The 454,557-nt window shown below is 64.6% G+C and carries 425 protein-coding genes, 1 tRNA gene and 2 pseudogenes (2 of these 428 cut by a window edge); 246 read left to right on the top strand and 182 right to left on the bottom strand.

Going from position 1 to position 454,557, the window contains the following annotated elements; translation table 11 throughout:
* The 3 genes from cysC to NLM25_RS05885 all read left to right on the top strand — a co-directional run.
* A protein-coding gene (gene cysC / locus NLM25_RS05895) for an adenylyl-sulfate kinase (RefSeq protein ID WP_254136379.1) crosses the window boundary here: on the top strand, positions 1-1,251 show its 3' portion. 666 nt of this gene lie to the left of the window's left edge; only the last 1,251 of its 1,917 coding nucleotides appear in the window; its start codon lies off the left edge, out of view; the stop codon is at positions 1,249-1,251.
* 386 nt (positions 1,252-1,637) lie between these two features.
* Positions 1,638-3,803 carry a malate synthase G gene (locus tag NLM25_RS05890; RefSeq protein WP_254136378.1) on the top strand — a complete coding sequence of 722 codons (2,166 nt, stop codon included), beginning with the start codon at positions 1,638-1,640 and terminating at the stop codon, positions 3,801-3,803.
* A gap of 150 nt (positions 3,804-3,953) precedes the next feature.
* Positions 3,954-4,154 (top strand): CsbD family protein, encoded by a 201-nt coding sequence (locus tag NLM25_RS05885; protein WP_164718867.1) that lies wholly within the window; start codon positions 3,954-3,956, stop codon positions 4,152-4,154.
* A gap of 155 nt (positions 4,155-4,309) precedes the next feature.
* Here the strand turns inward: NLM25_RS05885 and NLM25_RS05880 are convergent, their stop codons facing one another.
* Positions 4,310-4,465, bottom strand: a complete 156-nt coding sequence (locus NLM25_RS05880) for a Thivi_2564 family membrane protein (RefSeq protein WP_254116026.1) — start codon at positions 4,463-4,465, stop codon at positions 4,310-4,312.
* Between the two features lie 273 nt (positions 4,466-4,738).
* On the opposite strand from NLM25_RS05880, the gene NLM25_RS05875 reads away from it, so the two are divergent.
* Complete coding sequence (locus NLM25_RS05875; RefSeq protein WP_254136377.1) at positions 4,739-6,832, top strand: methyl-accepting chemotaxis protein; 2,094 nt, start codon at positions 4,739-4,741, stop codon at positions 6,830-6,832.
* A gap of 180 nt (positions 6,833-7,012) precedes the next feature.
* A complete protein-coding gene (locus NLM25_RS05870) occupies positions 7,013-9,106 on the top strand; it encodes a methyl-accepting chemotaxis protein (RefSeq protein ID WP_254136376.1) in 2,094 nt (697 codons plus the stop codon).
* 194 nt (positions 9,107-9,300) lie between these two features.
* Here NLM25_RS05870 and NLM25_RS05865 read toward each other — a convergent pair whose 3' ends face one another.
* On the bottom strand, positions 9,301-9,954 hold the full coding sequence (locus tag NLM25_RS05865; RefSeq protein WP_254136375.1) for a DUF2865 domain-containing protein: 654 nt from the start codon (positions 9,952-9,954) through the stop codon (positions 9,301-9,303).
* A 78-nt stretch (positions 9,955-10,032) separates the two neighbouring features.
* Complete coding sequence (locus tag NLM25_RS05860; RefSeq protein WP_254136374.1) at positions 10,033-10,821, bottom strand: L,D-transpeptidase; 789 nt, start codon at positions 10,819-10,821, stop codon at positions 10,033-10,035.
* A 211-nt stretch (positions 10,822-11,032) separates the two neighbouring features.
* On the opposite strand from NLM25_RS05860, the gene NLM25_RS05855 reads away from it, so the two are divergent.
* The 3 genes from NLM25_RS05855 to NLM25_RS05845 all read left to right on the top strand — a co-directional run bounded on the left by NLM25_RS05855 (position 11,033) and on the right by NLM25_RS05845 (position 13,130).
* Positions 11,033-12,145: an AI-2E family transporter gene (locus NLM25_RS05855; RefSeq protein WP_254136373.1), complete on the top strand. Its 1,113-nt coding sequence runs from the start codon at positions 11,033-11,035 to the stop codon at positions 12,143-12,145.
* Between the two features lie 78 nt (positions 12,146-12,223).
* On the top strand, positions 12,224-12,595 hold the full coding sequence (locus NLM25_RS05850; RefSeq protein WP_254116020.1) for a YqjD family protein: 372 nt from the start codon (positions 12,224-12,226) through the stop codon (positions 12,593-12,595).
* A 79-nt stretch (positions 12,596-12,674) separates the two neighbouring features.
* Entirely contained in the window at positions 12,675-13,130 is a 456-nt protein-coding gene (locus NLM25_RS05845) for a hypothetical protein (RefSeq protein ID WP_254116019.1), read from the top strand.
* A 24-nt stretch (positions 13,131-13,154) separates the two neighbouring features.
* Here the strand turns inward: NLM25_RS05845 and NLM25_RS05840 are convergent, their stop codons facing one another.
* Genes NLM25_RS05840 through NLM25_RS05830 form a run of 3 tightly spaced genes read right to left on the bottom strand, consistent with a single transcriptional unit; the run spans position 13,155 to position 16,879 of the window.
* Positions 13,155-13,337: a hypothetical protein gene (locus NLM25_RS05840; protein WP_254116018.1), complete on the bottom strand. Its 183-nt coding sequence runs from the start codon at positions 13,335-13,337 to the stop codon at positions 13,155-13,157.
* On the bottom strand, positions 13,334-14,545 hold the full coding sequence (locus tag NLM25_RS05835; protein WP_254136372.1) for a PepSY domain-containing protein: 1,212 nt from the start codon (positions 14,543-14,545) through the stop codon (positions 13,334-13,336). Before NLM25_RS05835 ends, NLM25_RS05840 begins: the two co-directional genes overlap by 4 nt.
* Before the next feature lie 9 nt (positions 14,546-14,554).
* The gene (locus tag NLM25_RS05830) at positions 14,555-16,879 is read right to left on the bottom strand and encodes a TonB-dependent siderophore receptor (protein ID WP_254136371.1); all 2,325 of its coding nucleotides are present in this window, start codon (positions 16,877-16,879) and stop codon (positions 14,555-14,557) included.
* Positions 16,880-17,307: 428 nt separating this feature from the next.
* On the opposite strand from NLM25_RS05830, the gene NLM25_RS05825 reads away from it, so the two are divergent.
* Entirely contained in the window at positions 17,308-18,450 is a 1,143-nt protein-coding gene (locus NLM25_RS05825; RefSeq protein WP_254116015.1) for an OpgC domain-containing protein, read from the top strand.
* A gap of 81 nt (positions 18,451-18,531) precedes the next feature.
* Positions 18,532-19,140, top strand: a complete 609-nt coding sequence (locus tag NLM25_RS05820; protein WP_254141117.1) for a TetR/AcrR family transcriptional regulator — start codon at positions 18,532-18,534, stop codon at positions 19,138-19,140.
* A 62-nt stretch (positions 19,141-19,202) separates the two neighbouring features.
* Here the strand turns inward: NLM25_RS05820 and NLM25_RS05815 are convergent, their stop codons facing one another.
* The 16 genes from NLM25_RS05815 to urtA form a co-directional block, all read right to left on the bottom strand.
* On the bottom strand, positions 19,203-20,861 hold the full coding sequence (locus NLM25_RS05815) for an HWE histidine kinase domain-containing protein (RefSeq protein ID WP_254136370.1): 1,659 nt from the start codon (positions 20,859-20,861) through the stop codon (positions 19,203-19,205).
* Between the two features lie 299 nt (positions 20,862-21,160).
* Positions 21,161-21,784 (bottom strand): urease accessory protein UreG, encoded by a 624-nt coding sequence (gene ureG, locus NLM25_RS05810; protein WP_254116011.1) that lies wholly within the window; start codon positions 21,782-21,784, stop codon positions 21,161-21,163.
* Between the two features lie 39 nt (positions 21,785-21,823).
* A complete protein-coding gene (locus NLM25_RS05805; RefSeq protein WP_309143645.1) occupies positions 21,824-22,552 on the bottom strand; it encodes an urease accessory protein UreF in 729 nt (242 codons plus the stop codon).
* Positions 22,533-23,156, bottom strand: a complete 624-nt coding sequence (locus NLM25_RS05800; RefSeq protein ID WP_254136369.1) for an urease accessory protein UreE — start codon at positions 23,154-23,156, stop codon at positions 22,533-22,535. Before NLM25_RS05800 ends, NLM25_RS05805 begins: the two co-directional genes overlap by 20 nt.
* Positions 23,157-23,171: 15 nt before the next feature.
* A complete protein-coding gene (locus NLM25_RS05795) occupies positions 23,172-23,471 on the bottom strand; it encodes a putative quinol monooxygenase (protein WP_027553941.1) in 300 nt (99 codons plus the stop codon).
* A 140-nt stretch (positions 23,472-23,611) separates the two neighbouring features.
* The gene (gene ureC / locus NLM25_RS05790; protein ID WP_254136368.1) at positions 23,612-25,327 is read right to left on the bottom strand and encodes an urease subunit alpha; all 1,716 of its coding nucleotides are present in this window, start codon (positions 25,325-25,327) and stop codon (positions 23,612-23,614) included.
* Between the two features lie 34 nt (positions 25,328-25,361).
* Positions 25,362-25,901 carry an HD domain-containing protein gene (locus NLM25_RS05785; protein WP_254136367.1) on the bottom strand — a complete coding sequence of 180 codons (540 nt, stop codon included), beginning with the start codon at positions 25,899-25,901 and terminating at the stop codon, positions 25,362-25,364.
* Between the two features lie 148 nt (positions 25,902-26,049).
* Positions 26,050-26,505 (bottom strand): endonuclease domain-containing protein, encoded by a 456-nt coding sequence (locus tag NLM25_RS05780; RefSeq protein WP_254136366.1) that lies wholly within the window; start codon positions 26,503-26,505, stop codon positions 26,050-26,052.
* 68 nt (positions 26,506-26,573) lie between these two features.
* Positions 26,574-26,879 carry an urease subunit beta gene (locus NLM25_RS05775; RefSeq protein WP_254136365.1) on the bottom strand — a complete coding sequence of 102 codons (306 nt, stop codon included), beginning with the start codon at positions 26,877-26,879 and terminating at the stop codon, positions 26,574-26,576.
* A gap of 11 nt (positions 26,880-26,890) precedes the next feature.
* Positions 26,891-27,193: an urease subunit gamma gene (locus tag NLM25_RS05770; RefSeq protein WP_007605424.1), complete on the bottom strand. Its 303-nt coding sequence runs from the start codon at positions 27,191-27,193 to the stop codon at positions 26,891-26,893.
* Between the two features lie 24 nt (positions 27,194-27,217).
* Entirely contained in the window at positions 27,218-28,048 is an 831-nt protein-coding gene (locus NLM25_RS05765) for an urease accessory protein UreD (RefSeq protein WP_254136364.1), read from the bottom strand.
* Positions 28,049-28,079: 31 nt separating this feature from the next.
* Positions 28,080-28,775, bottom strand: a complete 696-nt coding sequence (urtE, locus tag NLM25_RS05760; RefSeq protein WP_254116003.1) for an urea ABC transporter ATP-binding subunit UrtE — start codon at positions 28,773-28,775, stop codon at positions 28,080-28,082.
* A 3-nt stretch (positions 28,776-28,778) separates the two neighbouring features.
* Positions 28,779-29,540, bottom strand: a complete 762-nt coding sequence (gene urtD, locus NLM25_RS05755) for an urea ABC transporter ATP-binding protein UrtD (RefSeq protein ID WP_254116001.1) — start codon at positions 29,538-29,540, stop codon at positions 28,779-28,781.
* A 5-nt stretch (positions 29,541-29,545) separates the two neighbouring features.
* Positions 29,546-30,712 carry an urea ABC transporter permease subunit UrtC gene (gene urtC, locus NLM25_RS05750; protein WP_254136363.1) on the bottom strand — a complete coding sequence of 389 codons (1,167 nt, stop codon included), beginning with the start codon at positions 30,710-30,712 and terminating at the stop codon, positions 29,546-29,548.
* Positions 30,709-32,316 (bottom strand): urea ABC transporter permease subunit UrtB, encoded by a 1,608-nt coding sequence (gene urtB / locus NLM25_RS05745; RefSeq protein WP_254136362.1) that lies wholly within the window; start codon positions 32,314-32,316, stop codon positions 30,709-30,711. Before urtB ends, urtC begins: the two co-directional genes overlap by 4 nt.
* Positions 32,317-32,399: 83 nt before the next feature.
* Positions 32,400-33,728, bottom strand: a complete 1,329-nt coding sequence (gene urtA, locus NLM25_RS05740) for an urea ABC transporter substrate-binding protein (protein WP_254115996.1) — start codon at positions 33,726-33,728, stop codon at positions 32,400-32,402.
* 506 nt (positions 33,729-34,234) lie between these two features.
* Between urtA and NLM25_RS05735 the strand changes: the two genes are divergently transcribed.
* From NLM25_RS05735 to NLM25_RS05725, 3 genes are all read left to right on the top strand, one after another.
* Positions 34,235-35,797, top strand: coding sequence for a DEAD/DEAH box helicase (locus tag NLM25_RS05735; RefSeq protein WP_254115994.1), 1,563 nt, complete (start codon positions 34,235-34,237; stop codon positions 35,795-35,797).
* Between the two features lie 23 nt (positions 35,798-35,820).
* Positions 35,821-36,108, top strand: a complete 288-nt coding sequence (gene infA / locus NLM25_RS05730; RefSeq protein WP_254115993.1) for a translation initiation factor IF-1 — start codon at positions 35,821-35,823, stop codon at positions 36,106-36,108.
* A 265-nt stretch (positions 36,109-36,373) separates the two neighbouring features.
* Positions 36,374-36,586, top strand: coding sequence for a cold-shock protein (locus NLM25_RS05725; RefSeq protein WP_028148374.1), 213 nt, complete (start codon positions 36,374-36,376; stop codon positions 36,584-36,586).
* Positions 36,587-36,713: 127 nt separating this feature from the next.
* Here the strand turns inward: NLM25_RS05725 and NLM25_RS05720 are convergent, their stop codons facing one another.
* The 4 genes from NLM25_RS05720 to NLM25_RS05705 form a co-directional block, all read right to left on the bottom strand.
* Positions 36,714-37,292, bottom strand: coding sequence for a TadE/TadG family type IV pilus assembly protein (locus NLM25_RS05720; protein WP_254136361.1), 579 nt, complete (start codon positions 37,290-37,292; stop codon positions 36,714-36,716).
* A 22-nt stretch (positions 37,293-37,314) separates the two neighbouring features.
* On the bottom strand, positions 37,315-37,893 hold the full coding sequence (locus NLM25_RS05715) for a TadE/TadG family type IV pilus assembly protein (protein WP_254136360.1): 579 nt from the start codon (positions 37,891-37,893) through the stop codon (positions 37,315-37,317).
* A gap of 215 nt (positions 37,894-38,108) precedes the next feature.
* A complete protein-coding gene (locus tag NLM25_RS05710) occupies positions 38,109-38,606 on the bottom strand; it encodes a pilus assembly protein N-terminal domain-containing protein (RefSeq protein WP_254115989.1) in 498 nt (165 codons plus the stop codon).
* Between the two features lie 167 nt (positions 38,607-38,773).
* Positions 38,774-39,601 (bottom strand): sterol desaturase family protein, encoded by an 828-nt coding sequence (locus NLM25_RS05705; RefSeq protein ID WP_254115988.1) that lies wholly within the window; start codon positions 39,599-39,601, stop codon positions 38,774-38,776.
* A 267-nt stretch (positions 39,602-39,868) separates the two neighbouring features.
* Between NLM25_RS05705 and NLM25_RS05700 the strand changes: the two genes are divergently transcribed.
* The 10 genes from NLM25_RS05700 (at position 39,869) to NLM25_RS05655 (ending at position 48,803) form a co-directional block, all read left to right on the top strand.
* The gene (locus tag NLM25_RS05700; protein WP_166813093.1) at positions 39,869-40,033 is read left to right on the top strand and encodes a Flp family type IVb pilin; all 165 of its coding nucleotides are present in this window, start codon (positions 39,869-39,871) and stop codon (positions 40,031-40,033) included.
* A gap of 76 nt (positions 40,034-40,109) precedes the next feature.
* Positions 40,110-40,250 carry a hypothetical protein gene (locus NLM25_RS05695; RefSeq protein WP_254124742.1) on the top strand — a complete coding sequence of 47 codons (141 nt, stop codon included), beginning with the start codon at positions 40,110-40,112 and terminating at the stop codon, positions 40,248-40,250.
* Positions 40,251-40,386: 136 nt separating this feature from the next.
* A complete protein-coding gene (locus NLM25_RS05690) occupies positions 40,387-40,911 on the top strand; it encodes a prepilin peptidase (RefSeq protein WP_254136359.1) in 525 nt (174 codons plus the stop codon).
* 127 nt (positions 40,912-41,038) lie between these two features.
* Positions 41,039-41,836 (top strand): Flp pilus assembly protein CpaB, encoded by a 798-nt coding sequence (gene cpaB / locus NLM25_RS05685; RefSeq protein WP_254115986.1) that lies wholly within the window; start codon positions 41,039-41,041, stop codon positions 41,834-41,836.
* 11 nt (positions 41,837-41,847) lie between these two features.
* Positions 41,848-43,323 carry a type II and III secretion system protein family protein gene (locus NLM25_RS05680; RefSeq protein ID WP_254115985.1) on the top strand — a complete coding sequence of 492 codons (1,476 nt, stop codon included), beginning with the start codon at positions 41,848-41,850 and terminating at the stop codon, positions 43,321-43,323.
* 20 nt (positions 43,324-43,343) lie between these two features.
* Complete coding sequence (locus tag NLM25_RS05675; protein WP_254136358.1) at positions 43,344-44,078, top strand: CpaD family pilus assembly protein; 735 nt, start codon at positions 43,344-43,346, stop codon at positions 44,076-44,078.
* On the top strand, positions 44,075-45,340 hold the full coding sequence (locus NLM25_RS05670; RefSeq protein ID WP_254136357.1) for an AAA family ATPase: 1,266 nt from the start codon (positions 44,075-44,077) through the stop codon (positions 45,338-45,340). The genes NLM25_RS05675 and NLM25_RS05670 overlap by 4 nt, the downstream gene beginning before the upstream one ends.
* Positions 45,341-45,361: 21 nt before the next feature.
* On the top strand, positions 45,362-46,825 hold the full coding sequence (locus NLM25_RS05665) for a CpaF family protein (RefSeq protein ID WP_254136356.1): 1,464 nt from the start codon (positions 45,362-45,364) through the stop codon (positions 46,823-46,825).
* A gap of 16 nt (positions 46,826-46,841) precedes the next feature.
* On the top strand, positions 46,842-47,819 hold the full coding sequence (locus NLM25_RS05660; RefSeq protein WP_254115974.1) for a type II secretion system F family protein: 978 nt from the start codon (positions 46,842-46,844) through the stop codon (positions 47,817-47,819).
* 9 nt (positions 47,820-47,828) lie between these two features.
* Entirely contained in the window at positions 47,829-48,803 is a 975-nt protein-coding gene (locus NLM25_RS05655; RefSeq protein ID WP_254115973.1) for a type II secretion system F family protein, read from the top strand.
* A 77-nt stretch (positions 48,804-48,880) separates the two neighbouring features.
* Here the strand turns inward: NLM25_RS05655 and NLM25_RS05650 are convergent, their stop codons facing one another.
* The 3 genes from NLM25_RS05650 to NLM25_RS05640 all read right to left on the bottom strand — a co-directional run bounded on the left by NLM25_RS05650 (position 48,881) and on the right by NLM25_RS05640 (position 51,745).
* Positions 48,881-49,693 (bottom strand): tetratricopeptide repeat protein, encoded by an 813-nt coding sequence (locus NLM25_RS05650; RefSeq protein ID WP_254136355.1) that lies wholly within the window; start codon positions 49,691-49,693, stop codon positions 48,881-48,883.
* A 93-nt stretch (positions 49,694-49,786) separates the two neighbouring features.
* Positions 49,787-51,286, bottom strand: coding sequence for a metallophosphoesterase (locus tag NLM25_RS05645; RefSeq protein WP_254136354.1), 1,500 nt, complete (start codon positions 51,284-51,286; stop codon positions 49,787-49,789).
* A gap of 255 nt (positions 51,287-51,541) precedes the next feature.
* Positions 51,542-51,745 carry a hypothetical protein gene (locus tag NLM25_RS05640; RefSeq protein ID WP_254136353.1) on the bottom strand — a complete coding sequence of 68 codons (204 nt, stop codon included), beginning with the start codon at positions 51,743-51,745 and terminating at the stop codon, positions 51,542-51,544.
* Between the two features lie 218 nt (positions 51,746-51,963).
* Here NLM25_RS05640 and NLM25_RS05635 point away from each other — a divergent pair, with 218 nt between their 5' ends.
* Positions 51,964-53,337: a M17 family metallopeptidase gene (locus tag NLM25_RS05635; protein WP_254136352.1), complete on the top strand. Its 1,374-nt coding sequence runs from the start codon at positions 51,964-51,966 to the stop codon at positions 53,335-53,337.
* Positions 53,330-54,172: an NlpC/P60 family protein gene (locus tag NLM25_RS05630; protein ID WP_254136351.1), complete on the top strand. Its 843-nt coding sequence runs from the start codon at positions 53,330-53,332 to the stop codon at positions 54,170-54,172. The genes NLM25_RS05635 and NLM25_RS05630 overlap by 8 nt, the downstream gene beginning before the upstream one ends.
* Before the next feature lie 34 nt (positions 54,173-54,206).
* Here the strand turns inward: NLM25_RS05630 and NLM25_RS05625 are convergent, their stop codons facing one another.
* On the bottom strand, positions 54,207-54,644 hold the full coding sequence (locus NLM25_RS05625) for a hypothetical protein (protein ID WP_254136350.1): 438 nt from the start codon (positions 54,642-54,644) through the stop codon (positions 54,207-54,209).
* A gap of 119 nt (positions 54,645-54,763) precedes the next feature.
* Between NLM25_RS05625 and NLM25_RS05620 the strand changes: the two genes are divergently transcribed.
* A complete protein-coding gene (locus tag NLM25_RS05620; protein ID WP_254115964.1) occupies positions 54,764-55,045 on the top strand; it encodes a hypothetical protein in 282 nt (93 codons plus the stop codon).
* A gap of 39 nt (positions 55,046-55,084) precedes the next feature.
* A complete protein-coding gene (locus tag NLM25_RS05615) occupies positions 55,085-55,312 on the top strand; it encodes a hypothetical protein (protein WP_254115963.1) in 228 nt (75 codons plus the stop codon).
* 86 nt (positions 55,313-55,398) lie between these two features.
* On the opposite strand, the gene NLM25_RS05610 is transcribed toward NLM25_RS05615, so the two are convergent.
* The 6 genes from NLM25_RS05610 to NLM25_RS05585 all read right to left on the bottom strand — a co-directional run bounded on the left by NLM25_RS05610 (position 55,399) and on the right by NLM25_RS05585 (position 63,918).
* Positions 55,399-57,036 carry an ABC transporter ATP-binding protein gene (locus NLM25_RS05610; RefSeq protein WP_254136349.1) on the bottom strand — a complete coding sequence of 546 codons (1,638 nt, stop codon included), beginning with the start codon at positions 57,034-57,036 and terminating at the stop codon, positions 55,399-55,401.
* 7 nt (positions 57,037-57,043) lie between these two features.
* Entirely contained in the window at positions 57,044-58,222 is a 1,179-nt protein-coding gene (locus NLM25_RS05605; protein WP_254115961.1) for an ABC transporter permease, read from the bottom strand.
* Complete coding sequence (locus NLM25_RS05600) at positions 58,222-59,331, bottom strand: microcin C ABC transporter permease YejB (protein ID WP_254115960.1); 1,110 nt, start codon at positions 59,329-59,331, stop codon at positions 58,222-58,224. The genes NLM25_RS05605 and NLM25_RS05600 overlap by 1 nt, the downstream gene beginning before the upstream one ends.
* Before the next feature lie 2 nt (positions 59,332-59,333).
* Entirely contained in the window at positions 59,334-61,220 is a 1,887-nt protein-coding gene (locus NLM25_RS05595; protein ID WP_254136348.1) for an extracellular solute-binding protein, read from the bottom strand.
* Positions 61,221-61,234: 14 nt separating this feature from the next.
* A complete protein-coding gene (locus NLM25_RS05590) occupies positions 61,235-63,151 on the bottom strand; it encodes an extracellular solute-binding protein (protein ID WP_254136347.1) in 1,917 nt (638 codons plus the stop codon).
* A 212-nt stretch (positions 63,152-63,363) separates the two neighbouring features.
* Complete coding sequence (locus NLM25_RS05585) at positions 63,364-63,918, bottom strand: cytochrome c family protein (protein ID WP_254136346.1); 555 nt, start codon at positions 63,916-63,918, stop codon at positions 63,364-63,366.
* 220 nt (positions 63,919-64,138) lie between these two features.
* Here NLM25_RS05585 and NLM25_RS05580 point away from each other — a divergent pair, with 220 nt between their 5' ends.
* Both NLM25_RS05580 and NLM25_RS05575 read left to right on the top strand, forming a co-directional pair.
* Positions 64,139-64,879 carry a 3-deoxy-manno-octulosonate cytidylyltransferase gene (locus NLM25_RS05580; RefSeq protein WP_254115956.1) on the top strand — a complete coding sequence of 247 codons (741 nt, stop codon included), beginning with the start codon at positions 64,139-64,141 and terminating at the stop codon, positions 64,877-64,879.
* Positions 64,880-64,900: 21 nt separating this feature from the next.
* Positions 64,901-65,761 carry a prephenate dehydratase gene (locus NLM25_RS05575; protein WP_254115955.1) on the top strand — a complete coding sequence of 287 codons (861 nt, stop codon included), beginning with the start codon at positions 64,901-64,903 and terminating at the stop codon, positions 65,759-65,761.
* A gap of 191 nt (positions 65,762-65,952) precedes the next feature.
* Here NLM25_RS05575 and NLM25_RS05570 read toward each other — a convergent pair whose 3' ends face one another.
* The gene (locus tag NLM25_RS05570; RefSeq protein ID WP_254136345.1) at positions 65,953-66,972 is read right to left on the bottom strand and encodes an LLM class flavin-dependent oxidoreductase; all 1,020 of its coding nucleotides are present in this window, start codon (positions 66,970-66,972) and stop codon (positions 65,953-65,955) included.
* A 396-nt stretch (positions 66,973-67,368) separates the two neighbouring features.
* On the opposite strand from NLM25_RS05570, the gene metF reads away from it, so the two are divergent.
* The 4 genes from metF to NLM25_RS05555 all read left to right on the top strand — a co-directional run bounded on the left by metF (position 67,369) and on the right by NLM25_RS05555 (position 73,706).
* On the top strand, positions 67,369-68,295 hold the full coding sequence (gene metF, locus NLM25_RS05565; RefSeq protein WP_254136344.1) for a methylenetetrahydrofolate reductase [NAD(P)H]: 927 nt from the start codon (positions 67,369-67,371) through the stop codon (positions 68,293-68,295).
* 7 nt (positions 68,296-68,302) lie between these two features.
* Positions 68,303-72,160: a methionine synthase gene (gene metH, locus NLM25_RS05560; protein ID WP_254136343.1), complete on the top strand. Its 3,858-nt coding sequence runs from the start codon at positions 68,303-68,305 to the stop codon at positions 72,158-72,160.
* Between the two features lie 665 nt (positions 72,161-72,825).
* Positions 72,826-72,957 carry a hypothetical protein gene (locus NLM25_RS43865; RefSeq protein ID WP_256570666.1) on the top strand — a complete coding sequence of 44 codons (132 nt, stop codon included), beginning with the start codon at positions 72,826-72,828 and terminating at the stop codon, positions 72,955-72,957.
* Positions 72,958-73,013: 56 nt separating this feature from the next.
* A complete protein-coding gene (locus NLM25_RS05555) occupies positions 73,014-73,706 on the top strand; it encodes a hypothetical protein (RefSeq protein ID WP_254141115.1) in 693 nt (230 codons plus the stop codon).
* A gap of 86 nt (positions 73,707-73,792) precedes the next feature.
* Here NLM25_RS05555 and NLM25_RS05550 read toward each other — a convergent pair whose 3' ends face one another.
* The 9 genes from NLM25_RS05550 to NLM25_RS05510 form a co-directional block, all read right to left on the bottom strand.
* Positions 73,793-74,422, bottom strand: coding sequence for a glutathione S-transferase family protein (locus tag NLM25_RS05550; RefSeq protein ID WP_254141114.1), 630 nt, complete (start codon positions 74,420-74,422; stop codon positions 73,793-73,795).
* A gap of 144 nt (positions 74,423-74,566) precedes the next feature.
* Complete coding sequence (locus NLM25_RS05545; RefSeq protein ID WP_254136342.1) at positions 74,567-75,160, bottom strand: GNAT family N-acetyltransferase; 594 nt, start codon at positions 75,158-75,160, stop codon at positions 74,567-74,569.
* Positions 75,161-75,367: 207 nt separating this feature from the next.
* Positions 75,368-76,873: a glycerol kinase GlpK gene (gene glpK, locus NLM25_RS05540; RefSeq protein ID WP_254115950.1), complete on the bottom strand. Its 1,506-nt coding sequence runs from the start codon at positions 76,871-76,873 to the stop codon at positions 75,368-75,370.
* Positions 76,874-77,133: 260 nt separating this feature from the next.
* The gene (locus NLM25_RS05535; RefSeq protein WP_254136341.1) at positions 77,134-77,907 is read right to left on the bottom strand and encodes an SDR family NAD(P)-dependent oxidoreductase; all 774 of its coding nucleotides are present in this window, start codon (positions 77,905-77,907) and stop codon (positions 77,134-77,136) included.
* A gap of 158 nt (positions 77,908-78,065) precedes the next feature.
* On the bottom strand, positions 78,066-79,208 hold the full coding sequence (gene pimD / locus NLM25_RS05530) for a pimeloyl-CoA dehydrogenase small subunit (protein WP_254115948.1): 1,143 nt from the start codon (positions 79,206-79,208) through the stop codon (positions 78,066-78,068).
* 136 nt (positions 79,209-79,344) lie between these two features.
* Positions 79,345-80,535 carry a pimeloyl-CoA dehydrogenase large subunit gene (pimC, locus tag NLM25_RS05525; RefSeq protein WP_254115947.1) on the bottom strand — a complete coding sequence of 397 codons (1,191 nt, stop codon included), beginning with the start codon at positions 80,533-80,535 and terminating at the stop codon, positions 79,345-79,347.
* 16 nt (positions 80,536-80,551) lie between these two features.
* Positions 80,552-81,739, bottom strand: coding sequence for an acetyl-CoA C-acyltransferase (locus NLM25_RS05520; RefSeq protein WP_254115946.1), 1,188 nt, complete (start codon positions 81,737-81,739; stop codon positions 80,552-80,554).
* Positions 81,736-83,412: a dicarboxylate--CoA ligase PimA gene (gene pimA / locus NLM25_RS05515; protein WP_254136340.1), complete on the bottom strand. Its 1,677-nt coding sequence runs from the start codon at positions 83,410-83,412 to the stop codon at positions 81,736-81,738. Before pimA ends, NLM25_RS05520 begins: the two co-directional genes overlap by 4 nt.
* Positions 83,413-83,559: 147 nt before the next feature.
* On the bottom strand, positions 83,560-85,656 hold the full coding sequence (locus NLM25_RS05510; RefSeq protein ID WP_254136339.1) for a 3-hydroxyacyl-CoA dehydrogenase NAD-binding domain-containing protein: 2,097 nt from the start codon (positions 85,654-85,656) through the stop codon (positions 83,560-83,562).
* A gap of 130 nt (positions 85,657-85,786) precedes the next feature.
* On the opposite strand from NLM25_RS05510, the gene NLM25_RS05505 reads away from it, so the two are divergent.
* The 9 genes from NLM25_RS05505 to NLM25_RS05465 all read left to right on the top strand — a co-directional run bounded on the left by NLM25_RS05505 (position 85,787) and on the right by NLM25_RS05465 (position 95,835).
* The gene (locus NLM25_RS05505) at positions 85,787-86,653 is read left to right on the top strand and encodes an IclR family transcriptional regulator (protein ID WP_254124148.1); all 867 of its coding nucleotides are present in this window, start codon (positions 85,787-85,789) and stop codon (positions 86,651-86,653) included.
* 66 nt (positions 86,654-86,719) lie between these two features.
* Positions 86,720-87,517, top strand: a complete 798-nt coding sequence (locus tag NLM25_RS05500) for an ABC transporter ATP-binding protein (protein ID WP_254136338.1) — start codon at positions 86,720-86,722, stop codon at positions 87,515-87,517.
* Complete coding sequence (locus NLM25_RS05495) at positions 87,514-88,227, top strand: ABC transporter ATP-binding protein (protein WP_014498266.1); 714 nt, start codon at positions 87,514-87,516, stop codon at positions 88,225-88,227. Before NLM25_RS05500 ends, NLM25_RS05495 begins: the two co-directional genes overlap by 4 nt.
* 12 nt (positions 88,228-88,239) lie before the next feature.
* The gene (locus NLM25_RS05490) at positions 88,240-89,118 is read left to right on the top strand and encodes a branched-chain amino acid ABC transporter permease (protein WP_254115942.1); all 879 of its coding nucleotides are present in this window, start codon (positions 88,240-88,242) and stop codon (positions 89,116-89,118) included.
* Positions 89,119-89,120: 2 nt separating this feature from the next.
* Positions 89,121-90,140 (top strand): branched-chain amino acid ABC transporter permease, encoded by a 1,020-nt coding sequence (locus NLM25_RS05485; RefSeq protein ID WP_254136337.1) that lies wholly within the window; start codon positions 89,121-89,123, stop codon positions 90,138-90,140.
* Positions 90,141-90,180: 40 nt separating this feature from the next.
* Positions 90,181-91,410, top strand: a complete 1,230-nt coding sequence (locus tag NLM25_RS05480; RefSeq protein WP_254136336.1) for an ABC transporter substrate-binding protein — start codon at positions 90,181-90,183, stop codon at positions 91,408-91,410.
* Positions 91,411-91,539: 129 nt separating this feature from the next.
* Complete coding sequence (locus NLM25_RS05475) at positions 91,540-92,766, top strand: ABC transporter substrate-binding protein (protein WP_254136335.1); 1,227 nt, start codon at positions 91,540-91,542, stop codon at positions 92,764-92,766.
* 360 nt (positions 92,767-93,126) lie between these two features.
* Entirely contained in the window at positions 93,127-94,356 is a 1,230-nt protein-coding gene (locus tag NLM25_RS05470; protein WP_254115936.1) for an ABC transporter substrate-binding protein, read from the top strand.
* 195 nt (positions 94,357-94,551) lie between these two features.
* Entirely contained in the window at positions 94,552-95,835 is a 1,284-nt protein-coding gene (locus tag NLM25_RS05465; RefSeq protein ID WP_254136334.1) for a glycerate kinase, read from the top strand.
* Between the two features lie 171 nt (positions 95,836-96,006).
* On the opposite strand, the gene NLM25_RS05460 is transcribed toward NLM25_RS05465, so the two are convergent.
* Positions 96,007-96,528 (bottom strand): MarR family winged helix-turn-helix transcriptional regulator, encoded by a 522-nt coding sequence (locus tag NLM25_RS05460; protein ID WP_254115931.1) that lies wholly within the window; start codon positions 96,526-96,528, stop codon positions 96,007-96,009.
* A 178-nt stretch (positions 96,529-96,706) separates the two neighbouring features.
* Between NLM25_RS05460 and NLM25_RS05455 the strand changes: the two genes are divergently transcribed.
* From NLM25_RS05455 to NLM25_RS05445, 3 genes are read left to right on the top strand one after another with little or no spacing between them, the layout of a single operon-like run.
* On the top strand, positions 96,707-97,747 hold the full coding sequence (locus NLM25_RS05455) for a branched-chain amino acid ABC transporter permease (RefSeq protein ID WP_254136333.1): 1,041 nt from the start codon (positions 96,707-96,709) through the stop codon (positions 97,745-97,747).
* Positions 97,748-97,754: 7 nt separating this feature from the next.
* Entirely contained in the window at positions 97,755-99,524 is a 1,770-nt protein-coding gene (locus tag NLM25_RS05450; RefSeq protein WP_254136332.1) for an ATP-binding cassette domain-containing protein, read from the top strand.
* A complete protein-coding gene (locus NLM25_RS05445; protein WP_254136331.1) occupies positions 99,521-100,252 on the top strand; it encodes an ABC transporter ATP-binding protein in 732 nt (243 codons plus the stop codon). The genes NLM25_RS05450 and NLM25_RS05445 overlap by 4 nt, the downstream gene beginning before the upstream one ends.
* Positions 100,253-100,433: 181 nt before the next feature.
* Here NLM25_RS05445 and NLM25_RS05440 read toward each other — a convergent pair whose 3' ends face one another.
* Positions 100,434-101,057 (bottom strand): pyridoxamine 5'-phosphate oxidase family protein, encoded by a 624-nt coding sequence (locus tag NLM25_RS05440; RefSeq protein ID WP_254136330.1) that lies wholly within the window; start codon positions 101,055-101,057, stop codon positions 100,434-100,436.
* Positions 101,058-101,179: 122 nt separating this feature from the next.
* Between NLM25_RS05440 and NLM25_RS05435 the strand changes: the two genes are divergently transcribed.
* Positions 101,180-102,064 (top strand): LysR family transcriptional regulator, encoded by an 885-nt coding sequence (locus tag NLM25_RS05435; protein WP_254136329.1) that lies wholly within the window; start codon positions 101,180-101,182, stop codon positions 102,062-102,064.
* Between the two features lie 149 nt (positions 102,065-102,213).
* Here the strand turns inward: NLM25_RS05435 and NLM25_RS05430 are convergent, their stop codons facing one another.
* Positions 102,214-102,633 carry a PaaI family thioesterase gene (locus NLM25_RS05430; protein ID WP_254136328.1) on the bottom strand — a complete coding sequence of 140 codons (420 nt, stop codon included), beginning with the start codon at positions 102,631-102,633 and terminating at the stop codon, positions 102,214-102,216.
* 228 nt (positions 102,634-102,861) lie between these two features.
* Entirely contained in the window at positions 102,862-104,031 is a 1,170-nt protein-coding gene (pobA, locus tag NLM25_RS05425) for a 4-hydroxybenzoate 3-monooxygenase (RefSeq protein WP_254136327.1), read from the bottom strand.
* Positions 104,032-104,296: 265 nt separating this feature from the next.
* Here pobA and NLM25_RS05420 point away from each other — a divergent pair, with 265 nt between their 5' ends.
* The 10 genes from NLM25_RS05420 (at position 104,297) to NLM25_RS05375 (ending at position 114,099) form a co-directional block, all read left to right on the top strand.
* A complete protein-coding gene (locus NLM25_RS05420) occupies positions 104,297-105,313 on the top strand; it encodes a TRAP transporter substrate-binding protein (protein ID WP_254115915.1) in 1,017 nt (338 codons plus the stop codon).
* Between the two features lie 234 nt (positions 105,314-105,547).
* Positions 105,548-106,057: a TRAP transporter small permease gene (locus NLM25_RS05415; protein WP_194404518.1), complete on the top strand. Its 510-nt coding sequence runs from the start codon at positions 105,548-105,550 to the stop codon at positions 106,055-106,057.
* Positions 106,058-106,059: 2 nt separating this feature from the next.
* Positions 106,060-107,379: a TRAP transporter large permease gene (locus NLM25_RS05410; protein ID WP_254115914.1), complete on the top strand. Its 1,320-nt coding sequence runs from the start codon at positions 106,060-106,062 to the stop codon at positions 107,377-107,379.
* 221 nt (positions 107,380-107,600) lie between these two features.
* On the top strand, positions 107,601-108,062 hold the full coding sequence (locus NLM25_RS05405) for a DUF3237 domain-containing protein (RefSeq protein WP_254136326.1): 462 nt from the start codon (positions 107,601-107,603) through the stop codon (positions 108,060-108,062).
* A gap of 79 nt (positions 108,063-108,141) precedes the next feature.
* Positions 108,142-108,822, top strand: a complete 681-nt coding sequence (locus NLM25_RS05400) for a DUF2270 domain-containing protein (protein ID WP_254136325.1) — start codon at positions 108,142-108,144, stop codon at positions 108,820-108,822.
* Between the two features lie 129 nt (positions 108,823-108,951).
* Positions 108,952-109,761 carry a crotonase/enoyl-CoA hydratase family protein gene (locus NLM25_RS05395; protein ID WP_254115911.1) on the top strand — a complete coding sequence of 270 codons (810 nt, stop codon included), beginning with the start codon at positions 108,952-108,954 and terminating at the stop codon, positions 109,759-109,761.
* Entirely contained in the window at positions 109,758-111,641 is a 1,884-nt protein-coding gene (locus tag NLM25_RS05390) for a feruloyl-CoA synthase (protein ID WP_254136324.1), read from the top strand. The genes NLM25_RS05395 and NLM25_RS05390 overlap by 4 nt, the downstream gene beginning before the upstream one ends.
* 25 nt (positions 111,642-111,666) lie before the next feature.
* On the top strand, positions 111,667-112,428 hold the full coding sequence (locus NLM25_RS05385) for an SDR family NAD(P)-dependent oxidoreductase (RefSeq protein ID WP_254115909.1): 762 nt from the start codon (positions 111,667-111,669) through the stop codon (positions 112,426-112,428).
* A gap of 10 nt (positions 112,429-112,438) precedes the next feature.
* On the top strand, positions 112,439-112,858 hold the full coding sequence (locus tag NLM25_RS05380) for a thioesterase family protein (protein ID WP_254136323.1): 420 nt from the start codon (positions 112,439-112,441) through the stop codon (positions 112,856-112,858).
* An 89-nt stretch (positions 112,859-112,947) separates the two neighbouring features.
* A complete protein-coding gene (locus NLM25_RS05375) occupies positions 112,948-114,099 on the top strand; it encodes an ABC transporter substrate-binding protein (protein ID WP_254136322.1) in 1,152 nt (383 codons plus the stop codon).
* A 76-nt stretch (positions 114,100-114,175) separates the two neighbouring features.
* On the opposite strand, the gene NLM25_RS05370 is transcribed toward NLM25_RS05375, so the two are convergent.
* Complete coding sequence (locus tag NLM25_RS05370; RefSeq protein ID WP_254136321.1) at positions 114,176-114,904, bottom strand: glutathione S-transferase family protein; 729 nt, start codon at positions 114,902-114,904, stop codon at positions 114,176-114,178.
* Positions 114,905-114,941: 37 nt separating this feature from the next.
* Entirely contained in the window at positions 114,942-115,202 is a 261-nt protein-coding gene (locus NLM25_RS05365; protein WP_254115905.1) for a hypothetical protein, read from the bottom strand.
* A gap of 113 nt (positions 115,203-115,315) precedes the next feature.
* On the opposite strand from NLM25_RS05365, the gene NLM25_RS05360 reads away from it, so the two are divergent.
* A complete protein-coding gene (locus NLM25_RS05360; RefSeq protein WP_254136320.1) occupies positions 115,316-116,014 on the top strand; it encodes a YafY family protein in 699 nt (232 codons plus the stop codon).
* An 18-nt stretch (positions 116,015-116,032) separates the two neighbouring features.
* Complete coding sequence (locus tag NLM25_RS05355; RefSeq protein ID WP_254136319.1) at positions 116,033-116,347, top strand: YkgJ family cysteine cluster protein; 315 nt, start codon at positions 116,033-116,035, stop codon at positions 116,345-116,347.
* An 81-nt stretch (positions 116,348-116,428) separates the two neighbouring features.
* On the opposite strand, the gene NLM25_RS05350 is transcribed toward NLM25_RS05355, so the two are convergent.
* Complete coding sequence (locus NLM25_RS05350; protein ID WP_254115902.1) at positions 116,429-116,827, bottom strand: hypothetical protein; 399 nt, start codon at positions 116,825-116,827, stop codon at positions 116,429-116,431.
* A gap of 280 nt (positions 116,828-117,107) precedes the next feature.
* Complete coding sequence (locus NLM25_RS05345; RefSeq protein WP_254124147.1) at positions 117,108-117,455, bottom strand: DUF3307 domain-containing protein; 348 nt, start codon at positions 117,453-117,455, stop codon at positions 117,108-117,110.
* A 405-nt stretch (positions 117,456-117,860) separates the two neighbouring features.
* Here NLM25_RS05345 and NLM25_RS05340 point away from each other — a divergent pair, with 405 nt between their 5' ends.
* The 4 genes from NLM25_RS05340 (at position 117,861) to NLM25_RS05325 (ending at position 121,717) form a co-directional block, all read left to right on the top strand.
* Entirely contained in the window at positions 117,861-119,309 is a 1,449-nt protein-coding gene (locus NLM25_RS05340) for a TAXI family TRAP transporter solute-binding subunit (protein ID WP_254136318.1), read from the top strand.
* Positions 119,310-119,430: 121 nt separating this feature from the next.
* Positions 119,431-119,649: a hypothetical protein gene (locus tag NLM25_RS05335; RefSeq protein WP_254115900.1), complete on the top strand. Its 219-nt coding sequence runs from the start codon at positions 119,431-119,433 to the stop codon at positions 119,647-119,649.
* Between the two features lie 160 nt (positions 119,650-119,809).
* Positions 119,810-120,919: a cyclic nucleotide-gated ion channel gene (locus NLM25_RS05330; RefSeq protein WP_254136317.1), complete on the top strand. Its 1,110-nt coding sequence runs from the start codon at positions 119,810-119,812 to the stop codon at positions 120,917-120,919.
* 12 nt (positions 120,920-120,931) lie between these two features.
* Positions 120,932-121,717: an enoyl-CoA hydratase/isomerase family protein gene (locus NLM25_RS05325; protein ID WP_254136316.1), complete on the top strand. Its 786-nt coding sequence runs from the start codon at positions 120,932-120,934 to the stop codon at positions 121,715-121,717.
* On the opposite strand, the gene NLM25_RS05320 is transcribed toward NLM25_RS05325, so the two are convergent.
* Together NLM25_RS05320 and NLM25_RS05315 are read right to left on the bottom strand one after the other, a co-directional pair.
* Entirely contained in the window at positions 121,718-122,152 is a 435-nt protein-coding gene (locus tag NLM25_RS05320; protein ID WP_254136315.1) for a DUF6157 family protein, read from the bottom strand.
* A 17-nt stretch (positions 122,153-122,169) separates the two neighbouring features.
* Positions 122,170-122,814, bottom strand: a complete 645-nt coding sequence (locus NLM25_RS05315; protein ID WP_254136314.1) for a glutathione S-transferase family protein — start codon at positions 122,812-122,814, stop codon at positions 122,170-122,172.
* A gap of 83 nt (positions 122,815-122,897) precedes the next feature.
* Here NLM25_RS05315 and NLM25_RS05310 point away from each other — a divergent pair, with 83 nt between their 5' ends.
* Together NLM25_RS05310 and NLM25_RS05305 are read left to right on the top strand one after the other, a co-directional pair.
* Positions 122,898-123,881 carry a YafY family protein gene (locus NLM25_RS05310; protein ID WP_254136313.1) on the top strand — a complete coding sequence of 328 codons (984 nt, stop codon included), beginning with the start codon at positions 122,898-122,900 and terminating at the stop codon, positions 123,879-123,881.
* A gap of 138 nt (positions 123,882-124,019) precedes the next feature.
* Entirely contained in the window at positions 124,020-124,268 is a 249-nt protein-coding gene (locus NLM25_RS05305) for a hypothetical protein (protein WP_254115894.1), read from the top strand.
* A 72-nt stretch (positions 124,269-124,340) separates the two neighbouring features.
* On the opposite strand, the gene NLM25_RS05300 is transcribed toward NLM25_RS05305, so the two are convergent.
* The 3 genes from NLM25_RS05300 to NLM25_RS05290 all read right to left on the bottom strand — a co-directional run bounded on the left by NLM25_RS05300 (position 124,341) and on the right by NLM25_RS05290 (position 127,284).
* Positions 124,341-125,288, bottom strand: coding sequence for a fatty acid desaturase (locus NLM25_RS05300; protein ID WP_254136312.1), 948 nt, complete (start codon positions 125,286-125,288; stop codon positions 124,341-124,343).
* A gap of 13 nt (positions 125,289-125,301) precedes the next feature.
* Entirely contained in the window at positions 125,302-126,321 is a 1,020-nt protein-coding gene (locus tag NLM25_RS05295; RefSeq protein ID WP_254136311.1) for an alpha/beta fold hydrolase, read from the bottom strand.
* 159 nt (positions 126,322-126,480) lie between these two features.
* Positions 126,481-127,284, bottom strand: coding sequence for an MBL fold metallo-hydrolase (locus tag NLM25_RS05290; RefSeq protein WP_254136310.1), 804 nt, complete (start codon positions 127,282-127,284; stop codon positions 126,481-126,483).
* A 177-nt stretch (positions 127,285-127,461) separates the two neighbouring features.
* Here NLM25_RS05290 and NLM25_RS05285 point away from each other — a divergent pair, with 177 nt between their 5' ends.
* A complete protein-coding gene (locus tag NLM25_RS05285) occupies positions 127,462-128,661 on the top strand; it encodes an MFS transporter (protein WP_254136309.1) in 1,200 nt (399 codons plus the stop codon).
* Positions 128,662-128,679: 18 nt separating this feature from the next.
* On the opposite strand, the gene NLM25_RS05280 is transcribed toward NLM25_RS05285, so the two are convergent.
* Entirely contained in the window at positions 128,680-129,528 is an 849-nt protein-coding gene (locus NLM25_RS05280) for an outer membrane protein (protein WP_254136308.1), read from the bottom strand.
* Between the two features lie 542 nt (positions 129,529-130,070).
* Between NLM25_RS05280 and NLM25_RS05275 the strand changes: the two genes are divergently transcribed.
* Positions 130,071-130,760 (top strand): helix-turn-helix domain-containing protein, encoded by a 690-nt coding sequence (locus NLM25_RS05275; RefSeq protein WP_254136307.1) that lies wholly within the window; start codon positions 130,071-130,073, stop codon positions 130,758-130,760.
* Here the strand turns inward: NLM25_RS05275 and NLM25_RS05270 are convergent.
* The 3 genes from NLM25_RS05270 to NLM25_RS05260 all read right to left on the bottom strand — a co-directional run bounded on the left by NLM25_RS05270 (position 130,757) and on the right by NLM25_RS05260 (position 134,295).
* The gene (locus NLM25_RS05270) at positions 130,757-131,764 is read right to left on the bottom strand and encodes an NAD(P)-dependent alcohol dehydrogenase (protein WP_254136306.1); all 1,008 of its coding nucleotides are present in this window, start codon (positions 131,762-131,764) and stop codon (positions 130,757-130,759) included. The genes NLM25_RS05275 and NLM25_RS05270 overlap by 4 nt on opposite strands.
* 15 nt (positions 131,765-131,779) lie before the next feature.
* The gene (locus tag NLM25_RS05265) at positions 131,780-133,393 is read right to left on the bottom strand and encodes an acyl-CoA synthetase (protein WP_254136305.1); all 1,614 of its coding nucleotides are present in this window, start codon (positions 133,391-133,393) and stop codon (positions 131,780-131,782) included.
* Positions 133,394-133,527: 134 nt separating this feature from the next.
* Complete coding sequence (locus NLM25_RS05260) at positions 133,528-134,295, bottom strand: FadR/GntR family transcriptional regulator (RefSeq protein WP_254136304.1); 768 nt, start codon at positions 134,293-134,295, stop codon at positions 133,528-133,530.
* Between the two features lie 165 nt (positions 134,296-134,460).
* Between NLM25_RS05260 and NLM25_RS05255 the strand changes: the two genes are divergently transcribed.
* The gene (locus NLM25_RS05255; protein ID WP_254136303.1) at positions 134,461-135,666 is read left to right on the top strand and encodes an ABC transporter substrate-binding protein; all 1,206 of its coding nucleotides are present in this window, start codon (positions 134,461-134,463) and stop codon (positions 135,664-135,666) included.
* Between the two features lie 46 nt (positions 135,667-135,712).
* Here NLM25_RS05255 and NLM25_RS05250 read toward each other — a convergent pair whose 3' ends face one another.
* Positions 135,713-136,657 (bottom strand): helix-turn-helix domain-containing protein, encoded by a 945-nt coding sequence (locus tag NLM25_RS05250; protein WP_254136302.1) that lies wholly within the window; start codon positions 136,655-136,657, stop codon positions 135,713-135,715.
* A gap of 268 nt (positions 136,658-136,925) precedes the next feature.
* On the opposite strand from NLM25_RS05250, the gene NLM25_RS05245 reads away from it, so the two are divergent.
* From NLM25_RS05245 to NLM25_RS05220, 6 genes are all read left to right on the top strand, one after another.
* On the top strand, positions 136,926-138,821 hold the full coding sequence (locus tag NLM25_RS05245; protein WP_254136301.1) for an AMP-binding protein: 1,896 nt from the start codon (positions 136,926-136,928) through the stop codon (positions 138,819-138,821).
* A 42-nt stretch (positions 138,822-138,863) separates the two neighbouring features.
* Positions 138,864-139,835 (top strand): ABC transporter permease, encoded by a 972-nt coding sequence (locus NLM25_RS05240; RefSeq protein WP_254136300.1) that lies wholly within the window; start codon positions 138,864-138,866, stop codon positions 139,833-139,835.
* A gap of 42 nt (positions 139,836-139,877) precedes the next feature.
* Positions 139,878-140,894, top strand: coding sequence for a sugar ABC transporter substrate-binding protein (locus tag NLM25_RS05235; protein WP_254136299.1), 1,017 nt, complete (start codon positions 139,878-139,880; stop codon positions 140,892-140,894).
* An 80-nt stretch (positions 140,895-140,974) separates the two neighbouring features.
* Complete coding sequence (locus NLM25_RS05230) at positions 140,975-143,098, top strand: SMP-30/gluconolactonase/LRE family protein (RefSeq protein WP_254136298.1); 2,124 nt, start codon at positions 140,975-140,977, stop codon at positions 143,096-143,098.
* Positions 143,095-144,192, top strand: a complete 1,098-nt coding sequence (locus NLM25_RS05225; protein WP_254136297.1) for a hypothetical protein — start codon at positions 143,095-143,097, stop codon at positions 144,190-144,192. Before NLM25_RS05230 ends, NLM25_RS05225 begins: the two co-directional genes overlap by 4 nt.
* Positions 144,189-145,685, top strand: a complete 1,497-nt coding sequence (locus tag NLM25_RS05220; RefSeq protein ID WP_254136296.1) for a sugar ABC transporter ATP-binding protein — start codon at positions 144,189-144,191, stop codon at positions 145,683-145,685. Before NLM25_RS05225 ends, NLM25_RS05220 begins: the two co-directional genes overlap by 4 nt.
* An 8-nt stretch (positions 145,686-145,693) precedes the next feature.
* Here NLM25_RS05220 and NLM25_RS05215 read toward each other — a convergent pair whose 3' ends face one another.
* The 3 genes from NLM25_RS05215 to NLM25_RS05205 form a co-directional block, all read right to left on the bottom strand.
* Positions 145,694-146,182 (bottom strand): DUF2059 domain-containing protein, encoded by a 489-nt coding sequence (locus tag NLM25_RS05215; RefSeq protein WP_254136295.1) that lies wholly within the window; start codon positions 146,180-146,182, stop codon positions 145,694-145,696.
* A gap of 45 nt (positions 146,183-146,227) precedes the next feature.
* Entirely contained in the window at positions 146,228-147,445 is a 1,218-nt protein-coding gene (locus NLM25_RS05210) for an OpgC domain-containing protein (RefSeq protein WP_254136294.1), read from the bottom strand.
* A gap of 321 nt (positions 147,446-147,766) precedes the next feature.
* Positions 147,767-150,823, bottom strand: coding sequence for an AAA family ATPase (locus NLM25_RS05205; RefSeq protein WP_254136293.1), 3,057 nt, complete (start codon positions 150,821-150,823; stop codon positions 147,767-147,769).
* A gap of 273 nt (positions 150,824-151,096) precedes the next feature.
* On the opposite strand from NLM25_RS05205, the gene NLM25_RS05200 reads away from it, so the two are divergent.
* The 3 genes from NLM25_RS05200 to NLM25_RS05190 all read left to right on the top strand — a co-directional run bounded on the left by NLM25_RS05200 (position 151,097) and on the right by NLM25_RS05190 (position 155,191).
* The gene (locus tag NLM25_RS05200) at positions 151,097-151,588 is read left to right on the top strand and encodes a hypothetical protein (protein ID WP_254136292.1); all 492 of its coding nucleotides are present in this window, start codon (positions 151,097-151,099) and stop codon (positions 151,586-151,588) included.
* A gap of 527 nt (positions 151,589-152,115) precedes the next feature.
* Positions 152,116-154,080 carry a CTQ-dependent glycine oxidase GoxA gene (gene goxA, locus NLM25_RS05195; protein ID WP_254136291.1) on the top strand — a complete coding sequence of 655 codons (1,965 nt, stop codon included), beginning with the start codon at positions 152,116-152,118 and terminating at the stop codon, positions 154,078-154,080.
* 4 nt (positions 154,081-154,084) lie between these two features.
* The gene (locus NLM25_RS05190) at positions 154,085-155,191 is read left to right on the top strand and encodes an NAD(P)/FAD-dependent oxidoreductase (RefSeq protein WP_256570663.1); all 1,107 of its coding nucleotides are present in this window, start codon (positions 154,085-154,087) and stop codon (positions 155,189-155,191) included.
* Positions 155,192-155,268: 77 nt separating this feature from the next.
* On the opposite strand, the gene NLM25_RS05185 is transcribed toward NLM25_RS05190, so the two are convergent.
* Positions 155,269-155,345, bottom strand: a tRNA-Met gene (locus tag NLM25_RS05185).
* Positions 155,346-155,654: 309 nt separating this feature from the next.
* On the opposite strand from NLM25_RS05185, the gene NLM25_RS05180 reads away from it, so the two are divergent.
* The 4 genes from NLM25_RS05180 to NLM25_RS05165 all read left to right on the top strand — a co-directional run bounded on the left by NLM25_RS05180 (position 155,655) and on the right by NLM25_RS05165 (position 161,082).
* A complete protein-coding gene (locus NLM25_RS05180) occupies positions 155,655-157,112 on the top strand; it encodes a coniferyl aldehyde dehydrogenase (protein WP_254136289.1) in 1,458 nt (485 codons plus the stop codon).
* A gap of 185 nt (positions 157,113-157,297) precedes the next feature.
* A complete protein-coding gene (locus tag NLM25_RS05175; protein WP_254136288.1) occupies positions 157,298-158,896 on the top strand; it encodes a GMC family oxidoreductase in 1,599 nt (532 codons plus the stop codon).
* 105 nt (positions 158,897-159,001) lie between these two features.
* The gene (locus NLM25_RS05170; RefSeq protein WP_254136287.1) at positions 159,002-159,973 is read left to right on the top strand and encodes an HlyD family secretion protein; all 972 of its coding nucleotides are present in this window, start codon (positions 159,002-159,004) and stop codon (positions 159,971-159,973) included.
* Positions 159,970-161,082 carry an FUSC family protein gene (locus NLM25_RS05165; protein WP_254136286.1) on the top strand — a complete coding sequence of 371 codons (1,113 nt, stop codon included), beginning with the start codon at positions 159,970-159,972 and terminating at the stop codon, positions 161,080-161,082. The genes NLM25_RS05170 and NLM25_RS05165 overlap by 4 nt, the downstream gene beginning before the upstream one ends.
* Before the next feature lie 58 nt (positions 161,083-161,140).
* Here the strand turns inward: NLM25_RS05165 and NLM25_RS05160 are convergent, their stop codons facing one another.
* Positions 161,141-161,902 carry an SDR family oxidoreductase gene (locus NLM25_RS05160; RefSeq protein ID WP_254136285.1) on the bottom strand — a complete coding sequence of 254 codons (762 nt, stop codon included), beginning with the start codon at positions 161,900-161,902 and terminating at the stop codon, positions 161,141-161,143.
* A 127-nt stretch (positions 161,903-162,029) separates the two neighbouring features.
* On the opposite strand from NLM25_RS05160, the gene NLM25_RS05155 reads away from it, so the two are divergent.
* The 4 genes from NLM25_RS05155 (at position 162,030) to NLM25_RS05140 (ending at position 164,506) form a co-directional block, all read left to right on the top strand.
* Positions 162,030-162,542, top strand: coding sequence for a CvpA family protein (locus NLM25_RS05155; RefSeq protein WP_254115795.1), 513 nt, complete (start codon positions 162,030-162,032; stop codon positions 162,540-162,542).
* Positions 162,543-162,738: 196 nt separating this feature from the next.
* On the top strand, positions 162,739-163,521 hold the full coding sequence (locus NLM25_RS05150) for an SDR family oxidoreductase (RefSeq protein ID WP_254115793.1): 783 nt from the start codon (positions 162,739-162,741) through the stop codon (positions 163,519-163,521).
* Complete coding sequence (locus NLM25_RS05145; protein ID WP_254136284.1) at positions 163,518-163,748, top strand: alcohol dehydrogenase catalytic domain-containing protein; 231 nt, start codon at positions 163,518-163,520, stop codon at positions 163,746-163,748. The genes NLM25_RS05150 and NLM25_RS05145 overlap by 4 nt, the downstream gene beginning before the upstream one ends.
* Entirely contained in the window at positions 163,745-164,506 is a 762-nt protein-coding gene (locus NLM25_RS05140; RefSeq protein WP_254136283.1) for a zinc-binding dehydrogenase, read from the top strand. Before NLM25_RS05145 ends, NLM25_RS05140 begins: the two co-directional genes overlap by 4 nt.
* 3 nt (positions 164,507-164,509) lie before the next feature.
* Here NLM25_RS05140 and NLM25_RS05135 read toward each other — a convergent pair whose 3' ends face one another.
* A complete protein-coding gene (locus NLM25_RS05135) occupies positions 164,510-164,941 on the bottom strand; it encodes a DUF3775 domain-containing protein (protein ID WP_254136282.1) in 432 nt (143 codons plus the stop codon).
* Positions 164,942-165,066: 125 nt separating this feature from the next.
* Between NLM25_RS05135 and NLM25_RS05130 the strand changes: the two genes are divergently transcribed.
* From NLM25_RS05130 to NLM25_RS05095, 8 genes are all read left to right on the top strand, one after another.
* Positions 165,067-165,918, top strand: coding sequence for an MBL fold metallo-hydrolase (locus tag NLM25_RS05130; RefSeq protein WP_254136281.1), 852 nt, complete (start codon positions 165,067-165,069; stop codon positions 165,916-165,918).
* A 213-nt stretch (positions 165,919-166,131) separates the two neighbouring features.
* Positions 166,132-166,974, top strand: a complete 843-nt coding sequence (locus NLM25_RS05125; RefSeq protein WP_254115779.1) for a fumarylacetoacetate hydrolase family protein — start codon at positions 166,132-166,134, stop codon at positions 166,972-166,974.
* Between the two features lie 184 nt (positions 166,975-167,158).
* A complete protein-coding gene (locus NLM25_RS05120) occupies positions 167,159-167,770 on the top strand; it encodes a glutathione S-transferase family protein (RefSeq protein WP_254136280.1) in 612 nt (203 codons plus the stop codon).
* A gap of 15 nt (positions 167,771-167,785) precedes the next feature.
* Entirely contained in the window at positions 167,786-168,655 is an 870-nt protein-coding gene (locus NLM25_RS05115; protein ID WP_254136279.1) for an MBL fold metallo-hydrolase, read from the top strand.
* 167 nt (positions 168,656-168,822) lie between these two features.
* Positions 168,823-169,971: an alpha/beta fold hydrolase gene (locus NLM25_RS05110; protein ID WP_305887578.1), complete on the top strand. Its 1,149-nt coding sequence runs from the start codon at positions 168,823-168,825 to the stop codon at positions 169,969-169,971.
* A 67-nt stretch (positions 169,972-170,038) separates the two neighbouring features.
* A complete protein-coding gene (gene mbfA, locus NLM25_RS05105) occupies positions 170,039-171,010 on the top strand; it encodes an iron exporter MbfA (protein WP_254136278.1) in 972 nt (323 codons plus the stop codon).
* Positions 171,011-171,107: 97 nt separating this feature from the next.
* Positions 171,108-172,580 carry an amidase gene (locus tag NLM25_RS05100; RefSeq protein WP_254136277.1) on the top strand — a complete coding sequence of 491 codons (1,473 nt, stop codon included), beginning with the start codon at positions 171,108-171,110 and terminating at the stop codon, positions 172,578-172,580.
* Positions 172,581-172,704: 124 nt separating this feature from the next.
* A complete protein-coding gene (locus tag NLM25_RS05095; RefSeq protein WP_254115767.1) occupies positions 172,705-173,058 on the top strand; it encodes a nuclear transport factor 2 family protein in 354 nt (117 codons plus the stop codon).
* A 13-nt stretch (positions 173,059-173,071) separates the two neighbouring features.
* Here NLM25_RS05095 and NLM25_RS05090 read toward each other — a convergent pair whose 3' ends face one another.
* Together NLM25_RS05090 and NLM25_RS05085 are read right to left on the bottom strand one after the other, a co-directional pair.
* Positions 173,072-174,160 (bottom strand): Zn-dependent alcohol dehydrogenase, encoded by a 1,089-nt coding sequence (locus tag NLM25_RS05090; protein ID WP_254136276.1) that lies wholly within the window; start codon positions 174,158-174,160, stop codon positions 173,072-173,074.
* Positions 174,161-174,204: 44 nt separating this feature from the next.
* Positions 174,205-175,989 carry an acyl-CoA dehydrogenase family protein gene (locus NLM25_RS05085; RefSeq protein WP_254136275.1) on the bottom strand — a complete coding sequence of 595 codons (1,785 nt, stop codon included), beginning with the start codon at positions 175,987-175,989 and terminating at the stop codon, positions 174,205-174,207.
* 232 nt (positions 175,990-176,221) lie between these two features.
* Between NLM25_RS05085 and NLM25_RS05080 the strand changes: the two genes are divergently transcribed.
* A complete protein-coding gene (locus NLM25_RS05080) occupies positions 176,222-176,923 on the top strand; it encodes an SDR family oxidoreductase (RefSeq protein WP_254136274.1) in 702 nt (233 codons plus the stop codon).
* Between the two features lie 115 nt (positions 176,924-177,038).
* A complete protein-coding gene (locus tag NLM25_RS05075) occupies positions 177,039-177,869 on the top strand; it encodes an enoyl-CoA hydratase (RefSeq protein ID WP_254136273.1) in 831 nt (276 codons plus the stop codon).
* A 25-nt stretch (positions 177,870-177,894) separates the two neighbouring features.
* Here NLM25_RS05075 and NLM25_RS05070 read toward each other — a convergent pair whose 3' ends face one another.
* Complete coding sequence (locus tag NLM25_RS05070) at positions 177,895-178,785, bottom strand: LysR family transcriptional regulator (RefSeq protein ID WP_254136272.1); 891 nt, start codon at positions 178,783-178,785, stop codon at positions 177,895-177,897.
* Positions 178,786-178,905: 120 nt separating this feature from the next.
* On the opposite strand from NLM25_RS05070, the gene NLM25_RS05065 reads away from it, so the two are divergent.
* Positions 178,906-179,748, top strand: coding sequence for an oxidoreductase (locus NLM25_RS05065; RefSeq protein WP_254124142.1), 843 nt, complete (start codon positions 178,906-178,908; stop codon positions 179,746-179,748).
* Positions 179,749-179,798: 50 nt separating this feature from the next.
* Here the strand turns inward: NLM25_RS05065 and NLM25_RS05060 are convergent, their stop codons facing one another.
* Both NLM25_RS05060 and NLM25_RS05055 read right to left on the bottom strand, forming a co-directional pair.
* On the bottom strand, positions 179,799-180,422 hold the full coding sequence (locus tag NLM25_RS05060) for a GNAT family N-acetyltransferase (protein WP_254136271.1): 624 nt from the start codon (positions 180,420-180,422) through the stop codon (positions 179,799-179,801).
* A gap of 82 nt (positions 180,423-180,504) precedes the next feature.
* Positions 180,505-180,708, bottom strand: a complete 204-nt coding sequence (locus tag NLM25_RS05055) for a DUF1127 domain-containing protein (protein WP_063980835.1) — start codon at positions 180,706-180,708, stop codon at positions 180,505-180,507.
* 110 nt (positions 180,709-180,818) lie between these two features.
* Here NLM25_RS05055 and NLM25_RS05050 point away from each other — a divergent pair, with 110 nt between their 5' ends.
* The gene (locus tag NLM25_RS05050; RefSeq protein ID WP_254136270.1) at positions 180,819-181,718 is read left to right on the top strand and encodes a transcriptional regulator GcvA; all 900 of its coding nucleotides are present in this window, start codon (positions 180,819-180,821) and stop codon (positions 181,716-181,718) included.
* Positions 181,719-181,860: 142 nt separating this feature from the next.
* On the top strand, positions 181,861-183,186 hold the full coding sequence (locus tag NLM25_RS05045; RefSeq protein WP_254136269.1) for an MFS transporter: 1,326 nt from the start codon (positions 181,861-181,863) through the stop codon (positions 183,184-183,186).
* Between the two features lie 115 nt (positions 183,187-183,301).
* Here the strand turns inward: NLM25_RS05045 and NLM25_RS05040 are convergent, their stop codons facing one another.
* The 3 genes from NLM25_RS05040 to NLM25_RS05030 are packed head-to-tail and all read right to left on the bottom strand — an operon-like array spanning position 183,302 to position 185,907.
* A complete protein-coding gene (locus NLM25_RS05040) occupies positions 183,302-183,715 on the bottom strand; it encodes a Rieske (2Fe-2S) protein (protein WP_254136268.1) in 414 nt (137 codons plus the stop codon).
* Positions 183,715-184,824, bottom strand: coding sequence for an amidohydrolase family protein (locus tag NLM25_RS05035; protein WP_254136267.1), 1,110 nt, complete (start codon positions 184,822-184,824; stop codon positions 183,715-183,717). Before NLM25_RS05035 ends, NLM25_RS05040 begins: the two co-directional genes overlap by 1 nt.
* Before the next feature lie 24 nt (positions 184,825-184,848).
* Positions 184,849-185,907: an amidohydrolase family protein gene (locus NLM25_RS05030; protein ID WP_254115717.1), complete on the bottom strand. Its 1,059-nt coding sequence runs from the start codon at positions 185,905-185,907 to the stop codon at positions 184,849-184,851.
* Positions 185,908-186,074: 167 nt separating this feature from the next.
* Between NLM25_RS05030 and NLM25_RS05025 the strand changes: the two genes are divergently transcribed.
* Complete coding sequence (locus tag NLM25_RS05025; RefSeq protein ID WP_254136266.1) at positions 186,075-186,557, top strand: CinA family protein; 483 nt, start codon at positions 186,075-186,077, stop codon at positions 186,555-186,557.
* Between the two features lie 172 nt (positions 186,558-186,729).
* Here NLM25_RS05025 and NLM25_RS05020 read toward each other — a convergent pair whose 3' ends face one another.
* The 13 genes from NLM25_RS05020 to NLM25_RS04960 form a co-directional block, all read right to left on the bottom strand.
* Positions 186,730-187,005, bottom strand: coding sequence for a DUF1488 family protein (locus NLM25_RS05020; RefSeq protein WP_254115713.1), 276 nt, complete (start codon positions 187,003-187,005; stop codon positions 186,730-186,732).
* A 134-nt stretch (positions 187,006-187,139) separates the two neighbouring features.
* A complete protein-coding gene (locus NLM25_RS05015) occupies positions 187,140-187,757 on the bottom strand; it encodes a lipopolysaccharide assembly protein LapB (protein ID WP_254136265.1) in 618 nt (205 codons plus the stop codon).
* 121 nt (positions 187,758-187,878) lie between these two features.
* Positions 187,879-189,348, bottom strand: coding sequence for an AMP nucleosidase (locus NLM25_RS05010; RefSeq protein ID WP_254136264.1), 1,470 nt, complete (start codon positions 189,346-189,348; stop codon positions 187,879-187,881).
* Positions 189,349-189,564: 216 nt separating this feature from the next.
* The gene (locus NLM25_RS05005) at positions 189,565-190,899 is read right to left on the bottom strand and encodes an HlyD family type I secretion periplasmic adaptor subunit (protein WP_254136263.1); all 1,335 of its coding nucleotides are present in this window, start codon (positions 190,897-190,899) and stop codon (positions 189,565-189,567) included.
* Positions 190,896-192,644, bottom strand: a complete 1,749-nt coding sequence (locus NLM25_RS05000; protein ID WP_254136262.1) for a type I secretion system permease/ATPase — start codon at positions 192,642-192,644, stop codon at positions 190,896-190,898. Before NLM25_RS05000 ends, NLM25_RS05005 begins: the two co-directional genes overlap by 4 nt.
* Positions 192,645-192,904: 260 nt before the next feature.
* Complete coding sequence (locus NLM25_RS04995) at positions 192,905-193,174, bottom strand: GlsB/YeaQ/YmgE family stress response membrane protein (RefSeq protein WP_194404584.1); 270 nt, start codon at positions 193,172-193,174, stop codon at positions 192,905-192,907.
* A gap of 447 nt (positions 193,175-193,621) precedes the next feature.
* Entirely contained in the window at positions 193,622-194,596 is a 975-nt protein-coding gene (locus NLM25_RS04990; protein ID WP_254115689.1) for an ABC transporter ATP-binding protein, read from the bottom strand.
* Positions 194,593-196,008: an amidase gene (locus NLM25_RS04985; protein WP_254136261.1), complete on the bottom strand. Its 1,416-nt coding sequence runs from the start codon at positions 196,006-196,008 to the stop codon at positions 194,593-194,595. Before NLM25_RS04985 ends, NLM25_RS04990 begins: the two co-directional genes overlap by 4 nt.
* Positions 196,005-196,202: a hypothetical protein gene (locus NLM25_RS04980; protein WP_254115685.1), complete on the bottom strand. Its 198-nt coding sequence runs from the start codon at positions 196,200-196,202 to the stop codon at positions 196,005-196,007. The genes NLM25_RS04985 and NLM25_RS04980 overlap by 4 nt, the downstream gene beginning before the upstream one ends.
* Positions 196,199-197,260, bottom strand: a complete 1,062-nt coding sequence (locus NLM25_RS04975; protein ID WP_254136260.1) for an ABC transporter ATP-binding protein — start codon at positions 197,258-197,260, stop codon at positions 196,199-196,201. The genes NLM25_RS04980 and NLM25_RS04975 overlap by 4 nt, the downstream gene beginning before the upstream one ends.
* A 2-nt stretch (positions 197,261-197,262) precedes the next feature.
* Positions 197,263-198,165, bottom strand: coding sequence for an ABC transporter permease (locus NLM25_RS04970; RefSeq protein WP_254136259.1), 903 nt, complete (start codon positions 198,163-198,165; stop codon positions 197,263-197,265).
* A gap of 2 nt (positions 198,166-198,167) precedes the next feature.
* Entirely contained in the window at positions 198,168-199,121 is a 954-nt protein-coding gene (locus tag NLM25_RS04965; RefSeq protein WP_254115677.1) for an ABC transporter permease, read from the bottom strand.
* A 195-nt stretch (positions 199,122-199,316) separates the two neighbouring features.
* A complete protein-coding gene (locus NLM25_RS04960; RefSeq protein ID WP_254136258.1) occupies positions 199,317-200,972 on the bottom strand; it encodes an ABC transporter substrate-binding protein in 1,656 nt (551 codons plus the stop codon).
* A gap of 201 nt (positions 200,973-201,173) precedes the next feature.
* On the opposite strand from NLM25_RS04960, the gene NLM25_RS04955 reads away from it, so the two are divergent.
* Positions 201,174-202,769, top strand: a complete 1,596-nt coding sequence (locus tag NLM25_RS04955) for an ABC transporter substrate-binding protein (protein ID WP_254136257.1) — start codon at positions 201,174-201,176, stop codon at positions 202,767-202,769.
* 130 nt (positions 202,770-202,899) lie between these two features.
* Here NLM25_RS04955 and NLM25_RS04950 read toward each other — a convergent pair whose 3' ends face one another.
* Together NLM25_RS04950 and NLM25_RS04945 are read right to left on the bottom strand one after the other, a co-directional pair.
* Positions 202,900-205,131, bottom strand: a complete 2,232-nt coding sequence (locus NLM25_RS04950; RefSeq protein ID WP_254136256.1) for a CHASE2 domain-containing protein — start codon at positions 205,129-205,131, stop codon at positions 202,900-202,902.
* 141 nt (positions 205,132-205,272) lie between these two features.
* Positions 205,273-210,567: a VCBS domain-containing protein gene (locus NLM25_RS04945; protein WP_256570662.1), complete on the bottom strand. Its 5,295-nt coding sequence runs from the start codon at positions 210,565-210,567 to the stop codon at positions 205,273-205,275.
* 621 nt (positions 210,568-211,188) lie between these two features.
* Here NLM25_RS04945 and NLM25_RS04940 point away from each other — a divergent pair.
* Entirely contained in the window at positions 211,189-211,920 is a 732-nt protein-coding gene (locus NLM25_RS04940; protein WP_254115650.1) for a transglutaminase-like cysteine peptidase, read from the top strand.
* 135 nt (positions 211,921-212,055) lie between these two features.
* On the opposite strand, the gene NLM25_RS04935 is transcribed toward NLM25_RS04940, so the two are convergent.
* The gene (locus NLM25_RS04935; protein ID WP_254136254.1) at positions 212,056-212,580 is read right to left on the bottom strand and encodes a Cache 3/Cache 2 fusion domain-containing protein; all 525 of its coding nucleotides are present in this window, start codon (positions 212,578-212,580) and stop codon (positions 212,056-212,058) included.
* A gap of 499 nt (positions 212,581-213,079) precedes the next feature.
* On the opposite strand from NLM25_RS04935, the gene NLM25_RS04930 reads away from it, so the two are divergent.
* Positions 213,080-214,204 (top strand): lysozyme inhibitor LprI family protein, encoded by a 1,125-nt coding sequence (locus tag NLM25_RS04930; protein WP_254136253.1) that lies wholly within the window; start codon positions 213,080-213,082, stop codon positions 214,202-214,204.
* Between the two features lie 251 nt (positions 214,205-214,455).
* Here the strand turns inward: NLM25_RS04930 and NLM25_RS04925 are convergent, their stop codons facing one another.
* From NLM25_RS04925 to NLM25_RS04900, 6 genes are all read right to left on the bottom strand, one after another.
* Positions 214,456-215,655 carry an ABC transporter substrate-binding protein gene (locus tag NLM25_RS04925; RefSeq protein ID WP_254136252.1) on the bottom strand — a complete coding sequence of 400 codons (1,200 nt, stop codon included), beginning with the start codon at positions 215,653-215,655 and terminating at the stop codon, positions 214,456-214,458.
* A 76-nt stretch (positions 215,656-215,731) separates the two neighbouring features.
* The gene (locus NLM25_RS04920) at positions 215,732-217,570 is read right to left on the bottom strand and encodes a long-chain fatty acid--CoA ligase (RefSeq protein WP_254136251.1); all 1,839 of its coding nucleotides are present in this window, start codon (positions 217,568-217,570) and stop codon (positions 215,732-215,734) included.
* 76 nt (positions 217,571-217,646) lie between these two features.
* Entirely contained in the window at positions 217,647-218,435 is a 789-nt protein-coding gene (locus NLM25_RS04915; protein ID WP_254136250.1) for an ABC transporter ATP-binding protein, read from the bottom strand.
* A gap of 3 nt (positions 218,436-218,438) precedes the next feature.
* Entirely contained in the window at positions 218,439-219,197 is a 759-nt protein-coding gene (locus NLM25_RS04910; RefSeq protein WP_254115637.1) for an ABC transporter ATP-binding protein, read from the bottom strand.
* Entirely contained in the window at positions 219,194-220,345 is a 1,152-nt protein-coding gene (locus tag NLM25_RS04905) for a branched-chain amino acid ABC transporter permease (RefSeq protein WP_254136249.1), read from the bottom strand. The genes NLM25_RS04910 and NLM25_RS04905 overlap by 4 nt, the downstream gene beginning before the upstream one ends.
* A 5-nt stretch (positions 220,346-220,350) precedes the next feature.
* Complete coding sequence (locus NLM25_RS04900; protein ID WP_254115633.1) at positions 220,351-221,226, bottom strand: branched-chain amino acid ABC transporter permease; 876 nt, start codon at positions 221,224-221,226, stop codon at positions 220,351-220,353.
* A gap of 224 nt (positions 221,227-221,450) precedes the next feature.
* Here NLM25_RS04900 and NLM25_RS04895 point away from each other — a divergent pair, with 224 nt between their 5' ends.
* The 5 genes from NLM25_RS04895 to NLM25_RS04875 all read left to right on the top strand — a co-directional run bounded on the left by NLM25_RS04895 (position 221,451) and on the right by NLM25_RS04875 (position 226,436).
* Positions 221,451-222,239, top strand: a complete 789-nt coding sequence (locus tag NLM25_RS04895) for an ABC transporter ATP-binding protein (RefSeq protein ID WP_254141112.1) — start codon at positions 221,451-221,453, stop codon at positions 222,237-222,239.
* The gene (locus tag NLM25_RS04890) at positions 222,236-223,762 is read left to right on the top strand and encodes a permease (protein WP_254136248.1); all 1,527 of its coding nucleotides are present in this window, start codon (positions 222,236-222,238) and stop codon (positions 223,760-223,762) included. Before NLM25_RS04895 ends, NLM25_RS04890 begins: the two co-directional genes overlap by 4 nt.
* 108 nt (positions 223,763-223,870) lie before the next feature.
* On the top strand, positions 223,871-224,683 hold the full coding sequence (locus NLM25_RS04885) for an MBL fold metallo-hydrolase (protein WP_254136247.1): 813 nt from the start codon (positions 223,871-223,873) through the stop codon (positions 224,681-224,683).
* 65 nt (positions 224,684-224,748) lie between these two features.
* Positions 224,749-225,270, top strand: coding sequence for a hypothetical protein (locus tag NLM25_RS04880; RefSeq protein ID WP_254136246.1), 522 nt, complete (start codon positions 224,749-224,751; stop codon positions 225,268-225,270).
* A 113-nt stretch (positions 225,271-225,383) separates the two neighbouring features.
* A complete protein-coding gene (locus NLM25_RS04875) occupies positions 225,384-226,436 on the top strand; it encodes an amidohydrolase (protein WP_254136245.1) in 1,053 nt (350 codons plus the stop codon).
* 102 nt (positions 226,437-226,538) lie between these two features.
* Here NLM25_RS04875 and NLM25_RS04870 read toward each other — a convergent pair whose 3' ends face one another.
* On the bottom strand, positions 226,539-226,994 hold the full coding sequence (locus NLM25_RS04870) for a cupin domain-containing protein (RefSeq protein ID WP_254115608.1): 456 nt from the start codon (positions 226,992-226,994) through the stop codon (positions 226,539-226,541).
* A gap of 237 nt (positions 226,995-227,231) precedes the next feature.
* Between NLM25_RS04870 and NLM25_RS04865 the strand changes: the two genes are divergently transcribed.
* Entirely contained in the window at positions 227,232-227,783 is a 552-nt protein-coding gene (locus NLM25_RS04865) for a hypothetical protein (RefSeq protein ID WP_254136244.1), read from the top strand.
* 105 nt (positions 227,784-227,888) lie between these two features.
* On the opposite strand, the gene NLM25_RS04860 is transcribed toward NLM25_RS04865, so the two are convergent.
* Entirely contained in the window at positions 227,889-229,145 is a 1,257-nt protein-coding gene (locus NLM25_RS04860) for an aminopeptidase (protein WP_254136243.1), read from the bottom strand.
* A 113-nt stretch (positions 229,146-229,258) separates the two neighbouring features.
* Positions 229,259-230,620 (bottom strand): 3-carboxy-cis,cis-muconate cycloisomerase, encoded by a 1,362-nt coding sequence (pcaB, locus tag NLM25_RS04855; RefSeq protein ID WP_254136242.1) that lies wholly within the window; start codon positions 230,618-230,620, stop codon positions 229,259-229,261.
* Between the two features lie 372 nt (positions 230,621-230,992).
* On the opposite strand from pcaB, the gene NLM25_RS04850 reads away from it, so the two are divergent.
* A complete protein-coding gene (locus tag NLM25_RS04850; RefSeq protein ID WP_254136241.1) occupies positions 230,993-232,552 on the top strand; it encodes a winged helix-turn-helix domain-containing protein in 1,560 nt (519 codons plus the stop codon).
* Between the two features lie 173 nt (positions 232,553-232,725).
* Here the strand turns inward: NLM25_RS04850 and NLM25_RS04845 are convergent, their stop codons facing one another.
* Together NLM25_RS04845 and mddA are read right to left on the bottom strand one after the other, a co-directional pair.
* A complete protein-coding gene (locus NLM25_RS04845) occupies positions 232,726-233,148 on the bottom strand; it encodes a GFA family protein (RefSeq protein WP_254115600.1) in 423 nt (140 codons plus the stop codon).
* Positions 233,149-233,358: 210 nt separating this feature from the next.
* Positions 233,359-234,147 (bottom strand): methanethiol S-methyltransferase, encoded by a 789-nt coding sequence (gene mddA / locus NLM25_RS04840; RefSeq protein WP_254136240.1) that lies wholly within the window; start codon positions 234,145-234,147, stop codon positions 233,359-233,361.
* Positions 234,148-234,280: 133 nt separating this feature from the next.
* Between mddA and NLM25_RS04835 the strand changes: the two genes are divergently transcribed.
* Entirely contained in the window at positions 234,281-235,831 is a 1,551-nt protein-coding gene (locus NLM25_RS04835) for a winged helix-turn-helix domain-containing protein (protein ID WP_254136239.1), read from the top strand.
* Between the two features lie 16 nt (positions 235,832-235,847).
* On the opposite strand, the gene irrA is transcribed toward NLM25_RS04835, so the two are convergent.
* The 4 genes from irrA to NLM25_RS04815 form a co-directional block, all read right to left on the bottom strand.
* Positions 235,848-236,321: an iron response transcriptional regulator IrrA gene (gene irrA, locus NLM25_RS04830; RefSeq protein WP_254136238.1), complete on the bottom strand. Its 474-nt coding sequence runs from the start codon at positions 236,319-236,321 to the stop codon at positions 235,848-235,850.
* Between the two features lie 110 nt (positions 236,322-236,431).
* Complete coding sequence (locus NLM25_RS04825) at positions 236,432-237,001, bottom strand: DUF2147 domain-containing protein (RefSeq protein WP_254136237.1); 570 nt, start codon at positions 236,999-237,001, stop codon at positions 236,432-236,434.
* 32 nt (positions 237,002-237,033) lie between these two features.
* Positions 237,034-237,696 carry a DUF3313 domain-containing protein gene (locus NLM25_RS04820; RefSeq protein WP_254115555.1) on the bottom strand — a complete coding sequence of 221 codons (663 nt, stop codon included), beginning with the start codon at positions 237,694-237,696 and terminating at the stop codon, positions 237,034-237,036.
* Positions 237,697-237,966: 270 nt separating this feature from the next.
* Positions 237,967-238,590: a TetR/AcrR family transcriptional regulator gene (locus NLM25_RS04815; RefSeq protein ID WP_254115553.1), complete on the bottom strand. Its 624-nt coding sequence runs from the start codon at positions 238,588-238,590 to the stop codon at positions 237,967-237,969.
* Between the two features lie 215 nt (positions 238,591-238,805).
* Here NLM25_RS04815 and NLM25_RS04810 point away from each other — a divergent pair, with 215 nt between their 5' ends.
* From NLM25_RS04810 to NLM25_RS04780, 7 genes are all read left to right on the top strand, one after another.
* Positions 238,806-240,356 carry an ABC transporter substrate-binding protein gene (locus tag NLM25_RS04810; RefSeq protein ID WP_254136236.1) on the top strand — a complete coding sequence of 517 codons (1,551 nt, stop codon included), beginning with the start codon at positions 238,806-238,808 and terminating at the stop codon, positions 240,354-240,356.
* A 149-nt stretch (positions 240,357-240,505) separates the two neighbouring features.
* On the top strand, positions 240,506-241,477 hold the full coding sequence (locus tag NLM25_RS04805; protein WP_254136235.1) for an ABC transporter permease: 972 nt from the start codon (positions 240,506-240,508) through the stop codon (positions 241,475-241,477).
* A complete protein-coding gene (locus tag NLM25_RS04800; RefSeq protein WP_254115547.1) occupies positions 241,474-242,313 on the top strand; it encodes an ABC transporter permease in 840 nt (279 codons plus the stop codon). The genes NLM25_RS04805 and NLM25_RS04800 overlap by 4 nt, the downstream gene beginning before the upstream one ends.
* 2 nt (positions 242,314-242,315) lie before the next feature.
* The gene (locus NLM25_RS04795; RefSeq protein ID WP_254115545.1) at positions 242,316-243,935 is read left to right on the top strand and encodes an ABC transporter ATP-binding protein; all 1,620 of its coding nucleotides are present in this window, start codon (positions 242,316-242,318) and stop codon (positions 243,933-243,935) included.
* 185 nt (positions 243,936-244,120) lie between these two features.
* On the top strand, positions 244,121-244,285 hold the full coding sequence (locus NLM25_RS04790; protein ID WP_254136234.1) for a hypothetical protein: 165 nt from the start codon (positions 244,121-244,123) through the stop codon (positions 244,283-244,285).
* Positions 244,282-244,491: a hypothetical protein gene (locus NLM25_RS04785; RefSeq protein ID WP_018643417.1), complete on the top strand. Its 210-nt coding sequence runs from the start codon at positions 244,282-244,284 to the stop codon at positions 244,489-244,491. Before NLM25_RS04790 ends, NLM25_RS04785 begins: the two co-directional genes overlap by 4 nt.
* A 106-nt stretch (positions 244,492-244,597) precedes the next feature.
* A complete protein-coding gene (locus NLM25_RS04780; protein WP_254136233.1) occupies positions 244,598-245,533 on the top strand; it encodes an AEC family transporter in 936 nt (311 codons plus the stop codon).
* A 47-nt stretch (positions 245,534-245,580) separates the two neighbouring features.
* On the opposite strand, the gene NLM25_RS04775 is transcribed toward NLM25_RS04780, so the two are convergent.
* Together NLM25_RS04775 and NLM25_RS04770 are read right to left on the bottom strand one after the other, a co-directional pair.
* Complete coding sequence (locus NLM25_RS04775; protein ID WP_254136232.1) at positions 245,581-245,865, bottom strand: hypothetical protein; 285 nt, start codon at positions 245,863-245,865, stop codon at positions 245,581-245,583.
* 125 nt (positions 245,866-245,990) lie between these two features.
* Complete coding sequence (locus tag NLM25_RS04770) at positions 245,991-246,332, bottom strand: hypothetical protein (protein WP_254136231.1); 342 nt, start codon at positions 246,330-246,332, stop codon at positions 245,991-245,993.
* A gap of 120 nt (positions 246,333-246,452) precedes the next feature.
* Here NLM25_RS04770 and NLM25_RS04765 point away from each other — a divergent pair, with 120 nt between their 5' ends.
* The 4 genes from NLM25_RS04765 to NLM25_RS04750 all read left to right on the top strand — a co-directional run bounded on the left by NLM25_RS04765 (position 246,453) and on the right by NLM25_RS04750 (position 251,330).
* Positions 246,453-246,773 (top strand): hypothetical protein, encoded by a 321-nt coding sequence (locus NLM25_RS04765; RefSeq protein WP_254115530.1) that lies wholly within the window; start codon positions 246,453-246,455, stop codon positions 246,771-246,773.
* 224 nt (positions 246,774-246,997) lie between these two features.
* Entirely contained in the window at positions 246,998-247,723 is a 726-nt protein-coding gene (locus tag NLM25_RS04760; RefSeq protein ID WP_254115528.1) for an outer membrane protein, read from the top strand.
* A 166-nt stretch (positions 247,724-247,889) separates the two neighbouring features.
* Positions 247,890-250,052 (top strand): methyl-accepting chemotaxis protein, encoded by a 2,163-nt coding sequence (locus tag NLM25_RS04755; protein ID WP_254136230.1) that lies wholly within the window; start codon positions 247,890-247,892, stop codon positions 250,050-250,052.
* A gap of 216 nt (positions 250,053-250,268) precedes the next feature.
* Positions 250,269-251,330 carry an MBL fold metallo-hydrolase gene (locus NLM25_RS04750; protein WP_254115524.1) on the top strand — a complete coding sequence of 354 codons (1,062 nt, stop codon included), beginning with the start codon at positions 250,269-250,271 and terminating at the stop codon, positions 251,328-251,330.
* A gap of 61 nt (positions 251,331-251,391) precedes the next feature.
* Here the strand turns inward: NLM25_RS04750 and aroQ are convergent, their stop codons facing one another.
* The 4 genes from aroQ to NLM25_RS04730 are packed head-to-tail and all read right to left on the bottom strand — an operon-like array spanning position 251,392 to position 254,724.
* Positions 251,392-251,823, bottom strand: coding sequence for a type II 3-dehydroquinate dehydratase (gene aroQ / locus NLM25_RS04745; RefSeq protein ID WP_254115522.1), 432 nt, complete (start codon positions 251,821-251,823; stop codon positions 251,392-251,394).
* A gap of 18 nt (positions 251,824-251,841) precedes the next feature.
* Complete coding sequence (locus NLM25_RS04740; protein WP_254115520.1) at positions 251,842-253,122, bottom strand: TRAP transporter large permease; 1,281 nt, start codon at positions 253,120-253,122, stop codon at positions 251,842-251,844.
* A complete protein-coding gene (locus tag NLM25_RS04735) occupies positions 253,119-253,667 on the bottom strand; it encodes a TRAP transporter small permease (protein WP_254115511.1) in 549 nt (182 codons plus the stop codon). The genes NLM25_RS04740 and NLM25_RS04735 overlap by 4 nt, the downstream gene beginning before the upstream one ends.
* Positions 253,668-253,695: 28 nt before the next feature.
* Positions 253,696-254,724, bottom strand: coding sequence for a TRAP transporter substrate-binding protein (locus NLM25_RS04730; protein WP_254136229.1), 1,029 nt, complete (start codon positions 254,722-254,724; stop codon positions 253,696-253,698).
* A gap of 159 nt (positions 254,725-254,883) precedes the next feature.
* Between NLM25_RS04730 and NLM25_RS04725 the strand changes: the two genes are divergently transcribed.
* From NLM25_RS04725 to NLM25_RS04715, 3 genes are all read left to right on the top strand, one after another.
* On the top strand, positions 254,884-255,618 hold the full coding sequence (locus NLM25_RS04725) for a GntR family transcriptional regulator (protein WP_254136228.1): 735 nt from the start codon (positions 254,884-254,886) through the stop codon (positions 255,616-255,618).
* A 211-nt stretch (positions 255,619-255,829) separates the two neighbouring features.
* Complete coding sequence (hemA, locus tag NLM25_RS04720; RefSeq protein WP_254136227.1) at positions 255,830-257,059, top strand: 5-aminolevulinate synthase; 1,230 nt, start codon at positions 255,830-255,832, stop codon at positions 257,057-257,059.
* Positions 257,060-257,459: 400 nt separating this feature from the next.
* The gene (locus NLM25_RS04715) at positions 257,460-260,972 is read left to right on the top strand and encodes a PAS domain-containing hybrid sensor histidine kinase/response regulator (RefSeq protein ID WP_254136226.1); all 3,513 of its coding nucleotides are present in this window, start codon (positions 257,460-257,462) and stop codon (positions 260,970-260,972) included.
* 7 nt (positions 260,973-260,979) lie between these two features.
* Here the strand turns inward: NLM25_RS04715 and NLM25_RS04710 are convergent, their stop codons facing one another.
* From NLM25_RS04710 to NLM25_RS04695, 4 genes are all read right to left on the bottom strand, one after another.
* On the bottom strand, positions 260,980-261,804 hold the full coding sequence (locus NLM25_RS04710; RefSeq protein WP_254136225.1) for an SDR family NAD(P)-dependent oxidoreductase: 825 nt from the start codon (positions 261,802-261,804) through the stop codon (positions 260,980-260,982).
* A gap of 17 nt (positions 261,805-261,821) precedes the next feature.
* Positions 261,822-262,385, bottom strand: a complete 564-nt coding sequence (locus tag NLM25_RS04705) for a cytochrome P460 family protein (protein ID WP_254136224.1) — start codon at positions 262,383-262,385, stop codon at positions 261,822-261,824.
* 71 nt (positions 262,386-262,456) lie between these two features.
* Positions 262,457-263,488 (bottom strand): alpha/beta fold hydrolase, encoded by a 1,032-nt coding sequence (locus tag NLM25_RS04700; RefSeq protein ID WP_254136223.1) that lies wholly within the window; start codon positions 263,486-263,488, stop codon positions 262,457-262,459.
* Positions 263,489-263,528: 40 nt separating this feature from the next.
* Positions 263,529-263,948: an organic hydroperoxide resistance protein gene (locus NLM25_RS04695; protein WP_254124141.1), complete on the bottom strand. Its 420-nt coding sequence runs from the start codon at positions 263,946-263,948 to the stop codon at positions 263,529-263,531.
* Between the two features lie 198 nt (positions 263,949-264,146).
* Between NLM25_RS04695 and NLM25_RS04690 the strand changes: the two genes are divergently transcribed.
* Entirely contained in the window at positions 264,147-266,987 is a 2,841-nt protein-coding gene (locus tag NLM25_RS04690; RefSeq protein WP_254136222.1) for a winged helix-turn-helix domain-containing protein, read from the top strand.
* A gap of 35 nt (positions 266,988-267,022) precedes the next feature.
* Here the strand turns inward: NLM25_RS04690 and NLM25_RS04685 are convergent, their stop codons facing one another.
* The gene (locus tag NLM25_RS04685; RefSeq protein WP_254136221.1) at positions 267,023-269,050 is read right to left on the bottom strand and encodes a DUF3857 domain-containing protein; all 2,028 of its coding nucleotides are present in this window, start codon (positions 269,048-269,050) and stop codon (positions 267,023-267,025) included.
* A gap of 126 nt (positions 269,051-269,176) precedes the next feature.
* A complete protein-coding gene (locus NLM25_RS04680; RefSeq protein WP_212485604.1) occupies positions 269,177-269,848 on the bottom strand; it encodes a response regulator transcription factor in 672 nt (223 codons plus the stop codon).
* A 342-nt stretch (positions 269,849-270,190) separates the two neighbouring features.
* Between NLM25_RS04680 and NLM25_RS04675 the strand changes: the two genes are divergently transcribed.
* Complete coding sequence (locus NLM25_RS04675) at positions 270,191-271,816, top strand: MFS transporter (RefSeq protein WP_254115475.1); 1,626 nt, start codon at positions 270,191-270,193, stop codon at positions 271,814-271,816.
* Positions 271,817-271,944: 128 nt separating this feature from the next.
* On the opposite strand, the gene NLM25_RS04670 is transcribed toward NLM25_RS04675, so the two are convergent.
* From NLM25_RS04670 to NLM25_RS04660, 3 genes are all read right to left on the bottom strand, one after another.
* On the bottom strand, positions 271,945-272,418 hold the full coding sequence (locus NLM25_RS04670) for a secondary thiamine-phosphate synthase enzyme YjbQ (protein ID WP_254136220.1): 474 nt from the start codon (positions 272,416-272,418) through the stop codon (positions 271,945-271,947).
* A gap of 133 nt (positions 272,419-272,551) precedes the next feature.
* On the bottom strand, positions 272,552-273,088 hold the full coding sequence (locus NLM25_RS04665) for a hypothetical protein (RefSeq protein ID WP_254136219.1): 537 nt from the start codon (positions 273,086-273,088) through the stop codon (positions 272,552-272,554).
* Between the two features lie 65 nt (positions 273,089-273,153).
* Entirely contained in the window at positions 273,154-273,369 is a 216-nt protein-coding gene (locus NLM25_RS04660; protein ID WP_254136218.1) for a hypothetical protein, read from the bottom strand.
* A 75-nt stretch (positions 273,370-273,444) separates the two neighbouring features.
* On the opposite strand from NLM25_RS04660, the gene NLM25_RS04655 reads away from it, so the two are divergent.
* The 5 genes from NLM25_RS04655 (at position 273,445) to NLM25_RS04635 (ending at position 276,089) form a co-directional block, all read left to right on the top strand.
* A complete protein-coding gene (locus NLM25_RS04655) occupies positions 273,445-273,819 on the top strand; it encodes an AtpZ/AtpI family protein (RefSeq protein ID WP_254136217.1) in 375 nt (124 codons plus the stop codon).
* Between the two features lie 112 nt (positions 273,820-273,931).
* Positions 273,932-274,681, top strand: a complete 750-nt coding sequence (locus tag NLM25_RS04650) for a F0F1 ATP synthase subunit A (RefSeq protein ID WP_007605089.1) — start codon at positions 273,932-273,934, stop codon at positions 274,679-274,681.
* A 53-nt stretch (positions 274,682-274,734) separates the two neighbouring features.
* Positions 274,735-274,965, top strand: coding sequence for a F0F1 ATP synthase subunit C (locus NLM25_RS04645; protein WP_007599451.1), 231 nt, complete (start codon positions 274,735-274,737; stop codon positions 274,963-274,965).
* A gap of 66 nt (positions 274,966-275,031) precedes the next feature.
* Positions 275,032-275,598 (top strand): F0F1 ATP synthase subunit B, encoded by a 567-nt coding sequence (locus tag NLM25_RS04640; protein WP_254115459.1) that lies wholly within the window; start codon positions 275,032-275,034, stop codon positions 275,596-275,598.
* Between the two features lie 5 nt (positions 275,599-275,603).
* Positions 275,604-276,089: an ATP F0F1 synthase subunit B gene (locus tag NLM25_RS04635; protein ID WP_254115457.1), complete on the top strand. Its 486-nt coding sequence runs from the start codon at positions 275,604-275,606 to the stop codon at positions 276,087-276,089.
* Between the two features lie 208 nt (positions 276,090-276,297).
* Here NLM25_RS04635 and NLM25_RS04630 read toward each other — a convergent pair whose 3' ends face one another.
* The 5 genes from NLM25_RS04630 to NLM25_RS04610 form a co-directional block, all read right to left on the bottom strand.
* The gene (locus NLM25_RS04630) at positions 276,298-276,948 is read right to left on the bottom strand and encodes a hypothetical protein (RefSeq protein WP_254136216.1); all 651 of its coding nucleotides are present in this window, start codon (positions 276,946-276,948) and stop codon (positions 276,298-276,300) included.
* Positions 276,949-277,069: 121 nt separating this feature from the next.
* Positions 277,070-277,657, bottom strand: coding sequence for a GNAT family N-acetyltransferase (locus NLM25_RS04625; RefSeq protein ID WP_254115453.1), 588 nt, complete (start codon positions 277,655-277,657; stop codon positions 277,070-277,072).
* A gap of 39 nt (positions 277,658-277,696) precedes the next feature.
* Positions 277,697-278,986 (bottom strand): pitrilysin family protein, encoded by a 1,290-nt coding sequence (locus NLM25_RS04620; RefSeq protein ID WP_254115451.1) that lies wholly within the window; start codon positions 278,984-278,986, stop codon positions 277,697-277,699.
* Positions 278,983-280,401, bottom strand: coding sequence for a threonine synthase (thrC, locus tag NLM25_RS04615; protein WP_254115449.1), 1,419 nt, complete (start codon positions 280,399-280,401; stop codon positions 278,983-278,985). Before thrC ends, NLM25_RS04620 begins: the two co-directional genes overlap by 4 nt.
* Positions 280,402-280,962: 561 nt before the next feature.
* Entirely contained in the window at positions 280,963-281,607 is a 645-nt protein-coding gene (locus NLM25_RS04610; protein WP_254115447.1) for a response regulator transcription factor, read from the bottom strand.
* Between the two features lie 86 nt (positions 281,608-281,693).
* Between NLM25_RS04610 and NLM25_RS04605 the strand changes: the two genes are divergently transcribed.
* The gene (locus NLM25_RS04605) at positions 281,694-283,028 is read left to right on the top strand and encodes a histidine kinase (protein WP_254136215.1); all 1,335 of its coding nucleotides are present in this window, start codon (positions 281,694-281,696) and stop codon (positions 283,026-283,028) included.
* Here NLM25_RS04605 and NLM25_RS04600 read toward each other — a convergent pair.
* From NLM25_RS04600 to coxB, 9 genes are all read right to left on the bottom strand, one after another.
* Positions 283,025-283,390 (bottom strand): nuclear transport factor 2 family protein, encoded by a 366-nt coding sequence (locus NLM25_RS04600; RefSeq protein WP_254136214.1) that lies wholly within the window; start codon positions 283,388-283,390, stop codon positions 283,025-283,027. The two genes, NLM25_RS04605 and NLM25_RS04600, sit on opposite strands and share 4 nt — an antisense overlap.
* A gap of 116 nt (positions 283,391-283,506) precedes the next feature.
* Complete coding sequence (locus NLM25_RS04595; protein WP_254115441.1) at positions 283,507-284,259, bottom strand: SURF1 family protein; 753 nt, start codon at positions 284,257-284,259, stop codon at positions 283,507-283,509.
* Positions 284,256-284,657: a DUF983 domain-containing protein gene (locus NLM25_RS04590; RefSeq protein WP_254115439.1), complete on the bottom strand. Its 402-nt coding sequence runs from the start codon at positions 284,655-284,657 to the stop codon at positions 284,256-284,258. Before NLM25_RS04590 ends, NLM25_RS04595 begins: the two co-directional genes overlap by 4 nt.
* A gap of 111 nt (positions 284,658-284,768) precedes the next feature.
* Positions 284,769-285,665, bottom strand: a complete 897-nt coding sequence (locus NLM25_RS04585) for a cytochrome c oxidase subunit 3 (RefSeq protein ID WP_212485618.1) — start codon at positions 285,663-285,665, stop codon at positions 284,769-284,771.
* A gap of 79 nt (positions 285,666-285,744) precedes the next feature.
* Entirely contained in the window at positions 285,745-286,398 is a 654-nt protein-coding gene (locus tag NLM25_RS04580; RefSeq protein ID WP_254136213.1) for a cytochrome c oxidase assembly protein, read from the bottom strand.
* Positions 286,399-286,403: 5 nt separating this feature from the next.
* The gene (locus tag NLM25_RS04575; RefSeq protein WP_254115435.1) at positions 286,404-286,580 is read right to left on the bottom strand and encodes a CoxF protein; all 177 of its coding nucleotides are present in this window, start codon (positions 286,578-286,580) and stop codon (positions 286,404-286,406) included.
* Positions 286,577-287,521: a heme o synthase gene (locus tag NLM25_RS04570; protein ID WP_254115433.1), complete on the bottom strand. Its 945-nt coding sequence runs from the start codon at positions 287,519-287,521 to the stop codon at positions 286,577-286,579. Before NLM25_RS04570 ends, NLM25_RS04575 begins: the two co-directional genes overlap by 4 nt.
* Positions 287,522-287,582: 61 nt before the next feature.
* Positions 287,583-289,199, bottom strand: a complete 1,617-nt coding sequence (ctaD, locus tag NLM25_RS04565; protein ID WP_254115431.1) for a cytochrome c oxidase subunit I — start codon at positions 289,197-289,199, stop codon at positions 287,583-287,585.
* An 88-nt stretch (positions 289,200-289,287) separates the two neighbouring features.
* A complete protein-coding gene (gene coxB, locus NLM25_RS04560; RefSeq protein ID WP_254115429.1) occupies positions 289,288-290,130 on the bottom strand; it encodes a cytochrome c oxidase subunit II in 843 nt (280 codons plus the stop codon).
* A 446-nt stretch (positions 290,131-290,576) separates the two neighbouring features.
* On the opposite strand from coxB, the gene NLM25_RS04555 reads away from it, so the two are divergent.
* The 6 genes from NLM25_RS04555 (at position 290,577) to NLM25_RS04530 (ending at position 295,367) form a co-directional block, all read left to right on the top strand.
* Entirely contained in the window at positions 290,577-291,110 is a 534-nt protein-coding gene (locus tag NLM25_RS04555; RefSeq protein ID WP_254136212.1) for an invasion associated locus B family protein, read from the top strand.
* Positions 291,111-291,192: 82 nt separating this feature from the next.
* The gene (locus NLM25_RS04550; RefSeq protein ID WP_254136211.1) at positions 291,193-292,074 is read left to right on the top strand and encodes a GyrI-like domain-containing protein; all 882 of its coding nucleotides are present in this window, start codon (positions 291,193-291,195) and stop codon (positions 292,072-292,074) included.
* Between the two features lie 164 nt (positions 292,075-292,238).
* Complete coding sequence (gene tldD / locus NLM25_RS04545) at positions 292,239-293,666, top strand: metalloprotease TldD (RefSeq protein ID WP_254136210.1); 1,428 nt, start codon at positions 292,239-292,241, stop codon at positions 293,664-293,666.
* Positions 293,663-294,439 (top strand): signal peptidase I, encoded by a 777-nt coding sequence (gene lepB, locus NLM25_RS04540; RefSeq protein WP_254136209.1) that lies wholly within the window; start codon positions 293,663-293,665, stop codon positions 294,437-294,439. Before tldD ends, lepB begins: the two co-directional genes overlap by 4 nt.
* Before the next feature lie 10 nt (positions 294,440-294,449).
* Positions 294,450-294,791 (top strand): MmcQ/YjbR family DNA-binding protein, encoded by a 342-nt coding sequence (locus NLM25_RS04535; protein ID WP_254136208.1) that lies wholly within the window; start codon positions 294,450-294,452, stop codon positions 294,789-294,791.
* Between the two features lie 9 nt (positions 294,792-294,800).
* A complete protein-coding gene (locus NLM25_RS04530; RefSeq protein ID WP_254136207.1) occupies positions 294,801-295,367 on the top strand; it encodes a nucleotidyltransferase family protein in 567 nt (188 codons plus the stop codon).
* On the opposite strand, the gene NLM25_RS04525 is transcribed toward NLM25_RS04530, so the two are convergent.
* Complete coding sequence (locus tag NLM25_RS04525) at positions 295,368-296,231, bottom strand: LysR family transcriptional regulator (RefSeq protein WP_254136206.1); 864 nt, start codon at positions 296,229-296,231, stop codon at positions 295,368-295,370.
* A gap of 99 nt (positions 296,232-296,330) precedes the next feature.
* On the opposite strand from NLM25_RS04525, the gene NLM25_RS04520 reads away from it, so the two are divergent.
* Positions 296,331-297,239, top strand: coding sequence for a DMT family transporter (locus NLM25_RS04520; RefSeq protein ID WP_254136205.1), 909 nt, complete (start codon positions 296,331-296,333; stop codon positions 297,237-297,239).
* Positions 297,240-297,251: 12 nt separating this feature from the next.
* Entirely contained in the window at positions 297,252-298,025 is a 774-nt protein-coding gene (locus tag NLM25_RS04515) for an MBL fold metallo-hydrolase (RefSeq protein WP_254136204.1), read from the top strand.
* A 108-nt stretch (positions 298,026-298,133) separates the two neighbouring features.
* Here NLM25_RS04515 and NLM25_RS04510 read toward each other — a convergent pair whose 3' ends face one another.
* The 3 genes from NLM25_RS04510 to NLM25_RS04500 form a co-directional block, all read right to left on the bottom strand.
* Entirely contained in the window at positions 298,134-298,904 is a 771-nt protein-coding gene (locus tag NLM25_RS04510) for a TIGR02186 family protein (RefSeq protein ID WP_254136203.1), read from the bottom strand.
* The gene (locus NLM25_RS04505) at positions 298,901-299,818 is read right to left on the bottom strand and encodes a sulfite exporter TauE/SafE family protein (RefSeq protein ID WP_254136202.1); all 918 of its coding nucleotides are present in this window, start codon (positions 299,816-299,818) and stop codon (positions 298,901-298,903) included. Before NLM25_RS04505 ends, NLM25_RS04510 begins: the two co-directional genes overlap by 4 nt.
* 264 nt (positions 299,819-300,082) lie before the next feature.
* On the bottom strand, positions 300,083-303,502 hold the full coding sequence (locus NLM25_RS04500) for a tetratricopeptide repeat protein (protein WP_254136201.1): 3,420 nt from the start codon (positions 303,500-303,502) through the stop codon (positions 300,083-300,085).
* 321 nt (positions 303,503-303,823) lie between these two features.
* On the opposite strand from NLM25_RS04500, the gene NLM25_RS04495 reads away from it, so the two are divergent.
* A complete protein-coding gene (locus NLM25_RS04495) occupies positions 303,824-304,573 on the top strand; it encodes an outer membrane protein (protein WP_254136200.1) in 750 nt (249 codons plus the stop codon).
* Between the two features lie 12 nt (positions 304,574-304,585).
* Here NLM25_RS04495 and NLM25_RS04490 read toward each other — a convergent pair whose 3' ends face one another.
* On the bottom strand, positions 304,586-305,176 hold the full coding sequence (locus NLM25_RS04490) for a PadR family transcriptional regulator (protein ID WP_254136199.1): 591 nt from the start codon (positions 305,174-305,176) through the stop codon (positions 304,586-304,588).
* A 206-nt stretch (positions 305,177-305,382) separates the two neighbouring features.
* On the opposite strand from NLM25_RS04490, the gene NLM25_RS04485 reads away from it, so the two are divergent.
* The 4 genes from NLM25_RS04485 (at position 305,383) to NLM25_RS04470 (ending at position 311,261) form a co-directional block, all read left to right on the top strand.
* On the top strand, positions 305,383-305,766 hold the full coding sequence (locus tag NLM25_RS04485) for a nuclear transport factor 2 family protein (protein WP_254115395.1): 384 nt from the start codon (positions 305,383-305,385) through the stop codon (positions 305,764-305,766).
* Positions 305,767-305,822: 56 nt separating this feature from the next.
* Positions 305,823-307,613, top strand: coding sequence for an acyl-CoA dehydrogenase C-terminal domain-containing protein (locus tag NLM25_RS04480; protein WP_254136198.1), 1,791 nt, complete (start codon positions 305,823-305,825; stop codon positions 307,611-307,613).
* Between the two features lie 69 nt (positions 307,614-307,682).
* Positions 307,683-308,891 carry an acetyl-CoA C-acetyltransferase gene (locus NLM25_RS04475; RefSeq protein ID WP_254136197.1) on the top strand — a complete coding sequence of 403 codons (1,209 nt, stop codon included), beginning with the start codon at positions 307,683-307,685 and terminating at the stop codon, positions 308,889-308,891.
* Between the two features lie 156 nt (positions 308,892-309,047).
* Entirely contained in the window at positions 309,048-311,261 is a 2,214-nt protein-coding gene (locus tag NLM25_RS04470; protein WP_254136196.1) for an FAD-dependent oxidoreductase, read from the top strand.
* 533 nt (positions 311,262-311,794) lie between these two features.
* On the opposite strand, the gene NLM25_RS04465 is transcribed toward NLM25_RS04470, so the two are convergent.
* From NLM25_RS04465 to gstA, 3 genes are all read right to left on the bottom strand, one after another.
* Positions 311,795-312,103: a hypothetical protein gene (locus NLM25_RS04465; protein ID WP_254115385.1), complete on the bottom strand. Its 309-nt coding sequence runs from the start codon at positions 312,101-312,103 to the stop codon at positions 311,795-311,797.
* 201 nt (positions 312,104-312,304) lie between these two features.
* Positions 312,305-312,649 (bottom strand): hypothetical protein, encoded by a 345-nt coding sequence (locus NLM25_RS04460; protein WP_254136195.1) that lies wholly within the window; start codon positions 312,647-312,649, stop codon positions 312,305-312,307.
* Between the two features lie 110 nt (positions 312,650-312,759).
* Positions 312,760-313,374 carry a glutathione transferase GstA gene (gene gstA, locus NLM25_RS04455; protein WP_254136194.1) on the bottom strand — a complete coding sequence of 205 codons (615 nt, stop codon included), beginning with the start codon at positions 313,372-313,374 and terminating at the stop codon, positions 312,760-312,762.
* 125 nt (positions 313,375-313,499) lie between these two features.
* On the opposite strand from gstA, the gene NLM25_RS04450 reads away from it, so the two are divergent.
* The 3 genes from NLM25_RS04450 to NLM25_RS04440 all read left to right on the top strand — a co-directional run bounded on the left by NLM25_RS04450 (position 313,500) and on the right by NLM25_RS04440 (position 316,145).
* Positions 313,500-313,994 (top strand): MarR family winged helix-turn-helix transcriptional regulator, encoded by a 495-nt coding sequence (locus NLM25_RS04450; RefSeq protein ID WP_254115379.1) that lies wholly within the window; start codon positions 313,500-313,502, stop codon positions 313,992-313,994.
* A 101-nt stretch (positions 313,995-314,095) separates the two neighbouring features.
* Entirely contained in the window at positions 314,096-315,466 is a 1,371-nt protein-coding gene (locus NLM25_RS04445) for a glutamate--cysteine ligase (RefSeq protein ID WP_254115377.1), read from the top strand.
* Positions 315,467-315,578: 112 nt separating this feature from the next.
* A complete protein-coding gene (locus NLM25_RS04440) occupies positions 315,579-316,145 on the top strand; it encodes a PAN domain-containing protein (protein WP_254136193.1) in 567 nt (188 codons plus the stop codon).
* A gap of 42 nt (positions 316,146-316,187) precedes the next feature.
* On the opposite strand, the gene NLM25_RS04435 is transcribed toward NLM25_RS04440, so the two are convergent.
* Positions 316,188-316,421: a hypothetical protein gene (locus NLM25_RS04435; protein ID WP_254136192.1), complete on the bottom strand. Its 234-nt coding sequence runs from the start codon at positions 316,419-316,421 to the stop codon at positions 316,188-316,190.
* A 204-nt stretch (positions 316,422-316,625) separates the two neighbouring features.
* Between NLM25_RS04435 and NLM25_RS04430 the strand changes: the two genes are divergently transcribed.
* From NLM25_RS04430 to NLM25_RS04420, 3 genes are all read left to right on the top strand, one after another.
* Positions 316,626-319,142 carry a glycogen/starch/alpha-glucan phosphorylase gene (locus NLM25_RS04430; RefSeq protein ID WP_254136191.1) on the top strand — a complete coding sequence of 839 codons (2,517 nt, stop codon included), beginning with the start codon at positions 316,626-316,628 and terminating at the stop codon, positions 319,140-319,142.
* A gap of 65 nt (positions 319,143-319,207) precedes the next feature.
* Positions 319,208-319,345: a hypothetical protein gene (locus tag NLM25_RS04425; protein ID WP_254136190.1), complete on the top strand. Its 138-nt coding sequence runs from the start codon at positions 319,208-319,210 to the stop codon at positions 319,343-319,345.
* A gap of 27 nt (positions 319,346-319,372) precedes the next feature.
* Positions 319,373-320,188, top strand: coding sequence for an acyl-CoA thioesterase II (locus NLM25_RS04420; RefSeq protein ID WP_254136189.1), 816 nt, complete (start codon positions 319,373-319,375; stop codon positions 320,186-320,188).
* Positions 320,189-320,429: 241 nt separating this feature from the next.
* On the opposite strand, the gene NLM25_RS04415 is transcribed toward NLM25_RS04420, so the two are convergent.
* The 3 genes from NLM25_RS04415 to NLM25_RS04405 form a co-directional block, all read right to left on the bottom strand.
* Complete coding sequence (locus NLM25_RS04415) at positions 320,430-322,046, bottom strand: phosphoenolpyruvate carboxykinase (RefSeq protein ID WP_254115366.1); 1,617 nt, start codon at positions 322,044-322,046, stop codon at positions 320,430-320,432.
* Between the two features lie 284 nt (positions 322,047-322,330).
* On the bottom strand, positions 322,331-324,919 hold the full coding sequence (locus NLM25_RS04410) for a CHAT domain-containing tetratricopeptide repeat protein (protein WP_254136188.1): 2,589 nt from the start codon (positions 324,917-324,919) through the stop codon (positions 322,331-322,333).
* A gap of 78 nt (positions 324,920-324,997) precedes the next feature.
* Positions 324,998-325,732, bottom strand: a complete 735-nt coding sequence (locus NLM25_RS04405) for a HugZ family protein (protein WP_254136187.1) — start codon at positions 325,730-325,732, stop codon at positions 324,998-325,000.
* 241 nt (positions 325,733-325,973) lie between these two features.
* Here NLM25_RS04405 and NLM25_RS04400 point away from each other — a divergent pair, with 241 nt between their 5' ends.
* From NLM25_RS04400 to NLM25_RS04380, 5 genes are all read left to right on the top strand, one after another.
* Positions 325,974-326,675, top strand: coding sequence for a response regulator transcription factor (locus NLM25_RS04400; protein WP_008542552.1), 702 nt, complete (start codon positions 325,974-325,976; stop codon positions 326,673-326,675).
* A 116-nt stretch (positions 326,676-326,791) separates the two neighbouring features.
* Positions 326,792-328,594 carry a sensor histidine kinase gene (locus NLM25_RS04395; protein WP_254136186.1) on the top strand — a complete coding sequence of 601 codons (1,803 nt, stop codon included), beginning with the start codon at positions 326,792-326,794 and terminating at the stop codon, positions 328,592-328,594.
* Positions 328,591-329,115: an HPr kinase/phosphorylase gene (locus NLM25_RS04390; protein WP_254136185.1), complete on the top strand. Its 525-nt coding sequence runs from the start codon at positions 328,591-328,593 to the stop codon at positions 329,113-329,115. Before NLM25_RS04395 ends, NLM25_RS04390 begins: the two co-directional genes overlap by 4 nt.
* A gap of 133 nt (positions 329,116-329,248) precedes the next feature.
* The gene (locus NLM25_RS04385) at positions 329,249-329,650 is read left to right on the top strand and encodes a PTS sugar transporter subunit IIA (protein WP_007597752.1); all 402 of its coding nucleotides are present in this window, start codon (positions 329,249-329,251) and stop codon (positions 329,648-329,650) included.
* The gene (locus tag NLM25_RS04380; protein WP_254115359.1) at positions 329,647-329,964 is read left to right on the top strand and encodes an HPr family phosphocarrier protein; all 318 of its coding nucleotides are present in this window, start codon (positions 329,647-329,649) and stop codon (positions 329,962-329,964) included. The genes NLM25_RS04385 and NLM25_RS04380 overlap by 4 nt, the downstream gene beginning before the upstream one ends.
* A 118-nt stretch (positions 329,965-330,082) precedes the next feature.
* Here NLM25_RS04380 and NLM25_RS04375 read toward each other — a convergent pair whose 3' ends face one another.
* Entirely contained in the window at positions 330,083-331,708 is a 1,626-nt protein-coding gene (locus tag NLM25_RS04375) for a glycosyltransferase family 39 protein (RefSeq protein WP_254136184.1), read from the bottom strand.
* A gap of 113 nt (positions 331,709-331,821) precedes the next feature.
* On the opposite strand from NLM25_RS04375, the gene lepA reads away from it, so the two are divergent.
* The 3 genes from lepA to NLM25_RS04360 all read left to right on the top strand — a co-directional run bounded on the left by lepA (position 331,822) and on the right by NLM25_RS04360 (position 336,874).
* Positions 331,822-333,633, top strand: a complete 1,812-nt coding sequence (lepA, locus tag NLM25_RS04370) for a translation elongation factor 4 (protein WP_254115357.1) — start codon at positions 331,822-331,824, stop codon at positions 333,631-333,633.
* 694 nt (positions 333,634-334,327) lie between these two features.
* Positions 334,328-335,263, top strand: a complete 936-nt coding sequence (locus NLM25_RS04365; RefSeq protein ID WP_254136183.1) for an alpha/beta fold hydrolase — start codon at positions 334,328-334,330, stop codon at positions 335,261-335,263.
* Between the two features lie 240 nt (positions 335,264-335,503).
* The gene (locus tag NLM25_RS04360; protein WP_254136182.1) at positions 335,504-336,874 is read left to right on the top strand and encodes a (Fe-S)-binding protein; all 1,371 of its coding nucleotides are present in this window, start codon (positions 335,504-335,506) and stop codon (positions 336,872-336,874) included.
* 226 nt (positions 336,875-337,100) lie between these two features.
* On the opposite strand, the gene NLM25_RS04355 is transcribed toward NLM25_RS04360, so the two are convergent.
* The 4 genes from NLM25_RS04355 to NLM25_RS04340 form a co-directional block, all read right to left on the bottom strand.
* Positions 337,101-337,505 carry an SRPBCC family protein gene (locus tag NLM25_RS04355; protein WP_254115354.1) on the bottom strand — a complete coding sequence of 135 codons (405 nt, stop codon included), beginning with the start codon at positions 337,503-337,505 and terminating at the stop codon, positions 337,101-337,103.
* A gap of 437 nt (positions 337,506-337,942) precedes the next feature.
* Positions 337,943-338,959 carry a methyltransferase gene (locus NLM25_RS04350; RefSeq protein ID WP_254136181.1) on the bottom strand — a complete coding sequence of 339 codons (1,017 nt, stop codon included), beginning with the start codon at positions 338,957-338,959 and terminating at the stop codon, positions 337,943-337,945.
* Positions 338,960-338,983: 24 nt separating this feature from the next.
* Positions 338,984-339,958 (bottom strand): tripartite tricarboxylate transporter substrate binding protein, encoded by a 975-nt coding sequence (locus NLM25_RS04345; RefSeq protein WP_254136180.1) that lies wholly within the window; start codon positions 339,956-339,958, stop codon positions 338,984-338,986.
* Positions 339,959-340,003: 45 nt separating this feature from the next.
* A complete protein-coding gene (locus NLM25_RS04340; RefSeq protein ID WP_309143578.1) occupies positions 340,004-340,921 on the bottom strand; it encodes a hypothetical protein in 918 nt (305 codons plus the stop codon).
* Positions 340,922-341,316: 395 nt separating this feature from the next.
* Here NLM25_RS04340 and NLM25_RS04335 point away from each other — a divergent pair, with 395 nt between their 5' ends.
* The 4 genes from NLM25_RS04335 to NLM25_RS04320 all read left to right on the top strand — a co-directional run bounded on the left by NLM25_RS04335 (position 341,317) and on the right by NLM25_RS04320 (position 345,555).
* Positions 341,317-342,432, top strand: a complete 1,116-nt coding sequence (locus tag NLM25_RS04335; protein WP_254136179.1) for a winged helix-turn-helix domain-containing protein — start codon at positions 341,317-341,319, stop codon at positions 342,430-342,432.
* 156 nt (positions 342,433-342,588) lie between these two features.
* Positions 342,589-343,809 (top strand): MFS transporter, encoded by a 1,221-nt coding sequence (locus tag NLM25_RS04330; RefSeq protein ID WP_254136178.1) that lies wholly within the window; start codon positions 342,589-342,591, stop codon positions 343,807-343,809.
* Positions 343,810-343,846: 37 nt separating this feature from the next.
* Complete coding sequence (locus NLM25_RS04325; protein ID WP_254136177.1) at positions 343,847-344,320, top strand: GNAT family N-acetyltransferase; 474 nt, start codon at positions 343,847-343,849, stop codon at positions 344,318-344,320.
* An 83-nt stretch (positions 344,321-344,403) separates the two neighbouring features.
* Entirely contained in the window at positions 344,404-345,555 is a 1,152-nt protein-coding gene (locus NLM25_RS04320) for an acyl-CoA dehydrogenase family protein (protein ID WP_254136176.1), read from the top strand.
* 212 nt (positions 345,556-345,767) lie between these two features.
* Here NLM25_RS04320 and NLM25_RS04315 read toward each other — a convergent pair whose 3' ends face one another.
* Positions 345,768-347,936 (bottom strand): bifunctional diguanylate cyclase/phosphodiesterase, encoded by a 2,169-nt coding sequence (locus NLM25_RS04315; protein WP_254136175.1) that lies wholly within the window; start codon positions 347,934-347,936, stop codon positions 345,768-345,770.
* A 469-nt stretch (positions 347,937-348,405) separates the two neighbouring features.
* On the opposite strand from NLM25_RS04315, the gene mepA reads away from it, so the two are divergent.
* The 5 genes from mepA (at position 348,406) to modC (ending at position 352,546) form a co-directional block, all read left to right on the top strand.
* Positions 348,406-349,350 carry a penicillin-insensitive murein endopeptidase gene (gene mepA, locus NLM25_RS04310; RefSeq protein WP_254136174.1) on the top strand — a complete coding sequence of 315 codons (945 nt, stop codon included), beginning with the start codon at positions 348,406-348,408 and terminating at the stop codon, positions 349,348-349,350.
* A gap of 308 nt (positions 349,351-349,658) precedes the next feature.
* Entirely contained in the window at positions 349,659-350,162 is a 504-nt protein-coding gene (locus tag NLM25_RS04305) for a hypothetical protein (RefSeq protein WP_375167877.1), read from the top strand.
* 196 nt (positions 350,163-350,358) lie between these two features.
* Complete coding sequence (gene modA, locus NLM25_RS04300; RefSeq protein WP_254136172.1) at positions 350,359-351,144, top strand: molybdate ABC transporter substrate-binding protein; 786 nt, start codon at positions 350,359-350,361, stop codon at positions 351,142-351,144.
* A 41-nt stretch (positions 351,145-351,185) separates the two neighbouring features.
* Positions 351,186-351,881, top strand: coding sequence for a molybdate ABC transporter permease subunit (gene modB, locus NLM25_RS04295; protein ID WP_254115341.1), 696 nt, complete (start codon positions 351,186-351,188; stop codon positions 351,879-351,881).
* Positions 351,882-351,883: 2 nt separating this feature from the next.
* Positions 351,884-352,546, top strand: a complete 663-nt coding sequence (gene modC / locus NLM25_RS04290; RefSeq protein WP_254136171.1) for a molybdenum ABC transporter ATP-binding protein — start codon at positions 351,884-351,886, stop codon at positions 352,544-352,546.
* 53 nt (positions 352,547-352,599) lie between these two features.
* On the opposite strand, the gene NLM25_RS04285 is transcribed toward modC, so the two are convergent.
* A complete protein-coding gene (locus NLM25_RS04285) occupies positions 352,600-352,860 on the bottom strand; it encodes a PepSY domain-containing protein (RefSeq protein WP_254136170.1) in 261 nt (86 codons plus the stop codon).
* A gap of 360 nt (positions 352,861-353,220) precedes the next feature.
* Positions 353,221-355,014: a potassium/proton antiporter gene (locus NLM25_RS04280; protein ID WP_254136169.1), complete on the bottom strand. Its 1,794-nt coding sequence runs from the start codon at positions 355,012-355,014 to the stop codon at positions 353,221-353,223.
* A gap of 210 nt (positions 355,015-355,224) precedes the next feature.
* Between NLM25_RS04280 and NLM25_RS04275 the strand changes: the two genes are divergently transcribed.
* Both NLM25_RS04275 and map read left to right on the top strand, forming a co-directional pair.
* Positions 355,225-356,541 carry a mechanosensitive ion channel family protein gene (locus NLM25_RS04275; RefSeq protein ID WP_254136168.1) on the top strand — a complete coding sequence of 439 codons (1,317 nt, stop codon included), beginning with the start codon at positions 355,225-355,227 and terminating at the stop codon, positions 356,539-356,541.
* A gap of 119 nt (positions 356,542-356,660) precedes the next feature.
* Positions 356,661-357,479, top strand: coding sequence for a type I methionyl aminopeptidase (gene map / locus NLM25_RS04270; RefSeq protein ID WP_254115336.1), 819 nt, complete (start codon positions 356,661-356,663; stop codon positions 357,477-357,479).
* Positions 357,480-357,493: 14 nt separating this feature from the next.
* Here the strand turns inward: map and NLM25_RS04265 are convergent, their stop codons facing one another.
* Entirely contained in the window at positions 357,494-358,090 is a 597-nt protein-coding gene (locus tag NLM25_RS04265; RefSeq protein WP_254136167.1) for a bifunctional transcriptional activator/DNA repair enzyme AdaA, read from the bottom strand.
* A 132-nt stretch (positions 358,091-358,222) separates the two neighbouring features.
* Between NLM25_RS04265 and NLM25_RS04260 the strand changes: the two genes are divergently transcribed.
* The 18 genes from NLM25_RS04260 to NLM25_RS04175 all read left to right on the top strand — a co-directional run bounded on the left by NLM25_RS04260 (position 358,223) and on the right by NLM25_RS04175 (position 380,766).
* A complete protein-coding gene (locus tag NLM25_RS04260; protein ID WP_254136166.1) occupies positions 358,223-359,167 on the top strand; it encodes a DMT family transporter in 945 nt (314 codons plus the stop codon).
* 79 nt (positions 359,168-359,246) lie between these two features.
* Positions 359,247-360,086 carry an intradiol ring-cleavage dioxygenase gene (locus tag NLM25_RS04255; protein ID WP_254136165.1) on the top strand — a complete coding sequence of 280 codons (840 nt, stop codon included), beginning with the start codon at positions 359,247-359,249 and terminating at the stop codon, positions 360,084-360,086.
* Positions 360,087-360,339: 253 nt separating this feature from the next.
* Complete coding sequence (locus NLM25_RS04250; protein WP_254136164.1) at positions 360,340-360,726, top strand: VOC family protein; 387 nt, start codon at positions 360,340-360,342, stop codon at positions 360,724-360,726.
* Positions 360,727-360,869: 143 nt separating this feature from the next.
* Positions 360,870-361,481 carry a RadC family protein gene (locus NLM25_RS04245; RefSeq protein WP_254136163.1) on the top strand — a complete coding sequence of 204 codons (612 nt, stop codon included), beginning with the start codon at positions 360,870-360,872 and terminating at the stop codon, positions 361,479-361,481.
* 154 nt (positions 361,482-361,635) lie between these two features.
* Positions 361,636-362,889, top strand: coding sequence for a site-specific integrase (locus NLM25_RS04240; protein WP_254136162.1), 1,254 nt, complete (start codon positions 361,636-361,638; stop codon positions 362,887-362,889).
* 682 nt (positions 362,890-363,571) lie between these two features.
* A complete protein-coding gene (locus tag NLM25_RS04235) occupies positions 363,572-363,958 on the top strand; it encodes an XRE family transcriptional regulator (RefSeq protein ID WP_254136161.1) in 387 nt (128 codons plus the stop codon).
* Entirely contained in the window at positions 363,951-364,859 is a 909-nt protein-coding gene (locus NLM25_RS04230) for an ABC-three component system protein (RefSeq protein WP_254136160.1), read from the top strand. Before NLM25_RS04235 ends, NLM25_RS04230 begins: the two co-directional genes overlap by 8 nt.
* Complete coding sequence (locus NLM25_RS04225; protein WP_254136159.1) at positions 364,856-365,101, top strand: ABC-three component system middle component 6; 246 nt, start codon at positions 364,856-364,858, stop codon at positions 365,099-365,101. The genes NLM25_RS04230 and NLM25_RS04225 overlap by 4 nt, the downstream gene beginning before the upstream one ends.
* Complete coding sequence (locus NLM25_RS04220) at positions 365,098-366,861, top strand: ABC-three component system protein (protein ID WP_254136158.1); 1,764 nt, start codon at positions 365,098-365,100, stop codon at positions 366,859-366,861. The genes NLM25_RS04225 and NLM25_RS04220 overlap by 4 nt, the downstream gene beginning before the upstream one ends.
* Positions 366,862-366,868: 7 nt before the next feature.
* The gene (locus NLM25_RS04215) at positions 366,869-367,684 is read left to right on the top strand and encodes a hypothetical protein (protein ID WP_254136157.1); all 816 of its coding nucleotides are present in this window, start codon (positions 366,869-366,871) and stop codon (positions 367,682-367,684) included.
* Between the two features lie 7 nt (positions 367,685-367,691).
* Complete coding sequence (locus tag NLM25_RS04210; protein WP_254136156.1) at positions 367,692-368,489, top strand: TIGR02391 family protein; 798 nt, start codon at positions 367,692-367,694, stop codon at positions 368,487-368,489.
* A gap of 29 nt (positions 368,490-368,518) precedes the next feature.
* Positions 368,519-370,102 (top strand): hypothetical protein, encoded by a 1,584-nt coding sequence (locus NLM25_RS04205; protein ID WP_254136155.1) that lies wholly within the window; start codon positions 368,519-368,521, stop codon positions 370,100-370,102.
* Between the two features lie 221 nt (positions 370,103-370,323).
* Positions 370,324-372,081 carry an SIR2 family protein gene (locus NLM25_RS04200; protein ID WP_254141110.1) on the top strand — a complete coding sequence of 586 codons (1,758 nt, stop codon included), beginning with the start codon at positions 370,324-370,326 and terminating at the stop codon, positions 372,079-372,081.
* Complete coding sequence (locus NLM25_RS04195) at positions 372,078-372,713, top strand: hypothetical protein (RefSeq protein WP_254136154.1); 636 nt, start codon at positions 372,078-372,080, stop codon at positions 372,711-372,713. The genes NLM25_RS04200 and NLM25_RS04195 overlap by 4 nt, the downstream gene beginning before the upstream one ends.
* Positions 372,710-375,130, top strand: a complete 2,421-nt coding sequence (locus NLM25_RS04190) for an AAA family ATPase (RefSeq protein ID WP_254136153.1) — start codon at positions 372,710-372,712, stop codon at positions 375,128-375,130. The genes NLM25_RS04195 and NLM25_RS04190 overlap by 4 nt, the downstream gene beginning before the upstream one ends.
* 182 nt (positions 375,131-375,312) lie before the next feature.
* Complete coding sequence (locus tag NLM25_RS04185) at positions 375,313-376,065, top strand: ImuA family protein (protein WP_254136152.1); 753 nt, start codon at positions 375,313-375,315, stop codon at positions 376,063-376,065.
* Positions 375,980-377,503, top strand: coding sequence for a DNA polymerase Y family protein (locus NLM25_RS04180; protein WP_254136151.1), 1,524 nt, complete (start codon positions 375,980-375,982; stop codon positions 377,501-377,503). The genes NLM25_RS04185 and NLM25_RS04180 overlap by 86 nt, the downstream gene beginning before the upstream one ends.
* On the top strand, positions 377,500-380,766 hold the full coding sequence (locus NLM25_RS04175; protein WP_254136150.1) for an error-prone DNA polymerase: 3,267 nt from the start codon (positions 377,500-377,502) through the stop codon (positions 380,764-380,766). The genes NLM25_RS04180 and NLM25_RS04175 overlap by 4 nt, the downstream gene beginning before the upstream one ends.
* A 9-nt stretch (positions 380,767-380,775) precedes the next feature.
* Here the strand turns inward: NLM25_RS04175 and NLM25_RS04170 are convergent, their stop codons facing one another.
* Both NLM25_RS04170 and NLM25_RS04165 read right to left on the bottom strand, forming a co-directional pair.
* Entirely contained in the window at positions 380,776-381,804 is a 1,029-nt protein-coding gene (locus tag NLM25_RS04170) for a restriction endonuclease (RefSeq protein ID WP_254136149.1), read from the bottom strand.
* Positions 381,801-382,391: an SOS response-associated peptidase gene (locus tag NLM25_RS04165; protein ID WP_254136148.1), complete on the bottom strand. Its 591-nt coding sequence runs from the start codon at positions 382,389-382,391 to the stop codon at positions 381,801-381,803. The genes NLM25_RS04170 and NLM25_RS04165 overlap by 4 nt, the downstream gene beginning before the upstream one ends.
* Before the next feature lie 56 nt (positions 382,392-382,447).
* Between NLM25_RS04165 and NLM25_RS04160 the strand changes: the two genes are divergently transcribed.
* The 6 genes from NLM25_RS04160 (at position 382,448) to NLM25_RS04135 (ending at position 387,751) form a co-directional block, all read left to right on the top strand.
* Complete coding sequence (locus NLM25_RS04160) at positions 382,448-382,951, top strand: SOS response-associated peptidase family protein (RefSeq protein ID WP_254141109.1); 504 nt, start codon at positions 382,448-382,450, stop codon at positions 382,949-382,951.
* 322 nt (positions 382,952-383,273) lie between these two features.
* Positions 383,274-384,467 (top strand): DUF932 domain-containing protein, encoded by a 1,194-nt coding sequence (locus NLM25_RS04155; RefSeq protein WP_254136147.1) that lies wholly within the window; start codon positions 383,274-383,276, stop codon positions 384,465-384,467.
* Between the two features lie 176 nt (positions 384,468-384,643).
* Positions 384,644-386,770 (top strand): ParB/RepB/Spo0J family partition protein, encoded by a 2,127-nt coding sequence (locus tag NLM25_RS04150; protein ID WP_254136146.1) that lies wholly within the window; start codon positions 384,644-384,646, stop codon positions 386,768-386,770.
* A gap of 59 nt (positions 386,771-386,829) precedes the next feature.
* Positions 386,830-387,048 carry a hypothetical protein gene (locus NLM25_RS04145; protein ID WP_254136145.1) on the top strand — a complete coding sequence of 73 codons (219 nt, stop codon included), beginning with the start codon at positions 386,830-386,832 and terminating at the stop codon, positions 387,046-387,048.
* A 68-nt stretch (positions 387,049-387,116) separates the two neighbouring features.
* Positions 387,117-387,530, top strand: a complete 414-nt coding sequence (locus NLM25_RS04140; RefSeq protein WP_254136144.1) for a hypothetical protein — start codon at positions 387,117-387,119, stop codon at positions 387,528-387,530.
* Positions 387,527-387,751: a DUF6117 family protein gene (locus NLM25_RS04135; protein WP_254136143.1), complete on the top strand. Its 225-nt coding sequence runs from the start codon at positions 387,527-387,529 to the stop codon at positions 387,749-387,751. Before NLM25_RS04140 ends, NLM25_RS04135 begins: the two co-directional genes overlap by 4 nt.
* Here NLM25_RS04135 and NLM25_RS04130 read toward each other — a convergent pair.
* From NLM25_RS04130 to NLM25_RS04120, 3 genes are read right to left on the bottom strand one after another with little or no spacing between them, the layout of a single operon-like run.
* Positions 387,724-387,870, bottom strand: a complete 147-nt coding sequence (locus NLM25_RS04130; RefSeq protein WP_254136142.1) for a hypothetical protein — start codon at positions 387,868-387,870, stop codon at positions 387,724-387,726. The two genes, NLM25_RS04135 and NLM25_RS04130, sit on opposite strands and share 28 nt — an antisense overlap.
* A gap of 32 nt (positions 387,871-387,902) precedes the next feature.
* Positions 387,903-388,166: a hypothetical protein gene (locus NLM25_RS04125; protein WP_254136141.1), complete on the bottom strand. Its 264-nt coding sequence runs from the start codon at positions 388,164-388,166 to the stop codon at positions 387,903-387,905.
* Positions 388,145-388,519: a hypothetical protein gene (locus NLM25_RS04120; protein WP_254136140.1), complete on the bottom strand. Its 375-nt coding sequence runs from the start codon at positions 388,517-388,519 to the stop codon at positions 388,145-388,147. Before NLM25_RS04120 ends, NLM25_RS04125 begins: the two co-directional genes overlap by 22 nt.
* Positions 388,520-388,744: 225 nt before the next feature.
* Between NLM25_RS04120 and NLM25_RS04115 the strand changes: the two genes are divergently transcribed.
* The 33 genes from NLM25_RS04115 to NLM25_RS03960 all read left to right on the top strand — a co-directional run bounded on the left by NLM25_RS04115 (position 388,745) and on the right by NLM25_RS03960 (position 418,504).
* The gene (locus NLM25_RS04115) at positions 388,745-393,067 is read left to right on the top strand and encodes a strawberry notch family protein (RefSeq protein ID WP_254136139.1); all 4,323 of its coding nucleotides are present in this window, start codon (positions 388,745-388,747) and stop codon (positions 393,065-393,067) included.
* Complete coding sequence (locus tag NLM25_RS04110) at positions 393,067-394,104, top strand: toprim domain-containing protein (protein ID WP_254136138.1); 1,038 nt, start codon at positions 393,067-393,069, stop codon at positions 394,102-394,104. Before NLM25_RS04115 ends, NLM25_RS04110 begins: the two co-directional genes overlap by 1 nt.
* Positions 394,105-394,398: 294 nt before the next feature.
* On the top strand, positions 394,399-395,322 hold the full coding sequence (locus NLM25_RS04105; protein ID WP_254136137.1) for a DUF2493 domain-containing protein: 924 nt from the start codon (positions 394,399-394,401) through the stop codon (positions 395,320-395,322).
* Between the two features lie 160 nt (positions 395,323-395,482).
* The gene (locus tag NLM25_RS04100; protein ID WP_254136136.1) at positions 395,483-395,989 is read left to right on the top strand and encodes a hypothetical protein; all 507 of its coding nucleotides are present in this window, start codon (positions 395,483-395,485) and stop codon (positions 395,987-395,989) included.
* Positions 395,990-396,208: 219 nt separating this feature from the next.
* Entirely contained in the window at positions 396,209-396,376 is a 168-nt protein-coding gene (locus NLM25_RS04095; RefSeq protein ID WP_254136135.1) for a hypothetical protein, read from the top strand.
* A gap of 141 nt (positions 396,377-396,517) precedes the next feature.
* A complete protein-coding gene (locus NLM25_RS04090; RefSeq protein WP_254136134.1) occupies positions 396,518-396,961 on the top strand; it encodes a hypothetical protein in 444 nt (147 codons plus the stop codon).
* Between the two features lie 563 nt (positions 396,962-397,524).
* On the top strand, positions 397,525-397,851 hold the full coding sequence (locus NLM25_RS04085) for a DUF736 domain-containing protein (protein WP_104679237.1): 327 nt from the start codon (positions 397,525-397,527) through the stop codon (positions 397,849-397,851).
* Positions 397,852-398,038: 187 nt separating this feature from the next.
* Positions 398,039-398,281, top strand: coding sequence for a helix-turn-helix transcriptional regulator (locus NLM25_RS04080; protein ID WP_176612656.1), 243 nt, complete (start codon positions 398,039-398,041; stop codon positions 398,279-398,281).
* A 120-nt stretch (positions 398,282-398,401) separates the two neighbouring features.
* Complete coding sequence (locus NLM25_RS04075) at positions 398,402-398,665, top strand: DNA -binding domain-containing protein (RefSeq protein ID WP_083900996.1); 264 nt, start codon at positions 398,402-398,404, stop codon at positions 398,663-398,665.
* 119 nt (positions 398,666-398,784) lie between these two features.
* A complete protein-coding gene (locus NLM25_RS44240; RefSeq protein ID WP_375167807.1) occupies positions 398,785-399,099 on the top strand; it encodes a transcriptional regulator domain-containing protein in 315 nt (104 codons plus the stop codon).
* Positions 398,993-399,550, top strand: coding sequence for a DUF2285 domain-containing protein (locus tag NLM25_RS04070; protein ID WP_375167876.1), 558 nt, complete (start codon positions 398,993-398,995; stop codon positions 399,548-399,550). The genes NLM25_RS44240 and NLM25_RS04070 overlap by 107 nt, the downstream gene beginning before the upstream one ends.
* A 127-nt stretch (positions 399,551-399,677) precedes the next feature.
* Positions 399,678-399,959 (top strand): AlpA family transcriptional regulator, encoded by a 282-nt coding sequence (locus NLM25_RS04065; protein WP_254136132.1) that lies wholly within the window; start codon positions 399,678-399,680, stop codon positions 399,957-399,959.
* Between the two features lie 10 nt (positions 399,960-399,969).
* Entirely contained in the window at positions 399,970-400,854 is an 885-nt protein-coding gene (locus tag NLM25_RS04060; RefSeq protein WP_254136131.1) for a replication initiator protein A, read from the top strand.
* A gap of 208 nt (positions 400,855-401,062) precedes the next feature.
* Positions 401,063-401,701 carry a ParA family partition ATPase gene (gene parA / locus NLM25_RS04055; RefSeq protein ID WP_254136130.1) on the top strand — a complete coding sequence of 213 codons (639 nt, stop codon included), beginning with the start codon at positions 401,063-401,065 and terminating at the stop codon, positions 401,699-401,701.
* Complete coding sequence (locus tag NLM25_RS04050) at positions 401,698-401,952, top strand: hypothetical protein (protein WP_254136129.1); 255 nt, start codon at positions 401,698-401,700, stop codon at positions 401,950-401,952. The genes parA and NLM25_RS04050 overlap by 4 nt, the downstream gene beginning before the upstream one ends.
* Entirely contained in the window at positions 401,949-402,470 is a 522-nt protein-coding gene (locus tag NLM25_RS04045; RefSeq protein WP_254136128.1) for a DUF2840 domain-containing protein, read from the top strand. The genes NLM25_RS04050 and NLM25_RS04045 overlap by 4 nt, the downstream gene beginning before the upstream one ends.
* Positions 402,467-403,012 carry a S26 family signal peptidase gene (locus NLM25_RS04040; RefSeq protein ID WP_254136127.1) on the top strand — a complete coding sequence of 182 codons (546 nt, stop codon included), beginning with the start codon at positions 402,467-402,469 and terminating at the stop codon, positions 403,010-403,012. The genes NLM25_RS04045 and NLM25_RS04040 overlap by 4 nt, the downstream gene beginning before the upstream one ends.
* Before the next feature lie 35 nt (positions 403,013-403,047).
* The gene (locus tag NLM25_RS04035; protein WP_254136126.1) at positions 403,048-403,395 is read left to right on the top strand and encodes a DUF736 domain-containing protein; all 348 of its coding nucleotides are present in this window, start codon (positions 403,048-403,050) and stop codon (positions 403,393-403,395) included.
* Positions 403,396-403,398: 3 nt separating this feature from the next.
* A complete protein-coding gene (locus NLM25_RS04030; protein ID WP_254136125.1) occupies positions 403,399-404,175 on the top strand; it encodes a transglycosylase SLT domain-containing protein in 777 nt (258 codons plus the stop codon).
* A 244-nt stretch (positions 404,176-404,419) separates the two neighbouring features.
* Complete coding sequence (locus tag NLM25_RS04025) at positions 404,420-406,156, top strand: VirD2 family relaxase/mobilization nuclease (protein WP_254136124.1); 1,737 nt, start codon at positions 404,420-404,422, stop codon at positions 406,154-406,156.
* Positions 406,157-406,184: 28 nt separating this feature from the next.
* The gene (locus NLM25_RS04020) at positions 406,185-408,176 is read left to right on the top strand and encodes a conjugal transfer protein TraG (protein ID WP_254136123.1); all 1,992 of its coding nucleotides are present in this window, start codon (positions 406,185-406,187) and stop codon (positions 408,174-408,176) included.
* A 7-nt stretch (positions 408,177-408,183) separates the two neighbouring features.
* A complete protein-coding gene (locus NLM25_RS04015; RefSeq protein WP_254136122.1) occupies positions 408,184-408,618 on the top strand; it encodes a ribbon-helix-helix protein, CopG family in 435 nt (144 codons plus the stop codon).
* A gap of 168 nt (positions 408,619-408,786) precedes the next feature.
* Positions 408,787-409,824 carry a P-type conjugative transfer ATPase TrbB gene (trbB, locus tag NLM25_RS04010; RefSeq protein WP_254136121.1) on the top strand — a complete coding sequence of 346 codons (1,038 nt, stop codon included), beginning with the start codon at positions 408,787-408,789 and terminating at the stop codon, positions 409,822-409,824.
* Positions 409,767-410,099: a TrbC/VirB2 family protein gene (locus NLM25_RS04005; protein WP_254136120.1), complete on the top strand. Its 333-nt coding sequence runs from the start codon at positions 409,767-409,769 to the stop codon at positions 410,097-410,099. Before trbB ends, NLM25_RS04005 begins: the two co-directional genes overlap by 58 nt.
* A complete protein-coding gene (locus NLM25_RS04000) occupies positions 410,099-410,380 on the top strand; it encodes a VirB3 family type IV secretion system protein (RefSeq protein ID WP_254136119.1) in 282 nt (93 codons plus the stop codon). The genes NLM25_RS04005 and NLM25_RS04000 overlap by 1 nt, the downstream gene beginning before the upstream one ends.
* A gap of 9 nt (positions 410,381-410,389) precedes the next feature.
* Positions 410,390-412,828 carry a conjugal transfer protein TrbE gene (gene trbE / locus NLM25_RS03995; protein ID WP_254136118.1) on the top strand — a complete coding sequence of 813 codons (2,439 nt, stop codon included), beginning with the start codon at positions 410,390-410,392 and terminating at the stop codon, positions 412,826-412,828.
* Complete coding sequence (gene trbJ, locus NLM25_RS03990) at positions 412,825-413,589, top strand: P-type conjugative transfer protein TrbJ (RefSeq protein ID WP_254136117.1); 765 nt, start codon at positions 412,825-412,827, stop codon at positions 413,587-413,589. Before trbE ends, trbJ begins: the two co-directional genes overlap by 4 nt.
* A gap of 10 nt (positions 413,590-413,599) precedes the next feature.
* A complete protein-coding gene (gene trbK-alt, locus NLM25_RS03985) occupies positions 413,600-413,935 on the top strand; it encodes a putative entry exclusion protein TrbK-alt (RefSeq protein ID WP_254136116.1) in 336 nt (111 codons plus the stop codon).
* A 53-nt stretch (positions 413,936-413,988) separates the two neighbouring features.
* Positions 413,989-415,347 carry a P-type conjugative transfer protein TrbL gene (gene trbL, locus NLM25_RS03980; protein ID WP_254136115.1) on the top strand — a complete coding sequence of 453 codons (1,359 nt, stop codon included), beginning with the start codon at positions 413,989-413,991 and terminating at the stop codon, positions 415,345-415,347.
* Positions 415,347-416,030, top strand: a complete 684-nt coding sequence (gene trbF, locus NLM25_RS03975; protein WP_254136114.1) for a conjugal transfer protein TrbF — start codon at positions 415,347-415,349, stop codon at positions 416,028-416,030. The genes trbL and trbF overlap by 1 nt, the downstream gene beginning before the upstream one ends.
* The gene (gene trbG, locus NLM25_RS03970) at positions 416,027-417,055 is read left to right on the top strand and encodes a P-type conjugative transfer protein TrbG (RefSeq protein ID WP_254136113.1); all 1,029 of its coding nucleotides are present in this window, start codon (positions 416,027-416,029) and stop codon (positions 417,053-417,055) included. The genes trbF and trbG overlap by 4 nt, the downstream gene beginning before the upstream one ends.
* The gene (locus NLM25_RS03965; RefSeq protein ID WP_254136112.1) at positions 417,052-418,260 is read left to right on the top strand and encodes a TrbI/VirB10 family protein; all 1,209 of its coding nucleotides are present in this window, start codon (positions 417,052-417,054) and stop codon (positions 418,258-418,260) included. Before trbG ends, NLM25_RS03965 begins: the two co-directional genes overlap by 4 nt.
* Position 418,261: 1 nt before the next feature.
* Entirely contained in the window at positions 418,262-418,504 is a 243-nt protein-coding gene (locus NLM25_RS03960; RefSeq protein WP_254136111.1) for a DUF2274 domain-containing protein, read from the top strand.
* A 144-nt stretch (positions 418,505-418,648) separates the two neighbouring features.
* Here the strand turns inward: NLM25_RS03960 and NLM25_RS44235 are convergent, their stop codons facing one another.
* Positions 418,649-418,888 (bottom strand): helix-turn-helix domain-containing protein, encoded by a 240-nt coding sequence (locus NLM25_RS44235; RefSeq protein WP_375167806.1) that lies wholly within the window; start codon positions 418,886-418,888, stop codon positions 418,649-418,651.
* An 81-nt stretch (positions 418,889-418,969) separates the two neighbouring features.
* Here NLM25_RS44235 and NLM25_RS03955 point away from each other — a divergent pair, with 81 nt between their 5' ends.
* The 4 genes and pseudogenes from NLM25_RS03955 to NLM25_RS03940 all read left to right on the top strand — a co-directional run.
* On the top strand, positions 418,970-419,896 hold the full coding sequence (locus tag NLM25_RS03955; protein ID WP_254136110.1) for a LysR family transcriptional regulator: 927 nt from the start codon (positions 418,970-418,972) through the stop codon (positions 419,894-419,896).
* 444 nt (positions 419,897-420,340) lie between these two features.
* Complete coding sequence (locus tag NLM25_RS03950) at positions 420,341-421,210, top strand: haloalkane dehalogenase (RefSeq protein ID WP_254136109.1); 870 nt, start codon at positions 420,341-420,343, stop codon at positions 421,208-421,210.
* Positions 421,207-422,022, top strand: a complete 816-nt coding sequence (locus NLM25_RS03945; RefSeq protein WP_254136108.1) for an SGNH/GDSL hydrolase family protein — start codon at positions 421,207-421,209, stop codon at positions 422,020-422,022. Before NLM25_RS03950 ends, NLM25_RS03945 begins: the two co-directional genes overlap by 4 nt.
* Positions 422,023-422,218: 196 nt before the next feature.
* Positions 422,219-422,605, top strand: a pseudogene (locus tag NLM25_RS03940) (NADPH-dependent FMN reductase); the annotation flags it as partial.
* Positions 422,606-422,671: 66 nt separating this feature from the next.
* Here the strand turns inward: NLM25_RS03940 and NLM25_RS03935 are convergent.
* Positions 422,672-423,316, bottom strand: coding sequence for a TetR/AcrR family transcriptional regulator (locus tag NLM25_RS03935; RefSeq protein WP_254136107.1), 645 nt, complete (start codon positions 423,314-423,316; stop codon positions 422,672-422,674).
* Between the two features lie 90 nt (positions 423,317-423,406).
* Here NLM25_RS03935 and NLM25_RS03930 point away from each other — a divergent pair, with 90 nt between their 5' ends.
* The 11 genes and pseudogenes from NLM25_RS03930 to NLM25_RS03880 all read left to right on the top strand — a co-directional run bounded on the left by NLM25_RS03930 (position 423,407) and on the right by NLM25_RS03880 (position 431,797).
* Positions 423,407-423,832: an ester cyclase gene (locus NLM25_RS03930; protein WP_254136106.1), complete on the top strand. Its 426-nt coding sequence runs from the start codon at positions 423,407-423,409 to the stop codon at positions 423,830-423,832.
* A 51-nt stretch (positions 423,833-423,883) separates the two neighbouring features.
* On the top strand, positions 423,884-424,489 hold the full coding sequence (locus tag NLM25_RS03925) for an NAD(P)-dependent oxidoreductase (protein ID WP_254136105.1): 606 nt from the start codon (positions 423,884-423,886) through the stop codon (positions 424,487-424,489).
* On the top strand, positions 424,486-425,688 hold the full coding sequence (locus tag NLM25_RS03920; protein ID WP_254136104.1) for an alpha/beta fold hydrolase: 1,203 nt from the start codon (positions 424,486-424,488) through the stop codon (positions 425,686-425,688). Before NLM25_RS03925 ends, NLM25_RS03920 begins: the two co-directional genes overlap by 4 nt.
* A 46-nt stretch (positions 425,689-425,734) precedes the next feature.
* Positions 425,735-426,145 carry a VOC family protein gene (locus NLM25_RS03915; protein WP_254136103.1) on the top strand — a complete coding sequence of 137 codons (411 nt, stop codon included), beginning with the start codon at positions 425,735-425,737 and terminating at the stop codon, positions 426,143-426,145.
* 190 nt (positions 426,146-426,335) lie between these two features.
* Positions 426,336-426,809, top strand: a complete 474-nt coding sequence (locus NLM25_RS03910) for a carboxymuconolactone decarboxylase family protein (RefSeq protein ID WP_254136102.1) — start codon at positions 426,336-426,338, stop codon at positions 426,807-426,809.
* 250 nt (positions 426,810-427,059) lie between these two features.
* Positions 427,060-427,452, top strand: a complete 393-nt coding sequence (locus NLM25_RS03905; protein WP_254136101.1) for a DoxX family protein — start codon at positions 427,060-427,062, stop codon at positions 427,450-427,452.
* Positions 427,453-427,536: 84 nt separating this feature from the next.
* Positions 427,537-429,174, top strand: coding sequence for a hypothetical protein (locus NLM25_RS03900; protein WP_254136100.1), 1,638 nt, complete (start codon positions 427,537-427,539; stop codon positions 429,172-429,174).
* Positions 429,175-429,217: 43 nt separating this feature from the next.
* On the top strand, positions 429,218-429,883 hold the full coding sequence (locus NLM25_RS03895; protein WP_375167805.1) for an alpha/beta fold hydrolase: 666 nt from the start codon (positions 429,218-429,220) through the stop codon (positions 429,881-429,883).
* 617 nt (positions 429,884-430,500) lie between these two features.
* Positions 430,501-430,731, top strand: a complete 231-nt coding sequence (locus NLM25_RS03890; RefSeq protein WP_254136098.1) for a helix-turn-helix domain-containing protein — start codon at positions 430,501-430,503, stop codon at positions 430,729-430,731.
* 103 nt (positions 430,732-430,834) lie between these two features.
* Positions 430,835-430,999 (top strand): annotated as a pseudogene (locus tag NLM25_RS03885) (JAB domain-containing protein); the annotation flags it as partial.
* A 27-nt stretch (positions 431,000-431,026) separates the two neighbouring features.
* Entirely contained in the window at positions 431,027-431,797 is a 771-nt protein-coding gene (locus NLM25_RS03880) for a DUF4239 domain-containing protein (protein WP_254136097.1), read from the top strand.
* A gap of 40 nt (positions 431,798-431,837) precedes the next feature.
* Here NLM25_RS03880 and NLM25_RS03875 read toward each other — a convergent pair whose 3' ends face one another.
* The 12 genes from NLM25_RS03875 to NLM25_RS03820 form a co-directional block, all read right to left on the bottom strand.
* Complete coding sequence (locus NLM25_RS03875; RefSeq protein ID WP_254136096.1) at positions 431,838-432,143, bottom strand: hypothetical protein; 306 nt, start codon at positions 432,141-432,143, stop codon at positions 431,838-431,840.
* Positions 432,144-432,250: 107 nt separating this feature from the next.
* On the bottom strand, positions 432,251-433,111 hold the full coding sequence (locus NLM25_RS03870; protein ID WP_254136095.1) for a hypothetical protein: 861 nt from the start codon (positions 433,109-433,111) through the stop codon (positions 432,251-432,253).
* Positions 433,111-433,710: a hypothetical protein gene (locus NLM25_RS03865; protein ID WP_254136094.1), complete on the bottom strand. Its 600-nt coding sequence runs from the start codon at positions 433,708-433,710 to the stop codon at positions 433,111-433,113. Before NLM25_RS03865 ends, NLM25_RS03870 begins: the two co-directional genes overlap by 1 nt.
* Positions 433,674-435,335, bottom strand: coding sequence for an HAD hydrolase-like protein (locus NLM25_RS03860; protein ID WP_254136093.1), 1,662 nt, complete (start codon positions 435,333-435,335; stop codon positions 433,674-433,676). Before NLM25_RS03860 ends, NLM25_RS03865 begins: the two co-directional genes overlap by 37 nt.
* A 58-nt stretch (positions 435,336-435,393) precedes the next feature.
* On the bottom strand, positions 435,394-436,707 hold the full coding sequence (locus tag NLM25_RS03855; RefSeq protein WP_254136092.1) for a hypothetical protein: 1,314 nt from the start codon (positions 436,705-436,707) through the stop codon (positions 435,394-435,396).
* An 11-nt stretch (positions 436,708-436,718) separates the two neighbouring features.
* On the bottom strand, positions 436,719-438,392 hold the full coding sequence (locus NLM25_RS03850; RefSeq protein WP_254136091.1) for a S8 family peptidase: 1,674 nt from the start codon (positions 438,390-438,392) through the stop codon (positions 436,719-436,721).
* Between the two features lie 260 nt (positions 438,393-438,652).
* Positions 438,653-439,027 (bottom strand): hypothetical protein, encoded by a 375-nt coding sequence (locus NLM25_RS03845; protein ID WP_254115330.1) that lies wholly within the window; start codon positions 439,025-439,027, stop codon positions 438,653-438,655.
* 369 nt (positions 439,028-439,396) lie between these two features.
* Positions 439,397-440,089 (bottom strand): AprI/Inh family metalloprotease inhibitor, encoded by a 693-nt coding sequence (locus NLM25_RS03840; protein WP_254136090.1) that lies wholly within the window; start codon positions 440,087-440,089, stop codon positions 439,397-439,399.
* Positions 440,089-441,078: a 2-hydroxyacid dehydrogenase gene (locus NLM25_RS03835; RefSeq protein WP_254115328.1), complete on the bottom strand. Its 990-nt coding sequence runs from the start codon at positions 441,076-441,078 to the stop codon at positions 440,089-440,091. Before NLM25_RS03835 ends, NLM25_RS03840 begins: the two co-directional genes overlap by 1 nt.
* The gene (locus tag NLM25_RS03830) at positions 441,078-441,896 is read right to left on the bottom strand and encodes an ABC transporter permease (RefSeq protein WP_254136089.1); all 819 of its coding nucleotides are present in this window, start codon (positions 441,894-441,896) and stop codon (positions 441,078-441,080) included. Before NLM25_RS03830 ends, NLM25_RS03835 begins: the two co-directional genes overlap by 1 nt.
* Positions 441,893-442,708, bottom strand: a complete 816-nt coding sequence (locus tag NLM25_RS03825) for an ABC transporter ATP-binding protein (protein WP_254115326.1) — start codon at positions 442,706-442,708, stop codon at positions 441,893-441,895. Before NLM25_RS03825 ends, NLM25_RS03830 begins: the two co-directional genes overlap by 4 nt.
* Before the next feature lie 11 nt (positions 442,709-442,719).
* A complete protein-coding gene (locus NLM25_RS03820) occupies positions 442,720-443,742 on the bottom strand; it encodes an ABC transporter substrate-binding protein (protein ID WP_254115325.1) in 1,023 nt (340 codons plus the stop codon).
* 122 nt (positions 443,743-443,864) lie between these two features.
* On the opposite strand from NLM25_RS03820, the gene NLM25_RS03815 reads away from it, so the two are divergent.
* The 4 genes from NLM25_RS03815 (at position 443,865) to NLM25_RS03800 (ending at position 448,871) form a co-directional block, all read left to right on the top strand.
* A complete protein-coding gene (locus NLM25_RS03815) occupies positions 443,865-444,677 on the top strand; it encodes a creatininase family protein (RefSeq protein WP_254136088.1) in 813 nt (270 codons plus the stop codon).
* A 139-nt stretch (positions 444,678-444,816) separates the two neighbouring features.
* Positions 444,817-445,080: a hypothetical protein gene (locus NLM25_RS03810; RefSeq protein ID WP_254136087.1), complete on the top strand. Its 264-nt coding sequence runs from the start codon at positions 444,817-444,819 to the stop codon at positions 445,078-445,080.
* A gap of 435 nt (positions 445,081-445,515) precedes the next feature.
* Entirely contained in the window at positions 445,516-447,453 is a 1,938-nt protein-coding gene (locus tag NLM25_RS03805) for a carbohydrate porin (protein ID WP_254141107.1), read from the top strand.
* A 122-nt stretch (positions 447,454-447,575) separates the two neighbouring features.
* Positions 447,576-448,871, top strand: a complete 1,296-nt coding sequence (locus NLM25_RS03800) for a hemolysin family protein (protein ID WP_254136086.1) — start codon at positions 447,576-447,578, stop codon at positions 448,869-448,871.
* Between the two features lie 98 nt (positions 448,872-448,969).
* Here the strand turns inward: NLM25_RS03800 and NLM25_RS03795 are convergent, their stop codons facing one another.
* From NLM25_RS03795 to NLM25_RS03785, 3 genes are all read right to left on the bottom strand, one after another.
* Positions 448,970-450,595 (bottom strand): FMN-binding glutamate synthase family protein, encoded by a 1,626-nt coding sequence (locus NLM25_RS03795; protein WP_254141106.1) that lies wholly within the window; start codon positions 450,593-450,595, stop codon positions 448,970-448,972.
* Positions 450,596-450,797: 202 nt separating this feature from the next.
* Positions 450,798-451,709 carry a patatin-like phospholipase family protein gene (locus NLM25_RS03790; RefSeq protein ID WP_375166807.1) on the bottom strand — a complete coding sequence of 304 codons (912 nt, stop codon included), beginning with the start codon at positions 451,707-451,709 and terminating at the stop codon, positions 450,798-450,800.
* Between the two features lie 306 nt (positions 451,710-452,015).
* Positions 452,016-452,789: a ferredoxin--NADP reductase gene (locus NLM25_RS03785; protein WP_254115321.1), complete on the bottom strand. Its 774-nt coding sequence runs from the start codon at positions 452,787-452,789 to the stop codon at positions 452,016-452,018.
* A gap of 388 nt (positions 452,790-453,177) precedes the next feature.
* Here NLM25_RS03785 and NLM25_RS03780 point away from each other — a divergent pair, with 388 nt between their 5' ends.
* Complete coding sequence (locus NLM25_RS03780) at positions 453,178-454,110, top strand: RimK family alpha-L-glutamate ligase (RefSeq protein WP_254136085.1); 933 nt, start codon at positions 453,178-453,180, stop codon at positions 454,108-454,110.
* 197 nt (positions 454,111-454,307) lie between these two features.
* Here the strand turns inward: NLM25_RS03780 and NLM25_RS03775 are convergent, their stop codons facing one another.
* Positions 454,308-454,557 carry the final stretch of an amino acid ABC transporter substrate-binding protein gene (locus tag NLM25_RS03775; RefSeq protein WP_254136084.1) on the bottom strand. Its footprint extends 668 nt past the window's final position, so 250 of the gene's 918 nt are visible here — the last part of the coding sequence; the start codon falls outside the window, past its right edge — the gene reads right to left on this strand; the stop codon is at positions 454,308-454,310.

The raw sequence follows: 454,557 nt of genomic DNA, 5'->3' as shown, positions 1-454,557 counted from the left end.
GCCCTCGAGCCGGCGCGGGCGCTGGAAGCGCTGGCGCTGCGGCTGCCGGTGCAGGCGATCTACAAGTTCGACGACCGCCGCATCGTCGCCGGCCGCATCGAATCCGGCAGCCTCATTGCCGGCGACGAGATCGTGATCATGCCCGCCGGCAAGATCGCCAGGATCAAGACGGTCGAGAGCTGGCCGGTGACGCCGGTCGCGGGACGTCAGGGCGCGGGCCGCTCGGTCGGCATCACGCTCGACCGCGAATTGTTCATCGAGCGCGGCGACATCGTCGCGCATGCCGGCTCCGCGCCGCGCGAGACGCGCCGCCTGCGCGCGCGCATCTTCTGGCTGCACGACAAGCCGCTCGCCAAGGGCGACCAGCTCCTGGTCCGCTGCGGCCCGAAGGAAAGCCGCGCCACCGTGGTCGCCATCGAGAAGGCGGTCGATCCCGGTGAGCTGTCGAGCACCGAGAACAAGGCGATCGGCCGCAACCATGTCGGCGAGATCGATATCTCGCTGTCCAATCCGATCGCGACCGATCCCTATACCGAGAATCCGCGCACCGGCCGCCTCGTGATCGAGGTCTCCGGGCGCATCGCCGGCGGCGGTCTCGTGCTGTCGGTCGATGCCGGCCAGCGCGCCGTGCCCGTGGACATCGTGCCGGTGGAATCCGCGCTGCGGCCCGACGAGCGCTCCGCGCGCTATCGCCACAACGGCGCCGTGGTCTGGCTCACCGGCCTGCCTGCATCAGGCAAGTCGACGCTGGCGAAGGCGCTGGAGCGGCGGCTGTTCACCAATGGCGGCTCGCCGATCCTGCTCGACGGCGACACGCTGCGCGCCGGGCTCAACAGCGATCTCGGCTTCTCCGCCGCCGATCGCAGCGAGAACATCCGCCGCCTCGCCGAGGTCGCGACGCATCTCGCCCGCAACGGCCATATCGCGATCGTCGCCGCCGTCTCGCCGGCCCGCGAAGACCGCGCCACCGCGCGCCGCATCGCCGACACCGCGTTCCGCGAGATTCATGTCGCGACGCCGGCCGGCGTGTGCGAGGAGCGCGACCCCAAGGGCCACTACAAGAAGGCCCGCGCCGGCGCACTTGCCTCGTTCACTGGCATCGGCAACGACTACGAGACGCCTGAGGCCGCCGAGCTCGTGATCGACACCTCGGCTCGTACGGTTGCGGATGCGGCGGACGAGATCGAGCGCATGCTGAAGACGACCGGCGTGCTGTTCGACGAGCTCGTGGACCTCGCCGCGAATATTTGAGGCAGGCTCCATCCGCTTGCACTGCCGCGTTCCCTCCCCCCTTGCGGGGGAGGGTTAGGGAGAGGGGTCCGCACGGGGACTCTCTCCGTCAACAAGCGCACTCCGCTCCTTCGATTGCAGACACACCTGGGCTACCCCTCGCCCCCGCCCTCCCCCGCAAGGGGGAGGGCGCGCAGTTGTGCGCATGGCATGGAGCCGGGCTCGATCGCTTGTAAAACGTCCCGGCCCCACACCTCTTCTTGACATTTTGACAACCCCCTGGGGGTCTTCTCACGGCCTCCTTTTTGGGGCTAATAGGCCCCCGAAAGCCGCCCCCAGCGGGCGCATTTTGCTGCTGTCGGGTCAAAAGCAGCCAAAAACAGCCATTTCCAACAAGAAAGCCCATCATGAAACGCGTCGATGCCCACGGATTGAAGATCGCTCCCGTCCTGTTTGACTTCATCGCCAAGGAAGCGGCCCCGAAGACGGGGATCGCACCAGATGCGTTCTGGGCCGGGGTCGCAGGCATCATCAAGGACCTGGGGCCGAAGAACCGTGCGCTGCTCGCCGTGCGCGACACGCTGCAGGCCAAGATCGACGACTGGCACCGTGCCAACAAGGGCAAGGCATTCGACCTCGATGCCTATACCGCGTTCCTGAAGGAGATCGGCTATCTCGTCCCGGAGCCGGCGACGCAGAAGGTTGAGACCGCCAATGTGGACGAGGAGATCGGCAAGATCTGCGGGCCGCAGCTCGTCGTGCCTCTCACCAACGCACGCTACGCGCTGAACGCGGCGAATGCGCGCTGGGGCTCGCTCTACGACGCCTTCTACGGCACCGACGCGATCCCTCACGATCCCTCCGAAAGCGGCAAGGGCTACAACAAGGCCCGTGGCGACAAGGTGATCGCGAAAGCAAAAGCGTTCCTCGATGCCGCCGTGCCGCTGGCGACCGGCAGCCACACCGATGTCACCGCCTACAGCGTCGTCGCGGGCCAGCTCGCGGTGAAGCTGAAGAGCGGCAACGCCACCGCGCTGAAGAACGCCGCGCAATTTGCCGGCTTCCAGGGCGATGCAGCGGCACCTTCCGCCGTGCTGCTTGTCAACAACGGCCTGCATGTCGAGGTGACGATCGATCGTGGCAGTACGATCGGCAAGGACGATCCGGCCGGCGTCGCCGACATGATCATGGAGGCTGCGGTCTCGACCATTCTCGACATGGAGGACTCGGTCGCGGCGGTCGATGCCGAGGACAAGGTGCTGGTCTATCGCAACACGCTCGGCCTGATGAACGGCACGCTGTCGGCGGACTTCGAAAAAGGCGGCAAGACGCTGACGCGCGCGCTCAATGCCGACCGCTCCTACAAGACGCCCGACGGCAAGGGCGAGGTGAAGCTGCACGGCCGCAGCCTGCTGCTGATGCGCAATTGCGGTCACCACATGTTCACCGACGCGGTGCTGGACGAGAAGGGCGAGGAGATTCCGGAAGGCCTGCTCGATGCCGCCGTCTCCGGACTGCTCGCGATCCACGACCTCAAGGGCAACTCCAAGACCAAGAACAGCCGCACGGGCTCGGCCTACATCGTCAAGCCGAAGATGCACGGCCCCGACGAGGTGTCGCTGACCTGCGAGATCTTCGATCGCGTCGAGAAGATGCTCTCGCTGCCCGAGAACACGCTCAAGGTCGGCATCATGGACGAGGAGCGGCGCACCACCGTCAACCTCAAGGCCTGCATCCAGCGCGCGTCCAAGCGCATCATGTTCATCAACACCGGCTTCCTCGACCGCACCGGCGACGAGATCCACACCTCGATGGAAGCGGGCCCGATGATCCGCAAGAACGAGATGAAGGCGCAGGCCTGGATCAAGGCCTACGAGGACTGGAACGTCGACATGGGCCTGATCGACGGCCTGCCCGGCCATGCCCAGATCGGCAAGGGCATGTGGGCCGCGCCCGACAAGATGGCGGACATGCTGGCTCAGAAGCTCGCCCATCCGCAGGCCGGCGCCACCACGGCGTGGGTGCCCTCGCCGACCGCCGCGACGCTGCACGCGCTGCACTATCACCAGATCAACGTCACCGCGCGCCAGCAGGAGCTGACCAAGGGCGGCCCGCGCGCAAAGCTGTCCGACATCCTCACCATTCCGGTGTCGAAATCGAACTGGGCACCCGATGACGTCAAGCAGGAGATCGACAACAACTGCCAGGGCATCCTGGGCTATGTCGTGCGCTGGATCGACCAGGGCGTCGGCTGCTCCAAGGTGCCCGACATCCACGACGTCGGCCTGATGGAAGACCGCGCCACCTTGCGTATCTCCAGCCAGCATCTCGCCAACTGGCTGCACCAGGGCGTGATCACCGAAGCGCAGGTGATGGAGTCGCTCAAGCGCATGGCCGTCGTCGTCGACAAGCAGAACGCCGGCGACGCGATCTACAAGCCGATGGCACCCGCCTTCGACGGCACGGCCTTCAAGGCCGCCTGCGACCTGATCTTCAAGGGCCGCGAGCAGCCGAACGGCTACACCGAATACATCCTCACCGCCCGCCGTCGCGAGGCCAAAGCGGCGGGTTGAGTCTGGTTGCTCCGTCAAAAGCCCCGGCGTAAGCCGGGGCTTTTTTTGTTGGGCACCCGAAGAGAATGTGGCGGTCGAAACGTCGCGGCGCAGATCGGAACGGCGGCACCCCGCTCGCGTTGTACGGCCATCAACCAACGGGAGATGGTCATGGACTGGAATCGGATCGAAGGAAACTGGAAGCAGTTCAAGGGCTCGGCCAAGGAAAAGTGGGGCAAGCTCACTGACGACGATCTCAGCTTGATCGAGGGTCGTCGCGAGCAGCTCGAGGGCCGGCTCCAGGAACGCTACGGCAAGGCCAAGGACCAGGTCCGTCAGGACGTCGACGACTGGCTCAAGTCGCTGCACTGACGCAGCTACGAACGAAGCCCCGGCTCACGCCGGGGCTTCTTGTTTAAGGAGTGGTAAGCCGCGTAGCCCGGATGAGCGAAGCGACATCCGGGACCTTTGATTGCGGCATCCCGGATGTCGCTGCGCTCATCCGGGCTACGAGACCCAACGGCCCGCTAAAACACCGTCAAATATTTCAGCAGCGACACCACACCGATGATGATGACGACCACGCGCGCGATCTGCTTGGCGCGACCGTCCATCGGCAGCATGTTGATGAGGTAAAGTACGAGAATAATGACGAGAAAGGTGACGAGTACGCCGACCAGCATCGCTAGGACCCCCCTTCAGGCAAATTGCCGACGATCTCTTAACGCCTATCTCCCGCGCTGGTTCCAGCGCGGCAACCCTCTGCAACTTCTAGTAAATACGTACTTCTACGATCAGCCGATCCTGCTAAAACTTTACCCTTTTCGTTTCAGATGCAGACACCGTTTGGGCCGCGAGCCGCAAACGGCATGCGATTGCCGATCCGCGTGCCCCTTGTTTTTCCGCTGTTGCCGGGGCGCCTTCACGAACTTTGCAATGGGAATTGGGGGACTTCGATGCTGAATCGTCTGACCGTATCCGCGCTGCTGAAGGCGGTGATCGCGATCACGTCGGCCTGCGTGGTCATCGCACTCTCACTCACTGCCTACGAATCGTGGGATCGCCTCAGGACCGCCAACCGCATCTCGCAGATTGCGGACGCCTCCGCCGATCTGTTCAAGGCGATGCACAATTTGCGCACCGATCGCTCGACCACAACGCGGCTCCTCAATGCGACCGAGCCGATGGATAGCGAGATCGAGAAATATCTGCGCGCGATCCGGGACGCCGAGATGCCGGCAATGGCGCGCGCGCTGGAGCTGCTGCCGGCCATGGACTTCCCGCAATCGGGTACGATGGTGCCGGAGCTCGCGCGGCTCCACAAGCTGCTGACCGAAGAGCAAAAGCAGTTCTGGGAGGACGTCGCCAAGCCGAAGGACCAGCGCCGCGCCGGCCTGCCCAAGGAATATATGGAGACGACGGGTAGCCTGCTCGAGACGCTCGACAAGCTCTCGAACGTTCTGGCCGCCACCGTCAATCACCAGGACGCGACCATCGACCAGCTGCTCTCGATCAAGCAGAACGCCTGGCTGCTGCGCAACACCGGCGGCGAAGCCTCGCTGATCATCTCGACCGGTCTCAACGCCGGCCGCATCGCGCCGGAAGCGCGCCTCGCCTACACCCAGTTTGTCGGTGGAACGGCCGCGATGTGGAAGGCGCTGGAATTGTCGGCCTCGGGCATGCAACTGCCGCCGGCGCTGTCATCGGCCATGGCCGCGGCCAAGGCCGCCTATTTCGAGCCGCAATATCTCGCCCTTCGTGACCGCCTGGCCACGACGCTCGCCGGCGGCGAAAAGGCCGAAATGACTGCGAACCAGTGGACCCCCGTCACGGTGGGCCGCCTTTCCAGCGCGGTGGCCGTCGCCGAAGCCGCACTCGACGGCGCCAAGAGCCACACGCTGGAACAGCGCTCCGCGGCGCAGCGCGCATTGATCGTGCAGCTCGCGCTTCTGGCGCTCGCCATCGGTCTCGCCGCCAGCGCCATCATGCTGGTCAGCCGCCGCGTCATTCGCCCCCTCAACACCATCCGCGACGCCATGCTGAAGGTCGCCGGCGGCGACCTTGCGGTCGACAGCGGCTATCTCGACCGCCAGGACGAGATCGGCGCGCTTGCCGGCGCGCTGGAAACCTTCAAGCAGCAGGCGAGCGAGAAGCTCAAGATCGAAGAGCACGAGCGCGAGCGCAACGTCGGCGCGGCCGCGCGCCAGCGCGCGGTCGAGGCCTATGTCGGCGAGTTCGAGGGCGCGGTGCGCAAAACGCTGGGCGAGCTCAGCGAAGCCTCCGGCGAGATGCGCAAGACCTCGGGCGATCTCTCCGCCGTGTCGCGCCAGACCAACGACCGCGTCCAGATCGCCGGCAAGGCCTCCAATGACGCGTCCATGAGCGTCGACAGCGTCGCCGCCGCGGCCGAGGAGCTCTCCGCCTCGATCAACGACATCAGCCAGCAGGCGGCGCATGCCGCAGGCATCGCCGGCCGCGCCGTCACGCAGGCGCGCGAAACCGACGGCACCGTGCAGGGTCTTGCAAAATCCGCCGGACGCATCGGCGAGGTCGTCGGCCTGATCAACACCATCGCGGCGCAGACCAATCTGCTCGCGCTCAATGCCACGATCGAAGCGGCGCGCGCCGGCGAAGCCGGCCGCGGCTTTGCGGTCGTCGCCTCCGAGGTGAAGTCGCTGGCGAGCCAGACCGCGAAGGCGACCGAGGAAATCTCGGAACAAATCGCCGACATCCAGAAGGTCGCCGGCGACGCCATCAACGCGATCCAGACCATCGGCGGCATCATCGGCGAGGTCAACGAGGTCGCGACCGCGATTGCCGCCGCCGTGCAGGAGCAAGGCGCGGCGACCCAGGAGATCACGCGCAGCACGCAGTACGCGGCGCAGGGTACCAAGAACGTCTCGGACAACATCACCGGTGTCAAAGCCGATGCGGACGCTGCCGCCGCCGCCGCCGACAACGTGAAGCAGGCCTCCGAGATGCTTGAGACCCAGAGCCGCCAGCTCGGCCACGACGTCAGCGACTTCCTCGGCAAGATCCGCGCGGCGTGAGGCGGCGCCCCGTAATTTTACGGCAGGAGCACTGTCTAAGTTTTTACCCTTTTCGGGTCAAATGCGCTTCAAGCGCCTGCCGGAGGCAGGCGCATCTGCATGCATCCCTTTGGTCGTTCGAAGTTCGTAGGGGGCTGCCGTTAGCGGCCACGAACTTCGAAACGCGTACTGGGGTGTCCAATGCTCAACCGCCTGACCGTATCCACGCTGCTGAAGGCGGTGATCCTCTCCACCGCGCTCGTCGTCGTCATCGGCTTCTCGATCAGCGCATGGAGCTCGTGGGGCCGGCTTCAGCAGGCCAACCGGATCGTCGCGGTCTCGGCCGCTTCGGCCGAGGTGTTCAAGGCGATGGCGAACATCCGGGCCGACCGCTCGACCAGTAACCGCCAGCTCACCTCCGACGTGGCGATGGACAAGGACATCGAGAAATACATCCGCGAGATTCGCGAGGCGCTGATGCCGGCGCTGGCCCGCACGCTCGAACTGTTGCCCACGACCGACCTGGTCCAGCGCGAGACGTTCCTCTCCGAGCTCGGCACGTTGAACAAGACGCTGCTCGCAGCGCAGGCCGAGTTCTGGATCGAGGCCGTCAAGCCCCGTGCCGATCGTCGCGCAGGCCTTGCCAAGGAATATGTGGCGACCGAAGACACGCTGATGGCGCAGCTCGACAAGCTCTCGGGCGCGCTCGCAGCGAGCGTCAACCACCAAGACGCGACCATCGACCAGCTCCTGACGATCAAGCAGATGGCCTGGCTGCTCCGCAACACGGCCGGTGAATCCTCGCAGATCGTCGGCAACGCCCTCGGAAGCGGCAAGATCGCGCCCGAGGTGCAGCTTGCCTACACCAAATTCGTCGGCGGCACCGACGCTGCCTGGACCGCGATCGAGCTTGCCGCATCGGGCATGCAACTGCCGCCGCCGCTGGCGGCTGCGATCACCGAAACAAAATCGACCTATTTCGACCCGCAATATGCCTCGACGCGCGACGGCGTCATCACATCTATCGCCAAGGGCGAGAAGCCGTCGATGACAGCCAACCAATGGAGCCCCTATTCGGTGCCCCGCATGATGAGCGCGGTGAAGCTCGCCGACGCCGCCCTGCAAGCCGCCAAGGATCATTCCGCGGCCCAGCGCGCGTCCGCAGTGCAATTGCTGATCGTCAATACCGCTCTCCTGGTTGCCGCGATCCTCCTGACCGGCGCCGCCATGCTGGCGGTCAGCCGCCGCGTGATCACGCCGCTGCATGAGATTCGCGATGCGATGCTCAAGGTCGCCGGCGGCGATCTTGGCGTCGACAGCGGTTATCTCGACCGCAGGGACGAGATCGGCTCGCTCGCCGGCGCGCTCGAAACCTTCAAGCAGCAGGCGATCGACAAGCTCAAGATCGAGGAGCAGGAGCGCGAGCGCAATGCCGGCGCCGCCGCGCGCCAGCGCGCGATGGAGGCCTATGTCGGCGAATTCGAGGGCGTGGTGCGCAAATCGCTGGGCGAGCTGAGCGAGGCGTCCGGCGAGATGCGCAAGACCTCGGGCGACCTCTCCACGGTGTCGCGCCAGACCAACGAGCGCGTCGAGATCGCCGGCAAGGCGTCCAACGACGCCTCCACCAGCGTCGAGAGCGTTGCGGCAGCCGCCGAGGAGCTCTCTGCCTCGATCAACGACATCAGCCAGCAGGCCGCCCATGCCGCGGGCATCGCCAGCCGCGCCGTCAACCAGGCACGCGAGACCGACGGCACCGTGCAGGGGCTGGCGCAATCGGCGGGACGCATCGGCGAGGTCGTCGGGCTGATCAACACCATCGCGGCGCAGACCAATCTGCTCGCGCTCAACGCCACGATCGAAGCGGCGCGCGCCGGCGAAGCCGGGCGTGGTTTCGCGGTGGTCGCATCCGAGGTGAAATCCCTGGCGAGCCAGACCGCAAAGGCGACCGAAGACATCTCCGAGCAGATTGCCGACATCCAGCGGGTTGCGGGCGATGCCATCAACGCGATCCAGGCGATCGGCGGCATCATCGGCGAGGTCAACGAGGTTGCGACCGCGATTGCCGCCGCCGTGCAGGAGCAGGGCGCCGCGACGCAGGAGATCACCCGCAGCACGCAATACGCCGCGCAAGGCACCAAGAACGTCTCGGACAACATCACCGGCGTGAAGGCCGACGCCGATACCGCCGCCGGTGCGGCTGACAACGTCAAGCAAGCCTCGGAAACGCTGGAAACCCAGAGCCGCCAGCTCGGCCAGCAGGTCAGCGACTTCCTGGGGAAGATACGCGCGGCGTAAGCCGCGCTGGCGCTACACACTCGCTGTCGTCCCTGCGAACGCAGGGACCCAGAACCCCAGGGATGGGTTATCGCGCGAGCTGGCAACTCCGAGTCTTCGCCAAACCCAATTCTGTGGTTATGGGTCCCTGCGTTCGCAGGGACGACAGCTGAGATTGGGGGGCAGCGCCCGCCCCACTCGATGCCGCGCCCCCCCTACTCCTTCGCCACCACCGGCACCTGGCGGAATCTGGCGCGCACCGAGTCCGGCAGCGGCGAGAAATTCATCGCGACGCCGCGGCGGTCGTTGGCGTTGCGGCTGGCGACCACCAGGCCATCGCTGCCCGCGACGATGTCACCCTTGCGCAAGGTGGGATCGTCCTCGACCTTGACCTGGGCGAGCCCGACCGGATCCTTGCCGTTGCAGGTGCAGCCCGCGACGATCTCGTTGCGGTAGCGGAACGCGTTGGGCAGCTCGGAATAGGATTTTCCCTTGTCCGTCGTGGCGTCGTCGATATTGCTGCCATAGACCAGCGAGGTTTCGGACGTCGGGCAGAAGCTCTTGCAGGATTGCGCCTTGCTTTCGGCGTCGTTTCCTTGCGCCGGGAAGTAGCGGCCATCGCAACCGCGCACGCAATAGGCGGTACCGCCGCCATAAGAGGCCCGCTGGCGCGGCGTGTCGTAGCGCGGCATGTCGTCGGTCGGGAACGGCATGCGAATCTCCGGCGCGGACCGCGCGCGGAAGCCGCCGAACAGCGCCGAGAAGAAATCTTCCGCATGCGCCGACGGCGTCAACGCGAGGCTGAGCGAAGCGACGGCGAAGCACGCTGCCGCGCCGCCCGCCAGTTTGCCGATCGAACGTCTCTTCATGTCACCTCGCTCAACTCCAGATTCCGTTTTGTCGCGTTTTCTCGAAGCGGGCCGGTGCCCACTTCGCTGGAAAACGCTCTAGTTCACGGCCGACGTCGCGATGTTCAGCGCCTGCCGTCCCGAAGGCAGCGTCGTCACCGGGCGCTTGCGTGCGGGATCACTGCCCTTCGCCATCAGCGGGGCGTTCTTCGGCAGCACCACGACCTTGGTGCCGACATTGACGCGGCTGAAGAGATCGCTGACGTCCTCGTTGGTGAGACGAATGCAGCCGGACGACACGAACTTGCCGATCGTGGTGGGATCGTTGGTGCCGTGGATGCGGTATTCGCTCGAGCCGAGATACATCGCGCGCGCGCCGAGTGGATTGCCGGGACCACCGGCGACGAAGCGCGGCAGATAGGGCTGGCGTGCAATCATCTCCGCCGGCGGATGCCAGTCCGGCCACTCGGCCTTGCGGCTGACAGTCTGCACGCCCGCCCAGGTAAAGCCCTCGCGGCCGACGCCCACGCCGTAGCGGATCGCGCGGCCATTGCCGAGCACGTAATAGAGATAGGTGTTGCCGGTATCGATGACGATGGTCCCGGCCGGCTCGCTGCGATCGAAGCTGACGATCTGCTTGCGCAGCCGGTCGGGCAACGCCGCATCCTCGTCGGCGGCCTGGGGCTCACCGCTCGCGTAGCCTTGCGGACTGGCGTAGCCCCGCGGATAGGTAGCCTGGTCCTGCAGATATCCCTGCGGCTGCATCGGCGCATAGCCGAACGTCTGGGCCTGTGCCGAGAACGGTACGGTCAGCAATGCTGTCGCGAAGGCAATGGCGGTGACGGCGCGCGGCGCGAAGCGGCGACGGACTGAAGACAACTTTGTCATGTGCTGCCCCATTGGACGTATGCATCAGGGTGATGCGGCTTCCCAACAAACGCAGCCGGACCGACTCAAGTTCCGCCGCTCGCGGCGGCGGCGACGTCACAGTCAAGCGAGCACAACTTCACGAAACCGCGATGGAACCCGAATGGCTCCCGAGCGTTTTCCTGTCATCTATGGGCGCGCGGGCAGAAGCTTCCGTGCGGGGAGAGGTATTGTGCGCGTACTTCCCACTGAACGTCTGATCTCCGGCAACAACGAGGGCGACCCGCTTCCCGACAGCCATGTCGAGTTGCCGCCGGTGATCCGCCGCACCGAGTTCGTCGCCTTTGCGCTCGCCGGCCTGTTCCTGATTGCCGTGGTCGCGATGCTCTACGTCGCCAGGGCGTTCTTCCTCCCGGTCGTGATGGCCATCGTCGCCGGCACCATGCTGTCGCCGGCCGCCTCCTTTCTGGAGCGGCGGCGCGTGCCGCGTGCGGTCGGTGCCGTCCTGATCGTGGCCGCGGTGACCATGGTCGTCGCCTTCGTCGTCGCGCTGATTGCCGCGCCCGCGATGGAGTGGAGCTCGCGCCTGCCGGAGCTCGGCGCGCAGTTGAAGGACAAGCTACACGTGTTCGACCGGCCGCTGGCACTGTGGAGCGAGCTGCAAACCATGCTCGGCGGCTCCGAGGGCCTGCCAAGCCTCCAGCTGCCGAAATTCGAATGGGTACAGCCGACGCTGGAATTCCTGTCGCCGACCTTCGCCGAATTCCTGCTGTTCTTCGCCACGCTGATCCTGTTCATCGCAAGCTGGCGCGACCTGCGACGGACCCTGATCATGACGTTCGCCGACCGCGATGCGCGGCTGCGCACCCTGCGGATCCTCAACGAGATCGAGATTCATCTCGGCAACTACCTTCTGACGGTGACCGTCATCAATATCGGCGTGGGCGTCGCGACCGGCATCGTCTGCGCCATCACCGGCATGCCCAATCCGGCCGGGCTCGGTGCGCTCGCGGCGGCGCTCAACTTCATCCCGATCATCGGTCCGATCGCGATGTTCGTCGTTCTGGTCGTGGTGGGACTGGTCGCCTTCCCGACCATCGGCGGCGGACTGATGGCGGGGCTGGCTTTCGGCGGCATCACCTTCATTGAAGGGCACTTCGTCACGCCGACCATCATCGGCCGGCGGCTGGCACTGAACGCGCTCGCCGTCTTCGTCGCGCTGGCGTTCTGGACCTGGCTGTGGGGGCCGATGGGCGCATTCCTCTCCTCGCCACTGCTGATCGTCGGGCTGATCCTGAAGGAGCATCTGCTGCCGGAGAATTCGCCGCAGCTCCCGCAGGCATGACCGGTTTCCACGAACGGAACTTACGCGAGGACGAAACGTTTTTCGCTATCTCAGCCGCCAACAGTTTTGGAGCTCCTGATGTCAACAACCAATGGCGAAACCGGGATGAGAGACTGGACCGACAAAGCCACCAGAGAACGCCTCGAGAAGGATGTAGCAGCCGTGAAAAGCGATATCGCCGCCCTCACCGACCAGATCACCGACGCGCTCAACACTTTTGCCAATTCCTCCAGCAAGCAGGCCCGCCGCGGCTATCGCCAGGCCCGCGAGAACGTGGATTCCGCGATCGACGACATGTCGGACCGCGGCAGCGCCATGATGGAAGCTGCGCAAGACGCCTACGGCTCGATCGAGGAAACGCTGGAAGACGCCATCACGCAGCGGCCGCTCGCGACCGTCGGGCTCGCGCTCGGCATCGGCTTCCTGATCGGCGTTGCCTGGCGCAGGTAGCGTGGAGGCAAGACCTTGACGTTACGGCGGCGCCGTTGCGCCGCCGCCGCTGGCTTGTGGGGATCTGAGGAGCAAAGCCATGTTACAGCGCATCATCGACGGCATCAGCGCATCGACGGGCACAACCGTCCGCCTGACATCGCTCGCCGCGGGCGCGGCATTCGCGCTCTTCATCACCACGTGCTTCCTCTGCGCGGCGGCCTTCATCTCGGTCCTTGAGAAATATGGTCCCGTGCCGGCCTGCCTGGCCGGCGCCGGCATCTTCTTCCTGCTGACGCTCACCGCGGCGGGGAGCTATTGGGGCTACAAGCGGCAGATTCAGAAGCGCGCCCGGATCGCCGCGGAGCGTGCCGCAAAGTCGACCGCGCAGAGCATGCTCGCCGACCCCATGCTGCTGGCGACAGGCCTCCAGATCGCTCGTGCCATCGGCGTCAAGCGGCTGTTGCCGATCCTCGCAATCGGCGGCGTCGCACTTGGAATCATGGCGAGCCGCGCCGGCGCATCCGACGAGGCATCCGCTGAACCGGCGGAATAACGGCGAATATCTCGGTCCAGCTCATCAGTCCCGGCTGCGGACGATGCAGACCGCCGCCACCGCGAGCGGAATGGTCAGCGCGCTCCAGGACAACGGTAGCCATATCCCGGTCTGGCCGATCAAGGCCGCGAGCAGGCCGAACACGCTCAGGACAGCAAGCAGTGCCGGCCAGCGCCAGATCAAGGCGAACGAGCGGCGACCGGTCATTCGGCACCGCCCGGCGATGGCAGCGGCATCGCAGCCGCAGAGCGGTTCAGCTTCATGACCGGCGATCGCGCAAGCCCGAGATACAGCCCGCTGCCGAGCACGAAGATCGTCACGAGGTCCAGCATCACCCAGATGATCTTCAGCGGCATGCCGCCATAGTCGCCGAAATGCAGGGGGCGCGAGAGCTCCAGCGCGCGCAGATACCAGGGCATGGTGACCGCGGATACCAGCGCCCCGCTTCTGGCGTCGACCAGCACCGGGCTGAACAGGCGCGAGGTCAGCGGCTCCTTGCCCTTGGTCCAGACCACATAGTGATAGGGCGAGCCAAACGGCGAGCCCGGAAACGCGATGCTGGTGGTGATCATGTCCGGGAAAGCCACTCTCACCGTGTCGTAGGCGACCTGCGCCGAGGTGATCTCGGAGGCCTGCGGCACCGGCTTGCCTTGCAGCGGCGCCAGCATCGCGCGCACGTCGGTCTGCTGCCATAACGCGAACAGCGGGGTCGAAAGCTCGTTGATCACCCCGGTGGCGCCGACGACCAGCGCCCAGCCGAGCGTGACGACGCCGAGCAGATTGTGCACATCGAGCCATTTCAGGCGTCGCGATCGGGCCGCACGCACCGTGCCGAAATCGAGCTTGCGCATGAAGGGCCCGTAGACCGCGATCCCGGAGACGATCGCCGCGACGAACAACAGCGCCATCGCGCCGAGGAACAGCTCGCCCGGAAGCCCCATGAAGAGGTCGCGGTGCAGCGTCAGCATCAGTTGCAGGAAAGTGAGCCCGTCTGCGCCGAACGGTTTTGTCTGCTTCAGCACATCACCGGTGTGGGCGTCGAACCGGATCGAATACAGCGATTTGCGGTTGGCGTTGAATGCCGCCCAGGAGCTCGCCATGTAGACCATGATCCTGGGTTCGTCGTCGTCGACGAACACGGAGATGATGGTCTCGCCGGGGTGCATCTTCCGGCTGGCCTCGACGACCCGGTCGAGACTGATATTGGGCGTCCCTTCCGGCACCTGTGCATAGGGCAACGCGTCGTCGAGCAGGCCATTGATCTCCTCCCGCAGCACCAGCGGCAGACCGGTGATGCAGATCAGGAGCAGGAACAAGGTACAGATCAGGCTCGACCATTTATGCACGAAGAGCCAGCGCCGCAGCACGGGCTTTCGCTCGTACACACGCTCGTCGAAAGCCGCCTGCTCGCTCATCCCGTCCCCCTACCAGCGGTAGCGCAGCGTCGCAATCACGTTGCGGCGCAGGCCGTAATAGCAGCCGATGTCCTGGCAATAGGTCACGTAGGTCTTGTCGAACAGATTGGTCGCGTTGACCTGCGCCGAATAGCCCTTGAACATCGGCCCCAGAGCCGAGAAGTCGTAATGGATCGCCGCATCGACCAGCGTCACATCCGGGACATAGAACGTGTTGGCCGTGTTGCCCGGAAGCTCGCCGATATACCGGACGCCGCCGGACAGGCCGAAACCGTCGAGCGCGCCGCCGCGGAAAGTGTAGTCCGCCCAGACCGAGGCTGAATTCGTCGGGAATCCGACCGGATGCTTGCCGAGTTGCGCGGCGGTGTTGGTCTTGGTCACGACGTTGTCGAGATAGGTGTACGAGGCCAGCACCGTCAGCTCACGATTGATTTCGGTCTTGGCTTCGAACTCGACGCCACGCGACCGGATCTCGCCGGTCTGGACGCGCGATCCGACTTTGTGGGTCGGATCGGTATCCGGGGTCAGCACATTTTGCTGGACCAGGTCGAACGCCGCAATCGTGTAGAGCGATTTGTCGTTGGGCTGATACTTAATGCCCACCTCTCCCTGCTTGCCGGTCGTCGGTACAAACGGACGATCAAAGGCATCGGTGCCGGCGGTCGGCTGAAACGACTCGGTGTACTGGATATAGGGCGCGACGCCATTGTCGAACTTGTACAGAAGCGCGCCCCGCTTGGTCACCGCAGTGTCGGACTTCGGCGCAACCGTGGTGATGTTCGATGCAAGTGACGTGCTGTCGGTGCGGGACTGCGCGAGATCGTGGCGGATGCCGAGCAGCGCCACCCAGCGATCGTACTTGATCTGGTCCTGGATATATTCGCCGACCTGATCGATCTGCTGGCGGTTTCGGGTCGTGAACGGCACCGGCCCGAACGGCGTGCCATAGACCGGATTGAACGCATTGATCGGCGGCGCGACCAGGAGCGTGCCGTTGAGAGTCTTGTCGACGCCGTTGCGGTAGTCGATGCCGGCGAGCACGGTGTGCTCGATCGGGCCGGCATAAAACTTTGCCTCGGCCTGATTGTCGACGGCGATGGAGCGGATGCTCTCCTGCGTGGTGTAGGCGCCTCGGGCGAGGTTGCTCGGATCGGAGCCGGAGGGAGATACCACCGCGAAGTCGGTGCTGAGGTCCGTGTAGCGCAGGTTTTGCCGGACCTTCACGCTGTTGTTGAAGCTGTGCTCGAACAGATAGCCGACCGAGCCGTAGGTGCGATCGGTCTTGTCGAAGCCCGGCTCGCCCGAATAGAAGCTGGTCGGGATGAAGCTTCCCTTGAAGGGCGTGATGGTGCCGATGCCGGCCGGCGGCAACTGATTGTAGAAGCCTGCCTTCGGATCGCGCTGATAGGTGCCGAGCACCGTCAGCGTCGTGTTGTTGTCCGGCCGCCAGGTCAGCGACGGCGCAATGGAGATGCGCTGGTAATCGCCATGATCGACCTGACTGCCGACGTCGAAGCCGGATGCAGTGAAGCGGTAGAGAAATTCCTTGTTCTTGTCGATTGGCCCGGACAGATCGACGCCAGCTTGCACGCGGCCATAGCTGCCGGTCGAAAAGAACATCTCGTGGTAAGGATCGAGCGTCGGCCGCTTCGAGACCATGTCGACGAGGCCGCCCGGCGACGACTGGCCGTACAGGATCGAAGCCGGGCCATGCAGGACCTCGACCCGCTCGAGGTTGAACGGCTCGACCAGCGAATAGGCGAAGATGCCGAAGTTCAGCAGCCGCAGCGAATCCAGATATTGGTCGGCGAGGAAACCGCGGACATAGACGGCATCGGTGCGGGCATCGGCGCCTGCGAACTCGCCGCGCGTACCGGGCGTGTAGCGCACCGCCTGCGCAATGCTCTGCGCGCCCTGGGCCTGGATCTGGTCCTGGGTGATGACGGAGATCGCAGCCGGCGTCTCGATCAGCGGCGTATCAGTCTTGGTGCCGGTGCCGCTGCGGGTGGCGACCATGCCGTCGACATGGCCGAAGGCGGATTCCTTGCGACCCGCGCCGGCCGCACCAGCCGCGGCGGCCGCCGCAGCAGCGGCGGAGGCTTGCGAACGCGATGCCGCCCGTGCGCGCGCCGTGCTACGGCTGCGTGAGGGTGATGCACTGGCACGCTTGCGAGCCTCGCTTGCCTGGACGACGACGGTGCCGAGCTCGGTGGCCGCCCCGGCGGGCGAGACCGCGGTCGATGATTGAGCCGTCGTCCCTCCCGTACCAATAATCAAAACGACAAAGCTGACGGCCCCCATGAGCCGCCAGCGCCCCACTTCCAAAATGCCCACTGCAACTTCCCCACTTCCGACGGCTGCGTATGGAGCAACCGGAACAAGGAGTTACCGCAGCGGTTCAACGTTGCGGGCTAGAAGCACTCCAGGCTGGAGGTTTTCCATTTCCAAATAGCCGAAGGCGTGCAACCACGAGCAGAACGATGCAGCACCGACCGCGACGGATGCCGGAGCGCCGATTCACGGGAAGCGCACGCAATGCGAGACGCTGACCGCGGAGGCTGTCGCGACCGGACAGACCCGTCACTCTTTCCGAAAGTTGCGTCACGGGCGGGGACACGGGGACGCGCGAGCCTGCCGGTGGCTGCCCTGCGCAATTTTCCGTCACGGGGGGATAAATCCCGCTCCCTCACGCAAAAGCTACTCGGATAGGCAGGCGGTTGCCGGTAAAAGCATCAACCTGATTCCCAAACCTATTTTACTCAATGAAACCGTCCGTTAAGGCGAACCTCGCCGCATTTCATCACGACGCCCGGCTGTATTTGACGCTCGGCATCGCCAATTGGTCGGTGTTCGTCGATCACATCCCGAACAACGTCGTCAATCTGCTGACGCTGCGGAATTTCGGCTTCAGCGGCGCCGCAGACCTGTTCGTGTTCGTGGTGGGCTATGGCGTCGCCATCATCCACGGCAGGATGGCGCTGGAGCGCGGCTATCTCGTCGCGGCGACGCGCATCTTTCGCCGCGTCTGGCGGCTCTACGCCGCCTATGTCGTGCTGTTCGTGATCTACATCGACACCATCGCCTATGTCGCCTCGCAGTCGATGGCGCCGGAGATCATCCACGAATACAACATCTCGGGCATTCTCGAGCATCCGCTGCGCATCCTGGTCCGTGGCCTCGTGCTCCAGGAAGAGCCGCTGAACCTCGACCTGCTGCAACTGATGATCCCGCTGATGGCGTTCTTTCCGTTTGCGCTATGGGGTTTGTTGCGGCGGCCGAACCTGACGCTGGCGGCATCGGTCGCGCTGTACGTCGCGGCGCGCTGGTTCGACTGGAATTTCCGGGTCTATCCGGACCAGGACTGGACCTTCAACCCGCTGTGCTGGCAGATGCTGATGGTGCTGGGCGGCTGGTTCGCCGTGACGGGCGCCTCCGGACGCGCGTTGCACGGCATGTCCTGGCTGCGGATCCTCGCGGGTGCCTATCTCATCTTCGCGATGGCCGTCACCCTGATGCGGCATTCGCCTGCCCTGTCCGTCTATTTGCCGGACCTCCTCCTCAACAGCATCGCGCCGACGGACAAGGAAAACCTCGCGCCCTATCGCGTGGTGCATTTCCTCGCGCTCGCCTTCCTCGCGACCCATCTCATTCCGGCCGACCACCCCGGCCTGAAGTGGCGGCCGCTCCAGGCAGTGATCACATGCGGCGAGGAATGGCTCGCGGTGTTCTGCGTCGGCGTGTTCCTGTCCTTCGCCGGCCATCTCATCCTGATCACAGGCCCGAACCTGGTGGTGATGCAGATCGCGGTCAGCCTCGTCGGCTTCGCGGCGATGACAGCGGTCGCCTATTACATCACCTGGTCGAAACGGCAGGACTTGCCTGCCGCCTTGCGGCAGCAGGCCTGACAACATATTCGTGCGATTCTGCTAGGCCGAAAGCGGCGGCTGCGCTATGCCGGACCCTGCGTGAGGAGACCGGGCGTGGCGATGGCGAAGAGCGGGGGTGAAGAGGCTGACAGCGCGCCCCGGCGCGGGCGGCCGCGGTCGATCGAAACCACCAACGCCATTCTCGAAAGCGCCTATGCGCTGATGGCCGCCACGGGTCTCGCCGCCACCAGCATCGACGCCGTCGCACGCCACTCCAGCGTCTCCAAGATGACGATCTACAAATGGTGGCCGTCACGCGAAGCGCTGTTGATCGACGCCTTTCTCCATCACGCCGCGCAGATGCTGCCGCTGCCGCCTGCGAGCTCCGGCCCGCCGGCGGCGCGCGCGCGCCGCCATGCCGCGGCCTATGCCGAGGCACTCCAGGGCGAGTTCGGCAAGGTGCAGCTCGCCGTCATCTCCGAATGCATTTCCAAGACCGGCTCGGCGGAGCTGTTCTACGCCCGCTACCTGCAATTCCGCCGCGCCGCGCTGGTCGAGATGATCGCGGCGGGCCAGACCGACGGCAGCATCCTGGCGGAGGGAGCGCCCGAGGATCTCTACGACGCCATCTATGGCAGCCTGTTCTATCGCTATGTCTTCGGCATCGCACCGATCACGCCGGCTTACGCGCGCAATCTGGTCGACCTGGTGCTGCGGCCAAAGGGCTAAAGCGTTTTCGAGCGAAGTGGATACCGGCTCGCGTAAAGAAAACGCGTCAAAAAAGAGAGCTTTTACTTCGCCGGCCTGACCGGCGCCGAGATTTTATCCGTGCGGTCGCGCTCGGACATATCGACCACCGTCTCCATCGGCGCCGTCAATTCGTAGACGTAGGAGGCGTCGGTGAAGTAGCGCTTGGCGGTGCCGCCGAGCGCTTCGGGCGCGACGCGGTCGAGCAGGATCAGGCCGAAATCGGAATCCGGGCGGCGCGTTGCCTCGCTGGTGTTGAACTCCTCCCAGCGGAAATGGAAGACCTCATCGTTCTCCTCGCCCGTCACCGTCCAGTTCGCGGTGATGTGCGGATGCTTTCCGACCAGCGACAGACCTTCGTCGGAGTGCGAGGCCAGCTCGAAGAACAGCAGCGAGAGGCTTTGCGCGGCACGCGCGCTGACCGCGATATCAGGGCCGGTGACGGCGATGCGGTCCGCATGCGGGATGGCGCGCGCCTCGAACAGGCCCTTCAGCTTGACGCCCTGCCACTGGCTCTCGCTGAGCAGCGAGACCACGTTGGACATGGCGTGGATGCGGCCGATCAGCAGTTCGCGCGCAACGTCGATGTCCGAGCCGTGGCGCAGCGTGCGCGTCACGATCGACTGGATCACCGCCAGGATGTTCTTGACCCGGTGGTTGAGCTCGTCGATGACGGCGGTCAGCCGGCGCTCGAAGCCGATCCGCACCTGGATTTCGCGGCTGAGCCGCAGATTGTTGTAGGCGACATAGCCGAACAGGCCGCACACCATCGCGGTGATGGCAAAGCCGATTGCGGCGACGATGATCGCGGTCTGCTCGGCGCGCCGCGCCGAATTGGTCTTGGCGTAGTAGCCGAGCTGCCAGTCGCGGCCGCCGAAGCTCACCGTGCGCGTCGCCGATGGCGCCGGCCCCTCCGCCGTCGTCATGCGCGACGAGACCACGCCCTGCTCGTTGGCAACGAGCTCGCCGCCTTCCCGGCGCGGATCCTTCAGCGCGACCGCGAACAACGACATGTCGTCATTGGTCAGCATCAGCGTGGCGAGCTCGTAGGAAAATGTGATGAAGCCCGCCGGCTCCGTTGCGCCCTCGGGAATGACGGGAGCGGCCACGATGATGCCGATCGGCCCGCCGGCGCGCAGAAGCTGAATCGGGTCCGACGCGACCGACCGCTTTTCGACCCGCGCGCGTGTCAGCATGGCGCTGCGCACCTGATCCTCATCGTAGCTGCGGCCGGGCAGCGCCTTGGTCTCGTTGCTGCGCGGTTCGAGGTCCATCAGCACATCGATCGGCTGGGTGACACCAGCCAGGTCGATCGGCTTGTCGTCATACGACCGGATCTGCGGATTGGGGAAGCCGGCGCGCGCGATCGCGTCCTGCGCCGCCACAAGCTCGTTCGGCTTCAGCCGGGCGACCCACCCGGCCACCACGAAATCGGTCTTGAAGGCGTAGATGGCCGAGCGCAACGGCTCCAGCATGTTCGGCTTGATCACCGACGGCGTACGGAACAGGCCTGAGGCGACACGCGCGAGCAGCTCGCGCTCGGTCAGGCGATCCTGGACGAGGCTCGCGTGGACGTCGATCGCGCGCGCCAGCGCGATCCGGTCCAGCGCCAGCTCCTGGTCGTGGACGCGATAAGCCGCGAGCCCGGAAAGCAGGGCTCCGAGCAGCGCAATGAAACCGATGATAAATCCCAGCCGGACCACTTCGACTACTCAGGCGAAAGCAGCAGGTCGGCAATAAACACGGAGCATATGAACGCCGCTCGAACGGCCACGAGCCGAAACAGAGTGCACCCCAGTGAGGGAGATAATGAAGGAGGAGGCATCAGTACGCAACTTCGGTCGCCTGAAAAGCTTAACACGCCCGGCCGATGGTCTGGCCATGAAGGCTTTGCTCCGGGCACCGGAGGTAGTTAATCGCCATGTCCGAAATTTGTTCCGCAGATGCGGCTTTTGCCCCAATTGTTAACGGCGGAAAACGCCTGCGCCATCTCGTCGCGCCGTCAGCTTGCCCGTTTCAGGCCGCCTTTGGCCTCGATGAAGCCGATGATATGGTCGAGCCCCTCGCTCTTTTTCAGGTTGGTCATGACGAAGGGGCGCGCGCCGCGCATGCGTCTGGCGTCCGTCTCCATCTTCTCCAGGGAGGCCCCGACATGGGGCGCGAGGTCGATCTTGTTGATGACCAGCAGGTCGGAGCGGGTGATGCCGGGGCCGCCCTTGGACGGGATCTTGTCGCCGGCGGCGACATCGATGACGTAGATGGTCAGGTCGGCGAGCTCCGGGGAAAAAGTGGCAGCCAGATTGTCGCCGCCTGACTCGATCAGCACGAGGTCGAGGCCGGGGAATTTTGCGCGCATGTCTGCGACCGCAGCCAGGTTCATCGAGGCGTCCTCGCGGATCGCGGTGTGCGGGCAACCGCCGGTCTCGACGCCGGCGATGCGGTCCGGCGTCAGCGAGCCCGAGCGCACAAGGAATTCCGCATCCCATTTGGTGTAGATGTCGTTGGTGATCGCCGCGATGTCATAGCGCTCGCGCATGGTCTTGCAGAGCAGGTCCATCAGCGCGGTCTTGCCCGATCCGACCGGGCCGCCGATGCCGACACGCAAGGGGCCGTGAGATTTCGACATGTCACTCGCTCTCTCTTGATGGGTTGAAGGCCACGCCGCTCACGAGCGAAACAGCCGCGTATATTGCGTCTCGTGCCGCAGGCTGGCGAGATCGGCGCGGAAGGTCGCGCTGCCGAGGTCGTCCAGTGTCGCATTCAGCGCACGGTTCGCGGTCGCGGCAACCGCGGCTTCCAGCCTCACCAGCATACGCTGGCTGTCGGTCTGGCCGAGCGGAATGAGGCGGCTCGCCGCCGAAATCCAGTTCGAGACCAGCGCATGCAGGAAGGCGTGCAAGGTCGGCGCCAGCGGCACGCCGTGCATCGCGGCAACAACACCGACGGCGACGGGATAGACCAGTGGCATGCGGCACGCCGCCACCATGGCATCCAGGCCTTGCGCATCCCACGCGGCGCGGGCGATCTCGACGAAGGCACGTCCCTGCGAAGTGGTCTCGAGCTGCCGCTCGCGCGACGGCACGAAGGCGGCGGCGAGCTCGGCAATATCGCTCAAGGTGGCGTCCGCGCCCAATTCTGTGGCGCGATAGGCGTGCACCAGGAAGGTCGCGTCGCAAAAGCCGGAGCCATCGCCCAGCATCGCGTCGAGCCAGTCGGCCAGCGTCGCGGTGTCGGTGACGTCGCCTGCCTCGACCGCCCATTCGATACCGCTGGAATAGGAGAAACCGCCGACCGGAAAGGCCGGCGACAGCCACGTCATCAGCCGGTACAGCGCCGCCGCCTCGCGCCCGGCGAGGTCGCACGCCGCGACCGGCTCATTTGTGGTCATGAGCATGCTTGTGGCCGTGGTGATGGTCGGGATGGTCGCAATGCTCGTCGTGGTGATGATGATCGTGGCTGTGACCGTGATCATGCGCAGCATGATCATGATGGTGATGATCATGATGATCGTGGTGATGATGGCCGTGGTCGTGATGCGCATGGTCGTCGTGACCATGCGCATGGCCGGCATCGGCATAGGCGCCGCCTTCGGGATCGAACGGCGCCTCGATCTCGACCACGCGGGCACCGAGGCCTTTCACCATGGCCTCGATGACGTGGTCGCGGCGGATGCGCAGGCTCTTGGCCATGATCTGTGTCGGCAGATGGCGATTGCCGAGATGCCAGCCGACACGGATCAGGTGATGCGGATCGCGGCCGCGGATCTCGAGCAGCGGCTCGGGCGCCGCGACCACTTCGACCAGCCGGCCGTCCTCCAGCACCAGCGCGTCGCCGCCGCGCAGCGCGACGGCATTCTCCAGGTCGAGCAGGAATTCGAGGCCCCGCGTCCCCGTCATCGCCATGCGGCGGCGGTGCCGATCGTCGAAATCGAGCACGACCGTATCCGCTGCCGCTTCCGTGAAGCGGTGCTGTCCCCTGACCTGCGTTGCCCGGATCATGCGCTCTTACCCCGTTTACCGTGTCTCGACCTTCTCGGGCGTGATCACCTCGATCTTCGGCGGCGCCGTGAAGCACTTCACCGCGACGCGGCCGAACGTCTTCATGTGCTCCATGGCCCGATGCGGCACCAGCGCCTCGGCATTTTCCCACTGCTCGACGAACACCATCTTGCTGGGATCAGTGACGCTCTCATGCAGATCATAGGCGATATTGCCGGGCTCTTTCCGCGTCTCCTTGATGCAGGCGGTGGCGGCTGCAATGAACTCGGCGCGCGTTTCAGGCTTGATGGTCAAGGTGGCAACGACGTAGATCACGAGAAATCCTCCCGGCTTTTCTTCTGGGTTCAAGATACCGGGCGGGACATTAGACCAGGCGGGATCGAACGCAAAACCGGAAAAGCCGTCCCAAGACATGCAATCGGGCATGTTCCGGAGACATGCGTTGAGGCGCTATTTCAGTACATGAAATATCGCTGCGCCATCGGCAGCACCTCGGCGGGGGCGCAGGTGAGCAGCTCGCCGTCGGCACGGACCTCATAGGTCTCCGGATCGACCTCGATATTGGGCGTGGCGTCGTTGTGGATCATGCTCTTCTTGGAGATCTTGCTGCGCGTGTTCTGGACGGCATAGAGCTTCTTCTCGATCCCGAGTTTTCGCGCCAGCCCGCCGGTGATCGCGGCTTTCGAGGTGAACACGACGGACGATGCCGTCCGCGCCCTGCCGAAGGCGCCGAACATCGGCTGGTAATGCACCGGCTGCGGCGTCGGGATCGAGGCGTTGGGATCGCCCATGGGCGCCGCGACGATGCTGCCGCCCTTGACGATGCAGTCCGGCTTGACGCCGAAGAAGGCCGGCGACCACAGCACGAGGTCGGCCATCTTGCCCTTCTCCACCGACCCGATCAGCTTCGACACGCCGTGCGCGATCGCGGGGTTGATCGTGTATTTGGCGATGTAGCGCTTGACGCGGAAATTGTCGTTGTCCTTGCCCTTGTCCTGCGGCAGCGATCCACGCTGCTTCTTCATCTTGTCGGCCGTCTGCCAGGTCCGGATGATGACCTCGCCGAGGCGGCCCATGGCTTGGGAGTCCGAGGACATCATCGAGAGCGCGCCGAGATCGTGCAGAATGTCTTCGGCCGCAATGGTCTCCTTGCGGATGCGGCTCTCGGCAAACGCCAGGTCTTCTGCGATCGAGGGATCGAGGTGGTGGCACACCATCAGCATGTCCAGATGCTCGTCGATGGTGTTGCGGGTGAAGGGCCGCGTCGGATTGGTCGAGGACGGCAGCACGTTCTTCAGGCCCGCGACCTTGATGATATCGGGGGCGTGGCCGCCGCCGGCGCCCTCGGTGTGGAAGGCGTGGATGGTGCGGCCCTTGAACGCCTTGATCGTGTCCTCGACGAAGCCGGATTCGTTCAGCGTGTCGGAATGCAGCATGACCTGGATGTCGTAATCGTCGGCCACCGACAGGCAATTGTCGATCGCAGCCGGCGTCGTGCCCCAGTCCTCGTGCAGCTTCAGCGCGCAGGCGCCGCCCTTGATCATCTCGACCAGCGCGGCGGGCCGCGAGGCGTTACCCTTGCCGGAAATGCCGAGATTGACCGGGAAGGCGTCGAACGACTGGATCATCCGCCCCATGTGCCACGGCCCCGGCGTGCAGGTGGTAGCGAACGTGCCGTGCGACGGGCCAGTGCCGCCACCCAGCATGGAGGTGACGCCGCTCATCAGGGCGTGCTCGATCTGCTGCGGACAGATGAAATGGATGTGGCTGTCAAAGCCGCCGGCCGTGAGGATCTTGCCCTCACCCGCGATCACGTCGGTGCCGGGACCGATGACGATGGTGACGCCCGGCTGGATGTCGGGATTTCCGGCCTTGCCGATCGCCGAAATCATGCCGTCCTTGATCGCGACGTCGGCCTTGACGATGCCCCAGTGGTCGACGATCAGCGCGTTGGTGATGACGGTGTCGGCCGCGCCCTGCTTGTTGGTGACCTGCGACTGCCCCATGCCGTCGCGGATCACCTTGCCGCCGCCGAACTTCACCTCCTCGCCATAGGTGGTGAAATCCTTCTCCACCTCGATGATGAGATCGGTGTCGGCCAGCCGCACCCTGTCGCCGGTGGTCGGGCCAAACATGTCGGCATAGACGGAACGCTTTATTTTGACGGACATCACAAGCCCCGTTTGCGTTTGAATTTCTGGCTGTTCACAGCGAAGCCCTCGCGGCTCTTACGGCATCGTCGAACTTTTTATCGAGCCACGGATTTCCGCCGCGACAGCCAGCGACGACTTGCTCAGCCCAATTGGTGTAGTCGGTGAGGTCGTCGCGTTCTTCGGCCGACGGATCTGCATGAACGCGCGCGCCGATATTGCTGACCTTGTCGGCAATCTTGATCAGCTTGGCGCTCGCCGATTTCTTCGGCGCATCGACAATCTGCAGACGCCGCCGCTCGGCCTTGGGCAAGCTCATGTCGTCGGTGCATTCGACGACGAGGGAAGCCACGCGATCCGAGAACTTTTGCGCAAGCTCCTCGCGCGTGGTCTCGGTATCCTCGATCGAATCATGCAGCCACCCGGCTGCCACGAGCTCGGCATCAGCCCCCTCGCTCGCCGTCGCGAGCAGGTTCGCGACCTCCGCGAGATGATTGATGTAAGGCTCGTTGCCGCGCCCCTTCCGTGCCATGCCGTTGTGACGGTGCGCAGCCAACTCAGCAGCTTCGGAAATGAGGCGGACGGCGGGAAGCATGACGGTCACAGCACTCCTCGATGACAGCACCCGTGATGGATACAGCCTCGCAAAATTACATGTGTCCGAATTCGTGGCCTACCCCTCTCCCCAACCCTCCCCCGCAAGGGGGGAGGGAGCCTGACCAATGTGCTCACCTGACAAAGCATCATGGCTCCTCTGCTCTGTCGGCGTCAGGAGTAAGGGACTCACTGGCAGGAGGGTTCCCTCCCCCCTTGCGGGGGAGGGGTAGGGAGAGGGGTGCCGCTTGCTCCGCTGCCTCGAGAATGGAAAGAACAACTCCCTCGAGATTTTTCATCACGTCCTCGTTGGTGATGCGCAGCACGCGATATCCCCGGGATACGAACCATTGGTCGCGCCGCTCATCGTGGCGAATACGCTCATCGAAGTCGCGGCTCTCGCCATCTAGTTCAACGATAAGCTTGCAGGAATGCGCGACGAAATCCGCGATGTAGTGGCCCATAGGTGTCTGACGGCGAAAGGCCAGGCCCGAGAGACGATCAGCCTTCAGGTAGCGCCATAGCAACGTTTCCGCGCGAGTCATCTCGCGCCTCAATCGTTTGGCGCGATGGCGCTGAATCTCGCTGACCTCGTCGTGCGGCATACCCCTCTCCCCAACCCTCCCCCGCAAGGGGGGAGGGAGCCCGACCGGCGTGCTCACCTCACATCGAATCACAGCTTGCCTTGTACCTCTCCGCGAAAACCATAGATGGTCCTCTTCCCCGCCATGGCGACCAGCTGGATGTCGCGGGTCTGACCGGGCTCGAAGCGGACGGCGGTGCCGGCGGCGATGTCGAGGCGCATGCCGCGGGACTTCTTGCGGTCGAACTTCAGCGCCGGGTTCGTCTCGAAGAAATGGTAGTGCGAGCCGACCTGGATCGGGCGATCGCCGGTGTTGGCGACCGTCAGCGTCACGGTCTTGCGGCCGGCATTGAGCTCGATCTCGCCGTCCTGGATGAAGAGTTCGCCGGGGATCATGCGTCTTGCTCCTACCTGATCGGCTCGTGGACGGTGACGAGCTTGGTGCCGTCCGGAAAGGTCGCCTCGACCTGGATGTCGTGGATCATCTCGGGGATACCAGGCATCACCTGATCGCGGGTGAGGACCTGCGCGCCGGATTGCATCAGCTCGGCGACGGTGCGGCCGTCGCGCGCGCCTTCGAGAATGAAGTCGGAGATGATCGCGATCGCCTCGGGATGGTTGAGCTTGACGCCGCGATCCAGCCGGCGGCGGGCCACGATGGCCGCCATCGAGATCAGAAGCTTGTCCTTTTCGCGGGGAGACAGGTTCATGAAGAATCTCTTCCGTTCAACGCATCAATTCAGCCAGAGCCGGGGCAGTGCCGCACCGGTCCGCGCCAGCACCGCCATCATATCGGCGCGCAAGCGCGCCGCATCTTGGGCACAGAACCGCGCCATTGCAAAGCCATTCCAGGCGGATATTCCGACCTCGCCGGCGAAGGATTCCGAAGCCTCGCGGATGCGCTCGATCAGAGCCTCGTCGCCGGGAACGATCAGCGCCGTGCCGATCGCCGCGCCGCCTTTGGTCATCGCGGATCGCGCAAGTTTTGCGCCGATATCGCCGTCGAGCCTGACCGTTTCGGCGAACACCAGCCTGCCACCACGACGCAGCCGCCAGCGGTCGACGAACTCGCCCTGCTCCATCCGCTCGCCCATGGCGATGCGGCCGAACACGACGATCTCGCAAAGCAGGAGCGAGGCGGCTTCATCGAGCTCGATGTCGAAGCGGCGATGGACCCGGGCGCGATCGAACAGGATCGTCTCCTGCGGCAGCCAGCCAAGATGCGCCCCCGCGGCAACCTTCAAGGCAATATTGAGCTGCGCCGCCGCCCCGGGCGCGCGGTAGACCTTTTCGGCGGCCGCCGTGGTCAATGTCAGGCGCGAGCCCTCGCCCGCTGCGATGTCGATATCGAAGCGGTCCCCGCCGGCGACACCACCGGCCGTGTTGACGAACACGCCGGAGAGGCCCTCGCCTTCCGGCGAGGGAAAGCGTACGCGCAGGGAGCCGGACTCATGCAACGTCCCACGCCGCGTCACGCCATCGCGCGCATGGACGTCGAAGCGCACCGCGCCGCGGGCCCGGTTCGCCTCGAAAACCTCTGATGTGACTGAAACGTCGCTGCGCATCCGCCTCCCCAGCCGGTCGCGGCAGAATGGCCTACAGCGCCATCTGGCGGCTGATCTCGCTCGCGTCGAGATTGGAGCGGTCGCAGGTGAATTTCACCGCGCCGCGATCCATCACCGCGAAACTGTCGCCGAGTTCGCAGGCAAAGTCGAGATATTGTTCGACCAGCACGATGGCGATGTTGCCGAGGTTGCGCAAATAGGAGATGGCGCGGCCGATGTCCTTGATGATCGAGGGCTGGATGCCTTCGGTCGGCTCGTCGAGCAGCAGCAGCTTTGGCCGCATCACCAGCGCGCGTCCGATCGCGAGCTGTTGCTGCTGGCCGCCGGAGAGGTCGCCGCCGCGCCGCCCGAGCATGGATTGCAGCACCGGAAACAGCGAGAACACGTCGTCCGGGATGTGCCTGTCCTCGCGCTTGAGCGGACCGAAGCCGGTTTTCAGGTTCTCCTCGACCGTCAGCAGCGGAAATATCTCTCGGCCCTGCGGCACGAAGCCGATGCCCTTGCGCGCCCGCTCATAGGGCTTCAGGCCCGTGATGTCGCTGCCGTCGAGCACGATCGCGCCCGAGGAAATCGGATACTGCCCGACCATCGCGCGCAACAGCGAGGTCTTGCCGACGCCGTTGCGCCCGAGCACGCAGGTCACCTTGCCCGGCTCGGCCGCGATCGACACACCGCGCAGCGCCTGCGCCGCGCCGTAGAACAGGTTGATGTCTTTAACTTCGAGCATCGCTCAGCGTCCCAGATAAACTTCGATGACCCGCTCGTTGGACGAGACCTGGTCGATGGTCCCTTCCGCGAGCACGGTGCCTTCATGCAGGCAGGTGACCTTGACGCCAAGCTCGCGCACGAACGTCATGTCGTGCTCGACGACCATCACGGTGTGGGTCTTGTTGATCTCCTTCAGCAGCTCGGCGGTGAGATGCGTCTCGACGTCGGTCATCCCGGCGACGGGCTCGTCGACGAGGAGCAGCTTGGGGTCCTGCGCCAGCAGCATGCCGATCTCGAGCCACTGCTTCTGGCCGTGGCTGAGGCTGCCGGCAAGGCGATTGCGCGCCTCGGTGAGACGGATCGTCTCCAGCACCTTGTCGATGCGCTCGGACTCGGCCCTGCTGCCGCGCCAGAACAGCGTGCCCTTGACGCTGTGGTCGACATTGAGCGCGAGCAGGAGGTTGTCCTGCACGGTCTGGCTCTCGAACACGGTCGGCTTCTGGAACTTGCGGCCAATGCCGAGCTCGGCGATGCGGGTCTCGTCCAGCCGCGTCAGGTCGGTGACGCCGTCGAACAGCACCGTCCCCTCGTCGGGCTTGGTCTTGCCGGTGATGATGTCCATCATCGTGGTCTTGCCGGCGCCGTTCGGGCCGATGATGGCGCGCATCTCGCCGGGCTCGAGCGTCAGCGACAGGTTGTTGATGGCGTGGAAGCCGTCGAACGAGACGTGCACGCCGTCGAGATAGAGCATGGCGGAGGTCGCGCGGGTGTCCATGACGTTCATGACCGCTACTCCGCCATCTTCGGTTCGGTGACGCCGTCTTCAGCGGCCGCGCTGGCCGAGGTCGCCGCGCGCTTTTCTCTGGTCGAGTCCCACCAGGCGTTGAAGGTGCCGACGATGCCCTTGGGTAGGAGCAGCGTCACCAGGATGAACAGTGCGCCCAGCATGAACAGCCAGTACGGCGCGAGCATGCCTGAGGTGAAGAACGTCTTGGCGTAGTTGACGACGACGGCGCCGAGCGCAGCGCCGACCAGCGTGCCGCGGCCGCCGACCGCGACCCAGATCACCGCTTCGATCGAATTGCCCGGCGCGAATTCACTCGGATTGATGATGCCGACCTGCGGCACGTAGAGCGCACCGGCGACGCCGGCCATGCAAGCCGAGAGCGTGAACACGAACAGCTTGTAGGATTCGACGCGGTAACCGAGGAACCGGCTGCGCGATTCCGCGTCGCGGATCGCGATCAGCACCTTGCCGAGCTTGGAGGACACCACGGAGCGGCAGATCAGGAAGCTCGCGATCAGCGCCAGGCAGCTCAGCGCGAACAGCGCCGCGCGCGTCCCCTCGGCCTGCACGTTGAAGCTGAGGATGTCCTTGAAGTCGGTCAGGCCGTTGTTGCCGCCGAAGCCGAAATCATTGCGGAAGAACGCCAGCAGCAGCGCATAGGTCATCGCCTGCGTGATGATCGACAGATAGACGCCGGTGACGCGGGAGCGGAAGGCGAGCCAGCCGAAGCAGAAGGCGAGCAGGCCGGGGACGACCAGCACCATCAGCGCCGCAAACCAGAACATGTCGAAGCCGTACCAGTACCAGGGCAGCTTCGAATAGTTCAGGAACACCATGAAGTCGGGCAGGATCGGGTTGCCGTAGACGCCGCGGGTGCCGATCTGGCGCATCAGGTACATGCCCATCGCGTAGCCGCCGAGCGCGAAGAAGGCGCCGTGGCCGAGCGAGAGGATGCCGCAATAGCCCCAGATCAGATCGATCGAAAGCGCGAGGATGGCGTAGCAGACATATTTGCCCCAGAGCGCGACCAGATAGGTCGGCACCTGCAGGAACGAGCCCGCGGGCAGCAGCAGGTTGGAGAGCGGGATGAGAATGCCGCAGGCCACGACGATGGCGAGAAAGATCGTCGCGCCGCGGTCCAGCGACCTGGTCAGCATGTGAGGGGTCATGCTTCCACCGCACGGCCCTTGAGCGCGAACAGACCGCGCGGCCGCTTTTGAATGAACAGGATGATGAGAACCAGGATCGCGATCTTGCCAAGCACGGCGCCGGCGACCGGTTCAAGGAACTTGTTGGCGATGCCGAGCGTGAAGGCGCCGACCAGCGTGCCCCAGAGATTGCCGACGCCGCCAAACACCACGACCATGAAACTGTCGATGATGTAGCTCTGGCCGAGATTGGGGCTGACATTGTCGATCTGCGACAGCGCCACGCCGGCGATGCCGGCAATGCCCGAGCCGAGACCGAAGGTCAGCGCGTCGACGCGCGAGGTGGCGATGCCCATCGAGGCCGCCATGCGGCGGTTCTGCGTCACCGCACGCATCTCGAGCCCGAGCGCGGTGTAGCGCAGCATCGCGAGCAGGATCGCGAACACCGCGAGCGTGAAGACGAGGATCCAGAGCCGGTTATAGGTGATGGTGATCTGGCCGAGCTCGAACGCGCCGCTCATCCAGGAGGGATTGCCGACCTCGCGGTTGGTCGGGCCGAACATGGTGCGCACCGCCTGCTGCAGCACCAGCGACAGGCCCCAGGTCGCCAGCAGCGTCTCCAGCGGACGGCCGTAGAGGAAGCGGATGATGCTGCGCTCGATCAGCACGCCGATCGCGCCGGCGACGAGGAAGGCGAGCGGCACGGCGATCAGCAAGGAATAGTCGAACAGGCCGGGATAGCGGGTGCGGATCACCTCCTGCACCACGAAGGTGGTGTAGGCGCCGATCATCACCATCTCGCCATGCGCCATGTTGATGACGCCCATCACGCCGAAGGTGATGGCGAGCCCGATCGCGGCGAGCAGCAGCACCGAGCCGAGCGAGAGACCGTACCAGGCATTCTGAACCGTGGACCAGACCGCAAGCGAGCTCTGGATCGAGCTGATCGCGCTGGCGGCGGCCTTGGTCACCGAGGCGGGCTGGTCGCCCATGCCGGTGAGCAGCGCCATCGCCTCCTGGTCGCCGCGCGCCTTGAGGGTGGCGACCGCTTCGAGCTTCTCGACCTCGGTGGCATCAGGCTTGAACAGCAGGATGGCCGCACGGGCTTCGCCGAGCGCAGCCTTGACCGATTTGTTGGTTTCCTTGGCGAGCGCGCCATCGACGGCCTCGAGCGCGGTCTCTTCGTGCGACTTGAAGACGGATTGCGCGGCCTGCAGTCGCGTCGCCAGATCGGGTGACTGGAGCGTCAGACTGCCGAGCGCGGCATCGACACTGCGGCGCAGGCGGTTGTTGAGGCGGACCGCGCTCGCACTGTCGGGAACGCTGGCGACGGGCTCGCCGGTCGCGGCATCGATCGACTTGCCGTCGGCACCGGTGACGTAAACCTTCTTGCTATCAGGATCGGCCATCAGGCGGCCGTCCTGGAGCGCGCTGATGATGGGGAAGGCCAGCTTGTTGCCGCTGCTCGCGACAACGCCGATCGCCTCATCGGTGTCGGAAAAATCGTCATTGGCGAATTTGGCGACCGCATCCTCGAACGGACCGGCAAAGGCGGGCAGCGCGAACGCGATCAGCAATAGCGAGAGCACAAACGTACAGAGACGAGCGGACAGATTGGTTGGCACTTTAAATCACCCCGGCAGGAAGTGGGGAGAAGGCGGCGGAATAGCCGCCTCCTCCCGTCGTGCAATCAAGCGTCAGGTTCGGATCAGGAGCCCGAGCCGAGGCACTTGTTGGTCTTGGTGTTGAAGTTGCCGCACTTCTTGCCGACCCAGTCGCCGACCAGGTCCTTCGAGCCTTCCAGCTCCTTCGACCAGGCATCGCCGGCAACGAGACCGGGCGTCTTCCAGACCACGTCGAACTGGCCGTTGCCCTTGATCTCGCCGATGAACACCGGCTTGGTGATGTGGTGGTTCGGCAGCATCTTCGACACGCCGCCGGTCAGGTTCGGCGCTTCGATGCCGGGAAGTGCGTCGATCACCTTGTCCGGATCGGTCGACTTCACCTTCTCGACGGCCTTCACCCACATGTTGAAGCCGATCACGTGCGCTTCCATCGGGTCGTTGGTCACGCGCTTCGGGTTCTTGGTGTAGGCCTGCCAATCCTTGATGAACTTCTCGTTCGATCCATCCTTGGTCTTGATCGACTCGAAGTAGTTCCAGGCGGCGAGATGGCCGACCAGCGGCTTGGTGTCGATACCGGCGAGCTCTTCCTCACCCACCGAGAACGCGACCACCGGGATGTCCTTGGCCTTGATGCCCTGGTTGCCGAGCTCCTTGTAGAAGGGGACGTTGGCGTCGCCGTTGATGGTCGAGACCACCGCGGTCTTCTTCCCGGCCGAGCCGAACTTCTTGATGTCGGCCACGATCGTCTGCCAGTCGGAATGACCGAACGGCGTGTAGTTGATCATGATGTCTTCCTGGGCGACACCCTTCGACTTCAGGTAGGCTTCCAGGATCTTGTTGGTGGTGCGCGGATAGACGTAGTCGGTGCCCGCGAGCACCCAGCGCTTCACCTTCTCGTCCTTCATCAGGTAGTCGACGGCGGGGATCGCCTGCTGGTTCGGCGCAGCACCCGTGTAGAACACGTTGCGCTCGCTCTCCTCACCCTCGTACTGCACGGGGTAGAACAGGATGTTGTTCAGCTCCTTGAACACCGGGAGCACCGACTTGCGCGACACCGAGGTCCAGCAGCCGAACACGACCGCGACCTTGTCCTTGGTGATCAGCTCGCGCGCCTTTTCGGCGAACAGCGGCCAGTTCGAAGCGGGATCGACGACGACGGCCTCGAGCTTCTTGCCGTTCACGCCGCCTTTCTTGTTCTGCTCGTCGATCAGGAAGAGGATGGTGTCCTTCAGCGTGGTCTCGCTGATGGCCATGGTGCCGGAGAGAGAATGAAGGACGCCGACCTTGATGGTGTCGTCCGCGGCCTTTGCGCCGGTCAATGAAGCCAGACCGAGCATCAGTCCGGCGGTCGCGGCGAGCACGCCGCGGCGGCTAAATGACGCCGCTATATCGTGAGTGGATTTGGTAAGCATGAGTGTATCATCTCCCTGACGCAGACGTGAAATAGACGCTGCGAAACGGCCCCACGGCCGCCTGCGATTAACGGAATCGCAAGAACCATGCCATGGGCTGGGCACATGCCAACCTATTGGTCAGATTATATAATTTTGCCGCAATCCAACTTTCGCCGCAGTCGCATTGCTCAAAACTTGGGCGAATAAAATGTATGCTAATGCGGCAGGCGGGTTATTTTTTGAGCAAAACAGCAGCTCTGTCTAAATTTCCGGCATAACTATTTTTGCACCGCAATCGCCGTTTCGGGCCGCGTCGCCTTGAAACGGCCCCCTGAATGTTCCATATGGAGGTCCGAGACCTCTTGCGAATCAAGCGGTCGTAGCGAGCCGCGTGTTCTTAAGCCCTTTCGGGCCTCTGGCTTGCCCCATCCCATCAAGCCATCCGACACCCCAAACACGCAGGTGTCTATTTGACACCCTTATTGCGCGTGCCCCGCTGATTGCGCCGGGCGCCTGCTTTCGACATGGAAAGAGCCCATCTTTTGACTTCCTTTCAGGACTTCGGCCTTGCCGAACCCATCGCGCGTGCTCTCGCCGAAGAGAATTACGTCACTCCCACCCCCATCCAGGCCCAGACGATCCCCACGGCGCTGACCGGCCGCGACGTCGTCGGCATCGCCCAGACCGGCACCGGCAAGACCGCGTCCTTCGCGCTGCCGATCCTGCACCGCCTGCTGGAGAACCGGATCAAGCCGCAGCCGAAGACCTGCCGCGTGCTGGTCCTCTCGCCCACCCGCGAACTGTCCGGCCAGATCCTCGACAGTTTCAACGCCTATGGCCGCCACATCCGCCTGGCCTCGACGCTCGCCATCGGCGGCGTGCCGATGGGCCGTCAGGTCCGCGCCTTGATGCAGGGCGTCGACGTGCTGGTGGCCACGCCCGGCCGCCTGCTCGACCTCGTGCAGAGCAACGGGCTGAAGCTTGGCAGCGTCGAATTCCTCGTGCTCGACGAGGCCGACCGCATGCTCGACATGGGCTTCATCAACGACATCCGCAAAATCGTCGCGAAACTCCCGATCAAGCGGCAGACGCTGTTCTTCTCGGCCACCATGCCGAAGGACATCGCCGAGCTCGCCGACGCGATGCTGCGGGACCCCGCCCGCGTCGCGGTCACCCCGGTGTCCTCGACCGCCGAGCGGATCAACCAGCGCATCGTCCAGGTCGACTTCTCCGCCAAGCCCGCCTTCCTGACCAAGCTCCTGAAGGATGAGCCGGTCAATCGCGCGCTGGTCTTCACCCGCACCAAGCACGGTGCGGACAAGGTCGTGAAGACACTCGAGAAGGCTGGCATCGCCGCCAGCGCGATCCACGGCAACAAGTCACAGAACCACCGCGAGCGGACGCTCGCCCAGTTCCGTTCCGGCGAGATCCGCACCCTCGTCGCCACCGACATCGCCGCTCGCGGTATCGATGTCGACGGCATCAGCCACGTCATCAATTTCGACCTGCCGAACGTGCCCGAGACCTATGTGCACCGTATCGGGCGCACCGCGCGCGCCGGTGCCGACGGCACCGCAATCTCGCTGGTCGCCGGCGGCGAGGAACTCAGCTATCTCCGCGACATCGAGCGGCTGATCCGCGTGGCGCTGCCGCGTGAGGATCACCGCACCGACGCCGGACGCCGCGATGCGGGTCCTCCCCCGCCGCAGCAACGACAGGGCCGCCAGGGCCGCCCGGGCCAGCGTCCGCAAGGCGCAAGGCATGGTGAGGGACGCCACGGTGACGGACGGCGTGCCGACGAAAGGCATGGCGACGGACGCCACCATAGCGCCAGCAAGCAGGGCGATGGACGGCCCGGTGAAGGCCGGCATGGCGACGCGCGGCACGTCGACGGACGGCCCGGCAACGGCCCGAAGGGGTCTCGCCGCCGCCGCTCCGGTGGCAAGATGCATTCTTCGTCAGCTGACCGTCCGGAACAGCGTTCCGCGCATGGCGCCGGGACGTCTGATGGGATACAAGGCGTGGCCTTTTTACGCCGCGAGAGTCGGCCGAATGGCCAACCGAACCGCAAACCCTATTCGCACTAGCCGTCCACGACCTGGAGAAATTCATGGCTAAGGAAGAGCTGATCCAGTTCGAAGGACTGGTCACCGAAATCCTCCCCGACGCGCGCTACCGCGTGCAGCTCGACGCCGGGCACGAGATCGTCGCCTACACCGCCGGCAAGATGAAGAAGAACCGCATCAAGACGCTGGCGGGTGACCGTGTGACGGTGGAAATGTCGCCCTACGACCTCGAGAAGGGCCGGCTGATTTTCCGTCACAAGGACGAACGTCCCGCCGGCGTCGGCGGACCTCCGCGTCCCGGACAGCGCGGCGGCCAGTTCCGCCGCCGCTGATCCGCTCAAGCATCTCGTTGCGGAAGTAAAATTCTGACCTGTATGCTGATCTGCCGCGGGAAACGCGGCGGATCAAAAAATCGTGCACGTCAGGATTGTTTTGGTGCCTTAATTCCAATAAAATCAGCCATCGATTTTCGGCCGGACGACATTGGCATCCACCGGTACAGCCGGTTCAGACACGCTGACGACCCTTCCAGAAACTCGATCTAACCCGCCTGCGAAAGTAGGCTTCGACACTGCATATCTGAGAAGGAACTACCCCGTGAGCATGGGAACCGTGAAGTGGTTTAACGCGACCAAGGGCTTCGGCTTCATCCAGCCCGACGATGGCGGCCAGGACGTCTTCGTGCACATCAGCGCCGTCGAGCGCGCCGGCCTCGGCACGCTGCGTGAAGGTCAGAAGGTCTCCTACGAGATCGTGGCCGACCGCCGTTCCGGCAAGTCGGCAGCGGACAACCTCCGCGCCGCCGGTTGAGCCATCGGGCGTGAAAGAAGGCCGTGCGTCGTGCATAGCCTTCCGGATCAGCTCTGGCGAACAAGCAAATGGAAAAGGCCGTGCGCGATGCACGGCCTTTTTTCATGTCCGAAAGAAGCGGGCCGGCTCAGTACTTCGTGCAGGCCGTATCGGGACTGTAATACACGCAGGTGGACTGGCGCGGGCGCGTGTAGGCGACATCGCTCAGCGTGATCGCATTCTTGAGCACATGGCCTATCGTGGGCGTGTAGGTGTAGCTGACCTCGCTGAAGATCAGATAGGTGTCGCCGATCGCGAGCGAGGTGGGAATCGTGACCAGGGACTTCTGCGTCCGCGGCACCGATCCCTTGCTCCACTGCACATGCGCCTGCAACGTCGAGGGATCGACATAGAGTTCGCTGATCGTCGAAGCCACCGGCGTGGTCGAGTACGGCGTCATGATGCCGGTCGAGGCCGCGAAGAAATTCGTCATGTCGGTGTCGCCGACCGAAGTCGACTGCGAGGTCAGGTCCGACAGCGTCCGCGCCATCAGCGTCACCTTGCGATCGATCGCCACGGCCGACGAGAACTCGACCGTGCCGAAGAACAACACCAGCATCAACGGCACGATCACCGCGAATTCGGTCGCGGCCAACGCCCTGTTGTCGGCGACGAATTCGCCTGCGGCGCAGCGGCATGTCCGCCCGATCTTCAACATCGCCTGCATCGTTTCGCCCGATCCATTGGCCTCAATAGGGCTCGTTCTTGAACGCGGCCGTGGCCACCAGCAGCCGCTTGTTGCCCGTCAGATTGGAGATGTTGTAGCCGAGCCCGGTGACGAACAGCGGCCACTGGTAGAACAGCCGCACCACCACGATGTCGCCTGCACTTCCAGGGCTGTAGCCCATCGTCGTGTCGAAATTTCCGGAGCCGTCGATGTGGGTCGACAGCGTCACCCCGGAGAAGGACGAGAAGCTCGCGACATCGACATAGAGCTTGCTGCAATCGAACAGCGCCGGGATCTGGCTGCAGACATAGGTCTTGAACGTCGCCTGCGTGCAGGGCGTGCTGACGCCGGACACCGCGCAGACGGTCACCGAACCGGATTGCGCCTGGCCGGTCAGCACGACGCGCGCGGAATTCTGCGTGACGGTCTCGAGCACCTGGCCGGCCAGGAACACGAGCGCCGTCTCGATGATAGCGAACAGCAGCGCGAAGAAGATCGGCGCGACCAGCGCGAACTCGACGACTGCTGAGCCGCGGCGATTGCGGCGAAACCGGCGCAGCGCTTTCCGGAGCGTGAACCTCGTAGATGCAGGCGATGGCATCGCGTCAAATTCCCCCGCGGCGGCGGTCATCTGCCCTTTCAATGGCGGAAACTGATTGTTGAAGTGTTTCAGGCGATCCGCACCCGGCGAACCGCGCCATTAGGGATGCCTTAACCACGAACGCCTTCGGCACGGAGAGAGGATCTCTCTCGCGCACGCGCGCGTCCGGGCGGGACCGGAGGGTCCGGCCCGGGCAACCCCGCCGGTGGGTCTCGTTAGTTGGATTTAGTGCCCGCGCTGGCGTTGCCGCTGGCACTGCTGCTCAGCGAGCCGGCCTGGCTCATCGTGTTGTTGAAGTAGTTGTCGCTGTCGCCGAGCGTCACGCGACGCTGGCAGAGCGGCATGCAGCTGTAGGACTCGCGCTCGACCCCGCGATAGACGGTGACGAGGCGGTCGCTCGGACCTTCGACCTGGATCTGGCGGTCGACCAGGATCTCACCGCCCCGGTCGAGCGCGATGAAATTGGTGGCACCGTAGCCCTTCCCGGTCACGACGATCATGCCGCCGGGCTGCAGCGTCACGTCGGCGATCAGGGGATTGCCGACCACGATGGTCGCCACCTTGCCGGGCAGCCGGACCAGCTTGGCCTGGTCGACATTGACGGCGATGGCATCGGCGGTCGCCTCGGCAAGGCTCGCGGCCGGCGATGCCAGCACCGCAGCCGCAACCAGAAGACAAACGCGCGCCTGACGGCGCAGCAACTCTTTACGCATACTCTTACCCCCGGGACGTCACAAACCGGCAGAAGCGATCAGATACAGCGGAGCCGGTGCCCGACCCGGCTAACCTGCCCTCAATTCGTGAACGTTCCGCAAACTCGCCGGCTATTGTTTGAACAGATTGGCGATTTGCGGGCCCGCGAAGGCGTCGGACCCCGCTCCTAGCGGCGGAACGGATAGGCAAGCTGGCCCCCGATCTCCTTCGGCATGGTCGCTTCGTCCTTGCCGTAGTCCTGCGGCAGTCTTCCCTCCGGCATGCGGAAGGTGCCGAACAGCACGTCCCAGATCGGGAACGTCCCGGCAAAATTGGTGTCTCCGCCCTCTTCGAGCCCGGTGTGGTGCCAGCGGTGGAACACCGGCGTCGCCAGCACATATTTGAACGGCCCGAAGGTCCAGTTCAGGTTGGCGTGCACGAAGGCGGAATGGAAGGTGGTGAACGGACCGACCCAGATCATGACGTTCGGGGAGATGCCGGCCATCAGCAGCACGACGTCGACGCCGATCGTCCCGAGCATGAGATTGACGGGATGGAAGCGGGCCGCGGAAATCCACCCGATCTCCTCCGACGAATGATGGATGGCGTGGTACTTCCAGAATCCGCCGTCGTGGAACAGCCGGTGCAGCCAGTACAGCATGAAATCAGACAACACCAGGAACAGGATCGCCTGGACCCACAGCGGCAGCTGCGCCAGCGGACCGTGGCCATTGTCGTAGAAGGCGATGAGGTCGTCTGCGTCGTGGATGTTGAAGATTGCGCCTGCGCCGACGATCAGGAGGCCGATCCGCATGGTACGGGCAAACACCGGAACGAAGAACCAGTAGCAGATGTCGGTCAGGATCTCGCGCTTGCGCCACCACGCCGGGCCGGGATTGCAGGCCCAGAAATGCTCGAGCACCGTGAAGACCGCGGCGAGCGCGAGCGTGACGGGCACCATCTTCTGGATGGTCTCGCCGAGCATCAAGGCGACTTGCATGGGCAGGCTCGACATCGTCGCCTCTCTTCCGGACCTCTGATCCCCCTTACGCCTACTCCGCGAAATTTAAGGGAGGGTGAAGTCGGCGGCCCACTTGGGGCGCATCTGGAACGGGAAGAATTTCGACTGCGTCCTTAAGGCCAAATTCACTCTGGGCAAAAGCATCGGGCAAGAAGGGCGTTTGCCCGATCGAATTAACTCTACCGAAAGAGCTCGGCTCACATGCTCACCGCGTCAAGCACAACGCCGAACGAGGCGATCACCCCAGACGGAGTTTAGTTCATGAAGAACCTGATTGCGCGTTTCGCGAAGGATGAATCCGGCGCCACCGCCATCGAATACGGCCTGATTGCCGCCGGCATCGCGCTGGCCATCATCACCGTCGTCAACAACCTCGGCAGCTCGCTGAACACCAAGTTCGGCTCGATCAGCACCTCGCTGAAGTAAGCGACCGACGAACGACTGCAAAAGCCCCGGACTTCCGGGGCCTTTGTTTTTCCGGATATGGCGAGTTCCAGTGGCGTTGCGCGAGTACAGAACCGATGCCGCGGTTGCGGCGAGCGAGGCGGAGGCGGCCGGCACCTCTTCGCCGGCGTACTGGGTTTGCCTTGCGCTGCTGCTCGCGATGGCCGTCCTCGCCGCGCGCATTGCCAGCATCTGGTGAGCACGCCTGCGGCGGATTCCGGCCCTCGCGGCCGCTGCCGCCGTTGTCGGTTTGTTTAGCAACTGCCGGCTAGCATGCGGCGACGCTCCGATCCCGCGATGAACCCAAGATTCAGATCAAGCTCAAGACGCAGCCCATGATCCTCGACCTTGCGCGCCTTCTGCTCTTCCCGGCCCTGATGGCATTCGCCGCCGCGAGCGATCTCTTCACGATGACCATCTCGAACCGCGTGTCGCTGGCGCTGGTCGCAGGCTTCTTCGTGCTCGCGTTCGCCGGTGGCATGGCACCTTACGACATGCTGACCCATGTCGGCGCTGGCGCACTGCTCCTCGTCGTGGCCTTCACCTGCTTCGCGATGGGCTGGATGGGCGGCGGCGACGCCAAGGTTGCGGCTTCGGTCGCGCTCTGGTTCGGCTTCGCACAATTGATGGATTTCCTGCTCTACGCTTCGCTGTTCGGCGGAGCGCTGACGCTGCTCCTGCTCCAGTTCCGGCAATGGCCATTGCCGTACGGTCTGGCGGGCCAGGCGTGGCTGGCACGGCTGCACGACAAGGAGAGCGGCATCCCTTACGGGATCGCGCTCACGCTCGGCGCGCTGATGGTCTATCCGGAGACCGAGTGGGTGAAGGCGATCGACCTCGCTCACCTCGCACTGCGCTGAACACACCGGGTAAACCCGGCGTTAAGGCGATTTAGATACGCCTCATTAACCATGCTTTGACGAATAGCTGGTCAACTGCCGATTACGGCGGCGGCAGCGTCGCGGCGTTTTGTGGAAAGTGAAGCGTATGAATAGGGCACGCATAGTCGTCCTGACGGTCGCCATCTGCGCCGGCGGCGTCGCCGCGTACCTGGCGAGCGGCTCGGACTCTGCGCCGCCTCCAGCGGCTCCGGTCGCCCAGCTTCCAACCGTCGACGTCCTGGTCGCCAAGAACGACATCGGCCTCGGCCAGACCGTGAAGCCGGAAGACGTGCAATGGCAGACCTGGCCGTCTGCGACCGCCAGCAGCACCTTCATTCGCCGCAACGAGCGCCCCGAGGGCGCAACCCAGGTCACCGGCTCGATCGCGCGCGCGCCCTTCATCCAGGGTGAACCGATCCGCGACCAGAAGCTGGTCAAGGCCGAGGGGTCCGGCTTCATGGCCGCGATCCTGCCGACCGGCATGCGTGCGATCTCGACCGAAATCTCGCCGGAGACCGGCGCCGGCGGCTTCATCCTGCCCAACGACCGCGTCGACGTGCTCCTGACGCGCCGGCTCAAGAATCCCGACCAGAGCGCCGGCGCCCAGGACATCGTCACGTCCGAGATCATCCTGGCCAATATCCGCGTGCTGGCGATCGACCAGGCACCGAGGGAGAAGGACGGCCAGAACGCGGTGGTCGGCAAGACCGTCACCCTCGAGCTCAATCCCACGCAGACGGCGACGCTCTCCGCGGCCCGCCAGAGCGGCACGCTGTCGCTGGCGCTGCGCAGCATCGTCGACGTCAAGATGAGCGAGATCACGCTCGATGACTCCGCGCAGAAGCGCGACGGCGTTTCGATCATTCGCTACGGCATCCCAAGCGCGACGGCGAAGGCACGATGAGGACTGTCGATATGAAATGCAGGGCAGATTTGACGACGATGCGAACCTCCACGGTCCGCGCCCTGTCGTTTTCGGCCGCCTTCGCGCTGGCGCTCAACCCGGTGCTCACGCCCGTGGTCGCGGCCGACTACCGCCCGGGGGCGCAGGTCGCGGCTGACGGTCAGATGAACGCGCGCTTCCTCTCGCTCGGCATCGGCAAGTCGATCGTGATCGACCTGCCGCGCGACATCAAGGATGTGCTGGTCGCCGATCCCAAGATCGCGAACGCGGTCGTTCGCTCGGCTCAGCGCGCCTACATCATCGGCGCCGCGATCGGACAGACCAACATCGTGTTCTTCGATTCCGCCGGTCAGCAGATCGCGGCCTATGACATCGCGGTCAAGCGCGACCTCAACGGCGTGCGGGCCGCGCTGAAGCAGATCCTGCCCAATTCCGACATCCAGATCGACGGGCTGGGCGACGGCGTCGTCCTGACCGGCACGGCGGCAAATCCGCTGGAAGCGCAGCAGGCCAATGATCTCGCGGCGCGCCTTGCGGGCGGCGCCGACAAGGTTGTGAACTCGATCCTGGTCCGCGGCCGCGACCAGGTCATGCTCAAGGTGACCGTCGCCGAAGTCGCGCGCACCATCGTCAAGCAGCTCGGCATCGACCTCACCGCGAACCTGAACTACGGCACGTCGGTGGTGAGCTTCACCAACTCCAACCCGTTCACGGCCCTTGGCCGCAATCTCGTGGACGGCAACAATCTGACCACGAAGTTCGGCTCGACGCCGTCGGTGCAGGCCACCCTGCGCGCGATGGAGACCGCGGGCGTGATCCGGACGCTGGCCGAACCGAACCTGACCGCGATCTCCGGCGAATCCGCAACCTTCGTCGCCGGCGGCGAATTCCCGGTGCCGGCAGGCTACGCGTGCGATCCCACCACGCATGTCTGTACCACCCAGATCAGCTTCAAGAAGTTCGGCATCTCCCTCAACTTCACCCCGGTGGTGCTGAGCGAGGGCAAGATCAGCCTGCGCGTGATGACCGAGGTCTCGGAGCTGTCGAACGAGAATGCGATCACGCTGTCGCAGGCCGTGACCTCGACGTCGGTGAACTCGCTGACGGTGCCCTCGATCAAGACCCGCCGTGCCGAAACCTCGCTGGAAATTCCCTCCGGCGGCGCGATGGCGATGGCCGGCCTGATCCAGCAGCAGACCAAGCAGGCAGTCAGCGGACTGCCCGGGCTGATGCAGCTCCCGGTGCTCGGCACGCTGTTCCGCAGCCGCGACTTCGTCAACAACGCGACCGAGCTGGTCGTGATCGTGACGCCTTATGTCGTTCGCGCAGCGGCGCCAAAGGACTTGTCGCGGCCGGATGACGGCTTCGCAGCGCCTGCGGATCCGCAGGCCGAGCTGCTCGGCAACATCAACCGCATCTACGGCGTGCCCGGCCGGACCGAACCGGCCAAGAACTACCGCGGCACCTACGGCTTCATTACCGATTGAGGCGGAACGGGGACTTCTCGATGATCACAAAACCACCCCAGCTTCGCAAACGCGCCGTCCGCCTTGGCGGCGCGCTCGTCGGCATGGCGCTCGCCCTCGGCGGCTGCCAGCACGACCAGGAGGTCACGGCCTCCATTCCGGACGACTACAAGCAGCGTCACCCGATCGCGATCGAGGAGCAGAACCGCTCGATCGTCGTCTTCGTCGGCCATGCCCGTGGTGGACTGACTGCCGCCCAGCGCGCCGACGTGATGGGTGTTGCTTCGGCCTGGCTGCATGAGGGCACCGGTGCGATCCGTATCGACGTGCCGTCCGGCACGCCCAACGCGCGGCCGGTCGCGGACACCATGCGGGAAATCCAGGCGATGCTGGCGGGGGCCGGCGTCCCACCGCGCGGCATCAACGTTCGTCCCTACCAGCCTGAAGACAGGCGCTTCCTGCCGCCGATCCGGCTCACCTATTCCAGGATCGCCGCGATCGCGGGTCCCTGCGGCCTGTGGCCTGACGACATCGGCCCTTCGATCAAGAACCGGAGCTGGTTCGAGAACAAGGACTATTACAATTACGGCTGCGCCTATCAGCGCAACATGGCGGCGATGATCGCCAATCCGTCGGACCTCGAGCAGCCGCGAACCGAAACGCCGTCCTACACGGCGCGCCGCACCACGGCCTTCGAGAAGTATCGCAAGGGAATGACGACGGCGACCACCTATCCTGAAGCCGACAAGGCCAAACTCAGCGACACCGGCAAATGATCAGCTACGCTCGCCAGACTCAAGAAGAGCAGCCAGAGGCACCGACGGCGGTCGAGGAGCATATTGCCCCCGCGCCCCGCGTGTCGGTCCAGGCTTTCTGCGAGACCGTCGAGACCGCTGCCGCGGTGCAGTCGGCCGGCGAAGACCGTCGTCTCGGCAAAGCCCATCTGAAGATCCAGATGGGCGGCATGGCGGCTGCGATCGAAGCCTACCGCTCGGCGCCGACGCCGAACGTGATCGTGCTCGAGAGCGACGGCCGCAACGATCTGTTGACCGGGCTCGACCATCTCGCCACGGTCTGCGACGCCGGCACCCGCGTGGTGGTGATCGGCCGCATCAACGACGTCATGCTCTACCGCGAGCTGGTGCGCCGCGGCGTCAGCGACTACGTGCTCGCGCCGGTCGGCGCGATCGACGTCGTGCGCTCGATCTGCAACCTGTTCTCGGCACCGGAAGCCAAGGCGGTCGGCCGCATCATCGCCGTGGTTGGCGCCAAGGGCGGCGTCGGCGCGTCCACCATCTCCCACAACGTCGCCTGGGCGATCGCGCGCGACCTCGCGATGGACGCGGTCGTCGCCGATCTCGACCTCGCCTTCGGCACCGCCGGGCTCGATTACAACCAGGACCCGCCGCAGGGTATCGCGGATGCCGTGTTCTCGCCGGATCGCGTCGACACCGCCTTCATCGACCGCCTGCTGTCGAAATGCACCGACCATCTCAGCCTGCTGGCGGCGCCGGCGACGCTGGACCGGGTCTATGATTTCGGCACCGACGCCTTCGATGCCGTGTTCGACACGCTGCGCTCCACCATGCCCTGCATCGTGCTCGACATCCCGCACCAATGGTCGGGCTGGACCAAGCGCGCCCTGATCGGGGCGGACGACATCCTGATCGTCGCAGCGCCCGATCTCGCCAATTTGCGCAACACCAAGAACCTGTTCGATCTGCTGAAGGCTTCGCGGCCCAACGACCGGCCTCCGCTCTACTGCCTGAACCAGGTCGGCGTCCCGAAACGGCCCGAAATCGCCGCCGCCGAGTTCGCCAAGGCGATCGAGAGCCAGCCGGTCGTCTCGATCCCGTTCGAGCCGCAGATCTTCGGCTCGGCAGCCAACAACGGTCAGATGATCGCGGAGATCTCCGCCAACCACAAGTCGATCGAGATGTTCCTTCAGATCGCCCAGCGCCTGACCGGCCGCAGCGAGACGAAGAAGCAAAAGTCTTCTCTGCTTTCACCCCTGATTGAGAAGTTGCGCGGAAAATAAGCCGCCGCATGGAGTCGTTAAGTGTTCGGTAAGCGTAGCGGAACAGACACCGATATTCGGGCTCCCAAGCCCGGCGCCGTGTCGCCCGAGCCTGTCCAGGCTTCGGCGCCCGCGGTGTCGCGCGCGCCGCCCCCGCCGGCCGTCGCCTCGCCGCCGCTTGCCCCCGCCCGGCCGGCGCCGGCCATGGACTCCCGCCGCTCGGACAATTACTACGAGGTCAAGGCGATGATCTTCGGCGCCCTGATCGAGGCCATCGACCTCGCCCAGCTCGCAAAGCTCGACTCCGAGTCCGCGCGCGAGGAAATCCGCGACATCGTCAACGAGATCATCGCGATCAAGAACATCGTGATGTCGATCGCCGAGCAGGAAGAGCTGCTCGACGACATCTGCAACGACGTTCTCGGCTACGGCCCGCTGGAGCCTCTGTTGTCGCGCGACGACATCGCCGACATCATGGTCAACGGCGCCAACACCGTCTACATCGAAGTCGCCGGCAAGATCCAGCGCACCGGCATCCGCTTCCGCGACAACCAGCAGCTCCTCAACATCTGCCAGCGCATCGTCAGCCAGGTCGGCCGGCGCGTCGACGAATCCTCGCCGATCTGCGACGCGCGCCTCGCCGACGGCTCCCGCGTCAATGCCATCGTGCCGCCGCTGTCGATCGATGGCCCCACACTCACCATCCGCAAATTCAAGAAGGACAAGCTGACGCTGGATCAGCTCGTCAAGTTCGGGGCGATTTCGCCGGAGGGTGCGGAAATCCTCCAGATCATCGGTCGCGTCCGTTGCAACGTGCTGATCTCCGGCGGCACCGGCTCGGGCAAGACCACGCTGCTCAACTGCCTGACCAACTACATCGAGCACGACGAGCGCGTCATCACCTGCGAGGACGCGGCCGAGCTCCAGCTCCAGCAGCCGCACGTGGTGCGACTCGAAACCCGCCCGCCGAACATCGAGGGCGAGGGCCAGGTCACCATGCGCGAACTGGTGCGCAACTGCCTGCGTATGCGCCCCGAACGCATCATCGTCGGCGAGGTCCGCGGACCCGAGGCGTTCGACCTGCTCCAGGCCATGAACACCGGTCACGACGGCTCGATGGGCACGCTGCACGCCAACAATCCGCGCGAAGCGCTCTCGCGCTGCGAATCCATGATCACGATGGGCGGCTTTTCCCTTCCCTCGCGAACAATTCGCGAGATGATCTGCGCCTCGATCGACGTCATCGTCCAGGCCGCGCGCCTGCGCGACGGCTCGCGCCGCATCACGCACATCACCGAGGTGATGGGCATGGAGGGCGACACCATCATCACCCAGGACATCTTCCTCTACGACATGGTCGGCGAGGACGCCAACGGCAAGATCATCGGCCGGCACCGCTCGACCGGCATCGGCCGGCCGAAATTCTGGGAGCGTGCGCGCTATTACGGCGACGAGAAGCGCCTTGCCGCCGCGCTCGATGCGGCGGAAGTCGCGCCGAAGACATGATCAGATCGGCGCAGCCATGAACATGCAGGTCCTCGCCCTCGCCTTCCTCGCCACTGCCGCCGTCGGCGGCATCGCCTGGGTGTTCCTTTATCCGCTCCTGTCCGGAGAACGGAAGGCGGAAGGCCGCCGCGCCTCGATCGCGCGCGCGGATGCGCCCGCCGCCAAGCAGACCGAGAAGACCCAACGGTCGCGCCGCGAGCAGGTCGAGACTTCGCTCAAGGATCTCGAGGCGCGGCGCCAGCAGGAGAAGAGCGTTCCGCTCAATGTTCGCCTGTCGCAGGCAGGGCTCAACTGGACGACGCAGAAATTCTGGATCGTGTCCGCCGTAGTGGCGGGAGCGCTGTTCGGGATCGCTCTGTTCGTCGGCGGCGGCATGCTTGGCGCCGCCGGCCTCGCCTTTGCCGGCGGCTTCGGCCTGCCACGCTGGACGCTGGGCTTCCTGAAGAAGCGACGCGAAAGCAAATTCCTGGCGGCGCTGCCCGATGCGGTCGACGTGATCGTTCGCGGCATCAAGGCCGGCCTGCCGCTGTTCGAATCGATCAAGGTCGTCGCCGCCGACGCGCCCGAGCCGCTGCGCAGCGAGTTCCTGGCCATCATCGAGACGCAGGCGATCGGCATGCCGCTCGGCGAGGCCTGCTCGCGTCTCTACGAGCGCATGCCGCTGCCGGAAGCCAACTTCTTCGGCATCGTCATCTCGATCCAGCAGAAATCCGGCGGCAACCTCTCCGAAGCGCTCGGCAACCTCTCCAAGGTGCTGCGCGACCGCAAGAAGATGAAGGAAAAGATCCAGGCGATGTCGATGGAAGCCAAGGCCTCGGCCGGCATCATCGGCTCGCTGCCGCCGATCGTGATGTTCCTCGTCTACCTCACGACGCCGCACTACATCTCGATTCTGTGGACCCATCCCACCGGCCAGCTCATGCTGGTCGGCTGCATCGTCTGGATGTCGATCGGCATCATGGTGATGAAGAAGATGATCAATTTCGATTTCTGACGGTGCCGTATGGTCGAATTCCTCGTCTCGAAACTGCATGACGTCCGCTTCATGACCATGCTGCTGGCGGCCATCGCCGCCAGCGCCACCGTCTATACGCTGGTGATGCCGCTGTTCGCCGGCGAAGGCCTCTCCAAGCGCATGAAGGCGGTGGCGAGCGAGCGCGAGCGTATCCGCCAGCGCGAGCGCGACCGCCTCAACAAGAGCGAGAAGGTCTCGCTGCGGCAAACGCCGAAGCAGGTCGTCTCCCGGGTCGTCGAGGACTTCAACCTCACCAAATGGCTCGCGCAGGAAGCCGCGCGCGACAAGCTCATCATGGCGGGCTATCGCGGCCAGGCACCCTACATCACCTTCCTCTTCGCCCGCATGGTGGCTCCGCTCGTGCTGTTCGTCGGCTCGATCATCTACGTGTTCCTGATCGCGCATATGCAGCAGGCGATGCCGATCAAGATCGGCATCTGCATCGGCGCGGCCTATCTCGGCCTTCAGGCGCCGATGCTGTTCCTCAAGAATGCAATTTCCAAGCGCCAGCTCTCGATCAAGCGCGCCTTCCCGGATGGACTCGACCTGCTCCTGATCTGCATCGAGGCCGGTATGTCGGTCGAAATGGCGTTCAGGAAAGTCGCCACCGAAATCGTGGGCCAGTCGATCGCCCTGTCTGAAGAGTTCACCCTGACCACGGCCGAGCTGTCCTATTTGCAGGATCGCAAGGTCGCCTATGAGAACCTGGCGCGGCGCACCGGGCTCGAAGGCGTCAAATCGGTGTGTCTCGCGCTTCAGCAGGCGGAGCGCTACGGCACCCCGCTCGGGCATTCCTTGCGCGTCATGGCGCAGGAAAACCGCGACATGCGCATGAACGAAGCCGAGAAGAAGGCCGCCGCGCTGCCGCCGAAGCTGACGGTGCCGATGATCCTGTTCTTCCTGCCGGTGCTGTTCGTCGTCATTCTCGGACCGACCGGCATCAAGATCACCGAGCTGCACTGACGCAAGACGCTGCACCGACAACGCGCGGACCGCGCGCGGTCCGCCGGCAGCTTCAGGATTGCAGGATCAGGTTCTGATCAGTCGGACTGGCTGAGCGAGGCGACCGGCGTCCGCTTCGATGCGCCGCGCGGAGCGTCGCTGCGGCTCAGCATTTCCTTCAGATAGGCCACATTGGCCGCGGCCTGGTCCGGTGGCAGGTCGGCCTTCACGATCGTCTCGGCTTCGGCGAAGCGGCCCTGGAGGCCGACGACGAGACCAAGATTCTGCCGCACCCGGGTGCTGGCACGCGGCGAGGCGTAGGCCTGCCGCAACGCCTCTTCGGCCTTCGGCAGGTCCTTCGACAACATGTAGGACAGGCCGAGATTGGAGAGCACGCCGGGATCACCCGGCGCGATCCTCAGCGCGCTCGCATAATAGGAACGCGCCTCGTCGTGACGGCCCATCTGATCGAGCGCGGTGCCTTGCACCGAGAGCAGGCGCCAGTCCGGATTGTCGGGCGAGTGCGCCTTCGACAGCACGTCGTAGGCCTGCTGGAAATTGCCGTTGTCGGCGAGCGCGCGGCCATATTGCGCGAGCAGCGCTTTGTTGCCGGGATTGGCGATGGTCGCCTGCTCGAGCACGGCGGCGGCCTGGGCCCGCTGGCCGTTGGCACGCAGGGCCTGGCCGTAGCCGAGCGCCGCATCGGCATCCTTGGGATTGGCACGGTAGCGCTCGCCATAGACTTCCACGGCGCGTGCGGGATCTGTGGGGGCGGTTTCCGCCCGCGGCCCGATCGAGCCGGTGACATCGGAGAGTTTCGACATGGCGGTGCAGCCGCCGAGGCCCATGGCCACCACCGCGACCAGCGAGGTGGACGCGAGAAGCCGGGCAAGACTGAACCGTTGACGCATGACGCCTTGACTCTCGAGCCGATTGATCGAGCCGAACGCGCCAGCAATAGACTGTTAACCCTAACGCGCGGTTAACGTCAGCCTGCCTGCCGTTCACGGCGGCGGCGAGGACGCCTTCCCGGCGAGACCCAGATCGACGCCGAGCACCTTCACCTGCTCGTTCAGGTCGTGCAGCAATTGCAGTCTTTGCTGCACCTGCGCCTCGACATCGACGTCAGCACGCGGTCCTCGCGGCAATTCGCGCCGGAGGTCGTCGCGGTTGACGAGACGCCTCGCACGGAGCTCGTCGAGCTGAACATCGTCGATGCCAAGCACGTCGGCACAGTGCTCGATCAATCGGCGCAGCAGCAACCTCACCGCGGCCATCGCCTCGACGTCTTGCCTGCGCCCCGACCTCGCGAACTTGCCCTCGATATCGGCCCAGGCATGTGAGGTGACGAGATAGGCGTGGAGCACGCTCGACCAGTCGACCTCGCCGTCGGCATGGAACGCGCGGCGCATCAGAAGCCGGCGGGCCTGTGCCGTGACTTGATCACGCTTCAGCGCTGCACACGAAGCGATCTCGATCACCGACTGGACGGCGGGATCGCGGGAAAAATCCCGTCCTGCCGGCAACCTGATGACGCCGTCCGCCAGGTTCGAGTCGAGCAGCCTGAAAGCGCCGTCGTTGCGCGGCCGCGAATAGCGCGCGATCGCGAACCGGTACTCCGCGCGGCCGGACTGGGACGACGGTCCGAAATGAACGATGTTGAAGCCGGCGTCGTCACCGCCCTGCCCGGTCGAGGACGGACAGGAGAGCACATAGATCGTGCGCCAGAAGGCTTCGCCACTCGCGCTACGCGTGGCACGCGGATCCGGGATCGAATAGCGGGTGAGTCCCTCGACATGCCGGTGTCCGTGCAGAACCAGATTGACGTTGAGGGACGTCGCCGCTTCGAGGAACGTGGCAGGCGCCGCAAGATACATCAGCGGTTCGTCGGGCACGCCGAGAAACCGCTTTCCTTCGCCGGTCGCCTGCGGCAGCAGATGATGATGCAGCGCCAGCACGCGCACCAGGTTTTCCGCCGGCTCCGAATAGTCTGCGCGCCCCGCGGATCCCATGCTGCCCGCGAGCTCGACGCTCAGCCGGGCGGAATCAGCGACAAGCGCGTTGTAGGCGTTCTCGTCGATATTGCCGCTCGCGAGCGTCGTCAGACTCGCGCGGTTGGAATCCAGCAGCACCAGATCGAGGCCAGCCTGGCGGTAATAGACGCTCTTCGAGGTCCGCGGCAGATGCAGGTAATCATAGACGTCGTGACGGCCTGCACGCTGGCTCGGGCGCTTGACGTCGTGATTGCCCGCGACCGCCTGGATGTCGGTAAATAGCCCGGTCTGCCGGAAGGATGCGATGACGGCGAGCGCTTCGTCGAGCGCGCGCGGCGTGGGATCGTCCACGAGATCACCCGTGATCAGCAGAATGCGATCGGGAACGTCTGCGAAGTCCGCCATCCTCTCGCGAATTGCGGCAGCGAGCGCCTCGGTCGTCGCCAGCAGCCGGCCTGAGCCGTCCAGATGCAGGTCGGAAATCTGCGCAATGACGAACGATCTATCCATTTTGCGCCGCTCATTTGCGAATGCTGCGCCGCCCAAACGATGAGAAGAATGCCTTCGACGAATAGGTCAGGCCGGTATCTGGCCGGGCCGCCGAGTTCTTGCGCGCGATGCCTACAGAACAGCACGGCACAATTTAAAATATTCGTGAATAATGGCACAACCGCCGCGCTAGTAAAGGCCCGCAGCCGCGCTCTTGTGAACGGCAGTTCTCAGCATGGATACGAGATCTGCCCGGCGATGGTTTCGCTCGCCCGATCAATATTGGATGGCAAGCCGCTTGCGGATTTCGTCGATGCGCTTGTCGAGCGCATCGAACCGCGCGTGGACGGAGCGGTCGTGGAGATAGAAGACGTAACCGCCGGCAAGGAATGCGAATATCCAATGATGATGCTCGACATAACCAAAAATCGCCTCGACGGCCTGGCCGATGAATGTGACCACGCTCCACACGAATTCCATTGCAGTCTCCTCCCGGCAGGCTTCGTCTTCGGCCGCCGATAATCTGCTGCACAGTTTTCCCGGTAGATCCGGCGGCCGTTGCCGGAACCTAGCATGGCCCCCTTGTCGGGAGTAGCGGGGCCGAACGGCGACGGCAAAGCCGATTGCAGCCGCGGCCAAACTCTGCGAAGTCTCGTCCGTTCGTATGACCCGTTTGATCCGACGATCCGGACCCGCCAATGCCTTCTGTCTTCGAGACATCGTCCACCGCCATCCCGATCACCTTCGTCACCAAGTCGAGCTGGGATCAGGTCGCCGAGACGTTGCCGCCGGCGCAGCGCCAATTCGCCGCCGCGAGCGCCTTTACCGCCAAGCCGGGCGGCTATCTCGCGCTGCCTGCGCCTGATGGCGCCATCGCGCAAGTGCTGTTCGGATTAGAGGACAATGGCGCGAGATCGCGCGACCTGTTCCGGCCGGGCGCCCTGCCCGGCCTGCTGCCGCCGGGCACCTATCGTTTTGCCAATGCACCGCACGATGCGCGGCTGGCGGCGCTCGCATTCGCGCTGGGGTGCTACCGCTTCGCCCGCTACCGCAAGGCCGACCGTCCCGATGTCCGGCTGGTGCCGCCTGATGGCGTCGATACGGCCGAGATCAGCCGCATGGCGGATGCGGCGATGCTGGCGCGCGACCTCATCAACACGCCGTCCAACGACATGGGGCCGGAGGAGCTGGCCGCAGCCGCGCAAGACCTCGCCGCCGAGTTCGGCGCAAGCTTCGCCTGCACCATCGGCGATGACCTGAAACAGAATTTCCCGCTGATCCACGCCGTCGGCATGGCCTCCGACCGCGCGCCGCGGCTGATCGACCTCAACTGGGGCGATCCCGGCCACCCCAAGGTGACGCTGGTCGGCAAGGGCGTCTGCTTCGACACCGGCGGGCTCGACCTCAAGCCGTCGAGCGGCATGCTGATCATGAAGAAGGACATGGGCGGCGCCGCCAACGTGCTGGCGCTCGCGCGCATGGTGATGGATGCGAAGCTCAAGGTCCGCCTGCGCGTGCTGATTCCCGCGGTGGAAAATGCCGTCTCCAGCAATGCCTTCCGCCCGCTCGACATCTTCACCTCGCGCAAGGGCATCACGGTCGAGATCGGCAACACCGATGCGGAAGGCCGCCTCGTGCTCGCCGACGCGCTGGCGCTGGCCGACGAGGAGAAGCCGGACCTGCTGATCGATTTGGGCACGCTGACCGGCGCGGCGCGCGTCGCACTGGGGCCGGATTTACCGCCCTTTTACACCAATGATGAGACGCTTGCCGCCGACGTCGCGCGGTGCGCGCTGAAGGAGAACGATCCATTGTGGCGCATGCCGTTGTGGCCGGCCTACGATGCGTGGCTGGACTCCAAGACCGCCACCATCACCAACGCACCGTCCGGCGGCTTTGCCGGCTCGATTACCTGCGCGCTGTTCCTGCAACGCTTCGTCGAGCAGGCGAAGAGCTGGCTGCATGTCGACATCTATGGCTGGACCCCGTCGGCGAAGCCGGCGCGGCCCGAAGGCGGCGAATGCCAGGCCGCGCGCGCCATCTACGCATTGCTGAGCGAGCGCTATGCATGATCCGCGATTGACACCGGCACGCGGCGACCTCGCCGCGAAATATCTCGAAGGCAAGGTGCAAGCGGATCGCTTCGTCACGGGCGAGGAATTCGAGGTATTCGACGCGGTCGCGCCGGTGCGCGAGCAGCCGTCGTCGAACGCGATGCTGATGACACAAGCGCTGCGCGGCGAACGCGTCACGGTCTACGATCGCAATGGCGAAGGCTGGGCCTGGGGCCAGCTTGCCGGCGATGGTTACGTCGGCTGGCTGCCTGATGCAGCGCTCATGAAGCCGTCGGCCGCCCCGACCCACGTGATCTGCGCGCTCCGGACGTTCGCCTTCCCCGGTCCCTCGATCAAGCTGCCGCCGACCGACACGCTCGTGATGGGATCGCAGCTCGCGATCGCGCGCGAGGACGGCAGCTTCGCCGTGACGCGCGAGGGAACGTTCGTGCCGAAGACGCATCTCGCCCCGCTCGATCATCGCGAGGCGGATTTCGTGGGGGTCGCCGAGCGCTTCGTCGGCACGCCCTATCTCTGGGGCGGCAAGAGCAGTTTTGGCATCGATTGCTCGGGCCTCGTCCAGGTCTCGCTGACATCAGCGGGCACCGGCTGCCTGCGCGACAGCGATATGCAGCAGGCGGGCCTCGGCCGCGCACTGGAGCCGCATGAGCGCAGCAGGCTGCAACGCGGCGATCTGATCTTCTGGAAGGGCCATGTCGCCATCGTCCGTGACGGCAGCACCATGGTTCACGCCAACGCGCATCACATGGCCACCGTGATCGAGCCGACCGAGCCGGCGATTGCACGGATCAGGCAGGCCGGCAGCGAGGTCGTCGCGATCAAGCGGCTGTAGAGGCGGATCCGCATCCCATGGATGTCAGACGTCGTTATGGTGGGTTGGACCCATCGCCGGCGCTGGCTCTCGGCTTGGAGATCGGCGGGATGCAGCTGCCGAAGCGTGGATCGAGCGGATCGTAGCGCGACCTTGTTCTCACGACGATATACAGCACCGCCAGCGCGAAGGAACCGAGCAGCAGCACGATCCACGCAGGTGGCTGAATTGCGATCAAAAGCACAGTCGCAACAACCAGCAGCAAAGCGACAGTGCCCGAAAACAGCTTTGAAGCCATCACCGGCTCCATCATAAGCTTGCGGGCGGCAATACTACTGCAAAAGCCAACATACTTTTTGAGAGCCGACTGCGACACTCCAGCGCAGATATCTGCACGCGATCGACGAGGTGCGAGTTCCCAAGCGGGAGCCCGCAATCGCGATGACGTCGGCCTGAAGCGGAATCTCATGCGTTCCGGGAACAGCACGATCATTCGGCAATCCGTCACGACTTGATAAGCACCTTGCAGCGCAACTACGGAACAACGTTACATCCGAGAGATTTGCGGAACGAAACGCGGCGCCAGTCTTTCTCTGGCTTTGGGAGGTGCCCATGAGTTCTCAGGCCAGAGAAGGCGCGTGTGCGTTCGCTTGGCGGAACTACTTGCTGCTCCACAGCGGCATCAGCGAGAATGATGACAGGCGCTCCGCCCTCGACCGCTACATCGCCAATCTTCGCGACACCGGCGAGGATGATTTCGATCTCCTGCAAATAGCCGCAGTCGCCTACTTGAAAAAGCTGGATGAATTGCAGGACGACCAATGCGCGCGACTCGCGGCAGACCAGGTTTTGGCCAAGTGCCTGGAAGCACGCAGCTCACAACACGACAGGTAGCTTTCAGGCCGCAACACCAGAGCGAAGGGAGCGAACAGCATGGCAGACAAGACCAATGCAGACCGTTTCGCGCGCGACCCGGAACGGCGTATCGCCGCAGCGACGGCAATCGGCATGAATGCCTTGAAACCGATGATGCACTTTCAGATCTCGATGCTGAGGATGTGGGCCGATAGCATCGAGAGGCTCGCGGGCAATTACGAAAAGCGGCTGGAAGAAACTGCGACCGCGGCCGAGGACCCGTCGGACAAGGAACGCGCCGCGTAAATCAACGCGACGGGTCGAGCGCAGCCAGCTTCGGCGACAGGTGGAGGCGTCCCCGGGGGTCGCGCTGTCGCGCCCCTGAATGACGGCTACGTCGCCGCCGGCCCGTTCCCCGCGGTCTCCAGCCGGAACGCCGCTGCGAACAGCGCGCGCGTATAATCCGTCTTCGGGTTCTTGAACAGCTCCGCGGCCTGCCCCTCCTCGACCACCTTGCCGCCGCGCATCACGATGAGATGGCTGGCGAGCGAGGCGACGACGCGCAAGTCGTGCGAGATGAACATGTAGGTGAGCTCGCGCCTGCGCTGGAGCTCGCGCAACAGGTCCACCATCTGCGCCTGGATCAGCATGTCGAGCGCGCTGGTCGGCTCGTCCAGCACGACGAAATCCGGCTCCAGCACCACCGCGCGCGCGATGCTGATGCGCTGGCGCTGGCCGCCGGAGAATTCATGCGGGTAGCGGTAGCGGGTGTCCGGCTTCAGCCCGACGTCCTCCAGCGCTTTGACGACGCGCGCCTCGCGCTCCTCGCGCGAAAGGTTTGGCTGATGCACCGAGAGGCCTTCGGCGATGATGTCGGCGACCGACATGCGCGGACTGAGCGAGCCGAACGGATCCTGGAACACGATCTGCATGTCGCGCCGGTAGGGCCTCATCTCCTTGAAGCGCAGGCCCTGGATATCTTTCCCCAAGAACACGATGCGGCCGTTCGAGGAGATAAGCCGCAGCAGCGCGAGCCCGAGCGTGGTCTTGCCCGAGCCGGATTCGCCGACGACGCCGAGCGTCTCGCCCTTGCGTACGGCGATGCTGACGCCGTCGACCGCCTTGATGTGGCCGACCGTCTTGCGCATCAGACCACGCCTGATCGGAAACCACACTTTCAGATCGTCGGCCGACATCACCACCGGCGCATCCGGCTGCGGCGGCGCCGGATCGGGCTTCGGCTCCGCGGCGAGCAGATCGCGCGTATAGGGGTGTTTCGGGCTCTTGAAGACCTGCTCCACCGGCCCCTGCTCGACGATCACGCCGCCTTTCATGACGCAAACGGTGTCGGCGATGCGGCGCACGATGCCAAGATCGTGGGTGATGAAGAGCAGGCTCATGCCGAGCCGCGAGCGGATCTCGGCGAGCAGCGCCAGGATCTGCGCCTGCACGGTGACGTCGAGCGCCGTCGTCGGCTCGTCCGCGATCAACAGATCCGGCTCGTTGGCGAGCGCCATCGCGATCATCACGCGCTGGCGCTGGCCGCCCGAGAGCTGGTGCGGATAGCTCTTCAGCCGCGTTTCGGGCTCGGGAATGCCGACCTGTGTCAGCAACTCCAGCGTCCGCTTGCGCGCCTCGGCATTGCTGGTCGGATTGTGCAGCTGGATAATCTCGCCGATCTGCGCCTCGATCGTGTGCAGCGGATTGAGCGAGGTCATCGGCTCCTGGAAGATGATGGAGATGTCGCTGCCGCGAATCTCCCGCATCTGCAGCTCGGACTGGTCGATCAGTTCCTGCCCCTTGAAGCGGATGCTGCCCGAGGGGTGCGTGGCGTTCGGATAGGGCAAGAGCTTCAGGATCGAGAGCGCGCTGACCGACTTGCCGGAGCCGGATTCGCCGACCAGCGCCACGCATTCGCCGCGCTTGATCTGGAACGAGACCTTGTCGACCGCAAGTGTAGTGACGCCGCCCTGGTGGAAAGCCACCGAGAGGTCGCGAACGGCAAGCAGGGGCTGGTTGATCGCGTCCATCACGCCCTCACTTGAACGTCTTGCGCGGATCGAAGGCGTCGCGCACGGCTTCGCCGATGAAGATCAGCAGCGACAGCATGATCGCGACGGAGAAGAAGCCGGTGAAACCGAGCCATGGCGCCTGCACGTTCGACTTGCCCTGCGACAGCAGCTCGCCGAGCGAGGGCGAGCCAGGCGGCAGGCCGAAGCCGAGGAAGTCCAGCGCGGTCAGCGTCATCACCGAGGACGACACGATGAACGGAAGGAAGGTCATGGTCGCGACCATCGCGTTCGGCAGCAGATGCCGGAACATGATCACCGCGTTCGACACGCCGAGCGCGCGCGCTGCCTGGATGTATTCGAAATTGCGGCCGCGCAGGAATTCGGCGCGCACGAGGCCCACCAGCGACACCCATGAGAACAGCAGCAGGATGCCGAGCAGCACGAAGAAACCGGGTACCAGCACGGATGACAGGATCAGCAGCAAATAGAGCGACGGGATCGCCGTCCAGATCTCGATGAAGCGCTGGAAGGTGAGGTCGATCCAGCCGCCGAAGTAACCCTGGATGCCGCCGGCGGCGACGCCGACGACCGAAGAGACGATGGTGAGGCAGAGGCCGAACAAGACCGAGATACGGAAGCCGTAGATCAGCCGCGCCACCACGTCGCGGCCCTGATCGTCAGTGCCGAGCCAGTTGTATTCGAGGTCGCGGCAGCTCTTCAGCCCTTTCTTCTCAACCACCGGCTTGCACTGAGCCTCCGTCAGCATCCAGGTCGGCGGCGACGGCGCCGGTGTCGGCAGATCGAGATTGTGGGTGTCGTAGGAGTAGCGGATCAGCGGCCAGACGATGCTGCCGCCCTTGTCCTTGATCAGCTTCTGCAGATAGGGGTCGCGGTAGTCGGCCGCGGTCTCGAAGTCCCCACCGAAGGTCGTCTCCGAATAGGTGACGAAGGCCGGCCAGTAGAGATGGCCGTCATATTTGATCAGGAACGGCCGGTCGTTGGCGATCAGCTCGGCGAACAGCGACACCACGAACAGGAGCATGAAGATCCAGAACGACCAGTAACCGCGCCGGTTCGCCTTGAAATTCTCCCAGCGCCGCCTGTTGAGCGGCGACGGCGCGAACGGCTTGCGCGTGGCCGGCACGGCTTCGCCGAGCGGCGACGTCGTCGTGGTCTCGATCGGGGTCGGAGCGGTCAGCGTCATCAGACCTCCCTCGCCTCGAAATCGATCCGCGGGTCGATCCACATATAGGTCAGATCGGAGATCAGGTTGACCACGAGGCCGACGAGCGAAAAGATGTAGAGCGTGCCGAACACCACGGGGTAGTCGCGGTTGAGCACGCTCTCGAAACTGAGCAGCCCGAGCCCGTCCAGCGAGAAGATGGTCTCGATCAAGAGAGAACCCGAGAAGAAGGCGTGGATGAAGGCGCCCGGGAAGCCCGCGATCACGATCAGCATCGCGTTGCGGAAAATGTGGCCGTAGAGCACCTGGCCCTCGCTACAGCCCTTGGCGCGCGCGGTCATGACATATTGCTTGCGGATCTCGTCCAGGAACGAGTTCTTGGTCAGCAAGGTCATGGTTGCAAACGCGCTCAAGCCCATCGAGAGCAGCGGCAAGGTCAGATGCCAGAAATAGTCGATGATCTTCCAGTACCAGGGGAACTGCGACCAGCCGTCCGAGGTCAGGCCGCGCAGCGGGAACAGGTTGAAGAACGAACCGCCCGCGAACAGGATGATCAGCAGGATCGCGAACAGGAAGCCGGGGATCGCAAAGCCGATGATGATCACCGCCGAGGTCCAGGTGTCGAAGCGCGTGCCGTCCTTCACGGCCTTGCGGATGCCGAGCGGGATCGAGATCAGATAGGTGATCAGCGTCAGCCAGATGCCGAGCGAGATCGAGACCGGCAGCTTCTCCTTGATCAGCTGGATCACGCTGACGTCGCGGAAATAGCTCTTGCCGAAATCGAAGCGGGCGAAATTCCACACCATCAGCGCGAAGCGCTCCGGTGCCGGCTTGTCGAAGCCGAACTGCACCTCCAGCTTCTTGATGAAATCAGGATCGAGCCCCTGCGCGCCGCGATATTTCGAGTTGATGGCATCTCCGCCGGCACCGACCTGCCCTGGCGCGCGCTGCGCGAAATCGTTGCCCCCCGAGATGCGCGATGTGCCGCCGGTGTCGGCGCCCGAGAGCTGCGCGATCACGCGCTCGACCGGACCGCCCGGCGCGAACTGCACGACGACGAAGGAGACGAAGAGGATCCCGAGCAGGGTCGGGATCATCAGGAGAATGCGGCGGGCGATATAGGCGCTCATGGCTATTTCGCCTGCTCGAGCTTGGTCGCCTTGGCGCGGTCGGACCACCAGATATCGGGAGCGCCGACGCCGTTGGCATAGCGCGGCAGCTTCTGCGGATGGCCGTACTGATCCCAGTAAGCGAGCCGGTGCGTCTTGTTATACCACTGCGGCACCCAGTACCGGCCGGCGCGGAACAGACGGTCGAAGGCACGGCAGGCGACGGTCAAGTCCTCGCGGTTGTCGGCCGCCATGATCTTCTCGATCATGGCGTCGATCGCCGGGCTGGCGACGCCCGCCAGATTGTACGAGCCCTTGGTTGCCGCGACCTGCGAGGAGAAGAATGCGCGCATGGCGTCGCCCGGCGTTGCCGACATGCTGAAACGCTGGATCGTCATGTCGAAGTCGAAATCTTCCTGGCGCACCTTGTGTTGAACGGCATCGACAAGGCGCACGCTCGCTTCGATGCCGAGCGTCCCGAGATTCTTGATGTAAGGGGCATGGTGCGGCTGAAACGAAGGTTCGTCCAGCAGGAACTCGATTCTGAAGATTTCGCCGTTCGGCAGCATCCGCTTGCCGTCCTTGATCGGCATGCCGGCCTCGCTCAGCAATTGCTGCGCCTTGCGCAACAAGCTGCGGTCCTGCCCCGAGCCGTCCGTTACCGGAGGCGTGAAGGGCGCGGCGAACACCTCGTCGGGGACCTGACCGCGAAACGGCTCCAGCAGCTTCAGCTCTTCCGGCGGAGGAGACCCGTTGCCCGCCATGAGATCGGAGTTCTGGAACGGCGACACCGTACGGGCATAAGCGCCGTACATAATGGTCTTGTTGGTCCACTCGAAGTCGAAGGCATTGATCAAGGCCTCGCGCACGCGCGGGTCCTTGAACTTGTCGCGCCGCGTGTTGATGAACCAGCCCTGCGCGCCGGACGGCGTGTCGTCGGGCACGATTTCGAGCTTGACGCGATTGTCCTTCACCGCCGCGAAGTCGTAGCGCGTCGCCCAGATGCGCGAGGTGAATTCCTCGCGATAGAGATAGTTCTTGCCGGTAAAACCCTCGAAGGCGACATCGCGATCGCGATAGAATTCATAGCGCACGACATCGAAATTGTAGCTGCCGCGGCAAGGCGGCAGGTCGGCGGCCCACCAGTCTTTCACCCGCTCGTATTCGATGTAGCGGTTGACCTCGAACTTGCCGACCTTGTACGGACCCGATCCAAGTGGAATGTCCAGAGACGATTCATCGAACGGGCGGGAGGCGTAGTAGGCTTTGGAGAAGATCGGCAGGCTCGCGACATAGAGCGGCACGTCGCGGGCGCGGCCCTTGGCGAAGGTGACGACGAGCGTCGCATCGTCGATCGCCTCCGCACTGACCATGTCGCGCATCTGCACGATGATCAGCGGATGGCCCTTGGTCTTCAGCGAAGTCAGCGAGAACGCCGCATCGTGTGCGGTGAGCCTGGTACCATCGTGGAACTTCGCCTCGGGCCGCATCGTGAAGCGATAGACCAGCTTGTCCGGCGATATCCGCACGGATCTGGCGGCAAGCCCGTACATCGCATCCGGCTCATCGTTTGCGCGCACCATCAGCGGCACAAACGTCATGTCCATGCCCTGCGCGCCGTCGCCCTTCAGGATGAAGGCGTTGAGCGAGTTGAAGGTCTGGTAGGACTGGTTGTAGGATTTCGTCGACGGGATCAGCGAGAACGTGCCGCCCTTCGGTGCATCGACATCGACGTAGTCGAACTGGCGGAAATCGGCGGGATATTTGAGATCGCCGAACGCCGAGATGCCGTGCGCCTCGGTCTCCGCTTCCGAAGCACGCGCACCGCGCAACGATGGCGCGCCGAGGGACACGCCGAAGGCGCCGCCGATAGCCAAGGCCAACACATGGCGGCGTGACATCTGCGTCATGCGAGGGATGTCCTTCACGACTTCTTTGCGATCCGCGCCGCCTTGTCCGCGTCGTACCACCAGATGAACGGGAAACCGGACTGGCCGTATTTGGGCAATTCCGCCGGCCGGCCGAAGCGATCCCAGCGCGCGGTGCGGACCTTCGAATAGGTCCATTGCGGCACGACATAGTGATTCCACAGCAGCACGCGATCGAGCGCCTTGGTCGCCGCGACGAGATCGTCGCGCCCCGTGGCGTAGATCACCCGCTCGATCAGCTTGTCGATCGCCGGATTCTTGATGCCGGTAATGTTGCGCGATCCGGGGATGTCGGCCGACTTGGACGACCAGAACTCGCGCTGCTCATTGCCCGGCGACTGCGATTCGCCCCAGGAGTTGGTGACGACGTCGAAATCCCACTCGCGCGTCCTGTTCTCGTATTGCGTCGGATCGACCGTGCGCACGCTGACCGCGATGCCGAGCCGTTCCAGCGACGGCTTGTAGAACAGCGTGACCCGTTCGAAGCTCGGATCCGAGTTCAGCAATTCCAGGGAGAACTGAGTGCCGGTCTTGACGTCGACCAGCTTGCGGTCGCGCACCTCGTAGCCGGCCTCCTTGAACAGGCGCAACGCTTCGCGCAGATTGTCGCGCACCGCTTCCGGACTGCCGCCGACCGGATTGGTGTAGGCCGTCGTGAAGACTTCGGGCGGGACTTCGGCGCGGACGGTCTCGAGGATCTCGAGCTCCTTGCCCTGCGGCAACCCGGTCGCCATGAGCTCGTCGATGCCATCGAAATAGCTGCTGACGCGCTTGTACTGACCGTAGAAGATCTGCTTGTTCATCTCCTCGAAGTCGAACGCGTAGTTGAGCGCACGACGCACGCGGGGATCACTGAACTTGGCGCGGCGCAGGTTCGGCACGAACGCCTGCATGACGCCCGAACTGCGATTGGCGAACTCCTCGAGGATCACCCGCTTTTCAGTCACGGCCGGGAAGTCGTAGGCGGTCGCCCAGTTCTTCGCGCTGTTCTCGGTGCGCCAGTCGACCTGATCGGCCTTGAAGGCCTCGATCGCCACGGTGGCATCGCGGAAATATTCGTAGCGCATCTCGTCGAAATTGTTGCGGCCCACATTGACGGCGAAATCGCGCCCCCAATAATCCTTGACGCGCTCCAACGCGATCGACCGTCCCGCAACGAATTCCTTGACCTTGTAGGGACCGGAACCGAGCGGTATTTCGAGCGTGGTGGCGGAGACATCGCGCTTGCGGCCCTGCGCGTCCGTCCCCTCCCACCAGTGCTTCGGCAAGACCGTGAGCTGCCCGACGATTTGCGGCAGTTCGCGGTTGCCCGGCGCGTCGAACACGAACTTCACCTCGCGCTCGCCGACCTTCTCCGCCTTCACCACATGGCTGTAATAGGCGGAGTACATCGGGTGGTGCTTCTTGAAGGAATCCAGCGAGAAGATCACGTCATCTGCGGTGACCGGCTTGCCGTCATGCCATTTGGCCTGCGGCCGCAAGCGATAGGTGACGAAGGAGAAATCGTCCGGGTGGCTCACGGCCTCGGCCAGCGAGCCGTATTCGGTCGAGACCTCGTCGAGCGCGGGCGTCAGGAGCGACTCGTAGATGAATGCGACGGCACCGGCGACCTGCCCCTTCACACCGGAGACGACGATGTTGAAATTGTCGAACGTGCCAACGGCGATCTGGCGCGCGACGCCGCCCTTGGGGGCTTCCGGATTGACGTAATCGAAGCGCTTGAAGTCGGCCGGATACTTGACCTGCCCGAACAGCGACAGTGCATGGCGCCAGGGAAGCGCACCTGAAGGCGCCTCACTGGCAGATTGCGCGTGTGCCGCGCCGATGACGGAAACGCTGCCCAGCGAACCGAGGGCGGTGAGCGCTGCGGCGGCAGTGCCGGTGAGCAGGAGATCGCGTCGGGTAATGGCCAAATCAATAGTCCTGTCTTGAAGGAGGCTACTCCTTTAAGTTCCCAATATAGGCGAGGTTTCGACGGAATATGTTGCTTTTTCCTCATGTTGGAAGCCCGGCCGCCCCCTCCGATGCGGCCAAACGCCCCGATAAACTCATCGCGAGGCCCGGATAAGGAAACGGCCAGGCTTTTCAGCCTGGCCGCATATTCCAAGATGGCTTTTCGAGGCGCTTATTTCGACGCCGTCGGCAGCGGTTGCGGATGCTCCGACAGCGAATTCAGATAGGCAATGACGTCGGCGCGCTCGGAATCCTTCGGAATGCCGGCGAAGCCCATCGCGGTGCCCGGGATGAAGCCCTTCGGGTTGGCGATGAACTTGTTGAGATCGTCGAACGTCCAGGTGCCGCCCTTGGCCTTCATCGCGGCCGAGAAGTTGAAGCCGCCACGGCCCTCGCCCCTGGCCTCGCCGACGACGCCATAGAGGTTCGGACCGACGCGATTCGGGCCGCCCTTCTCGAAGGTGTGGCAGGCGCCGCACTTCTTGGCGGCGGCAGCGCCCTTTTCGACGGAAGCAGTCTGGAGCAGCTTTTCGATCGGCTCGGCGGCAGCAGCGGCAGCGCCGCCTTCCTTGCCGTGTCCGGCGTCTTCCTTCACGGCGATCTCGAAGCCCGGCTTTTCCGGCATCTTCGGCGAGAACAGCGCCTGGGCGGCGAAGCTCGTCACCAGCAGGATGAGACAGGTGCCGAGCACGGCCCCGAGAATCTTATTGAGTTCGAAAGAGTCCATTTCCGGCCAGGCCCCACACCGCAGTAAGGAAATAGCGGCCGGGCGGCCGCCAGGACGAGCCTCGGGAGAATCAAAACGTTCCTTATTGTTTCCCCGAGTTTTGCCATTGAGATATCGGTTTGCCCGGGGTCTGGCAACCCGTATAAGCGACCCGGCTTTCAGCCCGTCCCCACCCCATTTCTCGACGCGGAAAACGTACCCTTTCCAGGCCCTTGACCCGATGATCGATCCCCGCATCCTGGTGCTGATCCCGGCCCGCATGGCCGCCACCCGCCTGCCCGGCAAGCCGCTCGCCGACATCGCGGGCCTGCCGATGATCGTGCATGTGATGCGCCGCGCCGAGGCCGCCGGCATCGGCCGGGTCGCGGTGGCCACCGACACTTCCGAGATCGCCTCGGTCGTGACCGCCCATGGCGGCGAGGCCGTGATGACCCGCCCCGAGCACCCCTCGGGCTCCGACCGCATCCACGAGGCGATGCAGAAGCTCGATCCCGCCGGCAAGGCCGAAATCGTGGTCAACCTCCAGGGCGATTTCCCGACCATCACGATCGACAACATCCGCGAGGTGCTGCCGCCGCTGCAAGACCCGGCCGTGGACATCGCCACGCTGGCCTCGCAGATCCATACCGAGGAGGAGGATCTCGCGCCGAGCGTCGTGAAGGCGATCGGAACCTCGCTCGGCGGCAGGCGGATGCGCGCCCTTTATTTCACCCGCGCGACCGCGCCGACCGGCGACGGACCGCGCTACCACCATATCGGCCTCTACGCCTATCGCCGCGCCGCGCTGGAGCGTTACGTCTCACTGCCGCCCTCGCCGCTGGAGCTGCAGGAGAAGCTCGAGCAGCTCCGGGCGCTGGAGGCCGGGATGCGGATCGACTTCACCATCGTCGATACCGTGCCCCGCGGGGTCGACACGCCGGCGGATCTCGAGACCGCGCGCAGCATCCTTTCCAAATCCTGAGCCGCTGCTACAAGGCCGATCATGAGCAAGATGAAAATCGCATTCCAGGGCGAGCCTGGGGCCAATTCCCACATCGCCATCGTCGAGGCCTATCCCGACGCCGAGCCGATGCCCTGCGCGACCTTCGAGGACGCGCTGTCGGCGATCTCGTCGGGCGAGGCCGATCTCGGCATGATCCCGATCGAGAATTCGGTCGCGGGCCGCGTCGCCGACATCCATCACCTGCTGCCGGCCTCCGGCCTGTTCATCATCGGCGAATGGTTTTTGCCGGTCCGGCATCAGCTGATGGCGGTGAAGGGGACCAAGCTCGAAGACATCAAGAGCGTCGAGAGTCACGTGCACGCGCTCGGCCAGTGCCGCCGCATCATCCGCAAGCTCGGCATCAAGCCGATCGTGCACGCCGATACCGCCGGCAGCGCCCGCGATATTTCCGAGCGCAACGACAAATCGGTCGCCGCGATCGCCTCGCGCCTCGCCGCAAAGATCTACGGCCTCGACATCCTCGCCGAGGACATCGAGGACGAGGCCCACAACACCACCCGCTTCGTGGTGCTGGCGCGCGAGCCGAAATGGGCCGCGCAGGGCTCGGGCCCCCTGGTCACGACTTTTGTGTTCCGGGTGCGCAACCTGCCCGCCGCGCTCTACAAGGCGCTGGGCGGCTTTGCCACCAACGGCGTCAACATGACCAAGCTCGAGAGCTACATGGTCGACGGCAATTTCTTCGCCACGCAGTTTTATGCCGACGTCGACGGCCATCCCGATGACAGGGGCCTGGCGTTTGCCATCGAGGAGCTGAAATTCTTCTCGCGCGAATTCCGCATCGTCGGCGTCTATCCGGGCCACCCGTTCCGCGCGACGTTCAGCGAGACGCAGCAGGATTGATCCTTCACCCTCCCCTGGAGGGGTCCGCGACGAGCGTAGCTCGCGCGTGGTCGGCTCACATTGAGCGCAGCGAAAATGTGAGACGGGGTGGGGTGACAGTCTCTCCACCGAAACGGTGCCCGTGTGGAGAGATCACCTCACCCCGCTCGCGCTGCGCGCGATCGACCCTCCCCCTCCAGGGGAGGGCTAAGCTACGCGGCCGCGCTCTTCGTGAGCCCGAACGCATCCGCCAGCAGCGAATACGACCTCTTCCGCGCCTCGTGATCGTACACGGCCGTGATCACCATCAACTCGTCCGGCTTGCTCGCATCAATCAGCGGCTGAAGCTTCTTCTGCACGGTCGCCGGGCTGCCGACGAACAGGCGCGAGCGGTTGCGCAGGATCGAGGTGCGTTCGGAGTCCGTATAGGGGTGGGCCAGCGCCTCCTCGACGCTCGGCAGCGGCAGATATTGGCCGCGGTCGCGGCGCAGGCGGTTGAGGTCGAACGACGTCGCGAGCCTTTCAGCCTCTTCATCGGTGTCGGCGGTAATGACGGCAACGGCAAGGATCGCGTGCGGGCTGGCGCTCCAGGCCGAGGGCTGGAAACGGTTGCGGTAATGCACCATCGCGTCGATCGCATCGTGAGACGCGAAATGATGCGCGAAGGCGAAACCCATGCCGACTTGGGCTGCCAGCTCCGAGGAATAGTCGCTCGAGCCGAGCAGCCAGATCGGCGGCAGTTTTGTGTCGTCAGGCATCGCGACGACGTTGTGGTAGGGGTGGCCCGCGGGGAATTCGCGGGTCTCCCACAGGATCAGTTCGTGCAACCGCTCCAGGAAGTCGTCGCCCTCGCGGCGATCGAGCCGGCTGCGCAGCGCATAGGCTGTGGCGCCGTCGGTGCCGGGAGCGCGGCCGAGCCCGAGATCGATGCGGCCGGGAAACAGCGCCTCCAGCATCTTGAAGCGCTCGGCGACGACCAGCGGCGCGTGATTGGGCAGCATCACCCCGCCGGAGCCGACGCGGATGTGCTTCGTCACCGCCGCGATCTGCCCGATCATCACGTCGGGTGCGGGGCTCGCCACCGAGGCGAGGTTGTGATGCTCGGCGAGCCAGTAGCGGACATAGCCAAGTCCGTCGACATGGCGCGCCAGCTCGATGCTGTTGCGCAGCGCCGCGGCGGGTTTCGTGCCTGTGGTGACGACGGAGAGGTCGAGGACTGAGAGCGGGATCATGGCGCGCTAAATTAGTTGCGGGCGGCGCCGCGGCAATGGGCAGACTGCGCAGGTCTGGCGTGCGGGCCGCGAGGCCGCGCAGCAAGCCACTTTGGACGGTGGGACGATGACACCATCGGCAACACCATATTCATACTGCCCACTCAACTAAATCGACTTCATACCGCCGCCTTATCATCTTAATTTACTGATTTATATGAATTATTACTAAGGCGACGCACTTCCCACTCACTTCCTGATTTGTGTAAAAACTCGCCATCTACCGGCAAAAGTGGGCCACTTCCCATACCCGATGGGCTGTCGAGTGCAATCGCTTTGGCTTATCATAGCCACATCCAATCGAGACCTGACCGCCGGCCGCCAAAAACCTGTCGAGCCCCTGGAGTGAGTGGTGCCATGACCGATCTGACGACGCCTGCCCAAGCCGCGGGGCAAAACGGGCACCTCTCCTCGAAGCGGCCTGCGATCTCCTTCGAGTTCTTTCCGCCCAAGACCGAAGATATGGAGCGCAATCTCTGGGAGACCATCAACCGGCTCGCCCCGCTCGACCCGAAATTCGTGTCCGTGACCTATGGCGCCGGCGGCTCGACCCGTGAACGCACCCATTCGACCATCGCCCGCATCCTCAAGGAAACCGCGCTGCTGCCGGCCGCGCACCTGACCTGCGTCGGCGCCTCGCGCGGCGAGATCGACGAGATCGTCGACCGCTATCACGAGGTCGGCGTCCGCCACATCGTCGGCCTGCGCGGCGACCCGGCCGGCGGCATCGGCACGCCCTACTCCAGCCATCCCGACGGCTACCAGAGCTCCGCCGACCTCGTCGCGGGCATCAAGAAGCGGCACGCCGATATCGAAGTGTCGGTGTCCGCCTATCCCGAGAAGCACCCCGAGGCCCGCGACTTCGACGACGACATCGACACGCTGAAGGCCAAGGTCGACGCCGGCGCGACGCGCGCGATCACCCAGGTATTCTTCGATAACGACCTCTATTTCCGCTACCTCGACCGCGTCCGCGCGCGCGGCATCGACATCCCGATCGTGCCGGGCATCATGCCGATGCACAATTTCAAGCAGGCCCGCAATTTCGTCACCCGCGCCGGCACCACCGTGCCGGACTGGTTCGCCGCGAAGTTCGACGGCCTCGATGAAGATGCCGAGACCCGCAAGCTGGTGGCCGCGACCGTTGCGGCCGGCCAGGTGCAGAAGCTGGCCAAGCACGGCGTCGACACCTTCCATTTCTACACCATGAACCGCGCCGATCTCGTGTTCGCGATCAGCCATTTGCTCGGCATTCGCGCCAAGAGCGCGCAGAAGGCGGCGTAAGAAGACGATGACCGTATCCACCTCTCCCAAGCGAACTGCCCTGCTCAACGCCGCGCGTGAGCGCATTCTCGTGCTCGACGGCGCCATGGGCACGATGATCCAGAACCTCCAGTTCGACGAGGCCGCCTTCCGCGGCGAGCGCTTCAAGGACTTCCATCGCGACCTGCGCGGCAACAACGATCTCTTGATCCTGACCCAGCCGCAGGCGATCGAGGACATCCACGCCGCCTACCTGCGCGCCGGCGCCGACATCGTCGCCACCAACACCTTCTCCACGACGTCGATCGCGCAGGCCGATTACGACCTCACCGACATCGTCTACGAGATGGCGCGCGAAGGCGCGCGCCTTGCCGGCAACGCCGCGCGGCGCGTCGAAGCCGAGGACGGCAAGCCGCGCTTCGTTGCGGGTGCCATTGGACCTACCAACCGCACCGCCTCGATCTCGCCCGACGTGTCCAATCCCGGCTACCGCGCCGTCACGTTCGACGATTTGCGCAAATCCTATGGCGAGCAGATCAACGGCATGCTCGACGGCGGCGTCGACCTGCTGCTGGTCGAGACCATCTTTGATACGCTGAACGCCAAGGCGGCGCTCTATGCGATCGCGGAGATCACGGAAGAGCGCGGCATCGACGTGCCCGTGATGGTCTCGGGCACCATCACCGACAAATCCGGCCGCCTGCTCTCCGGCCAGATGCCGGAAGCGTTCTGGAATTCGGTGCGGCACGCAAAGCCCGTCACCATCGGATTCAACTGCGCGCTCGGCGCCGAAGATCTGCGCGCCCATATCGCCGACATCGGCCGCGTCGCCGATACGCTGGTCTGCGCCTATCCGAACGCCGGCCTGCCCAACGAATTCGGCCAGTACGACGAGACGCCGGAATACATGGCGCGTCTCGTCGGCGAGTTCGCGCGCGATGGCTTGGTCAACATCGTCGGCGGCTGCTGCGGCACCACGCCGGACCACATCGCGGCGATCGCCGCCGCCGTCGCCCCGCACAAGCCGCGCATCGTGCCCGAGATCGCACCACGCTTACGCCTCTCCGGCCTCGAGCCGTTCGTGCTCACCGACGCGATCCCGTTCGTCAATGTCGGCGAGCGCACCAACGTCACAGGCTCTGCCCGCTTCCGCAAGCTGATCACCGCCGGCGACTACACCGCCGCGCTGCAGGTCGCGCGCGACCAGGTCGAGAACGGTGCGCAGATCATCGACGTCAACATGGACGAGGGCCTGCTCGATTCCGAAGCGGCGATGGTGACCTTCCTCAACCTCGTCGCCGCCGAGCCCGACATCGCCCGCGTGCCTGTCATGGTCGATTCCTCGAAATTCTCGGTGATCGAGGCCGGCCTGAAATGCGTGCAGGGCAAGCCCGTCGTCAACTCGATCTCGATGAAGGAAGGCGAGGACAAGTTCATCCACGAGGCGAAGATCGCCCGGCGCCATGGCGCGGCCGTGGTGGTGATGGCGTTCGACGAGGTCGGCCAGGCCGATACGTTCGCGCGCAAGACCGAGATCTGCAAGCGCGCCTACGACATCCTCGTGAACCGCGTCGGCTTCCCGCCGGAAGACATCATCTTCGATCCGAACATCTTCGCGATCGCGACCGGCATCGAGGAGCACAACAATTACGGCGTCGACTTCATCGAGGCGACGCGCTGGATCCGCCAGAACCTGCCCGGCGCGCACATCTCGGGCGGCGTCTCCAATCTGTCGTTCTCGTTCCGCGGCAACGAGCCGGTGCGCGAGGCCATGCACTCGGTGTTCCTGTATCACGCCATCAAGGCCGGCATGGACATGGGCATCGTCAATGCCGGGCAGATGATCGTCTATGATGACATCGATGCCGAGCTGCGCCAGGTGTGCGAGGACGTCGTCCTCAATCGCGATCCCGGCGCGTCCGAGCGCTTGCTGGCACTCGCGGAAAAATTCCGCGGCAACAAGACCCAGACCAAGGAAGCCGACCTCGCCTGGCGCGAATGGCCGGTGGCGAAGCGGCTGTCGCACTCGCTGGTCCACGGCATCACCGAATTCATCGAGCAGGACACCGAGGAAGCCCGCAAGGCCTCGTCGCGCCCGCTCGACGTGATCGAGGGACCGCTGATGGCCGGCATGAACGTGGTCGGCGACCTCTTCGGCGACGGCAAGATGTTCCTGCCGCAGGTGGTGAAGTCCGCCCGCGTGATGAAGCAGGCGGTCGCGTGGCTGATGCCGTTCATGGAAGAGGAAAAGGCGCGCAACCTCGCCAACGGCATCGGCACCGAAGGCTCCTCGTCCGCCGGCAAGATCGTGCTCGCGACCGTGAAGGGCGACGTCCACGACATCGGCAAGAACATCGTCGGCATCGTGCTCCAGTGCAACAATTTCGAGGTCATCGATCTCGGCGTGATGGTGCCGGCCGCAAAAATCGTCGAGACGGTGAAGGCGGAGAAGGCCGACATCGTCGGGCTGTCAGGCCTGATCACGCCCTCGCTCGACGAAATGGCGTTCTTCGCCGGCGAATTGCAACGCGAAGGCTTGAAGCTGCCGCTGCTGATCGGCGGCGCCACCACGAGCCGCGTGCATACGGCGGTCAAGATCGACCCCAGCTATCGCGCCGGTCCCGTGGTCCACGTCAACGACGCCAGCCGCGCCGTCGGCGTTGCCTCCTCGCTGCTGTCGCCCGAGAAGCGCGAAGCCTATGCCGCCGAAGTGCGCGCCGAATACGCCAAGATCTCGGACGCGCATCTGCGCGCCCAAGCGGACAAGAAGCGCCTGAAGCTGTCGGACGCCCGCGCCAACCGCGTACCGGTCGACTTCGCCGCAAACAGGCCGGTGAAGCCGACCTTCCTCGGCACCCGCAGCTTCGACGACTACGACCTGGCTGAGCTCGTGCCCTACATCGACTGGACGCCGTTCTTCCAGACCTGGGAGCTCGCCGGGCGCTTCCCCGCCATCCTCGACGACGCCAAGGTCGGCGAGGTCGCGCGCTCGCTCTACGACGATGCGCGCAAGATGCTCGACACCATCGTGAAGGAAAAATGGTTCCGGGCGCGCGCGACGGTCGGCTTCTGGCCGGCGAACGCGCAAGGCGACGACGTCGTGCTCTATGCCGACGAGAGCCGCACGAAGCAGATTGCGACGTTGCACACGCTGCGCCAGCAACTCGAGAAGCGCGAGGGCCGTTTCAACGCTGCGCTATCCGACTTCGTCGCGCCTGTCGGTGCCGGCGTGCCCGATTATGTCGGCGGCTTCGTCGTCACGGCCGGGATCGGCGAGGATGTGGTCGCCGACCGCTTCAAGATGGCCAATGACGACTACTCCTCGATCCTGTGCAAGGCGCTGGCCGACCGCCTCGCCGAAGCCTTCGCCGAACGCATGCATGCCCGCGTGCGCCGCGAGTTCTGGGCCTACGCGCCGGACGAGGCGCTGTCCAACGAGGAGATGATCCTCGAAAAGTACCAGGGCATCCGCCCGGCGCCCGGCTATCCCGCGCAGCCCGATCACACCGAGAAGGCGACGCTGTTCGAGCTGCTCGATGCCGAGGCGACCGCCGGCGTGAAGCTGACCGAGAGCTTTGCGATGTGGCCGGGCTCGTCGGTGTCCGGGCTCTATTTCGCGAACCCCGAGAGCTATTATTTCGGCGTCGGCAAGATCGAGCGCGACCAGGTCGAGGACTATGCCGCGCGCAAGGGCATGACGGTGGCGGAAGCCGAGCGCTGGCTCGCGCCGATCCTGAACTACATCCCGTCGCGCGACGGTACCGACAAGGCCTTTGCGGCAACGCCCGCGAATGACGAGACGTCAAAGGATCTCGCCTCGCATCCGCCGGGCTGCACCTGCGCCGTGCATCTCGTCTGGCAGAAGAAGCGCGCGGGGGCGGGATAGGTCCGCCTTCGCTCCAAAAACAAAAAGCTGAAAAACAACCCCATGCACAGTAGCGATGGGGTTGAAAGGCTTGAGGAATTTCTGACTTCCCGAAGCGACTTGCTCCGTCGGGCAAAACACCTGTAACATTCCATCATCGCCCACCGCGCCAGTTTCGCTCCGGCGGATGCGGTGCCGCACGGTCCCCATCCTCCCTGGAGGACTCTCCAGGGTGAGCAATCGCATTTGCAGCCTGTTTCTGTGGCCATCCTTCGAGACGCCCGCCTTTGGCGGGCCCTCAGGATGAGGACGGAGTGCGCGGCAGCAATTTCCACACGCAAAGATCCCGCCTAGCCTCATCCTGAGGAGACCGCAAAGCGGTCGTCTCGAAGGACGAGGCGCTCGCTCAGGCTCCCGCCATGAAGTCACATGCCCTTCAGGGTTAGTAAGAGGCCTCATCCCTTCGGCAGAGCCAGCGGCTGCACGATCGCCTTGAACGCAGCGAAGCGCGAGTTGCTCCGTTCGCAGCACGCATGCGTGGAGCGCACGGGTCGTTGCTCGTCTCGCCGGCCTTTTATCGAACGGGAACCCAGCGGTGTGAACTCGTTCACTTGTCCGCTCAACCTTGATTCGATAATCTATCGACCTGCTACCTTCAAACCGATGGTTTGCTTGGGATCGAGCATATGAAGCAGTTCATTGCACTGTTCGTCGCCGCGATCGCCCTTGTTGTCCTGCCCACGATTGCCGCGGCCGACTGTCCGAAAGGCTACGTGCCATGCGGCGAGCGAAACCAGTTGTGCTGTCCGCGAAAGTAGGAAGCCGCAAATGGTTCTGGCTTGGTAGCGGCGTATTTGTCGCGATAGGCCTGGTGATGATTGCGGCCTGGGCCGGGTTTCCGCGCAAGAAGCAGACGATCACAGCCATCCTCTCCGAGACCGGATATTTCGAGGTGGTGCCGCCGAGCACGTTCGGCGGTCCCGGCACGATCAACACGATCGAATATCTCAGCAATGGCCGGCTGGAGCTGCATCCGACATGCGAAGTCGACCCCGCGCTCCTGACCGGCAAGATTCAGAAATCCCGGACCATGGACCGGGACTTGAAGCAGTCGCTCGAGAAGAATCTCGACGTATCCGCCCAGATCAGGGACAAGCTCTCCGCCGTCGCCGGGATGGAGCAGGTCGATTCGATTCACCTCAAGCTCGAGAACGCCAACATTCTGCTGATTTCCGACGAATTGCTGATCTCGACCCGGAATGCATTGCTGAAGGCCGACTGCGAGGACGCGGTCACCCAGAACATTTCGAGCGGCAGCCTCGTGTGCCAGACGCGGTCCGTGCTCGAGGCCGATGTCGTCTACGAGATCAAATATCACAACAAGATTTCGATGGAGGAGCGGGCCAAGCTGACATCCGAGATCGCAGCAAAGCTCGAGCTGGAGGCACACGAAGGATCGGACGACAAGGTGTCCGGCTCCCAATTGTTCTTCGGGATAAGGCTGTCGCCGAATCCGATCGTGCTGAAGACCGCGGCGGGCGAGATCAAACCCTGTTCGCGGAAATAACATCGGGTTGTAGCCCGCATGGAGCGGAGCAGAATGCGGGGACGCTGCTCCGGATTTCGCTGCGCTCCATCCGGGCTACGCCACCTTCACCCCTTCGGCGGCGCCAGCGGCTGCACGATCTCCTGAAACGGCGCGAGGGCCTCGCAGCGCTCGGCATGCGCTGACAGCGCCGGATAGCGCGCCGCGTCGAACAATTGCGGATGCGCTTCGCGGGTGAAGCGGACGACGCAGGCAACCGCGACGTCGGCATGGCCGATGCGGTCGCCAAGCCAGTACGGCGTCGTCACCTTCGCGCGCTCGGCCTCCAGCACGCCGAGCACGTCGAGAATCTGCGCCTGGCAGCGCTCGACCCACAGCGCAAGCTGCTCCTTCCGCAGCACGCGCTCATAGAGCAGGCTGACCGCCTTGTCGCCGAGACCGCAGGCAAGCGCGCAGATGCGCAAGTGCTTGCGCCGCTCGGCACCGGCCTGCGGCAGCATGGCCTTGTCCGGCCCGACGCGTTCGTCGAGATAGTCCAGGACGATCGTGCTCTCGATCAGCGCCTCGCCGTCGTCGAGCACCAGCGTCGGCACGCGCCGCAGCGGATTGTACGGCGCGATCCTGTCGGCATCACCGAAGGTCGACCACGGCCGATGCTCGAAGGCGAGGCCGTAAAGCCGCAGCGCAATCGCGACGCGACGGACGAAGGGGGAGTCGTATTGGCCGATCAGGAACATGGTTTTCACGCTTCTCGTTCGTTGGCTACGGCTGCGCCGCCCAGTTCATCGCCAATGCGCGCCGGCCGCAACAAACTTCTTGGAAGGAGAGCATTGCGCTCGCCCCGGATTTCGCCGCGCTCCTCCGGGCTACGGCCCAGCGCATTACTCAATGATCGGCACATGCTTCGCCGCATCGCGCGGCGCCGTTCCGTCGAGGCGCGGGTCGTCGGCGATCTCGATCTGGCGGCGGAAGGGGCGGAAGCCGGAGCGCTGGTAGAACGCGACGGCGGACGGGTGGTCGAAGGTGCAGGTGTGCACCCAGACGCGGCGGAGGTCGCGTGACCACGCGATCTCAAGTGCCCGGTTCATCAGGAAGCGGGCGGCGCCGCGTCCGATCAAGGGCGCGGTGACGCCGAAATAGACCAGCTCGCACTGGGCGGCCTCGCGGAAATCCAGCTCCAGCAGGCCTTCGTCGCGGCCGTCCACCATCAGCGCGTAGACTTCGATCCCCGGTGCGTGAATGACCGCGGTAAGCTGCGCGTCGTTCATGCGCGCCCGCGAAAACCACAGCCACTCCTCGCCGACGCGGCGGAAGAGATCGCGGTACCAGGCGATCGCGGGGGCGTCGACTTTACGCAAGGTCCACGCACCTGGTGGATCGTCGCGGCGCGCAGGGCGTGCGGTCATCTCGAGATGGGTGACGACGGCGGCGATCTTGCCGTCGGGCACATCGGAGTAACCGTCGGGGAGGATCATTCTTTGCCCGTTTTATTGTGCGTCATGTTGAAGTTCGAAGAGCGACGGCGATGCCCCCACGCCGTCATTGCGAGCGCAGCGAAGCAATCCAGACTCTTTCCGCGGAGGCAGACTGGATTGCTTCGCTGCGCTCGCAATGACGGTGGAGGCAGATGTGTAGCCCGGATGGAGCCAAGCTCCATCCAGGCTACGAAATTTACTCGGCCGCTACCCCTCCCCCTCGTCGCTCGCCAGCACGCCCTTCACCGCCCGCGCCCATCCCGCGAGCTTTCGCTCGCGCGTCGCCTGGCTCATGTTCGGCTTGAAGCGGTGCTCGAGGCGCCAGTTGTCGGCGAATTTCGTCGGCTCGGGATAGACGCCCGCCTGGAGGCCGGCGAGATAGGCGGCGCCCAGTGCCGTGGTCTCCTGGATCACGGGGCGATCGACCGGCGCGTCGAGGAGGTCTGCGAGGCGCTGCATGGTCCAGTCGGATGCGGTCATGCCACCGTCGACGCGCAGCACGACGCTGGCGGTTTCCGAGCTCGGCCAGTCGGCGCGCATCGCCGCCCAGAGATCGAAGGTCTGGTAGCACACGCTCTCCAGCGCGGCGTGCGCGAGCTCGGCCGGGCCGGTGTTGCGGGTGAGGCCGAACAGCGCGCCGCGCACGCGCGGATTCCAGTAGGGCGCGCCCATGCCGACGAAAGCCGGCACCAGATAGACGCTCTGCATGGAATCGGATTGATCGGCGAGCGGGCCGGTCTCGGCCGCGTGCTTGATGATGCCGAGGCCGTCGCGCAGCCACTGCACCGCACTGCCTGCGACGAAGATCGAGCCTTCGAGCGCGTAGGTGCGTTTGCCGTCGAGCTGATAGGCGACGGTGGTGAGCAGCTTGTTCTTCGACACCACGGGCGTGGTGCCGGTGTTGAGCAGCGCGAAGCAGCCGGTGCCGTAGGTGGACTTCATCATGCCCGGGCGGAAGCAGGCCTGGCCGATGGTCGCGGCCTGCTGGTCGCCGGCGATGCCGGAGATAGCGATGGCGCCGCCGAACAGGTCGGGCGTGCTCTCGCCGAAGCGGGCCGAGGAATCCTTCACCTCGGGCAGCATCGAGCGCGGCACGCCGATGATCTCCAGGAGCTCGTCGTCCCACTGGCCGGTGTGGATGTTGAACAGCAGCGTGCGCGAGGCGTTGGTGGCATCGGTGGCGTGCACCTTGCCGCCGGTGAGGCGCCAGAGCAGGTAACAGTCGATGGTGCCGAACATCAATTCGCCGCGCGCGGCGCGCGCCCGCGCACCGGGGACGTGATCGAGGATCCATGCGACCTTGGTGCCGGAGAAATAGGGATCGATGATCAGGCCGGTCTTTTGCGAGATCAGGGGCTCGCGGCCGTCGGCCTTGAGTTTGGCGCAGACGTCGGCGGTGCGCCGGTCCTGCCAGACGATGGCGCGGTGCACGGCCTGGCCCGTGGCACGGTCCCACACCACGGTGGTCTCGCGCTGATTGGTGATGCCGATCGCGGCGATGTCCTTGGCGCCGATGCCGGCCTGCTCGATCGCCTCGCGGCAGACCATCACGGTCGAGGTCCAGATGTCCTCCGGCTCGTGCTCCACCCAGCCCGAGGCCGGAAAATGCTGCGGAAATTCCTGCTGCGCGCGGGCGGCGATCGAGATGTCGCTGCGAAAGACGATGGCGCGCGAGGAGGTGGTGCCCTGGTCGATGGCGAGGACGAAAGACATGGAAGCTTACCTTGGCGTTTTCCCGTGAGGGATCATTGTGTCGCGCCAAAGGGAGCGGATTGGAGGCGGAAGGTCAATATCCTTGAGCGCGCCTCACGCTCAGTCGTCGTCCCTGCGAAAGCAGGGACCCAGAACCCCAAGGAGAAGTTGGAGACCGAGTTGGTCACCACGAGTCTTCGCCAAACCACTCCCTGTGGTTATGGGTCCCGGATCTGCGCTTCGCTTGTCCGGGACGACGAGCCGAGAGATCTCGCAGTAACTTACACCGCCGCCGTCGTCACGCCGCCGTCGATCACGATGGTCTGGCCGGTCATGAAGCTCGAGGCGTCGGAGGCGAGATAGGCGACGGCGCCGGCGATTTCGTCGGGTTCGCCGATGCGGCGGAGCGGCGTGGTGGCGGTGCGGCGCTTCAGCATAGCTTCGTCTTCCCACAGCGCGCGCGCGAAGTCGGTCTTGACGAGGCCGGGCGCGATGCAGTTGACGCGGACGCCTTTCGGGCCCCACTCGCCGGCGAGCGAGCGGCACAGCGCGAAATCGGCGGCTTTCGAGATGCCGTAGGCGCCGATCACGGTCGAGCCGCGCAGGCCCCCGATCGAGGAGATGATGACGACGGAGCCGTTGCCGCGCTCGGCCATTTGCGGGATCGCCAGCGCGGACAGCCAGATGTTGCTCTTGACGTTGCTGCCCATGATCTTGTCGAAGGCCTCGTCCGTGATGTCGAGCAGCGGGCCGTAATACGGATTGACGGCCGCATTGCAGACGAGGATGTCGATCTTGCCGTAATGCTTGATGGTGCCCGAGATCAGCGCCTCGACCTCGGCCTTGCGCGCGATGTTGCAGGGAATGACGGTGGCATCGCCGCCCGATGCATTGATGCCGTCGGCCACCTCCTTGCAGGCGTCGGCCTTGCGCGAGGACACCACGACCTTGGCCCCGAGCTTTGCGAGCAGCTCTGCGGAGGAGCGGCCGATGCCGCGGCTGGAGCCGGTGACCACGGCGACCTTGCCGGTGAGATCGAACGGGGTGTTTTTCATTGTTGTTGCTCCGCTGATGCCGCTTGTCGGTGTCATCGCCCGCGAAGGCGGGCGATCCAGTACGCCGCGGCTGAAGTTGCGTGAACGAACTGCCGCCGCGGCGTACTGGATGCCCCGGTCAAGCCGGGGCATGACAGTTTTCGTGTGGTTAGATCGGCTCAGATCAACCCGCCGCCATCCGCGACGCGGCGCTGGTGGTAGTCGGTGTCGCCGAACGAGTTCTCGATCATGGTGAGGCGCTTGAAGTAGTGGCCGATCTTGGCCTCCATGGTCATGCCGATGCCGCCGTGAAGCTGGATCGCCTGCTGTCCCACGAACTTCAGGGACTTGCCGATCTGCACCTTGGCCGCGGCGATCGCGTTGGAACGCTCCTTGGCGTCCTCGAAATCACCGGCCATGGTCGCGAACATCGACATCGAGCGGGCCTGCTCCGCGGCGACGAACATGTCGGAGGCACGGTGCTGCAACGACTGGAACGAGCCGATCGCCACGCCGAACTGCTTTCGGGTCTTGATGTACTCGACTGTGGTCTTGAGCGACTCGTCCATCAGCCCGACCGCTTCGGCGCAGAGCGCGACGCGGGCTTCGTCCACGACGCGCTCGATCAGCGCAAGCGAGTCGTCGGGATTGCCGATCGCCGCATCGCTGCCAACTTCGACGCCGGTGAAGGTGATGTCGGCGGCGTGCAGGCCGTCCTGGGTCGGGTACGACTTCTTGGTCACGCCCTTGGCATTCGCCGGCACCAGGAACACGCCGATGCCCGTCTTGTCGCGACGGTCACCCTTGGTGCGGGCGGTGACGACAAGCGTCTGCGCGTTCTCGCCGTTGAGCACGACGAACTTCTCGCCGTCGATCACCCAGCCGTCGCCCTTCTTCTTCGCGGTCGTGGAGACGTCGAAGAGATCGTAGCGCGAGTTCTTCTCGAGCTGGGCGAATGCCAGCGTCTTGCTGCCGTCGATGATCCCGGGCACGTGCGCGGCCTTCTGTGCATCGCTGCCCGCATGGCGCAGGAAGCCGCCGCCGATCACGACCGTCGCCAGATACGGCTCGAGCACCAGCGCCTTGCCGAGCGCTTCCATCACGATCATGGTCTCGACACCGCCGCCGCCGAAGCCGCCATCGGCCTCCGCGAAGGGCAGACCGAGCAGGCCCTGCTCGGCGAGCTTGCCCCAGACAGCCTGGCTCCAGCCGCCCTTCTCCTTCATGTACTTCTTGCGGCTCTCGAAATCGTAGGAATCGGTCAGCAGGCCGTCGATGCTGTCCTTGAGAAGCCGCTGCTCCTCGTTCAGATCAAAATCCATTTCTTTGGTTCCTCGTACCCGGACTTATTTGGCTTCGTCATTCCGGGGCACGCGCGATAGCGCGTGAACCCGGAATCCAGAGGTTGTGGCGCGAGATTCCGGGTTCGCGCTTCGCGCGCCCCGGAATGACAGTCGTCTAGAGCCCCAGCACCGCCTTGGCGATGATGTTGCGCTGGATCTCGTTGGAGCCGCCGTAGATCGAGACCTTGCGGTTGTTGAAGTAGCTCGGCGCGATCTGGGCGGTCCACTCCATGGCTTCGTTGGAGCCGTCGTCGCCGTGCACGTCGTAGGGCGCGGCGAACGGGCCGATCACTTCCATCAGCAGCTCGGTGGTGGTCTGCTGGATCTCCGAGCCCTTGATCTTCAGCACGGACGAGGCCGGATTGGGCTTGCCCTTGCCGTGCTTGCCCTCGTCGGCGACGACGCGCAGCTGCGTCAGCTCGAGCGCCTTCAGCTCGATCTCGCAGGCCGCCAGCTTCTCGCGGAAGGCTGCGTCCTGGATGATCGGCTTGCCGCCGGATTCGACCTTGGAGGCGAGATCGCGGATGCGGCGCAGCCGCTCCTTGGAGACGCCGACCCGCGCGATGCCGGTACGCTCATTGCCGAGCAGGAATTTTGCGTAATCCCAGCCCTTGTTCTCCTCGCCGATCAGGTTCTCGTAGGGCACCTCGACGTCGTCGAAGAAGACTTCGTTGACCTCGACGCCGCCGTCGATGGTCTGGATCGGGCGCACGGTGACGCCCTTCGACTTCATCGAGAAGACGATGAAGGAGATGCCCATCTGCTTCTTGGCGGTCGCGTCGGTGCGGCAGAGGCAGAAGATCATGTCGGCGTGCTGGGCCAGCGTGGTCCAGGTCTTCTGGCCGTTGATGATCCACTTGTCGCCCTTGCGCTCGGCCTTGGTCTTCAGCGAAGCGAGGTCGGAGCCGGAGCCGGGCTCGGAGAAGCCCTGGCACCACCAGTCGTCGACATTGGCGATGCGCGGCAGATACTGCTTCTTCTGCTCTTCGTTGCCGAAGGTGTAGATGACGGGGCCGACCATGCTGACGCCGAAGGCGAGCGGCTGCGGCGCCGGATAGGACTGCAGCTCCTCGTTGAAGATGTAATGCTGCACGGAGGTCCAGCCGGTGCCGCCATATTGCTTGGGCCAATGGCTGACGCCCCAGCCCTTCTTGTTGAGGATGCGCCACCACGTCACCATCTCGTCCTTCGAGAGATGACGGCCCTCGACCAGCTTGCGCCGCGTATCCGGCGGCACGTTGTCGCGGAAGAACGATCGCACTTCCTCGCGAAACGCCTGCTCTTCTTTCGTGAATGCGAGATCCATCGGATCCTCCTGTGAATTACTGCAAAATCTCAAACAACCCGGCAGCGCCCATGCCGCCGCCGACGCACATGGTGACGACCGCATACTTGGCCTTGCGGCGGCGGCCTTCGATCAGCGCGTGACCAGTGAGGCGCGCCCCCGACATGCCGTAGGGGTGGCCGACCGAGATCGCGCCGCCGTCGACGTTGATCTTCTCGGGATCGATGCCGAGCTTGTCGCGGCAATACAGCACCTGCACCGCGAAGGCTTCGTTGAGCTCCCAGAGCCCGATGTCGTCGACGGTGAGACCGTGGCGCTTGAGCAGGCGCGGCACGGCGAAGACCGGACCGATGCCCATCTCGTCCGGCTCACAGCCGGCCGAGACGAAGCCGCGGAAGATGCCGAGCGGCTTGAGGCCGCGCTTTGAGGCTTCCTTGTCGCTCATGATCACCGAGGCGCTGGCGCCGTCGGAAAGCTGGCTGGCGTTGCCGGCGGTGATCGAAAAGCCCTCGCCGCGGACGGGCTTGAGGCCGGCGAGGCCTTCTGCGGTGGTCTCGGGGCGCGGGCCTTCGTCCTGCGACAGCGTAACCTCCTTCATCGACACGGCGCCGGTCGCCTTGTCGGTGACCGCCATCTGCGTCGTGATCGGCGCGAGCTCGTCCTTGAACTTGCCGCCCTGCTGGGCCGCTGCGGTGCGGCGCTGGCTCTCCAGGGAATATTCGTCCTGCTTCTCGCGCGAGATGCCGTAGCGCTTGGCGACGACTTCGGCGGTGTCGATCATGGGCATGTAGACCTCGCCCTTGATCTTCAGCAGCGCCGGATCCTGGGCGTGGAAGCCGTTCATCTTGTCGTTCTGCACGAGCGAGATCGACTCGCCGCCGCCGCCGACCGCGATCTCGACGCCATCGAAGATCACCGAGCGCGCGGCGAGCGCGATCGCCTGCAGGCCCGAGGCACACTGCCGGTCGATGGTGGTGCCGGCGACGGTGACGGGGAGGCCGGCACGGAGCAGCGCCTTGCGCGCGATGTTGCCGCCGGTCGCGCCCTGCTGGAGCGCTGCGCCCATCACGACGTCCTCGACCTCCTTCGGGTCGACCTTGGCGCGCGCGACGGCCTCCCCGATGGCGTGGCCGAGCAAGGTTGCGCCCTCGGTGGCGTTGAGCATGCCGCGATAGGCCTTGCCGATCGGCGTGCGGGCGGTGGAAACGATGACGGCGTCGGTCAAGAGCGACCTCCTGGTTGCGTGGATTGTGATGGTTTCTGCTGCCGGCGCAACTCGTGGCGCGACAGCTTTCCGACCGGCGTGCGCGGCAGGTCGTCGACGAACTCGACCTCGGCCGGCAGCTCGTGCTTGCCGACCTTGCCGGCGAGCTGCGCGCGCAGCTCGTCGAGCGAGAACGGCTTCGCATCCGGCTTCAGCTTGATGAAGGCTTTTGCGGCCTCACCCCGATACTGGTCGGGAATGCCGAGCACGATCACCTCGTGCACGCCGGGTATGGTGTAGATCGCCTGCTCGATCATCTGCGGATAGACGTTGAAGCCGCCGGAGATGATCATGTCCTTCTTGCGGTCGACCAGGAAGAAGTAGCCGTCGGTGTCGACATAGCCGATGTCGCCGGTAAGGAAGCGGCCTTCGGAAAATGACTCCGCGGATTCCTTCGGCTTGTTCCAGTAGCCCTGGGTGACGTTCGGGCCCTTGATGCGGATCTCGCCGACTTCGCCCGGCGGCAGCACCTTTGCGGGATCGTCCAGCGAGACGACGTCGAGCTCGATGCCGGGCAGCATGAGGCCGATCGACCCGGGCTTGTCCGGTCCTGTCGGCGGATGGCCGGTGCCGGGCGAGCAGGTCTCGGTCATGCCCCAGCCGCTGCGCAGCTTCTTGCCGACCTTGCGCTCGAAGAAGCTCGCGACCTCCACCGGCAGCGGCGCCCCGCCGGAGCCGATGGCGCTGAGCGAGGAGAAGTCGCGCTTGTCCAGATCAGGGAGCGCGGCGATCGCGATCCACATCGTCGGCACGCCCGGGAAGTAGGTCGCGCGCCTGATTTCGATGTCGCGCATCACGGCCTCGACGTCGAAACGCTGATGCAGCGAGATCAGATTGCCGCGGCTGAGCGAGGACAGCAGCACGACGGTGAGCGCATAGATGTGGAACAGCGGCAGCACGCAGATCACGCGCTCGACGACGTCGCCGCGCGCCGCGCGCGTCGGCTTGCCCCAGACGTCGTAGATCGACACCGCGGAGGTGAGGTTGCCGTGGGTGAGCATCGCGCCCTTGGGCAGGCCCGTGGTGCCGCCGGTATATTGCAGCAGCGCGACGTCGTCGGCCGTCACGGACGGCCACTGCGCAGGCGCGGTGGCACCCTCGACGAACGTCTTGAAGGTGACGATGCGGGGATCATCGGGGATCTGTGCCTGCGGCGTGCCGACCTTGCCCCAATTGTCGTCCTCGCAGACGACGAGGCGGTCGATCAGTCCCTTTTCCAGGAATTTCAGCGCGGTCGGCAGCAGTGCCTGGAGGTTCGAGGTGACGAGCAGGCGCGAGCCGGAATCCGAGACCTTGTGCGTCAGCGCGATCTCGCCGTCGAGCGGCGAGAGATGCGCGACGCGGCTGCCTGCCTTCAGCGCGCCGAAGAAATTGACGGGATGGTCCGGCGTGTTGCCGAGGAACAGCGCGACGGAATTGTTCTTGCCGCAGCCGGCGCGCAGAAAGGCCGCAGCCGCGCGATCGGCCATCCCGGCGAGCTCGGTGTAGCTGATCGGCCGATCGCGGAATTCCAGCGCGGTGCGCGGGCCGAACTCGGCGGCGGCTGTCGACAACAGGTCAGGCAGCGAGCCTTGGACGATGGTGTCGTCCCAACGCACGCCCTCGGGATAAAACTGTTCGCCGGGATGGGTCATTGCTTCCTTAAACCGCAGACCGTCATTCCGGGGCGATGCGACGGGATCGCGAAGCGCGACGCCGGAGCATCGAACCCGGAATCTCGAGATTCCGGGTTCGCCCTACGGGCGCCCCGGAATGACTGAGAGTTGGAGCACAAAGCTCCCTCACGCCGCCTTCGACGCCGCGGCCAGCGAGGCGAACGTTTTGCCCTCCGCCGCGAGCTTCTTCAGCAGCGGCGCGGGCTCGAGGCTCGGGTCGTTGGTCTCCTTGGCGTAGAAGGAAAGGCGATCGGCGATGTGCTTGAGGCCGACGGTGTCGGCCCAGAACATCGGGCCGCCGCGATAGACCGGCCAGCCGTAGCCGTAGAGCCAGACCACGTCGATGTCGGACGGACGCGCCGCGACGCCCTCTTCGAGGATCTTCGCGCCCTCGTTGATCATCGGGTACATCATGCGCTCGAGGATCTCCTCGTCGCTGACGACGCGCTTCTTGCGGCCGAGACGGAGCAGCGTCTCGTCGATCAGCTTTTCGACCTCCGGATCGGGCAGCGCCGAGCGCGAGCCCGCTTCATACTTGTAGTAGCCCTTGCCGGTCTTCTGGCCGAAACGGCCGGCTTCGCAGAGCGCGTCCGCGATCTCCGACTTGATGCCGCGGTCCTTGCGCGAGCGCCAGCCGATGTCGAGGCCGGCGAGATCGCCCATCGCGAACGGCCCCATCGGCATGCCGAACTTGGTCACGACGGCATCGACCTGCTGCGGCAGAGCGCCTTCGAACAGCAGCTTTTCCGACTGCTTGCCGCGCTGCGCCAGCATGCGATTGCCGACAAAGCCGTCGCAGACGCCGACCACGGTCGGCACTTTCGCGATCCTGCGCGCGATGGTCACGGCGGTGACCAGCGCATCCGGCGCGGTCTTGTCGGCGCGCACGATCTCGCACAGCTTCATGACGTTGGCCGGCGAGAAGAAGTGCATGCCGAGCACGTCCTGCGGACGCTTGGTCGATTTCGCGATCTCGTCGATGTTCAGGTACGAGGTGTTGGAGGCGAGCACCGCGCCGGGCTTGACGTACTGGTCGAGCTTGCCGAACACTTCCTTCTTCACCGCCATGGTCTCGAACACGGCTTCGATGACGAGGTCGGCATCGCCGACATTCTCGATGCCGACGACGCCGTTGATCAGCGCCATGCGCTTGGCGGGCGCGTCCGCCGGGATGCCGCCGCGGGCGGCGGTCGCTTCCCAGTTCTTCTGCATGATGCCCATGCCGCGCTTGAGCTGCTCCTCGCCGGTCTCGATCAGGGTGACGGGAACGCCGGCATTGGCAAAGGACATCGCGATGCCGCCGCCCATGGTGCCGGCACCGAGGATGGCGACGCGGTTCACGGGCCGCGACTTGGTGCCGTCAGGGACGCCCGCGATCTTGCTGGCCTCGCGCTCGGCGAAGAAGGCATAGCGCTGCGCCTTGGACTGGTCGCTGGCGACGAGCTTGAGGAAGCCCTCGCGCTCCTTCTTCAGCCCTTCGTCGAACGGCAGGTCGATGGCATAGCCGACGGCGTCGGCCGCCGCGAACGGCGCTTCCAGGCCGCGCGCCTTCTTGGTCATAGCGGCGACCGCATTGGTGAAGATCGAGCGATCGGCCTTGGCCGCCGCGATCTTGGAATCGTCGTCGCGCAGGCGCCGCAGCGGACGCTTCTCGGCGATCAATTTGCGCACGAAGGCTTCAGCGCCGGAGGCCGGGCCCTCGACGATCTCCTCGATCAGGCCGTGCTTGAGCGCATCCGCGGCACCGATCGGATCGCCGCCGACGATCATCTTGACGGCGAGCTCGGGGCCCACCGCGCGCGGCAGGCGCTGGGTGCCGCCGGCGCCCGGCAGCAGGCCCAGCTTCACCTCGGGCAGGCCGAGCTTGGCTTCCTTCACGGCGACGCGGAAATGACAGGCCAGCGCGACCTCGAGGCCGCCGCCGAGCGCGGTGCCGTGGATCGCGGCAACGACCGGCTTCGGCGAGTTCTCGATCTCGGCGAGCACGTCGTTGAGGGCGGGCGGCTTCGGCGGCTTGCCGAATTCGGTGATGTCGGCACCGGCGATGAAGGTGCGGCCGGCGCAGGTCAGCACGATGCCCTTGATCGCGGGATCGGCAATCGCGGCCTTGATGCACTCCAGAATGCCACCGCGCACTGCGGCACTCAGCGCATTGACCGGAGGGCTGTTCACCGTGACGATCCCGACTTCGTCATGACGCTCAAGCTTGACCACTTCGCTCACGGTTTCCCTCCTTGGTGGGGATTTACTTTTGTTCGATTTCGCGGTGCGGAATTTAATTCCGCATCTTGACGGCAGGGTTATTTTGAAGCACGGACGTTGTCAACGACTCCGCGCAAGAAGCAGATCAGGGATGAAGCGTACAGGAAAGAAGACAGCGACCGATCGGAATTTCGTCGTCGCGCTTTCCCGCGGACTAGATGTATTGCGCGCATTCCACCCCAACGACGGCCTTCTTGGCAATCAGGAGATCGCGGCGCGCACCAATCTGCCCAAACCGACCGTTTCGCGGCTGACCTACACGTTGACGAAGCTCGGTTATCTGACGCCGGTTCCCCGTTTCGAGAAATACCAGCTCGCGCCGGCGGCGATGGCGCTCGGCTACGCGGCGCTGGCCAATCTCGGCGTTCGGCATTTGTCCGAACCGTTCCGCGAGGAAATGATGCGCGCGACCGGAGGCGCCGTCGCAATCGGCGGCCGCGACCGCCACAGCATGATCTATTTCGGGCAAAGCCGTGGCAGCGAGACGGTCGGCGTTCAACTTGACGTCGGCTCCCGCGTCCCGATTGCAACCAGCGCGATGGGCCGCGCCTATTTCTGGGCGCTCGACGACGAGGGCCGCGCTGAAGTGTCCCGCATCCTGCGCGAACATTACGGCAGCCGCTGGCCGAAGATGCGCGATGGCCTCGAACGTTCCGGCGAGACCGTCGCGAAATACGGTTTCGCGATGTCGGTCGGCGACTGGCACGACGACATCGGCGCTGCCGGCGTCGCGCTCAAGCTCAACGACGGAACCGGACCTTACGCATTCAATTGCGGCGCGCCCGCATTCCGCTTCACGGAAGAGCGTTTGATCAACGACATTGGACCGCGTCTGCTTGCGATGGTAAGGAACATCGAAGCGGCACTCGGGGGACTGATGCCGCAATCCAAAAAAGAAGTCAGCAAAAAGCTGAAATCAGGAGGGAAACTTGCTCGTGTGGCCGAGGGGTTCAGATAGCCTTTGTCATCACCGGGAGCGGTTCGCATCGCCCCTTCGCCCACTGAAGTGCGTGGGCGAGACGAGATGACGCAGGCACAGCTCGCGCAGGGGACATCGCCCCTGCTCGCGGTTCGCGACGTCAGCGTCGTGTTCGGCGGCATCATTGCGCTCAACGGCGTGTCCTTTGACATGCACAAGGGCGCCATCCTCGGATTGATCGGCCCCAACGGCGCCGGCAAGACCACGCTCTTCAACTGTCTCTCCCGGCTCTATCAGCCCTCGTCGGGCGACATCCTGATGGAAGGCGTGAGCATCCTGTCGCGGCCTCCGCACCGGATCGCCGAGATCGGCATCGGCCGCACCTTCCAGAACGTGGCGCTGTTTCCGAACCTGTCGGTGATGGACAACGTCCGCGTCGGCGCTCATTCGAAGACCTCCAGCGACATCATCAGCGACTCGCTTCGGCTCGCCTGGGTCCGGCGCAGCGAGACTGACGTCAACAAGAAGGTCCACGAGATCCTCGCCTATCTCAAGCTCGAGGACGTCGCCCACACCGTCGTGTCCGGCCTGCCCTTCGGCACGCAGAAGCGCGTCGAGCTGGCGCGTGCGCTCGCGGCCGACCCCAAGATCCTGCTGCTCGACGAGCCCGCCGGCGGCCTCAACCACGAGGAAGTCTATGTGCTCGGCGACCTCATCCGCAAAATTCGTGACGAACGCCACATGACCGTGCTGCTGGTCGAGCACCACATGGGTCTCGTGATGTCGATTGCCGACCACGTCGTCGCGCTGAATTTCGGCAAGAAGCTCGCGGAAGGCACGCCCGCCCAGGTGCAGGCAGACCCCGACGTCATCAAGGCCTATCTCGGGAGCAAGGACCAATGACGACGCTGCTCAACGTCAAGGACCTGCGCGCCTATTACGGCCAGGTCCAGGCGCTCCACGGCCTGTCCTTCTCGCTCAACGAAGGATCGCTGACGACGCTGCTCGGCGCCAATGGCGCCGGCAAGACCACCACCTTGCGCGCGATCTGCAACATGGTGCGTTCCACCGGTGCGATCGAGTTCGAGGGCAAGCCGCTCAGCAATCGCTCCACCGAGAGCATCGTGCGGTTCGGCATCGCCCATGTGCCGCAGGGCCGCGGCACCTTCACCACCATGACGGTCGAGGAGAACCTCCAGCTGGGGGCCATCACCCGCAAGGATAGCGCCGGCATCGTTTCCGACATCGAGCGCATGTACGCGCATTTCCCGGTGCTGAAGCAGCGCCACACCCAGCAGGCCGGCACGCTCTCGGGCGGCGAGCAGCAGATGCTCGCGGTCGCCCGCGCGCTGATGCTGCGGCCGCGCCTGATGCTGCTCGACGAACCGTCCTTCGGCCTCGCGCCACTCGTCGTGCGGGACCTGTTCGGCATCCTCGGCAAGATCAATCGCGAGGACAAGGTGTCGATCCTGGTGGTGGAGCAGAACGCCCAGCTCGCGCTCGAGCTCGCCGACCAGGCCTATGTGATCGAGACCGGACGCATCGTGATGTCGGGTAATGCCAAGGACATCGCGAACAACGAAGAAATCCGCAAATCCTATCTGGGTTACTGAGGAGCCGGCACGATGGAGCTGTTCACCAACCAAGTGCTGGCCGGCATCGCCACGGGCGCGATCTACGCCTGCATGGCGCTGGCCGTGGTCATGATCTACCAGGCGATCGACCATCTCAACTTCGCGCAGGGCGAGATGGCGATGTTCTCGACCTTCATCTCCTGGCAGCTGATGCAGTGGGGCGTGCCCTATTGGGCCGCCTTCGTCATCACGCTGGCGTTCTCCTTCGTAGCCGGCATCGCGATCGAGCGCATTCTGTTCAAGCCGCTGGCGAAAGCGCCGGTGCTGACCAACGTCGCCGGCTTCATCGCACTGTTCGCGATCATCAACTCCTCGGCCGGCCTGATCTGGGACTTTACCATCAAGCAGTATCCGACCCCGTTCGGCTCCGCGCCGTTCCTGGGCAGCCAGCTGATCTCGACCCACCAGGCCGGCATGATCGGCGTCACGGTGCTGCTGCTGCTCGGCCTCTACTTCTTCTTCCAGTACACGCGCATCGGCCTTGCGATGCGCGCGGCCGCCTCCGTGCCTGAATCGGCGCGGCTGGTCGGCATCAACACGTCCTGGATGATCGCGCTCGGCTGGGGCATGGCGACCGCGATCGGCGCGATCGCCGGCATGCTGATCGCTCCGGTCGTGTTCCTCGAGCCCAACATGATGGGCGGCGTGCTGATCTACGGCTTTGCCGCCGCGGTGCTCGGCGGCCTGACCAGCCCGTTCGGCGCCGTGGTCGGCGGCTTCCTGGTCGGCATCTTCGAGAACCTCGCCGGCACCTACATCCCCGGCGTCGGTAACGAGCTGAAACTTCCGATCGCGCTCGCGCTGATCATCTCCGTCCTGGTCGTCAAACCCGCTGGCCTGTTCGGCCGGCACATCGTCAAGCGAGTTTGATCATGAGCGCTGCAGAAGAAGTCGTTGCAGAAGGCCACCAGGCGGTCGAGGCCGTTCCGAAGCGGGCCATGACGCTGGGCACCGGCACCTCGCTGGTGGTGCTGGCGGTGCTCCTGATCGTGCCGCTGTTCGTCAAGAACTTCATCATCTTCCAGATGACGATGCTCCTGATCTACGGGCTTGCCGTGCTGGCGCTGAACATCCTGACCGGCGGCAGCGGCCAGTTCTCGCTCGGCCAGAGCGCGTTCTATGCCGTCGGCGCCTATACGTCGGCGGTGCTGATGGAGCACGCCAACATCAACTACGCGCTGACCATTCCGGTTTCCGCCGCGGTCTGCTTCGGGTTCGGTTACCTGTTCGGCAAACCGGCCCTGCGGCTGTCGGGCGTCTATCTCGCGCTTGCGACCTTCGCACTCGCCACCGCGATGCCGCAGCTCCTGAAGCTGAACTTCCTGGAACACTGGACCGGCGGCGTGCAGGGCCTCGTCGTCACCAAGCCCGACGCGCCGTTCGGCCTGCCGATGTCGCAGGACATGTGGCTGTACTACTTCACGCTCATCGTGACGATTGCGATCTACATCTTCTCCGTGAACCTGTTGCGCTCGAGGTCCGGCCGCGCCTTCATGGCAATCCGGGACAACGAGATCGCGGCTTCCTCGATGGGTGTCAACGTCGCGCTCTACAAGACGCTGGCCTTCGGCGTGTCGGCGGCAATCACCGGCGTCGCCGGCTCGCTCGGCGCCATCGCGGTGCAGTTCGTGGCGCCCGACAGCTACACCATCACGCTCGCGATCTCGCTGTTCCTCGGCATGGTCGTCGGCGGCGTCGGCTGGCTGCCCGGCTCGTTCGTCGGTGCGGCCTTCATCATCTTCGTGCCGAACATGGCGGAGAGCATTTCCAAAGGCCTCTCCGGCGCCGTGTTCGGCGTGCTGCTGTTCCTCGTCATCTACCTCGTGCCGCACGGCGCAAGGCAGGTCGCGATCCTGGGCCAGCAACTCGCCGGCAAGCTCAGGAAGAACTGAAACTCCCGTCACGACTGTTTGTTTAACCAAGGAGACCCAATTGCTTTTCCGAACAACACTGCGAACCGCAGCGCTCGCGACTGCGGTCGCAACCCTCGCCTCCAGCGCAGCACTCGCCCAGAAGAAATACGACACCGGCGCAAGTGACACCGAGATCAAGATCGGCAACATCATGCCGTACAGCGGTCCGGCGTCGGCCTATGGCATCATCGGCAAGACCGAAGAAGCCTATTTCAAGATGATCAACGACAAGGGCGGCATCAACGGCCGCAAGATCAACTTCGTCACCTATGACGACGCCTATTCGCCGCCGAAGGCCGTCGAGCAGGTCCGCAAGCTCGTCGAGAGCGACGAGGTGCTGGCCGTGTATAATCCGCTCGGCACGCCCTCGAACACCGCGATCCAGAAGTACCTGAACGCCAAGAAGATCCCGCAGCTCTTCGTCGCCACCGGCGCCACCAAGTGGAACGACCCGAAGGGCTTCCCCTGGACCATGGGCTGGCAGCCGTCCTACCAGAGCGAAGCGCAGATCTACGCGAAATGGCTGATGAAGGAGAAGCCGAACGCCAAGGTCGCGATCCTCTATCAGAACGACGATTTCGGCAAAGACTACCTCAAGGGCACCAAGGATGGTCTCGGCGCCAAGGGCGCGTCCATGATCATCATGGAAGAGAGCTATGAGATCTCCGAGCCGTCGATCGACGGCCACATCGTCAAGATCAAGGCCGCCAATCCCGACGTGCTGCTGATCTACGCGACGCCGAAGTTCGCGGCCCAGACCATCAAGAAGACCGCCGAGCTCAGCTGGAAGCCGCTCCAGATCCTCACCAACGTGTCGATCTCGGTCGGCAGCGTGATGAAGCCGGCCGGCTTCGAGGCCTCGCAGGACGTGCTGTCGGCCGCCTACGCCAAGGACTCCACCGACCCGCAGTGGAACAACGACCCCGGCATGAAGAAGTGGAACGAGTTCGTCGACAAGTACATGCCCGGCGCAGACAAGACCGACACCGGCATGGTCTACGGCTACGGCGCGGCATCGACCCTCGTCAAGACTCTGGAAATGTGCGGCGACGACCTCACCCGCGCCAACCTGATGAAGCAGGCGGCGAGCCTGAAGGACTTTGCGCCGGACACCCTGCTGCCCGGCGTCAAGATCAACACCAGCGCCACCGACTTCGCTCCGATTTCGCAGCTGCAGATGCAGCGCTTCAAGGGCGAGAAATGGGAACTGTTCGGCGAGATCATCAGCGGCGACGTCGCCTCCGAGTGACGTGCTGACGTCATAGTCCAAACCTGGTCCAAATCGACAAAGCCCCCGCGGGTGACCGCGGGGGCTTTTTGTTGACGTCCGGCGTCAATCTTGTTCAATGCGGCGCCGATCCATTCCGGGTGGAGAAAAATGACTGCCGTTCGATTTCAGGTTGTGGCCATTTCGGCCGCGCTCGCGTTGTGCACTGCGATGAGCAGCCCGGCACTCGCGCAAAAGAAATACGACAGCGGCGCTTCCGATACCGAGATCAAGATCGGCAACATCATGCCCTATAGCGGGCCGGCCTCCGCCTATGCCGCGATCGGCAAGGCCGAGGAAGCCTATTTCAACAAGATCAATGCCGGAGGCGGCATCAACGGCCGCAAGATCAAGTTCATCTCCTACGACGACGGCTATTCGCCGCCGAAGACGGTGGAACAGGCACGCAAGCTGGTCGAGAGCGACGGCGTGCTGCTGATCTTCGGCTCGCTCGGCACCTCCACCAACGGCGCCATCCGCAAATACATGAACGACAAGAAGGTGCCGCAATTGTTCGTGGCGAGCGGCGCCTCGAAGTGGAACGACCCCAAGCAATATCCGTGGACCATGGGCTGGCAGCCGAGCTACGCCAGCGAGGCGCGCATCTACGCCAAATACGTCATGAAGGAGAAGCCGGACGCGAAGATCGGCGTGCTCTACCAGAACGACGATTTCGGCAAGGATTACCTGAAGGGCCTGAAGGACGGCCTCGGCGCCAAGGCGTCGATGATCGTATTGGAAGACGGCTACGACACTTCGGAGCCCGCCATCGACGAGCACGTCGTGAAATTGAAGGCCTCGGGCGCCGACGTCTTCATCAGCATCACCACGCCGAAATTCGCAGCGCAGGCGATCAAGAAGGCCGCCGAGATCAACTGGCATCCGGTCCACATCATCTCCAACGTCTCGGCCTCGGTCGGGGGCGTGCTCGAGCCGGCGGGGCTCGAGATCTCGCAAGGCATCCTGTCGGCGAGCTACGCCAAGGACGGCTCCGACCCGCAATGGAATGCCGATGACGGCATGAAGAAGTTCTATGACTTCCTCGCCCAATTCGATCCCAAGGCCAACAAGCTCGATGCCGGCGTGGTGTTCGGCTATGGCGCGGCCCAGACCATGGTGAAGGTGCTGCAAATGTGCGGCGACGATCTCACCCGCGAGAACGTCATGAAGCAGGCCGCCAGCCTGAAGGATTTCGAGCCCGACACGCTGCTGCCCGGCATCAAGATCAACACCGCAGCCGATAATTACGCCCCGATCGAGCAGCTCCAGATGATGCGGTTCAAGGGCAGGAAATGGGAGCTGTTCGGTGACATCATCTCGAGCGGGCTCGGCCACTGAAAGCTCTCAACTCGATATGGCTTGGCGACAGTTCGTAGGGTGGGCAAAGCGAAGCGTGCCCACCACCTCTATCCAACCCAGGCAGATCGTGGGCACGGCGCGAAGAATGCGCCTTTGCCCACCCTACGAAACCGAAGATTGATAGCAGTATATTCGTCAATCAGAGGAAGCGACACCTTCTCGCAGTCGCACACGAGAGCACACCGGTCCCTGACTACTAAAGGAGCAGCCCCTGCGACGCCGTCACGGGGGCTTTCTGTTGAAGGCGCCTGCTAAATCGGGTTGAATTGCGGCGACGTCGCCAAGAACGGTCAAGCCAAAAAAAGGACGCACACACACCAAGAAAATAGGGAGATAGGAATGCCTGCTGTCACCGGCAAACTTGCGGCCGCGTCACTGGCGCTTGCGCTCATTGCTGCCTCGGCCTCCACCGCATCGGCCCAGAAGAAATACGATACCGGCGCGACCGATACCGAGATCAAGATCGGCAACATCATGCCCTACAGCGGACCGGCCTCCGCCTACGGCATCATCGGACGGACCGAAGCCGCCTACTTCAAGAAGATCAACGAAGAGGGCGGCATCAACGGCCGCAAGATCAATTTCATCTCCTATGACGACGCCTACTCGCCGCCGAAGACGGTGGAGCAGGCCCGCAAGCTGGTCGAGAGCGACGAGGTGCTCTTCATCTTCAACTCGCTCGGCACGCCGCCGAACTCGGCGATCCACAAATACATGAACTCGAAGAAGGTGCCGCAGCTGTTCGTCGCGACCGGCGCCACCAAGTGGAACGATCCGCAGAACTTCCCCTGGACCATGGGCTGGCAGCCCAACTACCAAAGCGAAACGCAGATCTATGCGAAGTGGCTGCTCAAGAACAAGCCGGACGCCAAGATCGCCGTGCTCTTCCAGAACGACGATTACGGCAAGGACTATCTGAAGGGCCTGAAGGACGGCCTTGGCTCGAAAGCCGCCTCGATGATCATCATCGAAGAGAGCTACGAGACCTCCGAGCCGACCATCGACAACCACATCGTGAAGCTGAAGTCGACCGGCGCCGACGTCTTCATGAACATCACGACGCCGAAATTCGCGGCGCAGGCGATCAAGAAGAATGCCGAGATCGGCTGGAAGCCGCTGCACTTCCTCAACAACGTCTCGGCCTCCGTCGGCAGCGTGATGAAGCCGGCCGGCTTCGAGAACGGCCAGGACATCATCTCGGCCGACTATCTGAAGGACGTCTCCGATCCCGAGTGGAACAACGACGCCGGCATGAAGGAATTTATCGCCTTCATGACAAAATACTTCCCGGAAGGCGACAAGCTCGACAAGGGCACCATCGTCGGCTACGCGGTGGCGCAGACGCTGGTTCATGTGCTGAAGCAGTGCGGCGACAATCTCACGCGCGAGAACGTCATGAAGCAAGCCGCGAACGTGAAGGACTTCCGCACCGAAGCGCTGCTGCCGGGAATCCAGATCAACACGTCTGCGACCGACTTCGCGCCGATCAGCCAGCTCCGCCTCGAGAAATTCAAGGGCGAGCGCTGGGAACTGTTCGGTGACGTGATCAGCGCCGACGTCGGCGGCTAGTCGCCAGACACACACGAGACGACAAAACCCCCGGCGCTGGTCGCGCAGGGGGTTTTTGTTTTGCGTCCCGATTATGATCACGCGATTGCACAATCGAATGATGGCAAAGCCTGCTTACGCTTTCGCAGCCAATGCGGTAGGCATGGGATCGGCACGCCTGCCGCCCGTCTCTTCCGTCCGCTCAAGGCCCTCGTCATGACCGACCGACGTCCCCTGCTCCGCGCGCTCTACGACGCCGCCGTTGCCGCCGCCCATCCCAGCGCGATTCTGGCGGCTCACTTGCGGCCCGCGCCAAGGGGACGCGTGATCTGCCTTGCCGCCGGCAAGGGCGCAGGCGCGATGGCCGCGGCCGCCGAGCGGCATTATCTCGACACGCTCAAGCTCGCGCCGGAGCGCCTCGTCGGCATCGCCACCACCCGCCACGGCTATGGCGTACCGACGCGCCGCATCCGCGTGGTCGAGGCCGGCCATCCCGTGCCCGACGAAGCCGGCTTGAAGGGCGCCGCCGATACGCTCGCGCTCGCCGGCGAGGCTGGCCCCGACGATCTGCTGCTGGTGCTGCTCACCGGCGGCGGCTCGGCGAACTGGATCGCGCCGGTGGACGGCGTCAGCTTCGCGCAGAAGCAGGCGGTCAACAAGGCGCTGCTGCGCTCGGGCGCGCCGATCGGCGAGATGAACATCGTCAGGAAACATCTGTCGCGGATCAAGGGCGGCCGGCTGGCGCGCGCCGGCCAGAATGCCGCCGAGATCGTGACGCTCGCGATCTCCGACGTGCCGCATGACGATCCCTCGGCGATCGCCTCCGGTCCGACCGTGCCGGATCCGAGCACGCTGGCGGACGCGCGCGCGATCGTCGCGAAATACAAGCTCGCCGTCGACGATGCCGTCCGCCGCGCGCTCGATGATTCCAGTAACGAAAGCTGCAAGCCCGGCGACGCCGCCTTTGCGCGCGCGCATTTCGAGCTGATCGCGCGTCCCAAGCAATCGCTCGACGCCGCGGTGAAGCTCGCGAAGGAGGCCGGTTACGAGACCATCGATCTCGGCGCCGATCTCGAAGGCGAGGCCCGCGATGTCGCCGCCGCTCATGCGAGGCTGGCGCTAGATGCGCGCGCGCAAGGCAAGCGCATCGCGATCCTCTCGGGCGGCGAGCTCACGGTCACCGTGCGCGGCAATGGGCGCGGCGGTCCGAACCAGGAATACGCGCTGGCACTCGCCGCGTTGTTGAAAGACACGCCCGACATCTCGGCGCTGGCCGGTGACACCGACGGCGCCGACGGCGGTGCCGGCCACCCCACCGATCCCGCCGGCGCGCTGATCGACGCGGCCACCTTTGCGAAGATGACGGCGCAGGGGCTTAAGCCGCAGGCGTATCTGGACAACAACGATGCGACCACGTTCTTCGAGGCGACCGGAGATCTGCTGATGCCGGGCCCGACGCTGACGAACGTGAACGACATCAGGGTGATCTTGGTGGATTGAGACTTCCACCCTCCCCTGGAGGGGGAGGGTCGATCGCGCAAAGCGCGAGCGGGGTGGGGTGATCTCTCCACTTGGGCACTGTTCGTCGCGGAGGGACCGTCACCCCACCCCGTCTCATATTTCGCTGCGCTCAATATGAGCCGACCCTCCCCCTCCAGGGGAGGGTAAGCCTCAAAACTCGTTGGCGATCTTCGAGAGCATCGCCAGCAGGGCTTCGCGGTTGGCCTGCCCCAAAAGTTCGTTCAGCCGCGACTCGTGCTTGGTGGCGACGAGCTTTTTCGCCCGCGTCAGCACGGCCTTGCCCTTGTCAGTCAAGACCAGGATGTGCGAGCGGCGGTCGTTGGTGGAGCGGATCCGCGCGCAAAGGTCGCGGCTCTCCAGATTGTCGAGCAAGGCCACGAAATTCGGGCGCAGGATGCCGAGGGTCGAGGCGATCTCGGTCTGGTTACGGCCCGGATTCTTCTCGACCAGCAGCAGCACGGAGAACTGCGCGGGCGTGAGCTGGAGCGAGGCCATGCAGCGCAGGAAGTTCTCGAACACCTTGAGCTGCGCCCGCTTCAGCACATAGCCGAGCTGCTCGGAGAGCTCGCCAAGCTGGAGGGCTTCAGGCTGCGCCTCGGCGGCGTCCTTGCGGCCCTTGGCCGCGTCGCCGGACTTTTCGGAAGACTTTTCAGCGGTTTTGGAAACGGTCATCGCCACGTGCTCGTGATCCCGCTAAATTCGGGGCGGGTCGTTCCGCCACCCTTGAGATTATATTTGATAATTGTTATGGACCATATCAAATATCGTCAGCGTTTTTCAATGGCTGTGAGCGGACCGTCCACCACAATCGGGGGGACGGGTCCGGATTTTTGAGGGGGAGCGTCCGGTCTTGAATACCACCATCATGCTGTTCCTGGTACAGGACGGCATCACCAATGGCGCGATCTATGCGCTGCTCGGCCTGGCGCTGGTGCTGGTGTTCGCCGTCACCCGCGTGATCCTGATCCCCCAGGGCGAATTCGTCACCTACGGCGCGCTGACCTATGCCTCGCTGGCCGCGGGCCAGATGCCGGGCACGGCCAAGCTGGCGCTGGCCCTCGGCATCGGCGCCTTCGCCTTCGACCTGTTCGTGGCGCGCAAGGCGCTGCACGGGCGCCTGATCGTACGCAGCCTCGTCGCCAACATCGTGCTGCCGGCCATCGTGCTGGCGCTGACGGTCTACTTCGCCAGCCAGAAGCCCCCGGTGGCGGTCTGCATCGCGCTGTCGCTGGTGATCGTCGCGATGATCGGTCTGTATCTCTACCGCATCGCGTTCCAGCCGCTGGCGCACACTTCGGTGCTGGTGCTGCTGATCGCCTCGGTGGGCGTCCATCTCGCGCTTCAGGGACTGGGCCTCTTGTTCTTCGGCGCCGAAGGCCAGCGCGGACCTGCCGTGCTGTCCGGCTCCTTCACCGCCGGCGCGCTGCGCTTCACCGGCCAGAGCATCACCGTCTATGCCATTACCGCCGCCTTCATCGTCGGGCTCTGGCTGTTCTTCGGCCTGACGCTCTACGGCAAGGCGCTGCGCGCGACCGCCGTGAACCGGCTCGGCGCCCGCCTTGCCGGCATCCGCACCACGCTGTCCGGCCAGATCGCCTTCCTGCTGGCGTCCGTGATCGGCGCGCTGTCGGGCATCATGATCGTGCCGATCACGACGCTTTATTACGACTCGGGCTTCCTGATCGGCCTCAAGGGTTTCGTCGCCGCGATCATCGGCGGCCTCGTCAGCTATCCCCTGACCGCCGTCGCGGCGCTGGTCGTCGGCATCGTCGAGGCGTTCTCGTCCTTCTATGCCTCCAACTACAAGGAGGTGATCGTTTTCATGCTGCTGATTCCCGTGCTGCTGCTGCGCTCGCTCGCCGCGCCCGCGGTCGAGGAAGAGAAGGACTGACGCCAAGATGCAGAGCCGGCTTCCCATCCTCGTCTTCGCGCTTCTCATGGCGGCGATCCCGTTTGTCCCGGGCATGCCGCCGTTCTGGATCGTGCTGCTCGACAATATCGGCCTCGCCGCCCTCGTCGCGATGGGCCTCGTGCTGCTGACCGGCGTCGGCGGCCTGACCTCTTTTGGACAAGCAGCTTTCGTCGGCTTCGGCGCCTACACCACCGCGGTGCTGTCGACGGCCTATGGCCTGTCGCCGTGGCTGACCCTGCCGCTGTCGCTGCTCGTCAGCGGATCGTTGGCGGTGCTGCTCGGGCTGGTGACCGTCCGTCTCTCCGGACACTATCTGCCGCTCGGCACGCTCGCCTGGGGACTTGGCCTGTTCTATCTCTTCAGCAAGCTGGAATTCCTCGGGAGGAACGACGGCATCTCGGCGATCCCGCCGCTGTCGATCGGCGCGTTCAAGATGCTCTCGCCCGGCTCGATCTATTACGCGATCTGGGTTGCCGTGATCCTCTCGGCCTTGCTGACGATGAACCTGCTGGACTCCCGCACCGGCCGCGCCATTCGCGCGCTGCGCCGCGGTCACGTCGCGGCCGAGGCGTTCGGCGTCCACACGCCGCGCGCCAAGCTCCTGGTGTTCATCCATGCCGCCGTGCTCGCCGGCCTCTCCGGCTGGCTCTACGCGCACCTTCAGCGCGCCGTGAACCCGACGCCGTTCGGCGCGCAGGCCGGCATCGAATATCTCTTCATCGCCGTGGTCGGCGGCGCCGGTTATGTCTGGGGCGGCGTGCTGGGCGCTGCGATCGTCGTGGTCCTGAAGGAGGTGCTGCAGAGCTATCTGCCGCTGATCCTGCCGGGCTCCGGGCAGGTCGAGACCATCGTGTTCGGCATCATGCTGGTGGCGCTGCTGCAACTCGCGCCCGGCGGCGTCTGGCCCTGGCTGATGTCGTTCCTGCCCGAACGCACCGGTGGCAGGAAGCCGGACACCTCGCTGAAACTGGAGCAGCGCACCCGCCTGTCCGGACAAGACGGCGTGCTGCTCCAGGTCGAGAAAGCGCGAAAACAGTTCGGCGGCGTTATCGCGGTCAACAACGTCTCCTTCGACGTGCAGGCCCGCGAGATCGTCGCGCTGATCGGGCCGAACGGCGCCGGCAAGAGCACGACGTTCAACCTGATCACCGGCGTGCTGTCGGCGACATCGGGCTCGATCTCGGTGCTCGGCAAGAAGGTCGACAGGGCGCCACCGCAGGAGATCGTCAAGCTCGGCATCTCCCGCACCTTCCAGCATGTGAAGCTCGTCCCCGACATGACCGTGCTGGAGAACGTCGCGATCGGCGCACATCTGCGCGGCCATGCGGGGCCGATCTCCTCGATGCTGCGGCTCGACCGTGCCGATGAAGCCAGGCTGCTCGCGGAGGCCGCCCGCCAGATCGAGCGCGTGGGCCTCGCCGAGCAGATGCATCAGCTCGCAGGCTCGCTCTCGCTGGGCCAGCAGCGCATCGTCGAGATCGCCCGCGCGCTCTGCGTCGACCCGATGCTGCTGCTGCTCGACGAGCCGGCCGCCGGCCTGCGCCACATGGAGAAGCAGCGGCTGGCCGCGCTGCTGCGCGAATTGCGCGACGGCGGCATGAGCGTGCTGCTGGTCGAGCACGACATGGGCTTCGTGATGAACCTCGCCGACCGCATCGTGGTGCTGGATTTCGGCACCAAGATCGCGGAAGGCACGCCCGCCACGATCAAGACCAACCCCGAAGTGATCAAGGCCTATCTCGGAGTGGCGGCATGAGCGCGCTGTTGTCCGTCACCGACGCGCATGTCGCCTATGGCAAGGTCGAGGCCGTGCGCTCGGTCTCGCTCGAGGTCGGCGCCAACCAGATCGTGACCATCGTCGGCGCCAATGGCGCCGGCAAGACCACGCTGCTGTCGGCCATCATGGGTATCCTGCCGCTGAAGGGCCGCGTCACCTTCGCAGGCCAGGATCTGTCACGGCTCGACATCGAGGACCGCGTCGCGATGGGGCTCGGCCTCGTTCCCGAGCACCGCGAATTGTTCGTGACCATGAATGTCGAGGACAATCTCGAGCTGGGGGCCTTCCGCATCGAGAGAAGCAAGGCGAAAGCCTCGATGGAGCGCGTTTACACGCTGTTTCCGCGGCTGAAGGAGCGGCGCAAGCAGTTGGCCGGCACGCTCTCCGGTGGCGAGCAGCAGATGCTCGCGATGGGCCGCGCGCTGATGGGCGAGCCGAAACTGCTGATGCTGGACGAGCCCAGCCTCGGCCTCGCGCCGATCATCGTCGCCGACATCTTCCGGATCGTCACCGAGCTGCGCGCCAGCGGCGTCTCCGTGCTGCTGGTCGAGCAGAACGCGCAGGCCGCGTTGAAGATCGCGGACCAGGCCTATGTGATGGAGCTCGGCGAGTTCGTGCTCAGCGGCAAGGCCAGCGACATCGCGGCGAACGAGCGCGTGGCAGCCAGCTATCTCGGCTTCCAGCATGAGGGCGCGAGCGGGCTGTAATTTGTCTTACCCTCCCCTGGAGGGGGAGGGTCGGCTCACATGGAGCGCAGCGAAATGTGAGACGGGGTGGGGTGAAAGTCTCTCCACATCCAACAGCGCCCGAGTGGAGAGATCACCCCACCCCGCTCGCGCTGCGCGCGATCGACCCTCCCCCTCCAGGGGAGGGTAAGCAAGCAGCGGCTTATGTCGCCGCCTTCTCCCCCTTCAACGCCGCCAGCTCCGCCTCGAGCTCCGCAATCCGCGCATCCCTTGCCGCCAGCGCCGCTGCGACATCCGCTGCATCGAACTTCTGCGGGATGTGCTGCGGGCAATTGGTGTCCCACGCCGTGATCTTGAACAGGATCACCTGCTCCGGCCGCGCGCGGTAGCCTTTCGGCATCAGGGCCGTCGTCATCGCCTCGTCGTCCTCGACCACGCGCGCCTCACCCCAGATCTTCACCCGGCGGCGATGGGCGTAGTCCATCACGAAGATGTAGGCCTTTGGATTCTCCGACAGGTTCCCCTGCGTGATGTATTGCCGGTTGCCGGCGTAGTCCGTGAAGGCCAAGGTCTGCTTGTCCAGCACCTTCAGAAAGCCCTTCGGGCCGCCACGATGCTGGATGTAGGGCTGGCCATCGGCCGCGGCGGTGGCGAAGTAAAAACTGTTGGCATCAGCCAGGAACGCCGCGAGGTTCTCATCGACCTCGGTGCGCCAGCCGCGCTGCTCGGCGATAGCATAGCCTTCGCGTGACCCCTTTCGGGTCTGGATCGATTTCACCGCCGGCGTGAAGGCCACATCGCTGGCGTAGGTGTGAGTTGCCGTCATCGGAATATCTCCTGGAATCCCGGCGCATCTCTGCGTCTTTTCGCTCTCTAAAGTGGACCTTCCAGCGCTTAAAACAATCTGGCCGCTTGACACTTCATCATTGCGGTATATGCAATAATGCGATGGACCGCCTCGAGGCCATGCACGTCTTCGTCACCGTCGCCGATCTGCGCGGCTTTGCGCCGGCGGCACGCAAGCTGCGGCTGTCGCCTTCGGCGGTGACGCGGCTGATCGCGGCGCTAGAGGACCATCTCGGCGCGCGGCTGCTGCAACGGACCACCCGGCAGGTCAGATTGACCGACGTCGGCACGCGCTATCTGGAGCGCGCCCGCCGCATCCTCGCCGATGTCGAGGAGGCCGACGGCTCCGCGCGGGAGGAGCGCAACCGGCCGAGCGGGCGGCTGGTGGTGTCGGCCCCGGTCGGCTTCGGCCGGCTCCATGTCGGGCCGGTGATGACGGCCTACCTCAAACGCTATCCCGAGGTCGCCTGCGAGCTCAGGCTGTCGGATCACCTCGTCAATCTCGTGGAAGACGCCGTCGACGCCGCCGTCCGCATCGGCCATCTCGCCGATTCCTCACTGGTCGCGCGCCAGGTCGGCGAGATGCGGCGAATCGTGGTGGCAACATCCGGCTATCTCAAGCGTCATGGCGAACCGAAGACGCCGGAGGAATTGCTCGCGCACCAGACCATAGCATTCGGCCCATCGGCCAGCTGGCGCTTCGCGCAGGACGGCCGCGATATCGAGGTGGCCCTATCTCCGCGCTTCACCAGCAACAGCGCCGACGTAGCCTTGCAATATGCCGAAGCCGGCGGCGGCGTGACGCGCGTGCTGGCCTATCAGGCCGCCGAGGGCCTGAAGCGCGGGCGGCTCAAGATCGTGCTGGCCAAATACGAGCAGCCGGCGCTGCCGATCCACATCGTCTATCCGACATCGCGCCTGCTCTCGGCCAAGGTGCGCGCGTTCATCGATCTCGTGGTGGAGACGGCGGAGTGGCGGTTCGGGTGACGCTCTTGTCCCGGACGCGCTGCAACGCGTAGCGTTGCTGCGCAGAGCCGGGACCCATAAAGCGGCCCAGGGTCGAGTCGATAGATGGGTCCCGGCTCTGCGGAGCGGCACTTCGTGCCGCACCGCGTCCGGGACACGAGAGAGCGGAGCTACCCTTTCTTCGGCACCACCCGGAACGTGCCGCTCGCCCGCGCGATCACGACATCGTCGGCCTTTGCGAGGCTCTGCGCGAAACAGATCGTCTTGCCGGTCCTGATCACGTCGCTCTCGATCGCAAGCCACTGGCCAATCTCGGCGGAGCCGACGAAATCAACCGTGAGTGACACCGTCACGAAAGACGTGGTCCAGCCCGTCGCCTGCGCGCAGCTATAGCCCATGGCGTTGTCGGCGAGCGCGGCGATGAGGCCGCCATGGATCAGGCCGCGGCCGTTGGTATGCGGCCTGGCGAGGCGAAGGCCGATGATGACGGCCTTGTCGGTCTTCTTGGCGTAAAGCGGCTCCCAGGGCTCGGTGAGCGGGCTCTTGCGGAACAGCGGCTCGAAGCCCTCGGGGATGTCGGTGTCGGTCATCTGCATCTCGCGTTGCTGGTGAGTTGCCAGCATTGAACGCGATGGACGTGACGGACGCATCAATTACAAAGTTTTAAACGGGATTTGCGCGGGCGTTTGAAACGCAGACGCTGCGCGATGCCGTAGGGTGGGCAAAGGCGCAAAGCGCCGTGCCCACCATCTTACACAACTGATAGCGCTGGTGGGCACGCTTCGCTTTGCCCACCCTACGGCACCGTGAGTGCCGCCCTAAAACGGCAGCCCCACATAGTTCTCCGACAACGACGTCATCGCGGCCTGCGACTGCGTGACGTAGTCGAGTTCGGCGAGCTGGATGCGCGCGCCAATGGTGCCGGTGTCCGGGAATTTGTGCAGCATCGAGGTCATCCACCAGGAGAAGCGCACCGCTTTCCAGACCCGCGCCAGCGCCTTGGCGGAGTAGGCGCCGATCCCGGCGCTCGATTTCTCGTCGTAGAATTCGCGGAGCGCGCTCGACAGATAATGTGCGTCGCTTGCAGCCAGGTTCAGCCCCTTCGCGCCGGTCGGCGGCACGATGTGGGCGGCGTCGCCGCACAGGAACATCCGTCCGAAGCGCATCGGCTCGGCGACGAAGCTGCGCAAGGGCGCGATGCTCTTCTCGATCGAGGGGCCGGTGACGAGGCTGTCGGCGGCCTCCTGGTCCAGCCGGCGCCTCAATTCGTCCCAGAAGCGGTCGTCCGGCCATTGGTCGACATGCTCGTCGAGCGCGCACTGCACATAGTAACGGCTGCGCCTGGTCGAGCGCATGGTGCACAGCGCAAAGCCGCGGGCGTGGTTGGAATAGATCAGCTCGTGGCTGACCGGGGGCGTATCGGAGAGGATGCCGAGCCAGCCGAACGGGTAGACCCGCTCGAACTCCTCGATCGCCGTGGCCGGGACACTGGCGCGGCTGACGCCGTGGAAGCCGTCGCAACCGGCGATGAAGTCGCAGTCAATCGTATGGGTGACGCCGTCCTTGACGTAGGTTACGCGCGGGTGACTGCCGTCGAAATCGTGCGGCTGCACGTCCCTGGCCTCGTAGACCGAGGTGAGGCCGGCGGCCTTGCGCGCGTTCATCAGGTCGAGCGTGACCTCGGTCTGGCCGTAGATCATGACCGTCTTGCCGGTCGCTGCCTTCATGTCGATGCGGTGACGGCGGCCGGAAAAGGCGAGCTCGATGCCTTCATGCAGCAGGCCTTCGGCATGCGCCCGCGCGCTGGCGCCGATCTGGTCGAGCAGCGCCACGGTTCCCTCCTCCAGGAGGCCGGCGCGGATGCGGCCGAGCACGTAATCCGGGCTCTGCCGCTCGAGGATGAGATTGTCGATGCCGTATTGATGCAGCAGTTGCCCAAGCAACAATCCAGCCGGCCCGGCCCCGATGATTGCGACTTTTGTCCGCAATACTTGCTCCTCCCGATCCTGTAGGTTTTCGTCGCGGCTCGCTTGTCGCTTCAGGCCGCGCACGATAATTATATCATATAACGGTTGGGCAAAAGGGGAGCGGTGGTCGCCCGGCAGCGACAAATCCATGCAACATGGCTGACATAGACGACGCGGCGGCACGCCGCGCCAGTTCCGGCTTGAACGCACGGGCCAATTAGATAACATGTTAATTAAAGAGACCGGGCCATCGAAGCCCGCGGTCGAAAACAGGGAGAGACGCGTGATGAGAAAAGCCTGTCTGGCGTTGCTGCTGGCAGCAAGCGTGACGCCTGCGTTCGCGCAGGACAAGACCTTCGATCTGAAGGTTTCGCACTGGGTGCCGGCGTCGCACCCGCTGCAGAAGTCGCTGGAAGACTGGGTGGCCGCGGTGAACAAGGATTCCGGCGGCACCATCACGGGCAAGGTGTTTCCGGCCCAGCAGCTCGGCAAGGCGTTCGACCATTACGACATGGCGCGCGACGGCATCGCCGACGTCACCTATGTCAATCCCGGCTACCAGCCCGGCCGCTTCCCGATCATCGGCGCCGGCGAATTGCCGTTCCTGATCTCGGATGCCAAGGGCGGCTCGATGGGGCTGGACGCCTGGTATCGCAAATATGCCGAGAAGGAGATGAAGGACGTCAAGTACTGCCTCGCCTTCGTCCACTCACCCTCCTCCTTCCACTCCAAGACCAAGAAGATCGTGATGCCGGAGGATGTGAAGGGCCTAAAGATCCGCCCGGCGCACGCCACCATGGCGAATTTCGTGACCTCGCTCGGCGGCACCAATGTGCAGTCCTCGGCGCCGGAAGTGCGCGACATCATCGAGCGCGGCGTCGCCGACGGCGTCACCTTCCCCTGGGGCTCCCTCGTGCTGTTCGGCATCGACAAGGTGACCAAGTACGACATGGAGGCGCCGCTCTACACCACGACCTTCGTGTTCGTGATCAACAAGGACAAGTACAATTCGATGTCCGACAAGCAGAAGGCCGCGATCGACAAGAATTGCACGGTCGAGATGGCCGGCGCGGTCGGCGAGCACTGGGGCAAGTTCGAGGATGCCGGCATCGACAAGGTCAAGGCGGAATCCGGCCACGAGGTCTACAAGCTGACACCCGAGCAGACCGCCGCCTGGAAGAAGGCCGCCGAGCCGCTGGTCAAGACCTGGTCCGACGGCGCGAAAAAGGCCGGCGCTGACCCGGACGCCGCGCTCGCGGACCTCAAGGCATCGCTGAAGAAGTACAACGCTCTGGCGGAGTGACGCCAAGCTGCGGCCGCGGCCGGCTCTCGTCTTCCCCCTCGCCCCGTTCTTACGGGGAGAGGGTCGGGGTGAGGGGCTGCTTCCGCAAAGATACTGACAAATGGACTCGCGGAGAGTCCCCCTCACCCGGAATCCGCGCTAGCGCGCGAATTCCGGCCTCTCCCCGCAAGCGGGGAGAGGCGAAGGACCGCGGCTGGAGTCGAGAGCGAGAATGACATCACGTAGGAAACTCCCATGAAGCGCTCCTGGATGGACCGCATCATCGACACGATCGAATGGATCGCGGCCGGCTTCGTTGGCATCGTCGCGCTCGACATCTTCCTGTCGGTGCTGCTGCGCAACACGCTGAACTATTCGATCCCCGACAGTTTCGACATCGGCCGCATGCTGCTCGGCATCCTCATCTTCTGGGGCATCGCCGCGACCTCCTATCGCGGCACCCACATCACGGTTGACCTCGTCTGGGGCAATGTCGGGCCGCGCTATCAGCGCTGGATCGACGTGTTCGCGACGCTGGTGCTGCTGTTCGTCGTGACCGTGCAGACCTGGACGCTGTTCGACAAGGTACGCGGCACCTACAACGACAACGTCCAGACCTTCGACATGCACATGCCGACCTGGCCGTTCTTCGCGATCGCCTGGATCGGCGACGTCTCCGCGGTGCTGCTGATCGCGATCCGCACCTACCGATTGATCTTCCATCCCGAAGACATGCATGACCCCAAGCTGAAGGCGACGGAGTAATCATGAGCACCGATGCCGTCGCCGTTATCGGCTTCGTTTCCCTGTTCGTCCTGATGCTGCTGCGCGTGCCGGTCGGCATGGCCATGGGGCTCGTCGGCGTCTCCGGCTTCGCCTATCTCGTCAACGGGACGGCGGCGCTGAAGCTGGTCGGCCAGACCTCGATGCGCACGGTCACCGACTACACCTTTGGCGTCATCCCGATGTTTTTGCTGATGGGCTCCTTCGTCAGCCATTCCGGCATGAGCCGCGAGCTGTTCCGCGCCGCCAACGGTTTCGTCGGGCATTTGCGCGGCGGGCTCGGCATCGCCACGGTCGGCGCCTGCGGCGGCTTTGCCGCGATCTGCGGCTCTTCCGTCGCAACCGCCGCGACCTTCTCCGCCGTGGCCTATCCCGAGATGCGCCGGTTCGGCTATCCGCAGTCGTTCGCCACGGGCGTGATCGCGGCCGGCGGCACGCTGGGCGCGATGCTGCCGCCCTCCACCGTGCTCGCGGTCTACGGCATCATCACCGAGCAGGACATCGGAAAGCTCTTCATCGCCGGCATCATTCCGGGCCTGCTGGCGATGACCATGTACATGATCACGATCTTCCTGATCGGCTATTTCCGCCCGGACTTCCTGCCCAAGGGCAAGGTGCTGCCGTGGCGCGAGCGCTTTGCCGGCCTCAAGGACATCTGGGCGCCGGTGCTGCTGTTCATCTTCGTCATCGGCGGCCTCTACGGCCTGCCCTTCCTGCCGCGCTTCACGCCGACCGAAGCCGGCGGCGTCGGCGCCGCGGGCGCCTTCATCATCGGCGTCGTCACGGGCCGGCTCGACCGCGAGAAGATCCTGGCCTCGCTGCTGCAGGCGACGCGCACCGCGGCCGCCGTGTTTACCGTGCTGATCGGCGCCCTGATCTTCGGGTATTTCCTCACGGTGACGCAGACGCCGCAGAAGGTCACCGAGTTCCTCACGGGGCTCGGCCTCGGCCCCTACGGCGTGCTGGCGCTGATCATGGTGATGTATCTCGTGCTCGGCTGCCTGATGGACGCCATGGCGATGATCATCCTGACCGTGCCGATCATCTTCCCCGTCATCACCCATCTGGGCTTCGATCCGATCTGGTTCGGCGTCATCATCGTCATGACCGTCGAGCTCGGCCTGATCCATCCGCCGGTCGGCATGAACGTCTTCGTCATCAAAAGCGTGGTGAAGGACGTCTCCTTCTCCACGATCTTCAAGGGCGTGATCCCGTTCGTGGCGACGGACCTCGTGCGCCTCGTGATCCTGATCGCGTTCCCGCTGCTGGCAACATGGCTGCCGACGCGGATGATGGCGCATTGAAGATGGATATTGGGCGCAGCCTCTCGCCGCAACGGCGGTGACCTCCGTCGCCCCGCTTGCGGGGAGAGGGTCGGGGTGAGGGGGAGCCTCCGCGAGGATGGTGAGAGTTGGACTCGCGGAGAGTCCCCCTCACCCGAAATTCAAGCTGCGCTTGAATTTCGGCCTCTCCCCGCAAGCGGGGAGAGGCGAAGAAACGGCGTCTTACGTTCTAGAGGTGACCAATGACCACACCCACCCTCGAAACCAGATACGTCTTCACCATTACCGCCCGCATCGGCGACGTCGTCACCGCAGGCGAGACCGGCATCGGCGTCCGGCGCATCATTCCGATCATCGGCGGCGCGGTGACGGGCGCGATCAACGGCAAGGTGCTGCCGTTCGGCGCCGACTTCCAGACCATCCGCCCCAACGAGCTGATCGACCTCGAGGCGAAATACGCCTTCGAGACCGACGACGGCGCGATCGTCTATGTCGAGAACAAGGGCATGCGCTTCGGCCCGGTCGAGCTGCTGCAAAAGCTCAAGCGCGGCGAGCCGGTCGATCCGAAATTGATCTATTTCCGCACCGTGCCGAAGTTCGAGACCGGGCACGAAAAGTATCGCTGGCTGATGGAGCACATCTTCGTCGGCTCGGCCGCACGCCACGCGGACCGCGTGGTGATCGACGTGCATCAGGTGGTGTGAGGAATCTGTCTTTGCCCGGGGACGGACCTGGTTCAGGATGTGATCTGCGCAAAGTTGTGTAGACCACGGGAGTCCCACCATGTCTCTTATGGCTTCCAGCGAACCAAGCCCCCAACATTCCTTCGATTCCGCCGAAATGGGCGCCATCGCTCATCTCTACCGCGGCGAGGTCTATCGCTCGACGATCTGGCGAACGCGGCTCGACAACACGACCAATTGGTCGATCGTCACGATGGGCATCGCGCTGTCGACGACCTTTTCGAGCCCGGAGGCTTCGCCTCTGCCACTCGTGCTCGTCGGACTGCTCCTTGCCGTGTTCCTCGGGATGGAGGCCCGGCGTTATCGCTATTTCAATGTCTGGCGTGCCCGGGCTCGTTGGCTGGAGAAGAATTTCTATGCGCCAATTTTCACCGGTGAAGCGCACGACGACAGCTGGAAGGCTATCCTGGCGCGCGACTACACTGCACCCCGCCACCATATCTCGCTCGTCCGCGCTGCGGGACGGCGGTTGCGTCGGAACTACGTTTGGATTCTCGCCATCCAGGCGACCGCCTATTACGGCAAGATTGCTATCCATCCTACGCCCGCGGTGACCTTGACGGAGCTTATCGATCGCGCTGCGGTCGGACCGATTCCCGGCTGGGTCATCCTGATCATGGGCTTTGCCTACAATTTCGGGTGGCTGGCGTTCGCGCTCGGCACGATGTGGCTCGACCAACGCGAGCACGGGGTGAAGGGCGACCAAGTCGCGATGGGCTGATGACAGCGAGCGGTTACCCGTTCCTGGGGGAGCCGAGGCGAGCGTAGCTGCCCCGCTGACTGGGAGGGCTCCCCTCCTTGACTCTCCCGAAATTCGTTATACAACATAACTATTCTGACAAGGACGCAAATGACACAGGGAAACGCCGAGACCGCTGGCGCGGGCGCCACCGGGCTTTTGAGGATCGAGCGGGCGGACCGGGTTCTGACCGTGGGGCTGAACCGGCCGGCCAAGCGCAATGCGCTCAACGACGGCATCATCCTGGAAATCGGCGAGTGTTTTGCGTCCCTGCCCGAGGATATCGGCGCGGTGGTCATCCACGGCATCGGCGATCATTTCTCCAGCGGCCTCGACCTCTCCGAGCTCCAGGACCACGACGCGACCGGCGGGCTGCTGCATTCTCAAATGTGGCACCGGGTGTTCGACCGCATCCAGTACAGCCGCGTGCCCGTCATCGCGGCGCTGAGGGGCGCCGTGATCGGCGGCGGGCTGGAGCTTGCCTGCGCCGCCCATATCCGCGTCGCCGAGCCTTCGACCTATTTCGCCCTGCCGGAAGGGCAGCGCGGCATCTTCGTCGGCGGCGGCGGCTCGGTGCGGCTGCCGCGGCTGATCGGCGTCGCCAGGATGATGGACATGATGCTGACCGGCCGCGTCTATAGCGCGACCGAAGGCGCCTCCTACGGCTTTGCGCAATATGTGACCGAGGCCGGCAACGGGCTCGGCAAGGCGCTGGAGCTTGCGACCAAGGTCGCCTCCAACGCGCCGCTGACGAATTTCGCCGTGCTCCAGGCGCTGCCGATGATCGCGGAGGCCAATCCGCAGGCCGGCCTGCTCATGGAATCGCTGATGGCGACCGTGGCGCAGAGCGACAAGGAGGCAAAGCGCAGGATCCGCGAATTCCTCGAACACAAGACCGCAAAGGTGAAGCCGAAGTCATGAGCGCGCAGCCGTCCTCTTCCAGCATGGAGCGCGGCGCGAGCACTTCCCCGCTGCGGCCCATTTCGTTCGGCGATCCCGTCGTCAACATCGAGCGGCGCGACGACGGCACGATTTACCTGCGGCCGAAACAGCCACTCGGCGACTATCCCGTCCGCATCACCGACCGCCTGCATCACTGGGCCAGGACGACGCCGGACCGCGTTTTCATGGCCGAGCGCGAAGGCGGCCGCGGCTGGCGCAAGATCACCTATGCCGAGCTGCTCGCCGCAAGCCGGCACATTGCTTCCGGCCTGATTGCGCGCGGCCTGTCGGCGGAGCGGCCGGTCGTCATCCTCTCGGGCAATTCGATCGACCACGCGCTGCTCGCGTTCGGCGCGTTCTATGCCGGAATTCCGTTCTGCCCGGTGTCGCCGGCCTATTCGCTGGTGTCGAAGGATTACGGCAAGCTGTCTTACCTGATGAAGCTGCTGACACCCGGCCTCGTCTTCGCCGAGGACGCCGGCAAGTTCGCGGATGCGCTCGCAGCCAACGTCTCGCCCGGCACCGAGATCGCCGCGTCCTGGGGCCAAGTGCCGGGCCGCGACGTCACCCTGCTCGCCGACCTCATGGCGACGCCGCTCCGCAGCGATCTCGACGAGCTGCACGGCAATATCGGTCCGGACACGATCGCAAAGTTCCTGCTGACGTCGGGCTCAACCGGCAATCCCAAGGCCGTCATCAACACCCAGCGCATGATCTGCGCCAACCAGGTCATGCTGCGTGAGACGCTCGCCTTCCTCAAGGACGAGCCGCCCGTCATCATCGACTGGCTGCCCTGGAATCACACCTTTGGCGGCAACCACAATATCGGGCTGACGCTCTACAATGGCGGCTCGATGTATCTGGACGCCGGCAAGCCGGTGCCTGGCGGCATCGAGGAGACCGTGCGCAATCTCCAGGAGATCTCGCCGACGGTCTATTTCAACGTCCCCAAGGGTTACGAGTCGCTGCTGCCGTACTTGCGCGACGACCAGGGCCTGCGCGCAAAGTTCTTCGACCGGCTGCACGCGATGTTCTTCTCGGGCGCAGCGCTGTCGCCGTTCGTCTGGAACAGCCTCGACGAGCTCGCGGTGAAGGAAAAAGGCTACCGCGTGCCGATGCTGACCGGCCTGGGTGCCACCGAGACCGCGCCGTTCTTCATGTCGGTCAATCCGCGCACCAGCCGCTCCGGCCATGTCGGCTTGCCCGTGTCGGGCAACGACGCCAAGCTGGTGCCGAACAACGGCAAGATGGAAGTGCGCGCTAGGGGGCCGAACGTGATGCCCGGCTATTGGCGCCAACCAGACATCACCGAAAAATCCTTCGACGAGGAAGGATTCTACAAGATGGGCGATGCGCTCAAGCCGGTCGATCCCGACGATCTCAACGCCGGCTTCGATTTCGACGGCCGCGTCAGCGAAGACTTCAAGCTCGGCAGCGGTACCTGGGTCAGCGTCGGCCCGCTGCGTGCGCGCTTTGTCGCGGCCTGCGCGCCGCTGGTGCGCGACGTCGTCATCGCCGGCATCAATCGCGACGAGATCTCCGCGCTGGTGCTGCTCGATCTCGACGGCTGCCGGCTGATCAACCCGACGCTGGCGGCCGACGATCTTACCGTCACCGCCCGCGACCGGCTGGTCCGCGAGGCCTTCCGCGAGCGCCTGACGCGCTTCCTCAGCGAGGCCACCGGATCCTCGACGCGGATCACGCGCGCGATCCTGCTGGATACGCCGCTCTCGATCGACAAGGGCGAAGTCACCGACAAGGGCTCGATCAACCAGCGCGCGGTGCTGGAGCATCGCGGCGCGCTGATCGAGGAGCTCTACGCTGCCAATCCATCGGACCGTGTGATATCGGTCGGGTAAGAAATCATCGCCAAAGGAGAACGCCATGTTGTTGAAGGATCAGGCAGCCATCGTCACCGGCGGCGCATCGGGACTGGGCGCTGCGACCGCGCGAAAACTGGCGGCGCAGGGCGCCAAGGTCGCGGTGTGCGATCTCAATGCCAAGCTCGCTGAGAGTGTCGCCGCCGAGATCAAGGGCGTCGCCGTGACCTGCGACGTCTCCGATGCGGCTTCCGCTGAAGCCGCGATCGCGCAGGCGACCAAGGCCCTCGGCGCGCCGCGCGTGCTGGTCAACTGCGCCGGCATCGGCGTCGCCAAGCGCGTGGTCGGCCGCGACGGGCCGATGGCGCTTGCCGATTTCGACAAGGTGATCAAGGTCAACCTCATCGGCACCTTCAACATGCTGCGCCTCGCCGCGACCGAGATGTCCAAGCTCGAGCCGCAGGCGACCGGCGAGCGCGGCGTCATCATCAATACGGCGTCCGTTGCCGCCTATGACGGCCAGATCGGGCAGTCGGCCTATTCGGCCTCCAAGGGCGGCATCGTCGGCATGACGCTGCCGATCGCGCGCGAGCTGGCGCAGTTCGGCGTCCGCGTGCTGACCATCGCGCCCGGCCTGTTCCTCACGCCCCTGCTCGCCAACCTGCCGCAGGAAGCCCAGGACTCGCTCGCCGCCGCGATCCCGTTCCCGCGCCGGCTCGGCCACGCCGACGAGTTCGCCGCGCTGGCGCTGCACATGGTCGAGAATTCGTACCTGAACGGCGAAGTGGTGCGGCTCGACGGCTCGCTGCGCATGGCGCCGAAGTAAGAGAACAAGCATGTTCGTAAACCGGCGCGACGTCCAGATCCAGTGGGGCGACTGCGACCCCGCCAACATCGTCTACTATCCGCGTTACTTCGCGATGTTCGACGATTCGACGTCGACCCTGTTCGAGGTCGCCGGGTTCTCCAAGCAGGACCTGGTCCGCAAATACGGCCTGGTGGGGATTCCCATGGTCGACACGCGGTCCAGGTTCTACATCCCCTCGACCTATGGCGACTGGATCACCATCGAAACGAAGATCGAGAGCATCAAGCGCTCGAGCTTCGAGGTGAAGCACAACGTCTACAAGGGCGATGCGCTGGCGATCGAGGGCTTTGAGACCCGCGTCCTGGTCGGCCGCGATCCCGTTAACCCCGACAAGCTGAAATCGGCACCGTTCCCGGCGGAAATGGTAGCCAAATTCACGGGGAGCTAGGTCCGGAGCCAATCGCCGCATCGCCAAAAGAGGGGGCTGAATTACCCCCCGATTTCTGCTTTCAAAGAAACACGTCAAGGGAGGAATAGATGAAACGCTTTTACCTGACCGCCGCCATCACGGCTGCGACGCTCGCCCTGCCGGCCCTGCCCGCACTGGCCCAGACCAGCGAAATCACCATCGGCATCACCACCACCACGACCGGCCCGGGCGCGGCCCTCGGCATTCCCGAGCGCAACGCGCTGGAATTCGTGCCGAAGGAGATCGGCGGCGTGCCGCTGAAAGTGATCGTGCTCGACGACGGCGGCGATCCCACCACGGCAACCACCAACGCGCGCCGCTTCGTGACCGAATCCAAGGCCGACATCATCATGGGCTCGGCGCTGACGCCGCCGACGATCGCGGTCTCCAACGTCGCCAACGAAGCCGGCATTCCGCATTTCGGCCTGGCGCCGTTCCCGATCACGCCGGAGCGCATGAAGTGGTCGGTGGCGATGCCGCAGCCGATCCCGATCGTGGGCAAGGTGCTGTACGATCACATGAAGTCGAAGGGCGTGAAGACCCTCGGCTACATCGGCTATTCCGACTCCTATGGCGACCTCTGGTTCAACGACCTGAAGGCCCAGGCCGTGCCGATGGGCATGACGATCGCCGATGAGGAGCGTTTCGCCCGCCCCGATACGTCGGTGACCGGACAGGTGCTTAAGCTCGTCGCCGCGAATCCGGACGCGATCCTGGTCGGCGCTTCCGGCACCGCGGCCGCGCTGCCGCAGACCGAGCTGCGCGAGCGCGGCTATCAGGGTCTGATCTACCAGACCCATGGCGCCGCCAGCATGGACTTCATCCGCATCGCCGGCAAAGCGGCGGAAGACGTGCTGATGGCGTCGGGTCCCGTCATGGATCCCGAGGACCAGCCGGACGAGGCCGCGACCAAGAAGCCGGGCCTCGCGCTCAACACGGCCTATGAGGCCAAGTACGGCCCGAACAGCCGCAGCCAGTTCGCAGGTCATTCCTACGACGCCTTCGAGATCCTGAAGCGCATCATCCCGACGGCGCTGAAGACCGCCAAGCCCGGCATGCCGGAATTCCGCGAAGCGATCCGACAGGCGCTGCTGACCGAGAAGGAGCTGGCGGCGAGCCAGGGCGTCTACAACTTCACCGAAAAGGACCGCTACGGCCTCGACGAGCGCTCGCGCATCCTGCTCACGGTGAAGAACGGCAAGTACACGCTGGTGAAGTAGGCGCGGCGAAAGCTTTGAGACGACGAGAGCCGGCCCATCGGGCCGGCTCTTTTGCTTTGCGATCCGAGCTCGTGCCTCAGGCCGCCTGCCGCAGCGGGGTCCAGGAGAACTCCGGGTAGTAATGGTCCATCATGCGGTCGACATAGGCGGTGAGGTTCGGAAATCCCTCGGCACGCTGGCGCAAGGACGATTCGAAGAACGGCGTCAGGATCCCGGCGAGCGCGCCGAAGGCGGTGGCATCGACGCCGCAGGGCTTGTTGCCCATCAGATAGGATTTGTCGCCGAGCTGCACCGAGAGCGCGAACAGCGAACGCACCGCGAGATCGACGTCGTCATCGGGCGCGTGGCGGCCGAGGCCGGACAGCAGATAGTTCTCAGCGACACGGAATTGCGCATCCTCGCGCAACTTTTCGCGATTGTGCTCCGGCGCGCCGTCGAAGAAATGCGCTGGCCCCTTGGCGAAGTTGACCGGATCGACCCAGCGCGCCCCGACCAGCGCCCAATAGACATGATGCTCGACCATGCGCTCGAACGCCCAGGCCTGCGCACGCTCGGCCAGCGACAGCCCGGCGTCGAAATCGAAGCCATAGCGGCGCTCGATATGGGCGCGGATGAAGGTGGAATCGGCCACCGCCTCGCCGCCATCGTCGATGAACGGCAGCTGCCCCTTGGGCGAGGCCGGCGGCATCGCGCGCTCCTTCCGGTAGGGCAGTCCCGCCATCTTGAGCTGCACCTCCGTCTTGGTGACGAAGGGGCTGATTTCCGGCAGGCCGAAGCCGGTGCCGAAGCCGTAAAGCGTGATCATCTGAGCTCTCCTGAACGACCGAAAGAGTTGACGGAACCTAGTGCCGGGCTGCTGCCACCATGGTGGCAGCAGCCGTGATATCTTCTGCGAAACGGGCCCCCCGCCAGGCGCGGCCCATCACATGGCGGACCAGCGCGTCCGCGGCCTGGACCAGCGAGCGTGTCACCACGCTTGCGAATGCAAATCGGAGGTCGACGGCCATGAGATCGAGCGAAACGAGGCGGCTGAACGCCCTCGCCTGCCACATCTGGGCGCGCCACAACGGAGCGGCCGGGCCGAAATGGGTTGGAATGATCATGGACAAATCCTCTTCAGTCGATGTGTTGTCCCGGTATAGAACCCCCCTGCTGCCAACATCCTGTCAGCAGCCGCGCACCGCCTTCTGAAAAGACCATCGATAAGAGAATTGTCATGAGACGCGCCGACCGGCTGTTTCAGATCATCCAGGTGCTGAGGCGCACGCGTAAGCCGCTGACGGCGGACGCCATCGCGGCCGAGCTCGAAACCTCGAAGCGCACGATCTATCGCGACATCGCCACCTTGATCGGCCAGCGCGTGCCGATCCGCGGCGAGGCCGGCATGGGCTACATCCTGGAAAAGGGATTTGACCTGCCGCCTTTGATGCTGACGCCCGACGAGATCGAAGCGGCGGTGCTCGGCGCGCAATGGGTCGCGGGCCATGCCGACTCAGCGCTGGCGCGCGCGGCCGAAGATTTGATGGCCAAGATCGCCGACACCGTGCCCGAGCGCCTGCGTCCCTTCGTGCTGGAGCCCGCGAGCCGCGCGCGGCCGAGCTGGAACAGGGAGCCGGACCGCCTGGACATGGTGCGCACGCGCACCCAGATCCACGAAGGCAAGAAGATCATGCTGCGCTATCGCGACGAGCAGGGCCGCCCCAGCGAGCGCATGATCTGGCCGATCTCGGTCGGCTATCTCGAAGCTGTACGCCTGCTCGCCGCCTGGTGCGAGCTGCGCGGCGACTTCCGCAGTTTCCGCACCGACCGCGTGGTGGATGCGAACTATCTCGACGAAAGATATCCGGAGCGGCGCGACGTGCTGCGCGCGAGGTGGCGGCAGAGCCTGGTCTGGGGCCCGCCCAAAGATACGTGAAATGGACACGTGAGCGCGATGGAAGAAATCGATCTCTCGACCTGCTGCCAGAGCTGCGGCGCCTGCTGCGGCTATTCGGAGAACTGGCCACGCTTCTCGATCGAGAGCGACGAGGAGCTTGCGGCGATCCCGGAAGCGCTCGTCAACGCGCGTCAATCCGGCATGCGCTGCGAGAGGGATCGCTGTTCGGCGTTGCAGGGGGAAATCGGCAAGGCGACCGCGTGCGGCATCTATGCGGTGCGGCCGGAGGTGTGCCGCACCTGCATGCCGGGCGATGCCGAATGCGCCATGGCGCGGCGGAAGTTCGGGCTGCCGGTGATCGCTAACGCATGATCCAGAAAACTGTGTCGCGGTTTTCCCTCGCGACAAACGCGGGACGCGTTTGCGCGGAGATCATGCGCCGATAGACCACGCTTAAGCGGGAACGGCTTCGCTGATCTCGTCGTCGAACTCGTCCTCGAGCGGTGCAAGCACCGAGAGCGGCTTGGTCGACAGCGTGATCGGCTTGCGGCCCCCCGACAGTGACGGCGACGATTTGACGGCGGCTTCGCGCGACAGCGCGTAGAGCGTCGAGCCGACGCGGCCACCGTTCTCGATCAGGTCACGCTCGTGACAGCTGGCTGCGATCGCGACGGCCAGCGAATGCAGATGGCTGCGGCGATAGCAAAACAGCGCCAGCCTGGCGCGGGCGTCAGGGGAAACACTCTCAACCAGCCTCGGCAGGCCACTCTCGCTGGCGCGATACATCTCGCCAAGGAGCTCGTCGCGGACCGGGCAGAAATCGCTTTCATAGGTGTCGCGGCTTGAAAACATTGCAGTTCTCCCTCGTGTCCGGAAGATGCAGCGCAATTCTCTAACGAAAGGTTAACCACGCCGCCCGGTAGTCACCCGGGGTGCTTGCGCCCTCGCGGCGAATCGGAGGGCGCCGGTGGGGCGTGCAACCGCCGCCACAGCGTCATGGCCGGGCTTGTCCCGGCCATCCACGTCTGGCCGCATGGCGCGAAGAACGTGGATGCCCGGGACAAGCCCGGGCATGACGACCTTTCGTGCCGATAGCGATTGCCTCGACCCGGAGGCCGAAAGGCCGCCGGCCTCAGTTCGCCGCCATGAAGATGGAGAGGCCGAAGCCGGTCAGATGGTGCAGCGCCTGGTCGACGCCGATCAGGGTCCAGAACCAGGGATGCGCGAGGTCGACCCCGAAATTGGCGGAGACCATCCCCTTCGCGCGGTCGATCGTGATGTGGATCACGAAGTCGATGAACGCGACGAACCAGAATCGCGGCGCCACGATCAGGATCAGCGGCAGCGCAACCGCGAGGTGAATCAGGCAATGCACCAGAAGCGGCAAGGCCCAGCCGTGCTTCTGGTCCTTGCCTTGCGCCATCCAGGCGGTCTGAAGGACGAAATCGGCGATGATGTGCTTGAAGGTGAGCAGCAGCATCCAGCCAATGAGCGCTTCGACCGGAACCGCCGATGACATGGGTGGAAACGACAAAGCTGACGCCCTCATTGACGTGACAAGAAAAACCGGAGCGTTCAGCGCAGCTTCTTCTTGGACCGGTCAAATCGCCGGGACGTGTGATTTATGACATCTCCCGCGACGGAATGCAGCCGGGGGGAACCGGAAAATCGCCAACTGTGGCTAACTGGTGATAGGATGACCAATCGCCGCGGCGGGATCGAGTAAGGTTACCTGCGGCTCGAAATTTGCATTCCGATCTCGGCACGGTATCATTGCAGGCAGAAAATATCGTTCTTTTTTCAGACGTTTAGGAATTGCAGGCCGCCCACCGCGATCACATTCGCGAGCCGCCCGCCACCAAAGCAGCAAGGCCAGAGTGCCGCCATGAGTACCGAAGGCCCGACCTCGTCACCATCTGAGCCGCCGCCGCGGCGCCCCAAGGTGATCAAGACCAATCAGCAACAGGTCTTTCTCTACGTCGTGCTGACCTTGCTCCTGTCGCTCGCCACCGTCTGGGGCGGCCGCGCCATGCTGCACAATTCGGAGACGCTGACCTTTGCCGTCGGCGCCCCCAACACCGACGAGGCGCTGTTCGCGGCCAAGCTCGCCACCGTGCTGAAGAACAACGCCTCGCGCTTTCGGATCAAGATCGTCAACAATCCTGATAACGCCAAGGCGCTCGCCCAGTTCGACCGCAAGCAGGCCGATCTCGCCGTGTTGCGCACCGACGCCAAGGTGCCGCTGCGGGCGCGCACGCTCGCGATCCTCGAGCACGATCTGGTGCTCCTGCTCGGCCCCGGCAGCAAGAAGATCAAGTCGCTCGCCGAACTGAAGAAGAAGAAGGTCGCGGTCGTCGCCGCGAACGACTCCTCGCTCGCCTTCGTGCGCAGCATTCTCGACATCCCCGATGGCTCCGATGCCGCGAAGATGGTCCAGATGGCGCCGCAAGGCATGACACTCGACAAGCTGTTTGCGCCGGCAAACGGCTTTGGCGCAGTGATCGCCATTGTCCATGCCTCGAGGGCGGTGCGGGACAAGGCCTATGAGCAAGCCGCCAGGCGCGGCGGCTTCACGCTCAACGCGATCGACGAGGCCAAGGCGCTGGCGCGCAGGATTCCCGGCATTTCCAGCGAGACGCTGACTGCGGGCACGCTGTCTGCATCGCCGGAAATTCCCGACGACGACCTCGACACGATCGGGCTCGAATGGCTTCTGGTCACGCAATCCAGGATGTCGGCGAGCACGGCGGGCGAGCTCGCACGCATCGTCTACGAGAACAAATCCGCGCTCGGGCTCGACAACGGCTTCGCCAGCAGGATCGAGCCGGCCTCCGTCGAGAAGGACGCCTATGTGATGGCGCATCAGGGGGCGGCCGACTACATCAACGACGACACCAAGTCGTTCATGGATAAATACAGCGACCTGATGTATCTGGGCGCCGCCGCGCTCAGCGTCATCGGCTCGATCTTCGCCGCGATCTACGCCAAGATCACGCGGATCGCGCCGGAGAAGGCCAGCGAGCTCTCCACCGCCATCCTCGACATCGGCGAGCGCATCGAGCACGCGCATTCGCTGGATCAGCTCGAATGTCTCCAGGACGAGCTGGAGGGCATATTGCGCGGCGCCGTCATCGGCCTTCGAGACGGCACGATCAGTACCGACGGGCTCGACACCTTCAAGCTCGGCTACGAGTTCGTCCGCGATGAGATCGGCATGCGCCGCGACTACCTCAAGCGCCATGCCAGCGAGGCCGACAAGGTCGCCCAGGATACGGCCCCTCCCCAGCAGGACGAGAGCAATATCGTGGTGGTGAAGACAGCTCAGAGTGCCTGACCTATCGATTTGGCGGTCTTGCAGCGGCGCTTTGCCAACATTTCCCGGAAATCACCGCGCCTGATTCGGGAACCGTCCCGGTCCACAACCGTTTGCTCCGGATGCAACCGGAGAACGCTCCATGCGTGCGCTCCTCATCATGATCCTTCTGGGAATGCTGGTGGCGGTTGGCTATTTCGCCTATTCGGCAATGGCGGTCGAGGGCGAGCCGATCCCGACGGAAGGTTATGTGGCGCTGGCGCTGGGGGCCGGATTTTCCGTTATTGTCGGCGTTGGCTTGATGGTGCTGCTGTTCTTCAGCAGCCGTCGCGGCTACGACGAGCCGCCGCATTTCAGGTAACGGCCCGCGGGTCCAGCTGCTGCGCCAAGCCTCCGTACCCCCTGTTCCACGACGTTGCAGGCGGCCCGCGCCCGTCGTTGACGGCCTTGGCCCGGGCATGCACTTTGGCACCGAGGTTCCAGCCGGGACCGCAAAAGACAAAACCGAGCCGCCTTCCCGCATGTCCAAGCCGCTGATCCCCGCTCTGGCCCAGTTCGTGGCCGCCACGGCCGGCCGCAACATGACCAAGGCGGCCTACCTGGCAGTCGGCGCCGGCGTGCTCGGCATGGTGCTGCTGACGGTCAAGCCGGCTTATGAAACAGCCTACCGCTGGGTCGATGCCCTGCTGTGGGCCTGCCTCGTCTATTTCGTGTTCGAGTGGGTGGTCCGGCTGCGCCACATGGCACGGCATGGGCGCCTTTCGCTCTACATGTCCTCCTCCGCCGGGCTGGTCGATGCGATCGGAGCAGTCGCCGTGCCGGTCGCGCTGATGCTCGGCGTCGAGCCGAAGACGGCGTGGCTGCTCAGCGTGCTCTGGGTACTGAAGGTGGTGCCGGGCATTCCGGGCCTGCGGCAGCTCCGCCGCGTGCTGGTGCTGGAATCGGGGCCGCTGGTGAGCGTGCTCGTGATCTTCCTGATGGTGGTCTTCCTGGCCTCGGTCGCCGAATATTTCCTCGAGCGGGAGGTGCAGCCCCAGACCTTCGGCAGCGTACCGTCCGCGCTGTGGTGGGCCGTCGTCACGCTGACGACGACGGGCTACGGCGACGTCGTGCCGGTGACGCCGCTCGGCCGCATGGTAGCGGCCCTGGTGATGATCTCCGGCCTCGGCGTTTTCGGCCTGTGGACCGGTATTTTGGCGACCGGCTTCGCGGCGGAGACGCGGCGCGACAATTTCCTCAAGACCTGGGAATCCGTCAGCAAGGTGCCGTTCTTCGCAGCGCTCGGGCCCGCGGCCATCGCCGACGTCACCCACATGCTGCGCACCATGGAGCTGCCGGCGCGCACCATGATCATCCGCAAGGGGGCGCAGGGCGACTGCATGTATTTCATCGCCGCCGGCGAGGTCGAGGTCGACCTGCCCGGCAAGAAGGTGCAGCTTGGCGAGGGCGCATTCTTCGGCGAGATGGCGCTGCTCGGCAACAATTTGCGCGGCGCCAATGTCTCGACCACAAAGGTGTCGCGGCTGCTGGTGCTCGACCTCGTCGACTTCCGCGTGCTGATGGCGCGGCATCCGGATCTCGCCGAGACCATCGATGCGGAAGCCAGGCGCCGCACGCTCGAAAACAAGTAAATGGAGACAAGAATGTCGGACACAGCCGACGCGGCATCCAGCCCCGTGCTCGAAATCAATGGCGCACGCGCCACCATCCGCCTCAACAGGCCAAAGCATCTCAACCGGCTGCAGGCCGAGGATCTCGGCGAGCTGGTCAAGCTGTTCGACCGGATCGAGGCCGATCCTGATATCCGCGTGCTGGTGCTGACCGGCACGGGGCGGGCCTTTTCGGCGGGCTACGACCTCAACTCGGTCGCCGAGCGCGCGGTCAGCGCCAACGAGCAGCAGAGCGCGGGCTCGGCGTTCGAGGTCGTCGTCAACCGGCTGGAGGATCTCGGCGTGCCGACGATCTGCCGGCTCAATGGCGGCGTCTATGGCGGCTCGACGGACCTCGCGCTCGCTTGCGATTTCCGCATCGGCGTCGACACCGCCGAGATGTTCATGCCGGCGGCGCGGCTCGGGCTGCACTATTACAGAAGCGGCATCAAGCGTTACGTGACGCGGCTCGGCCTCGACAATGCGAAGAAGCTGTTCCTGACCGCGCAGAAGATCACCGCGCCGGAGATGCTGCGGATCGGCTATCTCACCGCCATGGTGCCGGTGGAGTTCCTGGACGAGGAAGTCGAAAAGCTCGCCGGCGTCCTCGCCGGCAACGCGCCGCAGGCAATGCGCGGGATGAAGCGCGCCATCAACGAATTCGCCCGCGGCGAGCTGGACGAAGCCGCCGCCGATCAACGCCACCGCGACAGCATGCGCGGCGACGAGATCAAGGAAGGCATCAAGGCGTTTGCGGAGAAGCGACCGCCAAAATTCTGATCACGCCCGCTTCGACCGCATCGCGCGCACCTGCGTGAGCTTGGAATCGCGGACGAGCGCCTGGTAGCGTTTGCTGTCGACGGCGTAGATCGCGATCCGGCCCTCACTGTCGGCATGAACGCCCCAGCCGAAGCGCTTGCCCAGGCTCGACGCCCTCATGCACGCCTGCCCCCGGGAGAAGAACGCTTCACGGGCCGCATGCTTCTCCGTCTTCGTCGCCTTCACATCGAGCTCGCGTCCCGGCGCAGACGTGGCGAAGATCACGTCGTCGGACGTGTATTTGTAGGGCGCCTTGGCGATCATCCCGTATTGCAGGCACGCCACCGTCGGCTTTCCCCCGCGGAGCGGCGGCTCCTCGCCAGTCCGCGCAGGACAGTCTTCAGCAACCCGGATGAAAGTGTTGAAGCAGTTGGTCGTGTGCATCGGCTTCGTCATCCGCAACCCCGGATCATTCAACCACCGGCCGCCTTGGCATGCTGCGCCGCCATCTCATCATCGGCCGCATTGATGCGCTGGAACGCGGGCCGCAAGGTCATGCGTTCGGCATAGCGGACGAAGACGTCTTTCTTCGGCACGATGCCGAACATCATGGTCCAGCTGAACGCGACGCCCCACAGCACATCCGCGGCCGTCATGCGTTCGCCGAGCAGGTACGGCCCTCTCGACAATTGCGCCTCGAGCGCGCCCAGCATGGTGTCGTAATCGGCATAGGGCGACTGCGTGATCGGCGCCGGCTCGCGCTGCATGAACTTGTCGATCAGGGCCGGCTCGAAGGATGACCCGTAATAGGTGATCCAGCGCAAATAGGGACCGCGGAGCGGATCGTTCAGCGCGGGCGTGAGGCCGGCCTGCGGGAACAGATCGGCGAGATAGATGGTGATCGCGACCTGCTCGGTCACGAGCGCTTCCCCGCAGCGGATCGCCGGCACCTTGCCCAGCGGATTGATGGCGAGATAGGCGCCCTGGCGCTGCTCGCCGGCCTTCATGTTGAGAACATGGAGATCGTAGGGCGCGCCAAGCTCCTCCATCAGCACCCGGGTGCCGGTGGCGCGCGTCTGCGGCGAATAATACAGCGTGATGCGGTTCGGATCGGTCATGGTGGTCTCCATCTGGCGGGCTGGCGATGGCGTTTGTAGCGGACCATACCTGACATCCTGTGTCAGGTATGGTTTAAGGGATCATGCGCGCGAGCCGGATGATGTCGATCCTCACCACCCTCCAGGCCAAGGGGCAGGTCACTGCGCCCGAGCTGGCGGAGGCCTGCGAGGTGTCGGTGCGCACGATCTATCGCGACATCGACGCGCTCGCGGCATCGGGCGTGCCCGTCTATGCCGATCGCGGCGCGGAGGGCGGCTATCGCCTGCTCGACGGTTATCGCGTGCGTTTGAACGGGCTGTCGCAGAACGAGGCGGAAGCTCTGTTCCTCGCGGGACTGCCGGGACCGGCCGCGGCGCTCGGGCTGGACGCGGCGATGATCGCCGCGCAGAACAAGCTGATGGCGGCCTTGCCTGCCAACCTTCGCGAAGACGCCGGGCGGATGCAGGAGCGCTTTCACCTGGACGCACCCGGCTGGTTCGGCGAGACGGAAGAGCCAAAACATCTGCGCATCATTGCCGGCGCGGCCTTGCGCGGGACGCTGATCAAGATCCGCTACCAGAGCTGGCGCTCGGAGAAGCAGCGCCGCGTCGCACCGCTCGGGCTCGTGCTGAAAGGCGGCAGCTGGTATCTCGCCGGGCAAGTCGACGGCAGCGTGCGCACCTATCGCGTCGCGCGCGTGCTCGACTGCACCGCGCTCGACGACCGCTTCGATCGTCCCGCCGAGTTCGATCTCGCGGCCTATTGGCGGGACGCAACGCTGCGTCTCGAGGCCGAGATGCATCCCAATGTCGCGGTCGTCCGGCTGTCGCCGTTCGGCGTCAAGCTGCTCGACGCGCTGAGCCAGCCTTACGTCAGGGCGCGTACGCAGCTTGAAGAGGCCATCGATGCGGACGGCTGGCGCACCGCCAGGGTGCCGACCGGCAAGACGTCGTGGCATGCCGCGGCCGAATTGCTGCGCCTCGGGCCCGAAGCCGAAGTGCTGGAGCCCGCCGACCTCCGCGAGAAGATGGCGGAGATGACCCGGGCGATGGCTGCGCGTTATCGCGCAGCGGCGCGGAAAACCTGACGGCGGCGCATCTCGCCGCGGGCCACGAAACAATCCTGAAACACGATTCTCCTCGCACCATGTGAACGCGATCGCATCTCGGCCCGACCGAGAAGCAGGGACACAACAACGGCCCTAGCGCCACACTGGAGAATGAAAATGTTTCGTAAGCTTGCTCTTGGTCTGATCGCCGCCGGTTCGCTCGGCGCTGCCGCTCTCGCGCCCACCGCGGCGTCGGCCGGCGGCTTCCATCATCACCACTGGGGTCATGGCTGGGGCCCGGGCTGGGGCTACGGCGGCATCTATGTCAACACCGGCGTCAGCAACTGCTACCAGGAGCGCCTCGTTCGCACTCGTCACGGCATGCGCGTCCGCGTCGTGAATGTCTGCGCCTACGGGATCTACTGATCGCTCGCCTTCAAAACGAAGCCCCGGTCGCGCTGCGGCCGGGGCTTTGTATTTGGTTAAGCAATCCTTGAGCTAGCCGGCTTGCCGATTCCGGCGAAACCAGGCCCAGGTCTCGCGCGTCGTCCTGACGTAGCCGCGGCCGCGATGGACGATCTCGCCGTCGACGATCCCGTTCAGCCTCGGCAGCGCGTGAAAGGGAATCGAGGGATAGGCGTGGTGCTCGACATGGTAGGGCATGTTCCACGCGAACCATTTGACGACCGCGCCGGTATAGGTGGTGCGGGTGTTCTCGAAAGCGCTGCGGGTGCGGTCGCAGCCGGTGTGCTCGGCATAGAGATAGGGCCGCAGGAAGAACTGCCCGATCACGAGCGGGACGATCCACACCCAGAGCAGCAGCGCCGAGGCGAACCCCAGCGAGGGCGCGAGCAGCAGCACATAGAGCGCGACATAGGCGCGCGCCTCGGTCACGATGGTGGCGCGCCTGTTTTCGGGGATCCAGGGCACGACGACCTTGCCGGTGACGGCATGGCCGAGCATCAGCCGGAGACGGCCGGCGACCTGAAGCAGGCCGCTATAGGCGATCGCAAGCTGCGTGTCGGAGGCCGGCTTCACGCCGACGATCAGCTCCGGATCCTTGTCGGGATCCTGGGTGTAGCGATGATGATCCCAGTGGAACAGGCAGTAATATTCGTAGGGCAATCCGATGATGAAGGCCGAGAGATAGCCGACCGCGAGGTTGAGGCCACGGCTCTTGAAGGCCGTCTTGTGCGCGGTCTCGTGCACCGCCATGAACAGGAAGGCGACGAGATAGCCTTGCGCCGCCATCAGCGGCAGCGCCCAGAGCACGCCATAGCGTGACGTGACCGTCCAGATCAGCGCGCCGACCAATACGATCATCCCGTAATGGCCAAAACTCTGCACGGCGCCCCGGAGGTTCGAGCGCACCGACAATTCGCGCAGCATGGCCGGTGTCAACGGCTTCAGGCGATGGCCGGGCTCTGGAGCGGTCGCGTCAGTCATGATCGGGCCTGTATTACTTGCTGAGAAGCGCGGCGATCTCGGCCTTGAGGAAGGCCTGGTCGGGCGGATTGCTGACGGGATTGCCGGCGCGATGGCCGTGCAGCGAGGGGATCGGATGCAGCACGGCCGACTTTGCATTGACCAGCTTGCCGAGCTCGTCCTCGTTGTCGCGGACGTCGAAATAGCGGTCGGTCGCGCCCGGCATCAGCAGCATATGCGCCTTGATCGCGGCGAGTGCGCGATCGAGATCACCGCCGAAGGCCGCGCAAGCGCTGATGTCGCCGCGCTGCCAGATGCCGGCCTGCGCCAGCAGATCGTTGGCGTCGCGCCTGGCGAAGGTCGTGTCCCAGGTGCGGACGAGATAATCCTCGAGCGAGGTAAAACCCGCCTCGCGCCAGAGCTCGTCGCGATAGAAGCCATGCGACATCGCCCAACCGGCATAGACACGCCCCATGGCACGATAGCCCGCGACAGGCTTCTCGACGAAGCGGCCGTCGCGGAAGGCGGGATCGCCCGATAGCGCGGCCTTCACGCTTTCCAGGAAGACGTAATTATAGGGCGAGCAGCGTGCGCTGCCGCAGACGATGGCTGCGCGCGCGACCATATCGGGATGCAGCGCCGCCCAGTGATAGGTCTGCATGCCGCCCATCGACCAGCCATAAACCAGCGCGAGCTTGGTCACGCCGAAGCGCTCGGTGAGCAGCCTGTGCTGGACCGCGATGGCATCGTGATAGCTGAGCTGCGGAAATGGCGCGTCGCCGGAGTTTGAGGGCGAGGACGACAGGCCATTGCCGAACAGGTTCGGGATGATGATGAAATAGCGCGTGGGATCGAGCACGCCATCTGGGCCGATCAGCCATTCGGTGTCGAAATGCTGCGCGCTGAACGAGGTCGGGTAGAGGATGACGTTGTCCTTCGTCGCGCTCAGCGTGCCGTAGGTCTTGTAGGCGAGCTTCATCGCGGGGAAGACGGCGCCGGACTGAAGCGTGACGTCACCGGCCTCAAAGATCTCGTAGTCGCGCTGTGTCGTCATGCATCCAACTCCCGCTCACGCGGCCGCAAAAGCGCCGCTGAAACGACGATGCATCGTTCGTGCCGAACCGGCAAACGCATCGTTGCGCCGCGCTCAATAACTGTACCTATAGTACAGTTATTTGGTCACGGCAACACGGATTCCGGCCGGCGCGGCGGCTCAGGCGATGGCCGCGATGTATCGCTCCACCGAAGCCGCGAACGCGGTCTTGGCGCCCGCGGCGATGTTGCGTCCCCACCACGCGCCGTAGATGCGGTCAAAGGCGAGCGGCGCGACCGCAGCCGCGATCCGCCGGACGGCGGAAGCGTTGAGCGGTGTGTAGTTCGGATAGGAGTACATGAAGCTGACGAAGCGGCGGTCCATGGTCACCTGCGCGATATCGCCGGTGAGCAGCGCGCCCTTGCCATCCGCACCGCGCGCATGGTGCAGCATGGTGGCACCCGCGAAATGGCCGCCGGTGCGGAGCAGCAGCAAATCATCGGAAATGCGATGATGATCGCCGCTCCAGTGCACGATTGACGGATGCGGACGCGTCACCCATTGCCGATCATCCGCGTGCAGATAGACCGGAATGCCGCCGAACGCGTCGCTCCAGTCGGCGAGCGCGCCATAGTAATGCGGATGCGAGATCGCGATGGCTTTCAGCCCGCCGAGCGAGCGCACATGCGCGATCGCCTCCGGCGTCGCCAGCGGCACGCAGTCCCACATCGCGCAGCCGCCACCCAGCGGCACCAGCAGCGCGCGCTGGCCGATGGCAAAGCTCGGCTCGAGCGCCATGCCTGTCAGGCCGAGATCATCGCGCCAGGCAACGCGGTGACCTTCCGCGAGCGCATCCCGCGTGAGGAAAGTCTGGCCCTTCCAGTTCACGAACTGCCGTTCGTCCTCACAGATCGGACACGACGCCGGCGGATTTCCACTGTCCGGGAATTGGGCGCCGCAGGTTTCGCAGGTCCAGAGGGGCATGAGTCATGATCCAGAAATGAGACTGTCGCAGGCATGAAATGGCATCGCGCTCCTGCGACTGCAACCACGGTCGGAACCAAGGAGGTTAGCGCAGGTTACTTTCTGGTCCGCCCCGGCACAATGAGCCGGCCATCTCCGCTCGGAGACCACTTTCGATCGGCAGTCTTACGCGTCTCGATGACATCGCGCCCCTCCTCGCCCCGCCTCTGGCCCCTCTACGCAGTCAACTTCTTCATGGCCGACATGCAGTCGGGCATCGGCCCGTTCGTCGGCGTGTTCCTCCAGGATCGCGGTTGGGCGAGCGGATTGATCGGCACCGCCATGACAATCGGCAATGTCGCGGGCATGCTGGTCACGACGCCGATCGGCGGCTTCATCGATTCCAGCCGCAACAAGCGGCTGTGGGTGGTCATTCCCGGCATCTGCGTGGTGCTTGCGTCCGCAATCATCCTCATCTCGCAGAATTTCTGGGCCGTGACGTTCTCCCAGGTCGCCCAATCGCTGGCGAGCGCCGCGATCGTGCCGGCGGTCACGGGCATCACCCTCGGCATCGCGAGGCAGAAGGGTTTCAATGCGCTGAACGGCCGCAACCAGGCCTTCAACCACGCCGGCAACATGGTCGGCGCCGCGCTGTCGGGCTATCTCGGCTACAGGTTCGGCTATGTGTCCGTGTTCGTGTTGGCGGCCGTGTTCGGCGCCATCGCGATCGCCTGCGTGCTGATGATTCCCGCAAAGGCGATCGACGATCGCGCCTCGCGCGGCTGCAAGGAGGATGATCCCGACAGCGCGCCGGACGCGTTCACCATATTGATCAGGCACCGGGCGCTGCTCGTGCTGGCGCTGGCGCTCGCGCTGTTTCATCTCGGCAACGCCGCGATCGTGCCGCTCTACGGACTTGCAGCGGTGGCCGAAGGCCAGGCCAACGGCCCGACCTTCGTCGCGACCACCGTCGTGATCGCGCAGGGCGTGATGATCGTGACGTCGCTGATCGCGATGAAGGCGGCGAGCAAACGTAACTACTGGCCGGTGATCCTGGTCTCCTTCATGTTCCTGCCCATCCGCGGCGTGCTCGCCTTCTTCGTCACGGGATGGTGGGGCGTCGTGCCGATGCAGGTGCTCGACGGCATCGGCACGGGGCTTCAGACCGTCGCCGTTCCAGGCATGGTCGCGCGCTCGCTCGACGGCACCGGCCGCATCAATCTCGGCCAGGGGGCCGTCATCACCGTGCAAGGCGTCGGCGCGAGCCTGAGCCCCGCGCTCGGCGGCTGGATCGCACAATGGATCGGCTACGGCCCGACCTTCCTGCTGCTCGGCGGCTTCGGACTCGCCTCGATGGCGCTGTGGATGGCGTTCGGCGCGGCGGTGAGGAAGTATTGAGCTCCACCGGCGCCGATCTCACGGCGCGAATTGCCGGTTCAGACCGACCCTGAAGGTGTGAAGCTCGATGTCGCTGGCCGGCATGCTGGTCGCGGGAATCGACAAAGAAAGCTGGCGGCCAAGGTTGAGATACAGATATTCCGCCTTTAGCGACCAGCGCGGCGCGAACGACCATTCTCCGCCGCCGCCGACCGCATAGCCGACATTGAAGCCGCTCGCACTCGCATGTCCATCCAACGCCGCCGGAAGCCCGGGGATCGGGAAGTTGTTGGTCAATCGGATATGAGCACTGTCGAGGCTTGCCTTGACATGTGCCCAGGCGAGACCGCCGGTCGCATAGAGCAGCCAGTTATTGCTGGCGTAGCCCAGGCGGCCGCGCAGCGTGCCGAGATAATCGATGTCCTGGGTCACGGTCACAGTGCCGGTGTAATTGTCGAAATCGCCGATCAGAAAAACGGGGCGGAACGCATAAGAACCTGACGCCCGCCCGCCAATCCCGGCGACGCTCACGTCGGCTTCGACACCGGCGACGACGTGGCCGGTCTGCCAGTTGTAGCCTGCCTGCAATCCACCCAGCCAGCCGGACTGGCCGACGCCGAGCGTGAACGGCGCCGACGCGGTCGAGGTCAGATTGTTCACGCCGGGAAACAGCGCCAGCAGCGCACTGGGATCGACACTCGCCGAGTTGCCGTCGCCGGTGCCGTAACCGGCATGGACGCCGGCATAGAAGCCTGTCCAGCTGAACACCGGCAGCGGTGCAGGCGGCGCTTTCAGCGCCATGTCGGCGGCGGTTGCGTCAGTGGCGCAAAACGCACCAAGGCCAAGCGCCAGAAGAGCCGGCAGGAGACCGCTCGCATGACGGGTCATCGAATCATTCCCTTCCAATCGTCCACCATTGCTGGCGACGATAGGCGGGATGCGATCCTGGTTCGTGGAGAGGGACGAACGGGCGCATGGACTGAAATGAAAGGCAACGACAATGGCGGTGCCTGTTGCGATCCGGGCACACCGGCTGCGGCACCTGGTCGCGGTCTCAGCACGTCATCGCGAGTGGCTTATCACGCAATCCCGCGCTTTTGTCGTTGCAGCGCACCAGCCTGACGATACAACCTGCAGCAAATCGCCAACAAACGCCTGCTTCCCGATCGATGATCCAGCCTCAACTCTCATTCGACGGCGACCCCAATGGCCCGGCCTACGAAAGATGGCGCGAGCAGTTTTGCCGCCAGGTCGCGGACGTCGATTTCGTTCCGATCGGGGAAGGACGCGTTCACCGGACCATTTCGCCGGCGATTCTTCCACGTCTCCGACTCTCGGCCTCGTTCGGCACGCCGATATCTTTCGTCTCGCTCGGGACGAACGATGAACTGGTGATTACGACGTCGCCCAATTCGGCCTTGAGCGGCACAATGGGGAAGCGCCCGCTGGAGATTGCCGCCGGCGACGTCACGATCGGCGACCCCTCGATCAGGGGCGCCTACATCACCCAGACGGCGCACGGCAATTTCCAGACCGCGCTGCTGCCGCGCAAGGCGCTGCTGCGGGCGTGCCCGAATGCCGAGGATTTGATCGCGCGGTCGATCTCCGGCGCCAATCCGATCACGTCGATGTATTTGCGGTATTACGACCTTGCGCATACCTATGCCGACAAGCTCGCACCCGCGGAGCTCGATGCCGTCTCACAGCATTTGTTCGACCTCGCCGTGCTGATGATCGGAGCGCGCGGCGATGTCGCCGAGGAAGCTCGCATGCGCGGGCTTGCGGCAGCGCGCCTCGAAACGCTCAAATCCGACATCCTCGCACAGCTGGACAGCCCCGCGCTGTCGCTCACCGTCCTTTCGGCCGCGCATAGGGTCAGCCCGCGCACCATCCAGCTGCTGTTCGAGCAGGCCGGCATCACCTATAGCGGATTCGTGCTGGAACAGCGGCTGCTGCGCGCCGAACGGCTGCTTCGAAACCCGAACCTGCGCACGCGCAAGATCATCGAGATCGCGCAGCTCGCCGGATTTCACGACGTCTCCTACTTCCATCGCGCATTCCGCCGCCGCTTCGGACGGACGCCCGACGACGTCAGGAAGCTGGCCGGCGAGGCGAATTAGGCGAATTCGACCACGATCTTGCCGAAATGGCCGCCCTGCTGCATCAGCCGCAGCGCATCTGGCACGGCGTCGAAATCGAATACACGGTCGATGACCGGCTTCATGCCGTTTCGCCCGATCGCGGCCGTCATTCCCTCGAACATGCGACGGCTGCCGACGGACAGGCCGATTACGTGCAAATTCTTGGAGAACAGGCTCGGGATCGCGATCTGCTGCGAGAAGCCCGTGAGCACGCCGATCACCAGAATGTTGCCGCCGACCCGCGCCGCTTCGAGCGATTGCGCAAAGGTGTCCTTGCCACCGACCTCGACGACGTGATCGACACCGCCGCCGGTCAACTCCGATGCGGCCTTGCCCCATTCCGGCACCGAACGATAGTTGATGGTGTGGTCGGCGCCGAGCGCCTTGGCGCGCGCGAGCTTTTCGTCGCTCGACGACGTCACGATTACGCTTGCGCCTGCGAGCTTTGCGAATTGCAGAGCGAAGATCGACACGCCGCCGGTGCCCTGCACCAGCACGGTGTCGCCGGGCTGCACTTTTGCCTCCTCGAACAGCGCGCGCCAGGCGGTAAGGCCTGCGCAAGGCAACGTCGCCGCCTCCAGGAAAGACAGGTGCGACGGGATGCGACTGACGCCCTCGGCGTCGAGCAGCATGACCTCCTGCAACACACCCGGACGCGTGCCGCCGAGCGCGTAGCGGCGGCTGGTCGCCGAGACCTTCCCGTCGATCCAGGACTGGAAGAACATCGGACAGACACGGTCTCCGACCGCAGCGCGGCTAACGCCCTCGCCGACGGCGATCACCTCACCCGCGCCGTCCGAGAACGGGATCAGCGGCAATCTGGTAACGCCGCCCCTACCCTGCACCGTGAGCAGATCGCGGTAGTTCAGGGATGCCGCCCGAATCCGCACCGCGACCTGGCCCGGGCCAGGCGCGGGCTCGGGCAGATCGGCCAGCTCCATTCCCTCGATCGACCAGTCGCGCGCAACCTGCCAGGCTTTCATGGCGAATGCTCCGCCTCAGGTGCCAAAGCTCTTCTGGACCGCCTTGTCGAGCGTCTCGCCGCCGACGAAGCGCTGGCGCAGCTCGCGCTTGAGCAGCTTGCCGCTCGGGTTTTTCGGCAGCGCATCGACGAAGATCACGCGCTTGGGCACCTTGAAATGCGCCATCTGGCCGGCGCAGTGCTTGATGACGGCATCCTCGTCCAGCTTCTCCCCGGCCTTGACCACGACGATCGCGGTGACCGCCTCGATCCAGCGCGGATCGGGCAGGCCGACGACGGCGACCTCGGAGACCTCGGGGATGCGGTAGACCATCTCCTCGACCTCGCGGCTCGCGACATTCTCGCCGCCGGTCTTGATCATGTCCTTGACGCGGTCGACCACGGTGATGTGGCCCTCTTCGTCGACGGTGGCGAGATCGCCCGAGTGAAACCAGCCGCCGGCGAATGCCGCCGCCGTCTTCACGGGATCGTTGTAATAGCCGGAGAGCAGATGCGGCGAGCGGTGCACGATCTCGCCGACCTCACCGACTTTCACATCCTCCATCGAATTGTTGACCACGCGGGTCTCGACATTGAGCACGGGCTTGCCGGCCGAGCCGGCCTTGCGCAGCTGGTCTTCGGGCCGCAGCACGGTCGCGAGCGGTGCGATCTCGGTCTGGCCGTAGAAATTCCAGAATTTTACGTTGGGCAGGCGACGCTGCAATTCGAGAAGCACCTCAACCGGCATGATGGAGGCGCCGTAGTAGCCCTTCTGAAGCGTCGACAGGTCGGTCTTGTCGAAATTCGGCGAGCGCAGCATCGCGATCCAGATCGTCGGCGGCGCAAAGAACGAGGTGATCTTGTGCGCCTGGATCAGCGCCAGAATGTTGTCGGCGGTCGGCTTGCCCGTGATCACGCCGGAAGCGCCGAGATACACTTGCGGCCCCAGGAAGACGTCGAGCTGGGCGCAATGATAGAGCGGCAGCGCGTGCAGGAATTTGTCCTCCACGCTCATGCTGCCGTCGATGATGCAGCTGACATACTGCCACATCACGGCTTCATGGGTCAGCATCGCGCCCTTGGGCAGGGACTCCGTGCCGCTGGTGTAGACGATCTGCGCGAGATCGCGGCTATCGACCGATGCCTCCAGGAACGAGCTGTCGGCATCAAGCAGATCGTCGAAGGTGGTGAGGCCCGCGGGCGCCGTGGCGGGGTCCTCGCCCGGCAGCCAGATCATCTTCTCGACCGCGCAATCCCTGGCTGACGCGGCGCGCGCCGGCTCGACGAAATCCGGACCTGTCGCGAGCAGCTTTGCACCGGAGCTCTTCAGGATGAAATTGATCTCGTCCGGATTGAGCATGAAGTTGATCGGCACCAGCACCGCGCCGATCCGCGCCAGTGCGAAACGCAGCGCGGCGAAGGCATGCGAGTTGCGCGAGAGCACGGCGAGACGGTCGCCCTTCCTGGCGCCGAGCCCGAGCAGGCCGCGGCCGAGCCGGTTGCAGATCGCGTCCATCTCGGCGAAGGTCCAGCTCACATTGCCGCAGCTCACCGCAAGCTTGTTCGGCTCGCGGCCCGCAGAGCGGCGCAGGAGATCACCGATGGAATGCTCGCGCGCTTTCGAGATGGTGGCTGCGGTGTCGCCGGTCATGTGTCCCTCCGTGTGATGTCTTTGTTTGTTGGATTTGTTGCTTGAAATCTTGCGTCTTGTCTTTTTGCGCATGATCTTTCGGAAAACCGCTTCACACTTTGCGCTAGCGCGGCCCTTCGGGTCCGGATCGTGCGCTATCTGCGCCGGGCCGCCTGCGCGTGCTCCATGTACATGTGCTCGACCGAGCGATCGAGCGAGGCGATCTTCTCGAAACCACGCTGCCAGTCCTGCAAATGGCGGCGCGTCCACAGCACGCCGGCCTCGCGGTCCCGGCGGCGGATCGCATCGATGAGATGGCGGTGCGCGGCGACGAGGCGCGGTCCGCCTTCGGCGACGCCCGTCACGATCATCTCGGTGGTCGGATAGAACAGCTGTGCCGCCGGCTCGCGCGCGAGCTGGAGCACGCGGTTCTGCGAGGCCTTTGCGACCAGCACGTGGAATTCGGCGTCGCACTCGGCAAGTGCCGCGGGATCGCCGACCACGGCCTCACTGCGCAAGAGATTATCATCGAGTTCGGCGAGGTTCTCCTCCGTCGCGCGTTCCACCGCGCCCTCGATGCCCGCCACCTCCAGCGTCATCGAAGCCTCGTAGAGCTCGCGGAAGGTCACCTCGTGCAGCACCAGCGCGCGGCTAAGGCGGCTTGCGAGCTTGCTGTAGCGCGGCAGGCAGGCGTGCAGCCGGCGCGAGGAATCGCGGCTGATCAGCCCGCCCTCCTCCAGCACACGAATGCCTTCGCGAATGGTGGAGCGGTTGACGCCGAACTGCCGGACCAGATCGTGCTCGGTCCCGATGGGATCGCCCGGCTTGATACGGCCATTGACGATCTCGCGCTCGATGGCGTCGGCGACCTTCTGATAGGCCGGCGCGACATCGATCGGACGGAACAGCGGCGCGAGGGGCACATTCAGCTCCAATGGTGATTGTCGGACAAACTATAGGATCGACCCGAAAGCGCGTCAAACTGCGTCATTGATGCCGCATCTGCAGCAAATTGACTCCTTGGGAACCTCGTTCTAACTTTGTCGGACAAAGGGACAGCATAGTCCCGCACAAGAGGAAACGTATCCATGAGACCTATCGCAGCCCTCGTGTCTGCGGCCGGCTTGCTGTCGGCTGCCCTGACCATCCCCGCTTCCGCCCAGCAGGCGCCGCTCAAGATCGGCGTGCTCTCCGACTTCTCCTCGGTCTATTCCGACATCGGCGGCCAGGGGAATGTCGAGGCCACCAAGATGGCCATCGAGGATTTCGGCGGCCAGATGTTCGGCAAGCCGATCGACATGGTCGCGGCCGACGTGCTCAACAAGCCCGACGTCGCCTCCACCATCGCCCGCAAATGGTGGGAGACCGAGGGCGTCGACATGATCATCGACCTGCCGACCTCGGCCACCGCACTCGCAGTGATGGAGCTGTCGAAGCAAAATGAGAAGATCATGATCGTGACGGACGCGGCGAGCTCCGACATCACCGGAAAATCCTGCTCGCCCTACACGGCGCACTGGACTTACGACACCTACGCCAACGCCCACACCGTCGGCAGCGCCATCGTCAAGAACGGCGGCGACAGCTGGTTCTTCCTCACCGCCGACTACGTGTTCGGCCATTCGGTCGAGCGCGACACCTCCGACGTCGTGAAGGCCGCGGGCGGCAAGGTGCTCGGCAGCGTCAAGCATCCGCTCAACACGGCTGATTTCTCGTCATTCCTGCTCCAGGCCCAGGCCTCCAAGGCCAAGATCATTGGGCTTGCCAATGGCGGCGGCGACACCATCAACGCGATCAAGCAGGCCGGCGAGTTCGGCATCGTCGCCGGCGGGCAGAACCTGGCGGCGATCGTGATGTTCATCTCCGACGTGCACAGCCTGGGGCTGAAGCTCGCACAAGGGCTGATCATCACCGAGGCCTATTACTGGGACCTCAACGACAAGACCCGCGCCTTCGGCAAGCGCTTCATCGAGCGCGTCAAGCGCATGCCGACCATGAACCAGGCCGCGACCTACAGCGCGACGCTGCACTACCTCAAGGCCGTGCAGGCCGCCGGCACCAGGGACACCAAGACGGTGATGGCGAAGATGCGCGAGCTGCCGGTGAAGGACGCCTTCACCGACAACGGCGTGCTGCGCGAGGACGGCCGCATGGTGCACAGCATGTACTTGTTCCAGGTGAAGAAGCCCGAGGAATCCAAGGGCCCGTGGGACTATTACAAGCTGCTCGCGGAAGTACCCGCCGACCAGGCCTTCCGTCCGCTGAAGGACGGCGGCTGCCCGCTGGTGAAGTGAGGCTTCGCAATGACGGACCTGCATCGCCTCGCGCGATGCAGGTCACCTAGCGCCGCCGCAAGTCCGACGGGCTGTGCCCGAACTTCCTGCGAAACACCGTGCTGAAATAGGACGAGCTGCTGAAGCCCAGCTGATAGGCGACTTCCGTGATCGACAGGGAGCGCAGCTCAGGCCGGGTCAGGACGTCGTAACAGCGCTGAAGCCGGCGATCCAAAATCCATTCGGATACGGAGACATCGGTAAGCCGGAAGAGATAATGCAGATGCCTGAGCGACACCCCGTTGTTCTTGGCGATCTTCTCCAGCGACAGGTCCGCATCGGTGAGGTGCGCCTCGATCCAGGCCTTGACCGAGCGCAGGCGGGCCTGCTGCGCGCTCGCATCCTCCGAGAACTCGTCCCGGTCGCCCATGTCGAGGGCGAGTGCCAGCACGTCCATCAACTCGCCGCCGAGCCGGGTCCTCGCGGTCTCGTCCAGCGTCGCGCCCTCCGCGGCAAGCGTCGCGCAGAATTCGGCGGCGATCCTTCCAAGGCCGCGGCTCGTCGCCATTGTCGTGATCACAGGCAATCGACCATCGCTGAAGCGCGTCGAGAATTCCGCGCGCGGGATTTCGAGGTAGAGCGATCGCACCTTGCCGACACATTCGAGGTCATAGGCCTCTGAGGCCGAGAAGATCGTGCTCACACCGGGATTCGACAGCAGGGTCTGGCCCGCCTGGAGAACGTTGATGCGGCCCTGCTGAACGAATTCGAGGTAGTAGCAATCCTTGTCTAGCTTCGCGATGTGCCGCTCGCGGCGCGAGATGCGCTGCTCGGACAAAAGGACGTCCGTCATCGTGACGGCGCCGAACCGCGCCTCGCGAATGAAGCCGTGATAGTCGGATCGCTCCTCGGCGTTCACGTCGACATGGACGTAGACATCGCAAATGGCACCTTGCCACGCGGCATAGCGCTTGGACGGCTCCAGATCGTCCGTCGTGAATACCAGGTTCATCGTCCGCCCATCCGTTGCGAGGCCATGATGAACGTCGTTTGTGCATCGCACAAGCGGGCCGAGCATCGAGATTCTAGATGGCCGCCGCGTACACGCAAGACCGGTTTGCGCGGAGAAGCAAAAGCTTTGCGCTCCGGAGCAAGCCGCGTTCCGGCATGTGGCCTATGAAGAACAAAAAACGGTCAATGAGATAGGCGGGAAACATTCGCTTGCACCAGCCCGGACCAGCAGCTGCGCAATCTGCCGTGCCGCTTGAATGGCGGTGCGCGTGAGCAGCGTCTTGTCATCGCCGATCACAACACGGTTCACGCAACCGGTTAAAACCATCGCCGATATCGAGGCGCTGGAGCAGCAGTCTTACGAGTCCCTCGTCCCTGCCCGCAATCTCTTCCATCTCTTCGAAGCCACGGCGCGCCTGCATCCGGACCGCCCCGCGCTGACCGTCCTGACCAAGGGCTCGCGCGTGTCAGGCGATGTCACGCTGACGCACCGGCAATTGCTCGCGGAGATCGCGCGCGCGGCCAATCTGTTCAGATCGCGCGGCATCGGACAAACCGGCGGCACTGTCGCATTTCTTTGCCCAATCCTGCCGCCGCTGTTTCCGGCGCTGCTCGGCGCCCAGATCGCCGGCGTTGCCAGCTCGATCAACTATCTCCTGAACGAGGATGCGATCGCCGACCTGCTCGAGGCGCAGAACGCGACGGTGCTGGTCATCCCCGCCGAAACAGCCGATCGCGCGATCTGGGCCAAGGCGGCCAACGTCGCGAAGCGCGTCCCATCGCTGAAGACCATCTTTGTGATCGGCGCGAACGGTCCTCTGCCTGGAGGTTTTCTAAACTTCGACGAGGCGATTGCGGGAGCGCGCGACACGCTAGACTTCGAGCCATCGACGGACCGCCAGGCCGTCTGCGCGCTCTTCCACACCGGCGGCACCACCGGACGGCCAAAGCTCGTTCGCCTGACCCATGGCAACCAGATCCATGCAGCCTGGAGCTTTGCGCAGGTTCACGGGTTGGATGAGCTGGATGCCGCCGTGAACGGCTTTCCGCTGTTTCACGTCGGCGGCACGATGACGATCGGCCTGTCGATCCTCGCTGCCGGCGGCCACGTGATCATTCCCTCGCCCTACAGCCTCAGAAGTCCCGATGCCATCAGAGACTATTGGCACACCGTCGAGCGGTTCGGCGCAACCATCGTCAGTGGCGTGCCAACATCGATTGCCGCGCTCGCCGAAGTACCGGTCGGACCTTCCGATATCCGCACCGTTCGCATGGCGCTCACCGGCGGCGCCGTGGCGCCGAAGGCCGTGAGCGAGAGGTTTCAGGCACGCACGGGGATTACGCTGTTCGAGACCTACGGCATGACCGAGACCGCAGCGGCGATCGCGTTCAATCCCGGCCGCGGAACTCCCGTGCAGGGCAGCGTCGGCTTCCGGGCGCCGTTTGCACAGACAAAGATCGTCGCGCTTGATGATGCCGACCTCAGGACGGAATGCCCGCCTCTCACCAGCGGTCTCGTCCTCGTCAGGGGGCCGCAAGTGTTTCCCGGATATCTCGATCCCCAGCACAACAAGGGCGTGCTCACCGAAGACCACTGGATCGTCACCGGCGACGTCGGCTATCTCACGGCGGATCAGCGCCTGGTGCTGACCGGGCGCGAGAAGGACCTGATCGTGCGCAGCGGTCACAACATCGATCCAGCCGCGATCGAGGACGTCGCCAATGCCTTCCCCGGCGTGCAGATGAGTTCAGCCGTCGGCATGCCGGACGGCTATGCCGGCGAGGTGCCTATTCTCTTTGTGGTGCCGTCTCCCGGACAGACCATCGACCTGCCGCAGCTGCGCGAGCATCTCGAGCGGAACGTCAATGAGCCGCCCGCGCGGCCGAAGCGCGTCGTCCAGCTCGAAAGCCTTCCGGTCACCGCGGTCGGCAAGATCTTCAAGCCCGCGCTCCGCGACCTCGCCGTTCAGGAGAAGGTCAGGAGCGAGATCGATCGCATCTTCGGACCGGACACCGCAGCCGACATTCGCGTCGAGAAGGACGCCAGGCTGAACACGCTGGTCCACATCTCCGTGGACTCCAGCGATCAAGATCTGGCCAAGGCACTCGCCGAAAGCCTGACACCGCTTCCACAGACTTATCGCATCACCACCCGATCGTCATAACGGACCCGCAAGAAGCCGACGTCGAAGAAAGGCAAGACTGGGATGAAGCGCATTCGGTTCAATCAGCAGGAAATCGTCTTCGCCGTCTTCGCGCTGCTGTTCCTGCTGTTCTCGATATTCCTGCGCGGCTTCCTCACGTCGGACAACATGCTGACGCTGCTTCAGAACGTCTCCGTGCTCGGCATCCTCGGCCTTGCCATGGCGATCGTCGTGATCGGACGCGGCATCGACATCTCGCTGATCGCTGCGCTTGCGGTACCGCCGGGGCTGGTCTTGCAGATGGTGCAGAACGGTCACTCGCTGCCGGCCTCGCTGCTAACCGCCGTGCTGCTCACCATCGCGTTCGGCCTCGTCAACGGCTGGCTGATCGCTTATGCCGAAGTGCCCTCGCTGTTTGCGACGCTGGCGACCGGCCTTCTCCTCGCCGGTCTCGGGCAGGCCGCATTGTTCCAACTCGACGTCGTGCAATGGAGCCCCGGCATGGCCGGCTTCGAGCGGCTTGGACAGGGCACCATTCTCGGCATCCCGACATCGATCGTGATGTTCGCGATCGCCTGCATCGTGGTCGCGTTCCTGCTGCGCCAGACGCGCTGGGGAGCCTATATCTACGCAATCGGCGACAATCCCTACGCCGCGCGCGTCACCGGCATTCCCTCCCGCCCGATCATCGTCCTGCAATATGTGATCACCGCCCTGATCGGTTGCTTCGCCGGCCTCGTGCTGGCCGCATCGGTCAATTCGATGCCGACCCGCATCTTCAACTCGACGCTGATCTACGACGTCATCCTGGTCGTGGTGCTCGGCGGCATCGGGCTGTCAGGCGGACGCGGCGGCGTGCTGAACGTCGTCATCGGCACGCTCGTGATCGGCACGATGCTCAACGGCATGACCATCATGGACATCTCCTACGCCGGACAAAATCTCATCAAGGGCGTCGTGCTGCTGCTCGCGGTCATCACGGATTCCTTCCTGAATCCGCGCAACGAGGAGACGGCCCAGCAGGGCGATATCTGAACGATCCGAAAAATAACGACAACCACAACCAAGGAGGAAGCTATGAAGCATTTCGGCAGCCCGACAAAGGCAATCGTTGCCGCGCTGGCTCTTGCGGCAATGACTGCACCGGCCCTCGCCCAGCAGGGCCTGGACGAGCCGTTCCAGAAGCCTTTCAAGGAAGCGCTGGCCGGCAAGACGGTGGCTTACGTGCCGGTGGCCATGAACTTCGACCTCACCGAAGGCTGGTATGCCGGCCTGAAGAAGGAGCTCGAGCCGTTCGGCGTCAAGTTCGTGATCCGTGATGCGAACTGGAACACCAATGCCGGCGCACAGGCCGTGACCTCGCTGATCTCCGAGAAGCCGGCGGTGATGGTGGTTCACAATCCGGACGTGCAGACCTACGCCAAGCTGCTACAGCGCGCCGAGAACGAAGGCATCTACGTCATCCAGATCAACATGGGTTCGGCCTATCGCAGCTCCGCCTTCGTCGGCGCCAATTGGGTCGAGATCGGCGAACGCCAGACCGAAGGCGTGGTCAAGGCCTGCGAGGGCAAGTCGAACAAGATCGCGATCATCCAGGGGGCGCTGTCGGCGGCCGCGAGCGCCTATACGCTCAAGGGCGTCGAGAACGTGCTGGCCAAGCACCCCGAAATCAAGGTGGTGTCGAGCCAGGCCGCCGATTGGGACGCCGCCAAGGCCAAGGCGATTACGCAAACGGTGCTGAAGCAAAATCCCGATCTCTGCGGCATCGTCGGATTCTGGGACGGCATGGACATCGGCACCGCTGCCGCCGTCAAGGAAGCGGGCCTCACCGGCAAGGTGTTCGTGGCGACCTCGGGCGGCGGCGAACGCAAGGGCGCGTGCGAGCTGGTGAAGTCAGGCGCGTTCGATCTCAACATGAGCTACGACGTGCCGACCCAGGCCGCGCAGATGGCCGGCACGATCAAGTGGCTGCTGTCGTCGGGCGTCAAGCCCGGCTCCGTCAAAGGATCGGAATACACCACGCTGATTCCGATCACCAAGGAGAATGCCGACAGCCAGATGGCCTGCTGGAATCTCAGCGACCTCAAGAAATAGTTTTGCGCTGACGCTCCCGATCCCCGGGACATCTAAGCCCCGGGGATCCCGCTCCCGTACATTCTCCATGCCCTGCTGGAATGCCGATGCGCGACACACTGACAAGCCTGCGTTACCGCTACTGGCCCGATCATCTCCTTGGCGAAATCCTGTCCAAGCGATGGACCGAGACGGCTATCCCGGTCATCCTTCTCCTCATCGTCGGTCTCGCGCTCAGCCGATCCATCGACAACTTCCTGTCGCCTGCGAGTCTCGCCGACACCGCGCGTCAGGCCGGAGAGATCGGCTTCATCGCGCTCGGGCTGGCGCTGGTCGTCATCGTCGGCGGCATTGATCTTTCCGTCGGCTCGATCTTCGCACTGACTGATTTCTGCGCGCTCTATCTGCTCGACGTGCTGGGCTGGCCGGTCCCGGCGGTGGTGGCCGCCACGCTGCTCTGCGGCGCGCTGCTCGGCGCAGTCAACGGCGTCCTGATCGGATATCTGCGGCTGCGCGCCTTCATCACCACGCTGATCACCCTGATCATCTACCGCTCGGCTTACGACCTCCTGATCCAGCGCTATTCCAACGCGATCGCCTCGGCCTTCCCCGACATCCCGTCCTGGGATTTCATCGGCGGCGGCAGCGTCTTCGGCATTCCGACCGTCGCGCTCGTCTATATCGTCATCGCCATCTTCGGCCACATCTTCCTGACCCGGCTGCGTCCGGGCTGGCACATCACCGCAATCGGCGGCTCGCGCCGTTCGGCGTACAATTCGGGCATTCCCGTCCGTCGCACGATCGCACTCTGCTACGTCGCGAGCGGCGTGCTCACCAGCATCGGCGCATTGTTCTTCGCATCCCGGCTCGGCACTGTCGGCGGCGACATCGGCGTCGGCCTCGAGGTGATCGTGTTGACCGCAACCGTGCTGGGCGGCATCACGCTCGGCGGCGGCAAGGGCTCGGTCGCCAAATCGGCGGTCGGCGTACTGATCGTGCTCCTGATCACCAATGGTCTGACGACCATGAACGCGCGCGGCGGCGTCAACCGGATGGCGCTCGCGGGCATCCTGCTCGTCGCGGCGATGGTCGATATCCGCTGGCAGAAGAACCGGACCCGCATCATCAGCAAGGTCTATGTCGCGCCGACCTATCATGCACTGCCGCCGCCTCCGCCGACCGAGATCGGGCAAGGCGGTCCGTTCGAGCAGAATGACAAGCTGCGCAACGTCGAGGCGATCGGCCTCGGCCGGATCGAGGCGCCGGAGGACGTCATCCTCGATCGCCACGACAATCTCTATGCGGGCTCGCGCCACGGCGACATCATGCGCTTCCTCGCCCCCGACTATCAGAAGATGGAAGTGTTCGCCCATATCGGCGGCCAGCCGCTCGGCATGGCCTTCGACCGCGAGGACAATCTCTACGTCTGCATCGGCGGCATGGGGCTCTACCGGATCAAGCCTGACGGCACGGTGGAAAAGGCGACTGACGAGACCAACCGCAGCATGCGTTCGGTCAACGACGACAGCCGCCTGCGGCTCGCGGACGACCTGGACATCACCGACGACGGCCTGATCTTCTTCTCGGAAGCCACCGTGCGTTACGAGATGGACGAGTGGCCGATCGACGGCCTCGAGGCGCGCGGCAACGGCCGCATCATCTCTTACGACACCAAGACCGGCGTCACGCGCACGGAGCTGCGCGGGCTCAAATTCCCCAACGGCATCTGCGTGGCCAGCGACGGCCGATCGATCCTGTTCGCCGAGACGTTCGGCTGCTCGATCAAGCGCTATTGGTTCGCGGGACCGAAGAAGGGCAAGGTCGAAGTGGTCATGGATAACCTCCCGGGCTACCCTGACAACATCAACCTCGCCTCGGACGGCAATTACTGGCTGGCGCTGGTCGGCATGCGCAGCCCCTCGCTCGACCTCGCCTGGAAGATGCCCGGCTTCCGGCGTCGCATGGGCAAGCGCGTGCCCGTGGACGAATGGCTATTCCCCAACATCAACACGGGCTGCGTGGTCAAGTTCAACGAGCAGGGCAAGATCGTCGAGTCGTTCTGGGACCTCCGGGGCGAAAACCATCCGATGATCACCTCGATGCGCGAGCATCGCGGCTATCTCTATCTCGGCGGCATCCTCAACAACCGGATCGGCCGCTACAAGCTCGACAACGCCGATCCGAACTTCGTCCAGTATGACAAGAGGTGGGGGAAGCAGTCGTGATCGCAGCCGTCAGGGAATTCGCCAACCGCTTTCTCGGGCGCGGCGACGCCACCATCACCGTGCCGTCCTTCGACGGCGCGTTGAAGCCGAACCAGAAGCTGGAATCCGCCGAGACCTTGCTGACCTGCGACGCGCCAGAGGACCTCGCCACCGATGGAAGCAATCTCTTCATCGCGGACGGTCAGCGGCTGATGTCCCTGAATGGCGGTTCGGCATCGGAGCTCCGCAGCTTCGAGCGGCCGATCTCGGGGCTGTGCGCCCTTCCCGGCGGCGGCCTTGCGGTCGCGCTCGGGGGACGCGAGGTGCGTCTTTACGCAAATCCTTCAGCCGACGTACCCAGCGTGACGTTCGCCGATGCGGCCTTCAACGCGATCAACGCGCTGGCACTCGCGAGCGACAACTCGCTGATTGCGACGGACGGCTCGGCGACATGCAGCGTCGACGACTGGGCGCGCGACCTGATGGAGCTCAACCGCACCGGCCGCGTGTTCAGGCTCGATCCCGGCAGCAAGACCGTCACGCCGCTGGCCCAGGGGCTCGGCCATGCCTTTGGCGCCTGCGCGCATGGCGACGGCGCGCTTGTCAGCGAGAGCTGGCGCCACCGTCTCGTCCTGGTGGCGCCGGGCGCTTCGCCGCGAACAGTGCTCGCTCACCTTCCCGTCTATCCGTCGCGGCTGTCGAAGGCCTCGGGGGGCGGCTACTGGCTCACCGCGTTCACCGCGCGCACCCAGCTGATCGAGTTCGTGTTACGCGAGCCGGCTTACCGCCGCCGCATGATGGCCGAGATCGACCCCGCGTACTGGGTCGCGCCGCGCCTGCGCTCGGGCCTCTCGTTCAAGGAGCCGATGCAGGGCGCGCACATCAAGACCATGGGTGTCATCAAGCCATGGGCGCCGCCGCGCTCCTACGGCCTTGTCATTCGCCTCAACGCAGATGGGCAGCCGCTTTATTCGCTGCACAGCCGGGTCGACGGCGTCAATCACGGCGTCGTCGCGGCCATCGAGATGGGCAACGATCTCGTGCTGATCGCCAAGGGACCGGGCCGGGTCCTCCGGCTCCCCCTCGCCGGCCTTGCCGAGGAGTTCTGCTCATGAGCGACATCGTGCTCTCGCTGCACAAGGCCACAAAGCTCTACGCCGGCGTACCCGCCATCGACGGGGTCGACTTCGATCTCCGCCGTGGCGAGATCCACGCGCTGGTCGGCGAGAACGGCGCCGGCAAGTCAACTCTGACCAAGGTGATGGCAGGCGTCGTGACGTTGACCTCGGGCACCATGACGGTCGACGGCACCGACGTCGCGCCAAGGACGCCGCTGGAGGCGCGCCATCTCGGCATCGCCATGGTGTTCCAGGAGAACAGCCTGGTACCGACCATGACGGTCGCGCAGAACCTGTTTCTCGGGCAGGAGAAATTCTACAACCGCTTGCGCGGTATCTACATCGCCGCACAACAGTTCCTGCAGTCGCTCAATTTCGACGTCACGCCGACCGCGACCGTGAGCGGCCTCGGCGCGGCCAAGAAGCAGATGGTGGAGATCGCGCGGGCGGTCCTGCACCGCGCCAAGGTCATCATCTTCGACGAGCCGACCGCGTCGCTGACACCGGAGGAGAAGAAATACTTCTTCGACCTCGTCCGCGATCTCAGGAAGCGCGGCGTCTCGATCGTCTTCATCTCGCATGCCCTGGAAGAGGCGCTGCTGCTGGCCGACCGGATCACGGTGCTGCGCGACGGCAAGCACGTCGTGACCGACGACGCCGCAAAATTCGACCGCGCCGCCATCGTTCAGGCAATGGTCGGACGCGACCTTTCCAATACGCTCTACGGCGCGCGAAAGAGCACCGTGCGTCCGGCCGGCACGCGCGTCCTCACGGTCCAGAATTTGAAGATGGCCCCGATGGTGAAGAACAATTCGCTGTCGGTGTTCGCGGGACAGATCACCGGCGTGTTTGGCCTGGTCGGCGCGGGCCGCACCGAGACGTTCAAGATCGTCTCCGGCGTGCTCAAGCGCGACTTCTTCCACGGCGGCGAGATCCTGCTGCACGACAAGCCGGTGCGCTATCGGGTGCCGGCACCGGCGGTCAAGGCCGGCATCGCCTATGTCACCGAGGACCGCAAGGTCGAGGGCTTCTTCGAGACGTCCTCGATTGCGCGCAACATCTATCTCGGCCTGCTGTCGAAGTTTCCCAAGGGACGCATGATGCTGTCGCGGCGGGAGACCGACACGGTCGGCAAGACCTGGATCGAGAAGCTCAGGGTTCGCGCCATCGGCGACCACGGCAAGGTGGTCGAGCTGTCCGGCGGCAATCAGCAGAAAGTGGTGATCGCCAAATCGCTGGTGCAGGAGCCCGACCTGATCATCTTCGACGAGCCGACCCGCGGCGTGGACGTCGGCGCGATCGTCGAGATCCACGAGCTGATCAACCAGCTCGCGGACGAGGGCAAGGCGGTCGTGGTCATCTCATCCTATTTGCCCGAGATCATGGCGCTCTCGGACCGCATCCTGGTCTCGCGCCAGGGCAAGGTCGTCGAAGAATTCTCCGCGCTGGACGCGACGGAGGAGAGGATCATGTACGCGGCGATCCACTAGCAAACAGTCTAGAGCTTGTGCCCCTTCTGGCGCAGCGCCTCGATCAGGCGCTGTTTCAGTTCGTCGGCGGCCTTCTGGCTGACGTCCTGGCCGATCTGCACGCTCGCCTGCGCTAGCGCATCGGACTTCTCCAGGAGTTTTCGGCCCGCAGGGCTGGCGTAGAACGCCTCGATCTGGCGCAGCTCATCGGCGCTGAAGCTTTGGGCGTAGAGGGCGGCGACCTGGTCGATCAGCGACGTCAGGGCCGGGGTGTAGATCTCGGAGCCCGGGGCCGTCATCGCATCATAATCGCGCTCGATCTCCGGGCGGTCCTGCGCGACCACGGGGCGGAGCTTGAGCAGGAGTTGCGGCAACAGCAAGCGATACTGATCCGCGATCTTCAGGGTGACGACGAGCTTGCGGGCCGCGTTCAGCGCCTCCGGCGACGGCGCCTCTGCCGATGCACCACAGGCGAAAAGCAGAAGGGCGGCGGCGATCGTCAGCAAACGTCTGGACATGAACCTCTCCGTTGGACCTCTCCACGAGATGCAGGCGGGCGATGCTCAACGACCTGCGGGCGCCGCTGCGGCCGTCGTGGCCGGAGCGTTGTCCAAAGCCGCGTCAGCCTCCTCCACCTCCGTCACCTTCACGAACAGGTTCGGCACCCGCTCGGCGCGGCCGAGCAGCCAGGCCGCGCCGATCATGATGAGAATGCCGACGACGGAGACGGCGAGCTGCTCCCAGACGCCCTTGGTGTACTGGGTCAGGATCCAGTGCGCCGAGAACGACAGGAACACGCCGAGGCAGAAGATCGGCAGCGAATGCTGGCCGCAGAGGATGACGGGCCGCAGCCAGGCCGCATGCAGCGTCCGCCATCTGCGCGAGACGAAATGGGTCACCCAGATCGCCAGCGCCAGGAAGTGCGTGAAGCGCAGCATGTCGAGGTCGGTCTTGTCGATCGGGTAGATCGCCTTGATCATCCATTTCGGGATCAAGGCCTCGAGCGCGGGGAGGTGCCAGGTCATCACGATCAGCAGCGCGAAGAGAAGCCAGGCCGCGGCCAGCGTCATCGCCGCTTTCGACCACACCCATTTTGCGATCTTGTCGATCTGGCCGATGCCGCACCAAGCGGCGAACACGAACATCAGCTGCCAGCAGAACGGATTGAAGTACCAGGTCGTGCCGGGCGGATAGGAGGCGATGTTCCAGTCGAACCGGCGCGACAGCATGTACAGCACCACGGACGCGGCGAGCGTCAGGTTCGGCCGGCGCACCAGGCACCACACGATGAAGGGCGAGGCGAACACCAGGGTGATGTAGAGCGGCAGCACGTCGAGATTGACCGGCTTGTACTTCAGGAGGATCGCCTGCCCGATCAGCTCGTCCGGATGGGACAGGAAGTTGAAGACGTTGAACTCGTGCTCGTACATCGGATTGTCGAAGCGGCGCGCGGTGCGGGCGATCTGCGCCGTGAACAGCAGGAACAGCATGATGTGGGCGACATACATCTCGATCGCACGCCGCCACAGCCGCTTCAGCGCGGCGAGAAACCAGCCGCCCGCGACGATCGGCCCGTAGATCCAGCCGACCAGATAGCCGGAGATGAAGACGAAGAACTCAGCGGCGTCGCTGAAGCCGTAGTTGCGCAAGGTCAGCCAGGCCACGACGTCGTGCGGGATGTGATCGAGGAAGATCATCCACAACCCGATGCCGCGGAAGAGATCGAGCCGCAAATCGCGCTCGACCGGCGCCAACAGAGCCGACTGGTCCCGTGTGATCATGACCCGCCTCGTCCGGTGGGCGTCGCGCCGTCGCGGCGCCGAAAAATGGAATGCTAAAAATTGTCGATCAAAAGTCACCTGGCCTTGCGGCTAGCGCGCCAACGGTAACCCACCTTGGTGGGCACGCAAGGGACTTCGTCATCGTGACGGGCAGCACCGCCGGGCCGGCCTTGCGCCCTGCATCAAGGGGGCGGCCTTCAAGGCAGCGAAAACAACCCCATGCACAGTAGCTAAGCCCTTGCGCTGCCTGCGGGATTTATTTGACGCGTCGGGCAGATATCGGCCGTGGCGCCGCCATCGCTGACCGGCCGGGGAGCGGTGTCAGGTCAGCTCGTCGTCCCGCGCCAGCATCTCGTTCAGCATCGCCTCGGCCTTGTGCCGGAGCGGCAGCGCGCCGCTTTCGGAGGCGATCGCGATTGCAGCACGCAGGGCCGCGAGGATGGCCGCCTTGCCCTCGTCGTCCGAGGGTGGCGTCACCACGGCTTCGCCGAACAGGGCCTCGGCCTCGAGCCCGGAGAAGCCCTGCTGCCGCGCGGTGTTGCGCGCCTCGCGCAGCATGTTCTGCGCGGCCCTGATATCGCCGAGGCGCCAGGTCGCGAGCGCAAGGTAGATCGAGCTGCGCAGCACCGCCGAGGTATAGCCGACCGCCTTCGCCTCCTCGCGCGCCTCCGTCAGCATGCCGCGCGCCCGGTCGAACAGCCCCTGCTCCAGATAGGCCATGCCGAGATGGCAGGCCAGCACCGGCACGAACAGCCGGATGCCGTGCTTCTGCGCAAGGACAAATCCGTCTTCGAGTATGGCTGCCGCCGCCGCCGGCTCGTTGCGGCCGAGCTTCAGCCAGCCGCCGCTATAGGCGGCGGCGACGCGGTCGTAGGGGCGGCCCGTTTCCTCCGCGATCGCGGCGGCCTGTTGCTGGAGCTGCTCGGCGGCGTTGAGTTCGCCCATGACGGTATGGGTGAAGCTCTTCATCATGCAGCAGAGGAGGAGTGTGTATTTCGGGGGCGTGCCGGTGGGCGGACTGGCATCCGCCCCCCGCAGTTGGGTGCGGACGCGCGCAAACGCCTGCTCGGCCTCCTGATAACGCCCGGCGAGAAAATACGCCTGCCCGAGACCGTATCCGGCGGCATTCAGCCAGCCCAGATTGCCCCACTCCTTCGCGAGGACGATAACGTCCTCGCTGATCGCAACCGCTTCGGCAGGCGTGCCGTAGAAGTTCTGAGCAGCAGCAGAGACTGTCATCGCGGCAACCTTGCGCTCTATATCATCGATCGCGTTGGCCCGCCGCTCAGCTTCCTTCCCGTGATCCAGCCAATCGAACACCTGACCAGATGCCATGAACGCCAAACGCGCCTCCAGCCGGAGGTCGATCGCACTTGCCTCTCGCGAACGAGTGGGGTCCGTCTTGTCCAGAGAGTTCATCGCAATGACGAAATAATTGGCGGCGTCGGCAAACGCCGAGCGCGCGAAACACTTTTGCGCGGCCCTTTTGCCGTGGTGGAACGCCTTGTGCCAATCCTTCGCCCGGGTCGCGTGATAGCAGAGCGCGTCCGGACCATCGGCCAATGCCTCATCGGTCTCGATAGCCGCGAGAATGCTCGCATGTATGCCTTCGCGCACCTTTTCGACCATCGAATCGTAGGTCACCTGCCTGACCATCTCGTGCCGAAATTCGAGCGAGTCCTCCAACTCGCTATCGATCCTGACGAGCAGTTCGGCCCGATCGAGCGCGGTCAGGCAATCCTGGAGGACGTCTTCCGGCAAGACTGCCACTTTCCGCAGTATGGCCGGGTTCGCCCGGGGTCCAAGCGCCGCGGCGATCTGGAGCAGCGACCGTTCCTGTCGTGACAAGCGATCCAGCCGCGCCGCGATCACACCCTGAATGCTGCTGGGGATGCCGAGCTCGCCAACGGGACGTGCAAGCGAAAGGTCACCCCACTGGCCGAGAAGCATACCGCTGTCCTTCAGACTGCGGCAGACTTCCTCGATGAACAGCGGAACGTTGGCCGTATGAGAGATGATCCGGCTCTTCAGGTCCGCATTCGACGTGGCCGGACCAAGCATCTCCGCGAGCATGGCCAGCCCCGAATCGTCGTCAAGAGGCCGCATCGCCACGATTTCCGCTTGGCAACGCGCGATCCACACCGGCATTCCATGCGGCCGGGTCGTCAGTAGCACAAGCAAATCGGGACTCTGTAGTCCGGCGAGTGCGGCAATAACCGCATCGCTCGCCCGATCAATCCAATGCACGTCCTCGATCAGAAGCACTGTGCGCTGGCGACGAGCAGTCCCCTCCACCAGCGCGCAGCTGGCGTCCGAGATTGCGCGCCCGCGCGCGTGAGGCCCCAATTCGTCCCATTGCGGATCAGAAATCGGCAGGTCCAGGACTGCATCGACGGCCCGCTGATGGACCACCGGCAACGAGTCTCTAGGATCGTCCGCCCGGGCCGGATTCCGCGCAGCGGCATCAAGTATCGACAACAACAAACGCTTGAGAGCGCTGTAAGGTGCGCCCTGAAGATTCGGGCTGCACTCGGCGTCGATCAGCCGCCAGCCGCCAGCTCGGAGGTCCTGCACAAACTCATGGGCAAGGCGGGACTTTCCGATGCCGGCATCCCCCATCAGCAGAACCGTCTGCCGATTTGTGACAACCCTTTCCGTAGCGCGCCAGAGCAGCGCCCGCTCCGTCGTGCGGTCGACAAACCGGGAGACGCTACGCGCGCGGCGCACCCGCCAGCTCGAAAGATCACTGGCGCCCAGAAGCCGGTATACCGGAAGCGGCTCGTTGAACCCACGCAACGCCTTGCGACCGAGAAGGTCGAAACGGACGTGCCCTTCCGCAAGCTTCTGGCAGGCCTCGGACACGAGGATCTGGTTCGCCTCGGCTGCCGACTCCAGCCTAGCGGCGAGGTGCTGGGCGGCACCGCCGATTTCGTAAACCTTGGAAAACTCGCTCGCGACCATGTAGGCGACGACATGGCCTGAGTGGAGGCCCACCCGAACCTGAAGTCCGGCATCACCCAGGCCGATGACGCGCCGGACCAGCTCGATCGCCGCGTGGCAGGCCATCGGGGCATGATTGTCGTCGGCGATCGGAGCGCCGAATACGGCGGCCAACCCGTCCCCCAGCTCCTTGCTGACGATGCCGCCGAACTGGCGCACCGCGCCCCGCATGGCTGCGAGTGCCGGTTCAAGCCGCGAGACGGCCTCTTCCGGCTCCAGCTCGGCGACCAAGCCCGTCGAATCGATCACATCTGCGCGAAGGATCGTGACGAACCTACGCTCGCTCTCGGGATCTTCCCGCCGGTGGACCGCAGCACCGCATTTCGGACACCGACCATCATCTTGATCGATCGTCGACTGACACGTCAAACAGTGCATCCGAGCGCCTTCAATGTCTCGGGAAGATGGATGATCATCCCCGCGAGCGATGAGATACCATGATTACCGGTCGAGGACTTCTTAGCAATGAGCCTTGGGGCATTCCAACTGTACTGCCTTTGCTGGACGAAGCGCAGCCGCCGATGATACTTTGCCAGAATCGATCAATAACGAGGCATGAGTTTTTCGCTGCGCCGGAGCACCGCAGGGGCAGCTGTTATTGCAGATTCACTTACTTTCCCGGGGCAGCGAAGTCACAACAGGAATGGGGCGATGGGCACTAAAACCTACAACGGCAAGCAGTTCAGAGACTTGATGAACAGCAATTACTACCCGCTGGCGAACATGAAGAAGAGCGTGGCCAAGCTCAAGGCATCGGACGACATCGATCTGCCGACGCTGGAATACGGCCAGTATCACCTGATTCTGACGCCCGCCTCGAAGTGGCCGCAGGACAGCGCCAAGTACTGGCACAAGGAGAAGGGCCGGGCTCGTCTCGATCTCAGTACCCAGCCGAACACAGTCCCCCTGTCCCGGGACGAGCCGGGCGTGATCCCGCTGACGCGTTGTGATCTGCTCGATGCCTGCGTCCGGAAATGCTTCAATTCCGAGCCGCCGATCCCGATGAAGACCAACATCATCGTCCACGCGCCGAACGATGCCTATGCCCACCGGCACGAGATCCGGCTGGAGTGGGAGTACAAGAAGGGCGCGGATAGGCCGACGCTGCTCCATCTGACGATGGTCTGCCCGCACCGGGACTGATCTCGCGCGCGTTCTGCGCGATCAAGAGAATGACTGCCATCGCCTCTCGCGCGCCCCGGGCATGCGAGAGGCATTTGCTTTCGGGCCGCCCATGACAGGACCGCCCGCCACTGTCAGCTTCGCGTCGGCTAGGAGCCGTCGCCGCAGCCGCTACCTCTCGCGCCTGTCCCATGTCCCGTCACGGGCCTGTCGCATCACGATGATTCGCTAGCTCCAGTATGCGAGTCGCCTCGCTCGGAGAGCGGTCGTCGCGCCTTGCCGCTGTCGACCGCCGAAAAGAAGGGGCTCACTGACGCCAAGCGGCAGGCCGACACTTGCGGAAAGACGCGAGCCTCGAACGCGAGAGAACCACATCTTAAAGATTTCTACCTAGTGATCGCTCAACCAGCCGATCGCGTTCTCTACATTCGATCCAATTGATGCCTCGCCCTCGCCCAATGCGCTCCTCGTCGGTTCATTGATGTAGCGCTCCCCGTGCGAAGCCTGGTCATGCGTCATCGTGGGTCATCAACCGGAGACATTCGCCAGTGAAACGCCGTGACTTCTTGATTAGCGCATCAGCCGTCGGTTTTGCAGCGCCTGCCCTTTTCAGGGCGGCCGTTTTGCCGGCGCTGGCGCAGGCACAGGCACCTGCAGGTGCATCGATCGTGCGCGCGGCGATTTTCCCGGCGATCGGCTTTTCGCGCGTCGGCAATGGCGATGAATGGTTCCTCGCGCCTGAAGTGCCTGGCCTGATGAATGAACCTGCGGGCGGGTTCAAGCAGGGACCGAGCCGCATCAAGAAGCAGGTCCAGCGTTTTCGCGTCTACGGCTATGACGATCAGGGCCGCGTCGTGCGTGAGCTCGGCGAGGCTGACGGCTTGCGATGGACCGTGCACGTGGCGAACAGCAAGGCGGCCTGGTACGGCTATTCGAACGCAATGGACGGTGGTGACAATGCACCGGGCATTCCCGGCGCGTTGCGCAATGCCGCGATCGAGCCGGCCCGCCGCGGGGAAATGCTGGTGATCGACGCGGGTCCGGTCCGGATCGACGGCGCTTCGAAGAACGCCGACGGCCGTGACGCGGCCTATCGCATGGCCGGCAAGTTCTGGAAGACGATGCCGGTGACGCTCGGTCATCTGCGCACCGACGAGGCCGGGCGGCTGCTGGCTTTTCCTGCCGACGGCATCTCCGAATCCGCGCTGCCGCAGAATCCGGTGCGCGACTTCACCAACAATGACGGATGGCACGACGACTGGTGCGACGGCTGGGTCAAGGCCAACGTCCGGGTTGGCGGCACGGACATCGCCTGCGAGCCGGCCTGGGTTGTCTGCTGCGGTCCGAAATTCGCACCGCAGATCGAGCCGATCGTCAGTCTCTACGACGCGGCACGGGAAGCAATGATTGCGTCCGGGCATATGAAACCGCTGTCCGCTGCAGTGTCGTTTCGCCGGGATGTGCTTCCGATCCTGCGGCGCTCCGGCATGATGCAATGGATCGTGCAGGCCTCCTATCTCAGCAAGGCTTGGATCGATCTCGACGATCTGTCCGACCCCGCCGTCGTCCAGTCGCTTGCGGACCCCACGGAGAAAGCGCGTCCCGCGCGCGAAAAGGTTCTGGCCGCGTTCCGCAAGCCCGGCAGCGACGACCGGCGCCCTGACGCGCTGCCTCCCATGCTCGGGGATGGAGTCAACTTCCCGGGAAGCCCGACCGGCTGGCTCACGCTGACGCCGACCCAGTACCAGATCCTGAGCCACTGGGCCAAAGGCGAGTTCACCGACGACCTCAACGACGCCGCCGCCAACGCGGTCGAGAAGCTCGACGACATGCCGTTGTCGCTCCGGCCGGAGGCGCTCACACGTGCGGCATTGGATGCCTGTTCGGGCGGTGCGTTTCACCCCGGCGTCGAGATCACATGGCCGGTCCGCCATGCCGCGCTGTACCGGCCTACGACAGAAACACCGCTCCCCTTCCGCATCGCGATCTCGACAAGGAAGAGCCTCGTTCAGGATGTCGGCTTGCAGCTCAATCCGCAGAATGTCTTCGCCGGTCATCCCAACCGGAAGGACGATGGCGCACCCGTGGGGCCGCAGGCGCCGGGCGATCTCACGCGATGGATGGGCGTTCCCTGGCAGGGCGATGCCTTCAGCTGCCAGTCCGTCCTGACGGCCGAGGGCTTCCCGACGCCCGTCTGGTGGCCTGCGCTGCTTCCCGTCGATGTCCTGCCGGAAGGTTTCTACAAGCAGATGATGCGTGCGGATCTCTCGGCGGAAGAGCGGCTGCGGTTCTATCATTCGCGGGTTGCCTGGTCGCGCGGTGCGGCCGGCATCGGCTTGCATGTCGAGGCGAGCTACACCGACGGATTGCGGCGAATGATCGAGCTGTGGACGCGAATGGGCGTCGTCGTCCGCCGCGCCGGACCGAAGGACGTCCCGGGCATTCCCAAGGACGTCTTTGTCGAAGTGCAGCGCGGCACGCTGGATCTTTCCCCGATCAAGGACCGCTCCTAAACGCATGCACCAAGTCGTGATTCTGGGTGCGGGAATGGCAGGGATGGCCTGCGCGCGCACCCTGCTCAGGCGGGGATACCGCCCGCTCCTCATTGCGCCCGGTCATGACGTCGCCAATCGTGGCGAAACGCTTTCGTTTCGCGCGTCTCCCCATCTCGAGAGTCTCGGCTGGCTTGGGTTGCTCGACGCGGAGACTGCGATCGCATGTCAGGGCCGCTATTCGGTGTGGGGGAGCACCACGCTGCGGCGGGATGCGTTTCACCAGGAGAAAGCGTCGGGCTGGCATATCGACCGGCAGCGGCTCGAAACCCGCATGGCCGAGACGCTCGACGCCGACGGCGTCGCGCGGCAGTGGGCCGAGGCCCGTCAGCTCTCGCGAACACCGGCCAATGTCGTTGTCGATCTTGCCGATGGCAGCTCGATCGAAGCGGGGTTTGTGATCGACTGCTCCGGCCGCGCCTCGGTTACGTCCGGGTGCGAAACACCGCTACGCCGTCTCGACAAGCTCGTGGCCTGCTACGGCATTTTCCACCTTGAGGAGGATGTCGAAGCCGTGCCGGCGACGCTGGTTGAGGCCGTAGCGGAGGGATGGTGGTACATGTCCCTGATGCCAGGCAACCGCATCCTGCTCTGCTTCTTCACAGATTCGGACTTGCTCCCGGCCGGACTGCGCAAGGACATAACTCTGTGGGCCGACATGGTTTCGCAGACCCATGCGATCTCTGCACGCGTGACGAGCCTGGGCATCGATGTCGCTGCGTGCGCGAAGCTGGAGTTTGCGCCGGCGAGCACCACCACGATGTCAGGGATGATCGACCATCGCATCGTCCGGGCAGGCGACGCCGCGAGTGCGCTCGATCCTCTGGGAGCGAACGGCCTTGCCACCGCGCTGTGGAGCGGCATTCAGGCCGCCGAGAGCATAGCCGGCGCCCTCACGGGGGATCCAACGACATCCCGGCACTACGAACGGCAGTTTCTGGAGGGGATCGCAACCTATCTGGTCACGCAGCGAGCAATGTATGCATCCCAACGCCGCTTTCCCGACGCGCCCTTCTGGCAGCGACGCCACGATGTTTCGCTCGAGACCATCTCGCCTGCAGTCGAGGCGTAACGAACGGCTGCCCGCCAAAACAAAAATGGCCCGCTTGTCGCGGGCCATTTTCGTATCGGAACCGGTCATTCCGAATTTGGTTGCGGGGATAGGATTTGAACCTATGACCTTCAGGTTATGAGCCTGACGAGCTACCGGGCTGCTCCACCCCGCGTTAAACCGTTGCTTTGCCTTCGTGAAAATGCCGGGGACGGTGGATTGAGGGCCGACGCTGTTCGCGTGGCTTGCTTCTCCGCCCCAAAGACTTCCTTGGAAGGCAACCCCGGGCAAAGCCCTCGGGTGCGGGGCGTATGTATCAAGGCGGGCTGCCTTTGGAAAGGGCTGCGGGGACGTTTTTTTCGACTTTGTGACAGGCCAATGGACCGGATTCCGGTTGATTTGCCGCACACTTGCCAGAAGTTCCACAAAGGGCCAGCTTGCGGCAACAAAACAGAGGCGAAACGCCGTTTCGGGGAGGAACGCCATGGACCACGCCTTGGACCAAACCCCGGACCGATTCCCGAAAAGTGCCCCGCTCCGGAGCCTCGAGGATGCCTTCCAGGCCATGGTCGCGCGGTCGCGGGCAGAACCGGCGCCTGACCTCGCCGAGCGGCTCGACCGGCTGGCGCGGCTGCGCTCCGTCCTCGCCGACAACGAGGAGCGTTTCCGGCAGGCGATCTCGGCCGATTTCGGCCACCGCTCGGCGGTCGAGACCACCATCGCCGAGACCATGCTGGTGTTCTCCGAGATCCGGCATGCGGCCAAGCATCTGAAGAGCTGGATGGCGCCGCAGCGCGTGGCCACCGCGCTGCAATTCCTGCCCGCGCGCAACCGGCTGATGCCGCAGCCGCTCGGTGTCGTCGGCATCATCGCGCCCTGGAATTATCCGCTCCAGCTCACGCTCGCGCCCGCGATCGGCGCGATCGCCGCCGGCAACCGCGTCATCATCAAGCCGAGCGAACAGGTAGCCCATTTCTCGGCGCTGCTGAAGGAGACGATCGCGCAAAGGTTCGATACCACCGAGATGCTCGTCACCGGCATCGAGGACGAGATCGCGAAGGCCTTCGCACACCTGCCGTTCGACCATCTCGTCTTCACCGGCTCGACCCGGGTCGGGCGGCTGGTCGCGGAGGCCGCGGGGCGCAATCTGACGCCCGTGACGCTCGAGCTTGGCGGCAAGTCGCCGGCAATCATCGACGCCTCCGCCGATCTCGAGGAGGCGGCCGAGCGCATCGCCTACGGAAAGCTGCTCAATGCCGGGCAGACCTGCATCGCGCCGGATTACGTGCTGGTGCCCGAGCGCTCGCTGCAGGCCTTCGCCGAAAAGGTGCGCGCGCAGATGCGGCGCATGTTCGGCACCGATCCGGCCAACAAGGACTACACCTCCGTGATCTCCGACCGGCACTATGCGCGGCTGGAAAATCTCGTCGCGGACGCCGTCCAGCGCGGCGCAAAGATCCTGCAACCGGCGAAGGCGGACGATCCGAACTGGAAGGCACACCGCAAATTCCCGCCGACCTTGATCGTCGGTGCGACCGAGGCGATGGCCGCGATGCAGGAGGAGATTTTCGGTCCCGTTCTGCCGGTGCTGGGCTATCGCGATCCGGCGGAGGCGATCGCTTTCGTCAACGCCCGCGACCGGCCGCTCGCGCTGTATTGGTTCGGCAAGGATCGTACGGCCCGCGACGAGGTGCTGTGTCGCACCATGTCCGGCGGCGTCACCGTCAACGACTGCCTGTTCCACTTCACCCAAATCAACCAGCCGATGGGCGGCGTCGGCGCATCCGGCACCGGCGCCTATCACGGCGAATGGGGTTTTCGCACGTTCAGCAAGCTGAAGCCGGTGTTCTATCGCTCCAAGTTCAACCGCCTCGCCGACCTCTATCCGCCCTACGGCGGCAAGATCGCGCGGCTGGAGAAGTTGATTCGGTTCATGTCGTAGCAGCCACAGACACCGTCATTGCGAGGCGATGCAAAGTTAGACCCTCACCCTGAGGAGCGCGCCAGCGGCGCGCGTCTCGAAGGGCGAGGCCACAGACGGGCCTTCATCCTTCGAGACGCGCGTTCCGCGCTCCTCAGGATGAGGAGCTGAGAGACAACAAAGAAACTTTCGTGGGGGAAACATCAGTGACGGACACATTCGATTTCGTCGTCGTGGGCGCGGGCTCCGGCGGCTGCGCGGTGGCGGGGCGGCTGTCGGAGGATGCGGCAACGTCCGTGGCGCTGCTCGATGCCGGCGGACGAAACGACAATTGGCGGATCACCACGCCGTTCGGGCTCGCCTTGCCCTACAGCGCGGCCAATTGGGCCTTCGATACCGTGCCACAGAAGGGATTGAACGGCCGTATCGGCTATCAACCACGCGGCAAGGGGCTCGGCGGCTCCTCGGCGATCAACGCCATGGTCTATATCCGCGGCCACAAATGGGACTACGACCACTGGGCCGCGCTCGGCAATGCAGGCTGGTCGTACGCGGACGTGCTGCCCTATTTCAAGCGCTCGGAGCACAACGCCGATTTCGACGGCGAGTATCACGGCAAGGGCGGCCCGCTGCATGTCAACAGACTGCGCTCGGACAATCCGATCCATGACGTCTTCCATCAGGCCGCGCGCGAGGCGCAGTTCCGCATCCGCGAGGACTTCAATGAAGAGGACCACGAAGGGCTCGGCAGCTACCAGGTGACGCAGCACCATGGCGAGCGCTGGAGCGCGGCACGCGCCTATCTGCAGCCCCACATGGACCAGCGCGCGAATCTGCGCGTCGAGACGGGGGCGCAGGCCACGAAGATCCTGTTCGAAGCAGGGCGCGCCGTCGGCATCGAATATGTGCAGGGCAAGCAGACAAGGCAGCTCCGCGCTCGCCGCGAGGTGATCCTCGCCTCCGGCGCCTTCCAGTCACCGCAATTGCTGATGCTGTCGGGCATCGGCGACGGCGATGCGCTTCGCACGCACGGCATTGGCGTCGTGCATCATTTGCCGGGCGTCGGGCGCAATCTGCAGGACCATCCGGATTTCGTGTTCGTCTACGCCTCCGACTATCCGCACTTCGTTCACGCCTCGATCAGTCGGTTGCCATCCCTGCTCCGCGCCATCCAGCGCTACCGCAAGGAGCGCCGCGGACTGATGACCACCAATTTCGCCGAGTGCGGCGGCTTCCTCAAGACCCGGCCCGATCTCGACGTGCCCGACATCCAGCTCCACTTCGTCATCGCGATGCTCGACGACCATGGCCGCAAGAAGCACAAGGAGGCGGGTTTCTCATGCCATGTCTGCCTGTTGCGACCGAAGAGCCGCGGCAGCGTATCGCTGAAAAGCGCCGATCCGCTCGCGGCTCCAATGATTGATCCGAACTTCCTGGGCGAGGCGGAGGATCTCGAAGCGATGGTCGCTGGCTTCAAGACCACACGGCGACTGATGGAGACGCCTGCGCTGCGCGCGTTGCAGAAGAAGGACATGTTCACGTCCGATGTGAAGACGGACGACGACATCCGCGCCATCCTGCGCAATCGCGTCGACACCGTGTATCACCCTGTCGGCACCTGCAAGATGGGCACGGATGCGATGGCCGTGGTCGATCCGGCGCTGAAGGTGCACGGCGTGGATGGTTTGCGCGTCGTGGACGCCTCGATCATGCCAACGCTGATCGGCGGCAACACCAACGCGCCGACCATCATGATCGGGGAGAAGGCGGCGGATATGATCAGGGGGGAGATCCGGACAAATTAGCGGTGCGGCGGGAACGGGACTTTTCGAGCTGCGACCAGCCGCGATAGACTGCTCATCCAGCCCGGAGAAGTTGATGCACGCCGCTGCCTCGGAGTTTTGCCTGACATGACGCGTGGACGACGGGTCGGAATTGCGGCAGCGATCGCGCTGGCGCTCTTCGTTGCCTATGAGGTGATATCGTCGTTTGTCGCCTTCACCGACGACGCCTATGTGCAGTCCGATCTGGTCGCGCTTGCGCCTCAGGTGACTGGGCGCATCATTGCCGTACATATCGCCGACAATCAGGACGTGGCCGAGGGCGACCTGCTTGCCAGCATCGATCCCGTACCATTCCAGTTGGCCGTGGATCAGCGGCGCGCCGATCTTGCTGAGGCCCGCGCACAGATCGCCTCCGGCCAGCACCGGATCGCCTCGGCACGGGACGCGTTGGCGGCGGCGAGCTCGGCCGCGGATTTTGCACGCGAAAACGAAAAGCGCCTGACGACGCTCGCCTCGGCCCAGGATGTCTCCCGCGTCGCGCTCGACCAGGCGGGCGATACGCTGCGGCGCGCGAATGCGGCACGCGACGCCGCGCAGGAGTCGGTCGCGGCGGCGGAGGCCACGCTATCCATGCATCAGGCGAGCGAAGCCCGCGCCAATTCGGCGCTGGCGCTGGCCGAGTGGCAGTTCGCCCGCACCAAGCTGGTCGCACCGACCGGCGGCACGGTCACGTCGCTGAGCCTGCGCGTCGGCGACACTGCACAGGCCGACGTGCCGCTGATCGGCATCGTCGATGCCAGTGCCTGGCGCATTGTCGCCAACTTCAAGGAGAGCTACATCCGCGGCTTTGCCGTCGGCAGCACGGCCTGGGTGTCGCTGGACTCGAATCCCTGGCATCTGCAGCGCGCCAAGGTTACCGGCATCGCCCGTGGCATCAGCCGCGACCCCGTGCCCAATCGCCTCCTCAACTACGTGGCGCCGACCACTGACTGGATCCGGCTCAAGCGCCGCTTTCCGGTGACGCTGAGGCTGGTCGATCCGCCGCCCGGCCTGAGACTCTATATGGGTGCCGACGCCAGGGTGGTCGTGCTGCCATGAGCGGGGCCGCGGCAAGAGCAATCTCCGCGTTGCGGCGGGAGTTCCTGGACATCGATCTGGCCAGCCCACGCGGCCATCATTGCAGTCGCGTTGCACTGGCCGTCATGCTGGCCGTGATCGTGGCGCTCGTGCTGCGGGTGGACGCACCATGGTGGGCGGCGATCAGTGCCTTGGTCTCGACGCAGGTCACGGCGCCCTCTTCCTTGCGTCGCGGCGCCCTGCGCATCGTCGGCACGGCGATCGGTGCCGCTGCAGGCCTGCTCTTGAGCCCGTGGCTGATCGAGGACCAGGTTGCACTGAGCCTCGCACTGTTCATCGCAAGCAGCATCGGCGTGCTCGGCCTGCAAGTCAGTCGCCACGGCTATGCCTGGCTGCTCGGCGCCGTCACAGCCGACATGGTGCTGCTTGCAACGCTCGACGATCCGACCTCGGCGCTGTCCGTCGCCTGCAATCGCACTGCCGAGGTGACGATCGGCACGCTCGCCGCCATTCTGGTCTCGCACCTGCTGTCGCCGCGCGAGGATCATGCGCCGCCGCGTCCGCAGGCGCCGGGCTGGTCCGACCTTCTCGGCGCGCAATGGGCCTCGACCCAGCACGCAATGCGCGCGGGCCTTGGTGTGATGCTGGTGCCGCTGGCATGGAGCTGGCTGCAATTGCCGAGCTTCTCGCAGGCCGCGATCACGGTCGCGGCCGTGATGGCCGTGCCGGCGATGTCCGACGACGATGCTGCAAATCGCGAGAAGATCGCGGCGCGCGGCACGCATCGCATCCTCGGTTGCCTGATCGGCGGCCTCGCCGGCCTCGCAGTGCTGGTCGTCTCGTTCGAAAATTTCCTGCCCTGGCTTGCAGCGCTCGCCATCGGCGTCTGGATCGGCGCGCATGTTCAGGCGAGCGCGCGCGATATCGGCTATGTCGGCACGCAGGGCGCGGTCGTCTTCATCATGACGATGGTGCAGGGATCAGGACCGCCGTCCAGCATCATTCCCGGCATCGAGCGCCTCGCCGGCATCACCGGCGGGCTGCTGATCGTCCAGATCGTGGCGATATTGCTGGCGCCGTCCTCGCGGCCATCCTTCGAGACGCGCGCCAAGGCGCGCTCCTCAGGATGAGGACGGAGTTCGTGGCAGCCATTTACGCGGGCAGAGATGCCGCTGAGCCTCAGAAAACTCAATTCAACAAGAAGCCGCCGTCCACGGTCACAACACTCCCCGTCATGTACCGCGACGCCTTCGATGCCAGCAGCAGGATCGCGCCGTCGAGATCGGACTCGGCGCCGACGCGGCGCTGCGGGATGCGTTTGGTCAGGCGCTCGCCTGGTGGCGTCGACCAGAAGGCGTGGTTCATCTCGGTGTCGATGTAGCCGGGCGCCAGCGCATTGATGCGGATGTTTTGCCCCGCGAGCTCCAGCGCCATCGCCTTGGTTGCCTGGAGGATGCCCGCCTTAGAGATCGCGTAAGGCGACACCGCCTTCAACACGCCGGTGCCGAGCACGGAAGCGATATTGACGATATTGCCTTCCTGCTTGCGCGCGATCATGCGCCGCGCGACTTCCGTCGCGAGGAAATAGGCGCCCTTGAGATTGGCGCCGATCACCGCGTCCCAGTCGGCTTCGGTCTGCTCGGTCGCGAGCTTCTCGATGGCGATGCCGGCATTGTTGATCAGCACCGTGATCGGGCCGAGCGCGGCTTCCGTGGCATCGACGGCCTTCGCGATCGAAGCGGTGTCGGTGACGTCGAGCGCGACGGCGGCGGCGCGGCCGCCCTTGCCGCGGATATCCTCTTCCAGGCTCTTCAGCTTGTCGGTCTGCCGCGCCGCGAGCGCAACCGCCGCGCCGTTGGCCGCCAGAACCCGGGCAAATTGCCGCCCCAGTCCCTGACTCGCACCTGTTACGAGGATGGTTTCTTGACTGACGTCGAATAGGTCTGACATGACGTTTCCTTGCGCGATGTCCCTGAGCTTTGGAGCATCAATACAGACGATTTTAGCGATCTGAAACCGGAATGATCGGTTCGGCGTTCATTCGTTCCATCGACGTTAGCGTTCCAAGGCAGGGTTCATGAACAGTTTCGATCTCGCGGTCTATGCGGCGTTCGCCATCGCGATCGGCCTCGGTTTCAGGACCGGCCTGCTCGGCAGCGCCATGACCATCCTCGCCTATCTCCTCGCCGCCCCCATCGCCGTCGCGCTGATGCCGCTGATCGTTCCGCAGGTCGCCGGCAACCCGAATTCGCCGTTCCTTCAGAACTGGATCTGGTTCTTCGGCATCTTCGTGGTGGTCGGCATGCTGTTTGGATATATCGGCCGCCTCGCGCTGAGCGACACGATCCGCCAGGCCGGCATCGGCGACCGGCTCGGCGGCGCCGCGCTCGGCGCGATCAGGGTCTGCCTCGTCGCGACCACGCTGGTGCTGGTGTTCGACCAGATCGTCCCGGCCAACCGCCAGCCGCCGTTCCTCGCCGGCTCGCATCTGCGGCCGCTGTTTTCGGCGGCCGGCCGGATGGGTTTCAAGACATTGCCGCCGGAGGCCGCCGCAGCCATCGACCGCCTCAAGCAGGAACGGCGCATCTAGGGCGCGATAAGATCGCGCTCCGTTATCTGGGCATGATCTTTTCGGAAAAGCGCTACACACTTTTCCGGATCATGCCGGTTTGCATCGCCGCACGACGCGCCATGCATTTTGACGCGGCTCGATCCCTTATCAGGGCCGCCGGGTTTGGCTAGAGTGCCGCCCTCTAAAACCTGCCTGACATTACGGGAGTGAAACTGTGGATCTTGGGATCAAAGGTCGCCGCGCCATCGTCTGCGCATCCAGCAAGGGCCTCGGACGCGCCTGCGCCATCTCGCTGGCCGAAGCCGGCGTTGACGTCACGCTGACGGCGCGCGGCGCCGAAGCCCTGAAGAAGACGGCCGACGACATCCGCAAGGCCTATCCTGGCGTGAAGGTCACCGAGATCGTCGGCGACATCACGACGCCTGCCGGCCGCGAGGCCGTGCTGAAGGCCTGCCCCGAGCCGGATATCCTGATCAACAATGCCGGCGGCCCGCCGCCCGGCGATTTCCGCAACTGGACCCGCGACGACTGGATCAAGGCGATCGACGCCAACATGCTCACCCCGATCGAGCTGATCAAGGCGACCGTCGACGGCATGATGGCGCGCAAGTTCGGCCGTGTCGTCAACATCACCTCGGCGGCGGTGAAGGCGCCGATCGACATCCTCGGCCTCTCCAACGGCGCGCGCGCCGGCCTCACCGGCTTCATCGCCGGCCTGTCGCGCAAGACCGTGATCAACAACGTCACCATCAATGGCCTGTTGCCGGGCCCGTTCGAGACCGACCGTCTGACGGGCACGGCCAAGGCCGAGGCCGACAAGCGCGGCACGACGCCCGAGCAGATCCTGGCCGAACGCGCCAAGCTCAACCCGGCCGGCCGCTTCGGCCAGCCCGACGAGTTCGGCTATGCCTGCGCCTTCCTGTGCGGCGCCAAGGCCGGCTTCATTACCGGGCAGAACATCCTGCTTGATGGTGGCGCCTTCCCAGGGACGCTGTGAGAGCAGTCTGGTACGAGCAGACGGGACCGGCGGCGGACGTTCTCACCTATGGTGAGATGGCGACGCCGGTCGCAGGCCCGGGCGAAGTTCGCATTCGCCTGGAAGCCTCCGGCGTCAATCCGGCCGATGTCGGACGACGCGGCGGCAGCTATCGCGCGATGGAATTTTCGCGCGTGATCCCGAACAGCGACGGCGCGGGCTTTGTCGACCAGGTCGCGACGGCGTGACGCGCTTCAAGATCGGCGATCGCGTCTGGCTGTTCAACGGCCAGCGCAACGGCCGCGCCTTCGGCACCGCGGCCGAATATATCGCGCTCGCCGAGCAGCTGGTGACGCCGCTGCCGGATCACCTTTCCTTTGCGGAAGGCGCGACGCTTGGCATCCCAGCAATGACCGCGTGGTGCTCGCTGTTTGCGGACGGGCCGATCGTCGGCAAGACCGTGCTGGTCACCGGCGGTGCCGGCGCGGTCGGCCATTATGCGGTGCAGCTTGCGAAATGGGGCGGCGCGCAGGTGATCGCGACGGTCAGCTCGGCGATGAAGGGCGAGCAGGCGCGGCAGGCCGGCGCCGATCTCGTGGTCAATTACAGGGACGAGGACGTCATCGCCAGGGCGATGGCCTTCACCGGCGGGCGCGGTGTCGATCATGTCGTCGACGTCGATTTCGGCGGCAACATCGCGACCACGCTCAAGCTGATGGCGATGAATTCGACGATTGCGGTCTATGCCACCAACGGCAACCGCACACCGGTCGTGCCGATGCGCGAGCTGATGGAGAAGTGCATCAACTTGCGGTCGCTCGTGCTGTTCGCGCTGCCGCCGGCGCTGCTTGCAGCGGCGCAGGCCGACATCACGAAATGGCTGGCGGCAGGACCGCGGATCCACAACATCGCGGCGCAGTTCGCGCTGTCGGACACGGCGCAGGCCCATCTCGCCGTCGAGAAGGGCGACAAGCTCGGGACCGTGATCGTGGACTGCGCGCGATAGGGGTTACGAAACCGGCGTGGTCCGCTCGTCGGTCCAGTCGATGCCGAGCTCGTCCATGCCGTCGGCCAGGAGATCGCCCAGCATCGGCTCGCCGAGGAGATACTGCACCGCCTCGCGCCGGGGAGCCTTGTATTCGGCGCGCGCCTCGGCGGCGCGAGCGCGCAGATCGTCCCACTCCTCCACTTCGCCGTCGCCGCGGCCGAGCCACATCAGCGTGACGAGGTCGAGCTGCTCGTCCTCGTTCAGCGCCCGGATGAAGCCGGAGAGCTCGGCTGCGACCGGATCGGAATTGGAGTCCTCCAGCACGTCGATCTCGTCATCGTCGGAAGGGTTGGACCCCGAGTCCGGATCGGACGCGGCTTCCTTGACGTCGAATTCGCGGGCCTTCTCGATGATGAAGGCGACCTTGTCGGTGGATATGGCAAGCTCTGGCATGGACTCCCCCTTAAGGCTGTTGCCGGGTTCCTCCGATAACGCGACATCGAAGCAGATGATCCATTGCGTTCGACGGCGGAAAGCCGCATCTTTTCGCGAAAGCAAGAAAATGAGGGGCACGCCGCATGCCGTGGAAAGTGGGCAAGGTCAAAATCACCAAAATCGTGGAAATGGAGACGGTCGGCTCGACCCGCTTCATCCTGCCTTTGGCGAGCAACGACGAAATCCAGAAGCTGCCCTGGCTGATCCCGCATTTCGCCACCGAAGAGGGCCGGCTGAAGATGTCGATCCATTCGCTGGTGGTGGAAACACCCTCGCAACGCATTGTGGTCGACACCAGCCTCGGTAACGACAAGCAGGGCCGCAACGTCCCGGCCTGGAATAACCGCACCACACCATTCCTGGAGACGATGACGGAAGCGGGCTTTGCCCCTGACAGCATCGACACCGTGCTGTGCACGCACCTTCATGTCGATCATGTCGGCTGGAACACGAAGCTCGTGGGCGGCAAATGGGTGCCGACCTTTCCGAAAGCGCGCTATGTCTTCGGCCGGACCGAATACGAGCACTGGCTGGAACATTCGATTGAGCCGGACAAGGCGGCAGTGTTTGGCGATTCCGTGAAGCCGATCGTCGATGCCGACAGGGCCGATCTGGTCCCGAGCGACCACCGGCTCTGCGAGGAGATCAGCATGATCCCGACCCCGGGCCACAGCCCCGGCCATATGAGCGTTTTGATCCAGTCGGACGGTGAGCAGGGTCTGCTCGCCGGCGACGTCGCCCATCACCCCTGCCAGATGGCGCATCTCGGCTGGTCCTCGACTGCGGATTCCGACCAGGCGCAATCGGCCGCGACGCGGGCAGCGCTGTTCGGACGGTTTGCGGATACTCCGACGCTGGTGATCGGCGGGCATTTCTCGGCCGGACACATCAAGCGGGACGGCGACGCGTTCAGGTTTGTGGCGCTGCAATCGTAGGGTGGATTAGCCCTGCGGATTGCGCGAAGCGCAAACCGCTCGGCGTAATCCACCACTGTCCGCTTCCGCGGAGAAAAGTGGTGGGTTACGCCTGCGGCTAACCCACCCTACAAGGAAGGGCTGCAATGCATCCCTTTTCGGCGGTTGAATTTCCCGCCGCCCTGTTCCATGAAGCTATTTAACCGATCGGTCCATCTCCAGGGAGAAACGAGAATGAAGCTTGTTCGTTATGGCGAAAAGGGTGCGGAAAAGCCCGGCCTGATCGACAAATCCGGCCAGTTGCGCGACCTGTCGGCGCATGTGAAGGACCTCACCGGCGAAGCCTATTCGCCCGAGTCCCTGAAGAAACTCGCAGGCCTCGACCCCGCCTCCCTGCCCGCCGTCTCCGGCAAGCCGCGCTTCGGCGCGCCCGTCACCGGCATCTCGAAATTCGTCGCCATCGGCCTCAATTACAGCGACCACGCCAAGGAGACCGGTGCGGCGATCCCGACCGAGCCGATCATCTTCATGAAGGCGAACACCTCGCTGTCCGGCCCGAACGACGCGGTCGAAAAGCCGCGCGGCTCGACCAAGCTCGACTGGGAGGTCGAGATCGCCGCCATCATCGGCACCCGCGCGAAGTATGTCTCGGAAGCCGACGCGCTGAACTACGTCGCCGGCTATTGCGTCTGCAACGACGTCTCCGAGCGCGCCTTCCAGACCGAGCGCCTGGGTCAGTGGACCAAGGGCAAGTCGCACGACACGTTCGGCCCGGTCGGTCCGTGGCTCGCCACCAAGGACGAGGTCAAGGACGTGCAGAACCTCTCGATGTGGCTCGACGTCAACGGCCAGCGCCGCCAGACCGGTTCGACCAAGACCATGATCTTCTCCATGGCCCAGTGCATCTCCTATGTCTCGCAGTTCATGACCCTGCTGCCGGGCGACATCGTCACCACGGGCACCCCGCCCGGCGTCGGCCTCGGCATGAAGCCGCCGACCTTCCTCAACGTCGGCGACGTCGTCACGCTCGGCATCGAAGGCCTCGGCGAGCAGAGGCAGGAGATCATCGGGGCGTAAAGTCTTCGCCTCATCCTGAGGGGCGCGCAACGCGCGCGTCTCGATGGATGCGCCAAGAACACCGCCACCCGACGTATGCGCCGGGTGGCGAGAGAAAATCCCTCGTTATCCATCCTTCGAGACGCGCGCCAACGGGCGCGCTCCTCAGGATGAGGACCATCTGTCTGGATAGAGGTTATTTCCCATGAAACTCTCCTTCTCCCAAGCCTCGCCCTTTGCTCGCAAGGTGCGCATCGCCGCGATCGAGCTCGGGCTGATCGACAAGATCGAGCTGACGCCCGCCACCGTCGCGCCGGGCACGGTCAACGAGGATTATTCGCGCATCACGCCGCTGAAGAAGCTGCCGGTGCTGATCACCAATGACGGCGACGTCATTCTGGATTCCTACGTCATCGTCGAATATCTCAACGAGATGGCCGGCGGCAGCCTGATCCCGGATTACGGTCCGCGGCGCTGGAAGGCCAAGACCAATCACTCCCTGATCAACGGCATGCTCGATTCCATGCTGCTGTGCCGCTACGAGAAGATGGTGCGGCCGCAGGGTCTGCAATGGCAGGCCTGGTCGGACGACCACTGGAACCGGGCCTGGACCGGCATGGCGCGTTTCGAGAACATGCCTGAAGTTCTCGACGGCCCGTTCGACATCTCGCAGATCGGCCTCGTCTGCGTGCTCGGCTATGCCGACTTCCGCTTCGCCGATTGCGGCTGGCGCAAGGCCTATCCGAAGCTCGACGCCTTCCACCAGAAGATGCTGGAGCGCCCCTCCGTGAAGATCTCGGTGCCGCCGGCGGCATAAATCTCGGGAGTTCTCATGAGCCTGAAATACGCGGTCGGCGATCTCACCATCCATCGCGTCATCGAGCAGGAAACCTCGTTCGTCCCGGCACTGGAAATGCTGCCGGGACTGACGAGCGAGGTGCTCGCCGAGAACCGGGCGTGGATGCGCCAGGCCAAGGCGCTGGACGAGCAGGACGTGCTGCTGCTGTGTTTCCAGTCCTATGTGGTGAAGACGCCGCACCACACTATCCTGGTCGACAGCTGCATCGGCAACGACAAGCCGCGGCCCAATCGTCCGAAATGGAACATGAAGACCGACGATACCTATTTGCGCGCGCTCAAGGCCGCGGGCCTCTCGGTCGATGACATCGACTTCGTGATGTGCACGCATCTGCATGTCGACCACGTCGGCTGGAACACGCGGCTGGAGAACGGCCGCTGGGTGCCGACCTTCCCCAAGGCGCGTTACCTCTTCGCCAAGCAGGAATACGACCACTGGTTCGCGGAGAATGCGAAGGCGGAGATCCCGCCCTTCGCCGACAGCGTGCTGCCGGTGGTCGAGGCCAAGCGCCATGAGCTCGTCGGCAACGATCACCAGATCGGCGATCATGTCCGTATCGTGCCGACGCCGGGCCATACGCCCGGCCACATCGCCATCGCGATGGGACGCGGCAAGGACGACGCGGTGTTTTCCGGCGATCTCATGCACTCGCCGCTGCAGACGCTCTATCCGCAGCTGTCGATCAAGTTCGACGTCGATCAGGCAGCCGCGGCGAAGACTCGCCGCAGCTTTCTGGAACGCTATTGCGACACCGACACGCTGTGCTGCACCGCGCATTTTCCGTCACCGTCGGTGGGGAAGATCAGGCGCAAGGGGAATGCGTTCGAGTGTGTGGCGGTGTAGCTCGTAGGGTGGGTTAGCCCCGGGCTGCGCGAAGCGCAGTCCCTTGGCGTAACCCACCTCTTTAGTTTGCCGCAGAGACGGAAGTGGTGGGTTACGCCTGGCGGTTTGCGCTTCGCGCAATCCGCGAGGCTAACCCACCCTACGATTCCACCCGAGTGGAGGGAAACATGACAACACTCCCCGACATCCCCCTGCCCGCCGGGATCCGCTCGCGCTATGTCGACGGCATCAACGGCTTGCGGATGCATGTGCTCGAAGCCGGGTTCGAGTCGAAAGGCCGTCCCTGCATCCTGCTGCTGCACGGTTTTCCCGAGCTCGCCTTCTCCTGGCGCAAGGTGATGCCGGCGCTCGCGGCTGCGGGCTATCACGTGATCGCGCCGGACCAGCGCGGCTATGGCCGCGCCACGGGATGGACCGCCGATTACGACGGCGATCTCACGCCGTTCTCGCTTCCGAACCTCGTGCGCGATGCGCTCGCGCTGGTGTCGGCGTTCGGCTACAGGCAGGTGGACCTTGCCGGCCACGATTTCGGCAGCCCTGTCGCGGCCTGGTGCGCGCTGATACGGCCCGACGTGTTTCGCACAGTGACGTTGATGAGCGCGCCTTTCGGTGGCGCGCCGGCGCTGCCATTCAACACGGCCGATGCGCCAGCGAAGCCGCCTGTCGAAGATCCCGTTCATCGCGAGCTCGCCGCGCTGCCGCGCCCGCGCATTCACTATCAATGGTACTATTCGACGCGCCCAGCCAATGCCGACATGATGCACGCGCCACAGGGCGTGCATGATTTCCTGCGCGCCTACTACCATCACAAGAGTGCGGACTGGACCGACAACAAGCCCTATCCGCTGACATCGTGGTCGGCGGATGAGCTCGCAAAGCTGCCGACTTATTATGTGATGGACCTCGGCGAGACCATGGCCGAGACGGTCGCGAAGGAGATGCCCTCGCCCGCCGCGATCGCCGCCAACCAATGGCTGCCGGACAGCGATCTCGCTTTTTACAGCGCCGAGTATGGCCGCACCGGATTCCAGGGCGGGCTGCAATGGTATCGCTACGGTACGTCAGGCGTTCTCAACAACGAGATGAAGCTGTTTGCGGGCCGCAGCATCGACGTGCCCTCCTGCTTCATTTCCGGCCAGCAGGATTGGGGCACCTATCAGCGCCCCGGCGTGTTCGAGGCGATGCAGGGGCGCGGCTGCACGAAGCTGCTCGGCTGCCATCTCGTCGACGGCGCCGGCCATTGGGTGCAGCAGGAGCAACCGGCCGAGGTGAGCCGGCTTCTGCTCAATTTCCTGACGAAAGCAGGTGCGGCCTGATTTGACCCGGGAACCACGGCGCCCTATATAGTTTAGAATAATTCTAAACTATCAAAACAGGGCCGCCGTGAAGACTTTTGCCGATCTGACCGAGCGCGAGGTGCTTGCGGTCGCGATCTCCTCCGAGGAGCAGGACAGCCGCATCTACATGACCTTCGCCGAGGATCTGCGCGAGCGTTACCCTGATACGGCGAAGATTTTCGAGGAGATGGCCGAGGAGGAACGCGGCCACCGGCATCGCCTGCTGAAACTCTACGAGGAGCGCTTCGGCCAGCATCTGCCGCCGATCCGCCGCGAGGACGTCAAAGGCTTTTTGCGCCGGCGCCCGATCTGGCTGACCAAGAACCTGCCGCTCGATACGATCCGGAAAGAGGTCGAGACCATGGAGCTCGAGGCCGAGCGCTTCTACGCGCGCGCCGCCGAGCAGGCCGAGGATGTCGGCGTGCGCCGCCTGCTCGGCGATCTCGCCGAGGAGGAAAAGCATCACGAGAATCGCGCCGTCGCGCTCACCGACGAGATCCTGAAGCCCGACGTGCGCGCCGAGGAAGACCGCACGCGGCGGCGGATGTTCGTGCTGCAATATGTGCAGCCGGGCCTTGCCGGCCTGATGGACGGATCGGTCTCGACACTGGCGCCGTTGTTCGCCGCGGCCTTCGCCACGCACCAGAACTGGCAGGCGTTCCTGGTCGGCCTCGCCGCGTCGATCGGCGCCGGCATCAGCATGGGATTCGCGGAAGCGCTGTCCGACGACGGCTCGCTCACGGGGCGCGGCTCGCCCTGGCTGCGCGGCATCACCTGCGGCGCGATGACGACGCTCGGCGGGCTCGGCCACACCCTGCCTTATCTCGTCCCGGACAGCTGGCCGAACGCATTCTGGATCGCGACGGGAATCGCCGGCGTCGTCGTGTTCTTCGAATTGTGGGCGATCGCCTTCATCCGCGCGCGCTACATGGACACGCCGTTCCTCCAGGCCGTGTTCCAGATCGTGCTGGGCGGGGCGATCGTGCTGGCGGTGGGGATATTGATCGGGGCGGCGTAACGTTTCCCCATCGCATGGCAATCGCGATCAAACAGCCATTGCGGCATTCGGCCAAACTGCGCATCATTCTACCGGCAATAAGAGCAGGAGAAGCGCCGTGGCCAAATCGGAATGGAGTTTCAAGAGCGCGGTCGAGCTGTCGGCCGCGTTGAGCGCGAAGAAGGTCTCCGCGGTCGAGCTCACGCAGGATGCGATCGACCGCATCGAACGGCATGACGACAAGATCAACGCGATCTGCGTACGGGATTTCGACCGTGCGCTCGTTGCGGCGCGCGAGGCGGATGCGGCGCTGGCGCGCGGCGAGCGGAAGCCGCTGCTCGGCCTCCCCGTCACGGTGAAGGAATCCTACAACGTCGCCGGCCTGCCCACGACCTGGGGCTGGACGCCGCAGAAGGATTTCAGGCCGGCGGAGGACGCGCTGTCGATCTCCCGGGTGAAGAACGCCGGCGGCGTCATCCTCGGCAAGACCAACGTTCCCGCCGGGCTCGCGGATTGGCAGAGCTACAACGATATCTACGGCACGACGAACAATCCGTTCGATCTCGGCCGCACGCCCGGCGGCTCATCGGGCGGCTCGTCTGCGGCGCTCGCGGCAGGCTACGGACCGCTCTCGCTCGGCTCCGACATCGGCGGCTCGCTGCGCGTTCCCGCCTTCCATTGCGGGGTCTATGCGCACAAGCCGACCTACAATCTCTGTCCGACGCGCGGCCATACGCCACCGCCATTTCCGGCGATTCCGATGGAGCGCGACATGGCGGTGATCGGTCCGATGGCGCGGAGTGCGGCCGATCTGCCCCTGCTCCTGGACGTGATGGCAGGCCCCGATCCGCTGGACCTCGGCGTCGGCTACAAGCTCGCGCTGCCGGAGGCGCGACATCGCGAGCTCAAGGATTTCCGCGTGCTGGTGATCGACAGCCACCGGTTGCTGCCTGCGAATGCCGAGATTCACGGCGCGATCGAGAAGCTGGCGGAGCGATTGTCGAGCGCCGGCGTGAGCATCGCGCGCGAAAGCCCGCTGTTTCCCGACTTCACGGATGCCTCGCGCCTCTACATGCGCATGCTAATGAGCTTTCTGGGCGCCTTCCTTCCGCCGGACATTCTCGCCGGCGCGCGTGCCGGGGCGGCGCAGCTCTCACCCGAGGACAAGAGCCTGTTCGCGGAGCGGCTGCGCGGCATGACCTGTACGCATCAGGCCTGGGTGTTCGACGAGGGCGCCCGCGCCGGCCTGCGCGCGCAATGGCGGCAATTGTTCAGGACATTCGATGCGGTGATCTGCCCGATCATGCCGACCCCGGCCTATCCGCATGATCATTCGCCGCAGCAGGAGGCGCGCCGGATCAACATCGACGGCAAGGACTTTGCCTATCCGGACCAGCTTGCCTGGCCCGGCATCGCCACGCTGACGGGGCTGCCGGCAACGGCTATTCCGCTCGGCCTGTCGAAGGACGGCCTGCCCGTCGGCGTGCAGATCATCGGGCCCTTCCTCGAAGACAGGACGCCCCTGAAGCTCGCCGAGCTGATCGAGCGCGAGTTCGGCGGGTTTGTGCCGCCGAAGATGTTTGACGATTGAGAAGCCTCATCCTGAGGAGCGCGCAAGGCGCGCGTCTCGAAGGATGAGACATCATGGCCTTCATGGTTCGAGACGGCGCTGACGCGCCTCCTCACCATGAGGGTCGACAAGGGAGAGGAACAACATGAGCCAGGACCTCGAACAGCTCACCGCGCTCAACCGCGACTACGTCGCCTCGGTGCAGAACTGCGACGTCAAGCGTTTCGACGAGATCCTGGCGCCGGAGTTCTACTGCTCCAATCCCGACAAGACGCTGGTCGACCGCGCTTCCTTCCTGGAGCAGACGGCGCGGCCGATCGCGATCCGCAATTTGCAGGCGCACGACGTCGTGATCCGCATCATGGGCGACTTCGCCATCATCCACGCCGCGACCAGCTACACCACGGCCGATGGCCAGCAGGCGTCAGGCCGCTACACCGATTGCTGGGCCAGGCAGAACGGCAAATGGCTCGCAGTGTCCGCGCACGTGTCGCGGTGAGGCCGCGCCTCCGTCAGCTATCGAACATGATCACGCTGCGCAGCGTCTTGCCGGCTTTCATGTTGGCAAAGCCCTCGTTGATCTCCGACAGCTTCAGTTTCGCCGAGATCCAGTCTTCCAGGTGCAGCCGTCCCCGCAGGTAAAAATCGACCAGCCGCGGCATGTCCACGCGAAAATGGTTGGAGCCCATCGACGAGCCCTGGATCCTGCGTTCGCGCAGGAAGTCGAAGCCATGCAGCTCGATCTTCTGGCCGAACGGGATCATGCCGACGATGGTGGCCGTGCCGCCTGATGCCAGCATGCCAAACGCCTGCTCGGCGGTCTCCTTGCGGCCGAGCACCTCGAAGGAATGATGCACGCCGCCATTGGTGAGGTCGCGCACCTGCTTCACGACGTCGCCGTCGGCGGGATTGATGATGTCGGTCGCCCCCAGCTTGGTCGCGAGCTGGAGCTTTGCCGGATTGGTGTCGATGGCGATGATGCGGCCGGCACCGGCGATCTGCGCGCCGTTGATCGCGGCCATGCCGACGCCGCCGCAGCCGATCACCGCCACGGTCTCGCCTGCCGTCACCTTCGCCGTGTTCACCACCGCGCCATAGCCAGTGATGACACCGCAGCCGATCAGCGCGGCGAGATCGAGCGGCATCTCCTTGCGGATCTTGACGATCGCATTCTCGTGCACGAGCATCTGCTCGGCGAAGGATGAAAGGTTGAGGAACTGGTGCAGCTTCTCAGGCTTCGACCACTGCATCCGGTTGGAGGCGCCCGGCAGCAGTTTCACCGTGGTGTCGGTGCAGAGCACGGTGCGGCCGGTGGTGCAATTGTCGCAGGTGCCGCAGAACACGGAGAGGCAGGTCACGACGTGGTCGCCCGGTTTCACATAGGTGACGTCGGAGCCGACCTGCTCGACGATGCCGGCGGATTCGTGCCCGAGCACCGCGGGCAGCGGATGCGGATAAAGGCCTTCCATGAAGTGCAGATCGGAATGGCAGAGGCCCGCGACCGCCGTGCGGATCAGGACCTCGCGCGGGCCCGGCTTCGGCAGGCTGACATCCTCGATGACCAGCGGCTGGTTGACTTCATAGAGGACGGCGGCCTTCATCGAGCACTCCCTGTCGCGTTTTTTGTTTGATCGTGGCGCGCAGCCTACGCTGCCAGAACCAGTTCGCCAACCTCGCTCATGGAGGCCACGCGATCGCCGAGCAGCAGCTCCGCGATCTTCGCTTGCGCGGCATTTTCCGTCAGCCGGAACGGATCGGCCGCCGTCACCCGATGGTCGATCACGAGGCGCGAGAGCAGCAGCCGCCGCGCATCGCCGCGCATCTCGTGGATGCGGTGCGCTTCCCAGGCGAGCGCCACCGCGCTGGCGACATGATAAAGCAGGCTGGTGGCGCGCCGCGCATCGGCCTCGTTGTCGGCCTTGCCCGCGACCTCGCGCGCAAAGCCGACCGCACGATCGACGAGACCGCGTAAACGGTCGCGCCAGGCTTGCGGCACGGACGCGCTGTCGTCGAGCCGGGCATGCAGATCGGCGGCGAGCGCGGATTCGGCGCCGTGACGTCCGACCGCGCGCCGCAGCGCATCCATCGCGACGATGTTGCCGGTGCCTTCCCAGACGGAGCCGAGATGCGCATCGCGCAGCAGGCGCGGCGTCGCAAACTCCTCGATATAGCCGATGCCGCCGCGCATTTCGAGCGCATCGCCGCAGACCTTTCGCGCGTCGCGCGTGGCGCGGAATTTCAAGGTCGGCGTGAGGATACGCAGCAGCGCCGCCGCATCCTGGCTGCCGGCCTCGGCGCGGTCGAGCGCATCGGCCGTGAGAAAGCTCATCGACAGCGCTTGCTCGACCGGCAGCATGATCTTCAGCATCTGCCGGCGCCCAAGCGGCAAGTCGATGATGCGATTGCCGAACACGACGCGGTTCTTCGCCACCGTCATCGCGTCGTGGTAGGCGCGGCGCATCAGCGCGGTCGACTTGACGCCGTTGGAGAGCCGCGACGAGTTCACCATCTCGGCCATCTGCACGAAGCCGCGATCGAGCTTGCCGACGGCGTACGCGACCGCGCCTTCGAGCTTGATCTCGCCCGAGGCCATCGAGCGCGTGCCGAGCTTGTCCTTCAGACGCACGATTCGGTAGTGGTTCTGCGAACCGTCGTCGAGGAAACGCGGCATCAGGAACAGGCCGACGCCGCGGGTGCCGGGGCCGGCGCCTTCGGGGCGCGCCAGCAGCATCACGACCTTGGCGTCGGCGTTCGAGCAGAACCACTTTTCGCCATAGAGGCGCCAATGGTCGCCCTCCTGCACTGCGCGCGTGGTCAGCGTGCCGACGTCGGAGCCGCCCTCCTTCTCGGTCATGAACTGGCCGCCCTGCGTCAGCTTGCTCATGTCGGTCTGGGTCAGGCCGTCGAGATATTTCGCCTTCAGGGCCTCACTGCCGAAATTGGCGAGCAGCTTGGCGCAGCCGTCGGTGACGTTGATCGGGCAGCCCATGCCGAATTCGGTCTGGTTGAACAGGAAAGTGAAGGCGTGTTTTGCCACGACCGGATATTTGTCCGGCCAGCCCATGATGCCCTTGCGGATCGAGAGCGCGTGGATGCCGAACTCGCCGAAGGCGGCGTTCTCCAATTCGCGATAGGCCGGGTGGTACTCGATCCACTGCACGTCGCGGCCGAACTTGTCGCGCTGGTGCAGCACCGGCGTGTGCCGGTCGGCGAGGCGCGCGCAGTCGTCGAGACGGCCGCCGGCGAGCTCGCCGAGGCGATCGAGATGCGGCTCGATGTGACGGAACAAATTCTCCGGGAGATGGATGCGCAACAGATCCGCCAGCGCCTGGTCGGCGCGGTAGAAATTCATGCCAGTAGTATCGGGCGCCAGCAGGCCGGATGGTGCGGCCGCGACATTTTCTGGCTCACCTGTGACCGGCTTGTGCATGATCGTCCTCTTGGTTTCCGCCGCGCGCACATATCCGCGCTGCTTTAGCGCTTGCCGCGTTGAATGATGTCGATCATGCTCCAGCCGCGGAGCGTGATAAAGCCGCAAATTGTCAGGGAGGCATGATCGCCGTGAAGGAGCAATTCGCTCTGCGGAATTGTGATCGCCCCGGCTGGTTGTCCGCGCGGCCGATACATAGATCAGCGGCTTCCCGTCTCCGAGAGATCACTCCATGGAACATCCGAAATACAAGATCGCCCTCATCGTCGGCGCTGGCGAAGGCTTGAGCGCCTCGCTGGCGCGGCTGCTGTCTGCCCAGGGCATCCGCGTCGCGCTGGCCGCGCGGAAAATCGAGAAGCTCGGCGCGCTCTGCAGCGAGACCGGCGCGAAGGCTTATGCCTGCAACGCCACCGACCCGGATGAGGTCGAGCGCCTGTTCGGCCTGGTCGAACGCGAGATAGGCACCCCCGACCTCGTCGTCTACAATGCCAGCGGCCGCACGCGCGGGCCGTTCGTCGACCTTGTTCCGGCCGACGTCGCGCAGGCGATCGCGGTCAGCGCTTATGGCGGCTTCCTGGTGGCGCAGCAGGCGGCGAAGCGCATGCTGCCGAACAAGCACGGCGCAATCCTGTTCACCGGCGCCTCCGCCAGCGTCAAGGGCTATGCGCAGTCGGCGTCCTTCGCGATGGGCAAGTTCGCGCTGCGCGGGCTCGCGCAGAGCCTGGCGCGCGAACTCTCGCCGCAGGGCATCCACGTCGCGCATTTCGTGATCGACGGCGGCATCAAGAGCGCGACGTACACGGAACCGGACGACAAGCCGGATTCGATGCTCGATCCCGACGCGATCGCGCTGAGCTATTGGAACGTGTTGCAACAGCCGCGCAGCGCCTGGAGCTGGGAGTTGGAGCTGCGGCCCTGGGTGGAGAAGTTTTGAGCAAGACTGCCGTAGGGTGGGCAAAGGTGCAAAGCGCCGTGCCCACCATCTCGGACCCGAAAGGAATTCGTGGGCACGCTTCGCTTTGCCCACCCTACGAGAGCAGGGAGAATCAATGACCACGGAAGCCACCATCGACACCGGCACCAATGAACTCCTCTGCGTCATCCGCGACCGCGTGGCGGTGATCACACTGAACCGGCCGGACGCGCGCAACTCGCTGTCGGACGCGCTGACGCCGGCGCTGCGCGCGATGATCCGTGCCTGCGGCGAGAATCCCGGTGTCGGCGCGCTGCTGCTCACTGGCGCGGGCGAAGCGTTCTGCGCCGGCGGCAACGTCAAGGGCATGGGCGCACATCGCGACCCGAAGAAGCTCGAAATGTCCTTCGACGACAAGGTCGCCGACCTCCAGGAGCGACAGCGGCTGCTCACCGGCGCGCTGGTCTCGATCCGGAAGCCGACCATCGCCGCGCTGCCCGGCCCCGCGGTCGGTGCGGGGCTCGCCATCGCCATGGCCTGCGACATCCGTATCGCCGCGCAATCCGCCTTCGTCGCCACCGGTTACGCCCGCATCGCGCTCAGCGGCGATTACGGCATCGCCTGGCTGCTCACCCGCCTCGTCGGCACCGCACGGGCGCGCGAATTGATGTTCACCGGCGATCGCGTCGATGCCGCGCGCGCCGAAGCCATCGGCCTCGTCAACCGCGTCGTGCCCGACGACAAATTGCAGACTGAGGCCTTCACCCTGGCAAAGTCGCTCGCCGAAGGCCCGCGCCTCGCGCTGCGCTACATGAAGGAAAATCTCGACGAAGCCCTGCTGTTCGATTTCGAGACCGCCCGCGACCACGAGGCCGAACGCCTGATTCGCCTGACCACGACCGCCGATCACAAGGAAGCGGTGCAGGCGTTCATCGAGAAGCGGAAAGCGGTGTTTAGCGGGAAGTAGTTGGTCATCCGAGCTACGCAGTTGGCTACGCGATCGCCGTCCGCGCAAAATCCACGAACGCCCGCAGCGCCGCGGGCAGTTGGCGGCGGCTGGGGTAGTACAGGAAGAAGCCGGGATAGGCCGGGCACCAGTCGGCGAGCACGCGCACCAGCTTGCGTTTTGCCAGCAGCGGTTCGACCTGCGCCTCGAACACGTAAGCGAGGCCGAGACCGTCGAGCGCGGCACCCACCATCAGATCCTGGTCGTTCATGGTCAGCGGCCCCGTCACGTCGATGGCGAGCTCGATGCCGCCGCGCTCGAATTCCCAGTGATAGAGCGCGCCGGAGGCGAAGCGGTAGCGGATGCAGGGCAGGCCCTTCAGGTCGCGCGGCGTGATGGGCGGCTTGTGGGACTTGAAGAAGACGGGCGCGCCGACCACGGCAAAACGGGGCCGCGGACCGATCGGCACGGCGATCATGTCGGCGGCAATGGTCTCGCCGAAGCGGACGCCGGCATCGAAGCCGGCTGCGACCATGTCGATCAGGGCGTCGTTGATGACAATCTCGACGCTGACATCCGGAAACGCTTTCAGGAAGCGTGTCACGATCGGCAGCAGCACGAGCTGCGCGGATTGGCGCGCGGCGGTGAAACGCAGCGTGCCGGCGGGCTTGCCGCGGAAATTATTGAGATCCTCGAGCGCATCGTCGATGTCGCGGAAGGCCGGCGTGATGCGGGCGAACAGAAGCTCGCCGGCTTCGGTGAGCGCCACGCTGCGGGTGGTGCGGTTGACGAGCCGCAGGCCCAGCCGCTCCTCGACATTGCGCAAGGCGTGGGACAGCGCCGAGGGCGTGACACCAAGCTCGGTCGCCGCCGCGCGAAAGCTACGGTGGCGGGCGATGGCGAGGAAAGTCGCGAGGTCGGACGGGTCGATCCGCATTGATGAATTTTTCTCACTAGCTTGCGAAATACATAGCGGATTATCTCAGCTATGGCGAGCCGCTACACCTTGCCCATCGGCTCCGGCAAATCGCCGGGCCAAAATGGAAAGGGCAACATCATGCGTGTCTGGTTCATCACAGGAGCATCCCGCGGATTTGGCGCGTTGATCGCCGAGGCCGCCTTGAAGGCCGGCGATGCCGTCGTCGCGACCGCGCGCGATCCTTCGACCGTCACTGCGCGGCTGGGCGCTCACGAGCGGCTGCTGGCGACCCGGCTCGACGTCACCCGTGAGACCGAGGCGCACGAGGCCGCAGGCCAGGCCGTGAAGCGCTTCGGCCGCATCGACATCCTCGTCAACAATGCCGGCTACGGCCTGTTGGGCGCGATCGAGGAAGCCAGCGATGCGGAAACGCAGAAGCTGTTCGGCACCAACGTGTTCGGCCTGCTCAGCGTCACCCGCGCAGTGCTGCCGCATATGCGCCGCCAGCGCTCCGGCCATGTCATCAACATCTCGTCGGTGGGCGGCTACGCCGGCTTTCCCGGCTGGGGCGTTTACGGCGCCACCAAGTTCGCGGTCGAAGGCTTGAGCGAAGCGCTGGCGGGCGAAGTTGCGCCGCTCGGCATCAAGGTGACGGTGGTCGAGCCTGGCTTCTTCCGCACCGACTTCCTCGACGAGAGCTCGCTGTCGCGCACCGCGCAGGAGATCGACGATTATCACGACAGCGTCGGCAAGACCCGCGCGCACGCGGCCGACGTCAATGGCGGCCAGCGCGGCGACCCGCGCAAGCTGGCGCAGGCCTTCCTGAAGCTGGTCGATGCCAAGACCCCGCCGCTGCGGCTGCCGCTCGGCAGCGACACGGTGGAGCGGATCGAGGCCAAGAACATCTTCGTGGCACGCGAGCTGGCCGGTTGGCGGTCTGTGGCGACCTCGACCGACTTCACCGTCGACGGCGCAAAATGAGGACAAAAAAAGCCCGGCTCTGGCTGTGCCAGGCCGGGCTTGGAGTGGTGTCAGGCCGAGGCTGAGGGGCTGTCGGCCTGACGGGAAAGGGCGGCGAGGCGCCAGCTCGCGCAGGGAATGTCTTTCGGTGCGACCGCGATCTCCTTGTCGAAGCGCACCAGCTTCCAGTCGTCGGGATGGTTGACGAAAGCGAAGCCGGATTTGCGCGACAGGGAGATCATGGCCTCGTTGGAACGCAACGTGTCGCCGAACATATGCTCGGCGCCAAGCGCGGCGGCGCGACATTCGAGATTCTTCATCAGCGCGGTTGCGATGCCGTGGCCCTGCCAGCGGTCGTGGACCGACAGGCCGAATTCGAGTGTCGCGGTCTCGGCATGGAAGGCGTAGCGCGCTTCGGCGACGATGGTCTCGAAGCCGTCGACCATCCTGGTCGCGACGACCGTGAAACGTTCGCGCTCGCCGACCTGTAGGAATTCGTGCAGCAAGCCCTTCGGCAATTCGCTGATCGCCCCGAAGAAGCGGTTGTAGCGGGAGCGGGTCGAGAGCGAGCGGAAATAGTGCTGAAGCTCCTCGGTGTCGCGCGGCTCGACGAAGCGAACGTTGACCGGCTCGCCCTGACGGGTGCGCAGGACATCCGAATATTGCTTCAGATCTTCCAGGCGAAGAGTGCTCATGACACAGGCCCCCCAAGGGGACTTCAGGGAGAAAGGGACCGCCGGCGCCCCCACAGTCAGGCGGCGCCGGCCTGGCGGCCAATCAGGCCCGCCAGAAGGGTTTGTCCGCCTCATAGGCGATGTCGGTCCAGGACAGGCCAACGTCGTGGAGATCGCGGGCCGTCCAGTGGGTGAGTTCGCGGCGGGTCCGGTAGCGCTCGTGCCAGACATGAAGCGTCTCGCCGATCTGCTGGATCAGGCCCGGTGCATGATGATTTGTCATCGAATTGTGGGTCAAAGTAGACATTTTCAGCTCCTTGAGCTAACTTGATCGCTAATATCTGCTTCCTTCCGCGCTGCGACAAACGACAATTTGTACCTTTTCGCATGAAATAACGTCATGCATCCTGCTGCCAAATGACTGCCAGATTGCCATCCCTGAACGGATTGAGGGCGTTTGAGGCCGCCGCACGCCATCTCAGCTTCACGCTGGCGGCTTCCGAGCTGAACGTGACCCAGACCGCGATCAGCCATCAGATCCGGCGGCTCGAGGAGGAGCTCGGCATCCGCCTGTTCGTCCGGCAGAACCGCGCGCTGACGCTGACGCCGGAAGCGCGCGACTATTTGCCGGGTGTCCGCGCCGCCTTCAACGACCTCCGCCTCGCGACCGATCGCCTGCTGCGCAAGGACGACGACAAGGTGCTGACGGTCTCGACGCTGGCATCACTCGCCGCGAAATGGCTGCTGCCGCGGCTGACCGATTTCCAGGAGCAGCATCCCGGCATCGATGTCCGCATCACCACCTCGACCAGCCTCGTCGATTTCCAGCGCGACAATGTCGATGCCGCGATTCGCTATGGCCGCGGCCAGTGGCCGGGGCTGCGCGCCGACTGGCTGATGGCGGACGAGCTGTTTCCGGTGTGCAGTCCGTCGCTGCTGCGCGGCGACAGGCCGTTACGCCAGCCCGAGGATCTCAAGGGCTATCCGCTGTTGCACACCTCGAACGCCAACAGCGATGACTGGCGGCTTTGGCTGACGGCGGCAGGCCTGCCGGCCGACATCGCGAGGCAGCCCGGCATCACCTTCGACATGATCTTCATGACCATCCAGGCCGCGATCGACGGCATCGGCGTGGCGATGGGTCGGACCTCCTACGTCCAGGACGACATCGCCAAGGGCCGTCTCGTGGTGCCCTTCAAGATCGCGCTGCCGGCCGACGCCGGCTTCTACCTCGTCGCGCCCGAGGGCCGGCGCGAGGCGCCGAAGCTGGCGGCGTTCCGCGAATGGATGATCGCTGCAACGCAGAATAAAGCCTGAAAAATCATCGGCTTCCGCGCTGAAATCGATTGACTCGCCGCGCCCCGCGCGGGAGGGGTAGGACAGATTGTCGCAGCTTCAATCTGTTGCCTTGCCGTGAAATGAGTTCCGGTCCGGCCACGCCTTCCAGGGGAGTAACGTCATGGCTGGATCAGCAACCAATCCGCCCGAGATCAAGTCGCGCATCGGCGCGATCCTGCGCGCCACCTCCGGCAACTTCCTCGAGCAGTTCGATTTCTTCCTGTTCGGCTTCTACGCCGCCGCGATCGGCAAGGCGTTCTTTCCCTCCTCCAACGAGACGGCGTCGCTGCTCAACACGTTCGGCGTGTTCTGGCTCGGCGCCTTGATGCGCCCCGTCGGCGCGATCGTGCTCGGCGCTTACATCGACCGCATCGGCCGCCGCCAGGGTCTCATCGTCACGCTCGGTATCATGGCCTTCGGCACGGTCGTGATCGCGTTCTGCCCGAGCTACGCGACCATCGGCATCGCCGCGCCAATCATCGTGCTGATCGGCCGGCTGCTGCAGGGCTTCTCCGCCGGCGTCGAGCTCGGCGGCGTCTCGGTGTATCTCGCGGAGATCTCGACGCCCGGCAATCGCGGCTTCTACACCTCGTTCCAGTCCTCGAGCCAGCAGGTCGCGATCTTCGTGGCCTCGATCCTCGGCTACATCCTGTCGGAGGTGATGCCGGCCGACACCGTTGCCGCCTGGGGCTGGCGCATTCCCTTCTTCGTCGGCTGCCTGATCATTCCCCTGATCTTCTTCCTGCGGCGGACGCTGGAGGAGACGCCGGCCTTCCTCGCCATGAAGAAGCATCCGACCGCCAGCGAAGTGTTCGCCTCCGCGCTCGCCAACTGGCGCATCGTCATCCTCGGCATGATGATCGCGGTCCTGACCACGACGACGTTCTACTTCGTCACCGTGTACACGCCGACCTTCGGCAAGACCGTGCTGAAGCTCTCGACGCAGGACGCACTGCTCGTGACGCTGCTCGTCGCCGTGACCAACTTCTTCTGGAATCCGGTCGGCGGCGCGGTGTCCGACCGGATCGGCCGCAAGCCGGTGCTGCTCACCATCGCCTGCCTGGCGCTCGTCACCGCCTACCCGGCGCTGCACTGGCTGGTGGCGGCACCGACCTTCGGCAAGCTGCTCGCGGTCGAGATGATGTTCTCGTTCTATTTCGGCGTCTACAGCGGCACCATGCTCGGCGCGCTGGTCGAGATCGTGCCGGCGCATGTGCGCACCACCTGCTTCTCGCTCGCGTTTGCGCTCGCCGCCGCGCTGTTCGGCACCTTCACACCGTTCGCCTCGACCTTGCTGATCGAGCATACAGGCGACAAGGCATCGCCCGGCTTCTGGCTGATGTTCGCCGCGGTGCTCGGCATCATCGCCGCGTCGGTCGTCTATCGCGGCGGCGGCAAGACGGTGCCGACATATGACGCGGTGGCGGAGCCGGTTGCGGGGCATTAGGTGTCATTCCGGGGCGCGCGTAGCGCGAGCCCGGAATCCATGCCTCCCAGCGGTTCCGTTGCACGATGGATTCCGGGCTCGATGCTTCGCATCGCCCCGGAATGACGGCGGAGGCCTACAGCTCCACCACCACGTAGTCGCTCTCGACCCTGACCGTGACAGTCTCGGCGACATACGGCCCCTTCACCACGCTCGCGCCCGGCTCGACATGCGCCGGATAGGCCTTCACGCGGAAGCGGCGGGGGTCGCAATAGGACTGGCCGGTGCGGATATCGAACTCCCAGCCGTGCCACGGGCAGCGGATGATCTCGCCGAGCTTGGTGTACTCGATCTCGCCGGGGTCCTTTGATTGCGCGAGCCCGATCAGCGGGCCCTCGCACAGCGCCGCGCCCTGATGCGGGCAGCGGTTCATCAGGCCGAAATACTCGCCCTTGATGTTGAAGACCGCGATCGGCCGTCCGTCGATCTCCAGAAATTTTCGCGTGCCCGGCGGTAACTCGTCCACCGGCGCAATGACGTGTCTTGCCATCAGGAAATGCCGTACAGCTTCTGCGCATTGCCGAAATAGAACGCCGCGCGATTGTCGTCGCTGACGCCGGCCGGCAGCACACGCGACGGCTCGTCATAGTCCCAATGCGGATAGTCGGTCGCGAACAGCAGCCGGTCCCAGCCGATCCACTTGATGACGTCGAACAGGTCCTCGCGCCGCTCCGGGTCCTCCATCGGCTGCGTGGTCCACCACACCTGCTCGCGGATATATTCCGACGGCGGCCGCTTCACATGCGGCACCTCGCTGCGCAGCCGCTGCCAGACCTTGTCGAGCCGCCAGGCGAGCGACGGAGCCCAGCCGAAGCCGGCCTCGATCATCACCATCTTCAGCTTCGGGAAGCGCGCGAACACGCCTTCCAAGACAAGGCTCGCCAGCGCCGATTGCTGGCACTGCGAGTGGCCGACCATCTCCTCGATGTAATAGGAAGGCCACCCCGACGGCGTGATCGGATTGCCGCCGAAGCCGAAGGCGTGCACGCCGACGGGAAGCCCCGCCTCCTCCGCGGCCTGATAGATCGGCCAGTAACGGCGCTGGCCGAGCGGCTCGACGTTGCGGCTGAGCAGGAGCACCTGCACGAAATTCTTGTCGCCGGCGCGCTCGCGGATTTCGGCGGCGGCCGACAAGCCGTCCTCATTGCCGACGACGATCGAGGCCTTGAGGCGCTTGTCCTTCGAGGTCCATTTGTCGATCTGCCAGTCGTTGATCGCGGAGCACAGCGCCGCCGAGAGCTCGTGATTGCGGATGCCCTGCCCGGTGTTGAGCGGATTGAGCACGCCGAGTTGCACGTTGTTGGGATCGAGCAGCTGCTTCTGCATGAAGGAGAGCGAGGACCCCTGTGGGCCGCCCTCCGGCGGATAGGCATCGCGGCGCGAGGCGTTGGGCTGGGCCTTCGGATAGGGCGGGCCTTCCATCATGCCCTGATAGGCATGGACGCCGTAGACCTCGAGATGATGTTGCCAGCGTTTGGCGAGATAGGGATAGAGCTCGGTGCGCGTGGCGCGGGCCGGATGGATGTCGCAATCCGCGATCGCGGTTTTCGCAGTCAGGGGGGATGCGGTTTCGGAGCTCTCGCGGAACTGGATATTCATCGCCTTGCCTCCTTTGGCAGCGGGCTAAGTCAGGCGGGGATAGGTTGCATGCGGATTATCGATCATGATCTTGCGCACGAGATCGGGGGACAGACCCTCGGGCAGCGCGTCCTGGCCCTCGAACTGCCAGTGCGGATAGTCCGTGGAGAATAGGACCAATTCGTCCGACTGCATATGATCAAACAGGCGAATTAATGTCTCAGGTTCCGGCGGCGCATCAAATGGCTGTAACGAGAAACGGATGTTGCTGCGCACAATCTCGAGCGGCGCGCGATCGACCCAGGGCGTCTCCATCCGCACCCCGCGCCAGAACTTGTGCAGCCGCCAGAGAAAGGGAGAGATCCAGGACACGCCGGACTCCAGCATCACCATCTTCAGACGCGGATATTTGGCGAACACGCCCTCGACGATCAGGCTGGTGAGCTGGGTCTGGAACGCCTGGGCCTGACCGACATAGTCCTCGATGTGATAGGAACCCCACCCCACCGCGGTCGGCGGATTGTGATAGGCGGAACCGGCATGAATCCCGACGGGCAGCGCGAGCCGTTCCGCCGCCTCATAGATCGGCCACCACGCGCGCTTGCCGAGCGGCGTGTCGCCCATCACCAGCATCAGCACCTGCACGAAGCGTCGATCCTGTGCGCAGCGCTCGATCTCGGCGACGGCCTTCTCGACACTTTGCGTCGGGATCACGATCGAGCCGCGCAGCCGCTCGTCGCGATCGAGCCATTCCTTCACGAGCCATTCGTTCAGCGCGCGGCAGAAGGCGGCCTGCAAGTCTTCCGAAAACACCATCTGCACGCCGTAGAGCGGATTGCAGATGGCGTGCGTGAGCTGGAAGGGATCGAGCAGATGGCGCTGCATGTCCTCCAGGCTTTCGCCGGGCTTGCCGGTTTCCGGCCGCCAATCGGGACGCGCCACGATCGGCGAGTTCTGCGGATAGGATTGCGAGACAAGGTCGACCATGCCGCGCGTCGTCACCTGATCGCGCCAATAGTCGTTCAGGTACGGCAGCAGGCTGGTCAGATGCGGCACGGCCGGATGCACATCGCAATCCACCCCGCCGGCGATCAGGGACGCCATCACGTCTCCCTTCTCACGTTTCCTCGTCTTGTCCCGGAGCAGCGCTTCGTGGCTGCCATCTCGTCTGCCATTCAAGCAGGCCTGCCCGTCGCCCGCAACTCGGCCAAGGCTTCTGTCATATGCTAGGAAGGCTGAGCTCCGTTGCGAAGGAACAAGGGATTTCAGGGATGAAAGAGCTCGTCGGCATTGCGGAACAGGTCGCAGCCAAACTGATCGCGCGCAAACAGACCATCGCTGTGGCCGAATCCTCGGCCGGCGGCCTGATTGCGGCCAGCCTGCTCGCCGTTCCAGGTGCGTCGGCCTATTTCCTCGGCGGCGCGGTGGTCTACACCCGCGATGCCAGGCGCGTGCTGATGGATATTTCGGACGAAGGAATGAAAGGCTTCCGCTCCTCGTCAGAGCCCTACGCAAAACTCCTCGCCGACCAGATGCGCAGCCGCTTCAGCTCCGACTGGGGCCTGTCCGAGACCGGCGCAGCCGGTCCCACCGGCAACCGCTACGGCGACGCCGCCGGCCACAGCTGCATGGCGGTTTCGGGACCTGCGGCAGAGGTGATCACGCTGGAGACGGCGGACGGCGACCGGTTTGGCAATATGCAGGTGTTCGCTGCGACGGCGCTGAAGCTGTTGCTGAAGAAGCTGGAAGGGTGAGCTGCTGCCGCATGTGAGCGAGACCGTGCAATCTCACCACGCAGACTGCTGTCATCGCCCGGCGCGACCGGGCGATCCAGTACTCCGAGACAGTTGTAATTGAATCGGTGGGCCGCGGCGTACTGGATACCCCGGTCAAGCCGGGGCATGACCGCGGAAACTGGAGCGGCAGTCACCGCCCCAAATGCCGCATGAAAATCCGCACCACATATCCCTGCACCCTCGGCGCCTCGTCATAAATATCCGACGCGATCCGCTCGATGGTCTCGCGCAGGGACAGGAACTGCGCCTGGCGCGCGCTGCTTTCGGTGCCTTGCATGCCCGCGAGCTCGTCCATCGCGGCGTCGCTGATCTGGCACTGCACGACCTCGTCCGCGCTCATCATGGTGAAGCGGAAGGCCAGCCGTTCGAGGTCATGGCCGATGATCTTGTCGCGCGTCAGCGGCATCCAATTGTTCCGTTCGCGCCCCCGAACGGGACAATGCTGAAAATCTGGCGCCTTGTCACCATCCGCGCCGGGAGACATGGCGGTCATGCGGCGCCTGTCAACCGTGCGCCGCATCAGCTGGCGGCTCTCCAACCTCAGTAGACGATCGCCGTGCCGGTCGGCTTGTCGAGTGCCGCCGCCAGCGATCGATATTCCTCGCAATCGGTACCGCAGATGGAAGCAATCCGGCCGAGGTGATAGAGCGCCTGCTCGCGATTGCCCCGCTCGAGCTGCCACAGGCCATAATACTGCCACGTCAGCACGTGGTTCGGATCTGCCTGCAATGCGCGCTCATACCAGACCTGCGATTGCTCGTAGTCGCCGAGCTTGCGATAGGAGTAGCCGATGAGGTTGGCGACGTTCGGATAGTCGTCGTGGCCAAGCGACTTCAGCTGCGCGATCGCGGCCGCATAGTCGTTGCGCTCGTAGATGGTGTCATAGGCGACGCGGTAGCCGGCCGCGAATGCGGGATCGCCGATGCTGGACTGGTTGTTCGGCTTCTTGCCCTTCTGGGTGGCCCTGGTGCCCGGACGTTTCGGATAGGTCGGTTGCGGCCTCTGGTCCGAATAAGCGCCGGCATAGGGATCGCTGGAGCTAATACCACCTCCGCCGCCTCCACCACCCCCGCCTCCGCCCGCGGCAAACACCGGCGAGCTCAACAACGCCGCCGCAAATGTACCCAGCGTGACGAGTCTGATCATCGCGGTGATCATGTCTGTCTCCTGTCCTGTTTCAAGCGGCCCCGGACGAATCGATAACCCTGCCATGGCAGCGATATTCCGGGGCACTGCGCTCACGGAGACGTCAACGTTCACACGACAGTTCTGTTGTCCTTTACTGGAACGCCACCTCGGCGAAGCTGCGGAGCTTGCGCGAATGCAGTCGTTCCGACTCCTGCTGCTTGAGCCGCTCCAGCGCTTTCAGGCCGATCTCGAGATGCTGGCCGACGCGGCGGCGGTAGAATTCGCTGGCCATGCCCGCAAGCTTGATCTCGCCATGGAGCGGCTTGTCCGAGACGCACAGCAGCGTGCCGTAGGGGACGCGGAAGCGGTAGCCGTTGGCGGCGATCGCGGCCGATTCCATGTCGAGCGCGACCGCGCGCGACTGCGACATGCGGCGGATCACCTCGGGCCCCGAAATCTCCCAGTTGCGGTTGTCGACGCTGGCGACCGTGCCGGTGCGCATCAGGCGCTTGAGCTCGAAGCCTTCGAGGCCGGTGACGTCCTCGACCGCCTGTTCCAGCGCGACCTGCATCTCGGCCAGCGCCGGGATCGGCACCCAGAGCGGCAGCTCGTGGTCGAGCACGTGGTCCTCGCGCACATAGCCATGGGCGAGCACGTAGTCGCCGAGCCGCTGCGTGTTGCGCAAGCCGGCGCAATGGCCGAGCATCAGCCAAGCATGCGGGCGCAGCACCGCGACGTGGTCGGTGACGTTGCGCGCATTCGACGGGCCGGTGCCGATATTGATCAGGGTGATGCCGCGATAGCCCGGTGTGACCAGATGGAAGGCCGGCATCTGCGGCGCGCGGACGGGCGCTGCCCCGCTCGTCGCGCCGCCGCTGCGCGTGATCAAATTGCCGGGCGCGACGAACGCATCGAGGCCAGCCTCGCCGGACTGGAGCCGCTCCTGGCAGAGCTGCGCGAAAGCATCGACGTAGAACTGGTAGTTGGTGAAAATGACGAAGTTCTGGAAATGCTCGGGATCGGTGCCGGTGTAGTGATAGAGCCGCCGCAGCGAGTAATCGACGCGAGCGGCCCGGAACAGCGACAGCGGCTCGGGCGCGCCGGGCTGAAGCTCGAAGGTGCCGTCGGCGATGGAATCGTCCATGGTGGCGAGATCGGGCACGTCGAACGCGTCGCGCAGCGATCGCGCCACCGGGGAATTCTCGCTAGTGGTGATGGCGGCCTCGATGTTGATGTCGCGGCGATAGGCGAAGTGGATCGGGATCGGCTCGGCCGATTCGCCGATCTCGACGGGAACGCCGTGGTTCTGGATCAACAGTCCGATCTGCTCGGTGAGATAGGCGCGGAACAGGTCCGGCCGCGTGACGCTGGTCTCGTGCACGCCGGGGCCGGCGACGAAGCCGTAGGCCAGACGCGAGTCCAGCCGCGCATGTGTCGCGGTGGTGACGCGGACGAAAGGATAGTAGGCCCGCACCCGCATCGTGATCGCCTCGCCGTTGACATAGGCCTCGAACCGGTCGCGCAGGAATTTCGTATTTCGCTCGTAGATCTCCTCGAGGCGGGCGACGGCGAGGTCAGCATCGGTGAAGGATTTGGTGGCGATGGAGGGTGGGGATTGCATGGTTCGACCGCCGGGTTGCTGGGGCTTGAGTCGAACTATAGCAAAGAAGGCGGTGCTGTAGGGTGGGTTAGCGAAGCGTAACCCACCACTCCCATTTCCGCGGATAGAGAAGTGGTGGGTTACGGCTTCGCCTAACCCACCCTACGAGACCGAGACTGCGGCACGGGATCCCGGATGCGCGCTGAGCGCGCTCCGGGATGACGCGCTTTTCGCGCGTCACTTCTCGCGGAATGCCCGCATCAGCTGGTCGTGCAGCGGCTTCATCAGGTAGGACAGCATGGTGCGGTCGCCGGTCTGGACGAAGGCTTCCACCGGCATGCCGGGGATCATCTTGACGTCGCCGAGACGGGCGACCTCCTCGGCGGACATCGAGACACGGATCGTGTAGTAGCTCTGGCCGGTGCGCTGGTCGGTGGTGACGTCGGGCGAAACGCGGCTGACGACGCCGTTGAGCTCGGGCGTGGTCCGCTGATTGAAGGCGGACAGCCGCAGCAGCGTCTTCTGGCCGATCTGGAGCTTGTCGATATCGACCGGATTGACCTTGGCTTCGACCTGGAGATCGTCGGCCTGCGGCACGATCAGCATCAGGGCGTCTCCGGCGGTGACGACGCCGCCGACGGTGTGCACCGTCGATTGCAGCACCATGCCGTCCTGCGGCGCGCGGATGTCGACGCGGCGAAGCTGGTCCTCGGCCGCGACCTTGCGCTCGATCATTTCGCCGATCTTGTCGTTGGTCTCGCGCAGATCCTTGGAGACCTCGCTCACCATGTCCTTGTCGACCTGGATGATCTGAAGCTCGGTCTCGGTGATCTTGCCCTTGGCCTGCGCGCGCGAGGCAATGTATTGCGCGCGCTCACCGTTCAGCCGTGCCGAGTCGCGCTCAAGCTGGGTCAGACGCGAGATCTGCACCAGACGCTTGTCATAGAGGTCGCGGACGCCGGTGAGTTCGTTCAGAACCAGCCCGATCTCCTTGTCCTTGGCGGTCTCCTGCGCGGAGAGGCCCTCGATCTCCTCGTTGAGCTGCAGGACGCGCTCGCGGAGCTGCGCCTTCTGGCCGGCGCGGCCGTTGACGCGGACGTCGAACAGCTTGGTCTCGGCGGCGAGCAATGCCTTGACGTCGGGGTCGCTGCTGCGATCGAGCAAGCCTTGCGGAAATTCGATCTTGTCCAGACCGCGCTGCTCGGCCTGGAGCCGGGCTGTGCGCGCCTGCGCGGCGTCGAGATTCTTGGTAACGATGGCGAGGTTCGCCTTGGTGACGGTGTCGTCGAGCCGTACCAGGATGTCGCCGGCCTTGACCACGTCGCCATCGCGGGCGCGCAGCTCGCCGACCACGCCGCCGGTCGGGTGCTGCACCTTCTTGACGTTGGATTCGACCACGATCTGGCCCGGCGCGATCAGCGCACCCGAGATCAGCACGGTCGACGACCAGCCGCCGAGACCGACGACCAGGACCAGCACGATCCCGAGCCCGAGCATCAGGTGAAACCGGATCGATTCCCGCACGGTCTTCTTCGCGGCGGGCTTTCCGCCGCCGATCGCCATTGTGCTCATGATTTTGGCACTCCGCCTTCGCTGACGATCTTGATCGGTGCCGGCGGCGTCACGCGCGGCTGGAGCACCTGGGCAAGCACCTGCTCCTTCGGCCCGAAGGCCTGCATGCGGCCGTCGCGCAGCACCAGGATCTGGTCGACCGCCTCGACGCCGATCGGGCGGTGCGCGACCACGATGACGATGGCACCGCGCTCGCGGGCGGCACGGATGGCGCGGGTCAGCGCCTCGTCGCCTTCGGTGTCGAGATTGGAATTCGGCTCGTCGAGCACGATCAGGAACGGGTTGCCGTAGAGCGCGCGCGCCAGCGCCACGCGCTGCGCCTGGCCTGCGGAGAGCGCGGAGCCCTGCTCGCCGACCTGCGTGTTGTAGCCCTCGCGCATCTTGATGATCATCTCGTGCACGCCGGCTTCCTTCGCCGCGGCGATGATGCCGTCAGACGTCGCTTCGGGATCGAAGCGGCTGATGTTCTGCGCGATGCTGCCGCCGAACAGCTCGACGTCCTGCGGCAGATAGCCGATGTGGCGGCCGAGCATGTCGGAGGACCACTGGTCGAGCGCCGCGCCGTCGAGCCGCACCTTGCCGCGCACCGGTTGCCAGACGCCGACAAGCGCGCGAATCAGCGACGACTTGCCGGAGCCGCTCGGCCCGATCACGCCGAGGCCGTTGCCGGCGGCGAGCGCGAAGGTCACGTCCTGCACGATGAGGCGCTGATCGCCCGGCGGCACCATGGCAATGCCTTCGACCGAGAGCCGGCTGGTGGGCGCCTGCAACTGGGTCGGCATCGCCTGCGCCGGCATCTGCTCGAGCAGGCGCGTGAGGCGCTGCCAGCTCTGGCGGGCCGCGACAAAGGATTTCCAGTGCGCGATGGCAAGATCGACTGGCGCCAGCGCGCGGGCGGAGAGGATCGAGCCGGCGATGATGATGCCGGCGGTCGCCTCCTGGTGGATGACGAGATAGGCGCCGACCGCGAGCACGGCCGATTGCAGCATCATACGCAGCACTTTTGCGACCGCACCGAGACCGCCGGCGACGTCGCTGGCACGCTGGTTGCCGTCGAGGTATTTTTCGTTGGCCTCGCTCCAGCGCTGGTTCATCCGGCCGGTCATGCCCATCGACACCATGACTTCGGCGTTGCGGCGGCTGGCGGCGGCGAGATCGTTGCGCTGGGCGGCAAGGCCCATCGCCTCCTTCGCCGGCTGGCGGGACAGGAACTCGGTGGCCATCGTCAGCCCGACCAGGATGATGGCGCCGACCAAAGCGGTGACGCCGATCATGACGTGGAAGGCGAAGCAGATGGCGAGATAGAGCGGCAGCCAAGGCAGGTCGAAGAACGCGCTCGGGCCCATGCCACCGAGGAAGGAGCGGACATTGTCGAGGTCGCGCAGCGGCTGCAGGCCCTCGTTGCGGCTGCCGACCAGGAGCGGCAGGCGCACGATGGTGTCGAACACGCGCTTGTTGAGGGCCTCGTCCAGCGCGGTGCCGATCCGCCCCAGGATCCGGTTGCGGATCATGTCGAGCACGCCCTGCGCCATGTAGAGGAAGCTGGCGAGGATGATCAGGCCGACCAGTGTCGGAACGCTGCGGCTCGGCAAAACCCGGTCGTAGACCTCCAGCATGAAGATCGACCCAGTCAGATAGAGCAGGTTGATCATGCAGCTCATCAAGCCGACGCCGACGAACGCCGTGCGACAAGCGCGCAAGGCGTCACCGAGCTCTGAACGGCGGACGCCAGGTACGGCTGCCATCAGTCTGATCTCTTTCAGGTAAGGGGCAAAGCCCCGGATTTCATAGGCCGTTCAGGGGTACCCGACCCGGATTAACATCGTCTTCCGCTGCGGCCAGAGCGGCCGAATTCCTCCAGGCCCTGATGGGCCACATCATCCCCTGACGGCCCCGCACGCAAGTCCGGTATTTCACAGTCTTTGCGGCTTTTTATAGCAGACATCGCGGCCTCTCCCCAGCAGGGGAGAGGCGAAATATTCGAGTTCGCCGAGCGAATGTGACGCTAGAGCCGGCCGCCGCCGCGCACCAGCCGGACCACCAGCAGCAGGATGACCGCGCCGATGGCGGAGTAGACGATCTCGGAGACGAGGCCGGTGCCGAGGCGGATGCCGAGCTTAGGAAACAGAAGGCTCGCGACCAGCGCGCCGCAGATGCCGATCACGATGTCGCCGATGATGCCGAACCCGGCGCCCCGCACGATCTTCCCGGCCAGCCAGCCGGCGACCAGGCCGACGAACAGGATGACGAGCAGGCCTTCGTTCGAAATGTGCATAAGTGAGGTCCCTCCAGCGTGAATGCCCGGCATGGAACGGGAACCGGGATGAATGGGGTGTGAATGCTTGTTCCCACCGGCCGGTTGCGGCTGCGGAAACAAAAAGGTCGAAAACAACCCCATGCACAGTAGAGGCGGACTTCGTCGGCGGCGCGAGGTGAACTGTGACAACTCGGTGTTGTCGTGGGGGAATTCTGGAGAGGCGCGCGCTTCACAATAACGGAGCGCGCTGCGCTCTCATTTTTGCGAAAGTGAGGGACACTGCTCTCTCATTCCCTCCCCCCTTGCGGGGGGAGGGGCAGGGAGAGGGGTAGCCACGGGCGAGGTCTGAGTTTGTGGCTACCCCTCTCCCCCGCCCTCCCCCGCAAGGGGGGAGGGAGCGCAGCGGTGCGCGTGGCTGCACCTCAGCTGATATCGACAAACGCTGCGAGATAAATGCGACCGACGCTACGACGCGCCCACCGGCTCTGCCAGCACGCACCTTGCCGCCCGGCCCGGCCCGACCTCCACATTGTCAGGCAATTGCTGCAGGCACCTGGGCTCGGCGAGCCTGCAGCGGGGGGCGAAGGAACAGTTGTGGGGCTTCTCAGACAGCGACGGCGGCGTGCCGGGGATGGTTTCGAGGCGCTGCCCCCGCTTGGCGCCGTGGATGGTGGAGGCGAGCAGGCCCTTGGCGTAGGGGTGCACCGGTGTGCGCACGATGTCGCGAAGCGTGCCCTGCTCCACGATCTGGCCGGCATACATCACCGCGACGCGGTCGCAGATCTCGATCGCGACGCCGATATCGTGGGTGACGAAGATGACGGACATGCCGAACTCGCGCTGCAGCTCGCGCAGCAGCAAGAGGATCTGAATCTGCACGGTGGCATCGAGCGCGGTGGTCGGCTCGTCCGCCAGCAAGATCTTGGGACGGCAGGCGAGCGCCAGCGCGATCATCGCGCGCTGGCGCATGCCGCCGGACATCTCGTGCGGATAGGCATCCAGCCGGCGCTTTGCCGAGGGAATGCGCACGACCTCGAGCATTTCCAGCGCTCTCGCGCGGCCCTCTGCAAAGCTCTTGCCTTCGTGGCGCACGACGCTCTCGGCGATCTGCGCGCCGATGGTGTAGACCGGATCGAGCGCCAGCGCCGGCTCCTGAAAGATCATCGAGACGGTCTGGCCGCGGAACGACGACAGCTGCTCGTCGTTCATGGCGAGCACGTCTTGCCCCATCACGTTGACCTTGCCCGTGATCTGCGTGCGCTTCTTCGGCAACAGCCGCATCAGCGCACGCAACGTCACGCTCTTGCCGGAACCGGACTCGCCGAGCAGGCCCAGCACCTCGCCGTCACCGAGCGAGAGATTGAGGTCGTTCACGGCATAGACCGTGCGCTCCCCGGTGAAGCGGATGTTGAGGCCCGAGATCTCGACGAGTTTTGTCATGACGGCAGTTTTGGCAATCGATCGTGATAGTCGGTGACGCGCTGGAACGCGGCGCCGATGGTGAGCAGGGTCGCTTCATCGAAGGAACGGCCGATCAGCTGCATGCCAACAGGAAGGCCGCTTTTGGTGAAGCCCGAGGGAATGGTCAGCGACGGCAGGCCGAGGAAATTCACCGGTCGGGTGAACAGCGTCAGCCGCTGCACCATGGCCGGCGCGTTCGGGCCGCCGCCGACATCGCTCTCCTCGATGGTCGGCGCCGGCACGGGCGAGGCCGGTGCGATCACCGCATCGACGCCTGCGGTCGCCGCATTGTGCGCAGCGAGTGCCGGGCCGCGCCAGCGCATCGCCTCGAGATAGGTGATGGCGGGAACTGCAAGACCGTTCTGCAGCCGCATCAGGACCTGCGGGCCGTAATCCTGCGGACGCTCAATCATCCAGCGCTTGTGGAAGGCCGCCGCTTCGGCGGCGAGCACGAGCTGGCTTGCCGAGGACAATTGCCGCTGGTCCGGCAGCTCGACCGTGACGATGTCGGCGCCCTCGCGCTTGAGCACCGCGATGGTCTCGTCCAGCACGCGCGCGACCTCGCTGTCGAGATCGTCGACATAGAAGGAGGCAGGCACGCCGATCTTGAGGCCCTTCAGCGAGCCCCTGGTCGCGCCGACATAGTCGGAGAGCGGCTCGTGGCTGCAGGTGGAATCCGCAGGGTCCGCACCGGCCATCAGTGCCAGCAGCAGCGCGCAGTCCTCGGCGGTGCGGGCGAGCGGGCCGACCGTGTCGAGCGATTGCGACAGCGGCATCGCGCCGGCGCGGCTGACGCGACCGACGGTGGTCTTCAAGCCCGTGACGCCGCAGAAATGCGCGGGCATGCGGATCGAGCCGCCGGTATCGGAGCCGAGCGCCGCATAGGTCAGCCGCGCCGCGACCGCCGAGCCGGAGCCCGACGACGAGCCGCCGGTGATATGCGCGACGTTCCAGGGGTTGCGGACCGGGCCATAATGGGCGTTGTGGCCGGTCGGGCCATAGGCGAATTCGGCCAGATGCAGCGTGCCGAGGCGGACCTGGCCGGCATCCTTCAACCGCTGCAAAGCGGTGGACGTCACGCTCGGCACGAAATCGCGGCGGATCAGCGAGCCGCAGGTCGAGATTTTGCCGGCGTCGTAATACATGTCCTTGTGCGCGAGCGGCACGCCATGCAGCGGACCGCGGACATTGCCCTTGGCAAGCTCGGCATCGGCGGCCTCGGCGGCCTTCAACGCGGACTCGGCTTCAACCGCCATGAAGGCGTTCAGATGCGGCTGCCACTGCGCGATGCGGTGCAGCAGCGCGCGCGTCACCTCATGCGAGGACACCTGCTTCATCGCGATCGCGCGCGCGACCTCGGTGAGCGTCATCAATGCAGGCTCACGGCTCATTTCGACACCTTCTCCGTCTGCGCGATCGGATAGAGCGCGGGCTCGAGGTCGAATGGCAGCGTGCCGGCGATGGCCGCAAAGCCTTCGAAGGCCGGTCCGATGGAATTGGAGATGCGCGTCGCGATCTCGTCGTCCACGGGAACGCCGGCGACTTGCGCGATCGGCTTGATCTCTTTCGGTGTCGGTCTCGTCATACGGTTTCCTCCCTAAGCGCGCGGCTATGGCCTGAACCCGGAATCGCCATGTAGCACGCGGCTTCGTGGCCCATTGTATCGAGCGCTGTGAGCTTTGGTGTCGCATTTGCGCAGAGCGGCTCCGCAAACGGGCAGCGGGTGTGGAAACGGCAGCCCGAGGGCGGATCGATCGGATTGGGCGGATCGCCCGTGATCGGCGGCTTCTCGGTCCGGCGATCCGGATCGGAGGACGGCATCGCAGCCAGCAGCGCACGCGTATAGGGATGCGCCGGCTTGTCCCAGACCTGGTCGACCGGACCGAGCTCGACGACCTCGCCGAGATACATCACCAGCACACGATCGCTGATGTAGCGGACAACGTTGAGATCGTGGCTGATGAAGAGATAGGTCAGGCCGAACTCGCGCTTGAGATCGGCGAGCAGATTGAGCACCTGCGCCTCGACCGATTTGTCGAGCGCGGAGACCGCCTCGTCCAGAATCACCAGCCGCGGCGACAGCGCCAGTGCGCGTGCGATGTTGACGCGCTGGCGCTGGCCGCCGGAGATTTCGTGGGGATAGCGGTTGGCGAAATTTGCCGGGACCAGGCCCACCTTGCCGAGCAGCTCGCGGGCCAATGCGCGCGCCGCACCGTCGGCCATGCCGTGGACCTTGGGGCCGAAGGCGATGGATTCCTCGATCGTCAGGCGCGGATTGAGCGAGGCGTAGGAATCCTGGAACACCATCTGCATGCCGCGGCGCAGCTCGCGCAACGACAGCGATTGGCCGACGGTCATGCCGTCATAGATGATGTCGCCGGTGTCGCGCGGCATCAGATGCATCAAGAGGCGCGCGGTGGTCGACTTGCCGCAGCCGGATTCGCCGACGATGCCGACGGTCTCGCCCTTGGCAACAGCGAAGGAGACGTTATCGACGGCGCGCACGGTGCGCTTCGCGGAGAACAGCCCGCCGCGCACCGGGAAGTGTTTTGTCAGGCCGTTGACCTGGAGCAACGGCTGCGCGACGCCGCCGACGTCCTCAACCTGCTCCAGCATGACGCTCGAAGTGTTGCTCTCGCTCATGGCTAGTTCCTGATGTCCATGGCGCTACGCAGTCCGTCCGAGAGCAGGTTAAAGCAGATCGAAACCGCGAAGATCATCGCACCCGGAAGGGCTGCGACCCAGGGATTGACGTAGATCGCGGTGCGCAAGGTGTTCAGCATCAGGCCCCATTCCGGTTCCGGCGGCTTTGTGCCGAGACCGAGGAAGGAGAGACCGGCCGCGAGGATCATCGAGACCGAGATCAGGCTCGTCGCATAGACGAAGATCGCCCCCAGCACGTTGCCGAGGATATGCACGCGCATGATCGTGAAGGGCCCCGCACCCGACGCGCGCGCGGCTTCGACGAAGTCCATGTTGCGCACGCCCGTCGTGACGCTCTCGGCGACGCGGGTGATCTGCGGCACGAACACCACCGTCAACGACACGATGGAGTTGAGGATGCCGGCGCCCAGCGCCCCGGAGATCGCGATCGCGAGCAACACGGAGGGGAAGGCGTAGAACACGTCGATCGTGCGCATGATCGCGGTGTTGAGCTTGCCGCCGACATAGCCGGCAATGAGGCCGAGCGAGGTGCCGATGCAGAAGGCGAGGATCACGGGCAAAATGCCGATGACCAGCGACAGCCGCCCGCCATAGACGAGACGCGCTAGCATGTCGCGGCCGAGCTCGTCGGTGCCGAGCGGGTAGCCTGCCGTGCCGATGTGGCGCAGACGGCGGATCATCGAGCCCTTGTAGGGATCTTCGAGGCCCAGCCAAGGCGCAAGGATCGCGGAGAGGAAGATCAGCAGCAGCACCAGCGCGCAGGCCATGCTGACCTTGTCGCGCGTAATGCGGCGGCCGACGGTCGCCCAATAGCCACGCGCCTTGGTGGCGGGCGCGGCCTGCAGCGCGGCATCGGCGGTGGCGGACAACGGAAGCTCGCTCATCGCTAGCCCCGCTTGATGCGCGGATCGATCGCGGCTTGCGCGATGTCGACCAGCAGATTGAGGAAGACGAAGAACAGCGCCAGGATCAGGATCGTGCCCTGGAGCAGCGGCAGGTCGCGCTGGAAGATCGCGGAGTTGAGCAGGAAGCCCGAGCCCGGCCAGGAGAACACGGTCTCGATCAGGATCGAGCCGCCGAGCATATAGCCCAGCTGAAGCCCCATCACGGCAAGCGCGGTGGGCGCGGCGTTCTTGATGACATGGCGGAACACGCCGATTTCATGCAGGCCTTTTGCGCGCAACGCCTCGACGAAGTCCTGCGAGAGGATGTCGCCGGTGAGCGCGCGCACGGTGCGGGTGACGATGCCCATCGGGATCACCGAGGTGGTGATCGCCGGCAGCACGAGATATTTCAGATGCGCCCAGTCCCAGGCCCAAGAGTTGGAACCGTTCGGCCCCGCGCCGACCGCGGGCAGCCAGTTCAGCTGCACCGAGAAGATGATGACGAGCACCATGCCGAGCCAGTAATGCGGCACGGAGACGCCGGCGATGGCAAAGGAGGTCGCGACCTTATCGATCCAGGTCTCGCGGAAATAGCCCGCGATCAGGCCGAGCAGGATGCCCATGGTGAAGCCGATGATGGCAGCGGCAATCGCGAGCGTGACGGTGTTGCTGACCGCGCGCATGACCTCGGCGAGCACGGGCCGCCCGGTCGCGATGGAATTGCCGAGATCGCCATGCAGGGCACGGAGCAGCCAAAGCCCGAACTGCACCGGCAGCGGCCGGTCGAAACCGTAGGCGGCACGCAGCTGCGCCGCCAGCTCCTGCGAGGCGTCTGCGGGGAGCACGGCAACGAGCGGATCGCCCGGCGTGATGTGCACGAGCAGGAAGCACACCAGCGCCACGCTGATCACGATCGGGATGACATAGACGATGCGTCTGGCGATATAGGCGAGCACGTTGTTTCTCTTTTCCTTCTCCCCTTGTGGGAGAAGGTGGCGCGCAAGCGCCGGATGAGGGGTATCTATCCGCGGATGCAGTTGTTTCAAAAGCAAGAGCTCTCTCCGCGGAGAGAGACCCCTCACCCGGCTTCGCTAACGCGATGCACCCTCTCCCACAAGGGGAGAGGGTGCATCGAGCAAGCCGCCAGGCTCCTACTGCATCGACACCAGCGAGAAGTCGATGAACCAGCTCTTGGGTTGCACGACGCCCGTCACCTTCGGGCTGATGGCGCGGGGGCCGACGTCGTGGGCGACGTAGAGGAAGGCTGCGTCGTCGACGGAGGCCGCGTGCAGCTCGGCGAGCGCAGCGTCGCGCGCGGCGGGATCGAAGGTCTGGCGCGCCTTCTTCACCAGCTCGTCGAACCTGGGCTCGTTGATGAAGCCCCAATTGTTCGAGACCGGCGGCGCCATGCCCGACTGCAGGAAGCGCACCAGCGCAAAGAACGGGTCCATCGCCGCATAGGTGACGTTGGTCGCGTTCGAGCCGTTGGCGCTGGGGTCCTTGGCACCGCGGCGCCAGTTGGTGAACAGCGTGTTCCACTCGATGACGTCGAGCTTCACGTCGAAATAGCATTCGGCGAGCGCCTGCTGGAGATATTCGTTCATCGGCAGCGGCTGCATCTGGCCCGAGCCCGACGCCGAGGTCTGGATCTTCACCATCAGCTTCTTCGCAGGACCGAAGCCGGCCTCCTGCATCAGCTTCTGCGCGGCCGCCTTGTCATACTTGATCTCGAAGCCCGGCTTGCCGCGCCAGGGGTGTCCGGGCTCGAAGGTGCCGGTCGCCGGCACCATCAGGCCGGCGAGCAGGCCGTCCTTGAGGCCTTCGCGATCGATGCAGAGATTTGCCGCCTTGCGGACGCGGATGTCGTTCCAGGGCGAGCCTTCCACGCGCGAGAATTGCCACGGCCAGACATGCGGCTGCTCGTTGGCGTAGAGCTTGAAGCCGCGCTGCTTGAGCTCGGGCAGCGCGTCCGGCGCCGGCGCCTCGACCCAATCGACCTGTCCGGAGAGCAGCGCCGCGGTGCGCGCGTTCGCTTCCGGCATCGGCAGCAGCACCATCTTGTCGACCTTGGGCACGCGCGCCTTGTCCCAATAGCTCGCGTTCTTGACCAACTCGAGCCGCTCGCGCGGCGTGAAGCTCGCCATCTTCCACGGGCCGGTACCCGAAGCGTCCTTGGCAAACGCGGTCCAGGCCGCCTGCGATTTCGCCTTGGCGTCGGCGCCTTCGGCCTTGTCATAGAACGCCTGCCACTTCGCCGGGCTCGCCATGAAGAGGTTGGTGAGGTTGATCGGCAGGAAGCTGTCGGGCTCCTTGGTGGTGAGCTCGACCGTCATGTCGTCGATCTTCTTCGCGGACGCCAGCGTCGGCATGCGCGAGGCGGTGACGCCGACCTGGCTGGCGTCGAACTGCGGCGCGTCCTGCTTCAGCACCTTCTCGACGTTCCACACCACCGCATCGGCGTTGAACGGCGAGCCGTCATGGAAGGTGACGCCGGGGCGCAGCTTGAAGGTCCATTTGGTCTTGTCGGATTCGTCGACCTTCCATTCGGTGGCAAGGCCCGGGATCACCGTGCTCGCCTTGTCCGCCGAGGACAGGTCCCAGCCGGTGAGCCCGTCATACATGGTGAGGCCGGTGAAGCGATTGCCCTCAAAACCCTGATCGGGCTGGCCCAGCGTGCGCGGAATATCGGCAGCGGTCATGCCGATGCGCAGCACTGTGTCGGCACCGGCAACGCGCGGCCATGCGGCCGCAGTCGTCAGGGCCAGCGCGGCGATCAATGCCGCGCGTGTCGTCGTCTTGATAAGCATCGTCTCATTCCTCTTCCGGCTTACGATGATTAATTTTGATGCAATCGTATGCAATGGCTATGCCAAGGAGAAACTTTTTCCGTGAATTGCCCCTGCGGCGACAAGTCCTTGTGATCGCGAGACGGCAAAGCAGCCCCGCTGCCTATTCTGGCATCAAGATTGCAAGTTTGGCCCCGATTTCTTCTTGGGAGCCCTGGGGCCATGCGTATCCGACTATCGACCTGTCTCGCCGTGCTCGCGCTGGCGTTGTCCGCAATTCCGGCGCGCGCCGAAACAGTGGTGCGCTACGGCATCTCGATGGCGGACATCCCGCTGACGACGGGCCAGCCCGACCGCGGCGCCGGCGCCTATCAGTTCACGGCCTACACGATCTACGATCCCCTGGTCGCCTGGGAGATGGACGTCGCCGACCGGCCGGGAAAGCTGGTGCCGGGGCTCGCGACCGAATGGAAGGTGGATGATACCGACAAGAAGAAATGGCGCTTCACGCTGCGCAAGGATGTGAAATTTCATGACGGGAGCGAGTTCAATGCCGACGCGGTGATCTGGAATCTGGACAAGGTGCTCAACGACAAGGCGCCGCAATTCGACAAGCGGCAGAGCGCGCAGGTGAAGACCCGCCTGCCCTCGGTCGCCAGCTACGCGAAGATCGACGATTTCACCGTGGAGATCACCACCAAGACGGTCGACTCCTTCTTTCCCTATCAGATGCTGTGGTTCCTGGTGTCGAGCCCGGCGCAGTACGAAAAGCTCGGCAAGGATTGGGACAAGTTCGCGAGCCAGCCCTCCGGCACCGGTCCGTTCAAGCTGACGAAACTGGTGCCGCGCGAGCTCGCGGAGCTCACGAAGAATCCGGACTACTGGAACAAGAAGCGCATTCCGAAGGCCGACAAGATCGTGCTGGTGCCGATGCCGGAAGCGCTGACGCGCACCAACGCGCTGCTCGCAGGGCAAGTGGATCTGATCGAGACGCCGGCGCCGGATGCCGTGCCGCAGCTGAAAGCCGCCGGCATGAAGATCGTCGACAACGTCACGCCGCATGTGTGGAATTATCACCTCAGCGTGCTGCCGGGCTCGCCCTGGACCGACATCCGCCTGCGCAAGGCACTGAACCTTGCCATCGATCGCGAGGCGGTGGTGGGCCTGATGAACGGGCTGGCGAAACCTGCGAAGGGCCAGGTCGACCCGTCGAGCCCGTGGTTCGGCAAGCCGAGCTTCGAGCTGAAATACGATCTCGCCGCGGCCAAGAAGCTGGTCGAGGAAGCCGGCTACTCCAAAGCAAAACCGCTGAAGGCCACCTTCATCATCGCGCAGGGCGGCACCGGCCAGATGCTGTCGCTGCCGATGAATGAATTTTTGCAGCAGAGCTTCAAGGAGATCGGCATCGATATCGACTTCAAGGTGGTCGAGCTCGAGACACTCTATACGCACTGGCGCAAGGGCGCGGCCGACGAGATGAACGCCGGCATCACCGCCAACAATATCGCCTACGTGACCTCCGATCCGCTCTACGCCATCGTCCGCTTCTTCGCCTCCGACCAGATCGCACCCGTCGGCGTCAACTGGGGCGGCTACAAGAATCCGAAGGTCGACGCACTGATCAATGAAGCCAAGCAGACGTTCGACACCGCCAAGCAGGACGATCTCATCGCGCAGGCGCACGCCCTGATCGTCGACGACGCCGTGCTGGTCTGGGTCGTCCACGACACCAACCCGCATGCGCTGTCGCCGAAGGTGAAGCAGTTCGTGCAGGCGCAGCACTGGTTCCAGGATTTGACGACGATCGGGACGGAGTGAGGGGGCGGCGAGCACAGCTATCGTAGGGTGGGCAAAGCGCAAGCGTGCCCACCGTCTCGCCACGGTGAAAGCGATGGTGGGCACGACGCTTCGCGCCTTTGCCCACCTTACGAGGGCGGCGACGCGGACCCTACTTCGTCAGCAGCGCATAGGCTCCCGTCCAGCCTTCCGGCGGCGGATTGAGCTGGAAATCCTTGATCCGCGCTTCATAGAGCTTGAACAGCTTTTCCAGCGTGTCGGCGTCCTCGCTGCGACGGCCGCGGTCGATCGCATCCAGCGCGCCCTGCCAGTTGCGGCCGCGGTAGCAGCCGAGCATCTCGATGGTGACGTTGCGCAGGCGCTGGAAGGCGCCCGAATGCATCACGTCCTCGCGGCCGGCGATGGCGTAGATCACCTCGGGCTCGGTCTTGCCCTTGACCATGATGAAGTCGAGCTCGAGGATCGCGAACTTGTCCTTGGCGGCAAGCGCGGTCCTGGAGCCGACAATGATGGGAAAGCCGTATTCCTTCGACTGACCTTCGAGGCGCGAGGCGAGGTTCACGCTGTCGCCGAGCACGGAATAGTTCTTCTTCAGGTCGGAGCCCATGTTGCCGACCACGCCGATACCGGTGTTGAGGCCGATGCCGACATTGAGCGGGATGTAGACGTGACCGCCGTCGGCGGCTTCCTGCTCGCGCTCCTTGTTGACCGCGTCGATCTGCTCCAGCATCTGGATCGCGGCCTCGCAGGCGTTGACCTCGTGCTCGGCATCGTCGAGCGGCGCATTCCAGAACGCCATGATGGCGTCGCCCATGTATTTGTCGATGTAGCCCTTCTGATCGATGATGACGTCGGTCAGCGGCGTCAGAAAGCGGTTCATCAGCGCGATGAGGCCTTGCGGGTCGTTCTTGTAGGTTTCCGATATGGTGGTGAAGCCGCGCACGTCGGAGAACATGATCGTCATCTGGCGCTCCTCGCCGCCGAGCACGAGCTTTTCCGGCGACTGCGCGAGCTGTTCGACCAGCACCGGCGACATGTATTGCGCGAACATGCCGCGGATCTGCACGCGCTGACGCTGCTCGCGCACGAAGCTGGCGAAGATCAGCGTCAGGTAGATCGCGGTGGTCGACAGCAGCGGATAGGTGAAGTCGATGAGATAGCGATACTGCGCATAGAAGAACCAGGACACGCCGACCAGGATGGCGGCGAACATCGCACCCGCGAGCACGAGGCGCACCGGCCCGAGGTTCGGCGTGAAGATGATTACGAGCAGGCCGATGATCAGCGCCGCGATCAGCTCGACGCCGAGCGCGTAGTTCGGCTGGGAGATCACGGCGCCGCTCAGCACGCTCTCCAGCACCTGCGCATGGATCTCGACGCCCGGCATGGTCGAGGACACCGGCGTGGTCTTGATGTCGTTCAGTCCGACCGCGGAGGTGCCGACCAGCACCAGCTTGCCGGCGATCTTGCCCTGCGGCGCGGTGTTGTCGAGCACATCGGCCGCCGACACGTAGATCGAAGGATCCTGACGGGCATAGTGCACCCAGAGCTGGCCGTTCTTGTCGGTCGGGATCTCGACGCCCTTGAGGCGCACGGCCCGCACGCCGGTCTTGTCGGTCCGGACCAGCAGCGTCGGCGTTCCCGTGACGACGCGCAGGATCTCCAGGCTGAGCGAGGGCATGACCATGCCCTGGGCGCGCATGACCATCGGCACGCGCCGGATCAGACCGTCGCGCTCGGTCCTGATCGAGAACAGGCCGCGGCCGGCGGCGACCTTCTCGATGACGGGGACGTTGCGGAGCAGGCCGGGGAATTCGAACAGGAAGCGTTCGGCCCCCTCCTCGCCGACCGTCGCGACGCCGGTGAAGGGCAGCGTCTTGTCGACCTCGGAGGATATGGCCCGCTGTCCCGTCTCGCCCAGCACCACGCGCGAGCGCCCGATCGCCTCGGCGAGGATCTGGTCGTTGGTCGGCAGCTCGCGCAGCTTGGCCCGGGTTGCGTCGTCCAGATAGCGCATCTGGCTCGCGACCAGATCCGGGTTGAGCCGGTCGGCTTCCGAGAACACCACGTCGAAGCCGATCGCGACCGCGCCGTTACTGGTGAGGTTCTGGATCAGGTCGGCGATCCGCGTGCGCGGCCACGGCCACTGGCCGAGCCTGGCGAGGCTCTTGTCGTCGATGTCGACGATGGTGACCGGCCGCGCCGTCTTGTGGCGCGGGTCGATCAACTGAAACATGTCGAAGGTACGCAGCCGCAATTCCTGGATCGGCGGCGGATCCCAGAGACGAGCACCGGCAAACACCACCAGCAGCGCAAGGCACATCAGCCGCGCAAAGCCGAACTTCCGCGCAAACCACCGCCGCAGGATCTTCAGACGTTTCATTCGGATCGGACTTCCTGCCTCGCATCAGGCCGTGCGCGGATCATGGAACGCCATGACGCAAATGGCCATCGCTTCGGCGGCAGAGGATAAGGATTTTTTGCCGCGGTCAAAGCGGAATGAGGCGCCGCTCGAAGGAGCAGCCTAGCTTACGTGAAGGATGAAATCGCTGGCGTGGAGATTGCCGGCAACGGTGTTCTTCAGGAGGATCTTGTCGTTGGCGTCGAGAGTGAGCAGGGTATCGGTGCCCTGCTGCTCCGCCAGCGCGGACACCTGCGTCCACGACGTGATGCCGGTGAACTGCCGCAGGTCGATCTTGTCGAGGCCGGTCTCGAAATCGTTCACGGTGTGCTGGACCGCGGTCTGCGACGACGTCGGCGCGAACACGAACTGGTCCTTGGCGCCGCCACCGATCAGCGTGTCGCTCGAATCGGTCGCGAAAATGACGTCCTTGCCGGCGGTCCCTTCCAGCGTGATGCCCTGGCTGGTGTCGCCCGCCTCCTTGAAGATGAAGTGGACAGTATCGGACTGGCCCGTGGTCGTGTCCGTCACCGTCAGCGTGATCTGGTCGGTCTCCGGCGGCGACAGGCCGGGATCGTAGGTGATGCCGTTCTCGAAGCCGAGATTGATCGCGCTGAGCAGGCCGGAGCTCGACGACAGATAGACGTTGCTGTCGGGTGCATGGGCGGTGGTCGCCGTGACGGTGAAGGTATCGGTCGATGCGCCGGGATCGGTGTCGGTGACCACCAGATTGGTGATGACGTCGACGGGGGGGATGCTCTCTATGATGTGCTCGACCTGGAAGCTCTCGGTATCGATGACCGGCCCGCCCGCCGCCGGGGCCGTCACGTCGGTGCCGATCGTGGCGACATTGTCCGACACCGGCGTGGTGCCGCCGGTGCCCGTAGTGGTGAGGTCGATGATTTCCGGCGAGCCTGCGGTCGTGACGTCGCCGGCATAGGTGTCGTCGAGGGCATGGACGCCCAGCGCGCCCGGCGTGCCGGTAAAGCCGTCGGCCGGCACAAACCGGATCAGCGTATCCGGGCTCAGCACGAGCCCGTGCGTCTCGCCAACCGAACCGATATCGACCCATTGATGCGTGCCGGCGAGCTCGTACTGCCAGACGCCCTGGGTGGCCGCAGCCGTGTCCGACGTCACGACAATCGCCTTCAGGCTCGAGCCGGCATCGACATCGGCGAACTTGCTCGCGAAGAGGCTGCCGATCGTCGCGCCGTCCGGATCATTGTCGTTGCCGACGACGGACGTCAGCGTCGCATCGGCGAGCGTCGGCGCGTCGTTCGTGCCGGTGATGGTGACCGTGACGTCCTGCGTCACCGACGCGTTGTGATTGTCGGTGAAGGTAACGGTGTAGACCTGGGTGATGGTCTGGCCCGCGGCCAGCGACTGCAGGAGCGGATCGCTGTTATCGAGCGTGAAATGCCAGCCCAGCGTCGCGCCGTTGCTGCTGTCCGTGGTCAGCTCCGTCACCGACGGATCGATCGTGAAGGTGCCGATATTCGTGGCGTCGTCGTCGAAGCCCGGCAGAGCGGAACTGACAGACGACGATTTGAACACCGCCTGCGCGGTGTGGGTGTCGATCAGGTCGAGGTCCTGGATCGCCAGCGTGCCGCAGGTCGACAGCGACGAGCTCTCATCCTCGGTAACCGCGCCAGTCGCCGCGGCGGCATCGCTGGTGATGGTCGGGGCGTCGTTGGCGCCGTTGATCGTGACGGTGACGTCCTGTGTCACCGACGCATGGTGATTGTCGGTGAAGGTGACGGTGTAGACCTGGGTGATGGTCTGCCCTTCGGCCAGCGACTGCAGCATCGCGTTGCTGTTGTCGAGCGTGAAGTGCCAGCCCAACGTCGCGCCGTTGCTGCTGTCGGTGGTCAGCTCCGTCACCGATTGATCGATGGTGAAGGTGCCGATATTCGTGGCGTCGTCGTCGAAGCCCGGCAAAGCCGCGCTGACGGACGACGACTTGAACACCGCCTGCGCCGTATGGGTGTCGATCAGGTCGAGGTCCTGGATCGCCAGCGTGCCGTCGATCGACAGCGTCAGGCCCGTGTCTTCGGTGACCTTGCCCGTTGCCGCCGCAGCGCTGCTGATGACGGTCGGCGCGTCGTTCGTGCCGATGATGGTGACCGTGACGTCCTGCGTGACCGACGCGTTGTGATTGTCGGTGAAGGTAACGGTGTAGACCTGGGTGATGATCTGACCTTCGGCCAGCGACTGCAGCATCGCATTGCTGTTGTCGAGCGTGAAGTGCCAGCCCAGCGTTGCGCCGTTGCTGCTGTCGGTGGTCAGCTCCGTCACCGCCGGATCGATGGTGAAGGTGCCGAGATTCGTGACGTCGTCGTCGAAGCCCGGCAGAGCCGAACTGACGGACGACGATTTGAACACCGCCTGCGCCGTATGGGTGTCGATCAGATCGAGGTCCTGGATCGCCAGCGTGCCGTCGAGCGACAGCGTCAGGCCCGTGTCCTCGGTGACCTTGCCCGTCGCCGCCGCAGCATCGCTCGCAATCGTCGGCGCGTCGTTGACGCCCGTGATCGTGACCGTGACGTCCTGCGTGACCGACGCGTTGTGATTGTCGGTGAAGGTGACGGTGTAGACCTGGGTGATGGTCTGACCTTCGGCCAGCGACTGCAGCATCGCATTGCTGTTGTCGAGCGTGAAGTGCCAGCCCAGCGTCGCGCCGTTATTGGTGTCCGTGCTCAGCTCCGCCACCGTCGGATCGATGGTGAAGGTGCCGAGATTCGTGACGCCATCCGCAAAGCCGGGCAGATGCGCGCTCGACGACGACGACTTGAATACCGCCTGCGCCGTATGGGTGTCGATCAGGTCGAGGTCCTGGATCGCCAGCGTGCCATCGATCGACAGCGTCAGGCCCGTGTCCTCGGTCACCTTGCCAGTCGCCGCCGCTGCGCTGCTGGCCATGGTCGGCGCGTCGTTTTTGCCGGTGATGACGACCGTCACGTCCTGGGTGACCGTTCCACCGTGATGATCGTCGATGGTGACGGTGTAGACCTGGGTGATGGTCTGGCCTTCGGCCAGCGACTGCAGCACCGGATCGTTGTCGTCGAGCGTGAAGGTCCAGCCGACCGACCCGATGGAGCTGACGCCGGGTTGCTCGCTGACCGCGGTGAGTGCGAACGTGCCGATCTTGCTGAGCGGCGCGGTCTCGGAATAGCCAGGCAGGTTGGCGCTTGCATCCGACGACTTCAGAACGAAACTGGCGGTGTGCGTGTCCGTGAGGTCGGGATCGCGGAAGGTAATGGTGCCGTTCGCCGCCAGGGTTGCCGCCGCATCCTCGGCCACTGCGCCGGTCGCCGTGGTCAGGTCCGCGACGATCGTCGGAACGTCGTTGGTGCCTTCGACGTTGACGTCGGCACCATTGATGGACACCGTGACCGGCGTGCTGACGACGCCGCCGTGCCCGTCATCGACCTGCACCACGTAGTTGAGGACCAGCGTCTCGCCTTCGGCGAGGAAGTCGAAGAGGTGATCGGGGACGCTATAGGTCCAGGTGGCTGAACCGTTGTTGCTGTTTCCCGCGCCCTGCACCACGGTCAGCGGCACCTCGACGGCCTTGATCGCGGCGAGTTGCTCCGGCGTCAGCGATGCCGTGACATCGTGGCCCTGCGCATCGAGATATTTGAACGGCTGGGTGGACGAGAGCGCCGCGCCCACGACCGGCCGGTCCGTCAGATCGACGTCGCTGAAGGTGACGGTGCCGGTAATGGTGTCGAGGGCCGTGTTGCCGGTCCCGACCTTCTCGATGACGGTGCCGCCCGACGTCGCAAGCACCGGCTTGTCGTTGGTGCCCGTGATCGTGATGGTGATGGGGATGAGGGTGGTTTCGGGGCTGACTGCGAAATTGTTGTCGACGCGGACCATGTAGGTCAGCGTCAGCGTTTCGCCGGCCGCGAGAAAATCGAAGGCGTGGTCGGGAATCGTGTAGGTCCAGACCGCCGAGCCGTTGTTGGTGTTGCCGCCGTCGGCGACGACACTGATCTGGATCTGCGTCGCCGCGATGTCCTGCTTCTGGAGCGCGGTGAGCGAGCCGGTGACGTCCTGCTGGCCGGCGCTCTTGTAGACATAGTTCGGCGCCTCGGCGAGATTCACGCTCACCGTGGGCCGGTCGCCGAGGTTTTGATCGACGAAGGTGATCCGGCCGGAGATCGTATCGGAGTGCGTCGTGTCGCCGGTCGTGTCCGCGCGTTCGGTCAGCGCGAACGCCGTCTTCACATTGCCGCTGCTATCGAGGCTACGCGCATCGGGCTTACCGGGATAACGGTTGACGGTCGGCGTGGAATTGCCCGGCCCCTGCGGTCCCTGCGGATTGAGGTTCGTGAAGACCGCGGTCGCGATGTAGCCGGCCGGCGTCTTGATCACCAGGCCATCACTGGTCTGCGTGATCGTGTCGGTGAAGTTCGTGGTCAGCTTGGTGTTGGTGTTGTTGTCGGTGAACTTCAGCGTGAACACGTCCGTGATCAGCTTCTGAACGTCCGGCGACAGCAGCCCGTTGGTGATCGAGACGTTGCCGCCGCTGATCTGGATCATCTGGCCGGCCTGGTTGACCGTCGCGATCGGCAGCAGCGTGACCTTGTCGAACAGGATGTAGGAGCCCGTCGTGCCGTTCGGCTCGACCAGCACCTGGAAGCTCGCCTGCGGCTGCGGATCGCCGCCGCCGGCGGGAACGACGAAGTTGATCTGGGTCAGCACCGCCGTGCCGCGGATGCCCATGGTGGCGACCGGCGTGTCGATCTTCATGTCGCCGTGCTTGGCGGTCTCGCCGGCGACGAAGGTGATGGTGCCCGCGACCAGGCTGAGCAGCGAGGAGTTGCTCGACCCGTTGGGGTCGTAGACCATCTCGTTCAGCACCATCCGCGCATTGGAGGACAGGCCGAACACAGTGCCGTCGATGAAGGTGATGCCCAGCGTCGAATCGGCGCCGGTCGAGACCACATCGCCCTTCTCGACGTTGTCGCCGTTGTTCAAGGTCACCGAGACCCCATTGCGCACCGCAGTCGCGCTTCCGGAGAGCTTGGTGACGTGGCCGATGACCTGGGCAGCGGCGATGCCGGGCGCGGCCTGCGCGTATTGCACATGGCCCGTGAGCGCGTTGACGGTGTCGCCGGTGAGGTGCGCACCATCGGGCGAAGCGATCGCTGCGCGCTTGTCGCCCTTGAAATAATCGTGAACGACGAACTCGCGCCCCTCGTGGGACAGCACGAGGTCGAGACCTGTGCGCTTGAACTCGCCGTTGAAGATCAGGTTCGGATCGGGAACAACGACCGCGCCGTCAGGCACGTGCCCGTGCGCCTTGGCAGTAAAAGACTTGGCGGTAAAAGAATCGACATGGCTATAGACTGGCGAGCTGGAACTCTGGCCATTCCAAGAGATCGCGCCGTCAAATTTGCCAGCGTAATTCAACCGCGCGCGCACCGTAAAAAGAGTTAAAATCTAAGTAAGTATCGACCGCCTAAGCTTGCATAGCATTACCAAGTCCTTAGCGAAACCGTCTATTGCTTGTGTGATTTCGCGTCACTTGGCCGTAGGAGCCCCTACGAGGCAGCACTTCCTTAGAGAAAGGGAAGTAGTGATTGAAGAATTCTGAAGATTACCGGAGTTTAGTTGAACGCATTTCCCCTCGCCAAAAGTAATCTATCGTATAATTAGACGACAGATACTTTTGTCATCTTTGCTTCGTGGTGCCCCGCAGCATCCTGCGGTAAATACGGAGCGAAATCTGTGATCCAGCTAACAGAACCCGTGAAATCGCGGGTCGTTAGGCATAAAGAGCAGATTCGGCCCTCCCACAACTTTCGCCTGTAATTGGTCCCGTCTCCCGGTACCGGGAGTCCTCCTAGCCCCGAATCGTAAAATTTTACGCAATTTGGGCAGGCTCGTTTCAGCCTGTCCCGCGGTTTTGGAACCCCGGCCGCGCGCATTAAGCCGAACAAAACGGCCTCTCTCGCACTATCTCCGCGAAAGCAACAAAGCCCGGCACGACCAGGTCGACGGGGACCTGGCGAAGCCGGAAGGGGATGTCAGATGGAGACCGCTGCTCGCTCGCGCGCCTGGCGTGCGATTCTTGTCCTGTGCGGATTGATCCTGCTCGGATCGGCCGCCGACCTTCGCGCCGGCACGCTCTTGTCGCCTGGAGCCGGCGTCCTCGTGCGCAAATCCGCCGAACCGTTCGGCGTGTTCGCCTTCGCCATCTCTTCCGGCCGCCTGCAACAGAAATGGTTCGCGCTGAAGCAGAAGCTCGACGACGACATGGTGCAGCTCGCGCTGTGCGATGGCGACCGGGACAATTGCGCGTCGCCGGCGGCGCTCAAGCTGCTCGCCATCGTCGACCAGGCCCGCAGCCGTGACGGCCGCGCGCGCCTCGGCGAAACCAACCGCGCCATCAATCTTGCCATCCGGGCTGCCGATGATGGCGCCGATGACATCTGGAGCTCGCCGCTCGCGACCTTCGCACGGGGCGCCGGCGATTGCGAAGACTATGCCATCGCCAAGCTGGCCGCGCTGCGGCTCGCCGGCGTTGCCAGTGAGGACCTCCGCATCGTCGTGGTGCGCGACGTCAGGGCCGGCGAAGAGCATGCGGTTGCCGCAGCAAAGCTCGACGGCCACTGGCTGATGCTCGACAACCGCCGCATGGCGATGGTCGAGGACGACGCCGCGCGGACCTACCAGCCGCTGTTCGTGCTCTACCAGTCCGCCGTGATGAAATATGTCGACGAACCAGTGCGGCTGTCGATGGCCGCCGCCGAGGCGCGTTGATCTAGGGCGTGTACTCATAAACCGACGCAGGCGGGTCAGCGCGACTGGCACCCCTGCTACGCAAAATAGTCCCCGCCCCGTCGAGTTCGTTCCGGCTCGGCGGTTTTGAGCAAGAAAACTCCGAGAAGGGGCTAGTTACTTCTTGTAGCCCACATAGTAGACGCCAATTTGAGCGCCCGAGCTATCCTTCATCGGCTCGTAGCCCGTTATGTACGGTATTCCCAGAATAGGGACTTCGCCATAATGCGCTTTGCCTGCTTTGATCGACTCGAGCGCCGGTCCTGCCAGTACGGTGCCCACCGCTCGACCGCTGCCGTCGGGCTTCGGTACACTCGTGGAGACGCGGATGTATTCGTCTCCACTTTTCGCGAACAGAGTGGCCGTCATCCCTTTGCCGTCTTCCTTTCCAATTGCGTCAACAATATCGAAATTGTTGTTGAGCTTGGTCGTACCGAAATACAGGGCAGGAGCTTCCTTGCCGCCGACCGCGTCATTGCCCTCGAGCTTTGGCGCTCCCAGTTTCGCTGTCATGGACTTGAGGGTCTCCATGGATTTTGTGACCCTCGGGTCTGCCTGAGCGTGCCCGACGCTAGGAGCCATCACAGACGCTGCCATGAAGCCAGCGGCTAGAATGCCGGCCAAAAGAGTCTTCCGATTCATTGTGACCTCCCGGTGCAAAGCGATGGGACGGCGCCCAATCGCTAACAGAAACTAAAAATCGTAATTTGAGATGTGTTTGCCTGCCGACGGCACGACGGCTGCCTGTGTCGCACCACCGGGAATTCGGCGTTTCCCGTCGGCAGCCGCAAACAAGATTATACCCGCTCGATGGTCACCAAAAAGAACTTTTGACGGCGCACTCTGGTTGCTGACCGATGAGGACGCTAGCTTTTCGAACCAAGGCAAAACTTCTGCATTCGAGGCATTTACGAGTACACGCCCTAGCTTGTAGCCCGGATGGAGCTAACGGGTCGGCGCAAAGCGCCGCCCGATGACAGGCTCCGCGAAATCCGGGGTCTTTATCGCCTGCTGCACGAATCCCGGATTGCGCTTCGCTCCATCCGGGCTACGATTCCGCACAAACCATATCGCCCACAAAGCCGTTTCGCCGCGCGATCCGGGACGCTAGCATGGCGCCTTCCATGCGGGGGCGACTGGAATGCGGTTCATCGTGCTGTCTGTGCTTGCGCTGCTGGTCATGCCGGCGGCACCGGGCTTCGCGCAATCGAGCCCATCCGACCGCTCCATTGCCGACAGGCTGCCGCTGTTTGCCAGCAACAACTGCCAGCAAATCCGCGATCCCGGCAATCAATTGTTCTGCGGTGACGCCGAGCTGTCTGCCGCCGCCGAGAAGCTCGGCACGGCGATCGAGGCCCGGCTCGCCCGCCTGCCCGATCGACTGCCTGGAATCGAGGAGAATGCGATCTGGATCCGGCAGCGCAACCTCGGCTGCGGCATCGTCGGCCAGACTGCCATCCGCACCGATGATTTCGACCGGGTGAAGGCGTGTCTTCTCAAGGTCACCGAAGAGCGCGCCGCCATCGTGCGTGATCCGGATTTCGACTGTCTCGCGGCCAACACCGCGGCGGGCGCGCTGATCTGCGCAGACCCGTCGCTGGCGCTCAGCGAAACCGAGCTCAACAGCCAGGTGCTCGGCCTGATCGGCAGGCTGGACCCGACCGCGGCACGCTTTGCCTTCGCCGAATACGGAAGGTGGACAAGAGAGCGCGATCGCAAATGCAATCTCGTCGGCAAGGAGAACGTGCCGCTCGCCGAGCTTGGCTCCGCGGAAGAGTGTCTCGCCGATTATCTCAAGCATAGAACTGAGCAGATCGTTGCTGCCAAAGGCGATCCGAAGAAGGTGTTCGGCCGGCAGGTCGCGGCCCGCATCCCCGACACCGACGCCGTCGACTTCTGCGCTGCGCGGATTCACGCCGCCAATTCGTGCGGCAATTTCCTCCGCATCAACCGCGTCTACGCGCTCGACAGCCAGGTGACCGACCAGGAGGCGCAGGTCACAGGCGAGATCGAGATGGTGGTGCTGGCGCCCTTCACCACGTGCAGCAAGGTCGCCTCCACCTGCACCGGCACCTGCTGGGACCCCAGGACCGGCCGCCCGCAACCGGGGGCCGGCAACAGGGAGCGATCCGGCGAGGCCTTCAACGTGACGCGCCGGCTGAGGATCCAGCGGACCTTTGCGTTCGTCAAAGCCGCCGACGGCTGGCGTTGCCGGGAGGACGAATTGGCGCCGGTGAATTCGGGCACCGCGGGCGGGGGATCGTAGGAGCGCTTACCCAACTCTCTCTTTCTTCCTTCTCCCCTTGTGGGAGAAGGTGGCTTAGGCGGCCTTCGGCCGCCGTTCTTAGGAACGCCGAAGCAAGGCTTCGGCTATGGCGCCGGATGAGGGGTTCTCTCCACTCGCAACACTCCTCGTGAGGACAGAGACCCCTCACCCGGCTCGCCGCTCCGCGGCGATCCACCCTCTCCCACAAGGGGAGAGGGTGCACCGTACGCGCCGCGAGGGCCGCCCTTCCATCAAAACATCAGATTGTCCTTCACCAGCACCCAGCGGCCGCCCTTGACCTGCTGCACCTGGGTGATGGTGTTGGCGAGGTGGTCGGTCTTGGAGAACTTCGTCGGGGGCGAGTTGAAGATGTCGAGGAATTTCTCGCCCGACTCGAGCGAGTCCAGCATCTTCTGTCCGGTCAGATCCTTGCCCGCCTTGGCGGCATAGAAGGCGAAGGTCATCATCGCGTTGTAGCCGATGATCGCCTGCGTGTTGGCGTCGGAGTTGAACATCTTCTTGTAGTTGACCAGCCAGTCCTTCACCTTGCCCTTGGCGCTGTCCTCGTAGGGGATCTCGAACAGGCTCGCCGCATAGAGGCCTTCGACGGCGTCCTTGCCCAACATCGGCACTTCCTGCACGTTGGTCGGCGAGGCGCCCAGGAAGGTGACGTCCCAACCGAGCTTTTTGGCCTCCGTCATCGCGCCGATGGTCTCGCGGAGGATGGTGCCGAGCACGACGAGATCGCAGCCGTCCGACTTCATCTTGGCGACCTGCGCGCTGAAGTCCGAGGCGCCGCGCTTGTAGCTGGTGATCGAGGCCGGCTGCAACTTCATGGCAGTGAGCTGCTGGTTGAAGCCGTCGAGCACATTCTTTCCGTACTCGTCGTCCTGATGCATGATGCAGGGCTTCTGGAATTTCTTCCACTCCATCATGTATTTCAGCGCCGCCCGCGTGCTCTCGACATAGGGCAGCAAATTGTTGAACTTCAGCCGCTCCTGCGGCTTCGCCGGATCGAACTTGAAGGTGAACTCGGCCGCCGTCAGCGGGAAGAGCTGAAACACGCCGGCGTCGAACAGGATGTCCTGCGCGGCGAGCACGGTCGGCGACCCCATCGGTCCCACCATCGCGAAGATCTTGTCGCGCTCGATCAGTTTTTGCGACGCCAGTACGGCCTTCTTCGGATCGTAACCGCTGTCCTCGACCACCAGCCGGATCTTTCGACCGTTGATCCCGCCGGCGGCGTTGACCTCCTCGGTCGCCATCTTCATGCCGTTTGCAACCGGCACGCCCCAGCCCTTGATCGGGCCGGACAGATCCTGATGCGTGCCGATGACGATCTCGCTGGCCGAGATGCCGTCATTGGTGACCTTGGTTTGCGCAGCCGCCGGCAGACAGGTGAGCGCAACCGCGCCTACCGCAAGGCCGAACGCTCTCAACGATCTCGACATTGACCTCTCCTCTCCTTGGGCCCGTATTGCGCGAAGGGCGGGGCCACGGCTCCTTCGCTTTCTCGAACGAAATGATTCAGGCGACCGCACGCTGGCGATACATCGCCTCGATCTCGACGGCGTAGCGCTTGTTCACGAAGCCGCGCTTCAGCTTCATGGTCGGCGTCAGTTCCTCATCCTCCGGAGTGAGCTGACGCTCGATCAGGTAGAATCTCTTGATGGTCTCGACGCGGGCGAAATTGCCGTTGACCGCCTCGATCTCGCGCCAGATCAGGTCCTGGATCTCCGTCGCGCGACACAGGCTCGCATAATTGGTGAAGGGGATGTCGTGGTCCTGGGCGAATTTCTCGACATTCTCCTGGTCGATCATCACGAGGCAGGTCAGATACGGCCGCTTGTCGCCGATCACCACGGCATCCGAGATGTAGGGTGAGAATTTGAGCTGGTTCTCGATCTCGGACGGCGTGACGTTCTTTCCGCCGGAGGTGATGATGATGTCCTTCATCCGGTCGGTGATGCGGACGAAACCTTCGTTGTCGATGGTGCCGACATCGCCGGTGTGCAGCCAGCCGCGATGGTCGATGGTCTCGGCCGTCTTCTCCGGCTGATTCAGATAGCCCATGAACAGGAAGTCGCCCTTGATCAGGATCTCGCCGTCGGGCGACAGCGCGACTTCGCCCCAGGACACGGCTGTGCCGACCGAGCCGAGCTTGATGCGCTCCGCCGGCATCATGGTCGCCACCCCGCAATTCTCGGTCTGGCCGTAGACCTCGTGCATGTCGATGCCGAGCGCGAGATACCAGCGGATCAGCTCCGGCGCGATGGGCGCGGCGCCCGTGAACGCGATGCGGCAACGATCGAGCCCGATCATGCGGCGGATGTTGCGGAACGCGAGCCGGTAGGCGATCTTGTTGGCGATGCGCAGCGAGAGCGGCGGCGCCTTGCCCTCGATCCGGCAATCGACCATGCGATAGCCGACGGCGATGGCGCGGCGATAGACCCATTGCTGGAGCGGCGTCGCATCCTTCAGCGCGATGGTGATCGCGGAATAGAATTTCTCCCAGATCCGCGGCACCGCGAGGAAGATGGTCGGCTGCACCTCGCGCAGATTGTCAGGGACCGTCTCGGGGCTCTCGGCAAAGTTCATCACCGAGCCCAGCGCGACGGAGATGTAGTAGCCGCCGATGCGCTCGGCGACATGACAGAGCGGCAGGAAGATCAGCCGGTCCTCGTCCTCCTGTGCCGGGATGAAGTCGTTGGCGTGCCGCATCTGATGCGTCACGCTGCGGTTGGCGTGCATCGCGCCCTTGGGCGGACCGGTCGTACCCGAGGTGTAGACGAGCACCGCGAGGTCGCCGGCGCTGCGGCTGTCGATCATCTCCTGCCACAGCGCCTCGCGGCCGACCATGTGGTTGCGGCCGAGCGCGCGAAACTCGTCGAGCGACATCACCATGTCGTCGGAAAAGCCGCTGAGGCCTTCCATGTCGAACACGACGATTTTCTGCAGAGAGGGACAGCGCGCGCGGCAAGTGAGCACCTTGTCGAGCTGCTCCTCGTCCTCGGCGAAGATCACCCTGGTCCGGGAATCGTTGACCAGATATTCGACCTGGGACGATGCGTCGGTCGGATAGATGCCCGAGGAGACGCCGCCGGCGCACAGGATGCCCATGTCGGCATGAACCCATTCCGGAACGGCGTTGGCGATGATGGAGGCGACGTCGCCGGGCATGAAGCCGGAGGCACGGAGCGCGTAGGCGACCTCCTTCGAAATCTCCAGCCATTCGCGCCAGCTGGTCGGCTGCCAGATGCCGAATTTCTTCTCGCGGATAGCCGGCCTGTCGCCCCGCGTCTCGGCGGCGCGCAAGAAGCTTTTCGCGATCGTATCAGCGACCGTCAGCACCGCCGGCCGGACCATGCGCCTCTCCTCCTTGTCGCCTTCCCCTCCGCTGCCTGCCTTGCCGGCGGTCTTTGTTGGCGGAGGGATCACCTATCTAACGCCACGTCTTCTTCTTTTTCCAGCGCCGCTCGCCTCGTGCGCCCGCTTCCTTGGCGCCAAGGTAGAATTCCTGGATGTCCTGGGAATGCATCAAGCGGTCGCAGGTGTCGTTCATCACGATCCGGCCGATCTCCAGCACATAGCCGTAATGTGCCGTCTCCAGCGCCACCTTGGCGTTCTGCTCGACCAGCAGGATCGACATGCCCTGCTCTTCGTTGACGCGGCGGATGATCGTGAAGATCTCCTTCACCAGCAGCGGCGACAGGCCGAGCGAGGGCTCGTCGAGCAGCAGCAGCGTCGGCCGGTTCATCAGCGCACGCCCGATCGCGAGCATCTGCTGCTCCCCGCCGGAAAGTTGGCCGGCCGGCTGGTTGATGCGTTCCTTCAGCCGCGGGAAATAGCCGTAGACGCGCTCCAGATCCTCCACAACGCCATCACGGTCCTTGCGCGGATACGCCCCCATCATCAGGTTCTCGCGCACCGAGAGGAACGGGAACACCTCGCGCCCCTCCGGCACATGGCTGAGGCCCAGCCGCACGATGCGGTCCGCCTCCATGCGCTGGATCGACTTGCCCATGAATTCGATCGCGCCTTTCTGCGGATCCAGAATGCCCGAGATCGTCTTCAGCACCGTGGTCTTGCCGGCGCCGTTGGCACCAAGCAGGGTGACGATGCGGCCGCGCGGCACCTCCAGCGAGATGCCGCGGATCGCCATGATCGGCCCGTAATAGCTCTCGATGTTGGAGAGCTTCAAGATGATCTCGGGCGTGACGGCGGCGTCCATGCGTCAGGCTCCCAGATACGCGGCGACGACATCGGGATGCTGCTGCACTTCGGCAGGCGAGCCCATGGCGAGCACCCGGCCATAGTTCAGCGCGATGACGCGATCGGAGACGCGGTTGACCAGCGACATGTCGTGCTCGACCATCAGCACGGTGACGCCGAGCTCGTTCTTCAGGTCGCGGATCCAGAACGACATGTCGCCGGTCTCCTCGACGTTCAGGCCGGAGGACGGCTCGTCGAGCAGGATCAGTTTTGGCTCCGAGCACAGCGCGCGCGCCAGTTCGATCACCTTGCGCACGCCGTAGGGCAGGCCGGAGATCAGCTTGTCGCGATAGGGTTCGAGATCGAGGAATTCGATCACCTGCTCGACCCGGCGACGGTGCATTTTCTCGTTGGCGCGCACGCTCGGCAGGAACAGCAGCTCCTGCCAGAGCTGCGTGGTCGAATGCCGGTGGCGCCCAACCAGAAGGTTCGACAGCACGGTGGCGTTCTCGAACAGCTCGATGTTCTGGAAGGTGCGGGCGATGCCGAGCCTGGCGATGTCGTAGGGCGGCTGCTCGGTGATGTCCTGGTCCTCGAAGAAGATGCGGCCCGAGGTCGGCCGGTAGATCCGCGAGATCAAATTGAAGATCGAGCTCTTGCCGGCGCCGTTCGGCCCGATGATCGAGAGGATCTCGCCCTTCTCGACCGCGAACGACACGGCATCGACGGCCTTCAGGCCTCCGAAATGCAGCGACAGGTTCTCGGCGCGGAAATAGCTCATCGGTTGCGCTCCGACTTCACGTAGATCTTCTGACGCTTGAAGGTGGCGCGCTTGTAGAGCGGGAACAGCTGGAAGAAGAGCTTGATCTTGAGCCAGCGGCCGTAGAGCCCGAGCGGCTCGAACAGCACGAACAGCACGATGATGATGCCGTAGATCGCACCCTTCAGCCCGTTCAGCGAGGCGAAGGCCGCGACCTTGGACTGGACGTTGGCGGCCGTCGCAGAGCCCGCTCCGAACGTTGCGGCGATGCCGGCGATGATGCCGGGCATGTCGTCCTTCAGATAGGTCAGGAACGGATCGATCATCACGATGAAGATCGCGCCCAGCACCGCGCCGTGCAGGCTGAAGGTACCGCCGATCAGGATCACGATGATGAACTCGATCGAGAGCTGGAGCGTGAACATCTCCGGCGAGATGAAGGAGAGCTTGTGGGCGAACAGGACGCCGGCAAAGCCGGTGATCGCCGCCGAGATCGCAAAGGACTTCACCTTGTACAGCGCGACATTGACGCCCATGCTGCGCGCCGCGGTCTCGCTGTCGCGGATCGCGACGAAGGCGCGCCCCGTCGGCGAGCGCAACAGATTGAGCGTGCCGACGATGGTCAGAACCAGCACGGCGAGGCAGAGGAAATAGAAGGCCGGACTGTCGCGCGGCACGGGGACGCCGAGCAGCGACAGCGTCTTGACCCGCATGCCCTCGTTGCCATTGGTGACACTCTCCCAGCGCGCCAGGATCTCCTCGACGATCAAGGCAAAGGAGATGGTGGCGATGACGAGGTAGATGCCCTGGAGCCGCAGCGCCGGAAAGCCGACCATCGCGCCGATCAGGCCGGTCAGGGCGCCCGCCGCGAGGAAGTAGACCGGGAACGGCACATTGTATTTCTGGAGGTACGCCGCCGTGTAGGCGCCGATCGCGAGGAACGCGGCATGCCCGAGCGAGGCTTGCCCGGTAAAGCCGGTCAGGATCAGAAGGGCGACGCCAACGGTCGCGTAGATGCAGACGAAGACGAGCTGGCTCATCAGATAGCTGGAGAGCACGTAGGGCGCGATCAGCAGCAGCGCGAGCAGGATGCCGTAGGAGACGACATAGCCCGAATGCGGAAACAGCTTGATGTCGTCGTCATAGCTGGTCTTGAACAGGAACCGCATGGCGTTCAGACCTTCTTGCGAACGTGGAGGCCGAACAGGCCTTCAGGCTTCAAGAGCAGCACGGCGAGCAGCACGACATAGGGTGCGACGTCCTTCCAGCCCTCCGCCAGATAGAAGCCGGCCATGCTCTCGATCACGCCGATCAGGACGCCGCCGACGACCGCGCCGGGGATCGACCCGAATCCGCCGAGGACCGCGGCGGGAAACGCCTTCAGGCCGAGCACGAGGCCGACATTGGAATGGATGAAGGTGATCGGTGCCAGCAGCACGCCGGCGCAGGTCGCGACCGCCGCGCTGATCGCCCAGACCACCGACACCACGCGCTTCACCGGGATGCCCATGTAATAGGCCGCCAGCATGTTCTCGGAGCTGGCGCGCATCGCGGTGCCGAGCGTGGTCTTGTTGAAGAACAGCCAGAGCAGCGTGCACAGGATCATCGTTGCCGCGATCACCGAGAGCTTGTCGTAGGCGAGCACCAGCGAGCCGACGCGCAGCACGCCCTGGCTGAACGGTGTCTCGATCTTCAAATCGTCGGTGCCCCAGATCATGCCGGCGACCGAGCGCAGGAAATAGCCGAGGCCGATCGTGGCCATGATGATGGAGAATTGCGGATAGCCGAGGATCGGCCGCACCACCACGCGTTCCGCCAGCATGCCGAACAACGCCATGGCGGCCACCGCACCGGCAAAGCCGATCCAGTAATTCAGTCCCAGCATGCCGATGAAGGTGAAGGCGAAGAAGCCGCCCAGCATCATCAAATCGCCCTGGGCGAAATTGACGACCTCGGTGGCCTTGTAGACGAGCACGAAGCCGAGCGCGATCAGGCCGTAGACGCAGCCGAGCGCAACACCGCTGACCAGCTGCTGAACGAAATCCAGCATCGCCGCGCATCCTCCCGATGCAACGAGCGGTTCTTCGTGACCGCCTTGCCGCATCTTGTGTCCAGTCGCTACGCAGTCGTTTCGCCGCGTTAGCGTCATTTGTCCCGGTGCCAATTCAGCCTGAACCGTCCAACGCTGTCAACAAACGGTGACTTGCCTTTAGTCGAAGCCGGATGGCGGAATTTGTAGGCCGTAAATTCACGGTGCCGAAACATCTTGGGCTCATGGTCGCGAGCGATGCAAAACCGGATGGTGTGGCCGTCATGAAGCGGGACAAGTCGGCACTGGAAGTCCTGGGGTTAACGAAGCGTTTTGACCGTCTGGCGGTCGACAGCCTCGATCTCACCATCCATGCCGGCGAATTCTATGCGCTGGTCGGCCCCAACGGCGCCGGCAAGACCACCACTTTGCGCATGGTTGCGGGCCTGCTCAGGCCCGATGCCGGCGCGGTCTCGATCTTCGGCATCGACGCGCTCCAGAATCCGGTCGCCGCCAAGCAGGTGATGGCGTGGGTCTCCGACGAGCCGATGATCTACGACAAGCTCACCCCGCTCGAATATCTCGAATTCGTCGCCGGGCTCTGGGGCATCGCGCCATCTGTCTCGGAACCGGTCGCCGAGGAGCTGCTGAGCTCACTCGGGCTCGAGCCGCACCGGCACGAACGCTGCGAGGGCTTTTCCAAGGGCATGCGCCAGAAGGTGGCACTGGCCGGTGCGCTGGTGCACGATCCCCGCCTCATCATCCTCGACGAACCCCTGACGGGCCTCGATGCCGTTTCCGCCCGCCACGTGAAGGGTCTTCTCAGCCAGCGCGTTCAGGCTGGCTGCACCATCATCATGACCACGCATATTCTCGAGGTTGCCGAACGCATGGCCGATCGCATCGGCGTGATCGCCTCGGGCCGTCTGGTGGCCGAGGGCACGCTGACCGAGCTGCGCCAGCAGAACGGCCATGCCGACACCAGCCTGGAAGATCTCTTCATCGCGCTGGTGACCCTTCCGGAAGCCGCATGAGCTCGGCGACCGCCCTGTCCTGGTTTGCCCGTCACGAGCTCCGGCTCGCCTGGCGCGAATGGTTCGCCATGATGACCGGCGGCCGGCGCAAGCGGGCGCGCGCGGCCGTCATTGGCCTGCTCTTCTTCGCCGCACTGCTGCATGTGCCCGCCTGGGCGGTGATCGGCCGCTTCGCCGATCTGCAACTGCCGCTCGACAAATCCTCGCTGATCGTGATCTCGGCGACGATCTTCCTCGCCTGGACATTGATGCTGTCGCAGGCGATCGAATCCGTGACGCGGGTGTTTTACGCCCGCGCCGACCTCGACCTCATCATGTCCTCGCCCGCGACGCTGGCCAATCTGTTCTCGGTACGCATCGCCGCGATCGCGCTCACCGTCACGGTGATGGCGCTCTTGTTCTCGACGCCCTTCATCGACGTGCTGGTGTTCGGCGGCGGCGCGCGATGGCTTGCGGCGTTCGGCGTCGTCATCGCCATGGGCCTCTCCGCCGCGGCGATCGCGATCGCCGTCACCATCCTGCTGTTCCGCCTGATCGGCCCGGCGCGCACACGCCTCATAGCCCAGATCCTCGCCGCGATCATCGGAGCCGGCTTCGTGATCGCGCTCCAGGTCGCCGCGATCATGTCCTACGGCACGCTGTCGCGCTTCACCATCCTGACCTCGGAGAGCCTCGCCGCCTACGCGCCTGATGTCGACAGCGTCTGGTGGTGGCCGGCGCGCGCGACCATGGGCGACAGCGAAGCGCTGCTGCTGCTCCTCGCGCTCGGGCTCGTGTTGCTCGGAAGCGTGATGGCGATCTTCTCGCGCCGCTTCGCCGATACCGCGATCGATGCCGCCGCTTACGGCACCTCCGGCCGCAGGCGCGCGAAGGAACGCCCGTTCCGCGGCGGATCGCGGCAACAGGCGCTGCGGCGCAAGGAATTCATGCTGCTGTGGCGCGATCCCTGGCTGATCTCGCAGACCCTGATGCAGCTGCTCTATCTGGTGCCGCCGGCGCTGCTGCTCTGGCGTAACTTTGCCGACAGCTCCGCGGCGCTGACGCTGATCACACCTGTCATCGTGATGGCGGCAGGACAGCTCGCCGGCGGGCTCGCCTGGCTGACGATCTCGGGCGAGGACGCGCCCGATCTGGTCGCGACGGCGCCTTTGACACCGTCCAGCGTCATCCGCGCCAAGATCGAGGTGGTGCTGATCGCCATCGCCGTCATCTTCTGCCCGTTGATTGCTGCGCTCGGTTTTGCCTCGCCGTTCCAGGCCGCGGTCAGCGCCGGGGCCGTTATCACCAGCGCAGCGTCCGCGACCGCGATCCAGCTCTGGTTCCGCGTGCAGGCAAGGCGCAGCCAATTCCGCCGCCGCCAGACATCGTCGCGACTTGCGACCTTCGCGGAAGCGTTCTCCTCGATCGGCTGGGCCGCCAGCGCGGCACTTCTGCTGGCTCTCCCCATCGCAGGCCTGATCAGCGGCCTGATCACAGCCGGCCTCGTTGCCATCACCTGGAAATTCAGTCCAAGGCGCCAATAAGAGGCGGGGATGAGGGTGCGACACTGACGCGCTGTTGAATGCTGGCTGTTGGCCTCGCGCTGCATTGCACGCTAGACTTTCCGCTTGGGCGTCATCGGGGACGGATTCATGTGGCGACTGGTTTCGGCGGCTCTGGCGCTGTTCGGCGCAATCCTCACCCCTGCCCTCGCCCAGCAGCCTCAACGCAGCGAATGCCTGGCGATGGCCAATGCCGCGCCACGCGCGATGCCGGTCGCATTCCGGCAGGCTGCTTCTGCCGCCGAGGTCGAGATCACCTATGCCGGCCATTCCACCTACTTCATCGACACGCCCGGCGGCTTGCGCATCGCGACCGATTATAGCGGCGCCTATCAGGTGGGACGGCTGCCCGACGTCGTCACCATGAACCGGGCGCACAGCACGCACTACTCTTTACATCCCGACAAGCGCATTCCCCATGTGCTGCATGGCTGGAGCGAGGACGGCAAGCCCGCCATCGTGTCGGAACGGATCGGCGACACATTCATCCGCAACGTCACCACCGACATCCGCCGCTATTTCGGCGACGATTCCGGCACCGACATGATCCGCGACGGCAATTCGATCTTCATCTTCGAGGTCGCCGGCCTCTGCATCGGCCATCTCGGCCATCTCCATCACAAGCTCGACGACAGCCATTTTGCCCAGATCGGGCGGCTCGACATCGTGATGGTGCCGATCGACGGCACCTACACCATGTCGCTCGACGGCGTCTCGGAGATCACCAAGCGGCTGCGCGCCTCGGTGGTGCTGCCGATGCACCGCTTCGCCACCCCGCTCGACGAATTCATGCACCTGATCGGTCAGCAGTTCGAGATCGACCGGCGCAGCGAGCGCTTCCTGCGCATGTCGCGGGATATGCTGCCGGCGAAACCGACCGTGATCATCCTCGACGGCGTCTGAGGCGCAACTTTCTCCAAGTCGATTGCCGTTCGCTCATGCTGATTTCCGTACCACAGGAGATCGACATGACCGACTTCGCAAGATTGTTGCACGCGGACGGACCGAACCCCGAGCACGCAGCGGCGCTCCAGCTTTACGGCCGCTTCGTCGGCGACTGGGATGCCGAGATCACCGCTCACGGCCCCGATGGAACCAGGCACACAACGCCCGGCGAAATCCATTTCGGCTGGGTGCTGGAGGGCCGCGCCGTGCAGGACGTCTGGATCATTCCCCGGCCGGCAGGCAGCCCCGCCTTTCCCATCGCCGGCAATTGGTACGGCACGACGCTGCGGGTCTACGATCCCTCCATTTCCGCGTGGCGGATTTCCTGGTTCGATCCTGCGCGCTGCGTGTTCCGCCAGCAGACCGGCCGCCCGCGCGGCGAGGACATCGTTCAGGAAGGCACGACCGATGCGGGCGACCTGACGCGCTGGAGTTTTACGGAGATCGCAGCCGATTCCTTCCATTGGCTTGGTGAGGTCAAGCCTGCCACCGCGATCGACTGGCGCCTTGTCGTCGATGTGAGGGCGAAGCGGCGCAAGGGCTGACGATAGCGCCGCTGTGCTCGCGGTGACAGGTGCGGTTGCGCAACACGCGCTGCTGCGTGGAGAGATGAGGTGCTAGGCTCCCACCACAAAAAATATAACGGGAGCGAATGCCGATGGCTGCAAGCAGTCTGCCCGCCAACACGAGCGGGCTATTCGTCGAGCCGCGCGAGGACTGGCTCGCGCAACATCAGGAGGAGATCATCGATCCGGCCCGGCCGATCGTCGATCCCCACCATCATCTCTGGAATCGCGGGCATCGCTATCTGATCGAGGAGATGGCGGCCGACATCGCCTCCGGCCACAACATCATCGCCACCGTCTATGTCGATTGCCGTTCGATGTATCGCGCGCGCGGGCCCGAGGCCTTCCGGCCGGTCGGCGAAGTCGAGTTCGCCAACGGCGTTGCCGCCATGAGCGCAAGCGGCAGCTACGGCAAGGCTGCGATCTGCGCCGGCATCGTCAGCCACGTCAATCTGCTGCTGGGCGATGCCGCCAAGCCGGTGCTGGAGGCCGAGATCGCGGCGGGCAACGGCCGCTTCCGCGGCATCAGGCATTCCTCGGCCTGGGACGAAGACCCCGTCGTCGCCGGCATGTATGCCAACAGGCCCAAGGCATTGTTGCAGGACCCGACCTTCCGCAAAGGCTTTGCCTGCCTCGCGCCGCTGAATCTGAGCTTCGATGCCTGGCTGTTTCACCCGCAGATCGGCGAGCTGACCGAGCTCGCGCGCGCCTTTCCCGACACCAAAATCGTACTCGACCATTGCGGCGGTCCGGCCGGCGTCGGCCGCTTTGCCGGGCGGCGCGAAGAGGTGTTCCCGCAGTGGCGCGCGTCGATCCAGGAGATCGCAAAGTGCGAGAACGTCGTGGTGAAACTTGGCGGCCTCGCAATGTGCCTGCTCGGCTACGATTTCCACCTGCGGCCCAAGCCCCCGTCATCCGAAGAGCTTGCTGCGGCCTGGCGGCCCTATGTCGAGACCTGCATCGAAGCGTTCGGACCGAAGCGCGCGATGTTCGAGAGCAATTTCCCGCCGGACAAGGGCCAGTGCAGCTACCAGGTGATCTTCAACGCCTTCAAGCGTATCGCGGCGCCCATGAGCGAGGCCGAGAAGACGGCGCTGTTCTCGCAGACCGCGACCGATGTCTACCGGCTCGATTTGCCGTCGTGACAAGATTTGCGTCATGACGAGAAGAGGGGCCGGGATGTTGGTCCCGGCCCCTCTTCTGTCGTGGCCGCTGGGAAGCGTCCTTGAAACGTTATTGTTCGAGCTCTAGCCGGCTCCCAACAGCGAGGCGGGACGGCGCTCGCCGGCGGAGACGAACATCCGCTTGAGCCTGTTGACGACGCGGATCAGGAAGCCGATCATCACCGGATTGGTCTTGCGGCAGAAGGCGATCTTCTTGACGTGACCTTCGACATGCCATTTGGCATGCGCGCCATCGCGGAAGAAAATGACGTCGCCCGGGCCGTAGCGCTTCGGCGGCATGCCGTCGCTTTCGAGCACGATCGATCCTTCCATGATCATGATCGTCTCGTCGATATCGTAGTACCAGTTGAAGCGCCCCTCGGTGCAGGCCCAGATGATGGTCGAGGCAGTGCCGTCGTCACTGGTGGACAGGATGTGCGAACGCGACACCGGATTGCCCTCGATGATCCAGGACGGCTCGATCGGCCGCAGCTCGAGATCCACGTTGCAGCTACCGATTTCAATCAATGCGCGCGACATCTGCTTCCCCAGGGAATAAAATATGTATGGCCGGGTCTCGGCCCGGATTGTTTCGAAAGATGTTGGGACGCTAGTAGCCGGTTTTTAATTCTTTCTTACGCAGGCCCCGAGAATCAGCCGCAAGTTGCAGGTGCGAAGAGGTTAACGCCGAATTTCCCTGCAAATTCGCGCACATGAACCCTTCGTTTCCGGGGTGCGACAAAGTGCGCGAAAGTGACCATCGAAGGAGCCCATACGATGCCCCTCACCCCGGAGGTTCTGACCGCCCAAGGCGAGGTCGTTGCCAGGCTCGGCAGCCTCGACGTCTCCTTCGCGGCCGACGAGGAGCCCTGGTTCACGATCGATGGCGTCGAAAGCCCCCGGCAGATCGGCAGCGACGGCTCCGGCGCCTTCGTGCTGCTGCCGTCGCGGAGTGTGCTCTACGTCTCATCGGAAGGCCGGGCCGGAATTATCGCGGAAAGTTTCGAGGCGTTCGTCCAGCTCGTCGTCGCCCGCCCCTACTGGCTCGACATCCTCAAATTCTCCGCCGGCGGAGATCTCGCGGAGATGCGGCGCGCGGCGGATGCGCTGGAGGCGACACTCGAGGACGAGGGCGACGTCAACGAGGCCCGCGAGGAAATTCGCGGGAGCCTCGACCTGCCCGAGGCTGACGATCCCGTTGGTGCGCTTTACGAGGCGGTCGCTGCCTCCGACGCCATCGTGCGGGCCACCGACGGCAGCCCGTTCACGACGCTGTTCAACCGTTTCAGCATCGACAACAACCGGATGCTGCGCAACGCGGCGGCGTGAGCGGCGTCTCCTCGCCATGAGGGTCTAAGATGTCACAACGAAGCAAGACCTCATCCTGGGGAGCCCGCCAACGGCGGGCGTCTCGAAGGATAGCCGTAAGACGCGTTACTTCGCCCACTCGCCCTTGCGGAACACCGGGACCTTGCTGCCGTCGGCGAGGATGCCGTCGATGTCGGTCTCGGCCGAGCCGATCATCCAGTCGATATGGATCAGGCTCTGGTTGCCGCCTTGCGCGGCGATCTGCTGCGGCGTCAGCTGGGCGCCGTTGATGAAGCATTTCGAATAGCACTGGCCGAGCGCGATGTGCGAGGCCGCGTTCTCGTCGAACAGCGTGTTGTAGAACAACAGCCCACTCTGCGAGATCGGCGAGGAATGCGGCACCAGCGCCACCTCGCCGAGCCGCCGCGCGCCCTCGTCGGTATCGAGCACCTTGTTCAGCACCTCCGCACCGCGCGAGGCTTTTGCGTCGACGATCCTGCCGTCCTCGAAGCGCACCGCGATGTTGTCGATCAGCGTGCCCTGATAGGACAGCGGCTTCGAGCTCACGACATGGCCGTAGACGCGTCGGCAATGCGGCGTGGTGAAAACCTCTTCGGTCGGGATGTTGGCGTTGCAGCTGATGCCGTTCTTGGACAGCGAGGCGCCGCCCTCCCATTCGTGCCCGTCGGCAAGCCCGATGGTGAGGTCGACGCCGGGACCTGAATATTGCAGCGCGCGGAAACGCTGGCCGTTGAGCCAGTTGGTACGCTCGCGCAGCACCGCGTTGTGGCTCGCCCAATTGCCCATCGCGTCCTCGCGGTCGACGCGGGATGCCGCGAAGATCGCATCCGCGAGCTTGCCGATCGCAACGTCCTCGGGATCGTCGGGGAATACCTGCCTGGCCCAGGACGGACTCGGATAGGCGATGATGTTCCAGTTGGTGTCGAAATTGACGATTTTTTCCAGCGCCGGCTGATAGGCCATCGAATTCGCCTTGCTGGCGCGCGCGACCTTGGAAGGATCTTCGCCCGACAGCAGCATCGGATTGTCGCCGACGATGGCGAGCCGCGCGGTGTTGTCGGAGAATGCCCTGGCCATGCCTTCGTAGAGCCAGTTGGCGGCGCGATCGAAGCTGTTGTCGTGGCCGTGGCGGTAGCGCGCCAGCGTCATCTCTTCGTCGGAGAGTATCGGCGTCACGATGCCGGCGCCGGCCTTGTAGGCATGCACGGCGATCCGCCGCACCAGCGGCAGCGCGATCGCAGGCGCCGTCAAGAGCAGATCCTGGCCCGGCCGCAAGCCCAGGCCCACCTTCACCGCCACCTCGGCCAGCCGGTCGAGTTTCGCGGGATCGATGGGAGCGGCGGAATTGCGGTGATCGGTCATGCGGGGTCCTCTGCCGAAGGTCTCACGTTCAATCTAAGTCTAGCATCGCAAGGCGCAAGTGCGCGAGCGCCTTGCGACACGAAGTAGATACGCAGTTTCACGCAGTTTGGTTTTCAACGCGTTGCCGATTTCAGCACCCGATCGACCATGGCGGGCGCGAGGCCGAGGTAATTTTTCGGTGAAGTCAGCGCATCGATAGTGGCGCGGTCGATTCTGGCAGAGACGCGGGCGTCGGACGAGAGCGCGTCCGCCAGCGTCAGGCCTTTCTCGTTGGCGAGCCGGCAGGCGTCATAGACCACGTCATGCGCCTCCTGCCGCCCGATCTGCGGCGCCAGCCCCATCATGACCGCTTCGGCCACGATCAGGCCGCGGCTGACGGCGAGATTGTCGTTCATCTTCTTTTCATCGACGATGAGGCCTGCGAGCGCAAACTTCGCCTGGTGCAGCGCCCCGGCGGTCAGCACGAAGCTTTCCGGGATCGCCATCCATTCGGCATGCCAGGGCCCGGTGGCGCGTTCGAAATCCTGCACCATTGCGTCCAGCATCAGGCCGGCATGCTGGCGCACCGCCTTGGACGCCGCGAGCATCAGCTCCGAGGAAATCGGGTTGCGCTTCTGCGGCATGGTCGAGGATGCGCCGCGGCCCTGGACGAAGGGCTCGTAGACCTCGGCGAACTCGGTCGAGGCCATGATCATGATGTCGAGCGCGATCTTGCCGAGCGAGCCGGTGACGAGCGCCAGGAAGTTCACGGCCTCGGCAAAGCCGTCGCGCGCGACGTGCCAGGTCGAGGCGGGCACGCCGAGCCTGAGCTCGGCGCAGAGCGCCTCCTGCACCTCAAACCCCTTGTCGCCGAGCGAGGCCAGCGTTCCGGCGGCGCCGGCGAACTGGCCGACCAGGACGCGCGGCTTCAATTCACCGATGCGCTCGGCATGGCGGTCGAACATCGCGAGCCAGATCGCGGCCTTGTAGCCGAACGTCACCGGCAGCGCCTGCTGGAGATGGGTGCGGCCCGCCATCGGCGTGTCGCGATAGCGCTTCGAGAGGTTGGCGAGGATCTTGCGCAGCTCCGCGATATCACGCTCGACGATCGCGAGCGCGGCGCGCAGCTGCAGCACCACGGCTGTGTCCATGATGTCCTGCGTGGTCGCGCCCCAATGCACGTAGCGGCCGGCCTCGCCGCATTGCTTCACCATCTGATGCACCAGGGGAAGGATCGGATAGCCGACGATGTCGGTCTCCTGCCGCAGCAGGTCGAAATCGAGTGCGGCGACGTCGGTCCGTGCGGCGATCTGGTCGGCGGCTTCCTGCGGGATCACGCCGCACGTCGCCTCCGCCTTCGCCAGCGCCACCTCGACCTCGGCATACCGCGCCACCAGCGCAACGTCGGAAAACACCTCGCGCATCTCGGGCGTGCCGAAGGCGTCGCGGAACAACATGGAGTCGAGCACGGTAGTCGAGGCGGGAAAAGCGGGCATGGGCGTTTCTTTATGGTTGGTGTTTTGTGTGGCGGGCAGCTTACGCAGGCCCCGCTGTTCGGCAAAGCCACGGCTTCCGTCATCCCGGGCCGCCCGGAGCTCTAGCCCGGAATGACAAGAGAGAACGTGGCAGGACGACCGGCCCCGGATGTCGCTTCGCTCATCCGGGCTACGCTGGGCCCCTGCCCGCGGCAATCTGGCTCAAATCGCCATATTCCATCCGAAGTGTATTCCCATCCGAAAACAGCATGGCTGCCATCCCGCGATCGTGGTGAACCCGGCTGACCGTTCGGTGGACTCACAGACTTCAAGTCGAAATTCGTTCTGATTTCATCATTTGCCCGATGTCATTGTGAGGTTTGAGTTTTCGACGTGCAGTTTCTGTTCCGGGACCACCTTCTCGATACCGACCGGCGCGAGCTGAGCCGCGAGCAGGTTCCCGTGGCCGTGGAGCCGCAGGTTTTCGACCTCGTCGTCCACCTCATGGAGAACCGCGACCGGGTGGTCAGCAAGGATGAGCTGATCGACAAGATCTGGCACGGGCGCAGCGTCTCCGAATCCACCCTGACCAGCCGGATCAACGCGGCGCGCAAGGCGATCGGCGATAGCGGCGCGAACCAGGCGCTGATCCGCACCATTGCGCGCAAGGGGTTTCGTTTCGTCGGCGCTGTCCAGACGCAGCTCGTCGCGGCCGCGCCGGAGCCGGGCCGTGTCGCCCGGGCGCCGCAGGCGGGGCTCGCACTGCCCGAACGTCCCGCGATCGCCGTGCTGCCGTTCACGAATATGAGCGGCGACCGCGAGCAGGACTATTTTTCCGACGGCATCAGCGAGGACATCATCACCGCGCTGTCGAAGCTACGCTGGTTCTTCGTCGTCGCCCGCAACTCCTCCTTCGTCTACAAGGGCCGCGCCGTGCACATGCACGAGGTCGCGCGCGAGCTCGGCGTACGCTACGTCCTCGAGGGCAGCGTGCGGCGGAGCGGCGAGCGCCTGCGCATCTCGGCGCAGCTCAACGACGTCTCGACCGGCAGCCATCTCTGGGCCGAACGCTACGACCGCGAGCTTGCCGACATCTTCGCCGTGCAGGACGAGATCACCGAGGCGATCGTCGCCGCGATCGAGCCGCAGCTCTATACCGCCGAGAGTTTTCGCGCCCAGCAGAAGCCGCCGGGCAGCCTGGATGCCTGGGACCTCGTGATGCGTGCGCTGTCGCACTACTGGCGCATCACGCGCGAGGACAATGCCGTCGCGCAAGGACTGCTGGAACAGGCAACCGCGATCGATCCCGCCTATGGCAAGGCGCTGGGTCTGCTCGCGACCAGCCATATCTTCGGCGCGCATATGGGCTGGGCCGACATGGCCATGACCGTGCCGGTCGCCGAACGCGCGGCGCTCGCGGCGGTGGAAGCCGACCGCGAGGACGCCTGGGCTCATCACGGTCTCGCCTATACTTACTTGTTCCGCCGCCGCTTCGACGACGCGCTGGCGGAGTTCGAGCTGGCGCTGCAACTCAATCCGAATTTTGCGATGGCGCACGCGTTTTACGGCGTGACGCTGTGCTACGCGGGGAGGTGGCAGGACGGCGATGCCGCCGCGCGCCGCGCGCTGCGGCTGAGCCCGCGCGATCCGCTCGCGGCGATCTATTGCGGCGTTGCCGCCTATGCCCAGTTCATCGGCCGCAATTATGAGGCATCGATCCAGATGGCGCGGGAATCGATGCGGCAGCGCGCCGATTTCGTCGGCGCCCATCGCGTGCTGACGGCAGCCGCCGGCATGTCGGGTGATCCCCAGCTCGCGGCTTCCGCGCTGCAGGGCCTGCAACGCACCCAGCCCGGCATCTCGCTCGCCTGGCTTACGCGCGAGCTGCCGATGCTGCGGGAACAGGATCGCGAGCACTATCTGGAAGGGTTTCGGCGCGCGGGGATGAGGTAGCTCGCGCCACACGGACAGTGCGCCCTCTCCCGCTGTGGGGGAGGGTGGATTCGATGCGAAGCATCGAAGCCGGGTGAGGGGTCCTATCCTCACGAGCGGTCTTGCAAGTGGAGAGAGAACCCCTCATCCGGCGCTTCGCGCCACCTTCTCCCACAAGGGGAGAAGGAAGAAAGCTACTCCTGCATCATCTCGCCGCTGCCGCCGAACTCGGCCGGAAAGTCCTTCAGCTTGGGCAGGCCGTCGCGCATCGGCAGCACCGTCTCGGAATAGTTGACGTGGACGCCGGGCGCGAAGGCGAGCGTGGGAATGGTGGCGGTGAAGACGTCGATCAGGTCGAGCGGCGGATGATTGGTCATGAGATGGCCGCCGCACTTCTTGCAGTATTTGCGCTGGCTGAGCGGGGTCTTGGCAAAGGTCTCGACATGCTGGGCGCCTTCGGTGATGCGCACGGCTTCGGGCTTCCACAGGCTGAAGGCGTTCACCGGCCCGCCCGACCACGAGCGGCAGGAGCGGCAATGGCAATAGCCCATCGCCGCCGGCTCGCCCGTAACCTCGATCGTGACCGCGCCACAGAAGCAGTTTCCGACATGTTTCATTTGGTCGTCTCCGTTGATGAAGATTGGAAATCCTCTCCCCGTTCCTGTTCGCCGAAGTCTCGGCGAAGGCGGTTGCGGTGAGAGGCATCGGGGCGAGGAGGACTCACCCCGAGAAAACGTGAATGGCTGAAAGTCCGGCAAGATCCGTTACGCGCGCCGGTTCCGTCGCGCATCCTCCTTTCGGTGGACGCGCGCGGAGAGAAGCGTGAATTATACTGACCTTCGCCAGGGAATAAGCATCGACACCCGTTGTTTGTACTGCCGGTATTCGTCGCCGAAGAGATCGACGAGATCGTGCTCCTCCAGCGCGATGCCGACGAAGATGTAGAGCGTGGTTACGACCGCAAACAGCAGATGACCCACGGTCATGACCGGCGCCGCCCAGAACGCGATGATGAAGCCGAGATAGATCGGATGACGAACGAACTTGTAGAACAGCGGCGTCTTGAAGCGCGGCGGCGCCGCCTCCTTACCCACGAGATGGTCGGTCACCTGGTGCAATCCGAACAACTCAAAGTGATTGATGATGAAGGTCGAGCTGAACACCAGCACCCAGCCCGCGAGGGACAACGTGACCAGCGTCACGGCGAGATCCGGGTTTCCGACATCCCATACGACTGCGGGCAGCGGACGCCACTGCCAGAACAGGAGGAGCAGCGACAGGCTTGCAAACAGCACATAGGTGCTGCGCTCGACCGGCTGGGGGACGAACTGGGTCCACCATGCCTTGAACTGCTTGCGCGCCATCACGCTGTGCTGGACGGCGAACAGCGTCATCAGCAGGAGATTGATGATGACGGCTTCGGCCGTCGGCGTGTCGGTTCCGGTGTCGATGGTCTTCGGCACCACCAGCCCCATGACGAAGCCGATGGCGTAGAGAATGGTGACGAAAAACACGAGATATGCCGCAATTCCGTACAGAAAGGCGATGAACTTGAAAATGCGCGAGCCCGCAACCTCCGGGCCGATGGAATGAACCTGGTGATCAAGTTGAGACATGGAACGCTCCGTTGTGCCGAGGCATCGGCACTGTTTGGTCTTCGCACCATGCCGGAACGGACGGGTCCGGACTTTCGCAGACGGTTGATTTTCGCCTGAGACGACTTTGATTTTTGCTTGAGACGACAGGAACGTGCGATTTCTCTTTGAAAACAACGTGCTCGACGGCGACCTGCGAGAGCTGACCTGCGGCGGCGCGGCCGTGCCGCTGCAGCCGCAGGTGTTCGATCTGCTGCTTTACCTCGTCGCGCAGCGCGCCCGGGTGGTCAGCAAGGATGACCTGATCAGCCAGATCTGGAGCGACCGTATCGTCTCGGATTCCGCCCTGAACAGCCGGATCAACGCCGCGCGAAAGGCGCTTGGCGACGACGGCGCGACGCAGCGGCTGATCAAGACAATTCCGCGCAAGGGCTTTCGCTTCGTCGGCGAGGTCCGGGAAGATGTGGTAGCGACGCCTGCGCCGGCGGAACCCGGCCCTGCCCCGGTGCGCGCCGTGGCGGAGCGCCCGGCGATCGCGGTGCTCGCCTTCGAGAACATGAGCGGCGATCCGGCGCAGGAATATTTCGGCGACGGCATCAGCGAGGACATTCTCACCGCGCTGTCGAAGCAGCGCTGGTTCATGGTGATCGCCCGCAATTCGTCCTTCACCTACAAGGGACGCGCGGTCCACATCCGGCGTATCGCCGAGGAGCTCGGCGTCCGCTACGTCGTCGAAGGCAGCGTGCGCAAGGCGGACAACCGCGTCCGCATCACCGCGCAGCTCAACGACGCCACCACGGGCAGCCATCTCTGGGCCGAGCGCTACGACCGCGAGCTGATCGACGTCTTCGCGGTGCAGGACGAGATCACCAACGCAATTGCCGCGGCGATCGAGCCGCAGATCCATGCGGCGGAGAATTTTCGCGCCGACCGCAAGCCGCCCGCGAGCCTGGATGCCTGGGACCTGTTGATGCGTGCCCTGTCGCATTACTGGCGGGTGACGCGGCAGGACCACGAGGCCGCGGGGGCGCTGCTGCAACGCGCCATCGACATCGATCCGAGCTACGGCCAGGCGCTGTCGGTACTGGCGGTGAACCACATGTTCGGCGTGCATCTCGGCTGGGCCGAGCTTGCCGCGGTGGCGCCGGCCGCGGAAGCCGCCGCGCTCACTGCTGTGCGCTGCGATCATGAGGATGCCTGGGCGCATGCCGCGCTCGGCAGCGTCTTCTTCTCGACGCGCAGGCTTGCGGACGCGCTGTCGGAGTTCGAGCAGGCGCTCGCGCTCAATCCGAACTTCTCGCTGGCGCAGGGCTATTATGCGCTGGCGCTGTCCTATGCCGGACGATCGAAGGATTCATTCGAGGCGGCGCAAAAGGCGATCCGGCTCTCACCGCGCGATCCATCACTGGCGATCTATCACGGCATCGCCGGCTATGCGCGCTTCACGGAACGGCGCTATGACGAGGCCATCGCGCTCGCGCGCGAGGCGATCCGCCACCGCGGCGACCTCACCGGCGCCTACCGCGTGCTCGCGGTGTCCGCCGGCATGACCGGCGACGGCGCGCTCGCGGAGATGGCGCTGGGCGAGCTCCGTCGCACCCAGCCCAACATCTCGCTACGCTGGATCGCGACGCAATTGCCGTGGGCCAATGAGGCCGATCGCGAACATTATCTGGAGGGCTTCCGCCGCGCCGGGTTGAGGTAGAGCTTGCGCGGCAGCACTACATCGCGCGCGCTCGGCGCAGATGGACGATGACGTCGAGCCGCGCGATCTCATGGCCGGGCAACGGGTCCGGCACCTTGCTGAAGGCCAGCCCGCCCGCGACGTCGACCAGCAAATCCTCGCCTTCCAGATAGAAGTGCGGATGCACGGACGTGTCGGTGTCGAAGAACGACTTGATACCGTCGGCCGCGATCCGGCGCAGCAGGCCGGCCTCGGTGAACTGGTTCAGCGTGTTGTAGACCGTCGCGAGCGACAGTCGCAGATTGGCGGCCGTCGCCTCGTCGTAAAGGCCTTCCGCGGTGACGTGACGGCAATCGCCGAGAAGCAGCATTCGGGCGAGCGCCAGACGATGGCGCGTCGGCCGCAAGCCGGCATCGCAAAGCAATTGCGCGCAACGCGCCACGGCCTCGTCCGCGAGCTGCGCGGCGACATCGTCCGTGTCCGCTTCAGGAAGGGTCGAGAGAACGTCCATCGCCGCTGCGTCTCGCGGTTGACAGGGGCGCACATAACTCGCGCGTCCCGCCATCAGATCGCAGAAGCGGCGCGTTCGCTTTGATCCGGATCAAATTCGCAGACGCTCCGCTACTTCGCTTTCGCCTGCATCGGCTTCAGCGCCGGCACGGCCGCCCATTCCTTGTCGGCGCGGGGGCCGTTGAGATCACCGGTGAGGCCGACGAGCTGGCCGGCCTGGACGTCGAGGGTCTGCTGCCAGGTCTGGGTCTGGCACAGGAACTTGATCAGGCAGCCCTTGAGCTTGAGGCGGTCGGCGGATTCGCGCCACAGCGAGACGGAATAGGACTTGCCGTCCTCGGCATTGTAGATGTCGCCGGCAAACCGTCCCTCCGGCGTCGCCTGCAAGCCCATGATGAGCTGATGGCCGAGCAGCGCGCGGGCACGCTTGTCGGGATCGGGATTCTCCTTGTCACGATAAGGCTCGCCGCGCTTGTCGGCCGGCTCCTTCATCCAGACGATGAAACCGCAGATGCGGTCGCGCGACGGCCCGCAGCGCTCGAGCCTGATGCGCGCGCGGCCGTCCTCGACCAGCCAGGTGCCGCTGGGATCGGTCGACGCGGCGGCGCCGGCGCGGCCGCCAAGGGCCATCATCGCGATCGTGATCGCGACACGCAGCACGAAGCGAAGGAAGAAATGCATCAGCAGCACCTTTGGTTGGGTGGGTTACGGCGTCAGTTCAGCTGCGCCATGAGCGCATCGGCGCCTTTGTCGAGGCCGGCAGTGGCGGCGGCGAGCGAGCCGGCAGTGGCCTTGATGTCGTAGGCAGCAGGGTATTGCTTGGTGACGTAGGCCAAGAGCAGGCGCGCGGTCTGCGCGTCGAAGATCTCGACGCCGTAGATGACCGAGCCGGTCATGGTGCCCTCGCCGTCTCGCGCGGCCTGCACGCCATTGTAGACCGCGCCGGCAAGATCGAAGCGGGAGAGCGTGCCGAGCACCGGCGTGTTGGCGACGGCGCCGGTCAGCGACAGCCTGATCCGCAGCGTCGCCGGCCCCCGCTCGCGCACGAGCGTGAAGCGACCGCGCAGCTTGTCGGCAAAGCCATTCTGCATGTAGGCGGCAAGCGTCGCCTTGTCCTTGTCGGACATGTCGCCGAACTGGTGATCCCGGCCGCGATAGACCACGACCGGTTCGAGGATCACTTTGTTATAAGCGCGCCAGTCGACCGGCGTGGAGTAGCGGTAGGGCACGCGGCCGGAGGCATCCGACTTGTCCGGGGCCATGTAGGCCGAGGACGCCATGTCCGAATAGGGCACGGGCGCCACCGTGGCGCAGCCCGCGACGGCCGCGCCAAGCAGCAGTGTTCCCAGACCGCGCAAGGCGATCGAGCGATCCATTTCAGACTCCTCTAGCGGCTTTCAGGAACGGCCAGCTCTCGTGAAGGGCGATGGAAACCGCAGCCGCGTACGGGACCAGACGCGGCTGCGGCGCTCACGATCGCCGGCCCAAGGCTTCGTCCGGGGCCATTTCAGAAGCCTCGGGCCGTCTCAGTGTCTCTATTTATAAAACCGACCGGGCGGTTTGTAAAGTTCAAAAACGAAGATCTGGCACATTTGGCCGCAGGCGCGGCTTTGGGCAGCGATCAGCAGGACATCGTTAACGATGAATCAGGCGCGCTTACGCGCCGCCGCGCTCTTCGGCGCAGCGCCTGCGCGCGGCTTGGCCGGCTTTTCCAGCGCGCGCCACTGGCTATCGTCGAGCAGGCGCGCAAACAGGCGCTCGCGCTCCGCCTTCGGCAGCGGCGACATGCCGAACAGCTCGCTGAGGAGGAGACCTCGCGCAGCCGCCCAACGCAACAATGCGAGATCCGGGTCAGTGGCCTCGGCCTTGATCGCAGCGATCGTCTTGACGTCGCTCTCGCGCGGCAGCGCCATCAGGTCGGGGTTTTCGACCATCGCGGCCAACAGCGCGAGCGCCGCCGAATCCGGCGTGTTGGCGGCCTCCCGCACCGTCGCGATCTCGGTGGCAAGTTCGGGGTTTTCGGACTCCGCACGCGCCTTCGCGCGGTAGGGCGTCGAGAATTGCTCGAAGCGCACCATCTGGCGCTCGAGCAGCGCCTTCAGCACCGCCTCCTTGGTGCGGAACTGATGCATCACGCCGCCTTTGCTGAGGCCGCTCTCACGCGCGATCGCATCGAGCGTCAGCCTGCCCGGCCCGTCGCGCGCGATGATGGCGAGCGCCGCGTCGAGCGCAGCATTGCGGGATCGTTCGGAACGGCTGGCATTGTCCATGCCGACTTGTCTCCTTGACAAGACAATGAATCAAGTGAAAACAGGACGCGCTGTACATTTTTTGTGCGAACACTGTCGCGACTTTCATCTTGCGGCGCCGAACGAGACTATGTGAGCCTCGCTCCCGGATGGGGACTGGGATGGGCCGGCCGTCGCTTTGCGCGCGAGGACGTCGCGAAGCGTTTTCGGCTGGTCTCGCTTGAGAAAGATACGACATGCCAAAACGAGTGTTGCTTGGTCTCCTCCTGGCTTGCGGCCTCGCGGCCCCGGCTCTGGCGCAAGAGCCGAAGACGGGGGGCGTGATCAACGCCGTGATCCAGCCCGAGCCGCCCGGCCTGATGCTTGCAATGATCCAGAACGGTCCGACCCAGATGGTGTCGGGCAATATCTTCGAAGGCCTGCTGCGCTACAGCCCCAAGCTCGAGCCGCAGCCGGAGCTCGCCGAGAGCTGGAGCGTCAGCGAGGACGCCAAGACCTACACATTCAAGCTCAGGAAGGGCGTCACCTGGCATGACGGCAAGCCCTTCACCGCTGCCGATGTGCTGTTCTCGGTCGAGATGCTGAAGCAGACGCATGCGCGCGCCCGCAACAACCTCGCCCAGGTCGACAAGGGCGAGGCACCCGACGACTACACCGTCGTGTTCACGCTGAAGCAGCCGTTCGGCCCGTTCCTCGGCATCTTCGAGGTCGGCTCGATGCCGATGGTGCCGAAGCATCTCTATGAAGGCACCGACTTCAAGACCAACCCCTACAACAACGCGCCGGTCGGCACCGGCCCCTTCATGTTCAAGGAGTGGCAGAAGGGCTCGTTCATCCGCCTGGTCAAGAATCCGAACTATTACGAGAAGGGCAAGCCCTATATCGACGAGATCTACTGGCAGATCATCCCCGACGCCGCTGCGCGCTCGGTGGCCTACGAGACCGGCAAGGTCGACGTGCTGCCCGGCGGCTCGGTCGAGAATTTCGACGTTCCGCGCCTCTCCAAGCTGAAGGACACTTGCGTCACCGGCGCCGGCTGGGAGTTCTTCTCACCGCTGGCCTGGCTGTGGCTGAACAACCGCCAGGGTCCGCTCGCGGACAAGCGGGTGCGGCAGGCGATCATGTTCGCGATCGACCGCGACTTCGCCAAGGACGTGATCTGGAACGGGCTCGGCAAGGTCGCGACCGGCCCATCCGCCTCGACCATCAAATACTACACGCCCGATGTGCCGAAGTACCCCTACGATCCCGCCAGGGCCAAGGCGCTGCTGAAGGAAGCCGGCTACAAGGGCGAGAAGATTCGCCTGCTGCCGCTCGCCTATGGCGAGACCTGGCAGCGCTGGGGCGAAGCCGTGAAGCAGAACCTCCAGGACGTCGGCATGAACATCGAGACCATCGCCACCGACGTCGCCGGCGGCAATCAGAAGATCGGCGACTGGGACTACGACATCGCCTTCACCTATCTCTACCAGTACGGCGATCCCGCGCTCGGCGTCGGCCGCAACTACGTCTCCAGCGCCATCGCCAAGGGCCAGGTGTTCAACAACGTCGAGGGCTACTCCAATCCGGAGATCGACAAGCTGTTCGCCGACGGCGCGGTCGCGACGCCGGATTCAAAGCGCAAGGAGATCTACGAGAAGGCGCAGAAGATCCTGGTCGAGGACGTGCCGGTGGCCTGGATGCTCGAGCTGCAATTCCCGACCATCACGCGCTGCAAGGTCAAGAACCTGATCACCACCGGGATCGGCGTCAACGACGGCTTCAAGGACGCATGGCTCGACAAGTGAGCGCGGCGGGTGAGGGGGAGTCTCCGCAAGGGCAACTCTCACCGTCCTCGCGGAGAGTCCCCCTCACCCCGACCCTCTCCCCGCAAGCGGGGCGAGGGAGGCGCACCGTCTCTATGGCTACAGGTCACCTCACAAAGATAACTCTCTAGATGCTCTCCTTCGTTGCTCAGCGTGTCCTGAAGGGCGTGATCGTCCTGCTCGCGATCGTGGTCCTCAATTTCTTCCTGATCCGGCTTGCGCCCGGCGATCCCGCCGTCGTGATGGCGGGCGAAGCCGGTGCCAGTGACCAGGTATTCGTCAAGCAGCTCCGGGAAAAGTTCGGCCTCGACAAGCCGCTGCCCGAGCAGCTCTTCATCTACGTCAAGGGCGTCGTCACCCTCGATCTCGGCTTCTCCTTCCGCCAGCAGGCGCCGGTGTCGAAGCTGATCATGGAACGGCTGCCGGCAACGCTCTTGCTGACGCTGACGGCATTCGCGATCTCGCTCATGCTCGGCGTTCTCTTCGGCACCTTCGCCGCGCGCTTTGCCGGAACCTTCCTCGACACGGCCATCACCGTCTTCGCGCTGATCTTCTACGCCATGCCGATCTTCTGGGTGGCCCTGATGGGTATCCTGCTGTTCTCGGTCACCATGGATTGGCTGCCGAGCTTTGGTTACGAGACGGTCGGCGCCAACCTCACCGGCTTAGCCCACGCGGTCGACGTCGCAAAGCATCTGATCATGCCGGCGATGACGCTCGGCCTGTTCTTCATGGCGACCTACACCCGGATGACGCGCGCCTCGATGCTGGAGGTGAAACGCCTCGACTTCGTCAAGACGGCGCGCGCGAAAGGCCTCTCCGACGCCGTGATCCAGCGCCGCCACGTGCTGCGCAACGCGCTGCTGCCCGTCGTGACGCTGGCCGGCGTGCATTCCGGCACGCTGATCGGCGGCGCCGTCATCACCGAGACCGTCTTCGCCTGGCCCGGCATCGGCCGCCTGATGTACGACGCGCTGTTCCAGCGGGACTACAATCTGCTGCTCGGCGTCTTCGTGATCTGCTCCGCCATGGTGCTGATCTTCAACCTCATCACCGACCTGGTCTACCGCCTGGTCGACCCGCGCATCGAATTCGCCTCATGAAACAGTTCTGGAAATCGATGCTGAAGAGCCCGAGCGGCGTCATCGGGCTCATCATCCTGGTTCTCGCGATCTCGGTCGCGGTGTTCGGGCCGATGCTGTTCCCGAACTCGCCCTGGCGCATGGTGCAGCGGCCGTTCCTGCCGCCGTTCACGCTCTCGACCGTGCCGCTCGGCACCGACGCGCTCGGCCGCGACGTGTTCGCCGGCATGATCTTTGGCGCACGCGTCTCGCTGCTGGTCGGCCTCGTCTCCACGCTGGTCGCGCTGGTGGTCGGCGTTCCCATCGGCGCCATGGCCGGCTATTTCGGCGGCAAGGTCGACGACGCCCTGATGCGCTTCACCGAGTTCTTCCAGACCATTCCGAGCTTCGCGCTCGCGATCGTGCTGGTCGCGATCCTGCAGCCCTCGATCTATTCGATCGTGGCCTCGATCGCGGTGGTGAGCTGGCCGCCGGTCGCCCGCCTCGTGCGCGGCGAGGTGCTGTCGCTGCGCACGCGAGAATATGTCCAGGCCGCCGTCGTCACCGGCCAGAGCAACACCTGGATCATCCTGCGCGAGATCCTGCCCAACGCGCTGTCGCCGGTGATCGTGCTGGCCTCGCTGATGGTCGCGACCGCGATCCTTCTGGAATCCTCGCTGGCGTTCCTCGGGCTCGGCGACCCCAACCTGATCTCCTGGGGTTACATGGTCGGCGCCGGCCGCACGGTGATCCGCCAGGCCTGGTGGATCACGGTGTTTCCCGGCGTCGCCATCCTGATCTCGGTGCTTGGCCTCAATTTGATCGGCGAAGGCCTCAACGACGCGCTCAATCCGCGCCTGTCGCGGGAGGGACGCTGACGATGACCGCCCCGCCCGCTGTCTCCATCAAGAACCTCAAGGTCGCGCTGCCGAAGGGTGCCGAACGTCCGTTCGCCGTCGACGGCGTCTCGCTCGATCTGCGGCCCGGCAAGATCGTCTGCGTCGTCGGCGAATCCGGCTCCGGCAAGTCGATGTGCGCGCATGCGCTGATGGGACTTCTGCCTGACACGGTGTCGGTCACGTCAGGCGAGATCCAGTTCGAAGGCCGCGACCTGCTCAAGCTCGATGACGACGGCTGGCGCGATCTGCGCGGCCGCCGGCTCGCGATGATTTTTCAGGAGCCGATGACCGCGCTCAATCCGCTGATGCGGATCGGCGACCAGATGGCCGAGATGTTCGAGGCGCACGGCCTGCTGACGCCGAAGGAGCGGCGCGCAAAGGCGCTGTCGCTGGCGCGCGAGGTCGGCCTGCCCGACCCCGAGCGCATCGTGCGCGCCTATCCGCATCAGCTCTCCGGCGGCCAGCGCCAGCGCGCCATGATCGCGATGGCGCTCGCGCTCGAGCCCGCGGTGCTGGTCGCGGACGAGCCGACCACCGCGCTCGACGTCACCACACAGGCGCAGATCCTGAAGCTGATCCGCAACCTCCAGCGCAACCGCAACATGGCGGTGATGTTCATCACCCATGATTTCGGCGTGGTCGCCGACATCGCCGACCAGGTCGTGGTGCTCAGGCACGGCAAGGTCGTGGAGGAAGGCCCGGCCGCTGCCGTCTTCAGCGAACCGCAGCACGACTACACCAAGGCGCTGCTCGCCGCCGTACCGTCGATGGATCCGCCGTTGCGAGAGGCCCTCGACGATCAGGCCAGGGCCGTCGAGGTGATCGGGCTGGACAAGACCTACGTCACCTCAGGCGGCTGGTTTCGCGAGGACCGCCGCGTCGATGCCGCACGCGAGGTCAATTTCAACATCCTCAAGGGCGAGACGCTGGGCCTCGTCGGCGAATCCGGCTCCGGCAAATCGTCGGTGGCGCGGCTCGTGATGCGGCTGATCGAAGCCGATCGCGGCACGGTGCGGATCGGCGAGACGGATCTCACAAAACTCTCGGGCAAGGCGCTGCGCGCCGAACGCCACCGCATCCAGATGATCTTTCAGGATCCATTTGCCTCGCTCAATCCGCGGCGCAAGGTCGGCCACATCATCGCCGACGGTCCGATCGCAGCCGGCACCGATCCGAAGGCCGCGTTCGACCGCGCCCGTGATCTCCTCAAGATGGTCGGGCTGGACGCCGGCGCACTCGACCGCTACCCGCATGAATTCTCGGGCGGCCAGCGTCAGCGCATCGGCATCGCGCGCGCGCTCGCGCTCGAACCCGAGATCATCGTCGCCGACGAAGCCGTCTCCGCGCTCGACGTTTCCGTGCAGGCGCAGGTGCTGAGATTGCTCGAAGACCTCAAGGCGCGGCTTGGCCTCTCGATGCTGTTCATCACCCACGATTTGCGTGTTGCCGCGCAAATCTGCGACCGCATCGCGGTGATGCAGCGCGGCGCCATCGTCGAGCTGAAGCCGACCGCGCAGCTGTTCGCCGCGCCGGAGCACGCCTATACGCGCGAGTTGCTCGCGGCGGTGCCGGGCCGGAAGGAACGCGCGCCAGCGGCGTGAAACGAGCGGTATCTGGTTCTGACTCGCAGCCGATATTTGGCCGATTTCCGCTAGGAACAGCGCAGTCACGCGCTTGTTATGCTTCATCACCGCCGCTCCAGCTTCAAAGCTGCAAGCGGCGTCCCTATATGCATGGCATGATATTCATCATCTTATGATGATGCCGACCAACGTTTGGAGCGAACATGGGCGAAGTCATTCAGTTTGTCTCGAAGTCCGAGCGCGAGCGAGAGCGCCTCATTCGGGAAGCGCGTGCGATCTATGACAGCATCTTCCCGCCGGCCGATCTGGCGAGCGATCAGCAGGCCGGAGCCGGTGCTCGTCGCAGCGACGGGGGTAACCGCCCGTGATCAAGATCATTGCCGTGCTCTGTAGCCTCGCCTCTCCGACCAATTGTCACGAGCAGATCGTCACCACGTCGGACTTCGCTCAGGTCTCGGTGCAGTCCTGCCTGATGGGTGCACCACAACTCGCCGAGTGGATGAACCAGCATCCGGCCGAGCGTCTGGCCGCATGGCGCTGCGTGATCGGCCAGCAGGCCGGCAGAGGCATCTGAGGCGTGCGAAGCCGCCGCTGACCGGAGCGGCGCGATCCGATTGAACCGTGACGAGCAGGCATCGCCAAGCTAGGATGGCGCAGCTGCTTGGCAGAGGGGAAGCCGGATGGAGGTCGCCAGCCTCGTTCTTCCCGTGTTCGCAATCATCGTCACCGGCTGGCTTGCCGGCGAACTCGGTTATCTCTCCCGCTCGCTTGCGGACGCGCTGGTGCATTTTGCCTACAATGTGGCGATGCCGGCGCTGCTGATCGTCACGATCGCCCAGGAGCCGGCGCGCAACCTGCTGGAATGGCGCTTCCTGCTCGCTTTCGGAGGCGGCTCCCTCGTCTGCTTCGCGCTGGTCTTCCTGGCGGTGCGCACGGGTGGCAAGCACGATCTCGCCAGCAGCACGATCCATGGAATGGCCGCGGCGATGACCAATACCGGCTTCGTGGCGCTCCCGATCCTGCACGCGATCTACGGCCAGCCCGCCGTCTTGCCCGCCGCAGTGGCGACGGTGTTCGTCGCCGGCGTGATGTTTCCGCTCACAGTCATTCTGCTGGAAAGGAACGCGCGCGGCCCTGCGCATTCCGCCGGACTGGTGAAACAGATCCTGCTCAATCCGATGGTCCTGTCGACGCTCATCGGCCTCATCTGGGCGATCACCGGCTTGCCGATTCCTTCACCGGTCGCGGCCTATCTGAACATGATCGCCGCCGCGCTCACGCCGTGCGCGCTGTTTGCCATCGGGCTCGGCCTGTCGGTCGACGGCCTGCGATCCAACCTGAAGGCGTCGTTCGCGCTCGCGGCCGTGAAGCTGGTGGTGATGCCGTTGATCGTCTACGGACTTTGCGTGGCCACTGGCCTCAATCCCCTCTACACGGTCGCCGCCGTCATATGCGCGGCCGTGCCGACGGCGAAAACCGTGTATGTGCTGGCGCACGAACACAAGGTCGAGGAGAAGCTGGTCGCGGCCACCGTTTCGGTCACGACGATGCTGTCGGTCGCAACGTTGCTGGTCGCGCTCTACCTGCTCTCCGGCCTCCCGGCCGGCACGCGTTGACGGTCACCGGTCGCGCCTTGGCCAAATGCTCTCTGGCGAAATGCTCTCTATCTCGTGGTGTTGTTCCATGTCGGCACCGAATTGGTCACGCCGACCGACGGCCAGTTGTACGTTCCGACCGAAGGCGCCGTGACCGTCCCGACCGTCTGTCCGGACGATCCGTAGGAGGTCCTCGGCTGCGCCACCGGCGATCCGGCGCCGCTATAGGTAGGGGCTATCACGCCCGTGCTGTGATGCCGGCTCGGCCGGGCCTTCTTGGCTTCAGCCGCGAACGGCGCGGCAAGCAGTCCGATAGTGATGAGTGCGGCAATGGCGGGTTTGATGCTTGTCATGAGGGGTTCCCTTCATTCGCTGCGGGCCCATTGTGCCAAGTGTTCATTCGTCGAAAAATGTCCATAGGCCGCCGTTCATAACTCCGTGCACGCCCGAATGTGCCCGCCCCGGCCACGCGCCGTGGTCATCGTCGCTTCGGGCGACACGCCTTGCGGCCATGTCGCTCCTTCACCTTTGCGACCGAGTGCATCAGCTCCTTGAAGGCGACGATCGCCTCGTCGTCGGCGAGCGCGTGTTCGGGCCGCGACTCCAGATGCTCGACCACGACCAGAAGCGCGTCCGCGATCTGTCCGATCTGCTTGCCATAGCCGGCGACATCCGACAGCACGTCCTTCTCGACATCTGGCGCCGAGGATTGCCCCACCGTGATGTTGACGAGGCCGAACTGGCCGCCGGCGGGACTGAAGAACGACGGATAGATGGACTGGACGACATCCCCCGACAGGGGCAGCTTGAACACGGGCATGCGATTCCCCTCGCTGAGCTCGACCGGCACGGACACACTATCACGATCGTGCCCGCCTTCGGATGGACCCGAATCAGCGCTAGTGCATTGCCTGCAGTGACTTCCCTGGACGCAAGCAGCATGACCGGCCCCGAACTGAAGCAGCTCCGCAAAGACCTCTCCGATGCCCTCGAGCGCAAGCTCACCGCGGCCGACATGGCAAAGCTTTGCGGACTGCCGGAGAAGGGCGGCGCCGACACCATCAGGCGCTGGGAGGTGAGCGGGCCGACGCCGTCCGCGACCAAGGTGCTGCGGGTGCTCGCGATGGCGAGCGATCGCTATCCGATCATGGAGAAGTTCGACATCTTCGATCGCCACGACGTGCGCGAGGAAGACCGGCCCGCCAAGCGCGCGGCCTTCCGCGAGCAGATGCGCGATGAAGCGCGGCGGCGTCTTGGTTAACGAGATACGCGCGCGAGTTACCAAAGACGCGCGAAGTTAAGCCTTCCTTCACCACTTCTTAAGCCGGCATTAAGTACGAAAATCATTTGCAGCCCAATAAGTTAGGTTGGCTGCCGCTGTGCCACGCATGTGACAGCATTTTCGTCAAAAGCGAGCTATCTGCAAAACCAACGACGGCGCGGGAAGCGCGCCTGCCGGGGACCAAAGTGCTGGAGTTCAAGACGATGAAGAAGATTTTGTTTGCGACCGTTGCCCTGCTCGTGGTGAGCGCCGCCGCGCCGGCCGTCGGCGCCGATCTCGGCAACCGCAACTACTACAAGGCGCCCGCGCCGGCCTATGCCGCGCCGATCTACAACTGGACCGGCTTCTATATTGGTGGCCATGTCGGCGGTGCCTTCTCCAGCGACAACAATTTCAACGGCCTTTCCACCGGCAACAACGGCAATGGCCGTTTCCTCGGCGGCGTGCAGGTCGGGGCGGACTGGCAGTTCAATCCGAACTTCGTGGTCGGCGTCGAAGGCCAGTATTCCTGGCTCTCCGGCAGCGTCGGCGCGGTGTTTCCGGGCGGCATCGCCTACACCAACGACCAGCGTGGCCTCGGCTCGATCACCGGCCGCGTCGGCTACACCTGGGGTCCGGGCCTGCTCTACGTGAAGGGCGGCTACGCCTATTCGGACAACAACGAGAAGGTGACGGTTGCCGGCGTGCCGACCGCCTTCCTCATCACCGGCGATCACCGCAACGGCTACACCGTCGGCGCCGGCCTCGAATACATGTTCGCTCCGAACTGGTCGGCCAAGGCCGAGTATCAGTACTACAATTTCGGCGACGCGAGCTTCACCGGCGGTCCGCTGGCGGGCACCGGCAGCTTCACCACCGACGATCACACCATCAAGGCGGGCGTCAACTACCGCTTCAACTGGGCCAATTCGGCGGTCGCGCGCTACTGATCGCGCCTCAAAAATCTCCTTGCCAACGAGGGCCGGCAACTCTGCCGGCCCTTTCTTTTTTCGCTGTGCGGAACGAACGCAACCGATTGTGCAACTTGCGATTTTTTAACCCGGCCAAAGGATACTCCGCGGCGAAAATATAAAGATCAGGCGTGGGGGAATTTCGATGGCGATCCGTCTTGGTGGCTTTCCTGGCCGTGTCCTCGGCCGTTTCAAGCCTCGCTTCAAGATGCCGAAATGGGGCGTGCGCGGCAGCCTTTTCGCCGCCTTCGCATTGATCGCGGGCATGGGCCTCGTGATCGCAGCCGGCGCCGGCTTCGTGTTCAATCATCTCGGCGCGACCATGATGGATCTGAGCGGGCGCGACATTCCGCGCCTCTCCGCCAGCCTGCAGCTCGCCTCTCAAAGCGCGACGCTCGCGGCGCAAGGCCCGGGCCTGCTGGCATCGCCCTCCGACGAGGCGCTGAAGGAACGCACCAAGAGCGTGAAGGACATCCAGCAGCTCGCCATGGCCAAGCTCGGCGAGATCATCGAGCTCGGCGCCGACAAGCAGACCGCAAACGCGCTGCGCGATACCGCCAAGAGCATCGACGAGGCGACCCAGAGCCTGGTGTCGGCTGCCCGCGAACGTCTCGACACCGGCGCACTGCACGACAAGCAGTATGAAGCCCTGCGCAAGGCCCAGCTCGCCTTCGTCGGCGCGGCCGGCCCTGCGATGCTGGACGCACAGACGCGCCTGAACGCGATCCTCGGTGCGGCGGAAGTGTCCGCCGATGATGCCACCGAAGCCGCCCGCACCGTCGCCCAGATCTCGACGATCTCCGCCAACGGCAATCTGATGGCCGCGGACATGATGGCGGCGCTCTCGGCCAACAACAGCGACACGCTGGAGGTGATCGAGAAGGAATTCAAGGCGACGCGCGACCGCGTCAAGTCGAACCTCGAGGATCTCCCGAAGATCCCCTCGATGCAGGCCATGCGCGACGCCGTGCAAAAACTGTTCGCCTTCGGCGAGGGCAAGACCGGCGTGTTCAAGATCCGCCAGAAGGAGCTCGACGCCATCGATTACGGCCAGACCATTCTGGACGAGACCCGCAAGCTCAATGTCGGCCTCGGCATCAGCGTGCAGCAGCTCGTCGACGGCGTGCAGAAGGAGACCAACGCGTCGACCTTCCAGGCGCGCCAGGAGATCTCGCTCGCCACCACGGCGATGCTGGCGCTGGGCGCGCTGATGCTGGTCGGCTCGGCGCTGTTCGTCTGGCTCTATGTCGGCCGCAACATCCTGCGGCGGATTGGCGCCCTGCAACAGTCGATGCAGCTGCTCGCGAACGGCGACCTCGAGACCGAGATCTACCGCTCGAAGCACCACAATGACGAGATCTCGGTGATGGCGAACACGCTGCAAGTGTTCCGCGAGAGCATGATCGAGGCCCGCGCGATGTCGAGCGAGCAGGACAAGGACCGTGTCACCAAGGCCGAGCGTGCCGCGCGCATGGAAGCGAAGATCGCCGAGTTCGAGGGCACGGTGCGCAACGCGCTCGACAACCTCGCGCAGTCGGCCAATTCGATGCAGTCCACCGCGCAGAGCATGTCGAACACCGCCGACCAGTCCAACGCGCTGGTGAACGCAGTCGCGTCCGCCGCGGAGGAGACCTCGGTCAACGTGCAGACCGTGTCATCGGGCACCGAGCAATTGTCCTCCTCCATCGAGGAGATCAGCAAGCAGGTGGTCACCTCGGCCGCGATCGCCAGGAAGGCGGTCGACGAGGCCGGCGCCACCGACACCACGGTGCAGAGTCTCGCCGACAGCGCCAGCCGCATCAGCGTAGTCGTCGACCTGATCCAGACCATCGCCTCGCAGACCAACCTGCTCGCGCTCAACGCCACCATCGAGGCGGCGCGGGCGGGCGAAGCCGGCCGCGGCTTCGCGGTGGTGGCGTCCGAGGTCAAGAGCCTCGCCAGCCAGACCGCGAAAGCGACGGAAGAGATCCGCACCCAGATCGCCAGCATGCAATCGGTCACGACCTCCGCAGTCGGCGCCATCCAGGGCATCGGCCGGATCATCGGCGAGATCAACGACGTGACGACGACGATCGCCGCCGCGGTCGAGGAACAGGGGGCGGCCACCCGCGAAATCGCCCGCAACATCCAGCATGCGGCCGGCGGCACCAGCGAGGTTTCCAGCAACATCGTCGGCGTCTCCACCGCTTCAGCCGAGGCAGGCGCCGCGGCGAGCGAAGTGCTGGGCGCCTCCGACGCGCTCCGCCGCGAAGCCGACATGCTGCGCGGGGAGATCGACGCGTTCCTCAACAACATGCGGGCGGCCTGATCGTCATTCCGGGGCGCCTCGAAGAGGCGAACCCGGAATCTCGCACGACAGTCTCCGGATTCCGGGTTCGCGCTCGCGCGCGCCCCGGAATGACTGCGTTTTTGACGGCCCCAACCGGCACACGGAAAAACGCTGCACGGTATGACCGCCATGCGGAGACCACGACCCGCCCTTTTTCGGCTGGCGCCCCGCCCGTGCTGGGTTTAAGCCGTTAGCATGAGCTCAAAAACCGACACCATGCAGTCCTCGGCCGAGGCCCTGCGTTATCCCTGGGAACAGCATCCCGGCCCCGAACAGGTCGTGGAGATCCGGCCCGGCGTGTTGTGGGCGCGGCTGAAACTGCCGTTCCGCCTCAACCACGTGAACATCTACCTGCTCGCCGACGGCGACGGCTATGCCATGGTCGACGCCGGCTTCGGCAACGAGGAAACGATCGAGGCCTGGACGAAACTGTTCGAGGGGCCGCTGAAGGGCGTCCACATCACACGGCTGATCGTGACGCATTCCCACCCCGACCATGTCGGTCTCGCAGGCTGGATCGTCGAGCGGTTCAACTGCCCGCTGGTGATGTCGCAGGTCGAATATCTGCAATCGGTCTATCACCAGAACCGCGGCACCGAGGAACGGCAGGAAGCGCAGCGACTGTTCTTCCGCCGCCATGGCATGGACGAATCGCTCACCGAAAAGCTGCTAGGCCGCGGCCAGGATTATCTCAAGCGCGTCTCGGTGCTGCCGCCGTCCTACCGCCGCATCTCCCATGGCGACGACGTCGTGATCGGCACGCGCCGCTTCAAGGTGATCACCGGTGGCGGGCACGCGCTCGACCAGGTGATGCTGTATTGCGCCGACGACAAGCTGTTCCTCTCCGCCGACCAGGTGCTGAGCAAGATTTCTCCGAACGTGAGCGTGTGGGCGGTCGAACCCAACCAGAACTCGCTCGGCGAATATCTGGCCTCGCTCGCGAGCCTCACCACCACCCTGCCCTATGACTTGCTGGTGCTGCCCGGCCACGGCGTGCCGTTCTACGGGCTGAAGACCCGCATCAAGCAGCTCGCCGACCATCACGAGGAGCGCTGCCGCCTGATCGCGGAAGCCTGCCGCGAGGTGCCGCAGACCTCGCGCGCCCTGGTGCCTGTCGTGTTCAACAAGCACGTGCTGGACGAGCACCAGATGGGCTTTGCCGCCGGCGAGCTCGTCGCCCACGTCAACTACATGATCGTCGAGGGCCGGCTGACGGCAGAAACAAAGGACGGCGTGCTCCAGTTCCGGACGACGTGAACGCCTACTTCCCTCCCCCCGCAAGCGGGACGAGGGAGCGCACTATCTCAGCCGTGCCACCTCACTTCATATTCGCGATCGCGTGCAGCGCCGCGATGTAGCCGAACGGGCCCAGCCCGCAGATCACGCCGGTCGCCACGAACGAGATCTTGGAGTGGCGATGGTATTCGTCGCGGGCGTGGATGTTGGAGATGTGGACTTCCAGCACCGGGCCTTCGAACGTCTTGATCGCATCCATGATCGAGACCGAGGTGAAGGACAGGCCGGCCGGATTGATGACGATGGCATCGGCGTCCTGCCGCGCCGACTGGATCAGATCGACCAGCACACCTTCATGGTTGGACTGGTGGAAGGCGAGCTTGAGCCCGAGCTTCGCGGCCGCTTCCTCGCAGCCCGCATTGACCTCTGCGAGCGTCGTCGTGCCGTAGATATGCGGCTCGCGGATGCCGAGCATATTGAGGTTGGGACCGTTGAGGATCATCACGCGCTTCATGGGAAGGTCCTTTGAGAGTTAACCACCGAACCACTTCGCCGGGCCGGTGACGAGAACGGGAAACAGCGTCAGCAAGGCTAGCACGACAAGCTGCGCGATCATGAAGGGCCAGACGCCGCGGATCAGATCGTCCATCGAGACGCGGGAGACGCCGGCGACGACGTTGAGCACGACGCCGACCGGTGGCGTGATCAGGCCGATGGCGTTGTTGATGATGAAGAGCACGCCGAAATAGACGGGGTCGATACCGGCCTGCTTGACAATCGGCATCAGGATCGGCGTCAGGATCAGGATCGTCGGCGTCATGTCGAGCGCAGTGCCGACGATAACGACGATGATCATCAGCACGATGGTGAGGAGCGTCTGGTTGCCTGCGAACGGTTTTGTCAGCGCCACGATCTGGTCGGAGATTTCGGCGACCGTGATCAGCCAGGACGACACCAGCGCCGCGGCGACAAGGAACATCACGACGGCCGTGGTCTGCGCGGTCGAGACCAGCAGGGCCGGCAGTTGCGACGGCTTGAGCTCGCGATAGACGCCCATTGCCACGACAAGCGAATAGACCGCGACGACAACGGCGGCCTCGGTCGGGGTGAAGATGCCGAAGCGCAGGCCGAAGATGATGATCATCGGCAGCATCAGGGCCCAGAAGCCGTCGATCAGCGCGCGCCAGATCTCGGCAAAGCTCTTGCGCGGCAGGCGCGCCGGGTTCTCCTTGCGCACCACCCACCACCAGGCAACGCACAATCCGACGCCGAGCAGCAGGCCCGGCACGATGCCGGCCAAAAACAGCTTCGAGATCGAGACATTGGCAGCGACGCCGAAGATGACGAAGCCGATCGAGGGCGGGATGACCGGAGCGATGATGCCGCCGGCCGCGACGAGGCCGGCCGCGCTGGCGCGATTATGACCGGCGGCGGCCATCATCGGCACCAGCAGCGCACCGAGCGCCGCGGCGTCCGCGACCGCCGAGCCCGAGAGCGAAGCCAGGATGCAGGACGTCAGGATCGCGACATAGCCGAGCCCGCCGCGGAAATGGCCGACCAGCGCGATCGCGAAATTGAGGATACGGCGTGCGAGGCCACCGGTGTTCATCACCTCGCCGGCGAGGATGAAAAACGGCACCGCCATCAGCGGGAAGGAATCGACGCCATTGATGACGTTCTGCGCGATGATCTGGGAATCGAACATCGCCAGATACGTCATCAGCGCAATGCCGCAGATGATCAGCGCGAACGCGATCGGCATCCCGATCGCCATGGCGCCGAGCAGCGAGAAGGTGAAGACGGCGACGGTCATGCCTGCTGCTTTCCGCTCGCCGCGTCGGGAGAATGCGAGAGCTCCTCGGACTCGCTGATGGCGATGAGATCGGCATCGGCGATCTGCCCGGTCACGAGCCGGTAGAGCTCATAGACAATGATGACGCAGGAGGAGGCGCCGAACACGATGCCCGCGGCATAGAACAGGCCGACCGAAAGCCCCGACGCCGGTGCCACGGTGTCGGAGTTCAGCACCGTCTGCTTCCAGGAGCCTTCCGTCAGCAGCGCGGCGGCGTAGAGCATCAGCAAATGGCTGAGGCCGTAGCAGACCTTGCGGCCAAGCGGCGGCAGCACCTTGACGAGGCTGTCGACGCCGAGATGGGCGTGCTCCTTCATGCCGATGATCGCGCCCAGGAACACCATCCAGACGAACAGCCAGCGCGACAGCTCTTCCGAGATGGCGATGCCGGAGTTGAAGCCGTAGCGCAGCACGACATTGCCGAACACCAGCACCACCATCGCGGCAAGCAGCACCGCGATCACCGCACGGAGCAGCCAGAAATAGGCATCGACGATCGTTTTCATGATTTCTGGCTTGCTCCGGCGCGACGGCTCAGGGCTTCAGCGCATGCACGCGGTCGAGCTCGCTGTTGAACAGCTTGACGATCGCCGGGTCGTACTCGGCGGAGAACTTTTCCGCGATCGGCTTCGTCTTCACGCGCATGCGGTCGAGCTCGGCCGGCGCGATCTCGTTGATCTCCATGCCCTTGGCCTTGAGCTCGTCGATTGCGGCCTTGGCCTGCTCGCGGCTGACCTTGCGCTGATAGTCGCGCGCCTCGATGGCGGCGTCCTGCAGGATCTTCTGCTCGTCGGGCGAAAGCCCGTCCCAGAACTTCTTGGAGATCAGGATGATGTTGGTCGAATAAGTGTGGTTGGTGACGCTGAGATATTTCTGCACCTCGTAGAACTTGTTCGACAGGATCACCGAGAACGGATTCTCCTGGCCGTCGACGGTGCGGGTCTCGAGCGCGCTGTAAAGCTCCGAAAAGCTCATCGGCACCGGGTTGGCGTTGAAGGCCTTGAAGGTCTCCAGATACACCGGGTTCGGGATCACACGGATCTTGATGCCGTCGAGGTCTTCGCCCCTGGTGATCGGACGCCGGCTGTTGGTGACGTTGCGGAAGCCGAGGTCCCAATAGGCAAGACCGACAAGGCCCTTCTCCGGCAGCTTGGCGAGCAGCGCCGTGCCGAGCGGGCCGTCGAGCAAGGCATCAGCCTGCTGCGGCGTCGACACGATGAACGGGAAGTCGATCAGGCCAAAATCCTTGACGATGCCGACCAGCGAGGTCGTCGCCGGCGACTGCATCTCCTGCGTGCCGGCGCGGAGCGCGGATTGCTGCTGCATCTCGCTGCCGAGCTGATTGGCCGGATATTCGCGCACCTTGATCTTGCCACCGCTCTTCGCAGCGACGATCTCGACGAATTTCTGCACGCCTTTGCTGACGGGATGGTCGGTGTTGTTGAGGTGCCCCCAGCGGATGGTTCGCTCCTGGATGGCCTGCGCCGAGGCCGGCCCCATTACGCCCAAGGCGATCGCGCCGATCGCCGCCACCCAAGCCAGACATTTGAACCGAACAGGCATCGCGCCCTCCCCCTGATGATCTCGTTCTTAGGGGCGGGAAGCTCTTATATGACGAATTATAAATCAACCTATATTTTTAATTTTGTCGGATAATATAAGAAACGCTTGATAAAGTTACGAAATTTGTCAAAACGCACATCCAAGACGCTAGGATGAGGCATGGACATCTCTCCCGACACGACCGCCGAGACGGTGGGCGACAGCGCCTATCGCCGCATCCGCACCGACCTGATTTTCGGCAAGCTGACGCCGGGCCAGAAGCTGAAGCTCGAACGGATGAGCAGCGCCTATGGCACCAGCATCTCGACGCTGCGCGAGACGCTGAACCGGCTGTGCTCGGAGGGATTCGTCGTCGCAGAAGGCCAGCGCGGCTTCGAGGTCGCGCCGATCTCCGCGACCGAATTCCAGGAGATTGCCGAGCTGCGCGAGCTGCTCGAAGGCCACATGATCGAGAAGTCGTTCGCGGCCGGCGATCTCGACTGGGAAGCGCGCATCGTCTCCGCGCATCACAAGCTCGCGGCGATGGAGCGCATGCTGCTGTCGGGCGAGCGGTCCGACGCTGAGAGCTGGAAACAGTGCGATTTCCAGTTTCATCGCGCGCTCGTCGCGGCCTGCGGCTCGAAGGTGCTGCTCGATGCGCATGCCGCGGTCTACGACCGCTATCTGCGCTACCAGATGATCGCCGTGGTATTCCGCGGCGAGATGGCGGCTTCCGAGCATCGCGAGTTGAAGGAGCTGGCGCTGAAGCGCGATGCCAAGGGCGCGGCCAAGGTGCTGCACACCCACATCCATGATTGCGTCGCGCATGCCCTGCGCAATTCGGATTGGTTAAAGCCCGTGGCCGCAATCAAGGACGGACGTACCGAGCCGCGCAAGAAGACCAAGGCTGGCTAGACCTAAGGCTGGCTAGACCTGCGCATCGATGGTGCAGAGCAACATCACACGTCCTGGTGAACTTGATCGGGATCAAGTTTCAAAACGCACGATAGGGCATTTTGCCCAAATGCACCTCACGGCCATATGTGGGATAGCGCATGGACATTAGAGCTGGAAAAGCTCTAAGAAGATGCGGCCCTTTTGGTCAGTTCCGTCTTAGGTTTTGCCGATGGATTACAGCCAGTTCTTCAATTCCGCGCTCGATCGTCTCCACACCGAGCGGCGCTACCGCGTGTTCGCCGATCTGGAACGCATCGCCGGCCGGTTCCCGCATGCGCTCTGGCACTCGCCCAAGGGCAAGCGCGACGTCGTGATCTGGTGCTCCAACGACTATCTCGGCATGGGCCAGCACCCGAAAGTGGTCGGCGCCATGGTCGAAACCGCAACGCGCGTCGGCACCGGCGCGGGCGGCACCCGTAACATCGCCGGCACGCATCATCCGCTGGTGCAGCTCGAGGCCGAGCTCGCCGATCTCCACGGCAAGGAAGCGTCGCTGCTGTTCACCTCGGGCTATGTCTCGAACCAGACCGGCATCGCGACCATCGCGAAGCTCATCCCGAACTGCCTGATCCTGTCGGACGAGCTCAACCACAATTCGATGATCGAGGGCATCCGCCAGTCCGGCTGCGAGCGCCTCGTGTTCCGCCACAACGATCTGGCCGATCTCGAAGCGCTGTTGAAGGCTGCGGGCCCGAACCGGCCGAAGCTGATCGCCTGCGAAAGCCTTTATTCCATGGACGGCGACGTCGCGCCGCTCGCAAAAATCTGCGATCTCGCCGAGAAGTACGGCGCGATGACCTATGTCGACGAGGTCCACGCGGTCGGCATGTATGGTCCGCGCGGCGGCGGCATCGCCGAACGCGACGGCGTCATGCATCGCATCGACATTCTCGAAGGCACGCTCGCCAAGGCATTCGGCTGCCTTGGCGGCTACATCGCCGCCAACGGCCAGATCATCGACGCCGTGCGCTCCTACGCGCCAGGCTTCATCTTCACCACCGCGCTGCCGCCGGCGATCTGCTCGGCCGCAACCGCCGCGATCAAGCATCTGAAGACCTCGAACTGGGAGCGCGAGCGCCACCAGGACCGCGCCGCCCGCGTCAAGGCGATCCTCAATGCCGCCGGCCTGCCTGTGATGTCGAGCGACACCCATATCGTGCCGCTGTTCATCGGCGATGCCGAGAAGTGCAAGCAGGCGTCCGACCTGCTGCTGGAACAGCACGGCATCTACATCCAGCCGATCAACTATCCGACGGTCGCCAAGGGCACCGAGCGCCTGCGCATCACGCCCTCGCCCTATCACGACGACGGCCTGATCGATCAGCTCGCCGAAGCGCTCTTGCAGGTGTGGGACCGTCTGGGTCTGCCGCTCAAGCAGAAGTCGCTGGCGGCGGAGTAGGCTTTCGCGTTCTTCGATCTAACTGTCACCGTCCCAGGGGCCACCCCTCTCTCCGCCCCTCCCCCGCAAGGGGGGAGGGAGCGAGACAGGTGTGCCCACCTCACATCGAAGAATCCCAACTCCCCGACGCGGCGCTACTCTCGTCTTTGTCCTGGGTCTCACCTTCGCGACAATCGGCGCTCTCTCCGTTCCCTCCCCCCTTGCGGGGGAGGGTCAGGGAGGGGGGTGCCGCACGGGGACTCTCTCCGCAGGCCCGCGAACGTCCGCTCGCGCCTTAACGACAACGCCAGTTCCCGTCCCGGCACGGCATTTCGCTGTCGCCTGCACCGGCCCAACGCGCTAGATTTACAGGGAAAATGAGAGCGGGCGCCGCCAGCGCCCAGGGAGAAGCACGCTCGCCATGCTGCACGACTGGGGCGTGATCGTTGCCGCCTTCGGCTATATCGGCTTCCTGTTCGCGGTGGCGAGCCATGGCGACCGCCGCTCGCTGGTCGGGCGCGGCCGCGCGTCCGGGCTGATCTATCCGCTGTCAATGGCGATCTATTGCACCTCCTGGACCTTCTTCGGCTCGGTTGGCTTTGCCACCCGCACCTCGACCGACTTCCTCGCCATCTATGTCGGCCCGATCCTGATGATCGGGCTCGGCGCCGGTGTCCTGCGTCGCGTGATCCAGCTCGCGAAGGCCCACAACATCACCTCGATCGCCGATTTCATCGGCGCGCGCTACGGCAAGAGCCAGGCGGTGGCGGCCACCGTGGCGCTGATCGCGATCATCGGCTCGGTGCCCTACATCGCTCTCCAGCTCAAGGCAGTCGCCTCCTCGCTCGAAACGATCCTGAGCGAGGACCAGGCCTTCTCCCATATCCCGATCCTCGGCGACATGGCGCTGATGGTGACGCTGGCGATGGCCGCCTTCGCGGTGCTGTTCGGCACGCGGCAGACCGACGCCACCGAGCATCAGCACGGCCTGATGCTGGCGGTCGCAACCGAATCCATCATCAAGCTGGTCGCTTTCCTCACCGCGGGCGTCTTCGTCACCTTCTGGATGTTCTCGCCGCACGAACTGATCGAGCGCGCGATGAAGACGCCGGAGGCGGTGCGCGCCATCAACTATACGCCGTCGATCGGCAACTTCCTGACCATGACGCTGCTGTCGCTGTGCGCGATCATGCTGCTGCCGCGCCAGTTCCACGTCAGCGTGGTGGAGAATTCCTCGGACGCCGAGGTCAGCCGCGCGCGCTGGCTGTTTCCGCTCTATCTCGTCGCCATCAATGTGTTCGTGATCCCGATCGCGCTCGCCGGCCTGGTCACCTTCCCGTTCGGCGCGGCGGACCCGGATATGTACGTGCTGGCGCTGCCGATGGAGGGCGGCGCGGATCTGCTCAGCGTCGCCATCTTCGTCGGCGGCCTGTCCGCGGCGACCGCGATGGTGATCGTCGAATGCGTCGCGCTCTCCATCATGGTCTCGAACGACCTCGTGGTGCCGCTGGTGCTGCAACGGCGGCCGGAGGGGCGGACCGGCGGTGCCGATTTCAGCGACTTCCTGCTGCGCTCGCGCCGGCTCGCGATCTTCGCCATCATGGTGCTGGCCTATTTCTACTATCGCGCGCTCGGCAACACCCAGCTGGCGGCGATCGGCCTGCTCTCCTTTGCCGCCATCGCCCAGCTCGCGCCAAGCTTCTTCGGCGGGCTGTTGTGGCGGCGCGCCACCGCGCGCGGCGCGATCGGCGGTATGCTGGTCGGGTTCACGGTGTGGCTCTATACGCTGTTCATCCCGAGCTTCATGGACTCCTCGACGGCGGGCATCATGCTGCTCCAGCACGGCCCGTTCGGCATCGAGGCGCTGCGCCCGCAGGCGCTGTTCGGCGCCGACCTGCCGCCGCTGATGCACGGCGTGATCTGGTCGCTGTCGCTCAACATCCTGACCTATGTGCTGCTGTCGCTGGCGCGCCGGCCGTCTTCGATCGAGCTGGTGCAGGCCGATCTGTTCGTGCCCAACACGCTCGCGCCGATCTCCCCGAGCTTTCGACGCTGGCGCACCACCGTCACCGTGCAGGACATCCAGACCACGGTCGCGCAATATCTCGGGCCCGACCGCGCCCGGCATTCGTTCGAAGCGTTTTCGACCCGGCGCAATGTACGGCTGGAGTCCGGGGCGCCCGCCGATTTCGAGCTGCTGCAGCATGCGGAGCACCTGATCGCCTCTTCGATCGGCGCTGCCTCCTCGCGCCTCGTGATGTCGCTGCTGCTGCGCAAGCGGACGGTTTCGGCGAAGGCGGCGCTGAAACTGCTCGACGATTCCCACGCGGCGCTGCATTTCAACCGCGAGATCCTCCAGACCGCGCTCAACCATGTCCGCCAGGGCATCGCGGTGTTCGATGCCGATCTGCAACTGATCTGCTCCAACCGGCAGTTCGGCGATCTCCTGAACGTGCCGCCGCATTTCATCCAGTTCGGCACGCCGCTACGTGAGATCCTGGAATTCATGGGTGTGAGCGAGCCGGACGATCCGGCCGAGCGCGAAGCCGTGCTGGAGCAGCGGCTTGCGGCCTACACCACCGACAGCGAGCCCTATCTCGAGCGCCTGCCGGAACGCCACATGGTGATCGAGGTGCTCACCAACCGGATGCCCGGCGGCGGCTTCGTCATCACCTTCACCGACGTCACGCCCACGTTCGAGGCGGCCGAAGCGCTGGAGCGCGCCAACGCGACGCTCGAAAAGCGGGTACGCGATCGCACCGAGGAGCTGACCCGGCTGAATTCCGAGCTGGCGCTGGCCAAGAGCGCCGCCGAAGACGCCAGCATCTCCAAGACGCGCTTCCTGGCGGCAGCCAGCCACGACATCCTCCAGCCCCTGAACGCGGCGCGGCTCTATGTCACGAGCCTGGTCGAGCGCCAGCACAGCGGCGAGGAGACGCGGCTGGTCGAGAACATCGACGAATCGCTCCAGGCGATCGAGGAGATCCTCGGCGCACTGCTCGACATCTCCAGGCTCGACGCCGGCGCCATGACGACCTCGACCTCGAGCTTCAAGATGGCGGATCTGATGCGCTCGCTGGAGATCGAGTTCGCGCCGATCGCACGCGCCAAGAACCTGGAGCTCGCCTTCGTGCCCTGCTCGCTGCCGGTCGAGTCCGATCGGCTCTTGCTGCGGCGCCTGCTCCAGAACCTGATCTCCAACGCGATCAAATACACCCCGCGCGGACGCGTGCTGGTCGGCTGCCGCCGCCAGGGCCCGTCACTCAAGATCTGCGTCTACGACACCGGTGTCGGCATTCCGCCGGTCAAGCGTGGCGAGATCTTCAAGGAATTCCACCGCCTCGAGCAGGGCGCGCGGATCGCCCGCGGCCTCGGCCTTGGCCTGTCGATCGTCGAACGCCTCGCGCGCGTGCTCAAGCACGGCATCGCCATCGACGGCAATAAGAGCGGCGGCTCGGTATTCTCGGTGACGGTGCCGACGGCGAAGGCGATCACCCACACCGCGGCCGTGACCAGCGCGACGCCGCTGGCGCGCACGCCGATCTCGGGCGCCCTGATCGTCTGCATCGAGAACGACGCCGCGATCCTCGACGGCATGCGCACGCTGCTGAAGGCCTGGGACGCCGAGGTGATCGCGGTCGCCGACCCCGAAGGCGCGATCGCCGCGATCGAAACGGCCGGCCGGCGCGTCACCGGCCTCCTGGTCGACTATCATCTCGACCGCGGCAACGGCATTGCCGCCATCCGCGACATCCGCCGCCGCTTCGGCGACGGCATTCCTGCGATCCTCATCACCGCCGACCGCAGCCCCGCCGTGCAAGTCGCCGCGCGCGAGGAAAAAATCGCGGTGCTCAACAAGCCGGTGAAGCCGGCCTCGCTGCGCGCCCTGCTCGGCCAGTGGCGCACGCAGCAGATGGTGGTGGCGGCGGAATGAGACGCGGTCAGTAGTCGGTCGAGACGCTCAGCGCGCGCCACCTCTCGAGCTCTTCGAGGCGTTGCCGGTCCGTCGCCGCGATGGCATTCACGGCGTCGCTGCCGAGCGCGATCCGGAGCGGCGGATGCTCCATGTCGACGAGCTTCAACACGACGGTCGCAGCCTTCGCCGGAGCACCCGGCTGGCGGCCATCGTAATCCCGCTGCATCCTGACGGCAGCGCCAACCACCGCATCGTATTCCGCGCGGCCTTCATCGGTCGCATGCGCGGCCTGCGCAAAGCCCGTACGGAAGCCGCCGGGTTCGACGATCGTGACGTGCACGCCGATCAACGCCATCTCGCGCGCCAGCGATTCCGAAAAACCCTCGATGCCCCATTTCGCAGCCGAATAGGCCGCGCGTGCGGGGGCTCCGATCCGCCCGCCGACGGATGAGAATTGCACGATATGCCCGCGGCGCTGCCGGCGCAGCACGGGGATCGCCGCTTTCGTGACGATGATGGTGCCGAGCAGATTGACCTCGATCTGCTGACGGAACGAGGCCAGGCTCGTGTCCTCGACCGATCCGAGATCGCCATAGCCGGCATTGTTCACGACCACATCGACGCCGCCGAACGCATCCACGGCAAGGTCAATGGCCGCCTGCGCCGCGACCTCGTCGGTCACGTCGAGCGTTGCGAGCCGCAGGCTTCCACCGAAGCGCTCGCGCAGCGCTTCGAGCGGCTTGATGTCCCGCGCCGTCGCAACCACGCGGTCTCCCGCCGCGAGCGCCGCTTCGGTGATGGCGCGGCCCAGCCCGCGCGAGCTGCCACTGATGAACCAGATCTTCGACATGGTGCGCTCCGTACGGCTCACGGCGCGAGCCGCGTGAAGACGTAGTCGCGGCTCTTGGCGCGGGCTTCGTGACAGCCCCAACAGGTGCGATGCTGGGCCTCGTCGACCGGCTTGCCGTTGATGAAGCGGCCAAAGCCCCAGCCGCCGGTCGAGGCGTATTTCTTGGAATCCTTGACCATCACCTGGACCGTGGTGGCAGCACCGGGAATCGTCGCGGACACAAACTCGGGCGACTGTTTCCGCTTCCAGGCGCGCTTGACCAGAACGGTACCGTCCGGAAACGGAAGCTTGCCGGCCTGATAGGCATCGATCGCGGTCTGGTTGCCGACGACGGCGCGAAGCTCGTCGAGGGGCGCCGCCTCCTCGGCCGGTGCGATCAGCTCCCACTGCTTGTAGCCGGCGGGAATCGTGACACCGAAGATTGGTGAGGCATCGGCCGTTGCGCGCTCCGCGGACGTCTGGGCCAAGACGATCGTGGCGAGGTATGGAACGCAAGTCAGCACAACGACGAGGAGGACCACGGCAAGAATGATCACCGTGGAGAATGCGAACTTCTTCTTTTCAGGTGCAGTTGGGGTCATGATTTTTCAACAAGCTCGGATCGACGGATGATCCCCGGTCCAGCGAGGCCGGACCGGGGCAGACAAAATCCTCAGGCGCCGCCGTCGGCGTCGATGACGGCCTTGGCAAAGGCTTGCGGCGCTTCCTGCGGCAGATTGTGCCCGATGCCGCCGGTGATCAGGCGGAAGTCGTACCGGCCGGAGAACCTCTTGGCGTAGGCACTCGGCTCGGGATGCGGCGCGCCATTGGCGTCGCCTTCCATCGTGATCGTCGGCACGCTGATGACGGGGGTTTCGGCCAGCTTCTTTTCGATATGCTCGTATTTGGCTTCGCCCTTGGCGAGCCCGAGCCGCCAGCGGTAATTGTGGATCGTGATCGCGACATGATCCTTGTTGTCGAGCGCCGCGGCACTCCGGTTGAAGGTGGCGTCGTCGAACTTCCACTGCGGCGAGGCGAGCTTCCAGATCAGCTTGGCGAAATCGTGCGTGTATTTCTCGTATCCGGCGCGGCCGCGCTCGGTCGCGAAGTAGAACTGGTACCACCATTGCAACTCGGCAGACGGCGGCAGCGGCGCGTTGCCGGCGGCCTGGCTGGAAATCAGGTAGCCGCTGACCGACACCAATGCGCGGCAGCGATCCGGCCACAACGCGGCGATGACGTCGGCCGTGCGTGCGCCCCAGTCGAAGCCGGCGACGACCGCCTTCTTGATGTCGAGCTTGTCCATCAGCGCGATGATGTCGACGGCCATTGCGGCAGGCTCGCCGTTGCGCGGCGTCTCGCCGGAGAGGAATTGCGTGGTGCCATAGCCGCGCAGGTAAGGGATGATCACGCGATAGCCGGCCTTTGCCAGGATCGGCGCAACGTCGACGAAGGCGTGAATGTCGTAGGGCCAGCCGTGCAGCAGGATCGCCACCGGGCCGTTCGAGGGACCCGCTTCCGCATAGCCGACGTTGAGGACGCCGGCATCGATCTGCTTGATCGCGCCGAAGGACGCGTTCGATGCCTGGGAGCGCGGCGCGTCCGTCTCGGCACGGGCGAGGTCGATCGCGCCGAGTCCGACGGCGACGGTTCCCGCGGCGATGCCGAAAAACTTGCGACGATGCTGGTCGATAATCTGCTTCATGATGATGTTACCCTGTTGATGGTTGGGAGGATGTGGTGCGTCAGATCAGCGCAACCGTGACGTCGATGTTGCCGCGAACGGCCTTGGAATAGGGGCAGGTCTGATGCGCGTCATCGATGATGCCGCGCGCGATCTCGGGGTCGAGGCCCGGCAGGCTGACATTGAGGCGTGCCCGGAGCGAATAGGCGTTCTCGTCGAGCACGAGATCGATCTCCGCATCGACCGCGCATTTCCTGGGAAGATCGATCTTCCGCTTGCGCGCGGCTTTTTCCATCGCGCCTTCGAAGCAGGCCGACCAGCCCGCCGCGAATAATTGCTCGGGATTGGTGCCGACGCCTGCGCCGCCGGGCGGCGAGAGCCGCACATCAAGCCGGCCGTCCGAGCTGCGGGACGTGCCGTCTTGGCGTCCGCCGCTGGTGTGAGTGCGCGCCGTGTAAAGTATTTTTGCCGCTTGCGTCATGAAGGTCTCCTTGCCGTCGCGCATTTGATTATCAGCGGCCGCCGCAGGACACCCGTTGTGACTTGTGAGAAGTTGTGAGGCCTCGGCTTACAGTCCCTCACGAGGCCTGCATCTGCGGTCTGATGCCGATGCAGGGACGGCCTTGCCGGATCGCCATCATCTGGCTATCGGGTCCTGTGAAAGGACCAAGAATTCGCCATGATCGAGCCGGCCGGCGCCGCAACGGGAACCCTGTCGTTCGGGCCGTTCACCGTGACTCCGCACGAAAGACTTGTGACGCGCGACGGCGTGGCGCTGCCGCTCGGCGCGAAAGCCTTCGACACGCTGATCGCGCTGATGTCGCGGCCGAACCAGGTCGTCGGTAAATGGGATCTGATGGCGCTGGTGTGGCCCGGCGTCACCGTGGAAGAAGCCAATCTGCGCTTTCAGGTCGCAGCGCTTCGCAAGGCGCTCGGCGACGGCAAGGACGGCGCCCGCTACATCACGACTCTGTCAGGCCGCGGCTATTGCTTCGTGGCGCCGATCGCGCAGAGAGAAATCCAGGCAGAGCGGCGCCCCACGCCGCGAGCGGAATTGCCGCCCGTAAAACTACCTAACCGTTTGCAACGGATGGTCGGGCGCGACGACGTCGTCGCCGCGGTCTCGGACAGGCTTATCTCGTCGCGCTTCGTGACGATCGTCGGCCCCGGCGGCGTCGGCAAGACCGCCGTTGCGGTGGCGATCGCTCACGATCTGCTCGAGACCTTCTCCGACGCAGCACACTTTGTTGATCTTGCTGCTCTGAGCGATCCCGACCTCGTGATCACCTCGATCCTGCTGATGCTGGGCTTGCCGGCGCAGACCGACGATCCCCTGCCCGCGCTGCTCACCCATCTCCGGGACAAGCGGATGCTGCTGATCCTGGACAATTGCGAACATGTCGTCGCCGCCGCGGCGCCGCTTGCGGCAGAAATCTTCCACGCCGCGCCGAATGTTCACATCCTCGCAACGAGCCGCGAAGCCCTGCGCGTCGAGGGCGAGCAGGTCTATCGGTTGGCGCCGCTGGCCGTTCCGCCCGACAATCCCGGACTGACCGCGGCCATCGCGCAGAGCTATCCCGCGCTACAACTCTTCCTCGAACGTGCCATGTCCGGCGGCGCGCAGATCGCGCTGGACGATGCCAATGCCACGATCGTCGCCGGGATCTGCCGCAAGCTCGACGGCATGGCGCTGGCAATCGAGCTCGCCGCCGGCCGGGTCGAGGCCTACGGCCTGGAACAAACAGCCGCACTGCTGGACGAACGCCTCAATCTGCTCTGGCAGGGCCAGCGCACCGCGCCGCCGCGGCAGAAGACCTTGCAGGCGACGCTGGACTGGAGCTACGGGCTCCTGTCCGATACAGAGCGCCTCGTGGTGCGGCGGCTTGCCGTCTTCGCCGGTCACTTCACCATCGACGCCGCGCTCGAGATCGTGCCGGACGAGCGCGTCGACCGGTCGCGCCTGTTCGATGCCATCGACAGCCTGGTCGCCAAGTCGATGGTCGCGCCGCGGCCGATCGGCGCCATGATGCGCTACCGTCTGCTCGACACGACGCGCGCCTATCTGTTCGAGATCGAGCCGAACGAGACCGCGCTCGCTGGCCGCCACGCAACCTACTACCGGCGATGGCTGGAGCAGGCCGGCACGACGTGGGCGACGGTGCCGAGCGCCGACGAACGCGCGATCCATTTCTCCGCGCTTCACAACGTGCGCGCCGCGCTGGAGTGGTGCTTCGGCACGGAGGGCGATGTCGGCATCGGCATTGCGCTCGCCGCCGCGGCAGCTCCCATCTTTCTCGCGATGTCGCTGCTGATCGAATGCCGGCGCTGGTCGGAGCGGGCGCTGCTCGCCCTTGACCCGCCCGCGCGCGGCAGCGCCGAGGAGATGCACATCCAGGCCGCGCTCGGACTGACCTTGATGTTCACGCGCGGCGGCAGCGAAGCTGCGCGTGCCGCCCTGAGCCGGAGCCTTGCGATCGCCGAAGCGCGCGGCGACGCGCCGAACCAGCTCCAGCTGCTCGGCCGCATGCACATCTTCCACGAACGGATGGGACAGTTCGACGCCGCGCTCGGTTACGCACAGCAGAGCCTTGTGGTTGCCGAGACGCTCGGCGACGCCGCCTCCATCGCCCTCGCCCATTCGCTGCTGGGCGTCTCCTTGCATCTGGCCGGCGAGCATCGCGACGCACTGGGCATGCTGGAAGCCGCCTGGCACGGGCCGGGCACGGAGCGGATCAGCACGGTCTACGGCTTCGATCACCGCAACCGGGCCGGCATCTCGCTCGCACGCGAGCTTTGGCTACAGGGACGACCTGCGGAGGCGCGGCAGCTGGCACTGCAGACGGTCACCGAGGCCGCGCAGATGGACCATCCGATCACGCTCTGCATCGCGCTGATCTGGGCGGTCTCGATCGATCTCTGGGGTGGAGATCTCGACGGTGCGGAAGAGAACATCGACCGCTTCATCGCCCATGCCGAATTGCGCTCGATGGGCCCTTATCTCGCGGTCGGCCGAGGCGTCAAAGGCGAGCTGGCGATCCGGCGCGGCGATGCCGCGGGCGGCGTCGAGACGATACGGGCCTGCCTGCGCGAGCTCCACGACGCCGGCTACGAGCTGCTCACCACGACCTTCAACATCGCACTTGTGCATGGCCTGTTGGCGCTCGGGCAGATCGAGCAGAGCGCGCGCCTGATCGACGACGCGATCCGCCTCGTCGAGCAAGGCGGCGATCATCTCTACATGCCCGAGCTGCTGCGCATGAAGGGCAAGGTCCTCTTGTCGCTCCCGCAGCCCGAGGCTGAGCAGGCAGAAGCCCACTTCAGGCAATCACTGGAATTGAGCCGCTGCAAAGGCGCGAAGGCCTGGGAGCTGCGGACCGCGATCGATCTCGCCCAGCTACTCGCCAAACGCGGTTGCCGCGAGGAAGCGAAGCGACTGGTTCAATCGGCCCTCGAAGGTTTTGCCGAGGGCTCGGAGACGGCGGATATCAGGATGGCCAACGAGCTTCTGGAGAACAAATAGGCCGTACCAGACCCGGCACATCCGCCTCTGCGTGGTCAATGATGAAAGAAGTAAAATGCACGCAGGAGGTAAAAGAGCACAAATACGCCCCAGAGGCTGCCTGCCACCCACCGGATTGCAAGAATGGCCCAGCCGCGCGCGCCCATGTTCGGCCGTATCCTGCCGAATAGTTCGGATCCCTCGATCAACAGCAAGTTCTCTTGAAGCTTCTTGGCGACCTCGTTGTACGCGTCCATCCCGGCGGCCGGCAAAGACCATCCATGAACCGTCAGTTCGCGGTAGCTGGTCATGACTCGCCCGCGAACCATAAGGCGATCAACGAAATTGATATTGCGTGCCTCCAGATTGCGCGACCAGCCGTCACCAAGCCAGCGGCGCGGCATGTTCAATCTCAGCATGTTGGTGATCTTGCGCGGCCGCGCGAGGAAGATGTCTGCCTCGCGGCGCGACTGAACCAGCGGATGAAGCTCGCGGTTCGTCGCCATGTCCGCAACGGTAAATACCAGCGGCGCGCCGGCGCTGCCCGGCTGCCAGCCGCTTGGAATCGTGAGCTTCAGCACGACCGTAATCGTGTTGCGGGCGCGATCGTCGTGGACCTCGGCTGGCGCCGCCTTGGTCACTCCAGGCCAAACGGATTGCCATTCCTTCAGCATGGCGTCGACGTAGCCGCCGGTGCCTTCATTGGCGAACCGGTTGCGCATCCCGTCGGCATACCAGGACGTGAAGTCGATCGTTCGGTCCACGGTGGCGGGCGAGTCGCGCCTTGGGCCCAGCGCGATCTCGTCCTCCCAATGAACGATCTGGACCGGCTCTTCGCTTCCCATCCGTTCCAGCTCGGCCGTCTCCTGCGTGAGCGGCAATCCCCAGCCGGGATGCGGCTGATAGATGTCCTGCAAGCGGCCGCACTGCATCGGCAGCGTCGGGTCGAGCCAATAGCTCCGCCCGTCGAGCCGCAGACGCGCGATGCAATGATTGAAGACAGCTGCGCTCGGGAGGAAATCCTTGAGCGCGTAGCCATGGGTCGTCGAGACCAGTGCGGCGCAGGCATCGAGGCCCAGCCGGCGTGCGCCCGCCACATAGAGTGTCGATGCATCCTTGCAATCACCGAAGCGCGTGCTCCAGATGGTCTCGACCGGCCGTGGAGTCAGGCCACCCTCGCCGACGGAGAAGGCAAAGTAGCGGAGCTCCCGCTGCACGAAGCGCAGCCATTCGGCCGCTCTCTCGCTCGGCTCGGCGTATTCCCGCGCTATGCGGTCGATTTCCTGAGCTAGCGCGTCGGGAAGACCTTCCGCCTCGTAATGGGGTGATAGCAGCGAGGCCACCTCGTTCCAGCTCTCGAACTCGCTCAATTGCAGCGAGGGGTTCAGAAGAACCCATGGCGGAGTGATGTCCTCCGGCTCGCTGCGCTTCTGGCCGATCAGCTGCCATCGCAGATCCTCGATCCCGTCGATCGCGCTGACTTGCGACTGCGGCGGATCGTTGAAGCTCTTGAAGCTGACATTGCGCGCGATCGGCCGGCGCAAGCGCTGGCGCATCTCATAGAACGGATTGGCGCGATCAAAATTGATCCACGACTGATATTTGCCCTTCAGGACCGGCACGCCGCCGTAGATCGTGAGGCTGAACTCCACGATGTCGTCGATCCGCACATCGGGTACCAGCAGCGACACGGTCAGGTGTCCGTCGAACACCAGACGTTCGAGATTGCTCTCCCGGCGCAGGATCTGGAAGGCCTCGGGCCGAGCATGTTCGATGCGCTCGGCTCCGCGGACGACGCGAATGAAATGCACTTCGAGGCGCTGATAGCCGGGGTCGAAGTCCACCACGAAATGCGCCACCCGCTCAGCGCCCTCGCGGGTCAGCACGCGGTGGGCGGCCCGGTAATGCCAGGCTACGGTGTTCGTGCTCAGATCGGTTTGAATGTCGCACAGCAGGCGGCACGCGCCGCTCGCTATGCAGGAGACTTCCGTGTCAGGGATTGGAAAGCGATAGGGTTGGTGATCCACCCACTCCGGCACCAGCGCGCAATCAACGAGATCGCGCGCATTCCATTCCAACCCCACGCCCCTGCTCCGACACGACATTCCATTCGACGCGGAGGTTGTATCAAATGAATGTCGCAACGCAACACGCGCGACGCGAGATTCCCTGCAAGACATGGATTTGACGAAACAGGCCGAACACGGCCCTCACCCTGTCGGGGTGCCCTGCTTCCACTGGCCGCCGGCGATCTTGGCCGCCGCGATCACGGCCTGCGTGCGGCTCTCGACGCCGAGCTTTTGCAGGATCGCCGAGACATGCGCCTTGATGGTGGCTTCGGAGACGCCGAGCTCATAGGCGATCTGCTTGTTGAGGAGGCCCTCCGACAGCATCATCAAGACCCGGACCTGCTGCGGGGTCAACGTCACCAGGCGGTCGCGCAGGCGCGTCATGTCGGGGTCGGCGGCGGCCGACAGGTCGGTGTCGGCGGGAACCCAGACGTCACCCTCCATCACCTTGAGGATCGCATCGCGCAAGGTCTCGACGCCGAATCGCTTCGGGATGAAACCGGAGGCGCCGAAATCGAGCGAGCGGCGGATCGTGGCGCTGTCGTCGGAGGCCGAGACGATCACCACCGGGATGGCAGGGTATTGCGCACGCAGATAGATCAGGCCGGAAAAGCCGGAGATCCCGGGCATCGAGAGGTCGAGCAGCACCAGATCGACGTCGGATGTCTGTTCCAGGAACTTTGTGAGATCCTCGAACGATCCGGCCTCGTCGATCCTGGCCGAGGTCAGGACGCCCGCCACCGCTTGCCGCAATGCATCGCGGAACAGCGGATGGTCATCGGCAATGACGAGATGGGTCGAAGGAGCGCTCATCGTTCTCTTGCTGGCATTCACACCGGGCCAGTAAGCCGGCCCGGGGCCTTGGTCAATTCTTTCCCGCCCAGACGTGGCATGCAAGTGGGCATTATCCCTTTGCGGGAATGGGGTTAACCCGCGGTCTAGCGCGATCGTGCCGGATTGCAGGCCCGCTGTGTCAGGTGCGCGTCAGTGCGCAAGGCCGAAAGTCGTATTGGGGCGGGTTTCACGCCGATGTTACCTTGCGGGCAAGACCTGGGTTGATCCGGCATGACCGGACATCCAGGGCGCGAGGAAACGCATTTCGGGGAGCGACTCAACATGTCGACAATGGCTGTGTCTCAGACAGGCGCGGGAGGAATGACGAAGGACGAACGATTCGTCATTCTCGCCTCCTCGCTCGGTACCGTCTTCGAGTGGTACGATTTCTACCTCTACGGTTCGCTGGCCGGCATCATCGGCGCGCAGTTCTTCTCGGCCTATCCGCCGGCAACCCGCGACATCTTCGCGCTGCTGGCCTTCGCCGCGGGCTTCCTGGTGCGTCCGTTCGGCGCGATCGTGTTCGGCCGCGTCGGCGATATCGTCGGCCGCAAATACACCTTCCTCGTCACCATCCTGATCATGGGCCTGTCGACCTTCATCGTCGGCCTGCTGCCCAATGCGGCGACCATCGGCATCGCGGCCCCGATCATCCTGATCGCGCTGCGTCTCGCCCAGGGCCTGGCGCTCGGCGGTGAGTATGGCGGTGCGGCGACCTACGTCGCGGAGCATGCGCCGAACGGCAAGCGCGGCTACTACACCTCCTTCATCCAGACGACGGCGACGCTCGGCCTGTTCCTGTCGCTGCTGGTGATCCTGTTCACCCGCACCGCGACCGGCGAAGCCGATTTCGCGGCCTGGGGCTGGCGCATTCCGTTCCTGGTCTCGGTGCTGCTGCTTGGCATCTCGGTCTGGATCCGTCTCCGCCTCAACGAATCCCCGATCTTCCAGAAGATGAAGGACGAGGGGAAGAGCTCGAAGGCGCCGCTGACGGAAGCCTTCGGCAACTGGCAGAACGGCAAGCTGGTGCTGCTCGCGCTGCTCGGCGGCGTGATGGGCCAGGGCGTGGTCTGGTACACCGGCCAGTTCTACGCGCTGTTCTTCCTGCAATCGATCCTGAAGGTCGACGGATACACCGCCAACCTGCTGATCGCCTGGTCGCTGCTGCTCGGCACCGGCTTCTTCATCGTGTTCGGCGTGCTCTCCGACAAGATCGGCCGCAAGCCGATCATCCTCGGCGGCTGTCTGATCGCGGCGCTGACCTTCTTCCCGATCTTCAAGATGATCACCACCAACGCCAACCCGGCGCTGGAAAAGGCGATCGAATCGGTCAAGGTCGACGTGGTGGCGGATCCCGCAGGCTGCGGCGACCTGTTCAACCCGGTCGGCACCCGCGTCTTTAGCGCGCCTTGCGACACCGCACGTGCCTACCTGTCGCAATCGTCGGTCAAGTACACGACCTCTCCCGGCGCGGCCGGCTCCGGCGTGAAGGTGATGGTCAACGGCAAGGAAGTTGCCTACGCCAACGCCAAGGACGGTAATCCGGCGCTCCTCGCCGCCGTGCAGGCGGCGGGCTATCCGAAGCCGGGCGATGCGGGCATCGTGAAGATGTCGCATCCGTTCGACATCTTCCGTCCGCAGGTGGCCGCGGTCGTCGGGCTGCTGTTCATCCTAGTGATCTTCGTCACCATGGTGTACGGCCCGATCGCCGCGATGCTGGTCGAACTGTTCCCGACCCGGATCCGCTACACCTCGATGTCGCTGCCCTACCACATCGGCAACGGCTGGTTCGGCGGCCTCCTGCCCGCGACGGCCTTCGCCATCGTGGCCTCGACCGGCGATATCTACGCAGGTCTCTGGTATCCGGTCATCTTCGCATCGATTACTGTCGTGATCGGCTTCTTCTTCCTGCCCGAGACCAAGGACGTCGACATCAAGGCGACCTGATCGACGGCACCGATCGACAACACGAACCGGCCGCGGTCTCCGCGGCCGGTTTTGTTTTGCGAGCTAGAGCTTCTTGCCTTGACGCGTTTTCTTCACGCGAACCGGTATCCACTTCGCTCGAAAGCGCTCTACTGATTGCTGCCGATGAATTGCAGCACGATTTCGCGCCGGTGCGGGCGCTTGCGGTGCTCAATCAGATAAATCGCCTGCCAGGTGCCGAGCGCGAGCTTGCCGTTCAGGACGGGGACCTGAAGCGAGGCCCCCGTCAGCATCGTCTTGATATGCGCGGGCATATCGTCGGGCCCTTCGGTGTCGTGGGTCCAGCCGGCATCTTCCGGCGCGAGCCGCGACAGTGCCGTGGTGAGATCGACCAGCACGGACGGGTCGGCGTTCTCCTGGATCGTCAGCGACGCCGAGGTGTGACGGATGAACAGCGTCAGCGCGCCGTCGCGCGCGTGAACCTCATTGGTGAACTTCGCAGCTTCGCTGGTGAGATCGGTGAAGCCGCGGCCAGGCGTCTGCACGGTGAGCAGCGACGATGCGATGGTGGTGGCTTGCACCGACGTTGGCGCCGAGCGCGTGACGGATTTGGCTGATGTCATGAAAGGTCTCGCCTGATCGAAAGCTGCCGTAGGGTGGGCAAAGGCGCGTAGCGCCGTGCCCACCATCTCGATTCCATTACATGAATTGGTGGGCACGCTCCGCTTTGCCCACCCTACGACAGCTCGCCATGCGCTAAATCTTCCCCGATACGTCCTTCTGCACGCGGTTGGCCATGTCGATCAGCCGGCGCCAGGCCTTTTCCAGGAACGACATCACGCGATCGACATCCTGGTCGCTCGGCAGCGGGATCTCGATCTTGCGGTCGCCCTCGGTGACCTTTGGTTCTCGTGCTTGCGGCTCCGGCTTCTTGAGCGGATCGGTTTTCGGTAGCGCCTCGTCGATCTTGCCCGACACCGTCGGCCCCGCCGCGAGCTGCCCCTTCAGCTTCTCGACCTCTGCCTGGAGCCGGCCGATCTCGGCGTCGAGCGCGGTACGTTCGTCGGGTACCGCATAGCAGGCCCAGCCGGCGCCGTTCTTGGCGCAGGTCGATACCGTGCCGGTGCGGGTGTCGAGCCGCAGCACGCCTTCGGGGATGGGCGTCATGCTGTAGCGGCCGTTTTCGCTGTCGGGCGCGGGCTGTGCGGCAGCCAGGCCGCCGCTGATGGTCATCGCGCCGGCGAATACCGCCGCTGCGAGCCATGACGCTGTGGATGAATTCGCTGGTCTCATCGCGCTCTCCACCATGGCGCTGCTGCTCCCTTCAAATTCTACACCCCGGCGAGGCAATCTGCCGCCTAAAACGCGCCACCGGTATCAACGATCGCGACAATCGCTTTGATCCCGTCAGCAAGGTGAAATGGCGGTCGTATTCGCCGATCATGAGGAGAGCTGCTGCGGTGCGGCGTCACGCTGTGTGCAGCGCTGCCGCGCGCGCCAATATCATCAAATAAATCAGCCACATAACAGAAAGCGACGCAATCGTGACTTGGCTTGACTTGATTATGGGCCATCAGTATGGTCCGCGCGGCTTTTGAGGGTGGCGGGCGTAATTTCCATTCAGCCGCGGCGTTTCGGGTCTTCGTTGCATGACACAGGGCACGGGGCACGGCGAGAATGGAGATCGCGATAGATCGCCCGAGGAAGCTGCGCTTTCCGAACGGCTCGGAAATCTAGATCAACGGTTGTCCGAATTCCGGGACCGACGGATCAAGACCGAGCAACCCGCAGGTGACGGTGAAGACAGAGCGGCCAGAGCCTCGGCGATGGCGCTTGGCTTCAGGTTATCCTCCGAGTTGGTCGCCGGTGTCGTCGTCGGAGCGGGGATTGGCTGGGGGTTCGACCGCTTGCTGTCGACGTCGCCTTTCGGATTTATCGTGTTCCTGCTGCTGGGCTTCGTGGCCGGCGTGGTGAACGTGGTGAGAACGGCAGGCGCGGGTCAAAACAGGCGCGGTGGTTCCTAAGCGATCCGCACCAAGAGAGGAATGATCGTACCGGCCTTGCCGGTACGGGCCGGCCCGGCCGGCAGACCGAGACCCGCCGGCATTGCCCGGCAGACCAAGAGATGCCGCGCTGATGAAAATCGACCCGATCCACCAGTTCAACATCGAGCCTCTCTTCACCCTGGGCCATATCGGCAATCACACGATCGCCTTCACCAATTCGTCGCTCTACATGCTGGTGGCGGTCGCGATCATCTCGATCCTGATGCTCGCCAGCGGCACGCAGCTGGTTCCCGGGCGCCTCCAGTCGGTCGCCGAGATCTCCTACGAATTCGTCGCCTCGACCATCCGCTCGACGGCCGGCGCGGAAGGCATGAAGTTCTTCCCGCTGATCTTCTCGCTGTTCATGTTCATCTGCGTCTCGAACCTGGTCGGCATCATCCCCTACACCTTCACGATCTCGAGCCATCTGATCGTGACGGCAGCGCTTGCGCTTTTGGTCTTCTTCACCGTCCTGATCTACGGCGTCGCCAAGAACGGCCTGAAGTTCTTCTCGATCTTCGTGCCGCACGGCGTCCCCGGCTACATCCTGCCGCTGGTGATGTTCATCGAGATCCTGTCGTTCTTCCTGCGGCCGGTCTCCCACAGCGTCCGTCTGTTCGCCAACATGCTGGCCGGCCACATCGCGCTGAAGGTGTTCGCGGGCTTCGTCGCCATGCTCGGCTTCTCGCTCGGCGCCCTCGGCTGGGTCGGCGGCGTGCTGCCGCTGGCCCTCACGGTCGCGCTGTACGCGCTCGAGATTCTGGTCGCGTTCCTGCAAGCCTATGTGTTTGCGATCCTGACCTGCATCTACCTGAACGACGCCATTCATCCGGGACACTGAACGGTCCGGGGAATTTCCACCCACAACCCAATCTTTCTTCCAAGGAGTCTAAAATGGATCCGGCAGCAGCAAAACTTATCGGCGCGGGCATCGCGTGCATCGGCATGGGCGGCGCGGGCGTCGGCGTGGGCGTGATCTTCGGCAACTACCTCGCCGCAGCCGTTCGCAACCCCTCGGCCGCTCAGGGCCAGTTCGGCAACCTGATCTTCGGCTTCGCCGTGACCGAAGCGCTCGGCATTTTCTCGCTGCTGATCGCGCTGCTGCTGCTGTTCGTTCCGCTCTGAGGACGACGTTTTTCGCGCCGTTCCATTCCATTGGAACGGCGCGTGTGACCGCAACAGGAGAACTCCGTGGCTGAAAGTCATGGCGGCGCAAAAGGTCCGGCGGCGGGCGCTCACACCGAGGCTGACGGTGGTCACCACGGTGGCGGGTTTCCGCCGTTCGAGAGCAGCAATTACGCTTCACAGCTGGTGTCGCTCGCGATCTTCTTCGTCCTGCTTTACGTGATCGTGTCCAAGCTCGCTCTGCCGCGCGTCGGCGGTGCGATCGAGGCACGTCAGAACAAGATCGAGGGTGACCTCGCCGAAGCGCAGAAGCTGAAGGATCAGTCCGACGCGGCGCTGAAGGCCTATGAGAGCGAGCTCGCTTCGGCGCGCACGCGGGCACAGGCGATCGGCAACGAATCCCGCGACAAGGCGAATGCGCAGGCGGAAGCCGAGCGCAAGGCGCTGGAAGAACAATTGGCGGCCAAGCTCGCCGAGGCGGAGAAGACCATCGCCTCGACCCGCGCCACCGCCATGAGCAACGTCCGCGGCATCGCGGCCGATGCGGCAGGTCAGATCGTGCAGCAGCTCACCGGCGTCGTTCCCGACGCTGGGTCGGTCAATGCCGCGGTCGATGCGTCCCTGAAAGGTTAGTCGAGATGTTCTTCGATCCTGAAACCTGGGTCGCCATCGCCTTCGTGATCCTGATGGTCGTGTTCGGCTATCTCGGGGTCTTCAAGTCGGCGATGACGGCGCTGGATCATCGTGCCGCCCGCATCAAGGCCGAGCTCGACGACGCGACGCGCCTCAAGCAGGAAGCGGCCAAGGTGCTCGCCGACTACAAGGCGCGCAGTGCCACGGCCGAGCGCGAGGCTGCCGACATCATCGCCAACGCCAAGTCCGAAGCCGAGCGCATCGCGACCGAGGCCAAGGCGAAGATGGAAGACTTCGTCGCCCGCCGCACCAAGACCGCGGAGAGCAAGATCGCGCTCGCCGAGGCCCAGGCGCTGGCCGATGTTCGCGCCGCAGCCGCGGAAGCCGCCGTCCAGGCCGCTTCCACGATCCTGTCGCAGTCGGTCAAGGGTCAGGTCGCCGACGATCTGCTCGCCAAGGGCATCACCGAGGTCCGGCAGAAGCTGAACTGAGGGTTTCGCCTTCATCAATCAAAAAGCCGGCGCGATGAGCGCCGGCTTTTTTGTTTGGCGATCTGTAGCCACATATCGGATGTCATCACCCGCGAAGGCGGGTGATCCAGTACGCCGCAGCTTCTCGATTCCAGCCTCGCTGCCTCGGAATACTGGATTGCCCGCCTTCGCGGGCAATGACGGCTGAGATTACCGCGCAACCTCGCGCCTACTTCTTCTTCCGCGCCTTCGGCTCGGGTGACAGCGCCTGCGGGTCGAAGCCGACATAGAAGATGTAGGAATCGGCATCCTTGGCCGGGGGCACCGGATAGGCCAGATCCTCGGCGATGAAGGTAAAGGGCACGCTGCCGCCCTCGGTCATCTCGACCGTGGTCCGGTAGGCCTTCGAGGCGATCACCTTCTCGCCGACGCCGCCGTGCACGACGGCAATACGCAACGGCACCTCGACGGTGGCAGGCGCACCGGCAGGACCGGCGATGACGCGGCCCTGGATGCCGATCCGGGCCGTGATGCCGGCGCTGCTGCGGGTACATTCGCGCGCCATCTTGGTGATGGAGGCCTGGAAACGGATCTCATTGCCGGCGGCTGGCTTGCCGGCGGCGCCAACCGCGTAGGTCGAGGCTCCCGCGCGCACCGTGACCTGCGGGCAATCGAGGTCGTCCTCGGCCGGCTGACCGGGCGCAGGTGCCGGCTTTGGCGGCTCGGGCTCGTCAGACTTGCCGCCGAACAGGCTCTTGAAGCGGTCGGTGAGCGACTGGGCCGCCACCGGCGAGACCGTGGCGAGCACGACCGACAGCGCCAGCGCAATGCCCGTTCCCCGCCGCAACGCATTCCGCGATGACCGAAGCTCCTGCACCATCAACGCCCGTACTCCATGACAATTATCCGGCCGATCGCCGGCCGGGAATGCGCGTTATATCGTCAAAATCGGCGAACCCAAGGCAAGACCAGAGAGACTTTGGTCACATGAATGGAGGGGCTCAGCCGCGGAAATCCTCGTGCAGCAGGCCGAACAGCAGATGGTCCTGCCAGACCCCGTTGATGCAGAGATAGCGGCGCGCCAGGCCCTCGCGGGAGAAACCGCACTTCTCCAGCACCCGGATCGACGGCGCATTGGTGGGGATGCAGGCGGCCTCGACCCTGTGCAGATTGAGCTCGCCGAACAGCGTCGGCAGCAGCACCCGCAGCGCCGCCGTCATGTAGCCGCGATGGGCATGAGGCTTGCCGACCCAATAGCCGATGGTGCCGGCCTGCACGATGCCACGGCGCACATTGGCGAGCGTGATGCCACCGACCATAGCACTGTCGAGCTCGCGGAAGATCAGAAACGGATAGGAGCGGTCCGCGGCGATGTCCTCGGAATAGCGGCGCAGGCGCCGGCGGAAGCCCGAGCGGGTCAGATCGTCCGACGGCCAGATCGGCTCCCAGGGCGTGAGGTAGTCGCGGCTGGTCTCGCGCAAATGGGCCCATTGCAGAAAGTCCGACATCTGCGGTGCGCGCAGCAAGAGCCCATTGCCGCGCGGCGCGAGGGCGGCGGGTCCACTGGATGGCAGGCGAAAGAGGGCCATGGTGATGCTTCCCGGGGCAAATCAGCCCGTGCGCGGCTCCTAATGCAACCGCGCCTTGGCACGTGCCCGGGTCAATCCTTCCGCAAAAGACACCGCCGTGTCCAGACCCCTGCCACTGCCCAATGCAACAACTGCAGGGCGGCTCCGCGAAAGCAGTGCACGCGCCGCATCCCGGGTTGATTCGACGCTGACCGCGTCGATCCTGGCCACCAGTTCCTCGACCGTCTGCGGCCGGCCATAGGCCAGCACATGCCGGGCAAGCTGCTCGGCGCGGGAGGAGCAGCTCTCTAGCGCCATCAAGAGGCCCGCCTTCATCTGCGCCTTGGCCCGCGCGATCTCGGCCTCGGTCAGCGTCTCCACCGAATCATTCATGATGTCGACCACGACCTCCATCATCTCCGGCGCGTCGGCAGGATCGGTGCCGGTGTAGAGGCCGAAGAAGCCGGTGTCGGTATAGGGCGCGTGGAACGAGTAGATGGAGTAACACAGGCCGCGCTTCTCGCGCACCTCCTGGAACAGCCGCGACGACATCCCGCCGCCGAGGATGTTGGTGAAGACCTGCAGCGAGAACAGCGACAAATCGCTCTGCGGCACGCCTTCCAGCGCCAGCGTCAGATGCGCCTGCTCGAGCTCGCGATGCACCACCTTGGCGCCGCCCTTGCCGAACTGGGCTGCCTGCGGCTTCGGACCCGGCGTCCCCTCAAAACTCGCAAAGCGCCGCTCAACCTCGGCGACGACCTGCTTGTGATCGACCGCGCCGGCTGCCGCCACCACCATGTCGGGACCGCGATAATGCGTCGACAGATAGCCGCGCAGCATGTCGCGGTTGAAGGCGCGCAAGGTCTTGGCGGTGCCGAGCAGCGAGCGGCCCATCGGCTGGTCGGGATAGCAGAGCTCGTTGAGATGCTCGAACACGACGTCGTCGGGCGTGTCCTGCGCCGCGCCGATCTCCTGCACGATGACGTTCTTCTCGCGCTCGAGCTCATCGGGCTCGAAGGCAGGATTGGCGAGGATGTCGGCGAGCACGTCGAGCGCGAGCGGCACGTCGGCCTTCAACACCCGCGCATAGTAGGACGTGGTCTCGGTCGAGGTGCCGGCATTGAGGTCGCCGCCGACCGCCTCGATCTCCTCGACGATCTCGCGCGAGGTGCGCTTGGTCGTGCCCTTGAACGCCATGTGCTCGAGCAGATGCGAGATGCCGTGCTCGTTCGGCTTCTCGTCACGCCCGCCGACGCCGGCCCAGACGCCGAGCGCCGCGGTCTCGAGATGGGGCATCTTGTCGGTGACGACGGTCAGGCCGGAGGCAAGCTTGGAAATCTCGACGCTCATCCGGCAACTCCCTGTTTCGCGGCGCGGCTGACCGACAGCACGAACCGCTCGACCTCGGCCTGATCGTTCTTCATCACCTTCATGTGTTCGGATTTGGCCATCAGACCGTCGAGCCAGGCGGGCAGTTGCGGCCGCTGGCCGCAGGCCGCTTCGACCGCATCGGGGAATTTGGCCGGATGGGCGGTGGACAGCACGATGCTGGGAACCGTCGTGTCGGTGGTATCGCGGTCCGCGACGGCAAGCGCGACTGCGGTGTGGGGATCGACCAGCTCGCCCGCCTCGCGCCAGGCGGCGCGGATCGCAGCCGCAGTTTCGGTCTCGTCGGCACGGCCGGCGTCGAACTCTTCACGGATTGCCGCCAGCGTCGCGTCGGGCAGCACGAAGCGCCCCGACTGCTTCAGCGAGTCCATCAGGCGGCGCACGCCAGCCGCATCGCGCCGGCCGGCCTCGAACAGCAGCCGCTCGAAATTCGAGGAGATCTGGATGTCCATCGAGGGCGACGCCGTGGCGTGCACCTCGCGCACCTCGTAGATCCCGGTCTTGAGCGTGCGCGCCAGGATGTCGTTGACGTTGGCGGCGATGCGCAGCGTGCGCACCGGCAGCCCCATGCGCTTGGCGACATAGCCGGCAAAGATGTCGCCGAAATTGCCGGTCGGCACGACGAAATCCACCGTGCGCGCCGGCGCACCGACGGCAACGGCGGAGGTGAAGTAATAGACCACCTGGGCGACGATGCGCGCCCAGTTGATGGAATTGACGCCGGAGAGCGCGGTCGCATCGCGGAAGCGATGGTTGTTGAACATCCCCTTCACGAGCGCCTGGCAGTCGTCGAACGTGCCTTCGATGGCGAGCGCATGGACGTTGGCCGCGCCCGTCGAGGTCATCATCCGCCGCTGCACCTCGGAGATGCGGCCGTGCGGAAACAGCACGATGAGGTCGACATTCTCGAGCCCTGCGAAGGCTTCGACCGCAGCGCCGCCGGTGTCGCCTGATGTCGCGACCACGATGGTGGTGCGCTGGCCGCGCTTGGCGAGCACGTGGTCCATCAGCCGCGAGATCAGCTGCATCGCCACATCCTTGAAGGCGAGCGTCGGGCCGTGGAACAGCTCCAGCACGAACTGATGCGGCGTCATCTGGCGCAGCGGCACCACCGCCGGATGGCGGAAGGTGGCATAGGCCTCATTGGCCATGCGGCCGAGTTCGGCATCCGTGATCTCGCCGCCTGTAAACGGGCGGATCACGTCGACCGCGACCTCCCAATAGGGGCGGCCGAAGAAGCCGGCAATGGCATCCGTCGAGAGCTGCGGCCAGGTCGCCGGCACATACAGGCCGCCGTCGCGGGCAAGCCCGGTCAGCATCACGTCACAGAAGCCGAGTTCTGGGGCCTCGCCCCGGGTCGAGATATAGCGAGTCAAACTGCCCTCCAAAGGCCGGCCGGCCCTGAGCCAGATCCATAAGCCTTTGATTTCACGAAACTACTTGATAACAGCCAGAGGCGTTGGGCCACCATAAAGTGTTTTGCGGGATCGGGAAACCGCTTCCGCCTGTGCGCCGCTCAACGAAAAAGGGCTGCGGCGACGCCGCAGCCCCTCTCTTGGAAGGTCTGTCGTTGATATGTGCAGACCCGGTTTGCCTCGTGCGGGTCGCCGACCCGCCAAAACTGTTCCCGCAAGCTTTCGTCGCCTGTCACGAAATCGTCAAGGGCGAAAACGGCGGGCGCGAGAAAATGTTCCTATTTTTCCCGACGCGTTTCGGCTCTGGCCAACGCTCCCAAGCTGCCCCTCGTCGCATGTTACCATTCTTTCCCTAAACCGCCGGTCGGCCGGGAACGAACGCCACCTCGGTCCATTGTGTCGGCGGATGGTGTCGGCGCTGTCCATGCATTGCCCGGCTGCACGCCGAGACCGATCCGCCCCGCCGAACCGGCTGCATCCTGGAGCAGCCGGTTCGGTGCTCCGGCCGTCAGTGCCCGGGCGTCAGCTCATCCCGATTTCCACCGCGATCCTGATCAGGTCGGAATGGTTTTTGGCGCCAAGCTTCTGCTTAAGCAGCGACGTCGTATTGGCGACCGTCTTGTAGGAAATACCGAGTGCCTCGGCGACCTCGACGATCTTGTCGCCACGGCCGAGCAGGCGGAGAATTTCGAGCTCCCGCGGCGTCATCTGCGAGGCCGGATTGGCCTTGATCGCGGCACCGGAGAACGTGACCGCCTCCGCGAGCTGCGGCGAGATGAAATTGTCGCCCGCGACCACCTTGCGCACCGCCTTGAGCAGAATCCGGGGATCATCGCCCTTGGAGACATAGCCCTGCGCGCCGAGCTCGACCGCCCGGACCACGAAGGCCGGATCGTCGTTCATGCTGAACATGATGATCTTGGCATCGGGGTCGTCCTTGCGGATCCGCCGCATCAGCTCGAAACCGGAGACGTCGGGCAGGCTGATGTCGATGACGGTGACGTCGGGCCGCTTGCTGACATAGGCGCGATGCCCGGATTTGGCGTCGGTCGCCTCGTCGATACGGATCGAGTGGTCGGACGCGAAAAGGGTGCGGCATCCTGACAGCACCACGGGATGGTCGTCGACGATCAGAACTCGGGTCGCCGGCTTGGCGGTATCTTGCATTGCGCGCTCTCTTGTTTTTCGACTCATAGACCGGCGGGAACAAATGGAAAGAGCAAATCCCGTCAATGCGCGTTAGAATTGACCTAATGTGGCAACGACTCTCGTTCAGAACGCAATTGTTTCTTCCTCTCGGCTTGAGCTTCCTTGCCGCGCTGGTCATGGGCGGCGTGCTGCTCCAGACCTTCGCGACGGGCCAGCTTGCCGACGAGAATGAGCCGGGCCGGCGCTCGACCCGGACCGTCGCCGCGGCGCTCAACAACACCCTGAGGGCCTCGGACGACCCGCGGAAGATGCTCGATGCATTTGTCCATTCTTTGGACAGTTCCTCGGATATTCAATTCCATTCGGTGGAAGCGGGTCCCGCGGCCCCGGCGAAGGGCGGCCTGCGCGATCTGCATGGCGTGCCGCAATGGTTCGTCGACCTGATCGTCATCCCCGACATGGACGCGGCATCTCCTGTCATCATAGACGGCAGACGCGTCGGCGACATCGTGTTCGTGCCCGACCTGTCAGCCGACCTGTTCGAGAAATGGATCGGCTTCCTGGCGCTGACGAGCCTCATCGCCCTGCTGATGGTCCTGACCGGGACGATTGCCTATCTCTTTGCGGGATCGGTGCTGCGTCCCCTGCAAGATCTCGGCGCGGGCCTCACGCGAATCCGGCGCGGCGATTATGCAACGCCGATCCCGGTCGCAGGACCGCCGGAGATCCGGCAGAGTTGCGAGGAAGCCAATGCGCTGGCGATGACACTCGCACAATTGAGTCAGGACAACCGCGACCTGATGCACCGCCTGGTGTCGCTCCAGGACGATGAGCGGCGCGATCTTGCGCGCGAGCTGCACGACGAGCTCGGACCGCTCCTGTTCGGCATCCGCGCCGGCGCGATCGCGCTGAGCGAAGCCTCGTCGGGAAATCCCGGCAACCCGGCGCAGGAGGTGATGCGATCGGTCGAGGCGCTCCAGCAGACCAACCGCCGCATCCTCGACCGGCTGCGGCCGCTCTACATCGAGGAATTGGGGCTCAAGACCAGCGTGCAGACGCTGCTCCAGAACTTTCGCAGACAAGCGCCGCATGTCAACCTGACGGCCACGATCGATCCTGGTCTGAACGAGATCGACGGACCGCTGGCCCAGACCGTCTATCGCCTGATCCAGGAGGCGCTGACCAACGTGCTACGCCACGCCGCGGCGAACAATGCCCATGTGCAGGCGACCATTGCGGGCGAGGTGCTCACGATCGAGATCTCCGACGACGGCGGCGGCTTTCCCGAGGGCAACGTCTTCGGCCGCGGCCTGACGGGCATGCACGAGCGCGTGCGCGCGCTCAGCGGATCGCTGTCACTGCTGCGCGCGGACGAACGAACCTATGTACGCTGTTGCCTGCCGGTCGGGATGGTGCGAGACGAGCCGGCATCCGGCTAGCACGCACCGTCGGCATGGGGAGTCTGCCGTGCCGGCTCGTACAGGGTGCTGTAGATCTTGCCTTCGGGGCTGAAGCGGAACGAGGCGTGGATGCGCAGCGAACCCGCGACGGAATATTCGAGATCGATGCCATGCGGCACTGGATTGATCTCCTCCAGACCGAAGCCTGCCGACGAGAAGGTGCTGAGCCGCGGTCCCCAATAGGTTTCGAGCTCGCCTCGTCCGCGATAGTGGCGCGAGCCGTTACACATGCATTCGACCCGGGCGTCGTCCGCATAGAGGTCGAGCAGCGTCGCGAGGTCGCCCTTCCGGCAGGCATCCACCCAGTCGACGACAATTCCCATCTGGTCGAAATCGCTCACACCAAAATCCTGTCTGCCGCAAAAATTTGCGTGCGGGTTAAGACCACCCTCGTGAATTTGCGCTGAATAATAAACCCCGGGCGATACCGGGTTCCTCCCGGGAACCTGCGGTCAATTCAGGCCGGGCGTCGTCCCCTCGCCCAGACGCCGAACGCGATCAGCACCGCGCCCGCGAGCGCGAACCAGGTGATGGCGTATTGCAGGTGATCGTCCTTCAGATGCACGTCGAGCGGCCCCGGACGCGGAATGCCGTTCTCGGGTACGGGTTGCTCGAGGTCGACGTAGAACGGTGCGACCGTGCCCCAGCCGAGCGCCCGGGACATGGCGAGATGATCGCGAGTGAACCACAGCCGTTTGTCGTGCTCTGCGTCGGGCATGAGCACGCTGGCCGCTTCGGGGAAACGGACGTAGCCGGTCAACGTCGCCGGCTTGTTGGTAACGAGCCGCGCGACCGCCCGATCCTGCAGGGCGCGGTCCTGTTTGGTGTTCGGCACGAAGCCCGCGTTGACCGCGACCATATCGCCGCCGGGCAGCCGTGCGGGAAGGAAAGCCCAGGTGCCGGGACCGGAAATATCGGAGCGGATGGCAGAGCCGGAACTGTAGACCATCGCATCCAGACGGGACTCGTAGGTCGCCGTAAAAGTGACCCGGCGGAATTCGTCCCGCTCCGGCGTCAGCGTGCTCCACTGCGACGGCGGCGGCAACGCAACCGGTGCCGCCGCGAGGCGCTCGGTCAATGCTGCGATCAACTGATGTTTCGCGACGCGGCGCTGCAATTGCCAGGCACCGAGCGCGACGAACACCGCCGTCAGGAAAAGCGTGAACAGCGCGAAGCCGGCCACGCGAGGCTTGCGCGCGGTCTCGTTCATTTCGCGCGGTCGACCAGCCGGCCGGGCGCCGCCTTGTGATGGAATTGCAGCGCGATCAGCAGCGACTTCATCGCGCGCAACGGCAATAGCGTGGTGGCGAGGATCAGCGGCAGCCACAGCGCGGCATGCAGCCAGTACGGCGGCTGGTATTTGACCTCGACGATGAGCGCGCACGCAACGACGATCCCGCCGGCCAGCATGATGATGAAGATCGCAGGACCATCGCCGGTATCGATGAAGGCATAGTCGAGGCCGCAGCGGTCGCAGGACGGCGCGAGCGTCAGGAAGCCCGCATAGAGCTTGCCCTGGCCGCAGCGTGGGCATTTGCAGGCAAGCCCGCGCATTGCGCTTTGCAGGACGGTGGTCTGGGGCTCGGACGTGCCGGCGGTGTCGTTCATGTCGCGGACTCTAGCACAGTTTCCGCCAAGGCTTCTTTCAGCAAGGCTTCCGGCGGACGAAAAGCGAAAGGGCGGCCCTGCGGCCGCCCTTTCTGATTGATCAGTCGCGGCTCAGTGCGCGCCGTGGGCCATGGTCTCGGCGCCGTGTCCCCACACGTAGATGCAGAGGAACAGGAACAGCCAGACCACGTCGACGAAGTGCCAGTACCAGGCGGCGAACTCGAAGCCGAGGTGCTGGGTCGGCGTGAAGTGGCCGGCATAGGCGCGGAACAGGCAGACCAGCAGGAAGATGGTGCCGACCAGGACGTGGAAACCGTGGAAGCCGGTCGCCATGAAGAAGGTCGCGCCATAGACGTTGCCGCCGAACGAGAACGCCGCGTGGCTGTACTCATAGGCTTGCACGCAGGTGAAGAGCGCGCCGAGCACGACGGTGAGGATCAGGCCGTACTTCAGGCCCTGGCGATCGTTCTCGAGCAGCGCATGATGCGCCCAGGTCACGGTGGTGCCTGACGTCAGCAGGATCAGCGTGTTCAGGAGCGGCAGATGCCAGGGATCGAAGGTCTCGATGCCGTGCGGCGGCCAGGTACCCGGAACGGAGCAGGCGCCGGCCGCGGTGCCGAGGCCGCAGCCGAAGACGGCGTCGCGGGTGGCGTGGACGGCGTCGGCCGGAAACAGCGCCGCGTTGAAATAGGCCCAGAACCAGGCGACGAAGAACATCACTTCGGAGGCGATGAACAGGATCATGCCGTAGCGGTGATGCAGCTGCACGACGCGGGTGTGGTCGCCCTTGTACTGGGCTTCCTTGATCACGTCCGCCCACCAGCTCGCCATGGTGTAGATCACGCCGACGGTCCCGACGCCGAAGATGATCGGCGCGGCCGAGAACATGTGGTGCATCCAGGTGATCGCACCGACCGCCATGATGAAGGCCGAGATGGAGCCGACGACGGGCCACGGAGAGGGATCGACCAGGTGGTAGTCGTGATGCTTGGTGTGCGCCGTTGCCATTTGCGGTCTCTCTCCTCAATCCCGTGCCTGTCCGGCACTTATCCCCTTGTGTCCAACCCGCTGAGCGTGAGCCCGGCGATCAGAGATTTCCCTTGCGTTTGTCGTCTTCACCCGATGCCAGCGGCTTCACCACCGGATCCTTCACCGGATAGAACGTGTAGGACAGCGTGATCGTGTTCAGCCCGTCGTTCTCGTGGTCGTCGGCAATCGACGGATCGACGTAGAACACGACCGGCATCTCGCGCTTCTCGCCCGGCGCCATGGTCTGCTCGGTGAAGCAGAAGCAGTTGATCTTCTGGAAGTAGGAGCCGACCGTCAGCGGGGCGACGTTGTAGGCGGCCTGGCCCGCGGTGGTCCGCGCGGCCTGGTTGGTCACGGTGTAGAAGACGGTCACGACCTGGCCGATATTGACCTCGATCTCGTTCTGCTCCGGCTCGAACTTCCAGGGCAGTCCGGGCGCGACATTGGAATCGAAGCGCACCGCAATCTTCCGCGCGATCGGACCGGTCGCAGGGGCAGCGGTCGCGACCTGGGTCGTGCCATTGAAGCCGGTGGCGCGGCAGAACCAGTTGTAGAACGGCACCGCCGCGTAGGAGGCGCCGACCATCAGCGCGACCACGCCGCCGCAGATGGAAGCAACAACCACATCGCGACCCAGCCCGCGGCTCTTGGCCGGCGTGCGATTGGCCGGCTTGGCGCTGACGTCCTGCGATATGGTCGGCTTCTGATCCATCTTCCCTACATCGGCCGGACTAGCACCGCCGGTCCCTTGACCATGGTGACGGCAAAGAACAGCACCACGAGCACGCCGAGCGCCAGCGCGATCGCGACCGAGCGGTGGCGACGGCTCTTCTTCTGCGCCTCGGTAAGGACGATTCCATCTGGCTCGGGTTTGTCGGCCATCGCTGCGATCATGCGCCCCCAACCATCGGAGCAAGCGCCCGGAACACGACCTCGGCCAGCAGGGTCGCGAACAGCGCGAACAGATAAAAGATGGAGAAGGCAAACAGCTTGCGGGTCGCGCGCAGCGACTGGCTGCGCTCGCGGCGCATATAGACGTTGATCGCGAGCACCAGCATGCCGGCACCCAGGATCAGCGAGACCACGCCGTAGATCGCGTCGAAATAGCCGAGCGCCCAGGGCGCGGCGGCGACCGCGATCAGCACGATGGTGTAGAGCAGGATCTGGAGACGCGTCGCGTCGGGACCGGCGACGTTGGGCAGCATCGGAATGCCGGCACGCGCGTAATCGTCGGAGCGGAACAGCGCCAGCGCCCAGAAGTGCGGCGGCGTCCAGAAGAAGATGATGGCGAACAGCAGCAGCGGCTCGACGTCGACCGTCCCTGTGACCGCGGCCCAGGCCACCACCGGCGGCAGCGCGCCAGCGGCGCCGCCGATCACGATGTTCTGCGCGGTCCGGCGCTTCAGGCCCATCGTGTAGATCACGACGTAGAAGAAGATGGTGAAGGCGAGCAGCGCGCCCGCGATCCAGTTGACGAGAATGCCGAGCGTCATCACCGAGAAGAAGGACAGCGTCAGGCCGAACGCCATGGCTTCAGGGCGGGTGATGCGGCCGCGCGGAATCGGCCGGTTCGCCGTGCGTGACATCTTGGCGTCGATGTCGCCTTCCAGCGCCATGTTGAGCGCGCCGGACGCACCGGCGCCGACGGCGATGCAGAGCAGCGAGGTGATCGCCAGCACCCAGTGGAAATGCCCGGGCGCCATCGCCATGCCAACCAGCGCGGTGAAGATCACCAGCGACATCACCCGCGGCTTCAGCAGCGCGATGTAGTCGCCAACCTCCGCCTCGGAGATGCGGGGATTGATGTCGATGGCGTTGTGGTCGAGGACGGACACTAGTTTTGACTCGCTTCGTTATAGAGCCGCGGCGCCCGTCACGGGCGCCGCGAGCGTTGGCTTACTGCACGCGGGGCAGCACTTCGAACTGGTGGAAGGGCGGCGGCGAGGACAGGGTCCATTCCAGCGTGGTCGCACCTGCACCCCACGGATTGTCGCCGGCCGGCACCTTCTTCATGAAAGCGTCGAGCACGCAGTAGAGGAAGATCAGCACGCCGAAGCCGGAGATGTAGGAGCCGACCGACGAGACCAGGTTCCAGCCCGCGAACGCATCGGGATAGTCGACGTAGCGGCGCGGCATGCCCGACAGGCCGAGGAAGTGCTGCGGGAAGAACACCAGGTTGACGCCGACGAAGGTGACCCAGAAATGCGCCTTCGCGAGCGTCTCGTTGTACATGTAACCCGACATCTTCGGGAACCAGTAGTACCAGCCGGCGAAAATCGCGAACACCGCACCGAGCGACAGCACGTAGTGGAAGTGCGCGACGACGTAGTAGGTCTCCTGGAGCACGCGGTCGACGCCCGCGTTCGCCAGCACGACGCCGGTGACGCCGCCGACCGTGAACAGGAAGATGAATCCCACCGCCCAGATCATCGGTGCGCGGAATTCGATCGAGCCGCCCCACATCGTGGCGATCCACGAGAAGATCTTCACGCCGGTCGGAACCGCGATCACCATGGTGGCAGCGACGAAATAGGCCTGCGTCGCCGAGGACATGCCGACCGTGTACATGTGGTGCGCCCACACCACGAAGCCGATGCCGCCGATCGCGACCATGGCGTAGGCCATGCCGAGATAGCCGAACACGGGCTTGCGCGAGAAGGTGGAGATGATCTGGCTGACCATGCCGAAGCCGGGCAGGATCAGGATGTAAACCTCGGGGTGACCGAAGAACCAGAACAGATGCTGGAACAGCACCGGGTCGCCGCCGCCGTCAGGCGCGAAGAAGGTGGTGTGGAAGTTGCGGTCGGTGAGCAGCATGGTGATCGCACCGGCGAGCACCGGCAGCGACAACAGCAGCAGGAACACCGTCACCAGGATCGACCACACGAACAGCGGCATCTTGTGCAGGGTCATGCCCGGCGCGCGCATGTTGAAGATGGTGGTGATGAAGTTGATGGCGCCGAGGATCGACGAGGCGCCCGCCAGATGGAGCGAGAGGATCGCGAAGTCGACGGCCGGGCCCGGATGACCGGAGCTCGACAGCGGCACATACATCGTCCAGCCGGCGCCGACGCCGTTGGCACCCGGCTCGCCCTCGACGAAGGTCGACATCAGGAGCAGCGCGAAGGAGGCCGGCAGCAGCCAGAACGAGATGTTGTTCATGCGCGGGAACGCCATGTCGGGCGCGCCGATCATCAGCGGCACGAACCAGTTGCCGAAGCCGCCGATCATCGCGGGCATGACCATGAAGAAGATCATGATCAGGCCGTGAGAGGTCACGAACACATTGTAGGTGTGCGTCTCGTGGAAGATCTGCACGCCCGGATACATCAGCTCGGCACGGATCGCGATCGACATCGCGGCGCCGATGACGCCGGCGATGACCGCGAAGATCAGGTACATCGTGCCGATGTCCTTGTGGTTGGTCGAATAGACGTAGCGCCGCCATCCGGTCGGATGGGCGTGCTCGTGGTCATGCGCGTGATCGCCGTGTGCCGCTGCGCTCGTTGCCATTTTCAAATCCTGCCTTGCGTCCCGTTCGGACCCTTTGGAGGTCCCGCCCTTTATGTCGCTTTCAGTCCCTCGAGCCTTGCCCCGGCGCTTACTGCGTCGGGCCGGCCGCGGAGGCGAAAGTGCTGGTGCCGCCGCTCGCAAATTTCTTCTTCGCCGTTTCAACCCAGGAGGCGAATTCCTGGTCCTCCACCACGCGAATCGCGATCGGCATGAAGGCGTGGTCCTTGCCGCAGAGCTCCGAGCACTGGCCATAGAACATGCCGGTCTTGGTAGCCTTGAACCAGGTCTCGTTCAGCCGCCCCGGAATGGCGTCGATCTTGACGCCGAAAGCCGGCAGCGCAAAGGCGTGAATCACGTCTGCGCCGGTAACCTGGACACGAACCACCTTGTTCACGGGCACGACCATCTCGTTGTCGACACCGAGCAGCCGGGGCTGCTTGTCCTGGGCCATCAGCGAGTCGAACTCGAACTTGCCGTTATCGGGATAGGCGTAGGACCAGTACCACTGCTTGCCCGTGGCCTTGATGGTCAAATCCGCCTTCGGCACGTCGAGCTCGAGGAACAGCAGGCGGAACGACGGCACCGAGATACCGACCAGGATCAGCACCGGAACGAGCGTCCACGCAACCTCGATCAGCGTGTTGTGGGTGGTCCGCGACGGCACCGGATTGGCCTTCGCGTTGAACTTCATGACCACGATCACCAGCAACGCCAGAACGAACAGCGTGATCAGCGTGATCAGCACGAACAGGAAGTTGTGGAACCAGACGATGTTGTCCATCACCGGGGAGGCGGATTGCTGAAGCGTCCACTCCCATGGCGCCGGTTGCCCGAGCTCGGCGGCAAATGCCAAACCGCCCGTCGCCAGCGTCAGACCCGCCACGGCCAATCCCAGCAAGTGCCGGCCGACCCGGCCCATCGACATCCTCATGCCGTCGCGCTCCCCTTACGAAATCACCCCAAGTGCATTCCCCTGTTCGCGGGAAACGCTTATTCGATTCGTCCGCCTGACAAACCGCCACGCAAGAATACCTCTAAGAGGAATTGGGGCCAGATCGCTAGAACGCCGAAATCAAGCCTCTCAAACCATAATTCTTGATCTATCGCAATGCAGTCTTGAGGCCTGTCTGCCAGCGATCACCCGCAAGATATTTCCTAGTAAGATCAGACAAAAATACCGTTTCCCGGGATGCCGCGGCTTGACAGCGGAATTGCTCGCGGTAGGCACTGGCAGGCAGCCGCGCAGGAACCTGATTCGTGCGGGCGACGGCGATGTGGGCGGCGCGGAATTTGCTTGCGAATCACCTTCAAGACGCCGTCATTCCCGTATCAGTCCGCCAGGTGCGAGCGATCCAGGCGAGCAGAGGGACCGACCCGATGGGGTTTTCGAGATGCATGGCAAGGCAGGCTAGCGGCCTCACGGTTCTGGCGGCCCTGCTGGCGGCGGTCGTCGTCCTGACGCTGCCGGGCCCCGCCCATGCGCAGGGCGCGGTGCGCTCCGTCCATGGCGACTGGCAGATCCGCTGCGACACCCCGCCGGGCGCCCAGACCGAGCAATGCGCCCTGATCCAGAGCGTGGTGGCCGAAGACCGCTCCAATGCCGGCCTGACCGTGATCGTGCTCAAGACCGCCGACCAGAAGAGCCGGCTGATGCGGGTGGTCGCCCCGCTCGGCGTGCTGCTGCCCTCCGGCCTCGGGCTGAAGCTCGACAACCAGGACGTCGGCCGCGCCGGCTTCGTCCGTTGCCTGCCCAATGGCTGCGTCGCCGAGGTCGTCATGGACGACAAGCTGCTCGGCCAGCTCCGCACCGCCAAGACCGCCACCTTCATCATCTTCGAGACCCCGGAAGAAGGCATCGGCTTCCCGCTCAGCCTGAACGGGCTCGGCGAGGGCTACGACAAGCTGCCGTAGGGCTGTCCCGCCGAACCGCAATATCGGTCGAGCGCGCCATATCCGTGACCGCCTAACTGGTGTCGCCACGGAGGAAGGGACGATGAAGGCGGCACTCGAACACTACCATGCCCGGATGCAGCGCGTGCTGGATCACATAGACCGGCATCTTGACGGTGATCTGGAGCTGGACACGGTGAGTGGCGTTGCGGCCTTCTCAAAATTTCACTTCCACCGGCAGTTCACGGCGACCTTCGGGCTGTCCGTGCATCGCTATGTCCAGCTTGCCCGTATGAAGCGCGCTTCGTACCGGCTGGCTTACACGGACGCCCAAAGCGTCACGGACATCGCGATGGATGCCGGTTACGATGCACCGGATGCCTTCGCCCGCGCCTTTCGGCAACGGTTCGGGCAATCGCCTTCGTCGTTCCGGAAGTCTCCCGACTGGGAGCCGTGGCTTGCGGCCTTCGGGCCTCTCGACAACGCGAGGAACAAGCTCATGCAGAAGACTTTTACCCCCGACGAGGTGACGATCCGCGACGTGCCCGCAACGCGGGTGGCGATCATGGAGCATCGGGGCGACCCGGCGACGCTCGGCGCAACCATCCGGCGATTTATCGCGTGGCGCAAGGCCGCTGGCCTTCACCCCAGCACAAGTCCGACCTTCAATGTCTGGTACTCCGAGCGGCGCCCCGTGCCGCCTGCCGAATATCGCATGGACCTTTGTGTCGGGACCGATCAGCCGATCGCGGCGAACGGCGAGGAGATCAAGGCCGGCGAGATCCCGGGCGGACGCTGCGCCGTGCTGCGCGTCGTCGGCTACACCGACAATCTGGAGCCCGCCGCGCTCTACCTTTATCGCGACTGGCTTCCCGCCAGCGGCGAGGAAGTGCGGGATTTCCCGATCTATTGCCAGCGGCTGAGCTTCTTCCCGGAAGTGCCGGAGCACGAGACGGTCGCGGAGTTGTTTCTGCCGCTGAAATAGCGCCTCGAACGGTGGAGCGCTCATGGCCGCGCGCTCCACCCGGCCTGGTGTCATCACGCCCGGCCACCCTATCCTATCGTTTCCGTAATGTGACGGCGCGCCCCCTCGCGGAACCGGTCCGAAACCATTATCTTGCCCTACATCTTCCGATAATGGACGGACGCATGACCAATCCAGCCACAACCTCCCTGCTCGACCGCGCCAATCTCGACCGCGACCAGGTTCGCAACGAGCTCGTACGCGGGCTTGCCGGTGCCGACGACGGCGAATTGTTCCTGGAATACAGCCAGACCGAAGCGCTGATGTTCGACAATGGGCGGCTGAAGCAGGCGACCTACGACACCTCGCAGGGTTTTGGCTTACGCGCGGTCAAGGACGATGCCGTGGGCTACGCTCACTCCTCCGACGTGTCGTTGCCGGCGCTGATTCGCGCCGCCGACGCGGTGGCGGCCGTGCGTGGCGGCTACTCCGGCAGTTTTGCCGCGCCGCCCCCACACACCAATGTGCGGCTTTATGCCGACGACAATCCGCTGGACGCGCCCGGCTTCGAGACGAAAGTCAAACTGCTCGCCGAGATCGACGCCTATCTGCGCGACAAGGATCCGCGGGTGCGGCAGGTCAGCGTCAGCCTGGGCGCGACCTGGCAGGTGGTCGAGATCCTCCGTCCTGACGGCGAGAGCTATCGCGACATCCGCCCGCTCGTGCGCGTCAACATCTCCGTCGTCGCCGGCCAGGGCGACCGCCAGGAGAGCGGCAGCAAGGGCTATGGCGGCCGCGCCGGCTATGCCGAATTCATCGAGACCAGGTCCTGGCGCGACGCCGCCGACGGCGCGCTCCGCGAGGCCTTGGTCAATCTGGAATCGATCCCCGCCCCTGCCGGCGAGATGGACGTCGTGCTCGGCGCAGGCTGGCCCGGCGTGATGTTGCATGAAGCGGTCGGCCATGGGCTCGAAGGCGATTTCAACCGCAAGAAGACGTCCGCGTTTGCCGGCCTGATGGGCCAGCAGGTCGCGGCCAAGGGCGTCACCGTGGTCGATGACGGCACCATCGCCTCGCGCCGCGGCTCGCTGTCGATCGACGACGAGGGCACGCCGACCAACCGCACCGTGCTGATCGAGGACGGCATCCTGGTCGGCTACATGCAGGACCGCCAGAACGCGCGGCTGATGAACATGAAGCCGACCGGCAATGGCCGCCGCCAGGGCTATGCCCATGTGCCGATGCCGCGCATGACCAACACCTACATGCTCGCGGGCGACCGCGACCCGGCCGAGATCCTTGCCTCCGTGAAGAACGGCGTGTTCGCCGCGAATTTCGGCGGCGGTCAGGTCGACATCACCTCGGGCAAATACGTCTTCCAGTGCACCGAGGCCTACAAGATCGAGAACGGCAAGATCGGCGCGCCGCTCAAGGGCGCCATGCTGATCGGCAACGGGCCGACCGACCTGCATCGTATCCGCATGATCGGCAACGATCTCGCGCTCGACACCGGCATCGGCACCTGCGGCAAGAACGGCCAGGGCGTGCCCGTCGGCGTCGGCCAGCCGTCGCTCCTGATGGAACGCATTACGGTGGGTGGAACGGGCGCATGAGCGTTGAGAAAGTAACTGTCACCCCCAAGCGGAAGAGCAGCGGCTGGGCGGGGCAACTCATGCAGCTCGCCGGCATCGTCGCCGCCGTGTTCATCGCCAAGGGCGCGCTCGCCGAGCCGTTCTACGTGCCGTCGGGCTCGATGGAGCCGACACTGCTGATCGGCGATGCGCTGCTCGCCTCGAAATTCCCCTATGGCTACGGCACCTCGTCGCTGCCGATCCAGATCAACCTGCCCGAAAGCGGCCGTGTCTTCGCGGAGACGCCGAAGCAGGGCGACGTCGTCGTGTTCCGCTGGCCCGGCGATCGCTCTCAGGCCTGGGTCAAGCGCGTCGTCGGCCTGCCCGGCGACCGCATCCAGATGCGGCAAGGGCAGCTCTTCATCAACGACCGCCCCGCCGAACTGAAGCCGGATGGCGTCGGCGCCGCCGAGGACGACAATGGCGGCAGCGAGCCCGCCTATCGCTATATCGAGACGCTGCCGAACGGCGTGTCGCACCTGATCTTCAAGATGCGCGACAACGGCCCGCTCGACAACACGCCCGAGGTGACGGTCCCGGCCGGCCATCTCTTCGTGCTCGGCGATAACCGAGACAATTCCGCGGACAGCCGCGTGCCCCTGCGCTCCGGTGGCGTCGGCCTGCTGCCGATCGACAATCTGGTCGGACGGGCGGATGCCGTGCTCGGCTCCTGGGATCTCGGCATGCGCGGCCAGCCGGTGTGGACCTGGCTCTCGGGCTTCCGGCTCGCGCGGTTCTTCACCGCCGTGCACTGACGGCGGTCCCATGACCTTCGACGACGTCAGAAACTTCGCGCTGACGTGGCCGGAGGTCGAGGACGGCACCTCCTACGGCACGCCCGCACTGAAAGTGCGCAAGAAGCTGCTGGCGCGTCTGAAGGAGGACGGCGACAGTCTCGTCGTCCCTGACGTGCCCATCGACGAGCGCGCCATGCTGGTCGAGAGTCAGCCAAGGATCTTCTATTTCACCGATCATTATGCCGACTACCCGATCGTGCTGATCCGCCTGTCGAAGGCCAAGCGCACGATCGTCGAGCCGTTCCTGCGGCGGCGCTGGCGTGGCCTCGCCTCGAAGGCGGCGCGCACCGCGTTCGACGCGAGCACGTGAATAGCCGCGATGGATCAGGACCGCTTTCTTGCGCTGGCGCTGAAGAACCCCGTCAACGTCGTGATCATCGACGAACTGGCGCGGCTCGCGTTGCCCGATGCATGGCTGGTGTCGGGATGCCTGGTGCAGACGGCGTGGAACGTGCTTACCGGTCGCACGGTCGATCACGGCATCGCCGATTATGACGTGTTCTATTTCGATCCTGATACGTCATGGGAGGCGGAGGATGCGGTGATCCGCACACTGCATGCGCGGTTCGGACATCTCGGCGTCAAGGTCGAGACCCGCAACCAGGCGCGCGTGCATCTGTGGTATCCCGGCAAGCACGGCCTGCCCTATCCACCCCTGACCTGCTCGACCGACGGCATCGACCGCTTCCTCACGCAGAACACGCAAGTCGGCGTGAGACGCGCTCGCGACGGCTTCGAGGTCTACGCACCGCACGGTTTCGACGACATCGCGGGATTGATCGCGCGGTCCAACCCGGGGCCAAATTTTTCAGCGGCGAATTACGCGGAGAAGGCCGCGCGATGGAAGGCGTTGTGGCCGGAGATCACGGTGATTCCGGCGGAGTGATCACGCCGCCTTCGCCTGCACGTTCTCGCAGAACTCCGCGAGCCGATCCGCAAGCCGCAGCGTTGCAGGGCTGGCGCCGGGCGAAGCCATCAGCGCCACTTCGGTCCGGTTGATCGGCTCGAAACCGTCCTTCGCCGTCAGCACGCGGTGGTCGGACTGGATCGACATCTCCGACAAGATGCTCAGCCCCATGCCGGCGGCGACCGCAGCCTGGATGCCTGCGAGGCTCGATGACGAATAGGACATGTGCCAGGCGCGGCCCGCGCTTTCCAGCGCGTGGATGGCACCGGCGCGGTAGAGGCAGCCAAGCGGAAATCCGATCAGCGGCACCGACGGCGCGTTGACGTCAACCGGATGGCTTTTGCTGGTAACCCAGTGCACCCGCTCCGGCCACACCGCGATGGCGCCTTTCGCTCCGGCCTCGCGCTTGAACAATGCGAGGTCGAGCTCGCTGCGTTCGAGGTCGCGAGAGAGGTTCTTGCTCTGGTCGGCGCGCACATCCAGCCGCACGCCCGGATGCGAGCGCGAGAACGCGCCCAGCAGCTTCGCGAGACGATAGGCCGCAAAATCCTCAGGGATGCCGAGCCGGATCGCGCCTTCGCTGTCGGGCTCGCGGAGCACGTCGCGCGCCTCCTCGGCGAGCGTCAGCAGCCGGCGGGCGTAGGACAGCAACCGCTCGCCGGCCTCGGTGGGGCGCACGTCCTTGCCGTCACGGTGCAGCAGGACCTGGCCGACGTCCTCCTCCAGCCGCTTGATCTGCTGGCTGACGGTCGACTGCGTGCGGTGGACGCGCTCGCCGGCACGGGTGAAGCCGCCGGCCTCGACCACCGAGACGAAGCTGCGCAGGAGCTCCAGGTCGAGCATGGCTCGCCTCCATTCGAAAATCCACTGAATGGAAGTTAATCATTTAATTTCCAAATGACAAGCCTGCTCCCTAGATCGAGGGCTCAGGAGAATGCCCAGATGTCCCTCGCCCCCTCGATGTCCATCCCCCGCAGCCGCTTCAACGCGCTGCCGTTCGCTATCGGCCTGTTCTGCCTGCTCTGGAGCTACGCCTTCGTCGCCGGCAAGATCGGCGTCACCCATTGCCCGCCGCTGATCCTGCTCGCCGCGCGCTTCTCGCTCGCCGGCATCCTGATCCTCGGCGCCACGCTGGTTCGCGGTGACTGGTCGTTGTCCTGGCGCGATGCCGCGATCTTCGCCGTGCTCGGGATTGCCAACAACGCGCTCTATCTCGGGCTCGGCTACACCGGCCTGCAATCGGTTTCGGCCGGCCTCGGCGGGCTGATCGTCTCGGCCAATCCCGTGTTCACCGCCGCGCTCGCAGCGCTTTTGCTCGGCGAAGGCATGACCTGGCGCAAGGCCAGCGGCCTTCTCCTTGGCATCATCGGCGTGACGGCGATCGTCTGGCATCGGCTGTCGGTCGGCACTGATTCCCTGCACGGCATCGTCTTCACCCTGGCCTCGCTCGCCTCCATCGTCGCCGGCACCATCCTGTTCAAGCTGCTCGCGCCAAAGGGGTCCCTGTGGATCGGCAATGGCGTGCAGAATCTCGCCGCCGGCATCGTGCTGACGCCGGTCGCGTTCACCTTCGCTGACGTCCACGCGATCGATTTCACCCCGGGCCTGGTCGGCGCCTTCGCGTTCCTCGTGCTCGGCGGCTCGATCCTCGCCTACTGGCTCTGGTTTCATCTCCTGAAAGTGTGTGGCGCCACCGCCGCCAGCGCCTATCATTTCCTGATGCCGCCGCTCGGCATGCTGTTCGCCTACATCGTGCTCGGCGAGCATGTCGAGGCGCGCGACCTGCTCGGGATCGTTCCTGTCGCACTCGGCATTTATCTGGTGACGCGCCCCGCAAAGCCGGTCGCGTAGGAGGAGTTCATCATGCCCATTTCCATCACCCTGATTGGCGGCCCGACCGCGCTGATCGAGATCGACGGCTTCCGCCTGCTCACCGATCCGACCTTCGATGCTCCCGGCGCCTACCAGCTGCCGCATGTGAAGCTGGAGAAGACGATCGGCCCCGCGATGAAGGCCGACGCAATCGGGCCGGTCGATGCCGTGCTGCTCAGCCACGACCAGCATTCCGACAATCTCGATAATTCCGGCCGCGAATATCTGCTCAAAGCCAAGCGGGCGCTGACGACGGAGGCTGGCGCCAAGCGCCTCGGCGGCCACGTCGAAGGGCTCGCGCCCTGGGCGACCGCGCATCTGAAAGATCGTGACGGCAACGCGCTGACGATTACCGCGACGCCTGCGCGCCACGGCCCGGCCGGCATCGAGCCGCTGTCCGGCGACGTGATCGGCTTCGTGGTGTCGTCGAGCCGCGAGGACACGGGCGCGGTCTATATCAGCGGCGACACCACCTGGTTCGACGGCGTTGCCGAGGTGGCGCGCCGCTTCAAATGCACCGTAGTGATGCCGTTCGCGGGCGCCGCGCAGACGCGCGGGCCGTTCCATCTCACGATGGACACCAACGACACCATCGAGACGGCGCGCGCCTTTCCGGATGCGATGATCGTGCCCGTGCACACCGAGGGCTGGGCGCATTTCCGCCAGAACAGCGAGGATCTGCGCAAGACCTTTGACGTGCTCGGCTTCGGCACGCGGCTGCGATTGCTGGAGCCCGGCGTACCGACGGTGATCGAGGCGCCGTAGCTGTCACCACAGCCGTCATTGCGAGCGAAGCGAAGCAATCCAGCCTCTCTCCGCGGATGCATTTCTGGATTGCTTCGTCGCTTCGCTCCTCGCAATGACGGACGGAGGCTAATCCTTCCGGAACACGATCGACGCCATCCAGCCCGTCATCAGCGCCATGGCCGCGGTGACGAGGCCGTAGATCAGCCCGTGCTGCCGCGCGCTGGTCGCGACGAACTGCTCGAAGCCAACCTTGACGATCTCGAACGCGGTCTCGGTCTTGCCGATGAACGCGCCGTCGGCGAACAGCTTGATCTCCACATCATAGGTTCCGATCGGCACCTCCGCCGGGAGCGGAATGCCGGTGCGGAACAGCGTCGGGGTCAGGAACGTCACCGCGCTCGCGTCCTCGCGATAGAGGCCGCGCTCGGTGCGCAAGCGGACGAAGGCCGAACGGAAGGCGTCGTGCGGCACCACGTCGGCAAAGTCGCCACTGACGCGCTGGGTCAGCAGCACGTTGTTGAGCCCGATCTGCTGCCGCCGCGCGATCTCGGGCGAGGTGATGAGGTCGAACGGGCGGTTGGCGAACAGCGCGAGATAGCTCGGCACCTGCAGGAACTGCCGGTAGTCGGTGTTGATCCAGATCCCGAAGGTGCGCTCCTTGCGCCGCGTCACCATATCGGCGCGCGGGCCCATCACGGTGACGACGAGATCGTAGCTCTTGCGGTCAGCGGGCGTGGAGGCGTCCTTCTCGACCGACCCGAACAGCACCAGCTCCTCGCCGGAATAGTTCGGCGTCACCGTGACACGATGGTTGGAGACCGACACGATCAGTCGCTCGGCACGCGCGACCGAGCCGAACAGCAGGACGAGCAGAACTGCGAGAGCTGCGCGCATCATCCGCTCACCCCCAATTCGCGGATGGTGAAGAGATCCTCGGGCCGGATCACCAGCTCGATCGCGAAGCGGACGCCGACCGAGAGGATCAGCAGGCCCAGCAATAGCCGCAGCTGCTCGCCGCGGATCTTCTGGCCGGCGCGGGCGCCGAACTGCGCGCCGGTGACGCCGCCGACCATCAGGATCAGCGCCAGCACGGCGTCGACGAGATGATTGGTCACCGCATGCAGCAAGGTCGCGAACAGCATCGTGACCAGCGTCAGGACCATCGAGGTCCCGATCACCGTCGAGGTCGGCACCCGCAGCAGATAGATCATGATCGGCACGAGGATGAAGCCGCCGCCGATGCCCATGATGGCGCCGATGAAGCCGATCACGATGCCGACGATCACGACGGGGATGACCGAGAGATAGATCTTCGAGCGCTTGAACCGCATCTTGAGCGGCAGGCCGTGGATCCAGTTGTGCGTGCGCCGCGGCGGCACCGCGCCGCGACGGGTCCGCATCAGCGCGCGCAGGCCTTCGGAGAACATCAGGCTGCCGACGGTGGTAAGCAGCACCACGTAGGACAACGCGATCATCAGATCGAGCTGGCCGAGCGCGCGAAGCTGCGTGAAGGTCCACACCCCGAGCGCCGTGCCGGTGACACCGCCGCATAGCAACACGCACGCCAGCGCCGGATCGATCGCACGCCGCCGCCAGTAGGACAGCGCACCGGAAAAGGAGGAGGCCGCGATGTGGCTCGCAACGGAGGCGACCGCGACCGCCGGCGTGATCCCGATGAAGATCAGAAGCGGCGTCATCAGGAAGCCGCCGCCGATCCCGAACATGCCGGAGACGAAGCCGACCGCCGCGCCCATCGCCAACACCAGGAAGATGTTGACCGGCAGATCGGCGATCGGGAGGTAGAGCTGCATTGAACCACGCTCGGCGAGACGGATCGATTGCGCGGAATGCTCGCCGGACGGTCGGAACGATTGCCGCGCCCTTCAATAGCGGAATTCGCCGCCGGGCGGGACCGGGAAATTTGCGCGTGGTGAATGGCGACGCTTTCGCTCCTCACCCTGAGGAGCCTGCGCAGCAGGCGTCTCGAAGGGCGAGGCCCGGATCCAGAACGGGGCCTGCATGGTTCGAGACGCGCGCAAGGGGGCGCTCCTCACCATGAGGGGAAAGAGATCCGTTTAATGCGCGGCCGACGCCGAGCGCTTGGTCGCGACCGGCTTCGGCGCCGGCTTTGCGTTGGCCTGCGGCGCGCTGTCCCAGCCGCCTGCGGGCGCTGTGACATTGACGGCGTCGTCGGGCTGCGGCTCGGCGCTGAAGGTCTGGATCGCGAGCTTGGCGGCAGCGAGCGACTGCGGGTCGAGCCGTTTGGCGACGTCGTCGCGCTTACCGGACGCATCCGCGTCACCCTGGGCGGCGGCGAGAGTGAACCATTTGTAGGATTCGGCGAGGTTCTGCTCCACGCCGATGCCGCGGGCATAGAGGATGCCGAGGTTGAACTGGCTGTCGGCGACGCCGCGATCGGCGGCCTTGCGGAACCACTGCGCCGCGCTCTTGTAATTGGCACCGCGTCCGCCGCCGTCGGCGTCGAGCACCGCGAGATTGTGCATCGCCTTGGCGTTGCCGCGCTCGGCGGCCTGCGTGTAGTAGCGGCGGGCGATGTCGGCGTCCTTCTTCACCCCCAAGCCCTTCTCGTAGAGCGTGCCGAGGCGGAAGGTCGCGGGCACCACGCCGGCCTGCGCCGCGCGGTCATACCATTTGGCGGCTTCGTCGTAGTTCGCGGCGACGCCCTTGCCCTCGGCAAAGCGCACGCCGATCTCGTAGGCCGCGGTCGCATCGCCCTTCATCGCGGCGCTGCGCAGCACCGGACCGCCGATGCCGTCAGGGAGCTTCTCGCTCGGCGGCACCTGGGTCATGCCGAGCTTCGCGCGGCTCGCACCCGACAGCGCGCCGGTGACGTCGTTGCTCGCTGCAGGCGGAGGTGGCGTTGCGGGAGCTGGCGGGATCTCGACCGAGGCCGAGTTGCCCGACCCCGCCATGGGAGCCGGTGCGGGATTATTCAGCGACTGCTTTCCGATCGGCGTCGGCGAGGTCATCGACGGTGTGACCTGCTCGGGCGCGGCAGGCCTGGTCTCGACCGGCGGCGGAGCCTGCGGCGCGGGCGCGGGCGACGAATTTTCCATGGCCTGCGGCGACGGCGCCGGGCCGCCGCCATCGAGCAGGTTCATGGCCATCTTGAAGGTGCCGAGCACGATCACGACCACGCTCGCGCCGACCAGCAGCGAACGGATTTTCGAGGTGATGGTCGAGGCGCCTTCCTGGCCCTTCTCCCTGGCACGGCCAGCGACTGCCGCCTTGGCACCGCGGACCGGCTTTTCCGGCTGTGCGGCGGCGGCCTGCGCGGCGCGGCGCGCGGCCGCGATGAAGCTCGACGACGACACCGGCTCCTTCGGCGCGGCGGGAATTTCGCTGATCGCGCTTTCAGACGCGGCGATGCGCTCCGACGGCGTGGCGGCGCGGCCGCCTGGCCGTGTGCCCGGCTCGAGCGGATGATCCGGCGGCAATTCCGGTGCGAGCGCGGCGCGCGCGGGCGCCGTGTGCGGCTCGAGGATCTCGCTGATCGCACGCGGCGGCAAGGGTGCCGCGACCTGCGGCGCCGTTGGCACCGGCGGCGGCGCGACGGCGGCGGCGTGGAATTCGCGCGGCGCGGCGACGAAGGCGCCCTGCGCCGGATGTTGCGCGGCGGCCGGGTTCGGCAGCTCAGGCTTCGGATCGTATTTCGGTTGCTGTTGCTGCGGCCGCTGTTCGCGCGCCATCGGCGGCGGCTCGAACGGAGCAGCCATCGGCATCGGTTGCGGCGCAGGTGCCTGCGGCGCCGTGCGCACCGCGCGCAGATCACCCTCGATTATCGAGAGGCGATCGACGACATGGCCGAGCGCGCTGTGCACGGCCTCGAGCGAATCCTGGGTGCTGCGGTTGGTCTCGGCCTGGCTGAAGCGAATGTCGGAGAGCTCGCGCTTGACGAGATCGACCATTCCCGAATCTGAAGGCGGCGCCGAATTGCGGCTCTCGGCCAGCGCGGAATAGGTCGCCTGCTGCCGTTCGAGATGCCTGAGGATGTCGTGCAGCCCGTCCTCGACGCGGCTCAGATTACCGTTGCGCGGATCGGAGGCGGCTTCGATCCGCTCCAGCAGATACGAGACCCGCTGTTCGAGATGCGCAAACGTCGATGCGGAATCGTTGCCGACCTGCATGCGGTCGAAACGGTCCGACAACGCGCGGATCGCGGCTTCCAGATGCTCGGTGCTCTCGGACGGCTGCGGCCGCTCGCGCGTTTCCAGCGCGGCGGTGAGTGCCGCGATGCGCTGCTCGAGCACAGCAAAGCTGTCGCCGTGCCCCGAGGAGCGGGTAACCTGGTCGACCTTCGACGACAGCAGCTGCACGTCGTCCGAAAGGCGTGCCAGCGCTTCGTTGGAGGCGACGTTGGAGACGATGCCGCGCAGCGCCGAGATCGCGCCTTCGAGCTGACGCACCGTCGAGGGATCGTCATTGGCGCGCAGGATGAGATCGAGCTTGGCGCCGAGATTGCGGATCGCCTCGTCATAGCCGGTGAGCTGCTCGGCCGGCGTCAGCGTGCGCAGCACCTGCTTGATGTCGGACAGCGCGTGCTCGATGCTGGACAGCACCTGACCGTCGGAGCCGGACGAGCGGGTCTCGTCGATGCGACGATGCAGCGAGCGGATCTCGTTCTCGATCGATTCGATCGCGCGGCGCGGCATCGCCTCGGTGATGGCGTGGCGGATCTCGGCAAGCTCGCCGCGGAAAGCGTTGATCGCCTGCTCGGTATTGTCAGGGCGCTGGAGCGACTCGATCTGGCTCGTGATCTTGAGCAGATGGCGCTCGAGCGACGAGAAATCCGGCCCCGGCTGCGGTGGCGCGTAGGCAGGCGCGGGCGGCGCCGCCATTGATGTCATGGGGGGCGCGAAAGGAGCTGCCATCGGCGCAATCGACGGCGCGGCGCGCGACGGCACCTGCCGCGGCGCAAAGCCGTCGAGCTCGCTCTGCCGTGCCGTGATCTCGGCGACGGCAACGTCGAACGACGCGGGGCTCAAGGGAGGTGAATTGCGATAGACCTGCGCAGCCGCGCGCTCGACCACATCGGCCTGGCGCTGCCGCGTTTCAACGGGGGCCGGTGCCGGCCGCGGCGCCTGAGGCTGCTGCGGACGGGAGATTTGCGACAGCCGTGCATCGAGCCGCGAGATCGCGTCGTTGAGCTGGCGCGCGACGCCCTGCTCGCGCGAGACGTCCTTCTCGCGCGCGGCGTCCTGACGCGGCGCGGGCTTCGAAATCCGTTCGATCTGCTGGGTGATCGCGTCGAGCCGCTGGTGGATGTCGGCGACTTCGCGGGCTTCCTGGCTCGGAACGTTCGGGGCTTGCGGACGCTGGTCGTAAGGTCCGCGAAAGTTCGGCGCGGCAGTCTCGCCGAGCGTGGAGTTCAGCCAATCGTTGAGTGACATGCCGGCACGACGCGCAGCAGCTTCGGCCCGCTCCCTGACGGATGGATCGATGCCGTCAACACTCCACGATACGCGCGAATTCATGACTCTGTCCGGTTCCGACTTCGGCGCCCCACCCGGCGCCTCCAGCCTTCCCTCGCGTGCCGGTTGCAAAGACAATCGGATTTGGCGCGGGTCGTCTGCCTCGAAAACCGACTTTTTCCTGTTACGGTAAATAACGGGTTAAGGAACGCGTCGCCGGTGTCTTAAAGTTGGGCGGCGGGAACCCGCTCCAGCGCCCGTGGCCGCCGCCCGGCCCCCCGCCCCGACAAAGATTTCGCCAGCCATCGCGTCCGCACGTCTCACAAGGGATAAGAACGGCCCGATCCACGGGCGGGTTCTTGCCTGACTGGATTGTTGGCTGACATGAAAAGGTTGCTCGTGGCCGCGATGGTGGCCGGACTGGCATCGCACGCTGTGGCCGCCGATGCCCCGGCGGCAGCGACCGCGGCGAAGGCAGCGGCGCCCGCGGGATACAACTGGACCGCCTGCTATGTCGGCATCCAGGGCGGTGGCAACTGGGGCAAGAGCGAGCATGTCGCGCGCGCCGGCGACGTCTCCGGGCCGACGATAACAGGCACGTTCAATCTCAGCGGTGCCGCCGTCGCGGGCGGAGCCTTCGGCTGCGATTTCCAGATCGAAAAGACCGTCCTCGGCTTCGAGAACGACGTGTCCTGGACCAACCAGCGCGGCCGGGCACAGGACCTGCCGCCCTTCAACGTCGGGGTAGCGAGCGGCACGCGGGAGAAGTGGATCGACACGTTCCGCGGCCGCGTCGGCTATGCGCTTGATCAGCTCCTGATCTATGGCACCGCGGGGGTCGCCTTCGCCGGGACCGAAGTCACTGTGTCCAACCAGGTGGCGCAGGTCACCAGTTCCCAGACCCGTACGGGCCTGGCCGCCGGCCTCGGGGGCGAATGGGCGGCCTACGTCGATACCTGGGGCGCCGTGAGCCTCAAGCTCGAGTATCTGCACGTCGATTTCGGCAGCAAACGGTATGTCGATCCGCCGATCAGCGGCGCGGTCACGCGCGACGTCAGGCTGACGGATGACATCGTCCGCGCCGGTGTGAACGTCCGCTTCAATTGGGAAAGGCCGGTTGTCACGAAGTACTAAGGGGCGGACGAACTAGCCCTTCCCTTCGCGCTTGTTCTCGTCCAGCGGGACCACCGTGCCCTTGCCGCTCATCGCCGATAGCGCTTCGAGCGCCTCCTCGCAGAAATCGGCCACCATTTGCTCGTGCCGCGCGCCGAGCTGAAGCAGCAGCAAATTACCGAGGTCGAGCACGCCCGACGCGGTGCCCTCCGGAAAACGCTTCTTGAGGATGCGCTCGTAATTTTCGTGCCGGTCGCGATGGTGCTCCAGCCGGGCCATCAGATCGGTGCGCATGGGCTCGATGTCGATGCTGTCGAGTGCATGCAGCCGCACCAGCAGGTCGTCCTTGATCGAGGGCGGCGTGCTCGGTCGCGCGGCCCAGTGCCGCAGCGCTGTTCGGCCTTCGGGAGTCAGCGTATAGATGAGTTTATTGGGTTTGCCGGACTGTACGACCTCGCGGCCCTGGATGTAGCCGCGGTCGCGCAGCTTGGAGAGCTCGCGGTAGATCTGCTGGTGATCGGCCTTCCAGAAGAAGCCGATCGAGGAGTCGAACGTCTTGGCAAGCTCGTAGCCCGTCATCGGACGTTCCGTCAGGCATGCGAGGATTGCGTCGCCCAGCGCCATGGCACCAGCTCCCTTCTAGAGGTCCCGACCAATTGACTTGACTTTATGCGCATTGGTGCATATGCGTCAATATGCATATGAGGTGACCGAAGGTCGGGGCTTAAAACCCGACCCCAAAAACCGAGCGAAATCAAACTCCTCGCTACTGTGCATGGGGTTGTTTTCGAGTTTTTTGCATGGCCTTGATCTAGGGAGGCATCCTGACAATGACCGGCCTCGATTCCTGGTACGCCTTCATGAAGTCCCACGACAGCAAAGCGCTGTGGGACCTGCTCCATCCTGATGCCGTGTTCGAAAGCCCCGTCGTGCACTCGCCGCAACGCGGCCGCGACATCACCTTCAAATATCTCGCGAGCGCCGAGAAGGTGCTCGGCGGTCCCGGCTTCAGCTATGTCGGCGAGTGGCGAAGCGCCAACGGCGCCGTGCTCGAATTCAAGAATGTCATCGACGGCATCGAGATCAACGGTGTCGACATCATCACTTTCGATGCCGAGGGGCGCATCACCCATTTCAAGGTGATGGTGCGTCCGCTCAAGGCGATCAACATGCTGCATCGCCTGATGGCGGAGCAGCTTGCCGCCCAATCATAAGCCAACATCATCACCTCAAGACGCAATGACTTCAAGGCTGATGCCGGGAGAACGCCATGCCGATCTATAAAGCCCCCGTAGAAGACGTGAACTTCCTGCTCAACGACGTCTTCCAGATCGATCGCTACGACAATCTGGCCGGCTTCTCCGATGCGTCGAGCGACGTGCGCGAAGCCATCCTCGGCGAAGCCGCGAAGCTCGCGGAAGAGGTGCTTCAGCCACTCAACCGCGTCGGCGATCTCGAAGGCTGCAAGCGTGCCGACGACGGCAGCGTCACCACGCCGAAGGGTTTCAAGGACGCTTTCAAGCAAGTCGCCGAGGGCGGCTGGCTCGGTCTCTCTGCACCACAGGAGTTTGGCGGCCAGGGCCTGCCGGTGACGCTGAGCCAGGCGGTCAACGAATTCCAGATCTCCGCCAACATGGCGTTCTCGATGTATGGCGGCCTCACCATGGGCGCGACTGCGGCCCTCCTGGTGCACGGCACGCCCGAGCAGAAGCAGACCTACGTGCCGAAGATGGTGGCCGGCGAATGGACCGGCACCATGAACCTGACCGAGCCGCATTGCGGCACCGATCTCGGCATGCTCCGCACCAAGGCGGTCCGCCAGGCCGACGGCAGCTTCAAGATCACGGGCACCAAGATCTTCATCTCGGCCGGCGAGCATGACCTCGCCCCCAACATCATCCACCTCGTGCTCGCCCGCATCGAGGGCGCACCCGCCGGCATCAAGGGCGTGTCGCTGTTCGTGGTGCCGAAATTCCTGGTGAATGCCGACGGTTCGGTCGGCGCACGCAACGGCGTCGTGTGCGGCTCGATCGAGCACAAGATGGGCATCCACGGCAATTCCACCTGCGTGATGAACTACGACAGCGCCACCGGCTGGCTGATCGGCGAAGAGAACAAGGGCATGCAGGGCATGTTCGTGATGATGAACGAGGCCCGCCTCGGCGTCGCCGTGCAGGGTCTCGCGCAGTCCGAGGTCGCCTATCAGAACGCGGTCGCCTATGCCCGCGAGCGCATCCAGGGCCGTTCGCTCACCGGCGCAAAGGCGCCGGACAAGCAGGCCGACCCGATCATCGTGCATCCGGACGTGCGCCGCACGCTGCTCTCGATCCGCGCCTTCAACGAGGCCGCGCGCGCCTTCGTGATGTGGACCGCGCTGAAAAGCGATGTCGCACACCGTTCCGAGGACCCCAAGGACCGCCAGGCCGCCGACGACCACATGGGCCTGATGACCCCCGTGCTGAAGGGCTTCCTCACCGATTACGGCTTCGCCAACGCGGTGCAGGCGCAGCAGATGTATGGCGGCCACGGCTACATCGCCGAGCAGGGCATGGAGCAGTTCGTGCGCGATGCGCGTATTGCGATGATCTATGAAGGCGCCAACGGCATCCAGGCGCTCGACCTCGTCGGCCGCAAGCTGCCGCGCGACGGCGGCCGCGCCATCATGGCGTTCTTCGGCGAGGTCATGGCCTTTGCCAAGGAGAATGGCGGCGACGAGGCGATGAAGCCTTTCATCGCCCCGCTCTCGGCTTCGCTCGGCCATCTCCAGCAGGCCACCACCTGGCTGATGCAGAACGCGATGGCCAAGCCGGACAATGCCGGCGCTGCCGCCACCGATTACCTGCATCTCTTCGGCTTCGTCGCGCTCGGCTACATGTGGGCGAAGATGGCGAAGGTCACCCAGGCCAAGATTGCCGAGAGCGGCGCAACGCCCTATCTCTCGACCAAGCTCGTCACCGGCCGCTTCTTCATGGAACGCATGCTGCCGGAGACCGCCGCCAATCTCGCGCGCATCCAGGCCGGCTGCGCCACCATCATGGAACTGCCGGCGGAAGCCTTCTGAGGATTTCCGCCCACCAATGATCGCGACCGCCCCCCGGTCGTCACCAATAACTGCAATCAGGAGGCTCCCATGGCAGATGCCTATATCTACGACCACGTTCGAACCCCGCGCGGCCGCGGCAAGGCGGACGGTTCGCTGCACGAGGTGACCGCGCTCGCGCTCGCGACCGTGCCGCTGAAGGCGCTGAAGGACCGCAACAATTTGCCGGAAGATTCCGTCGACGACGTCGTGCTCGGCGTGGTCGATCCGGTCGGCGAAGCCGGCTCCGACATCGCGCGCTTTGCCGCACTGAAGGCGGGCCTCGGCGAGGCCGTGCCCGGCGTGCAGATCAGCCGCTTCTGCGCTTCTGGCCTTGATGCCGTGAATTTTGCCGCCGCGCAGGTGATGAGCGGCCAGCACGAGCTCGTCATCGGCGGCGGTGCCGAATCGATGAGCCGCGTCGGCATCGGCGCCTCCGGCGGCGCCTGGCCGATGGATCCGTCGATGGCAGTGCCCGCCTATTTCATGCCGCAGGGCGTGTCGGCCGATCTGATCGCGACCAAGTACGGCTTCTCGCGCGACGACGTCGACGCCTACGCGGTGCAGAGCCAGCAGCGGGCGGGCAAGGCCTGGGACGAGGGCCGCTTCAACAAGTCGGTCGTGCCGGTGAAGGACATCAACGGTCTCACCATCCTCGCCAAGGACGAGCACATGCGTCCCTCGACGACGATGCAGTCGCTGGCCCAGCTCCAGCCGTCGTTCACGATGATGGCGCAGATGGGCGGCTTCGACGGCGTCGCCGTGCAGTCGCATCCGGAGATCGAGCGCGTCAATTACGTGCACCACGCCGGCAACTCCTCGGGCATCGTCGATGGTGCCGGTGCCGTGCTGCTCGGCAGCAAGGAAGCGGGCAGCAAGTACGGCCTGAAGCCGCGTGCAAAAATCCGCGCCTTCGCCAATGTCGGCTCGGAGCCAGCGATGATGCTGACCGGTCCGGTCGACGTCACGGAAAAGCTGTTCGCGCGCTCGGGCATGAAGAAGTCGGACATCGACCTGTTCGAGCTCAACGAAGCCTTCGCCTCGGTCGTGCTGCGCTACATCCAGGCCTTCGACATCGACAACGCCCGGATCAACGTCAATGGCGGCGCGATCGCGCTCGGCCATCCGCTCGGCGCCACCGGTGCGATGATTCTCGGCACCGTGCTCGACGAGCTCGAACGCACCAACAAGTCCACCGCCCTGGTGACGCTGTGCATCGGCGGCGGCATGGGCACCGCGACCATCATCGAGCGGGTGTAACGAGCTGCCGTAGGGTGGGTTAGCGAAGCGTAACCCACCTTCGTCTGTTTCCGCGGAGGAAGACAGTGGTGGGTTACGCCTTCGGCTAACCCACCCTACGAGATCACCATCAACCGCCGCGCCTGAGATCGGCTGCGGCACCGAGGAGCAACCAACATGGCTTACAAGAACTTCAAGGTTGAGACCGATTCCGACGGCATCGCGCTCGTCACCTGGGACATCCCGGGCCGTTCGATGAACGTGCTCGACGAGACCTCGACCAGCGAGCTCGACGCGATCGTCAAGGAAACCACGGCCGATGCCGCGGTGAAGGGCGTCGTCATCACCTCCGCCAAGGAAGCGTTCTGCGCCGGCGCCGACCTGTCGATGCTCGAAGGCATGAACCAGGCCTATGCCAAGGTCCTCAAGGAGCAAGGCGAGACCGCGGCGAACCAGATGCTGTTCGAGCAGAGCCGGCGCTTTTCGCAGGTGCTGCGCTCAATCGAAACCTCAGGCAAGCCGTGGGCGGCCGCGATCAACGGCCTCGCGCTCGGTGGCGGTTTCGAGATCACGCTGTGCTGCCACTATCGCGTGGCGGCGGAGAATCCCAAGACGCGGCTCGGCCTGCCCGAAGTCAAGGTCGGCCTGTTCCCCGGCGCCGGTGGCACGCAGCGCGTGCCGCGCCTGGTGCCGCCGCAGGACGCGATGACGATCCTGCTCAAGGGCGATCCCGTTACGGTCGAGAAGGCCAAGGCGCTGAACCTCATTCATGCCGTCGTGCCCGCCGCTGACCTGGTCAAGGCGGCGAAGGATTGGATCAAGGGCGGCGGCAAGGCCGTCGCGCCGTGGGACGAGAAGGGTTTCAAGCTGCCGGGCGGTCCGGTGTTCTCCAAGACCGGCATGATGATGTTCCCGGCCGGCAACGCGATCTATCGCCGCGAGACCTACGACAACTATCCAGCCGCGCGCGCGATCATGAGCTGCGTCTATGAAGGCCTCCAGCTGCCGATCGACGCGGCGCTACGCGTCGAGTCGCGCTACTTCACGTCCGTGCTGCGCTCGAAGGAAGCGGCCGCGATGATCCGCAGCCTGTTCCTGTCGATGCAGGAGCTCAACAAGGGCGCGCGCCGTCCGAAGGACGTTGCTCCCACCAAGGTGAAGAAGATCGCCGTGATCGGCGCCGGCTTCATGGGCGCGAGCGTCGGCTACGTCTCGGCCCGCGCCGGCCTCGACGTGGTCCTGATCGACCGCGACCAGGAGAGCGCCGATAAGGGCAAGGCGCATGCCCAGAAGGTGATCGAGGAGCAGATCAAGAAGGGCCGCGCCAAGCCCACCGATGCGGAAGCCCTGCTCGCGCGCATCACGCCGACCGCCGACTATGCCGCACTGAAGGACGTCGACCTCGTCATCGAGGCCGTGTTCGAGGATCGCAAGGTCAAGGCCGATACCTTCGCCAAGGCGCAGCAGCATATGAAGCCGGACGTGATCTTCGCGTCGAACACCTCGACGCTGCCGATCACTTCGCTCGCAGAGAGCTTCAAGGACCAGGGCAAGTTCGTCGGCATCCACTTCTTCTCGCCGGTCGAGAAGATGATGCTGGTCGAGATCATCCTCGGCAAGAACACCGGCGATGTCGCGCTCGCGACCGCGCTCGACTACGTCCGGCAGATCGGCAAGACGCCGATCGTCGTCAACGACTCCAGAGGCTTCTTCGCCAATCGCTGCGTCGGCCGCTATGTCGCCGAAGGCAACGAGATGTTCCTGGAGGGCGTGCCACCCGCGATGATCGAGAACTGCGCCAAGATGGCCGGCATGCCGGTCGGCCCGCTCTCGCTCTCGGACGAAGTCGCACTCGACCTCGGCCTCAAGATCATGAAGGCGACGGAAGCCGATCTCGGCCCCAACGCCATCAACCCCGATCAGAAGAAGCTGATGGTGGAGATGGTCGAGAACCAGGGTCGTCTCGGCCGCAAGAACAGCAAGGGCTTCTATGACTATCCCGAGAAGGGCAAGGGTCAGAAGAGCCTATGGCCGGGCCTGTCCGCGCTGCAGCCGAAGCAGCTCGATCCTGACACGCTCGACATCGAGGAGCTGAAGCAGCGCTTCCTGGTGGTGCAGGCGGTGGAAGCCGCGCGCACGGTCGAGGACCACGTCATCACCGATCCGCGCGAGGCGGATGTCGGCTCGATCCTCGGCTTCGGCTTCGCACCGTTCACGGGCGGCACGCTGTCCTACATCGACTTCATGGGCACGAAGACGTTCGTCGAGCTCTGCCACAAGCTGGAGGCGAAGTACGGCTCGCGCTTCACCCCGCCGAAACTTCTCGAAGAGATGGCTGCAAAGGGAGAAACCTTCTACGGCCGCTTCGCGCCGAAGAAGGCGGCTGCCTGATTCGCTGAACTCGTAGCCCGGATGGAGCGCAGCGAAATCCGGGACTGACCGATCCACGTGAAGACTCGGATTGCGCTACGCTCCATCCGGGCTGCGCATCCAAGACAAAGGCCGGATCACCGATCCGGCCTTTTTTGTTTTGCACAACATCATCACGGTTGCGTCAGACTTGTTCCGGGTTGTGGAACCGGTCACAGAAATCGCGTAGGAACCGTGCCGAAGTCCCCGCTGCTGCGGTGTCGCGCAATTGTCATAAGCGCGTCAAAGCGGCGCCGTTCTTTTGCTCGGCCCTGGCACTAGTCTTGCTGCGGGTCAGGGTCATGAAGCCGGGTTGGGGCACTCGCCGACAAGCGGCGAGTTGCAGACAAAATAAGAAAGTGTCCTTGATGAACTCTTTGGTGCTGCGGAAGACCGCGCTTGGCCGCGATCTTACCGCGAAATATGCTGTTGCGTCCCCAATTGGCCGCCTCTTCCCGCAACAAAAGCCGGCACGCCGGCGCCGCAAGGGGCCGGTGCTTTGGGCAGCTTTGGCCTTACTTGTGCTGGCGGCGGATGTTCTGCTCGCTTGCCTCGCCTGGATCGCCGTCGATCTCGTCATGGGATGAGGCGTCGCGCGCGTGCAGCTTATAAGCTGCCGCGAGATAGGCGAGCTGGCAGACGGCAAGGCAGGTGGCAATGACGGTCACACCGGCCATCATGCCGAATTCGTAAACGCGAAGAATGATCGCCGAGACCACTGCGATTGACGGCGCGATCAATACCAGCGCCCAGATCCTGAAAAAGTAACCTGTCGCTATTCCTACCAACGCACTTGCGGCGATCAGGACGAAGGCAATCGTCAAGTTCGACTCCGATGAAACTACAAATAATTCGCTACAATTCCGCCAAGCTCGCGCGCTTTGCGGGAACTGACAAGACAGCACTACTTACATTTGGCGAACAGTAGTTCAAAAGTCTAATTAAGGTACGATGATCCGGCGAAATGGGTTCGCCCGCGTGCCGCCCGGCAGCAAGAAAAGAGCCGGCTCGGCGACCCCGCCTGCTTATTTGCGGTCCCCGAAGGGCGAGAACGCGCGGCCCGCGACCGCATCATCGGCAAGACTGGCCTTCCAGGTCCCCTCGTCGCCGCGGCCGATGCGCAGCTCGAAGCGCCAGCCGTTCTGATTGGTGAAGGCGATATCCGCTCCGCCCTTCTTCTTCGCGTAGCTGCAGGGATATTCGGTCGGCTTGTCCGGAAAAACGATCTTTCCTTCCTTGCTCTCGAACACGGCCGAGGTGATCTGCGGATGGATCATGAAGATGCAATTGCGCTGCGGCACATCGGGCGTCGACAAGCCAAGCATCGCGAGCGGCGCGCCGGCAGCGGTCATGAGGACGATCATGTTCATGGGGCGGCTGTCTCGTGGAGGTATTCCGCTTCGACGCCGTCACCAATCAAGGGGTTCAAAAAAGGCCGGATCATCGATCCGGCCTTTTTCCTCTTCCATTGCGCGGGCGCTTACTTCGCCTGCGCGAGGCCTTCCTTCTTCAGCGCTTCCTGCACCTGCGGCCGCGCCGCGACGCGAGCCTTGTAGGCGATCAGGTTCGGCATGGCCGAGAGGTCGAACTTCATTCGGTCACCCCAGGTCAGCATCGTGAAGAGATAACCGTCGGCCACCGTGAACTGCTTGCCCATGAGGTAGTCGCGGCCGGCGAGCTGGCTGTCGATGTATGTCAGCTTGCCCATGACGCGGTCCTTGAAGAACGCCTTGGCTTCGTCATTCAGCGCCGGGGCGAACAGCGGGCCAAAGCTCTTATGCACCTCAGAGGTGAGGAAGTTCAGCCACTCCAGCAGCTTGTAGCGCTCGGAGCTGCCGTGGGCAGGCGCCAGCGCCTTGGCCGAAGCCTGATCGGCGATCATCTGGACAATGACCGGACCTTCGGTCACGATCTCACCGCTATCGAGGCCCAGCGCGGGGACTTGGCCCTTGGGGTTCAGCTTCAGATAATCCTCACCATTTTCGAGCTTCTTGGCCCGGATATCGACCTTGACCAGCTCATAGGGCAGGCCGGCTTCCAGGAGCGCGATGTGGGGGGACAGGGAGCAGGCGCCGGGCGAGTAATAGAGCTTCATGGAATTTCCTCCTCTTGGTGCTTGGTTCGGGCGAAAGAACGCCTACATGCACCTGCATGTAATAGTCAAGATTGATGCAGGTGCATCGAGTGGGGTAAGAGACGGGCGACAGCTTGAGCGGGACCATGAAACGCAAACCATCGACCGAGGCGACTTCCGCCTGGATCCGCCTGATGCGGGTGCAAAGCCGCGTGCTCGATTGTGTCGAGCAGGACCTGAAGAAGGCGGGGTTCCCGCCGCTGGCATGGTACGACGCGCTGCTCGAATTGTCGCGAGCTCCCTCGGGTGAGCTGCGGCCGGTGGAACTCGAGCGGCAGATGCTGATCCCGCAATATTCCACGTCGCGCCTGATCGATCGCCTGGTCGACGAGGGGCTCGCCTCCCGGCGCGAATGCCAGATCGACAAGCGCGGCCAGTTCGTGGAGATCACGGAAGCCGGCCGCGAGCTGCAGAAGCGGATGTGGGGCGCCTATTCGGCCGCGATCGAAAAATATGTCGGCTCGAAACTGTCCGATGCGGATGCGGTCAAGCTCAGCGGCCTGCTCGATCGTCTCGGCTGCTCGTGCGGCGAGATGAAGCTGCCGCCCGCCCACGTCAACGAAACCACGCCGTCGCGATGATCGCACGGCACCCCAGCTCGTCCGTGCACCCCTTGGGTTCGCGGACCATCCCTGCCACCCGCGCGCCTTCGATCGAAGCGCCCTTTTGATTAGAGTTTGATATGGCGCGAGACCAGATCGATATGACGCCGCTGCAATCGCGCGACGAACTCGTCGCGTGGTTCGAGGCCGGCTGCAAGCCGCCGTCCGAGTGGCGGATGGGCACCGAGCACGAGAAGACGCCGTTCACGCTCGAAGGCCACCGTCCGGTGCCTTACGAGGGCGCGCGCGGCATCGGCGCGCTGCTCGAAGGCATGAAGCTCCTGCTCGGCTGGGAGCCGATCATGGAGAAGGGCAACATCATCGGTCTCTACGACGTCACCGGCGGCGGCGCGATCTCGCTCGAACCCGGTGGACAGTTCGAGCTCTCCGGCGCGCCCGTCGAGAACGTGCACCAGACCCAGAGCGAGCTGATGGCGCATCTGGCGCAGGTGCGCGAGATCGCGACCCCGCTCGGCATCGGCTTCCTCGGGCTCGGCATGACGCCGTCCTGGTCGCGCGCCGACATCCCGGTGATGCCCAAGGGCCGCTACAAGATCATGACCAATTACATGCCGAAGGTCGGCCAGTACGGCCTCGACATGATGTACCGGACCTGCACGGTGCAGACCAATCTCGACTTCTCCTCCGAAGCCGACATGGTCAAGAAGCTGCGCGTCTCGCTCGCGCTCCAGCCGGTCGCGACCGCGCTGTTTGCCAATTCGCCGTTCACGGAGGGCAAGCCGAACGGCTTCCTGTCCTTCCGCTCCGAGATCTGGCGCGACACCGACAATGCGCGCGCGGGCATGATGCCGTGGGCGTTCGAGGACGGCATGGGCTTCGAGCGCTATGTCGATTACGCGCTCGACGTACCCATGTATTTCGTCAAGCGCGGGGACGACTATATCGACGTCTCGGGCTCCTCGTTCCGTGCCTTCTTCGAGGGCCGCAACAACAATTTGCCCGGCGAACGTCCGACGCTGTCGGACTGGGCCAACCATCTTTCCACGATCTTCCCGGAAGTGCGCCTCAAGCGTTATCTCGAGATGCGCGGGTCCGACGGTGGCCCCTGGGGCCGTCTGCCTGCGCTCTCGGCGTTCTGGGCCGGGCTGCTCTACGACGATGTGTCGCTCGATGCCGCCTGGGACCTGGTGAAGCACTGGACCGCGCATGAGCGTCAGGCCCTGCGCGACGACGTGCCGCGCTTCGGCTTCAAGTCGCGGATCAAGGACCGTTATCTGTTCGAAATCGCCAAGGAATGCCTCGTCCTGGCCCATGCCGGCCTGCGCCGACGCGGCCGGATCGACCAACTCGGCCGCGACGAGACCCGGCACCTGGAGCCGCTCGATCGCATCATCGATTCCGGCCGGACGCCGGCCGAGGAGATGCTGGAGAAGTTCAACGGTGCCTGGAACGGCTCGGTGGAACCGGCCTACGCGGAATACGCGTTCTAGACCGGAGGCCGACGATCAGGACCTGAGCCGTTCATCGCCCGTACAGGTTTGCGGCGATCAAATGACCGGCTGAAAAAACCTGAGCGCCGTCAATAACTCGAAAGCTGTTCGAATGGGGAAGGGCCGCCTGCCTGGGGCCGTCGTGGCAAGCGTCGTGGCATGCGTCACGCTGCTTTCGCTCCTGCTTGCGAGCTGGCCTGCGCGCGCCCAAACGGCGTTCGACCGGCCCGGCGGCGACTATTTCAACTCGCCGGTGACGTCAGGCGACCCCGCGGATTGCGCGCTGCTCTGCGAGCGCGACCGCCGCTGCCGCTCCTGGAGTTTCAACTATCCCGACGTCGAAGGCGGCTCGGCGGTGTGCTGGCTCAAGAATACGGTGCCGCCGCGAGTGCCGGGCAGCTGCTGCATCTCCGGCGTACGTGGCGCCGGCGTGATTGAGCCGCGGATCGAGGGCGTGGAAACGTCGATCGACCGCCCCGGCGGCGACTTGCGCAATTTCGAGCTCAAGGACGGCGAAGGCGAGGAAGCCTGCAAGGCCGCCTGCACCGCCGACAACAAGTGCCGCGCCTTCACCTATGCCCGTCCCGGCTACACGGGGCGTGAAGCGCGCTGCTTTCTGAAGAAGGAAATCAAGCCGCCGCGCCGCAAGGCGGGCTTCACGTCGGGCGTGGTCAGATAACGCGTCGCGCTTTCGCGCGCAGCCAATCCAGCGGCCCGCGCCTCAACTCGCCGCCGACACCAGCCTGTTGCCGCACGCATTCGCGTAGAACTTGCCGCCGCATTGGTGCTTGATGGCGGCGCAGCGCGCGGCCGGGGAGGCATCTTGCGGAAGGCTGAAGCCGCAGCTCAGGCCGTCGGCGCTGCGGCCCGTCTTGCCGGCGGCAAAGGCGGCGCTGGAGGCGGTGATGCAGACGACGAGGAAGGCTGCGGCGGCGATTTCGATCAGCAGTCTCATGGACGTTTCCTCCACACTGATGGCTGAATCTGCCCCCAATCTAGCACCAATCCTCATCTCTCCGTAGGCTCCCGGGTTCCCAAATCGGCCCGTTCCTTGCATAAAATTACGCCAGCGCAGTGCACGGCCGCGCCAGCGATGGTTCCGGTACAAAGGCAAGACGCGTAGGGTGAGTGGTGTTCTCGCGACCAGGAAGTGACGGCCTTGCAAGATCAATCGTTCCAGCCAAGTTCTCCCGCATCCGACCAGCCCGTCGACGAACTCGCGCTGGCTGATGTCAAGGGCGCGATCCTGGCGAAGCTGCGCCTTGCCATCGGCAAGGATGCGGGCATGGCGACCAAGCACGACTGGTATCAGGCCGCGGCGCTGGCGCTGCGCGACCGCATCGTGCATCGCTGGCTCACGGCCGAGAAACACAGCTACGATGCGGGACGCAAGCGCGTCTATTATCTCTCGCTCGAATTCCTGATCGGCCGCCTCTTCACCGACGCGCTCAACAACATGGGCCTGCTCAAGATCTTCGAGGTCGCACTCGGCGATCTCGGCGTGTCGCTGCCGGAGCTGCGCAAATGCGAGCCGGATGCGGCGCTCGGCAATGGCGGCCTGGGGCGGCTCGCCGCCTGCTTCATGGAGAGCATGGCCACGCTCTCGATCCCCGCGATCGGCTACGGCATCCGCTACGATTACGGCCTGTTCCGCCAGATCATCAATCAGGGCTGGCAGCAGGAATATCCGGACGAATGGCTGAGCTTCGGCAACCCTTGGGAATTGCAGCGGCCGGAGGTGATCTATCACATCCATTTCGGCGGCGGCGTCGAGCATGTCGACGACAAGGGCCGCGACCGCGCGATCTGGCATCCGGGCGAGACGGTGCAGGCGATCGCCTATGACACGCCGATCGTCGGCTGGCGCGGCCAGCACGTCAACGCGCTGCGCCTGTGGTCGGCGCGCTCGCCCGATCCATTGAAGCTCGACGCCTTCAACAAGGGCGACTACGTCAGCGCCAGCGCCGAGCAGTCGCGCGCGGAAGCCATCTGCAAATTCCTCTATCCGAACGACGAGAGCCCGGCGGGCCGCGAGCTGCGCCTGCGCCAGGAATATTTCTTCGTCTCGGCCTCTCTCCAGGATCTGGTCAATCGCCACCTCACCTCCGACGGGCAGCTTCGCAGCCTTGCGATGAAGGTCGCGGTGCAGCTCAACGACACCCATCCGAGCCTCGCGGTCACCGAGCTGATGCGCATCCTCGTCGACCTGCATAATTTCCGCTGGGACGAGGCCTGGAAGATCACGGTCGCCACGCTCTCCTACACCAACCACACGCTGCTGCCTGAAGCGCTGGAGACCTGGCCGGTCGAGCTGTTCGAGCGGCTGCTGCCGCGGCATCTCGAGATCATCTACCGCATCAACGTCCAGCATCTCGCGCTCGCCGAAGCGCGCGCCCCCGGCGACATCGATTTCCGCGCCTCGGTCTCGCTGATCGACGAGAAGAGCGGACGCCGCGTCCGCATGGGCCAGCTCGCCTTCGTCGGCTCGCACCGCATCAACGGCGTCTCGGCGATGCATTCGGACCTGATGCGCGAGACCGTGTTTCACGATCTCAACCATCTCTATCCCGGGCGCATCACCAATAAGACCAACGGCATCACCTTCCGCCGCTGGCTGATGCTGGCGAACCCGAAGCTGACTGACCTGCTGCGCGAGACCTGTGGCGATGCCGTGCTGGACGATCCGACCCAGCTCAGCCTGATCGAGGCCCGCGCCAGCGACGTCGAATTCCAGAAGAAATTCCGCAGCGTCAAGCTGCACAACAAGACCGCGCTTGCGCGTCTGATCGGCGAGCGGCTCGGCATCAAGGTCGATCCGAGCGCGCTGTTCGACGTGCAGATCAAGCGCATCCACGAATACAAGCGCCAGCTGCTCAACGTCATCGAGACGGTGGCGCTGTATCAGGGGATGAAGGATGATCCCAATGGCAACTGGGTGCCGCGGGTGAAAGTCTTCGCCGGCAAGGCCGCCGCGAGTTACAAGTACGCCAAGCTGATCATCAAGCTGATCAACGACGTCGCGGAGGTCGTCAACAACGATCCCGCGATCGGCGGCAAGCTGAAGGTCGTCTTCCTGCCCGACTACAATGTCAGCCTTGCGGAGGTGATCATTCCCGCGGCCGACCTGTCGGAGCAGATCTCGACCGCCGGCATGGAGGCCTCCGGCACCGGCAACATGAAGCTGTCACTGAACGGCGCCCTCACCATCGGCACGCTCGACGGTGCCAACATCGAGATCCGCGACCATGTCGGCGCGGAGAACATCGCGATCTTCGGCATGGAGGCCGGCGACGTGATGATCCGCCGCAAGCAGGGGCTGGATGCCTCCGACGTGATCCGCAATTCGCCAAAGCTCCAGCGCGCCATCAATGCGATCGGCACCGGCGAGTTCTCGCCCGGCGATCCCGGCCGCTTCGAATCCATCGCGCACGCGCTGCGCTATCTCGACCATTACATGGTCAGCGCCGATTTCGATTCCTATTACGAGGCGCAGCGCAGCGTCGACGCACGTTGGCAGGTGGCGCCGGCCTGGACGCGCGCCTCCATCCTGAACGTCGCGCGCATGGCCTGGTTCTCCTCGGACCGCACCATCCGCGAATACGCCGAGGAGATCTGGAACGTGCCGGTCAATCCGACCACGCCGCTGCTGCCGGGTCTGCGCGACGTCGCGGGCTGATTTTCCGCAGCATGAAATCGGCGCCTATCTGCGAGGTCATTGCATCTCGCAAGGGGGATGATGATATGACTGTCATCATCCCCAAGGGCGGCGTCAGTGATACCGACGCCGTAGCCTCAAACACCGTCATTGCGAGCGCAGCGAAGCAATCCAGAATCTCATCCGCGGAGACAGTCTGGATTGCTTCGCTGCGCTCGCAATGACGACGGGGTCGGCATCGAGGACCAACAATGCACGCCAAGCTTCCGCATCCGTTCGACGACGCCACGCGCATCAGCGCCGGTGACAGCAGTTGGCAGGGGCACACCAGCGACGACTACTGGGCCTTTGTCGGTCCGTTCGGCGGCGCCACGGCCGCGACCATGCTGCGCGCCCTGATCGACCATCCGCAACGCGCAGGCGATCCGCTGGCGCTGACTGTCAATTATTGCGCGCCGATCGCGAAGGGGCCGTTCGACCTGGACGTGCGGCTGGTGAAGGCCAATCGCTCCAGCCAGCATTGGAGCGTCGAACTGTCGCAGGGCGGCGGCGAGGTCGCAACGCTTGCCACCGCCGTGTTCGCCGAGCGCCGCCCCTCCTGGGAGCACAGGGTAGCCAAGGTCCCTGACGCGAAGCCGTTCGAACAGACGCTGCCGTTCCCGAAGATCGCGGCGTCCTGGGCCAACCAATATGAATTCCGCTTCGTCGAGGGCGAGATGCGGATCGGCCCGCCGCAAGCCGAGCTCGCCAGCACCTATTCGAAAATCTGGATCAGCGACCGCACGCCGCGCAAGCTCGACATGTTGTCGCTGATGTCGATGTCGGACGCTTTCTTCGGCCGCATCTTCCACGCCAGGCGCGAGCTGGTGCCGTTCGGCACGGTGTCGCTGACCACCTACTTCCACACCGACAGCGAAGAGCTCGCGGCCGAAGACATCACCCGCGTGCTGGCGACGGCCGATTCGAAGATCATGCACAGGAGCTACGCCGACCAGAACGGCGAGCTGTGGTCGCCGAACGGAAGGCTGCTCGCGACGACCACGCAGATCGCGTACTTCAAGGCGTGAGGTCTCGCTCCAGCGTCGTCCCCGCGAACGCGGGGACCCATACCGCGTGATCTATCGATGGCGTGCGGCGCACGTACCAGCAAAGAAATAGTCGCTGCGAGTCTTCGCCAAACCACTTCCTGTGGCTATGGGTCCCCGCGTTCGCGGGGACGACACTAATTGTGTGGCTCGCGCTCATGCCCCGCACAAACAAAAAGGGCGGCCTCTCGGCCGCCCTTTTGCATTTTCAACCGATGCGAACTTACTCCGCCGCGAGCTTCACGTCCGGCGCAGCCGCACGCACCTCGGCATCGACCTGGGCCTCGAACTTGGCGAAGTTCTTCTGGAACATGCCGACCAGCGCGCGGGCGGTCTTATCGAACTCGTCCTTGTCCTTCCAGGTGTTGACCGGGTTGAGGATCTCGGCCGGCACGCCCGGCAGCGCGGTCGGGACCGCGAAGCCGAAATATTTGTCGGTGCGGAATTCGACGTTGCGGAGCGAGCCGTCGAGCGCGGCGGTGAGCAGCGCGCGCGTCACCTTGATCGGCATGCGCGAGCCCGTGCCGTACTTGCCGCCGGTCCAGCCGGTGTTGACCAGCCAGCAGTCGACATTGTGCTGGGCGATGAGGTCACGCAGCATGTTGCCGTAGACGCTGGGGTCGAGCGGCAGGAAGGGCGAGCCGAAGCAGGTGGAGAATTCCGGCTGCGGCTCGTTGCCGAGACCGCGCTCGGTGCCCGCGACCTTGGCGGTGTAGCCGGACAGGAAGTGGTACATCGCCTGCGCCGGCGAGAGTTTCGCGATCGGCGGCAGCACGCCGAAGGCGTCGGCGGCGAGCATCACCACGTTCTTCGGCTGCGGCGCGCGGCCGGTGCGCGAGGCGTTCGGGATGAAGTCGAGCGGGTACGCAGAGCGCGTATTCTCGGTCTTGGAGCCGTCGTCGAAATCGACGATGCGGGTGTCCTCGTCGAGCACGCAGTTCTCGAGCACCGCGCCGAAGCGCGTCGAGGCCGCGTAGATCTCGGGCTCGGCTTCCTGCGAGAGCTTGATGCATTTGGCGTAGCAGCCGCCCTCGAAGTTGAAGACGCCGTTCGGGCCCCAGCCATGCTCGTCGTCACCGATCAGCGTGCGGTTCGGATCGGCCGACAGCGTGGTCTTGCCGGTGCCGGACAGGCCGAAGAAGATCGCGGTGTCGCCGTTGGCGCCGACATTGGCCGAGCAGTGCATCGGCATCACGCCGCGCTCGGGCAGATAGTAGTTCAGCGTGGTGAAGACCGACTTCTTCATCTCGCCGGCATAATAAGACCCGCCGATCAGGACGATCTTGCGGGCGAAATCGATCGCGACGACGTTCTCCGACTTGCAGCCGTGGCGTTTGGGATCCGCGCGGAAGCTCGGCATGTCGATGATGGTGAGCTCGGGCGTGAAGCTCGAGAGCTCGACCGCCTCGGGACGGATCAGCAGCGTGCGGATGAACAGCGAGTGCCAGGCGAGCTCGGTGAAGACGCGGGTCTTGATCCGGTAGGCCGGATCCGCACCGCCATAGAGGTCCTGCGCGAACAGCGACTTGCCTTCAGCGTGCTTGAGGAAGTCCTGGTAGAGCGTCTCGAACTGCTCTGCGGTGATCGACTGGTTGCCCGCCCACCACATCTTCTTGTCGGTGGTGGCATCACGCACCGTGAACTTGTCCTTCGGGCTGCGGCCGGTGAACTCACCGGTGTCGGCGCAAAGCGAACCGTCGGCAGACAGCACTGCCTCGCCCGCGGAGAGCGAGTATTGATAGAGTTGCGGCGCGCCGAGGTTCCAGTGAACCTGTTTGAGATTCTTTAAGCCGAATTTATCGGCGCCGAAGGCACCGTTGCGCACGCCCGTCTCTTGCACGAAAAAATCCTCCTAGAACCCGCGACACTCAGCGCGACCAAGCTTTGGCGCCATCGCAGTCACCGTGAATTACAGGCCGTCCGGCCTCGGTTGGACGACGTAATAATGGTGAACGCTGGCGTTGCCAAGCCGATCCCGCAGGATTTGGTTTATTCAAGGACCGCGCCAAACGTCGCGCATGTCAGCTCTGAGCGGGCGCATCAAAAAATTACGAATGGTCGCGCAACCAAATGCACAATTCGGCGTTTCCCAAGGTTATTGCGACGCACAATCTCCCGGGCGGCCTATCGTACCTCTCCTTCGCCGATCAGCGCGAACGGCCCCCACATCGCAGGGTAGGCGTTGCGCGGTGACGAGGTGTCATCAACATACGTTAACATCGCGCGGCGCAAGGCTTCGGCACGGCCGATTTTTGGTTCGTTTTTGAGCAGCTCGAAAGTCGACGTGGTCAAGCGGGTGGCAGCCTCCGAATCCACGGCCCAATGCGAGACCAGCAGCGCACGGGCACCCGCGTAGAAGAACGAGCGCGCCAGCCCGGACAGAGCCTCGGCACCGGGCTTGTCGCCGGCGATGGTGTTGCAGGCCGACAGCACGACCCAATCCGCGTTGAGCTTGAGCTGAGCGACTTCGCTCGCCGTGAGCAAGCCGTCATCCAGCTCCGTCGGCTGGTCGGGAATGGAGAGGGCCAGCGAGGGCTCGCCCAATCCCTTGACGTCGCCGGCGACGAGACCGTGGGTGGCAAAGTAGATGATGCTGTATTGAGCAAGCGCTGCACGCTTCAGCGTCGTTTCACTGGCATCGCGGCCGAGATGGATGTCGGCCTCGGTCGCGCCGACATCCTTTGCCACGGCGTTCAACTCGTCCGCGGTATCCGGCAGTTGCGGCAGCGCCTGCGCAAGCCGCGCGCGATCGACGCCGGCACCGCGCCAGAAATCACTATAGGCGATGGTTGCGATGTTGCGTGCAGCGACCTTGCTGCTTGCAGCGCGACGATCGGCCGGCCCTTCCAGGGCAGGATTGAACACGGGATCGCCAAAGCCGGTCATCGGCTTCACGCCTTGATCCCGACGTGCGAAGGCACGCAGCGATTTCAGGCTCACCACCGAGGGCAGCACCGACACCGCCTGACGCCGCAACAGCCAGGCGGCGCCGCGATAGCCTTCGAGCGTATCCGGGATCGCAGCTTGCGGCGTCTCCGTGACGAGCAGATGAAACGGCAATGCCGTCAGCGCAGCCGACGGCACCACCAGCAGGTTGCGCTTGTCCTTCGTCAGCGCTTCGACCGGGCCGAGCAACGCGACATAAAGTTCGTTGGCGAGCGCGAGATCGAACAATCCTGATTTGCCGGAGGCATCGCGCGCCTTGCCGACATCGAGCCCCTTGCGGAAGGCAGTCACCTTCTGCGCCAGCGCGTCCGCGCCGAGCGGAATCTCCTTCCAGTCGACGCCCTCGCGCGTGATCGCGACGACATAGCTCTGCTTGTCGAGCACGGAATAGAGCACCATCGCTTCGTCGGGCGACAGCAGTGACTTGATGTCCTTCACGGCCAGCGGCAGGGGATTGGAGAGCGACGCGTAGTCGGGAAACTCGACCGCGAGCGTCTTCTGCAAGCCCGTGCGCTCGTTCACAATCGCGGCGATCCGCACGCGGCTGCGCTGCTCGGCCGCGACGTTGCGCTGGGCCGATTGCTTCGACACCGCGGAGACGATCGCCTTGTCGAGTGCCTCGGACTCGGCGGCAAGATCCTGGTCCCGGCGCACCAGCTCGGCGAGCCGGTCGCTGCCGGCGGCAAGGCGCACGGCCAGCTTGTTCACGGCGGATGCGGCGGAGGATTGCGTGCCGCGCTGGATCGCGGCGAGCGCCTCGTCCACCGCCCTGTCGTCGGCCAGGAGCGATTGCTGCCGCGCGGCGAACACCACCGGCAACACCACGCGCAACTGCGCGCGATCGCCCCGAAGCGTCCTTTCCGCGAGCGGCCATGCGTCCGCGGTGCGCCCGGACACGTAGAGGAAATAAGCGAGATTGCTGGTGGAGGTCGCGACATCGGGATGATCGGGACCGAGCGCACGTTCGCGGATCGACAGCGCACGGCGATAGAGCGGCTCGGCATCGGCATAGCGCTTCTGATGCTCGTACAGACCGGCGAGATTGTTCAGCGAGCGCGCGACGTCGGGATGATCCGTTCCCAGCACCTTTTCGCGGATCGCGAGCGAGCGCTTGATCGGCGCCTCGGCATCCGCATCGCGGTTGAGGTCGCGATAGACCTGGCCGAGATTGTTCAGGAGCGTCGCGACCGCCGGGTGCTCGGGGCCGCCCACCTTCTGATAGATCGCGAGCGCCCGCTGAAACAGCGGCTCGGCGTCCGCATAGTGCTGCTGCTTCGCATAGAGCGTGCCGAGATTGTTGAGGGACTGACCGATATCGGGATGCTCGCGCGACAGCGCCTTCTCGCGAACGGCGAGAGCGCGCCTGAACAGCGGCTCGGCCTCGGCATAACGGCTCTGCCGCTGGTAGAGCGCGGCGAGATTGGTCAGTACGGCTCCGGTCAGCGGGGCTTCGAGACCGAGCGATCTCTCCATCAGCATGATGGAGCGCTTGTAGAGCGGCTCAGCCAGATCGTCCCGGCCCTGACCGGCATGGACCTGGCCGAGATTGTTCAGCGCGGCTGCAAGCTCGCGACCATTGTCATTCTCCAGACCCGCGACCATCGCCTGCGCGAGCGGAAGCGCGTCCGCGTACTTTCCGGCGCTGATGAGCGCGTTGATCCGCGCGCTCTCCGCGGCGAGGTTTTTCTGGGCAAGGCTGGGGCTGGCAAGCGATGCGGTGATCGCGAGCGCCAAACCCGCAACCAGCGTCAAACGACGGCGTGTCATGAACCCTCTCGCTGCCGGCATCGAACCATTACGGTCTTGGGTCGCAGCGATGGGGGGCAGCGTTCAAATGGTTGCGCGCTAGTCCACCTTCATGCGCGCTTCGCCAGCGAGGCGGACCAGCATCTTGCGCAGCGTCGTGCCGTCGGTCACGCGCTCCGGGAAGTCCAGCCGCAGCGCGGTCTGGCCATCCTGCATGTCGAGGCCTTCGGGGTCGCAGCCGGTGCAGCGCCAGTCGCCCGCCGCGGCACCGAGGAGTTTTGTTGCATAGAGCCCCATGGCGTCGCGGTGGTCGGCATTCATGTGAGCGACCGCCCCCTCCTCCGCCGCCAGCAGATCCTCGGCGCCGGTGAGGTCCGTGAGGAACTGCCCGGGCTTGAGGTCGACGATGCGGCCGAAGCCTGCGACCAGATGGGTTGCCGTGGGCTGGATTCTGAAGAAGGAGAAATCCTTAAACGAAACAAAGGCTTCGGCCGACGGATGGGCATTGAGATACCGCCGCTGGAGCAGATCCTTGTCGGAATCGGCCTGTTCCGCCCGGCCGGACAGCATGATCCGGGCGCCCTCCAGCGGATCGCCGGCCGCGCGTTCGTCCAGCATCAGGGAGACGCGGTGATCTGCCAGGATGTTCCTGGTGTGCACGGCCAGCCCCGAGATCAGCAGGATCGGCGAGCCGTCGGGGTGGCTCGCCAGGTTGACCAGGGAACAATAGGGGTCACCGCTGCCGACCATCAGCGTCGCCAGCGCCCCCTGGCGCGAGCGCCTGAGCAACGATTTGGCGAGCTTTCCGGGGTCGAAATCGGGGGTCGGTTGCATCGGCTTTCTCGGGTCAGGTGGTTGCAAGGGGGGTCTTATTTCGGGTAAACGGGGGTCAGGTTATGGGTCGAAACGCGGCGAATCTGCCGCGTTTCGTGGAACTTGGTCACACTTCAGCCCAGCTTGCATTGCTCGGTGACAAGGTTCGAACGCCAACTTCGGCACCCATGTATGCGGCGCATCAGTGGATTGCTCGCCGTTTCAAGCCACGACCCAAACGGAAAGCAGAAAGCAGAGGCTCATGCCCACAATCGCTTTGGTCGACGACGACCGCAACATTCTCACATCCGTCTCGATCGCGCTGGAAGCCGAAGGCTACCGCATCATGACTTACACCGACGGCGCCTCCGCGCTTGACGGTTTCCGCACCACCCAGCCCGATCTTGCCATCCTCGACATCAAGATGCCGCGCATGGACGGCATGGAGACGTTGCGCCGGCTGCGGCAAAAGTCGGACCTGCCGGTGATCTTCCTGACCTCCAAGGACGAAGAGATCGACGAGCTGTTCGGCCTCAAGATGGGCGCCGACGACTTCATCCGCAAACCGTTCTCGCAGCGCCTGCTGGTCGAGCGTGTCAAGGCCGTGCTGCGCCGCTCGGCGCCGAAGGACCCGACCGTTGCGCCGAAGGAGAACGACGCCAAGGCACTCGACCGCGGCCTGCTGCGCATGGATCCCGAACGGCACACCTGCACCTGGAAGAACGAGCCGGTGACGCTGACCGTCACCGAATTCCTGATCCTCCAGGCGCTGGCGACCCGGCCCGGCGTGGTGAAGAGCCGCAACGCGCTGATGGACGCCGCCTACGACGACCAGGTCTATGTCGACGACCGCACCATCGACAGCCACATCAAGCGGCTGCGCAAGAAGTTCAAGGTGGTCGACAACGAGTTCGAGATGATCGAGACGCTCTACGGCGTCGGCTACCGCTTCAAGGAAGCCTGAGGCTCACGCGCCTTCACGAAGACTGAGAACATCGGCGGTTCTGATTCCATCGGGACCGGGATGGCTCTAGGATGCGGGGACCCTTCGCACGAGATGTCCTAACGCGGGCGTAAGCATTGCTTGACCGAACGCAGCCTGACGAGAACCAGAACGCCGGGGCCATCGCGTCCGACGGCGTTCCGGAGCACGTCGTCGACGATAGTCCGGCCGCGCAGGGCTGGCGGCCGCTGTCCTGGCTGACGCGCGCCGGCCAGTATTTCTTCGCGCTTTCCTTCTCGAGCCTGACCCGCCGCATCGTCTCGCTCAACCTCGCCGGCCTCGTCGCGCTGGTCGCGAGCATTCTCTACCTCTCGCAGTTTCGCGCCGGCCTGATCGACGCGCGCGCGCAGAGCCTGCTGGTGCAGGCCGAGATCATCGCCGGTGCGATCGGCGCGTCGGCGACCGTGCAGACCAACGCGATCACCGTCGATCCCGACCGGCTGCTCGATCTGAAGCTGGGCGACAGCTATGGCGAATCCGACGATTACTCGGCGCTGAATTTCCCGATCAGCCCGGAGCGCGTCGCGCCCGTGCTGCGTACGCTGATCTCGCCGACCAAGACCCGCGCGCGGATCTTCGATCCCAATGGGACGGTGCTGCTCGACAGCCGCGACCTCGAGAACGTGCTGATCTTCCCGTTGCCGCCGCCATCGCAGAATCCTGGCGTGATCGAGCGCGGTCTGACCTCGGTGCGCCTCTGGATCAACCGCGGTGACTTGCCGCTGTATCGCGAGCTCGGGCGCGAGAATGGCAATGGCTATGCGGAAGTGAGCGACGCGCTCCAGGGCCAGAAGCGTTCGATGGTGCGGGTCAATTCGCGCGGCGAGGTGATCGTCTCGGTCGCGGTCCCCGTGCTGCGCTCGCGCGCCATCCACGGCGCCCTGATGCTGTCGACCCAGGGCGACGACATCGATCAGATGGTCACGGCCGAGCGCCTCGCCATCCTGAAGGTCGGCGGCGTCGCAGCCGCGGTCATGATCATGCTGTCGCTGCTGCTCGCCAGCACGATCGCAGGTCCGGTGCGCCGGCTCGCCGACAGCGCCGAGCGCGTCCGCCGCCGCATCAAGGCCCGCATCGAGATCCCCGACTTCACCCGACGCCGCGACGAGATCGGTCACCTCTCCGGCGCGCTGCGCGACATGACCAGCGCGCTCTACAGCCGCATCGAGGCGATCGAGATGTTCGCCGCCGATGTCGCGCATGAGCTGAAGAACCCGCTGACCTCGTTGCGCTCCGCGGTCGAGACGCTGCCGCTGGCGCGCAACGAGACCAGCCGCGCACGCCTGCTCGAGGTGATCGAGCATGACGTCAAGCGGCTCGACCGCCTCATCTCCGACATCTCCGATGCCAGCCGCCTCGACGCCGAATTGCAGCGCCAGGATGCGGTTCCGGTCGACCTGCGCCGCCTGCTGACGACGCTCGCATCCGTCGCCAATGAAACCAAGCTCGGCCATGACGTCGCGGTCGAAACGCGCTTCGAGGGCCGCGGCCCGACCGACAATTTCGCCGTGACCGGCCATGATTCACGGCTCGGGCAGGTGGTTTCCAACCTGCTCTCCAACGCGCAATCGTTCTCGGAGGCCGGCAGCAAGGTGCGCCTCACCTGCCGCCGGGTGCGCTCCGAGATCGAGATCGTGGTCGACGACGACGGCCCCGGCATCCGCGACGACGCGCTGGAGCGCATCTTCGAGCGCTTCTATACCGACCGTCCGCACCAGGGCTTTGGCCAGAACTCCGGCCTCGGCCTGTCGATCTCCAAGCAGATCGTCGACGCCCATGGTGGACGCATCTGGGCCGAGAACCGCCCGGGCCCGGCGGATGAGGACGGAGCGCCTACGGTGACCGGCGCGCACTTCGTGGTGAGGCTGCCGGCGCTATGAGCGACGGTGGCCCCAGCGTTCACGCCTCCGCAGTCAAGGTCGGCAGTCTGGCGGTGCTGATCCGCGGGCCCTCGGGCTCCGGCAAGTCGCGCCTTGCCTTCGAATTGATCATGGCGGGACGCGCCGGCGTCGTCGAAAGCGCCGTTCTGGTCGGCGATGACCGTGTCCATCTGGCGACAGTCGGCGATGAAATTGAGGTCCGCCCGAGCAGGATCCTGGCCGGCCTGATCGAGATTCGCGGCCTCGGAATCCGCCGCTGCGACTTCGTGGAGCATGCGACCGTCGGCCTCGTGGTCGATCTGGACGCCGCCGACGCGGAACGCCTGCCTGCGGCAGAATCGCTGAAAACATGCATTTCCGGTGTCGAAATACCGAGAATCCCGATCGGGCGCGGCTATTCGCCCCTCCCGCTGGTTGTTGCGGCCTTGACCACTACCAAGAGTTCATCTTCGGTTAACCCCTCAGGCGATTGTTTGAAGGGAAATGGTAACCATATGAACCCCACTATCGCGACCGAATAGACCGGCGCAGCTCCCCTCATCCATCCGTCTAGATTCAGGGAGATACGCAACATCCCCTCTTGCGCGGGGGCTCTGGATGGTCAAAGTGGCGCGTTCGTGCGGTGCACCAAAAGCGCCCGCGAGGAGTTTTCCGATGATTGGTCTAGTACTTGTGACCCACGGGCGCCTTGCCGACGAATTCAAGGCAGCGCTTGAGCATGTCATGGGCCCACAAAAGCAAATCGAAGCGATCACGATCGGTGCCGAAGATGATTCCGATCTCTGCCGAAGCGACATCATCGAGGCGGTTAACCGCGTCGATTCCGGCGACGGCGTTGCGATCCTCACCGACATGTTCGGCGGCACGCCGTCCAACCTTGCAATATCCTGCATGAGCCGGCCGAAAGTCGAAGTGCTCGCGGGCATCAACCTTCCCATGCTGGTGAAGCTTGCCAAGGTGCGCGAGGAGCGTCCGTTGCCCGACGCGATCGCGATGGCCCAGGAAGCGGGCCGCAAATACGTCACCATCGCCAGCCGCGTGCTCGCCGGCAAATGAGTGACGACGCGCCGCAAGCCGGGACAGGCGTGCCCGCGGGCGCGATCTCCAAGGATCTCCTGATCATCAACAAGCGCGGCCTGCACGCCCGCGCCTCCGCGAAATTCGTCCAGGCGGTCGAGCGCTTCGACGCGCAGGTGTGGGTGACGCGCGGCGGCGAGACCGTCGGCGGCACCTCGATCATGGGCCTGATGATGCTCGCCGCGGGTCCCGGCACGACCATCACCGTCGCCGCCGCAGGAGCCGAGGCCGACGCCGCGCTCGCGGCCATCACGGAACTCGTTGAAAGCAAGTTCAACGAGGAAGGGGTCTGAGCCACACGCTCGACGCCGTAGGGTGGGCAAAGGCGCGACGCGCCGTGCCCACCATCTCCCGACAATCACGACGGAAGTGGTGGGCACGCTTCGCTTTGCCCACCCTACGAGATCTCGCTCACTTCGCCGGCTGCGCGATGTAGATGTTCCAGCTCATTGCCGGGCCGACCTTGCCGTGGGTGAAGCGGCGCGTCGTCATCACGATACGCTCGGCATTCGGCGCGACCTCGGACACCCATTTCTCGAATGCGGGCAAACGGCCGTCGGTCGGATCGAACACGCCGATGAAACCGTATTTCCTGGCGTCATCGCGCGAGGTCAGCCCGGAATCCCAGGCTTCGAGTGGCATCAGTGCGGCCGGATGATCAGGGCTATAGAACACCAGCGGCTGGATCTGTTCCATCGTGCCGGCAACGACGGCCCAGCGCGAGGCGAAGCGGGTGTGCCAGGCCTGGGTCAATTCGCGCGCGAGCTCCGAGCGCGCGCCATAGATCGCTGCGTTACCGGCATTGGCCGCCATCTCGCGCGCGGCGATCCAGGGCGAGGCTATGAGCGTGGCGACGCTGAGCACGAGCCAGATCGCGGCGATGTTGAACAGGGTCGCGCTCTGCACCCGCAACGCCGGGATCGCGACCAGCGCCAGCGGCACCAGGAAGAACAGCGAGATGCCCCAATCGGTCTTCATGTAGATGCTGAAGGCCAGCGCACCGAGCGGCGGGCCGACCGCGACGATGATCTGGACGATCCAGACGTTCAACGCCTGCGAGACATTGACGCCCGGATTGGCGCCGCGCGCCCAGGCGCGCGTGACGATGCGTAACGGCGCACGCAAGAGCAGCGTGAACCATGGCGGCACCAGCGCCATGGCGAGCGCGGCCAGCGCTACCGGCAATGCCAGCAGCGCGACATTATGCAGGACGTAGCCGGTCACGAGCTGATGCACGAGGCCGGCGTCCTCGAGGCTGTAGGTATCGCCGGCATAGGTCAGCGGCACGAAATGCGCGTCCGCGAGCCAGACGATGTGCGGGATCATCGCCACCACCATCGTCGCGATCGCCACCCACGGCGCCGGCGACAGCAGGAATTTCATCCGCTCCGGATGGATCAGCGCGGCAAGGCCGATGGCGCCGATCATGGTCAGCACCCAGTATTTGGTCATCAGCGCCAGCGCGCCGGCGAGCCCCAACCAGACGCCGGACTGCCAGCTCCGCTTCTCGAAGGCGTTGAGATAGGCGAGCACGAGCAGCGGCAACGTGACGAGCTGGAGCAGATCCGCGTTGTACTTGAAGCCCTTGAAATTGAAGATCGGGTAGAGCGCGATCATCACCACGACCAGGAACGCGCGGCGTGCGTCCACCACGCGCAGCGCGAGCAGCCAGCAGATCACCATGCCGACGCCGATGGTGGCCATCGCCAGCGCATAGGTGGCCCAGTCCGTCGCCGGGAACGCCCTGAACCACAGGCCGGCGACCCAGCCTGACAGCGGCGGGTGCTTGCCGTAGCCCCACAGGAATTGCTGCCCCCAGCCATAGGCTTCTGCGACGTCCATGTGAACGTCCTGCGCCGCCTTGAGGTTGATCAGGATGAAGGTCCAGAGCACCGCATGCAGGATCGCGAACTGGATCACCAGCCACAATCTCGCCTCCGGCCGGGTCGCGCAGGCGACCAGCCAGGCCCGGAAGCGGTCATAACTCAAGCGGGCCTTCGCCCGCGCTCTGGCGGATGGCATCGAGGTGGTCGACATGGCCGTTGCGTAGCGCGTTTTGGGCCCGCTTGGAATCAGCTTGGCGTGAACAAAGGCCCTGAAAATACAGCAATATGGTTGCCGCACGGGGATGTGAGTGGTATCCCGCGCCCATGACGACCGCCCCCATTTCCAACATCCGCAATTTCTCCATTGTCGCCCATATCGACCATGGCAAATCGACGCTGGCCGACCGTCTGATCCAGATGACCGGCGGCCTCTCCGACCGCGAAATGGCGGGCAAGGAGCAGGTGCTCGATTCCATGGACATCGAGCGCGAGCGGGGCATCACGATCAAGGCGCAGACGGTGCGCCTCGCCTACCGCGCCAAGGACGGCAAGGACTACATCTTCAACCTGATGGACACGCCCGGCCACGTCGACTTCGCCTACGAAGTCTCGCGGTCGCTGGCGGCCTGCGAGGGTTCCCTGCTGGTGGTCGACGCCAGCCAGGGCGTTGAAGCGCAGACGCTCGCCAACGTCTACCAGGCGCTCGACAACAATCACGAGATCGTCCCGGTCCTGAACAAGGTCGACCTCCCCGCCGCCGAACCCGAGAAGATCAAGCAGCAGATCGAGGACGTCATCGGCATCGACGCCTCGGACGCGGTGATGATCTCGGCCAAGACCGGCCTCGGCGTCCCTGACGTGCTCGAAGCCATCGTCACCCGCCTGCCGCCGCCGAAAGGCGACCGCGACGCCACCTTGAAGGCGCTGCTGGTCGACAGCTGGTACGACGTCTATCTCGGCGTCGTTGTGCTGATCCGCGTCGTCGACGGCGTCATGAAGAAGGGCAGCCGCGTCCGCATGATGGGCACGGGCGCGGCCTACGACGTCGAGCGCGTCGGTTTCTTCACGCCGAAGATGCAGCAGGTCGACGAGCTCGGCCCCGGCGAGATCGGCTTCATCACCGCCGCGATCAAGGAAGTGGCCGACACCCGCGTCGGCGACACCATCACCGACGACAGGAAGCCTGTCACCGACATGCTGCCGGGCTTCAAGCCGGCGATCCCGGTGGTGTTCTGCGGCCTGTTCCCGGTCGATGCCGACGACTTCGAAACGTTGCGCGGCGCCATGGGCAAGCTGCGCCTCAACGACGCCAGCTTCTCGTTCGAGATGGAAACCTCGGCCGCGCTCGGCTTCGGCTTCCGCTGCGGCTTCCTCGGCCTGTTGCATCTGGAGATCATCCAGGAGCGGCTGTCACGCGAGTTCGATCTCAACCTGATCGCGACCGCGCCGAGCGTCATCTACAAGATGAAGCTCAACGACGGCTCCGAGATCGAGATCCACAATCCGGTCGACATGCCCGACGTCGTCAAGATCGCCGAGATCGAGGAGCCCTGGATCGAGGCGACGATCATGACGCCCGACGAATATCTCGGCAGCGTGCTGAAGCTGTGCCAGGACCGCCGCGGCTCGCAGAAGGAGCTGACCTATGTCGGCTCGCGCGCGATGGTGAAGTACGATCTGCCGCTCAACGAGGTCGTGTTCGACTTCTACGACCGCCTGAAGTCGGTCTCCAAGGGCTACGCCTCGTTCGACTATCATCTCACCGACTACAAGCCGGCTGATCTGGTCAAGATGCAGATCCTGGTCAACGCCGAGCCGGTCGATGCGCTCTCCATGCTGGTCCACCGCACCCGCGCCGAAGGCCGCGGCCGCGCCATGGTCGAGAAGATGAAGGAGCTGATCCCGCCGCACATGTTCCAGATCCCGATCCAGGCGGCGATCGGCGGCAAGGTGATCGCGCGCGAGACCGTCCGCGCCCTACGCAAGGACGTCACCGCGAAGTGCTACGGCGGCGACATCACGCGTAAGCGAAAGCTTCTGGAGAAGCAGAAGGAAGGCAAGAAGAAGATGCGGCAGTTCGGCAAGGTCGACATCCCGCAGGAAGCCTTCATAGCCGCGCTGAAGGTGGACAGCTGAGGCGAACGCTCAGGCCACTCCGGACCTGATTAGATTGGGGCCGGCCCGGCATATCGGGGGCCGACAAACAAAATTCGCGAAAACAACCCCATGCACAGTAGCCGGCTCCCTGTCGGCATTGGGGTTTTTCGATTTTACGAAATCGATTTGACCCGTCGGGCAAAACAGGGGCATGATGACATCATGGCAGCGGGTATGCAGCAGGCGTCCATCAGGACACACCATCTCGACCGCCGACCGATTGGCAACCTCTGAATTCGATATCCATGCGCCACGTCAATGACGGCTTGCGTCGGCTTCTGGCCCGTCAACCGACCTGCCAGGCGCGGCTCCTCGAAGACTGCTTCTGACCCAACTGCGACAGTAGTGCTTTCTTGTCTCACGTTGCTTTGTCCGCTTCAATCATACGGTGCTGGATATCGCCCATGCACGCCATCAGCATTGTTCGCTATCGCCGATGAAGTGATCGATGAAGCGACGAGATTTCGTTGCTGGGCTAATGATTGCGTCTGCGATGCGGCATGCTGTGGCGCGGCCGCCGGAAAAGGCGAAACGCATCACATTGGTAGCTTCCGTGACCAAGGTCAGCAATATGAGGGCTGACAAGACTTGGTCTTACCGCGCTTTTTTGAGGAGTTGAACCGGCGATAAGCAAAACCGAAGCAGACGGGTCTCACAACACCAGGAGAGTCATATGCAATCGAGCACACTCGTCCTGAAATACATCGTCCTCATATCGGTAGCAGCCATGTTCTTCGTCGCGAGTCCGTCATTCGCGCAGCAGAAAGGCGCTTCCTCACCGGACATGCAAACAAGAGAGGTGCAAATTAATGGCCTTCCACTGCATTACATTGAACTCGGGCAAGGAACTCCAGTGGTGTTGGTGCACGGCACACTGGAGGATTATCGCACGCGGGATGGACAGCTTGATGCGTTGTCGAAGGGATATCGACTAATCTCGTACAGTCGCCGGTATCACTACCCAAATGAATGGCCCAAAGATGCAACTGATTTTTCTGTCACCATCCATGCTACAGACCTGGCTGCCTTCATCAAGGCACTTAATCTACCCCCGGTTCATCTCATTGGTCATTCGTATGGGGCGTTTATTGCGTTCCTGGTCGCACGGGATCATCCGGGCGTCATTCGCAGTCTGACGCTGGGCGAACCGCCCATGATGCCGTTACTAAAGACGACACCTGAAGGAGATGCTCTTCTTGCCGCCGCTATCACGAGATCGATCGCAACGGGCGAAGCATTCAAGCAGGGGAATGACGAAGAAGGAGTGCGTCGATTTGTGAACGGCGTGTTGGGCGAGGGTTCGTACGAGAAACTCCCACCTCCCGTTCTGAAGCGCGTCATGGACAATGCCCGAGAACTAAAAGGCGAGAGCTCCTCGCGAGACCTCTTCCCGCCCACCACATGCGAGGATGTGCAGAAGTTGAAAGCGCCAACATTGCTCCTCGACGGGGAGCGCAGTCCTAAGATGTTCCGTGTCATCAACGACAGACTGGAGCACTGCTTACCAAGCGTCGAACGTGCAACGATTCCGGCGGCATCTCATCAGATGGAGGTTGAGAACGCCCAAGCCTTCAATGAGAAGGTACTTGAATTCATTGCAAAGCACTAAACTGCTGCGGTGCGCGAGTCCGGAATTGGCCCGTGTGAGACATGCCGGTACAGTCTGACGATTTCCGTTCACAGGGGTAGACCGGAAGAGAGCGGCACGCGGCCATAGTGACGCCATTGAGCTGAAGGCGACAAATCCCCATTGCGGCCTGCTCGTGTACAGATCGCCAATTGTGGGTTAGGTTGCGGCGCTGTCATGTGCGGCACGTAGCTGATCCGTCAGCAGGCCTGGGAGCTGGTCATGCAGCCAATGAACGAGGTCCCATTCGAGACGTCCCTGGCTGAATATGCCGAAGACATGCTCGACGCCTGTACGCGATGCGGGAAATGCGTCGAGGCTTGTCCGAGTGTCGAGCCGGCCGGCATCTTGGGGACAAAGTCCGAAGACATCATCGGCGGTATTCTCGAACTGGTACGTACCGGCAACGGCCCGGAAGCGTCGCGCAAATGGGCGCAGTCCTGCATGCGGAGCGGGGCTTGCATCAAGGCGTGCGCCTATGGCGTCAATCCGCGTTTCCTGCTGAGCATGGCGCGACTCGGCATCGCGAAGTCGGACAATGAGCTTGCCGAACGACGCCGGCGAGGTGTCGAGAAGTACCGCGACGGCAGTCGTGGAGTGAACGTGCTGTCGCGCATGCAACTCGATGCGGACGTGCTCGAACGACTGGGTCAGGGATCGGCGTCGGTCGCCACGCCCGTTGAGGCGCCGGATTTCGTGTTTTACACCGGCTGCAATGTGCTCAAGACGCCGCACATCGCCTTGCTTGCCCTCGATATTATGGACGCGCTCGGCATCAGTTATCAGGTGATGGGCGGACCGAGCCATTGTTGCGGCATCCTCCAACTCAAGTCTGGCGACGCGGAGATGGCCGGTCGTATGGGCTCGAGTACCATGGAAAGGCTGTCGCACTCCAACTCGGGGCAGGTGATCTCCTGGTGCCCGTCGTGCTACGTCCAGTACACGGAGACCATCCTGCCAACGGTGGAGCGACAGCACGGGTCCCGCCCGTTCGAGATGAGCCCGTTCATGCGCTTTCTCGGCGACCGGCTGGCGCAGCTACAGCCGCACCTTCAGCGCAGGGTCGAAATGCGGGTCGCGCTGCACAAGCATCCCGGCGTGGCCGGCGTCGTGGAAGCCGCCGCTGAAATCTTGACGACGGTACCTGGTATCGAACTCGTCGATCTGAACCAGCCAGCGGTGGGTTTGCAGAGCGTGGATGTCGGCGCACTTCCAAAGTTCAAGCGCGAATTGCAACTCATGGAACTTGAGGCGGCGCGCGATGTAGGTGTCGATGCACTGGTCGCTGTCTATCATTCCGATCATCGCGAGCTGTGCGCGCACGAGCGCGACTGGCCATTCCGTATCATAAATATCCTTGAAGTGGTTGGCGAAAGCATGGGCCTGCGTCGGCCCGATCGCTACAAGAAGCTCAAGATCATGCAGGACGCCGACCAGATTGTCGCCGACTGTAGCGACCTGATCGCAAAGCACTCGCTTGACCCCAGCAATGCGCGTGACGTGGTGGTGAAGGTGTTGCTTGGCGACCAGCCGCTTCCCCTGAGGGGTGGCGCGCGGCCAGAGTCGCGCGCAGGGGATGCGGCGCCATCGTAACAGCTTGACGTCACCTATTGGCCATCGCGTCGGTGAGCGCAGCGCAGCGGCCTGTCCGGAGCCCGGCGCAAACCGGAGGTCACCGGCTGAGGGGGCAACCGACGCGGCAGCCCCGAAGCCGGCTATTTCGCGACCATTCAGTTTCCGTCAGGGGCTCCGCGCGGAAAGCCGACGACGCCCCGCGGGAACGTCCATCTCCTGTCCCCGCACGGCCTCACGACTTCCCCTACTTCGCCTTCACATATTGTGCGAACTTGTCGAGGATTGCCTGCCAGCCGCCCTGCTGCTGCTCAACCGAGTGTGTGGGTTCGCTATCGAAGACAACGCGGACAACAATGCCCTCCGGACCGGGCTCGAAGTCGACTTCGGCCTTTCGATCGCCAAACGCGTACTCGATCCGCTTATGTTCAATGATCTTCGTGTAGGTACCTGCGAAGTCAAAGCCCATGCTGCCGTCCTTGGCCTCCATGCGAGACGAGAAGACACCGCCTTCGCGCAGGTCGACCGTAGCCTTTGTCGTATGCCAGTCGTCGGACGCGGCGTTCCACTCCATGATGTCAGCAGGCGTCGTATAAGCGCGCCAGACCTGATCGATGGGGGCTGCGACGGTGGTTTCAACGTTAATCCTCATGAACAATGCTCCTAGTTCGATTTCACGGCTCGAGGTGACGGCATCACTTACGTGTGCGGGGTCCATCCAAGGACGATCGAGACTGGTCCATGCCGACAAGGTCGAGCCGTCAAAGCATTGAAAACACAAAAAAGTCAAAACGTCTGTTGGCCACCCTCCAGCGACCGCGAACACATTGGGGATGAGGGGCACATTTGCTCGATGCAGCTCGTGGCAATTGAACCAGGACCAAATCCACCGACACCAAACCGGTCAGTGCCAATGCAATGACGGCCCGGGCCGATTGACGCGCCATAGGGCCCGCTCGTTGATCAGCTTGTCGTGGAGCGCCGTGCTCCTCCAGCTCATGCCCCGACCAATGGTTTGCATCCCGGCGCCCCCGCAAAATGGCTCAACCGGATCATCCTCCCCCCTTACGGGCGAGGGACGGACGGCAGTCAGTGTCCAACCTTTCGGAATTGGACCAGGCTGAACGAGCCAACACCGGTGGTCCCGACGAAGGCGAAGCCGGCCAGGACGCCAAGCCTGCGGTATTCGGCTTCCGTCCGCTCGCAGCCGCCGGGTCCCCTCAGCATATTGAGGTCGCTCATGGCGCAGGAGCGGTCCTGGGGCTCGGTCGTCGCACGCTCCGGCATGATCCGCTCGATCACGGTCAGCCTTCCGCTGGCCGGTAGCGCGTCCCGGCAGTTGCGCAGAATGACCTCGCAACGATCGTCTTTCCAATTGTGGAGGATGCTCTTCATCAGGATCGTGTCGGCGCCGCCCGGGACCTTCTCGAAGAAACTGCCGGCGACGAACCGGCAGCGATCTGCGATGCCAAGTCGATCAAAATGCGCATGCGCTCCCGCCTCGCAGCGCGCCAGGTCGAAGGCGATGCCCTCAAGATGCGGGTTTTGCTTGACCACGCCGCCGATCAATTCGCCGGTGCCGCCACCGAGATCCACGACAACGCGCGCGGTCGCGAAGTCGTGGGCCGCGACGATCTTTGGAACGATGCTCCGCGTCAGGCTGACCATCGCGGCGTTGAACCGGCGGGTGAATTCCGGCGCATTGCTCGTCGCGGCATAGCGATCATCGCCATCGCCGCGCAACTCGCCCGCGCTCTTCCCGGAGCGAACCGACTCGACGAGCCCGTTCCAGGACTGCGCGAGCATCTCGCCCTCGAAGAGCACCCAGTCCTTGAAGGATGGGTCGGCGGTCTCGTCGAGCTGCCGGCCGAGATCGGTCATGGCAAACCGGTCGCGGTCGGCCTGCCTGCACAGGCCAATTGTCGTCAGGCCGACCAGCAGCCTGCGCAGCGCATTTTCGTCGGCGGACACCAGCCGGGCGAGCTCGGCCACCGATTTCGTCCCATCGCCGATGGCCTCGGCGAGATTGAGCTTCGCCGCCGCATAAATCACCGCGGTGATGCGATGCGACTGCACGAGATCGTGCACGGATGCCGGCCCGCTCATGGTTGCCTCCTGTGGATGCCGAACTCAGTCGGTTGGGACGAACCCGGTTGCCTGCACGATCGCTTTCCACCGGTCGGATTCGGACGCGATCAGCCGGGCGAAGTCTTCCATGGCGATCGCGTCCGGCTCAACGGCCAGCTTTGCCATGCCGGCCCGGACCTCGTCGGTGCGCAATGCCGCCTGGATCGCGGCATTGAGCTTCTCGACGATTGGCGCCGGCGTCCTCGCCGGAACGAAGAACGCAAACCATGTGAGGTCCTCGAGCGACGGATATCCGGCCTCCCGCACCGTCGGCACCGCCGGAACGAACGGACAGCGACGCGGCCCGGTGGTCGCGAGCGCGCGAAGATCTCCAGATTGAACAAGTCCGAGCGAGCTGCCGATCGGCATGATCGTCGCCGCAATCACGCCCTTGACCAGATCCTGAATAGCACCGCCGCCCTGATAGGGCACGTGAAGAAAATCGAAGCCGGCACTGCGGCCCAGCGTCGTCCCGAGAAAATGCAGTGTTGTTCCGGCCCCCGGCGAGCCAAAGGTCGCGAGCTTCGGATTGGCGCGGCACCAGGCCACGAAATCTGCCAGCGTCTTGACGTCGGCCGGCACCATCGGGCCGACCGTCAGCAATGTCGGGGTCGAGGCGACGGTCGACACCGGTGTGAAATCCCGCGGCTGGTATCTCAGTGTCTTGTAGACGTGCGGAAAGAACATCATGAAGCCAAGGGGCGAGAACAACATCGCCGATCCATCGGCGTCGGCATTCTTCGCCGCCTCCACTGCGATGCGACCGCCCGCACCCGGCCGGCTCTCGACCACGATGGTTTCCGCATAGCCGCTCATCTGTCCAGCCACGAGCCGCGCCAGAGCGTCCTGGAATCCCGGCGTGAAGCCCGTCAGTATGTGCACGGTTTTTGAGAGTGGCTGTGCGAGCGCGCGCGACACGAGGCACGAGGCGGAAATCGCCACACCGGCCGCCGACAACACATCACGACGCGTGATCATCACCCGTCTCCCTGACCGAGCCCAGACCAATGAGATCGCAGCATGCTACCTGACCATCGCTGCAGCCTCTGGAGCTATGGATGTATCGGGTCGCACGAACACGAAACGGGATATCGCAGATATCTGCGCGTCGTCGCGGCCATCCTGGCCGATCAGGATGAGGCCCGCTCCGCCATTAGCCACCGTAAGAAGCATCGCTTCACCCGCCCATGTCCTGATGGGCTCCATGCCAATGGTGAGAAACTCACCGATCGGCTGGTCCAGATACTGAAGTCTCAGCTGCGGTGCGATTTCGGCGGGCGCAAGAGCAAAACCGAGCTCCTGTGCACGCAGATAGATCGCCCGCAGCGAAGCCCCGCCTTGAAAGCCGAGCTCGGCAACCGACACGGCAACAAGCTCAATCTCCGCCTTGCTGCGGCTCAGAGTAAAGGCGGGTCGGGCCAGTATCTCGGCGGCCGCGTTTCCGACGCCGCACCCCATCGCGCTCATTGCGTTGCGAAGAGCGAAAGTATCCTTGAATGTTCCTATCCTGATCGTCTTCCACACCGAGACATCTGCAGCGGAGCTGACCGGACTCTCCGATCCGAGAGCCGGCGGCGCTACCTTGGCCGCCAAGCTCCTCCGCAGAACGTCCTGCGCACTGCATTGCGCCTCGGCGCGATCCGCGGACATCAAGCCAGGCAAGTTGAAGAGCAACAAGATCCCAAGCGCATTGCCAATGTGCCAGTGTGCCGAACGATGGGGCCTTGCGCTGCCTTGCTGCAAGGCAATGTAGTCGATCGTGGCGCGCGTCGCGCCGATATCCATCAGCTCCCGATCGCTGAGGGCACAGGACGTGGTTTGTAACCTCCGCCGTCTGCGGCGTTCCTGCCATGCGCTCCAGACCAGCAGGAAGAGGCTGGTAGCTTGCTGCACCGGTGTGGCAGTCCGTCGCACCAGCGCAACGCCGTGGATGGTCGTCATCGGCGATATCCCTTTACCGATGGCAGGATGTCAGGACTTCGCCGGGCACGCTTGACGTGCGGCTTACATTTTCCTCACCGGCGCCTTACTTTACGCCCCAGCAGGTGCAGAGACGGCTTCATCCAACGGAAGTGTTGGCTACAGGAGCGGCAACTTGCGCTATCTCTTTGACGAGCACGTGCTCGACACGGACCGGCGCGAGCTGCATCGGGCCGATGACTACGCGATCTTCGAGAAGGGTCTCTGTGAGGCGGGCCTTCCGAAAAGGCACGGCGCTGCTACCCCCCTGACGGGGTGGACCGATGTTCGCGGCTTACTTTTTCGCTACCGAAGGCCTATTGTCGAAGGATAACTGCGCCCTCGGACGATAGAGGGCAGACCTGGAGAATGGTGCCATGCGCTATTTCTTCGAGGACTGTGCGTTGGACACCGAGCGGCGCGAATTGCGACGCGGACCGGATGTCGTGCCCACGACACCCCAGGTTCTCGACCTGCTCGAACATCTGATCCGCAGCAGGGATCGCGTCGTCAGCAAGGACGATCTCGTCAACGCAATCTGGAATGGCCGGATCGTATCCGATGCGGCGCTGACGACCCGGTTGAACGCCGTCCGACGCGCGATCGGTGACTCCGGTCAGCACCAACGTCTTATCAAGACCTTTCCACGAAAGGGCTTTCGTTTCGTGGGCGCTGTGCACGATGATGATCGGCAACCAGGACCCGCGGCAGCGGTTGCGATCCCAATTGCCTCTTCAACCGCGGTTGGCAAACGGCGATCCGCTGGCTGGCTGGAAGACCTCAGGGGTCGATTAAGGCTCGTCGGCAGCGTGCTGGCGTCGGTCGCCGCCATCGGCGCAATTGCCGGCGGCGTTGCCGGATATTGGAATGCCTGGAAGACGGTCCGTGCCGACGCCAAACGGGAAGCTCAAAATATCCAGGGACAACCGACGGCCAGGCCCGAGATTGCGCCTCGTCTCTCTCTCGTCGTGTTGCCCTTCGCCAGCCTCAACGACGATCCGGCGCAGGACTCCCTTGCCGACTCGATCTCGACAGATTTGACGACCGATCTCGCGCGAACGTCCGCCACGCGCGTCATTGGACGCGACACCGCCTTGACCTACAAGAACAAGTCGATCGATTTGCAGCAGCTCGGGACAGATCTCGGCATCCGCTGGGCCGTGCGAGGTGCGGTGAGACGCAACGGAGAGCAGGTGCGGGTCAACGTATCTCTGACCGACCTTCAGACCGCGCGCGACATCTGGTCGGACCGGTTCGACGGCGACCTCGCAAATGTGGCCGTCTTGCACGATACCATCACAGCACGGCTTCTCTGCGTCGCGCATTTGCACCTCCGTCAATATGAGGAAGCCCTGCAACAGTGCAGCCGCTCCCTGAACATATCAGGCGCGGATTCTCAGGCTTACATGAGTCTGATCTCGGCTTACGGATGGACGGGACAAATGGAACGGGCACGCCGAAGCAACGAAACTGCGGCACAAGACACATCCTGAATCGACGTTGCTGCGGCCCATGGCACATGCTGATTTGTGCAGCTGCAACGTCGCAAGCTCTGTACCCGTCTATTGCGAGTAACCTTGCCCTCCGCCGACAGATAGGCCACCATCCCCGCGCGCACCATCAACAAGAGCAAAAGCGCGAGGAAACGCATGAGCAAGCCGTCGGGATTCGACTATGGCTGGGTCGTTGTCGCTGCAGGGGCGCTGATGACCTGTGTCGGCTTCGGCACGATGCTGTCGCTGGCGGTGTTCCTGCAGCCGATCTCGGAAGCGATGGGCTGGTCGCGGGCCGGGGTGTCGGCGGCGGCGACGCTGGATTTCCTCTGCATGGGCGTGGCCGCGTTCTTCTGGGGCACGCTGTCGGATCGCTTTGGCACCCGCATCGTGGTTCTTGCCGGTAGTCTTTTGCTGGGGCTCGGCCTTGTGACTGCGAGCCAGGCGCAAAGCCTTTGGCAATTCCAGTTGTTCTTCGGCGTGCTGATCGGCATTGCCGCCGGCAGCTTTTACGCGCCGATGATGGCGCTCGCGAGCGCGTGGATCGAGAAGAACCGCAGCCTTGCGGTGGCGCTGGTCTCCGCCGGCATGGGCGTGGCGCCGGTCACGATCGCGCCGACCGCGAGCTGGCTGATCACGGCCTATGACTGGCGCACCGCGATGCTGGTGATCGGCTGTGCTGCGTGGGCGCTGCTGATCCCGGCCTGCTTCCTGGTGCGTCCGGCGCCGCAAGTGGCTGGCCCGGCAAGCACCGACACGGCGCCGGAGATCGAGCTGACCGCGGCACAGGCGCTGCGCACGCCGCAATTCGTCGCGCTCGCGGCCGCGCATTTCGCCTGCTGCGCGGCGCATTCCGGCCCGATCTTCCACATGGTGTCCTATGCGATGGTGTGCGGCATCGCCCCGCTCACGGCGGTGACGGTCTACAGCGTCGCCGGCGTCTCGGGCCTCGGCGGGCGCCTGCTGCTCGGCACGCTCGCCGATCGCATCGGCGCAAAGCCCGTGCTGGTCGGCGGCCTGTTCGTGCAGGCGATGTGCATCGCGACCTATCTGGCGGTGGCGCAGCTCGGCGAATTCTACGCGCTGTCGGTCGTGTTCGGCCTCGCCTATGGCGGGGTGATGCCGCTCTATGCGGTGCTCGTCCGCGAATTCTTCGGCGCGCGCATCATGAGCACCGTGTTCGGCGCGGTGTCGGCCTTTGCCAGCCTCGGCATGGCGCTCGGGCCCTGGGCCGGCGGGCTCGTGTTCGACAATTTCCAGCGCTACACATGGCTGCACGCCGGCTCCTTCGCGATCGGGCTCGCCGCGGTCGCGGTGGCGCTGAGCTTCCCGACCAAACGCAAACAACAGCTCGACCTTGGCCGCGCCGCGGCCTGACGAGATAAGGCGCGACGGCTGAGCGCGTGGAGCGATCATGGAATGCACGATCAGATCTGCGCGCGAGGAAGACGCCGACGAGATCAGCACGGTCATCTTGCGTGCGCTGCGCGAAACGAACGCGAAGGACTATACGGACGAGATCATCGAAAGGGTCGAGCGCAGCTTCAGCCCGGCCGCCGTGCTGCAACTGATCGGCAAACGGAGCGTTTTCGTTGCCACCATCGGCCGCCGCGTCGTTGGAACGGCGAGCCTTGACGGAAGCGTGGTCCGGACGGTCTTCGTGGCGCCCGACGTTCAGGCCCGGGGGATCGGCAAGCTGCTGATGGCCGAGATCGAGCGCACGGCGCGCGAGCGAAATATTTCCTCCTTGACCGTTCCTTCGTCGGTCACCGCTGAAGCTTTTTACGCACAGCTCGGGTTCAATACCGTGCGCGATAGCTATCATGGTGACGAACGCACGATCATCATGGAGCGATGGCTCGATGACCCTGGCCGGTCCGCGCCATAGTGCGTAGCGGTTTTTAAAGGCCCCGGATTTCGCTTCGCTCCATCCGGGCGACAAGAGACGGCAGGATGGGCAAGGAAACGCGCATGGACGCAATTTCCGAGATTGATCTGGTCGAACGTGCCCGCGCTCTCGCCCCGCTGATCGCAAGCGAGGCAAACGAGATCGAGCGCACCCGGCGGCTCACGCCGGCCGTCGTCTCCGCGCTGATCGAGAATGGGCTCTATCGCGCCCTCCTCCCACAAAGCCTCGGCGGCATCGAAGCCTCCATCGAAACCTTCATGCAGATGCAGGAGGAGATCGCGAAGGCGGATGCCTCGACCGCCTGGTGTCTCGGGCAGTGCAGCGTGTGCGCGATGATCGCGGCCTCGCTCGACCGCGACACCGCGCAGGAGATCTTCAACACCGCGCCCGGCATCCTCGCCTGGGGCGCGATTGCCCATGAGGCGCGCAGCGTCGAGGGTGGCTATCGCGTCACGGCGCGCTGGGATTTTGCGTCGGGCTCGCGGCAGGCGAGCTGGCTGGGGGCGCATGTGCGCATCGTCAATGCCGACGGCACAACGCGAAAAAATACCGATGGGTCCCCGGAGGTGCGCACCATCCTGTTTCCCGTCGGGAGCGCCGTGCTGCACGACGTCTGGCAGGCGATCGGGCTCGCCGGCACCGGCACCGATTCGTATGAGGTCGCCGACCTCTTCATCCCCGAGCGCTTCACGGCGTTTCGTGACGTGCCGTCCGCGCTGGTCGAGAAGGGGGCGCTCTACAGGATCGGGACCGGCTCGACGTTCAGCCTCGGCTTTGCCGCGGTCTCACTGGGTGTCGCGCGCGCCACGCTGGATGCCGCGATCGCCTTGTCGCGGGCAAAGCACCAATCGCTGGCAGCGAGCGCCATGCGCGACAACCAGGCGGTCCAGGGCCTGATCGGCCGCACCGAGGGGGATCTGCGCGCCGCGCGCGCCTATCTCTATGCCACGGCGCATGCGATGTGGCGCGACCTCTGCGTAACAGGCGAGTTCAGCGCCGCGCATCGCAGCGCTGTCAGGCTGGCGGCGACCTGGACCATCCACCAATCGGCCAAGGTGGTCGACACCGCCTATCACATGGCCGGCGCGACCGCCGTGTTTCGCAGCAACCCGTTCGAGCGGCGGTTTCGCGACATGCACGCCATCGCGCAGCAGATCCAGGCCCGTGACACGCATTACGAGGATGTGGGGAGGGGGATTTTGGCAGAGCGATGACGCGGAGTGACAGCCGCGCCGACGGTGCGCTCCCTCGCCCCGCCCTTCGCGGGGCCGCGACGGGCTTCGCTCGCGCTGAGAGGGTTGGGGTGAGGGGCCTCTCTCCACACTGAGGGTCGTCGAGGGACCTGTACCTCCTCACCCGGAATTCAAGCTGCGCTTGAATTCCGACCTCTCCCCGCAAGCGGGGGCAAGGTGAGGGGCAGCGCGCCTCACGCCACCAGCGCGGCATCCTCGTCAGCAGCGTCGATGCCGCGCTGCGCGGCCAGCAGGCTGATGATCTCGGCATTCGGGCGGGCCTTGCTGAACAGAAAGCCCTGCCCCTCGTCGCAGCCTTCGGCGCGCAGGCAGCTCAGCTCGGCCTCGGTCTCGACGCCCTCGGCGGTGATGGTGACGCCAAGGCCTTTGCCGAGGCTGACGATCGAGCGGATGATCGCCTGCGCCTCGCGGTTGGCGCCGAGGTCGCGCACGAAGGACTGATCGATCTTGATCTTGTCGAAGGGGAAGCTGCGCAGATAGCTCAGGCTGGAATAGCCGGTGCCGAAATCGTCCATCGAGATGCGGACGCCGAGCGCGCGCAGCGCATGCAGTGTCGCCAGCACCTGCGCGCTCTTCTCCAGCAGCAGCGTCTCGGTGATCTCGAGCTCGAGCCGCCGCGCCGGCAGGCCGGAATGTTTCAGCGCGTCCGTGACCACCGAGAGCAGATTGCCGCTGCGGAACTGGAGCGGCGACAGGTTGACGGCGACGCGGACGTCGTCGGGCCAGGTCGCGGCGTCGAGGCAGGCGCGGCGCAGCATCAGGCCGCCGAGCGGATTGATCAATCCAGTTTCTTCGGCGACCGGAATGAACTCGGCCGGTGAGACCATGCCGCGCTCGGCATGCGGCCAGCGCACCAGCGCCTCGAAGCCGGTGATGCGGCCGCTCTGGAGGTCGATCAGCGGCTGATAGTACGGCCGCAGCACGTCGTTCTGGATCGCGTCGCGCAGCTCGACCTCGATCTTGCGGCGGCTCTGTGCCTTCGCATCGAGCGCGGCCTCGAAGAACGCGAAGGTGCCGCGGGCATCGGCCTTGGCGCGCGACAGCGCCATGTCGGCGTTCTTGAGCAGCTTTTCGGAATCATCGCCGTCGCCGGGCGCCATCGCGATGCCGATGGAGGCACCGATGACCACGGAATGGCCGTCGAGCAGATAGGGATCGGCGATGGCTTCCAGGAGGCGCTTGGCCAGCATCACCGCATCCTCGGGACGCGCCAGCCCGCTCTGCACGATCGCGAACTCGTCGGAATTGAGCCGCGCCAGCGCGTCCTCCTCGCGCAAGGTGGAGCGCAGTCGCTTGGCAACGCCGCGCAGGAGCTTGTCGCCGACCGCGTGTCCCAGCGTGTCGTTGACCGCCTTGAAATTGTCCAGCCCCAGCATCAGCAGCGCGACCTTGTCGGTACTGCGACGCGTATGCTGGAGCATTTCGTCGACCTGCTGGCGCAGCAGATTGCGGTTGGGCAGGCCGGTCAGTCCGTCATGCTGGGCCATGAAGGCGAGCCGCGCCTCGGCGCGCTTGCGCTCGGTGATGTCCATCAGCGCGAGCAGCACCGCGGGCCGCTCGGCATAAGTCAGTTCGCGCGAATAGATCGCAAGGTCGATCAGCGCGCCGTCGGCCTTGACGTGCTTCCAGGTGCGCGCGGCCTGCTCCTCGCTGGAGCGGTCGGTGGTCCACGGCGGCTCGCTATCGAAGGCCTGCAAGGAGCGGATCTTCAGCTTCTCGAACTCGGCACGGCTGTAGCCGTAATGGGCGATCGCGGCATCGTTGACGCCGAGGATACGCTCGTCGTCGAGCGCACAGACGATCATGGGGACGGGATTGCCATCGAACAACAGGCGGAACGAGGCCTCGCGTTGCTTCAACTCGGTGATGTCGACGCGCAGGCCGACCACGCCGCCATCGTCGGTGAGCCGCTCGTCGATCAGGACGACGCGGCCGTCCGACAGTGTCTGCTCGTGGCGTGCGCCGGGCTGATAGAGCTTTTGCAGCCGCTCGGCGATCCACTCGTCCTCGTGACCGGCAGCCTCGGGATAGTCGCCACGCGCGACGCCGATGCGCAGCGTGTCCTCGAGCCGCGCGCCTTGCTCGAATAGATCGGCGGTCTTGCTGTAGATCTCGGCGTATTTCCTGTTCCAGAGCACGTAGCGGCCTTCGGCATCGAGAAACACGATGCCCTGCGGCAGGATGTCGATGGCCTGGCGCAGGCGCTCATGGGATTTGCGGGCCTCGGCAATCGCGGCCTCCGCCTCGGCGCGGCTGCGCAGCAGCTCGTCGCGCTCGGAAACGGGGTGAGGCGCACGCGCGAAGCGCGGCTTGCACGGCTGCCGGCCGGCCCGGGCGAGCATGCGTCCCTTTCGCTTCGTTGTTTTTCGAGAGCCCAAACTCAACTTCACTCGTCCCAGTCGCGCGCAACGGCCGCAAGTTTTGGGGCAAGTGTCTGAAAAAAAAGTAATCTTGGCTGGTTCGACGGCCGGCCCCACGGTCTGGCGGCCGCAGGAAAGCAGCCTCTATTGCCCGTTTGCGAGGCGCGGCGGCGCCGGCGGGCGTACCTGACCCATCACGTCGTCGTCATCGGAGATCACGATGGCGCAGAATTGCGCGCGGCCTTGAATCGTTTCCGGGATCGTGCGCGATTGCATGCAGAGGGGACCGAGTACGCATCCCACGCACGAATTTTGGTCAATGCACGAGAGGGTTATCGCGGCGTTAAAAATCGGCCGGCCCAGCGCGGGGAACTGCGACTTTTGGACGATATTCTCAGGCGAAGGACTGTTTCTTAACCCCGGCGCGGCGTTGGGCTATAAGGATGACAGCATGAGTCCCCGCCGCCTCGCCCCTCTCCTGCTCGTCATGACGCTCCTGACCGCCGGCGACGCGCTGGCCCAGGACAAGGGCAGCGTCAACCCGAAGCCGCTGCCGCCGCTCGCCAATCCCAACGATCCCGCTCTCGGCGCCAAGGAGCTGTTCGCGCGCAAGCTGTTGCCCTCGAAGGGAGCGGCGCATGTCATCGGCTCCTACACCAAGGGCTGCATCGGCGGCGCCATGCAGATGCCGCTCAACGGCGACAATTGGCAGGTGATGCGGCTGTCGCGCAACCGCAACTACGGTCATCCCGACATGATCGCACTGATCAAGCGGCTCGCGGCCAGGGTGCACAAGGACGCCGGCTGGCCAGGCATTCTGGTCGGCGACATCGGCCAACCGCGCGGCGGGCCGGCGCTGTCGGGTCATGCCAGCCATCAGATCGGTCTCGATGCCGACATCTGGCTGACGCCGATGCCGGACCGCCGCTTGTCGCGCGAGGAGCGCGAGGACATGTCGGCGGTGATGATGGTGCGCCAAGACCGGCTCGACATCGATCCGAAGGTGTTCACACCAGGCCATGTGCTGGTGCTGCGCGACGCCGCGCAGGAGCCGGGCGTGCAGCGCATCTTCGTCAATGCCGCGATCAAGAAGGCACTGTGCCGCGAGGCCAAGGGCGACCGCTCATGGCTGTCGAAGATCCGGCCATGGTGGGGCCACGACTATCACTTCCACATCCGCATGCGCTGCCCGGCGGGCGCCGGCGAATGCGAGGGCCAGCCGTCGCAGGCCGAGGACGAAGGCTGCAAACCCGCCGATCTCGCCTATTGGTTCTCTGACGCGGTGCTGCACCCGAAGCCGCCGCCGGAGCCGCCGAAGCCAAAGCCGCCGATGACGCTGGCGCAGATGCCGGCGGCCTGCAAGGTCGTGCTGCACGCGAGCGATGCGAAGCCGTAGCGCGCGGTCGTCCCCGCCTAGTGCGCAACTGCGCACGGGGCGCGGGGACCCAGAACCCCAGGGAGTAGTTTGGCGCAAAAGCGTAACTCCGAGTCTTCGTCAAACTCCTCCCTGTGGTTATGGATCCCGGATCTGCGCTTCGCTTGTCCGGGATGACAAACTCGTTGGTTGGTTCGCGCCCCCCAAATGCGTTAGGATCGTCCCGCCGCTCGGCCGTCAGCCCGCGGTATTTTGGGATGCGCATCCCATGCTTCGACAGACCAAACGACACGCCCGCGCCCTTTGCGAGGCCAACGATGAGATCTGACATGCGCGTCTTCACCTTCCTCGCTGTGCTCATGCTCGGTGCGACCTCCGTTCTGGCTGCCGAGGAGCCGAGCGGCTGCGACAAGTTCAAGTGGCCGATCGAGCGCGAGCGCGCCGCGCTGACGGCGCCGGACCGCGCCAAGCTCGCGTCGGGAAGCGAACAGGCGGCCCTGCCCTCGTCCGCCATCACGCTGGGGCTGGTCGCGCCTCAGGAAGCAAAACTGCCGACGCCGCCGGAGCGGGCGCCGAAGGACGGTACCTTTGCCGGCTTCACTGGCATCAAGGCGCCGAAGGCCGGGCTCTACACGATCAGCCTCTCTGCCGGCGCCTGGCTGGACGTGGTCCAGGACGGGCATTTCCTCAAGCCCGTGGCCTTCAGCGGCGCGACCGATTGCGACGGTATCCGCAAGACCATGAAATACGAGCTGTCAGGCCAGCCCGTCGTGCTCCAGGTCAGTGGCGCCAAGGACAATTCGCTGTCGATCGCGATCCTGCCGGCGCAATAAAGCTGCCCGGTTAGACACACAGTCGCCTTTGACCTGAGGCGCCAGCCTGCTATCTTCGCAGCTGCGATATCCCTGCCGGCCGTAAGCCGTCGCAGGGACCCCGTGGAACAGCGCTTCCGCCCGTCGCGACCTGACTTAACCCAACGCCAGATTTGCGTGTGCCTTTCGCGCGCGCGAGCTCGCACGGAGCGCATCCATGTATCGTATTGCCGGACTTTTCACCGCCTTCGTCATCCTCGCAGGCGCGAGCCTTTCGCCTGCCAGCGCCGAGGACAAGACCATCACCGTGTTCGCCGCCGCGTCGATGAAGAACGCGCTCGACGAGGTCGACGCCGCCTACACCGCCAAGACCGGCGTCAAGTTCAGCGTCTCCTATGCCGCAAGCTCGGTGCTCGCCAAGCAGATCGAGCAAGGTGCGCCGGCCGACGTGTTCGTCTCCGCCGACACCGACTGGATGGACTACGCGATTGCCAAGAAGACCATCAACGAGCCGACCCGCGTCAACCTGCTCGGCAACAGCATCGTGCTGATCGCGCCGAAGGATTCCAAGGTCGACAACGTCGCCATCGCGCAGGGCTTCGACCTCGCCAAGCTCGCCGGCGACGGCAAGATCGCGACCGGCGACGTCAAGTCTGTCCCCGTCGGCAAATACGCCAAGGCCGCGCTGGAGAAGCTCGGGGCATGGCAGGCGGCCGAGCCGAAATTCGCGATGGCCGAGAGCGTGCGCGCTGCGCTGACGCTGGTCGCCCGCGGCGAGGCCAATCTCGGCATCGTCTATTCGACCGACGCCAAGGTGGAGCCGGGCGTGAAGATCGTCGGCACCTTCCCCGCGGATTCGCATCCCGCGATCATTTATCCGGTCGCGGCGACCACCACCGCAAAGCCCGAGACCAACGACTATCTCGCCTTCCTGCGCTCGACGGCCGCCAAGACCATTCTGGAAAAATACGGATTCAAGTTCCTGGTCAGCCCCACGACGTGATTTAGCGACCTGCATGATTACGACCTGATATCTCCAACTTGATGTTCGACATCTCTCCCGCCGAATGGACGGCGATCCTGCTCTCGCTCAGGGTCGCCGTCGTTGCCACGCTGGTCGCAACGCCGTTCGGCATTGCGCTGGCATGGCTGCTCGCCCGCAAGGATTTTTGGGGCAAGTCGGTGCTCGACGCGCTGGTGCATCTGCCGCTGGTGCTGCCGCCTGTCGTCACGGGCTATCTCCTGCTTCTCACCTTCGGCCGCCGCGGCCTCGTCGGTGGCTTCCTCGCCGACTATCTTGGCATCGTTTTCGCGTTCCGCTGGACCGGCGCCGCGCTCGCCTGCGGCCTGATGTCGTTTCCGCTGCTGGTGCGGCCGATACGGCTGTCGATCGAGGCGATCGACCGCCGGCTCGAGCAGGCCGCGGAGACGCTTGGCGCGGCGCCCTGGAAAATATTCTTCACGGTGACGCTGCCGCTGGCGCTGCCCGGCGTGCTCGCCGGCATGGTGCTGGGCTTTGCCAAGGCGATCGGCGAATTCGGCGCGACCATCACCTTCGTCTCCAACATTCCCGGCGAAACGCAGACCATCTCCTCGGCCATCTATTCGCTGATCCAGACGCCCGATGGCGACGCGGCCGCGGGACGACTCGTGATCGTCTCGATCGTGCTGGCGCTCGGCGCGTTGATTGCGGCAGAATGGTTCGCGCGCCGCGCGACCGCACGACTGCACGGGAACTGACCATGCTGCGCGTCGACGTCGAAAAGAAGCTCGGCGAGTTCTCGCTGTCTGCATCGTTCACGAGCGAGGGCCGTGTCATCGGCCTGTTCGGGGCCTCAGGCGCGGGCAAGAGCTCGCTCGTCAATATGATCGCGGGGCTGCTGCGGCCCGACCGCGGGACCATCGTCGTCGACGGAGAGACCGTCGACGATACTGCAGCCGGCATTCACGTGCCGACCTATCGCCGCCGCATCGGCTATGTGTTCCAGGACGCGCGACTGTTTCCCCATCTCAACGTCGCGCAGAATCTCGACTATGGAAGGCGGATGAACGGCCTTGCGCCCGATCCGGCCCAGCACAAGCGCATCATCGACCTGCTCGACATCGGCGCACTGCTCGACCGCCGGCCCGGAAAGCTCTCGGGCGGCGAACGCCAGCGCGTCGCGCTCGGCCGTGCGCTGCTGTCGAAGCCTCGCCTTCTGCTGCTCGACGAGCCGCTCGGCGCGCTCGACGAGGGCCGCAAGCTCGAGATCCTGCCCTACCTGGTGCGGCTGCGCGACGAAGCCAATGTCCCCATGGTCTATGTCAGCCATGATGTCGCCGAACTGCGCCAGCTCGCGACGCAGATCGTGATGCTGAAGCAAGGGCGGGTGACGTCGTTCGGCGGCGTAAAGGTGCTGACGTAGGTCGAGGCAGATCGCGTTTCCACGACCCGCCTCGCGCAAACTTGCAGCGCTAACTACCAGCCGCGATCGACATTGCGTACCTCGCCGGTGCGGGCATCCACATCGACTTCCATCCAGCGGCCGGCGCGGTCGCGGCCTTCGATCTGCCATTCGTCGCCGGCGAACTCGGTGTGCGAAATGGTCATGACGCCGATATCGGCGGCGACATCGAGCGCGGCCTGCATCGAAAGCTGATCACCGCTGTCGTAGGCCAGCGCCGGCGCCGCCGTTCCAAGACCGATTGCGACGATGGCGGGCAAGATGAGGTTTCGCATGGAGTGCTCCTGTCAGATCCGTTGACCGTTACGCGGCTAAGAACTTGCAGCGGCGCGGAGCGTTCCGGATGCGGGGGTCACGAAGCCGCGCAAATCTTCGGCGGTTGCGGCGATTTGGTGGCGGTTATCTGGCGCCCGATGTTCCGTTCCCGCAGATTGCGATGTCGCTGTTAAGGCCGCGACGCTTCAACAAACTCCGTCATTGCGAGCGCAGCGAAGCAATCCAGAATCTTTCCGCCGAGGGACTCTGGATTGCTTCGTCGCAAGAGCTCCTCGCAATGACGCGTTCTTGGTTGGCTTTGCCCAACCAAACTACGGTCGCTGGCACTGGGCCGGCTTTCGCCAGCACGACGGCTGAACCTAGACCCCCGCCACCGAGCTCCAGACGTCAGCCAGCTTGCGCCGCAGCGCCTGTCTGCGCGTCAGCGGCGGGGGCGTCTCGTCGTCTTCCGGCAGGCGCAGGCCGACCACGTTGACGCGGCCGCCTGAGATCGAGCGCGCGACCAGCACGATCTCGCCAAGCGCGAGCTCGGCGCCCTCCTTCGGCGCGCGGTCGAGATGAACGTCGAAATAGTCGGCGAGCGTCAGCTTGCTCTCGTCCTCGCCGGCCCGCACACCGTAGATCTCGGCGAGCTCGGCCAGCGTGTGCTCGCCGGAGACCATGAAGTCGCCGAGCAGGTGCGGATCAGGCGCCGAGCTCGGCTGCATGTCGACGAAGAAGCGGTCGAGCGCCTCGGCCTTTTCCGGCGGAGCCAGCAGATAGATGTAGTCGCCGGGCGCGATCGGATCGGCTTCCGTCGGGGTCAGGATGTTCTCGTTGCGGATGACCAGCGTCGGCTTGGACCATGACGGGATCAGACCGCGGCGGAAATACAGGCTCTTGGGCCGCACCGGATAGCCGACGAGCTGCTGCTCGAGCTGGCCGGGCAGATCGAGCTCGACACGGCGCGGACCACGCTCGGCGCGCGGCAGCGCGACGTGCAACTTGCGCGCGGCGGGCGCCAGCGTCCAGCCCTGCAGCAGCAGCGAGATGATGACGACGACGAAGGCGACATCGAAATAGAGATAGGCCTTCGACAGCCCGACCAGCATCGGGATCGACGCCAGGAAGATCGCGACCGCGCCGCGCAGGCCCGTCCAGGCGATGAAGATCTTCTCGCGCCAGTTGAAGCGGAACGGCGCTAGGCACACGAACACCGCGACCGGCCGCGCGACCAGCATCAGGACGAAAGCGACGGCGACCGCCGGCAACACGCTGGCGCCGAGCCGGGTCGGCGAAACCAGCAGGCCGAGCAACACGAACATCACGATCTGCGCCAGCCAGGTCGCGGCATCCAGGAAGGCCACCACCGAATTATGCGCGCGGGTCGGGCGGTTGCCGATGATGATACCGGCGAGATAGACCGCGAGGAATCCGGAGGCGTGCATGATCTGCGAGCCGCCGAAGATCACGAGCGCGCCCGTGGTCACGAACGGCGCATGCAGGCCCTGCGGCAGCGCCACCTGGTTGAGCGCGACGACGACGAGACGTCCCCCGATCACGCCGACGGCGGCGCCCAGTACCGCCTCCTGGATGAACTCCATCGCCACGTGGCCCGCCGAGCTCGACCCCAGCGAGATGTATTCGACCAGCATCAGGGTGAGGAAGATCGCGAACGGATCGTTGGTGCCGGATTCGGCCTCCAGCGTCGCGCCGACGCGTGGGCGCAGGCGCAGGCCCTGGGTGTGCACCAGCAGGAATACCGCGGCGGCGTCGGTCGAGGCCACGACGGCACCGACCAGCAGCGATTCCGCCCAGTTGAGGTCGAGCGCGTATTTGGCGAACGGCGCCGTGATCAGCGCGGTCAGGAGCACGCCGACGGTCGCGAGCACCACGGAGGGCGCGAGCACGGTGCGGATGCTGGCAAAGCGCGTCTTCAGGCCGCCGTCGAACAGGATCAGGGCGAGCGCCACCGAGCCTACCAGATAGGTGGTGCGGACGTCGTCGAACTGAAGCTGGCCGGGGCCGGAATCGCCCGCAAGCATGCCGATGGCAAGGAAGACGAGCAGCAAGGGCGCGCCGAAGCGCAGAGCAAGCAGGCTCGACAGGATACCGGCCATGACGAGGACGGCGCCGAGCAATATGGCGAGGCTGACAGAGTCGAGGGAAGCCATCCACCTTCCGGGTACAATTCGCTGGAATTGCATCCTTATCGTCGGCGGACTCCCGCGCCAACCCATTTTCGCCCGTTCGCGGCAATCTGCCCGTATTTTGCGGCCTTAACGCACTTCACTTAGCGGTGTATCGATGGCCGGGCCGCTGCCTTTGTGGGATTCTGCGGCTCCCTCGAATCAATTCCGCCCGCCCGCTTCCCGACGAGACCGATGGACATGGACCTCAAAGACTTCATGGAGTTCGTGCAAACCACCGCACGCAGCGTCGGGGCGGAAATCTCCTCACCCTGGTTCTACCTGCAATTCGGCCTCATCCTGGCCGCAGCCGGAATCGCCTATGCCGCGGAGGCTGGTATTCGCAGGCGCGTCGACATGACGTCCCTGGCGATGCGCTGGCCGCTGCCGCTCCGGCATTTCGCGCGGGTGATGGTCTCCAGCGCCTCGACGGCGGTGTTCACCCTGCTGGTGATCATCGAGCGCGTGGTGATGTATCACGCGACATGGCCGAGCCGCAGCTATCTGCTGATGGTCGCAGCCAAGCTGGGCCTGGCCTGGCTTGTGATCCGGCTCGTGACCTCGGTGCTGCGCAATGCCTTCATCGTCAGGCTGGTGTCGATCACGGCATGGTTTGTCGCCGCCCTTTCCATCCTCGGCCAGCTCGATGCGACGGTCGAGCTGCTCGATTCCTTCGCCATCGTGCTCGGCGGCCTGCGGCTGACGCCGCTGCTGGTGATCAAGGCCGGTGCGCTCCTGCTCATCGCGCTGTGGCTCACCAACATCGCAAGCAATTTCGCCGAGAGCCGGATCAACGCGACCACCGACCTGACGCCGTCGGTGCAGGTGCTGCTGGTCAAGATCATCCGCATCGGGCTTCTGGCCATCGCCATCGTCATTGCGCTCGGCGCGGTCGGGATCGATCTCTCCGCGCTCGCGGTGTTCTCCGGCGCGGTCGGCGTCGGCATCGGTATCGGCCTGCAGAAGATCGTCGCCAATTTCATCTCGGGCATCATCCTGCTCGCCGACAAGTCGGTGAAGCCCGGCGACCTCGTCACCATCGGCGACAATACCGGGCGCATCAGTGCGATGAAGACGCGCTATATTTCCGTCGCCGCCGGCGATGGCCGCGAATTCCTGGTGCCGAACGAGGATCTGGTGACGCAGAAGGTCGTCAACTGGACCTATACCGACAAGAACACGCTGGTGAAGATCGCCTTCGGGACCAATTACGACGCCGACCCGCGGCTGGTCTGCAAGCTCGCCGCCGAGACCGCCGCCGCCCATCCCCGCGCGCAGAAGGGCAAGCCGCCGAACAGCATTTTGACCGAGTTCGCGGAGGCCGGGATGAAGTTCTCGCTGACCTTCTGGATCGCGGACCCCGACGGCATGGATGGCGTCAAGAGCGACGTGATGCTGGCGCTGTGGGAGGCCTTCAAGCGCGAGGGCATCCGGGTTCCCTATCCCGTCCGCGAAATCCGCGTCCGCGGCGGCGCGCTGCCGGTGGAAACCACCGTAGAAGTCCCGAATTAGGCCCTGTTTCGGGTGCAAGAGCCACGCTTGGCTTGCATGAAGGCCCGCGATCATTAGATTATGGCCTGAAATCAATCCTTTCCGCCAATATCGAGCCCATTTCAGAAGATAGCGCCCGCATGAGCTACGTCGAAGCCTCCGATACCTCCCTGCGCAAGACCGGACAGATCAAGCTGCATGGGCCGGCCGCCTTTGCCGGCATGCGCAAGGCGGGCGCGTTGGTGGCGAAGTGCCTCGACGAGCTCACCGACATCGTCGCACCCGGCGTGCCGACCGAGCGAATCGACCAGTTCGTCCGCGACTTCGCCTTCAGCAACAATGCCTATCCGGCGACGCTGATGTATCGCGGCTATCGCTACTCGACCTGCACCTCGCTCAACCACGTGGTCTGCCACGGCATGCCCGGCGACCGTCCGCTGAAAGAGGGCGACATCGTCAATATCGACGTCACCTTCATCGTCGACGGCTGGTACGGCGATTCCAGCCGGATGTACGCGGTCGGCCCGATCGCGCGCAAGGCCGAGCGGCTGATCGAGGTGACCTATGAGGCGATGATGCGCGGCATCGCCGCCGTCAAACCCGGCGCCACCACCGGCGACATCGGCCACGCCATCCAGAGCTTTGTGGAGCCGCAGGCCATGAGCGTGGTGCGCGATTTCTGCGGCCATGGCCTCGGCCGCATGTTCCACGACGAGCCGAACATCATCCATATCGGCCGCCCGGGCGAAGGCGTTCAGCTCAAGCCCGGCATGTTCTTCACCATCGAGCCGATGATCAATCTCGGCAAGCCGCACGTCAAAATCCTCTCCGACGGCTGGACCGCCGTGACGCGCGACCGTTCGCTGTCGGCGCAGTTCGAGCACTCCGTCGGCGTCACCTCCACCGGCGTCGAGATCTTCACGCTGTCGGAGCGGCACGGTGAGAAGCAGATCGGCTAACTCTGGCGCGTCGGCTATCGCCTGCGCCGGAATGACGACGGCGCCCTCTTGTAGGTCGCGGCAAAGGCGTCGTTGAATCTACGAACGCTGCCGAAGCCGGCGGCGAAAGCGATCTCCGCTAACGTCATCTCAGTCTGGTCGATCAGGCGCTTGGCTTCCTGCACGCGTCGTGTCGCCGCGATCTCGCTCGGGCTCGCACCGGCGTGGCGCATGAACAGGCGGAGCAGATGGCGCGGCCCGACGCCGAGGGCTTCCGCAAGCTCCGTCATCGACGCCTGATCGAGAAAGCCGTCGTGGATCAGGCGCATCCCGCGCGCGACGGTGGTGGCCGTTCCCATCCAGGCCGGCGAACCCGGCGCGGTTTCCGGCCGGCAGCACAGGCATGGACGAAAGCCGGCGCGCTCGGCGGCAGCGGCGGTCGCATAAAAAGTGACGTTCTCGGAGCGAGCGGGGCGCACCGGACAGACCGGCCGGCAATAGATGCGCGTCGAGCGGACGCCGGAGAAGAACAGGCCATCGAACGCGCGGGCGCGCGCGAGGCGTGCCCGATCGCAGGTCTCCCAATCGAGATGCGGTGGCAGCGTCTGCCGATGCGCCGGGCCTGTCGCCATGGCGAAATCATAGTTTCAACGCGGTCCGCCGAGTAGCTGAAATCGGACCTCGTCGGGTGATGAGGTCCGAATTCGGCCAGCCTGCAATGCCGCTCCGCATCATGGTGCCGGCAAATCGCGGAAGCAAATTACATGAGCACACAGGCGCAACACACAACGTCGGGGCAAGCCACTCTCGCATTCGAGATCGGGCTCCTGCTGCTGCTCTCGCTGATCTGGGGCGCTTCGTTCACGCTGATCAAGGTCGCGATCCCGACGATACCGCCCTTCACGATGGTCGCCGCGCGGGTGACGATCGCGGCCATTCTCCTGACCCTGATCGCGCTCGCGCAGGGACACGCCCTTCCCCGCCGAGGATCGGTATGGGCGGCTTTCGTCGTACAAGGGCTGCTGCAAAGCGCGCTGCCTTTCACCCTGATCAGTTGGGGCGAGGCGCACATCGCGAGTGGTCTGGCCGGCGTGCTCAACGCGACCCCGCCGATGTTCGTGCTCGCGATCGCACTGATGACCGGGCACGGGCGGCAGACGATCACCGGCCGGAAGATCATCGGCGTCGCTCTCGGGCTCGCCGGGGTTGCCGTGACCATGGGAGCCGAGGCGTTCTCGGGGATCGGCACGGCGGCTCCGCTGGCCCAGATCGCCGTGCTGTGCGCGAGCCTCAGCTACGCACTCGCGCCGATATGGGGCCAGCGCTTCTCGGGCCTGCCCGCAATCGTCACGGCGGCCGGAGCGATGAGCTGCGCAGCAGTGCTGATGATCCCCACTGCGGCCGCCATCGAGCGGCCGTGGACACTCTCGCCACCGCCCGCCGCGGCGATCGCAGCTGTCATCACGCTCGCGGTCGTCTGCACGGCGCTTGCGATGGTGATCTATTTCCGGCTGATCCACACGCTCGGCCCGCTCGGCACGACCAGCGGGAGCTATCTGCGCGCGGGCTTTGCCGTGGCGCTCGGCGCGGCGTGGCTCGGCGAGCGCTTTACCTGGTCCAGCCTTGCCGGCATGGCGCTCATTTTCGTCGGCGTGGTGGCGGTCACGGTGCCCCTGCCCGCGCGACATGATCAGAAACCGCGGGGCTGATTGTCGCCATCTTCAAAGCCTGATCTTGCCATCCTGCTTGTCGATGACGATCTCTGATCGAACGAGCAGGAGTAAGCGGGTGAACAATTCGACGCGGCGCGGGTTTCTGGGATTTGTGTCGGCCGGCGCCACCGGTCTGCTGCAAACCCGCGCGCAGGCAGCGCCAGCCAACGCCGCGGAGAGCGAGCCGGCCTGCATCCTGACACCGCAGGCGGAGGAAGGGCCGTTCTATTCCGACCCCAAACTCGTCAGGTCGGATATCGCCGAGGGAAGGCCCGGCGTGCCGCTGACATTGCGGCTGCGCGTGATCGAGGCCGGCCCCTGCACGGCGATCAAGGGCGCGCGGATCGACATCTGGCATTGCGATGCGAAGGGGCTCTATTCGGCCTTCCCCGGCCAGAGCGATGCGCACAACATCGACGCGACCGGCAAGACGTTCTTGCGCGGCACGCAAGTCACCGATGAAGCCGGCTGGGTGACATTCAACACCATCTATCCCGGCTGGTATGACGGCCGCACCACGCATATCCATTTCAAGGTGTTCCTCGACGAGCGCACGGTGCTGACCGGGCAGACTTTCCTGCCCGACGCGCTGAACGAGTTCATCTACACCAACGTGCCCGATTACGGCGACCGCGCGCGACAGCGCATGGTGATCAACGCCAACGACCACGTCATCGCGCGTTCCGATCCCGAGCATCGCACCTTCTGCGCGGTGAAGGAGGAGCGCGACCGCTACGTCGCGAGCCTGACGCTCGGCGTCGACCGCCGCGCGGAGGCAACCGTCGGGCGCGCCGGCCCGCCGCCGCCGGGCATCGGCGGTGGACCACCGCCGGGGCCGCCGCCCGCGGGCATGTTCGGCCGGCCGATCAAGGACCGGCTCGCCGCGCTGGTGCCGGGGCTGAAGCGCGGCCGTTAAGCAGCGCGGCGTTGCCCAGGCCAACGATCCTTGCTATTCAAATCGCGCCGAAAAAGGCATGGCCGGATTGGTAAGCCCGGCCTGTTCCTCAACCCAGGAATTCTGCCACCGTCTCCACGGTAGGACCCACGGCCGGACAGAGTGACGCGATCGTCACGCTGCTCGGCGGGTCATGTCACCGTGTCATGCCGGCCGCCGCTCAAGCGTCGAGATCTCGCCTCGTCCGTTCCTTCATCCTGGACGGAGAGCAACCATGCGACTGCAACATCTCAACCTCGCGACAACGGACGTCCCGGCGCTTGCCGCCTTCTTCGAGCGCTTCTTCGGCTTCGTGCCTCATGCGGCCCGCGGCGAGGCGCTCGTCGTGTTGCGCAACAATGAGGATTTCATCCTGACCGTGATGCGCGGCAAGAAGGGCGAACCGGCCGACTATCCCGCCGCCTTTCACATCGGCTTCTATTACGACGCGGCGGGCGAGGTGGAAGCCAAGCACGCCGAGTTGTCGGCTGCGGGCCTGAACCCCGGCAAGATCGCGTTCATGGACCGCGGCGGTGGCGCACGTGTGCCGCACTTCTATTGCACCGCGCCGGGCAACGTCCTGGTCGAGGTCTGCACCCCGCCGGGCGGCCTTTCGCCGTAGCCAACCGGTGAGCACTCCGGCGGCCGCTCGACAGACCGGCCGCCGGGCCAAGACACTTCAAACCAAGACACTTCAAGCCATGACGCTTACAACCAAGACACTTCATGGTTGCAAAACACGGGGCGTACGGCATGGTGTGACCGATGTCCGCCAAGCGAGACCAAGACAAGAGCAAGCCGGAGGAAGCGCCGCATTATCTCGGCCATCGCGAGCGGCTGCGCGAGCGCTTCTACAGTGCCGGCGCGGATGCGCTCAGCGACTACGAGCTATTGGAGATGGCGCTGTTCGCGGCGCTGCCGCGGCGCGACACCAAGCCGCTGGCAAAGGCGCTGATCAAGATTTTCGGCTCGTTCGCCGAGGTGGTCCATGCCCCCGTGGTGCGCCTGCGCGAGGTCGAGGGCATCGGGGAATCCGCGATCCATCAGCTCAAGCTGATCGCCGCCGCAACGCATCGCGTCGCCAAGGGTGAGGTGAACAGCCGCGACGCGCTGTCATCCTGGAACGAGGTGATCGACTATTGCCGCTCCAGCATGGCGTTTGCCGACAAGGAGCAATTCCGCCTGCTCTTCCTCGACAAGCGCAACCAGCTCATTGCCGACGAGGTGCAGCAGACCGGTACCGTCGACCACACCCCGGTCTATCCGCGCGAGGTGATCAAGCGCGCGCTCGAGCTGTCGGCGACCGCGCTGATCCTGGTGCACAACCACCCCACTACCCCGTCGATGATCACGTTGGATCACGCTCAATACCGCTGAATCATCAATCAAATAGCCTGTTTTTGCGCATTGCGTACAGGGGGCGGTTATGGCAAATTGGGGGCGGTTAGAGGGATTGAAAACGGCTTTCCGATCCCAGCAAACGATCCCCGTTTCTCCTCGACCGATCCCAGTTGGGAGCAGGAGGAACGCCATGCCAAGCCTGACCGATACCGCAATCCGGCATGCGCTGAAGCGCGTCGAGCTGAGCCAGAAGCAAGAGAATCTCGCGGACGGCGAAGGTCGCGGAACTGGCCGTCTCGTGCTCGTGCTGAAGCCTATGCCGAAGCGCGTTACGGCCGATTGGATGGCGCAGCAATGGCGGGACGGGAAACGCTCGAAGAAGAAGCTCGGCTCGTATCCCTCGATGTCACTGGCTCAAGCGCGAGAAATTTTCAAACGCGACTTCGCTGACGTGATCCAGAGAGGTCGCAGCATCAAGATCGCGACGGACACGCGTCCAGGCACCGTCGCCGATCTGTTCGAGGGCTACGTCGCGTCGCTGAAGGCCGCTGGCAAGCCCTCATGGAAGGAAACGGAGAAGGGTCTCAACAAGATTGCCGACACGCTCGGGCGCAATCGCCTTGCCCGCGAGATCGAGGCCGAGGAGATCGTGGAATTGATCCGGCCGATCTACGAGCGCGGCGCTCGATCGATGGCTGATCACGTGCGGTCGTATATCCATGCTGCCTTCAGCTGGGGGATGAAGTCGGACAACGACTATCGGAACACCTCGCCTCGCCGCTTTCGGATTCCCTTCAACCCGGCCTCGGACATCCCCACCGAACCCAAGGTCCAGGGCACACGCTGGCTCAGCGAGGATGAATTCGTTCAGCTCTATCGCTGGCTCGAATGCCCAGACACTCCCGTCCACCCGTCATATCCGCGCGCCGTGCAGCTCATCATGCTGACCGGCCAGCGCGTCGAGGAAATCGCGAGACTGCATATCGATCAGTGGGACGCGGCCGAGCGGATCATCGACTGGTCGAAGACGAAGAACCTTCAACCGCACGCTGTCCCGGTTCCATCGCTTGCGGCCGAGCTTATCGAGTCGATCAAGCCCAACGAATTCGGATGGTACTTTCCTTCGGCGAAGGACCCTTCGAAGCCGGTCAGCCACGGCACGCTCTACAGTTTCGTCTGGCGCCAGCGTGACCGTGGCGTCATCCCTTATGCGACCAACCGCGACTTGCGGCGGACGTTCAAGACGCTCGCCGGCAAGGCGGGTGTCCCGAAAGAAATCCGGGATCGCCTCCAGAACCACGCGCTTCAGGACGTCAGCTCCAAGAACTATGATCGCTGGAACTACATGCCGGAGAAGCGCGCCGGCATGGTGCTCTGGGACAAGTTCGTCCGCGCGCTCCTGAAAAAGAAGAAGGGCAACAGCGCGTTGAGGGCTGCCGCGTGAGCAGGCCGTTGATCATTCTTGGGGGTATGCTTGTCGTCGTCTGCCCCATCGCGCCCGCCTATGCGGATCCGTGCAAAGCGCCTCTGCCATTCCAGGCCGGAGCGCAATTCTTCGGCACCGTCCGGTACGTGGGCGACGGCGATGGCCTTTGCGTTGGCAGGACCACCGACCCCAATGAGTGGATCGAGGTTCGCCTCGCGGATTTCGATGCGCCGGAGGTTCATCGGCCTGGCGGCGCTGCCGCCAGAGCGGCGCTTGAGCGCATAGCTCTACATCGCGAGGTCTCATGCACCGCGGAGCGCGGCCGCAGCGGCCGAGTCGTATCCTTCGACCGGGTTATCGCGCGCTGCAAGATGCGATCAGCGAGCATCGGCGACCTTCTTCGGGCTGCCGGTGTGGCGGAGGGTGGCAACTGATGCTGACCTCGGCACGCTTGACCGTACATAGCTTGGAAGCTATATCGATTCCGACGTTTGGTTACCCGATTCATACGAGGCGGACCGCCAGGCGTTCGAGGCTGGGTTCAGACCGAACTACAGGCCATTGCAGAGCTGCTCGCCGGAGTCGGCCTGCCGCTCATCGCTCTGGGCCGACCCGCTTCCGCAAGCAGAGTGTCGCAAAAACGGGTCCCCGGTTTTCCTATCATCCGGAAAGCCTGAAATCCGTAAAGAAGGTTAGTGCCATGGGACGTAGCCTCGACGAGGTCATAGCCTCCCTGCCCCGAGATCAGCAGGAGCAGATCGAGGCGCGGTATGACGAGTTGCGGCAAGAGGTCGATGGCCTCCGCGAGCTCCGGCAGATCGCTGGCAAGGGCCAAGCCGACATCGCCTCCGCTCTCAACATCAAGCAGCCGTCCGTTTCCAAGATAGAAAAGCAATCCGACATGTATTTGTCGACCCTTCGCAGCTATGTCGAAGCAGTCGGGGGGAAACTTGAGTTGACCGTGAAGCTGCCGAAGCGTCCCGCGCTTCGGATCCACCATCTGGGCGATCAGACCGCTGCGGCCGTAGCGAAGCCCAAGGCGGCGAGACGAGGCGCTGTGTCGCCGGCAAGGCGGCGCCATGGATGAGTTGCAGCGGTCAATCTACGTCGACAAGTTCCGTCTGGCGCTCCACACCCAGAAGGGCACGGCGTTCCAGGACTGGTTCGTTCGGCTAGCCGGGCACGCTTTCGGCGCCGACTTCGAGGAGGTTCGCCCCTACGGTTCGTATGGAGACCTGAAATGCGATGGCCGCCGGATCAGCAGCGGTTCCGTATTCCAGTGCTACGCACCGGAGACGATGAAGGAAGCCGACCTCATCGCCAAGATCGACGAAGATTTTCACGGTGCGCGCGCCCACTGGGACGGCAACATGCAGGAATGGGTGTTCGTCCATAACGATGGCCGTGGCCTGCCGCCGAACGCGGTCCAGCACCTGGACACCCTGCGCGAGGCCCACGCGCCGCTTCAGATTTCAACCTGGTCCGAGCCCGAGCTCCTTGCCCTCGCCATGGGTCTGGATCTTTCCTCCCTGCAGGCCTTGTTCGGATTTGCCGCATCGATTGCTATCGTCGATCGACTGGTCTTGTCCGACCTCATGCCGATCATCGACGCTCTCCAGCGCCAGGACAGCCCCGCCAATCCACCGCTGACGCCCCCATCCCCCGAAAAGCTCGAAAAGAATGCCCTGTCGGAGGAATCTGGGCTGTTTCTGAGGATCGGCAGGCGCAAGTCCAACCTTGTCGACACCTTCTTCCGCAAGAGCCCCCGGCCCGATCTCGGCGAGCGTATCGCCGAGGCCTTCCGGACGCGCTATGCCGAGCTCAAGGCGCTCGACCTTCCAGCCGACACGATCTTCAAGCACCTTCAGGACTATGCCGGCTTCAACGGTGAGCCGAAGCGGCAAAGCGCGGCTTTGGCGGTCCTCTCCTACTTCTTCGACAGTTGCGACATCTTCGAAGATCCAGTCGCCTCCGTGGAGGCACTATGATCCTTCCAACCAAACATGTCCGCCCGGATCGTGCGCTGATCGGCGTCGGCGCAGAAGTGCTGGAAATTCTCAAGCGGCCGATGACGATGTCGCGGTTGTGGGATGAGGTGCGCGGACGAAGATCCCTGCACGCCCCGAATGCGCCGATCGACTACCAGTGGTTCGTCCTGTCGCTGGACCTACTCTACACTATCGGAGCGCTCGAATTCGAGCGCGGCCTGGTGCGGAGGGTCCAGTCATGATCCGTCGCTTCGGCAGTGATCTCGCGTCATTCAAGAACCTGACCTTCGGGCCGGGGTTGAACATCCTGCTCGCCGACAAGAGCGAAGGTGCCAACGATCGTCAGTCGCGAAACGGCGCAGGCAAGACCAGCTTCATCGAGCTTGTGCATTTCCTGTTCGGCGCCGACGCGCGCAAAGAGAGCATTTTCCGTTCCGATGCGCTCTCCCCGTGGACCTTCGATGTCGCAGTGGATGTTGCCGACGAGACGATTTCGGCAGCTCGGAGCGGGGCAAAGCCCAGCCGAATTCTCATCAACGGTCCGGTCGAAGGCTGGCCCATTAGGCCGCAATTTGACGAGCGCGCGGGACTGTTCGAGCTGTCCAATGAGAACTGGAAAGCCAATCTTGGCCATCTCTGGTTCGGCCTCCCCATTTCGGCGGGAGACGAGGCAGAGCGCTTCCAGCCCTCCTTTCGCTCGCTCTTCTCCTACTTCGTACGACGGCAGCTCAGCGGTGGCTTTCAGCAACCGATGCAGCATTCCACCATGCAGCAGACGTGGGACCAGCAGGTCTCCATCTGCTATCTACTCGGCCTGGACTGGACGATTCCCGGCCGCTTTCAGGAGCTGCGCGGACAGGAGAAGGTTGCCCAGGAACTTCGCAAGGCGGCTCGCAGCGGCGATCTGGGCCGATTCTTCGGCAAAGCCGCTGACCTGCGCACCCGTCTCACGATCGCCGAAGCACGTTCCGAGCGACTACGGGCTCAACTTGAGAACTTCGAAGTCGTACCGGAATACAAGGCACTTGAGCGGGAAGCGAACGACATTACGAGCGAGATCGACGCCCTGAACGTCGAGAACGTCGTCGATGGCGACTTGGTGCAGCAACTTCGCGCGTCTCTGAACGAGGAGGATGCACCGGATCTCGGCGATGTCACCAAGCTCTATGCCGAGGCGGGTGTAGTCCTGCCGGATATGGTCCGCCGACGGTTCGACGAGGTCGAACGCTTCCATCGGACAATCATCGAAAACCGCCGCACTCATCTCAACGCCGAGATCGGTTCGGCCGAAGCGCGGATGACCGAGCGAGACCAACGCATCGCAGAGCGCGACCGGCGCCGCCGGCAGATCATGGGTGTGCTGCGCTCGGGCGGCGCGCTTGAACACTATACCAGCCTGCGCGAAGAGGCCGGCAGGGCCGAAGCCGAAATCGAGGGCTTGCGTCAGCGGCTAGAAACCGCCGAGCGCATCGAGAGCACGAAGGCCGAGCTCGATATCGAACGGGCCAATCTGACCAAAGCGCTGCGCGACGATATCCATGAACGCGCCGATGTAATCCGGGAGGCCATTCTCGCCTTCGAGGCGCTATCAGAGTCGCTCTACGAAAAGGCCGGCAGCCTCACAATCTCCGAGACCGGTGGCGGTCCTCAATTCGAGGTCCACATCGATGGCCAGCGAAGCAAGGGCATCACCAACATGCAGATCTTCTGCTTCGATCTCATGTTGACCGAAATCAGCATCAGGAATGGGCGCGGGCCGCGCTTCCTCATCCACGACAGCCACCTTTTCGATGGCGTAGACGAGCGCCAGGTGGCGAAGGCCCTCCAGCTTGGCGCGGAGCGAGCCGACGCCGCCGGATTCCAGTACATTGTGACGATGAACTCGGACGCCCTGCCTCGCGAGGGTTTCCAGCGAGGCTTTGACGTCCAAGCCCATGTCATCGACCCCAAGCTGACCGATGCGACGGATACCGGTGGCCTGTTCGGCCTACGCTTCGAGTAGGCTACCCATGCGATCTGCACCGTTTACACGACCGACCCTCCTTGCTGCAGTCGAACTGCTCGAACTGCACAGCCAAGCCAAATTCAATCAGATGGTCCTGCGGCTTGGGCTCGAGGACGAGATTTCCTCGAGCACCACTCTCAGCGTCGCAAAGAAATGCGATCTCCTCGGCCGCGTTGTCTTGCAACGCCCGGACACGATCCTCGATACGCTCGACGGCAGCATGACCCTGGGTGAAGCGGTGATCCGGCAAGCCGCACAACTGGCTCAGCAAGATTCGGAGCAGCCGCTCCAAACGGCATTCGCCCGCGGGCTCGCGCGCGACGGATACGTCCTGGTCTGGGACGACTATGGCCGGAACGCATCAATCCGCGCCGCGCTTCCCGGCGAAATCCAGCTCCCGGAGACCGACGACGAGGTCCATCAGCTCCTCAAGCGCTTCGGCTTCGTCACCCCACTCGGGCACCTCGACCAGGCAATCGAAGCGCACACGCGTGGTGACTGGGCCGCCTGCAACGGACAGCTTCGAACGTTCATCGAGAGCTTGTTCGACGACATTGCTCGAAATGTGCGCCCCACGGAATCGGCGGCACGTCCCAGTTCAGAGAACCGGCGCGCGCTCCTTGCTGAGATCGGCTTTCTTGCAAGGGATCGCAACGAGTGGACCCACGACGGCAAGAACTACATCAACGGCCTCTTCAAAATGCTGCACACCGAAGGGTCGCACCCGGGGCTTTCCGACGAAGATCACAGCACCTTCCGGCTCCACGTCGTCCTGGTGACAGCCAGGACGTTCTTGCGGCGCCTCGCGAACGGCCGGTGAAGAGCCCATGGCATTCTTCACTCAAGATCAGTTGGAGGCGATCGCGGGCGCACTCGGCGACACATCAGAGGGTTTGACAGGGCCGGAAATCGAGCACCTGCTCGCCTCCTGCAAGATCACCGATCCGGGGCCTGCGACGAAGCGCGTCCGCCTCTACAACGCCTTCGCCGAGTGCCAGAACACAAAGCAGAACCGCACTAATATCCTCGAATTCATTCGGCGCGCCATGAAGCCGGCGCGGTATAGCCGGGAGCCCGACCGCTATGAGCCGATGCGGGCGCGACTTAACCAGGCGTTGGCCTTCGCGGGTCTTTTCGTCGATCAGTCGGGCGAGCTGAAGATGGCGGAAGCCGCCCAGACCCTGCCCGAGGCACAGCGGCGTGCTCGCGACTTGCGCGCGGATCTCGAAGGACGCGGCGTGCACCCCGACGTTCTCAAGTTCTGTCGCGCCGAACTTCTCGCCGACAACTATTTTCATGCGGTGCAGGAGGCGGTCAAAAGCGTTGCCGATAAGATGCGGACGCGGACGGGCCTGACCGACGACGGCGCTGCGCTTGTTGACCGTGTCCTCGCCGGCAGTCCGCCGCTTCTGGCGATCAACGCGCTATCCACCGCCAGCGAGCGCAGCGAGCAGAGTGGATTTGCCAATCTTGTTCGCGGCACGTTTGGCATGTTCCGCAATCCGACGGCCCATGAGGCCCGCATTCACTGGTCGATGTCCAAAGAGGATGCCGAAGACCTGCTATCGATCGTGTCGCTGATTCATCGGCGCCTCGACACGGCTCATATGCCGGCCCGCGTATGAGGGTCGAAGGTTCAGGCTGAAGGAGCTGAATGGAAAGCGAGTTAGATCCCGATCGCATCGGCCGCATCGGCGAACGACAGTTCGAGGTGCTCTGTGAGCGCGCCGGACTCTATTGCAACAAAAGCGCCGTCGACGTGATGGGCTGGGATTTCATCGTAGAGTTCCCGATGACGCCGGCCGGTCAGGCGATCCCTCTCGATCAGCGCCCGACCAATGCCGCGCGGATCCAGTTGAAGTCGACGCTCGGCCGCGCCGGCAACCGTATCCGGCTCAGCCTGTCCGCCATCGATCGCTTGGCCAAGGACCCTCGGCCAGCGATCATCGTGGTGTTTCGCTTGCGTGCCGACGGCGAACTCCAGTCGGGTTATCTTGTCCACCTCATTGGAGAGGAGCTCGCGCGCGTCCTCAGGCGATTGCGAGTGGCGGAGGCCCGCAAAGCTCATGACATCAACCACACCGATATCAGCTACGACTATGAGAAAGTCGGGGTGCGCTTTGAGGCCACTCCCGCCGGCTTATTGGCGGCCCTGAGTGCAGCCTGCGGGCAAAATCCCGGCGCCTATACCATCGAGAAGCAGCGGCAGCTTGCCGAACTTGGCTATGAAAACGGCCAGTTCGAGGCCGAAGCGCTTATCCAGATCGAGGGTCCGGAGCATTTCAGCAATCTGCTGCTCGGTCTCGCGCCCTTGAAGCCGCACCGCCTTCGCGTTTTCGACAGCCGATTCGGCATACGCCTTCCCTATCAAGGTACGCTCTTCGACGACATTGAGGAGCTGCGTCTTACACCTCCTACCCTGGGTTCCTGCGAGATTTCAATCCGAGGACCGGGCTTCGGACAGGCGGCGCGGTTTGACGGCGAAATGTTCATCGGCCCGCCGATGGCCGAGCCGCATGGAGCAGAACTTCTCATCCGCACTCCAGACCTGATCATCCGATTGACACCACCAGCGCTCAAATTCGAAAGCGTCGGTTCGATCGATGACATGGAGCATACCTTGGAGGAGTGGGCGGAGCTGCTACGCGCGCTCACGCTTATGACAAAGGGGCGAGCGACCCTGACGATTGCCGGAAACGACCGGATCCCGCCGATTACCTTCCCGGTCGATCAACCCATCAGCGGGCCGTACATCGAAGAGCTACCGCTCATCTCCGCATTCGCAGATGGGTGGCTGCAACTTCTCATCAACGCGGGCCTTCGTTCCACCGCAAGGTTCAAGTTCGATGCGTTCTGGGAGGCGAACGAAGCACGTATGGCCGTGGACATCCTGCTCAAGCCGAAATCTGAGGCTCGCTTCGAGTTCCAGAACCTTGAGATTGAAGAGTCATCGCCTCTGCCGGACGGGCTGTATTTCAACAATGCGACCTTTGCGGACACCAGCATAACCTTCAGCGCGAAAGTCTTCTTTGAAAAGTCAGAGGATCCAGAATGGCGGTATCGATCCACAGGCTTCGAAGCGCTAGATGTTCGCCCGCAGGTCGTCGACCTTGAAGAGTACGGCATGGACCAGGCGGCCGCGTCGGACTTGAAGCTTATTATCGATCCGAGGAACATTACGCTCACGCCTCGCGGGGGTGCAGCCGGCGCCCCTGATGCTCTCACACGTCAAGAATGAGCAGTGCAGAGAATTGTATGCGCCACACCCGGCGCCCTGATCATGATCTCGACGCAATCCGCGCGAAAACACGGGACCTTCGTAAAGCTGTAGGTCGCTAATGTGTTAATCTATGCTTGTGAGACTACAGATGCGATTCTCTTAGTGCTGGACAGTAAAGCACTAAAGAATAATGTTGGGATGGAAGGCGACGCACGAGCGGCGCGTGGGGATTGAACGACGTGGCGCTGCCTCCGACAGCTACTCAGATTTCAGTGCGTGAGGTGCTGGACAAATTTGAAGCGGATTTTGCTCCGGTGGCACAAGCCATCGAAAATGGTGAGTTCGCACTATGGGTGGGGTCAGGAATTTCCCGCCAAGCGCCAAGCCTGGGCGGATTGATCGAGCGGGCATTCGACTATCTTCGCGAGCGCGCGGTCGACCCGGCCACGACAGCGGACTTCACCCCCGCGCTCGAGGAGGCACTGACGCTCGCTGAGATCGACCCGGTCACCGTTCGTGCGCGCTACGGACAACCGCTTGCGAATTGGCCGGAGCACGATGCGATCATCGATCGCCTTTGGAAAAAATATTCGCGTGTCCTGGACATTCGAGTACCCGGAAAGGACGCTGACTTCGTCCTATGGGAGGCGATCGACATACGGGAAGCGTTCGGCCATCCGGCGCCGCCGGCGGCCGAACACCTGTCCATTGCAGTGTTAATCCTGGAAGGCGCAGTTCAGGAGGTCGCGTCGGCCAACTGGGATGGCTTCATCGAGGCGGCAGTTACACGGCTGAGCAGCGCGGTGCCTGGTGTGATGCAGGTGGTTGTCGATCCTGACCAACTGCGCGGGCCGGCGGGCAGAGCCAAGCTGCTCAAATTCCATGGCTGCATCATTCACGCCACCCGTGAGCCCCATTTATTCCGGCAGTACCTAACGGGGAGCTATACCCAAATCATGGACTGGCCGGAAACGGCCGCGTTCGCCGCGATGCGAAACGAGATCGTCGGCCTAGCCACGACGCGCAAGACGCTCGTTCTCGGCCTCTCCATCCAGGACAACAATCTCCAGACCATCTTTACGCGCGCCAAGGCGGTGCATGCGTGGCCATGGCCTTGCACGCCGGCCGCTCCAGCTCACGTTTTCTGTGAGGACACGATCCAGCTCGGCCAACGCGACGTGCTGCGCTTGGTCTATGGCGATGCCTATAATAATGCCCCCGCCGCACTGCACGATGCGACCCTGCTCCGCGCCTGGGGCGAGCAAGTCCTGATCGCGTTAGTGTTGAAACTACTCTGCGACAAGCTCACGCGATTGATGGAGCTCGGCCTTGGGGCGTCGGGCCGTGGGCCCATCGCGGGAGCGCTCGCCCCAGCCTTGAAAGCGCTGCGCGACGACCTGGCCGACCGTGCCGTCGTTCCGCCAGGGGAGCGGAACAGGACCGCCTTCGGCAATCAGGCAATCGGACTTTGGTCGCGGATGCTCTCCTTGTTTCGGCGTGGTGCCTTGCCTGCCGATCCCAACGCCTATGAGACCTTGAGCAGTTCCGCGCCAAACCTTCTCGCGGCCGATCAAAACGCGCTGGCGATGGGACTAGGCACGCTTGGAATTATCCTCGCGCTTCTCCAACTAGGTCGCACCGCTGGACATTGGGAGCTGACGCCCCCTTCCGACGCTACGCTACATGCGGGGGCAATGACTGCCAGACCTAACCGGCCGGGCGCGACAGGCCGCCCCGTCTTTCTCGTCAAATCGGCGGCAGACGCGATCGCCCTCCAAAGCAACGGCGCTTTCGCGACCGACAATGCGATTGTCGTGCACGCTGATGACACATGGCATCGTATGGTCGGAAGTGGCGCAAGCGCTCGGCGCGTTCGGTCTGCGCCGGGCCGCACAGGCCGCGTCGGTAATACGCATGTCAGCATTGCCGATCTTCTCGGCCGCAGCGCCGACGCGGCTGGGCTGCAAAGCGGCTTCGTTGCGGAGATGATGCTATGAGCACCGCGCCCCTGATCCTCGCCATTCAAAACCGACTCCACCGCGCCAACTACCATGACCTGTCCACACCGTTGAACGTCGCAGGGGTCGAATTCGCCTTCACCGGAGCGATGCGAGGCAGCGACGGCCGCGCGCTTGATCTGGTGCTCCTCGTCGACACGACAACGGGAGACTTTGGAGACCGAGATGGCGCCCGCGTTCGTCAACGCGTGGAGGCGCTGAGCCGGGCGCTTGACGTGACCGCATCGCGCTATGTCGTCACGCTCATCCTGGCAGGTGCCGCCCTGGCCGATGGCGTCGACGCCCTGTCGGAAACCTGCCGTGTCCTGCAGGTCGAAAGCATCCCGCTTGACCAGGCTGGTAAGCCGGTCGATGAAGCGGCCGAGCGGCAGTTGGACGACCGGATCCGCGTCCTGTTGCCGCTGACACTCCCGGCCGTGCCTGCAGAACCAGAAGCCGGAAGCGGGCATGCGATAGATCAACTCGTCCGCGCGCTTCAACAGGACGGAGACAAGGCATTTCTTGATGCTGTCGTTCATGCATCGGCCGCAGGAGAAGCGGCTGTGACGGAGGCCGCGGCCCAGGCTGTAGGCCAACCTTTCCGAGGCCCCTCCGAAGGAGAACCGTCATGAGCGACTCTATCTTGAGAAGCCTCGACATAACGAATTTCCGGAGCATCCGGGGACATATCCACGCCCCGCTGGATGCGAAGGTCGTGCTCGTTCATGGCGAGAACGGCGCCGGCAAAACAAGTCTTCTTTCGGCGATCGAGTTGGCGCTGACGGGTCAGGTGCAGTCACTACTGCGCGCCGATCCGAACTATGATCGCCAGTTGCTTCACCGATCGACAGCTGAAGGCAGCGTCGTACTGCGCGCCGTGAACGCAGCCGAACAGACGTTTAGCGCGACGCTCGATCCAGCGGGTGCCAAATCCGGCCGCGCCCTGGCGGAACCCCTCGCCTCCTTCTTCAAGGAACGCGCGTTCCTGCCCCAGTCGTTGCTCGGCCAATTGCTGCAGATCTATCAAGACGCGGGAAATGACGCGGGATCGCCACTGGCTCAATTCGTCGGCAAGCTGCTAGGGCTCGATCGATTGGACGCGCTGGAAGCCGGCCTCAAGCCCCTCATGGACGTTCGCAATGTTCGCAAGACCGTCGACGGCTGGCTCGCCGCTGAAAACGAGAAAAGCCGCCTCGATCGGCTTCTGACCGACCAGCGCAGAAGCCGCGAAGCGATCAACGATCAGATCGTCGCGGCACTAAGCGAACTTGCGAACGCCTGCGGCACCCTAGACGTGGCCGTTGAGGTCCGTGAGGATAATCTGGAAACAGTGGCCGCCGCTCTTTCGGATGACCGAGACGAGCAACGCTTCGCCGTTCTGGCAGACCAGCAGCGTCAGTTCGCCTCTATCCGCCGCGAGATTGACCAAGCGCAAAGCGCAGCTTCTTCCGATCTGCCGACGCCAAGCGGCGGCGCCAGCGAACAATTCTCCCGCTGGGAAGCTACGAACGGCGCAAGAGTCGCGGCCGCGCGGGCGCGCGTGGAGGCTCTGCTTCCCGATCTGGCACTACCAAGCGATCCTTTCAAATTCGCGGACGAGGCGCTCACAAGACTGCGGACTGAACGGAAGCAGCTGGACGAGCAGGCGACCCAGGCTCGTGCCGCGATCGTCCGGCGTACCGCCGCACAAGACGAACGCGATGTCGCGCAACGGCAACGCGAGACTATCGACAGCGAGGTCGAGCTATTGCCCGCCACCTCGGGAAGCCTGGCATCGGCGCTAGCGGAGCTCACCTCGTTCATCGACGGGAATGTCTGCCCCGTGTGTGACCGCGATTTCGCGGAGGTCAGTCAAGAGCCGCTCAGCGACCACGTCCATGTCAAGATCCGCACGCTTTCCGCTTCCGCCGAGCGCCTCTTGACCTTGGGCCGCACAAAAGCCGAAGTGCAGGTAACGCTCGAACGCCTCGATCGCGAACTCGAGGCACTCTCCGCGCGCGTACTCGACGAGGAAGCGCTTGCCGATCTCGATCGACGCCACGCGGGAATAGACGCCTTGGTAGCCGAGCTCGATGCGATGAGCGAAGTCCTTCGCGAAGGCGCCAGGCTTAGGGCTGCGGACGTTGCGGTACGACGCGCTGTGAGCGAAGCGCAATCGCGCCACGTCTCACTTGCAGCCGCCCGCGAAACTCTGACGTCCTTCGCCACGTCTGCTGGCGAAGCCGGCGTGGCAGAGGGCGAATCCTTTGACGCTGCGGTCGCGCGTATCTCCGAGCGACTCGCTGCGCAAACCGCGCACCTGCAACTTCGCGTCGGCCAGCGACGCGAAGGACTGAACAAAATTGCGGTGATCCGCTTGGACATTAAGAAGCGGCAGGATGCTGACGCGCAGATATCGACCGACTTTAGCGCATGGCAGGAGGCGCACGCCTCTCTCGAGCGCGCGCAGGCACTTCGCGACCAAGGCATAGCGGTCCGCAACGCGGTCGACCGGGTGCGATCAGCGATCATTCGAAGGGAATTCAACGACCGGCTCAATCGCCTGTGGCGGGACCTTTTCGTCCGACTCGCGCCGGGCGAGCCGTTCGTTCCGGCATTCCGGATTCCATCGTCGTCCACCCAGAAATTACAGCCAAAACTTATCACCGAGCACCGAGACGGTGGCGAAGCTGGAGGCGCGCCCGGGGCCATGCTTAGTGCAGGCAACCTTAATACCGCGGCGCTCACATTGTTTATTGCGCTCCACCTGTCGGTCCCAAAGGAGCTGCCTTGGCTCATTCTAGACGATCCGGTGCAATCGATGGACGACGTCCACATCGCGCACTTCGCTGCCCTGCTTCGCACCTTGTCGAAAGAGCATGGTCGGCAGGTCATGATCGCGGTTCATGACCGGCAGCTCTTCGAATATTTGAGGCTGGAACTCAGCCCCGCCTTCCCTGACGACAGCCTCCTCACTCTGGAACTCTCCAGAGGTGCCCGCCGCGATAGCGTATGCGTGTCGAAGCGGTATTCCTACAAGGAGGAGACCGCTCTTCTGGCGGCAGCATAACTCGACATCTTCGCTCGATTCACATTATCAACCACGACTGCTTTCCCGCGCAGCCCTCTTCGACGCCGATGCGATCCACGGAAACCCGGGGGTTCGTTGAATGATCCTTGACTCTACGCGCCGAAAAATAGAACAAATAGAGAACATGATGCCGAACCCGTTCCCGGAGGTCAACAGGAAGCTTGCGGCCCGAGCCCGCCATAGAGTGTTTGCGCGCGCAGATCGAAAGGATCGAAGGCCGAAGCCGGCGCGTTCAATCGGTGCTCCCCTTCGGACTCACCGACATCGACTCACGCCTGCCGTCCGGCGGCCTGGCTCTCGGCGCGCTCCACGAAATCGCCGGCGGGGGTAACGGCGCGGTCGATGGAGCCGCTGCAGCGCTTTTTGCCGGCGGCATAGCCGCCCGGACCCGAGGCAAGGTGCTCTGGGTCATCACCCGGCCCGACCTGTTCGCCCCAGCTCTGGCCCAGGCGGGCCTCGCGCCGGACCGCGTCATCTATGTCGAAGCGGGCAACGACAAGACCGTGCTCGCCTGCATCGAAGAAGGCTTGCGTCATGGCGGTCTCGGCGCCGTCGTTGGCGAGGTGGCCCGGCTGGACATGACCGCATCGCGCCGGCTCCAGCTTTGCGCCGAGCAAAGCGGCACGATCGGCATCGCCTTGCGCAGATGGCGAAGGCAAACGGAGGCGGCCGATTTCGGCCAGCCGACTGCCGCGTCAACACGATGGCGCATCTCCGTAATGCCATCGCCGGCTCTCCCCGTTCCGGGTGTCGGTCGGCATCGATGGCTGGTCGAATTGATCCGCGCCCGCGCGGGCGAAAGTGCAGATTTTGTGATGGAGGCGTGTGATGACACGGGTCGTCTCGCTCTTCCTGCCGAGTTGGTCGATCGACCGGCACAGGCGGAAGGCTTGCGACGCGGCGCCTCCGGCTGAGGCGCCGCTCGTCCTGATCGGCCGCGACGGGAGAAGACAGGTTGTGCTGGCGGCTGACGCCGTGGCGCAGGCTGCGGGCGTGCGCGTGGGTATGCCGGCGACCAAGACCCGCGTCCTTGTGCCTGGCCTGGTCGTCCATGACCATGACGCGCGCGCCGACGCCGCCTCTCTCGACCGGCTCGCGCTGTGGGTGCTCCAGCGCTACGCTCCAATCGTCGCGGCTGATCCTCCCGACGGCCTCGTCATCGACACCACCGGCGCCGACCATCTTCATGGCGGCGAAGACGCCATGCTCGCAGGGCTCGTCGACCGGTTGGCCGCGTCCGGCGTTCGCGCACGGGCCGCGATCGCCGACACCTGGGGCGCCGCCCACGCCCTAGCGCGCTATGCGTCCCGACCGACGGCCGTCGCGCCGTCTGGCCATGGCTCCTCGGTCCTTCATCCGCTTCCTATTGCGGCGCTGCGATTGCCCGCCGACATGCTCTCGGCGCTCAACGTGCTCGGCTTCGAACGCGTCGCCGACCTGCTTGCGCAGCCGCGCGCTCCGCTGACGCTTCGCTTCGGCCCGCAGCTCGGCCGCCGCATCGACCAGGCTCTGGGCGACCTCAGCGAACCGATCGAGCCCATACGGCCGGACGAGCTTATCGAAGTCAGACGAAACTTCGCCGAGCCGATCTCCGCCGCCGAAACCATCGCCCGCTACATCGGCAAGCTGGTCGTGCAGCTCTGCGCCGAGCTGGAGGCCAAAGGTCTCGGGGCCAAGCGGTTGGACCTGATCTGCCATCGGGTAGACAACCGCCGGCAGGCCGTGCGCGTCGGCACGGCGCTGCCGGTTCGCGATGTAAAGCGCCTGACCCGACTCCTGAACGACAAGATCGAGACGATCGAGCCCGGCTTCGGCATCGAGGTACTCACGCTGACCGCGACGCTCGCCGAGCCGCTGGCCGAGAAACAGACCCTGACGACCATGGTGGACGATGGGGCGCCCGACGTCTCCGATCTCGTCGACACCCTGATCAACCGCGTGGGCGAACACAGTCTCTATCGCGCCGCGCCGGTTGCCACCGAGGTGCCGGAGCGCTCCGTCTGCAAAGTGCCGCCGTTGGCACCGGAGACCGGCGCCACCTGGCCGGGCCACTGGCCGCGCCCGCCACGGCTGCTCTCGCCTCCCGAACCGATCGAGACGGTGGCCTTGCTGCCTGACCATCCGCCGGCCTGGTTCACCTGGCGCGGTATCCGCCGGCGCGTGCGCCGCGCCGACGGCCCTGAGCGCGTTCGCGGCGAGTGGTGGCGGCGCGATACCGAACTCACTGCCGTGCGCGACTATTTCCGCGTCGAAGACGACAGCGGAGAGCGATACTGGCTCTTCCGCTCCGGCGATGGCGAAGATCCGAACACGGGCTCGCAGCGGTGGTTTCTGCACGGGGTGTTCGGATGAGCGCACCCCGATATGTCGAGCTGCAGGTGACGTCGCATTTCTCCTTTCTCACGGGCGCGTCCTCCTGCGAGGAGCTATTCGCCCAGGCCGCAGCCCTTGGCATCGAGGCGCTGGCCATCGCCGACCGCAACTCGCTCGCCGGCGTCGTCCGCGCCTTCGAGGCGGCGAGGACGACCGGCGTCCGGCTGATCGTCGGCTGCCGCCTCGATCTCGCCGACGGCATGTCGATCCTCGTCTATCCGACCGATCGCGCCGCCTATGCTCGCCTCTGCCGGCTCCTCAGCCTCGGCAAGAAACGCGGGGGCAAGGCGAAATGCATCCTCGAATGGGACGACGTCGTTGCCTTCGGTGAAGGTCTGATCGCCATCCTCGTGCCGGACGAGGCCGACGAGACGTGCGGGCTTCATCTGCGCCGGCTGCGCGACGCTTTCGGGGACCGCGCCTACGTCAGCCTGACACTGCGACGCCGCCCCAACGACCAGCTCCGCGTTCACGACCTAGCGACACTGGCCGCCCAGATGCGCGTGCCGACCGTCGTCACCAACGACGTGCTCTACCACGCGCCCGAACGGCGCATGCTGCAGGATGTGGTGAGCTGCATCCGTCACAACATCACCATCGACGAGCTGGGCGATCGGCGCGAATTCGGCGATCGCTATCTCAAGCCGCCGGAGGAGATGTTCAGGCTCTTCCCGCGCAATCCCGAGGCGGTCAGTCGCTCGGTCGAGATCGCCGCGCGCTGCCGCTTCAATCTCAAGGAGCTTGCCTACCAATATCCCGAGGAGCGGGACGATCCGACGCTCACGCCGCAGGCGACGCTTGAGAAGCTGACCTGGGAAGGCGCCGAGGCTCGCTATCCCGAGGGCGTCCCCGACGAGGTCCGGGCGGTGCTGCAGCATGAGCTGGGGCTCATCGCGAAATTGCAGTACGCGCCATATTTCCTGACCGTCAACAGCATCGTCCGCTTTGCACGCTCCAAGGACATCCTGTGTCAGGGCCGCGGCTCGGCCGCCAATTCCGCGGTCTGCTATGTTCTGGGCATAACCTCGATCGATCCAGGCCGCAACGACCTGCTCTTCGAGCGGTTCGTCTCGGAGGAACGACGCGAGCCGCCCGACATCGACGTCGATTTCGAGCACGCCCGGCGCGAAATCGTCATGCAATGGGTGTTCGACACCTATGGCCGCGATCACGCCGCACTCTGCTCGACCGTCATCCGGTACAGGACGAAGGGGGCCATCCGGGATGTGGGCAAGGCCCTTGGGCTCACCGAGGATCTCACCAAAATGCTCTCCAGCCAGGTCTGGGGCTGGTCGGAAGGCGTCGAGCCGAAGCATGTCGAGGGGCTCAACCTCGATCTCGGCGATCGGCGCCTGCGGCTGACGCTCGATCTCGCCCGCCAGCTCATGGGCACGCCGCGGCACCTCTCACAGCATCCGGGCGGGTTCGTGCTCACCAACGACCGCCTGGACGAGTTGGTCCCGATCGAGCCTGCCGCGATGGACGCCAGGCAGGTGATCGAATGGGACAAGGACGATATCGACGTCCTCAAGTTCATGAAGGTCGACATTCTCGCCTTGGGGATGCTCACCGCCATGAAGCTCAGCCTCGACATGCTGGCCGAGCACAAAGGCATCAATCTCGACCTCGCCTCGATCCCGGCTGAAGACCCGCGCACCTATGCGATGATCCGCAAGGCCGATACGCTCGGCACTTTCCAGATCGAGTCTCGCGCACAGATGTCGATGCTGCCGCGGCTGAAGCCCCGAACCTTCTACGACCTCGTGGTTCAGGTGGCGATCGTTCGCCCGGGGCCGATCCAGGGTGACATGGTCCATCCCTATTTGCGTCGCCGCGAAGGGCTTGAGCCGGTCGTTTTTCCAAAGCCCGAGCTCGAGAAGGTGTTGGGCAAAACGCTCGGCGTGCCGCTGTTTCAGGAGCAGGCGATGAGGGTGGCGATCGAGTGCGCTGGCTTCACGCCTGGCGAGGCCGACATGCTGCGAAAGAGCATGGCGACCTTCAAATTCACAGGCGGGGTATCGACGTTCAAGACGAAACTGATCGACGGCATGGTGGCCAACGGCTACGAGCGGGACTTCGCCGAGGCCACCTTCAAGCAGCTCGAAGGCTTCGGGAGCTACGGCTTTCCGGAATCACACGCAGCCTCGTTCGCGCTGATCGCCTATGCCTCCGCCTGGCTCAAATGCTGGCATCCCGACGTCTTCTGCGCGGGCCTGCTCAACGCCCAGCCAATGGGCTTCTACGCGCCGGCCCAGATCGTGCGAGATGCGATCGAGCACGGCGTCGATGTGCGGCCCGTCTGCTTCAACCGCTCGCGCTGGGACTGCACGCTGGAGCCGACCGAGGACGAGAGTCGGTTCGCTGTCCGGCTCGGCCTGCGCATGGTCAAGGGACTGGCCAACGCCCATGGCGCGGCGATTGTCGCCGCCCGCGCTGATCGGCCCTATGATTCTATCGACGACCTCTGGCGACGCGCCGGCGTTCCATCGGCGGCGCTCGTGCAGCTTGCCAAGGCCGACGCCTTCCGGCCGGCGCTCGGTCTCGCCCGCCGCGAGGCGTTGTGGGCGATCAGGGCGTTGCGTGACGAGCCGCTGCCCCTCTTTGCAGCCGCATCCGCGCGCGAGGCCCAGCTCGTCCCGGAGGTGAACGAGCCCGCTGTAGAGCTGCGGCCGATGACGGCCGGCAGCGAAGTGGTCGAGGACTATGGCAATGTCGGGCTCACGCTCCGAGATCATCCGCTGAGCTTCCTGCGCGAGGATCTCCGCCGAAGGCGCATCGTCACCTGCGCCGAGGCAATGGGCACGCGCGATGGCCGTTGGGTCGAGGCGGCCGGTATCGTGCTCGTGCGCCAACGCCCGGGAAGCGCGAAGGGCGTGATGTTCATCACCTTGGAGGACGAGACGGGCATCGCCAATCTCGTCGTCTGGGCGAAGGTGTTCGAGGCCAACCGGCGCGCCGTCCTGTCAGCGAGCATGATCGCAGTGCGCGGCCGCATTCAGCGCGAGGGCGACGTCGTCCATCTGGTCGCGCAGCGCATCACGGACCTCTCAGCCGACCTCGCGAGCGTGGGGAGCCGAGATGCCGCATTCCCGCTGCCGCACGGTCGCGGCGATCAGGTCCGCAACGGCGGCGCCGGTCCTGATCCGCGCGAGCTGCCGCCCAAGGGGCTGAGGACGCGGGACATCTACATTCCCGACCTGCACATCGACACGATCAAGGTGAAGAGCCGGAACTTCCACTGAAGCCCGATGTCAATCGAACAGAACCTCGGTGAGATTTTCCGGCGGCGACCAGATGCCCGACTTTGCTCTCACGTAGGTTCGGCAAAGCGTGACGATCCGATCCTGGTCGCCGAACCTGAGCCGCTGCTTATCGATGGTTGTGAGCTGTTCGAAGGCATTGTCGGTGAAGCCATACGTCGAAAGGAAAAGGCCACCATCCTTCTTCTCGCGCACCACGACCTTGAGCAATTTTTCGACCGCGTCGGCGCCAACCCGGGTCGCCGAGCGCCAATGCTTGATCTCCACGTAGTAGACGGCGCGCTTGCCCGCGACCTCGCACTCCAGCACGACGTCTTTACCGCCGTCCTTGCTGCCAGGCGTGAGCGTGACACGAAATCCAAGCCCATCGAACACCTCGGCGATCGTGCGCTCGACGTCGCGCCATTCAAGGTGCGCCAGCGTTCCGGCGTCTCGTGCGATCAGGCGCGCAAAATGCTCGCTTACCGTCTTGAGGATGATCCTTACCTCGGCCCCGACGTCGGCCTCCTCCTCGGCCGCCTGCACCACATCAAGCCAACCGCGCAGGTCTTTCAAGGTCTTCAGCTCAACCGTGATAGGAAGGTTCTGCTCGACCGCGGCCTTGGCCGCCCCGCTGAAATCACAGTTGCTGACCAGAATGACGCGGCTGATATCCTGGGTGAGGCCGGCGCCGATCAATGCATGCACAGCGTTGAGCGGCACATCGCGCCGCTTCGAATAGAACTTCGCCTCGACGCCAATTGCTTCCGCAGTCCCGTCGGCCTCGTCACCGCGTATGCCGCGGAAGTCGATTCCGTAATCGCGTTGCCCGGGCAGCCCGCGGGGCCGCAGATCGAAGCCCTCCTTCTCGAGCAACGGCTCCAGGACGCCAGACAGTATCTGCTCGGCTTCCATCGCTGACTGCGTCGAGACCTCCTCAAGCCGGTCGATCTCACCGAGGATGCGCTTGTACTCCTCCGGCGAGAATGTCCCGTGCTGATCCCGCTCGCCGAACGTCCGTTCTGGTGCGGATATCGTCATCCCACTTGCTCCACGGCCAAACTCCCAGGCGGTAGCGGCCGGATCAGCGACTGTGCAGGCACATTGGGATCAAGCCAGTCGGCCCAAGCGTCGCGTTCGAGGATGACGATTTGCCGATCGTGGTACGGCGCAATGTCGGGCCCGGGGTCCATCGTCAGCATGGTCCAGGCCTCGCCGACCTCCTTCGTCTCGCGCCAGATGCCGGCGATGCAGAAGATCGGCACATCGCGCTTGGTAAAGAGCCACTTGTCCTTGCGCTTCTTGCCCTTCTCGGTGGGATCGGTGAACTCGTAAAAGCCATCCGCCACGATCAGGCAGCGGTTCGAGGCGAACTCGCGCCCCTCGGAGCGGAAATTGTAGACCGGCCGCTTGTTCGGTGCCGGCCAGCTCCAACGCCGCTGCACCAGATCCCCTTCGCCGCGCACGCCATCGACCGTGCGGATGATCGGGCCGACATCCGTGATCTTGATGTCGTCGCGTGCCTCGATGTTCGGGGCGCCTTCGCCGAAGCGGATCTTGATCTTCAGGTCAGCGAAGTCCTCGATGATCGAAGCGACGTCCACCTTCAGCCGATAGTCATTGCACATTGGTCCTCCGTCTCGATCGCCGTTGCATCGCGACCGCGTTCTTGTTATGTTCGCGGATCATGAGCGCGAAGGTTTTCGATTCCGACGCATCGCTCGATGAACGCCGGGTCATCATACGGCGCGACGGCGGCGATGTTGAGATGGTGGAACTGCCGTGGGGTCTTCAGCCTCGCGAGCCCGGTGGCCGGCCATTCACCGTCGTGCGTGCCGAAGGCAGGACCTTCCCAACTCATCGCTGCCTGATACCGGCATCCGAATTCCGGCATCGCAGCAAGGGCAAGCACTATAGCTTCGCGCTCGCCGACGGCGACTGGTTCTATTTCGCGGGCATCTGGAGGCCGGCAACGCGCGACTGGCCCGAGGCCTACGCGATCCTGACCACGGCCGCCAATGCGGATGTCGAACCCTACCACGATCGTCAAATGGCGGTGTTGCGCCGGGATCAGCGCCTCGACTGGCTCGACCGGTCCTGTCCGGAAGAGGAACTCCTCCGCCCCCTCGCCGCAGGAAGCTTCCGCGTCTCTCTGCTGCGCGAGACGCAGGCGGCCCTCGCCTTCTAAAATCCTGAAACCCGCCTTTGCGGAAATCCGAGTTTGCGCGGACGCGGTGTTCCTTCGCGCCAAGACCCGATCAGCGCCCCGATATAGACGTGCCTACTCACCTCGATCAGCAGGCACTCGATGCCGGTTTTTCGGTCCATCTCGCCGGCAAGTGGAGCCCCTGGGGGAAAGCCTTCCCCTGCGACCGAGCCTCAAGTCTCGGTCGACCCCTTCTGCGGGGAGACCCCGCAACGCCCCCTGAGAGTAAGAGTGCGGACCGGTTTTCCGTGACGGGTGAATAGCTGGGAGAGAGGCTCCCACGCCCGTCGTGGAGATTTGTCCAATGAACATGCAGGTTCTCGATGCGACCCGTGACCCCGTCGGCGGCTACAAGGTAGATGCCGGCCGCGGCGAGCGGATCGGCCGCGTCTCGTCCGAATGGTTCTCGCGTCCGGCCGACGAACGTTATCTATCGCTGTCGGAGCTGGCCAGTTCGGTGCGCGACCGCGCCGATCATAGCAGGACCCGCGTGGTGGAGAGCGCGCGGATCCATGTCGAGGCGAACCGTAACGATCCGGAGCGCTTGGCCCTGATCCTGCCCGGCACCGATGCGGCTGTTGCACCGACACACTGGTCCTTCGGCCAACTCGCAGGGCTCGTCGGCGCCCCGGCCGCCTACTTACGCCAACTTCCGGCCCCGCTCGCCGCCATTAATCTCCAATATGGTCTGGCCTCCAATCGCGCCGAGCAGGTCAAGACGCTGGAAACTGACGACGGCCGCTCAGAGCTGCGCGCCGTCACCGGCCCAGATTACGGGCGGATATTCGACGCGGAGCTGGTGGAAGCCGTTCAGCGTATCGCCGGCAACGGCACGGGTGACACCCGCTGGAAGGTGCCGGGCGTGCTCGACTGGTCGACCGGCATCTACAATCCGCGCGTCGACATCACCAAGGACACCACGACGCTCTACGCCTCCGATCGCGACGTTTTCCTGTTCCTCGTCGATGACCTGAACCCTATCGAGGCCGGTCGCCTGCCGGACGGTTCGCCCGACCTCTACTTCCGGGGCTTTTACTGCTGGAACTCGGAAGTCGGCGCCAAGACGCTCGGGATGGCGAGCTTCTATCTTCGCGCAGTCTGCCAGAACCGAAATCTGTGGGGTGTGGAGGATTTCGAGGAAATCACCATCCGCCACTCCAAATATGCCGCCAACCGGTTTGCGCATGAGGCTGCCCCGGCGCTTCTGAACTTCGCGAACTCTTCGCCACTTCCCTTCGTCAACGGCATCAAGGCGGCTCGCGAACGGATCGTGGCAAAGACCGACGAAGACCGCACCGACTTCCTGCGCCGTCGTGGCTTCTCCAAGGCGGAGACCGGAAAGATCATCGACACGGTGCTGGCCGAGGAAGGCCGCCCGCCCGAAAGCGTCTTCGACTTCGTGCAGGGCATCACCGCCGTCGCGCGCGACAAACCCCATCAGGACGCTCGCCTCGACATGGAGGCCAAGGCCAAGAAGCTGCTCGATCGAGCGGCCTGATCCCCGTGAAGCCGGAGATGCGGTTTTCCATGTCTCCGGCTTTGCGCTTCCGTGTCTCTCCGATTCACCGCTTCGTGGCGCTGCCCCCTTTTAGAGGAAGAGGGCGGCGCTTCGCTCCGTGACGGGTTGGAGGTTGAGAGAGAGTCTCTCGGCCGCCCGTCGCGGAGTAAATCCCGATGGCTACTGCTGCTCAGAAGATCGTCCTGTCGTCCTCGCGCGACATCCCCTTTAACAAGCTGGTGCTCAGCCAGTCCAACGTCCGGCGCGTGAAGGCCGGCGTCTCGATCGAGGACCTGGCGGCCTCGATCGCCCGACGCGGCCTGATCCAGAGCCTCAGCGTCGTGCCCGTCACGGATGCCGACGGCAACGAGACCGGCATGTTCGAGGTGCCGGCCGGCGGCCGCCGCTTCCGGGCGCTGGAGATGCTGGTCAAGCAGAAGCGCCTCGCCAAGATCGCGCCGGTGCCCTGCATCGTGCGCGAGCGAGACAGCGCCATCCTCGCTGAGGAGGTCTCGCTCGCCGAGAATATCGAGCGCGCGCCGCTCCATCCCCTCGACCAGTATCGCGCCTTCCAGGACATGCACGACAAGGGCATGAGCGAGGAAGACATCGCCGCAGCCTTCTTCGTGCCGGCCCAAGTCGTGAAGCAGCGTCTACGCCTCGCGTCCGCGTCGCCCGCGCTGCTCGACGTCTATGCCGAGGACGGCATGACGCTGGAGCAGCTTATGGCCTTCACCGTGTCGCACGACCACGCCCGCCAGGAACAGGTCTGGGACGCGATCAAGGACGGCTGGTCGAAGGAGCCGTACCAGATCCGGCGCATGCTCACCGAGACCACGGTGCGCGCCTCGGACAAGCGGGCCGTGTTCGTCGGCGTCGAGGCCTACGAGGCCGCCGGCGGCGTCACCATGCGCGATCTCTTCCAATCCGATGATGGCGGCTGGCTGCAAGACGCAGGCCTGCTCGACCGCCTGGTCGCCGAGAAGCTGAAGGCCGCGGCCGAGACGGTCGCTGCCGAAGGTTGGAAGTGGATCGAGGTCGCGGTCAGCTTCCCCTATGACGCCACGCGCGGCCTGCGCGAGCTGCAGGGCGAACCGCTCGACCTCTCGGCCGAGGAACAGGCCACCATCGACTCACTCAACGCCGAATATCAGAAGCTGGAAGCCGACTATGAAGGCGTCGACGAGCTGCCGGACGAGATCGATCAGCGCCTTTGCGAGATCGAGACGGCGCTCGCCGCCTTCGAGACCCGGCCGGCGCGCTTCGAGGCGGAAGACATTGCCAGCGCGGGCGTGTTCATCAGGATCGCCCATGACGGCAGCCTCGACATCGACCGCGGCTATATGCGGCCGGAGGACGAAGCGCCGATCGCGCCTGAGGGCGAAGCGTGCGTGGAAGCCGGTGGCGATCGGGTCGAGCCCGTGGTGCAGCGGGCTGTCATCACCATCGGCGGCCAGCCGGCCGAGCCCGAGGAGGACGAGGACGACGGCGTCATCAAGCCGCTGCCGGAGCGCCTCGTTATCGAGCTCACGGCCTATCGCACCCTCGCGCTGCGGAACGCCCTGGCGGAGAATCCGCACGTCGCCATGACCGCGCTGCTCCACAAGCTCGTCTCGGACACCTTCATGACCCGCATGTACACGGGCGCCATGGAAGCAGGAGTGAAGCACATCTTCTTCCCGGCCCAGGACGACACCCTGAAGGACAGCCCGTCCGCGCGCGCGGTGCAAGACCGCCACGCCGGCTGGGCGGGCGACATCCCCAAGGACGACGACGCCCTGTGGGGCTGGCTCGCGGGCCTGGACGACGCCAGCCGGATGGCGCTCCTGGCGCATTGCGTGAGCTACGGCGTGAATGCCCTTTATGAACGGCCGAACCCGCACAGCGCCGGCGGCGTGTCCCAGCACACGCTCGACATGCGGCTCGCCCAGGCCGACCGCCTGACCCGGGCGACCGGGCTCGATCTGGTCGAGGCCGGCTGGCGTCCGACCTTCGGCAACTACCTCAACCGGGTCACCAAGCCCCGCATCCTGCAGGCGGTGCGCGAGGGCGCCGGCGAACAGGCCGCGCAGCTCATCAGCCACCTGAAGAAGGGCGACATGGCCAAGGAGGCCGAGCGCCTGCTGGCCGACACCGGCTGGCTGCCGGAGCCGCTGCGCCTGGTCGCCGAGGCCGAGGCGTCGACGCCGGAAACCCAGACCGGCGGTGAGGATGACGGCGCGGCGCTGCCCGAGTTCCTCGCGGGCGATGACGAGGAGTCCGCGGGCGAAGACGACGAACGCCACCTCGTCGCAGCCGAGTGATCGCGCAGGCGGGGCGGCTTCGGCCGCTCCGCCCATCCCTCCAACCGAGGAGATGCGCCGTGTCGCAATCCAGCCCGGCGCGCCGGCGTGTTGTCTTCCAGTATCTCGTGCCCGTGCATGTCGAGGTCCAGGACGGCTTGGTCGGCCGCTTCACCGTCATCGACGAGACGCCGGTCCGCAATCCTATCGTCGTCGAGGGCGATCCTGCCGATCTCGACGATGCCGTGCGAGCCGCCGACGACGGCCAACCCTGGCCGTCCTGGCAGTTCGGCTACTAGCCCGATCACCTTCCGATCCCTCCCGAGCCCGGCCCAGCGCCGGGCTTTTTTCGTTTCAGGAACCCGCCATGACCGATTTTCTCAGCCGCTTTTCCTGCCTGCTCGACGTCGGCACCGCCGCCAACGCGGCGCGCGCCTTCGACATCTACACGGCGCTCATCGCCGAAATCGCCCGCGACGACCCGCCGGCCGAGCCGTTCCTGCTCTCGCTTTCGCCCGAGTACGGACCGGCCCGCCTTTGGCTGCGCGATCCCGGCAGCGCTGACCAGCAGCTCGCGATCACCTTCGTGACCCGCTTCGCCGAGGCCTTCGGCCTAACCGGGCGCTGGGGATTCCGATGGGCGAACATCGCCTCGAACCCCGTCGTCGACGGCTTCTCCGGCGGCGCCCAGCTCCTCGATCTTTCGACCGGCCGGACGCTCGAATGGATGAGTACCGGGCGCTTGCTCACCGACCGGCTTGCCGAGGGAGGCGCGCGATGAGCATTCCCGGCCATGCCCGCGCCAACTTCCAGACGCTGCTGCGCGCCGCGACCAGCGGCGCCCTGGCGCTGATGGAATGCACCGAGGTCGCGACGGGCGAGACCCGCTACGTCATCTGCGCCGTCGGGCGCGATGACGGCGAATATGTGTTCACCCCGTTCGGCCATCTGGCCGACGGCAACCCCTTCGAGCTTTACCGTCCGCCCGAGGCCTCGACCTGAGGGCGGACACGCTCGAAGAGGTCGCAGACGATCGCGCGGGCCCTGGCGGGAAACGCCGCGTCGCCGTCCGGCACGACGAAGCTGTCGAAGGCATGCGTCGGGTAATAGGCGTTCAGCACGGTGGCGATCCCGTCCAGCCCGGCCACCGCCTTCAGGCCGCGGCCTTGGCGAAGGCCAGCGCCTTCTCCAGATCGTGGCGGACATGCCGGCGACAGCGATCGTCGCTCCAGCCCCGGGCGACGAGGAATGCCTTCAGCACCAGCTCGGTGGCGATGGCGATCACGTAGCAGATCTCTCGCGCATCGCCGCGATCGGCCGCGTCTGAACCCCGCAGGAAACCTTCCCCATTGGCGAGGAACACAGCCGCCAGCTCGCGGTCGATGTCGCCCGCCGCTACCAGACCGCGACCTCCCACTGGCCATTCACCCGGGCAAAGCCGATCGGGCGATTCTGCGGAGCCGCACCGGCCTTTGTCGGGTCCATGACGAGCTGCGTCATGCATGTCACGCCGGGTCCGACGCCGCCCGGTGAGCAGTCGCCGAGCTTCAGCGTCGCACGTTCGAGCGACATCCCGATGAACCGGCGATAGCGACGCACGGCGGCCGTCGCTTCTTCCTCGCTCGGCTGTGCCACGCCGGCGACCACGGCCGGCGACGCGGCGACGGGCGCAGCGGCGACCGGCGAGATCACCGGCCGGAGAACGAAGCCCGCGCCGAATCCGACCGCCAGGCATCCCGCCGCAAAGATGCCGATCGCGCTTCCCTTCATACCGTCTGCCTTCCTCGCCCGGCGCGGCGAGCCCGTCGAAGGAGACGCCGCGGCTAATTTCCCAACCGAGATTAGCGTCCCATCGTCGCCGCCGGAAGCCGGAGCGATGGGACGGGCGCCCACCGCGCCAGAGTGAGAGGTCGGCCGGGACGGGTTTGAGCCCGTCCGGTCGAGAGAGAGCGCCGGGCCGGCTCGTCCGTCTTCCGCTCTTTCGAGGTATCCTCCATGCTTCACACTCCCGTCTCCGGAGCCGCTCCGGCGGCCCCGCTTCCGCTCGCCCTCGACGCGCCTCCGGCCGCCGCCATCCTCGCCGCCGCCGGCCATCTCCTTCCCCATCTCGAACAGGGCCGCACGATCGACGCCGCGATCCTGCGCGCCGCCATGGAACACGCCTTCGGCGCCTCCGACGCCAGCGGCGCCTGGGACTGGAAGACGGCCTACGACGCCTGCGAGGCGGCGACCGTGCTGTTCCTGCGCAAATACGGAAAGCCGCTTTTCCGCAAAGCCGCGTCTCCGGCTGCACGGCTCGCCGCGCTGAGCAAGATCGCTGGGCTGCTGCCGACCCATACGCGCCGCTCCGAAGAGGCCCAGGCCCTTCAGCAGTTCTCGACGCCGACACCGCTCGGCCTGGCGGCCTTGACCGCCGCAGCGCTCACGCCCGCCGACCGGGTGCTGGAGCCCTCGGCCGGCACGGGCCTGCTCGCGGTCCTCGCGGAGGTCGCGGGCTCGGATCTCATCCTCAACGAGCTGGCAGAGACCCGCGCCGATCTGCTCGCCTCTCTCTTTCCGGCCGTTGCCGTCGGGCGCTTCGACGCCGCCCAGATCGACGATCACCTCGATACCGCCGCCATTCCTAGCGTCGTCATCATGAACCCGCCATTCTCGGTCATGGCGAACGTCTCCGGACGCGTCGCCGACGCCGCCTATCGCCATATCGCTTCGGCGCTGGCGCGGCTCGCACCGGGCGGCAGGCTGGTGGCGATCACGGGCGCAAATTTCTCGCCCGAACTGCCGGCCTGGCGGGACAGCTTCGTCCGGCTGCAGGAGCGCGGCCGCGTCGTGTTCACCGTGGCGATCGCCGGCTCGGTCTATGCCAAGCACGGCACGACGATCGAGACGCGCCTGACCGTCATCGACAAGGCGCCGGCCGAAGATGCGGCTCGGTTCCCCGCATCCCTCGGCATCGCGCCGGACTTGGCGACGCTGCTCGCCTGGATCGAACGGGATGTGCCACCGCGCATGGCCGTCGCGCTGCCGAAGGTCGCGCCCCATACCGCGCCGCGCACCGTTCGCGGCTACCTCGCGCGGGCCGCAGCCGCCGCGTCCGCCCGTCGCACGACTGAGATCGAGGGCGTGCCCCTCGACTATGAGACCGCCGACTGGACGCCGCCCGAGGGCGGTCGCCTGTCGGACTCGATCTACGAGGCCTATGCGCTCCAGTCGATCCGCATCCCGGATGCGCAGCCCCATCCCACCAAGCTGGTGCAATCGGCCGCCATGGCGTCAGTCGCGCCGCCGAAGCCGAGCTATCGGCCGACGCTGCCGGCCGGGATCGTCACCGATGGGCTTCTGTCCGACGCCCAGCTCGAGACGGTGATCTATGCCGGCGAGGCCCATGGCGAATATCTCGCCGGCGCATGGACTGTGGACAAGACCGGCGATCTCGTCACCGCCGCGCCCGACGATGCGCCGAACGCCATCCGCTTCCGCCGCGGCTTCATGCTCGGCGACGGCACCGGTGCCGGCAAGGGCCGCCAATCGGCCGGCATCATCCTCGACAACTGGCTCCAAGGCCGCCGCAAGGCCGTCTGGATTTCGAAGTCGGACAAGCTGCTGGAGGACGCACAGCGCGACTGGTCGGCGCTCGGCATGGAGCGCCTGCTGGTCACGCCGCTGTCGCGCTTCCCGCAGGGCACGGCCATCCGGCTGAACGAAGGCGTCCTATTCACCACCTATGCCACGCTACGGTCCGACGATCGTGGCGAGAAGCTTTCGCGGGTCAAGCAAATCGTCGAATGGTTGGGCTCCGACTTCGATGGAGTGGTCATTTTCGACGAGTCCCACGCGATGCAGAATGCTGGTGGCGGCAAGGGAGAACGGGGTGACGTGGCCCCGTCGCAGCAAGGCCGTGCGGGGCTGCGGCTCCAGCACGCGCTCCCGAACGCCCGAGTCGTCTATGTCTCGGCGACCGGCGCGACGACCGTCCACAATCTCGCCTATGCCCAGCGGCTCGGCCTGTGGGGCGGCGAGGATTTCCCCTTCGCCAATCGCGCCGAGTTTGTCGAAGCCGTGGAGAATGGCGGCGTCGCGGCCATGGAGGTGCTCGCCCGCGATCTGCGCGCGCTCGGTCTCTACACGGCCCGATCGCTCTCCTATGACGGCGTCGAATACGAGCTGGTCGAGCATCAGCTCACGCCCGAGCAGACCCGCATCTACGACGCCTATGCCGGAGCCTTCGCGATCATCCACAATCATCTCGATGCAGCGATGCAGGCCGCCAACATCACGGGCTCGACCGGCACGCTGAACCGGCAGGCGAAGTCGGCCTCCCGCTCGGCCTTCGAGAGCGCCAAGCAGCGATTCTTCGGCCATCTCCTGACCAGCATGAAAACCCCGACGCTGATCCGCTCGATCGAGCAGGACCTGGCCGACGGGCACAGCGCGGTCATCCAGATCGTCTCGACCGGCGAAGCGCTGATGGAACGCCGTCTGGCCGAGATCCCGACCGAGGAATGGAACGACGTCCGCGTCGACATCACGCCGCGCGAATATATCCTCGACTATCTCGCCCATTCGTTCCCGGTTCAGCTTTACGAGCCATTCTCCGACAGCGAGGGCAATCTGTCCTCGCGCCCGGTCTACCGGGACGGCCAGCCCGTGGAAAGCCGAGAAGCCGTCGCCCGTCGCGACGAGCTGATCGAGCGGCTCGCATCGCTTGAGCCCGTTCCCGGCGCCCTCGACCAGATCGTCCAGCGCTTCGGCACCGATCTGGTCGCCGAGGTCACCGGCCGGTCGCGCCGCGTGGTGCGCAAGGGCGAACGCCTCGCCGTCGAGAACCGGGCGGGGTCAGCCAATCTCGCCGAGACGGCCGCCTTCATGGGTGACCAGAAGCGCATCCTCGTCTTCTCGGATGCCGGCGGCACAGGGCGCAGCTATCACGCCGATCTGGCCGCCCGAAACCAGCGCCTGCGGATCCACTATCTCTTGGAGCCGGGCTGGAAGGCCGACGCGGCGATCCAGGGGCTCGGCCGCACCAACCGCACCAACCAGGCGCAGCCGCCGCTCTTCCGACCGATCGCCAGCGACGTGAAGGCCGAGAAGCGCTTCCTCTCGACGATTGCGCGCCGGCTCGACACGCTCGGCGCAATCACGCGCGGGCAGCGCCAGACCGGCGGCCAAGGCCTGTTCCGACCTGAAGACAATCTCGAAAGCCCATACGCCCGCGATGCGCTGCGCCAGCTCTATCTGCTGCTCGTCCGCGGTAAGGTCGAGAACTGCTCGCTCGACCGCTTCGAGTCCGCCACCGGTCTCAAGCTCATGGACCATAACGGCATGAAGGACGAATTGCCGCCGATCACCACCTTCCTCAATCGCCTCTTGGCGCTCACCATCGACCTGCAGGGCGTGCTCTTCACGGCGTTCGAGCAGCTCCTGACCGCCAAGGTCGAGGGCGCGATCCGCAGCGGCGTCTATGATATCGGGCTGGAGACGCTGCAGGCCGAAAGCTTCGTCGTCACCGACGCCCAAGTGATCCACACCCATCCTGGCACCAGCGCGGAAACGCGGCTGCTCACCATCACCCGCCGGGAGCGCAATCGGCCGACGAGTCTCGCCGACGCGCTCGACCATCTTTCCGACCCGCGGGCGCGGCTCCTGGTCAACGGCCGATCCGGTCGCGCCGCCGTGCAGGTCCCCGCACCGTCGATGATGCTCGACGATGGCGAGATCGAGCGCCGCGTCTGCCTGATCCGGCCAATGGAGCAGCATTACGCGCCGCTGCGCATGATGGACGAAAGCCATTGGGAGGAAGCCGATCGTGCCGCCTTCGCCGCCGCGTGGTGGGCGGAGCTGAACGATGTGCCGGAGTTCTCCGACAGCACGATCCATATCGTCTCCGGACTGCTGCTTCCGATCTGGAAGCGCCTTCCGAACGAGTCGACCCGCGTCTACCGGCTCCAAACCGATGCCGGCGAGCGCATCATCGGTCGCCGCGTCTCGCCGGCCTGGGCGGCGAACGCCGTCACCATGGGTGCCCCGACGCTCACCCCCGAACAGGCCTTCACCGCACTGATGGACGGCACGACAATCCTAGATCTCGCCGAGGGCCTGCAACTTCGCCGGGCGCGCGTCATGAGCGCCAAGCGCCTGGAGCTGACCGGTTTCACCGAGGCGATGCGCGACCGTCTGCGGGCCTATGGCCTGTTCAGCGAGATCATCTCGTGGAAGCTCCGCTTTTTCGTGCCGGTCGACGCGACCGGGCCGATCGTCCTCACCAGGCTGCTCGACACCTTCCCCGTCGCGCGCATCTCCGAGCGGGAGGCCGCGTGATGGCACGTCAGGACGCTTCCGATCTTGCACACCGTCTCGGCCGGCAGGCCGAGGCGGTGTGCCGCCATTATCTCTCCAGTGGCCGCCGCGAAGGCGGCTACTGGCTGGTCGGCGACGCACGCAACACGCCCGGGCGCTCGATGTATGTCCGGCTCAAGGACACCCCCAAGGGTCCAGCCGGCAAATGGACCGACGCAGCGACCGGCGAACATGGCGATCTTCTCGACGTCATCCGCGAAACCTGTGGGCTGGTCGACTTCAAGGACGTCGCCGACGAGGCCCGGACCTTCCTCTCGATGCCGCCCCCCGAACCCGAACCTCGTGAGCACGAGCGGCAGAGCCCGGCGCCGCATGGGTCCCCTGAGGCGGCGCGCCGACTGATCCGCATGTCCCAGCCGATCTACGGCACGCTCGTGCAGGCGTATTTACGGGAACGCGGTATTACGGATTTACGCGGAACCGGGAACCTGCATTTCCACCCGCGCTGCTACTATCGGCCCGACGAGCATTCGCCGACCGAGACCTGGCCGTCGATGATCGCTGAAGTCACCGACCTCGGTGGCAAGATCACCGGGGCGCATCGCACTTGGCTCGATCCCCGCCGACGCGACAAGGCGCCGATCGACACGCCGAGGCGTGCATTGGGCGATCTTCTCGGCAACGCAGTTCGATTCGGCAGCGGTGGCGACGTGATGGCGGCCGGCGAAGGCATCGAAACCGTTCTGTCGCTCCGACAAGTCTTGCCCGACATGCCAATGCTTGCGGCGCTCTCTGCGGCACATCTCGCTGCCATCCTGTTCCCCGACACGCTGCGCCGTCTCTACATCGTCCGCGACAACGACCCGGCCGGTGACGGGGCGCGTGATGCGCTGATCGAACGGGCGAACGCGGCCGAGATCGAGGCGATTGTCATCTCGCCCGAGCTGGACGACTTCAACGAAGATCTTCGCACGCTCGGCCTGGATGCACTGCGCATGGATGCCCGGTTGCAGGTCGCGCCGCAGGACGTTGCCCGCTTCATGGCGTTGGCGGCATAGCCGGCAGGAGAACGGGCCTGCGGTTTCGCCGCCGCGCTCGGCGGATGCGTCAATCCATCGGAGGGGGACCGCGCCTCGGCCTTCGAGAGGGCGATCGGCCCACAAGCCGGCCAGCCGGGCAATGGCGGCGGCCGACTATTTTCCGGCGGCCCTGCGGGCCTTTCCATCGCGAGGCAAAATAGCCGGCCTTAGCCATCGAGCCCTGCGCTGCGCTCCGGGTGCCCGGCCGTCCGGCTGGTGGGCTTCGTCGCCATGAAGGCCGCGATGGTCGCGGTCCAACCGACGGAGCATCCCATGCGCGATCACGACGACTACGAACCGCACCACGAATCCTCACCCACCGACCATGTCCTCAACGAACTCCAGCTTCACGGCTATCGCCCCTTCGCAGACGAGCCCGACCAGCGACTTCTTCCCGACGGCAACCAGGTCGCTGGCGCTGTCGCCGACATCTTCGACGCCCTGATCGGCACCCTGGAGGACACGCGCCTCGAACCCGACCTCGACGATCTCCTCTGGTCGACCACCAACGTCTTCCACCGCGCCACCGACCGGATCGGCCGGGAACTGGACGACAACGAGCAGGCCCAGAAGCGGGCGCAGCGCGAACAGGACGGCAGCGAGGTGAAATCCGTCGAACTGGAGCGCTTGATCGCCGAGGGCATGACGCTGATCGAGCGCCAGAACGCCTTCGAGCTAATGCGCGACCAAGCCGCGGAACACTACGAGCGCCACGTCGGCAAGAGTTGGCTTCCGCGCAGCGGATCGAAGGTCAACCATCGCAATCTCACCTCGGCGATGATCGACAGCCGCGACTTCCTGATGGCGAAGAAGCGCGCAGACCAGGAGGTACTCCTGCCGCCGGGCCCGAAGATCGTCGTCACCGGCGGGCTCGACTTCGACGACCACCGGCTGATCTGGGCCAAGCTCGATCAGGTCCACGAGAAGCATCCCGACATGGTGCTGATTCACGGCAAATCGCAGAAGGGCGCCGAGAAGATCGCCTCGCTCTGGGCAAAGAACCGCAACGTCCCGCAGATCGGCTTCGCGCCCGACTGGACGAAGCACGGCCGGGCAGCACCCTTCAAGCGCAACGACGACATCCTGGAGATCGTGCCGAAGGGCGTGATGCACTTCCCGGGCACCGGCATCCACGACAACCTCGCCGACAAGGCCAAGAAGCTCGGTATCCCAGTCTGGAAGTTCGGCGGCGCGTGAGCGCCGCCGACTTCAAACGACTGACCGCGATCTGTTATTGTCCGCAGAAACACTGAGTTTTTGCCGACAGGAGGCGCATCTGGACCTTGACCACATTCAACTCGGCGCGCGTGACGCGCCGCTGATCATCCCATGGCCATCGCCCGGGCTCCCCGGCGGAATGATCCAGTTCAGCGAGCCCGACGAATGGCGACGGTTCATCGTCGGCCTCGGCATCGACGCGCGCATACCCGACATCGTCCAGCTCAAATTCCGGCGCGCACAGGCGCTCTATCTGCTCGGCTGGATCGATCTCGACGTGCTGAAAGCCGGCGAGCTCGCCGCACTCATCGCCCTGGAGCTGACGGTGATGGATCGATATGGCGACAAGATTCCGAAGAAGAAGCGCTCCTTCGCCGCGCTGTTGAAGCATATGGTCGATGTCGATGGCCTCGACGACGCGCACATCCCGATGATCGTCCGCACCGGCGGCACCGCGATCGGATTCGTCACCGGCGCGTCGGAGCCGAGCCTAAGCCAGCGTCGCAACGGCATGGCCCATGGCGATCCGTTCGACGGTCTGCCGGTCGGCGGTCTGCTCGAACTGGTCCGCGACCTCATCAACTACGCCTACAGGGATTTCATCGCCAACGCTCCGGTCGGGCATCGTTCGGCTCTCCTTGCCTGATCGGGAACGTGACCGGCTCTCGTCGCCGAGCACCACCCCCGCTTTTCTGCGCTGATCCTTGGTCAGACTGATCGCTTCACGCCATCAACCCGTAAAGGGTCGGCTATGCGAGCATGCCGCCGCTGCGGCTTCGCCTGCGCGGTGATTGCAGCGCTCAGCCCAACACATCGGGCGCCTGTCAGCGGGGGATGGTCCTCCGCTCGAACAGGAGCCGGATCGATGTCCCTCAACGACGCCCACGCCTTCGCCTTCAGCCTCGCCACCACGCTGATGGCCGCCATCATCATCTTCCAGGCTGGCGACGGCACGCTGTCGGTCATGCCCGCCAGCGAATATGACGGCGACATCGTCGCCATCGTCCATGAGATCGACCCCTTCGCCCCTTGACCGGGGCGCCCTGGTCGCCCGAGCGGAAATCGCCGCCGATTTCCGCTCCCGGCACGCGCGCTCTTGCGCTATACTTCAGCGGCGCCGTGGTGGTGGTGGAAGGCGCGACCGTCAGACCTTGTCCATACGGAGACCACCGCCATGATCATCTTCGCAATACTTGCATCCCTCGCAGCGATAGGCCTGCTTTGCTGGCTGCTGTTCACGCTGGCCGTCTTCGCGCTGCCAGCGTTCGTCGGCGTGACCACGGGCGCCTGGGCGCACGGCATGGGCGCCGGCATCCCGGGCGCCATCCTGGTCGGCGCCGTCGCGGCGGCGATCACGCTCGCCGCCGGCCATCTGCTCATCACCTTCGTCCGGCCTATGTGGCTGAAGCTGATCGTGGCGGCTGCCTTCGTGGCGCCGGCGGCGATCGCCGGCTTCTATGCCACCCATGGCATCGTGAAGCACCTCATGCCGTCCGACGCGTGGCAGATCACCTTCTCCGTCATCGGCTCGGTCGCAGTCGGCATCACCGCCTTCGTGCGGGTCCCTGGAATGGCGGCGGCTCCGGCCCCGTCCAGCCGGGACCTTGCACGGGCCTGATCTTCGTCATCGCCGTCAGGAGGATCAGGGCAACCGTGGCCGTGGTCGTTCCCGTCGTCTGATGCCGGAACGATAGGCGGGTGCGACGCGGATCGACGCTGGTCCGGAAAGGCGGTTCTCGTTGGAGCGCTGTGAGAGCTGAGCCGTGTCTAGGCGTGCACTGGACATCGGTGCGGCGATCTCGGCGGTGGCGGTACGACGGCCGGATGCGGCAGCGTCGGCCTGGAAGGAGGAGACGAAGTCGGTGAGCATGCTGTGCCGCCGGTTGCCGTTGCGGGACGGCCGCCATCTTCTCCGTTACCGGACCGTGCCTCGACCGCTCCAAACGGCCTCTTCAATGGCCTGATCTGGCCGAAGACCGGCTGCGCCTCGATCGCCTATGACGCAACAGCCGCGTCAAACTTTCTTCCCCTGCCGGCTCAAGCCGTCATTCCTCGCGAGACAAGAAAGCCCTCCTTAGCTGTCAGGGCCCCTTCGGGGTGCGCCGTCGATCGCCTCCGGCCTGCCGATCGCCATCGAGGCCGCAATGGTGCGGGCTCGGGAACGGAAAACGGAGACTTACAATGGCGACCATCGGCACCTTCAAGAAGACCGGCTCGAACGAGTTCACCGGCGAAATCGTCACCCTCAGCGTCCAGGCCAAGAATGTGCGCATCGTTCCCGACCAGCGCTCCACCGGCGAGAACGCCCCCAGCCACAGGGTCTTGGTCGGCCGCGCCGAGATCGGCGCCGCCTGGTCCAAGCGCTCCAACGAGGGCCGCGACTATCTGGGCCTTAAGCTCGACGATCCGAGCTTCAACGCCCCGATCTACGCCAACCTCTTCGACGACGAAGGCGAAGACACCTTCTCGCTGATCTGGTCCCGCCCCAACGGGCGGCGCGGCGACTGAGGCCCCGCGCAAGGCCCCGGCCGGACTGGGCCGGGGCCTTCGGCTTCCACGGCGACCGAATCAGTTCGCGCCGCATGAATGCAAGTGAAGATCGCCGGGGGTGTTAGAGCTGGCGCCGGCGCCTTAGAACGACTATTATAGTCGTAGTTCTGGCGTGCGCGTAGGTCCGAGTGGGAGGTGATCATGCATGATCACCGCCCGACAATCGCGGGCCGCACGCGCGTTGCTGGGTTGGACACAGGAGACGCTCGCTGACCGGGCCCGGGTATCTTTGACCGCGCTGAAGCGCCTCGAGTCCGAAAGCGACCTCGAGGTCTATGAGAGCACGCGCGATGAAGTCCGGCGCGCGTTCGAGGGCGGCGGGATCGTCTTCCTGAACTCCGACCAGGGTGTGGGAGTGATGCTTGTCAACAGGAAGAGAGACGACTGACGCGTCGACGGGCAATCGCCCCGCTCCGCCGCCGTGTACACGGTCTGGCGATGGCCTCTGTTCTCAAAACAGCGTTAACAATCCCCTTCAAAATGGATACATCTATGAACGGGGGATACCGTGACCAAAGAAGACTTTCTGGACCAGCCGCCTGACGGCGCAGCGCTCACCGCCTATGACCAGGCGCATCTGAAGCTTTACCTGCGCCTTCTCGATGCTGACGCTGACGGTGCGGACTGGAAAGAAGTCGTCGAAGCGCTCTTCGGAATCTGTGCCAAAACCGATCCAGAGCGCGCCGCCCGCGTCCACACCGCTCATCTCTCCCGCGCCAAATGGATGACACAAAGCGGCTACAGCGAACTCCTGGGGCCCCGCCTCCACTGAGGTGATGCAGGACTTGCATCACGTTGATCCGACTTCGTTCTTCCCAACGATCACTCAACTTGGAATCGTCATCGCTTCACAACTCGCGTTGCGTAACATTTGCGCGGAGGCGGCGGAGGATGTCCGGGGAAGAAAAATGGCAGTCTGAGGCCGCCTATGACTATATCGACCAGCTTACGACGAGCGAACTTGCCTGGGAATTCCTACGGCGAAACCCGGATTACAGGAGGTCTTTTCAGGAATTGTTGTCCTCCGGGCGATTGAGCGACGAAACGGCGACGGCGTTTGCTCAGCAATGGGGGTTATGTTTTCGCAGCAGACCCACGCATCACGGGCCTCGCGCAGCCGATCTTCTGGACCCCGCAAACCGATCCGGCGGCGATCATCCTCCAAAGCGGGCCCGCCCTATCCGAAGGTTCTCATCTCACCGTTGACGATCTTCGGGCTCACGCTGTCCGAGACCGCGAAGCAGCGCTTCTGCGGTTGAACCTCCACGGAGAGCGGTTCGATGTCAGCCTCTCCGGTTCGATGGAAGGCGACTCGCTCGCCGCGGTGATCCCGCTCGACGAGATGACACCGGACCGCCTGACGGCGTTGGGCCGGTTCTGGTCGGCCGCGACAGGCCGAGCGGTGCCGGCGGACCCGCGCATGACGCCCCAGCGGCTTCAACGGGCGCGACAGATGCTACGCGCGGTTGACGCCCGCGAGACGGGCGCCACCTACCGGGCCATCGCCCGGTTTCTTTTCCCCCAACATGAGAACGACGCGACGTCGTGGGTTGGCAGCGCCATCCGCGAAACCACCATTCGCCTCACCCGCGACGGCATGAAGCTCGTTCGCGGCGGATACCGGGCGCTGCTGCGCCGTCCCCGACGCGAACGCTGACACCCACCCGGGTGTCGAATTTAGCTTCCTTACTTCGACATCGTCCGAGGCGCCGTCTTCGCGCCACCGTGCTCGCAACCCGCCGCTCGTTCGCAGCGGCCACCCGCGAGACCACGGAGGTTCGATCATGGCCGAAAAAGCCGCCAATCTACCGCCACGATACCTAAGAACGCAGGAGGCGGCCCGCTTCCTCGGCCTTTCCGAACGCACGCTCGAAAAGCATCGCACCTACGGCACGGGTCCGACCTATCGGAAGCTCGGCGGCCGCGTCGTCTATTCGGTCGACGACCTCCAGACCTGGGCGGATCGCGGTCTCGTCACTTCGACGTCCGATCCGCGCGGCGCGACCGTCCTTCCGGCAAAGCGCCAGGCGGCCGCGCCTACCGCTGCTGGCCGCTTCCCGCGCTGAGCTCCTCACGATGTCGGCGCGCCATCACCTCAGCGAACGCGAGCAGCTCGATCTCTTTCGGGCTCTGCCCGGCGATCTCGCACCCCGCGACGCTCAAGACCTGATGGCGTATCCCTTCTTCGCCCTCGGCAAGTCGAAGCGACTGGCGCCGATCAACTTCAAGGCCGGCTCCGTCGTCATCCGTGTGGAGGCCGTCCCCGAGCACGGCATGGCCACCATCTGGGACGCCGACGTGCTGATCTGGGCCGCGTCTCAGATCGTCGAGGCGCGTGACCACGGACTGCGCCCGTCGCGCCTTATGGCGACCACGCCCTACGAGATTCTGCAGTTCATAGGCCGCGGCGTCAGCTTGCGCGACTACGACCGATTGAAGGCCGCGCTCGACCGACTCCAGTCAACGACGGTCGCGACGTCGATCCGCCAGCCGACCGAGCGGCGGCTGCATCGCTTCTCCTGGATCAACGAGTGGAAGGAGCGCGCCGACGCTCGCGGCCGGCCGCTCGGGCTCGAATTGATCGTGCCGGACTGGTTCTACGCCGCGGTGCTCGACGACGCGCTCGTGCTGACGATCGACCGCGATTATTTCGGCCTGACGGGCGGTCTGGAGCGCTGGCTCTATCGCCTTGTGCGCAAGCACGGCGGCAAGCAGGAATTTGGCTGGAGCTTCGATTTCCCGCATCTCCACGCCAAATCCGGTAGCCTCTCGCCGCTCAAGCATTTCGCCTACGACCTGCGCGACATCGTCCGCCGGCAGCCGCTGCCAGGCTACCGCCTGACCATCGAGCAGTGCCTCGGCGGCCCCGAAATCCTGTCCTTCAAACCCATCGATCCGAACGCGTTCGGCATCCCCCGCCAGCGCCGCCGCTCGACCAAGCGCCCTGGGGATAAGCTGTGAATCGTCTCGTGCTATCAGGGACTGGACCCATCGTGCCATCGAGGACCCGATCCTCGTGCTATCGGGGACCGGAATCGCCGAATCCGCTCGCTAAATCAGCAGCTTGCAAGCCCTGTAACTTCTCTAACCTAGATTCCTTCGGAATCTTTCTAACGCGAACCGCATTTTCGCTGCGTGTGGATGAGTCCCCGATCGCCGGGAGACTGTCATGATCGTCGCGCTGCTCAACCAGAAGGGCGGCGTCGGCAAGACGACGATCGCGCTCCACCTTGCCGGCGAATGGGCAAAGCGCGGCCAGCGCGTCACCCTCATCGATGCGGACCCGCAGGGCTCGGCGCTCGACTGGTCGCAGCAGCGGGCGCGAGAAGGCCTGCCTCGGCTCTTCGGGGTGGTCGGCCTGGCACGTGACACCCTTCATCGCGAGGCGCCGGAGATCGCCCGCGACGTCGACCACGTCATTATCGACGGGCCGCCGCGCGTCGCCGGGCTGATGCGCTCGGCGCTGCTCGCCGCCGACCTGGTGCTTATCCCGGTGCAGCCTTCGCCCTTCGACGGCTGGGCGTCGGCCGAGATGCTGTCGCTGCTCGGCGAGGCCCGCATCTACCGGCCCCAGCTCGTCGCGCGCTTCATCCTCAATCGCTGCGCCGCGCGCACCGTAATCGCCCGCGAGACCGCCGAAACGCTGGCCGACCACGATCCGCCGCTGCTTGCCGCCACTGTCGGCCAGCGCGTCTCTTTCGCCGATACCGCGCAGACCGGGCGGCTTGTCGGTGAACTCGACAGCGACAGTGCCGCCGCACGCGAGATCGCCGCACTCGCGACCGAGATCGGGAGGATCGCGCCATGACCGCGCCACCTCCGAAGCGCGGCTTCGCCACCCGGCCGGGCGACGCGGAGACCTGGATCAGGGCCGCCGAAGCACCCGCACCGCGCGCGCCCAACGCCGACATCTACACAGCGCGGCTGACGATCGACGTCACCCAGGACCAGCGCGCACGGATCAAGATCGCCGCCTTCCAGCGCGGCGTCACCGTGGCCGACATGCTGCGCGAGCTGCTCGCGCGCGAATTTCCCGACAGCACTGGAGACGTGACATGACCGGCGCCGACGCCATCCATGCGCGCGCCGAGCTCATACCGGCCGCGCCGCCGCCTCACGACCTGACCGAAGTCGAGCTCACCTGGATCGAGAAGCGTGTGGAGAACTGGATCAGGTTCGGCCGCGAGGTCGGCGAACAGATCCTCGACCGCCGTCGCCGCGTGCTTCGCTTTGCGCCGGACAGCGTCTTCGGCTTCGTGCGTTGGGCGGCCAACGACTACGGGACCATCGCCTCGCATCTCGACGTGCTGCGCACGGTCCGCGCCGGCGAGCCGCAGCAGACCGTGCCCTTCGTGAGTCCCGGGGGCGACATTCTGCTCAAGGTCGAAGGCTGGCCAAGGGTCGAGCGCGTGCTGCAAATGATCGATGCGATCGAGGCGATCGGCATCCATCCCGGCGACGTCTCGCCCGATCATTGGCGGCACATCCACAACAGGATGAACACCGGCGAACAGCCGCGATCCTACACGACCCAGCAACACAAGGCCTTCCTTCTGCGTCGGAGGGCCGGATCATGAGCCGCTTCGGCTACGTCATGGTCACCTACGTCCTGACCATGGGCATGGCGACCGCCGCCTTCGTCGACTTCCCGAAGAAGCTTATCTGGAACGCCTCGGCAAGCACGCCGATCGGACTTTACAGCATCGCGCCGGCAGACCGCTTCGCGGTCACCGATCTCGTCGCCGTCCGCGCGCCCGAACCGCTCGCCGCCTTCATGGTCGAGCGCGGCTATATCGGCCGCGGCGTGCCCTTGATGAAGCGCGTCGCGGGCGTTCCCGGCCAACAGGTCTGCCGCCGCGATCACGCCATCACCGTCGACGGCGTGCCGATGGGCGATGCGCTCGACCTCGATCATCTCGGCCGCTCGCTGCCCGTTTGGCAGGGCTGCCGCCGCATCGCCGAGGGCGAGCTTTTCCTGATGAACTGGTCGGTCCGCGACAGCCTCGACGGTCGCTACTTCGGCCCGCTGCCGACCGCCGACGTGATCGGCCGGGCGACACCGCTCTGGACCGATGAGCACGGCGACGGCCGCTACGCATGGCGCGCGCCGACCCGCTGAACTGCCGCTTCCCCCCCCAACCGAAGGAGACGACCATGACCCAGATCGGCCAATTCACCCGCACCAAGTCCGGTTATTCCGGGCGGCTCACCGCGCTCGGCATCGACGCCGAACTCGCCTTCGTTCCGGCCGAGGCGTCGGAGGCCGAGAACGCGCCGGACTACCGTGTCCTGCTCGGCGGGGACGACGGCATCGAGATCGGCGCCGGCTGGAAGCATGTCGGCGAACGTGCCGGCGACTACGTCTCCGTGCAGCTCGACAGCCCGCTGTTCCCGCGTCCGCTGCGCGCCAACCTCTTCCACTCCGGCGACGACAGCACCTGGGGTCTGCACTGGTCGCGGCCCGCCAAGCCGCGCCCCAACACGCGCGACAGGGAGGACTGATCGGTGCGCGCCCCGCATCGATCGCAGCATCATCGGAGCGGCACGGACAAGTCGCGTGCCGCCTCCCGGCTGCTCCTCCTTCTCCTTTCCGGCCTGCCGATCGCCGCTTCGCCAATGTCGCCGGCGCAGGCTCAGACCGTGCCGCCGGTTCCGGCCGAGGCGAGCACCCAGCTCGCCGGCTTCGTGAGCGAGGCCTCGCAGCGGTTCGGCGTTCCGGTCGCCTGGATCCGCGCGCTCATGCGTATCGAAAGCGCCAACGACGCGCGCGCCGTCTCGCCCAGGGGCGCGATGGGTCTGATGCAGATCATGCCCGACACCTGGGCCTATCTGCGCGCCCGCTATCGCCTTGGCAGCGATCCGTTCGACCCCCGCGACAACATCGTCGCGGGCACGGCCTATATGCGCGAACTCTACGATCGCTACGGCGCACCGGGCTTTCTCGCGGCCTACAATGCGGGACCCGGACGGTACGACGACTACCTCGCGAATGGCCGCCCGTTGCCGGCCGAGACGCGCGCCTATGTCGCCCAGCTCACGCCCCTTGTCGGCGGCGAAGCGTCTCCGGCCATCGTCACTGTTGCTGCCGCCGATCCGCTGGCGTGGACGCGCGCACCGCTCTTCATCGGCGCCTCTGATCGCGGTCCGGGCGCAGGTCCGGTGCAGGCCGATGCGCGGGCGCGTGACGGCGACACCGCGGCGACACCGCGTGATGCGGCGGCCGATGCGAACCCGACCGGCGGCCTGTTCGTCTCCCGCCGGGAGCCTGCAGGCCCGCGATGACTGTCTCACCCGTCCATCGCAGCGTGGCGAACCCCGGCGCAGAGTGGAGGGCGTTGGGAGGGAGGACCGCAAACACAACCGCACGATGGCAGGATAAAAGGGCGCGATGTGCGCCTTGGTTCGGTTGTGTTTTTTCAAGGACTTATGCCGCGATTTCGCGAGGTGCGCCTGATCGACGCAGGCTGCGCGCCGGCGCTTTCATCAACAAAATCATCGGCTTCGCGCGATGTGCGAGGCCTCAGCCGTGACCGACGAGAACGAATTCCGAATCCGGCCCGGCCGCATCCGTTCGACCAGCGCACAGCGGGCACGGCCCTTCATTGCTCAGGCGTTGGCCGCCGCCCAACGGGCCGGCGGCAGCGTCTCCCGGCAAGGGAAGATTGGGTCCGGCGCGCGGTCCCGGTTCGGGCGCGGCCAGCGCGCCTCGATCCAGGCGAACCGCTTGATCACGGCGCGCTCGCGCGGCGCGGTCATCAAGGCGCGTGTGGTCCGCCATGGCGGCCGCAACGCGCCGCTCGCGACCCATCTCAACTATCTTCGCCGCGACGGCGTCACGCGTGACGGCGAGAAGGCGCGACTATTCGGCCCCGGCGGCGACGATGTCGACGCCAAGGATTTTGCCGAGCGCGCCGAGGGCGACCGCCACCATTTCCGTTTCATCGTCAGCCCGGACGACGCGGTGGAGATGTCCGACCTCAAGGGCTTCGCCCGCGAGCTGGTCGGCCAGATGGAGAAGGACCTCGGCACGCGGCTCGAATGGGTGGCAGTCGATCACTGGAACACCCAGCATCCGCATGTCCACGTGATCGTCCGCGGCGTGCGCGACGACGGCCAGGACCTGGTTATCTCGCGCGACTATATAAAGGAGGGCATGCGCGACCGGGCGCGCGACCTCATCACCCGCGAGCTGGGGCCGCGCACCGATCAGGAGATCCGGCGCACCCTCGAACGCCAGATCGATGCCGATCGCTGGACCAACCTCGATCGCCAGCTCGCCCGCGACGCCTATCGCACCGGCGTCATCGATCTCGCCCCGCAGGCCGATCGGCAGCCCGACGAGTTCCACGCGCTCAAGGTCGGGCGGCTGCGCAAGCTGGAAGGGCTCGGACTCGCCGACGAGATCGGCCCCGGCCAGTGGACGATCTCGGAGAAGGCCGAGGCGACCCTGCGCGAGCTGGGCGAGCGCGGCGACATCATCAAGCGCATCCATCATGGGCTCACCGAACGCGGGATCGCGCGCGGCGCCGGCAGCTACGTGCTCGCCTCCGAGAGCCTCGACGATCCCGTCGTCGGCCGCCTGGTCGCGCGCGGCCTCGACGACGAGCTGAAGGGCACGGCCTTCGCGGTGGTCGACGGCGTCGACGGGCGCACCCATCACATCAAACTGCCGGACCTCGACGCGGCCGGCGACAGCGCGCCGGGCTCGATCGTCGAGCTGCGCAAGTTCGACGACGCGCGCGGCGAACGGCGCGTCGCGCTCGCAGTGCGCTCCGACCTCGACATCGAGCGGCAGGTCACCGCGACCGGCGCGACCTGGCTCGACCGGCAGGCCATCGCCCGCGAGCCCGTAGCGCTCGGCGGCGGCTTCGGCGCCGAGGTCCGCAACGCCATGGATCGACGCGCCGACCATCTCGTCGGCCAGGGCCTTGCCGAGCGTCAGAAACGCGGCATCAGCTTCCAGTCCGGCCTGATCGACACGCTGCGCCATCGCGAGCTGGACGCGACCGCCACGCGGATCGCCGCCGAGACGGGGCGCGCCCAGGTCAAGACCGAAGCAGGCGAGTACGTCACCGGCACCTACCAGCGGCGCCTCACGCTTGCGACCGGCCGCTTCGCGATGATCGACGACGGGCTCGGCTTCAGCCTCGTGCCCTGGACGCCGTCACTCGAAAAGCAGCTCGGCCGCCGCGTCTCGGGCGTCGCCCGCGGCGACGGCGGCATCGACTGGAGCTTCGGCCGCAAGCGGGGGCTCGGCCTGTGACCACCCACCAACCGAAGGGACCCCCGCCATGTCCGCCACCAAGATTCTCTGGGGCCAGATCCTCGTTGTCTTCGCGATCGTCCTGCTGACGACCTGGGCCGCCACGCAATGGACGGCCTGGAAGCTTGGCTTCCAGCCGCAGCTCGGCCCCGCCTGGTTCATGCTCGGCGACTGGCCCGTCTACTATCCGTGGTCCTTCTTCCCGTGGTGGTATTTTTATGATGCGTATGCACCGCCGATCTTCGTCGAGGGCGCCTATATCGCCGCGTCCGGAGGGTTCATCTCGATCGCGGTGGCGATCGGCATGTCGGTCTGGCGGGCGCGCGAGGCGAAGAACGCCGAGACCTTCGGCTCGGCCCGTTGGGCCCGCGCCGACGAGGTGCGCGGCACCGGCCTGCTCGGCGAGGATGGCGTGGTGCTCGGCAAGTTCGATCACGCCTATCTGCGCCATGACGGCCCCGAGCATGTGCTGTGCTTCGCGCCGACCAGATCGGGCAAGGGCGTCGGCCTTGTGGTGCCATCGCTTCTGACCTGGCCGGGCTCGGCCATCGTCCACGACATCAAGGGCGAGAACTGGACGCTCACCGCCGGCTTCCGCGCTCGCCACGGCCGCGTGCTGCTGTTCGACCCGACAAACGCGAAGTCGGCAGCCTATAACCCGCTGCTCGAGGTACGCCGCGGCGAATGGGAAGTCCGCGACGTCCAGAACATCGCCGACATCCTGGTCGACCCGGAAGGCAGCCTCGAAAAGCGGAACCACTGGGAAAAGACCAGCCACGCGCTGCTGGTCGGGGCGATTCTGCACGTCCTCTATGCCGAGGAGGACAAGACGCTCGCCGGCGTCGCCGCCTTCCTCTCCGATCCGAAGCGCCCGATCGAGTCGACCTTGGCGGCGATGATGAAGACCGCGCATCTCGGCGGGGCCGGGCCGCACCCGGTCATCGCGTCGGCGGCCCGTGAGTTGCTCAACAAATCCGACAATGAGCGGTCGGGCGTGCTCTCGACCGCCATGTCGTTCCTCGGACTTTACCGCGATCCCGTTGTGGCGGAGGTGACGCGCCGCTGCGACTGGCGCATCGCCGACATCGTCGGGGCTCGGCATCCGACCAGCCTCTACCTCGTCGTGCCGCCGTCCGACATCGCCCGGACAAAACCGCTCATCCGGCTGATCCTGAACCAGATCGGCCGACGCCTGACCGAGGACCTGCACGCCAAGGGCAACCGGCATCGGCTGCTGCTCATGCTCGACGAATTCCCCGCGCTCGGCCGGCTCGACTTCTTTGAATCCGCATTGGCCTTCATGGCGGGATACGGGCTGAAGAGCTTCCTGATCGCGCAGTCGCTGAATCAGATCGAGAAGGCATATGGCCCGAACAACTCGATCCTCGACAACTGCCACGTCCGCGTCAGCTTCGCGACCAACGACGAACGGACCGCAAAGAGGGTCAGCGACGCGCTCGGCACTGCCACCGAGATGCGCGCCATGCGCAACTATGCCGGCCATCGGTTGAGCCCGTGGCTGGGTCACCTGATGGTGTCGCGCTCGGAGACGGCCAGGCCGCTGCTCACGCCCGGCGAGGTGATGCAGCTCCCGCCCGCAGACGAGATCGTCATGGTCGCCGGCACCCCGCCGATCCGGGCGAAGAAGGCGCGCTATTTCGAGGACCGGCGGTTCAAGGAACGGATCGTCGCGCCCCCGACAATCGCCAAGTCGACCACGCCGGCCACGGACGACTGGAGCCGGTTGCCGGTTCCGGCCCGCCCAGCCGCCGCGCTGACCGGCGGCGTCAACGCGCCCGAGGGCGGCGACGAAGATCCGACCGGCTCCGAACGTCGCCATCAGCCCGAGCTGAACCGCGCCGCGCTGGTCGAGAAGAAGGCTCCGATCGAGAACGAGTTCGAGGTCGGGCTCGATGACGACGCCGATGAGGACACCGCGCAGATCAGTCGCGCCAACCAGGTGATGCAGGGCGTCGCTCGTCAGGTCTCGCTCGACCCGAACGACGGCATGGAGCTGTGAGACTTTCATGGCCAATCCGTCGAAGAAACAGCGCCTGTCCGTCTACCTCGAACCCGACGTGATGAAGGCGCTCGCGGCCCATGCCGCCCGCCGCGACCAATCGCGCTCACTGGTCGCCGAGGCCGCGATCGCGTCCTTTCTGTCGCCGGACGCGGCCGAACGGCAGGAGGCGGCGACAACCAAACGCCTCGACCAGCTCGACCGGCGCATGACGCGCATCGAGCGAGACCTCGGGATCTCGGTCGAGATGCTCGCCGTCTTCGTGCGCTTCTGGCTGACCACCAATCCGCCGCTGCCCGAGCCGGCGCAGGCCGCGGCCCGGGCCCAGGCTGGCGAGCGCTACGACGCCTTCGTCGCCGCGCTCGGCCGCCGGCTCGCCAAGGGGCCGAAGCTGCGCCAGGAGATTTCCGAAGACATCGAGGCCGTGGGCGACGCGCAATAAGCACCGATTGCGACAACTCAAGTATTCGTCGATTCCGCCGAACGCCTGTCTTTGTACGCCACAGTACGACAAGCAAAACAAGCTGTTGCCGAGGGCCGATTTCCGGCTCCTTTAATCATCCCCGATCCAGGGACGGCCCGACGCGGTCCCACAAAGAACGGGGACGACGTGGCTGCTTCTTCCGAGAAATCTGAGGCGATACTTCGCGGGGCGCGCATGCTGCGGACCGCACTCGGCCCTGCAATCGCCGGTTTCCTCGGAGACGCCAGCGTTGTCGAGGTGATGCTCAACCCCGACGGCCGTCTCTGGATCGACCGGCTCTCGGAGGGGTTGTCCGACACGGGCGAACGGCTCTCGGCCGCCGATGGCGAGCGCATCGTGCGCGTGGTCGCGCACCATGTCGGCGCCGAAGTTCACGCCGGCAATCCTCGCGTCTCGGCCGAGCTGCCGGAAACGGGCGAGCGGTTCGAAGGCCTGCTGCCGCCGGTGGTGGCGGCGCCGGCTTTCGCGATCCGGAAACCGGCCGTCGCCGTCTTCACGCTGCAGGACTACGTCGCGACCGGCACCATGACGGCCGAGCAAGCCGAGGTGCTGCGCCAGGCCGTCGTCGATCGGCGCAACATCCTGGTCGCAGGCGGCACGAGCACCGGCAAGACGACGCTGACCAATGCGCTGCTCGCCGAGGTTTCGAAGACCTCCGACCGCGTCGTGCTGATCGAGGACACCCGCGAACTGCAATGCGCCGCGCCGAACCTGGTCGCCATGCGGACCAAGGACGGGGTCGCCACGCTCTCCGATCTCGTCCGGTCCTCGCTCCGCCTGCGCCCCGATCGCATTCCGATCGGCGAGGTGCGCGGCGCCGAGGCGCTCGATCTCCTCAAGGCCTGGGGCACCGGCCATCCCGGCGGGATCGGCACGATCCACGCTGGCACGGCGCTCGGTGCGCTGCGCCGCCTTGAGCAGCTCATCCAGGAAGCCGTCGTCACCGTCCCGCGCGCGCTGATCGCCGAGACGATCGATCTCGTCGCCGTGCTCTCGGGCCGCGGCTCCACCCGACGCCTGGCCGAGCTCGGCCGCGTCGAGGGTCTCAACCCCGACGGCGATTACCGCGTCCGCCCCGCCACCCAGCCCTCTGAAGGAGACCCCGCATGGTCCGTCGTGCCCTGCATTTCCGTCGCCACATCGCGACTACCGCATCCGTCCTGATGGTTAGCTTGATGCTGGCTCCGGCCGCCCACGCCTCCGGCTCTTCGATGCCGTGGGAGCAGCCGCTCAATCAGATCCTTCAGTCGATCGAAGGCCCGGTCGCCAAGATCATCGCGGTGATCATCATCATCGTCACAGGCCTGACGCTGGCCTTCGGCGACACATCGGGCGGTTTCCGCCGGCTCATCCAGATCGTCTTCGGACTCTCGATCGCCTTCGCGGCTTCGAGCTTCTTCCTGTCCTTCTTCTCGTTCGGCGGCGGGGCGCTCGTCTGATGGCGGGCCTGGTCGAGAGCGGCGGCGATGTCCCCGGCTACAGCGTCCCGGTCCACCGCGCGCTCACCGAGCACATCCTGCTCGGCGGCGCGCCGAGGAGCATCGCCATCCTCAACGGTACGCTCGCTGCCGCTCTCGGTCTCGGCCTTCGTCTTTGGCTGGTCGGCCTCGGTCTCTGGGCAATCGGTCACTTCGCCGCCGTCTGGGCGGCCAAGCGCGACCCGCAATTCGTCGACGTCGGGCGCCGGCACCTTCGCATTCCCGGTCACCTGAACGTCTGAGGCGCGCCCATGATGAACCTCGCCGAATACCGCCGGACCTCAACCCGGCTCGCGGATTTCCTGCCCTGGGCGGCGTTGGTCGCGCCCGGCGTCGTTCTCAACAAGGACGGCAGCCTCCAGCGCAGCGCTCGCTTCCGAGGCCCCGATCTCGATTCCGCTGTGCAGGCCGAGCTGATCGCCGTCGCCGGCCGCCTCAACAGCGCCTTCCGCCGCCTCGGTAGCGGCTGGGCGATCTTCGTCGAAGCGCAGCGCCACCCGGTCGGCGCGTATCCGGCGAGCCGGTTTCCCGATCCCGCCTCGGCGATGGTCGATGCCGAGCGCAAGGCCGACTTCGAGGAAGACGCCGCGCACTACGAGTCGAGTTACTTCCTGACCTTTGCCTTCCTGCCTCCTGCCGAGGACGCCGCGCGCGCCGAAAGCTGGCTCTACGAGGGCAAGGCCGAACGCGGCGTCGACGCCTGGGAGGCGCTGCGCAGCTTCGTCGATCGCACCGACCGCATCCTGCAACTCGTCGAAGCCTTCATGCCGGAGTGCGGGTGGCTGGATGACGCCGAGACGCTGACCTATCTGCACTCGACAGTCTCGACGAAGCGCTATCGCGTGCGCGTTCCCGAAACGCCGATGTATCTCGACGCGCTGGTCGCCGATCAGCCGCTTACGGGCGGCCTCGAACCGCAACTTGCCGATGCTCACTTGCGCATCCTGACTGTCGTCGGTTTTCCGACAGCGACGACGCCCGGCATCCTCGACGATCTGAACGGGCTCGCCTTTCCGTATCGTTGGGCGACGCGCGCGATTCTGCTCGACAAGACCGACGCCACCAAGCTGCTCACCAAGATCCGGCGGCAGTGGTTCTCCAAGCGCAAGTCGATCGCCGCGATCCTCAAGGAGGTGATGACCAACGAGGCGAGCGCTCTGGTCGACACCGACGCCGCCAACAAGGCGGCCGACGCCGACCTCGCGCTGCAGGAACTAGGCGCCGACTATGCCGGACAGGCTTACGTCACAGCGACGATCGCAGTCTGGGATAACGATCCCCGCGTCGCGGCGGAGAAGCTCCGCCTCGTTGAGAAGGTGATCCAGGGCCGCGACTTCACCGCGATGCCCGAAACAATCAACGCGGCTGACGCTTGGCTCGGTTCGCTGCCCGGCCACGTCTACGCCAATGTGCGTCAGCCGCCGATCTCGACGCTCAATCTCGCCCACATGATCCCCCTAAGCGCCGTGTGGGCGGGGCCGGAACGGGATGAGCACTTTGGTGCGCCCCCCTTGCTGTACGGCAAGACCGAAGGGTCCACCCCGTTCCGGTTCTCCATCCATGTCGGCGACGTCGGCCACACGCTGGTGGTCGGTCCGACCGGCGCCGGCAAGTCGGTGCTGCTGGCGCTGATGGCGCTACAGTTCCGCCGCTACGCCCAAGCCCAGGTCTTTGCCTTCGACTTCGGCGGCTCGATCCGCGCCGCCGCCATCGCCATGGGCGGCGACTGGCACGATCTCGGCGGCGGCCTGACCGAGGGCTCGGCCGACAGCGTCGCGCTGCAGCCGCTGGCGCGAATTGACGAGGCGGCCGAGCGTGCCTGGGCCGCCGACTGGATCGTCGCGATCCTGATGCGCGAAAGCATTCAGGTCACGCCCGAGGTCAAGGAGCTGATCTGGACGGCGCTGTCGTCGCTGGCGAGCGCGCCGATCGGCGAGCGCACCCTGACGGGCCTAGCGGTGCTGCTGCAGTCGAACGACCTGAAGCAGGCGCTGCGGCCTTACTGCGTCGGCGGCCCCTATGGCCGATTGCTCGATGCCGAGAGCGAGAATCTCGGCGTCGCAACCGTCCAAGTCTTCGAAACGGAGGGGCTGATCGGGACGGCCGCGGCGCCTGCGGTGCTGGCCTATCTCTTCCATCGCATCGAGGACCGGCTGAACGGTGAGCCGACGCTGATCATCGTCGACGAAGGCTGGCTCGCCCTCGACGACGAGGGTTTTGCCGGTCAGCTCCGCGAATGGCTGAAGACGCTGCGCAAGAAGAACGCCAGCGTTGTCTTCGCCACGCAGTCGCTCTCCGACATCGACGGCTCGGCTATCGCGCCGGCCATCATCGAAAGCTGCCAGACGCGGCTGCTGTTGCCCAACGAGCGGGCGATCGAGCCCCAGATTACGACGATCTACCGACGCTTCGGCCTGAACGACCGCCAGATCGAAATCCTCGCGCGCGCCATGCCGAAGCGCGACTATTACTGCCAGTCGCGTCGGGGCAACCGGCTCTTCGAGCTCGGCCTGTCGGACGTCGCGCTGGCGCTCTGCGCCGCCTCCTCCAAGACCGACCAGGCGGCCATCGACCGCATCGTCTCCGAGCACGGACGCGAGGGCTTCCTCGCCGCCTGGCTGCGCCATCGCGGCATCTATTGGGCCGCGGATCTCATCCCCAACCTCACCAACCTGGAGAGTCAGCCATGAAACTGCGTGTCCCCCGCGCGGCCCTCGCCGCCGCCATCCTTGCCGCACCGTTGTCGGTGTCGCCGATGATGATCGACCCGGCCTCGGCCCAATGGATCGTCTACGATCCCACCAATTACGCCCAGAACGTCTTGCAGGCCGCTCGGGCGCTACAGCAGATCAACAACCAGATCACCTCGCTGCAGAACCAAGCGCAGTCCCTGATCAATCAGGCGCGCAACCTCGCGAGCCTGCCGTATTCCTCGCTCCAGCAGCTTCAGCAGTCGGTCCAGCGGACCCAGCAGCTCCTCCAGCAGGCCCAGGGCATCGCCTATAACGTCCAGAACATCGATCAGGCGTTCCGCGCGAACTATGGCGCTGGCAGCGCCTCGATGTCCGCCTCCGACCAGCAGCTCGTCGCCCAGGCCAAGGAGCGCTGGAACAACACCGTCACCGGCCTGCAGGACGCCATGCGCGTCCAGGCCGGCGTCGTCGGCAACATCGACACCAACCGCACGCAGATGTCGGCGCTCGTCGGCCAAAGCCAGGGCGCGACCGGCGCGCTGCAGGCGACGCAGGCCGGCAACCAGCTCCTGGCCTTGCAGGCTCAGCAGCTCGCCGATCTCACCGCCGTCGTCTCTGCCAACGGCCGGGCGCAAGCGCTCGCCGAGGCGGAGCGGTCCGCCGCCGCCGAACAGGGCCGCGAGCAGCGCCGGCGCTTCCTGACGCCGGGCGTCGGCTACCAGCCGGGCAACGCGCAGATGTTCCCGGGCAGCAACTGAGGGCGCGGCGATGGACGGAAAGATTCTCGCGCGGATCGGCGCCATCGGCTTCGTCACCTTTGCGATCACGGCGACGGCCATCGGACTCTCTCGCAAGGACGAACCGCCGCTCTATCGCAGCGTCGCAGCAGCGACCGAGACGAGCGCCGATCCGCTCAAGACCGAGCTGCGGCGCTGCCAGCAGCTCGGAGAAGCCGGCACCCGCGAACCCGCCTGCCTTCAGGCCTGGGCGGACAATCGCGACCACTTCCTGAAGCCTTCGCAGGCCTTGGAGCGCAGCCCGCGCCGCAGGCGCCAGGGCTGCAGGACCAGCCGCAGAACCCGCCAGCCGCGCGCGATCCGATGATCACCGGCCCCGCGCCGACGACAGACTCTCACGCGAACGAGGCACGTTGAACCATGGGCGGCACGGGCGTCATCGACCATTTCCTGGAGGTCTTCACCCGCTACATCGATAGCGGCTTCGGCCTTCTCAGCGGCGAAGTGGCCTTCATCGCCACCACCCTGATCGTGATCGACGTGACGCTCGCCTCGCTGTTTTGGAGCTGGGGCGCCGATGACGACATCATGGCGCGCCTGGTCAAGAAGACCCTGTTCGTCGGCGTGTTCGCCTACTTGATCGGCAACTGGAACAACCTCGCGCGCATCATCTTCGAGAGCTTCGCGGGGCTCGGGCTGAAGGCGTCGGGCACCGGCTTCACCGTCGCCGACATGATGCGACCGGGCCGTGTCGCGCAGACGGGTCTCGACGCCGGACGCCCGCTGCTCGATTCCATATCCGATCTGATGGGTTACTGGAGTTTCTTCGAGAACTTCATTCAGATCGCGGTGATGCTGCTCGCCTGGGCGCTCGTGCTGCTAGCCTTCTTCATTCTGGCGATCCAGCTTTTCGTGACGCTGATCGAGTTCAAGCTGACGACGCTCGCGGGCTTCGTGCTGATCCCGTTCGGCCTCTTCGGCAAGAGCGCCTTCATGGCCGAGCGCGTGCTCGGAAATGTCATTTCCTCCGGCATCAAGGTCCTGGTGCTCGGCGTCATCATCGGTATCGGATCGAGCCTGTTCTCCGAATTCACCGCCGGCTTCGGCGGGCGGACGCCGACGATCGACGAGGCCATGGCTATCGTGCTCGCGGCGCTGACGCTGCTTGGCCTCGGCATCTTCGGTCCGGGCATCGCCAACGGCCTCGTCTCCGGCGGTCCGCAGCTTGGCGCGGGTGCCGCCGTCGGCACCGGCCTTGCGGCAGGCGGCATGGTCGCTGCCGGCGCCGCCACGGTCGGCGCCGTCGCCTCGGGCGGAGCGGCGCTGGCCGGCGGCGCGGCCGCCGCAGCGCGTGGTGGCGCGGCCCTCGCTGGCGGCGCATCGACCGCCTACAGCCTCGGTGCCGCCGGGCAGACGGGCGCCTCCGGTGTCGCCGGCGGCTTGGGCGGCGTCGCCCGGGCCGCTGGCTCGGCCGCCACGTCACCGCTGCGCCGTGCCGCCGAGCGATCGGGCGAAAGCATGCGCTCCAGTTTCGCCAGCGGCGCGCGCGCGGCGTTCGAGGCGACCGGCGGTTCCTCTACTATGGGCACTGTCGGCGAGGCGGCCAATGACGCGGCCCCGAGCCCGTCCGGTGGCGGGGATCAGCCGCCCGCCTGGGCCCGCCGCATGAAGCGCTCTCAACAAATGAGCCACGCCGTGTCGACCACGGCCCATGCCGTGCGCGGCGGCGACAGCCATGGCGGCGGCTCCTCCATCAATCTCTCTGAAGGCGACCGCTGATGTTTCGACGACCCTCCACGCACTACGGAAAAGCCCCCGAACCCGAAACGCCGTATCAGCGCTCCGCCCAGGTCTGGGACGACCGCATCGGCTCGGCCCGCGTCCAGGCGCGCAACTGGCGCTATATGGCGTTCGGATCGCTTTTCCTGTCGGCGGGGTTCGCGGCGGCGCTCGTCTGGCAGTCCGCCCGCGGGACCGTGGTGCCGTGGGTGGTCCAGACCGACAGGCTCGGCCAGGCGCAGGCGATCGCACCGGCGACCGCCGACTATCAGCCGACCGACCCGCAGATCGCCTTCCATCTCGCGCGCTTCATCGAGCAGGTCCGTTCGATCCCGGCTGACGCCATCATCGTCCGCCAGAACTGGCTGCGCGCCTACGACTTCACGACCGACCGCGGCGCGGCGGCGCTCAACGACTATGCCCGCGCCAACGATCCCTTCACCAAGGTCGGTCGCCAGCAGATCGCCGTCGACGTCTCGAGCGTGATCCGCGCGTCTCCCGACAGCTTCCGTGTCGCCTGGAGCGAGCGCCGCTACGAGAACGGCCAGCTCGCCGAAACGACCCGGTGGACGGCGATCCTCACCATCGTGGTCCAGATTCCGCGCAACGCCGACCGGCTGCGCGCCAATCCGCTGGGGATCTATGTCAACGCAATTTCTTGGTCACGGGAGCTGGGGCAATGAACCTGCCGATTTTCCGTAAAGCGGGAGGGCCGGCTTTACGCATTCACACATTCGCGGTTTTCCTCCTTTCCGCCACGGCGCTCGCCGGCTGCGCGACAACGCAGAAGCCGCCGGAGATCAGCTACGACGACGCGCCGGCAGCGGTACAGACCGTCGATCCGCCTGCGCCGGTTCAGGTGGTCGAGTTGCCGAGACCTCTTCCGCTGCCCGGACAGATGAAGCCGGTCGAGCAATCGCGGCGAACGCCCGAGCCGATCGATCCCACGGCGCGGGTCAACCAGGCCAATGCCGCCGCCCGCATTCAGCCGGTGCGCGACGGCTTCATCAACTCGATGCAGGTCTATCCCTTTACGCATGGGGCGCTCTATCAGGTCTACACAGCCGTCGGGCAGATCACCGACATCGCGCTCCAGCCTGGCGAGCAGCTCGTCGGCTCCGGGCCGGTGGCTGCCGGCGACACGGTACGCTGGATTGTTGGCGACACGCAGAGCGGTTCCGGCGCCGCTAGCCAAGTCCACATTCTGGTGAAGCCGACGCGCGCCGACATGATGACCAATCTCGTCATCAACACCAATCTGCGCACCTACCACATGGAGCTGCGCTCGACCGAGCGCACCTATATGGCCTCGGTGTCCTGGCAGTATCCGCAGGACCAGCTCATCGCGCTCCGCCGCCATAACGCCGAGGCGCAAGCGACCCAGCCGGTGGCGACGGGCGTCGATCTTTCGCGCATCAACTTCCGCTACGAGGTGACGGGCGACCGGGCGGCGTGGCGGCCTTTGCGCGCCTATGACGACGGCCGGCAGGTCTTCATCGAGTTTCCGAGAGGCATCGGCCAAGGCGAGATGCCGCCGCTATTCGTCGTCGGCGCCGAGGGCAACACCTCCGAACTCGTGAATTACCGGGTGCGAAACAACTACATGATCGTCGACCGGCTCTTTGCGGCAGCCGAGCTCCGCTTCGGCTCGGGCGGCAACCAGAAGCGCGTCCGGATCACCCGCACCGACGGGAGGCCCGCGTCGTGAGCGAAGACCGGAACGAGGAAGGGGAATCCGGCGCGCCGCTCACGGGCTCGGCGCCGGAGGCGGCGGCGCCGATGCGGCTGCGCGCAGACGCGCCGCGCGTCACGCGGCTGTCGCGCAAGGTGCTGGCCGGACTCGGCCTGGTCGCGAGCCTCGGTCTTGGCGGCGCGCTCGTCTATGCGCTCCAGACCCGCAATGGTGGTCGGCCACCCGAGGAACTCTATTCGACCGACAATCGGTCGACGGCGGACGGTCTTCAGGGTCTACCACGGGACTATACCGGCGTGCCCCAGCTTGGTCCGCCGCTGCCTGGCGACCTAGGTCGGCCGATCGTCAGCGCCCAGAACCGCGGCCAGCCGGTGCCGGCGCCCGGCGTGGCCCAGCCGCAGCCGGGCCTCAGCGCCGAGGAACAACGCCGCCTTCAGGAGATCGAGACGGCACGCACCAGCCGGTTGTTTGCAGCATCGGAAGCGCGCAACGCCGCGCCGGCCGCGACGACCACGCCGACCCTGGCGCAGCCCGACCTCACGAGCCTTGGGCTCGCGCCGCCGCCGGCAACGCCCTCGGCGCAGGAGCGGCAACAGGCCTTCCTCAACGCTCCGGTCGACCGGCGGACGGTCGCGGCGGATCGCGTCGCAGCGCCGGCATCGCCGAACATTCTCCAGGCGGGCGCGGTGATCTCGGCGGCGCTGATCACCGGCATCCGCTCGGACCTGCCTGGCCAGATCACCGCCCAGGTCACGGAGAACATCTACGACAGCCCAACCGGCCGCATCCTCCTCATCCCCCAAGGTACGCGTGTCGTCGGCCAGTACGACAACAACGTCCAGTTCGGTCAAAGCCGCGTGCTGCTGGTCTGGAACCGCCTGATCTTCCCGAATGGGCGGAGCATCGTCCTGGAACGGCAGCCGGGCGCCGACCCCGAAGGCTATGCCGGCCTGCAGGACGGCATCGATTATCATTGGTGGGATCTCGCCAAAGCGGCCGGCCTCTCGACGCTGCTCAGCGTCGGCGCAGAGCTTGCCACCAATGATGACGACCGGCTCATCCAGGCGATCCGCAATGGCGGTCAGGACACCATCAACGATGCCGGCCAACAGATCATCCGCCGCCAACTCAACATCGCCCCCACGCTGACGATCCGCCCGGGCTTCCCCGTGCGCGTGATCGTCACGCGCGACCTGATCCTCGAACCCTACGGAGCATGACGTGACCAAGCTCAAGCTCAGCGCTATTGTCGATGACAAGCCCGTCAAAATCTCGGTGGAACTCCCCGCTAATTTACACCGAGATCTTGTCGCATACGGCGAGGCGCTGGCTGAGGAAAGCGGGACAGCCGTGATAGAGTCAGGCCGACTGATCGTCCCTATGCTGGAGCGATTTATAGCAACCGATCGAGGTTTCGCCAAATATAGGCGTCAATACAGCACCCCTAGAAGGACCTCGGATTAGCGGCATTACGATCTTCCGGCACGGCTTATAGCCGGGCTAGGCCCTCGCAAATTTCCAAACGCAAAGCGGCGGCGAGCCACGACTCGTAAGCGGCCAGCGTCCACCGGCGCTCGACCACCAAGAGCCTGTGGATCTCTCTGCTCGTCAACATCCACACGAGGTCTGTGCGTTATCGAGAAGCGCCAGGAATATGCCACGTTTGGACTTGAACCGGGCATAGATCGTGGGTCCGGCCACGCCCGGATTCCACGCGACGGCCTCGGTTGCCGCGCCGTCGAATCCTTTCTCTGAAGAGGAAGGGAGGCATGGATTCGGCTCTGCGTCTCGGTGGCCTGCTGCTCTCGTGACGATGAGCGGTGGGACCGCGCCTCTTCCCTTTGACATAGCGCACTTATATTCAATATAGTTTAATGTATCAAATAGGATGCCCTATGCCATCGGAGCGGGGGATTGGAACCGGCAACAGTGATCGATCTTGTGTTTGATCTAAGATATCTCCGCTGCGCACTGTCGGCTGCAGAGCAAGGCAGCATTCGTCGCGCTGCGCAAATACTCGACTTGTCCCAGTCCACGGTGACGCGACGCGTGCAATTGCTGGAGCGTCGATTGGGATTTCAGCTTTTCGTTCGCGATCGACGTGGAGTGAAATTGACTGTTGCAGGCACCGGCTTCCTTAAGGACGCGATTGCGGGAGCACAGCATCTTGATCGAGCGGTTCGCCTCGGCGCCGCAGTCTATCACGGCGAACTGGGCGAACTCCGCATCGGCATTCTGGTATCACCGATTAGCGGTCTGCTCCACGACGCCTTCCGGACGTTTAGAGAGCAGCAGCCCTTGGTGCGCGTCCTCCTTAAGGAAGGAACATCACTCGAGCTCTTGCACGGGCTCGCAATGGGTGAGCTTGACGTCGCTTTCGTTACAGGGAACATCAACCTGGAAGGCTACAACGAAAAGCTTTTGTGGAATGAGACCGTCTTCGCGGCGCTACCCTGCGAGCACAAACTCGCGCTCAAGGACAGCTTATCTTGGGGCGACTTCCACAATGAAACATTTTTGGTCAGTCGATCTGGTCTGAAGCTTCATGACTACTTAGCGAAGAAGCTGGGCCGGCAAGGCTCACTACCGCGAGTGGATGTCCATGATGTTTCTCAAGCGAGCGTATTCGACCTCATAGCTATGAGGTACGGGATCACGCTGGTCACTAGCTCTTCTGTTCGGTCAGACCTAGCCGGTGTTGTATTCCGACCGGTTGCTGGAGAAATCACCGTTCTAACGAGCGCGGTGTGGACGCAGACGACTCCCGCACTTCGACGACTAGTCGACCTGACACAGACTATCGCGCAAAATGCAGAACGTGAGACAAGAAGGAGCCCCCGCTCCCCAAATGCATAGCGCTTCACCACCGCTTTGCGAAACGTGGTCGGTTTGTGAACTGAATAACTTTGGCGACGAGGTCGCGATCAAATTGGGTCGGAAATCGTGGGCTTGATCCTGGCGATGGCGGCTCTGGCGTCGTCTCTGATGATGGCGCTGACAGCGTCGACGGTCCGAGTCCCGGCGGCCATCCGAAACATCACGCAACTGGTAAGGGCGAATACAAGGTCTACGACATCGCGTTGAGCGGCCGTCGGCACGCGCTCGCCTGCTATGCGGGCCACTAGCTCCTCAAGCGATCGTCTGCGGCGTTCATTCCGTTCAAGAAGTGCAAGCGCAAATTCCTGATCGATCGCAGCTGCGTCATGGAGCCGGGCCACGGCTGGATCGCCGCCCCGGCGCCTACTTGCGAGATTGGTTATAGTTTACTATATCTAATTCAAATCGTAAGGAGGCCGTACCGTGTCGGAATTTGCCTACAAGCGCACCGTGGAAGTTCTTGGCCTAAGAATGGCCTACGTGGAGAAGGGCGCCGGCGACGCCGTCGTCTTTCTTCATGGCAATCCCACCTCTTCCTACCTTTGGCGCAATATCATCCCCTATCTGGAGGGTTCGGCCCACTGCATCGCGCCGGATCTCATCGGGATGGGCGACTCCGAGAAGCTCCCGGATTCTGGCCCCGACTCCTATACGTTCGCCGAGCACAGCAAGTACCTTGATCGATTTCTCGAATCGATCGGAATCGAAGGCCCTTTGACCCTCGTCCTGCATGATTGGGGTTCGGCACTAGGCTTCGATTGGGCGCGGCGACATCCAGATGCCGTTCGTGGAATCGCCTTTATGGAGCCCATCGCCGCCCCATGGCACTGGACGGATTTTCCCGAGCAGGCTCAAGCCCTGTTCAAGGCGCTTCGGTCTCCGGAAGGAGAGCAACTCGCTCTCGATGAAAACCGGTTCATCGAGCAGAACTTACCGCGCATGACTCTGCGCCCACTGACCGATGCTGAAATGGCGGAGTATCGACGGCCCTTCCTAGAACGCGGCGAAGCCCGTCGCCCGACGTTGACGTGGCCACGACAGCTGCCGATCGACGGAGACCCGGCGGATGTCGTGGCCGTCGTGGAGGAAATTTCCCGGTGGTTATCGTCAAGCCCGATCCCCAAGCTCTTTATCGAGTCCGAGCCCGGAACGGCTGCGCCGCGATTGCGCGCGCTCTACAAAAGCTGGCCGAACCAAACCTCAGTGACCGTGCGCGGTCTCCACTATCCGCAGGAGGATTCTCCACGCGAGATCGGCGAAGCCCTCGCCGCCTGGTATCGGAGGCTCGCATGAGTCACGCGGCAGCTCTGGTGACCGCTGCGATCGGCGGAGCGCTCGCGGTCATCGCATTCCTCGCCTTCGTCTCTCTGGTATTTGCCGCATTCGTCAAACCTCCCAGGAACGGGTTGCGAGCCAATCGGCAGCGCCCCCCGGCACTGACGAGGCGCGTGGTCGTGTGCGCCGGCGATAGCCTCACCCACGCCAGCTTGAGCGGCGACTACCTAGCCCTCCTTCAGGAACGGTTTCCGGAGACGGTGTTCGTGAATGCCGGCCAGAATGGCGCGACGTCCCTGGACTTGGTGAAACGTGTCGATGACATCGCGGCGTGCAGCCCAAACGCGATAACGCTCCTGATTGGTTGCAATGACGTCCTTCGCTCGAACACCGATGCCGTCGCCAAGACGCTATCCGAACACATCCAGAAGGTGATCGTCGAGCTTCGGGTGAAATCAACCGCTGCGATTGCGATTGCTTCCCTCGCGCCGCTCGGAGAGTTGCCGGGAGACACGTTGAACGGCCGTCTGGATGTCTGCAATGCAGCCATCCGTGAGCTGGCCGAAATGAACGGCGTAGCCTATCTGCCGATAAGCGAAGCCCTGTGGCGCGAAATCGCGCAGCAACGTAGGGACGCAGCTGCACCGTTTCGTTTCCGCGTCAGCATGCTTTTCAGATCAGCAGTTCAGCGATTTTGGCGCCGCAAATCGTTCGATGAAATCGCCGCTGAAAACGGCTACGTGGTGATGAGCGATGGCGTGCATCTGAGCGAACGGGGCAGCAGGATCGTTGCCGGTGTTATTGGTGGCTGGCTTGCTGGCGTGGCATAGCTCGAGCGCGCACGAATGGCCCCGATATTTGTGAACCTAGCCACCTATGTTCCGGTGAGCGGGTTGCTGCTGGTCGCCGCGATCACGCCTGGCCCGAACAATCTTATCGTGATGGAGCGAGCGACCAAAGGCGGTTTGCGCGCAGCCTCAAGGACGTGCCCCTTCAACGCAGACTTGGAGACCGGGGGGTCCACAAGGTGCCCAGGAGCTGCTCGACTTCATCGCCGCTGCCGACGGGCTCCTGTTCGCGACACCCGAATATAATCAATCGATCCCGGAGGTGATGAAGAACGCGATCGACTGGATTTCCCGCGCCAACCCTTCGGTGCTGCGTTCGAAGCCGGTCACCATCACCGGCGCCACGGTCGGCGGTTGGGGGACGCTCTACGCCCAGGCGGAGTTGCGGCACACGCTCGCCGCGTGCGGGGCGTTCGTAATGCCCTCGCCACAGGCCTTCATTCGAACCGCAGGCGACCTCTTCGATGAGGAAGATCGCCTCATTGGCGTCGAAAATCTGAAGTCGCTCGACGCGCTGCTCGCCGGCTTTAGCAGCTGGCTCGAAACAGCGAACCACGACTGTTGAACGGCGAACACACTTCCAGTTTCAGGTCGGGGCACGCCGCTGGTCGGCCGCCAAATGCGTCGGGGGCTAGTTCGTCTTCGTGTCCGTCTCGCTGCACAGTTCGCGGCGAAGGGTAGCTTGTAGCCAATCTTCATAGGCCGACGGCAACCAGCTGCACTCGCTCACCAGCAATCGGTAGATCTCACGGCTCGTCAACGTCCACATCAGATCCGCAGCGCTGCGGATGTCGAGTCCCCGCCTTAGGGCACCGAGACCATGTAGTTCCTCGATGAGGGGGAGCTGCGAGTGACGTCGCCGCTCTTCACGCTCTCCGACCAATTTCGCGAGTTCTGGGGACACTGCGGACGCGCCAAGCAGCAGATCCATCGTCGCTGTCTCTGATTCATAGATTTGCCGCGCAATCTGCGCGGACAGGCGCAGCCGCGCGCGCGGGTCTGTCGTCGCCTGGGCCTCGGACACCAGGGTCTGATATCGTTGGCCGAACCGCGCGCTGTCGAGCAGCGCCATGAAGATACCGCGCTTCGACTTGAACGCGGCGTAGACCGTCGGCGCAGCTACCCCAGCCTCGGCGGCGATAGCGTCGATCGTAGTCCCATCGAATCCCTTCGTCTGGAACAGCGCCATCGCTGCATCAAGGATGCGCGTCTGCGTTTCGGATGCCTGCTTCGCGCGCGACGGTGAGCGATAGGTACGGGCATTTTCTTTTGACATTGCTCTAGCGTATCCGATATAGTTTGCTATATTCAATATGGTTTGCATCGTAGCAAATCTATAACGAAGAATCAGGCTCGGAGAAGACAGATGGCGGAGATCGGATCAATCACGCTCAACAAGGACGTCATCAAGCGCTTGTACGACGCCATCGGGCGTAACAGTCCCGCAGACTTTTTCGATCTCGTGGCGGAGTCCCACGTCGACCATTCCAATGGGCGCAATGGCCCCGCCGGCTTCGTTGCAGCAGCGGCAAACATTCACCAAGCCTACTCCGATTTTCGCATCGACCTCGAATCATTGGTCGCGGAGGGCGATTGGGTCGTTGCTTGCTGGCATGAAACCGGCGTTCACACGGGCCAATTCTTCAATCTGAAGCCGACCCACAAGCCTTTCGAATCCTGGGGCATAAACGCGTATCGGGTCACCGACGGGAAGATCTCTGAATCTTGGATCGCTGTCGATCCGCGAACCATTCGGGCGCAGCAGGAAGCTCAGCGTGCGCTTTCGGAATAGTCCGAGCGCCGAGGTTTCGGAAACAGGCGCCCTGTCATCAAGGACATTGATATGAAGCTCGTTGTGCTAGGGGCAACCGGCCGAACCGGGCGGCTTGTCACCGAGCAAGCCTTGGCTCGAGGCCACAGCGTCGCCGCCGCGAGCGAGCCTCGCGATAGCGATCAGCTTACCTCTCTGATCACCGGGCAGGATGCGGTCATCTCGTGTCTCGGCCAGCGATCGTCCAAGGATGGGGGCCTCCTCCAGGAAAGTGCACGAGCGGTTATCCGGGCCATGACGACGTGCGGTGTGCGACGCTATCTCGTGATTTCTCAGGGTCTGCTGTATCCAACGGCCAACCCGCTGCTTTTGCTGTTGCGACTTTTGCTTGCGAGACAAGTGGCCGACAGCACGGCGATGGAGCGGGAAATTCGGGCCGCCCACTTGGACTGGACCATCGTGCGCCCGCCAAGACTGTTGGAGGGCGGAAGGCCCCGCGGATATCGATTCAATGTGGGAGCGATGCCGCCCGGCAAAGTCATCATGGAGCGTGCCGATCTAGCCGCTTTCCTGCTCGACGAAGCTGAAGCGCAAAATCATGTCCGCGCGATCGTTGGCCTCGCCTCAGCAATGGGGCCAGCCGCAGACGACACCCCTCAACGGAGGGCATCCCGGTGAAGGATACCGCAATCAATCCCTTTACTTTCCATGCGGATCCCGAGGTGCTGCGCGATCTGAGGAAACGCCTGAGCCGCGCCATTTGGCCTGATGAAGTCGTGGCCGACGCCTGGCGCTACGGGCCGCCTGTCGACTACATGAAGAGCTTCGTCGCATACTGGCTGGATCAGTATGATTGGCAGACGCAGGAAGAGCGGCTGAACTCATTTCCGCAGTTCGTGACGGACATCGGCGAGCACCGGATTCATTTCATTCATCAACCGGGCAAAGGACCAGCGCCAGCTCCTCTCGTGCTGACCCATGGGTGGCCTGGAAGCTTTGTCGAGTTACTGAAGATCATCCCGATGTTGACCGATCCGGCATCGTACGGTGGCGATCCCGCCGACGCCTTCACCGTCATCGCGCCATCCATTCCAGGCTATGGCTTCTCCAGTCGCCCGAAGGAAAGGGGAACCAGCGTGTTCGCTGTCGCGGACCTTTGGGCGAAACTCATGACGCGTCTTGGCTATGCCAAGTTTGGCGCCCAGGGCGGGGACTGGGGATCGTGGATCAGCGCCGCGACAGCGCTACAGCATCCGGATCGATTGGTCGGCGTCCACCTCAACTATCTATCAACGAGATTCCGGCCTGCGCTCAGCCCCGACGACCCGCCGCTTACCTCTGAGGAAGAAGGTTATCTCGCCCGCGTCGCCGACTGGACAGCAGCCGAGGGCGCCTACATTGCCATCCAGGCCACCAAGCCGCTCACCCTTTCTTACGCGCTGACTGATTCACCCGTCGGTTTGGCGGCCTGGTACGTCGAGAAGTTCCGCAGCTGGAGCGACTGCCAGGTCGAGCCAGACGAGATCATCTCGAAGGACGAGATGATCACCGACATTATGGTGCATTGGCTGACTGGCACTGCACATTCCGCGATGCGCTTTTACAGCGAGTCCAGGGAGCATCCTTTGCACTTGGCCGCCGGACAGCGGATCACGCCGCCCTGCGGTATCGTTCATTTGCCCGGGGAGCTGCCGATGCCGCCCCGCAGTTGGGCGGAGCGAGCGTTCAACGTCGTGCACTGGTCGAACCTGCCTCGGGGGGGGCACTTCGCCGCCTGGGAAGTCCCCGGCTTGCTCGCCGAAGACATTCGGACGTTTTTCCGTCCGCTGAGGCAGGGCAGTTACTCGATGGGCGATGAAGCAAAAAGTCCGCCGTAGGCGCGAGTTTGACCCAGAATTTTGACATCAACAAAGGAGACACGAAATGCCGAGAACAATATTTATCAATCTTCCCGTTGCAGACCTTGCGAAATCGAAAGCCTTCTACGAGGCGATTGGCTTTACGCACAATCCGCAATTCAGCGACGAGGTCAGCGCCTGCATGGTCCTGACAGACGTCATCCACGTCATGCTGCTTACTCATGGGAAATGGCAGACCTTCACGCATCGTCCGATTGCCCCGTCGACCTCGAGCGAGGTGATGCTCGCCTTGTCGTGTGGGAGCCGCGACGACGTCGATGCGATGAACGACGCCGCCGCGGAGAATGGCGGAACCGCGGACGTCAACGCGAAGCAGGACTACGGCTTCATGTATAATCGCAATCTGGCGGATCCCGATGGCCATGTCTGGGAAGCGATGTGGATGGACATGTCCGCAGCTCCGGCTGCAACCTGAATTCGACTTAGCCGAGTTCCTTCAGCTGCGACGTCTGCGACCGCATTCCAATCTGTCTGAAGGACTGGGCTCGACCAGGGCACGAGGCCCCTGCCGCATCGTAGCGGCCCGGGCGGGAATTCGTGGAATTCATGTCACAATCACTGCGAGCAAATCGTCATAGCGGCGAAACTCTGGAGAGGAGATCGCAATGTCAGTGAGGCTAAACCCGTTCGTCGTGAGCCCGGCGGCAATGCAGCCTTGGATCGAACTGGGGAAAACAGCTCAAACCAATGGTCTCGAACCTCTGTTGCGAGAGCTTGTCATGACCCGTGCTTCGCAGATCAATGGATGCGCCTTCTGCATCCATCATCACATCGCGGATGCCCGTAAGCACGGCGAGACCGAGGATAGGCTACATCTGCTGAGCGCATGGCGCGAGTCTGGATTATATTCCGATCGCGAGCGCGCCGCGTTGGGCTGGACCGAAGCCCTCACACTGGTGTCCGAAACGCACGCGCCGGACGCTTCTTACGAAGAACTGCGTCTGCATTTCAGCGAGGAAGAGTCGGTGGAAGTCACGTTGCTGATCGCGCAGGTCAACGCCTGGAACAGAATCAAGATCGGGCTTGGTGCGATACACCCGGCCGACGAAAGATCGTCACGAGCTGATTTCGAGCAATAACAGATACCAGGTTACGCCATTACCAGCGCGCGACCTTCTGACACTTCAGACGCCTCGATTTCGCTCAGCCCGCCCGCGGCAATCAGGCCATCCTCCAACCGACCAGCCGCCGTTCAGAGCCGACAGCGAGAGAGGGGCAGCGCCAAATCAGCGCTTGCAGATTAGATATAGTTATCTATATTAAATTCGACCGAACCAGTGGAAGGCGACGTCAAGTGTCCGCCAACCCATTTTTGCGGGATGAGAAAACTTGTCAAATCGCATTATCTCCGTTGCTGGTCGGGTACTGATCGGTGGCGTCTTCGTTGCTGGCGGTTTAGCGAAACTGGGCGACTTTTCGGGGACCGAAAGGCTGATTTCGGGCGCGGGATTGCCGCTTGTCTCGGCGGGCGTGGTCTTGGCGGTGTTGATCGAAGTCGGTAGCGGCGCGCTGTTGATTGCCGGCCATCGGACACGCTTCGCTGCGGCGGTTCTGGCGGTATTTACCTTGGCCACCGCCCTGATCTTCCATCGCAACTTAGCCGATCCGGCCCAGCTTCCGCATTTCATGAAGAACCTGTTGATCATCGGCGGCCTGCTGCAAATCGTCCGCTTCGGCGCCGGTGATGAAACGGCACCGCCGGCAATCGCTCGAAAGTCCTAACACGGTGATCGGTGGCTACGCCCGCCATTCAGATCAGGCCGTCAGCATCACGCCATCGCGCGTCATTAGAAAGAGATGTGTCGATTGCAGCCCAGAATTCGCAATCCCGCCCGAGGTGCGGTCTTAGGCGCAGCAAGCTTGGTTTGTTGGTTCGCCGGCCTCGATCCATCGTCGGCGCAGGTCTCGGCGATTGACGCGCGAAATCCGACGGCAGTGGAAGCCTGCTCTACCGCTCGAGCGCTGGTCGAGTGCACGCTCGACAACATGGGCGTCGGACGCGATCTGCGCCGGTTGCACACGCTGCGCTTCGAAATCCAGAGCATCACGTTTGATCTCGCGCAGAACAACCATGCCGACGCGCCGTTTCCAGTAAGCGAATTCGCAACGGCGAGCGTGTTGGAAGATTACTTGGGCGACCGAGAGGTGACGATCAGGTCGGCCGAGGGCGGCGGCGAAACACGGTTGTTTCTCAGCCGCCAAGCCCAGGTCACGCAAAGCCCGAATGGAGCCTTGGGCAAGGCGATTCCGCCGCCACCATCTTGGGAAAGCCAAGATCCGGTGCGCGCGCTGCTTCTCGCCAGGTTGGCTACTGACCTGGTGCGCGAGGCAGACACCGTTTCCCACGACGCACTTCAGCGCGTCGTGTCCTTCCGCAACGGTCGCTTTCGTGTGCGCATCTTCATCGACGAGCGGCTTGGTCTGCCAACTGCGACCGAATCTACTGTAGCGTTTGACAATGGCGCCAGTGGGTCCGTCGCCTGGAACGGTCGCGGCGACATCACCGACCGGGCAGAGTTCATGGTCTATGATCTTGTCGAGGGACTACGCTTTCCTCTCCAGACCCATGTCTTTCGCGACGGGGTGCACCTGCGGTCGACCGTGCGTTCAGGACTGCGGCTTGATGCCAAAGTGGATATAGACGCGATCGCGACATTGCCTGCGGTCCCCGCCCCTCAGGCACTGGATATGGATGCCTTGGCATTGGGTCAGATTATCGGTCCTGACCCAGGGCGCGGAACCGAAGAGATCGCGCCCGGCATCATACAGATCGCGGGTTCCTGGTATTCGACCATCGTGCGGCAACCCGATGGGCTTGTGATAATCGACGCTCCAATCTCGGCGGGGTACTCTCACCGGGTTTTGGCCGAGGCGGCGCGGCGGTTTCCCGATCTTCCGGTGAAGGCGGTGATCGCCTCCACCGGGTTTGCCTGGCACATCGGTGGGCTACGCGAATATGCTGCCAGGGGCATCCCGATTTATGTGCGTGATCGCAACCTGGCGATCGTGCAAACGCTCCTTGCGGCGCCGCATACCCTCGCTCCTGACGCATATAGTCGATCGCCTATGAAGGCCGATCTGCGTCCGTTGTCCGCAGCGGTGACGATCGGAACAGGTGCCAATGCCACCAAGGTCATGCCGGTGCGCTTCGGCGAACAGCCGATGCTGATGAGCTGGATTGCCGATGCTCGGATCCTCCACACGGCCGAAATGGTTCAACCGCTCGGACCTGGCGGAGCGCTACTTTACCCGGAATCCCTTCTCGAAATAGTCCGCTCGGTGGATGAGGCGGGGGTACCTGTGGGGGGCATGTCCATCATCGGGATGCACATGGGCCCGACACCCTGGGCAAGGGTTGGGCAAACGCTTGCCAAGTTCGCGGGCCCGGCGCTCGAGCGCACCTTGGGCACGGTCTATCTCGACCAGCGGGGCAGCTGCCCATGAACGATTGAGTCGTCGATTTGCACGGAGAGGATGCATTCAAGGCATGACGTGCATACTGATGATACCGGGCTTCATGCTGGACGCCGATCTCTGGCGCGAAGTCCGACCAGTGCTGGAGCGCCATGGCCAGGTTTTCGATGCGGACACAACCCTGGACGGGTCGATCGAAGCAATGGCCGACCGCGCCGTGGCGAAGTTGACTGGACCGACGATCGTGATCGGTTTTTCGATGGGCGGCTACGTCGCACGGGAGATTGCCTATCGCGCGCCAGATAAGGTGAGCAGTCTCGCGCTAGTTGCAACGTCCGCGCGCGGCGATAGAGGTTCGCGCCACGGATCAGGCTCTGACGCACCGCGTTTCCAACGTCTGAGCCGCGCCGCAGTGGCGGCATCGCTACACCCCGACCATCAGACCGACGAGCTGATCGCCCGTGTTCAGCAGATGAGTGCGCGCCTCGGCAATGCCGTGTTCCAGCGACAGTCAAAGATGGTGCGGCATGCCGATGCACATCGCTTGGCCGAGATTAGATGCCCAACGGTCGTCGTAGCCGCGGCCAGCGATGCGCTCCGCCGCGTTACGGAGAGCGAGGTGCTTCACGTAGGGATCGTAGGATCGAGCCTGGCAGTGATCGAGCGCTCGGGGCACCTCATCCCGCTCGAACAGCCCGCCGCGCTCGTGCACGCCCTTCTACCGATTCTCGGGGCTTAGGAATTACCGCGCCGATCGATTGCGCCGCTATCCGGCAATCGGTACGCGACGACGAGCCGGATAAGACTGCAATTCTCTCCCAGCAGCGTGGATGGAAGGTCGCCCGATCAACGCTGTGTTTTCGCCTCGCTGCGCTGCGACTGCCTCACCGCGATGGCTCATCAACGGACTGGCCCGTCTTCCCGCCATCAACGTTGTAGCGCCGCCGTGCGCTAACTAGAGGAGGTGGTGCGGATGGCCGGGGTCGAACCGGCACCCTCGCGGAACCGGATTTTGAAGTCTGTCGTGTCTTTCCGCGCCCGAACGCCCCCCTCAAACTCGTGACGGAAATCGTCCACATACCCGTGGCGCAGCACCTGTCCGGCACCTAGCACGGTCGACGAAAGGAGGCGCAGTCACCCCGCCTATGTGGCCTCTATGGTATCCGTTTCTACGACTCCTGCCTCTGACGTCTTTCGCGGCGGTGAATTGCGCAGCATGTATGTCCGTGCGGAAGCGTGAGGTCCCGGGCCTGGGCGCGTGAAATAAAGACCCGAAGCGAACCTCGACAGACTACCGCGATATTCAACTCAAGACGCGGCGACACGGCTTTGGTCGTGCTGCCAAAGGAGGCGGTAGTGGCAGACAGCAAATTCCTTACGCCTGACGAGGTGGCTGAACGCTACCGGGGCGGTATTTCGGTTGGGACGCTTCGAAATTGGCGCGCGATGCGTCTCGGCCCGTCCTTCGTCAAAATTGGCAAGGCTGTGCTCTACCCGCTCGACGAGCTTGATGCGTGGGATGAAAAGAATAAGGTGCAGTGCCGTGCATCCAAGGGACGCGGCGAGCATAGGAGTGATCAAGCGTGATGGTCACGGTCGGGCATGATCAACCGACCCCAGTCTCCGGCACCACTCCTCGTCATCTTGCTATTTATTACTTAAAAATCAATACCTTATAGAAATGACAGGCATCATGCACAACCACCCCTCCGGCGATCCCTCGCCCTCGCAGGCCGACATCCAGATGACCAAGGCGATCATCGACATCGCAAAACCGCTCGGGATCTCCGTGCACGACCACATCATCGTCGGGAAGAACGGACATGCGAGCCTGCGCGGGATGCGGTTGATCTAGGGCTTCAAATCAGATGACAAGGGCACGATGAGCGACTGGCTGCACAATCTGCCCGTGCCCGTGATGGCGCTGGTGATCTTCGGATTCACCTACCTTCTGACCGCGGCCATCTTCGCAGGCGTTGCGATGGCCGCGACGGGAGAGCGCGCGAAATCGCTGAAGGCGATCTCGCCGGGCATGCTGCCGGTGCTCGGCATCATCTTCGGCCTGTTCGTCGCCTTTACCGCGGCGCAGGTCTGGGGCGACAGCGACCGCGCCAGCGCCGCGGTGAGCCGCGAGGCGAGCGCGCTGCGCAGTGCCGTGCTGCTGGCCGCCGGCTTGCCGGCGGAGCAGGAGACAAAGCTGCGCGGCCTGGTCCGCGACTATGTCGGGCAGGCCGTGGCGGTGGAATGGCCGATGATGGCACATCAGCAGGTGTCGCTGAAGGCCACGCCGCCCGCGCTCGCCGAGGCCCTGCAGCTCGTCGTCTCTATGACGCCGCAAGGCCCGGGTCAGGCGAATGTGCAGCGCGAGCTCATCGCGGCGCTGGAGCAGGCGCTGGATGCGCGGCGGCAGCGGATCATCGTCAGCCTCGCCGCGGTGAACCCGGTCAAATGGTGGTGCCTCTACCTCCAGGCCGCCTGTGCGCTGCTGGTGATCGGCCTCGTTCATTGCGACAACCGGCTGGGATCGGCGATCGCGATGGGCCTGTTCGCGACCGGCGTCGCCACCTCGGTCCTGCTGATCGCCGCGCATGACCGGCCGTTCGCCGGCGAGGTCTCGATCAAGCCGGAGGCGCTGCTCCAGATCATGCCTTAGCCGGCAGGCAAGAGCTAAGGCGCGACGGCGCTTCCGGGCTTCAGTAGCAATACCTGTGATCGACCCGGACGTAGTAGCCGTCGGGGCGCTGCATGTAGCAGCCGCGCTGATAGGCGTAATAACCGGAGCGGCGGCGCTCGCCCTCGGAGGCGATTGCAGCGCCGGTGCCGGCACCGACGACGGCACCGATTGCGGCGCCACGTCCACCGCCGAGCGCGCCGCCGAGGATTGCCCCGCCGACACCGCCGATGATCGCACCGCCGATGGCATCCTGGGCCGCGGCCTCATGCGCCGGCATTGTCATCGCAACCGTCAGACACGCCGCGATTCCAAGACCTCGAAGCATTTGTAACTCTCCCATCTGGTCAGCCATCATAGACGCCGCTGGCCATTCAAACCAGAATAATCACCAATGGACGGTTGAATCGCCTCTCCTCAACGGAACAATGCCGGCTAACTAATTTGAGCCAGATGCCGCTCCAACGCCCTCATGTAACGGAGGGCGAGCCTGCGTGCATGCGCGATCTCCACGACAAAGCCTTGATCTCTGCAAGCGGCCTTGTGGTTCATCAGATCGACAAGCTCGGGAGAGCGAAGGACCGTTTGGTCGTACCAGGAGAAAAACTCGGAATTTGGAAGCTGATCGGCTTCACCCATGCCGAGCGTCCGGGCGTGATTCCGTGCCGTATTGGCTGCATAGGCGAAGCAACATTCGACGAAGTTGGCTTCATCCAGCGTGATGACGAAGGATCTGGCTTGCAAATCGGGCAGCAGCCATTCCGTCATCTCCACGGCACCGGCCTCGATCGCCTCGCATCGCTCGCGCAGCCCCTTTGGGCCGGTGATGAACTCGGCAAGCGTCGGCCGTGGGGGTGCCATGCGGGCCAAACGTCCCGGCTCGCGCTCGCAGATGTATTTTCGCCACGCCCAGCGCTTGAGCGGCGCCGCGGCGAGATAAAGCGACTCGGTGAAGACACCGAGATGAACCACAAGGACCGGCCGGCGCAGAATCGCAAGGGGCGGCTTATAGGGACCTTCGACAATACGCAGCTCGAAATCGATCGCTCGCGCGTGGCAGGCGTCCGTCCATCTTTCGCGCAGCGCCGCGATGGGCTGACCGGCGGCAGAATTCATCTCTGCAACGAAAACAAAGGCGTCGAAATCCACCATCAGTCCAGGCGTCGATGGATAATGACCGCTGGTGTTTCCAATGAAAGCCACGTCGACGCACGCCGGATGCATCGCGTAGGCACGAAGCCAGTCCTTGAGATCGGCGATCATGCCAATGAGCTCACTCCGCGCCGGCTCGGACATCACCATCTCCGCTGAGCGACGATGTCGTCGCCATCGGCGGCGCGACGAGTCTCGCTGCCGATAGAGACCGCGACCAGATCCTCGATTTGATCGACGAGTATGCTGTCGACATAGGCCGGCAACGCCTCGGCGGTGACCGCATCGAGATCCTCGTTGACTTTTCGGACCAGTTTGGCGACCTCCGGATCGGAATATGTCACGCTCAGGTTTTGCATCATCTCCGCTTTACGCCGCGCAGCGCTTCCGCCCGCCTGCTTGAGAATGACGACCGGAATCGACCGTGCCAGGGCCATGTTGATCTCGTTCAACGTCCCGGATTCTCCTTCCTCGCGCGATGGTCCGCCGATGGCGACGAGGATGTCGAGCTCGCTAACAAATCGTTCCCGCATGCGGCCAAAATCTCCGCCAGGAACGCCATCGTCCTCAGACACCACCACCGCGGGAGCGGTGCGGCTGAATTGGCTTCTGCCACGTTTGCGCAAGTAGAAGCGCGCCGTACTCGCATTTTCCTTGAAGGCCGCCTCGACCACGGGAACTCCCACTCCGGGGCCATGGCCGGATGTCACCCGGAAGTCGCGCCGTGCCAGAGCGCGTCCCATCCGCTCACATAGCGTCTCGATGCGGACGTCTTGATTGTTCCGTCTTCGAGGACACCATCCGGCACCAGCACGCGGTCCTCCTGCTTGGCGGTGCCGCTGAACCCCACAATCGGCCTGTTTGCGATCACGGCGATCTGCCGCACCCAGCGCTCGATGTCGGGATAGTCCTTGAAGAGGTGCGTCTCGATCCGCATGCGTCTCAGATTCTCGACATACATGGCCTCAACGATGCGGTCGGCAGGATGCTCAGCCGCCTTCACTAGAAGGTGGTGCCAGAAACGGGTACGTGGAACCGCCTTGGCCGCGCTGGACAGAAGGCGACGCAAGGCCGGGTCGGTGAAAGAGGTGCCGACGAACACCATGCAACTGCTGCGGTAATCGTCTTCGAACAAGCGCCATATCTCCCGGCGGTGGCGTTCAGCCAGATCGAACTGCTGCTCCAGGAAAACGATATCCCATTCGAGATCAATCGAGTATCTCGAGTTCTCGAAGTCTCCGTTCATCTTGACTATCAGGCGGCTGTTGGCAAAGTTGTCCAGCAGAGAGCCATCGTCCCTCACGACGGAGTGCGGGAAATTCCCGCTTGCCAGCGCGGCTTCGAACAACTGATCGTAGTTGGTGGTCCATATCCGGGACGCGCCCGACCGCATCATCGCATAGTGATAGGCATTCGGTCGCTTATTCTTGCGTTGCGCAAAGCTCTGCTTGAAGTGCTCATAGACATCCTGCGACCGCGCCGGTTCGGCGGCGACCAATTGAAGCAGTTGCGGCAGGCTGTAGGTCGTTTGACCCGCCCACAGGCTCATTTTCAACTTTTGCAGGATAGGAGAGTAATGATCATTCCAACCACCGATGCCAGATTGGACGGATACCCCGGCGCCGGCATAGAACACCAGTCGATCGACACGGATAGCGTCCTTCAGAGTAGATGGCATGTTCCGATGCGACCCGAGTTGTGGGGAAGGCGTGTCGCGAAGAACAGCCTCGAGATCGGCAACATTGCGTAGCAAGGCACGACAGCCGGTGTAGGCTCGACTGCTCGGCTCGCCCGTCCAGGCGGCGTGGTAGTAAGCGACGTCGGTGCCTTTGGTGACGTCGTAGTCGCGATCCGAATCGCCAATGTAGACCAGCTCATTCGGCGCGACGTTCAACTTCCTGGCCAGGGCCCGAACCGCCGCAGGATCCGGCTTTTGGCCCAACGGCGCATCCCTTCCCCAGATCTCATCGAGGGCGACGTGCAGACCGAGATGGGTTACCAGTTCGATGACATCGGCCGTCGCGCGCGAGGAGAGTATCGCGCATTTGATGTCACGCCCCCTGAGATTCTGAAGGAGCGGCTGAACCCCGCTGACGACCTTGCCCTGACGTTCACACGCCTTCAGCGTCGTGCGATAGAAGTCGCAGATTTCCGCAAGTTTCGGCGTCGCAGCGGGAAGGTCGGCGTAGGCAAGAGCGATCAATGCATTGGGACCGTAAAGCGGCAACGCATTGGCCACAATGTCAGGCCGTCCGACCGCCGCCTCATACTGATCGAAAGTCGTCGCCAGCGCCTTTTGGCTTGCGGCGCGGCCGTCGAAGATGGGCCCATCGAAATCAAAGATGACACCCCGCAGCGATATTGGCATGTGACACGCACCTTCGCGAAATGACTGTACGCAAAATGCTATGACCTCTCACGGCCGATCATGCCTGGATGACACTGGCCAGAAGTTTCCCGACGACCGCATTGGTGATGTTGTTGTGAGCGTCCGTTTCGCTGGTCTTGATGATGTATTGGTCGGCCAGGAACGTATTGATCTTGCCTCGCTTGGGCGCGAATATCTGGGTGACGTTGTCGGGCTCGCTGGCGCCCGGCTCGAGCTTCTGAGGCCCATTTGCACCCATCGCGCCGAACTCGTCGCTTGCATCTCCGACGCCCTGGGTGGTGTCACGGGAAAACCGCGATGCGATCGCATAGGCGAGCGTACAGGCAAGGTCGTTGTGGGTGTGCGTGAACACGATCGGGCCCGTGGGCTTGCCGACCACCTTCGGAAATGCCCCCGCGACCTGATGGGACAGGGCATTGTGGGAATAGGCACCCTGGAGGATCGTGAGCGAAAACAGCTCCAGGTTCGGAACCGCATCCCATCGATTGGCTGCCGCCGTGACCAATCGCCCACCAAAGCTGTGGCCGACCAGATGCAGCCGAATGGCATGCGAGGGCGTGAGCTTTCCAAGAACGTTGGCGGCGAGGCTGACGCCGACGACGCCAGCACGCTTTTTCATCTCATAATAGGTGAGCTGGTTGAGGAAGCGGCCGACGGCCGCGCGCGCGCCGTTGAAAAAGCCATGCACGGCGCTGCCGAGGCCCATGGCACTGCCGACTTTCGGGGTGAGCTTCAGCACGGGCGGCGTGGCAAGGCTGGCGAGCAGAAACTGTGCTTCGCTACGATCGGCGACGGCGCGCGCGATCCGGGTTGCGTCGCCCCGAAGTTCCTTGTCGGATGAACTCGCATCTATCTTCACTGCTGCTGCGGCTTGCTTGACAAGGTCACGGGAGGCGCCGGCATCCAACTGCTGGGCAGCAACGCGCGCGGCTGCGATCGTCTGCGTCGCAGACGGCCCCAGGAAAGCGGCGAAGTCCGTCAATAGCGCATCGAACTCCTGCTGCGACAAATCTGAAACCGGAGGGCCTCCGGAGGCGGACAGCGTGCCTTGCGTACCGACATCAGTTAGCGCCGCGGCATCGAAGTCGGTTTGAAAAGCCTTGGCTGGCCACAGCACGCCCGCGACAACGACCTTGTCCGCCCGGCCAGCCGGCAAATTGCTGCGGGCATTGGCCCAGAGTGTACCGTACAACTTGGTCGCATCGTTCCTGTCGTTCTTCCAGCCGTGGGACATCACCACCAGGTCCTCGATTCCCGGCTTGCTGAGCAGCGCCGTGAGCGGCCCTACGACGCCCGCATCAATGGCGCCATCCTCGTCAAACTCCAGCCAAATCGACGGAACATCACTCATGGGCGTCCTCCCTAGACGGACTGCAAAGCGCGCAGCAGATCGAGCAGACCGGCCCCCTGAAATTCGGGCCGCCGCTTGATGTTGGTCGCCGCCGCCACGAAGATTTCCTTCACCTGTTCGGGCCGCCCCAGGAATTCGTTGCGGACCGACAGGAAGGCCGCGATCGCCCCAGAGACGTGGGGAGCAGCCATGCTGGTTCCGGAATCCTCGCGAAACAATGCCTCAGTCGCGGCAGCGTTGTTCATCAAGGCGCAGGAGATAATGCGCTCGCCCGGCGCGACCAGATCGGGCTTCATCCGTCCGTCCGAGGTTGGGCCCTTGGCCGAGAAGAACGAAACGCCGAACGAGTGCGGCATGTCGCGATGGGTCGATCCCACGGTGATGGCAAGGTTCGCGTTGCCGGGATCCGCGATTGTGCCCATATGCGCCGCACGCTCGGCTGCCCCTGACTGGGTGTTGACGATACCGTACCCGCCATTGCCTGCGGCCACGACCACGCAAACCCCTGAGCGCACGAGGCGGTCGACCTCGACACAAAGAGGACTCTGCCCAGCCGCAAACCATTCGGGATCGAACGAATAGCCGAGACTGAGATTCACCCCGTGAATCTTCAGGCTCCGCCCGTTGTCGTTGCAGCGCTGAATGTAACCGAGCGCGGCCAGCAGATTGCTGAGATCGCCCGACTGGCCATTGGTCAGCACCTTCAGACTCACGAGCTTGCAGTCGCGCGCCAATCCCGCGATCGGCTTCTTGTACTCGACATCGACCTTGCTGACGTCACCGTTGCCGTCGCGGATCTGCGTCCTGATGCTCATCCTAGTGACTGCCGTAACAGTCCCCGGCACGTTGTCCTGCGTGCGGCAGGTCAGCCCTGCGATGATGCCGGCTACATGTGTGCCATGCCCGTCCTGATCGGTTAGGGCTGCGGCCTGAGACGTATCGGGATTCGGATGCTGCCCCGTAAAATCCTTATGCAGGAGTCCATCCGGTAGTTTGGTGGTTTCGAGCGACCGGAAATGCGGATGGGTTGCGTCAATTCCCGTATCTGCCACCGCCCAGACGATCCCCTTTCCGCTCGCCTGAAAGGTGTTGAGTGCCGCGTCGCACTTGATCGTTCGTACCGACTCATAGACGCAACGCGCAATCTCGTGATCCCGCCAGATCTTGTAAACTAGAGAAATCGGCTTCGTCGCCGCCGACGATGACTGAGCCGTGGGCGGCGATCGGGAACCGGTCACGTCCGGCAGCTTGCAATCCGAGAGCCTGCCGATCGTCTTGCTGGTGAGCTTTGCGAAAGCATAATTGTCCGTCCACATCGACTTCTCGATGTCGACGCTGTCGGCGGGCTCCAACAGGGCGATCAACGAGGAATCGAAGCGGGACGCAGCAGGTGCGAGCGCGGGCAGAAGGTTCATCTGGACAGAAGGGTCGGGCAAGCCTCGCGCCTTGCTGTAAGCCCATAGCAATGCAAGCCGGGCGCCACCGATTCCGCCCGGGAACCCTCGGTTAAATTCGATGATCACCTTGAATGTGGGCGGCTCCGCAGCAGCGGCCTTTGCGACCTTCCTGTTGGTGCGGCGATCCATGACGGCCAGCAGATCTGGCGCAATCGAAGTCTTGGTCAAGACTCGTCGTACATCGCCCGGATCAGCCTTTGTCGCGCCCGCCGGCTTCTTGCGCACCATACGGAACTGCTCCCGCATCCAGACACGTGCTCGCATCCCATCGGACGCGCGCGCTTTAAAATACATTAGGCTTCCGGCGCTTTGGCGACCGAAAGCAAACACCGCTTATAACAATTCGGATATCGGCATGTCGCCACGCGCAATATCTCGTCGCAACACACGCTACAATTGCACGAACGTCAGATCGATTCAATCCCGTTTTCGAGACCGTACGCTGCGGCGACAGGCAATTTGAATTCAGGACGGAACCGCGCCCGCCATCAGGAATCGATCCAGCGTTGCACGGCCTCGGCCGTGTCGGCCGGCGTGGTGTTGAAGCAGATCGCGGCGTCAGGCGCCAGGCGGTGGACGAGGTTGAGCACCTTCTCGAACAGCAGCAGGCGCTCCTTCGGCTCGCGCAGGCCCGCGCCGATCACGATGCAGTCGAAGCTCTCCTCGCGCAGCGCCGCCGTGACGCCGGCTTCCGCGGTGACGTCGAGATCGATCAGGCAGCTCGTGACCTCGTAGCCGAGATCGCGCAGGCGCAGCAATTGCGCCTCGATGTAATCGCGCACCAGCTCCGGCGTGAGCTGCGGGAACGCGCTGTAGTCCGCATTGCCGGGTTCGATGCCGATCGCGAGGATGCGCTTGGCCATGCAGGGCTCCTTGCCGGACCGTCTGCGTCGTTAACGGACGGACAACCATGCCGGTTCCCTCGCCGGCGGTTCGCGCGATGAAGGCCACGGCTACGGTCCGGCCGCGCCGCCCATTTTCCCGCTGAAGCTGTAAGCCAGTTCACATGTCCCAGCCCGGCAACCTGCCACATTTGCGGGAGATCGCGCTGGAGTCACGCGCTGATCACAGCGCCCGGCCCATATCTGGCTTGCTACGAAATTTCGATTATTCATCAATTTTCGGGAGCGGGAAATGGTCTCATTCGAGAGTCTGAAAGGCGAGTACCAGCGCAATTGGGCCAATCTCGAGATCCGGCCTGCACGCCTCGCCGATGCGAACGAGGCGGGCGCCTACTGACGCAGCATGATCAGGGGATCGGCGGTATCGGGGACGCGCCGCCACTGCGCGTTGTCGTCGGCCTCGAACTGCCAGACCTCGCCCGATTTCGACATCAGGACGATCTGACCGCGCTCGAGCCGCCATTGCGCCGGATTGAATTGCGCAATCACCGGATCGCATTTCGGCTTGAGGAAGACCTGGAAATTGTCCGGGCTCGCCTCGGTGTTGGTCAGCGTCAGCCCGCACACCGGCTGGCCGTTGCCGCGCACCATCGACCAGTCCCCGATCATCTGGTCCATCGACTTGGCCATCGAGCGGGCGGCGGCGAGATCCTGGAGGATGTAGACGCCCTCGCCCTGGCGCAGGCCCTCGAAGATCCCGGCCTCGACCTCGGTGAAGTCGATCACCGCTTCACCGGTCGCGTCCTGCAAACGAACGATGTCGAGGCCCTTGACGCTCCAGGCCACGATATCCTTCGTGAAGGGCAGCGCGGTCTTGCAGGCCGGCTCCAGCTCCAGCTTGAACGCCTGCCCCGCGGCGTCAGCTTTGAGCGTGACGACACAGGTCTTGCTGCGCTCGGTGGTCGACAGCTCCCACTGCCCGGGCATCTCCTTCTTCAGGGTCGTCGCATCCTGCGCCAGCGCAGGGCCGATCGCGGCCAAACAGGCCGCGACGGCGAATGCAACGACCCGAAGACCAGACATCAGCGCCCCTTGAACGGCGTTTCGGCGACAGGCGTCAACGGCGCCTTGCCGGCGAACCAGGACTTGAGGTTGTCGACCACGAGCTGATCCATCGCGTTGCGCGTCACCACCGATGCCGACCCGATATGCGGCAGCAGCACGACGTTCTGCATGGCCTTGAGCTCGTCCGGCACGGTCGGCTCGGCCGCGAACACGTCGAGGCCGGCGGCCAGGATGGTGCCGGACTTGAGCGCCTGCACCAGCGCCTGCTCGTCGACCACCGAGCCGCGCGCCACGTTGACCAGCACGCCACGGGGGCCGAGCGCCTTCAGCACCTCGGCATTGATCATCTTGTTGGTGCTGGCGCCGCCGGGCACGATCACCATCAGCGTATCCACCGCCTTCGCCATCTCGATCAGATCGGGATAGTGCTTGTAGGAGACGTCCTTGGACGGATTGCGGGAGTGGTAGACCACCGGCACCAGCGAGGCATCGAGCCGGCGCGCGATGGCCTGGCCGATGCGGCCCATGCCGACGATGCCGACCTTGCGGTCGCGCAGCGAGCCGACGCTGAGCGGATAGTTCTGGGTCTGCCAGAGGCCCGAGCGCACGTAACGGTCGGCCTTGATGAATTCGCGCACCGTCGAGATCAGAAGACCCATCGCGACGTCGGCGACCTCCTCGGTCAGCACGTCGGGCGTGTTGGTGACGATGATGTTGTGCTCGGCCGCGTATTTGGCGTCGATGTGGTCGTAGCCGACACCAAAGCTCGCCACCATCTCGATCTTCGGCAGTTGCGACAGCGACTCCTTGTCGGCGCGCACGGTGTGATAGGTCACCGCCACGCCGCGGATCTTTTCGCGGATCGCCGGCGTCAACCGCTCGAGATCGCCCCGCGTCTCCGCCTTGTGCACGACGAAATGATCGGAAAAACCGTTGTCGAGGATCGGCCGCACCGGTCCATAAATCAGAAGATCGATCTTTTCGGACGAAATCGAAGCGGCAGTCATCAGTTGTCCTTTCCAAGCGCGCTCTCGTGCCAGCGCCGTAAAACGAGGTGGGAAACTAGCGCCAGCACCCCATAGATGACAATCCCGGCCAGCGACAACAAAAGCAGCGCTGCGAACATGCGGGGTATGTTCAATCGATAGCCGGATTCGGCGATCCTGTAGGCGAGCCCGGAGCCGGCGCCGGCGGTGCCGGCCGCGATTTCGGCCACGACCGCGCCGATCAGCGACAGGCCGCCGGCAATCCGCAGGCCGCCGAGGATATAGGGCAGCGCCGCCGGCAGCTTCAGAAAGCGCAGGGTCTGTGGCGGCGAGGCGCCGTAGAGCTGGAACAGGCCGGCAAGGTTGCGATCGACCGAATTGAGCCCCAGCGTGGTGTTGGACAGCACCGGGAAAAAGGCGACGATGAAGGCGCAGACCACGACCGCGGTCTGCTGCTCCAGATAGATCAGCAGCAGCGGTGCAATCGCGATGACAGGCGTGACCTGAAGGATCACGGCATAGGGGAATAGCGAATATTCCACCCATTTCGACTGGTTGAACAGCAGCGCCAGCGCGATGCCGCCGATGCTGGCGGCGACAAAGCCCTCGAGCGTGGTCAGAAGCGTGGCGGCGAGCGATTGTGACAGAACCGACCAGTCCTTGATCAATGTCAGGACGATGACGGAGGGCGCCGGCAAAACGTAAGGCGGGATGTCCTTGATGCGGACCACTAATTCCCAGGCGAGGAGACCAGCCGCGAACACGATGACGGGCAGCACGAAGCGCATCGCGCGTTGCGCGCCTGATGGTTTTGCGGTGACGGCAGCTGGCGCGTTCATAGCGTCGACTGCCCCGAATAGGACGGCGCCAGCGCGGCCGACACGCGGCGGCAATAATCGGAATAGGCGGCCGAGGTGCGAAACTCCTCAGCCCGCGGCTCGACCGTCTCTATGCGGATGTCGGCCTGGATGCGGCCGGGCCGCGCCGTCATGACCACGACGCGCTGCGACAAATAAACGGATTCGAACACCGAATGGGTGACGAAGATGACGGTCTTGCCAAGGCTGCGCCACAGCGCGAGCAGATCGTTGTTGAGGCGGAAGCGCGTGATCTCGTCGAGCGCCGCGAACGGCTCGTCCATCAGGAGGATGTCTGGATCGGTGACGAGCGCGCGCGCCAGCGACACCCGCATCTTCATGCCGCCGGAGAGCTCGCGCGGATATGCCTCGGCGAAATCGGCGAGCCCGACGCTCGCCAGCGCCGCGTCGGCACGCGCACGCGCGTCCGCCTTCGGCACACCTGCGAGCCTCAGGGGCAACCGCACGTTCTCGCGCACGCTGGTCCAGGGCATCAGGGTCGGCTCCTGAAACACGAAGCCGATGCCGTGGCCCGGCTGCGGCACGCCCTCGTGACGCGCCAGCCGCACAGTGCCTGACGACGGCGCACTGAGCTCCGCGATGATGCGCAGCGCCGTCGACTTGCCGCAACCGGACGGGCCGAGCAGCGAAATGAACTCGCCCTTGCGCACGGCAAGATCGAGCGGGCCGAGCGCCATGACGCCGTTGTCATAGGCCTTCGTCACGCCGCGCAGGCTGACAGCCAAGGCCGTCAGGCCGGTCTCGACTCCGGCCGGAGTTTTGATCGGTGACATCGACCTTGCGTTTACGGCTTGCTGGGGCGCAGCTCGACGCCGACGCCCTTGTTGACGAAGCGCAGGGTGTAGGATTTGCGGAAATCGAGATCGGGCTTCACGACGCCGGCCTTCACCATCTTGTTGAAGAAGGAGCTGTAGCGATCGTCGCTCATCGCGCCGATACCGTTTTTCAGCGACTCGCCGGAATCGACGATGCCGTATTCCTTCATCTTGGCGACGGAATAGGCGAGCAGCTCGTCGGTCATCTCCGGATTGAGCTTCTTGATCATGGCGTTGCCCGCGGAATTGTCGCGGTAGATGTAGTTGTACCAGCCGATCATCGAGGCATCGACGAAGCGCTGCACCAGGTCGGGCTTCTTCTCGACCACGTCGCGGCGGGTCTCGATCAGGGTCGAATAGGTGTTGAAGCCGGAATCGGCGAGCAGCAGCACGTTCGGCTTGAAGCCCGCGGCTTTCTCGACGGCGAAGGGCTCGGAGGTGACGTAGCCTTGCATCGCGCTCTTGGGGTTGGCGATGAAGGGCTGCGGATTGAAATTATAGGGACGGACGTTCTTCTCGCTGAAACCGTATTCGGACTTCAGCCACTGGAAGTAGCTGGTCATGCCCTCCTTGGAGACGAACAGCGTCAGCGGCTTGAGGTCCTCAATTTTGGCGACCTTGGCATCGGGCTGCGTCAGCATCACCTGCGGATCCTTCTGGAAGACCGCGGCAATCGTGACGACGGGGACGTTGTTGGCCACCGCGTCGAACGACATCAGCGTGTTCGCGGCCATGAAGAAATCGATCTTGCCGGCGATCAGCAGCATCCGGTTGTTCTCGTTCGGACCGCCGGGAACGATGGTGACGTCGAGCCCATACTTCTTGTAGGTCCCGTCGGCGACCGCCTGGAAGAAGCCGCCATGTTCGGCCTCGGCGACCCAATTGGTGCCGAAGGTGACCTTGTCCAGCGTCTCGGCACGCACAGGCAGGGCCGCGAGAGATGCGGCCACCAGGGCCCCCGTTAACGCTCGCCGCAGATGGATGGGGCGCATGATTGGACTCCGTCGATCGTTCCGGCCCATGATAAACAAGAAATTTCGGGAGACGCGGCCGGCCGAGCAGCGTCCCCCGAAGAACTCCAAATTACGTTACAAATCGGCGCAAAGAAACCTCGATGAATTCGTCTCCGCCCCGCGACTGGGCCGACATCAACTGGAGCGCGACCGCGCCCTCGGAACCCTCGCGCTGGATCGCGGTGCTGCCGCTGGCGGCGACCGAGCAGCACGGGCCGCATCTGCCGCTCGCGACCGACGTGCTGATCGCGGACGCCTATCTCGCGCGCGTGCGCGAGCTGTTGCCCGCGGATGTTCCGGCGACGTTCCTGCCCATCGAACCGGTCGGGATTTCCACCGAGCATATCGACTATCCGGGCACGCAAACGCTGCCGACTGACGCCGCGCTCAAGCGATGGACAGGGATCGGCGGGGACATCGCGCGCCGCGGAATGAAGAAGCTCGTCATCATCACCAGCCATGGCGGCAACAGCGCGGCCATGATGCTGGTCGCGCAGGATCTTCGCGCGCATCACAGGCTATTCGTGGTGACGACGTCGTGGTCGCGGCTGTCGGGCGCGGAGAAACTGTTCCCGGCGGATGAAGTGCGCCACGGCATTCACGGCGGCGCGGTCGAAACCTCGATCATGCTGGCACGCTATCCCGATCAGGTGCGCGTTGATGCGATCGCGGATTTTCCCGCGAGCAGCATCGCGATGGAGAAGCAATATCGCTGGCTGTCGACGCAGCGGCCCGCACCGTTCGCCTGGCAGGCGCAGGATCTCCACGCCAGCGGCGCAATCGGGAATGCGACGCTCGCCGTCCCCGAGAAGGGCGAGCAGCTGCTTGATCAGGGCGCGACGGCCTTCTGCGAGCTGCTGGCTGAAGTCGATAACTTCGACGTGAGCAGGCTCGCCAAAGGGCCTCTCGGTTAGCTCGCATCATCCTGAAATCATTCAGGAATGACCCGGATTCGGGGGCCGCATTTCGCGCCTTCGAACCGGACGCGAAGAGCCTCCGTCCAATTGGGCACGCGGGCCACAACGGACCGCCTCAACCCGGATGGAGTTTCACATGTCGATCAAGACCAGGATTGCCGCCGTCGCTCTCGCTGCCCTCGCCGTCACCGGCAGCATCGTGTCCACCACCTCCTCGGCCGAAGCCAAGCAGCCGGGCTGGGTCTGGGGTGTGGGTGCCGGCATCGCCACCGCCGCCGTCGTCGGCTCCGCGGTCGCCGCCAGCAACGACCCCTATTATTACGGCTATCACCGCTGCGGCTGGGTCGCCCAGTACAACGCCTTCGGCCAGTACGTTGGCCGCGTTCGCACCTGCTACTGATCTGAGTACCTGAGGCCGATCTCACACGTGGATCCTGCGTCCGACACGGGCGCCTCATCCACCCCGTGTCGTGCCCCCGACCCCGCCCGGATGTCCCCCCGGGCGGGGTCATCCATTTTGGGCAGCGGGACATTGTTGCAGCCCCGTCACACAGCGATGCGAACCATTCTCCGCGGCAATCCGCGCCAGTTGCTATTGCGAATTAATCGCAATAAGGTTCGCAACAAGCTCAGGGGCTTGGGAAGAAGTCGCGTCGAATCGAGATCGTCTGGTCCGAACGCGGGAGCAACCAACTCCTGGTGACAGAGTCGCCGCGAATCGGCTGGGGTATCGCGGCGGGTGGAACACATCTGCGTTTTGGGGGCGTGCGTTTTGATTTTGAGAGGTCACCGTTACAGGTACTTGCGGACGGCCGCGGCGATTGCCTCGGGCGTGATGGCTCTTCCTGCCGCCGGCCGCGCGGCCGATCTGCCGCTGAAGGCCCCGGCGCTGAAAGCGGTCTATGACTGGACCGGCCTCTATATCGGCGCGCATGCTGGCTACAGCCTTGGGTCGTCGCGCTTTGCGCTGAATGACGGCGCCGCGGTCAACGACAGCGGCGTCTTCAGCGGCATGATCGGCGGCGTGCAGGCCGGCTACAATTACCGGCTCAACTCCGGCTGGCTCGTCGGCGTCGAAGGCGATTTCTCGTTTCCCAACTACATCACCTCGAACTCGATCGTCTCCTTCCTGGCAACGCCCGCTCACACCGTCACCCAGCAATGGGATTACACCGCGAGCGTGCGCGGCCGCGTCGGCTACACCAGCGGACCGTGGCTGGTCTACGCCACCGGCGGCTTTGCATGGATGGGCGAGCGCTATTTCGACACGCCGGCCTCCGGCGCAGATGTCCCGAAAATCCTGAACACGCGGCCCGGCTGGGTCGCAGGTGCCGGCATCGAATACGGCTTCGCGCCGCATTGGAGCGCGCGGCTCGAATATCTCTACAGCCGGTTCGACGGCGCGAACGTCGCCTTCTCCACGGGCGCCCAATACACCTCCTCCTCGCTCGACTTCCAGCAGGTCAGGCTCGGCCTCAACCGCAAGGTCGATTGGCCGGGCATGCCGAGCTACAACCCGAAGAGCTCCCTGATCGACACGGAATCGGATCGCTGGGAGATTCACGGCCAGAGCACCTATCTGCCGCAAGGCTATCCGTCGTTCCCCGCCCTCTACAGCGGAACGAACTCGCTCTCACCGTCGGCGCAGGCCAAGGCGACCTGGAGCAACAGCCTGTTCCTGAACGCACGACTGTGGGACGGCGGCGAGGTCTATTACAATCCCGAACTGCTCCAGGGATTTGGACTGAACGACACCGTCGGCGCCGCCGGCTTCCCCAACGGCGAAGCGCAGAAATCCAACTTCCCCTATCCGCATTACAACACCTCGCGCCTGTTCGTGCGCCAGACGTTCGGCTTCGGCGGCGAGCAGGAGGAGCTTGCGAGCGGCCAGCTGCAGCTCGGACAGAAGGTCGACATTTCCAGGCTCACGGTGCAGGCCGGCAAGTTCGCGGCGATCGACGTGTTCGACGGCAATGCCTATGCCAAGGACACCCGCAAGGACTTCATGAACTGGTCGCTGTGGGCACCGGGCGCCTTCGACTATTCCGCCGACAAGGTCGGTCTCACCTACGGCGTCACCGCCGAGCTCAACCAGAAGCAATGGGCGCTGCGCGGCGGCTATTTCCTGATGGTCGCGGAGCCCAACTCGAATCATTTCGACACCAGGATCGGGGAGCGCGGCCAGTATGCGCTCGAGCTGGAGACGCGGTTCTCGCTGTTCGGCCAGCCCGGCAAGCTCAGGACCATGGGCTGGGTCGACAGCGCCAACATGGGCAGCTTCCGCGAGACGCTGGACAATCCCGCGCTCAATCTCGACATCGCGCAGACCCGGCGCGGCCGTCTGAAGTATGGCTATGTGCTCAACCTCGAACAGGCGATCACGGACGATGTCGGACTGTTCGGCCGCTGGAGCTGGAACGATGGCCGTTTCGAAACGCTCGCCTTCACCGACATCAACAGCAGCCTGGCCGGCGGTCTTTCGATCAAGGGCACGAAATGGGGCCGGCCCGACGACGTGATCGGCATCGGCGGCGCCATCAATGCCATCTCGCAGGACTACCGCGACTTCCTGGCCGCCGGCGGCCTCGGCGTGCTGGTCGGCGACGGCGCGCTGAACTATCGCAAGGAGCGCATCCTCGAAACCTACTACGCCTATGCGCTGAACAAGGCGCTGACCTTCACCGCCGACTACCAGCTCATCGTCAACCCGGCCTACAACGCCGACCGCGGACCGGTGTCGGTATTCTCGGGGCGGCTGCACGGCGAGTTCTGAGCATCGCAAGCAAGGTTCCGGTGCGGCAATTTGGTTGGAACCGGCAAATTGCCCATCGAGTTCATATATAAGGGGCTTGGTCCGGCGCTCGCCGGGTCAGGTGCCCCTTCTGCTTGCGCAAAATGTTGTCCGTCGAAATCATTATCGTCGTCGTTCTGATCGTCATTAACGGCCTGTTGTCCATGTCCGAGCTGGCCGTGGTCTCGTCCCGCCCGGCCCGGTTGTCGCTGCTTGCCGCCAAGGGGGTGCGCGGCGCCGAGCGGGCGCTGACGCTCGCGGCCGATCCTGGAAAGTTCCTCTCGACGGTGCAGATCGGCATCACGCTGGTCGGCGTGCTCTCTGGCGCGTTCTCCGGCGCGACGCTCGGACAGCGGCTGACGCAATGGCTGGTCGAGCTTGGCCTGTCTGCGGGGATTGCCGACATCGTCGGCGTCGGCATCGTGGTCACGCTCATCACCTACGCGACGCTGATCGTCGGCGAGCTGGTGCCGAAGCAGGTGGCGCTGCGCGACCCCGAGAGCATCGCGGTCAGGGTCGCCCCCGCGATGCACATGCTGGCGCGGGTCTCGCTGCCGCTCGTCTTCCTGCTCGACCTCTCCGGCAAGCTGATCCTCACGCTGCTCGGCCGCGGCGGCAAGGCCGAAGAGAAGGTGTCGGAGGACGAGATCCATCATCTGGTCAGCGAGGCCGAGAGCGCGGGCGTGCTCGAGTCCGGCGAAAAGGAGATGATCGCCGGCGTCATGCGGCTCGGCGACCGGCCGGTCGGCGCGATCATGACGCCGCGCACGGAGGTCAACGAGATCGACCTGAACGATACACCGGAGGCCATTCACGAGATCATCGTAAAGAGCCCGCATTCGCGCTTTCCCGTCTCCGACGGCGATCGCGACAAACCGATCGGCGTGCTCCAGGCCAAGGATTTGCTGATCGCCTATATGAGCCAACGCACCCCGGACCTGCGTGCGCTCGTGCGCGAGGCACCCGGCATCCCGGCGTCGGCGGACGCGCGCGATGTGCTGGCCATCCTGAAAGCAGCACCGGTTCACGTCGGGTTGGTCTACGATGAATACGGCGCCTTCGAAGGCATGGTGACCGCCGCCGACATCCTCGAATCGATCGTCGGCGCCTTCCATTCCGAGGAGGGACCGCCGGAGCCGGCCTATGTCAAACGCGCCGACTCGTCGCTCCTGATCGCCGGCTGGATGCCGGTCGACGAGTTCGGCGAGCTGCTCGGCATCGAGCTCCCGCCGCACCGCTACAACACGGTGGCGGGCCTCGTGCTGCAACAATTCAGCGTGCTGCCCAATGTCGGCGATGCCTTCGACTTCGCCGGCTGGCACATCGAGGTCGTCGATCTCGACGGGCGGAGGATCGACAAGATTCTGGCGAGCCAGCTGGGCGAGGTGGAGACGGGTTGAGCGCCGTCTTTTCCTTCTCCCCTTACTCGGGGAGAGGGTGCACCCGATGAAATTACGGCGCCGCAAGGCGCGGCGGGATCATGTGGCGGAACTGCGCCTTACAGCGCCGGCTGGAACGTCGCTGCCTGCGCCATCCGCCAGGCATCGCGGAAGCGCGGATCTTCCGTGCCTTCGAGCAACTCGCCCGGGCGCAGCGCCGGATAGAGCTGCGCGAAGGATTTGACGTCCGTCGTCGAGGTGCGCTGGGTGAAGTGGATCGGGCGCAGCTGCCGCGGATGTTCGAGACCGGCCGCGGCGATCAGTTCGGTCAGCGAGTGCAGCGTGGCGTGGTGATAATTGTGCACCCGGTCGATCTTGAGCGGCACATAGAGCGCACGCGCACGCGTCGGGTCCTGCGTTGCAACGCCGGTCGGGCAGCGGTCGGTGTGGCAGCTCAGCGACTGGATGCAACCGAGCGAGAACATGAAGCCGCGCGCCGAATTGCACCAGTCGGCGCCGATCGCCATCGCGCGCGCCATGTCGAAGGCGGTCGCGATCTTGCCGGAGGCGCCGATCTTGATGCGGTCGCGCGCATTGATGCCGACCAGCGCGTTATGGACGAAACTAACGCCCTCGCGCATCGGCATGCCCAGATGGTCCATGAACTCCAGCGGCGCCGCGCCGGTGCCGCCTTCATTGCCGTCGACGACGATGAAGTCCGGATAGATGCCGGTCTCCAGCATCGCCTTGCAGATCGCGAGGAATTCCCAGGGATGGCCGATGCACAGCTTGAAGCCCGCCGGCTTGCCGCCGGAGAGGCGGCGCATCTCGGCGATGAACTGAACCATGCCTATCGGCGTGGAGAAGGCGCGATGCGAGGCCGGCGAGATGCAGTCCTCGCCCATCGCGACGCCGCGGATCTTGGAAATCTCCGCCGAGACTTTTGCCGCGGGCAGCACGCCGCCATGGCCGGGCTTGGCGCCCTGGCTGATCTTGAGCTCGACCATCTTGATCTGGTCCTGGCTCGCGACCCGCGTGAACGCCTCCGGATCGAACGTGCCGTCGAGATGACGGCAGCCGAAATAGCCGGAGCCGATCTCCCAGATGATGTCGCCGCCCATCTCGCGGTGATAGGGGCTGAAGCCGCCCTCCCCGGTGTCATGCGCGAAGCCGCCCTTCTTTGCGCCGGCATTGAGCGCGCGCACGGCGTTCGGGCTGAGCGCGCCAAAGCTCATCGCGGAGATGTTGAACACCGAGGCGGAATAGGGCTTCGCGCACTCCGGTCCACCGATCATAACGCGGAACTTCTCTTCGGCATGCGCCTTCGGCGCGACCGAATGGTGCATCCACTCGTAGCCCTCGCGGTAGACGTCCTCCTGGGTGCCGAACGGACGCTTGTCGAGCTCCATCTTGGCGCGCTGATAGACCACCGCGCGGATGTCGCGCGAGAACGGCATGCCGTCCTTCTCGCTCTCGAAGAAGTACTGCCGCATCTCCGGGCGGATTTCTTCCAGCAGGAAGCGGATATGCGCCGAGATCGGGTAGTTGCGCAGAACCGCATGGCCCTTCTGCATGAGGTCGCGGACACCAAGCAGCGTCAGGGCGCCAAAGATCAGGATCGGGATCAGCAGGATGTCGAAGATCTTGCGGTCGGCGATGCCGATGCCGATCAGCAGCGCGGTGACCACCGCGCAGATCGTCAGCACGATGAAACGTGGCGAGAACGGCAGCAGCAGGATTTCCATCAGCCCTTCGGGCGAAGCTTGCGTCTTGTTATCGTTGGCCACCACCACATCCCTCTCGTCAATCTGACGGGGCATGATACGCCCGCGCCACGTCCACAGATATGACGCGGACCTGTCTTGAAGCTACCGAATCCGGATGCCGCAAATCAATCCATCCGGCGGCGGGCTTTTGCAGTGCAATAGCTTCAAGCGAAATGACGAATCAGTGACCATGAGGCTGCGCCTCGTGCGGAATGACGCCGTGCTGATCGAGGCCGCCTCGCGCCAGCCAGGCATCGGTGCTCGCGACCGCGCGCTCGATATGGTCGTCGGAGCGCGAGAAATCGTAAGGAGATCCCACCAGCGGACAGAGCGGCGGCACCACGACATATTCAATGTCGGAGGCCAGTCCTTCGAGCTCCGCCACCAATTGCCGCGCGATCAGCAGTGTCAGCGCATGCAGGGCATTGGCAACCGCGCCCACCGGCGGATCCTTGACCGCGCAGGCGTGCCCGGTCGGCAGCACGACCAGCCGTTTTGCGCCTTTCCGGATCGCGACCCGGACCGGAGTGTTCGAGGAGATCGCACCGTCGGCGAGGAAATGACCATTGTAGCGGACTGGCGTGAAGGCGCCGGGGATCGCGGTGGACGCCAGGATCGCCTCCACCGCCGACCCCTCCGACAGCACCACGCTCTCGCCGGAGACGAAATCGGTGGTGACGATATGCACCGGCAGCGCGGCATCCTCGAGGTTGCGATAGGGCAGATGGTCCTCGACCAGCCTGCGGATGCCGTCATGGGGAATCAGGAAATCGCGCCGCCACATGAATCCGGCGAGGCTTCGCCAGGTGACCGGGAAAACATCATGACGCCTCAGCCCGCGCCAGACCGCTTCAAGCCCGAGCACGCCCTTGAGCGAGGGATCGCCGGCATAATAGGCGCCGTTGATCGCGCCGACGCTGGAGCCGACCACGAGATCAGCGACGACCCCGTGCCGCGCCAGCGAGTGCATCATCCCGACCTGGATTGCCCCGAAGCTGCCGCCGCCCGCCAGCACGAAGGCAGTCGGTCTCGGCGGACCATGATCGATCACGGACAAGATCTGCGCAGCTCCCCTGCTCTCGCATTGCAACATCGCGGCGAGATTTTGGCGCGAGCTTATAACAAGGGGTGCGCGAGACGCGCCAATAACAAAGTCGGGGGAGGATGGTGAGGGGGTGAGAGGGTGAGTGTGGCGCGAGATGCCCGTCACACCACTCGTGTCGTCCCCGCGAAGGCGGGGACCCATAACCACAGGGAGAGGTTATGGCACGCGCTGATAACTACGAGCCTTCGCCAAGCCACGTCCCGTGGTTATGGGTCCGGGGCTCGCGCTACGCGCGCCCCGGGACGACGCCGATGTTGTGGCTAAAGGCGTCGCGCCCTAAAGCGCGAGCAGCGCTTACCGCTCGACGAACGCCTTCTCGATCACGAAATGGCCGGGCTTGTTGCCGGAGCCTTCGATGAAATCGCGGCCTTCGAACATCACCTTCAGCTCTTCGAGCATCGCCGGGCTGCCGCACATCATGATGCGGTCGGTGGCGATGTCGAGCGGACCCTGGCCGATATCGTTGAATATCTGCTCGGAGTTGATGAGGTCGGTGATGCGGCCGCGGTTCTTGAACGGCTCGCGGGTCACGGTCGGGTAGTAGATGAGCTTGTCCGCGAGCAGCTCGCCGAACAGCTCGTCCTCGCGCAAATTCGCGACGAGCTTCTCGCCATAGGCGAGCTCGGAGACCTGGCGGCAGCCATGCACCAGCACGATGCTCTCGAACTGGTCGTAGACCTCGGGGTCCTTGATCAGGCTGGCGAAGGGCGCGAGGCCCGTGCCGGTCGAGAGCAGCATCAGCCGCTTGCCGGGGATGAGGTTGTCGGTGATCAGCGTGCCGGTCGCCTTGCGGCCGACCAGGATGGTGTCGCCTTCCTTGATCTTCTGGAGGCGCGAGGTCAGCGGGCCGTCCTGAACCTTGATCGAGAAGAACTCGAGCTCTTCCTCGTGGTTGGCACTCGCCATGCTGTAGGCGCGCAGCAGCGGACGGCCCTCGACCTCGAGGCCGATCATCGCGAACTGGCCGTTCTGGAAGCGGAAGCCGGTATCGCGCGTGGCGCGGAAGCTGAACAGCGTGTCGGTCCAGTGCTGGACGGAAAGAACCTTCTCTCGGTAAAACGCGCTCATGATTTTCGATATTCCGAATAATTGCGGTTTTAGGGCAAAAGCGCAGCCCGGCCCCTGAAAGCGGGGCGGACACCATTGCCATGGCGGAGGATTTCGCGTGTGTCATCTACGCCATTGAGGCCAATAATCAACCTCGTTCCGGATGCAATTGATGCCGGTCAAACCGGCATTTGCGGCGGAAATGGTCACATCATTAATGAATCCGCTGCCGGGCGCGCGCGGAGGGCAATTTCTTTTCCCTTTCAGGCGCGATCGGAGCACTTAATTTCCATCGCGCTCGCGAGAATTTCATTAAGAATAGCTCTGATTTTCACCCCGGTTTGGCGCCGTTTCCCGCATTTTTGCGGCTTTTGGCGACAGCAATGACTGAAACGAGCGACCGAAGCACATGACGGCAACCGGCGAGCGGATCTTCGTCCAGGCGATCAGGCGCTATTGCGCGAGCCATGGCATCGCGCTCGATGTCCGCTCCGGTGGCTGGCTGCTCGCGATGAGCGGGCACGGGAAGCGCCATTTCGCGTTCGGCTACGACGTCGGCCTCAACAGCGCCATCGCGCACCGCCTCGCCAACGACAAATCGGCCACTGCCGAGGTGCTGGCGCTCGAGGGTGTGCCCTGCATTCCCCATCGCCTCTTCCTCAACCCGAGCATGGGCGCGCACGTTGCCGGCCCCGACTGGCAGCAGGCGATGCTGATGCTGCTCGCCCAGAATCCGCAAGGCGTGGTGGTGAAACCGAACGAGGGCACGTCCGGACGCGCGGTGTTCAAGGTGACGAACCGGAACGAGCTCGATCGCGCCGTGACCGAGGTGTTTTCCTCGAGCCTAGGCCTCGTTATCGCGCCCTATGTCGAGATCGAGGACGAGGTCCGCGTCATCCTGCTCGATGACAAGCCGATGACCGTCTATCGCAAGGAACGGCCGCAGGTTGTTGGCGATGGCTTTCGCACATTGCGTGAGCTGGCGAGTGAGGCAGGACATGACAGGCAGCTTCGCGAGCTCACTGCGCAGAAGGTGAACGCGATTGTCCCGAACGGCGAGCACCGTATCCTGAACTGGCGGCACAATCTCGACGCAGGTGCGCGGCCGGTGCTCATGGAGCACGGCGAGGTCCGAGCGATTTGCGCGCAACTCGCCGTCGAAGCCGCCGCCGCCATCGGCATCACTTTCGCATCGATTGACGTCGTCCGTGTCGACGACGCCTGGCGGGTGCTGGAGGTCAATTCCGGCGTGATGATGGAAGCGCTGGCGAAGCTGCATCCGGAGCTGGTGCAGGCGACGTATGATGCCGCGCTGGATCGGGTGTTTGCTGAAGCAAGCTGAGCGCCAAGTGCGCGGTGCAATCCTTCTCCCCTTGTGGGTTCTTAAGAACGCCGAAGCGAAAGCTTCGGCTATGGCGCCGGATGAGGGGTTCTCTCCACTCGCAAGACTGCTCGTGGGGATAGATACCCCTCACCCGGCTTCGCTTTCGCGAAGCCACCCTCTCCCACAAGGGGGAGAGGGTGCACCAAACTCGCGGCTCAATTATTCGCGCTCGCGGAATCGTCCATGGCCTTGAAAGCCTCTTCCAGCTGCAGCGAGATCGGCACGTTCAGGCGTTCGCCGGTCGGAAGCCGCGCGATGAACCATTTGTTGTAGAGCGGGATGAGGTCCTGGTTGGAGCCGAGCTTGCGGAAGGTGCGGTCGACCACCGCAGAGAGTTGCGGCTCGCCCTTCCTGAACATGATGCCGTAGGGGTCGTAGGACAGATAGTCGCCGGTGACGCGGAAC

Origin of the sequence: Bradyrhizobium sp. CCGB01, assembly GCF_024199795.1 — a bacterium.
Lineage (GTDB): Bacteria > Pseudomonadota > Alphaproteobacteria > Rhizobiales > Xanthobacteraceae > Bradyrhizobium.
This window is presented reverse-complemented; position numbering and strand designations above follow the sequence as displayed.

Excerpts from the sequence above, each read along its gene's own strand:
- NLM25_RS05890 (WP_254136378.1), top strand. The coding sequence starts at position 1,638 with ATGAAACGCGTCGATGCCCACGGATTGAAGATCGCTCCCGTCCTGTTT.
- NLM25_RS05885 (WP_164718867.1), top strand. The coding sequence starts at position 3,954 with ATGGACTGGAATCGGATCGAAGGAAACTGGAAGCAGTTCAAGGGCTCG.
- NLM25_RS05880 (WP_254116026.1), bottom strand. The coding sequence starts at position 4,465 with ATGCTGGTCGGCGTACTCGTCACCTTTCTCGTCATTATTCTCGTACTT.
- NLM25_RS05875 (WP_254136377.1), top strand. The coding sequence starts at position 4,739 with ATGCTGAATCGTCTGACCGTATCCGCGCTGCTGAAGGCGGTGATCGCG.
- NLM25_RS05870 (WP_254136376.1), top strand. The coding sequence starts at position 7,013 with ATGCTCAACCGCCTGACCGTATCCACGCTGCTGAAGGCGGTGATCCTC.
- NLM25_RS05865 (WP_254136375.1), bottom strand. The coding sequence starts at position 9,954 with ATGAAGAGACGTTCGATCGGCAAACTGGCGGGCGGCGCGGCAGCGTGC.
- NLM25_RS05860 (WP_254136374.1), bottom strand. The coding sequence starts at position 10,821 with ATGACAAAGTTGTCTTCAGTCCGTCGCCGCTTCGCGCCGCGCGCCGTC.
- NLM25_RS05850 (WP_254116020.1), top strand. The coding sequence starts at position 12,224 with ATGTCAACAACCAATGGCGAAACCGGGATGAGAGACTGGACCGACAAA.
- NLM25_RS05845 (WP_254116019.1), top strand. The coding sequence starts at position 12,675 with ATGTTACAGCGCATCATCGACGGCATCAGCGCATCGACGGGCACAACC.
- NLM25_RS05840 (WP_254116018.1), bottom strand. The coding sequence starts at position 13,337 with ATGACCGGTCGCCGCTCGTTCGCCTTGATCTGGCGCTGGCCGGCACTG.
- NLM25_RS05835 (WP_254136372.1), bottom strand. The coding sequence starts at position 14,545 with ATGAGCGAGCAGGCGGCTTTCGACGAGCGTGTGTACGAGCGAAAGCCC.
- NLM25_RS05825 (WP_254116015.1), top strand. The coding sequence starts at position 17,308 with ATGAAACCGTCCGTTAAGGCGAACCTCGCCGCATTTCATCACGACGCC.
- NLM25_RS05820 (WP_254141117.1), top strand. The coding sequence starts at position 18,532 with ATGGCGAAGAGCGGGGGTGAAGAGGCTGACAGCGCGCCCCGGCGCGGG.
- ureG (WP_254116011.1), bottom strand. The coding sequence starts at position 21,784 with ATGTCGAAATCTCACGGCCCCTTGCGTGTCGGCATCGGCGGCCCGGTC.
- NLM25_RS05805 (WP_309143645.1), bottom strand. The coding sequence starts at position 22,552 with ATGCTCATGACCACAAATGAGCCGGTCGCGGCGTGCGACCTCGCCGGG.
- NLM25_RS05800 (WP_254136369.1), bottom strand. The coding sequence starts at position 23,156 with ATGATCCGGGCAACGCAGGTCAGGGGACAGCACCGCTTCACGGAAGCG.
- ureC (WP_254136368.1), bottom strand. The coding sequence starts at position 25,327 with ATGTCCGTCAAAATAAAGCGTTCCGTCTATGCCGACATGTTTGGCCCG.
- NLM25_RS05785 (WP_254136367.1), bottom strand. The coding sequence starts at position 25,901 with ATGCTTCCCGCCGTCCGCCTCATTTCCGAAGCTGCTGAGTTGGCTGCG.
- NLM25_RS05780 (WP_254136366.1), bottom strand. The coding sequence starts at position 26,505 with ATGCCGCACGACGAGGTCAGCGAGATTCAGCGCCATCGCGCCAAACGA.
- NLM25_RS05775 (WP_254136365.1), bottom strand. The coding sequence starts at position 26,879 with ATGATCCCCGGCGAACTCTTCATCCAGGACGGCGAGATCGAGCTCAAT.
- NLM25_RS05770 (WP_007605424.1), bottom strand. The coding sequence starts at position 27,193 with ATGAACCTGTCTCCCCGCGAAAAGGACAAGCTTCTGATCTCGATGGCG.
- NLM25_RS05765 (WP_254136364.1), bottom strand. The coding sequence starts at position 28,048 with ATGCGCAGCGACGTTTCAGTCACATCAGAGGTTTTCGAGGCGAACCGG.
- urtE (WP_254116003.1), bottom strand. The coding sequence starts at position 28,775 with ATGCTCGAAGTTAAAGACATCAACCTGTTCTACGGCGCGGCGCAGGCG.
- urtD (WP_254116001.1), bottom strand. The coding sequence starts at position 29,540 with ATGAACGTCATGGACACCCGCGCGACCTCCGCCATGCTCTATCTCGAC.
- urtC (WP_254136363.1), bottom strand. The coding sequence starts at position 30,712 with ATGACCCCTCACATGCTGACCAGGTCGCTGGACCGCGGCGCGACGATC.
- urtA (WP_254115996.1), bottom strand. The coding sequence starts at position 33,728 with ATGCTTACCAAATCCACTCACGATATAGCGGCGTCATTTAGCCGCCGC.
- NLM25_RS05735 (WP_254115994.1), top strand. The coding sequence starts at position 34,235 with ATGGAAAGAGCCCATCTTTTGACTTCCTTTCAGGACTTCGGCCTTGCC.
- infA (WP_254115993.1), top strand. The coding sequence starts at position 35,821 with ATGGCTAAGGAAGAGCTGATCCAGTTCGAAGGACTGGTCACCGAAATC.
- NLM25_RS05720 (WP_254136361.1), bottom strand. The coding sequence starts at position 37,292 with ATGCAGGCGATGTTGAAGATCGGGCGGACATGCCGCTGCGCCGCAGGC.
- NLM25_RS05715 (WP_254136360.1), bottom strand. The coding sequence starts at position 37,893 with ATGCCATCGCCTGCATCTACGAGGTTCACGCTCCGGAAAGCGCTGCGC.
- NLM25_RS05710 (WP_254115989.1), bottom strand. The coding sequence starts at position 38,606 with ATGCGTAAAGAGTTGCTGCGCCGTCAGGCGCGCGTTTGTCTTCTGGTT.
- NLM25_RS05705 (WP_254115988.1), bottom strand. The coding sequence starts at position 39,601 with ATGTCGAGCCTGCCCATGCAAGTCGCCTTGATGCTCGGCGAGACCATC.
- NLM25_RS05700 (WP_166813093.1), top strand. The coding sequence starts at position 39,869 with ATGAAGAACCTGATTGCGCGTTTCGCGAAGGATGAATCCGGCGCCACC.
- NLM25_RS05690 (WP_254136359.1), top strand. The coding sequence starts at position 40,387 with ATGATCCTCGACCTTGCGCGCCTTCTGCTCTTCCCGGCCCTGATGGCA.
- cpaB (WP_254115986.1), top strand. The coding sequence starts at position 41,039 with ATGAATAGGGCACGCATAGTCGTCCTGACGGTCGCCATCTGCGCCGGC.
- NLM25_RS05680 (WP_254115985.1), top strand. The coding sequence starts at position 41,848 with ATGAAATGCAGGGCAGATTTGACGACGATGCGAACCTCCACGGTCCGC.
- NLM25_RS05675 (WP_254136358.1), top strand. The coding sequence starts at position 43,344 with ATGATCACAAAACCACCCCAGCTTCGCAAACGCGCCGTCCGCCTTGGC.
- NLM25_RS05670 (WP_254136357.1), top strand. The coding sequence starts at position 44,075 with ATGATCAGCTACGCTCGCCAGACTCAAGAAGAGCAGCCAGAGGCACCG.
- NLM25_RS05660 (WP_254115974.1), top strand. The coding sequence starts at position 46,842 with ATGAACATGCAGGTCCTCGCCCTCGCCTTCCTCGCCACTGCCGCCGTC.
- NLM25_RS05655 (WP_254115973.1), top strand. The coding sequence starts at position 47,829 with ATGGTCGAATTCCTCGTCTCGAAACTGCATGACGTCCGCTTCATGACC.
- NLM25_RS05650 (WP_254136355.1), bottom strand. The coding sequence starts at position 49,693 with ATGCGTCAACGGTTCAGTCTTGCCCGGCTTCTCGCGTCCACCTCGCTG.
- NLM25_RS05645 (WP_254136354.1), bottom strand. The coding sequence starts at position 51,286 with ATGGATAGATCGTTCGTCATTGCGCAGATTTCCGACCTGCATCTGGAC.
- NLM25_RS05640 (WP_254136353.1), bottom strand. The coding sequence starts at position 51,745 with ATGGAATTCGTGTGGAGCGTGGTCACATTCATCGGCCAGGCCGTCGAG.
- NLM25_RS05635 (WP_254136352.1), top strand. The coding sequence starts at position 51,964 with ATGCCTTCTGTCTTCGAGACATCGTCCACCGCCATCCCGATCACCTTC.
- NLM25_RS05630 (WP_254136351.1), top strand. The coding sequence starts at position 53,330 with ATGCATGATCCGCGATTGACACCGGCACGCGGCGACCTCGCCGCGAAA.
- NLM25_RS05625 (WP_254136350.1), bottom strand. The coding sequence starts at position 54,644 with ATGATCGTGCTGTTCCCGGAACGCATGAGATTCCGCTTCAGGCCGACG.
- NLM25_RS05620 (WP_254115964.1), top strand. The coding sequence starts at position 54,764 with ATGAGTTCTCAGGCCAGAGAAGGCGCGTGTGCGTTCGCTTGGCGGAAC.
- NLM25_RS05615 (WP_254115963.1), top strand. The coding sequence starts at position 55,085 with ATGGCAGACAAGACCAATGCAGACCGTTTCGCGCGCGACCCGGAACGG.
- NLM25_RS05610 (WP_254136349.1), bottom strand. The coding sequence starts at position 57,036 with ATGGACGCGATCAACCAGCCCCTGCTTGCCGTTCGCGACCTCTCGGTG.
- NLM25_RS05605 (WP_254115961.1), bottom strand. The coding sequence starts at position 58,222 with ATGACGCTGACCGCTCCGACCCCGATCGAGACCACGACGACGTCGCCG.
- NLM25_RS05600 (WP_254115960.1), bottom strand. The coding sequence starts at position 59,331 with ATGAGCGCCTATATCGCCCGCCGCATTCTCCTGATGATCCCGACCCTG.
- NLM25_RS05595 (WP_254136348.1), bottom strand. The coding sequence starts at position 61,220 with ATGACGCAGATGTCACGCCGCCATGTGTTGGCCTTGGCTATCGGCGGC.
- NLM25_RS05585 (WP_254136346.1), bottom strand. The coding sequence starts at position 63,918 with ATGGACTCTTTCGAACTCAATAAGATTCTCGGGGCCGTGCTCGGCACC.
- NLM25_RS05580 (WP_254115956.1), top strand. The coding sequence starts at position 64,139 with ATGATCGATCCCCGCATCCTGGTGCTGATCCCGGCCCGCATGGCCGCC.
- NLM25_RS05575 (WP_254115955.1), top strand. The coding sequence starts at position 64,901 with ATGAGCAAGATGAAAATCGCATTCCAGGGCGAGCCTGGGGCCAATTCC.
- NLM25_RS05570 (WP_254136345.1), bottom strand. The coding sequence starts at position 66,972 with ATGATCCCGCTCTCAGTCCTCGACCTCTCCGTCGTCACCACAGGCACG.
- metF (WP_254136344.1), top strand. The coding sequence starts at position 67,369 with ATGACCGATCTGACGACGCCTGCCCAAGCCGCGGGGCAAAACGGGCAC.
- metH (WP_254136343.1), top strand. The coding sequence starts at position 68,303 with ATGACCGTATCCACCTCTCCCAAGCGAACTGCCCTGCTCAACGCCGCG.
- NLM25_RS43865 (WP_256570666.1), top strand. The coding sequence starts at position 72,826 with ATGAAGCAGTTCATTGCACTGTTCGTCGCCGCGATCGCCCTTGTTGTC.
- NLM25_RS05555 (WP_254141115.1), top strand. The coding sequence starts at position 73,014 with ATGATTGCGGCCTGGGCCGGGTTTCCGCGCAAGAAGCAGACGATCACA.
- NLM25_RS05550 (WP_254141114.1), bottom strand. The coding sequence starts at position 74,422 with ATGTTCCTGATCGGCCAATACGACTCCCCCTTCGTCCGTCGCGTCGCG.
- NLM25_RS05545 (WP_254136342.1), bottom strand. The coding sequence starts at position 75,160 with ATGATCCTCCCCGACGGTTACTCCGATGTGCCCGACGGCAAGATCGCC.
- glpK (WP_254115950.1), bottom strand. The coding sequence starts at position 76,873 with ATGTCTTTCGTCCTCGCCATCGACCAGGGCACCACCTCCTCGCGCGCC.
- NLM25_RS05535 (WP_254136341.1), bottom strand. The coding sequence starts at position 77,907 with ATGAAAAACACCCCGTTCGATCTCACCGGCAAGGTCGCCGTGGTCACC.
- pimD (WP_254115948.1), bottom strand. The coding sequence starts at position 79,208 with ATGGATTTTGATCTGAACGAGGAGCAGCGGCTTCTCAAGGACAGCATC.
- pimC (WP_254115947.1), bottom strand. The coding sequence starts at position 80,535 with ATGGATCTCGCATTCACGAAAGAAGAGCAGGCGTTTCGCGAGGAAGTG.
- pimA (WP_254136340.1), bottom strand. The coding sequence starts at position 83,412 with ATGACCCATCCCGGCGAACAGTTTTATCCCGAGGGCGTGCGTTGGGAC.
- NLM25_RS05505 (WP_254124148.1), top strand. The coding sequence starts at position 85,787 with ATGAAGCGTACAGGAAAGAAGACAGCGACCGATCGGAATTTCGTCGTC.
- NLM25_RS05500 (WP_254136338.1), top strand. The coding sequence starts at position 86,720 with ATGACGCAGGCACAGCTCGCGCAGGGGACATCGCCCCTGCTCGCGGTT.
- NLM25_RS05495 (WP_014498266.1), top strand. The coding sequence starts at position 87,514 with ATGACGACGCTGCTCAACGTCAAGGACCTGCGCGCCTATTACGGCCAG.
- NLM25_RS05490 (WP_254115942.1), top strand. The coding sequence starts at position 88,240 with ATGGAGCTGTTCACCAACCAAGTGCTGGCCGGCATCGCCACGGGCGCG.
- NLM25_RS05485 (WP_254136337.1), top strand. The coding sequence starts at position 89,121 with ATGAGCGCTGCAGAAGAAGTCGTTGCAGAAGGCCACCAGGCGGTCGAG.
- NLM25_RS05475 (WP_254136335.1), top strand. The coding sequence starts at position 91,540 with ATGACTGCCGTTCGATTTCAGGTTGTGGCCATTTCGGCCGCGCTCGCG.
- NLM25_RS05470 (WP_254115936.1), top strand. The coding sequence starts at position 93,127 with ATGCCTGCTGTCACCGGCAAACTTGCGGCCGCGTCACTGGCGCTTGCG.
- NLM25_RS05465 (WP_254136334.1), top strand. The coding sequence starts at position 94,552 with ATGACCGACCGACGTCCCCTGCTCCGCGCGCTCTACGACGCCGCCGTT.
- NLM25_RS05460 (WP_254115931.1), bottom strand. The coding sequence starts at position 96,528 with ATGACCGTTTCCAAAACCGCTGAAAAGTCTTCCGAAAAGTCCGGCGAC.
- NLM25_RS05450 (WP_254136332.1), top strand. The coding sequence starts at position 97,755 with ATGCAGAGCCGGCTTCCCATCCTCGTCTTCGCGCTTCTCATGGCGGCG.
- NLM25_RS05445 (WP_254136331.1), top strand. The coding sequence starts at position 99,521 with ATGAGCGCGCTGTTGTCCGTCACCGACGCGCATGTCGCCTATGGCAAG.
- NLM25_RS05440 (WP_254136330.1), bottom strand. The coding sequence starts at position 101,057 with ATGACGGCAACTCACACCTACGCCAGCGATGTGGCCTTCACGCCGGCG.
- NLM25_RS05435 (WP_254136329.1), top strand. The coding sequence starts at position 101,180 with ATGGACCGCCTCGAGGCCATGCACGTCTTCGTCACCGTCGCCGATCTG.
- NLM25_RS05430 (WP_254136328.1), bottom strand. The coding sequence starts at position 102,633 with ATGACCGACACCGACATCCCCGAGGGCTTCGAGCCGCTGTTCCGCAAG.
- NLM25_RS05420 (WP_254115915.1), top strand. The coding sequence starts at position 104,297 with ATGAGAAAAGCCTGTCTGGCGTTGCTGCTGGCAGCAAGCGTGACGCCT.
- NLM25_RS05415 (WP_194404518.1), top strand. The coding sequence starts at position 105,548 with ATGAAGCGCTCCTGGATGGACCGCATCATCGACACGATCGAATGGATC.
- NLM25_RS05410 (WP_254115914.1), top strand. The coding sequence starts at position 106,060 with ATGAGCACCGATGCCGTCGCCGTTATCGGCTTCGTTTCCCTGTTCGTC.
- NLM25_RS05405 (WP_254136326.1), top strand. The coding sequence starts at position 107,601 with ATGACCACACCCACCCTCGAAACCAGATACGTCTTCACCATTACCGCC.
- NLM25_RS05400 (WP_254136325.1), top strand. The coding sequence starts at position 108,142 with ATGTCTCTTATGGCTTCCAGCGAACCAAGCCCCCAACATTCCTTCGAT.
- NLM25_RS05395 (WP_254115911.1), top strand. The coding sequence starts at position 108,952 with ATGACACAGGGAAACGCCGAGACCGCTGGCGCGGGCGCCACCGGGCTT.
- NLM25_RS05390 (WP_254136324.1), top strand. The coding sequence starts at position 109,758 with ATGAGCGCGCAGCCGTCCTCTTCCAGCATGGAGCGCGGCGCGAGCACT.
- NLM25_RS05385 (WP_254115909.1), top strand. The coding sequence starts at position 111,667 with ATGTTGTTGAAGGATCAGGCAGCCATCGTCACCGGCGGCGCATCGGGA.
- NLM25_RS05380 (WP_254136323.1), top strand. The coding sequence starts at position 112,439 with ATGTTCGTAAACCGGCGCGACGTCCAGATCCAGTGGGGCGACTGCGAC.
- NLM25_RS05375 (WP_254136322.1), top strand. The coding sequence starts at position 112,948 with ATGAAACGCTTTTACCTGACCGCCGCCATCACGGCTGCGACGCTCGCC.
- NLM25_RS05370 (WP_254136321.1), bottom strand. The coding sequence starts at position 114,904 with ATGATCACGCTTTACGGCTTCGGCACCGGCTTCGGCCTGCCGGAAATC.
- NLM25_RS05365 (WP_254115905.1), bottom strand. The coding sequence starts at position 115,202 with ATGATCATTCCAACCCATTTCGGCCCGGCCGCTCCGTTGTGGCGCGCC.
- NLM25_RS05360 (WP_254136320.1), top strand. The coding sequence starts at position 115,316 with ATGAGACGCGCCGACCGGCTGTTTCAGATCATCCAGGTGCTGAGGCGC.
- NLM25_RS05355 (WP_254136319.1), top strand. The coding sequence starts at position 116,033 with ATGGAAGAAATCGATCTCTCGACCTGCTGCCAGAGCTGCGGCGCCTGC.
- NLM25_RS05350 (WP_254115902.1), bottom strand. The coding sequence starts at position 116,827 with ATGTTTTCAAGCCGCGACACCTATGAAAGCGATTTCTGCCCGGTCCGC.
- NLM25_RS05345 (WP_254124147.1), bottom strand. The coding sequence starts at position 117,455 with ATGCTGCTGCTCACCTTCAAGCACATCATCGCCGATTTCGTCCTTCAG.
- NLM25_RS05340 (WP_254136318.1), top strand. The coding sequence starts at position 117,861 with ATGAGTACCGAAGGCCCGACCTCGTCACCATCTGAGCCGCCGCCGCGG.
- NLM25_RS05335 (WP_254115900.1), top strand. The coding sequence starts at position 119,431 with ATGCGTGCGCTCCTCATCATGATCCTTCTGGGAATGCTGGTGGCGGTT.
- NLM25_RS05330 (WP_254136317.1), top strand. The coding sequence starts at position 119,810 with ATGTCCAAGCCGCTGATCCCCGCTCTGGCCCAGTTCGTGGCCGCCACG.
- NLM25_RS05325 (WP_254136316.1), top strand. The coding sequence starts at position 120,932 with ATGTCGGACACAGCCGACGCGGCATCCAGCCCCGTGCTCGAAATCAAT.
- NLM25_RS05320 (WP_254136315.1), bottom strand. The coding sequence starts at position 122,152 with ATGACGAAGCCGATGCACACGACCAACTGCTTCAACACTTTCATCCGG.
- NLM25_RS05315 (WP_254136314.1), bottom strand. The coding sequence starts at position 122,814 with ATGACCGATCCGAACCGCATCACGCTGTATTATTCGCCGCAGACGCGC.
- NLM25_RS05310 (WP_254136313.1), top strand. The coding sequence starts at position 122,898 with ATGCGCGCGAGCCGGATGATGTCGATCCTCACCACCCTCCAGGCCAAG.
- NLM25_RS05305 (WP_254115894.1), top strand. The coding sequence starts at position 124,020 with ATGTTTCGTAAGCTTGCTCTTGGTCTGATCGCCGCCGGTTCGCTCGGC.
- NLM25_RS05300 (WP_254136312.1), bottom strand. The coding sequence starts at position 125,288 with ATGACTGACGCGACCGCTCCAGAGCCCGGCCATCGCCTGAAGCCGTTG.
- NLM25_RS05295 (WP_254136311.1), bottom strand. The coding sequence starts at position 126,321 with ATGACGACACAGCGCGACTACGAGATCTTTGAGGCCGGTGACGTCACG.
- NLM25_RS05290 (WP_254136310.1), bottom strand. The coding sequence starts at position 127,284 with ATGCCCCTCTGGACCTGCGAAACCTGCGGCGCCCAATTCCCGGACAGT.
- NLM25_RS05285 (WP_254136309.1), top strand. The coding sequence starts at position 127,462 with ATGACATCGCGCCCCTCCTCGCCCCGCCTCTGGCCCCTCTACGCAGTC.
- NLM25_RS05280 (WP_254136308.1), bottom strand. The coding sequence starts at position 129,528 with ATGACCCGTCATGCGAGCGGTCTCCTGCCGGCTCTTCTGGCGCTTGGC.
- NLM25_RS05275 (WP_254136307.1), top strand. The coding sequence starts at position 130,071 with ATGGGGAAGCGCCCGCTGGAGATTGCCGCCGGCGACGTCACGATCGGC.
- NLM25_RS05270 (WP_254136306.1), bottom strand. The coding sequence starts at position 131,764 with ATGAAAGCCTGGCAGGTTGCGCGCGACTGGTCGATCGAGGGAATGGAG.
- NLM25_RS05265 (WP_254136305.1), bottom strand. The coding sequence starts at position 133,393 with ATGACCGGCGACACCGCAGCCACCATCTCGAAAGCGCGCGAGCATTCC.
- NLM25_RS05255 (WP_254136303.1), top strand. The coding sequence starts at position 134,461 with ATGAGACCTATCGCAGCCCTCGTGTCTGCGGCCGGCTTGCTGTCGGCT.
- NLM25_RS05250 (WP_254136302.1), bottom strand. The coding sequence starts at position 136,657 with ATGAACCTGGTATTCACGACGGACGATCTGGAGCCGTCCAAGCGCTAT.
- NLM25_RS05240 (WP_254136300.1), top strand. The coding sequence starts at position 138,864 with ATGAAGCGCATTCGGTTCAATCAGCAGGAAATCGTCTTCGCCGTCTTC.
- NLM25_RS05235 (WP_254136299.1), top strand. The coding sequence starts at position 139,878 with ATGAAGCATTTCGGCAGCCCGACAAAGGCAATCGTTGCCGCGCTGGCT.
- NLM25_RS05230 (WP_254136298.1), top strand. The coding sequence starts at position 140,975 with ATGCCGATGCGCGACACACTGACAAGCCTGCGTTACCGCTACTGGCCC.
- NLM25_RS05220 (WP_254136296.1), top strand. The coding sequence starts at position 144,189 with ATGAGCGACATCGTGCTCTCGCTGCACAAGGCCACAAAGCTCTACGCC.
- NLM25_RS05215 (WP_254136295.1), bottom strand. The coding sequence starts at position 146,182 with ATGTCCAGACGTTTGCTGACGATCGCCGCCGCCCTTCTGCTTTTCGCC.
- NLM25_RS05210 (WP_254136294.1), bottom strand. The coding sequence starts at position 147,445 with ATGATCACACGGGACCAGTCGGCTCTGTTGGCGCCGGTCGAGCGCGAT.
- NLM25_RS05205 (WP_254136293.1), bottom strand. The coding sequence starts at position 150,823 with ATGCACTGTTTGACGTGTCAGTCGACGATCGATCAAGATGATGGTCGG.
- NLM25_RS05200 (WP_254136292.1), top strand. The coding sequence starts at position 151,097 with ATGGGCACTAAAACCTACAACGGCAAGCAGTTCAGAGACTTGATGAAC.
- NLM25_RS05190 (WP_256570663.1), top strand. The coding sequence starts at position 154,085 with ATGCACCAAGTCGTGATTCTGGGTGCGGGAATGGCAGGGATGGCCTGC.
- NLM25_RS05180 (WP_254136289.1), top strand. The coding sequence starts at position 155,655 with ATGGACCACGCCTTGGACCAAACCCCGGACCGATTCCCGAAAAGTGCC.
- NLM25_RS05170 (WP_254136287.1), top strand. The coding sequence starts at position 159,002 with ATGACGCGTGGACGACGGGTCGGAATTGCGGCAGCGATCGCGCTGGCG.
- NLM25_RS05165 (WP_254136286.1), top strand. The coding sequence starts at position 159,970 with ATGAGCGGGGCCGCGGCAAGAGCAATCTCCGCGTTGCGGCGGGAGTTC.
- NLM25_RS05160 (WP_254136285.1), bottom strand. The coding sequence starts at position 161,902 with ATGTCAGACCTATTCGACGTCAGTCAAGAAACCATCCTCGTAACAGGT.
- NLM25_RS05155 (WP_254115795.1), top strand. The coding sequence starts at position 162,030 with ATGAACAGTTTCGATCTCGCGGTCTATGCGGCGTTCGCCATCGCGATC.
- NLM25_RS05135 (WP_254136282.1), bottom strand. The coding sequence starts at position 164,941 with ATGCCAGAGCTTGCCATATCCACCGACAAGGTCGCCTTCATCATCGAG.
- NLM25_RS05130 (WP_254136281.1), top strand. The coding sequence starts at position 165,067 with ATGCCGTGGAAAGTGGGCAAGGTCAAAATCACCAAAATCGTGGAAATG.
- NLM25_RS05125 (WP_254115779.1), top strand. The coding sequence starts at position 166,132 with ATGAAGCTTGTTCGTTATGGCGAAAAGGGTGCGGAAAAGCCCGGCCTG.
- NLM25_RS05120 (WP_254136280.1), top strand. The coding sequence starts at position 167,159 with ATGAAACTCTCCTTCTCCCAAGCCTCGCCCTTTGCTCGCAAGGTGCGC.
- NLM25_RS05115 (WP_254136279.1), top strand. The coding sequence starts at position 167,786 with ATGAGCCTGAAATACGCGGTCGGCGATCTCACCATCCATCGCGTCATC.
- NLM25_RS05110 (WP_305887578.1), top strand. The coding sequence starts at position 168,823 with ATGACAACACTCCCCGACATCCCCCTGCCCGCCGGGATCCGCTCGCGC.
- NLM25_RS05095 (WP_254115767.1), top strand. The coding sequence starts at position 172,705 with ATGAGCCAGGACCTCGAACAGCTCACCGCGCTCAACCGCGACTACGTC.
- NLM25_RS05090 (WP_254136276.1), bottom strand. The coding sequence starts at position 174,160 with ATGAAGGCCGCCGTCCTCTATGAAGTCAACCAGCCGCTGGTCATCGAG.
- NLM25_RS05085 (WP_254136275.1), bottom strand. The coding sequence starts at position 175,989 with ATGCACAAGCCGGTCACAGGTGAGCCAGAAAATGTCGCGGCCGCACCA.
- NLM25_RS05080 (WP_254136274.1), top strand. The coding sequence starts at position 176,222 with ATGGAACATCCGAAATACAAGATCGCCCTCATCGTCGGCGCTGGCGAA.
- NLM25_RS05075 (WP_254136273.1), top strand. The coding sequence starts at position 177,039 with ATGACCACGGAAGCCACCATCGACACCGGCACCAATGAACTCCTCTGC.
- NLM25_RS05070 (WP_254136272.1), bottom strand. The coding sequence starts at position 178,785 with ATGCGGATCGACCCGTCCGACCTCGCGACTTTCCTCGCCATCGCCCGC.
- NLM25_RS05065 (WP_254124142.1), top strand. The coding sequence starts at position 178,906 with ATGCGTGTCTGGTTCATCACAGGAGCATCCCGCGGATTTGGCGCGTTG.
- NLM25_RS05060 (WP_254136271.1), bottom strand. The coding sequence starts at position 180,422 with ATGAGCACTCTTCGCCTGGAAGATCTGAAGCAATATTCGGATGTCCTG.
- NLM25_RS05055 (WP_063980835.1), bottom strand. The coding sequence starts at position 180,708 with ATGTCTACTTTGACCCACAATTCGATGACAAATCATCATGCACCGGGC.
- NLM25_RS05050 (WP_254136270.1), top strand. The coding sequence starts at position 180,819 with ATGACTGCCAGATTGCCATCCCTGAACGGATTGAGGGCGTTTGAGGCC.
- NLM25_RS05045 (WP_254136269.1), top strand. The coding sequence starts at position 181,861 with ATGGCTGGATCAGCAACCAATCCGCCCGAGATCAAGTCGCGCATCGGC.
- NLM25_RS05040 (WP_254136268.1), bottom strand. The coding sequence starts at position 183,715 with ATGGCAAGACACGTCATTGCGCCGGTGGACGAGTTACCGCCGGGCACG.
- NLM25_RS05035 (WP_254136267.1), bottom strand. The coding sequence starts at position 184,824 with ATGAATATCCAGTTCCGCGAGAGCTCCGAAACCGCATCCCCCCTGACT.
- NLM25_RS05030 (WP_254115717.1), bottom strand. The coding sequence starts at position 185,907 with ATGGCGTCCCTGATCGCCGGCGGGGTGGATTGCGATGTGCATCCGGCC.
- NLM25_RS05025 (WP_254136266.1), top strand. The coding sequence starts at position 186,075 with ATGAAAGAGCTCGTCGGCATTGCGGAACAGGTCGCAGCCAAACTGATC.
- NLM25_RS05020 (WP_254115713.1), bottom strand. The coding sequence starts at position 187,005 with ATGCCGCTGACGCGCGACAAGATCATCGGCCATGACCTCGAACGGCTG.
- NLM25_RS05015 (WP_254136265.1), bottom strand. The coding sequence starts at position 187,757 with ATGATCACCGCGATGATCAGACTCGTCACGCTGGGTACATTTGCGGCG.
- NLM25_RS05010 (WP_254136264.1), bottom strand. The coding sequence starts at position 189,348 with ATGCAATCCCCACCCTCCATCGCCACCAAATCCTTCACCGATGCTGAC.
- NLM25_RS05005 (WP_254136263.1), bottom strand. The coding sequence starts at position 190,899 with ATGAGCACAATGGCGATCGGCGGCGGAAAGCCCGCCGCGAAGAAGACC.
- NLM25_RS05000 (WP_254136262.1), bottom strand. The coding sequence starts at position 192,644 with ATGGCAGCCGTACCTGGCGTCCGCCGTTCAGAGCTCGGTGACGCCTTG.
- NLM25_RS04995 (WP_194404584.1), bottom strand. The coding sequence starts at position 193,174 with ATGCACATTTCGAACGAAGGCCTGCTCGTCATCCTGTTCGTCGGCCTG.
- NLM25_RS04990 (WP_254115689.1), bottom strand. The coding sequence starts at position 194,596 with ATGACAAAACTCGTCGAGATCTCGGGCCTCAACATCCGCTTCACCGGG.
- NLM25_RS04985 (WP_254136261.1), bottom strand. The coding sequence starts at position 196,008 with ATGAGCCGTGAGCCTGCATTGATGACGCTCACCGAGGTCGCGCGCGCG.
- NLM25_RS04980 (WP_254115685.1), bottom strand. The coding sequence starts at position 196,202 with ATGACGAGACCGACACCGAAAGAGATCAAGCCGATCGCGCAAGTCGCC.
- NLM25_RS04975 (WP_254136260.1), bottom strand. The coding sequence starts at position 197,260 with ATGAGCGAGAGCAACACTTCGAGCGTCATGCTGGAGCAGGTTGAGGAC.
- NLM25_RS04970 (WP_254136259.1), bottom strand. The coding sequence starts at position 198,165 with ATGAGCGAGCTTCCGTTGTCCGCCACCGCCGATGCCGCGCTGCAGGCC.
- NLM25_RS04960 (WP_254136258.1), bottom strand. The coding sequence starts at position 200,972 with ATGCTTATCAAGACGACGACACGCGCGGCATTGATCGCCGCGCTGGCC.
- NLM25_RS04955 (WP_254136257.1), top strand. The coding sequence starts at position 201,174 with ATGCGTATCCGACTATCGACCTGTCTCGCCGTGCTCGCGCTGGCGTTG.
- NLM25_RS04950 (WP_254136256.1), bottom strand. The coding sequence starts at position 205,131 with ATGAAACGTCTGAAGATCCTGCGGCGGTGGTTTGCGCGGAAGTTCGGC.
- NLM25_RS04940 (WP_254115650.1), top strand. The coding sequence starts at position 211,189 with ATGGAGACCGCTGCTCGCTCGCGCGCCTGGCGTGCGATTCTTGTCCTG.
- NLM25_RS04935 (WP_254136254.1), bottom strand. The coding sequence starts at position 212,580 with ATGAATCGGAAGACTCTTTTGGCCGGCATTCTAGCCGCTGGCTTCATG.
- NLM25_RS04930 (WP_254136253.1), top strand. The coding sequence starts at position 213,080 with ATGCGGTTCATCGTGCTGTCTGTGCTTGCGCTGCTGGTCATGCCGGCG.
- NLM25_RS04925 (WP_254136252.1), bottom strand. The coding sequence starts at position 215,655 with ATGTCGAGATCGTTGAGAGCGTTCGGCCTTGCGGTAGGCGCGGTTGCG.
- NLM25_RS04920 (WP_254136251.1), bottom strand. The coding sequence starts at position 217,570 with ATGGTCCGGCCGGCGGTGCTGACGGTCGCTGATACGATCGCGAAAAGC.
- NLM25_RS04915 (WP_254136250.1), bottom strand. The coding sequence starts at position 218,435 with ATGGACGCCGCCGTCACGCCCGAGATCATCTTGAAGCTCTCCAACATC.
- NLM25_RS04910 (WP_254115637.1), bottom strand. The coding sequence starts at position 219,197 with ATGAGCTATTTCCGCGCCGAGAACCTGTCGCTGCATTTCGGAGGCCTG.
- NLM25_RS04905 (WP_254136249.1), bottom strand. The coding sequence starts at position 220,345 with ATGCGGTTCCTGTTCAAGACCAGCTATGACGACGACATCAAGCTGTTT.
- NLM25_RS04900 (WP_254115633.1), bottom strand. The coding sequence starts at position 221,226 with ATGCTGGATTTCGTTCAGCAGCTGGTCAGCGGTGTTGCGCTCGGCTGC.
- NLM25_RS04895 (WP_254141112.1), top strand. The coding sequence starts at position 221,451 with ATGGTCGCGAGCGATGCAAAACCGGATGGTGTGGCCGTCATGAAGCGG.
- NLM25_RS04890 (WP_254136248.1), top strand. The coding sequence starts at position 222,236 with ATGAGCTCGGCGACCGCCCTGTCCTGGTTTGCCCGTCACGAGCTCCGG.
- NLM25_RS04885 (WP_254136247.1), top strand. The coding sequence starts at position 223,871 with ATGTGGCGACTGGTTTCGGCGGCTCTGGCGCTGTTCGGCGCAATCCTC.
- NLM25_RS04880 (WP_254136246.1), top strand. The coding sequence starts at position 224,749 with ATGACCGACTTCGCAAGATTGTTGCACGCGGACGGACCGAACCCCGAG.
- NLM25_RS04875 (WP_254136245.1), top strand. The coding sequence starts at position 225,384 with ATGGCTGCAAGCAGTCTGCCCGCCAACACGAGCGGGCTATTCGTCGAG.
- NLM25_RS04870 (WP_254115608.1), bottom strand. The coding sequence starts at position 226,994 with ATGTCGCGCGCATTGATTGAAATCGGTAGCTGCAACGTGGATCTCGAG.
- NLM25_RS04865 (WP_254136244.1), top strand. The coding sequence starts at position 227,232 with ATGCCCCTCACCCCGGAGGTTCTGACCGCCCAAGGCGAGGTCGTTGCC.
- NLM25_RS04860 (WP_254136243.1), bottom strand. The coding sequence starts at position 229,145 with ATGACCGATCACCGCAATTCCGCCGCTCCCATCGATCCCGCGAAACTC.
- pcaB (WP_254136242.1), bottom strand. The coding sequence starts at position 230,620 with ATGCCCGCTTTTCCCGCCTCGACTACCGTGCTCGACTCCATGTTGTTC.
- NLM25_RS04845 (WP_254115600.1), bottom strand. The coding sequence starts at position 233,148 with ATGAAACATGTCGGAAACTGCTTCTGTGGCGCGGTCACGATCGAGGTT.
- mddA (WP_254136240.1), bottom strand. The coding sequence starts at position 234,147 with ATGTCTCAACTTGATCACCAGGTTCATTCCATCGGCCCGGAGGTTGCG.
- irrA (WP_254136238.1), bottom strand. The coding sequence starts at position 236,321 with ATGGACGTTCTCTCGACCCTTCCTGAAGCGGACACGGACGATGTCGCC.
- NLM25_RS04825 (WP_254136237.1), bottom strand. The coding sequence starts at position 237,001 with ATGCATTTCTTCCTTCGCTTCGTGCTGCGTGTCGCGATCACGATCGCG.
- NLM25_RS04820 (WP_254115555.1), bottom strand. The coding sequence starts at position 237,696 with ATGGATCGCTCGATCGCCTTGCGCGGTCTGGGAACACTGCTGCTTGGC.
- NLM25_RS04815 (WP_254115553.1), bottom strand. The coding sequence starts at position 238,590 with ATGGACAATGCCAGCCGTTCCGAACGATCCCGCAATGCTGCGCTCGAC.
- NLM25_RS04810 (WP_254136236.1), top strand. The coding sequence starts at position 238,806 with ATGCCAAAACGAGTGTTGCTTGGTCTCCTCCTGGCTTGCGGCCTCGCG.
- NLM25_RS04805 (WP_254136235.1), top strand. The coding sequence starts at position 240,506 with ATGCTCTCCTTCGTTGCTCAGCGTGTCCTGAAGGGCGTGATCGTCCTG.
- NLM25_RS04800 (WP_254115547.1), top strand. The coding sequence starts at position 241,474 with ATGAAACAGTTCTGGAAATCGATGCTGAAGAGCCCGAGCGGCGTCATC.
- NLM25_RS04795 (WP_254115545.1), top strand. The coding sequence starts at position 242,316 with ATGACCGCCCCGCCCGCTGTCTCCATCAAGAACCTCAAGGTCGCGCTG.
- NLM25_RS04790 (WP_254136234.1), top strand. The coding sequence starts at position 244,121 with ATGGGCGAAGTCATTCAGTTTGTCTCGAAGTCCGAGCGCGAGCGAGAG.
- NLM25_RS04780 (WP_254136233.1), top strand. The coding sequence starts at position 244,598 with ATGGAGGTCGCCAGCCTCGTTCTTCCCGTGTTCGCAATCATCGTCACC.
- NLM25_RS04775 (WP_254136232.1), bottom strand. The coding sequence starts at position 245,865 with ATGACAAGCATCAAACCCGCCATTGCCGCACTCATCACTATCGGACTG.
- NLM25_RS04770 (WP_254136231.1), bottom strand. The coding sequence starts at position 246,332 with ATGCCCGTGTTCAAGCTGCCCCTGTCGGGGGATGTCGTCCAGTCCATC.
- NLM25_RS04765 (WP_254115530.1), top strand. The coding sequence starts at position 246,453 with ATGACCGGCCCCGAACTGAAGCAGCTCCGCAAAGACCTCTCCGATGCC.
- NLM25_RS04760 (WP_254115528.1), top strand. The coding sequence starts at position 246,998 with ATGAAGAAGATTTTGTTTGCGACCGTTGCCCTGCTCGTGGTGAGCGCC.
- NLM25_RS04755 (WP_254136230.1), top strand. The coding sequence starts at position 247,890 with ATGGCGATCCGTCTTGGTGGCTTTCCTGGCCGTGTCCTCGGCCGTTTC.
- NLM25_RS04750 (WP_254115524.1), top strand. The coding sequence starts at position 250,269 with ATGAGCTCAAAAACCGACACCATGCAGTCCTCGGCCGAGGCCCTGCGT.
- aroQ (WP_254115522.1), bottom strand. The coding sequence starts at position 251,823 with ATGAAGCGCGTGATGATCCTCAACGGTCCCAACCTCAATATGCTCGGC.
- NLM25_RS04740 (WP_254115520.1), bottom strand. The coding sequence starts at position 253,122 with ATGACCGTCGCCGTCTTCACCTTCTCGCTGCTCGGCGCCATGGCGATC.
- NLM25_RS04735 (WP_254115511.1), bottom strand. The coding sequence starts at position 253,667 with ATGAAAACGATCGTCGATGCCTATTTCTGGCTGCTCCGTGCGGTGATC.
- NLM25_RS04730 (WP_254136229.1), bottom strand. The coding sequence starts at position 254,724 with ATGCCTGTTCGGTTCAAATGTCTGGCTTGGGTGGCGGCGATCGGCGCG.
- NLM25_RS04725 (WP_254136228.1), top strand. The coding sequence starts at position 254,884 with ATGGACATCTCTCCCGACACGACCGCCGAGACGGTGGGCGACAGCGCC.
- hemA (WP_254136227.1), top strand. The coding sequence starts at position 255,830 with ATGGATTACAGCCAGTTCTTCAATTCCGCGCTCGATCGTCTCCACACC.
- NLM25_RS04715 (WP_254136226.1), top strand. The coding sequence starts at position 257,460 with ATGCTGCACGACTGGGGCGTGATCGTTGCCGCCTTCGGCTATATCGGC.
- NLM25_RS04710 (WP_254136225.1), bottom strand. The coding sequence starts at position 261,804 with ATGTCGAAGATCTGGTTCATCAGTGGCAGCTCGCGCGGGCTGGGCCGC.
- NLM25_RS04705 (WP_254136224.1), bottom strand. The coding sequence starts at position 262,385 with ATGACCCCAACTGCACCTGAAAAGAAGAAGTTCGCATTCTCCACGGTG.
- NLM25_RS04700 (WP_254136223.1), bottom strand. The coding sequence starts at position 263,488 with ATGAAGCAGATTATCGACCAGCATCGTCGCAAGTTTTTCGGCATCGCC.
- NLM25_RS04695 (WP_254124141.1), bottom strand. The coding sequence starts at position 263,948 with ATGACGCAAGCGGCAAAAATACTTTACACGGCGCGCACTCACACCAGC.
- NLM25_RS04690 (WP_254136222.1), top strand. The coding sequence starts at position 264,147 with ATGATCGAGCCGGCCGGCGCCGCAACGGGAACCCTGTCGTTCGGGCCG.
- NLM25_RS04680 (WP_212485604.1), bottom strand. The coding sequence starts at position 269,848 with ATGAGCGCTCCTTCGACCCATCTCGTCATTGCCGATGACCATCCGCTG.
- NLM25_RS04675 (WP_254115475.1), top strand. The coding sequence starts at position 270,191 with ATGACGAAGGACGAACGATTCGTCATTCTCGCCTCCTCGCTCGGTACC.
- NLM25_RS04670 (WP_254136220.1), bottom strand. The coding sequence starts at position 272,418 with ATGACATCAGCCAAATCCGTCACGCGCTCGGCGCCAACGTCGGTGCAA.
- NLM25_RS04665 (WP_254136219.1), bottom strand. The coding sequence starts at position 273,088 with ATGAGACCAGCGAATTCATCCACAGCGTCATGGCTCGCAGCGGCGGTA.
- NLM25_RS04660 (WP_254136218.1), bottom strand. The coding sequence starts at position 273,369 with ATGGCCCATAATCAAGTCAAGCCAAGTCACGATTGCGTCGCTTTCTGT.
- NLM25_RS04655 (WP_254136217.1), top strand. The coding sequence starts at position 273,445 with ATGACACAGGGCACGGGGCACGGCGAGAATGGAGATCGCGATAGATCG.
- NLM25_RS04650 (WP_007605089.1), top strand. The coding sequence starts at position 273,932 with ATGAAAATCGACCCGATCCACCAGTTCAACATCGAGCCTCTCTTCACC.
- NLM25_RS04645 (WP_007599451.1), top strand. The coding sequence starts at position 274,735 with ATGGATCCGGCAGCAGCAAAACTTATCGGCGCGGGCATCGCGTGCATC.
- NLM25_RS04635 (WP_254115457.1), top strand. The coding sequence starts at position 275,604 with ATGTTCTTCGATCCTGAAACCTGGGTCGCCATCGCCTTCGTGATCCTG.
- NLM25_RS04630 (WP_254136216.1), bottom strand. The coding sequence starts at position 276,948 with ATGGTGCAGGAGCTTCGGTCATCGCGGAATGCGTTGCGGCGGGGAACG.
- NLM25_RS04625 (WP_254115453.1), bottom strand. The coding sequence starts at position 277,657 with ATGGCCCTCTTTCGCCTGCCATCCAGTGGACCCGCCGCCCTCGCGCCG.
- NLM25_RS04620 (WP_254115451.1), bottom strand. The coding sequence starts at position 278,986 with ATGAGCGTCGAGATTTCCAAGCTTGCCTCCGGCCTGACCGTCGTCACC.
- NLM25_RS04610 (WP_254115447.1), bottom strand. The coding sequence starts at position 281,607 with ATGCAAGATACCGCCAAGCCGGCGACCCGAGTTCTGATCGTCGACGAC.
- NLM25_RS04605 (WP_254136215.1), top strand. The coding sequence starts at position 281,694 with ATGTGGCAACGACTCTCGTTCAGAACGCAATTGTTTCTTCCTCTCGGC.
- NLM25_RS04595 (WP_254115441.1), bottom strand. The coding sequence starts at position 284,259 with ATGAACGAGACCGCGCGCAAGCCTCGCGTGGCCGGCTTCGCGCTGTTC.
- NLM25_RS04590 (WP_254115439.1), bottom strand. The coding sequence starts at position 284,657 with ATGAACGACACCGCCGGCACGTCCGAGCCCCAGACCACCGTCCTGCAA.
- NLM25_RS04585 (WP_212485618.1), bottom strand. The coding sequence starts at position 285,665 with ATGGCAACGGCGCACACCAAGCATCACGACTACCACCTGGTCGATCCC.
- NLM25_RS04580 (WP_254136213.1), bottom strand. The coding sequence starts at position 286,398 with ATGGATCAGAAGCCGACCATATCGCAGGACGTCAGCGCCAAGCCGGCC.
- NLM25_RS04575 (WP_254115435.1), bottom strand. The coding sequence starts at position 286,580 with ATGATCGCAGCGATGGCCGACAAACCCGAGCCAGATGGAATCGTCCTT.
- ctaD (WP_254115431.1), bottom strand. The coding sequence starts at position 289,199 with ATGGCAACGAGCGCAGCGGCACACGGCGATCACGCGCATGACCACGAG.
- coxB (WP_254115429.1), bottom strand. The coding sequence starts at position 290,130 with ATGAGGATGTCGATGGGCCGGGTCGGCCGGCACTTGCTGGGATTGGCC.
- NLM25_RS04555 (WP_254136212.1), top strand. The coding sequence starts at position 290,577 with ATGGGGTTTTCGAGATGCATGGCAAGGCAGGCTAGCGGCCTCACGGTT.
- NLM25_RS04550 (WP_254136211.1), top strand. The coding sequence starts at position 291,193 with ATGAAGGCGGCACTCGAACACTACCATGCCCGGATGCAGCGCGTGCTG.
- tldD (WP_254136210.1), top strand. The coding sequence starts at position 292,239 with ATGACCAATCCAGCCACAACCTCCCTGCTCGACCGCGCCAATCTCGAC.
- lepB (WP_254136209.1), top strand. The coding sequence starts at position 293,663 with ATGAGCGTTGAGAAAGTAACTGTCACCCCCAAGCGGAAGAGCAGCGGC.
- NLM25_RS04535 (WP_254136208.1), top strand. The coding sequence starts at position 294,450 with ATGACCTTCGACGACGTCAGAAACTTCGCGCTGACGTGGCCGGAGGTC.
- NLM25_RS04530 (WP_254136207.1), top strand. The coding sequence starts at position 294,801 with ATGGATCAGGACCGCTTTCTTGCGCTGGCGCTGAAGAACCCCGTCAAC.
- NLM25_RS04525 (WP_254136206.1), bottom strand. The coding sequence starts at position 296,231 with ATGCTCGACCTGGAGCTCCTGCGCAGCTTCGTCTCGGTGGTCGAGGCC.
- NLM25_RS04520 (WP_254136205.1), top strand. The coding sequence starts at position 296,331 with ATGTCCCTCGCCCCCTCGATGTCCATCCCCCGCAGCCGCTTCAACGCG.
- NLM25_RS04515 (WP_254136204.1), top strand. The coding sequence starts at position 297,252 with ATGCCCATTTCCATCACCCTGATTGGCGGCCCGACCGCGCTGATCGAG.
- NLM25_RS04510 (WP_254136203.1), bottom strand. The coding sequence starts at position 298,904 with ATGATGCGCGCAGCTCTCGCAGTTCTGCTCGTCCTGCTGTTCGGCTCG.
- NLM25_RS04505 (WP_254136202.1), bottom strand. The coding sequence starts at position 299,818 with ATGCAGCTCTACCTCCCGATCGCCGATCTGCCGGTCAACATCTTCCTG.
- NLM25_RS04500 (WP_254136201.1), bottom strand. The coding sequence starts at position 303,502 with ATGAATTCGCGCGTATCGTGGAGTGTTGACGGCATCGATCCATCCGTC.
- NLM25_RS04495 (WP_254136200.1), top strand. The coding sequence starts at position 303,824 with ATGAAAAGGTTGCTCGTGGCCGCGATGGTGGCCGGACTGGCATCGCAC.
- NLM25_RS04490 (WP_254136199.1), bottom strand. The coding sequence starts at position 305,176 with ATGGCGCTGGGCGACGCAATCCTCGCATGCCTGACGGAACGTCCGATG.
- NLM25_RS04485 (WP_254115395.1), top strand. The coding sequence starts at position 305,383 with ATGACCGGCCTCGATTCCTGGTACGCCTTCATGAAGTCCCACGACAGC.
- NLM25_RS04480 (WP_254136198.1), top strand. The coding sequence starts at position 305,823 with ATGCCGATCTATAAAGCCCCCGTAGAAGACGTGAACTTCCTGCTCAAC.
- NLM25_RS04475 (WP_254136197.1), top strand. The coding sequence starts at position 307,683 with ATGGCAGATGCCTATATCTACGACCACGTTCGAACCCCGCGCGGCCGC.
- NLM25_RS04470 (WP_254136196.1), top strand. The coding sequence starts at position 309,048 with ATGGCTTACAAGAACTTCAAGGTTGAGACCGATTCCGACGGCATCGCG.
- NLM25_RS04460 (WP_254136195.1), bottom strand. The coding sequence starts at position 312,649 with ATGAACATGATCGTCCTCATGACCGCTGCCGGCGCGCCGCTCGCGATG.
- gstA (WP_254136194.1), bottom strand. The coding sequence starts at position 313,374 with ATGAAGCTCTATTACTCGCCCGGCGCCTGCTCCCTGTCCCCCCACATC.
- NLM25_RS04450 (WP_254115379.1), top strand. The coding sequence starts at position 313,500 with ATGAAACGCAAACCATCGACCGAGGCGACTTCCGCCTGGATCCGCCTG.
- NLM25_RS04445 (WP_254115377.1), top strand. The coding sequence starts at position 314,096 with ATGGCGCGAGACCAGATCGATATGACGCCGCTGCAATCGCGCGACGAA.
- NLM25_RS04440 (WP_254136193.1), top strand. The coding sequence starts at position 315,579 with ATGGGGAAGGGCCGCCTGCCTGGGGCCGTCGTGGCAAGCGTCGTGGCA.
- NLM25_RS04435 (WP_254136192.1), bottom strand. The coding sequence starts at position 316,421 with ATGAGACTGCTGATCGAAATCGCCGCCGCAGCCTTCCTCGTCGTCTGC.
- NLM25_RS04425 (WP_254136190.1), top strand. The coding sequence starts at position 319,208 with ATGACTGTCATCATCCCCAAGGGCGGCGTCAGTGATACCGACGCCGTA.
- NLM25_RS04420 (WP_254136189.1), top strand. The coding sequence starts at position 319,373 with ATGCACGCCAAGCTTCCGCATCCGTTCGACGACGCCACGCGCATCAGC.
- NLM25_RS04410 (WP_254136188.1), bottom strand. The coding sequence starts at position 324,919 with ATGACACGCCGTCGTTTGACGCTGGTTGCGGGTTTGGCGCTCGCGATC.
- NLM25_RS04405 (WP_254136187.1), bottom strand. The coding sequence starts at position 325,732 with ATGCAACCGACCCCCGATTTCGACCCCGGAAAGCTCGCCAAATCGTTG.
- NLM25_RS04400 (WP_008542552.1), top strand. The coding sequence starts at position 325,974 with ATGCCCACAATCGCTTTGGTCGACGACGACCGCAACATTCTCACATCC.
- NLM25_RS04390 (WP_254136185.1), top strand. The coding sequence starts at position 328,591 with ATGAGCGACGGTGGCCCCAGCGTTCACGCCTCCGCAGTCAAGGTCGGC.
- NLM25_RS04385 (WP_007597752.1), top strand. The coding sequence starts at position 329,249 with ATGATTGGTCTAGTACTTGTGACCCACGGGCGCCTTGCCGACGAATTC.
- NLM25_RS04380 (WP_254115359.1), top strand. The coding sequence starts at position 329,647 with ATGAGTGACGACGCGCCGCAAGCCGGGACAGGCGTGCCCGCGGGCGCG.
- NLM25_RS04375 (WP_254136184.1), bottom strand. The coding sequence starts at position 331,708 with ATGTCGACCACCTCGATGCCATCCGCCAGAGCGCGGGCGAAGGCCCGC.
- lepA (WP_254115357.1), top strand. The coding sequence starts at position 331,822 with ATGACGACCGCCCCCATTTCCAACATCCGCAATTTCTCCATTGTCGCC.
- NLM25_RS04365 (WP_254136183.1), top strand. The coding sequence starts at position 334,328 with ATGCAATCGAGCACACTCGTCCTGAAATACATCGTCCTCATATCGGTA.
- NLM25_RS04360 (WP_254136182.1), top strand. The coding sequence starts at position 335,504 with ATGCAGCCAATGAACGAGGTCCCATTCGAGACGTCCCTGGCTGAATAT.
- NLM25_RS04355 (WP_254115354.1), bottom strand. The coding sequence starts at position 337,505 with ATGAGGATTAACGTTGAAACCACCGTCGCAGCCCCCATCGATCAGGTC.
- NLM25_RS04350 (WP_254136181.1), bottom strand. The coding sequence starts at position 338,959 with ATGAGCGGGCCGGCATCCGTGCACGATCTCGTGCAGTCGCATCGCATC.
- NLM25_RS04345 (WP_254136180.1), bottom strand. The coding sequence starts at position 339,958 with ATGATCACGCGTCGTGATGTGTTGTCGGCGGCCGGTGTGGCGATTTCC.
- NLM25_RS04340 (WP_309143578.1), bottom strand. The coding sequence starts at position 340,921 with ATGACGACCATCCACGGCGTTGCGCTGGTGCGACGGACTGCCACACCG.
- NLM25_RS04335 (WP_254136179.1), top strand. The coding sequence starts at position 341,317 with ATGCGCTATTTCTTCGAGGACTGTGCGTTGGACACCGAGCGGCGCGAA.
- NLM25_RS04330 (WP_254136178.1), top strand. The coding sequence starts at position 342,589 with ATGAGCAAGCCGTCGGGATTCGACTATGGCTGGGTCGTTGTCGCTGCA.
- NLM25_RS04325 (WP_254136177.1), top strand. The coding sequence starts at position 343,847 with ATGGAATGCACGATCAGATCTGCGCGCGAGGAAGACGCCGACGAGATC.
- NLM25_RS04320 (WP_254136176.1), top strand. The coding sequence starts at position 344,404 with ATGGACGCAATTTCCGAGATTGATCTGGTCGAACGTGCCCGCGCTCTC.
- NLM25_RS04315 (WP_254136175.1), bottom strand. The coding sequence starts at position 347,936 with ATGCTCGCCCGGGCCGGCCGGCAGCCGTGCAAGCCGCGCTTCGCGCGT.
- mepA (WP_254136174.1), top strand. The coding sequence starts at position 348,406 with ATGAGTCCCCGCCGCCTCGCCCCTCTCCTGCTCGTCATGACGCTCCTG.
- NLM25_RS04305 (WP_375167877.1), top strand. The coding sequence starts at position 349,659 with ATGCGCGTCTTCACCTTCCTCGCTGTGCTCATGCTCGGTGCGACCTCC.
- modA (WP_254136172.1), top strand. The coding sequence starts at position 350,359 with ATGTATCGTATTGCCGGACTTTTCACCGCCTTCGTCATCCTCGCAGGC.
- modB (WP_254115341.1), top strand. The coding sequence starts at position 351,186 with ATGTTCGACATCTCTCCCGCCGAATGGACGGCGATCCTGCTCTCGCTC.
- modC (WP_254136171.1), top strand. The coding sequence starts at position 351,884 with ATGCTGCGCGTCGACGTCGAAAAGAAGCTCGGCGAGTTCTCGCTGTCT.
- NLM25_RS04285 (WP_254136170.1), bottom strand. The coding sequence starts at position 352,860 with ATGCGAAACCTCATCTTGCCCGCCATCGTCGCAATCGGTCTTGGAACG.
- NLM25_RS04280 (WP_254136169.1), bottom strand. The coding sequence starts at position 355,014 with ATGGCTTCCCTCGACTCTGTCAGCCTCGCCATATTGCTCGGCGCCGTC.
- NLM25_RS04275 (WP_254136168.1), top strand. The coding sequence starts at position 355,225 with ATGGACATGGACCTCAAAGACTTCATGGAGTTCGTGCAAACCACCGCA.
- map (WP_254115336.1), top strand. The coding sequence starts at position 356,661 with ATGAGCTACGTCGAAGCCTCCGATACCTCCCTGCGCAAGACCGGACAG.
- NLM25_RS04265 (WP_254136167.1), bottom strand. The coding sequence starts at position 358,090 with ATGGCGACAGGCCCGGCGCATCGGCAGACGCTGCCACCGCATCTCGAT.
- NLM25_RS04260 (WP_254136166.1), top strand. The coding sequence starts at position 358,223 with ATGAGCACACAGGCGCAACACACAACGTCGGGGCAAGCCACTCTCGCA.
- NLM25_RS04250 (WP_254136164.1), top strand. The coding sequence starts at position 360,340 with ATGCGACTGCAACATCTCAACCTCGCGACAACGGACGTCCCGGCGCTT.
- NLM25_RS04245 (WP_254136163.1), top strand. The coding sequence starts at position 360,870 with ATGTCCGCCAAGCGAGACCAAGACAAGAGCAAGCCGGAGGAAGCGCCG.
- NLM25_RS04240 (WP_254136162.1), top strand. The coding sequence starts at position 361,636 with ATGCCAAGCCTGACCGATACCGCAATCCGGCATGCGCTGAAGCGCGTC.
- NLM25_RS04235 (WP_254136161.1), top strand. The coding sequence starts at position 363,572 with ATGGGACGTAGCCTCGACGAGGTCATAGCCTCCCTGCCCCGAGATCAG.
- NLM25_RS04230 (WP_254136160.1), top strand. The coding sequence starts at position 363,951 with ATGGATGAGTTGCAGCGGTCAATCTACGTCGACAAGTTCCGTCTGGCG.
- NLM25_RS04225 (WP_254136159.1), top strand. The coding sequence starts at position 364,856 with ATGATCCTTCCAACCAAACATGTCCGCCCGGATCGTGCGCTGATCGGC.
- NLM25_RS04220 (WP_254136158.1), top strand. The coding sequence starts at position 365,098 with ATGATCCGTCGCTTCGGCAGTGATCTCGCGTCATTCAAGAACCTGACC.
- NLM25_RS04215 (WP_254136157.1), top strand. The coding sequence starts at position 366,869 with ATGCGATCTGCACCGTTTACACGACCGACCCTCCTTGCTGCAGTCGAA.
- NLM25_RS04210 (WP_254136156.1), top strand. The coding sequence starts at position 367,692 with ATGGCATTCTTCACTCAAGATCAGTTGGAGGCGATCGCGGGCGCACTC.
- NLM25_RS04205 (WP_254136155.1), top strand. The coding sequence starts at position 368,519 with ATGGAAAGCGAGTTAGATCCCGATCGCATCGGCCGCATCGGCGAACGA.
- NLM25_RS04195 (WP_254136154.1), top strand. The coding sequence starts at position 372,078 with ATGAGCACCGCGCCCCTGATCCTCGCCATTCAAAACCGACTCCACCGC.
- NLM25_RS04190 (WP_254136153.1), top strand. The coding sequence starts at position 372,710 with ATGAGCGACTCTATCTTGAGAAGCCTCGACATAACGAATTTCCGGAGC.
- NLM25_RS04180 (WP_254136151.1), top strand. The coding sequence starts at position 375,980 with ATGACACGGGTCGTCTCGCTCTTCCTGCCGAGTTGGTCGATCGACCGG.
- NLM25_RS04175 (WP_254136150.1), top strand. The coding sequence starts at position 377,500 with ATGAGCGCACCCCGATATGTCGAGCTGCAGGTGACGTCGCATTTCTCC.
- NLM25_RS04170 (WP_254136149.1), bottom strand. The coding sequence starts at position 381,804 with ATGACGATATCCGCACCAGAACGGACGTTCGGCGAGCGGGATCAGCAC.
- NLM25_RS04165 (WP_254136148.1), bottom strand. The coding sequence starts at position 382,391 with ATGTGCAATGACTATCGGCTGAAGGTGGACGTCGCTTCGATCATCGAG.
- NLM25_RS04155 (WP_254136147.1), top strand. The coding sequence starts at position 383,274 with ATGAACATGCAGGTTCTCGATGCGACCCGTGACCCCGTCGGCGGCTAC.
- NLM25_RS04150 (WP_254136146.1), top strand. The coding sequence starts at position 384,644 with ATGGCTACTGCTGCTCAGAAGATCGTCCTGTCGTCCTCGCGCGACATC.
- NLM25_RS04140 (WP_254136144.1), top strand. The coding sequence starts at position 387,117 with ATGACCGATTTTCTCAGCCGCTTTTCCTGCCTGCTCGACGTCGGCACC.
- NLM25_RS04135 (WP_254136143.1), top strand. The coding sequence starts at position 387,527 with ATGAGCATTCCCGGCCATGCCCGCGCCAACTTCCAGACGCTGCTGCGC.
- NLM25_RS04120 (WP_254136140.1), bottom strand. The coding sequence starts at position 388,519 with ATGAAGGGAAGCGCGATCGGCATCTTTGCGGCGGGATGCCTGGCGGTC.
- NLM25_RS04115 (WP_254136139.1), top strand. The coding sequence starts at position 388,745 with ATGCTTCACACTCCCGTCTCCGGAGCCGCTCCGGCGGCCCCGCTTCCG.
- NLM25_RS04110 (WP_254136138.1), top strand. The coding sequence starts at position 393,067 with ATGGCACGTCAGGACGCTTCCGATCTTGCACACCGTCTCGGCCGGCAG.
- NLM25_RS04105 (WP_254136137.1), top strand. The coding sequence starts at position 394,399 with ATGCGCGATCACGACGACTACGAACCGCACCACGAATCCTCACCCACC.
- NLM25_RS04100 (WP_254136136.1), top strand. The coding sequence starts at position 395,483 with ATGATCCAGTTCAGCGAGCCCGACGAATGGCGACGGTTCATCGTCGGC.
- NLM25_RS04095 (WP_254136135.1), top strand. The coding sequence starts at position 396,209 with ATGTCCCTCAACGACGCCCACGCCTTCGCCTTCAGCCTCGCCACCACG.
- NLM25_RS04090 (WP_254136134.1), top strand. The coding sequence starts at position 396,518 with ATGATCATCTTCGCAATACTTGCATCCCTCGCAGCGATAGGCCTGCTT.
- NLM25_RS04085 (WP_104679237.1), top strand. The coding sequence starts at position 397,525 with ATGGCGACCATCGGCACCTTCAAGAAGACCGGCTCGAACGAGTTCACC.
- NLM25_RS04080 (WP_176612656.1), top strand. The coding sequence starts at position 398,039 with ATGATCACCGCCCGACAATCGCGGGCCGCACGCGCGTTGCTGGGTTGG.
- NLM25_RS44240 (WP_375167807.1), top strand. The coding sequence starts at position 398,785 with ATGTCCGGGGAAGAAAAATGGCAGTCTGAGGCCGCCTATGACTATATC.
- NLM25_RS04065 (WP_254136132.1), top strand. The coding sequence starts at position 399,678 with ATGGCCGAAAAAGCCGCCAATCTACCGCCACGATACCTAAGAACGCAG.
- NLM25_RS04060 (WP_254136131.1), top strand. The coding sequence starts at position 399,970 with ATGTCGGCGCGCCATCACCTCAGCGAACGCGAGCAGCTCGATCTCTTT.
- parA (WP_254136130.1), top strand. The coding sequence starts at position 401,063 with ATGATCGTCGCGCTGCTCAACCAGAAGGGCGGCGTCGGCAAGACGACG.
- NLM25_RS04050 (WP_254136129.1), top strand. The coding sequence starts at position 401,698 with ATGACCGCGCCACCTCCGAAGCGCGGCTTCGCCACCCGGCCGGGCGAC.
- NLM25_RS04045 (WP_254136128.1), top strand. The coding sequence starts at position 401,949 with ATGACCGGCGCCGACGCCATCCATGCGCGCGCCGAGCTCATACCGGCC.
- NLM25_RS04040 (WP_254136127.1), top strand. The coding sequence starts at position 402,467 with ATGAGCCGCTTCGGCTACGTCATGGTCACCTACGTCCTGACCATGGGC.
- NLM25_RS04035 (WP_254136126.1), top strand. The coding sequence starts at position 403,048 with ATGACCCAGATCGGCCAATTCACCCGCACCAAGTCCGGTTATTCCGGG.
- NLM25_RS04020 (WP_254136123.1), top strand. The coding sequence starts at position 406,185 with ATGTCCGCCACCAAGATTCTCTGGGGCCAGATCCTCGTTGTCTTCGCG.
- NLM25_RS04015 (WP_254136122.1), top strand. The coding sequence starts at position 408,184 with ATGGCCAATCCGTCGAAGAAACAGCGCCTGTCCGTCTACCTCGAACCC.
- NLM25_RS04005 (WP_254136120.1), top strand. The coding sequence starts at position 409,767 with ATGGTCCGTCGTGCCCTGCATTTCCGTCGCCACATCGCGACTACCGCA.
- NLM25_RS04000 (WP_254136119.1), top strand. The coding sequence starts at position 410,099 with ATGGCGGGCCTGGTCGAGAGCGGCGGCGATGTCCCCGGCTACAGCGTC.
- trbE (WP_254136118.1), top strand. The coding sequence starts at position 410,390 with ATGATGAACCTCGCCGAATACCGCCGGACCTCAACCCGGCTCGCGGAT.
- trbJ (WP_254136117.1), top strand. The coding sequence starts at position 412,825 with ATGAAACTGCGTGTCCCCCGCGCGGCCCTCGCCGCCGCCATCCTTGCC.
- trbK-alt (WP_254136116.1), top strand. The coding sequence starts at position 413,600 with ATGGACGGAAAGATTCTCGCGCGGATCGGCGCCATCGGCTTCGTCACC.
- trbL (WP_254136115.1), top strand. The coding sequence starts at position 413,989 with ATGGGCGGCACGGGCGTCATCGACCATTTCCTGGAGGTCTTCACCCGC.
- trbF (WP_254136114.1), top strand. The coding sequence starts at position 415,347 with ATGTTTCGACGACCCTCCACGCACTACGGAAAAGCCCCCGAACCCGAA.
- trbG (WP_254136113.1), top strand. The coding sequence starts at position 416,027 with ATGAACCTGCCGATTTTCCGTAAAGCGGGAGGGCCGGCTTTACGCATT.
- NLM25_RS44235 (WP_375167806.1), bottom strand. The coding sequence starts at position 418,888 with ATGTCAAAGGGAAGAGGCGCGGTCCCACCGCTCATCGTCACGAGAGCA.
- NLM25_RS03945 (WP_254136108.1), top strand. The coding sequence starts at position 421,207 with ATGAGTCACGCGGCAGCTCTGGTGACCGCTGCGATCGGCGGAGCGCTC.
- NLM25_RS03935 (WP_254136107.1), bottom strand. The coding sequence starts at position 423,316 with ATGTCAAAAGAAAATGCCCGTACCTATCGCTCACCGTCGCGCGCGAAG.
- NLM25_RS03930 (WP_254136106.1), top strand. The coding sequence starts at position 423,407 with ATGGCGGAGATCGGATCAATCACGCTCAACAAGGACGTCATCAAGCGC.
- NLM25_RS03925 (WP_254136105.1), top strand. The coding sequence starts at position 423,884 with ATGAAGCTCGTTGTGCTAGGGGCAACCGGCCGAACCGGGCGGCTTGTC.
- NLM25_RS03915 (WP_254136103.1), top strand. The coding sequence starts at position 425,735 with ATGCCGAGAACAATATTTATCAATCTTCCCGTTGCAGACCTTGCGAAA.
- NLM25_RS03910 (WP_254136102.1), top strand. The coding sequence starts at position 426,336 with ATGTCAGTGAGGCTAAACCCGTTCGTCGTGAGCCCGGCGGCAATGCAG.
- NLM25_RS03895 (WP_375167805.1), top strand. The coding sequence starts at position 429,218 with ATGACGTGCATACTGATGATACCGGGCTTCATGCTGGACGCCGATCTC.
- NLM25_RS03880 (WP_254136097.1), top strand. The coding sequence starts at position 431,027 with ATGAGCGACTGGCTGCACAATCTGCCCGTGCCCGTGATGGCGCTGGTG.
- NLM25_RS03875 (WP_254136096.1), bottom strand. The coding sequence starts at position 432,143 with ATGCTTCGAGGTCTTGGAATCGCGGCGTGTCTGACGGTTGCGATGACA.
- NLM25_RS03870 (WP_254136095.1), bottom strand. The coding sequence starts at position 433,111 with ATGTCCGAGCCGGCGCGGAGTGAGCTCATTGGCATGATCGCCGATCTC.
- NLM25_RS03865 (WP_254136094.1), bottom strand. The coding sequence starts at position 433,710 with ATGGGACGCGCTCTGGCACGGCGCGACTTCCGGGTGACATCCGGCCAT.
- NLM25_RS03860 (WP_254136093.1), bottom strand. The coding sequence starts at position 435,335 with ATGCCAATATCGCTGCGGGGTGTCATCTTTGATTTCGATGGGCCCATC.
- NLM25_RS03855 (WP_254136092.1), bottom strand. The coding sequence starts at position 436,707 with ATGAGTGATGTTCCGTCGATTTGGCTGGAGTTTGACGAGGATGGCGCC.
- NLM25_RS03850 (WP_254136091.1), bottom strand. The coding sequence starts at position 438,392 with ATGGTGCGCAAGAAGCCGGCGGGCGCGACAAAGGCTGATCCGGGCGAT.
- NLM25_RS03845 (WP_254115330.1), bottom strand. The coding sequence starts at position 439,027 with ATGGCCAAGCGCATCCTCGCGATCGGCATCGAACCCGGCAATGCGGAC.
- NLM25_RS03840 (WP_254136090.1), bottom strand. The coding sequence starts at position 440,089 with ATGTCTGGTCTTCGGGTCGTTGCATTCGCCGTCGCGGCCTGTTTGGCC.
- NLM25_RS03835 (WP_254115328.1), bottom strand. The coding sequence starts at position 441,078 with ATGACTGCCGCTTCGATTTCGTCCGAAAAGATCGATCTTCTGATTTAT.
- NLM25_RS03830 (WP_254136089.1), bottom strand. The coding sequence starts at position 441,896 with ATGAACGCGCCAGCTGCCGTCACCGCAAAACCATCAGGCGCGCAACGC.
- NLM25_RS03825 (WP_254115326.1), bottom strand. The coding sequence starts at position 442,708 with ATGTCACCGATCAAAACTCCGGCCGGAGTCGAGACCGGCCTGACGGCC.
- NLM25_RS03820 (WP_254115325.1), bottom strand. The coding sequence starts at position 443,742 with ATGCGCCCCATCCATCTGCGGCGAGCGTTAACGGGGGCCCTGGTGGCC.
- NLM25_RS03815 (WP_254136088.1), top strand. The coding sequence starts at position 443,865 with ATGAATTCGTCTCCGCCCCGCGACTGGGCCGACATCAACTGGAGCGCG.
- NLM25_RS03810 (WP_254136087.1), top strand. The coding sequence starts at position 444,817 with ATGTCGATCAAGACCAGGATTGCCGCCGTCGCTCTCGCTGCCCTCGCC.
- NLM25_RS03805 (WP_254141107.1), top strand. The coding sequence starts at position 445,516 with ATGGCTCTTCCTGCCGCCGGCCGCGCGGCCGATCTGCCGCTGAAGGCC.
- NLM25_RS03800 (WP_254136086.1), top strand. The coding sequence starts at position 447,576 with ATGTTGTCCGTCGAAATCATTATCGTCGTCGTTCTGATCGTCATTAAC.
- NLM25_RS03795 (WP_254141106.1), bottom strand. The coding sequence starts at position 450,595 with ATGGAAATCCTGCTGCTGCCGTTCTCGCCACGTTTCATCGTGCTGACG.
- NLM25_RS03790 (WP_375166807.1), bottom strand. The coding sequence starts at position 451,709 with ATGTTGCAATGCGAGAGCAGGGGAGCTGCGCAGATCTTGTCCGTGATC.
- NLM25_RS03785 (WP_254115321.1), bottom strand. The coding sequence starts at position 452,789 with ATGAGCGCGTTTTACCGAGAGAAGGTTCTTTCCGTCCAGCACTGGACC.
- NLM25_RS03780 (WP_254136085.1), top strand. The coding sequence starts at position 453,178 with ATGACGGCAACCGGCGAGCGGATCTTCGTCCAGGCGATCAGGCGCTAT.